Origin of the sequence: Nocardia sp. CA-128927, from assembly GCF_050955855.1 — a bacterium.
Classification (GTDB): domain Bacteria; phylum Actinomycetota; class Actinomycetes; order Mycobacteriales; family Mycobacteriaceae; genus Nocardia.
This window is the reverse complement of record NZ_CP192087.1, coordinates 9,990,528-10,446,988: the sequence shown is the minus strand read 5'-3', so window position 1 is coordinate 10,446,988 and position 456,461 is coordinate 9,990,528. Positions and strand designations below refer to the sequence as shown.

The following is a 456,461-nucleotide window of genomic DNA, read 5'->3' as shown; positions in this document are numbered from 1 at the left end:
ATTCGGCTGCGGGCGGCGTCTTTCCGTGCACGGTGTAGGCGAAGTTCCTGGTCCGCACGCCGATGTGGGCCACGGTGCGCAGCCGCGCGGTGGGGGTGCGGGTGATGCCGAGGGCGTCGGCGACGTCCTGGCCGTGTGCCCAGGTTTCCATGATGCGGGCGGTGATCATGGAGGCCGCGCTCATCGGCGGGCCGAACCACGGCAGCTTGCTGCCCGCGGGCACGGTGCGCAACGCGTCGGTGAGCGCCTTCTGGCCGCGATGCCACCGGTCGAGCAGGTCCGCGGGCGGCACGGTCGATGCCTCCTCGGCGGCCTCGTCGACGAAGGTCAGCGCTTTGGGCCCGGCCTCGGTCACCAGTCGCTGGAATTCCGCGGCATCGGCGGCTGCGAGCGTCGCGACCTCGTCGGTCCAGGCCAGATGGCCGATCTGATGGGCGATGGTCCAGCCGGGCGCGGGGGTCGCGAGCGCCCAGTCGGCCGCGGCCAGCGGGGTGACGATACGTTCCAGATCCGCGCATTCTTCGGCGAAGTCGTCGAGCAGCGCTTCCAGGTCAGCCATGTTCCCTTGCCGATCAGTCGAACGCACACCACCGCGTGTGCCGTCGCGGTTCAGCATCGCAGTGCCCACAGAAAGATGCAAGCACGCGTGCTTGTATTTGATCCGACCGCCCAGCAGGCTTGATTACCAGCCGAAGATGATCAGATGTGACGCGCCGACGGCCAGCCCGAGCACTGCGCCATGTAGATATAGCAGCCATGCGTCCTGCTCGACCGAGGCATAGAACATCTCCATGAACTCCCCCGGCGTCAGCTGTCGAAGCTTGCGCGCCGCGAACACATCGATGGACTTGGCCTGTTCCAGCGTGAATTCCTCGTCCTCGACCAGACTCGGCGCGAGCCCGACGGCGGCACCGGCCGCGCCCGCCTTGAGGTTGTCGAACTGGCGACGCCCGAGGGCCGCGCGCACGAACGAGGTGGTCGGGCCGAGCTGGCGGTGGATCTCGTCGGAGACGAGCCGTTCCAGCAGCTGACGGGTCTTGTCGCCGTTGGGCCCGTCCAGCAGTTCCTTCGACAGGTTCGGCAGGGTGAGCACCTGGTAGGCCAGGATGTGCGCGAGGTCGGTCGCCGCCTGCGGCTGCCGCTTGGCCAGCAGCGCCTGCTGCCACAGGTACTTGTACCAGGGCTGCGGGTCGCCGGGCTCGAACACCATCTTGACCGCGATGACATTGACGATCACGCCGATCGCCGCCGACGCGAGCAGCACGATCACCCAGCCCGGCACCCAGCCGAACACCGGAATGTGGTGGTGCACATGCATATACAGCGCGAGCAGCAGCCCGAACGGCGCGCCGAGCAGGCCGATCCGGACCATGAAGCGCAGCTCCGGCGCCGCGATGGTGGTGGTCAGATCCTTGAGGATGCCCGGGTTGTCCTGCAGGTACCGGATGACGAAGCTCTTGATGTCGATGAGCTGATCGACGTTGTCGCCCAGTGATTCGAACGCGCGCCGCGACAGCGCGGGCATTTCCCGGTCCACCCGCTGGTAGATGATCTGCTTGGCGGCGCGCGGCACGGTGCGCCACAGGTCGGGGTTCTCCCGGTTCATCAGCTCGTCGACCAGCGGCTGCACCTGTTTGCGGGCGAGTACCGCGACGTAGTCGGCGATGCCGTCCAGGTCGAGTTCGTGGATGAAGTCGCGCGGGCTGCCGATCCGCATCAACGCCTTGTCGACGCAGATGCTGGCCATCTTCTCGGCCCGCGCCGGAATGAATCCCTGGAAGCCGAGCTGGCGCCCGTCCCCGGAGAAGGTCGGCAGCACCTGCACCCGGCGCGGGAAGTACGGGTACAGCAGGTACAGCCCCGGGATCCGGAAACCGCGAAAACGCTCCGGCCAGAACAACATCAGCACGCCGGTCCAGTTGGTCAGCCAGCCCGCCAGCGCGCTGAAGATCGGGAACGTCACCAGATCGACCACGAACTTGGACTGGCCCGTGAGATCTTCCCAATCGATGAACACGCCGGCGGCGAGTGAACTCATCGATGGATCTCCCTAGGCCGAACCGACGGAACCGCCGGTATGAGGTATCAAGGCCCCAACATTGTCATTGCGCCGGAGCGAGTGTCAACGCGGGCGCACGGTAGCGCGCCGGGGCTACCATGAGCGCGCCCGAGCTGGACCTGGGCGTGAGCATGACATCCCCTTCGCGCGGTCGCGGACCGCCGACGTCGCAGGAGGTCGCGTGTCCGAAAAGCCAGTGCCCGAAGACCTAGCCGAGGACGAGGACGCGCGGCTGAGTCGTCGCCGGGTGATCGGGACCGGCGCCGCCCTCGGTGGCGCGGCCATCGGCGGGGCGCTCGCCGCGACCGTCGGCGGATCGGCCAGGGCTGAGCAAGGCAGCGCGACGCCCGCGGCGGATTCGAATACCAAGCTCGATACCGACGCGCATCTGTTCCGGCTCACCGCGGCCGAGCCGGATCGATACGACGGCGGCACGTTGCGCGGCGCGCACGAGGGCACCTTTCCGGTGCTGGCGGGTCAGCAGGCATCGGTCTACTTCGTCGAACTCGAGATCGGCGCCATCCGGGAGCCGCACTGGCATCCGACCGCGTGGGAGCTCAACTACATCATCTCCGGCAAGGCCGACTGGACGATTCTCGGCACCCACCCGGACGGTACCTATCGCAACGACGCCTTCGAGGCGAAGCAGGGCGATCTGGTGTTCGTGCCGCAGGGCTTCTTCCACTACTTCGGCAACGCGAGCACCGAACAGCCTCTGCAGGTTCTGGTGGTCTTCAACACCAGCGCGCAGGAACCCAACGACGACATCGGCATTGTGGCCACGGTGAATTCGCTGCCCAGGGAGATCCTGGCGGCCGCGTTCGGGGTGCCGGTGGCCGCGTTCGGCAGTATCCCCACCGAGGTCAAGCCAGTGGTGATCACCAGGCGCACGTAGTGCCTCAGGCCGGAACGCGAATGCCCGATCCGGCACCGGTCTCCTGGACCCAGTCCAGCAGAATGCGTTGCCGTCGCACCTGATGGCGGCGGTTGTGCTCGCCGCTCATTCGATCCGCCCGACGAGCCCGGCGTCGGCTGCGCTGCGAGATCAAGGTGCTCAGTTCACCGGCGGGCGCGATTCCCCGCGTCACCGCCCAACCGACTACCGCGCGGAACCATTGCCGTTCGGTGCGCACCACCCAGGTGTAGATGATGGCGAAGATCAGGATGTACAGGATGGTGCGCGCGAGGATCGACCCGATCGGGATGTTCGCCGGGCTCGGCGCGTCCCAGCCGAAATGCATTGCGGCGCCGAGCAAATAGAACATGACGAAGACCTGCGCACGTCGCATGCCTGGCCAGTCCGAGCGCGCGACCGCCAGCACGATGCCGATGCCCGCCAGGGCGGTGAGCATCCAGTGCGAGGTGATGCCGGTGAGCAGTCGCACGGTGCCGACGAGCACCGCGGTCGCCGGATCATCTTGTGCCGAAAGCAATCCGGCGTTGGCCGAGTAGGTGATGTTCTCGACGACTTGGAATCCGAGGCCGGTGCAGCCGCCGAGCAGCAGCCCGTGGATCGGCCGATTCAACATCGGTCGCGCGAGCCACGCTACGGCGAACACCCCGACGCCCTTGACCGCTTCCTCGACGATTGCCGCGGAAATCGGTGCCTGCCAGTCGATCGCGAACGCGTCACCGGCCAGGTTCTGGATTATCCGCATGTTGTTGTCGTTGGCGAACATGGCGATGCCCGGCCCGGCCAGCGCACCCCACAGGAAACCCATGATCAGCGGGGTTCGGATCCGCCGTCGCGCGCGGAGTCGATCCAAATGCAGGACCAGCCAACCGAAGACGAGGAGGGTCGCGAGAGTGAACGGCAGTCCGACCAGGATGTCCCGCCAGGTCAGCGCGGCGACCGGCGCCAGCTGGAGCACCAGCCCGACTAGTCCGAGGAACGAGATAACGCAATATGCCCAGAACAGCGCCGATTTCGGCTGGAACCACCTCATCGGCGCACCGTTAGGGATTCGAGGACCGGCGTGAGCTCGGGCAACGTGGCGTTGTCACCGATGAGCACCAGGGTGACCGCCAGTTTCTCGTTGCCGACGATCGCGCACACCCCCGCGCGGTCCGTGCCGCGACAGGTACGCCCGCTGAATCCGTTCGGTGTCTTCACCTCGCCGCCGTCGAAAGCCGCGTCGAAGCCCTGTGCGCCAAGCACTTTCAGTCGCCAGTCGGCGGCATCGGCGAAGTCCGTGACGCCGTCGATCACGCTGACCGCGAGTCGCGAACCATCCGGCGCGACCAGCACAGCGGTTGTCTGGTCCCCCGTCGCCCTGCGCTGCCAGCCGCCGACGCCGCCGAAGCTGACCGTGTCGGGCTCCTCCCCGGGCGCCGTCACCTCGAGCTCCGTGTCCGGTGCGACCGCCGTTTCCCTGGTCGGCACGAGCGCGGCGAGGGCCGACGGGACCGCGATCAGCGCCGCGATCACCGCGAGCACCACCCCGGCCGGTTTCCAGTTGTGGCCGGTGCGGATCGGCTCACTCATGCACATGCTCCCCTCGGGGGTCTGCTGCGCTCTACCGAGAAACTGCCGCCGACCAGCGGCGCAGCCGGCTCAACGATAAGCCAGGCCGCAGCATTTCCACGGGAACACGCCCGCCGCACGGCTCCCCTCGCGCCGCCCCGCAGCAGACCGTAAACAATCCGTAAACCGGTTCCAGCACAGTAAAGACACACCAGAACGGCAGGCCCGCAACCGGAACCCGCCCCCTCGAAAGGAACCTCTCATGCGCAAGCTCAAGCTCCAGGTCCAGACCACCGTCGACAGCTACATGGCAGGCCCGAACGGCGAGATGGACTGGATGACCTTCCCCTGGACCAACGACGTCGGCGCCTACATCGCCACCGTCATGTCCTCGGTCGACACCATCGTCCTCGGCCGCAACCTCGCCGAAGGCTTCATCCCCACCTGGGCCACCCGCACCGAAGCCGACGGCGAAGACCAGGAAACCATCGACTGGATGAATAACACCCCCAAGATCGTCATCTCCAACACCCTCACCGACTCCCCCTGGAAAACACCACCGTCGCAGGCGGCGACCTCGCCAAGCTCATCACCGACCTGAAGAACCAACCAGGCGGCGACCTCATCGTCTACGGCGGCGGCACCCTCGTAGCCAATCTGATCGCCGACCAACTCATCGACGAACTCCACCTCTTCGTCAACCCCACCGCCATCGGCTCAGGCCTCCCCGTCTTCGCCCCAGGCGCCTACCAACCCCTCACCACGGTCGCCATCACCCCCTTCGACTGCGGCATCACCGCCCTCCACTACGCCCCGAAGACCTCCTGACCTCGGCAGCCGTGGCTAAGTTGTACGACATGTTGTACAGAACTAGGTGTACGATATGTTGTACGACTTCTAAGGGGTGATTGCCGATGTCAGCGCTACCGATCTCGACCGTTCGTCAGGACCTGTTCGGACTGGTGAAGAAGGTCAACGACGACCACGACCAGGTCACGGTGGTTACCAAGACCGGTGAGAACGCCGTGCTGATGGCCGAGTCCGATTGGAGCTCGATCATGGAGACGTTGTATGTGCTCCAGACCCACGGAGGCGCGCAATTGCTGGCCTCCGCCGAGGATGCTCGGGAAGGGCGCACGGAAGCTCACGCCCTGATCGACCCGGACGACGAGACGTCGGCAGCGCCACCGACTCGCGCTTTCACGCTCCAGCGCGGCGACGTGGTCTGGGCGATCGAGCCCAAGGTCCACAATGAATCCGCAACCGATGACGAAGTCCCGGACAAGCTTCTCGTCGAGGGCGTGCGGCGATACGCGGTTGCGCCGGGTGCGGTGCTGTGGGCAATCGCGGAGAAGATCTATGGCGACGACGCCGGAGCAACCAACTCCGCGGATCGCTTCAAGCGCTTTGTGGATGAGTTGCAGTCTTATGTAGCCGAAAATGACTTCGTGTGGATCGATGAGCCGGACGACACAACCGGGGTTCGTCGTCGTGTGCCTCCGCGCCGACGGAAGGCATGATGGCGTGTCCGATCGGAAGTTGACGTTCACCGCCCAGGGGTGGCGTAGCTATTCATCCTGGCTGCCGCGGGATCGTGCGGTGCTGAAGGCGGCGAACAAGATGATCAACGCCGTGCTTGCTGATCCGTTCGCTGGGATCGGCAAGCCTGAGCCGCTGCGATATCAGCTGGCCGGGCACTGGTCGCGTCGGATCAGCCAGGAGCACCGGTTGATCTACTACGTCACCGATACCGAGGTCGTCATCGTGCAAGTGGGCAGCCACTACGACGACTGATTGTTTCGCGCGGACACGTCGCCTTCTTCGCCCACAGCGAACGTGGGAGATATCCGGAACAAAGGGGGATGGGTCGGGGTTGAGTTGGTATCGCTCAACTTTTGGAAGGGTCGAACACGTGACTACACCACAGAACCTGCCGGTGCTGTTCCTGACCGATCCGATCGTGCTGCCGGGCATGGTCGTGCCCATCGAACTGGACGAATCGGCGCAGGCTGCCATCGATGCCGCGCGCGCGGCCAAGACCGACGCGGTGCTGCTGGCGCCGCGGCTGACCGAGGGCTACGCCTCCTACGGCGTGGTCGCCACCATCGAGCAGGTCGGCCGGATGCGCGGCGGCGCACCGGCGGCCGTGCTGAAGGCCGAACGGCGCGCGAAGATCGGGCACGGGGTGACCGGGCCGGGTGCCGCGCTGTGGGTCGAGGCCGAGCCGGTCGAGATCCCGACGCCGGACGGCCGGACGAAAGAGCTTGCCGCCGAATACAAGAAGCTGGTTGTTTCGGTGCTGCAGCGCCGCGAGGCCTGGCAGATCATCGACGCGGTCAATCAGCTGACCGATCCGTCCGCGATCGCCGACACCGCGGGGTACGCGCCGTACCTGACCGACGACCAGAAGCGTGAACTGCTCGAAACCCCCGACGTCACGCAGCGGTTGAACACGCTGATCGAGTGGACCAAGGACCACATCGCCGAAGCCGAGGTCACCGAGAAGATCAGTGACGATGTCCGCGAGGGCTTGGAGAAGAGCCAGCGCGAGTTCCTGCTGCGTCAGCAGCTGAACGCGATCCGCAAGGAACTCGGCGAGGACGAGCCGGACGGCGCCGACGACTACCGCACCAGGGTCGAACAGGCCGACCTGCCCGACAACGTGCGCGCCGAGGCGCTGCGCGAGGTCGGCAGGCTGGAGCGGGCCAGCGATCAGAGCCCGGAAACCGGTTGGATCCGAACCTGGCTGGACACCGTGCTCGAGCTGCCGTGGACCGTGAAAACCACCGACAGCACCGACGTCTCGGCCGCTCGCGCGGTGCTGGACGCCGATCACCACGGCCTGGACGAGGTCAAGGACCGGATGGTCGAGTACCTGGCCGTGCGGTCCCGGCGGGCCTCGCGTGGGCTCGAGGTCGTCGGCGGCCGTGGGTCCGGCGCGGTGCTCGCGCTGGTCGGTCCGCCCGGTGTCGGCAAGACCTCGCTGGGTGAATCCGTGGCTCGGGCCATGGGCCGCAAGTTCGTGCGCGTCGCTCTCGGCGGCGTGCGTGACGAGGCCGAGATCCGTGGTCACCGGCGCACCTACGTCGGCGCGCTGCCCGGCCGGATCGTGCGTGCCATCAAGGAGGCGGGATCGATGAATCCCGTTGTCCTGCTGGACGAGATCGACAAGGTCGGCTCGGACTTCCGTGGCGACCCGGCGGCCGCGCTGCTCGAGGTGCTGGATCCGGCGCAGAACCACACGTTCCGCGATCACTACCTGGATCTGGATCTCGACCTGTCCGACGTGCTGTTCATCGCCACCGCCAATGTCATGGACACCATCCCCGGCCCGCTGCTGGACCGGATGGAGCTGATCACCGTCGACGGCTACACCGAGGACGACAAGGTCGGCATCGCCCGCGACTTCCTGGTGCCGCGGCAGCTGGAACGCAACGCGCTGACCACCGACGAGGTGACCATCACCGACGCGGCACTGCGCGAGATCGCCGCCAACTACACCCGGGAAGCCGGGGTGCGGCAGATGGAGCGCTTGATCGCGAAGGCGTTGCGCAAGGCCGCGACTCGACTGTCCGAGGACGGACTCGGTTCGGCGACAGCTGATCTCGGCTACGAAGCCGAGCTGGGTTACGACGCACTGGTGAAATCCGAAGGCGGCGAGCAGAAGTCGCTGATCATCGACCTGGGTGAGCTGAAGGACTACCTGGGCCGCCCCCGCTTCACCCCCGACTCGGTGGAACGCACCGCGGTCCCGGGTGTGGCGACCGGACTGGCGGTCACCGGCCTCGGCGGCGACGTCCTCTACATCGAGGCCAACGTCGCGGAGGGCGAGCGCTCGCTGACCCTGACCGGTCAGCTCGGCGACGTGATGAAGGAGTCCGCGCAGATCGCACTGACCTACGTGCGCTCGCACCTGGAGGAGATCGGCATCGAACCGTCGGTGCTGGATCGCAATATCCACGTGCACTTCCCGGCTGGCGCGGTCCCCAAGGACGGACCGTCGGCGGGCGTCACCATGGTCACCGCGCTGGTGTCGCTGGCACTGGGCAGGCAGGTGCGCGCCGATGTCGGCATGACCGGCGAGGTCACGCTGAACGGGCGGGTGCTGCCGATCGGCGGCGTCAAGCAGAAGCTGCTCGCCGCCCAGCGGGCCGGCCTGAAGACGGTGTTCATCCCGGCCCGTAACGAGCCGGACCTGGACGACGTCCCGGCCGAAGTGCTTGCCGCACTGGATGTCCGCCCCGTCGCCGACGTGGCCGACATCCTGGCCTACGCCATCGAGCCGGTCGCCGAACCGGCGTTGGACGGACGGGCTTTCGCGGCCTCCGCCTGACGTGCGGAGAAAGGGCCGGGCACCGCGGGTGCCCGGCCTTTTCTCATGTCATCGGCACGCAAGGGCGGTGCAAGCGGGTGCGGACAGCATCGGTGCATGACTTCGACACAGCAGCAAGTACCGGTCCTCATCGTCGGCGGCGGCCTGGTCGGACTGTCCGCCGCGCTCTTCCTCGAGTATCACGGAGTGCCCTTCGTGCTGGTCGAGAAGCGGACCGCCGTGTCGGCGCTGCCCCGCTCCCGCGGCGTACACACCCGGACCATCGAGCTGTTCCGGCAGCTCGGCATCGAGAATCGGGTCCAGCAGGCCGCCGCGGTCGCGTTGAAAGGCGGCCGGTTCGGCGGTGCGAGCCGAGGCACCACGCTGGTCGCCGCCGAGCAACTCGAGCTCGCCAACTTCATGAAAAGCCTGGAGCACCCAGAGCCGAGTCCGTCCACCTTCTGTTTCCTGCCGCAGGTGCAGCTCGAGCCGCTGCTGACCGAGCTGGCCCGCGACCGCGGCGGTGACCTGCGCTTCGGTGTCGAGTTGAGCGAATTCGCGGCCGACGACACGGGCGTCACCGCCACCCTGCGCGATCAGGCGGGCACCGTCTCGACCATTCGGGCCGACTACCTCATCGCCGCCGACGGCGCGGGCAGCCCGATCCGGCGCGCGCTCGGCATCACCGGCTGGGAGCTGCCGCCGACGCACCATTACCTCAATGTCTTCGTGCGGACCGACCTCACCGAGGTGCTGAACGGCCGCACCTTCAGCCAGTGCGAGATCGTCAACGACAAGGTGCGCGCCTTGGTGCTGGCGAAGAACAACACCGACGAGTGGTCGTTCCACCTCGAATACGATGCCGCGCGTACCGATCTCGCCGACTATCCGGTGGAACGCTGCGTCGAACTGGTCCGTGCCGCGATCGGCATACCTGACATCGCGGTCGAGGTGCTGGCGAAAAGCGCTTGGGACACGGGTGCTTTCGTCGCGGACGAGTACCGCCGCGGTCGGGTCTTCCTGGTCGGCGACGCCGCGCACCGGCACGCGCCGTGGGGCGGCTACGGCGCCAACACCGGAATCGCCGACGCGCACAATCTGATCTGGAAACTGGCGTCGGTGCTGTCCGGCACGGCCGGGCCCGCGCTGCTCGACAGCTACCAGCCCGAGCGGCGGCCGCGCGCGATCGCCGCCGCCGAGCAGGCCCGGCTGGGCACCGAGTTCGACACCCGCTACGGCATCGAAACCCCCGACAACGCAGCCGATCTCGCGCGCCAGCTGAGCACCAACACGGTGATGACCAAGTACCGGTATGCCTCGTCCGCTGTCCTCGGCGGCAACGCGGACACACCGCACGTCGACCAGCTGACCGGCCAGGTCGGTACCCGGGTGCCGCACCTGTGGATCGACGGTTCGCAGCGGATCTCGACCATGGATCTGAGCGGTCCCGGCTTCGCGCTGCTGGTCACCGGCACCTCGGCCGCGTGGCGCGATGCGGTCGGGGATGCGCAGTGGGAGACCGGGATCGACATCACCGTGCACGCGCTACCGGTCGCCGCATGGGCAGCGCGCACCGGCTTACCCGAGGGCGGTGCGCTGCTGGTTCGCCCGGACGGGTTCGTTGCCGGTCGCTCCGACGAAGACCTCTATCCGAGCACGCTCACCGCGGCGCTGCGGCGCATCACCGGCGGGTCGTCGAGCAGCGCAAGGTCACTCGATGACGCGACGGCTGGTGCCTGACCGGCGTACCCGAGCCGGGCAACCCCGCGATGCCCGGCCCGGGACAGTGACGCGGACGGCTGTCACGCGTGACTGGCCAGTTCTCGGTCGACGCTGCGTGCGGTGCCCTGCGCCACCGCGCACAGCACCGGTTCCTGGTCGGCTTCCTCGGCGTAGATCTCGCAATGGACTACCGCTTGGCGGCGGGTAGCTCCGGTGACGGTGGCGACGGCCCGCAGCCGAATTCCCTTGGCGGGGCGCAGATACGTGATGGTGAACCCGCCGGTCAGCACGTTCGCGCCGAGCGCGGTCCCGGCGGCGAAGGTGAGCGCGTTGTCGGCCGCGTAGGACAGCACGCCGCCGTGCACGAAGCCGAACTGCTGGCCGAGCTCGGGGCGGATAGGAATCACCAAAGTGACGGTGCCATCACCGAATTCGGCGATCTCGGTGCCGACCAGCTCGGCGAAAGGCTGTGCGCCGAGGACCTTCTTGGCCAGGTCGATATCGGTGACGGTCATCAGTTATTCCTCGTTCACGCGTGATAGTTGTTGGTGCGAAGCGTGTTTCACGGCCGGTCCGTACCGAGCGTCAGCCAGGCCGCGTCGGCGAGTTCGTCCGCGACATCGGTCGGCGCGGCGAGCATGTTGCCGCCCAGCCAATGTCGGGAGTACTCCTGCGCCGGGCCGAGCCACAGCGCGTACACGAGATCGAGCGACAGGTCGCGTACCGCGCCGTACCCGGCGTGCGTGCGCCACCAGCGCGCGACGTTGCGCATGAACTCGCGATTGCTGTCGCTCTCACGTACCCCGGGCGGCCGCGCGGAGGTGAGAACCTTTGCCCGGTACTGATTCTCGGCGACCCAGCGCAGGTGTTCTCGTACACCGGCGGTGATCCCTTCCCTGGCATCGGCACTGTCGCCGACCGCCGACCAGAAGTGCTGCTGATAGTCGACCAGCGCGTTCGCCCACACCTGCCGATACAGATCCGCCTTGTCCGGAAAGTGGTGATAGAGAGCGCCGACGCTGGCGCCCGCGGCGTCCCGGATCTGGGCCAGCGTCGCCTCCAGCGCGCCCTGTTCCGCGAACTGCCGCTCGGCCGCCAGCAGCAACCGATCTCGAATCTTCACAACCAGAATTTAGTTCTGTTTTCCGGCCAGCGCAATGGTCTGACCGTGGTCGGGCATCGGCCGAACTAGGCCGGACGTGGTCTGCGCAGGATCCAGGCCAGGAAAGTCCGGCGGGGTCGGCGCGGGTATCGCGCGGTCAGCGAGCCGGAACCTACCCGGCCATCGACGCGCAGCAAGGGCGCGCCGACCAGCACCGGTCCGATGACTTTGCTGTACACGTCGCCGCTCTTGGCCCGCACCCGATCGACATCGACCATCCACCCGCGCGGCACGATGAGTTCGATGTCGCCGGAGCCGACCGATGCGTGCAGCGCTACCTCGCGATGCGGGCAGAAGGCCTTGGTGAAGTCGATGGTGATACTGCCGGAACTACATTCGGCGGTGATCTCGGCAGGCACGGTCCACTGCCCGGCCTTCTTCCGCGACCCGCTCCCGACGCTCAACTCGATCGGCTCGCGGGCCGCGGCGGCCATCGGCAGATCCGCGGTGACGGCCACCAGCTCGTCGGTTGTCCGGGCCGAGTAGACCGTGATGAGTCGCCGATCCAACTCGAGCAGATCGAGCCGCCCCTCCTCGACCGCGATGTGCAACTGCCGAGCGGCGATTTCCCGGTCGGCGTGGCCGACCAGGACCGCGGGCAGCGCGGTGGGCTCATCCTTGGCGTCGGACATCGGAGTGCTCCCCCTTATGGTTTGTCTTCAACGAAATCGTACGGCGCGTTGCCCGTCGAGGCGCCGCCGTCGGCGGCCGATCGGACCGGTATTCCGGCCGCTTGTCACACCGGTGGGGTAAGACGGTGCTATGGCCAGATGGCTGTTGCATGTCGATCTCGATCAGTTCCAGGCGGCGGTGGAGTTCCGCCGCCACCCGGAGCTGCGCGGCCTGCCGGTCATCGTCGGCGGCAACGGCGACCCCGCCGAGCCGCGCAAGGTGGTTACCTGCGCGTCCTATCCGGCGCGCGCGTTCGGCGTCCGGGCCGGGATGGCGCTGCGCAGCGCCCAGCGCAAGTGTCCCGAGGGCGTGTTCCTGCCGTTGGACATGGCCAGCTACGAGGAGGCCTCGGACGAGGTCATGTCGCTGCTGCGCACCTTCCCCGGCCGGGTCGAGGTGTGGGGCTGGGACGAGGCGTTCCTCGCCACCGACACCGACGACCCGGAGGCGCTGGCCCGCGAAATCCGCTCCGCCATCGAGCAATTGGAGCTCTCCTGCTCGATCGGCATCGGCGACAACAAGCTCACCGCCAAACTCGCCACCGGTTTCGCCAAATCAACGGGCAAGTCGGACGTCGGCCCGGCCACCGATGAGGGCGCGGCCGCCGGAGTCTTCCGCCTCATCGCCGACAACTGGACCGAGGTGATGGCGCACCGCCCGACAAACGCGTTGTGGGGCATCGGAACTCGAATCGCCACCCGCCTCGCCGATCTCGGCATCAACACCGTCGCCGACCTGATGACCGCCGACCGGCACCGCCTAGCCGCCGAATTCGGCCCGAACACCGGCCCCTACCTCTGGGTCCTCGGCCACGGTAAGGGCGACACCGACGTCACCACCGAACCCCGAATCCCGTTGGGCCGCAGCAAATCCGAAACCTTCCCGCACGACCTCACCGACCCCGCCGAAATCCGCACCCAGGTGGCCCGCCTGGCCACCGAGGTAGCCGAGGAAATGGCCGAAGCGGGCCGCATCGGCACCCGAGTCTCGGTAACCGTCCGCACCAACACCTTCTACACCCGCAGCAAACAAGAAAAACTGCCAACCCCCACCATCGACCCCGCCCAGATCATCGAAACCGCCCTCCGCATAATCGACCGCTTCCCCCTGGACCGCCCCATCCGCCTCCTCGGCGTCCGCCTCGAACTGGTCCCGGAGTAGACCGACCGCCTCGCGGCGCCGACGACGGAGCTGCGCGGGTGGGGGCGGACGATCGTATGCTCGTCGGCATGGAGTTCTGGGCGATGGTGGCGCATGAATCGGATAGCGGGATCGTGCTGACCAAGCAGCAGGTCGGCGAGGATTTCCTCGGGCCTGGTGAGGTGACGATCAAGGTGCACTTCTCCAGCGCGAACTACAAGGACGGGCTGGCGATCACGCCGGGTGGCGGGGTGGTGCGGAAGTATCCGATCATTCCCGGCATCGACATCACCGGCGAGGTGGTCTCGTCCGAGGACGACGACTTCGCCCCCGGCGACCTGGTGGTGGCGCACGGCTACGACATCGGGGTCTCGCAGAACGGCGGGTTCGCCGAGTACGCCAGGGTGTCGGCCGACTGGGTGGTGAAGCTCGACGGCCTGAGCCCGCGCGACGCCGCCGCACTCGGCACCGCGGGCTTCACCGCGGGACTCAGCGTGCAGTCGCTGCTCGACCGCGGCCTCACCCCGGACGCGGGCGCGGTGCTGGTCACCGGCGCGACCGGCGGTGTCGGCAGCGTGAGCATCGACATCCTGTCCGGCCTCGGCTACGAGATCATCGCCTCCACCGGCAAGACCGATGCGGGCGATCTGCTCAGCGAGCTCGGCGCCAACGAGATCATCGGCCGACTGCCCGAGGACCCCGACGCCAAGCCGCGCCCGCTGAACAAGGCCCGCTGGGCCGCCGCGGTCGACAGCGTCGGCGGCAAGTCCCTCGCCTACATCCTCAGCGCCATCGGCTACGGCGGCGCGGTCGCGGTCAGCGGCCTGACCGGCGGGGCGGGCGTGCCGACCACCGTGCTGCCGTTCATCCTGCGCGGTGTCTCGCTGTTCGGCATCGATTCCGTCTTCTGCCCGATCGAGAAGCGCCGCGAACTGTGGACCCGCCTGGCCAACGAGCTGCGCCCGCAACATCTTTCGTCGCTCACCCAGTTCGCCTCGATCACCGACGCGGCCGAGGTGCTGCATGCCATCCAGAACGGCACGCACACCGGGCGCACCGTCTTCAACGTCCTCGGCGAATTCTGAACCGACACAACGCGAAAGACCGGCTCGAGCGCTGAGCCGGTCTTTCGCTGTATTCGGTTGTCCTACTCGGCAAGTGCCGCCTCGTCGAGGACGTCCACCGGTGCGGTCTTGTTGTTGCGCATGACGAACAGGGCAACGATCGCACCGGCCAGGATGCCGACACCGCCCGCGATGAAGCTGGCCGACATGGCGGTGGTGAAGGCTTCCCGCGCGGTGCCGAGGAGTTCGGTATCTCCGGAGCTGGCGACCAATGCCAGTGCGTCGCTGATCGAATGCCGGGCGGCGGCGGGGATCGAGTCCGGCATGCTGCTGGTGAAGGTGCTGGACAGGATGCTGCCGAGCACCGCGATGCCGAGGGCGGCACCCGCCTGCTGAATGGTGTCGTTCAGCGCGGACCCGACACCCGCCTGCTCCTGTGGCACGGCACCCATCAGCGCGGCGATGGCCGCAGGCTGCGCCAGACCCGCACCGGCGCCGAGGATCACCAGCGCGACGGACAGCATGCCGAAACCGCTGTCCGCGGACAGACTGGCCAGCAGGCCGAGCCCTACGGTCGAGACGAGCATGCCGGTGACGGCGAGCGTGCGGTTACCGACCTTGCTGCCGAAACCGGCGCCCAGCCCGTTGAACACGATGGAGGCGACCATCATCGGAATGAACGCCAGCCCGGCCTTGGTCGGCGAGTAGCCGAGCACGAACTGCAGATACTGGGTAAGCGCCAGCAGCAGACCACCATTGGCGACCTGCACCAGCGTCAGCGACAGGCTGCCACCGGCGAAGTCACGTTGCGGAACAGGTCCAGCGGAACCATCGGATGCTCGACGTGCTTCTCCCACACGATGAAGGTGACCAGGCTGACGACGGCGATGGTCAGCGTGCTCAGTGTGGACGCGTGATCGAAACCGCCCTTGGGGAATTCGATGATGGTCCACACCAGCGCGGTCATCCCGACCATGGACAGCACCGCACCGGGCACGTCCGGCTTGGTCCACGGCCCCTTGGATTCCGGCATCAGCACCAGCGCCGCGATGATGGCGACGGCCGCGACCGGGACATTGATCAAAAACGCCGCGCCCCACCAGAAGTGCGCGATCAACACACCACCGAGCACCGGCCCGCCGACCAGACCGAGCACCGAAGCGGCGCTCCAGAAACTCATCGCCTTGCGCCGCTCCTGGTCGTCGAACACGGTGATCAGGATCGACAGCGTGCTCGGCAGCACCAGCGCGCCACCTATGCCCATCACGGTGCGGGCCACGATCATCTCGACCGGGCTCGACGCGAGCGTCGCCCCGAGTGACGCAAGGCCGAACAGGACGAGGCCGATGAGCATCACTCGGCGCCTGCCGAACCGGTCGGCCAGGCTGCCCGAGGTGAGCAGCAGACCCGCGAAAACGAGGATGTAGGAGTCCAGGATCCACTGGATGTCCTGGGCGCTCGCATGCAGATCCTCGGCCAGTACCGGCACCGCTACGGCCAGCACGAAGTTGTCGATGACCAGGACCAGCGTGCTGAGGCACAGCACGATCAGAATCCACCAGCGCTTCGGATTACGGGTCTCGATCGCGTCCATCGGTAACTCTCTTCTCACGGTGTTGCGTACGTCGTTCTCTTGTTGCGAACACTGTACGCACAGGTTTCATACGTTCGCAAGTGCGAACGTTGTGCGCTACGCTGGTGGCAATCGAAGGGAGTCGACGTGGCCGTCGAAAAGCAGCAGGTCGGATCGGTGTGGACGCGTCCGCGCAAGGGCCGGGAGCAGCCGACGCTGACCAGGGAACACATCGTGGCCGAGGCCGTTGCCCTGTTGGACGCCGAGGGGATGGAGGCGCTCACGATGCGCCAACTCGGTGCCCGGTTGAACGCGGGCGCGACCTCGCTCTACCGGCACGTCGCCAACCGCGACGAGCTGATCGAGTTGGTCGTCGACGAGGTCTACGGCGAGGTCAGGGTCCCGGTGATCGCGGACCCGGCGGCCTGGCGCGTGGCCGCCGAGGATTGCGCCGAGAGCCTGCGCGCGATGATCCTGCGGCATCCGTGGATGGCCTCGACCCTCGGCCAGGTCGGCCTGTCCTACCTGGGCCCGAATGTCATGCGATTCACCGAGGGGTTGGTCGGTCTGTTCGAGGCGGGCGGATTTCCGGCGGACGAGACGAGCGACGCCATCAGCCTCGTCACCAGCTACGTGGTGGGGATGGGCATCAGTGAGGCCGCCTGGCTAGCCCTGCTGGCCCGCTCCGGGCAAACGGAGCACGAGCTGGTGGCGCAGCTGCGTCCGGTCGCCGAGGAAGCCGCCAAGGATTATCCGAAGTCGCAGCACGGGGACTGGGACGCTGATCCTGCCGAGCGACGCGACCGGAAGTTCCGCTACGGCTTGCACCGCGTCCTGGACGGGCTCGAACCGCGTCGGGGCTGACCGGCTCAGTGCCAGGTGTGATCGGTGAGCGGCGTGCGCGGGCCGAACTTCGGCTTGTGCGCCTGCCCACTGATCTCCAGCAGCCGAACCGCCCGATAGCGGTGCGGCCGAAGCGGTTCCAGGTATTCGACCATCGTGTCGTCATCGATCGGATGGCCGAGCAAAGTCCAGCCGACGATGGCCGCGAGATGGAAATCGCCGACGGACAACGCGTCCGCGTCACCGAACGCGCGCTGCGCGGTCTCGGCCGCGGTCCACACGCCGATCCCCGGGATCGTCCGCAGCCTGCGGGCGGCCTCGGCCGGATCGACACCGGCCGCGCGTTCCAATGAGCTCGCCACCCGCGCGGCGCGCACGATCGTCTGCGCCCGCTGCGGGCCGACATTGGCCCGATGAAAAGCCCAGGACGGCACCCGCCGCCAGGTATCGGCCTCGGGCGGCAACCGCAGGCCCTCCGGCGCGGGGCCCGGTGCGGGGTCGCCGAACTGCCGCACCAGCTTTCGCCACGAACCACGGGCCGAGATGGTGTGCACCTTCTGCTCGAGCACTGCGGGCACCAGCGCCTCGAGCACCAGGCCGGTGCGCAACATCCGCAATCCGGGGAAGCGGCGGTGCGCCTCGACGAGTTTCGGGTGGTCCGGCACGAAGCCGTCCATGTCCTCGTCCAGGCACAGCATGTGGTCGAGTCCGTCGAGGAATTCCTCGGCGCCGGGACCCCAGGCGTGCCCCTGCACCGAGCACGGTCCGGACTGCGTCAGCCGGTAGGTGACCGGGCCGGACGACATGTGTGACGCGTGCCAATGCGCACCGTCCCTGGTCGTCTGGTGGCACGGATCTCCGGCGCCGCGGCGCAGCGGGGCGATCGTGCACGCCAGGTCGATCGGACGGTCGGACGTCACGGTCCTGGCCAGACCGGTTGGGTCTCCTACCGGCTCGACCATCGCGTTACGCATCGGACCATTCTGCCCGATGGCGCGGCGCGGAATGCGCGCCAGTCCATAGTCGATCGAGAAACTAGTCGCGCACAACACAATTCGACGCTATTCGATACCGAATATGCATCAGCGCAGGTACACGGTATTTGTAACGCTAAGAATGGATGTGGCGATATTCGTTCCGATCGGCAAACAGCTGGCAGTCGCCACATGGAGGTATCGAATGATCACCAACTTGCTCAACTGGTTGCTCAACGCCTGGGGCGGTGTTTCCGCAGGCAGTTCGGGTTATCAGATTCCACCCGGCACCCTGCCGTTCGGCAGCTGACCGATATCGCGCACTCGCCGTGACCGCCATCCCGGCGAGGGCGCGAAAGTCTCACTCCGCCACCAGGAATTGAGCCAGGTGACGGCTCTGGTGGCCGGCCAATTGGGCGGCCTGGGTCCGGCAGGAGAAGCCGTCCGCGAGGAAGATCGACTCGTCCCCGGCGGTACGCAGCGCGGGCAGCAGGCCGTTCTCGGCCACCGCGACCGAAATGCCGTAATGGTCTCGCTGCATTCCGAAGTTTCCCGCGAGACCACAACATCCGGTGACTTCAGTCACATTGATTCCCATTGTGGCTAATAGCTGGCGATCGGTCTCGAATCCGAGAATCGCGTGGTGGTGGCAATGCGGTTGAACCACCACTGTGCGGCCCGGCAATTGCGGCGGCTGCCAGTCCGGTTGTTCGGCCAGGAACTCGGCGAGCGTGCGCACCGCTCGTGCCGTTGCCGCCGCGCGTGGGTCGTCCGGCAGCAGCTCGGGCAGATCCGACCGCAGCACCGCGGTGCAGGACGGTTCCAGTCCGAGCACGATGCCGCCGCCGCGCACGTGCTTGTCCACCGCGTCCAGCGTGGCGCGCAACCGCGCGCGGGCACCGTCCAGCTGACCGGTGCTGATCCAGGTGAGCCCGCAGCACACCCGGCGCGCGGGAATGCGCACCCGGTAGCCGAGTGACTGCACCAATTGCGCCGCGGCTAGGGCTATCTCGGGATCGAAGGCGTCGGTGAAGGTGTCGACCCACAGCATTACCGCGGGTCGATCCGCGCTGTCTTCCGGTGTGGTGGTTGAACTCTGGGTCGCGTCGGGTCCGCCCGGTCGCGTCGCCGATGCCGGGACAACTCCGCCCAGGTCGCGCCACATTCGGCGAAAGCTACGGTCCGCCAGCCGTGGCACTTCGCGGCGCGGATCAATGCCCGCCGCGCGCAACCCGATTCGGTGCAGCGCGGCGTTGTTCGCCAGTGCATTGGCGGCGCGCGGCATACGGGTCGCCAGCGCCAGCCAGCGCGGCAACCAGCCGAGCGAGTAGTGATCGAGCGGCCGCAGCCGGTGCCGATACCGGCGGTACAGGGCTTCGGCCTTGTAGGTGGCCACATCGACACCCGCCGGGCAGTCGGAGCGACATGCCTTGCAGGACAGGCACAGATCGAGCGACTCGGCGACCGCCTCGGACGACCAGGGCAGCGCGCCGCGGACCACCTCCTGCAACACCCTGGCCCGGCCGCGAGTGCTGTCCTTCTCGTCCTTGGTGGCCAGGTAGGACGGGCACATGAAACCACCGGCGGCGCGCGTATCGGCACGGCACTTGCCGACACCGACGCAGCGGTGCACCGCCGTGCTCAGATCGCCGTGGTCATGCGGAAAGGCGAAGCCGCCCGAGGCGGGTACCAGCGGCAACCCGACCAGGCGCAGGTCAGCGTCGATCGGTCGCGGCTCGACCAGCACGCCGGGATTCAACACATCGGCGGGATCGAAAAGGGCTTTGTAACCGGCGAATACGTCGAGCACCGACCGGGAATACATGACCGAGAGCAACTCCGAGCGGGCCCGTCCGTCGCCGTGCTCGCCGGACAGCGAACCACCTTGCCGCACAACCAGTTCGGCGGCATCGAACAGGAAGCGCCGAAAGCGTTGCGGGGCATCGGCGATCGGCAGATCGAGCCGCACGTGGATGCAGCCGTCGCCTATGTGGCCGTACAACAGGCCATCCACGCCGTGCTCGTGCGTCAGGTCGGCGAAATCGCGCAGGTAGGCGCCGAGCCGCTCCGGCGGCACCGCCGCGTCCTCCCAGCCGGGCCAGGCCGGCTGCCCGTCCGGCGTGCGTCCGGCCAACCCGGCGCCGTCCGCGCGGATGTGCCAGAGTGCGGCCGCCGCAGCGGGATCGGCGACGATGCGGGAGTCCAGCGCGTCGACCGACCGGCGCAATTGTTCGGCGACGGCCAGCGCCTCGGCAGGTGTGTCGCCCGCGGTCTCCACGAACAACCAGCCGCCGCCGCGTGGCAGTTCGGGGACGGTGCCGCGGTGGGCGCGGACCGCGTCGACGAGCCGCGCGTCGATGCCCTCGACCGCGGTTGGTTTGCACGCCATCACCGCGGCGACATTGTCGGCGGCGGTGGCGATATCGGGGTAGCCGAGCACGGTCAGCACCGCGGCCTTCGGCAGTGCGACCAGCTCGACCGTCGCGTCGAGCAGCAAACCGCAGGTGCCTTCTGACCCGACGAAGGCCTTCGCCACGGCCGAACCACGTTCGGGGAGTAGATGTTCGAGCCCATAACCCGAGGCCTGGCGTTCGAAGCGGCCCAGATCGGTGCGCAGTACCGCGAGATTCGCCCTGGTGAACTCGGCGAGGCCCGGCAGCACCGACAGATCGTTGGCGAGTGTCCGCTCGACGCCCGTCCCGTCGAGAATCCGCAGTTCCCGCACCGTGTCCGAGGTGCGACCCCAGGCGACCGCGCGCGGACCGCAGGCGTTGTTGCCGATCATGCCGCCGAGGGTGCACCGGTTCTGTGTCGACGGATCCGGCCCGAATCGCAGCCCGTACGGCCGAGCCGCGCGCTGCAATTCCGACAGCACGACGCCGGGTTGCACCCGAGCGACCCGAGCCTGCGGATCCACTTCCAGGATCTGATTCATGTGCCTGCTGAAGTCCAGCACCAGACCGGGCCCGATCGCATTGCCCGCTACCGAGGTCCCGCCGCCACGCGCGGTCACCGACAACCCGTTGTCCTTGGCGAATTCCAGCGCGACCGCCACATCGGCGTCCGTGCGGGGAAAGACGACGGCCCGCGGCGGCACTCGATAGTTGGAGGCGTCCGACGAATACTCCGCCCGTCGGCGTTCGGACGCGTCGACTTCACCGTCGAGTTTGCCGCCCAGCGCCTCCACCACCCGGTCCTCGGTCATCTGGCCAGCCTAAGCGCGTGTCCGGAAGTTTCGCTGTGCGCGGAATCGGGAATCGGCGGAATCGACTTGCTCTCAACCTTTGTTGAGGTCTTAGTGTCAGTGCCGAGGGCTTTGATGGTGGGGAGCGAGAGGAAGTAAACGTGAGCATCGAATCGGTGGCCTGGAGCCAGATATACCGGCGGGCCAACGCGCCACAGGAGCAGCGGCAGTTCAGCCTGGCCACCGCGCGGCGCATTCTCCGGTTCGCGGCGCCACACCGGCGCCGGATCGGCGTGTTCCTGCTGTTCAGCGTCATCTCGGCGTTGCTGGCGGTGGCCACACCCGTGCTGGCGGGCCGGGTGGTCAACAACATCGTCGGCGGTGCGGCACCACGGGTCGTGGTCAACCTCGCGCTGATCATCGCGGTGCTGGCGGTCTTCGATGCCGCGCTCGGATTGGTCATCCGCTGGCTGTCCTCGCGCATCGGTGAGGGCCTGATCCTGGACCTGCGCACCGCCGTCTTCGATCACGTGCAGAAGATGCCGATCGCCTTCTTCACCAGGACCCGCACCGGCGCGCTGGTCAGCCGGTTGAACAACGACGTGATCGGCGCCCAGCGCGCGTTCAGCGACACCCTGTCCGGCGTGGTCGCCAACCTGGTCACCCTCGCGCTCACACTCGGCGTGATGCTCAGCATCTCCTGGCAGATCACCCTGATCGCGCTGGTCCTACTCCCGGTGTTCGTGCTGCCCGCCCGGCGGATGGGCAATCGACTGGCAGATATGCAGCGCGAGGCAGCCAAGTTGAACGCCGCCATGAGCACCCAGATGACCGAGCGCTTCTCCGCACCCGGCGCGACGCTGGTGAAGCTCTTCGGCCGCCCGCAGCAGGAATCCGGCGAGTTCGAGCTGCGCGCCCGCCGGGTGCGCGACATCGGCGTGCGCACCTCGATGCTGCAGACCGTGTTCGTCACCTCACTCACCCTGGTCTCGGCGCTGGCGATCGCCCTCGTCTACGGATTCGGCGGCTGGTACGCGCTGCGCGGACAGCTGGACGCGGGCGCCGTGGTGGCCCTGTCGCTGCTGCTGACCAGGCTCTACACGCCGCTCACCGCGCTGGCCAGCGCCCGGATGGAGGTCATGGCCGCACTGGTGAGCTTCGAGCGGGTCTTCGAGGTGCTCGACCTGAAGCCGTTGATCGAGGACGCGCCCGGCGCGGTGACGGTGCCGGACGGGCCGGTCGCGGTCGAACTGGACAACGTGACCTTCGGCTACCCGTCCGCCGACAAGGTGTCCCTTGCTTCACTGGAGGACGTCGCGACCCTGGACACCCGCGGCGGCGTCGACGTGCTGCACAATGTGTCGCTACGCGCCGAACCCGGCCAGCTCATCGCGCTCGTCGGTTCGTCGGGCGCCGGTAAATCCACCGTCGCCCAGCTGGTTTCCCGGCTGTACGACGTGGACGGCGGCGCGGTCCGGCTGAACGGGACCGATGTGCGCGAGCTGACCACCCAGTCGATCAGGGAGACCGTCGGCCTGGTCACCCAGGACGGGCACCTGTTCCACGAGACCATCCGGGCGAACCTGCTGCTCGCCCGCCCGGAGGCGCAGGAGGCGGAACTGTGGGACGCGTTGCAGCGGGCCCGGTTACGTGACCTGGTCGAATCGCTGTCGGACGGCCTGGACACCGTGGTCGGCGAGCGCGGCTACCGCCTCTCCGGCGGCGAACGCCAGCGCCTCACCATCGCCCGCCTGCTGCTCAAGCAGCCGCGCGTGGTGATCCTGGACGAGGCAACGGCATCGCTGGACTCGACCTCGGAAGCCGCAGTGCAGGAAGCGCTTTCCGAAGCGCTGGTCGGCCGGACCGCCCTGGTCATCGCGCATCGGCTGTCCACGATTCGCGCGGCCGACCAGATCCTGGTGATGGAGGACGGCCGAATCGTGGAGCGCGGCACGCACACTCAGCTTTTGGCAGCCGAGGGCCGCTACGCCGAGCTGTACCGCACCCAGTTCGCCGACGAACCGGCGACGGCAGCCGCCTGACCGACGACCCAATCGCTGAGCGTGGCAAGCGCACTCAGCGATTGGGCCGTCGACGGCTGTCACGTGGAGTTATGCCGCACCCGATTCGCGGATGAACCAGTATCCGTCGCCACGTGCTGAACTCGCACGGCATCCGTCTGGATCACTGAATTGCTATACGGCGGAAACGGACCCGACACGAACGACGCGAAATTCCGTGCCGCACAGGAACTCGCGGCAACGAATGCACCGCGATGCTACGGACTCGGCTGATCCGCATAACAGGTCGTGTCCTCAGCAGGCAGCGTCCCGTCGCCGAAGTAGGTGTTGATCGCATCGTTCACATACCCACTGAGCCCCGGCCGAAACGTCATGTGAATACGCACATCCTGCAACGTGACCAACCGCGACCCGGACATGTCCTGATGCAACCGAACCGCAGGCCCGTACGGAGTCCGCGGATCCCCGGTCGAATTCAGGATCAGCGCGGGCACCGCATTGCGCACCACGGTCGCCGGTTCCACCGGCCCCGCCCAGAACGCGCACGGCTGAATGTTGCTCGCCAACGCCCCGAACACCGGTTGCGTCGCCCGGGTCTCTTCGATGTTGCGCCAGTACCAGCCCGGATCCCGCGGCACTCCGACGTCACCGCAGGCGATCTGCGCCAACTTCGAGTCCTCGCCGTCCCGCAACGATTCCACGATGGCTTTGAGCCAAGGCGCGCGCCGTCGTCGGCGGCCCACCCGCCGCATCGGCCAGCTCCCGCACCACAGCGGCCAGTTTCTCATTCAGCCGGAAGTTCATCAGCATCCCGTGCAGCACGAACGGCAGCCAGTGATCGTCGATCGCGAAACCGTCGACCACGATCGGCTGCCACGCCACACTGCGTACGAGGCTCTCCACCGTGGCCCGCACCTGCTGCGGCGTCGCGCCGAGCCGGTAGGTGTCGTCCTTCGGCGCGACCCACGTCGCCCAGTCGTCCAGCGCGCGCTCGTTCGCCGGACCCCAATCCTGTACCAGGCCTTCCCAATACCGGTCCGGATCGATCGCGCTGTCCAGCACGATCCGCCCGCTGCGGTCCGGGAACATCTGCGTGAACACCGCGCCGAGATAGGTGCCGTAGGACAACCCGAAGTAGTCGATCGTCTGCTCGCCGAGCACACCGCGCACGACGTCCATGTCCCTGGCGGTATTGCGAGTGGTGAACTGCCGCATCGCCTCCGGGTCATGGATCAGACAGCCCGCGGCCATGCCCGCCGACTGCACGGTGTCGTGCACGAAGCCGAGCGGATCCAGACCGGCCGAGCGGATCATCTCGCCGACCGGCCAGCCGCAGCGCGGGCTCTTGCCCGACTCGCCGACCCCGCGCGGATCCATCCCGATCAGGTCGTGCGTCGCCATTACCTCCGGCGTGAGCACATCGCCGAGCAGATCGATACTGTCCAGTCCTTCGCCGCCGGGCCCGCCCGGGTTGGCCAGCAAAATCCCCTGGCGCCGAGCGGGATCGGTGGCTTTGACCCGCGATATCGCCACGGTCATCGTCCGGCCGTCCAGCCGCCCGTAGTCGAGCGGCACCAGCACGTCGGCGCACTCGCCGCCGGCCTTGTCCAGATTCGCGATGTCGCAGGGATGCCATTGCAGCTGCTGGCCGTAGAACCGGTCCATGCCGACCGGGCGTGCATCGTCTGCCGGTGCGGCATTGCTGTACACAGGCACGGCGGCGAGCACCGAAACCGCAACCACCGCCACCGACCGCCGGAACACCCGCACCAACACCAGACTCGCCTCTCACGTACCTCGTCGCGCAGAGAACGGTAGCGGATCGGCCCGGTTTCGGTCAGCTGTGGTGCGCGCTCAGGACGGCAGCGCGCGCTCGTCGAGCACGCATTTCCCCGCCTCGACCAGCGTCGCCCGCGCGCGACGCCGCACCCGGCACCGGTCGACGGTGCAATCGAGGTGCAACTGCATGGCCGCATGGGCCTGCTCGACAGTCAGCACGCCGGGGTCGGCGCCGCAGGCCAGCATGGCGGCCACGTGCATATTCAGATTGGTGAGCTGCATCAGGCGACCTCCGCCGGGTGCGCGCCGAGGCTCCATCGATGTCGGGTCGGATCAGGACGTTCCTCCGGCCAGGAGGATTGCCGCACCGCCATGCCGACCGCCTCCAGCGCGGTCAGGCCGACCTCGTCGGCGAGCTCGCCGACCAGATCGAGCAGCGACGGCACCACCTCGGCAACCCGCAGCGCGGCAACGGCTTGCGCGCACGTCAGGGTGCGGCCGGGCAGGTAGGAAACCACCCAGCTCCCGTGTCCGACACTGCGCGCGCGATGCGCGGTGAGATCGCTGGTCATCAAGGACGACGCAATGACATGTACAGCCATGACTCCTCGTTCCTGCGGGCGACTCCTGCTGAGTGCCCGGAGATTCCGAGGCGGGACGCCGGGGAGGGCGTTCGATCCGTCCGGGCATACTTCCAGCACACCATTGACGGGTGCACGAAACAACGCCCGCGATGGATATCCAAAGATTTCGCGCGAATTCCCAGCACGAAAACCAGCCGGGAGGGGAGGATTCTCCATAGTGGACGAAAGAGCCCGCTGCCCAAGCGAAGTGACGGGGAACCGAGCTTGCTGGTTGCCCCCGGAAAATCACGGGTGAGCAGCCGAACACAGAACGGAGCGTGCTGTGTCAGCGAGTTCGGCAAGAGCGTCAACGAGTTCGGAGCGAGCGCCGGGCGGGTTCGACAAACCGTCCGGTATCGAGAGCGCTTCCTCCACCCTACCGCGCAGGCAGCTAGGCCGGTATCTGCGCGACTGGCGCACCCAGGCGGGACTCACCATCGCCGAGGCCTCGCGCCTGATGGAGTGGGGCGCAAGCACTTTGCAGCGCCTGGAGAAGGGGCAGGCCGATCGCATCCGCACCATCGACATCCAGGAACTGTGCCGCATCTACGGCATCCACGAGCAGCTGGCCGACGGCCTCAAGGGCCTGGCCCAGCAGGCGGCGGTGAAGAGCTGGTGGCACGCCTACGGCGACCTGATCCCCGAAAACTTCGATGTCTACGTGGGTTTGGAGGCATCGGCCCAGCAACTCAGTTCCTACCAATCGGAACTGGTGCTCGGTCTGCTGCAGACCGCGGACTACGCCAGGGCTCTGCATCGTCTCGGCTATCCGGACGATTCGGAGAGCGAGCTGGAGCGCCGCGTGCAGCTGCGGTTGCAGCGGCAGGCATTGATCACCAGGAAAGCCTCCCCCGCAAAGGTTGCCGTGGTGTTGCACGAATCGGTGCTGCGCCGCGTGGTCGGTGGCGTGAAAGTGATGGCGGCACAGCTACGACATCTCGCCGATTTGAGCACCAGTGACAATGTCTCGGTGCGCATTCTGCCGTTCGCGGCAGGGATTCCGCTCGGGGATTCCACCGGACCGTTCACCGTGCTGGAGTTCGGCACCGATGGCAAGGGACATCCCGTTGAGCCGCCGGTGGTGTACGTGGAGGGCTTTACCGGGGATCTCTATCTCGAAAGACCGGTGGATGTGCAGCGGTACCATCGGGCGCACGAGTCCCTCCAGCGCGCCGCACTGGATATCCAGACCAGTCGGCAGCTACTCCGGCAGGTGGCGAAAGAGTTCGCGGTGTGAGTATCGATCTTTTTGGGGCGCAGTAGTTTACGTTCACAGCCGGGGTAATGAACGAAGAATTCATCCGTTCGTCACCCCGGCTCCAACGAAGGAGTTGTCGTGAGCATCAATAACGGCGCGAATGTAGATCTCGCCGGCGCGACCTGGCGCAAGGCGGGCGAGGGCGAAGGCAAGGACAGCGTCGAGGTGGCCCTGCTCGCGGACGGTCACATCGGCCTGCGCGACGGCAAGAACCCCGACGGCCCGGTGCTGGTCTTCACCCCCGCCGAGTGGGCCGCGTTCACCGCGGGAGTGCACGACGGCGAGTTCGACCGCCCCGAGTAGCTGACCAAAGCCCGGCCGCGTCAGCGCGCCGGGCTCAGCTTAAGTTTCGCTTGGATAACAATCGGGTAGACCACTCTTTGTGGACCGTGGGCTCAAAGGTTCCCACTCCCGGTACAAGAAATTGCGACCTGGGGATTGGGTCGAATGGCTGATCGTCGCGTTGCTGTTTGCCGTGACGGCCGTCGGCCTGTTCATCCTCACCGGCTCGCTGGTGTCGTCGCTGTTTATCGGTGTGCTTGTCGGCGTTGTTGCCGTCGGCGTGGTGGCCATGCTGTAAATGGGTATGCCCTCCGGTCAGGCCGGAGGGCATATTGTCAGCGCTGAAATAGCCGGTCAGCGACGAAACAGCTTGTTACCCAACCACACCAGCGGATCGTACTTATGATCCGCCACGCGCTCCTTCATCGGAATCAACGCATTGTCGGTGATCTTGATGTGTTCCGGGCAGACCTCGGTGCAGCACTTGGTGATGTTGCAGAGCCCGAGCCCCTGCTCGTCCTGGGCCAGGTCGCGCCGATCGCCGACGTCCAGCGGATGCATCTCCAGCTCCGCGATCCGCATCAGGAACCGCGGCCCGGCGAACGAGGTCTTGTTCTCCTCGTGGTCACGCACCACGTGACAGGTGTCCTGACACAGGAAGCATTCGATGCACTTGCGGAACTCCTGCGAGCGCTCGACATCGACCTGCTTCATCCGGTAGTCACCCGGCTTGAGATCGGCCGGCGGCGTGAACGACGGGATCTCCCTGGCCTTCTGGTAGTTGAAGGACACGTCGGTGACCAAGTCCTTGATGACCGGGAAGGTGCGCATCGGGGTCACCGTGATGACATCGGCCTCGGTGAAGGTGGACATCCGGGTCATGCACAGCAAGCGCGGCCGCCCGTTCACCTCGGCCGAGCAGGAACCGCACTTGCCTGCCTTGCAGTTCCAGCGCACCGCGAGATCGGGCGCCTGGGTGGCCTGCAGCCGGTGGATGATGTCGAGCACCACCTCGCCCTCGTTCACCGCGACGGTGAAGTCGTGCAGCTCACCGCCGTCGAGGTCGCCGCGCCACACGCGGAATTTGGCGTCGTAACCCATCGCTACGCCTTTCCCTCTGTCGATTGCCCGGCCGTCGCCGGATGCCCGGCGGTTTCGCCCGGGGTGTAGTACTTCTCCAGCTCGCTGAGGTCGAACAGGGCGAGCAGCTCCGGCCGCATCGGGGTCTGATCCTTGGGCGTCACAGTGACATCGGGGATCGTCTCCCCCGCCGTGTTCGGATCCACCGAGCAGACCAGCAGCTTGTTGCGCCAGCCGGGATCCATCGATGGGTGATCGTCGCGGGTGTGCCCGCCGCGACTCTCGGTGCGCAGCAACGCCGCCTTCGCGACGCACTCGCTGACCAGCAGCATGTTCTCCAGGTCCAGCGCGAGGTGCCAGCCCGGGTTGAACTGCCGGTGCCCCTCGACGGTGACCTGCTTGAACCGGGCGCGAAGCTGGTCGAGCTTGGTCAGCGCCTCCTGCACCTCGTGCTCCTTGCGGATGATGCCGACCAAGTCGTTCATCGTCTGCTGCAGGTCGGTGTGCAGGGTGTACGGGTTCTCGCCCGCGCCCTCGGTGGGCGGATCGAACGGCGCGAGTGCGACTTTCGCGGCCGCGGTGATGTCGGCGTCGGTGATCGTCGGCCGTTCGCCGAGCTGCTCGACATACGCGGCGGCGCCGAGCCCGGCCCGGCGGCCGAACACCAGCAGGTCCGACAGCGAGTTGCCGCCGAGCCGGTTGGAGCCGTGCATGCCGCCGGAACACTCACCCGCGGCGAACAAACCGGGCACCGTCGCCGCCCCGGTATCGGGATCGACCTCGACACCACCCATCACGTAGTGACAGGTGGGCCCGACCTCCATTGGCTCCGCCGTGATGTCCACGTCCGCAAGCTCTTTGAACTGGTGGTGCATGGACGGCAGGCGGCGCTTGATCTCGTCGGCGGGCATCCGTGAGGCGATATCGAGGAAGACGCCGCCGTGCGGAGTTCCGCGACCGGCCTTGACCTCCTCGTTGATCGCGCGCGCGACCTCGTCCCGCGGCAGCAGATCGGGGGTGCGGCGCGCGGAGTCGTTGTCGCGCAACCACTGATCGGCCTCCTCCTCGGTCTCGGCGTACTGCCCCTTGAAGACCGGCGGGATGTAGTCGAACATGAACCGCTTGCCGTCGGTGTTCTTCAAGACGCCGCCGTCGCCGCGCACACCCTCGGTGACCAGGATGCCCTTGACGCTGGGCGGCCAGACCATGCCGGTCGGGTGGAACTGCAGGAACTCCATGTTGATCAGCGTCGCCCCGGCGCGCAGCGCGAGCGCGTGGCCGTCGCCGGTGTACTCCCACGAATTCGAGGTCACCTTGTACGATTTGCCGATGCCGCCGGTCGCCAAAACCACTGCGGGCGTTTCGAACAGGATGAATCGGCCGGATTCACGCCAGTAGCCGAACGCGCCGGAAATCCGGTCGCCGTCCTTCAGCAGTTCGGTGATGGTGCATTCGGAGAAGACCTTGATGCGCGACTCGTAATCACCGGTCGCCGCGAAATCCTCCTGCTGCAGCGAAACGATCTTCTGCTGCATGGTGCGGATGATTTCCAGGCCGGTGCGGTCACCGACGTGCGCGAGCCGCGGGTAGGTGTGGCCGCCGAAGTTGCGCTGGCTGATCCGACCGTCGGCGGTCCGATCGAACAGTGCCCCATAGGTTTCCAGCTCCCACACCCGGTCGGGTGCCTCCTGGGCATGCAGTTCGGCCATGCGCCAGTTGTTCAGGAACTTGCCACCACGCATCGTGTCCTTGAAATGCGTTTGCCAGTTGTCCTTTTCGTTGGCATTGCCCATCGACGCGGCGCAGCCGCCTTCGGCCATCACGGTGTGCGCCTTGCCGAACAAGGATTTGCACACCACCGCGACGGAATGGCCGTGTTCTCTGGCCTCGATCACCGCGCGCAATCCTGCGCCACCGGCCCCGATGACGACGACGTCGTACTTGTGCCGTTCCACTTCTGGCATGGCCGCGAATACTCCTGGGGTTGGGGCGGATCAGTTGATGAACCGCAAGTCCGAAATCGTCTTGCTGGCAACCAACATGACGTAGAAGTCGGTCAGCACGAGGGTGCCGAGGGTGGTCCAGGCCAGTGCCATATGCCGGGTGTTCAGTTTGGAGACCTGGGTCCAGAACCAGTAGCGCACCGGATGGGCGGAGAAGTGCTTGAGCCGCCCGCCCGCGATGTGCCTGCAGGAATGGCAGGACAGCGTGTACGCCCACAGCAGGATCACGTTCAGCCACAGCACGAAGTTGCCGAGGCCGAGACCGAAGCCGCCGTCCTTGCCGTGGAACGCGACGATCGCGTCGTAGGTGTTGATCACCGAAACCACAATGGCCACATAGAAGAAGTAGCGGTGCGCGTTCTGGATGATCAGCGGCAGCCTGGTCTCGCCGGTGTACTTGGCGTGCGGCTCGGCGACCGCGCAGGCAGGCGGGGAGAACCACACGGCCCGGTAGTAGGCCTTGCGGTAGTAGTAGCAGGTCAGCCGGAAGCCGAGCAGGAACGGCAGCACCACGAAGCCGAGCGGAATGATCGTGGGCAGATCGCCGAACGGCGTGCCGAAATGGCTGGCGCCCTCGACACACGAGGTGCTCAGGCACGGCGAGTAGAACGGCGTCAGGTAGTGGTAGTCCGGAACCCAATATGCCGTTCGCACATAGGATCTGATCGTCGCGTAGATAACGAACGCGCCGAGCCCGAGCACCGTGACCAGTGGTGGAACCCACCATCGGTCGGTGCGCAGCGTGCGTTCGGAGATTCGGGCCCTGGTCTTGCTGAAGACACCGGTCCCCGTTTCCGGGTTGGTGGTCGGTGCGGCACTCACGACCGCGCCTCGCTAACGCTCGGCACCGTCGTGAATGCCGTGGGCGCTGTGTTTTTGGTTCGATCGCTGCGCTCACTCACAGGTGGATGCCTCGCTGATCTGCTGTGCGGTTGGTCATCGATACCTCCGCAAATCGAATGTGATGCCCAGCACCATACGACACGCCCGCTATCGCTCGAGCGGGGTCCCGGTATTCCAGACCCGCCCGGATGCCCGTGATTTGCGCCACATCGGATGTCACTTCATCAGCCGCGGTTGAGCGGTGAACGGACCGCAAACTCTTCGAACTCGACTAAAACAGAACAGCATTCGAGGCCTGTCCGGCTAAATGAAACCTGAAGTCGAAATACCGACGCGCCGGTTGTCACACGGAGGCAACATATTTGTGGTCCTCTTTCCTCGAGATGTACCCGCTGACGTGCGTTGATTCCGCGTCGCGCCGGACTTGGCCGGGGGAAGGAGCACCAAGATGAGAAGAGCCGCGATAGTTGCGCCGGTGCGGACGCCGAGTGGTATTGAGGGGGGTGCGCTGTCCGGAATGCCGCCGGAATGGATGGCTTCGACGGTGCTGTCCGCGGTGATCGAACGTTCCGGGATCGACCCGATGCGCATCGAGGACGTCGCGATGGCGTGTATCGACGGGGGTCTGGCTACCGGCCCGGAGTTGAGCAGGCTTGCCGCGCGCGGCGCGGGTCTACCGTTCGCCGTTCCCGGATTCCTGACCGATCGCCGCTGCGGCAGCGGCCTGCAGGCGGTGATCACCGCGGCCATGATGGTGCAGACCGGTGCCGCCGACGTGGTGGTGGCCGGTGGCGTGGAGTGCGCCGCGGATGCCGTTGCCTGCCATGGCGAATCGGCCAGCACGTCCGATCTGATGAACGCCGAGGACCTGGCCCGCTACTACGGCATCAGCCGGATCGAAGCCGACGAGTTCGCGGTGGCCAGCCATCGCAAGGCCGCGCGCGCCTGGCGGCAGGGCACTTTCGCCGCCGAGGTGATTCCGGTCGGCGTGGTGGATGAGCCGGGTTGGGCCGACCCGGGGCTCGAAGGCACCGGGGGACATCGCATTCTGCGTGATGAAGGCGTGCGTGACGATGTCTCCACGTACACCTTGGCCGCGCTGCGTCCGCTGCTCGCGAACGGCGTGGTCACCGCGGGCAACATGAGCGCCCATCGGCACGGCGCGTCCGCGTGTCTCGTTGTCGCCGAGGACCGCCTGGTCGATCTCGACCTGACCCCGATGGCGTATCTGGTCGGCTGGGCCGCGGCCGGATGTGATTCGGAGACAGCGACTCTCGGCGCGGCGCCAGCCGTTGCCAAGCTGCTCGGCCGGACCGGGGTCGCGTTGGACGAGATCGATCTGGTCGAGGTGAACGAGGGTTTCGCGGTGGAAGTGCTTGCGCTGGCCCGGGAATGGGATCTCGATCCGCGCGACCGGCTCAATGTGAACGGCTCGGCCATCGCGCTCGGTCATCCCGTCGGCGCCACCGGTCTGCGGATCATGACTACGATGCTGCACGAACTCGCCCGCACCGGCGGCAATTACGGCCTGGAGGCGATCGCCCTCGGCCATGACCACGGCATCGCGGCACTGTTCGAATCGGCCGGGTCCGCCCCGATCGTCGAGACGCCGCGCGGCGCCCGGTTCCACGGGGCCCGTCCGGCCCGCCGGTTCGGCCGCCACCGCGCCTGATCGCGCAGCGGGCAAGCACAGCACTTCGCGGGCCTACCGGCACGGAGTGGGCCCGCGAAGCTCAGTCTTGCGCTACTTGGTCCTCGGCCGGGAATGGAAGCCGAGGCCCTCGTCCTGGGCGCCCATCCAGGCCGCCTCGTCGGACTTGCTGTCCGGGACGTAGATGGTGTCCTGCGGGCGGCGGTGCAGCTCCGGCGGCGGCGACTGCTCGAGCTCGTCGGCGTCGATGACGAGCCGCTCGAGGTCGTTCTCCAGTCGCCGCACCATGTTGGCGTCACCGTAGTAGGCCCGCAGTGCGCCAATGGATTGCCGGAGCTGGCCGACCGTGTAGCGGAGTTCCGCGATTTCGCTGCGTGTCATCGATACCTCCTGTGTTCCTGGCAGACATGCGAACTCGGTGGGTAACGGGTACTTCCATGTTCTGCCTGGAAGCGCGCTGCACCAAGCCGTGTGACTCACCACACAACGTGATCTTTAACACAGTACAGAAAGAATTCTGATCTGGCTCGTCGGCTGCCAATGTTCGGTAGTTCGCCCAAGTGTTGCTCGCGATCGGAAGTCGCGCTTGGTGTGAACCACCGATCGGTCAATTTCGGTGAGCCGGCGCCGGCGAGCACTCATCCGGCGACCGCGTACTCCGGCCCCTGCCCGCGCATCCCGGCGACGACCTGATCGACCAGTCCGACGATGGACAGCGCGACCTCCTCGGCCCGCTCGAAGATCACGCTGTGCCCGGCCCCTTCCAGCGGAACCAGCTGCGAACCGGCCAGCTGCGAGGCCAGCACCACCGAGTGCGCGAACGGCACCACGATGTCCGCGGTGCCCGCCAGCACCAGCGCCGGGATGGTGCCGAGCCGGTGCAGGGTCGCGGTCTCGTCGAAGGTGATCAGCGAGGCGAGGAAGCTCGACATGGTCAGCAGCGGTGTGTCGTTCAGCATGGCGGTGGCGACCGCGACCATGCGCGGATTCACCCGCCTGGTTCCGGAATTCGCCGCGCGCATGATCGGCTCGAAGATCCGGCGGGAAAACCGCTTCGAGCCCTGCATCACCCGCGGCGCGCGCACCACGGCCACCTGCAGCGAGTTCACCGCGCGGCGCTTCAGGAACCGGCCGAGCCCCACCTCGGTGAGGCCGTTCGCGGCGCCCGCGATGAGGCCGACGCCGACGATGCGGGTGCCGATCGTCTCGGGGAACAGCCGGGAGTAGGCGAGCACGACCATCGCGCCCATCGAATGCCCGACCAGGATCACCGGTCCGGTCGGCGCGACCGTCCGCAGCACGGTGTCGAGATCGCGGCCCAGCTGGTCGATGGTGTACGTCGAGGGGTGCGCTTCGCCGGATTCGCCGTGGCCGCGATGGTCGTAGAAGACCATCCGCGTCTCGGCGCCCCATTGACGCAGCAGCTGGTCGCGCAGGAAGGACCAGGATTCGGTGCGCAGGCAGTGGCCGTGCACGAAGACGACGGTGACGGACGCGGATTCGGTGCCGAACGTGCGCACCGAGATCGGGATGCCGTCCTCGGCCGACACCGTGACACGGTGACCGTCGTAATCGGCGGCGCAGCGGGCGATCGTCATGGACATGAGGTCCTCCTGTGGAGGGTGCATCCCTGCGGAGCGTTCTTGCCCGGTTGTCGATATACATTTCCGCTGCGTTACCAGCTCATACCCGGCGTTATGGACAAGTTGTCCAACTGACGCATGGGATGTATCTGGGAGCTGACGGGCACCCTCGATCGGAGAAGCTACGAACCTCTAGGCCAGGCGCTAGATTCCGGTAGAAGCCCATGGTCGATCATCGCTCGCCGAGTATCGAGCCTTCGTCCGTATTTCCTAGACTCCCCTAGATTCTGCAAGGATGGCCGCGCCACTACCTCTATCTACCTATATCTAGTGTTTTTCCTATAGTTGCGAAGATTCTTCGGTCGAACCTTCGCGTCCGGTCATTTACCGAACGCCTCGAATCGTCTTCCAACCAGATTTGTTGTCGCCCACCTCGATCGTCATGGAGACGTTCGGCCCGAGGGTGTTCGTTGCTACCGTGAGGGGAATCTACGGCTATCTAGTGATCGAGCGATACTCCCGAATACTCGCCTGACGATGCACCCACCGGACGTCACGTGCGCGCACGACGTGCTCGAACGTGACGCCCGGCGGGCGGCCGACCGTCTGGGGTCAGGGTGCGGAGTGGCTGCGCGTGGACGGCAGGAACGGGCGCAGCAGGTTCTCCTCGGTCGACGGGCCGAGCTGCCACTCGGCGATCCACGGACCCGTGCCCTCGCTCGGATCGAAGACGCCCTCTTCCAGCCAGGTGTACCGGCCGGTGAGCACGCCGCGGGACAACGTGCGATCGTCGTCGTCGGTGTTGTCCCAGAGCGCGTCGAACAGCCTGCGCACCCGGACCCGTGACTGCTTGCAGAAGGCGTCCGCGAGCTCCGTCGCTGCGGTGGCCTCCGGTGCGTTCGCGGTGCGCAACGACTGCGCCCGCATGCAGGCCGCCGACATCGCGAACAGCTCGGCGCCGATGTCGACGATCCGGCCGAGGAAGTTCTGCTTGTACTCCAGTCCCGCCTGCCAGCGGCCCATCGCGTACATCAGCGACCTGGCCTGCTTGCGCGAGCTGCGCTCAATGAACCGCAGATGCTTTGCCAGCGTGCCGAATTCGGTATAGGTCGCGGGCACGGTGCCCGAGCCGACCGCGAGCTGCGGGAACCACTTGGCGTAGAAGCCGGTCGCGCCGACCGCCGCCTTGGCCTTGTCCTTGAACTCGGCATTGCGGTCCACCAGCGCGCCCGCGGCGGACATGTGCGCGTCGGCCATCTCCCTGGCGATCAGCAGCCGCATGATCTCGCTGGAACCCTCGAAGATGCGGTTGATGCGGAGATCGCGGACCAGTTGTTCGGCGCCGACCGCGCGTTCGCCACGTGCCTCGAGCGAGGCCGCCGTCTCGTAACCGCGCCCGCCGCGGATCTGCACGAGCTCATCGGCGATGGTGCAACTCATTTCGCTGGCCCACAGCTTGGCGAGCGCTGCCTCGATCCGAATGTCGTTGCGCGCCTCGTCGCACATGGCTGCGGACAGGTCGAGCGCCGCCTCCAGCGCGTAGGTGGTCGCGGCGATGAAGGAGATCTTCTGACCGACCGCTTCGTGCTCACCGACCGGCCTGCCCCACTGCACCCGCTCGGTGCTCCACTCCCTGGCGATCTTCAGCGACCACTTCGCCGACGCGGTGCACAGCGCCGGGATCGCCAGTCTGCCCGCGTTGAGGGTTGTCAGCGCGATCTTCAGGCCGTCGCCCTCGCGGCCGATCAGATTCGCCCGTGGCACCCGCACATTGAACATCCTGGTGACGCCGTTCTCGATGCCGCGCAGGCCCATGAACGCATTGCGCCGCTCCACCGTGATGCCCGGCGAATCCGCCTCGACGACGAACGCGGAGATGCCGCCGCGATGCCCTTCGCTCTTGGGCACTCTGGCCATCACCACCAGCAGCTCGGCGACCACACCGTTGGTCGTCCACAGCTTGACGCCGTTGAGCTCGTAGGCCGTTCCGTCCTCGATCGGGGTCGCGGTGCTCGCCATCCGCGCCGGGTCGGAACCCACGTCGGGCTCGGTGAGCAGGAACGCGCTGACCGCGCCCGCGGCGCAGCGGGGCAGGAACTCGGCCTTCTGCTCATCGGTGCCCGCCAGCTTCAGCGGCTCGGGCACGCCGATCGACTGGTGCGCCGAGAGCAGCACGCCGAGGCTCGGGTGGGCCGAGCCGACCAGCATCAGCGCGCGGTTGTAGCCGAACTGGGAAAGCCCCTGTCCACCATAGGATTCCGGAATCTTCAGGCCGAAGCAGCCGAGTTCGGCGAGCCCCTTGACGTACTCGTCCGGAATCCGGCCCTCGGCCTCGATCACCCGGCCGTCGATGGATTCGCAGAACGGGCGCAGCTTGGCCAGGTAGGCCGCGGTGCGGGCGGCGTCCTCCGCCCCCGGCTGGGGGTAGGGGTGGATCAGATCGAGCCGGAACCTTCCGAGAAACATCTCCTTCGCGAACGATGGTTTGGCCCAGCTGGTTTCGCGGGATTCCTCGACCAGTGCGCGGGCCTGCTCTTCGGTGGCGTCGACTTTCGCGGCTGTCGCCATGATGTCCTCCTCGGACGTGATCAGGATCACATTCGAGTGTAGGAACTTTAGTTACTCGCCGGTAGGGCTGCAGGTCGATTGATTTCTATCGATCTCTAATGATCTTGGTAGACAAGTTAATAAGGAGCTACCCGGCCATGTTCGTATTGCCCGGTTTCCGAGCTCAGACGCTGCGCAGGTAGCGGCCGAAGTGCGGCACGGTGAATCCGATCGTGCCGCGCTCGGCCGAGTAGATCAGGCCCTTCTTGATCAGTCCGTCGCGCGCGGGCGAGAGCGAGGCGGGCTTGCGGCCTAGTTCGCTGGCCACCGCCGAGGTCGCCACCGGACCGTCGTCGCCGGCCAGATCGGCCATGGCGCGCATGTACTCTCGCTCGGCCGGCGTTGCCCGTTCGTAGCGGGAGCCGAAGAAGCCGACCGCCAGTTCCTCCTCCGCGGTCGGCGAGGCCACCTCGACATCCTCGGCCGAGATCGGGCTCTCCGGCGCCTGATCCCAGGCCGCCTTGCCGTAGGCCTGCACGAAGTACGGATAACCATCGGCCTTGTGGTACAGCGCATCCAGCGCTTCGTCGGTGAACTTCACCTCCTCGCGTTCGGCGGGCGCGATCAGCGCGAGGTCGGTGGATTCGCGGTCCAGTCGATCGATGCGGTGATAACTGAACAGTCGCTCGGAGTAGCTCTTCGACGCGGACAGCACCGCGGGCAGGTGCGGCAGTCCGGCCCCGACGACGATGAGCGGCGCGGTGTCCTGGCTCAATTCGTGGCAGGCCCCGCAGATCGCGGAGATGTCGGCCGGGCCGAGGTCTTGCATCTCGTCGATGAAAATCGCGATGCCGACACCGATTTCGCTGGCCAGCGCGGCCGCCTCGACCAGCAGCTCGACCAGGTCGATCTCGATGTCGCCGGAATCCGCGCGGCCGGTGACCGCGGGCACGTCGATGCCGGGCTGCCAGCGTTCCCGCATGCCCTTGTCCGCGGTGGCGCGCAGCGCGAAAGCCTTGAGGATGCCGAGGAAGTCGTCCACCCGCTCCGGATTGCGGTGTGCCATGGCGATCGCGCGGACGGCCATGTGCAGCGCGGAGGACAGCGGGCGGCGCAGTTCCTGATCCGGCCGCGCCTCGATCTTGCCGGTGCCCCAGCCGCGCGAGATGGCGGTGGAGCGAAGTTGATTGAGCAGCACCGTTTTTCCGACGCCGCGCAGGCCGGTGAGCATGACGCTGCGTTCCGGCCGGCCGCGCGCGATGCGCTCCAGCACGATGTCGAAAGCGGTGAGTTGCTTGTCGCGCCCGGCTAATTCGGGTGGGCGCTGTCCGGCTCCGGGAGCATACGGATTCCGCACGGGGTCCATGCCCACACACCGTAGCCCGTTATGTCCGCGAAATCTGCCCGTATCTACGGCGTGTCCTAGATATTGCTAGCGGTCGGTATTGCACGATTGCTCTCGCACCGTTGTTTTGCGCACGGAAGTCATTACGCTGGTGGCGTTTCCAGCGAGTATCGGAGGGGCATGTCCGACGAACCGACCCCGACCACCGCCGAGGTGGTCGAGTCCTGGAACGTTCCCGTGGGCGCCACGGTGGCGCAACGCATCCGCTCCAACATCCTGGTGGCGATAGAGCGCGGCTATGACGATCCACAACTCGTCGCGGACCTGGCGGTCGGCCCGTTGGTGATGGCGCTCGGTCAGCTGGAAGTCGGCCTCGCCGATGCGCGCCGCCGGATCGCCGAACTCGAGCAGGCGCTCGCCGAACGCGACGGCGAGGCTTCCAACGGCCGCGAATCCTGAATTCCCAGCGGACGATTCGGACATTTGCCACCGATCGGTAACAGACACTTATTCGCCGATATCGTGTCGTGACCCGATGGGCGTGTCGGGATTCCGGGCGATCGTCCAGGGAGTTTGTCGGGATCGGAAAACTACCAGGTCTGTGCGCTGGACAACACCGCGTCGGCATCGTAATCTCTTCGTGACTTAGTGGAGTCCTGTCGTTTCGAAAGAGAAGCGGCGCCACACAGTTACCGCCTTAGCGGCCGTCGGGGCCATCTTCCCGGCAGCCGTGCCGGGAACACCCACAGTGTTCGGTTGGGTGATACCTTGCGGCCATTTTCTGGTCGCTGTCCGGTCGGCGGGAGAGTACGAAGATCGGAGACGTAGCTCGGTGGGTAAACACAGCATGCAGCGGGATTCGCGCTTGCCGAATTCCGTCAAGGGTGCCCTCGTCATGGGCGCGGTGGCCGCGACAACCGGCGCGATGCCCGCGATCCCCGCGATGGCGGCAACCATCAACCTCCCCGGACTCGGAAACTTCGATGTTCCTGTGCCACAGGAATACGAAGCGCCGGTCCAGCAACTCAACCAGCAGATTCAGCAGGCCGTCTCGGCCATGCCGAACGCACAGGTTCCCGGCGCACCGCAGCAGCAGACTGCCCCCGGCATCCCCAACTTCGCGCCGAACATGCCCGGTCTGTTCAACCAGGCTCCGCCCAGCCCCAGCGATATCGCGCTCGACGCCGCCAAGACCAAGGTGGGTGCGATGTACTCCTGGGGTGCCGCTGGCCCCTCCAACTTCGACTGCTCGGGTCTGGTCCAGTGGGCCTACCGGCAGGCCGGCGTCGAACTCCCCCGCACCAGCTTCGAGCAGTCGCACGTCGGCGCTCCGGTGGCCTTCCAGAACCTGCAGCCCGGCGACATCGTCGTGACCAACGGTGGCGGCCACGTCGGCATCTACGCGGGTGACGGCAAGCTGCTCAACGCCGTTCAGTCCGGCTCGCCCGTCTCCTACACCCCGCTCCGCCAGGGCGATATCGTCACCGCACGCCGTATCGTCTAACGAGTGACCCCCGCCGAAAACGGCATCCGTGCAAACGGAAACAAGAGCACCGCGACGCAGGCCCGAGTCGATTCATGGACTTGGGCCGTGCGCCTGTTCAAAACCAGATCCGCTGCCGCCGAGGCTTGCCGAGGCGGGCACGTCCGCGTCAATGGTGCTGCGGCCAAGCCTGCCCAGTCGGTCAAGCCCGGTGATGAAGTGCGCATCCGCATCAGCGGCGTCGAACGCATCGTGATCGTCGAGCAGATCGTCACCAAGCGCGTCAGCGCTCCCCTCGCCGCGCAATGCCTGATCGACCGCAGCCCGCCACCGCCCTCCCGCGAGATCCTCGCCACCATGCCGCGACGCGACCGCGGGTCCGGCCGACCCACCAAACGCGAACGGCGCGAAACGGATCGACTGCTCGGCCGCGCCGACGAGTGAGAGCTACGTCGAAGCGGCCTGCGTAGGCGCCCGCGCGGCCAAGCGATTCGCCGCCACCGCGGCCGCCGCGATAGTGCACAGCGCACCGAGCATCAGCGCCGCCGCCTCCCCCGGCACCAGCACCTGCAACTCGGTGCCGACGGTGACCGCCGCGACCGGAACCCCGATCTGCGCCGCCGCGAGCGCGCCATAACCGACCGGCTGACCGATCAACCGCGGCACCAGGTGAACGAGCACCGCGCCCACACCGAGCGCCAGACCGAGCGCGATGAGCCGAGGATGCTCGCCGAAATCACGCAGATTGAGCCGAGCGCCGAGCCAGACGAAGAACAACGGCCCGAGAAACCCGTCATTGATCGCGAACAACTGCCGGGCCACCCGCCGCGGCTCACCGATCGCAGCCACCGCGAGCCCGGCCGCGAAACCCGCCAACATGATCGACACCTTGGTCTGCGTGGCCACCGCACACAGCGCGAACAGCACGGCAAGACTCACCCGCAGCTCGAGCGCGAGCTTGCGATCCTCGGACAACCGATGTGCCTTGCGTCGCACACCCGACCGCGCCAGCCACCGCAACAGCACGAAAAGCACGACGCCACAGGCGGCAACCGCGAGCGCACCGAGCGCCGCACGCCCTGCATGATCCGGGTCGATCGCCAACGGCAACGCCACCACACAGGCCGTATCCGCGATCGCGACCTGCGCGGTCAACGCGAGCACCGGCTTACCCTGCAGCCCGAGCGAATCGATGATCGGCAACACCAGCGCCGCCGACGACGAAGCCAACAGCACCGCGTACATCGCACCGTGCCCGGTATCGAACCAGCGCGCGATGCCGAATCCCGCTGCGCCAGCGAGCAACCCGACCAGAACCGCGCGCACCGCCCCGACACTGAGGGCGGAGCGCACCGCCGGATCACGCACCGGTACATGGGTTCCGGCGACGAACATGACCACCGCGAAACCCATATCGGCAAGGAACGTGAAGATCGGGTCGGCACTGTGCAACACTCCGAACCCGGTGGCGCCGAAGACAATTCCGGCGATCACCTCGCCGAGGATCACCGGCACGTGCCACGAACTACGCAGCGCGAGCAGCGGACCGCACAGGCCGAGCGCGAGCACCAGCGCGAGGGTGGAGAAGGTCACGGCATGGCGGCTATCTTCGCCGGAATGGCGATGTTCTCGTCGGCCCAGTGGATCGCGCAGATCCGGTGGTAGCCGTCGGCGATCACCAGCGGCGTCCCGGTGCGGAAATCGCCGCGCACCAACAGGATCGGCGACAGCGACTTACCGCTGTTGATCTTGATGAGGTCCCGCCGGACATGCGCATTCTCCGGCGGCAGCAGCTCGAGCCCCGCAGCCCGCAGAATATCCTTGGCCTTCTTGTACACGATGGGCCCCGCCCGCAGGTCGTCCACCACGGCGCTGACCACCTTCGGCCCGGCCAGCAGCTCCAGGTAGTCGGCGGCTGCCGGATAGTCGTGCTCCTCGGGCTCGTCTTTCCACTGCACGGAGATGATGTCGGTCGCCATGCGCCTCATCATCGCGGCCGACGACCCGGATCAGCGGGAACTCGACGGTGTTTCGGGCGAGCTCAGATCATCGCCACCGGGTCGAGCTGACCGGCGATATAGCGGGCCCGGCATTCACCGCGCCGCAGCTTTCCGCTGGTGGTCTTCGGAATCCGGCCGGGCTCGACCAGCATGACGGAGCCGGGCATCACCTCGTGCGCGGCCGCGACCGCGGTGCGGATCCGGCGGGCGAGCACCGAGAGTTCGGCGGGTTCGATGGCCTCGACCGCCCGCAGCTCGGCCACGATCACCAGGTCTTCGCGGCGCCCGTCGTCGTGCCCGAACGCCGTCACGTGTCCCGGCCGGATCTCGGTGGCGCAGGCCTCGACCGTCGCCTCGATATCGCCCGGAAAGTGATTGCGGCCGTCGACGACGATCACGTCTTTGCGCCGTCCCGCGATGTAGAGCTGGTCGTCGAACCAGAAGCCGAGGTCGCCGGTGCGCAGCCAGCTGGCGCCGCTGCCGCGCAAGGTGGCGTGGAAGGTCTCGGCGGTGGCGTCGGGTCTGCCGTAGTAGCCGTCGCACACATTCGCGCCCGCGACCCAGATCTCGCCGACCCGGCCGGTGGGCAGCTCGGCGCAGGACACCGGGTGCACGATGCGCACGTCCTGGCCGGCCGGTGCGCCGCAGCCGACGAGCGGCGACCCGCCGAGCGGTTGTGCGTCGACGGCCAGCGGCACCGCCCGCCCCTCGGCGAGCGCGCTCCGGTCGAAGTGCTGCGACACCGGCTCGTCCCGCCAGTCGCAGATGGTCACGGTCAGCGTCGCCTCGGCCAGACCGAAGCCGGGCGTGTGCGCCCGGTGCCGGAAGCCGTATTCGGCAAAGGTCTCGGTGAATTCGGCGAGCGCGTCGGCCCGGATCGGCTCGGAACCGTTGAGCAGCATGTCGAGCCCGGACAGGTCGAGCCCGGCCCGTTCCTCCGGCGTCGTAGCGGAAATCGTCAGAGCCAAGCCGAAATTGGGTCCGCCGGTAATGCCCGCGCGATAGTCGCTCACGGCGCGCAACCACCGGATCGGCCGCTTCGCGAATTCCGCGGGCGACATGGTCAAGCCGTGCACGCCGCAATAGAGGGGCAGCGCCATGCCGAGGATGAGGCCCATGTCGTGGAAGAACGGCAGCCAGGTCAGGATGGGTTTGCCCGGTGTGGGTTGCAATGCCTGCCGTAGTTGTTCGAGTGCTGTCGTCATGTTCGTATGGGTCACTCGGACTCCGGCGGGCGACTGGGTCGAGCCCGACGTGTATTGCAGGTAGGCGAGTTCACCGCGGATCGGATCGATCACCGGCTCGGTCGAATCCACCGACGCCACAGTGACATCCGGCACCAGCTCGATAGCCTGACCGAGCATGGGGCCGAGTACAGGCCCGCTGGTCGAGTCGCCGTGCGACAGCAGCGCGAGGGTGGGTCTCGCGTCGGCCAGCACCGCAAGCAACCGTGCCTTGTTGCGGGTGCCTGCCGCCGGAAACAACGGCACGGCAATACGATTGCTGTACAGGCAGGCGAGAAACGCGACGGCATAGTCGAGTCCATGCGCGCAGAGGATGGCGACCCGGTCGCCCGGAGCGCTACCGACACGAAGGCGCGCGGCGAGTTCGCCTGCGGCGGAGTGCAAACGGGCGTACGTCACGGAAACGGGTAGCTGCTCGTGCATCCGGTACCGGAGCTCGGTGTAGGCGACCGTGTCGGGCTGGGTCGCGGCCAATTCGGCGATCCGCGCGGCGAGGGTGTTGCAGGGTGTCACGAAGCCTCGCTGGTGGGTGCTGCGGGGACAAGGAGATTCGACAGCCGGATCGCCATGGGCGAGGTGTCGACCGTCGGGGTGTAGTCCACTGCCGAGAGGTATGTCCCGGTGTATCGCAGCACCTCGGACAGCAGCGCGGCGCCGTGCCGGGTGTCGAAGGCAGCGATACCCGCCTGCCGAACAGCCGAACCCGTCGCCCACCCGCCCCAGCCGATGCTGAGCACACCGCGCTCCGGATACATCAGCGCGAGCGAGTCCATCGCGGCGTTGGCGGCGGCCTCGGCGGACTTTCCTGGCCCGCCGAGCGCGCCGGTGGCGGCGGAGAACAGCAGAATGAAGTCGGTGGGGTCGGCAGCGGTGAGGTCGATCAGGTTGCCTGCCGCGGTGAGTTTGGGGGAGAACGTCGTGGTGAGGTGCTCGGGGGTGGTGGCGGCGAAGGGGGCGTCGGCGGTCGTGCCTGCCGCGTGCACGAGGCCGCGAATGGTCGAGCCGCATTCGCGGATATCGTTGAGCGCGTTGGCCAGATCCCGCCGGTCGGCGGCATCGCAGCGGACCACGACGATCCGGTCCTCCAGTCCGTCGAGCAGCGGTGGCACCGGGCGGGGCGCGCGGGTGAGCACCACCACGTCGCGGGCCCCCGCATCGAGCAGCCAGCGCACCGCGACCGCGCCGACCGTGCCCAATCCGCCGGTGACCACGTAGGTTCCGGTGGCGTCGATGGTGGTCGAGGTCGGTCGCGGTCGCGCGGGGGTGAACCGGCGGACGGCGAGATCGCCTGCGGAGATGCGTAATTCGTCCGGGAACTGGGACGCGGTGATCGGCCCCGCGACGAGCCGACAGATCGGTGCGAGGTTCCGGGGGTCCGCATCGGTCCAGATCAGGCGGATCGCACGGCCGGATTCGAGCTGCAGGGAGCGCACCAGACCCGCGATCGCCTGCGGTGCCGCAAGAACATCCGGGTTGCCACGGTGCTCAGTAGCGGTGGGATCCGGCAGCACGACCGTCAAGGACGCGGTGCCGACGTCGGCGTGCACCCGCTGGAGTAGATCGAGGACCCGACACGTCGTCGCCACGGAGCTCCGGCCGGGACCGATGGGATCGGATTTCGTTGTCGACGAATCTGTTTCGGTCGGCCAGACGAGGACCACCGCGGTGTGCGCGCTGCCGGTGAGCCCCATCGGCAAGGCGGTGATGAGGGGGTTGGCGGCGTCGGGTTCGCGGGCCACCCGGTCGGTGGGCAGCGTCGCGTCGAGCGCGTCGGCCAACCGGGCGGCCAGGTTCGATTCGCCGATCACCAAGGCGCGCTCGGCAATCTGATTGCCGGGATCGGAACTGTCGAGGCCGAAGAACTCGGGATCGCGGGCCTGCCACACCTCCTGGCGGAAGGGGGCCGGGCGCAGGGCAACTCGCGGTGTGACGGAGCCGCGTGCGGGAGAGTTCAATCCGGCGAACCGAATTCGCACACCGCACAGCGCCAGACACGGCACACCGTGCTGGTCGGTACCGATGATGTCGCCGGTGAGCCCGGTGGCCGTGCGCTCGCGGATGAACGCGTGCGCCTCCAAGACGGTCCGATTCGGCTCGGCGGACAGCCACCCGGATTCGATACCGATCGGCTGCGGGATCACCTCGGCGGGCAGCTCGTCGTACCCGGTGGCGACCAACAGCTGCAGGCAGCCGGTCAGCGTTGCGGTGCGGTGCAATTCGGCGACGTCGAACAGGCCGATCGCGCCGTCCGGGCCGACAGCGATGCCGCGCAGCACCCGGAAACGCGGCCCGTACTCCAGCCGCAACCGGTGCAGCTCGGTGTAGAAGGCGGCGGGCGCGATCATCCGCATCCGGTGTCGCCCAGCCCGATTGGCATCGACCACCCGCATCCATGCGACGATATCCGCGGGTGTGGGGTCGCCGACCGGCCGCGCCGATGCCAGCGCTGCGGCCTCCGCGACCTCCGCCCGTACACTTCCGTCGCCGTGCCTGCGATAGCTCACCTCCGGCAATGCCGAGAGCGCGGTCCGTTCGTGCACCACGAAATCGGTGAGCACCGTTGCTGCCCCGGCGCCGTTGCGCGCCAGATGCAGCAGCCTGCGCAGCCAGAACGCCGCGGGCACGGTCGGCACACCGTGGATCACGTGATCGGTGAGATCGTCAGGGGGAAAGACGGATTCGGCGGCCACCGGCTCCGCCGAGGCGGTGATCAGCGGGAACCGACGCTTGCGCCACACACGCCGTGGCGCGGTATTGAACGGGCCCTGTGCGGACCAGTCGACCGGTCGTCCTTCGAGATGGAGCCGGGCGACGCAGGTGAGGAACTCGTCGGCCTCGTCGTCGCGGGTCGCTACCGGGTGCGCACCGTCGCGGAACTCGGGGTACTCCCGCACGGCCGGAATCAACAACGGATGTGGTGCGATTTCCAGCACCGTCGACAACCCGTCCGCTGCGGCACGCTCCAGTGCGGCAGCGAGTTCGACTGTTCCCGAAGCATTCTCGACCCAGTAGTCGCTGTCCATGGCTGCGCTGGTGATCAGTTCGGCGCGGCGGGCGGTCGAGTACACGGGCACGCGCGGTGCCATGGGTTTCAGCTCTGCGAGGACTTCGACGAATTCTGTTGGCAGAGTGGTGAGTAGCTGGTTGTACTCGGCCGAGTCGTCGCTGATCCGCAGCGCGGACATGTCGCGACGCTTGGCCCGCCGGACGAGCGTATCGATGTAGCGCGGGGTACCGGAGACGACCACCGACCGCGGACCGTTGATCGCCGCGATGCCGACCTGCGTGCGCATCGGCTCCACCAGCTTCGCCGCCTCGTCCGGTGCCGCGGCCAGCAGTGCCATCGCCGCTCGGTCATCCGGCACGGCGTGGATCTTGCTGCGTTGCACCACGATCAGTGCCGCATCGGACAGCGACAGCGCGCCGACGGCGGCGGCCGCGGCGATCTCGCCGAGCCCGTGCCCGGTCACCGCGTCCGGCACAATGCCCCAGGCCGCCAGCAACTCCGCCATCGCCACCTGGAACGCGAAGAGTGCGGGCTGCACGAGCGCCGCAGCGTGCGAGCCATTTCCGTTGCTCGAGTGCGTGATCGTGAAGCCGCGCCGCGGTGTCCAGACCCGCGGACCACCGGCCGCGACGATCGCGTCGGCGGCCCTGGCCAACGCACCGGCGAAGTCGATGTGTCGTGCCGCAAGTGCCCGCCCCATCGCCGGATGCTGTCCGCCTTGCCCGGCGAACAAGAACAACACGCCGCCTCGCCGCCGTGTCGCGGACGGTCCGATCACTTCCGTGCTCGAATCGCCTTGCGGCACAGCGCGCAGCTGCTGCACCGCGTCTCCGCGGTCGCGCACCAGCACGCATGCCCGAGATCGAGCCGGTATCAATCTGGCCGCAGCGGAAGCGAATTCACGCAGCGGCTCGTCGCCGAGTTCGAGCTGATCGGCGAACCGAAGCGCCTGCGCGTTCAGCTCCTTCGTATCGCGCCCGCTGACCGGGATCAATATCGGGGGATCGTCGCCGCGAACAGCCTGCGGCAGCTCGATGCCCCGCAGCACCGCGTGCGCGTTGGTGCCGCCGATGCCGAACGAGCTGACGCCCGCGCGACGTTCGCCGAGCGGCACCGTGCTCCAGTCGACCGGTGCGGTCGGCACTCGCAGCCCGCGCTCGGCCAACTTCAACAGCGGGTGCTCGGTGCCGAAGCCGATCGTGGGCGCGATGACGCCGTGGTGGATAGCCAGCGCCGCCTTGATCAGGCCGACGACGCCAGCGGCCGCCTCGAGGTGCCCGATGTTGGACTTCACCGAACCGATCCAGATCGGGTCGGCGCTCGCCGAAGTATCTTGCGCGACAACGGCGGCCAGCGCACCGACCTCCACCGCGTCGCCCACCACCGTTCCGGTGCCGTGGCATTCGATATACCCGGCGGTCCGCGGCTCGAGTTCGGCGCGCGACCAGGCGGCGCGCAACGTGTCCTGCTGTGCGCGACCGTTCGGTGCGGGCAGCCCGTTGGAGCGGCCATCCGACCCGACCGCCGTCCCGGCGATCTCCGCGTACACCCGATTACCTTCGCGCACCGCGTCCTCGGTGCGCTGCAAGATCACCACGGCACATCCCTCGCCGCGCGCGTAGCCATCGGCGGTCACGTCGAAGGGCTTGGCGTGTCCGTCGGACGCCAGCAATCCGCTCTCCGCCAGGTAGTCCGAGGCGTGCGGCAGTAGCGTGAGATTGACCCCGCCCACGATCGCGAAGGGCACCGTGCCGTCGGCGAGCAGCCGCACCGCCAGGTCCACCGCGGCGAGCGACGACGAGCACGCGCTGTCCAGCACCAGGCTCGGCCCGCGCAGATCCAGCACATACGACAGACGGTTGGCGATGATGCTGAGCGCCGATCCGGTGACGGCGTAGGGCGCATCGAAACCGTCCCGGCCGAGCACCGCGATGCCGTGGTCGTAGCTGCCCGCACCGAAGACCACCGCGGCACCCGAACCCTTTGCGCGATAACCTATCCCGGCATCGTCGAGGGCCTCGACGGCGACCTCCATGGCCAGTCGCTGCCGTGGGTCCATCAGCGTGGTCTCCCGCTCGGCGAGGGCGAACCACTCGTTGTCGAACGAGTCGACGCCGTCCAGGTATCCGCCGTGCCTGGTGCCGAGTCGCCCGGCCGGTGGCGGCCCGGTGGCGTCGCGTCCCGCGAGCAGCAGCCGCCAGAATTCGTCGCCGTTCCCGGCTCCCGGTACTCGGCAGCCGATCCCGACGATGGATATCCCGGTCATCGCATCGCGAGAAACTCGACCAATTGGTCTATGTCGGGGTAGTCGTACATCGCGGTCAGCGAAACCTCGACTCCCATGGCATCCTCTAGACGCGCCGTCAGCCGGGCCAGCTGGGTGGAGTTCAGGCCCAGATCGGCGAACGGCGCGTCGGTGCAGACGGCGGTCGCGTCGACGCCGAGCAGCTCGGCCACGGCCGTCACCGCCGTGGTCGTGAGCGCTGCACGACTGCGCACCATCGAGCTCCGATCCATCCCAAGACGCACTACCCCCGAATCGGCGGCTCGTCTCGACCGCCCAGGTACCCCCCCGCGATTATGCCGAGATATCGCACTATGGAGAAGAGTCATTTGCGTGGCCCGGCTCCGGCTGCGTCGCCGGGGCCCATCACCTACCGTTGCGAGGTGAGCGAAAACTCCGCACGGCTGGCCGACGGACGACCCGGAACCCTCGGCACGCTGGCGCGCTGTTGCGCCGCATTGGCCGCAACGCCCGCCCGACTGCTCCGGCCACGCCGCCCCGACCAGGCGTTTCTCGCGAGCCTGGTCGCCGCGCCCGCCCCGAAGGCCACCGCGACGGTCCGGCTGCTCTCGCTGCCGCAGGCCACCATGTCCGCGCCGACCATCATCGTCGCCGAGGGTGTGCGCAGTTTGCGCGAGTTGCCGATGTCGATGGGCGCGTTCCTGGTCGAGCATCCGCAGGCCAGGTTTCTCGTCGATCCCGCCATCTGCGCCGACGTGCACCGGCGCGTCCTACCGGGCCACCCCTTCCCCGTCGGCAAGCTCGTGTCACCGGACAAGCCCGTCCTCGGGCTGAGCAACGCACTCGCGGCCCGCGACCTCGCCGCCGCCGACATCGACTTCACGCTGGCCACGCACCTGCACTGGGACCACGTCGCGGGCCTGCTCGAGCTGCCGGACGCGCTCGAACTCCGCGTCCCCGCGGTGGAGTACGACTGGGCCATGCACGGTGACACCGCACCGTACGGCGTGATCCGCGAACCGTTGCGCAGCCAGTCCATCGCACCGGTCGAACTCGACGGCCCGCCCGTCCTCACCTTCCCGCGCAGCCACGACGTGTTCGGCGACGGTGCCGTGGTTCTCGTCGACCTGGCGGGTCACACCCCCGGCAGCATCGGCGTCCTGCTCGCGGTGGACGACGGCACCCGGGTCCTGCTGGCCGGCGACGCGGTCTGGAACACCTTGCAGATCAAGCTGATCCGCGAGAAGGCCCCGATGCCCGGCAACCTCTTCGACGCCGACCGCGACGCCGCGTTCCGCACCATCCAACGCCTGCACGCTCTCCCGCCGGACATCGAGGTCATCGCCAGCCACGACTACAACGCTGTGCTGGCCCGCGCGGTCAAGTGAGCTGAAGGGGCGCCCGCCGGACCCTGCTGCGGGTCCGGCGTCGGATCAGCAGATCAGCTGGCGCGCAGGCCGATGATCAAGCCGCCCTTGGCACAGACGGACGGTGTGGCCGGATCGGGTTGGGCGTTGCATTGCCAGCCGTCGACCGTTTGAACGTCGGTGTTGCTCACCGTCGTCGCGTACTTCGTCGCGACATTGATCGCTTCCGTGCAGCCGACCCGGCCCGACACGGTGCTGACGGCGATGACGGTGCGGGTGCCGCCGCCCGCGTCGGTGACGGGGCCGCAGTTGACGTCATCCACCTTGTCGGTGGGGGCCGGGTGGTTGTGCGTCGAGTCCGCCTGTTTGGTCGCGTCGGCGGTGTGGACGGCGGCCGCGCCGGCGGAGGTCGAGCTGCCGTGCGCGGCGTGTTCCGAGTGGTCCGTGTCGTCCTTGCCGCAGCCGGTCGAACCGGCTATCACCGCAAGGGCGGTCGCGGCGTAAACCGCGAGGTAGGTGGCTTTCACCGAGGTGGCTCCTGATCTCTAGACGAAGCGGCCGAATCGGCTGAGATTGCACCGAGATTCGGCCATAGCGGTCATGTTGCCGAGATCATTCAAACACGGCGTCCGTGGCCCGTGCCGTGCTCAGCGGCGGCCGATCAACTCCAGTGCCTGCGCCGCGGTCCGCGAACCCGCGGTGACGAGTTCCAGATTCGCCAGTGCCGCTTCGTGCGCCTCCGGACTGGCCGCGATGGTGCAGTCGGCGACGGGATGCACGGTGAAGCCCAGGTCGGTCGCGTGTCGTGCGGTCTGTTCCACCGTCAGGTTGGTTGCGACACCCGTGATGAACAAGGTGTCGATGCCCTGACCGGCAAACCACTCCGCCAGTTTGCTGCCCGCCAGCCCGGACAGTTTCTGGTTGTCGAACACCTCGGTCGCCTGCCCGGCCATCTCCGGAATGAGCTGGCTACCTGGGGAATCCGGCCGGAACTCGGTCTGCGCCGCGCCCACCGACCGCATGAAGCCGGTATTGCGCACCAACTCGCCCTCGCCGACCGGAATGGTGAACCGGGTGAAGATCACCGGAACCCCGTGTGCCGCTTCATGGAACTCCACCGCACGCGCAACGACCCCGCTGCTGGCGACCGGCTCCGCGAGCATGGGCCCGAAGAATCCTTCCGGCTTGATCACATTCACCTGCCAGTGCAATGCGAGTACGGCCGCGCGGATACGGGGGATCGCCATCCCCCGACCCTACATTCGCCTATCGAATCAGGATGAATAATCCTTGCGCAGTTGAATTTTCACGACCTTGCCGCTGGCATTGCGCGGCAGCTCCGCGACCAGTACCAGGTCTTTCGGGTGCTTGTAGCGCGCGAGGTTGTCGTTGAGGAACACCGTCAGCTCGTCCAGCGACAGCTCGTCGTCGGCGCTGTTGAGCGCGACGACGGCAACGGGCACCTCGCCCCATTTCTCGTGCGCCCGGCCGATCACCGCGGCCTCGCGGATCTTCGGGTGCGCGAAGAGCACGTTCTCCACCTCGGCGCAGTAGATGTTCTCGCCGCCGGAGATGATCATGTCCTTCTTGCGGTCCACCACCCAGACGAAGCCCTCCTCGTCCTGGCTGACCAGGTCGCCGGAGTGGAACCAGCCGCCGGCGAACGCCTCCGCCGTCGCCTCGGGCTTGTTCCAGTAGCCCTGCATGAGAGTTGGTCCGCGGTAGACGATTTCGCCGATCTCACCGGGCGCGACGTCGTTCATCTCGTCGTCGACGACCCTGGCCTGGATGGTCGGGATGGGCCTGCCGACCGAGCCGAGCTTGCGCAGCGCGTCCTTGCCGTCGAGCACGCAGGTGATCGGCGACATCTCGGTCTGCCCGAATACCGCGACGTTGAACGCGTTCGGGAAACAGTCGGCCATCGCCTGCAACACCGTGTCGGAGGCGGGTGCGGCACCCCAGCTCAGTGCGGTCAGCGCCAGCTTCCGCTCCTTAACCCGCGGTTCGGCGCAGATGGCCTGCCACTGCGCGGGCACGCAGAACGCGCTCGTCGCCTGCTCCCGCTCGACCGCGTCGAGGAATTCGGTGGCGTCGAACGCGCCGAGCGGATGCAGAACGGTCTTCGCGCCGAGCAGGAAACACGGTGCGAGACTGCCGAGTCCGGCGATGTGGAACAACGGTGAGGTGCAGAAGCCGATCGAGCTCTGTTCCGTCGCGAGGGCCCGAATGACGGTCAGCGCTTGGGCATTCATGTTCGCGTAGGACAGGATCGCGCCCTTCGGGCTGCCCGTGGTGCCCGAGGTGTACATGATCAGCGAGGGGGTGTCCTCGGGGATGTCGAGCGGGGTGTGCGGGTCGCCCTCCTCGGCGAGCACGTCATCGAAGCCGAACACGCCGTCCGCGGTCGTTCCGCCGATCACGAAACACGTTTCCAGCGTGGCGGATTGCGCCCGAACGGCGCTGGCCAGCGGCAGCAGCATGGTGTCGGTGACGATCGCCTTCGCGCCGCTGTCGCTCACGATGTAGGCGACCTCGGGCGGGGTGAGGCGGAAGTTGACCGGCACCGCGATGGCACCGAGCGCGTTGATGCCGAACACCGCCTCCACGTATTCGGGGTAGTTCAGCGCGAGGATCAGTACCCGGTCGCCGAAGCCGACACCGCGGCGGGCCAGCGCGTCGGCGAACTTCAGCGAGCGCTCGTGCAGCTGCCGCCAGGTGGTGTCCGCGTCCCGGAACCGCAGGGCGACCGCGTCCGGGCGCATCTGCGCGTGCACGGCGATCTGGTTGTTCCAGTGATTGCGCCGCGACCTGAGCGGCTCATCGAGCGCCTGCGAACGGGTGGTCATGCCACGAACTCCTCTCGGACCGTCAGCTGCGTCCGCCAGGGTGGCCGACAACTGTGACGGGCTGAACTAGCAGCAGAATAGCAATTAACTTAACCGACCGGCAAGGGATCGGAAGATGAACCGTCGTTAATCGGACGGAAGCAGCACCTGATCCGATAAAACCGACCCCAACTGCCGATTCGCCGGTAAATGGGCGCCCGAAGATCGAACGGTAAGCGCTCGCATACCGCATGACGATGCGAATGACGGCTCACTTACCAGTTGAACCCGAGGGGATCCTCGTGTCACCATTCAGGTCTCCGGGCGAACTGGCACGCCCGCGCGAGGTAGAGGAGAGCGCAATGCTGCGGACCAGGTTCACCGAGACCTTCGGTGTGCAACACCCGATCGTGCAGGGCGGCATGATGTGGGTCGGCCGAGCCGAACTCGTCGCGGCCGTCGCCAACGCGGGCGGGCTGGGCTTCATCACCGCCCTCACCCAGCCGACGCCGGACGACCTGCGCCGCGAGATCGCGCGTACTCGGGAGCTGACCGACAAGCCGTTCGGCGTGAACGTCACCATCCTGCCGTCGATCAACCCGCCGCCGTACGCCGAGTACGTGCAGGCGATCATCGACAGCGGCGTCACGATCGTCGAAACGGCCGGCAGCAATCCGGAGCCGTTCCTGCCGTACTACAAGGACGCGGGCATCAAGGTGCTGCACAAGTGCACCAGCGTGCGGCACGCGTTGAAGGCGCAGCGGATCGGCGTCGACGGCGTCAGCATCGACGGCTTCGAATGCGCGGGTCACCCCGGCGAGGACGACGTGCCCGGCCTGATCCTGATCCCCGCCGCCGCACGGGAGTTGGACATTCCGATGGTCGCGTCCGGCGGTTTCGCCGATGCCAGCGGACTGGTCGCCGCCCTCGCCCTAGGCGCCGACGGCATCAATATGGGCACCCGCTTCCTGTGCACCCAGGAGTCCGCGGTGCATCAGAAGGTCAAGGATCAGATCGTCGCGCACACCGAGCGCGATACCCAACTGATCTTCCGCACCATGCACAACACCGCCCGCGTCGCCGACAACGAGATCAGTCGCAAGGTCGTCGAAATCGAAAGGGCGGGCGGCACTTTCGACGACGTCCGGGACCTGGTCGCCGGTGCCCGCGGCCGCCGCGTCTTCGAGGAGGGCGACCTCGACGCGGGCATCTGGAGTGCGGGTCAGGTCCAGGGCCTCATTCACGACATCCCCAGCTGCGAAGAACTCATCACCCGAATCGTCAGCGAGGCCGAACAACTCATCACCGCTCGTCTCGCCGAAACCGTCGTCGTCGGCTGACCCCGCCACCCCTGCTATCGCCTAAATGGCGAGCGCAGGGGGTGCGGGGACGGGGCGGGCCGGTGGGCGGTAGGTGCGCCAGGCCTCGGCCAGTCGGCGGGCCGCTTCGGTGAGAGTATCCGGCGGGTGCAGGAAATGGACGCGGATGTGGTCCGCACTGCCGCCGGTCGGATCCAGCCCACTGCCGGGCAGAATCGCGACGCCGTGCCGCAGGGCGGCCTGGGCGAACGAGGTGCCGTCGCCGTAAGGCAAACGCACCCACAGTGTTTGGCTACCCGCGACTTCCGGCGCGTGCCAATCCGGCAGTAGCCGAGCGAGTTCGGCGCGCAGGTGGTCGTGCCTGGCCTTCCGCTCGGGCGCGAGGCGTGCGCAGACGGCGGCCAGGCGCGGCATCAGTTCGGCCGCGGCCAGCTGTGCCGGGACGTCGCCGCCGAGGTCGTGCACCGCGCGGATCCGGGCGAGCCTGGCGATGGTCGGGGCGGCGGCCCGGACCCAGCCGATGCGGAGTCCACCCCACACCGTCTTGCTCAGCGAGCCGACCGTGATCACGGCGTCCGAGTAGGCCGCCAGCGGTTGCGGCGTGCGGAACCCGGGAAAGCCGAGCTCGGCGAGCACCTCGTCCTCGACCAGCGGAACCCCCACCGCGGCCGCCGTTTCCGCCAACCGCCTGCGTGTCAGCGGTGACAGCACCGACCCGGTCGGGTTCTGGAACGTGGGGATCACGTAGGCGAGCGCGGGCCGATGCTCCCGTGCGGCCGCGGCTAATCCGGGCAGTCCCGGCGAAAGGCCATGGACCACAGCCGCTTCGGCGCGGAACGCCTCCAGCGCTGGTGGCGAGCTCGGCGCTTCCATCAGCACCCGATCGCCCGGCTGCAAGAAACAACGGGCCAGCAGCGAAAGCGCCTGTTGCCCACCGGTGGTGACCAGCACCTGCTCGAAAGAGGTTGGTATACCCCGATTTCGGTAGTACTCGGCGATGGCGTGCCGTAACCGGGGATGGCCGGTCGGGTAGTAGCCGATATCGCTGGTGGTCGCGGCGAGCTCGGGCAGGACCCTGGCGTAGCACTCGGTCAGCTCCGCCGGTGGGGTGTCGGGCGCGGCGCAGGCCAGCGGAATCACGTTCGCCTGCGGCTCGAGCAGGTCGAGGAAGACCGGTGCGCTGGTGGTTTCGGCGGGCCTGGCGAGCGGATTTCCGGCCACCCGGGTTCCGCTGCCCTGCCGCCGGACGATCCTGCCCTCCGACTGCAAGAGGTCGTAGGCCGCGACCACGGTGCTGCGTCCCACCGCCAGCGTGCTCGCCAACACCCGGTCCGGCGGGAGCGGCGTGCCCGCGGGCAGCTCACCGTCATCGATCAGGCGGCGCAGTCGCGCGGCCAGCAGCGCATAGAGCGCGCCGCGGCCCGCTGACCAGCGCCCGAGCCGTTCGGCGACATTGATTGGATCCATAGCCAAACCAATTCTGCCCGATTGGCCATGGAGTGGCGACCGGGGTCGTTCGACGATTAACGGCATGACAGCAGCAAGAATCACCGGTCCGGTATCGATCAAGGACGTGGTCGCCGGGCTGCCCGGTCCCTTTCAACAGCGCGAGCTGGCCGTCGTCAACGACACCGTCGTCCGCGTCGCCCAGCTGGCCGGCGAATTCCCGTGGCACCACCACGACGAAGACGAACTGTTCCTGTGCTGGGACGGATCGTTCCGGATCGAGCTGGCCGGACAAGACCCGGTCACGCTGCACCCCGGCGAACTGTTCGTGGTGCCCAAGGGCGTTCGGCATCGTCCCGTCGCCGAGCAGCCCGCGCACACCCTGTTGATCGAGTGCCCGGAGACCGCGCAATACGGGAACTGACTCAGCCTGATCGGACCCGGCCGGACAGGCCCGGTCCGATCAGTCGTTCCAGGCGTCGATACGCCTCGGTGGGCGCCAGCGGCGGGTCCGCGTCGGCGATGGCCCCGAGCACGCCGACCACACCCCAGGACAGGAACGTCACCGTCGAATCGAATTCGGCCTCGTCCATGTCGAGCAGTTCGGCTAGTCGCTCGGCGAGGATCTCGGCGACCATCTCCCGTGTCGTCCGCAGCAGCAGGGCACCGCTCTTGCGGCCGAGCAACGCCTGATACACCTCGGGATTCGCCGCGGCCAGCTGGAACAGCGTGTGCACCGGCGCCAGCGGCTTGGTGCTGTCGACACCGGCGGCGGTGCCCGGCGCGGTCACCGCGGCACGCAGGTAGTCGGTGCTACTCAGCAGCAGGAGGTCGTCCTTGTCGCGGAAGTGCGCGTAGAACGTGGACCGCCCGACATCGGCGCGATGCAGGATGTCCCGCACCGAGATTCGGTCGTAGCCGCGCTCCAGCATGAGTTCGATCAATGCCCGATGCAGCAGGCTCTTCGTCCGCCGCACCCGGCGATCCGTGCTGCCCGTCAGCCTTTTTACTTCCGACGACAATGTGCCTCCCGTACAAATGTCGCGAATCCGTCCCGAATGGAACGGTTTCCGTGGTTTTGCCTCTGGTCGAAGCCGCGGTCCCTCCCGACCATGAACACATGACCAAAAACGCACCCCAGTCTTCCATTCGACAGGGCCACCATGACACCGAAACCGGTGTTCTGCTTACCAAGCCACGGAGTTACCGCGCATTCAAGGCCCTATTTCTGCTCGGCCGCGGCGCCCGCCTCAACGCTCGGCTGGTTGCCCTCAGCGGCGCGGGCCCCGGCCACCTGGTAGCTGATATCGGTTGTGGCCCAGGGGATTTCGGGCACTGGCCGCGCGAGTCGGTCCGGACGGCGGCGTCGTCGGCGTCGATCCGGCCGCGGAAATGATCGACTACGCGACCGAACATTCCCATGCCGCACCGAATTGCCGATTCGAACTCGGTGCCGCGCAGACACTGACGTTGCGACGGGAGTGTTGCTCGCTGTCAAGGAAATCGGTGGCTAGATCATGTCTTTCGACGCCATCCAGCGCATCGTGAACCAGCCGCAGAGCACCGGCAGCCAGCAGGTGAGTACGCGATAGAGCAGCACCGACGGGACCGCGATATCCAGTGGCACATTGAAGGCGCCGAGACCACCGATCAGCGCGGCCTCGACGGCGCCGACGCCGCCGGGGGTCGGCGCCGCCGAGGCCAGCGTGCCGCCGATCATGGTGACGATGGTGACGGTGACGAAGGTGGTGCCGCCGCCGAAGGCTTCCACGCTGGCCCACAGCGCCCCGGCCATGCCGAGGGTGATCGCGGCACAGCCGAGCACGATCACCGAGAAACGCTTCGGATCGCGTGCCAGATCGGCGAGTTCGCTGAGCACCTCCTGTAATTGCGGGCGCACCGAATTGTTCAGCCAGTGCCGCAGTTTCGGCACGAACATGAAGGTGCCGATGATGCCGACGCCGACACCGGCGATCAGATACAACACCGTGGCATCCGGCACGAAGTGCGAAAGGTCCGCGGAGGTGCCCGCCGCGACGCTGAACACGGCGAGCAGGCAGAGGTGCGTGATCACCTGTACCGCCTGTTGCAGGGCGACCGCGGCGGTGGCGCGCACTGTACCGACGCCGCCCTTCTGCAGGAAGCGCACGCTGAGCGCGAGCCCGCCCACCCTGGCCGGGGTGGTGGTCGCGGCGAAGGTGTTGGCGATCTGCATGATCACCAGGTTCTTGAAGCTGACCGCGCCGGACGCGCAGGCCCACAGTGCCGCCGCCGCACCGACATAGGTCAGGCAGGACACCGCGAGCCCGAGCAGTGCCCACCACCAGTTGGCCGTCTTCAGCTGGGTGAAGAAGGTCGGCACCGCGCTGATGAAGGGGTACGCGACGTAGACGAGCCCGATCAGCAGCACCAGCTGGATGATCTGGTTGCGGGTGAACCGGGTGATCTGCTCGGCCTGGATGCGATCCTGCCCGGTCTGCTTGCGCACCTCGTCGCGCGCGCCGGACAGCGCCCCCTTCCAGTCCGGCACCGTCTTGCGCAGCCCGGCGGGCATGGCGGACTTGGTCAAGCGGCTCGCCGCGGCGAGCACCGGCTGTTCGCCGAGGGACTTGATGGCCGCGCTGACCGCGGCCTCCTTGCCGAAGATCGCGGTCGTCGATACCAGCAGCTGCGCGATGTCGGACTGCTGCTGCTTGGCCGAGGCGCCGTATTCGGAGCTGGCGAATCCGCCGAACAGCGTGGTGCCGTTGTCGATTCGGATCTCGGTCGGGCGCAGGTCGCCGTGCGCGATCTGGCCCTGGTGCAGATCGTCGAGTGACTTCCACACCCCCGCCAGCTGCTCGACGGGTGCTTCGCTGATCCGGGTGCCCTTTGGAATGGTGTGCGCGTGCAGCATCCAGCCGCGATCCAGCGCCGTGACGGCGACCGGCGTGCTGCTGGCCAGGCCGAGCTCACCGATCGCGAGGGCCATGAGGGCGCGATGTTCGACCGCGCGGTGCATGGAGCCGTGCATCGCCGCGGTTTCGCTGGCGCGGAAGGTGAGCCAGCGCCACAGCTGGCGCAGCGCGCCGAAGCTGCGCTGGTTCTTGCCGTACATCTCGACGACTAGTCCGCGTTCGGGTCCGTCGATGGCGGCGGCCAGCACCAGCGGACCGCGTCCGGCCGGATGCACCACGGTGAATCTGGTGACCGTGTGCCCACGTCTGGCCAGCACCCGCACCGCGGCATCGAGCGGCACCTCCAGCGCGGGCGTGCCGACGACCAGCACGATCACCGCGCCGACCAGCCAGCCCACGGCCAGCCCGAACATCGCCCGAGCGGGCACCACCGTGCTGACCACCAGGTGGATCGGCGCGAACGCCAGCAGCAGGAACCACAGATACCGCCGTGGCCGGTTGGGCAGCCACGGGCTCGACACCGTCAGCACGGCCGCCAGCATCGCGATCCATCGCGGATCGTCCAGGAACTGCGACAGGAAGGTATCGAGTCGATCCGGCACCTGCAGATGCCATTTCGGGGCCGACAGGCCCGTGCCGGTGATCGAGAGCAGCAGTCCCGCGGTCAGGCCCGCCGCCGCGTAGCCCGCGAGCAGTTTCCACTGCCTGCCGATGATCAGCTCGAGCAGGATGGCGAACGGCAACGCCAGAATCGCCATGCCGTAGACGAGGTAGACCAAGTTCGATTGATCGGGGTTCAGGAATCCGACGATGTTGGACACCGAACGTTCCAGCGCAAGCCATTCCGGCCGGGTGATCACCGACGCCGCGACGACAATCGCCACCCACACCGCCGCCAGCACGACGCGGATGATGTCACTCGTCCGCCGGATCAGCGGTTGTAGCAGGTTGCCCGTTACCGGGATTTCCCGCCCGTCGACTCGCATCTATTCGGCACTTTCGGATCGAGTTGGAGCTGCGTCGGCTACCCTCGCTCACCCTTTCGGTGAGTATGCAGGAGACCGGCGTGGACGATACACACCAACACGCCGCGCGCGCCCGGGCCAAATGTCGGCTGGTCCGATGCCCTGTGCGGTACCTCACGCCGAGTGGAGGTTGAACGTGACACTGGTGTCAGGTTCGACAATCGACGGCATGGACAACGAGCTATACAACTACAGCCCGATCGTCGACCGCGCGCCGATTCACTGGCCCGGCGACGCTCGGGTCGCCTTCTATGTGGGCCTCAACGTCGAGCACTACCAGGTGGATCGGCCGTCGACGAGCATCTTCCCCGGTACCGCGGGCCTCGCCCCCGATCCGCTGAACTACGGCTGGCGCGATTATGGCCCCAGGGTCGGCATCTGGCGGCTGATGGAGATCCTGGACCGGCGTGGCATCCGCGCCAGCGTGCTGCTCAATTCCGATGTGGTCCAGCACAATCCGCAGATCATCACGGCGGGCCTGGCCAGGGACTGGGCCTGGCTGGCGCACGGCAAGAACAACTCGGTCTTCCAGGCCGACATGTCCATCGAGGAGGAGCGCGGCTACCTCACCGAGGTGGTCGAGACCATCGAGCGGGCCACCGGCCGCAGGCCGCGCGGCTGGATGGGACCCGCGCTCACCGAAACCTTCCACACCCCAGCGCTGTTGGCCGAGCTCGGCCTGAACTACGTGCTCGACTGGACCAACGACGACCAGCCGTATCCGCTGAATGTGCCGGGGATGCTCAGCGTTCCGTACACGGTCGAGCTGAACGACAACACGCTGTTCCTCGGCAAGGGCACCAGCGGACCCGACTTCGTGCAGATCGTCAAGGACCAGCTCGACCAGCTCTATGCCGAGTCGGCCGACAGCGGCCGGGTGCTGGCGCTCGCGCTGCATCCATTCGTCATCGGGCAGGCGTTCCGGGCCAAGTATCTGGACCAGGCGCTCGAGTATGTGGTGAACCATCCGGGCGTATGGCTGACCACGTCGGATGAGATCGCCGAGCACTTCGCGGGAGCGTCGGCTTAGCGCGCTGGCGAGCCACGAATATGCGAGGCCGTCTTGCCGAATCCGCCCGCGCCGAAGACGATCAGGTCAGTTAGACCAACGTGCGGCCTCGCGCATTCGCGACTCGCAAGCGCTTTGATCAGGAGGCAGGGATGGCTGTGCAGGACCAGGATCTGACCGGAAAGACGGTGGTGGTGACCGGCGCGAGCTCCGGCATCGGCGCCGTGGCGGCCGCGACATTGGCCGCGCGGGGTGCGACCGTCGCGGTGGTCGGTCGCTCACCGGAACGGACGGCGGAGGTGGCGGCCAAGGCGGGTGCCGAGCCGTTCCTCGCCGACTTCGCCCGCTTCGACGAGGTGCGCAAGCTCGCCGACCAACTGCTCGACCGCTATCCGCGGATCGACGTGCTCGCCAACAACGCGGGCGGCTCCTGGCCGAAGCGCACCGCCACCGCCGACGGCAACGAGCTGACCTTCCAGGTCAACCATCTGTCCCCGTTCCTGCTGACCAGCCTGCTGCTGGACCGGCTCGTGCAGTCGCAGGCCCGGGTAGTCAACACGGCGAGCACGACCTACCGGATAGCGAGGCTGAACCTCGACACCGCCAACGCGACGACGGGCTCGTTCAACCAGATGGGCGCCTACGCCGCGACGAAGCTGGCGAACATCTTGTTCACCAGGGAACTGGCGCGCCGCACCGAGGGCACCGGGGTGGTCACCGCCGCCTTCCATCCCGGCGCGGTCGCCACCCACGTGTATGACCACGCGCCGCTCGGCCTCGGACGGCTCATCCGGTCGCCGCTGTCCAAGCCGTTCTTCATTCGACCGGAGAAAGGCTCGGAACCGTTGGTGCACTTGGCCACCACCACCGACGACATCAACGGCCAGTACTTCCACCGATTCAAGCTGGAACCGCCGAGCAACAAGCAGGCGGTGGATCCCGCTCTCGCGCAACAGTTGTGGGAGCTGTCCGAGCGGGTCACCGGGTAGCGGTTACTTTTCGGCCTCGGCGACCTGGGCGTGGCGGCCGCCATCCGCCGGGCTCGGTTCCACGCCGACGCCGAACACGCCGCCGGTGAAGTCGGCCGCGTCGAGTTCGACGATCGCCTGCGCGACCTGCTCGGTGGATACCAGCGCCGGAAAGGTGGTCGGCGCGATGGCATTCGCGCGCACCCCGAATTCGCCGAATTCGTCGGCGATATTGCGGGTCAGCTGATTGAGCGCGGCCTTCGACGCGGAATACAGCGTCTGCCCCGGGTACACCTCCGAGCCGGAGATGCTGGAGACATTGACGATGTTCCGGTTCGCCGCGCGATTCTCCGCCCCGGCATGCAGCCAGAAGCGTTGCGCCAGTCGCGCCGAAAGACGCAGTGGCACGCCGACATTCAGCGAGAAGTGCGGATCGAACTGCTCCATCGCGGCGTCGCCGTCGACGATGCCGCGCGGTTGCAGCTGGACGTGTGCGGCATTGTTGACCAGCAGATCGACCTTGCCGAACTTGGCCAGCGCGAGATCGACGACCCGTTCCACCTCACCCGGCGCGGTGAGGTCGGCGCGGATCACGAAGACCCGCGAATCGTTCTCCGGCACCGCCTTTTTCGGCTCGAGCGGATCGACGAACCACTCCAGCTGCGACGGCACGGCGGGCGTCTGGGTGCGGCACACCGCGACGATGTCGTATTCGGTGTAATAGGAGCGGCAGAACACGTTGCCGAGCGTGCCGCCCGCGCCCGTGATCAGGCAGACCCGGCGTTCACCAGTAGACAATTCGGTCTCCTCCCCAGCGCTCGATCGCCTCGTCCTTGGTCCGGTGCACCCACATCACCACGCTGTTGCGGTCTTTGATGTTGCCGCCCGCGAAGGTGTGCCAGGTGCGCGGCGTGACCTCGAACAGGATCAGTGAATTGTCCAGCGGCGGAATGAGTGTCAGCTCCGGCATCTTCTCGCCCTCGGCGAGGTTGTCGTAGAGCGCGGTCTCGCCGCCCTCGCCCGGCTGCCAACCGGGGTTGCCCAGATAGAACAGCACCGCGACCGCGCGCACCGATTCGCGGGCGGGCACACCCGATTCGCGCGTACCGAACTTGGTATTCACCACGCTGTTGTCCGGTAGTCGCACCTCGTCGGGTCCGGGTGCCGCGCCGGGGAACCACGCGGGATTGAGATCGTTGTGCGGCCAGCCGTATGGGGCGCCCGGTCCGTGATGATGCACCGATCCCTCGACGTCCCCGGTGGCGGTGACGCCCGCGATGCCCGCGACCAGGTCGTGCCACTCGCGGGAGGCGAACACCGCGAGCGAGGTGTCCCGCAGCTCGGCCAGCGCGACGCCGTCGGCGCTGTAGTTCGTCGCCACCTGCCCGAACAGCTCGGGGCGGTCGCGCCGGACCTGCGCCAGATCATCGGTCATCCGCTGATAGAACCCGGGCACGAACACGTCCCTGGCATACACGTGCGGAAACGGCTGACTGCGGCGGATCCAGCGCCGATGGGCGAACAAGTCCGCGAAGCGCTCCGTGCGCGCCTGTGCCTCCATTACCGACTCGGTTGTCACATCGCTCCCTCCCGGTCGAACCACTCGCGATCATATTGCCCAGCTATCGCCCCGCGCAGGTGGTGTTCGTTTTGTACGGCGGGCGGCTGAGCATGGGTGCGGGTGGTCGGGTCGGGAGGCGAATCGGTCGCGCGTTGCGATTTTCCGGCAACCCCTCGTGTTCCGGAATTCCGCGACCGTGCGGGCGTCAGGCGGTGCTGGTGGCCGTCACGGCCGCCTTTCCGTTGGACTCGGCCGGGGCGGCCGGCGTGGCGTCGAGCACGCCGTACACGTAATCGCCGAGCGGGAACTTGCGGTTGCCGCGGCGCGCGGCGAAGAAGCCCGACGGGCGCACATAGGTGGTGTCACCCTGCGAGTTCCGGTAGTAGCTCGGCACGTGGCCGTTGAGTTCGGTCAGATAGAACCGCAGCGCCGCGGCCTTGCGGTGGATGCGCCGGTGGTAGGCGTCGTGCACCGACTGGCGCACCTCCAGCACGGATGCGTTCCGGCGCCGCGCCTCGGTGATCGCGCGCACCGCGTGGTCGGCGGTCATCTCGACGAAGGCGTGCCAGCCGCTGCCGGTCCACGAGTACGGCCCGACCAGCATCCACCAGTTGGGCAGCTTGGGCAGCGCCACACTCTGATACGCCTGCAGGCCCTGCTCGGCGAAGAACGTGCTCAGATCGAACCCGTCGCGGCCGACGATGGCGCCCGGCTTGTACGACTCCGGATCGGAGAACACCTCGTAGCCGGTGGCGAGCACGATCATGTCGAACCGGTGCTCGACGCCGTCGGCGGTCTCGATGCCGTCGGCGGTTATCCGGGTGATGGGCTCGGTGACCAGGCGGACGTTGTCGCGATTGAAGGTGAAGGTGTAGTTGGACATGGTGGGCCGCTTGGCAATCGGGCCGTAGTCGGGTGCTAGCGCCGCCGCGGTCGCCGGGTCCTTGACTACCCACCGCAGATAACGCCGGTAGGCCGCGATCGCGACCGCGTCCACCGTGCGCAGCGTCGGCCGCACCAGCCACATCGGTGCGGAGACACCGGCGCGCAATCCGATATCGACGACGATGAGCACCGCGTTGTTGATGCCCGCCTGCACGCCGGGAACCCGGAGGATCGCCTTCACCGACTCCGGCACCGCCACATCGGGTTTCGGCACCGACCAGACGGGAGTTCGCTGGAACACGGCCAATTCGGCGACGTGCGGTGCGAGCGACGGCACGATCTGCACCGAACTCGCCCCGGTGCCGATCACCGCGACCCGCTTGTTCGCGTAGTCGTATTCGTCATCCCAATCGCTCGGCCGCTGCAACTTGCCGGTGTAGGAGGCGAGACCGGGGATGCCGGGATCGTCCTTCGGGTTGACGAAGGCACCGACCGCGCTGATCACGAAACGCGCGGTGATCAGGGTTCCGTCGGCCGCGTGCAACCGCCAGACGTGCCGTTGCTCGTCCCATTCCTGGCGCACGATGTTGATGCCGAACCGCAGGTGCGGGTAGAGCCCGAACCGCTTCGCCACGTCGACGTGATAGGCCTTCACCTCCGGCCCGCGCGGAAAGAACCTGGTCCAGTTGGGGTTTCGGGCGAACGAGTACTGATAGGTGAGCGCGGGCACGTCCACACTCAAACCGGGGTAACGGTTTTCGTGCCAGCTGCCGCCGACCTCGTCGGCCCGCTCGAGGATGGCGAAGTCTTCGACACCGGCCTTGCGCAGCTTCACCCCCGCCGCGATCCCGCCCGGACCGGCGCCGATGACCACCACCTCGTGGTCAAACGATGCCGAATACGGTTCGGCCGCTACTGGTTTCGGCGCGGCTACCATGTGCTTGCCCCGGACTGTTCGACCGGTCGGGCGCCCGAGAAGCGCGCGGCGAGGAAGGCCAGGTAGGCGATGAAGCCGACCGACCCGATCGGCCTGCTCCGCCGGAACGTGATCGCCAGTCCCAGCACCATCTCGGTGAATCCGTTGCGATAGGTCCAGCGTCGGGTGGCGCGCGGAAAGGCCCGCGCGGTCAACGGATCGAAAGCCCGCGGTGCCGTGAAGTGTGCCGCGCCGGTCCCGGCTAGCCCGAGCCCGAATGCCCGCGCACGCGGGCTGTCCGGGGTTCGTGCCGTGATCACGACCGGATGCTGCGGTGGCTTGCCTGCCGCGAGCGCCCGACTTGCCTTGCGCCGCTTGCGACGGCCGATGATTCTGCTGCGCATGTCTCTCCTCGGTAGGCGCTAGGTACGGACGCTCAGCCTGCGGCTGCGGAAGAACTCGGCGAGGTCCTCGTTCGTGAACGAGTCCGGCCGGACGTCCTCGATGTCACCGGTATACGAGGCGTTCGCATGATCGGGCACCTGGGTGAACGAGTAGTGGTCGAACGGGAAGTGCTTGTTCCCCCACCACATTTCGAGGTGCGTACTCGGCCGAATGGCCGCCGGATCGCCCTGATAGTTGACGTAGTAGGTGTTGGAATCGGCACACGCGTCGGACAACCACATCGTCTGTGACCCGCGCCGCACGCACTGCCGGTAGTAGGCGTCGTGCGGCTCCTGCTTGATCTCCACCGCGGTCGCGCCACGCTTGCGCGCCTCCTTGATCGCCCGCGCCGCATGCCTGGTGGTGCACTCGATCATCGCGAGATAGGAGCCCGCCGCGAACCCGTATGGGCCGGTGATCAGGAACAGATTCGGGAACTTCGGCACCGTCACGCCCTGATACGCCTGGTAGTGGTTGCGATCCCAGAACTCGCTGAGATCCAGCCCGTCCCGGCCCGCCAGCGGATACGGCGGCGTGAAACCCTTGTCCATCACCCGGAAACCGGTGGCGCACACCAGCACATCGGCCTTGCGCAGCACCCCGTCCGCGGTGACGACGCCGGTCTTGGTGACCTTCTTGATCGCATCGGTGACCAGCTCGACATGGTCCCTGGTGAAGGTGCGCAGGTACCGATTCGACACCGACGGCCGCTTGCAGCCCGGCACGTAATCCGGCGTCAACCGTTGCGCCAGTTCGGCATTCCCCGGCAGCTGCGCCCGATACAGCGCCCCGCCGCCGCGCTGGGCGAGCTTGACCACGCCAGGGATCTGGCTGTGGAAAACCCCGATGCCGGAGATGCCGAAGTCGATGCCCAGCGTCACCGCCGCGCGCAGTACCCGGCGCAGCGGACCCACATTGACCATGATGTTCTTCGCGAACGCCGGAATCGGGAAGTCCGGTTTCGGGGCCACCCAGATCGGGCGCCGCTGGAACACCGTGAGATTCGACGCGACATCGGCCATCTCCGGAATCAGTTGCAGCGCGGTGGCACCCGTGCCGATGACCGCGATCCGCTTGCCCGCGTAGTCGTAGTCGTGATCCCACTGCGCGGTGTGCACGATCTTGCCGCCGAACTTGTCGATGCCCTCGATATCGGGCATCTTCGGCACCTCCAGGCCGCCGACGGCACCGACGACGAACCGCGAGGTCACCTCCTGGCCGGTGTCGAGCTTGCCGCGCCAGAGATGATTGTGCTCGTCCCACTCGCCGCCGATCACCTTGGTGTTCAGCAGGATTCGCGGCCGCAGCCCATACTTGTCGACCACCTGGTCGGCGTACGCCTTCACCTCGGCGCCCGGCGCGAACATCCGCGACCACACCTTCGGCGGCTCATAGGAGAAGCTGTAGTAGACCGACGGAATATCCACCGCCACACCGGGATAGGTGTTGGCCTGCCAGGTGCCGCCGATATCGCTGTTCTTGTCGACGATCAGAAAGTTGTGAATTCCCGCCTTGCGGAGTTCGACTCCCATCCCGATGCCGCCGAAGCCCGCGCCGATCACGACGACTTCGAAATCGGGTTGCTCGACCGAACGCGAGTGCGCCGCCTGCGCAGGTGCTATCGACACGGTTTACCTCCGTTGGTAGTGCTTCAACGACGATAACACTGTCTGGGACAGCTTGGCCAGAGTCTGTGTACGACGCGAAAACCCCCGTCCGTGCAATGCGGACGAGGGTTTCGGGAAAGTCAGTGAGCTAGGGGGTCAGCCGACCGACATCTGCCGGTTGTCCGTGTCGTTTCGCCGCTTACGCACCGCGGCCAAGTCCACCGGCCGGTCCGGATCGGGATCCTCGATGGCCCCGAGCGCCTCGGCGAGCATCGGCATCCAGCGCAGGATCTCGTCGCGATACTGGCCCTCGGTCTCCAGCTGGCTCAGCACGCCGACCAGCGTGAGCGCGGCCCTGGCGAACGGGGTGAAGTAGGCGGGCATGGTCATCTCGCGCACCACGTTCGACAGCCGGGGATTGGTCGTGCGCAGCACCTGCTTGCGCAGCCAGGGTGTCGTCATCCGATAGGTAGCGTGCTTGAACGGCTCACTGCACGGTTCGACAACGGCGTAGAGCGCCTCGGTATCGAACGAGCGGCCGGTCGTGACGAAGCCGTGCCGCCGGGTGGCCAACTCCAACTTCTCCGGCCCGCCGCCGTTGAAGAAGGCCTTGCAGTAGTCGAGTGCCATTTCCTCGAAACCCTCCGGCGGCCAGGCGCAGCATGCCCCGAAGTCGACCACGCCGAGCCGCCCGTCCGGCAGCACCCGGAAGTTGCCCGGATGTGGGTCGGCGTAGAGCAGCCCGTGCCGACCCCAGCCCGAGGTGACGAAGCGGACCATCAGCATGCCCACCCGATCGCGCTCGGCCTGCGCGCCGGAGGCCACGATCCGGGTCAGCGGGGTGCCCTCGACCCACTCGGTGATCAACACGTCGCCGCGCTGCGCGATCACCTGGGGCACGTAGAAGTCCGGATCATCGGCGTAGGCCGCGGCGAAGGTGCGCTGGTATCCGGCCTCGGCCGCGTAGTCCAGTTCCTCGAGGACACAGTCGCAGATTGCCTCGGTGACCGCTTTGACGTCGGCGCCGGGCAGGAAGACGGTGGCCAGATGCGAGATCCGGCGCAGTTGTTCCAGGTCGCCCTCGACGGCCTGGCGGCCACCGGGGTACATCACCTTGACCGCGACCTGCCTGCCGTCGTGCCACACCGCGCGGTGCACCTGGCCGAGCGAGGCGGCGGCGGCTCGCCGATCGTCGAACTCCCGGAAATGCCAGCGCCAGTCCTCGCCCATGCTGGCCGCGATGGCCTCGTGCACGGTCTTCGGCAGCATGATCGGCGCCGAATCCTGGAGCTGACTCAGCGCGATCCGATAGGGCTCGGCGATCTCCGGTGGCAGCGCCAGTTCGTAAATGGCAAGTAGCTGACCGAGTTTCGTGGCACAGCCCTTCAGCTCGCCGAGTACCTCGAACATGTGCTGTGCGGTGCGCAACTGGATGTCCCGATTGACTTCTTCGGACGATCTGCCGAGTGCCCGCTTGCCGACGCCCGCGGCCTGCCGTCCGGCGAAGGCCAGCGGCAGCGCGGCCAGCTTGGCATTGCGAACAGCCGCGCGAACTGGGGGTTTGCCGTCGGACCTCGACGCGAACAGGCGTGAGCGCCTGCCCGTTGAACCCTCGTCAGAACTGTCGCCGCTGCGCCGGATAGTCATGACTCACCTCACACTGTGCGCGGACCAGTGTTGCACACGTGCAGTCTGGCACAGTAGGGCTTAGACTGTCTGGGACGTAATCTAACGTAGTCGAAAGGTGACTTCGATGGGATCCCAGACGGTAGTCGCCGACGTTGCCGATGAGTTGGCACGCCGGGTTGCCGCGGGGGAGTATCAGCCGGGGGACCTCATGCCGTCCGTGCGCCAGGTAGCCGAAGAGTTCGATATGAACCGGGCGACCGCGCAGCTGACGCTGGGGCGGCTGGAGACACACGGGTTCGTCGAGGCGCGCCGCGGCAAGGGTTTCACCATTCGTGACGTCCGCGAGGCGGGCGGCGTCGATGTGTACCGGCAGCTGTTCCGCTTCTCGATTCCGATGCCGGACATCGCGATAGAGATGTTCCGCGACATCGTCGATGTCGAGCGCGGCATCGTGATGGAGACGCTGCTCGCCTACACGGGCAGCGATCAGGCGATCGATCAGGCCGAACTCAAGGCCGAGATCGACAAGCTCGAAGCCATTGCCCGACAGGACGATCCGGACCTGCGCCAGATTCTGGCGATCGAGGTCGGGTTGGTCCGCAGGCTGCTCACCGCGCTCGGACTCACCATGCAGCGCGCGATTCTGAACTCGGTCGGCGAGATGGTGCTCGAGGTGCCGGAGGCGGTCGAGGCCTTCTTCGCCGGCGCACCGGACCTGCACGTGCTCGTCTGGCGGGCGCTCGCGGCGGTGTGGGACTCCGGTTCCGGGCCGTCCGAGGCGCAGGTCGCGCTGTTCGAAGACCTGTTCGGGATGTACCACGAGCGGGTCGTCCTGCGCTTCGACGAGCTGGTCGGCGCATCCGACGAGCAAACCGAAGACGAGCACGCGGCGACCGCCTGACGCTGCTCATCGCACTTCCATGAGCGGCATCCGTCGCTGTGTTGCACGCTGAATTCTGCTTGCGCTGAACGTATCGCCCCATTGCCTCGCTGTCTCAGACAGAATAGGGTGGGTGGTACGCAGCGAAGCGAGGTAACCATGGCAGGCAGTAGGCGTAAAGGTTTGGCGCGGTCGGCGAAGCTGGCCGGGCTGCCGATGGGCATCATGGCCCGCCGGGTCACCGCGACCGGTCGCGCGATGATGACCGGCGTACCGCGCGGCGAACTCGACGACGAGCTCATCGACAAGGCCGCGGATCAGATGTTCGCGGTGCTCGGCGAGCTCAAGGGCGGGGCGATGAAGCTCGGCCAGGCGCTGAGTGTGGCCGAGGCCAGCATCCCCCCGCGCTTCGCGGACCGCTATCGCGACGCGCTCACCCGGCTGCAGTCCCAGGCGCCGCCGATGCCGACCAGCTCGGTGCACCGGATGCTCGCCGAACAGCTCGGCAGCCGGTGGCGCGAGCGCTTCACCGAGTTCGACGACAAGCCGGTCGCCGCCGCCAGCATCGGGCAGGTGCACCGCGACGGTGTGGCGCGACGGCCGCACCGTCGCGGTGAAGGTGCAGTACCCGGGCGCCGACACCGCCCTCATGTCGGACCTGAAGATGCTCCAGATGTTCTCCGGCGCTTTCGGTCTCATGATGCCCGGCGCGGACGCCAAGTCCTTGATCGCAGAGTTCATCGACCGCACCGCCGACGAGCTCGACTACCGGATCGAGGCGGATCACCAGCGGCGCTTCGCCAAGGTGTTCGCGGGCGACCCGGCCTTCCACGTGCCCAAGGTGATCGCGAGCGCACCGAAAGTGCTTGTCTCCGAATGGATGCAGGCCACCCCGCTGGCCAAGATCATCGTCGACGGCACCAAGGCGCAGCGGGATCGGGCCGGACGACTGCTCATCGAGTTCTCACTGTCCTCGCCGGTGCGCGTCGGCTATCTGCACTGCGACCCGCATCCCGGCAACTTCCAGCTGCTCGAAGACGGACGCCTCGGTGTCATCGACTTCGGCGCGTCCATCGCACTGCCCGAAGGGATTCCGGCGGTGATCGGCGAGCTGGCCCGCTGCGCAGTACAGGAAGACTACGAGCAGTTGGCAATCGTATTGCGGGACAACGGTTTCGTCCGCCCGGGCCACGCGCTCGAACTCGGCCCGATCGAACGACTGGTCGCGCCGATCGTCGCGCAGATCAACGGCGACAGTGTGCACATCAGCCGAGAACTGTTGCAGGGCCACACCGCTCGCGCACTCGACATGAAGAACGTGTCGCTGACCAACACCAGGGCGGTGAAAGCCCCCACCGAGATCCCGGAACTGGCCATGCTCGGCCGGGTCTTCGCCGGTGTCGTCGGAGTGTGCGCCCAGCTCGACGCCGAGGGTCCGTTCGTCGAGCTGGTCTCCCGCTGGCTGCCCGGCTTCGGCGAAGACGGGGCCGCCGCCTAGGTCTTACACCTTGGCGGTTGCGGCCAGTTGTGGATACAGCAGGGCCGGGTTCTCGCCGAGCCGTGCCTTCCATCGAGCCGTCCGCACGTCGGCCAGGACTTCGAGAGAACCTGCCTCGAGGCCGTCCAGTGCCGCCCGGACGATCACCGCCGGGTCCGACTTCTCGTCTTCGATGTCGGCCATCATGTCGGTGTCGACGCTTGCCATCGCCAGCCCCGTCACCTGGGTGCCCTGACCGGCGAGTTCGTACCGGATGCCGTTGGTCAGTGCCCAGGCCGCGGCTTTGGACGCGCCGTAACTGTTGGAGTGTTCGTACGCCATCCACGCCATGACCGACAGCACGTTCAGTACGGCACCACCGCCATGGGCGCGGAGAATCGGCGCGAAGGCGCGCACCATGCGCAGGGTGCCGAAGAAGTTGGTCTCCATCTCCAGCCGGATGTCCTGCTCTGTGCCGTCGGTGAGCCGGGCGAAGGTCGAAACCCCGGCGTTGTTGATGAGCAGTGTCGTGTCGCCGGCCGTGGCCGCGGCCCGGGCAACGGACGCGTCATCGGTGACGTCCAGCAGCAGCGGGACGACACCAGGAATCGCGGGAATGGTCTCCGGCCGACGAGTCGCCGCATAGATCTTCTCGACGCCCCGGTTTCGCAACTCGGTGACGAAGCTCTGCCCTATACCCCGGTTAGCGCCTGTGACCAGCGCAATCTCATTTCGAATGTCCACGCTCGCTACGCTATAACCTGACGTCAACGTGAGGGTCAAGGGCGAAAAGGGAGCAATCGGCGTGAAGATCGGCGAACTCGCGCAGCGGGCCGGGGTGAGTGTTCGCGCGTTGCGCTATTACGAGGAACAGGGCTTGCTCAGTCCAGAGCGCACGCCGTCCGGACAGCGCCGCTACACCGAGGGCACCGTCGAAGTGGTCCGGCTGTTCCAGCAGTTCTACGCGGCCGGTCTCAGCAGCCGTGCCATCGCGGCACTGCTGCCCTGCGTGAACAACGGCCGCACCACCGCCACCCAGCGCCAGATGCTGCGTACCGAACGCGACCGCCTCGCGGCCAAGGTCGAGGAAATGACCCATACCCTCGGCCGACTCGACGAGCTCATCACCGCGGGTGACAGCCGTGGGGCGGCGGAGCGCAGCCACGCGAGTTCGATTGCCTCGTAAGCGCACGGCGTCACCATGAGGGCGAAAATGACTGCCGCGCTTTGTGATAGGCGGTGACCACGGTGCTGGTCAGCCGCATGCGCAGCACTCGGTGCAGGCCGAGCCCTGCGGTGGCCAGCGACAAGAGCAGCATGACAAGGGCCGCAAGGAAATACGCGGCCCAGGGCGGCAGCAAGGTCTCGGCCGCTTCGGTGACCAGCAGGAACACGAAGAAGGTTGTGTACAGCAGCGCGATCAATGCGGCGCCAATCAGGAAAGTACCGAGCACCGCCTTCTTCAGCTCGCTGAACAGCAGCGACTTGGTGGCCGTCGTCTTCTCCTGAACGCACTGCATGACCGGTGCGGCACGGTACATGACCAGCTCACGCAGTGGATTGACCTTCGGCCGACGCGGAGCGCCTACCTGTGCGATGTCGGCGGTGTTGTCGGGTGTCATGTGTTCAGTTCCTGCCCGCCGGCAGCGCCTTCGTCCACCGGCGCGACACGATCAATGTCACCAGCCCGGCGATGCCGCCGAGGACGATCAGTACGCCGACGATGATGAGAACGGTCTTCATCCAGTAACTCCCATGGTTTTGGCGGCCGCGGTTTCGGCCAACTGCTTGCGGCGCAGTTTGCCGGTGGTGGTTCGGGGCAGTTCGGCGACGAACACGACGTCGCGGGGCACCTTGTAGCCCGCCAGGTTCGCCTTGACGAAGGCTTGCAACTCGCGTGCCGACGGTTCGGCACTGGGCGCGCGCACCACGAAAGCGACCAGGCGCTGGCCGAATTCGTCGTCCGGCATACCGATCACACCGACATCGGCGATCTCGACATGGGCCATCAGCAGGTCTTCGACCTCGGCGGGGAAGACGTTCTCACCGCCGGACACGATCATGTCGTCGTCGCGGCCATCGATGAAAAGCCTGCCCGCCGCATCGAAGTGCCCGACATCGCCGGTGCTCATGAACCCGTCGACCAGCTCTTTGCCGCTGCCGTCGCTGTACCCGAGGAAGGTCAGCGGATTCCGGTTGAAGATCCGGCCGCTGACGCCTTGCGGCACTTCGCTTCCCGCGTCATCCAGAATGCGCAGCTCGACCAGACCGCGCGGCGGATAGCCGACGGTACCCGGCGCGGCCCGCAGATCGGCGGGCGTGGCCATCGTGCACGGCCCGATTTCGCTTGCGCCGTAAGCGTTGTAGCTTGTGATTTAACCAGTGCGAGCCGGTGGTGTGACCCCGGTTGATCATGCAAGCAGCCCTTGGCTGATGATTCCTGTTGCGACACAAGGAACTTCAGACAAGGGCTGCATTGATCAGTATGACCGATGGCGGGCGCGGCAGCGCGCTCGGGGAACTTGTAGCGTTCCGGCAGGGCTTTTATGACTGCCTGACCGCGCGGGCGGATGCGTTGTTCGAGCTGTGCGAGGCGGTGCTGTGCACCGACGGGCCGGTCCGGTCGCTGGTCGGGTTGTCCCTCGCGCCCGAACACCGCCGCGGACACGGTGCCCTCTACGACGCGGTGAACCACGGCAAGGTCGAAATCGAACGTCTCCGAACGGCTTTGGCCGGTGTGCGGTTGCCGAGGGCGGCCGGTGGGCGCCTGGTGATGGCCGTCGACGTCTCACCATGGTTGCGTCCGGATGGCGCGACGTGCCCGGATCGGTCTTTCTGCCACACCTACGGACGTGGCCGCAACGAGCATCAGATGATCCCCGGCTGGCCGTACTCGATCATCGCTGCCCTCGAAACCGGCCGCACCTCATGGACCGCGCCGCTGGATGCGCAGCGATTGGCACCCGGCGCCGACCTCGCCGCGGTGACCACCGCCCAGATCCGCGACCTCGCGCAGCGGCTTATCGCCGCCGGTCAGTGGCGCGAGGAGGACCCGCGCATGCTGTTCGTGCTCGACGCCGGCTACGACGCCCCGCGCATCGCCTACCTGCTGCGTGATCTGCCGGTGCAGATCCTGGCCCGCATGCGCTCAGACCGGGTGCTGCGCCGCGCGGCCGGAGAACACCGACACAACCCGGCCGGCGGACGCCCGCCCAAACACGGGGCTGAGTTCGTGTTCAAAGATCCCAGCACCTGGGGCGGTGAGGACGTCGTGACCAGCACCGACACCCGCCTCTACGGAACCGCGGCCGTCCAGGCGTGGGATCGTGTTCATCCGATGCTGACCCGCCGCTCGGCCTGGAGTACTCACGAGGGCGAACTGCCGATCATCGAAGGCACCGTGATCCGGCTACGGGTCGAGCATCTGCCCAGCGGCGGGGTGAACAAACCGGTGTGGCTGTGGTGGTCCGGGGTCGAGGCCACCGCCGACGATGTGGACCGATGCTGGCGAATGTTCTTGCGCCGCTTCGATATCGAGCACACATTCCGCATGTGGAAACAAACCCTCGGATGGACCCGCCCGCAGTTGCGCGACCCGCAAGCAGCCGACCGATGGACCTGGTTGACCTTGGTGGCCTACACCCAGCTACGGCTGACCCGGCCACTCGCCGAAGACCTACGACGCCCGTGGGAGAAACCCGCTGAGCCACAAAGACTTACACCAGCAAGAGTGCGGCGCGGGTTTCGCTACATCCGCACGAAGACCGGATCTCCCACGGCTGCACCGAAACTCACCCAGCCGGGTCCAGGACGCCCCACGGGCTCGAAAAACCGCCAGCGCGCCACCCGTCACGACGTCGGACTCATCCTGGCTACCGGCCAGGCGCACACCCGCCCCACCCACCACAAGAAGGGCACCAAGCCGAGGCGGGCAGGTTAAATCACAAGCTTAGCGCGTTCACCCGCGCCGGTGCTCTCCATCGCGTACATCAGCGGCACCCCGGCACGCTCCCACCACGGCCGGATGGCCGCAGGTCGGTCCACGATGGCCCGGCACACCATGCTCGCGGCCTCCGCCGAACTCATCGCCGGGGTGTAGCGGAACATCCGGGACGGACCGAGCATCGGCGAGCGCACCAGCTGCAAATGGATGCTGGTCGAGGTGATCCCGTCGGCCCGCAGCTCCGGTCCCGCCCCGCGCAGCCAGGAGAGGAACGCGGCCTTGGAGGCGACGTAGGCGGTCCACTCGATCGGCGGCATGTGCACGGCGACCGTGCTGACATTGACGAGATGTCCTGCGCCTCTTGCCCGCATCGCAGGCAGCAGCGTCATGATCAGCCGCACCGGGCCGAGTAGTTCACCAGCGTGGTGTCTTCGAAGTTGTCGAAACGGTCGGTCGAATCCGACAGCCAACGCCGAATCGACTTGCCCGCGTTGTGCACGAGCACGTCGACATGGCCGTGCCGGTCGAGCACGGCTTTGCCGAGGCGTTCGCAGTCCGCCAGGTCGCTGAGGTCGGCCGGATAGGCGTGCGCCACGCCACCGTCGTTCGTGATTTCGGTGCACAGCTCCTCGAGCAGCTCGGCCCGGCGTGCGACGACGAGAACGGTGGCGCCCGCGGCGGCGAGCCGGCGGGCGCTGGCCCGACCGACGCCGGAGGAGGCGCCCGTCACCAGGATCACCTTGTCCCGCACCGTATTCGCGAGACGGCGATCGCCGATGCCGGGGCTGGTCGCGCCGAGCGCGAGCCGGATCGGCCGTGGTAGTTCAGGCATGGCTCAGCTCTCGACGATCGTCATATGCGGCGGTGTGGCCACGGATTCCGGTGGTACCCAATAGGTTTGCAAGCCGCGACGGCGCGGCATGCGTTCGACCGCGCGCTTGGCGTAGTCGATGGCCGCGGGATGATCGATCACCACCCTGGCAACGCGCTCGAGTTCGGGGCCGGTGACGATCCGCAGCGCGGTTCGAGTCGTGCGGGGGAGTGCCCTTGCGATGCGGTAGCCCAGCCACGCCTCCGGGCGCAGCGTCTTGACCGCCTTGTTCTCGGCGATCGCGGCGACGATCTTGTGTCCCGCCTTGTCCGGATGCATCCCCAGGATCGACATGCCCTTGACGACGCCCTGCTTGCCGATATCGGCCTGGTCCGCGGTCACCGACGAAACCGACGCTGTCGCCGCGAGATTCGGCGCGATCAAGCCCGGGCAGACCACCGTCACCCCGATCTTGTGGCTCGCGAGCTCGGCCCGCAACGTCTCGCTGAAGTGCTTCACCCCGGCCTTGCTGATGCTGTACGGCGTGACGAGCCGGGCGGGCGCGAAGGCGGCCATGGACGAGACGTTCACCAGGTGACCGCCGGTCCCGCGGGCCACCATCTGCGCACCGAAGATCCGGCAGCCGTGGATCATCGCCAACATGTTGATGTCGATGATGCGGCGCAGATCGTCCAGCGGAACGTCGAGAAATGGTCCGCCGACCACGATTCCGGCATTGTTGACCACCACATCCGGCACCCCGTGGTTGTCCTTGACGCAGGCGCCGAACGTCTCCAGCGCCGCGGTGTCGGCGACATCGAGTGCATAGGGAAATGCCACCCCGCCCGCCGAACGGATCAGCGCCACAGTCTCTTTCGCGGTCGCGAAGTTGATATCGGCGACGATCACCTCGGCACCGAGCTCGGCAAGTGCCTTGGCCGTACCGCGACCGATGCCGCTGCCCGCCCCGGTGACGACGGCAAGGCCGGGATAGAAGTCGGTCATCGGGTTCTCCTCGTACTCATGCCGCCGCGTTCCTGCGGAACAACCGCCGCAGTCCGCCGCGATAGGCAACCGCGGCGCCGTTCAGCACCTGCTGATGGAAGGCACCGATCTCACGGAAGGCGGCACGGCCTTCGGGCAGGACGTCGGCACCCGCGACGAAGACGTGTGCTTGCCGGTCCCAGATCTGCAGTCGGCAGGGCACTCCCGCCTCGGCGCACCGCGCGGCGAGCAGTTCGGCATCGGCGAGCAGCACCTCGGTCGACCCGACGAGGATGAGTGCCGGTGGCAGCCCGGTGAAGTCGTGGTTGACCGGCGACCAGGCCGGATCGAGTTTTCCGTCGATCCGGTAACCCCAACGGGTGATCACATCCAGGCCGCGAATCGGAATCACCGGATCCAGCAACGCATTCGGGTGCGCGTACTTCGCGGTCGGATCGAGATCGGCCCACGGTGCGATCGCGGTGATACCGCCCGGCACCGGCAATCCGGCGTCGCGGGCCGCGAGTGCCACGCTGAACGCCAGCCCGCCGCCTGCGGAATCGCCCGCCACGATGATCCGATCGCCGGGGAAACCGCGGCTGAGCAGATAGCGGTAGGCGGCGACGCCATCGGCAATGGTATCGGTGATATGTGCTTGCGGCAGTTGGCGATACGCGACATTCAGTACCGGCATGGCGCTGGCCCGCGCGACCCGCGACACGATCCGGCGATGTGTGCGCAGCCCGCACGACACGAATCCACCGCCGTGGAAGTAGAGGATCGCGCTGTCGGTGCGCATGCCGGGGTCCGCGGTGTCGCGATGCCACACCCATTCGCCGTGGAAGCCGTCGAACAGCACCGGCCTGCGCCGGGTGCCGGTGACCGCGACGAGTGCGGCGGCGGGCGCATCCGTGTAACTGCTGACCGCGAACACGCGCTTGTCTTGAACGGGTCCGTATTGCCCTGCACGGGACAGGGTTTCGAGGCTGGCGCGCGCTGTCGCGAATAGCAGTGGGTTGATGACGCGCGAGATCAGGCTGGCCCGGTTCGGTATTTCCACCGTGACGGTGGAGCGCGGCAGGCCATCCGGCGCCTGAACGACGGGAACCGGTGCGTTGGTCGAGGTCATATGCGGGTCCTCCAGGCGCAAGCCCTTGCACGCTTCGACATTGGGCGCGCCCAGAAAAGTGTACACTGTCTCAGACAATAAGAGCAGTCCGCTGGCGGATCCGCGAACAAGGGAAGTCACATGGCAGGCTTCGACAACGAGATTGTCGTCATCACCGGGGCCGGGAGTAGCATCGGCCGCGCGACCGCGCAACGCTTCGCCCGCAAGGGCGCCACGGTCATCGCGGCCGATATCGACAAGGAGGCGGGTGGTCGGGACCGTCGAGTCGATCCTGGCCGAGGGCGAGCGCGCGGTGCCGTATCAGGTGGATGTGTCCGACGTCGAGGCGATGGAGGACTTCGCCGACGACGTGTACGCCGCGCACGGGGTGCCGCGAGTGTTGGTCAACAACGCCGGATTCACCACGGCCGGACCATTTCTGGAGCACACCATCGAGGACTGGGACCGGTTGATTGGGGTGAACCTGTGGGGCCTGGTCTACGGGTCGACCTTCTTCGGCAGGCAGATGATCGACGGCGGCCTCGGCGGCCGGATCATCAACGTCACCTCGGTCGCCGCGTTCACCCCCATTCCGCTGAGCACGCCCTACTGCACCAGCAAGGCCGCGGCCCAAATGCTCACCGAGGGTTTGCGATTGGAGTTCGCGGGCACCGGCGTCGGGGTGACCGCGATCTGTCCGGCATTCGTCGACACCGGCTTCTACGATGCCGCGCAGGCGGTGGGTCTGGACGAGGTCTCGGCCCGGCGAACCCGCAACATCTCCAAGTACGCGGCCAAACTCGTTGCGCACAGCCCGGACACGATCGCGAAAACCATTGTGCGCGTTGCCGCGCGGAACCCGGCGGTGGTGCCGACGCCGATCGAGGCGCGGGCGCTGTACCTGGCCACCAGGGTGTCGCCGGGCGGTGCCCGGCTCGCCGCGCGCTTCATGAAGGTGGACGACCTGTCCGATCTGATGAACCGACTGGTCCCCGGGGCCGTGCTCGGCCGACTCGATCACTTCCTGGAGAAGCGGCTCGGCTCGAAGAACTAGCCGGGCGATCGGCGTACCGTTTTGTCCATGACCGTCTCATTCGAGCCGTTGCCCGCGATTCCGCTGGAGTCCTGGCGTCCGACCAAGGAGACACTGCACCGCTTCGCCCAGATCGTGGGCAAGGTTGCACTGACCAAGGGCGTCCGGCGCAACCACTGGTGGCATATGACCTACCGGCTCACCGCGCGCGGCTGGACCACCGTCCCGCTCGGGTCCGCGCGCAACGGTCCGGTGTTCACCTGCGCGTTCGACTTCTTCGATCACGTGCTGCGCATCGCCACCGATCAGGGCGTTCAGGTCGAGATCGATCTCGTCGACCAGTCGGTGGCCACCTTCTATGGTGACGTGATGACCGGCCTGCGCGACCTCGACATGGATGTCGTTCTGGCGCACCCCCATCCGTTCGATCTGCCCGATGTGCGGCGACCGTTCGAAGACGACGACGAACACCGCGACTACGATCCGGACAAGGCGCAGCACGCTTTTCGGGTGCAGAGCCAGGTCGGGCGCGTGCTGGAGGAGTTCAGCGCGACCTACTCCGGCAAGATCAGCCCGGTCCAATTGTTCTGGCACACTTTCGATATCGCGGTGCAGCGGTTCTCGCCGCGGCATATCGAGCTGCCCGACACGGTGGATTCGGTGACCCGCGAGGCGTACTCGCGCGAGGTGATCAGCTCCGGATTCTGGTTCGGCGACGACAAGGTGCCCGAGCCGACCTTCTACTCCTACACCGCACCCGAACCCGCCGGGCTGGCCGAACGCCAGCTCGCTCCGGCGGGTGCCCACTGGGTCGCTTCCGGGGCGGGTCACTCGGCGTACTACTCGTACGAAGCCGCCCGCGAGACCACGGATCCGGTCGGCGCCGCGCTCGAGTTCTTCCAGTCCGTCTACGCGAACGGCGCCGAGCTGGCCGGGTGGGACACCGACCAGCTGACCTGCTGGGGCGGCGTCACCGACCCGGTGCTGCGCGAAAAAGGCTGGCCGGAATGGCCGGAGTGACTACAAGCTGCCGTTGAGTTTGTTGAGCCGATCGCAGGCCTCGACGTACTCCTGGATCAGCCGATTCACCACGTCCGCGGACCGCTCGACCTTGGTCATCATGCCGACCACCTGGCCGACCGGGTTGAAGTTCACGTCCTTGGCGGCCTCGGGATAACGGTGCCCGCGCTTGACGCCGTCCAGCGCCACCATCATCTGCAACGGCATGGGCAGCGGGTCGGGGGTGTCGGCCTGCTCCCAGGCGTCGGTCCAGTCGTTGCGCAGCATCCGGCACGGCTTGCCGGTCCACGAGCGCGAGCGCACGGTGTCGTGGCTGGACGCGTCGATGTAGGTCTGCATCTGCGCGGGCGGCACATTGGCCTCCTCGACGGTCAGCCACAGCGAGCCGGTCCACGCGCCCGCCGCGCCCATCGCCATCGCGGCGGCGACCTGACGGCCGTTGCCGACGCCGCCCGCCGCGAGCACCGGCAGGTCGCCGACGGCGTCGATCACCTGCGGCCACAGCACCAGCGACGAGATCTCGCCGCAGTGCCCGCCGCCCTCGGTGCCCTGGCAGACCACGAAGTCCAGGCCCGCGTTCTTGTGGTTGAGCGCGTGCTTCACCGAGCCGCACAGCGCGCCGATCAGCCTGCCGGAGTCCTGCACCTGCTTGATCACGTCGTCGGGCGGGGTGCCCAGGGCGTTGGCGACCAGCTTGGCCTTCGGGTGCCTCAGGATCACCTCGACCTGCGGTGCCGCGGTCGTCGCGGTCCAGCCGAGCAGCTGGTTGTGCCGCTCGCCGTCGGGCAGCGCGGGCACGCCGTGGTCGGCCAGGATCTTCTCGGCGAAATCGCGGTGGCCGTGCGGAACCAGTTCCGCCAGTTTGGATTCCAGCTCGTCGGGGGTGAGGCCGTCGATGCCCTTGCCCTCGTACTTGCTCGGGATCACCAGGTCGACGCCGTACACGCCGTGCACGTGCTCGTCGAGCCAGCTCAGCTCGACCTCTAACTCCTCGGCCGTGAAGCCGACCGCACCGAGCACGCCGAGCCCGCCGGCATTGCTGACCGCGGCCGCCACGTCGCGGCAGTGGGTGAACGCGAAGATGGGGAATTCGATCCCGAGCCGTTCGCAGATTTCGGTACGCATGGCGTGCTGGTCTCCCTCACTGCTCCGCCGCCGCGAACGACGAACCGCAGCTTGTCCTAGAACGAGTTACATAGTTGTCCGCGGTGCCCGCCGGTCCATACGCGGACCCCGACCCGTCGAATCCGCCGCGGGCCGCAGATATCGCCATGACACGGCTGCGGCGTCCTCGACAGGTCGGTGCACCATCACTCGACAGTAACACGTTCTAGTTTTGCTCGGCAGACCTCTTTCAGACGGCGGCTTCCTCCAGCTCGGTCAGCGCGTTCTCGAGGTGGTCGAGCAGGCGCGGGAGTTCCGGAACGCTGCGTCGGCAGCCGACCAGGCCGAAGTCGAGATTGCCCGCGTTGGTGGTCAGCGTGATGTTCACGGCCTGGCCGTCGAACGGGATCGACATCGGGTAGGTGGCGTCGAGCCGGGCGCCGTTCCAGTACATGGGTTCGCGCGGGCCAGGCACGTTCGAGATGACGATGTTGAACGCCGGATTGGTCAGCGGCACCAGGCCGGGCAGCAGGCTGAGCGCGATCGGGCTGACCATCAGCGCGGACAGCGCCATCGTCTGGAGGCTCGACAGCGAGCCGTAGACGTCCTTACTCTTGCGCATCGATTCGCTGACCACGCGCAGTCGGTCCAGCGGATCGGCGATGTCGGTGCCGAGGTTGCACAGCACGGCGCCGACCTTCACGCCGTTGGTCTCGACGTCGTCGGCCGAGCGCAGCGACATCGGCACCATGGCGATCAATGGCTTGTCCGGCAACGCATCTCGCTCCGCGAGGTAGGAGCGCAGCGCACCGGCGGACATGGTGAGCACCACGTCGTTGATGGTCGAGCCGGTCGCCTTCTTCACCTGCTTGATCCGCTCCAGCGGCCAGGATCGGACCACGGTGCGGCGGGCTCCGCCGATGGGCACGTTGAACATGGTGCGCGGCGCCTCGAACGGCATCGTCAGCTGCTGCTGGAGCAGCACCGAGCGAGCGGTCCGCAGCAGCGTCGGCCCGGATGCGGCCGCCGACAACAGGTTTCGGGCTGCCCCGCGCAGTCCGGAGGGGGACTCGGGCGCGGGTTTGCGCGGCGTCCGCGGCAGATTCCACGGGACCTTGGCCTCGCCCGCGCTCGGTTCGCTGGTCAGCGTTCGTTGCATCACGCGCTGCGCCGAGACGCCGTCGATCAGGGCGTGGTGCATCTTCGAGTAGACCGCGAAGCGGCCGTCGGCGAGGCCCTCGATGAGGTAGACCTCCCAGAGCGGGCGGTGCCGGTCCAGCAGGTTGCTGTGCAGCCGGGACGCGAGCTCGACCAGTTGGTCCATCCGGCCGGGGCGCGGTAGCGCGAGGCGGCGGACGTGGTACTCGAGTTCGACGTCGTCCTCCCTGGTCCACGCCATTTGCGGGGCGCCGAAGAGGGTGGCTGGGCGTTTACGGAAGGTCGAGTCGATGTCGGTGCAGGCCAACAACTTCTCGTAGGTCAGCCCGGCGAAGTCGGGTCCGGCGTCGTCGGGCGCCTCGAACAGTTGGAGCGAGCCGACATGCATCGGGTGTTCGCGGGATTCGGCGAGCAGGAAGACAGCATCAATCGGTGCGATGAGATCCATGGTGTGGTCGCCCCCTGACGACAGGTGGTGGTTTGTAATCGAATCGACCACGTTGTCGGGCGGGCCCGCGCGCAGCCATGAATCCTGCGCGACACAACCAAGTTACCTGGTCCGGACGGCCGCTGCGCTGTCTTTAGCGAAGCTTTGATACCAGTAAGTAGGCTTGCTGGAATCGTTCGCCCGGATCCGGCTCCCGGATCATTCGCGTGTGCACCGTGAACCCGGCGTCCCGCAACAGTGCGGCAAGTCGCTCCGGTGACCAGCGGTAGGCGCGAGTTACCTTGTGGTCGAACGCTTCTACCGTGTCGGGTGCGTCGGTCGCGAAGAAGGCCAGTAGCGCGTGCCCTTCCACCTTGAGTACCCGATAGAACTCGTCCAACACATCCGGCATTCGTTCGGGTGGCAGATGGATGAACGAATACCACGCGACCAGCCCGCGCACGCTGGCATCGCCGAGCGACAGCTGCTCCATCGAACCCTCTTCGAAGGACAGCTCCGGATACTGCTGCCGGGCCAGCGCGATCATCGCCGACGACAGATCGATGCCGAAGGCCGGCAAGCCGAGGGTGATCAGGTGTGCGGTGAGTCGTCCTTCACCGCAACCGATGTCGGCCACGGCGCCGGAACCGTTGGCCAGCAGGCGTTCCGCGAACACGGCCAGCATGGCGCGATCGTGCGGTTGTCCGGCGAGATGGTTCTTGGCGAATTCCGCGTAGACCTCCGCGATGTCGTTGTAGGCGTTGCGGGTGATGTCCACGTCGGCGGGGGCGTTCCGATTTCCAACCACCCCAACATCATCCACATCGCCGCAGTGGTGCGGTCGGCGGCCTCGACGGCGACAACTCGGCCGCCGTCGATCACCGCTCGGGTAGTTGCGCGGCCGCCTCGGGAGCCGCGGGTGTGGTGCACAGCGCCTCCTCCGGTGTCTCCTCGCGGCTGCGGGCGGTGCCGAGGATCGAGCCGAGGATCACCAGCGGGAAGCCGATCGCCATGCCCGCGGTGAGCGGTTCACCGAGGGCGGCGACGCCGAGCACGATGGCCACCGCGGGATTGATGTAGGTGATGACCGTCGCGCGGGCCGGGCCGACCTCGGAGATGAGCGCGAAGAACAACAGGAACGCGGCGGCCGTGCAGATCAGCGCGAGGCCGAGCACGGACAGCGTGGCGTCGGCGGGATAGCTGTCCGGTCGGCGCAATGCCGCGAACGGCGCGTAGACCGCGGCGGCGATGATCAGCGACGCGGTCACCACGCCGAGCGGCGGCAGATCTGCCAGCGCCCGGTTGATCACGATCGGCCCGACCGCGTAACCGATGGTGGTCAACGCGATCGCGCCGAGGGCCGCGGGGTTGGTCAGGTCGATATCGAGGCCGACCAGTGCCGCGACACCGGCGAACCCGACCAGCAGTCCGGTGACCCGTCGTCGGTCGAATCGGTCCTGGCCCAGCTTGGTCACGATGACCACGGCGATCAACGGAACGGCCGCGATCAACAGCCCGACGGTCGAGCTGTTCAGCGTGGTCTCCGCGAATCCGATGAACAACCACGGCCCGACGATCTCCACCACCGTGTACAGCAGCAGCGGTCGCCAGCGCCGGAACACCGGTCCTAATGCCTTGGTGTACAACGCGATCGGCAACAGCACCAGCGCGCCGACCAACGTCCGGCCGAACGCGACGACCACCGGATCGAAGTCCTCCACCGCGATCCGGATCATCGCGTAGGGCACGCCCCAGATCACGCCCATCAGGAGGAACAGTGCCCACCCGCGCCGCGTCATCGCACGACCGCCCGTCGGCACAGAACAGTGGGGGAGGGGTGAGTTACTGGCATGCTCCACTCGCTTTCGATCAAACGGGAGCTTAGACCGGGGATCCGATCATCCGACAGATCCACTTCTCGGGGCTTGGACCAGGCCACTTGCCCCTAATGCTCGGGGCATCAGCGCTTTCGGCCGGGTCGAGATCAGACGGAATCGACCAGTGGGCGCATGCGGTCGGCGGCGCCGAGATCGTCGCGCCAGGTGCAGGCCAGTCCGAACGCGGCCACCCGGCCGGTGTCCACGACGGCGCGGATCGCACCGGAGACCGTCTGCAGGCTCGGGCCGCCCGGTGCGGGGAAGAGCAGTCCGGGCAGCTCGGCCGGATCGACCACATCGCAGTCGAGATGCAGGTAGAGCGGGCCGTCCGGCAGGTCGCCGATGTCGTCCACCCGGCGGTGCCGGATGCGCGCCGTGCGCAGGAACTCCGCTTCCGGCGGATCGAGATCGCGGCCGTCGACCAGGATCGCGCGTTCTTCGGGGATGTCGCGCAAGCCGATTCGATCGGCGATCAGGTGCCTGCCGTAACCGGTGAGCATCCGCAGCGGCATGCCGCCGAGGTACCCGGAGGTGGACGTTTCCAGTGTTTGGACGTCGCCGTGCGCGTCGAACCACACGATCGCCGGTTCGAATCCCGCGCGCTGCAACCCGGCGACGACGCCGAGCGAGGTGGTGCAGTCGCCGGACGCGACCACAACCGGGTGTTCGGCTCGGCGGATGGAAGCGGCCACCCGCTCCGCGACCGCGTCGTAGAGCACCGCCATTCGTGCCCACGGATCGTCGACGTCCGGCAGCTCGGCGGTGATCACCTCGTCCGGTGTTATCGGCGCATCCAACTCGGGGCGGTGCTCGTCGAGGTGGTAGGGCACGAGAAAACGCATGGGCCTGAGCCTAATTCGGGGCTCGGCGGTCGGCACTCGATTATCCGGCGGCCGCACTACCGCGCCGCGGTGTCGAGATTCGGCATTGTGGTCGAACCACTTTCGTCCGCGCATCGGCATCGGTGTGCCCTACGCACTAAGTGATCGTGGTGCTGACCGGGGAAGACGTGGTCGGTCGGGCAGGCTCAATGCGCGTAGGCTCATTTGGTGAAGCAACTAACGATCGGTGTAGTCGCGACCTCCCGCAAGGAGGACGAGCACCGGTTGGCGATCCATCCGGCGCACCTGGACCGGATCGATCCCGGGCTTCGCGATCGCGTCTACGTCGAGCGCGGCTTCGGCGAACGATTCGGCTATACCGACGAGCACCTGGCCCCGCTGGTCGCCGGGCATCGCACGCGCGAGGAGCTGTTCGCCGAGTGTGACGTGCTGTTGTTGCCCAAGCCGCTGCCCGAGGATCTCGAGCACCTGCGCGCCGGACAGGTCGTCTGGGGGTGGCCGCACTGTGTGCAGGACCAGCGGATGACCCAGCTTGCCGTCGACCGCGGACTGACCCTGATCGCCTGGGAGGCGATGAATCACTGGACGAAGGAAGGCAACTTCAGCGTCCATGTTTTCCACAAGAACAACGAGCTGGCCGGTTACTGCTCGGTGCTGCACGCGCTACAGCTGCGTGGATCCAGCGGCGACTACGGGCGCCGGATGCGGGCCGCCGTGATCAGCTTCGGCGCCACCGCCCGCGGGGCCGTGCGCGCGCTGAACGCGATGGGGATCAGTGACGTCACGGTGCTGACCCAGCGCAGCGTCTCCGCCGTCGCGTCACCGTTCGCGTCGGTGCGGATGCAGCACTTCGAGCGTGATCCCGGGAACCCCAGCCGGACCCTCGCCCTGAAGGCGCCCGAACCGGGACCGCTGGCCGAGGTGCTCGCCCAGTACGACGTGGTCGTCAACTGCATCCTCCAGGACACCGAGGAGCCGCTGATGTTCGTGCTGAACGAGGATCTCCCCCTGTTCGCCCGCGGCACCCTGTTCGTCGACGTCTCCTGCGACGAGGGCATGGGCTTCGAATGGGCCCGCCCCACCTCGTTCACCGCCCCCATGTTCACCCTCGGCGACGACCTGCACTACTACGCCGTCGACCACAGCCCCTCCTTCCTCTGGAACTCCGCCACCTGGGAAAACTCCGAGGCCCTCCTCGAATACCTGCCCATCGTGATGGCCGGCCCCGACGCCTGGGACGGCAACGAAACCGTCCGCCGCGCCATCGAAATCCGCAACGGCCGAGTCCAAAACCTCCGCATCCTCTCCTTCCAAAACCGAGCCGCCGCCTACCCCTACGCCGTCGTCTAACCCCTGGTAGCGGTGAGCGCTTCCAAACTGACCGGCTCATCGAACCGCCCATTCGGGTCGATCGCCAGCAAGGCGTCGGTGATCGCCTGCTCGAAGGCAATTCGCCGATCGTCGAGCAGCCGACGCAACGGCAGCGAGGTCGAGTAGAGGTAGCCGATGGCCTGTTCGACCGTCCATTCGCGGTCGAACTCGTAGACCGTCCGACGCACGTCCCGAAACGCCGATCGAGCCAGCAATTCCTCATGCGACTGGCGACCATCGGCCAGTTTCGCGCTGCCATCCTCCCGATCCACCGGCAGAAACCGCCGCTGAACCTCCTCGATGACTCGCTGCCACCCCGTATTCGGCCGCACAAGACAACTGTCGTTGGCGATCACCAGCCCGCCCTCAACCATGTCACCAAGCACTCCCAAGACCGTTTCACGATCCATCCAATGAAACGACCGCCCCATAGTGACCACCCTGAACCGCCCGAACGCGCCGGGCAGATCCGCCGAACTCCCTTGCACCCAAGACACATTGGCGATATCCACCCGCTTCGCCTGTGCAGCGGCTTCGGCAATCATCTCGGCCTCGGGATCGACACCGACCACTTCGCCGACATGCCTCGCAAGCGGAATCGCCAACTGTCCAGTGCCACAACCCAGATCGAGCAGCCGCCCGGAGCCATTCAGGTGAAATCGCTCAATAATGTTGTCGAACAACATCTTCGGATAGCCAGGCCGATACCGCGCGTAGTGCCAGGCAGTGCCGGTGAACAACCCGCCGTGCGAATCTGTCATGCCCCACCGCTTCCCAGCTTATGCCGCTGTCGGACATCCGAAGCGTAGGCGCGGGTGCAAGTTCCTCTTGCGGACCTGCATATGAAAGTGCAGACTTACGTACGTGGCTGCTTTCAGAGATGTCGATCTCGCGATCCTTGGTGATCCGTCCCGGCAGGCGATCTTCGAGTTGCTGGCACGGCAACCGTGCTCGGTGGGTGAGTTGGCGGAGCGGCTGCCGATCACTCGGCAGGCGGTGTCGCAGCATCTGCGGGTGTTGAAGGAGGGCGGGTTGGTGGTGGCCACGGCCGAGGGGACGCGGCGCATCTATCGGCTGAATCCCGAAGGGGTGGCCGCGATTCAGGCGTATTTCCAGCGGATCTGGGACGACGCGCTGACCTCATTTCAGAAGGCCGCCGATGCCGCGGCCATCGATCCCGAACAGGAGCATCCATGAGCACACCCACCATTCCGGCCCTGCAAGGCACGGCCACGGTCGCGATGCCGATAGACAAAGCGTTCCGATTCTTCACCGAATCCTTCGGTAGCTGGTGGCCTGCGGCCTATCACATCGGTCAGGTCGAGCTGGCCGACGCCGTTGTCGAACCACGCGAGGGCGGGCGCTGGTTCGAGAAGGGGGTCGACGGCAGCGAATGCGATTGGGGACGGGTGCTGGCGTGGGAGCCGCCGCATCGGTTGCTGCTGACCTGGCAGATCAACGGGCACTGGCAGTTCGATCCCGATCCCGAACACGCCAGTGAGGTCGAAATCCGTTTCACCGCAGCAGGTCCCGAGCAGACGCTGGTCGAACTGGAGCACCGTCATCTCGACCGTCTGGTCGAGGGCCAGGCCATGCGCGCATCGATCGCGGAGCAGGGCGGTGGCTGGAGCACAGTGCTGGCGCAGTTCGTCGAAAACGCTGAGTCACAAGGCTGATGGACACAAAAAGACCCTGCCCGACGCGAAGTGCGTCGGGCAGGGTCTTTGGGGATTCAGTTAACCGACGGAAGTGGTAGTCGGTGCGGCAGTGGTGGTGGTCGGCGCCGCGGATTCAGTTGTCGTGGTCGGTGCGGTGGTGGTCGACTTGGCAGTCTCGGTCGGTGCGACCGTGGTCGGAGCCGGTGCGGTTGTCGTCGGCGCGACCGTTCCGCTCGAGGTGGTGGTCGGCGGTGCGGTCGTAGTTGTCGGCGCAGGGGTTGTTGCGGTGCTGCTCGTGGTGGGGGCGGCGCTAGTGGTGGTCGGCGCGGGCTTGGTTGTCGAGGTGGGGGCCGCGGCCTTGTAGGCGGCGGCGAGATCGGCCTCGGTGGGCTTGGCGGTGGTGTCGACCTTCTTGCCCTCTTGTGCCTGCTTGGCCAGGTGGGTGATCCACGCGGCGGCGTATTCGGCGGAGGTCATCGGCTTACCGTTGGCCGGGTCGGCGTCGTGCCAGTAGTCGAAGTGGTGACCGGTGTGGTCCGGGCCGAGGGTGAGCTTGTACGGGTCGCTCATGACCACCGGAATGGTGTTCTGGTTGGTCACGATGAGACCGATGATCTCGTTCAGGATCTTCTGCGGCAGGTAGGCCAGCGGCGACATGTTGTCGGCCGCGATCGCGTCGGCCTTCGTCACCGGCTCCTTGGGCGCCTGGCCCGGCTTGTAGGCCGGATCCGAAACCTTCAGCAGCACCTGGAGAAAGGTCTCGTCGCTCTTCAGCCAGTTCGGCTGCGAAGAGATGTCCGCGAACGCGGCAAGCGCGATACGACCGAGTACGACGGCGACGTCCTGTCCGGTCGCGGGATTGAGTCCGTCCTTTTCGAGCGCGTCGACATTGATCTGCCGACCGACGTTCACCACCAGCTGCAGCAGTGAAATGTTCTCCGGCGCAGAGCAAGTGAGATCACCGTCGGAACAGAACGACGCGATCTTGCCGTTCAGCGCACCGAAGTCACCGCTGGTACCCGGCAGTCCGCCTTTACCCGGTGTCGGGTTCTTACCGTTCTGGTAACTCTGGTCGAAACCGTCGGGATGATTCGGGTCCTTCGCGCCGGGGAACGGTCCGTCGCCCGCCGAACGACCGGCGTCGGCGAGGATGACGACACCGACGACATTGGCCGGATCGACGATCCCGTACGCGCCATCCGCGCCGGCTTCCTGATGCCCGACCTTCATCGCGACGCGACGGACGACATCGGCGCCCTCGCTGTAGCCGACGATGGAGAACTTGGTGTCCGGGCAGGCCCGCGCGATCTCCCGCATCACCTGTTCGGTATTCGCGGCACCGGCGTTGACGGCGTCCTCATAGGTGGCCATATTCGCCGGGTAGGCGATGTAGACGGCGGCGTACGAACCGGGATCGACGGCACCGGCGGCCGGGTTGACTACCGGATCGACCCATTCGCTCTTGTGGTCACCCGAGAGCGCGGCGGGCAGTTCGTTGCCGTTGGCGTCGACCAGCAGCGCCGTGGTGCCCTGCTTCGGAGTGTCGCCGCGGCCTGCCACCGAGATGCTGACCATGTCGTGGCACTCGGTGACCGACGAGGTGAGCTGCGTATCCCTGGTCTGCGGCGACGATGTCAGCGCGAACGTGGTGGCGACGATCGCCGCCACGCCGAGCACCGCGGGGGCGGCGACAGCCGAAGCAATACGATGTCGGGCAAAGAACCCGCGAATATCCATGTCCTGTTCCCCATTCCAATTACCGGCATGTTGGACGGGCAGGCCCCCCGAGGCCACGCGTCACCAAGGACGTCGGAAATGGGTAGGTGAGCGTTACGGTGTCGAGTCCGAATGCGACATCCGGCGCAACCGAGTCACCCTGCGGCAACGGCATTTGCCCCCAATGTCAGGGGCATTGACCATTCCTGGACATCGGCAGGTTGAGCTCGGCTACACCAGGTGAATTCCGCCGTAATGCAATCGGCTAATTGTGATCTCGGCAAGCCGAATCGAAACCCACTGATATGGCAGAAAAGTGACATTGGCGACACTGCGCGGTCTTGAGCGCTGAGCGGCTCGCGCCGGAAAATCCGTTGACCTTGCCACTGCGTCAATCACTATCGTGGTCGACCGTGACGATCACCGTGCTGGACAGCTACACCGCGATGCGCGCGACGCTGACCGCGCCCCTGGCCGAACGACCCGACCTGCTGCGCCGGATGCTCGAACCGACAGCGGGCATGTACCGCTACTTCCCCGGCACACCCGACCTGGTCCAGCTGCACCACATGGGCGGCGGATTCCGGGCGGACCGTGCGGTCGACGGAGCACTGGCCGGGCTCGAGGCACTGCACGACGCACAGGCGTGGGATCGGATCGAAGCCGCCATGAAAGCGGCGCTTATGGTTCAGCTGGACGCGACCCCGGATATCCGCGTCCCCGACATCCAGGTGATGATCGTGCTCGGCGACCACGCCGACCCGCATTTCATGGACGTCGGCCTCGGCATGAGCGGCAACGGCGGCATCTCCGGTTACATATGGCTCGCTTTCTGGCCGAGTCCGGAGAATCTGGCGCGGCTGGAGGCGACGGCGGTGCACGAGTTGAACCACAACCTGCGCTACAGCAATGTGCGATGGGATCCGGAAACCGTCACGGTCGGTGAGCATGTGGTCAGCGAGGGCCTCGCCGACGCGTTCGCCAGGCACCGCTACGGCGACCTCGGTTACACCCGCATCGGCGTGCCGTCGCTGCACGATAATGCCGTGTACGACAAGGTAATCGGCGGCCTCGGCATCCGCGGCATGCAGAACTTCGCCGCCTACGTGCACGGCGACGCGATCGCGGCACGCTTCGGCGGCACCCCCGTCGGACTGCCGACCGGCGCGGGTTATGCGGTCGGAAACCGGCTCGTCGACGCCTATCTCGCGCACACCGGACAGCAGGCACCCGACGCACTGCTGGTCGACTCGGCGGACGTCATCGAATTGGCGATCAAGTAACCACTCGGCTCACCGCTCACCGCGATACGCTTCTGTTGCAGGCAATAGGCATGGCCTGGTCAGAACGTGACCGCGAACGACGTTGTCCGCGTACAGACTAACCGGATAAGGAAACTGGGCGGTCGGCTTTTAATGCCGGACGCTCTCTTCTGATGCAAGTCCGCTGAGAGACGACAGAAAGGCTGCGATCAATGAGAATCCAGCCACGGCGCCAGATTCTGAATGTCTGGAGTTCATTGCTGGCGGCCTGTTACCAAGAAAATACCTGGATCTGGGGCGGGCGGGACGGCTCGAACTCGATCAGTGACGCCGAGCAACTGCTGTGCCTGCTGTATCCGGCCACCCAGATCAGTAGTTTCGGACTGCACAATCCCGACCGAATGGCCGACGATGTTCGGACCATCCTGAAACCGCTTGGCCGCGAACGACGCATCGGTCTGAAGATCGTCGAGGTGCTCGACGAGTACCTGCGGCGCTACGAACGCGACGACCAACCGATCTTCTCGGCAGGCAGCTACCTGCGATCCACCGAGGCGACCGAGGCGACCGACATCCAGCGCACGGTCGATGTGGTCGATTCGTATTCGATGTCGCTCACCGTGTGCCTGGCGGGGCTGCAATTCCTTCGCGCACTGCGGGATTCGACCGGCGGCTCGGGCGAACAACAGCGGCTGGAGCAGTTGATCAAGCCGGTGGAAGAGCGGCTCAAGAAGCGGCTCACCGCGGCCATGATCGGTCTGGTGCGCAGCTTCGTCGTGCAGTCGGTGGATCCCGATACCGAGACCGGCGCGTCGATGCTCAGCATGTTCAATCAGACCGGCGCGGAACCCGATGCGGTGGTCGCCGGGGTGTATCGACGGCTCGAGCGAGTCCGTGGCCGGCTGCGCCGAGACGTCACGCTGAACCGGACGCCCCAGGCCGACCTGGAGAGCGAGGGCCTGCTGTTCGAGTGCGGCTGGAGTTGGGGGGTGATCGAGGGTGCCGAGACCATCGACTTCATCGACGTGCCGATCGCCAAGTCGGAGGGTTTCGCGGTCGCGCGGCCCTATCTGTACTTCACCATCATCGCGTTGGACGGCATCAACGACCTGACCCAGCCCCGCACCCGTGAGCTGGATCTGCTCGACGCGGACCAGCGCCGACTCGCGGACGCGCTGCAGTTGCGCTGGGATCTGGCGCAACGCTACTGGTCGGCGATGGCGCGATACGGCGACGGGGACTGGCCGCTCGAGGACATTCCCTGGCGCACCTCCGACGGCGAGGAATCCGACTACTTCAGTCTCTGCGTATCCGGGCTGCTGATCCAGGACCTCATCGCCCGCGAAGCCGACGACGACGATCTCACCAGGGCCACCGCCATTTTCGACGAGCTGGCCCGCCGGGGCCGGATCACCCGCAGGCTGACCGAGGACGACCCCGCGCGCGGCCTGCACATCCCCGGCGTGCAGATGACGTTGCACGGCACCGACGCCATCGACAACGGCCCGCTGCTGGCCTGGGCGGTATCGGACTACGCGCCGATGCTGTTGAAACGCATCCTGCAGGCGGCGCAGCTGTCGCGCACGCTGTCCACCCGCAGGCGGTTGCTGCAACTGGCCCAGTCGACGATGGATCATCTGGAACTGCGCGCCTTTCCGGGCGGCCCGGCCAAGGGCCTGTGGGACGACGCGGCGCGCGTCTTCGTGAGCAACGCACCGACCGACGAGCCGATCGAACCCGCGCCGGACGAGATCCGCGCGCCCTCTTGGTATTTGACCGAGCGAATCATCGAATGTCTGGTTGTCGCCGAATCGGCCTACACGAATCCGCCGTACCGCTCTCCGACGTCCTTGACGCGTGCGCTGGAACTGCTCGACGAGGCCGACCATCTGCTCAACCAGAGGTTTCTCGAGCTCAGTGAAAGAGACAACACCCCGAATCGCCGGGCCTTGGAGAACATAGAAAAGAATCTGGTGCGCGCCAGCAAATTGATCGATGAGCGTCCCGGCACGGCATTCAGCCTTTGCGTGACGGCGCTGCGTGAGTTGGATGGGCTCGAAGTCGCCAGCCTCGACGCTATGCGGGGTGAGTGAGTTGAGTGACCGCATCCTGGTCTTCTCCACATCGGACAAAGGCGGCACGGGCCGATCCGTGACCAGTTGCAATATCGCTTACCGGCTGAGCGTGCAGGGCTACAACGTCGCCTATCTCGATTTCGATTTCGGCTCGCCGACCTCGGGCGCACTCTTCGAGATCGACAAGATGGACCGCGGCGTCACCGACAATCAGGGACTGCACCAATACCTGCGGGGCAAGAGCACCATGCCGATCGGCCGTGATATCCGGTCGGAGACCAATCGCAAGGACCTGCACGCTCTGCGCCATCCCTATCAGTTGACGCTGTTTCCGGGTGATCGCGGCGGCGGGGAGTTCGCCGTCAGCGACAAAGTGGTGAAGCAATGCATCGACCTGCTGACCATCTGTCAGCAGGACTTCGATGTCACCTTCGTGGATCTCAGTGCGGGCCGATCGGCCGCGCTGGAGATCGTGCTGCGTGCGATGGCCGCCGAACCGTTGCGCGAGGCGACGGCGCGGTGGCTCGTTTTCCACCGCTGGACCCGCCAACATATTCTGGCGGCGAACGGCCTGGTGCACGGACCGAACGGAATCCTGGTCACCGGTGCGCAATTCGGCCACGACGCGGGTCGGCTGCTCGATTCGGTGCGCTACATTCGCACCGCTGTGCCGTCGACGAATGAGGGGTCCGGCGACAAAGACCGTGGGCCGCAGTGGGCTTGGTTGCGGAAACAGAACGAAGCGCTGGAACAGCTCGCCCAGGCCAATCAGATCGGCTTGAGCGTCACGCTCGGTATGACACCGGTGGAGCCGGTACTGCAGTGGCGGGAACAGGTGATCCTCGACGCCGACGTCGACGCGAAGATCGCCAACGAGGAGACGGTGACCGCGTTCGAAGAACTGGCGGAGGGACTCATAGACAAGGACGGGCTCTTCTGGTCATGAACGATGCCACTGTGTACAGAGAAACGACCGAGCAGGTTCAGGTCGCCGGCGTGGAGTTGGCGCACCTGTCCATCGAGACCGGGCACTTCTATATGAAGAACCTGACCAACGGGGACGACGAAACGATCCGCGCGAATTTCCTGCGGGTGGCCAAGCTGGTCGATCTGTACACCGAGGCCGCCAAGTCGGACTTCGGTGAATCCGCGCGCGTGAGCACCTGTTTCCTGATCGATGACTACTTCGGCCCGAGCACCGATCCGACCGAAGTCCTGGAGAAGGTGCTCGGCATCGCGAAGCGATGTGGGTTGCGCATCGACTACCTCGCGCGGGAGGCGGGCTGCTGGGAGACGCCGCTGTATGTCGAGGGCGTCCTGACCGGGCAGCAGATCAAGCTGGCCGAGATGATCGCGTCCTCGATCGTGGCCGAACCGGTGCAGCCGACGACGGGCGGGCGGCCGCCGGATGTCGAATCCGGCTGGTTGTGCAACGGCAGTCGTTCCTCGGAACACGATTCGGATCAGGCGATGCAGGTGGCGGAATATCGTCACCCGAAAGAGCTCGGCAGCCGGGAGCATTCGATTTTCCTGGACGTCGAGCTGTGGAAGAAGCGGATCGGCGAGGACGGCGAGGAGCACACCCGCTGGTCGTGCCCCTTCCTGGCCTCGATCTGGCAACTGCTGCGCCTGGGCATGGTGCGCTACGAGGGCAGGGCGGTGGTCGAGCCGCAGCCGCCCGGCGCGGGCTGGCCGCGGACCTGGTGGGAAATGCCGTCGGTGGTTCAGCTGAATCCGAACGCGGCGCCGTTCGCGGCGTATCAGGCCCTGTCGATCCTTCCGCAGAGCTATCTGAAAATCGAACATGCGGTTCGGACGATCCTGGACCACATCGTCATCGATCAGGAGGTTCTGGCGAAGACTGTCAAACGCGGTGCGGACGAGCACATTACGATTCCGCGCGAGGTCACCCAGCGGCTGTCCCACGTCTTCGTCGATGAGGTCGTCAAGCGCCTGCCCGCCGAAGCGGGCGTGACATTGCCGACGCCATCGTGAACTCGGTCGATTCGCCGCTGGCCATCCTCGGTGAGATACACACCTGTCTGCTGCCGTCCCGCAACGTACTGGACATGCCCGCGAGCATCGAACTGCTGAGCGCGGTGCAGCCGGGCAGCACGGTGACCTCGCGGGAGCGGCCGATCCCGCTGGTGATCTCGCCGAATCGCGTCGAGGGCGTCGACTGCAATCTGATTCCGTTGTCGGGCAAGCACATTCATGCGATCGGCACGGTGGCGTCGCGCACCGTGGTGGTCGGCGGCCGGATCCTGCAGGGCTCGTCGCAGACTCGGGTGACGCGCGCGCGGGAATCGTCCCGACAGCTGTGGTCGCACTATCTGAGCAGGCCCGGCACCGTAGAGGCGGTGAGCAAGCTCGGCGTCGCGTCGCCCGGACGGCTGGCCGACGGACACCTGCAATCCCGTGCCGACGATCAGCTCGATCTGACCTCGATCAGCCAACGGATGTCGACCTTCATCCGCGTGGATCCCCGGCTCGATCAGAAGATGCCGTTCCGCGCGGGCGCCACGCGGCTGCGCTGGGCCGTCGAGGTAGCTCCGGATGTAAACCAGTTGCCCCACTTCGCGTTTCGTCTGGTCGACAAGAAGCTGCGCTCGGTGCGGCTCACCATGGCCGAGCCGGATGTCGCTGCGGCACAACGTTTCTGCGAGGATCTCGCGCTCCATGATTGGCTGCTGACCACGATCAGCCAGGTGGCCGAACGCGTCGGTCCGTCCGACCGCGAGACCGACATGCTGCTCGATCAGCTCGTGCCGATGCTCGATCAGCTTGTGCCGCTGTGGATGCCGGGCGCGCACACATCGCCGCGACTGCGGCAGCTGTGGGCGGAGCTGGAGACGGACCCGGGCTTCACCCGGCAATGGACCGCGCGGGTCGGGCAATTACGCGACCGGATGACCACCGAAACCCTCAAAGCGCTGCGCCATTCCAAGATCATCAGCCACGACTGGTGAGGCTCAGAGCCGAAACCAGCGGCGCACCAGCAGCGCGAAGAACACCTACGTCGACAACACCCCCGCATACGCCTGCACGACGAACACCAGCTGATCGGCCCCCGCCAGCCCCGCGGTATCACCGGAGCTGAGGGGGTTCAGGTAGTTCATCGCGCAGTCGTAGACGACCGATATCGTCGACGCGGTGGACAGCACCCGCACAATCGCGATGGACAACGCGACCTGCAGGACGATCCACAGCAGCATCCGATACGGCCGGTAACCGTAGCCGCACAACAGGTCCGAGAAATGGCCGACGAACCGCCGCCAGCGGACCGGCTGCGCCCGCCGCCGCGCCCTGGCCAGGTTCAACCCGCAGCGATCCTCGGCATCGGTGTCCCCGTCCTGGCGGAACAGGCTCCACGCGCGCCGAAACGCGAGCGCCGCATGGCTGGGCAGCAGGGGTATGAGCAGGCCGCCGATCTGTTCATAGACCTCGGCGAGCCGCCGACTCTGCGTGCGGCTCAACCGCAGCGGACCCCGGTATTCCACCTCGGCGGCAAACAGTGCGACCAGTACGTCCGAGGGGGTCGGCCCGCCCGCCTGGCCGAGGCGTGCGTAGCCGCGCGCGAACAGCAGGCTGTCACTGCGGCGCCGAATGCCCGGCGGATCGTACTTGGCGACGATGGCCTCGACGTTTCTGGTGAACGAATCCAAGAGCTCCTGCTCGCCCTCCCGCCGCCGCACCTCCCATTTCATGGCCAGGAACTGATGCAGTTCCTCGTCGGCATACGCTCGGGCACTTCGATCGACCCGGGTGAACATCGCGCGGGCAAACGGCGACTCTTGTTGATGCTCATCCACGATGTACTGCCCCACGATCGACGGCGTTTCTCGGCGCAAAGTCACGATAACGCGATACGACACCTGAGCCGGCGTTCTGCGCGACTGCCCATCGTTTGCCGTGTTCGCGGGCACCCGGATAGCTAGAATGTCGTTGTGCCGCAACATGCGGCAGGCAACAGGGGAGGCAAGCCATGGCCGACGTGCTGTTCATAGTCACGATCGGTCCGCAGGACGCGCTGCGACTGGATCGCCTGGCCACTGAACTGGCCGACGAGCTACGGGAAATCTCCGGCGTGACAGCCGACACGGCGACGACGGCCGCAGCTTTCGGCACCAAATCCGGTGTCGCGCTGGAGATCGGTCAGCTGCTCGTGTCCGGCGGCGCACTCAGCACGTCCGCGTGGGTCGTCCGCGATATCGTCATCCGGTTCCTGACGCGGAACCGGGCGGAATCGGTCACGGTGCGCAACGGCGACCGTGACGTCACCATCGTGCGGCCGACGGACGGCCAGGTCGACGGCGTCGTCGACCAGTTGCGGAGCCTATTCGCCGATGACTAGCCCCGGGGGTCGCCGGATCGCGCTGTTCGTCGCCAACGACACCTTCCTCTCGCCGTCGATATCCCAGCTCTACGCGCCGGTCGCGGACGCGCGAGAGCTGCGAAACCTGTTGCACGACCCCAGCATCGGCGCGTTTCAACCGGCGGAAATCCTCGTCAACGAGTCGAAGACGGAGATCGAGCGCGGGATCGAGCGGTTGTTCCGCAGCGCGGGCCCGGAGGATCTCGTGCTGTTCTATTACTCCGGCCACGGCTTCCGGACCAGCCGCAACCTGTACCTGGCCGCCTGCAACACCGATCCGAATCTGCCGAGCAGTTCCGCGGTGTCGTCGGCGTTCATCAAGGAGCTGATCCGCGAGTCGAGCGCCGCGGCCAAGATCATCCTGCTGGACTGCTGCTACAGCGGCGCGTTCCTCGGCAACGACGTGATCAAGGCGGTCGGCGGCATCGACGACGGCGTCGGCGAGCACCTGGTCACCGGGGACGGGATCTGCGTGATGACCGCCTGCACCGGCGTACAGATCGCTGAGGACGGAATCCGTTCCGCTGCCGACGATTCCGTGCCGTTGTCGATGTTCACCTCGGCGATCGTCAACGGCATCACCACCACCGGGCTGGCGGGCAACGGGACCGGGCAGATCAGCACGCACGATCTGTGGACGTATGTCAGCGACGAGGTGCGCCGCCGCACCGACCGCCAAACCCCCAGCCACTACGGCTTTCTCAACGACGAGGTCTACATCGCCCGCACGCGACGCCGGACGGCGGGCGCGAGCGATGGCGGCGATCGGGTGCTGCTCGGCAGCCTGCTCGGTCGGCTGGAGCAGGTGGAAGAATCCGGGCTGCGGGCGGAAAACTGGTGGGGCACCGGCAAATTGGCCGTGCCGATCGGCAGGCAGCGCCGACCGGACGGGACCGTCGGCGATATCGTGCAGCTCGAGTTCGCCGGGCCGGACAACGGGCTGCTCGTCGTCGGACGCGCGGGTTCCGGCAAGAGCACCCTGTTGCGGACCCTGGTGGCGTCGCTGGTCTTGACCCACTCGCCGGACGAAGCGCGCGTGCACGTCCTGGAGTCCAGTAATCGCCTCGGCTCGATGCGCGAACTGCCGCACGTGGCCGACGTGGTCTGCGACGACGAGCCCGAGCAAGTCGCTGATCTGCTGCGGCGCATGGTCGAGGAGATTGCCAACCGAAAGAGGCTGTACCGCAAGCACAATATCGATTCACCGACCAGTCTGCGGGCGGCCCGCGCCACGCTGCCGGAGGGGCCGGTGCCGGATCTGTTCCTGGTCCTCGACCGCTGGGATGATTTCGCGGATTTGCTACCCAAGGCCGCGGAAACGGTGCGCCGGATCGCCGATGCCGGACCGGAATACGCCGTGCATGTCGTTGCCACCGTGCGGGATTGGAACGAGGTGCCGGACTGGATGGCCAGGCTGCTTGCCGTTCAGATCGAGCTGCGCATGCACCAGCCCCGCGATTCCCACATCGATCCGGATCTCGCGGTGCGACTGCCCGAAGGCCCCGGGTGGGCGCTGCACCAGCAACAGCCGTTCCGGATCGCGGTGCCCGACATTCGTGAGCCACCCGCGGATCCCGCGCTGGTGGACGATGTGACCGACGGTGCGGCGGATCTGGTCGCTCGGCTACGGGCTCGCCACACCGCCGACGGGACCGGCCTCGGCTCGGCAGGGCAGGAGGTCGAAGCCGACTTCGCCGCGCTGCACGGCCTCGATGACGTCGCCGCGTTCGATATCGGCCACTGGTGGCGCGAACGCCCCGCGCGCGAGCTGCTGCGGATTCCCATCGGCGCAACGCGACCCGGCGACCCGGTGCTGCTCGACCTCAAACAGGGCGCTGAGGGTGGCATGGGCCCGCACGGGCTCGTGGTCGGTGCGATCGGCTCCGGAAAGTCGGAGCTGCTGCGGACCATCGTGCTCGGGCTGGCGTTGCATCATGGCCCGGATCAGGTGAACTTCCTGCTCGTCGACTTCAAGAACGGTGCGACGTTCCAGCCGTTGACCAGCCTGCGCCACCTCGCCGGTCACGTCCGCAATGTGGAACAGGATCTCTATCTGCGGGAACGGTTGCAGGATGTGCTCGACGGCGAGATCGACCGGCGGCGTCGGCTGCTCGAGGAGGCCGGACCGTTCACCACCATCGGTGAGTACGAGCAGGCTCGGGCCGATGGCGCGCCGCTGCCGCCGCTGCCCGTGCTTGTGGTGGTGATCGAGGAATTCGTGGAATTGCTTTCCGGGAGTTCGACATTCGTCGATGTGCTGGTCCGGATCGGGCGGCTCGGCCGGTCGCTCGGCATGCATCTGCTGCTCGGCACCCAGCGTCCGGATGAATGGCGGTTGCGCGCGCTGGACAGCTATCTCTCGTATCGCATTGCGCTGCGCACCTTTTCGCCCGCCGAATCACGGCTGGTTCTCGGCACCACCGACGCCTATCACCTGCCGGGCATACCCGGGTACGGCTATCTGCGGGTCGGCACCGGAACCGTGACGCGCTTCCGGGCCGCGTACGCTTCCGGGCCCGGCCCGTCCGTCCCCGCGAGCGGCAGTGCGGGGTCCGTCGATCTTCCGGTGTCGGAAGCGCTCGCGGTCGCCCTCGGGAAGCACGGTGCGGCGGCACATCTGGTGTGGACCGAGCCGTTGGACGAATCACCGACAGTGGGAATGTTGTTGCGGCAGCGGCCGTCACCGCCGTCGACGGATCAGCCCAGCCTGCTGCGGGTGCCGATCGGGGTCGTCGATGTACCGCGAAAGCATTTTCGCGACGTGCGGTTCGCTGACCTGTCGGACAGCTCCGGCCACATGGCGATCGTCGGCGGTCCGCGGTCGGGGAAGTCGACCGCGTTGCGGACGCTGGTCGTGGCCGCCGCGGCTACCCATACACCCGAGCAGGTGCAGTTCTACTGCCTGGACCTCGGCGGTGCCCTTGCTGGCCTGGCCGAGTTCCCGCATGTGGGATCTGTTGCCGGGCGGCGAGATTCGGACCGGGTGCGCCGCACGGTCGCCGAGTTGGCTGCCCTCGCCGGGCGCAGGGAACAACGGTTCCGCGAACTCGGCATCGCGTCGATGCACGAATTCCGCTCCCGCAAGGCGCGATTGGCCCAGCTGTCCCCGGAAAAGCAAGCCGCCGATCCGATCTCGTCGGACGTATACGGTGACGTCTTCCTGATCGTCGACGGACTCGATGTCATCCAGCAGGACTATCCGGCCCTGGAGCAGACCCTCATCACCATCGCGACACAGGGACCTGGCTACGGCATCCACGTCGTCGTCACGTTACCGCCGTGGACTCGAACTCGGCTCACGCAGCCCGACCTGGTCGGCACCCTGATCGAACTGCGGCTCGGCGACCCCGCAGACTCCCAACTGGACCGTCAAGCCGCCGGAACAGTGCCCCCTGATCGCCCCGGCCGCGGCCTCTCCCCAGACAAACTGCACCTGCTCATCGCGCTGCCACGGCTGGACTCCGAGACCGATCCGAAGCAACTGCCGAGCGGTATCGCCGCGGCCGCCCGGCAACTGCGCACGATCTACGGTTCACGACAAGCCCCCGAGGTCCGCCTGCTGCCCCTGGAGATTCCCCGCGCGCACGTGCTGCGATCGGCACTGCACGCCGGTGTCACGCAGGACGCGACACACCTGGCCGTCGGCCTCGGCGAGAACGAATTGTCCCCACTGATACTGGATTTCGACGCCCACCCACACCTCATGGCCTTCGCCGACCAGGGTCGCGGCAAAACCACACTGCTGCACAACATCCTGCTGAGCATCACCGAGAACTCAACCCCCGACCAGGCCGAGATCCTCCTGATCGACTACCGCCGCACCCTCCTACACGCGGTAGACCCAACCCGCCTGACCGCCTACTGCGCCGCGTCGGCCACCGTCCCCGACGCCGTCGACCACCTCTGCCGCACCCTCACCACCCGCATCCCAGGACCCGAAATCGGCCCACACCAACTCCGCGACCGCACCTGGTGGACCGGCCTCGACTTCTACGTAGTCGTAGACGATCACGACCTACTAGTCACCGACGGCGAAGACCCCCTCGAACCACTCCTGGAGTTCCTCCCAACCGCCTACGACGTACGCCTCCACCTGATCATCACCCGCCGAGCAACCGCCCTCGCCCGAGCCCTACACGGCCCCCTCCTCGGCCGACTCCGCGACGTATCCGCAACCGCTCTCCTCATGAGCGCCCCCGCCGAAGAAGGCAAACCCTTCGGGCAATGACCTCCGAGCCACCCCCCTTCCTCCAGGCCGAGGCACTCTCATCACCCACTCCCAAGACCCACAACTAATCCAAATCGCCCACCTACCACCCCCGCAGTAATCCGGTTACGCCGGCAGCTTCTGCATGGCCCGCTCGGCCTGCTTCCGCACCCTCGATCTCAGGGCGCGATCTGCACGTTGTCGAGGATGGTGGTGAGGTCGGTGCCGAGGCGGTCCAGGTCGGACTGTTTGCCCTGGCTACCAATAAGACTGGGTAGATTGTGCCGTTACAGGCGCAGGTGACGAGGCGGTGGTCTTCCCACCATTCGACTTGGGCGAGGGCGAAGGTGCCGGTTACTTTGCCGCCGTCTTGGCCACAGACGGTGATCGGGTGATCGTCTCGGGTGTGCCAGCCGGGGGTTGTCTGCGCGGTCCGGCGCATCATGTTCACGGCCACCGCCGCGGTGGCGGTCGGCGCGAGCGGGTTGACGGTGATCATCGCGGTGGGACTGTGGAAGTCGCCGGGGAGCTGATCTCTGCGCTGGATGGCCAGTCCGCTGATGTCGGTTCCGGGGGCGTCGGTGCGCTGCCATCCCGGCAGTTCGGGGACCAGCACGCTGAACGGCTGCTCGGGTGTGCGGTCGCTGGTGAAGACCCGGCCGGTCGCGGCGTTGGCGTTGCACGAGTAGTTCACTGCGGGTGCGGGTTTCGCCGCGGTCGAGGTCGGCGGCGCGTCGGAACCGGGTGCGCTACGTGCGGCAAGCACCGACAGGGTCGCCACGACCATCGGCATTGATCGAAGCAGGCCGATCAGCGTGCGCCCCACCCGACATCCCCTCGATCTGTGGACTTGACTACAGCAACTGTAGGTCCCCGAAAGCCTTGGCGGTTGCCGCCGGTCCGGGTCATGCGGACCGGCGGCTTCGGGTGCCACTTCGATGTCGCGTCACGGGGTGACGAGGTGGGTTTCTACTTCGCTGGTTGTCGTGAGGTGTCGGCGGCGGCTCGGCATCAGCATGGTGGGGTGGGAGACGCTCCAGGCTGCGGCGGAGCAGATGAGTTCCTTGATGCGGGCGCCGGTTCGGCCGGTGATGACGGTGGAGGTCGGCTGGTCTTCGGGGGTTACCTTCTGGACGATGGCGTCGCGGCGGCCGAGGCTGATGCACTGGCTGGCGTAGCCGATCGGGGTTTCGGGGACCTTGCGACCGGTCAGCCGTGTGGCGAGGGCGTCGGCGCCCTGCCAGGCCATGGGAGTTGCTGTGGCGCAGCCCATTCGGAGTGTCTTGCCGCCGACCCCCACCGCGAATGCGGCGTCGCCGACGGCGTAGACGTCGGGGTGCGAGATCGAGCGCAGGGTGCCGTCGACGATGATCCGTCCGGTATCGGACACCTCCAGGGTGGTGGCGGCCGCGATCGGGTGCACGGTGAATCCCGCTGTCCACACGGTCATTTCGGCCGAAATCGCCGTACCCGTACCGGTGACAACACCATTCGCTTCGACGCGTGTGATGTCGGCCTGCTCGTGCACGGTGATACCGAGCCGGTCGAAGGCACCGCGCAGGTGGCGCTGGGCCTTCTCGTGGAGCCAGTCGCCGCCGCCGCCGCGCGCCGCGATGGCGACCGCGAGGTCGGGGCGGGCCTCGGCGATCTCGGCGGCCGCTTCGATACCGGTCAGGCCGCCGCCGACGATCAGCACGGTCGCACCCGCCGTCAACTCGTTCAGGCGCTCCCGCAACCGCAGCGCGGCCTGCTTGCTTGCGACGTGGTGGGCGTATTCGGTGACACCGGGGACACCGAAGTCGGCGACGGTGCTGCCCAACGCGTACACGAGAGTGTCGTAGCCGAGGGTCTCGGCGCCGTGCTCGCCGGTGAGATCGACGGTCTTGCCGTCGACGTCGACCGCGGCGACCCGCGCCACCCGGACCTGCACCCCGGTGCCCGCGAAGACCTTGTGCAGCGGGCGTTTCGGCAGTTCCTGCCCACTCGCGAGTTGGTGCATGCGCACCCGTTCGACGAATTCGGGGTCGGCATTGACCAGGGTGATCTCGACGTCGTCGCGGTGCAGCCGCTTGGCGAGGCGGCCTGCGATGTTGGCTCCGGCGTACCCGGCTCCGAGGACGACAATGCGATGCTTCATGGCGAGCTCCTATCTGGTTGCACTCACCTCCTGAACCGGACAGCCGCGCGATCCCTGACAGGAACCATTCGTGATGTGGGTCACCACTTCCGGTCGAGCGGCTGATGCGGTCCCGCGGCCACCCACTGGCGCGTGATGCGGGCCAGCTTGTCGGGGTTGACCTGGATGTGGATCGCCGCGACGCCATCGGCGGTCGTGTCGAGGGTGATGACGCCGTAGACCCGCGCGCCGACCTCGACCAGTACTGCGGGCGCCCCGTTGACGACGGCGGCATAGAAGACGGCATCGTCGCCGACGAAAGCTCGTTTGGCAGGGGTCGACCGGAACACGTGACCCAGGTACCGCGCGATATCGAACGCACCGACGACCGGTGTCTTGCGAGCAGGAAGTCGGCCACCACCATCGGCGACGCTGACCGCGCCGTCGGTGAGCAACCGGATCAGCGGCTCGGTCTCGCCGCTGAGCGCCGCGGCGAGAAACTCCTCGACCAGCTTCTGCGCGGCCACCGCATCCACCTCGGTGCGGGACCGGTCGGTGGCGACATGCTGCTTGGCCCGCCGGTAGAGCTGCTGGCAGTTCGACTCGGTGAGGTCGAGCAGCTCCGCGATCTCGCGGTGCGCGTACCCGAACGCCTCGCGCAACACGTACACCACGCGCTCATTGGGCGACAGCCGCTCCATCAGGGTGAGCATCGCGAGGGACACCGACTCGCGCTGTTCGACGGTGTCGGCCGGACCGAGCATCCGGTCGCCGGCCAGCACCGGCTCCGGAAGCCATTGCCCCACATAGGTTTCCCGCCGGAACCGGGCCGAGGTGAGCTGGTTGAGGCAGAGATTGGTGAGCACCTTCGTCAGCCACGCCTCCGGCGTCTCGATCAGCTCCCGGTCCGCCGCATGCCACCGCAGAAACGCGTCCTGCACCGCGTCCTCGGCATCGCCGGCCGACCCGAGCAGCCGATAGGCGATCGCCTCCAGGCGGCCCCGGTAACTCTCGAACTGATCGGCTTCGTACGTGCTGAGCGACATCACCATATGGTCGGCCATGCGCGCAGGGCGTAGCCACCCGCCCCGGATCTCACAGCGATGGTGCTCAGGCCAGGCGGTAGCGGCCTGGAGTAGTGCCGATGATGGTGGTGAAGGCCGCGATGAAGCTGCTGGGGTTCGACCATCCGCAGGCGTGCGCGACGCGGGTGGTGTCGTGGCCGTCGGCGAGCAGAACGAGGGCGTGATAGATGCGTAGCCAGGGCATCTTGTACCGAGCGTCCTGTCGGGCCTAGCCGCCCGTCGGTCACGAATGAGTACAACGCGTCGGTGTAGGAATTACCCAACGCGGACCAACGCGCGAGTTCCGCTATAAGTTCGGCTTCACCCCACGTGTATTGCTGATCCCTATGCTTGAATTGCGCCGCAGACTGAAGGCTCTCGTCGAGGGTGTATGTCTCCACGTCGACCACATCGTTCGTGGCTTCCACGCGAACGAATCCGAGAGCGGGGTCCGCCGCAAGGTCGAGAACCCGATGCACCGCTTGGGCATGTTGATACGCAAAGCCTGCTGCTGCCCCGACACCGCTCACAGCCGCACCTCCTCGTCGGATCGCCTGCAATCGGTAAGACCGGTGATCACCCGGTCTTCAAGGGCACGGCCGACTTCGACCTCAAGCTGATCGAGAGTGCACGCTCGACAGCCACATCTAAGAGCGCATCTGCCGGCCGACCCTGCATGTCTCAGCCCGTCCACGCACCGGTCGAACTTCCCTTAGCCGCGCGCCATATCCACGAACCGGCTCAAGTGCAGCTGGTGGGCGACTGTGATGGTGGCGGTCGGGCCGTTACGGTGCTTGCCGACGATCAGGTCGGCTTCGCCGCCCCGCGGGTCGTCTCGTTCGATCGCGTCGGGGCGGTGCAGCAGGATGACCATGTCGGCGTCCTGCTCGAGGCTGTTGTGCACTGAAATACCCTGTGCCACAAAGTTATGTGTGCCCGGGACGGTGCCGTCGTAGACGTCCTGTTCGCCGAGGCTGGTGATTTCGACAACCTTGTCCCAGAAGACATCGTTGGTGGCGAACATTTCGATATCGGCATCGTCGAGGACCGCCGCGACGCGGGCGAGACGTGACCGGCTGGGGGAGCACTTCCACATGGTCGAGCCACAGAAGCGTGAGCCCATTGCTGCCGAGAACTCGCGGTGCGTCATGTGTTTGGTGGACAGCAAGCCTCGGACCTTGGTCCAGACTTCCTTGGGCACGGTGTCGACGTTGGTGTTACGCACCATCGGCTCCAGCTCGACCAGTGCCGCTTCCGCGGCCTTGCCGCGGGCGCCGTGCACCCCGATGTCTCGCAGGAAAATGGTCTGATTGTCCGAACCATCGATCACGAGGTGCCAGCAGGGTCGATAGCCGGTCTTGCTGACCTGCTTGATTCGTCCGTGCACACCGAGGCGAAGCAGTAGCTGCGCTACGTCGTCGACGAGACGGCGGCTGGTCGAGGCATAGTAGACGCGCGCTTGATTGCCTTTGGCGTCCCAGCGCACCGAGCCGTCCGTCGCCCAGAGGTGGCGGAGGAACAGTGCGACCTGGTCGTTGGGGAGTGTGAAAACGGGCTGGGGGACGAACTTTTCGTAGCTGCGCAAGCCGAACAGGCCCAGTTCATCGAGCCATGCGGCGATCGGATTGCGCTTGCCGTGGGTGAGGCGTTCGGGGGCACGCAACCGCAGCGTTGTCACGCGCGCCGCCGCGTAGTCGTCGCGTGCGGCAGTGACACCGAAATGGGTGGCCGCTTCGGTGACGGCCGCGAGGTTCTCCTCATCGATGCTGGCGTAGCGGATCGGCTGGCGCTTGACGCTGGAACCATCACCGATCATGTGCGCCAACAGGATCACCTCGGCATCCGCCATCCGGGTGGTCTGCACCGGCTCGGGAACGACACGCGGAGTAGCCAGGCGATCGTCAATGGCCAACTTCTCCAGCGGAATCCAGCCGTCGACGGTCAGGAAGGGGTGGTTGCCGGTGGCTTCGACCTCGCGCCCGGAGGCCAGGCGCAGCCGGAACACCTCCTTGCGTCCGCTGGGGAACACCTTGACCATCGGGCGAGCGACCATCCGCATGCGCTCGTCCAGCGACCACACCAGTGGCTGTTCCCCGCTGGCGAGGAGCTCGCCCAGGGTGGTCTCCGCACCGGTGTCAGCCCGGAGGATGCGGGTAGCTGCGGGCAGGCACCCCGACTCACGAAGGTCGGACACCATGGGGCGCTTGTCGGTTCGCTGTTCGGGACCACGGTTCAGCTGGCTGATCGCGATCACCGGAACCTCGAGTTCCTTGGCGAGCAGTTTCAGACTTCGCGAGAAGTCCGAGACTTCCTGCTGCCGGGATTCGACCTTCTTACCCGAGCTCATCAGCTGAAGGTAGTCCACCACAACGAGTTTCAGATCGTTGCGCTGTTTGAGTCGTCGTGCCTTCGCTCGAATCTCCATCATGGTCAAGTTCGGCGAGTCGTCGACGAACAGCGGTGCCTCACTGATCTCACTCATCCGCCGCGCCAGTTTGGTCCAGTCGTCATCACTCATCCGCCCGGAGCGCATGTCACCGAGCTTGATCTTCGCCTCCGCCGACAGCAGACGCATCACGATTTCCGTGCGGCTCATCTCCAGCGAGAAGATGACGCTCGGCAGGCCATGCTTGATCGAGCAGCTCCGCATGAAGTCCATACCGAGCGTGGAGTTGTGCGTGGGCACCATGGTCTGCCCGGCGAGGTAGAGGTGGTCGCCGTTGTCGACCTCGACGCAACGCACGGGGACCGTGTCGATTTTGCGGACGTCCACGATCTGCCGAGATATGGAACGCGCTGTGCCGGGTACAGCGTGGTTCAGGTCGTCATCCGCAGTGCGAAGGGTGTGGACGATGTCGCCAGTTGTCCGTACTGCCAGCTGAGACCCACGGGATCGGGCAACGGTGAGCCACTGGTGCTCCTCGTCCGCGACGAGCACTGTGCCGTCGGAGAATTCGACCTGGTAGCACGGGCGGTCGGTGAGGACGTCTGTGGCTGCCACGACGCGGGTGGGGTGGCCGTTGGCGTCGAGGAGTTCGTCGCCGACGCGGACTTCGCCCATGGTGGTCCAGCCGGTGGGGGTCGCCAGAGGTGTGTCGAGGGCCAGCGCCTTACCGACGCCGGGTCGGGCCGCGACGATGATCATCTGGCCGGGGTGTAGGCCGTTGGTGAGTTCGTCTAGTTCGGTGAAGCCGGTGGGGACGCCGAGGGAGATGCCGCCGCGGCTGGCGATGGAGTCGATTTCGTCCATCGTGGGCTGCAGGAGTTCCTCGAGGGGGAGGAAGTCTTCGGTGGTGCGGCGTTCGGTGACCTCGTAGATCTCGGCTTGGGCGCGGTCGACGACCTCGGCGACGTCCTGGCCGTCGGCGCCCGCGTAGCCGTACTGGACGATGCGGGTGCCCGCCTCGACGAGGCGGCGCAGGATGGCCTTCTCGGCGACGATCTCGGCGTAGAAGCTGGCGTTGGCCGCGGTGGGCACGGTCTGGGTGAGCGTGACGAGGTAGGGGGGTCCGCCGATGCGCTTGAGTTCGCCGCGGCGGTCCAGGCCTGCCGAGACGGTCACCGGGTCGGCGGGTTCGCCGCGACCGTAGAGGTCGAGGATGGTGTCGTAGATGAGTTGGTGTGCGGGACGGTAGAAGTCGCCGGGGCGCATGACCTCGATGACGTCGGCGATCGCGTCCTTGCTCAGCAGCATGCCGCCGAGCACGGACTGCTCGGCCGCCATGTCGTGCGGTGGCTGGCGCCCGAAGTCCTCGCCGGGCGGTTCGGGCGGGAAGTTCGCATGCCCTCGGTCATCGACGACTGCCATGAGAATCGACTGTCCTCTCTCCACCCACCGGGGCTCACCCTATTGATGACTGGTTCTACTCTCGGGCTACGACACGTCGGCCGCAGTGGCAGCGGCGGCCGCCCGCACGATGGTTGGAGCCACCTGCGAGTTCTAGCTACCGTTGCGATATCCATGGATCCGGACGTTCGACGCCGCGCATTTCACGACGTAGCGACGAACCTAGGCGACCCGAGGGTGGTCAACAAACCCTACTGTGCACACACCTGTGGATAAGTTGGGGACTGTTCACCTAACCGTGTGCACCCCCTGTGTACAACTTGGGGAAAACCAAGGTCATGCCGCGAAAACCCGCAGATAGATATCGATTTCCGAAGCTATCCACGTGTGGATGAACAAAGTTGCGGCGTGTCGGTCAAGTTGAACAGCCGGGCGTGTTGAGTTAACAGCACATGTATCGGTTATGAGCTGAATCACATTGCCACCGGTCGGTTTCCCAAGTAATCCACAGGCCCGTTACCGGGAACCCCGGTGACCAGCGGCGATTAGCCAAGAATGTTCCGTATGGCAGTGCTGCCCGACGGGCAAACAGTTAGTTATTCAGAAGAGTGGTCAGCGTCGCACAGCCGAAGACCACCCCCGTGCCGAACACGGGAGTGGTCTTCGAGGTGGTGCTATATCAGCTGGCAGCGACCGTCAGGTCGAACTTGGCGATCACGTCCGGGTGCAGGTGCACCACGACGCCGTGCTTGCCGGTCGACTTGATGTGCGACTTCGGCAGCTCGATGCTGCGCTTGTCGACCACGGGCCCGCCGGCCGACTTGATGGCCGAGGCGACGTCCGCCTGGGTCACCGAGCCGAACAGCTTGCCGGTGCCCGCCGTCTTCACCGAGAGCGAGACAGCATCGAGGTTCTCGATGGCCTGCTTCAATTCGTTGGCGTGATCCAGGTCGCGCACCTTGCGCGCGTCCTGCGCCCGCCGGATGCCTGCGACCTGCTTTTCGGCACCGCGGCTGGCCACGATCGCCAGTCCACGCGGCAGCAGGAAGTTACGGCCGTAGCCGTCCTTGACCTCGACGGTGTCGCCGGGCGCACCGAGGTTGTCCACGTCAGCAGTCAGAATCAACTTCATTTGCGTGTCTCCCTTACTCAGCGAGCCGTCGACACGTAAGGAAGCAGGGCCACCTCACGCGAGTTCTTGACGGCAACCGCGATGTCACGCTGGTGCTGCACGCAGTTGCCGGTGACGCGGCGGGCGCGGATCTTGCCGCGATCGCTGACGTACTTACGCAGCAGTGCCGTGTCCTTGTAATCGATGTTGACGATTCCGGACTTGGCTTCCTTGCAGAATGCGCAGGCCTTCTTCTTGAGCACCTTTTCGCGCGCTGGCGCTTTAGGCATGGTCTTTTACTCCGTAATCAGTGATGGTCCACGCGAGGCAGACCTATGAGTTGCCGTTATCAGAACGGCGGTTCGTCATCTACGCGGCCGCCGCCCCCGAAGGAGCCGGCCGCGGGCGCACTGCCCCAGGGATCGTCCTCGGCACCGCCGGAACGTCCACCGCCACCACCGGAGCCGGCCGGGGCGCTACCGCCGCCGGAGCCACCGCTGCCGCCGGACCCGAAGCCACCACCGCCACCGCCACCGCCGCCGCGACTGGTCTTGTTGACCTTCGCGGTGGCGTACTTCAACGAGGGGCCGACTTCATCGACCTCGAGCTCGACGACGGTGCGCTTCTCGCCCTGAGCGGTTTCGTAGGAGCGCTGCTTCAGCCGCCCACTCACGATGACTCGGGAACCCCGGGTCAGGCTTTCGGCGACATTTTCCGCAGCTTCGCGCCAGATATTGCAGCGCAGGAACAGCGCTTCGCCGTCTTTCCATTCGTTCGAATTACGGTCGAACATCCGGGGTGTCGACGCGACGGTGAAATTAGCCACCGCCGCTCCCGCGGGCGTGAATCGAAGCTCGGGGTCGGCCGTCAAGTTTCCGATGACGGTGATGACCGTGTCGCCTGCCATGTGGTTCCTCCTGCTCGGTGTGCAGTCCGCGTCTCGCTGTTGCGCTAGAGCCTAGAGATAGGCACCGACGCAATCGAGGGTTGCCGGACTACTTGTCGTGGCGCAGAACCTTGGTGCGCAACACCGTCTCGTTCAGGCCGAGCTGGCGGTCGAGTTCGCTCACGGTCGCGGGCTCCGCGGTCAGATCGACCACCGCGTAGATGCCCTCGGCCTGCTTGGCGATCTCGTAGGCAAGCCTGCGGCGGCCCCAGATATCGACCTTGTCGACCTTGCCGCCTTCGGTACGAACCACGGTGAGCATCGTCTCGAGAGACGGGGCTACGGTGCGCTCGTCCAGACTGGGATCGAGGATAACCATCACTTCGTAATGACGCACGGACCAATCACCTCCTGTGGACTAGGAAACGGCCACGGGCTCTCCGTGGCAGGAGGGTCGTTGCGTCAGCAACCCGACAAGGCTACATGAACCGCCCCTGACCACTGAAATCGATCCCTTCGGCGAGGGAACGCGGGCATTGGCGTATCTCGCCGCTTAGGGTGGTCCACATGCCGACCGGACTCGCCACCAGCGACCTGATCGCGCGCCGCGTGACACGTCGCGTGGCGCTGGCGGCGGTGGTGCTGGTGCTGTGCGGGCTGACTCTCGCGCTCGGGTATGCGAACAAGGCGCGGTGTGCGGGTGCGCCGTTCACGGCGGATGGCCGCAGCACGGTATTCGATACCACCAAGGATTCGGACGTCTGTTACTCCGATATCCAGTTCCTCTGGCTCGGCCGCGACATCAACGAACACGTCTTTCCCTATGTACAAGGCGGCATCACCGAGGACGGCACGCTGGTCGGCGGCGCGGTCGAATATCCGGTGCTCAGCGGCACTTTGATGTGGCTCGGTGCGCTCGGCGCGGACAACGACGCCGAGTTCCTGCGACACTCGGCGCTACTGCTCGCGCCGTTCGCGCTGCTGACCGCCTGGATGCTGGCCCGGCTCGCGGGCCGCGCGGCGCTGCTGTGGGCGGTGGGGCCGCCGCTGGTGCTCTACGCCTTCCACAACTGGGAACTTCCGGTGGTTTTCACGGCCGTCGCCGCGGTCTATGTGGTCGCCACCTTGACCAGATACTCGTTGCGCACCAGGGGAATTCTGGCCGCGATCCTGCTCGGCATCGGGTTCTGCCTCAAGCTCTACCCGGGGATCTTCGTGCTGCCGCTGCTGGCGTACGTGCTCACCGGCGGTGTCGAACGCGACCCCGACGAACGGCGTCTGGATGTCCGTGGCGCACTGCTGACGGCCGGTGCGGCGATCGGCACGGTGATCGTGGTGAACCTGCCGTTCGCGCTGGCCGGGTACGAGGGCTGGCGCGCGTCGATCACCTTTCAGCAGCTGCGGCAGGCCGACATCACCACGAATTCCATTTGGTACTGGGGACTTCGGCCGCTGTTCGGCGCGGACGCGCAGAGCGAGAAGGTGTTCCAGGACGTAGTGTCGGTCGCCTCGCCGACGCTGGTGCTCGCCGCGTTCGCGCTGGCCATGTGGTTCGGCTGGAAGCGGTACATCGCGTCCGGCGTGTTCCCGTGGGTCGGTGTGAGCGGTGCGATGCTCTGTGGATTCCTGTTGTTCCACAAGGTGCATTCGCCGCAGTACACGTTGTGGCTGGTGCCGTTCCTGGTGCTGCTCGAGGTGCCGTGGACTGCGATAGCGGCGTACTTCGTCGCCGACGCGGCCCTCGGCATTGGCGTGTTCCGGTACTTCTATGCGCTGGGCACGGGCCGACCCGCGGAGCAGATGGAGAAGCTCGTGCAGTTCGGGGTGTGGGGTCGGGCGGTGCTGTTGGTCGCGCTGTTCTTCCTGTTCCTGCGGGCGCACCCGCGCGGCTTCCGGCCGGTACCGCCGGCGGTGCCGCGGTTCGCGCCAGGTGAGTTGATCCCGGTCGGGTAGTCCCCGGATTCCACCCACCGCTCCACCCTCGGGTGGTGCCGGACAACCGGCGATTCCCGGAGTCTTACGGCATGACCTCGAACAACTTGCTCACGGCCCTGCTGGTGATCGTGATACTCGGCTGGATCATCTACCGCCAGAATCAGTGGCGGCCGTTCGATCCGGCCCGGATGTGGCGGGGACCGCTGATTCTCGGCATCGTCGGCGTGGTGCTCTTCGCGTCCTCGGACAACGCTCCCGCGGTGCACACCGTGGATATCGCGCTGCTGGTCTTCGAGGGTGTGCTCGGGCTCGGGGTCGGCGCGCTGATGGGTGTGCTGTCGAAGTTCGCTCGGCAGGGCGGGCAACTGATGGTGCGTACCGGTGCCGTCGCCTCGGCGCTGTGGGTGGTGCTCATCGCGGTGCGCATCGGCGTCGACGTGGTTGCGGTCGGCATGGGCGCCGAGGCAGTCGTCTCGGTCGGCGCGATCATCGCGTTGCTCGCGGTCAACCGGCTGGGCCGGATGCTGGTCATCGCGGCGCGGGCGGAACGACTGACCGGTTCGCGGCCGATGGTTCGGGCACACTGAGCGAATGCCGGCAGGCACGGACATCGCGCCGACGACCCCGAGCAGGCTGCTGCGCCTGACCTGGGTCATCGCCATGGGCGCCCTGCTCCGCGACGACCAGCTCGCACGGCAGGGGATCCCGATCCTCGTCATGATCGGTATCGCCGGGCTCGCGCTGCTGGTCTGGGCGGTGGGTCCGGCGGGCAGGCCGTGGCTGAGCAGGGCAACGATCGCCACGATGGCGGTGTTCGGCGGTCTGACGGTCGCGCAGGCCGGTGGCTCGCTGATCCCGCTGCTCGTCGCCGCGTTCGCCGGTTTCGCGCTGGTGCAGCACTCGATCCTGTTCGGGGCGTTGATCATCGGTGCCGAGTTGATCGCGATGGGTGTGTCGTCGGTGGCGGCGCACCGCGCGCCGAGCGGCTACCTGGGGATGCTGGCCGGTGTGCTGTTGGTGGCGCTACTGGGATTGAGCCGCAGGCAGTTTCGGGTGACCGCCGAGCAGAATCGCCTGCTGGTGGAGCAGAGCCGGGAGATGCGCGCGGAACGCGACCGCGCCGCCGCTCTTGCCGAACGTGGGCGGATCGCCCGCGAGGTGCACGACGTGCTCGCGCACACCCTGGGTGGACTGGTGCTGCAACTCGACGCTGCTGATGCACTGCTGGAGGCGGGCGAGACGGAACGGGCCGCCGACAAGGTCCGGGCCTCGCGGGAGCTGGCGGCGGCGGGGCTCGATGACGCACGGCAGGTCGTCGGTGCGCTGCGGGCCGAAAGTCTTGATCTGCCAATCGAATTGGACCGTTTGGCAGCCGAGCATCGGAACGCGGGCGGTCAGGTGAGCCTGCGGTTGGACGGCGATGCTCAGCACCTCGGCGAGCAGGTGAGTGTCGCGCTGCTCCGCGGCGCACAGGAGTCGCTGACCAATGCGCGCAAGCACGCGCCGGGCGCGGCGGTCGAGCTGCGGCTGCGGGTCGGCGCGGAGCAGGTGGAACTGGTCGCGTCGAATCCGCTGTCCGACCGGATCGGGTTACTGTCGGCCTCGGGGATGGGTGCGGGTCTGCTCGGCATGCGCGAGCGGATCGGCGCACTGGGCGGCAAGGTCGAGGCGGGAAAGGCGGGTGACCGATGGACAGTGCGAATGACGTTGCCGCGCAGGTGATCACGGTGGTGGTCGCCGACGATCAGACCATCGTGCGGGAGGGTCTGACGACCGTGCTTTCGCTGCTGCCGGATATCGAGGTGGTCGGCGAGGCCTGTGACGGCGCCGAAGCGGTCGAGCTGGTGCACCGTCTCGCGCCCGACGTCGTTCTGATGGATCTGCGGATGCCGATCCTCGACGGCGTCGCCGCCACCGCCGCGATCAGCGCGGACCATCCCGGCACTGCGGTCTTGGTGCTGACCACCTATGCCGACGACGAATCGATCGCGGGCGCGTTGCGTGCCGGTGCGCGTGGGTATTTGACCAAGGACGCGGGTCGTCGCGAGATCGCCACGGCCATCCGGTCGGTCGCCGGTGGGCAGGCCACCTTCGCCGCCGAGGTCGGCCAGCGTCTCGTCGCCGCGCTGTCGCCGCCTGATGTGGTCGCCCCTGCGGTAGCCGAATTGGGGCTCAGCGCAAGGGAACTCGATGTGCTGACGTTGATGGCCAAGGGGCGCAACAACTCCGAGATCGCCGAGGAGCTGTTCATCGGGGTCAGCACTGTCAAGAGCCACATCAACTCACTGTTCGCGAAACTCCACGTCCGCGACCGGCCGCAGGCGATCGCCCACGCCCATCGGCTCGGCTTGAGTTAGCCCGGTCCGAGTCGGCAGCCTCGGCGACGTGTCCGGTTGTCGACCAGAATGGATTCGGGACGATCGCGCACGCACCTTGCGCAGAATCCCTGCGAGCCGGACTGTCGTTCCTGGCTCCGGTTGCGGAGTAGTAGGTGATCACGACTTCGACTGCGGCGCGCAGGGTTGTCCCGCCTCCTAGTTTTGCTCTGCGAGGTGCGTCACTGCCCCCTCGACGCACAGCAGGCCGGGCACCACGCATCGGTTGCTCGATGATTGCCATCCGTCCAGCTCAGGAGCTGATCGAGCCGCGACCAGATACCGCAGCCTCGGTGCATGCCGGGCTACGCGGTAAAGGCGGGCCGTGCCGACAGGACACCGGTCCGCTTACCCTGATCGGGCTGAGCGACACATCGAGGCGGTGGATGAACGGATGGATCACGCGGAGGCGGGCACGCTGTCGCCCGCTGTGCTGCGATTGACGCTGCTCAACGGGGTGGAAGCGCACCTCGCCGGGCAGGTCCTCCCGCTCGGCCCGCCGCAGCGGCGGGCGGTGCTGTGCGTGCTGGCTTTCCGGCGGCGGCAGTGGGTGTCGGCGTCGAGTCTGCTCGCCGCGCTGTACGACGGTGTGCCCCCGGCCAGCGGCGTCGGCGTGATCCAGACCTACGTGTCAGCCCTGCGCCGGGTGCTCGAGCCGGACCGCAGGCCGCGGACGCCGCCCGCTGTGCTGCTCTCCGGTCATGGCGGATATCAGCTGCGGATCGAGGACGAACAGACCGATCTCGGTGTGTTCGACCGGCTGGTCGGCGAGGCGGCCCGTGCGCGCGAAGCGGGTGATCGGTCGCTCGCCGAGGACCGATATGCCCAGGCCCTCGCCTTGTATTCGGGCGAACCGCTGGCCGGACTGCCCGGACCTTTCGCACAACGCCAACGTGCGGCACTGGCCGAACGCCGCCTGTCCGTCGTCGAGGACAGCCTCGATGTCGCTGTGGCACTCGGCCGTTCCGATGAGGTGATCGACCGCCTGCGCATGCTCACCGCGGAACACCCACTGCGCGAGCGCCCGCGAGCGGTGCTGATGCGCGCGCTGTACTCGCACGGTCGCCAGTCCGAAGCGTTGGACGTCTACCGCGAGACCCGAAATCTGCTGGTAGATCAGCTGGGTGTGGAGCCGGGCGAAGAGCTTCGCGCACTCCACAAGCAGATCCTGGCGGGTGAAAGTATGGTGCGGCAGGCTCCGTCTGCCGCGGCAGCGCTAGCAGATGGGTCAGCGGTTCGTGAGACCCGAACTCCGGCCGCCGAAGTGCCTGGTCCGACCGATGGTGTAGCCGTAGTCAACCCGGAAAAGTCTGCGGTACAAGAACTTTCGGGCACGAACGGAGTCGAACACCGTCTCGCCATGGTGGGGGCGCTGTGGCCGACACCGAAGCCGGACGCGGCAGCCCCGCTGGTACTCGAGCGAGACCACGAGCTGACCAGGATCGTTGCGTGGACGGAGCGCGCGGCCGCGGGCAACGGTGGGCTGGTGGTGATCTCGGGGCGACCCGGCTTCGGCAAGACCCAGCTGCTCGATGAGGTGGCGCGGCGGGTGCCCGGCGCACGGCGGGTCGATCTGCTGCCACCCTACGAGGGTGCAGCGCCGCTCGGTCTGGTCGCAGAGCTTGTCGGCTCCGCGATCTCTCCCCGGGACACCGACGCCCAGATAGCAGAAGCGCTGTCCACCAAGTTGATTCAAGAATCGGCAGCGGAACCACTGGTCGTACTGGTGGACGGCGCGGAACAGATGGACGAGCGTTCCGCGCGAGTGCTGACCACGGTCGCACCGCGCCTACGTCGGACGCGCGTTCTCCTGGTGCTGGCACTGGACGAACGCTCCTGGGAGCCCGCGATTCTCGACCTGCACGCGCAACTCGAACCGACGGCTGTCGCGGTATTGCGCCCGAGCGGACTCAGCGTCGCCGCGATCGAGGGACTGTACGAACGGCGCACCGGGACGGTATGCCCGCCGGGACTGGCCGCGGATATCCAGCAGGCGGCCGCCGACATCCCACTGCTGGCCGACGCCTTGATCACCGACCTGGCCGCACTCCGCGACCACGGCCGAATTCCGGAATACCTACCGGAAGGCTGCTATTCGCGCTCGATCAGCCGACTGCTCGGCCGATACGCGCCGAGCGGGGTCGCCATGCTGCGCGCGCTCGCCGTGCTGCAAGACGACGCACCGACCATCGAGGTGCTCGCCGCGGCCTGCGCCGAACCGGCCTGCGTCGTGCGTCATCGCTGCGAATTGCTCGCCGCCACCGGCATTTTGGCCTCGGCGACACCGCCGACCTTCCGTCATCCGTTGATCGGCAACACGATTCGCTGGCTCGGTGGCCGCGGCGACGCCGATCGAATCCGGATCGCCGCCGAGCAGGCGCGCAGCGCCGGATACTCGGCCCGACAGGTCGCGGCCTACCTGCGTGACCTGGTCGGTGTGCAGTACGCGCGGTGGACGGTGGTGTTGCTGGACGCGGCCGAGGAATGCCTGCGCCGCGGCCGGATCGCCGAGGCGGTTCAGCAGCTGGCGGCGGCGTTGCGCATCACCGCGCCGCAGGACCGCGACGACATCCTTGTTCGCCTCGGCCAGCTCGAACTGTGGACCAACCCGGCCGCGGCCCGCGCACATCTGGAGGAAGCGCTGCACAGTCAGCGCGACCGTCGCGTTGCGCCGACCGCGCTCATTCCACTGGCGTGGACGATGTCGACGCGCTCGCAAGCCGGTGCGGCGATGGCACTGATCGCCGAGGTACTCGCCGAGACCGAAGAGCGAGACCCGCTGGCCGCCAAGAACATTCGATCGGCTACCTGGGCGGTCGCCGGACTGACCTCGACGACGTGGCGCGACTTCCTCGCCGCACTGCGCGCCACCGGATCGACCGATCAGATCACCACCGCGGTGCTCACCTGGCACGACGCCTTCCGGGTCGAGCACACCGCGCGCGAAACCTGCGCCCGCTTCCCCGCTGAACCGGATCCGGCTCGCGGCTGGGATGTGTTGCCGCAGCAGCTGATCGGACTGCTCGCCCATCTGTCCATGTGGGCGGGCGACCTCGCGCTGGCCAGGCAGCTCAGCGAACAGCGCAAGGATCACCACTTCGGCACCATCGACGTCTATCGCCTCATCCTGCGCTCGGAGGTGCTGTTGCGCTGCGGTGACTACGAGCAGGCGCGGCGCGAGGTCGCACCGACCGTCGGCACCTTCGGCGACGAATCCATCCGGCCGCCGCTCGCGCTGGTCGCCCAGTACGTGCACGCCCTGCTCGGGCTCGGTCGCCTGACCGAAGCCGAGCAGTGGCTCGACAGCGTGACCGACCACGCCAACCCCGAAACCTGGGAGTGGACAGTGGTCATCCACGTCAAGGCCATGCTCTGCGCCGCGCGCGGCGACTCCCGCCAGGCGATCGCCCACTTCCTGGACTGCGGACGCCGCGTCGGCGCGGTGGGCATCCGCAACCCGGCCCACATCCCGTGGCGCAGCTCCGCGGCCATGGAACTCGTGCGCCTCGGCGAGCGCGAACAGGCCTGGGATCTTGCCGCCGCCGAACTCGAAGTAGCCCGGCAATGGGATACCCCCGGCACCATCGGAAGGGCTTTGCGCGCAATGGCTTCGGCCGCCCCGGGCGGCGTTGATGCGGAGCTGCTCGATCAGGCCGTCGCCCTGCTGCGCCGCTACGACTCGCCGGTCGAACTGATCCCGGCGCTGCTGGAACTGGCCGCGGTCCGCCAGGCCAGCGGCGACCTCGAACGCGCCGGTGAGCTGCGCTGGGAAGCCCGCTCGCACGCCGAAACAATCGGCGCGACAAGGTATCTCGAACTCATCGGCGATCTACTCGGCGCGGCGGCCGATGGCGTGCACACTGGCTGACAGGTGCCGCCCGGCTCACTGACCGGCGGCGGCCCGCGCGATGAGGTCGGCGATCGCGTCCGGCTCGGTGACCATCGAGGCATGCCCGGTGGCCAGCGAAACGATGTGGTCCTCGGTGGCCACCTGATAGGCCATCTTGGTCTCCAGGTCCGGGTGGATCATCGCGTCCAACTCGGAGATCTGGTACCAGGTGTTGTCCCGCAGCGTCTCCCACGCGGGCCGCGCGGAACCCGAACCGGCAAGGGAGAGCACCGAAGTCGGCTTCTGGGTGGCCGCGAGCAGGGTGGCCTCGCGCGGGTCGGCGTCGGCGGCGAAGTCGACGTGGTAGCGGTCGCGGGCGATGATCAGGTCCGGGGTGTCCTCGGCGCCGATGTTCACCAGGTCCGCACCGCTGGGCAGCTCCTGCCCGAATTCCTGGTTGATCTGGAAGGCGGACTGGCCCGCGGTGGGGGTGTACGCGGCGACGAATACCAGCCCGGTGACGTCGGTCCGGCCCGAACCGGCCTGGCTGATCACCGCGCCACCGTAGGAGTGGCCGACCAGAATCGTGGGTCCGGTCAGCGCGTTCAGGTCGCGGGTGACGGCGGCGACGTCGTCGGCGAAGCCACGCAGCGGCAGCTGACTGGCCACCACGGTGCCGAAGCCCCGGTCGAGCAGGCGCTCGATCACCTTGTTCCAGCAGGACCCGTCGGCCCAGGCGCCGTGCACGAGGAGAACATTCGGGGTGGTGGTCATCGGTTCCTCCAGTTCGCGTCGGATCGCCGGAAGAGGTGGGCGATCGATCGCCTACAGCATCGGGAGCCGACTGAACGTGGTCTGAATGTCCACCGAACGTACTGGTCAGCGCCTCACTCGGGGGTGTGCCGCGCGCGGAAGGACGCGCTCTTGACGCGGTTGCCGCAGATGGTCATGTCGCACCAGCGTCGGTTGCCGCCGCGGGAGGCGTCGATGTAGAGGCGGGTGCATTCGGGGCGGCCGCATTCCTTGATCGAGGCCGAGCCGCCGAGGAGTTCGATGGCGGAGCGGGCGATCGCGGTGAGTGCGGCGGCGGGGGTGCCCGAGCGGGCGACGGTGCCGTCGGGTCGCAGGGTGATCGCGGGGAGTTCGCCCTTGGCGCAGTCGTTCACGATGCGGCGGTCGGCGTCGGCGAGTGGTTCGCCCCGGATCACGGCGCTGGCCATGCGGTATGCCGCCTCGCGCAACCGCACGGCGCGGTCGAACGTCGCCGCGTCGCACTCGGGTGCACGGTCGAGCAACTCGGCGGCGACCAGCCAGTCGGCCAGGTCGGCGGGGGTGTCGAGGGCGTCGTCGAACGAACCGGTACGGGCCTTGACGGTGCCCGCGAAATCCAGGGCGAGGTTGCCGCTGACGAAGGTGAACACCTTCTCATAGTAACCACCTTGACAGGTTACGTGAGAAGCTGCCACGGTAGTAACCATCTAAGGTGGTTAGCTCAGGAGGGTCCGTGAAGGCTCAGTTCATGTCGGTGGCCGCGCAGCCGCTGTTCGTCGTGTTGTGGAGCAGCGCGTTCATCGCCGGGATCGTCGGGGTCGGTGCCGCGCCGCCGATGATGGTGTTGTTCGCGCGCTACGCGATCGCGGGAGTCTTGCTCATCGGGTACGCCTTCGTCGTGCGCGCGACCTGGCCGAGCGGCCGGCAGTGGCGGCACGTCGCCATCGCCGGGTTGCTGATGCAGGCGGTGCAGTTCGGCGCGTTCTACACGGCGATGGGCGAGCATGTGTCCGGCGCGGTCATCGCGCTGGTGCAGGGCTTGAACCCGGTGGTCATCGCGTTGTTCGCCGGGGTGCTCGGCGAAACCGTCACGGCGCGACAGTGGTTCGGCTTCGGCATCGGTGGTGTCGGAGTCGCGATGGCGGTCATGGATCAGTCGAACTTCTCCCGGATCGGCTTGCTGCTGTGCGTGATCGGGTTGCTCGGCTTGAGCATCGGCACGGTCTATCAGAAGCGATTCGTACCCGACGTCGATTCCCGCGCGTCGACTGCGGTGCACGTGGTCGTGAGCGCGCCGGTTGCCGGGCTGCTCGCCTGGCTGACCGGTCAGCTGCACGTGACGGATGTGACCAGGTTCGCCGGATCACTCACCTGGATGGTGTTCGTGAACTCGATGTTCGCGTTCCTGCTGCTGAACTCGATGCTGCGGCGCTGGGACGCCACCAGGGTCGGCCGACTGTTCTTCGCCACCCCCGCGGTGACCGCGCTGCTCGCCTGGGTACTGATCGATCAACCGTTGCGGCCGTTGACCGTTGCCGGACTTGCCGTCGGCCTGATCGGCCTGGTCTTCGCCTCGCGCAAACCCGCGGCGGTACCCACCGTCACGCCCCGCCCCGTGGTCGCAGTGCGCTGAACTACCTACCAGCGCTGAACTACTTACGAGCGCTGTGCCAGTTCATGCCCCAGCGGTAGGCCTCGTCGATCTCTTTCTGCGCGCCGTTGATGTAATGCACTTCCCGATGCACGGTGATCCCGCTGCCCTGGTTCTGCAGCAGCGCGATCGCGCAGGAGCGGGCGCCGTCCACGGGGGAGTCGAGGCGCACCTCGATCTGCGGGCCCGCGGTGGGGAACAGGGTGACCACACCGTCGGCGGCGGCCCAGTTCGGCACCCCCTCATAGATGAAGGCGAAGATCAGCACACGCCGGAACAGTTCGGGCCGAGCGAGATTGATGTGCATGTTCTCGCCGCCGGTGGCGGTGCCGCTGCGGTCGTCGCCGTCGAGCTGGATGTAGGGCTCGGCGTCGAGCGCGCCGAAGTTGTTGCCGACCGCCTGCACGACACCCTTGGTGCCGTTGGCCAGTTCGTAGAGGCAGCCGAGGTCGAGATCGACCGGCTTGGCCCGGCGGAAGAAACCCTTGGAACCGGTGGACCAGTTCAGGTTGACCCGCATGTTGCCTTGCTGCTCACCCGGTTTGGTGAGGTTGATGCTCGGTGTCGCCTTCGACAGGGTCGCCTTCGACAGGTTGACCCCACCGGCGTTGCTGTCGTTCGCCATCGGCGTGATCCCCCTCGGGCAGTAGATATGGGAGCGGCAGCGGTCCTCCCGAGGGAGGGGCCGCTGCCGCGCGAGTCTTCGGCTTGCCTGCCGAAATCAGCCTACCGGGGTCGGCTCTCGTTCGCTGTCCACTTTCTCGTCGTCCTCGCGCCGGTTGCGAATGACGCTGGTAATGAACGCCGCACCGATGAACGCGACGCCGACCAGGCCGGTGATCAGCTCGCTGATGTGCACGCCGATCGAGATGAACAGGATGACCGCCAGTGCGCCGATCGCCCAGTGCGCGCCGTGCTCCAGGTACACGTACTCGGAGAGCGTGCCCTTGCGCACCAGGTACACGGTGATCGAGCGGACGAACATGGCGCCGATGAGGCCGAGGCCGAGCGCGATGATGATCGGGTCGGAGGTGACGGCGAACGCGCCGATCACGCCGTCGAAGGAGAACGACGCGTCGAGCACCTCGAGGTAGAGGAACAGGAAGAACCCGGCCTTACCCGTCGCCTTGACCAGCTCCGACGGACCGTCGCCGGTGTGTTCCTCGGTGTGGAACATCGAGCCGAGGCCGTCCACCACGATGTAGGTGACCATGCCGAGCAGGCCCGCGACGAGAACGGTGGCGCGCTCGTCGTCGGCCGCGATCAGTTCCGCGGTGAGCACCAGCCCGATGGCCGCGACGACCACCGACAGCATGTCGAGCTTGCCCAGCTTGCCCAGCGGGCGCTCCAGCCAGGACAGCCAGGTGATGTCGCGCTCTTCGAAGATGAAGTTCAGGAACAGCAACAGCAGGAACATGCCACCGAACGCGGCGATCTGCGGATGCGCGTCGGTGAGCAGCGTCTCGTAGCTCGGGTCGCCGTTGGCGAAGTTCGCGGCGCCGTCGGCCGGCGGGTTGAGCGCCAGGTCGAAGGCCTTCACCGGGTTCAGTCCCGCGGTGACCCACACGATCGCCAGCGGGAACACCAGACGCATACCGAACACGGCGATCAGCACGCCGATGGTGAGGAAGATGCGCTGCCAGAACGCGCTCATCCGCTCGAGCACGGTCGCGTTGATGACGGCGTTGTCGAAGGACAGGGACACTTCGAGGATGCCGAGGATCGCGGCCAGCGCCAGCGCGGTCGGTCCTCCGTAGAGCAGCGCGGCGGCGAGCGACAGCACCGTCACGATGATTGACATGCCGAAAATGCGCAGGACCACGCGGGGACCTTTCGTTTGCGTCGGCCGGACGTCCATCCGTCCGAGCGCTTGTCTGATGAAACCGATCTGGCGCCGCTCATACCAGCGTGGCCGCTGAACCGCCGGATGTCCAACGGTGCCGCGCCCACCGCGGCCGCGGTGGATCTAGGGTCGTCCCGGTCGGCCCGGGCGCAGAACGAGGGGGCCCGTCGCTGGGCCCCCTCCGAACCTCGAAGTGTTCCTTAGACGTTCACGCCGTAGTCGCGGGCGATACCGGCGAGACCGGCGGCGTAGCCCTGACCGATGGCACGGAACTTCCACTCCGCACCGTTGCGGTACAGCTCGCCGAACACCATGGCGGTCTCGGTCGAGGCGTCCTCGGTGAGGTCGTAGCGGGCCAGCTCTTCGTTGCTGCTGCGGTCGACAACGCGGATGTAGGCGTTGCGCACCTGACCGAACGACTGCTGCCGCGTCTCGGCGTCGTAGATCGAGACCGGGAAGAAGATGCTCTCGATGGTCGGCGGGGTGTTGGCCAGGTCGACGTTGATGACCTCGTCATCGCCCTCGCCCTCACCGGTCTTGTTGTCACCCGCGTGCTCGATGGCGCCTTCCGGCGACTTCAGGTTGTTGAAGAACACGAAGTGCTGGTCGGAAAGCACCTTCTTGTCCGCGCCGGTCGCTATCGCGCTGGCGTCGAGGTCGAAGTCAACCCCGGTGGTGGTCCGAACGTCCCACCCTAGGCCGACGGCGACGGCGGTCAGGTTAGGCGCCGCCTTGGTCAGCGAGACATTGCCGCCCTTGGACAAACTGACACCCATGCGGGATTCCCTTTCAATAGTCCGTCATTGGTTCCCAGCATGTCCGAATCGCCGGGTACGCCTTACGACAGTAGTAGGTTTCCGCGAACTTGCGTAGGAACCCGCAGAACCCCCGGTGAACACGGGAGATCTCTAAGATCGGGGCGTGGTAGGTCGTAGACGTGGCTGGTTCCGGTCCGCCGGGAACAACGAATGGATCGCCGAGGCGCGACAGGCGCTGGCGTCCGCGTTCCTCGACATGGACAAGCGTCAGAGCGCGGCCGAGGCGGCGGTGCACGCGGCCGAGCAGGTGTTCCCGGACCGCCGGATGGCCGTGGCCTGGGAGCCGGTGCGCAGCCGTTGCTACGGCGCGGCCGGCGCGTATGTCACGTTGACCGAGCAGCTCGAGCAGGCCGAACGCGACGGAACCGAGCTGTCGCAGGGGCCGCAGCAGGCCGAAACGGTGACCAGGCAGCTGACCGACGCGGCCCGCGCGGTCGACGAGTTCTATCGCGGCAATCAGGCCCAGCTGGAGAACGCGGTCTCGGTGCTCAACACCGTGCCGCAGCTGGCCCAGCAGGTGAAGATCGCCGCGGCGGGGGTGCGCGGGCAGGCGGCCGGGTCCGAGTACGCGAACTATCCCTCGGTGCGCGAACACGCCGCCGCCGTGGATGAGGCTCTCATCACATTGGAAGCGGCCGGTCCGGGCGCGCCGCCCGCGACGGTGCGCGAGGCCGCGAACCGGCTGGAGGCGGCGAGCAAACGACTGGCGGATGCGTTGGCGCAGGCGCCATCTCGGGCCGCCGCCGCGAAGACCGCGATCTCCTCGGTGACCACCCGGCTGGCCGCCGCGCGGACCAGGGCCGAGGGGCTGGCACCGGCCTACTCGGGGTTGCTGCGCGAATTCAACGCTGCGAGTTCGGCGGATCTGGCCGACAATGAGCGGGAAAGCCAGCGAGCCATCGACGCCGCGGATGCTGCCCTGGGCCGGGCGCGTGCGGCAGCGGCGGAGAACAACCCGGAGATTGCACTTGATCTGACCACATCCGCCCGCGGGTATCTCACGGAGGCCGAACACAAGGTCGACGCCGTCACCAAACGGCTGGCCACGTTGCGTGAGGTCAGGTCCGACCCGCAAGAGAAAGCCAAGGCCGTACGATTTCGGCTGCGGGACGCCCAAATGCTCGCGGTGAGTCGCGGGCTCGTCACCGAATGGGGCTCTGTGCTGGATGCGCAGGCCACCCGGATCGATCGAATCAGCGAAACACTGACGGGGCGGCACCCCGACTACTGGGCCTATGTGGCGGAGCTGGATACCATCACCGACTTCATCGCCGGGGTAGTGGATCGAATGAGAAAACAAGCAGGACCACGACGAGAATGAGGGTGGGATAACGATGACCGCAGGCATCGCCGTCCAGCGGGAAGTTTCCCTGCGGAAGCGTGTGCCGCTGCGCCACTTCCGGCAGCTGCACGGCCCCGAGGCACGGAATCTCTTTCATCGGGAGCCGGAGCCGTTCGGCGACGACTACACCGATCGAGAACTACTGGCCGTCGCGCTCGGCGCGACGCTGTACGCGCCGGCCACCCGGCCGGACCTGGCACTGACCATCAGCAAACGCGCCGAGCGCGGGGTGTGCTCGATGGTGATCGATCTCGAGGACGCGGTCGCCGATCACGAGGTCGAGTTCGCCAAGCGGCAGACCGTGGAGACACTGGATCTGCTTGCCGCCAACGGGGATTCGAATCCGCTGCTGTTCGTCCGGGTACGCGACGCGGAAACGATCACCGAGATCGTCGAGCAGTTGGGTGCGGGCGCCGCGGTCTTGACCGGGTTCGTGTTTCCCAAGTTCGACAGCACCACCGGGCCGAAGTACCTGAGCGCGTTGAACGCGGCCGTGCAGCGGCTGGACCGGCCCATCTACGGGATGCCGGTGCTCGAATCGGCGGGACTGGTGCACCGGCAGACCCGGGATCACGAGCTGACGCTGATCGCGGAGCTGCTGGCCGAGCATCGGGAGCGGGTGCTCGCGGTGCGGGTCGGCGCGACCGACATGTGTTCCACGTTCGGCATTCGGCGCGACCGCGATCTGACCATCTACGACGTGCGAGTGGTCGCCGATGTCATCGCCGACATCGTGAACTATCTCGGGCGCGCGGACGGGACCGGTTTCGTGATCACCGGGCCGGTCTGGGAGTACTTCGCCGACCATGAGCGGATGTTTCGGCCGTTACTGCGCACCGCGCCGTTCGAGGAATCCGACGCGGTGCCGTTCCGGCAGTACTTGGTGAGCCGGGACCTGGACGGGTTGCTGCGGGAGATCACCCTGGACCGGGCCAACGGGATCCAGGGCAAAACGGTGATCCATCCGTCGCATGTGGCGGCGGTGCACGCGCTGTCGGTGGTGACGCACGAGGAGTACTCGGACGCGTTGGACATCCTGCAGGTGGATGTCGGCGGTGTCGCGGCGTCGGGATATCGGAACAAGATGAATGAGATGCGCCCGCACCGCAGTTGGGCGCGGCAGACGCTGTTGCGGGCGCGGGTGTTCGGTGTGGCCAATAAGGGAGTTTCGTTCGTGGATCTGTTGACGGCGTTGGTGACGGTATGAGCGGCGCCGCGCTCGACATCATTGGAATTCCTTGGGCAACAAAGAATCTCGGCCTTCGGCTGCAACACGAAGAGTCCTACGGTGCGGTCGAGGACCGGACTGCCAGCGCGCTGCCCACCGAGTTGGCGATCGCGGAGCTGATTCAGCCTGGCCTGCGCCGCAATCCGAAGCGGGCGCATCTGCTGGTGTCCACCGTGCTCGGTAAGCACTTGCCGACCGATCCCCGGGTCGTGCTCGACGGCGGGAATCGGCTCGGCGATCTGGTGCGTGCGGTGCTCGGCGACCGCGAGGCGCTCGTGCTCGGCTTCGCCGAAACCGCAACGGGACTCGGGCATTGCGTCGCGGCGCGCATCGGCGCGGTCGGCTATCTGCATTCGACGCGGCGTGACGTCGCCGAGGCCGAAACCCTGACCGGATTCGAAGAGGGGCATTCGCACGCCACCTCGCATCAACTGCAACCCATGCCCGCCGATATCTTCGTCAACGATCTTCCGCTGGTGCTGGTCGACGATGAGATCTCCACCGGCGCCACCGCACTCGACGCGATCCGGGCGCTGCACGCCTTCTCGCCGCGCTCGCATTACGTGCTGGCCTCGCTGGTGGATATGCGGCTCGAGGCGGATCGCACCGCCTTCGACAAAGCGGCGGCGGAGCTGGGGGCCAGCATCGACACCGTTTGCCTGGCGTCGGGACACACTGTGCTGCCGGAGGGTTTGGTGGACGCGGTCGCGGAGCTGCCGGAATCCGAACTGAATCCGGTTGCCGCGCAGCGTGGCTCGTTCACGCGGATCGATCTGCCGTGGCCTGCTTCGGTGCCGGAAGGCGGCAGGCACGGCGTATTGCGTTCGGACACCAACGCGTTCGATGCGGCGGTCGGTGCCGCGAACGATGCGCTGCTCGCGCGGCTCGCGGCGGAGTTCCCCGGTCGGCCGGTGATCGTGCTCGCGCACGAGGAGCTGATGTACCTGCCGCTGCGGTTGGCGGCGGAGTTGGCCGAGTCCGGTACGCCCACCCGGTACCAGACCACCACGCGGTCACCGGCCTATGTGCTGGATGAACCCGGGTATCCGCTGCGTCGTGGATTCCGTTTCACCGCACCGGAATCCGGTCAGGAGCAGCCGCGCTATCTGTACAACGCGCACTGGGCGGCGGAGTTCTCCGGTCGATCGGATGTTGCCCGGCAGGCGGATTCCGCTGGTGCGTCGGGTGATCCGGTGCTGGTGGTCGTCATCGACCCACCGGCCGATACCGAGGAGCTCGTCGCGGACGGCGGGCTGGTCGACGTACTGACCGCCTCCGGTGCGGATGTGCTGGTCGCGGTGCTGCCCGGCGCCGATCCGCGTACCCTGCACGCCGAGCGCAGCGGAGGCTTGGCATTGCCCGAGCCGCTGCACGGCCCCGCGTTCGGTTCGTATGCGGCCGAGGAGGTTTCCTGGCTGCTGAAGGACCTGTCCGACGTCGACCTCGAGGCCGACGTGGCCGTCCGGGAACGACGCATTCAGTCCGGCGCCGCGCACTACGCGGAGTCGCTGCCGATCGAGTACCAGCCCGATGCCGCCTACCGTTCGCTGTTCGACGAGGTGCTCGCCGACAGCGCCGAGCGGCTGGCGCTGGCCGTGGCGACCGTCGCGGAACTCGTGGTGGCCGAACGCGGCGACGACATCGTGCTGGTGTCGCTGGCGCGGGCGGGCACCCCGATCGGCATCCTGATGCGGCGGTGGCTGCAATCCGGCCGCGGTGCCGAACTGCCGAGTCTCGACGTGCCGCACTATGCGGTGTCGATCGTGCGGGACCGCGGTATCGATGCCGTCGCGCTGGATTACCTTGCGCGGCATCATGATCCGGCCTCGATCGTGTTCGTGGATGGCTGGACCGGCAAGGGTGCCATCACGCGGGAACTCGCCGAGGCCCTCGACGCGTATCACGCGGCGGGCGGCGCCCGGTTCAACGGCGAGCTCGCCGTGCTCGCCGATCCCGGACATTGTGTCCGCACCTACGGCACGCGCGACGACTTCCTCATCGCCTCGGCCTGCCTGAATTCCACCGTGTCCGGCTTGGTTTCCCGCACGGTGCTGAACGACACGTTGATCGGACCCGGCGAATTCCACGGCGCCAAGTTCTACCGCGAACTGGCCGGTGACGATGTCTCCCTGCGCCTGCTCGACACGGTGAGTGCCGCGTTCGATGCCGTCCGCGATCGGGTACCCGCGGAAGTGGCGGCCGTTCGCGGCAGCGATCGCAGGCCGACCTGGACCGGCTGGTCCTCGGTCGAGCAGGTCCGCGCCGAATATGGCATTGCCAGTGTGAATTTCGTGAAGCCCGGCGTCGGCGAGACCACCCGGGTGCTGTTGCGGCGGATGCCGTCGCTGGTGCTGGTTCGGGAGGCCGAGGCGCCCGAACACGCGCATATTCGCCTGCTCGCCGCGGCCCGCGGCGTGCCGGTCGAGGTCGTGCCCGACCTGGCCTACTCGTGTATGGGACTGATCAAGGACGTGCAGACATGATGGAGCTACGAAAGCTACGAAGACACACGCTGGTCGCCACCGACCTGGACCGAACAATGATCTACTCGCGCAACGCCTTCAGCGCGACCACCGAGGTACCGACCGTCTGCGTGGAGCACCTCGAGGGTGCGCCGCTGTCGTTCATGACGACGGCCGCGGCCCTGCGCATGCAGACGCTCACCGAGCCCGCGGCGGTCATACCGACCACCACGCGCACCATCAAGCAGTTCGCGCGCATCCAATTACCCGGCGCCCCATGGCGTTACGCCATCACCAGCAACGGCGGCAACATCCTCGTCGACGGCGTGCCGGACCTGCGCTGGCGGATCGACATCGACGCCAAGGTCCGCGCGGGTGGCGCGACCCTCTCCGAGGTCACCGCCGAACTCCGTGCCCGCATCGACGATTCGTGGGTCACCAAGTTCCGTGAGGCCGACGACCTCTTCTGCTACCTGGTCGTGCGCCCCAAGGAAGTCCCCGCGGGCTTCCTGGCCGAGTGGGACGCCTGGTGCCGCGCCCGCGGCTGGTCCGCCTCCCAGCAGGGCCGCAAGATCTACTCGATGCCCGACGTCGTCTGCAAGAGCCACGCCGTCGCGGAGGTCCGCCGCCGGCTCCTCGAATCCGGTGAACTCGGCACCGAGGCAAAGACTTTCGCCGCAGGTGACGGCGCCCTCGACGCCGAGATGCTGCGCAGCGCCGACTACGCCATCCGCCCCAGGCATGGCGAACTCGAACACCTCAACTGGACCCACCCCAACCTCACCGTCACCCGCGCCACCGGCATCCTCGCAGGCGAGGAAATCATCAACTGGTTCATCAAGGGATCACCGCAGTCGGCTGACTAGGCGGATCAAGCCTGCCGCGGCTTTCGCGCCCGAATCGCCTGGGGTGCAGGGCCTTCGATGGTGGTTTTGAAGTCGGGGCATTCGACGAGGGGTTCGTGGGTGCAGGTCGAGGCGTGGCGGAGGCTGTCGCGCATCCGGGTGAGGCGGGCGATGTCTTCGTCGAGTTCGAGGGCCTTGCGGGCCATGCCCATGCGGAGTTCGGTGTCGCTGGGGGTGGCGCGCAGGAATCCGGCGATTTCGGCGATGGTGAAACCGGCGCCACGCGCGCAGGAGACCACGCATCCCGTCATGGACATCGTGCAGACCACCTCGGAGGTCCATCACGACCTGCGCGTCGGCACCCAGGCTCGCCTCCGCGAGTTGGTTCGCGACCACGGCGTCGAGGTCTCGGTATTCAGTGCGCACGATCCGTGGGAGTTCAACAGCTACAAGTGACGACCGGTGCCCGACAATGTCTCGGTGCGGGTACTGGTGACAGGAGCGAATGGATATCTCGGCAGTGCCGTGGTCGAGGCGCTGCGATCCGACGGTCATGACGTGGTCGGACTGGTGCATCTTGCGCGGACTCGGGTGCCGCACGGAGTGCCGGTTCGGGCCGCCGACCTGCTCGACACCGAGGCTCTGACCGCGGCCGTCCAAGGTGTCGATGCGGTGTGCCATCTGGCCGGGCTCACCCGCGTTCGCGAATCCTTCGCTGATCCGCTGCGATACTTCGAGGTCAATGTCGGCGGCACGGTCGCGCTGCTGCGGGCGATGGCCGCGGCGAAGGTGCGCAAGCTGGTCTTCGCGTCCACCGCGTCGATCTACGGCACGCCGGAGCGGCAGCCGATGTCGGAGGACCTGCCTGACCGACCGCCGCATCCGTACGCGGTAAGCAAACAGGCCGCCGAATCGGTGATCGCTGCGCAATCAGCCACCGGTCAGCTCGCGGCTGTGGTCTTGCGGCTGTTCAATATCGCGGGCGGCGCCGATCCGGACCCGACCAGGATTGTGCCGCGCATTCTTGCGGTGGCGGCGGGCGACAGCCCTTCGCTGGCGATCAACGGTGACGGCACTGCTATTCGTGACTACGTGCATATCGATGATGCTGCAACAGCTTTCGCGGCAGCGATTGCTCACCTACCTGACCCTGGTGCTTATCGGCGGTACAACATCGGCAGCGGTAGTGGCACCAGCGTCAACGAACTCGTGGCCGAGGCCGCTCGCCTGACCGGCAAGTCGATCGCCGTCGAACATCACCCGGCGGCACCGGAGCCGTCGCGGCTGGTCAGCGACAGTAGTCGGGCGCACCGTGAATTGCATTGGGAAGCAAGCACATCCGACATCACCAAGATCCTCCGCGATGGACGGGCGGCGCAGGCCGTGCCGCCGATCTCATGACCCGGGATCACGGCCTACGGTCGCGGTATTGGTTGAGCCAGTCGAGGCTGTCGCGGAGCGTTGGCGAGCGGTCGATCCTCGGCTGCTCTCGGTCGTATCGTGCGTCAGGCGGCGCGGACTTCCGCAGGTACTGATCCTGGTCGGACCAGTCGCGTGCCGGGTCGGGACGCCCGAAGTCACGGTCCCGTCGATCGGGTGGCGCGGTACCCGGATGCCCGAGGTTGTTGAGAAAACGGTCGAGATACGAATTGTCCGCTCCGCGTTGGTCATACGCGTTCGATCGAGCCGCGGCAGCCTTCTTGTCCGGCGCGAACGGAATCCCGGAGGAGAGCGCACGCAATCCGAGCGTGAGCATCTCACCGAGCATGCTGATGCCGATCGACAACGTGATCGGCTTGGCATCGTGGTGCATCCCCATGGTGCTGCCGAGCAGGCTGATGCCGAAACCGACAGCCACCGAAGTCCCCCAGACGACAAGGGTTTTCACGGTATACCGCTGCCAGAGATGCCCATCGCGAGCGAACAACACGGTGGTCGTGCCACGCACCGCACCGAACGCAATGCCGACCACACCGCCGATCACCAACCACACGATGTCGATCCCGCTCAGGTTTTCGACCTTGGTGACGCTGTAAACACCGATCCCCACCAGGATCAACGGCGTCACAAACGTATCCCGCGCGTCGACCGGTTCCCCCATGAACCGTTTCACGATCAACACGATCGCCCCGACAATGATGGCGAACATCAATCCGACACTCATAGCGCCTCCCAGCAAGAAGTCCTGCCGGAAAACTAACCCCGCCCCGAGTGCCGCTGAGTCCGTCGAACGGACGATCCGGAGGAGGATTCCCGCCTCCCCCGGACGCCGGGTTCAGTAGCCCTGCTGCCCGCCCAGCTGCTGGGCGATGATGCCCTGGAGGCGTTGCAGCCCGCTGGGCGTGATGCCGCTTTGGATCTGGCCCTCGATGGTGCGCACCAGCATGGCGTCGCTGAGCACCTTCTCACTGGATTGGATCAGCACGGTGCCCGCGCCGGTGAAATCGAATTGGCGTTCCTCGCCGGAGTTGACGCCGAAGCGAGCCGCGCCCGCCGCGAGGAAGCTGGAGATCCAGCGTTGGTCGTAGTGGTGGCTGGGGGAGGGGCAATCGGCCCAGCCCACCAGGGCTTCCGGGTCCACCCGCAGCGGCGGCTCGGCGAACATCACCGGGCCGTTGGAGGAGGCGAGGAACTTGCCGGTGCCGATCAGGGTGAGGAAGCCGGGCACGATGGACTGGTTCAGCGACAGGCCCGGCTCGAACGCGAGCAGGTTGGCGGCGCGGATGGTGAGGTTGCCGTTGTCCTCGAGGTCATAGGAATTGATGTCGTAGCCGCGGTCGCCGATGATCAGCTTCCCGTGTCCCTCGGCCACCACATAGTCGCCGGTGAAGAGCGGAGCCGAGAATTGTTGCGCCACCATGTGTAACAGCCCGCCTTGCAGGCCGTGGGTGAGCATCTGAAATCGCATGTCGCCGTAGTAGGCGATCATCGCGCCCTTGCGCATGAACCACGGCTTGTTCAGGTCGATGCAGTAGGCGTAGCCGTTTCCCGGAAGATTGTCGCTCTCCCCGAGATTCATCGGATTCAGGATTTCGGGCATGGTCACAACTTCTCTTCCGAGGCCTGCACGTACACGACTCCCTGTCCGACACAATGCAATTGCATCGCCTCGCCGGAACCACGGCCCACCGCGTCGCGCCAGCTGAGCGCCGTTTTCAGTTCGGTTTGCACATTGCCGTACGCGGCGACGAACGCCTGCGGGTCGACCACGATCTGCCCGGGGGTTTGGGGGTGTCCCCCAGGCGAACTCAGCGGCCCGCCCACTTGCAATTCCAGGAACCCGCCGTGCGCGAGCAGCACCGCCGAGCCCTGCCCGGACAGTTGCGTGGTGAACATGCCCTGACCGGTCAGCGCGCCGGACGCGGCACCGCGCAACGCGCCCATCAGTCCGCCGCCACCACCGCCGCTGCCGCCACCCGAACTCATCACCGAGACAATGGAACTCTGCAATCCCGCGGTATTGGCCAGCAACCGCGACGCCTCGACCCGCAATGTCGCCCCCGGCTGCATCTGCACCACGTGGACCTCCAGTCCCGCGAATCCGTAGTGCACTTCGCCGGTGCCCTGCGCGAGCATGGTGCGCTCGTGCTCGCCCGCCATCATGCGACCGGCCATCCGCATCAGCCCACCGCCGCCGCCACCCATGCCCTGGCCGCCCGGAATCTGGTGCGGCGCAAAGGAAACATCGCCGGTATAGAACAGCATCGCGCCGGTGCGGGCGGCCACGCCACCCGCCATTCCGACATTGACCTTGACGACCTTGCCGTTGACTTTCTCGAACATCCGCTCGCCCTTACCGTTCCGCCGGCTGGATCAGTACCACGCCCTGGCCGTCCCAGCGCAGCGAGAACGCCTCGCCCGCGTCCTGTCCGACGAGGGTGCGCCAGGAGACGTCGGTGACGAAGGACTGATTGAGGTTGCCGCGCGCCGCGACGAACGCGTCCGGGTCGACGACCAGCGGGTACTGCGGCGACACCTCGAGGTGGATCAGCGGCCCACCCGCCGACAGCAGCGCGACCTGCCCCTGTCCGGACACCGTGGTGGTGAACAGGCCCGCGCCGGTCGATGCCCCGCGCAGCCCGGCGAACCGCACGTCGGTGCGTAGGTTCCCGGCGAACGCGAGCAGCTGCTGCGACTCCACCTGCAACGTCTCGTTGTTCAGGTTGACCACCGTGACGTGCTGGCCGTTGACCGCGAAGAAGACCCGGCCGTTGCCGGAGCATTCCATCAGCGCGAGCTTCTCGCCGGTGGCGCGGCGCTTGAGTCCGGCGAGCACGCCGTCGCCGCCGCCGAAACCGGCTGCCTTGAACTGCACATTGCCTTCATAGGCGACCATCGAGCCGGAAATCGCGCGGAGACTTGTCCCCGCGAGATGGGCCTCGATCACCTTCTTGGATTGTTCGAACAGTTGCGCCATGAGGGTGTTCTGCCTGCTGTCTCGATCGGGAACATGGAAAACCGCCACATTCCAACTGCGTGTCGTCACATTAACCGATGGCCCCCAGAACTGTCGGCGTTCATCGACCCGTTTACCTGAACCGCCGCCGTCGCGTTTCTCGTAGAGTGGCATTCGAACGCACCGACAAGCGAAGGGTCTAACTTGTCCGCAACACTCGCCAAGGGCCAAAACGGTCCGCTGGCCACGAACGACGTGGTGGTCTCCATCCAGCTCACGGCGCCCGCGGATCTGTCCGCACTATTGGTCACCGAGCGGGGCAAGGTCCGCACCGACGCGGACTTCGTCTTCTTCAACCAGCCGAGCGGACCAGGGGTCAACTTGCAGCCCGGGCCGGCCGGTCAGCCCGCCTCGCTTGCGGTGTCGTTGAACTCGGTGCCCGCCGATATCGCGCAGATTCGCGCGGTGATCACCCTGGACGACGCGAACAGCAACTTCGGCCGATTCCCCGCGCCCACCGCGATCGTGTCGGACGCGGCCGGTAATCGGTTGTTCGAGTACCAGATCGAGGGTTTGAGCACCGAGTCGATCGTCATCGCGCTCGAGGTGTACCGCCGTCAGGGCAGCTGGAAGGTGCGTGCCGTCGGACAGGGCTACGCGGGCGGTTTCGCCGCTTTGGTCACCGACCACGGCGTGACGGTCGACGATTCGCCCGCCCAGCCCACGCAGCAGGCCCAGCCCGCGCCGCCACCGCCGCCCGCCGCGCCGGTCCAGCAGCCCCCGGCCTACCCCACGCAGCCCGCGCCGAACTACCCGCCGCCGCCGACCACACCGGCGTACCCGGCCCAGCAGGCCGCGCCGACCGGTGGCTACCCGCCGCCCGGTCCCGGTTACCCGCCGCAGGGCCCGGGTTACCCGCCGCCGCCCGGCCCCGGTGGTTACCCGCCGCCTGCCCAGGGTGGATATCCGCCGCCCGGACAACCGGTGCCGCCGCAGCAGCCGCCCGCCGAGGTGAGCCTGAGCAAGGACCGCCCGGTCAGCCTGGTCAAGGGCCAGCGGGTCACCCTGCGCAAGGAGGGCGGCGCCGCGCTGACCTTCGTCAAGATGGGTCTCGGCTGGGATCCGGTGAAGAACCGCGGCATGTTCGGCAACCGCACCGTGGACGTGGATCTCGACGCGTCGGTGGTCATGTTCGCCGACACCAACCCGGTGGATGTCGCCTACTACGGCCAGCTGACCTCCAAGGACGGCTCGATCCGGCACCAGGGCGACAACCTCACCGGCGAGGGCGAGGGCGACGACGAGGTGATCCTGGTCGACCTCACCCGCATCCCGGCGCACGTGAGCACGCTGGTGTTCATCGTGACCTCGTACAAGGGTCACACCTTCGAGCAGATCCAGAATGCGTTCTGCCGCTTGGTCGATGGCACCAACAATGCCGAATTGGCCAGGTACACCCTCGCCGGCGGCATGCCGTTCACCGCGATGGCGATGGCCAAGGTCTTCCGGGTCGGCAACGACTGGAAGCTGCAGGCGATCGGCGAAGGCTTCGCGGCCAAGCACCCCGGTGAGGCGGTGCCGCACCTCGGCCGGTTTCTGCAGCACGGTTGATTAGGGCGGCGCGGACAGCAAGGCAGACAACGTGATTCAACTCAAGGCCGGTCAGAATATGCCACTGACCGGTGATGTCGTTCGATTCGGTGCGAAAGCCGAGGCCGCGCTGGACGTTTCGGCGTTGGTGGTGGCGGAGAACCTCAAGGTGTTCACCCCGGAGGACTTCGTCTTCTACAACCAGCCCAGCGCCGCGGGCGTGCGGCTGGCCGGGGACGAGGTGACCATCACGCTGCCCGAGGTGCGTGGCGACGCCAAGGCGGTGCTGCTGGTGGTCTCCGCCGATCCGGCGGTGCCCGGTAGGCCCGGTGGCCTCGGCTCGGTGACCGCGACGCTGTCCGAAAACGAGCAAGTAGCAGCAGAATTCGTGATCACGCCGTCGTCGGGTGAGGCGGCGCTGATCTGTCTCGAGGTATATCGCCGCGGCACCGACTGGCGGCTCCGCGCCGTCGGACAGGGCTACTCCGGTGGCCTCGGCGTGCTGCTGACCGCGCACGGCGTCGAGGTCGAGGACGATCCGGCGGACCCTGCGGCGCAGACCGGTTCGGCGGCGCAGACCGGCGATGTGCCGCAGCCGAGCGCGACACCGCAGCCGGGCCCCGGTGTGCACACCATGGCCGGGCCGATGGCGAGCGAGGCCCGCTCGGCCGGGGCGGCGCCGCTCGAGGTCGGGCACGGCCTGGAACGGCTGTGGATGATCTTCGAGGATGCCGCCCGCTCGGCCGCCGCGCTGGTCTCCGCCCGCGACTACGCGGCCAAGCGGCTGGATCACGAACTGTCCGTTGCCGTCTCGGATCCCGCGACGCGGAACACCCCGGCTGCCGACGCCGCGCGCCGGGCCGCGCAACAACGCAACGACGAGTTGATCGCGACCGCCGAGAGCAACCATCAGCGCGACGCCGCGCAACTGGTGCGCGAGCTCGCCGATGCCGATCTGATGCTGCCGCCCGCTCTGGCGTCCTGGGACGCGCCGGCCTGGGACAAGCCGATCATGCCGAGCGATGGCATCCGGCTCGGCGAGCTGTACGCCCACGAACGCGGGTCGCTGCGCGTGCCGTATTGCGTTCCGGTGCCGTTGAATCGGCCGCTGTGGATCGATACCGAGTCCAGCCGCGCGGTCGCGCCGGTGGTGGGTGCGCTGCTCGCGCGGCTGCTCACCTCGACGCCGGGGCGGCGCACGTTGGTCGACGTCATCGATCTGACGGGGGCTTTCAGCGGTTTCACCGGGCTGCTCGCGCCGGTGCTGAACGGGCCGCCGATCACCGACCACACCGAGATCTCGGAGCGATTGCAAGCGTTGGTCCAGGCCGCCGAGCTGGCCGAGTTGGCCTTCACGAGCGGAATGGGCAGTCCGCCCGAGGAGCACCGGATCCTGGTCGCCGCCGATTTCCCGCACGGCTACCAGAGTTCCGACGCGCAACGGATCGGTTCGCTGATCATGCGCGGTGACCTGATCGGGTTGTCGACGGTGATCATCGGCAGCGACGAATCCGACGCCAGCGACCCGACGGTGGCAATGCTGTCGCAGTCATGCAGGCACCTGCCGACGATCGACGGCACCCCGCTGTTCGATCCGTGGACCGATAGCCCGTGGCAGCTGGACCTGGACATGCTGCCCCAGGAACCGGCGGTGCTAGCGCGTTACCTGCGCACCCACTGAGTTTGCGGCGTACGCGACCCCGCCGAGGTCACGCACGCTGCCGCCTCAGGGCCTGACGCTCACGCCGCGGGTGGGATCGCCGGCCTGTGAGTGCCACTCGCGGGTCGGCGCGACCCGGGGCCGCAGCATTTCGGGCAGCCACGGCAGCAACGGATCCGGCGCCCGGTCGACGATGCCGCCGATCGGGTCGTCGACGTAGTCGCGGCGCACCAGGTCCTCGGCGGGGCGATAGATCTGCCGAACGATCAAGGCGCACAACGCGAGTACCGCGAGGTCACGCAGCACCACGGCGCCGGTGAACCACTGCTCGGGCAGGCCCTTCTTGTCCAGGCCGAGGTAGTAGAACATGCGTGGTGCCCAGACCAGCGCGTCGATTGTCATCCAGGCCAACAGGATTCGCCGGTGCGGCAGCGCGAGCACGGCGATCGGCACCAGCCACAGCGAGTACTGCGGGCTCCACACCTTGTTGGTCAGCAGGAACGCGGCGACCACCAGGAAGCACAGCTGCGCGAGCCTGGGACGCTGCGGCGCGGTGAGCGCGATGTAGCCGATCACCGCGCACGCGGCCACGAACACCAGCAGCGACACCGCGTTCAGGATGACCGGTGGTTGCGCGTGGCGGAGCGAACCGTCGAACCCGGACCAGCCGGTGAACGAGGTGATCACGTTGTAGATCGAGTCCGGGTCGGCATGCCGGGAGGTGTTGAGCCGGAAGAATTCTCGCCAGCCTTGCGGATACAGCGCGGCGATCGGCAGGTTCACCGCGACCCAGGTGCCGAGCGCGGCCGACACCGTGACGGCCGCCGCACCGAGCGGCCGGGTGCTGAGCAAGTGCACGCGATAGGGGGTTTCGCGGATCCAGTCCATCGCCGTCGCCCAGCTGTCGATATCGCGCAGGCGCAGCCCGAGCTGGGTGCTCGGCATCCGCTGCATCGGATCGGCGCGCAGGCACAGCACCACGATCGGGCCGAGCAGCAGCAGCGGATAGAGCTTGGCGGCGCCGCCGAGGCCGAGCAGTAGACCCGCGAGCGCCGGACGTCGTCGTGCCCAGGCGAGCAGGCCGGTCGCGGCCAAAGCCGTTGCCAGCGCGTCGAAATTGGTGAAGATGTGCACGATCACCAGCGGCGAGCAGGCGACCAGCGCCGCGTCCCACACCCGGCGCCCGGCCAGTTGCGCGGTCGCCCACACGGTGACCAGCCAGGCCAGCGCGAGGCCGAACGCGACAACGTTGAAGTAGATCACCACCTGCAGCGCGCCGGGCAGCGGCGCGGCATCCCAGGCCTTGGCGATCCGCATCGAAAGGTATTGGTACAGACCGGATAACACCGGATACTCCATGTACCGGGTTTCCACGCCGCCGTCCGAGGTCTGCTCGGTCCAGTCCTTCTTGTACGGGAAGGCGCCCTCGTTCAACCGCTCCGCGCCGTACAGCGGCACCGTGTCCGAGTAGCACATCGCCACGTACTGGCGGCCGTTGTTCCAGTCCAGGGTGAGCGATCCGTCCGCGGTGCCGGTCTGCTGAATGCAGCCCGCCTTGCTGAACCAGCCGAACGCCAGGAATATCACCGTGCAGGCGAGCAGCACCCGCATCGGCGTCCAGAACCGGGCCCGCCCGATCAGCGCGTGCTCACCGACCGGCCCCCCGATGACCGTGGACAACTGCGCGGTCAGCGAATCGTTGCGACTCGGCTTGTCCCGCGCGTCGGCTGACCGCAGATCCGGCGCGAGCGGGCCGGGCGCGACGTAGAACGCGCCGCCCGAGGGTGTCCCACCCGGTTGCGGCACGCTCCCGTTCGTTCGCTGGTCCACCAGTTCCTGATCGGTCACGGCACCCGACGCTACCTTGAGTTCGGCTATGGGTTCGGATCGCGTCGTCCCCACTCGGCTGTGCGGGGCGGTACGCGCAGTGCGGATTACGTTTCCGCAGGGGTTTTGCCGAGCCCACGCGGCACCGTGGCACGTTGCGCCAGGTGCCGCAGGATCGGGCTATCTGCTGCGGGTTGTCGGCGGAGCTCCGGTGCTCTCACCCTGATTGGAGTATCCGTTGTTGCCTGGTCGTGGCGTACCGGTGGCACTCGGCGACGAGCCGTCGGTGGGTGCCGTCGGCTGGCCGGGGAGCGGCCCGGGGCCCTCTTCCCGCTGCGGCTGCTGCTGTGCCTGCGGGCGCGGCTGAGCTCCGGGGATCTGGATCGGGCCGAACGGGGTGTCGATCTGCGGCGGCAGCATGATCGGCGGGATCAGCGGCGGCGCCTCGGTGGTCGACGGCGGGGTGTACGGCGCGGACCACGCGGGCACACCGGCCTGTCCCTTGATCGGCGCGGGCTTCGGGAAGGTCTCGTTCTTCGTGCCTTCCAGCGCACCGTCCATGGTCGCCTTCCAGATGTCGGACGGCAGACCGGAACCGTAGATCATGCCGCCCTGGTAGTTGCGCAGCGCCGTGCTGTCGACGGCACCCACCCACACCGCGGTCGACAGGGACGGCGTGTAGCCGACCATCCAGGCGTCCTTGTTCTCGCCGGAATCGCCGAGCTGGGCGGTGCCGGTCTTGGTGGCCGACTCGCGGCCGCCCGCCAGGTTGTGGTTGCGCGACCACGCCGCGATGGGCTTCATCGCGTCGGTGACGTTGTCGGCCACCGCGGCCGAGACGCGCGACTCGCCCGCCACCTCACCGCGATCCAGCAGCACCGAACCGTCCGCCGCGACCACCTTCTGCACGAAGTGCGGTTTGTGGTAGGTGCCCGAGGCCGCCAAAGTGGCGTAGGCCGAAGCCATGTCGAGCGGGCGGGACTGATACTGGCCGAGCACGATGCCGTTGTTCGGGCCGCTGCCGTCCGGCTCGGTGAGCGACGGGCCGACGCCGGGAATGTTCTCCGGGATGCCGAGCTTGTGCGCCATGGCCGCGATCTTGCTCGGGCCGTTGCCCATGTCGATCTGCATCCGGTAGAAGCTGGTGTTCAGCGAGCGCTTCAAGGCCTCGGCGATGGTGCACGTGCCGCACGCTTCGCCTTCGACGTTGGTGATCTTGATGCCGTTGACGGTGATCGGCGAGCTGTCGTACAGCTGCGAAAGCGGAACGCCCTGTTCGAGATTCGCCGCGAGACCGAAGACCTTGAACGAGGAGCCCGGCTGCAGGCCGGCGTTGGCGTAGTCCCAGCCCTGGCCGTCTTCACCGCCGTAGTACGCGCGCACCCCACCGGTCTTCGGATCCACCGAGACGACCGCGGCGCGCAGCTTCTCCGGCTCGCCCTGCATCTTCTTCTGCGCCGCGTCGACGGCCGCCTTCTGCGCCTTCGGGTCGATCGTCGTGGTGATCGACAGGCCCGCGGTGTTCATCTGCTGCTCGCTGATGCCCTCGGCCGAAAGTTCCTTGAGCACCTGCGTTTTGATCAGGCCCTCCGGGCCGGTGTCCAGGGTCTTGTCCTTGGCCGTCGCCACCGGAACCACCGCCGGGTACTGCAGGCCCTGCCGTTCGGCCGCGGGCAGATTGCCGCCGGACACCATGCCGTCGAGCACGTAGTTCCAACGGGTCTTCGCGCCCTCGGGGTTCTTCTCCGGGTCCAGGCCGGACGGCTGCTGGATGGTGGCGGCGAGCACCGCGCCCTCGGCGGCGGTCAGTTCGGTCACTGGCTTGCCGAAGTAGGCCTTGGCCGCCGCGTCGATGCCGTAGGCGCCACGACCGAAGTAGATGGTGTTCAGGTACGCGGTGAGGATCTCGTCCTTGCTCCACTGGCGCGCCATCTTGGCCGAGATGACCAGCTCACGCAACTTTCGGGTGAGCGAGCGTTCGTCACCGACCAGGGCGTTCTTCACGTACTGCTGGGTGATCGTGGAACCACCACCGGCGCTCTCCTTGCCGAGGACGTTGTCCCTGGCGGCGCGTGCGAAGCCGGAGATCGAGAAGCCGGGGTTGGAGTAGAAGTCCCGGTCCTCGGCGGCGATCACCGCGTTGCGGACGTGCGCCGGGATCTGCTCGATCGTGACGTCGGTCCGGTTGCCTTCCGGCGGAACGACTTTGCTGATCACCGATTCGCCGTCGGTGGCCAGAATGGTCGCGACCTGATTGGTTTTGAGGTCACCGGGCTTGGGTACCGAAACAGTCGTGTAGGCGATGAGGAACACGCCGCTGGGTATCAGGATCGCCATGGCCATCATCACGTAGATGACCCGGCGCACGATCCGCCACGGCGATTTCTTCTTCGCGCCGGGCTTGCGCTTGCCCGGGCCGGAACCGTCGCCGCCGCTACCACCGTTGCGGCGCGGGGGTGGGCCGGACGGCGGTCCACCCGCGGTCTGCCTGCGTTCGCCGGTGCCGTTGCCGGGATCGCCGACGCGGCGGGCCCGTTCGGCGGGCCGGGGGCCGGTGGGCGGACCACCACGCCTGCCGCGCTCGGCGACCGTTTCGCTCAGCGAGTTCCGCTCGATCTTCTGGGTCGCACCCGCGCCGGGCGGCGGGGCCGGGTTCGGTCGTCCCTGGGGCGGCCGCTGCTGCGGCGGGGGCGGACCCGGACGCCGCTGCGGCTGCGGGCCACGGAGCTCACCCGGATAGGGCGCGGGGCGCTGCACCGGCGGCGGGCCGGGTCGGCCAGGGGGCGGGCCCGGCGGGCGTGGGTTCTGATACGGATTGGGACCAGGCTGTGAACTCCCTGGAGGACGGCCGCCATGCGGTTCATCGCCGTAGGGGGAAGTCTCGTAGGGCGAATTCACTGACAAGATCTCCATAACTCGTAACGTTGCGGATGGCTCGGGGCGGTCATGTCGACCGCGGCGGACACGTAGTGGCTCCGCGAGTCACCCGACGGGCAGATGACCAGGCACTTCATTCGGCTGCGGTGCGCCGGGTCCCGGTGCGACGCCGCGTTGGCGCCGGCGTGGTACCGAGGACGTAGGACTGCACCAGATGATTCCAGCTGCAGCTGCGGCATACCTCGACGACATGGACCGAGAACTCCTCACGAGTCTCGGCGAGGCGTGTCAGCTCCTCTGGTGTGCGAGCCGACCCCGCCACCGGTCCGAGACCGTCGCCGTAGACCCAAGATACAAGCGTGAGTTGTTCTTTCCGGCAGATCGGGCATGTGACCTCGCTCCCCCGACCGTGGAACTTCGCCGCACGCAGCAGGTAGGGATTCGCATCACATACCGAGGCGACATCGACGCGGCCCGCATACACGTCAGCCAGCAACGACCGACGCCGAAGGGCGTAGTCGACCACTTGCCGCTGGATTCGCACGAGAACCAGAGTAGCGGTGTTGCCGAGGGGCCGCCCTGGCTCAGGGGTATGAGATGCCCGGTAGATCCCCTCTTATATCGACCAGGCCTGTGCACGGTTATATCGGTCCGATATAGTTTGGAGTCGCATCCATCGGTTAGGTCTGTACACAGTCAGGGAGGTGAAGCCCGGTGCTCGAGCTGGCAATTCTCGGGCTGCTCCTCGAATCGCCCATGCACGGTTACGAGCTGCGCAAGCGGCTCACCGGCCTGCTCGGCGCGTTTCGGGCCTTCTCCTACGGGTCGCTCTATCCCACGCTGCGCCGCATGCAGTCGGACGGGTTGATCGCCGAGGAGATTCCGGCGGGCGTGGTCACGCGCCGTGCTCGTCGCGTCTACCAACTGACTCCGGCGGGCCGCGAGCGGTTCAGTGAACTACTCGCCGATACCGGACCGCAGAACTACACCGACGACGGCTTCGGCGTTCACCTCGCCTTCTTCAGCCGCACCCCCGCGACCGCGCGGATGCGGATCCTGGAGGGCAGGCGACGCCAGGTCGAGGAGCGCCGAGAAGGACTCCGGGAGGCGATCAAGAAGGCCAGCGGGTCACTCGATCGCTATACCCGGCAGCTCCACCAGCTCGGACTCGAATCAAGCGAGCGCGAAGTGCGCTGGCTCAACGAGTTGATTGCGGCGGAGCAATCGACGAAGGCGGCACCACAGAAAGAGGGAAATATCGGCCATGAGTGATGACAAGAAGGCTGACAACGCCACTGTTCTACCCACCCCGTCGGCTGCGCCTCCTACCAGCCCCCAGGTTCGCGTCGCCATCGTAGGTGTGGGTAACTGCGCTTCCTCGCTGGTCCAGGGTGTGCAGTACTACAAGGACGCGGACGAGACCGCGACCGTGCCCGGTCTCATGCACGTCAAGTTCGGCAAGTACCACGTCCGGGACGTGAAGTTCGTCGCCGCGTTCGACGTCGACGCGAAGAAGGTCGGTTTCGATCTCGCCGAGGCCATCTTCGCCAGCGAGAACAACACCATCAAGATCTCCGACGTGCCGCCGAGCGACGTTGTCGTGCAACGCGGTCCGACCCTCGACGGCATCGGCAAGTACTACGCCGAGACCATCGACCTGTCCGAGGCCGAGCCGGTCGACGTGGTCAAGGTGCTGAAGGACAACAACGTCGACGTCCTCGTCTCCTACCTGCCGGTGGGTTCGGAGGAGGCGGACAAGTTCTACGCACAGTGCGCCATCGACGCGAACGTCGCCTTCGTCAACGCGCTGCCGGTGTTCATCGCCTCCGACCCGGTGTGGGCCGAGAAGTTCACCAAGGCAGGCGTTCCCATCGTCGGTGACGACATCAAGAGCCAGGTCGGCGCGACCATCACGCACCGCGTCATGGCCAAGCTGTTCGAGGATCGCGGTGTGCAGCTGGACCGCACCATGCAGCTGAACGTCGGCGGCAACATGGACTTCAAGAACATGCTGGAGCGCGAGCGCCTGGAGTCGAAGAAGATCTCCAAGACTCAGGCCGTCACCAGCAACCTGAAGAAGGAAATGGGCGCCAAGGACGTGCACATCGGCCCGTCCGATCACGTCGGCTGGCTGGACGACCGCAAGTGGGCCTACGTCCGGCTCGAGGGCCGCGCCTTCGGCGACGTGCCGCTGAGCCTGGAGTACAAGCTCGAGGTGTGGGACTCGCCGAACTCGGCGGGCATCATCATCGACGCGGTCCGCGCGGCGAAGATCGCCAAGGACCGCGGCATCGGCGGACCGGTCATCCCGGCCTCGGCCTACCTGATGAAGTCCCCGCCCAAGCAGCTCGCGGACGACATCGCGCGCACCCAGCTGGAAGCGTTCATCATCGGCGCCGACTAGTTCGGTAGCGCTGAGCAGTCCTGACAGCGAATGAGCCGGGCCCCACGAACTTTCGTGGGGCCCGGCTCATTTCGCGTGCCGGCGGGGATCAGTCGAGCGAGACGTAGACCTCGACCGAAGTCGGTCCGGTGTAGCGCTCGATCTCCGCGGTGTGCGATCGGGTGATGGTTCCGGCGCTCTCCGCCTTACGGACCTGAGCCCACGCGGTGCGGAGCAGGTCGTAGGGCTTGTCGGAGACGACGAACTTGGCGTAGCGGCCGTGCGGGACGCGGGTGAGCACGTCGCCCTCGTCCATCTCGTCCATCGAGGCCACCTCGTAGCCGAGCACGGCGACGGCGTGGTCGTTCTGGCCGATGTAGGCGGCCACTCGCGGCACGCTCTTCTCCCGCGCCAGGTAGCGGTCCCAGGTGAAGTTGACCAGGTCGAGGTCGCGCGCGGTGACCTCGCGTCCGGCTAGCGGGACGGTCAGTCCGGCGACCAGGCTTTCGTCCAACGTGACAATCTCGAAGTCCACAGTGTTGTTCCTACCCGTCGACTTGATCGTCTGCCAGCGCTACGAACACTTCGGCCGTGCGCGCGTCGGGATAATGCTCCCAATCGCCGGTGTAGGCGCGCACGAATCGCCCTGCGGCCTCGGCGTCCCACACCGAACGCCAGATATGCACGATGGTGTCGCCCAGGTTGTCACCGCTGGCGATGAATCGGGCGAATTTGCCCGCGGGCACCCGTGCCAGTACGTCTCCGGGCAATAAGTCGTCCACGCCGCGGCAGCGGTAGCCGACGATATGGGTCAGATATGAATTGATTTCCGGCGCGTGGTCGACGTACGCGGTCGTCGGCGGCCCGGGCAGTTGGCGGGCCAGGTTGCGCTTCCACGCCTCTTCGACTTTCGCGCGGCGCGGTCCTTCGACCGCGAGCGCTGGGCTGCGAAGTACTGTTCCCGCCACCAGCGTCTCGGGTTGGTCAACGACATTGAAATCCACCGGCGTAGCCCCTATGTCTCGTCTGTCTCCAATTGGCGGCGTCGTCGCTCGAGCGCATATCCTTCCGCATCGATCCCGCGGCGTCGGCGTCGGCCTTGTCCGACACACTCGCTGTTCGCTCTCACTCTGGCAAACGATGCTGCCATGTCATCCGTTCCCCTGGGTGCAGGAAGGTCACAGCATCATCGCTATCCAGGCACCGGGATGGTCAGTCCGGGAAAAATTTCCACTTCCTTAGGTTGCTGCGGTGCCGGCGGGATGATGACGACCGGTTCTCGCGGCGGTCCCGGCGGCGGATTCAGGATGTCGTAGGTGCCGCCCGACGGCTTGCTCGCGGACGGCGGGGTGACCGCTGCCGCGGCTGCGGGGGCAGCCGGGAACTGCTCGACGGGGGTGCCGTCGAGCGCGCCGTCCATCACCTGTTTCCAGATGTCGGCGGGCAGGCCGGACCCGTAGATGTCGGCGCCGCGCGCGGTGTGGATGGGCTGCGACTGTTCGGTGCCGATCCAGACCGCCGTGGACAGCGACGGAGTGAAGCCGATCATCCAGGCGTCCTTGTTCAGCTTGGACTCGCCGAGCTGGGTGGTGCCGGTCTTCGCCGCGGAGGGTCGGCCACCGGCGAGCGCGTGTCCGTTGGAGTACGCGGCGATCGGTGTCATTGCCTGCGTGGTGTTCTCGGCGATCGCGCGGGGGATGCGCTGCTGTCCGGGGGGCAGCTGCTTGCCGGTCTGTTCGTCGGGCGCGCCGCGGTCGAGCAGCACCCGCCCGTCGCCGGTCACCACGCGCTGCACGAAATACGGCTGGTGATAGACGCCGGACGCGCCGATCGTCGCGTACGCGGACGCCATGTCGATAGGCCGAACGAGGTACTGCCCCAGCACGATTCCGTTCAGCGGTCGCCCGCCGTCCTCGGTCAGCGTCTTGCCGACGACGCCGGGGATCTCCTCCGGAATGCCCGCCGCGTGCGCCGCGTCGGCAATTGCCTTGGGCCCGTCGAACATCGACATGGTCATCCGGTAGAAGCTCGTGTTGAGCGAGCGCTTCAGCGCCTCGGCCATGCTGCACCGGCCGCACGTCTCGCCGTCCACGTTGGTGATCTTGGTGCCGCGGTCGGTGACCGGTGAACTGTCCAGCATGCGGTTCAACGGGATGCTCTGCTGCTGCGCGGCGACCACCGCGAAGGGCTTGAACGCCGACCCGGTCTGCAGCGGCGCCTGGGCGTAGTCGTAGCCGATGCCGTCGGTGCCGCCGAAGTAGGCGCGTACCGCGCCGGAACGCGGGTCGATCGACACGATCGCGGCGCGCAACTCCGGCGGCTGCCCGCCGAGCCGGTCGCGCACCGCGTCGAGCACGGCCTGCTGTGCCTTCGCGTCGATCGTGGTGGTGATCTGCAGCGCGCCGGTGTCCAGCTCGTGTTCGCTGATGCCGGACGAGCGCAGTTCGCGGACCACCTGGGACCGGATCAGGCCCTCGGGGCCGCGGGCCACATTGTCGTCGGGGATCTCGTTGAGCGGGATGATCGACGGGAAGACGGTGGCGTCCCGGTTGCCCGGCGAGAGGACGCCCATCTCGACCATGCCGTCCAGCACATACTTCCAGCGCGCGGTCAGGTCGGGCAGGTGCGTTTTCGGGTCGAGGATCGACGGGGTGCGCACGAGCGCGGCGAGCACCGCGCCCTCGGCCAGGGTCAGCTGGTTGACCGGCTTGTTGAAGTAGGCCCTGGTCGCCGCGGCGATGCCGTAGGAGCCGCGGCCGTAGTAGATGGTGTTGAGGTAGGCGGCGAGGATGTCGTCTTTGCTCCACTGCCGCGCCATCTTGGCCGCGATGACCAGCTCGCGCATCTTCCTGGTGAGCGTGCGCTCCGAGCCGAGGAAGGCGTTCTTCACGTACTGCTGGGTGATGGTGGAGCCGCCGCCCGCGTTGTCCCGCCCGAGCATGTTGTCGCGGGCGGCGCGCAGGAAGCCGGAGGTCGAGTAGCCGGGGTTGGTGTAGAAGTTGCGGTCCTCGGCGGAGAGCATCGCGTCGCGGACCGGCTGCGGCACCTCGGCCAGCGGGATCGGGCTCCGATTGCCGTTGGGCGGTACGACTTTCGCGATCACCGTGCTGCCGTCGGAGGCGAGGACGTTCGCGATCTGATTGGTCTGCACCGAATCCGGATCGGGGATCTCCGCGCTCCAGTAGACGAGCACGAACAGCAGTGTTGGCACCGCGCCGAAGATGATGAACAGGGCGAGCACCAGGCGGCGGAAGCGTTCGCCGCGGGTGCGCGGCGGGTGATTCGGATCGGGGGTCGGCCGCGGCGATTTCGGTTCCTTGGTCGCGCGGGCGTGTCGCCTGCCGCGAGCCGGAACTGTCTCGAGTTCGTTGAAGCCTGCGATCGAGGCGTAGGGCGCGGGCTCAGGCCTGCTCCGTGCGGCGCGCTTCTTGCGAAACGAACTCACGACTGTGCCTCGCTGACGCGCGGCTCAGCCGCATTGCAAACCTGCTGGCGCTCGCTCACGACTGCGCCTCGCTGACGCTCGGCTTCGTCGTGCGCTCGTGCGCGCTGCATCCTTGGTTCACTCGCTGGCGCTCGCTCACGATCATCTCCTCCCGGAGCGTCGGCCGAAACTCACCTGCACGAACAACGATCGGAACTGGCCCCCCACGGGCACGACTTTACTCGCGCCGTGGGTGACCCGCGATGCTATCACCGCGCCGGGACGGCACACCGGTATTCCAGCTATTGCCGGAAAAACGCGCCCTGAGCGGGGTTTCTAGCTCTTGACGCCACCGGCGGTGAGGCCGGAGATGATGCGACGCTGGAACAGCAGCACCATGATGACCAGTGGGATCGACACCATGACGCCCGCGGCCATGATCGCGGCGTACGGCTCGACCAGCGGGTTGTTGCCGGAGAAGCGGGCGACCGCGACGGTCACCGGTTCGGTGCTGCCGCTGGAAAGCAGTCGGGCCAACAGGTATTCGTTGACCGCGGCGATGAAGGCGAGGATCGCGGTGGTGAATACCGCGGGCGCCGCCAGCGGCAGCATCACCAGCCGGAATGCCTGCAGTTTGGTGGCGCCGTCGATCCGCGCGGCCTCCTCGAGTTCCCAGGGGAGCTCGGAGAAGAACGAGGCGAGGATGTAGACGGTCATCGGCAGTACGAACGAGATGTTCGGGATGATCATCGCCTGGTACTTGCCGATCCAGCCGATGTTGGTGAACAGCTGGAACAATGGGGTGACCAGCACGACCACCGGGAACATCGACGCGCTCAGGATCAGCCCGGACACCAGGTACTTGCCGCGGAAGGTGAGTCGCGCCAAGGCATACGCGGCGAGCACGCCGAGTACCAGCGCGACCAGCGTGGTAACCGAGCCGATGATCACGCTGTTGAGCAGCGCCTTGCCGAAGTTGTTGCCGCGGCTGGTGTCGAAGGCGTTGCGGAAGTTCTCGAAGGTGAGGTGCGTCGGCCACGGCGTGCTGTCGAAGGTATAGGCCGGATCGCGGAACGCGGTGACGGTCATCCAGTAGAACGGCCCGAGGCCCCACACCAGCACGATCGCGACACCCAGGTAGAGCCGCACCGACTTGAGTCGCTGCGCCCACGAAACGGTTTGTGCGGCAGGCTTTTCCGTCGTCCGAACAGACATCAGTGCGCCTCCCGCTGTTCTTCCTGAGTGCGGACTGCGTTGGCGCCCAACACCTTCACCAGTACGAAGGCCACCGCGAAGATCATCAGGAAGGTGATCGTCGACAGTGCGGCCGCGCTGTTCGGACCCTGCCGGACCTGATCGACCACTAGGATCGACACCACCCGGGTGGACGGGTTGCTCAGCGTCATGATCGCGGGCAGGTCGTACATCCGCAGCGCGTCCATCGTCCGGAACAGCACCGCGACCAGCAGCGCGGGCTTGAGCAGCGGCAGCGTGATCTGAGTGAACCGCTGCCAGGCCGAGGCGCCGTCGACCTTCGCCGCCTCGTACACGTCGGCCGGGATCACCTGCAGACCGGCGAGCAGCAGCAGCGCCATGAACGGCGTCGTCTTCCACACGTCGGCGGCGATCACCGCGAACCGCGCGGGCCACGCGTCGGAGGTCCACAGGATGTGCGTGCCGAGTACCCGGTTCACCACCCCGTCGTACTGGAACATGAACTCCCACAACCGCGCGGTAACCGCGGTCGGGATCGCCCACGGAATCAGCACCGCGGCGCGCAGCAGCGCACGTCCCTTGAACGTCTTGCCCATCACCATGGCGAAGCCGAGGCCGAGCGTGGCCTCCAGCGTCACCGTGATCACGGTGAAGAACAGCGTGACGAGAATGGCCGCCCAGAACTGCGAACCGAGGTTGCCGGTCGGGCAGCTGACCGTCTCGCCGCCCGCCTGGCACTGCTGCAGCAGCCAGTGCGTGTAGTTCGAGATGCCCGCGCTGCCGCCCTCGACGAACATGCCCGTCGCCGGGTCGAGGCCCGAATCCTTCTGGAAGGACATCCATAGCGCCCGGATCACCGGATAGCCGATGACTACGGCCAGCGCCAGTAGTACCGGCGTGACGAACAGCCAGGCTTTGCCGGAGCGCCGCATTTCCAATGCCAGGGTCTCGCCGAGGCCACGCTTGCGTGGCAGGAATTCGTCACTCGGCACAGTACTGGCCGCTCCCGAAGGATCCGACACCGTTTCTCTCTCCTACGGGTCTCGTCGGGTCCGTTGCGCTATCCGCTTACGATCCCGCGGTCTCGATGCCCTTTTGCATCCCGATGATCGCGTCGTCGACGGACTTGTTCTGCTTGAGCGCAGCATATGCGTTGTCCTGGATGGCTTTCGACACCGCAGGGTAGAACGGCGTGACCGGACGCGGCACCGCGCTGGCGATGGAATCCTTGAGCGCGGGCAGGTACGGCATCTTCGCGATCAACGCCGGGTCGTCGTACATCGAGGCGCGCACCGAGGGCAGCGCACCCGAGGCGACGATGTGCTGGGCATCCTCGCTGATCAGGAAGCGCAGGAAGTCCAGCGCGGTGGCCTTGTTCTTGGAGTACGAGCTGATCGCCGCGTTGTAGCCGCCGAGCGTGGACGCGCCGACGCCGTTCTCGCCGGGCAGCGGGGCGACACCGAACTTGTCCTTCACCGAGGAGGCGTCGCCGCCGACGTCACCGTAGGTGGACGGCCACGAACGCAGGAACATGAGCTTGCCCTGCGCGAACGCGTTGCTGCTCTCCGGCTCCTTGAAGGTGATCGCTTCCTGCGGGATGTTGCCGTCCTTGTAGGCGTCGACCAGAACCTTGAGTCCGGCGCGGGCCTGCGGGCTGTTCACCGTCGGGCTCTTGCCGTCGGCGCCGACGAAGCTGCCGCCGTAGGCGTTGATCACCTCGGCCGCGTTCACCGTCAGGCCCTCGTAGGGTGCGAACTGTCCGGCGTAGCAGCCGATGTTCTGTTCCTTGGCGACTGTGCACTGGGACAGCAACTCGGTCCACGTCTTGGGCGGGGTGGGCACCAGGTCCTTGCGGTAGAACAGCAGGCCGCCGTTGGTGTTTCGGGGCGCCGCGTACAGCGTGTTGTTGTAGGTGGCGCTGGCGACCGGCGGGGAGAGCAGCGCGGAGGTGTCGATGGCGAAGGAATCCTTCAGTGGCTGGATCCAGCCCTTCGCGGCGAACTCGGCGGTCCACGGCACGTCCAGGGCGACCACGTCGTAGGTGGACTGCTTGGACCGCATGTGCTCGACCAGGTCGTCGTACTGCTGCGAGGCGTCGTTCGACTGTTCCTTGAACGTCACCTGCTCGTCCGGGTGCGACGCGTTCCAGCGCTCGATGAGCTGCTTGACCGCACCGGTCTCGGTGGTGTCCTTGCCCTCGACGTAGGTGATCGGCCCGCGCCCGCTGAGGTTCTGGCTCGTCGGACTCCCGCCGCTGTCGCTGGAGCAGGAGCTGGTGAACGTCGCCGTCAGCAGCGCTACCGAGACGGCCGCCATCGCGGCCTTCGGTACGAGCGACGTACGTAGGGACGACACCTTTTTCACAGCCATCGCGGACACTCCAAGTCGATCGTGAGCATTAGCACACCCTGCCGGTTGCACAACGCAAGATACATGGTGGGGGAGTGACTCGGGGGATTGTGGCGGGAAGTCCTCGCTACTCTGGCGTGTGATGACATCGCCGAACCCGGTTCCCGAGCGGATGCTGACACGCATCGGTGGGCTGCTGCGCCAGGCCGAATCCACCGACAACGAGCACGAAGCCGAGGCGTTTCTCGCCGCGGCCCAGCGGCTTGCGACCAGATCGTCCATCGATCTGACGGTGGCGCGGGCACACATCGCGGGACGTGAGCGCAGGCCGACGCCGATTCAGCGGATCATTCCGATCGGCGAGCCGGGCAAGCGCGGACTGCGCACCTACGTCCAGCTGTTCGTCGCGATCGCGCACGCCAACGATGTGCGCTGCGATGTCGCTCGCACCTCGACCCAGGTGTACGCCTACGGTTTCGATTCCGATATCGACACCTGCGAGGCGCTGTACGCGAGTCTGCTCGTGCAGATGGTGCGTGCATCGGACCAATACATCAAGTCCGGGCAGTATCGCTCGGCGACGGTGGAGAAGGTCGTTACCGAAAAGCGCTGGGGGCGCAAGGTGCAACGGCGCGTGCAGGCCCCTGTCGCGGGTGTGACGGCGCGACTGAACTTCCAGATGGCGTTCGCCGCGCGGATCGGGCAGCGGCTGGCCGCGGTGAAGGCGGAGGTCGAAGCGGAGATCGTGCCCGCCGACGGCCCGGCGGCAGGCACCGCGCTCGCGTTGCGCAACAAGGAGATCGAGCTCACCGACTTCTACACCAGCACTTCCGAAGCGCGCGGGACGTGGAGTGGACCGCAGGCCTCGGCCGGGCATTCGGCGGCGGCGCGGCGGGCAGGGGACCGGGCGGGTAAGGCGGCTCGGCTGGGCACCTCGCCCGAACTCGGCGCGGCGCGTGGGCAATTGACGACGCGGAAGTCGCGCGGCTCGAACAACGGGTCAGCGTGAGTGCATGCCGGGTCGGTGGCAGCCAGGCTGCGGCGTGTCTCTGTCCGGGCGCGCGGGTGAGCGCTGACTACGGTCGCGTACGCGCCGTTCGTGGACGATGCTCGTGAGCGTGCGAGATACGCAGCGCGCCAAGGTATACGACGCCGAGCAGTTGGTGCGTGGGATGTTCGACCGCGCCGATGAGCACGGCAGCCGCACCGTCGAGCTGTACGGTTCGCACATCACGTTGCCGATCGAACGGCGTTTTGCCTCGGTCGATTCGGTGCAGAGTTATGCGGACAAGGTTCTTGCGCTCAATTGGGTTCGTGCTCAATGGGATCGCGCTGGCACATCGGTACGCGTCCGGTCCCGCGCGGGAGCGACTGCCGCCCACTACGAGGCCACCGACGCCGTCCTCGCCGTACCGCTGCATACCGGCGGCACCGCATGGGCGTTGCGCGAACTCGTGGTGCTGCACGAAATGGCGCATCATCTCGAGTCGGACCCCGGCTCGGTCGCGCCGCACGGGCCCGAATTCTGTACCCGATACCTGGAATTGGTCGACGGCATCATCGGCCCGGAAGCCGCCCTCGTGCTGCGCGCGACAATGCTGGGCTGCGGCGTCCGCCTGGGCTAACCGCGCCTCACCACGATCCGCACTCTTTCTCGGGATCTGCACTCTCTTTAGGCCGCAGAGGGGGTGCAAGTCCCGAGAAAGAGTGCGGCTGTGCATACGCTGCCGACTACGGGAGCTGCTGGGGCGGCGGCAGGGTCAGGGTGCGGTCGGCGATGACTCGATCAGCTCGAGGACGCGCTCGAGTCGGTTTCGCCACCATGTCGCCCGGTCGGGATCGCGCTGTCGGTACTGCTCGATGAGAGCGGGATCGGGTTGCGGTGCTGTTCTCGGCACGGACAGATATCCATCGACCGGGCGCAGGGAATCGGCCACCACATCGCCGGTGAGCAGCGACAATGTGCCCAGCCCGCAGGCGAAGTCGAGTTCCGGCAGGGCCCCGGCGAGGGCGAGTTGCGCGGCCAGGCCGACGCTGGTTTCCAGGGCCGAGGAAACCACGCAGGGCAGACCGGCGGCTTCGGCCACGCGCAGCGCGCGGCGGACTCCGCCCAGCGGAGTGCATTTCAACACCGCGATGTCGGCGGCACCTGCGACGGCGACCCGGAGCGGGTCCTCTGCGCGGCGGATGGATTCGTCGGCGGCGATGCGGACATCGACGCGGCGGCGGACCGCGGCCAGCTCCTCGATGGTTCGGCACGGCTGCTCGACGTACTCCAAACCGCCTGCGGCCTTGTCGATTCGGGTGATGTGCGCGACGGCGGTCTCGACATCCCAGACCGCGTTCGCGTCCACCCGGACGGCGCCGCTCGGGCCGAGCGCGTCGCGCACCGCCTCGACCCGGGCGAGATCCTCGGCGAGCGAATCGGGATGATCGGCGACCTTCACCTTCGCGGTGCCGCAGCCCGACCCTGCGACGATCGCGTGCGCACGTTCCGGATCGACCGCGGGCACCGTGCAGTTGATCGGAATCCGATCGCGCACCGGTTCCGGCCATCCGACCGTCACCTGTTCGAGCGCGGTGGCCAGCCAGCCTGCCGCCTCCCGGTCGTCGTACTCGGTGAACGGACAGAAGTCGCCCCACCCGAGCGGGCCTCGGATCAGCATCCCCTCGCGCACGGTGATGCCACGGAACCTGGTGCGCATCGGGATCGCGTAGACGATGCTCTCAACAGCGTGATCGGTCATCGCCGCCCAGCTTAACGGGCGTCGCTCGGTTCTGACTTTGCCTCGGCCACGGTCGCCTGACCAGCCGTTTGCCGAATTCTCCCCATGCGGTCTGAGTAGTTTTGCGGTCCTCCACCCGACGCTCGACGGCGATGCTGAATACATGACCTACTACCCGACAACGCAGCAGCAGTGGCAGCAGCAGCCGCAATGGCAACAGCCGACGCCGCAGCCGCAACAGCGGACCTGGGACCTGGTCCTCACCATCGTGCTGTACTCCTGCGCCGCACTGCTAGGCCTACTCGCCGCCTACGCCACGGTCTTCTTCGCGTTCGCCGCCGACGCGTGCGGCGCGAACAACTGCAACGACAGCTACCTCGGCGCCGCCTTCATCGTCTCCTGGGGCGGCACCGCCCTCGCCCTGGTCGGCTCCCTGATCATGATCATCGTGGCCGGACTGGAGCGCTGGTACATGTGGTATTGGCCGGTACTGGCCGCGGTGCTGATCGTCGCCTCATTCTTCGGCGGTGTAGCCCTGGCCTCCCAGGTCTACACCGGCCCCTGAGCCACCAGGTTCGCGAAGTTCGCGCGCGCCCTGGACGCAGGCCCGCCGCGCACGAATTGTATTGCCGCGCATGGAATCGTCAGCTAGTTCGCGCGCGGTGCGCGAATTCGTGCGCGTGGAACAGATCGCTGTACCGCTCAGGTGTTGGCTGCTGTGCATGGACCGTCGGCGACTTGGGGGTGGCGGCCCGGTTTGTGCGCGTGCTGCGGAGTGGTTCCGAGCAGGTCATCCTTGGGTATGGCGTGGGAACGGCGAGACGGGTTGCCGAATCTGTTACGCGCGGTGTTCGGTTCGCTGATCACCGTCGCATTCGCCTGGTTCATCGCGTCTTTCGTGCCGCTGTACGAGATCGTCGCGCGGGACGACGAGGACGGTGGGGCCTGGCGATATCTGTCGATTGCGCAGGTCATCGGCTGGGGAGGCATTGCGGCGTCGGTCATCTGGGCGGCTTGGCTGATGGTGACGAAAGCGCGAGCCCGTCGGCCGATCGCCTGGACGCCGCTGATCGCGGTGCCGTTGATCATCGAATCGTGGGTGGCCGGATTCCTGATCGCGCTGGTACTCGCGGCGATCTGACGCGGTACCCACCCGAGATGGGCACCGCGTCGGCTCGTATCAGAGGCGTTCGAGAATCATCGCGTTCGACAAACCGCCTGCCTCACACATGGTTTGCAGACCGTAGCGGGCGCCGCGATCCTGCATTGCGTGCACCAGCGTGGTGGCCAGGCGAGAACCGGAGGCGCCGAGCGGGTGCCCGATGGCGATCGCGCCGCCGTTGACGTTCACCTTGGCGAGGTCGGCGCCGGTCTCCTGGGCCCAGGCGAGCACGACCGGCGAGAACGCCTCGTTCACCTCGAACAGATCGATGTCGGAGATCTGGAGTCCCGCGCGCTGCAACACCTTTCGGGTCGCCGGGATCACGGCGGTGAGCATCAGCAGCGGGTCGTCACCGACCACGGCGAAGCTGTGCAGCCGGGCCAGCGGCTTCAGTCCGAGCTCCTTCGCGCGCTCGCTGGTCATGATCAGCACCGCGGCGCTACCGTCGCTGACCTGGCTCGCGCTGGCCGCGGTGATCTCCCAGCCGATCTGCGGGAAGCGGGCGGCCATCGCCTCGTCGTAGTAGGCGGGGCGCAGCTTGGCGAGAGTGTCGAGGGTGCTGCCGACCCGGATGCCCTCGTCGGTGGTGAGCCCGTTGATCGGCGCGAGCTCGTTGGCGAACAGGCCGTTCTTCGTTGCCAGCGCGGCCTTTTCGTGGCTGCCGAGCGCGAACTCGTCGAGCTGGGTACGGGTCAGACCCCACTTGGCGGCGATCAGTTCGGCGCTGATCCCTTGCGGCACCAGGCCTTCCGGGTAACGCGCGGCGAAGCCGACACCGGAAACATCCTCGGAGCCGATCAGGTTGGCGCCCATCGGGATCCGCCCCATCGATTCGACACCGGCGGCCACGACGATGTCGTAGGCCCCGGAGATGACGCCCTGGGCGGCGAAGTGGATGGCCTGCTGGCTGCTGCCGCACTGCCGGTCCACCGTGGTCGCGGGGACGGATTCGGGATATCCGGCGGCCAGTGCCGCGCGCCGGGTCATATTGGCGCCCTGCTCGCCGACCTGGGTGACGATGCCACCGATCACATCGTCGATGAGCACCGGATCGATGCCGCTGCGGTCCACCACTTCGCGCAGGCTGTGCGCGAGCAGATCCACCGCGTTGACGTCGTGTAGTGCACCGTTCGGCTTGCCCTTGCCGATCGGCGTGCGTACCGCTTCGACAATTACCGCGTCTCTCATCGTGCTTCCTTTCGGACCGAGAACCGGGCGGCCTTGCCTGGCTCTATCAGCGCATAGTCAGGTTACACCTGGCAATAGTCGAGAGAAGTCAGCAGGGCTATGATGTTGGTCATGGCAGCAGTGATGGAAGGACCGTTGGCCGATCTGAGCTCGTGGCAGCCCACCGATTGCTCGATCGCCAAGGCGATCGAACTGGTCGGCACCCGCTCGGTCGTCCTCATCCTGCGCGAGGCCTACTACGGCACCACCCGCTTCGACGGCTTCGCCCAGCGCATCGGCATCACCGACGCCGCGGCCGCCACCCAACTCCGCAAACTCACCGAAGCGGGCCTGCTCACCAAGCAGCCCTATCAGGAACAGGGCCAACGCACCCGAAACGAATACGTCCTCACCCCCATGGGCCGTGACCTACTCCCCGTAGTCCTAGCCCTCATGCAATGGGGCGACACCTACCTCCAACCCGGCCCACCCCCACTCCTGCTCGTCGAAGAATCCACCGGCTCCCCCGTCCGCGTCCAAGTCCGCAGCGACACCGGCCACGAAATCCCCCTCGAACAACTAGCCGTCCGCCTCAACGACGACTACCTCGACAGCGTGCGCGCTCGCAAAACGAAGCGCTGAAACACCCACTCTCGACGATGTCGAGAATGGCGGATCGGCTCCGTCCTAGGGGAAATGCGGCCGCCCTGGCCGCGTGCCGAAGGAGGAGACCATGGCCGTCGCCGAAGATCTGGACAGCGCTATCGACTCGCAGTGGGATTGGGTTGCCGAACAGACCCGCGCCTACTTGGCCTCGGGCGGCACCGAGGGACACGAGAACGACGGGGTGCGCATGCTGGTGCTTGCCACGACCGGACGTAAGTCCGGGCAGGCGCGCCGCAACTGCCTGATCTACGGGCGTTCGGGTGACGATCTCGTTGTCGTCGCCTCCAACGCCGGGGCCGACCATGACCCGGCTTGGTTCAAGAATCTCCTGACCAACCCGAGCGTCGGCGTGCAGGCGGGCACCCACCGATTCACCGCCCACACCCGGGTCGCCTCCGCGGCCGAGCGCGCACCCCTCTGGACCCAGATGGCTCAGATCTTCCCGCTCTACGACGAGTACACGCAGAAGACCGACCGCACGATCCCGATCGTCCTGCTCACTCCGGGAACCATCGGTTTGCCCATCGGCTGAGGGCGGCGACGGCCTCCTGTAGGTCGCGGCCCATTTCGGTGAGCTGGTATTCGACGCATACCGGGGTCTCGTCGTAGACGGTTCGGGAGATGATGCCCGCAGCCTCGAGTTCGCGGAGGCGGGTGGCGAGCATGCTGTCGGTGAGGTCGGGGATGGCTCGCCTGATCTGGACGAAATGCTTTGCGCCGAGCAGTAATTCGCGCAGGATGACGCCGTTCCAGCGTTTGCCGATCAGCTCTACGCCGCGGTGGTAGCTCGTGCAGAAACCCGGTCGCAGGTCGGGGTGCGCCACCGCTGCTTCGTCCATTTTCCGACGGTAACACGGATCGAGTATTGACTCGCGAGTTGGTAGTCACTATAAATTTCATAGTGGCTCCTCGGGTCGGGATGGATCGGAGCCGGCACAACAGAGTTGGAGATGGACATGGATACCGTCGACCACAAGAAGATCTTCCGCGCGGCCCGGGAGGACGAGGCCAACACGACCTACGAGCTGCTGCCGCTCGATGTCAATCAGGTGCTCGCCGATCGGTACGAATTGGCGAGTCCGCTGGCCTTCACTCGAACCATGCTGTGGGACATGGAGACTCGCAAGGCCCGCCGTCCGGACGTCTACCTCCCCTACGTCGTCACGGGCGGCACGCAATCCTGGGGCGAGGGGGATGTCTTCGTGCGGAAATCCCGGCAGCGACTGTGGCTGCGACCGGAAGCGGACGGGCTGGTCCTCGAACAGACCCACCTCGACCATGCGAACCGGGTCGTCACCTTCATCGGCGCGGCCGAATTGCCCGGCCCCACAGGCGAACTCTTGCACGCCGGCACCGAACAGCCGATCTTTCATGTCGAGCACGGAGCCGCGGGCACCGAGGAACGACCGCTGAACACCTGGCGGATCGTGCACCTGACCGAAACCCCCGACTCGCGCTTCGCCGAGGTCTTCGACCGGATCGCGGCCGACCCGTATCTCCCGGCATTCCTGGAGATCTACATCCGCGACGTGCTGGAGATCGGACTTACGCGCCGCTGAAAGCATCTGACGGCCAAAGCGCAGTCGATGTCACAGGTGCGGGACCTGTGTCGTCTTCTCTATAGCGGCGGATCATCGCGAGCACAGAGGTTGGGAGCAGGAAATGGTTAGTGCGACGGAAAGTGTTGTGGTGCAGGGAGAGTCGGTGGAGCAGGTCGGTGTGGACAAGGCTGACGCGCATCCGGCGAAGTGGAAGTTCTGGGTGCTGACCCTGGTTGGGCTTTACCCGATGCTCACCGTGTTGGTGACGGTCACGGCGCCGCTGCTGGAACCGCTTCCGACACCGTTGCGGTTGGCGTGCATCTTGCCGGTGGCGGTGGCCGCGATGGTGTGGGGGATCATGCCGCTGCTGACCCGGTGCTTCGCCGGGTGGTTGGCGCGCTGACCTGTGGCAGGTCGAGAAACGAACGAGCCCGGTCCGCAAAGGACCGGGCTCGTAGTGATCGGGGCCGCTCAGTGCAGGCGGCGGCCGTCCTCGGCGGAGAAGAAGTAGGTGTGCTGGGGGTCGGTGGAGAGGCGGACGCGGTTGCCCTTGGCGGGCGGGTTGCGCCAATCCGCGCGCGCCACAATGGTTTCGCCCGCAGCGTTGCCTTCGGAGGTGGTGCGGCCGTAGATGTAGGCGTCGGAGCCGAGCTCCTCGACCACGTCGACCTCCATCTCGATCCCGGCACCCGTTCCGTTGCCGAGTTCGAAGTGCTCGGGGCGGATGCCGACCGACACCGAACTCTCGCCCGCGTCGACGACCGAGCGGGGCAGCGGCAGCACATGTCCGCCGAGCGACACGGATCCGTTGGACACCGGCAGCGTGAACAGGTTCATCGCGGGCGAGCCCATGAAGCCGGCGACGAACACGTTGACCGGGTCCTGGTACAGGTCGCGCGGGGTCGCGCACTGTTGCAGCAGACCGTCTTTGAGCACCGCGACGCGATCACCCATGGTCATCGCCTCGACCTGGTCGTGCGTGACGTACACGGTGGTGGTGCCGAGCCTGCGCTGCAACTGCGCGATCTGGGTGCGGGTCTGCACGCGCAGCTTCGCGTCCAGGTTGGACAGCGGCTCGTCCATCAGGAACACCTGCGGCTGGCGCACGATCGCCCGGCCCATCGCGACGCGCTGGCGCTGACCGCCGGACAGTGCCTTCGGCTTGCGATCCAGGTACGGCTCCAGGTCCAGCAGCTGCGCCGCCTCGAGCACCCGCTTCTGCGTCTCCGCCTTGGCGACCTTGGCCAGCTTCAGCGCGAAGCCCATGTTCTCGGCGACGGTCATGTGCGGGTAGAGCGCGTAATTCTGGAACACCATCGCGATATCGCGTTCCTTGGGCTCGGCGTGCGTCACGTCGTTGGACCCGATCAGGATGCGCCCGTCGCTGACGTCCTCCAGGCCGGCCAGCATGCGCAGCGAGGTCGATTTTCCGCAGCCCGAGGGGCCGACGAGAACAAGGAATTCGCCGTCTTCGATTTCCAGATTCAACTGGTCGACAGCGGGTTTGGTGGATCCCGGGTAGAGCCGGGTAGCGCGGTCGAAGGTCACCGTAGCCATGGCAAATCACATCCCATTCACCGGCAGGAACGTGCCGGACGATCCGAGTAAGGGTTGACCGGCGACTTTACTATGTCTGCGCGATTAGTGCTCGAAATGCGCGAGTTCGCGCGCGAAGTGCGGATGGCGCAACGCCGCTCGGCCGCGGATCGGATTGCCGAGAGGCCCGGCCGGGCATCGGCCGCGCCGGTAGCCTCGATCGGGGGACCAATCCGGACGACGAGGAGAGTTTCATGACCCGATCGGTTCGTATCGGAGTTCAGCTACAGCCGCAGCACGCGCCCGAGTACGGGCTCATCCGCGACGCGGTACTGCGGTCCGAGGACGCGGGCGTCGACGTCGTCTTCAACTGGGACCACTTCTATCCGCTCAGCGGCGACCCCGACGGCGCCCACTTCGAATGCTGGACCATGCTCGGCGCTATCGCCGAGCAGACCGAGCGGGTGGAGATCGGCGCGCTGGTCACCGGCGGCGGCTACCGCAACCCGGACCTGCTCGCCGACATGGCGCGCACCGTGGACCACATCAGCGACGGCCGCCTCATCCTCGGCATCGGCGCGGGCTGGTTCGAGAAGGACTACGACGAATACGGCTACGAGTTCGGCACTCCCGGCACCAGGCTCGCCCTGCTGAAGGAGAACCTGGCCCGGCTCAGCGCGCGCCTGAAGAAGCTGAACCCGCAGCCGACCCGCGAGATCCCGATCCTGATCGGCGGCGGTGGCGAGAAGAAGACGCTGCGCCTGGTCGCCGAGTACGCGCACATGTGGCACACCTTCGCCGACCTCGACTCGCTCGCGCACAAGAACAAGGTGCTCGCCGACCACTGCGCCGCGGTCGGCACCGACGAATCGCGGATCGAGCGCTCGGTCCAGTGGCCGGGGGTCGAGAAGGCGTCGGCCCTCGTCGAGGCCGGTGTTTCGCTGTTCACCGTCGGCGTCAGCGGTCCCGAATACAACCTGAGCGAGGTCGAGCGAGCGATCCGCTGGCGCGACGAGGTGAACCCCGCGCGCCCGGCCTGACCTGAATTGCCGACCGGGGGCGTGCCCCGCTAACGCCTGATTCGGATCACGCTGATCCGAACTCTGTCGCCGCTGGTCCGACTTGTCGCATTCCAGGTGGCGCAACGTCGGCGGCGGGGTAGCTGCGAGTTAACACTTGGTCGCGGCTAGGGTTTCTCATCATGGCTGGTCTGCCCGCTGTGCGGTCTCGTGCGTTGATCGCCGTGATATTGCTTGCTGTCGGTCTCGCGGCCACGGCGTGTGGTTCCGGCTCCGATGATTCGTCCTCGGAACGCAACCTGTGTTCCCCGCCGGGGGTGAGTGCGGCGTCGGCCGCGCCGACGAACCTGGCGTCCGCGCAGACCGCGGGAGCGGACAAGTACACGACGGCGACCACCGCCCCGGTGGCCTCGATCGACACCTCGAAGCTCGGTCTGATCACGCCGGGCAAGATCAGCGTCGGCACGCTGTCGGACGCGCCGCCGAGCATCTGCGTGAACGGACAGGGTTCGTTCACCGGCTTCGACAACGAGCTGCTGCGGGCCGTCGCCACGAAACTCGGCCTGCAGGTGGAGTTCTCGGGCACCGAGTTCGCCGGCCTGCTCGCCCAAGTGGCGGGTAACCGCTTCGACGTCGGCTCGTCGAGCATCACCACCACCGACGCGCGCCGTCAGCTGGTCGGCTTCACCAACGGCTACGACTTCGGCTACTTCTCCCTCGTCGCCCCGAACAGCAGTGGCATCAAGGGCTTTTCGGACCTGAACCGCGGTACCAGGATCGCGGTCGTGCAGGGCACGGTGCAGGACGAGTACGTGATCAACACGCTGCACCTGGACCCGGTGAAGTTCCCCGACTACAACACCGCCTACGCCAACCTGAAGTCCGGCCAGGTCGACGCCTGGGTGGCCCCGTCGGCGCAGGCCGACGGCGCGATCAAGCCGGGCGACGGAACGGCGGTGGTGCAGAACACCTTCAGCCTGGACAACTTCGTCGGCTGGGCGGTCGCCAAGACCAACCAGCCGCTGACCGACGCGCTCAACAGTGGCCTCGACGCGGTCATCGCGGACGGCACCTACGCCAAGCTCTACAGCGACTGGGTGCCCAGGGAGCTGCCGCCGGGCTGGAAGCCTGGCTCGAAAGCGGCACAGCTGCCGCAATTCCCGGACTTCGCCGCCCTTGCCGCGGCACACAAACCGGCCGACACCACGGTGGTCGCGCCGAAATCCACGCTGCAACAGCTGAAGGACACGTTCTTCGACTGGTCGTTGTACCGCAAGGCTTTTCCCGACCTGTTCAAGACCGGCCTGCCGAATACCCTGATCCTCGCGGTGGTTTCGGGTGTGCTCGGCACCATCCTCGGCATGCTGCTGGCGGTCGCGGGCATCGCCAGGACCCGCTGGTTGCGCTGGCCCGCCCGGGTGTACACCGACATCTTCCGCGGCCTGCCCGCGGTGGTGATCATCCTGCTGATCGGCCTCGGCATCGGCCCGGTGGTGCGCAACGTGACCGGCAGCAACCCATACTGGCTCGGCGCGGTAGCGCTGGCATTGCTGGCCTCGGCCTACATCGGCGAGATCTTCCGCTCGGGCATCCAGTCCGTCGAAGCAGGTCAGCTGGAGGCGGCCCGGGCCATCGGCTTCGGCTACCGGCAGGCAATGACGCTGGTAGTGATCCCGCAGGGCGTCCGGCGGGTGCTGCCCGCGCTGATGAACCAGTTCATCGCGCTGATCAAAGACTCGTCGCTGATCTACTTCCTCGGCCTGCTCGCCACCCAGCGCGAGCTGTTCGCGGTCGGCCGTGACCTCAACGCGCAGACCGGCAACCTGTCCCCGCTGGTCGCCGCCGGCCTGGTCTACCTGCTGCTGACCATCCCGCTCACCCACCTGGTGAACTACATCGACCGCCGCATGCGCACCGGCAGGCCGGACCGGCCGATCGACCCGGTCGAGACCGCCACGATCACGGAAGGGCGCGGATAGATGAGTGCCTCCCTCACCGGAACCGGACTGCACCTGAAGCTCGGGCACAACCACGTGCTGCGCGGCATCGACATCCACGTCGACGCGGGCAAGACCACTACGGTCATCGGCCCGTCCGGCTCCGGCAAGTCGACGCTGCTGCGCGTGCTCAACCGGCTGCACGAGCCGGACCAGGGCGACGTGCTGCTCGACGGCAAGTCGGTGCTCACCGAGGACCCGGACAAGCTGCGTCAGCGCATCGGCATGGTGTTCCAGCACTTCAACCTGTTCCCGCACAAGAGCGTCGCCGACAATGTCTCGCTCGGCCCGCGCAAGCTGCGCGGTCTGTCCAAGGACGAGGCGCGCGCGGTCGCGGCGGAGCAGCTGGAGATCGTCGGGTTGTCCGACAAGCTCGACACCCGGCCCGCGAACCTGTCCGGTGGCCAGCAGCAGCGGGTCGCCATCGCCCGCGCCCTGGCCATGAAGCCGGAGGTGATGTTCTTCGACGAGGCCACCTCGGCGCTGGACCCGGAGCTGGTCAAGGGCGTGCTCGCGCTCATGGCCGACCTGGCCTCGGGTGGTATGTCGATGATCGTGGTGACCCACGAGATGGGCTTCGCGCGCACGGTCTCCGACAGCGTCGTCTTCATGGACGAGGGGCAGGTCGTCGAGACGGGCACGCCCGACGCGCTGTTCGACAACGCCGAGACGCCGCGCCTGCAGCGGTTCCTTTCCCAGGTGCTGTAGCGCACCCTTAGTTAATTCTATTAATGCGCATCTGTTAATGTGTCTGCGCTCACATATCCATCTGCCCACGCTTGGAAAGAGGGAGATCTGATGACAACGGCACATATGCAGCACACCGCGCACGACCACGCACACGGCCCTGACTGCGGGCACGCGGTGATCGAACACGGTGACCACGTCGACTACGCACACGACGGCCACCTGCACCGCGAACACGACGGCCACTACGACGAGTGCGAGCCGCAGGGCCACGCCGAACACAGCGATCACGCACACGAGCACGGCCCCGACTGCGGCCACGACACCGTCCAGCACGGTGACCACGTCGACTACGTGCACGACGGCCACCGCCACGCCGCTCATGACGGGCACTACGACGAGCACTGAATGGTCGGTGTGAGGTTCTAGAGTCGACCCCGTGATCGAGGCGATAAAGATTCCTACCGCTGCGGGGACATTCGATGTGCTGTCCAGCGGGGAGCCCGGGGGACGGGAAGTCCTGCTGCTGCACGGCTTTCCGGAGGCGGCCATCGAGTGGGAGTTCCAGCTCCACGCGCTCGGTGGCGGTGGGTGCCACGTTGTAGCGCCTGATCAGCGGGGCTATTCGCCCGGTGTGCGGCCGGACCAGGTCGCCGACTATCGGCTCGACGAACTGGTCGGCGACGTCGTCGCGATCGCCGACGAATTGGGTTGGCAGCGCTTCGATCTGGTCGGGCACGACTGGGGGGCTCATGTCGGATGGGCGGCAGCGGCGGACATTCCGGAACGGATCCGCAGTTTCACCGCGGTGTCGCTGCCGCACCCCGCCGCGTTCCTGCGGGCGATGACCGAGGACGAGGACCAAGCGCAACGGTCGCAATACTTCTCACTGCTCCGCGAACCGCGGGTGGCCGAGCGGGCACTGCTCATGGACAACGGCGCCGGGCTCCGGAAGATCTTCGAATGGAAGATCCCGGAGGAACGCATCGACGAGTACGTCCACCGCCTTTCGCAGCCGGAGGCGCTGACGGCGGCCCTGAACTGGTACCGGGCCATGCACCTGTCCGGGCCGACCGGACCGTCGTCGGTGCCGACGCTGTACGTGTGGAGCACCGAGGACAGCACCATCGGCTCCACCGCGGCCCTGGCCACCGAAAAGCACGTGACCGGACCCTATCGATTCGAAATGCTCGAGGAAGTGTCGCACTGGATCCCCGAGCAGGCGCCCGAGGAATTGACCCGCCTGATCATGCAGCACCTACTCGCCTACCGCAGCTGAGGCCGCCGTTCCCCTGACACAGCACCCGCCGTGGTGAATTGTGGAGAAGAACGTCTACGCATCGGAGGCGAGCTCATGGACGTCAAAGAAATCAACCGGAAAACCATCACCCAATTCCGCGCGGGCGGCGAGATCGAGGGCATGCACCGCGAGAAACTCGTACTGCTCACCACCATCGGCCGCAGTACCGGCAACCCGTACACCACGCCGATGATGTTCCATCGCGACGGCGACCGGCTGCTGGTCATCGCCTCGAACATCGGCGCACCCAACCATCCGGATTGGTATCAGAACCTGGTGCTGAATCCCGAGGTGACAGTCGAAGTCGGCGACGAAACCTATGATGCCGTCGCCACCCCGCTCACCGGCGTCGAACGCGACCACATGTGGACCATGTTGAAGCAGCTCTATCCGTTTTTCGCGGACCACGAAACCAAAACCGATCGCACAATTCCGGTCGTTTCGCTAACAAGACGGTGAAGCCCCGATCCAAAAGGGCACACCGCTCCGAATGCGGAACATGCCCAACACGAACACACGCAATCTCCACGAGCTGTCCGCGGACATCACCGCCGTAGTCCGCGACGTAATAGCGACCGGTGACGACGCCGTCATCACCGATGACGGCACCGAAGTCGCGGTCATCATGTCGATGGCCGACTACGACCGCCTGCACCTCTACGCCGAATTGGCGGACGCGGCGCGCCCCGGCTACGCGGGCGCGACCGAATTCCGGGCCATGTCCATCTCGGAGATGCTCGATGTCCTCGGCGTGCACCCCACGGTGGACCGCGGGCTCCGTGGCTGACTCAGGTGCACAAGGTGGCGAACGCCGACCACAGCAGCGGCGAGTGTTCGATGGTGCGTTCGGTGCGCCAGGCGGCGAGCTGCTCGCGCTGCCATTCGGCGAGGGCGGCGACCGGGTCCGGCTGCTCATGAGCTGCATCTATCGCAGAGATGGCCTGTTGGAGTGGGTGGGCGTCCGGCGGAGCGCCCGCGATGCGGTGGAAGGCGAGGTCGGTGGGCAGCGGCCAGCGGCTGGCCGTTACCAGCTCGGCCCCGCCGTTGATCATGGCCGCGGTCAGGCCGAGCGCCTCGGTGAAGCGCATGTCGCCGCCGCTCTCGCAGGCGATCAACGCGACCCGGCTCGGGATAGGCCAAAGGTCTTGGCCGTCAGCGGGTTCCGGGGCGAGGGTGTGCGTGCCGAGCAGGAAGTCCTTGGCGGACAACGGGCGATGGGCACGGGTGGGGAAGGCGAAGCCGAGTGTGTCGGCGGTGCAGGCCAGGTGGAGTTCGGCGTCTTCGCTCTGGCCGGATTCGGGGGGTGCGGCGGTGACGTGGCCGACGTAGATCAGGCGGCTCGCGCCGTCGCGTAGAGCTTTGCTCAGCCAGGTGCGGTCGATATCGGTCCGGCGGAAGGCCTCCGTCGGGTCGAGTACGGCAGGCAGCAGGCGGTCCTGTGCGGCATAGTCGGCGATCCGTTGGGTGAGTGGGGCATTCGCGGGCATGCGGCCGAGCACCGACCCGAGGATCGAATCGGCGCGGAAGCCGGGGATGCGCGGATCGAGCACGGCGACAACGGGTGCGCGGTGCGTCGCCGCCCAGGTGCGCGCGGTGCGGCCCGGCGCGTGCACGATGCTGGCCGGTGCGAGCAGGCTGACGTCGGCGATGTCGAGCAGGCGGAGCTCCGGACCGGGGGCGATGATCTCCCACGGCACCTGCGCCAACCGCGGCGACGGTTGCAGCCGAATGTGCGGGCGGATGCCGCGCTGCGACAGCTCGTACAGCTGCGCTGCCAGACCTTGGGGCAGCAACGCGCGGGAAAGAGCTTGGGCGACAAGGTACTCGGTATCGAGGTCGGCGAAGGCCCCGGTGGTCATGGCGCGTTCGAGCCCACCCGGCTCGGCGGGGTTCGGCAGCGCGTCGGCCAAACGCTGCACCGCAGCCAGCACCGGCTCTCCCGGCAGCATGGCGGCGCCCCGTGGCGCGGTGTCGCCGACCCAACGCCAGGACATGTACACGTCGCCCGCGTCCGCCATGCGCACCACGACGGTCGGCTGCTCCTGGGTCATACGGTCAGCACCCGGCTGTCGCGGATCGCCCGGCCGTAGCGTTGCTCGGCGGCGGCGATGTAGGGGGCCAACGCGATCCGGCCCTCGGCGGCCAGGGCGAGGCGCGGTGGCGGGGAGACCGGAAGGCCCGCGCTCGCCGCGACTTCGGCCAGCGCCGCGCCCAGCTGGAGCGCGGTGACTCCCGGGCGTTCGGCGAGATCGGCTGGCGGATCGAGGAGTTCGAGCGGCAGCCGGACGGCGTGCCCGTCCTCGGATCTATCGATGTTCAAGGTGGTACCTGCGCACTGTGTTTCGATCAGGTCGGCGAGCAGCAGTCCGTTGCCGGCCAGGTAGGCGAAGCGGAACGCCAATCGCATGGCGGGGTCGGCGATCTGGTGGTTCCACTGGTCCCGCTGGTTGCCGTTGGGGAGGGTGTAGCGCACGGCGTCGATGGCCAGTGCGGCGGGAACGGCGACGTCGACCGCTTGGGCGAGCAACTCGGGCGAGTCCGCGACGGCACCTTCCAGCAGCGTCGCGTGCCAGTAATCGAGCTGGGCACAGTGCAAACCGAGACCGCGTTCGGCATACGCGCCGAAGGCTTCGGCGAGCAGCGCCTCGCACTCCTCGTACCGGCCGTTCTTGAACGCCACCGTGGACAGGCGCATGCGCAGGTCGGCGGCATCCAGCACCGCGCCGGATTCGACGAAGTAAGCCAGACTGCGGCTGTAGAGGTCCTGGGCTTGCGCGAGATCCTCGCGACCCTCGGCGAGGAAAGCCATTGTCTTGAGCCCGATTCCGGCGCGATAGCCGAGCCCGGCCTGTTCGAAGTACTGCTGACTGGCGTGCAGTGGCGCTTCTGCTTCGTCGAAGCGATCGATGCGGACCAGCATGGTGGCGAGGTTCTGCTGGGTCTCGGCGACGGCATTGCGGTCGCCCGCCGCCTCGAAGGCCGCCAGGGCCTGCTGCACGAAGTCGACGGCGAGATCGCGGCGTCCGGTCTCGAAATACGTTGCGGCCAGGTTCATCAGCGGATGCCCGGCCAGCTGTGGCGCGAAAAGCCATGCCGCGTCCAGGGATTCGGTGGCGAGTTCGGCGGCGTAGGCCCAGTGCTGGCGGTGCAGGGCGACGGCGGTCAACGACAACAGGCAGGCAACCCGCAATACGCCCTGGTCGGTGGCGTCGGCGAGTAGCTCCCGGGCCTGCTCCAACGCGGCCTGCGCCTCGTCGAGTTCGCCGAGATGCTGCAACGCCTGCGACATGTTGACCAGTGCGTTGGGACGCAGTCGCGGGGCATCCTCGGGCATGGCGGCGAGCGCCTCGCGGTACAGGCTCAACGATCTGGCGTGATCGCCGAGTTCGTCCGCCATGCTCGCCGCGTTGACGATGGCGCCGATGCGGACGTCGCCGGTGGTGTTGCGGGCGGCGTCCTCGAAGATGCGCAATGCCTCGGCGGTGTCGCCGCGGGTGTACGCCTCAGCGCCCGCGGCGAGGAGGGCACGGCCGTCGTCGGGTGTTTCGTCGGTCATCTCAGAAGTCCGAATCTGATGCAGCGGCGTCGATTTCGGCAAGCAAGGGCGCGTCACCTGCCTCTTCGGTCGGGTCGGCAGCGCGGCGCAGTCGCTGGACAGCGAGGTCACGCACCCGTTGGCGAACCGCCGGGCCGCCGTGTTCCGGGCTGTCCGAGCCGACACCCGGCACGTAGATCGCAACGGCCACAGTCGATTCCACGCCCTCAGGTGCTGACACCTCGGTAGTCCACATGTCACCGGCCAGTGTCAGCGCCGCATCGGCGGTTCCGCCGGTCGTGCGGACCAGCACATGGGGATGCAGGTACGACGGAAACTGGCTCTGCGGCGCGGCGACCGCGCGCACCGCGATCGTCGTACTTCCGTTCCGGCGCACCACTTCCCACGTCACAGCCTGCTCCGAGGCATCGAGCAGCCTGGGCGGGCAGCGGCGCCAGTCCCAGCCGCCGGTGCCCCTGGCCAGCACCAAGGCACCGGGTGCTGCGGTGGTCGCCGGACCCGCCGCCAGGGCGTAGTCTTCCGCGCGGCCGCGTGCTTCCGGTACTCGGCTGGTGTGCGATTCGGCCTCGAACGGCTCGTCCGCGCCGTCGACGATCATCTCGCATGCCTCGGACAGCGTGGCGATGTCGTCCAGCAGCAGCCGTTCATCCAGTGGCGCAATGCCATCGATGATCGACGCGGGCCACCACCGCGCCGCCCAGTGTGCGTACCCGAGCCGCCGCGCGCTGGTGACGAGCTCCGGCAAGCCGGGCACTGCGGTCAGTTCGCCGGTCTCGCCCGCGTCGACCGCCAGCGCGACTTCCTCGCCGAACACTGCCCAGAGCCAGTCCTGGGCGAGCTTCACATCATCGATCACCGCGGCCGGAAGTGACTGTCCGTCGAGCAGACTCCACGTCAGGTGTCCGCCCACTGCCTCGAGTACCAGCACATCGATCTCCGCCGCCTCGTCGAGGACGGTTGGCGCACCGTCGGGCGCGATGACCAAGAGCCCGTCGGCGTCCTGCCGAATCCGCACCGTGCCGTTCATCAGCTCGCCCTCGATTCCGTCGAATCCGATTCGGCCGCACCCGCACTCAGCGCCTGTTTGACCCGCGTCCGGTGATCGAGGATGACCGAGCGCGCCACACCGTCGAGCAGATCCCACAGTTCGTCCGGGTCGTACACCGCGAACTCACGAACATCGCGCCCGTGCAGGCGAACCCACAGTCGGCGCAGGTACGGCCGCCACGGCGTGGACAACTCGGCGGCGATGGCGGCCAGCGGCCCGGTCGGTGGTGACTCGGTGTCGGCACGCACCACCAGGCGTCTTGCCTGCAACACGTAGGCCTCACGTTGCCAGCGGCTGTTGATAACTCGATGCGCGGTTGTTTCCCGTGCATCCGCTGCGGGCAAGCGTGCCACACCGACTTCTGAACGTTGCCGCCGAACGGTCCCGATCGGCGAAAGCCCGTGCGCGAGGGAGACACCCGCCGTCGCTGCCACCCGGAGTGTTTCGTCCAGCAGCGCCCACGGCGAGCAACTCCGGGCGATCTCGGTGGTCACCAACTCCGGAATCGGTGGCAGCTCAGCACGTTCGCTGGAGGCCTGTAGTGCCGTGAACACCCGCTCGTACACGGTGCGATCGAATGGCAGCCCCAGCGTGGATTTCGAGGCCGACGCGCCGACGGCCGGCGGTTGCGGTACGACGTGCACCGTGAGGCCCAGTTCTTCTGCGGAATAACCGGATTCGGCCGACCACAGTCGTATTCCGGCATGCGTCCCCGCGTGCGCGTCGACCAGCCGGTCGAGCGCCGCCTGCCCGTTGTCCCGCCGCTGCTCCAGCCGGGCCGCGGCACCGGCGTCGAGCAGTTCGGCGAGCGCGCCGGTGTGGTCGCCGCCGACCGGACCGGTCAGTGGCCGCCGTCGCCAGGCGACTTCGACCAGCCCCGCGAGCTCCGAAGTCTGTTCGGCGACGTACTCCTTCAACGCCTGGGTCGTGCGGCCTGCCGTGTACTCGTGCACGTCGCGCAGAGTCGCCTCGGCTATGGCTTTGTCCCGCAACGGGTCCGGCATCCCCGATGTCGTGGCGAGTTCGAAACAGCGTTGGAAGTACAGATCCTGCGGATGTCCCTCGGTGATCCGCAACGCCCGCCGCACCTGCTTGAGCACCGTGAACCACGCCGCCGTCGCGCGCAGCAGATCCGCCGCCGCGTGCACCCGCGCGGCCAGTAGTACCGCGCCGTCGGCCGTCACGATCGGCCCGGCGCAGGCCGGATGCTGCACAGGCCGGATCACCAGCGGATCGAGGATCAGTTTCACCGTGCGGCGCAAGGGCCCGCCGTGCGGACCGCTGAGCGGTTCGACGCCGTCGAGCTTGCGCCACACCTCATCGAGCACCATGGCGCGCGGTCGTCGCATTCGACCAGGTTAACGGACTTTTGTCCGATTCGACCCCGGCAAAACCTGGGATCGGTAGGACGTGAACCGTTCCTAGGTTTCTCGTATCGGCCCAGACACCCGGGCCAGCGAACACAGGAGAAACCATGAACACCAAGTCCGTCACCGCAGCTCTCGTCGCTTCCGCCGCCGCTGCCGCCTTCTTCGTCACCGGTTGCAGCGACGACGCCAGCAGCACCCCGGCCAAGTCCTCGGCCGCCCCCGCCACGCAGGCCGGCCCGGCACCGTCCGGCAAGTCGGCCGCGTCGGTCGACGGCAAGGCGTTCGACGCGAAGTTCACCACGACCTGCGCCAAGCAGGGCGGCACCCTGGCACTCGCGCTGACCGACGCCGCCAACGCCGGTTACGGAAACCTCTCCGTGAGCGCCACCATCACCGGCACGGACACCGTGCAGGCGGTGGGCATCGCGGGCAGCAAGGGCGGCGACGGAGGCCAGCCGTACGCGGTCGGCTTCGGCAACGGGATGCCCGGCGGCTCGGCCACGCTCACCAAGGACGGCAACACCTACAAGGTCACCGGCGAGGGCGTCAGCGCGGACCTGACCAACCCCCTGGCCGGCCCCAAGACGTCCAAGTTCGACGTCACCTTCGCCTGCGAGACCGTCGTCGGCGGCTGATCAGAGCGCTTGCCGGCGCAGGCGCGAGGCCGCATCGCCCGCGGCCCGCTCGAGTTCCGCTCGAGCGGGCCGACAACATGGGCGACCACTTCCGAATCACCGAGGAACATCATGAAATCCATCCGCTGGATCACGGCCGCACTCGCCGCACTGGCCATCGGCTACTACGTCTATCACGGCCTCACCTACGTCAGCCCCTACGAGTACGAGCCCGCCGGAATGGGTTGGCTCGGTTGGCAGATGGCGCTACCGATCACCGCGATCACCCTGGTCCCCATCGTCTTCGCGTTCACCGGCGAAGGCATCATCGCGGCCTTAACCGGCCGCAACAGCGCCGAGTTCCGCGACGGCCTGGTCGGCCTCGGCACCATCAGGTCGTTCGCGCAGACCGGCTTGACGGTCAACGACCAACCACAGGTGCGCATCGAATTCAGTGTCGAGGGCGCCGACGGCAAGAACTTCACCGCCGCCGCGAAAATGATTGTGCCGCTTACCGAACTGGCACTGCTGCAGCCGGGTGTGGTGCTGCCGGTGCGCTACCTGCCCGACCGGACCGACAAGGTCGAGGTCGACATGTCCGGCGACACCTCGATGGCGCAGCGGGCCATGAACGAGTCGATGATCCGCAAAGGCATCACCACCAGGCACAAGCTCGACATCGCCGAGCGTGGCATCGCCACTCAGGCTGTGGTGCAGTCGCTTTCGGTCCCCGGCGAGATCCGCGACGGCCACTCCAAGATCGAACTCGGCCTGGTCGTCACCCGGCCGGACGGCTCGACCTTCGCCACCCGGGTCGAGAAGTTCCTCGCCCCGAGCAGCGTCGGCCAGGTGCAGGTCGGCCGCATTCTGCGGGTGCACTATCTGCCCGAGAACGAACACGAGGTCGTCATCGCCCTTGCGGTGAATGCCTAGCCCCCAACGAATGCCGCGTTGCTTCGAGATCCTCGAACAACGCGGCATTCGTGTGTGCGGGCCGGTTGCTAGATCAACTGAGGGTTCCCTAATTGGTCAGCTGTTCACCTCTATGTCGTTTCCGTATTGTCCGAATCGTCTATCTTTCGGCCGTGCGCCTGAAGCCCCTTGCCCTGTTCGTGCAGCATGATGGCCAGTCGGCTCGTGCGGCCGTGACCTGTGAATACAAATGTGCGAATGCTTGCTTCCACGAGGTGTCCAACACCTCGGGTGGCGCGTACTTCGGCGATATCGTCAGCTCCCTGAATCGGCGCGGTCTGCTCAAGGGCGGTGCGGTAGCCGTGCTCGCGGTCGGCGCGGGCAGTGCGCTCGCGGCCTGTGCCGACGACGTCGAGAACGCCGGGTCGGCCAGCCCGTCGCCCAGCGGTCCGCCCGGCACCGGCACCGAGTTCGCCGCGGTCGCGCCGAACAAAGAGGACGCGATTGTGATCCCGGACGGCTACGACCAGTCCGTCGTGATCCGCTGGGGCGACCCGCTTTTCGCCGACGCGCCGACCTTCGACTTCGACAAGCAGTCCGCCGCCGCGCAGGCCAAGCAGTTCGGCTTCAACAACGACTTCGCCGCGCTGCTGCCGATCGAGGGCCAGGCGAATGCCTACCTGCTGGTGGTCAATCACGAATACACCACCGGCCCACACATGTTCCGCGGCTACAACAAGGACGCGCCGACCGACGAGCAGAACGCGATAACCCAGGCGGCGCATGGTCTTTCCGTCGTCGAGGTGCACGGCGAATCGGGCACCGGCAAGCTGGTCCCGGCCTTCGGCAAGTACAACCGCCGGATCACCGCGACCACCGAGTTCAAGCTCACCGGACCGGCCGCGGGCAGTGACTTCGTCAAGACGGCCGCGGATCCGACCGGCACCAAGGTGCTCGGCACCATCGCGAACTGCGCGGGCGGCGTAACACCTTGGGGCACCGTGCTTTCCGGCGAAGAGAACTTCAACGGCTACTTCGCCAACAGCGACAAGGTCACCGAACCCACTGCCGCGGCACGGATCAAGCGCTACGGCTTCACCGCGGGCAAGACGCCCAATCAGTGGGAGCGCACCGACAAGCGCTTCGATCTGGCGCAGGAACCGAACGAGGCCAACCGATTCGGCTACGTCGTCGAGGTCGATCCGTGGGATCCCGCCTCGACGCCGATCAAGCACACCGCGATGGGCAGGCTCAAGCACGAGGGCGCCACCATCTATGTCACCAAGAGCGGTGATGTCGTCTCCTACACCGGTGACGACGAAAAGTTCGACTACATGTACAAATTCGTGTCGTCGCGCAAGGTGCAGTCGGGCAGCGGCGCGTCGAGCATGCGGCACAACCTGACCATCCTGGACGCGGGCACGCTGTATGTCGCGAAACTGGCAGGCGACCACGGCGACAAGATCGACGGCACCGGCGCCAAGCCCTCGGACAAGGGTTTCACCGGTACCGGCCAATGGATTCCGCTGCTGGAGACCGGCCAGGACGGCAAGGGCAAGTCGCTGGTCGAGGGCATGAGCGCCGAGGAGGTCGCGGTGTTCACCCGGCTGGCCGCCGACAAGGTCGGCGCCACCAAGATGGACCGCCCGGAGGACTTCGAGGCCAACCCGTACACCGGCAAGGTGTATGTCGCGCTGACCAACAACGACAACCGCGGCGCGGCGGGCAAGCAGGCGGCGGACGAGGCGAACCCGCGCAACCTGAACAAGAACGGGCAGATCCTGGAGATCGACGACGAGCACGCGGGCACCAAGTTCACCTGGTCGCTGCTGCTGGTCTGCGGCGACCCGAACGCCGCCGACACCTACTTCGCCGGCTTCGATAAGTCGAAGGTCAGCCCGATCTCCTGCCCGGACAACCTGGCCTTCGATCCGTACGGCAACCTGTGGATCTCCACCGACGGCAACGCCCTCAAGTCGAACGACGGCCTGTTCTCCGTGGTGCTCGACGGCGCGAATCGCGGTGCGACCAAACAGTTCCTGACCGTGCCGCGCGGTGCGGAGACCTGCGGGCCGGTAGTCACCGAGTCGCGCGTGCTGGTGTGCGTGCAGCATCCCGGTGAGGCCGACGACGCCACACCGGACAAGCCGCTGTCGCACTGGCCCGACGGCGGCGCCGCGCAGCCGCGGCCGTCCGTCGCGGTCGTGTGGAAGAAGGGCGGCGGCCGGATCGGCGCATAGCGGCCACGAAACCGCCACTGAGTCTGCCGGAGTGGCGGTTTCGTGGTTTCCGGTGTCGCTACATGTTGGCGAAGCGCGCGAAATCGCCTTGGGCACCACTGTATACGTTCAGATCGGTGTGTCCCGCGATGCCGTCGATGCCGCCGCTGTCGGTGGTCTGCCAGAACGTCCAGGTCGACCAGCCGCCCGGCACCTCGGGCGCCTCGTTGCCGCGATAGTCGGCGATCCACAGCGGGTACTGGGTGAACTCGTTGGTGTCGGCCATTGCCGTGCGCCAGAAGTTCGGATAGGTGTAGACGATCGGGGTCCGTCCGGTCAGCGCCTGCACCGAGCTCAGATAGCGCCTGGTCCAATCGATCAGCGCGGCAGGCGGCAGCCCGCCGGTGGTCTCCAGGTCGAGCACCGGCGGCAGATCCAGCGCGCCGTTCTGGCCGAGCACCACCGCGGCGTACATCGCGGCCTGCGGTTCCGGCGCCAGGTTCGGCCTGGCGTAGTGATAGGTCCCGCGCGCGACACCGGCCGCCCGCATCAGCAGGCTGTCCGCGACGAAGTACGGGTTGATGTAGCTCACGCCCTCGGTGGCCTTGACCATGGCGAACGCGTGACCGGAGCGCTTCACCGCGAACCAGTCGATCAGTCGGCCGTCGATGTGCTGCCAGGACGAGACGTCCGGGCCCGTCGGCGTTGCCTCGGCACCCGCGGACAAGGTAGCCGTGAGGATGCCGGATAGGGCGATCAGGGACAGCGCCGTGCCGCGGCGACGGATGGTCGAGCTCCAACGAGAGGTGTCCATGGTGTTCGACGATAGCTATTTGATCTAGCTGTGACCAATGTTGCACAAGGTGCAGTTGCGCAATGTTTACCTGATGTCACGCCGACGGGCCGTAAACGGCTGGTTTTCCACCCTCAGCCGAGCCAGTCGAGCACCGAGGCCGCCGTCCACGACTGCTGCATACTGCCGAGCGGTTCCCCGGTGAACGGCTCGTAGTACTCGGCGAAGCTGCCGTCGCTGGCCTGACGCAAGCCCTCGGCTCGCAGCATGAACGAACGTTCCGCCCACCCGCGCCGGGCGAACACCCAGGAGAACAGCCAGCTCATCACCGGCCATACCGGGCCACGCCAGTACTCGCGGGACCGGAAGTCCCGCGACACCGGCGAGGTCGACGGCGGCAGCGCGTAGCGCAGATCCGGATGCCCGCAGAAGCGCGGACCCTCGAACGTGCGCAGCAGGCTGCGTTCGGCGTCGCGCGGCAGCCCGCCGCACAGCAGCGGCGCGAACATCGACAGCGTCTCGGTGCCGATCCAGCGCTGCAACCGCACATCGAAGTCCCTGGCCGCGCCGGTGCGCGCGTCGGTCGTCGCGACAACGCCCGCCCGGAAGCGATCGGCCCACGCATACAGATCGCGGACATCCGCGTGCGGCTGCTTGTACTCCTCGCCGATGTTCGCCAGCACCTCGCAGGCCAGCGCGAAGATCCCGGTGACGAACACGTCCTCGACGGCGAAACTCATCGTCGAGGCCAGCTGATAGTCGTCGTAGCCCGCCCGGCGCATCTGCTCGACCAGCCAGAGGTAGCGGTCGTACTCGCGGTCGCTCGGCCGCTGCGTCGGATCGGAAACCACCCGCACGTCCTCGCGGTGGTACGGCGGCAGGTCGCCGGGGATCACGTTCTCGTAGGCCCGGTCCCAGCGCGGCGAGTTGTCCATGCCGGATTCCCAGCCGTGGTACAGCGTGATCCGCCCGGTCTCCTTGGGGTCGCGCGCGTGCGCCAGCCAGCGGTGCCAGCGCACCAGGTCCGGCCACCTGCGGTTCAGGAATTCCTCGGCGACCGCGCGGGTGCTGCGGCCGTGCCGCCGGGAGTGATCCAGGATGCGCTGCACCGCGATGGCGTGCACCGGCGGCTGGGTGATCCCCGAGGTGTCCGGGCCGTCGGGCGCGTTGGCGGCCAGCTTGCGGCACTCCCAGCGGGACGGGCCGGGAAAGTAGCCGTCCACGCCGTTGGCGAAGACGATGTGCGGGATCATGCCGTTCTTCCACTGCGCCGACAGCAGCGTGTCCAGCTCGATCACGGCCCGTTCCACGCTCAGCGGGGCGAGCCCGACCGCGACGAACGCGGCGTCCCAGCTCCACATGTGCGGATACAGCCGCGGCGCGGCGCTGGTCATCGTGCCCAGGTCGTTGCCACGCAGCAGGTAGGCGGCGCGGGCCGCGAGCTGTGTTGGGGTGAAACCCGGGTGTGCCATCCCCCTATTCTGCGATGTCACCGGTAAGTACGCCCGCTCAGCGGTGGCCGACTCGGCCTCGTCCCACCTGCTGGTGGCGAGCTCGTGCTCCATGTATGCCTGCATCGCTCTGCTTTCGCGGGCTATTACGGTGGGGCGCATGACCAATGCCGTGACCAGCTCCCCGAAGCCGACCGCGCTGATCACCGGCGCCAGCCGCGGCCTCGGCGCCGCCATCGCCCGTGAGCTCGCGCCGACGCACGACCTGCTGCTCGGCGCCCGATCCGCCGACGCGCTGCGCGACATCCGCAAGGAACTACCCGAGGCGGCCGGCTGGCCGGTGGAGCTGACCGACTATCCGGCGGTGGCCGCGGCGACCGAGCCGATCCGGCGGTTGGACGTGCTCGTGCACAACGCCGGGATCCAGGATCTGGCGTCGATCGCCGAGTCGACGGTCGATCAGTGGCGAAACACGTTGGAGGCCAACCTGATCGCGGTGGTCGAGCTGACCAGGCTGCTGCTGCCCGCGCTGCGCGCGGCGGACGGTCATGTGGTGCTGATCAATTCGGGGGCCGGGCTGCGCGCGAACGCGGGCTGGGCCTCCTACGCCGCGAGCAAGTTCGGGCTGCGTGCCTTCGCCGACGCGCTCCGGCTCGAGGAGCCGACGCTGCGGGTGACCTCGATTCATCCCGGCCGCATCGACACCGACATGCAGCGCGAGATCATCGCGCAGGAGGGCCGGGAGTATCGGCCGGAGCAGTTCCTCCGCGCGGAGACGGTCGCCGGTGTGGTGCGCAATGCGGTCGAGACGCCGCGCGACGGGCATCCGACAGAGATCGTGCTGCGACCCGCGTCGAGCTAGCGAGGCCGCCCGTCGTTCCGGCGTGTTCGGCGGTTCAGGTTGCGGACAGATTCGATCGGTAGCCTGTCGCTGTTTGTGCGCCTCCCGCCGAGTGCGGGCGCGGCGCTGGTTCGACCAGAGCAAGGGTTTCGAAGCAGTGGATAGACGTCGGATGTTGATGCTTGCCGCAGGTACGGCTGCCGTGTTGGCCGGTTGCGCGGTCGCGGAGGGGGACCCGATCAACAGCGGGTCGGCCGGTGGCGGGCCGCTCGCGCCGCCGCCGAAGCCGCCGCTGCTGCCACCGCCTGGTGGGCCGAAGACGCCGATTCCCGCCGCGACCATCACCGCGCTGCCCGGTCCCGGCAACAGCATGGCGCTGACGGTGGACGACGGAGCCAGCCCCGAGGTCGTCGGCGCGTACCTCGAGTTCGCCAGGGACACCGGCGCCCGGTTCACCTTCTTCGTGACCGCCTACTACGACTCGTGGGCGATTCACCGAGACGCGTTGCGCCCCTTGGTCGATGCGGGCCAGATCCAGCTCGCCAATCACACCTGGGATCACCCCGACCTGACCAAGCTGCCCGCCGGGGCGGTCGCCGATCAGCTGCAGCGCGCGAAGACCTACTTGCAGAACAACTTCGGCGTGGACGGCGCACCGTACTACCGGCCGCCGTTCGGCAGGCACAACGCCACCGTCGACAAGGTCGCCGCCGACCTCGGCTACACCGTGCCGACCATGTGGTACGGCTCACTGTCGGACTCCGGTGTGATCACCGAGGAATACCTGATCGAGTGCGCGCACAAGTACTTCCACGCGCAGACCATCATCATCGGTCACGCCAATGCCCCCGCAGTCACGCACTGTTACGGGCAGCTGGTGGACATCATCAAGGAGCGCAACCTCTCCATGGTGACCCTCAACGACGTCCTGCTCGCCCCGCACTGAATCGCAAGCAACCCTCAACAACAACCACAGACCAAGCGACAGATAGGTCGACTTCACACACCGACGTCGCCTTTCACATACCCCTCAGCACCCCACGAGATATGCGAAGGACGAAGCAGGTGTGCGAAGAGGCCCGACAGCAGAATCCGCACCCTGACTCCGCCCGGCTCTAGGGCCCTATTCCGAGTGCGGATCCCGAGAAAGAGTGCGGATCTTCGGCAGTACCAGCGAGTGGTCGGTTCGCTGGTCTGATCGACAACCCAACCGCCGCTCGACCACCCACCTCTTGTCCAAAGCGCTTGTGACGCAACCACAGCCAGATGATCACCTCGGGAACTGAACACCACGCACCTGACGTGCGCCTAAAGCCGGGTACGGCACACGACGCGCCCACACTACTCACGGGAAAACCCGGGTAGGTCTTCAGCTCACTGGGCTGGTCACCTTGGGTCGTCCTTAGCTGTACTTACCCGGTAGGTACACCCATCCGGGGAATGATCGAGTAGTGCTGAGCACGTCGCCTGCCGTACCCGGCTTTCTCTTCCGCAGCTTGGAATGGGCAACGCTCGGTTCCAGCGTGAGGACTGGCTGTGGTCCGGTTGAGAGAGGCTGGGAAAGAGGGGAGGCGCAAGGTGGTTGGGCCCGATCGAGGCGAGTCGAATGGTTGCTGTTGAAGATCCTTCAGCGACCATTCGACTCGCCTCGATGGACTCAGGCGACGATGTTGATCAGTCGGCCCGGGACGACGATCAGCTTGCGCGGCGCGGCGCCGTTGAGCAGCGCGGCGATTTTCTCGTCGGCCAGCGCGGCCGCCTCGATGGCCGCGTTGTCGGCATCCGCCGGAACCTGAATTCGGCTGCGCACCTTGCCGTTCACCTGAATCGGGTACTCGACCGACTCGTCCACCAGCAGCGCCGGATCGGCCACCGGGAACGGGCCGTGCGCCAGGGACGCGGTGTGGCCCAGACGTTCCCACAGTTCCTCCGCGATGTGCGGGGACAGCGGCGCGAGCATCAGCACCAGCGGCTCCACCACCGAGCGCGGTGCGCCGTCGGGGTGGGTCTTGGTGAGGTGGTTGGTCAGCTCGATCAGCTTCGCACCCGCCGTGTTGTCGCGCAGCGCGGCCAGATCCTCGTCGACACCCGCGATCGTCTTGTGCAGCAGGCGCAGGGTCTCGTCCGCGGGCGCGGCCTCGGTGACTCGCAGTCCGCCGGTCTCCTCGTCCACCACCAGACGCCAAATCCGTTGCAGGAAGCGGTGTGCGCCGACGACGTCCTTGGTCGCCCACGGCCGCGAGGTGTCCAGCGGACCCATCGACATCTCGTAGAAGCGGAAGGTGTCGGCGCCGTACAGATCGCACATCTCATCGGGGGAGATGGCGTTCTTCAACGACTTGCCGATCTTGCCGTACTCCTGGTTCACCGGGATCTCGGTGCCGGTCGTGTCGGTCCAGAAGAACTTGCCGTCGCGCTCCACCACCTCGGCGGCCGGGATGTACGCGCCGCGCTCGTCGGTGTAGGCGTAGGCCTGGATGTAGCCCTGGTTGAACAGCCGCCGGTACGGCTCGTACCCGGACACGTCACCCAGGTCGAACAGCACCTTCTGCCAGAACCGCGCGTACAGCAGGTGCAGCACCGCGTGCTCGACACCGCCGACGTACAGGTCGACGCCGCCGGGATCGTTCGGGCCGTGTTCGGCCGTGCGCGGGCCGAGCCAGTACTGCTCGTTCTCCTTGGCGCAGAACGCTTCCGAGTTGGTCGGGTCGGCATAGCGCAGCTGGTACCAGGAGCTGCCCGCCCAGTTGGGCATGACGTTGGTGTCGCGCCGGTACCGCTTCGGGCCGTCGCCGAGATCCAGTTCGACGTTGACCCAGTCGGTCGCCTTGGCCAACGGCGGCGACGGCTCGGAGTTCGCGTCGTTCGGATCGAAGGTCACCGGGGCGAAGTCGTCCATCTCCGGCAGTCGCACCGGCAGCATGGAGTCCGGCAGCGCGTGCGGCGCGCCGTCCTCGTCGTAGACGATCGGGAACGGCTCGCCCCAGTAGCGCTGGCGGGCGAACAGCCAGTCGCGCAGCTTGTACTGGATGGTGCCCTTGCCGTGGCCGTCGGTCTCCAGCCGGGCGACCACCGTCGCCTTGGCCTCGTCGATCGAAAGTCCGTCCAGGTAACCGGAATTCACGATGGCGCCGTCGCCGGTGTAGGCCGCGACGCCGAGGTCGCCGCCCGCCACGACCTCCTTGATGGGCAGGCCGAGCGCGGTGGCGAAGTCCCAGTCGCGCTGGTCGTGGCCGGGCACCGCCATGATCGCGCCGGTGCCGTAGCCGCTCAGCACGTAGTCGGCGATGAAGATCGGCATCGGTGCGCCGTTCGCCGGGTTGGTGGCGTAGCTGCCCAGGAAGACGCCGGACTTCTCCTTGTTCTCCTGGCGCTCCAGATCGGACTTGGCCGCGATCGACTTGCGGTAGGCCGCAACGGCATCCGCGGGGCTCGCGCCACCCTCGTTGGTCCAGCGGGCATCCGTGCCCTCGGGCCATGCGGCCGCGGTCAACTTGTCGACCAGCTCGTGCTCGGGCGCCAGCACGACATACGTTGCGCCGAACAGGGTGTCGGGCCGGGTCGTGAACACCTCGATCTGTTCACCGTTCGCGTCGAACTTGACCTGGGCACCGCGCGAGCGCCCGATCCAGTTGCGCTGCATGGCCTTGACGTTCTCCGGCCAATCCAGGTGATCGAGATCGTCGACCAGTCGGTCCGAATAGGCGGTGATGCGCATCATCCACTGCCACAACCGCTTACGGAACACCGGGAAGTTGCCGCGCTCACTGCGACCTTCGGCGGTGACCTCTTCGTTGGACAGCACCGTGCCGAGTCCGGGGCACCAGTTGACCATCGAATCCGTCTGGTAAACCAGGCGATACGAGTCGATCACGGCCGCGCGCTCGGCGCCGGTCATCGTCGCCCAGTCCTGGCCGTCGGGGGCGGGCCGGGCGCCGGTGGCGAATTGGTCGGCCAGCTCGCTGATCGGGCGGGCTCGATTCAGCTCCTGGTCGTACCAGGCGTTGTAGATGCGCAGGAAGATCCACTGGGTCCAGCGGTAGTACTCGGGATCGGTGGTCGCGAACGAACGCCGCCGGTCGTGCCCCAGACCCAGACGATCGAGCTGGCGCTGCATGGTGCGCATGTTCGACTCGGTGGTGTCGCGCGGGTGCGCGCCGGTCTGCACCGCGTACTGCTCGGCGGGCAGGCCGAACGCGTCGTAGCCCAGCGCGTGCAGCACATTGCGGCCGTGCATCCGGTGGAACCGGGCGAAGACATCGGTGGCGATGTAGCCGAGCGGATGCCCAACGTGCAGACCGGCACCCGACGGGTACGGGAACATGTCCTGCACGAACAGCTTGTCCGCGGGGGTGGCACCGGCTAGCGGACCGACCGGATTCGGCGCATGGAAGGTCCCGCGCTCGCTCCACGTCTGCTGCCATCGACGTTCGATGCGGCCCGCGAGCTCCGCGGTGTACCGGTGCTCGGGTACATCGCTATCGGTTGCACGAGTGTCCTGCACGGTCCTGCCTTCTTGTGATCGCCGATCCCCGACAAACTTCATCTATCAGGGTAGAACGTGTGGACCGCAGTACTGAAAATCGGGCTGTGCTGACTCCGTCGGCGCGTCCGCGTCCGCGCCCCGGTCGAAGTTACCCGTCCGTCGGTATCGGACTGTGCCGCACCGGCTTCGCGTTACTCGCGGGTTGTCGTTCCCATCCGATCGCTCCCAACAGTGCGTTTGGTTGCTATGTCGGCGGTCCGGTCCCGCGCAGTGTGGAATACGCCTGTCCGGGATGGTGGCGGGCCGAGTGCTGAGCAGTTGCGGGGGAGCTAGCGGCGGACCGATACACCGATGCGCTAGCCTGCATGAGTGCTCGTCGTCGCTCTCGTCCTGTTCGTGCTGGCCCTGGTGGCCATCGCAACCGGCGCACTCGGACTGATCGGCAGGCTGCCGCGCAACCGCTTCGTCGGGGTGCACACCGAGGCCGCCCTGTCCGATGACGAGACCTTCCGCATCGCGAATCGCGTCGCCGCCCCCACCTCGCTGGCGGCCGGGGCGCTGCTGTTCGCCGGTGGTCTCGTCGCGCTCGCCGCGAGCGGCATCGTCGCTCTCCTCATCGGCGCCGGTGCGGCTGTCGTCGCCCTCTTCACCCTCGGTGCCGGAGCCAACGCCGCGGCCTCGACCGCCGCCGCCATCGCCCCGCCCGCCGAGGTCGGTGGCTGTGGCAGTGCCTGCGGCGCGTGCTCGCTGCGCGACGCTTGCCAGCCCGCGACCTAGAGCGCTTATTCGGCGCAGTCCGGTGCGGCCACGCTTCGCGATAGTGGGCTCCCGAGCGGATTGAAATAGAGCACACAGAGGTGGACCGGTACTGGGCCGCGGTTCCGTGCGACATGTGGATACCGCGGGCCGCTCGGCTCTCGAAAGACCCGCCAACGGTGGTATGTCACGGGCGCACAGTCCGCGCCGGGATGGTCGAGGGTGCCGCGCGTGACCACCACCAGCAGCGTGCCGTCGTGATAGTGCCAACCGCTGCTGCCATCGGGCTCGATGATCGTCTGGCGCAGCACGAACTCGCGGCGGCCGACGGCGAAACGGAACAGCACGCGACTCGCCGTGCCCCGCGCGGGCGCCGCGTTCACCTGATACTCGCGTCGCATCACCTGATCATCGAACCATTCCGATGCGGTGCCCGTAGCACTCTGACGACCAGGCCTTTCCGTGTGGCGCGACGACATCCGGGTGGGTTGAATCGACCGAGTTACGTTTCGGGTCGAACCCTGTCGGCAGCGGTACCGGCGGTCCATACTTGGGGCGTTGCAATACCGCTTGATTTTCGGGGTGGAAATGAACTCGCTCGACCTTGTTGCCGCAGGCAATACGTGGGGAATCTCTGGACCCGACTTCATGGCGCTGTATTGGCCATTCATCGGGATCGCGCTGCTGTTCGGATTGTTGATGCGGTTGCGGGTCACCCGCGGCGCCGTCGACAAGCGCGGCAACGAGCGGCCGGGCACGGATCTGTCGCTACCCGAGATCGCCATGCTGTTCGACGATCGCCGTGCGGTGCTGACCGCGCTGGCGCGACTGCGCAGCCACGACCTGATCAACTCGGCGGCCGCACCGGCGCGGCCACTGACCGACGCGGACAAGCATCGACTGGACCCGTTCACCCGGTCGATCTACGACCGGATCGTCGCCGGTGCCAAGCCGACCGTTGTCTCGCTCACCGCGAATTCGGCGGCGGCGCTCGGTCCGCTGCGCGACTCGATGATCAAGCGTGGCTACTTTCCGGACGCCGCCTTCCGCCGCAAGTTGTGGGACGCGGGGCTGCCGCTGCTGATCGTCGGCGCGGTCGGTGTGGTGCGGTTCGTCGCCGGGACGCTGAACCACAACCCCGTCGCGTTCCTGGTCATCGCCCTTGTCGTGCAGGCGTTCTGCTATTGGCTCGTGGTGGCCAAACCCCGCCTCACACCGCTCGGCCGACTCGCTCGCAAGAACGCGACCCAATCCAACGCGCATCTGCGGCCGTCGAATGCACCTGCCTACGCCACCTACGGCGCGGAAAGCGCCGCGCTCGCCGCCGCGGTATTCGGCGGCGCCGCACTGATGACCCTCGATCCCGGGCTCGCGAGTGCCGTGCAACCCCCGAGCTCGTCGGGTAGCGACGGCGGTAGCAGCGGCGACGGCGGGGGTAGCGGATGCAGCGGTGGTGGTGGCTGCGGCGGTGGCTGTGGTGGCTGACCGCGCACCGCTGCCGGACGGGGCGCTCGGCATCGGCTGGCGCCCGGAGATCTGCGGAGTCATCGCGGAGTTGGACGGGCTCGGGTTCGCCGAGGTGATCGCGGAGTCGCTGCCGGTACGGCGACGTCTACTCGGTAGATCCGAAGTCGCGATCCCTGCCGAACTGACGGCGCTGATCGACCGTGGAGTAGCTGTTGTGCCGCACGGCATTTCGCTATCTCTGGGTGGCGCGGAACCGGTGGATGAGCACCGCATCGAACATCTCGCCAGGTGCGCCGAGGCGCTGGGCGCACCACTGGTGAGCGAGCACGTCGCCTTCGTCCGGGCCGGCGGTATCGAAGCAGGACACCTACTTCCGGTGCCACGCAGCAAAGCCTCCTTGGATGTCCTGGCCCGCAACATCTCCCGCACCCAGTCGGCGCTCGACGTACCGCTGGCCGTGGAAAACATTGCGGCACTGTTCGACTGGCCCGACGACGAATACACCGAGTCCGAGTTCCTCGCCGAACTGGTCGACCGCACCGGCGTCTACCTGTTGATCGACATCGCCAACGTCTACGCGAACGCCCGCAACCGCACCCGCGACCCCCTCGACGAACTCCGCCGCCTACCACCCGACCGCGTCGCCTACTGCCACGTCGCAGGCGGCCACGAATCCGGCGGCCACTACCACGACACCCACACCGACCCGATCCCCGCCGAAGTCCTCACCCTGGTAACCGAATTCACCGCCCGCCACCCGGTCCCCCTCATGCTGGAACGCGACGGCAACTACCCACCCGCCCCCGAACTCCTCGCCGAACTAGACGTCATCGCCGCAGCCGCACACCGCCCACCCATCACCGACCGAGCACACTTGGCCCGCACATGAGACCGCATCCGCCGACACCGCGCACCGACGCCGACACGCTCACCGATCGTCAGGCGGCGCTGGTCCGGGCACTGGTGGCCGGTAGCCCCGTTCCAGACGGCTTCGACACCGATGCCGTCACCGCAGCAGCCCGCGCTTTGCTACACAAACGCGCCGCCGAAGTAGCCCGCCGCTTCCCACTACTGGCGCACGCCTGCAACGACTTCACCACACGCTTCACCGCCTGGGCCGCCAACAACCCCAAGACCTCCACCACCTCCGACGCAACAGCTTTCGCCGAATACGCCGGTATCGACCCGCCTTCCGGCGTTAAGCCCCGCCGCCGAATCCCCTTTCGCCGCAACGTCTGAAGGCCCGAAACACCTGACCCATATCCCTTTGCGGGATTCTTACGACGCGCACAGAACCTGCAAACCACCGTGCGGCTACCCTCGACCGCAGTACCAGATGAAAACGGATGGGGGAATCTGTGGCTGAGCAACTGAAGGTCGAGCCCGCCCACCTCGACGGAGCCGCCGCCAAGTTGGCCAAGCTCGCCGAGGACAACGCGCGCACCGATGCATACCTGAAGGAATGGCTCGATCTGCCGAGTTCGGAAGGTGGGCTGGTGCTGCGCGGCGTAATCGACGTCGTCCAAGACGCATTGACCGAACTTCAGTCGAACTACACCCGGCTGGGACGAGTGACGAGCGAATCGTCAACGGAGACAGCCAATGCGGCGAAGATGTATCGGACTACGGACCGACGCTTCGCGGAATCGCTCGATCGTACGTATGCGCCGGATGGCACGAAATGAGCCGAGCCCCGATCGAGAACCTGACCACGCCGCAGCCTGACGATCCGGTCCCGGACATGGTCGAACTTGCCACGAACGCCAACGCGGTTTCGCCTGCGTATTGGTTGAACGGCATCATCAAGACCGTCACCGGCTTCGACGCGTTGACCACCATCACCGACTACGTCGCGGGTGACTGGGCGGCAATGCAACAGGCCGGTGCAGCGATAGAGAACCTGGCCAAATACAACGCCGACTACGCGGTATCAATGACGCGGTCAAGGAGTTCGAGGCATCCTGGCGCGGAAATGCCGCCGATAATGCGCGCACGTACTTCAAATCGCTCACGGATGGACTGAACAAGCAAGTAGATCCACTGCAGGACATCGCAGATCAGATCAAGGCATTCGCCCTGTCGTCCTACGGTCTGGCGCAGACGATATCCGGTCTGGTGCAGACGCTGTTCGACTATGCCGCGATGTGGGCCATCAAGCAGGCGGCGGCCGCGGCCTTGGGCGCCACCGTCGCAGGCGCGCCTGCCGCTGCGGCGATGGAGGCAGCAGCGGCGCTGGACGCGCTGCGAATGATCAAGACGTGGATAGACATCTGGAGCAAGCTCGGATTGATGTGGGCTGGATCCGAGGGTGCGATCGGCCTGATCTCGGCGGGCCTCAATGGCGCCGTGGCCACCGCGGAGTTGCCCGCCATCAAGGCCGGCGGATACGACCATCCCGGAGTCTTCTCATGACAGCACCGGAGCCGATTCTGGACGTTGCGCGGGGCGATGCCGCCGTGTCGCGCCAGTTGTCCGACACGCTGCGACTGCTCGCCGCGAACACCACTGATCCGGCTCTGAAGGACCAAATCGGCGCCGTCCTGTCCGGAAAGCTGGGGGTTCGCGACTTCGCCCGCACTGATGCGTTCACCACGACTCTCGACCGAGTCGTCCCCGCCGCGCTGGAACAGTACTCGGCCATGTCCGAAGAGCAGCGTCATCGACTGGCCGAGGAAGGAGAAGCGGAGTTGGAGCGGTACCGCGCGCAACTAGCTCAGCCGACGCCGACGTCGGTCGTGGCTCCGACACCCGATTCGGCACCATCGCCCGAACCGCTACGCCCGGAGGTATCCAGCAACAATCCAGGCCCTTCCGATGGGCCCTTGATTCCGGGCACCCGCAAACCCAATCGTGAACAGATCGTCACGCCGGACGAGCCGGACGACGATGACCTGTTTTACCAGGACCGTCGGCAGCGCGGATGGCTGGAGTAACGCGGGAAGTGTCGGTTGCTGTTCGAGCTGATGTGGAGCTCGGGCGGGTGTCGATGGAGTTGTGCCGACCGTTGCCCGCGGTGTGTAGCAGGCACGGTGAACCGGCGGTCGAGCGGCGGCGCCGTGCTGTGGAATTCCATTGGGACAATCGAGTTCGAGTGCAGAGCACGTTCGGTTCCTCGTTTGTCTGGGGGCTGCGGAGGTTGCGGCGAGTGCCGCCATCCACAGCGACCTCGCTTTGTGGCGAATGGCCGATATGCGCGCGATGCGTTCGACAGCGGCGACGGTTGCGCGCAATCAGCCGCACGCTCGTGTTGGCGGGCGCGATTCCATTTCTCGTGTTGGCGGTGGGCGCCTACCTGGGGATTGTGACCCCGCCTAAGTCATGGCTTTTGGGCGTGGCGTTCATGCCTGTCTGGTTTCCCGGAATGTTTGTGGTGGCTTGCGTTGCCTATGACCGGTCGACCAGATACGTCCGCATCCAGCCGCTCGTCAGCAATACGATGATCGTGATCCGCGCGCACCCGAGATTCGCCGAAGCGGTAGCAGATCAAGGGTTTTCGCAATCCGCATAGCTATTGGCCGAGCGTTGCCACCAATGCTCCGGCGCTGACTGCGTCAGGAAATCCGTCAGCCTTGGCCGAGGTAGGCATTGGCGATGTTCCAGGACAACGCGCCGATGCCCGCGCCGAGCAGTCCGCCGATGATCATGCCGGGGATCGCCCCGACTCCGAAGAATGGCAAGCCGGCCAGGCCGCCGATGACCACGCCGATGCCTGCGCCGACACCGGCCCGCAGTTCGAGGGTGTCCCCGGGTGGCATCCGGATCGGCTCGGCCTGTGTAACGGGAGCCGGTTCCGGAACCGTTGCGACCGTTCCCGTAGTCACGACAGCCGACGGCTCGGCGGAGGCGGGTGCCGCGAGTCCCACGGTGAGCGCGAAAGCCAGCACGGCTCCTGCGAAAGTCAGTAGAGCGGTGGCGAAGTACCTCATGTGTCCCCCTGCTGTCAGTCCCTGACGCGACCCGATTGGGTTGCTCCCCCCGACCGGAGCTGTCCGCGTGCAGACCATCCTTACAGGAAAGCCGTTCCACGGCAACGGTTCTGGCCCAATACCAGCCGCGCAGCCCTTGGTGGCCGCCTGGGCTGACGACTCATCAGTATCACTCTTCGTCCGTACCACCCACCGGCAATCATGCGGACGAACGTTCGTATTTATCTAGCGCCGAGAGGTCCTATGGTGTGACGAATTACGTACTTTTCGGTTCTATCTGGGAACACCCTCGGCGTTAGCGTGTGGTGTGCGATTCCTCAGCAAGTTCTATATCGACGGTTTCATCCTGTCGATCCTCGCTACGGTTGCGCTGGCCAGCGTCTTTCCCGCCCGGGGTAGCGCTGCCGACGTAGTCGGCGTGCTGACGAAGATTGCCATCGCATTGCTATTCCTGCTGTACGGCACCCGGTTGTCGCCGAAGGAGGCCCTGGCGGGCCTCACCCATTGGCGGCTGCACCTTGTCGTGCTGGCAAGCACCTTTGTGCTCTTCCCGCTGCTCGGGCTGGCCGCGCAACTACTGGTGCCGGGGGTGCTGACCGACGACCTGTACACCGGGTTGCTGTTCCTGTGCCTGGTGCCCTCCACCGTGCAGTCCTCGATCGCGTTCACCTCGATCGCGAAGGGCAATGTGCCCGGCGCGATCGTGAGCGCGACGGCGTCGAACCTGCTGGGCGTCTTCGTGACTCCGCTGCTGGTCATCCTGTTGATGAACACCACCGGCCAGGCCAGCGTCGACTTCTCCTCGATCGGCGACATCGTGCTGCAGCTGCTGGTGCCCTTCTTCATCGGCCAGCTGATCCGCCCGAAGGTGCATCGCTGGCTCAGCCGCTACGCCGAGCCGACCAAGCTGGTAGACCGCGGCTCGATCCTGCTCGTCGTCTACAGCGCGTTCAGCGCGGGCATGGTGGAGGGCATCTGGCACATGCTCTCGCCGTGGCGGATTCTCGCGCTGGCCGGCGTGTGCTGTGTGCTCCTCGCCTTGGTCATCGTGGCGACCATGCTGGTGGGCAAGATCTTCGGCTTCTCCAGGGCCGACCGGATCGTGATCGTGTTCTGCGGCTCGAAGAAGAGCCTCGCCACCGGACTGCCCATGGCGACAGTGCTTTTCGCCAGCCAGCCGGTCGGCTTGATCGTGCTGCCGCTGATGATGTTCCATCAGATCCAGCTGATCACCTGCGCCGCACTGGCCCAACGCTGGGCCAAGCAGGCGGATGAGTCCGGCGAGGCCGACGAACAGCGGCCTGCCGCCGCTTAGCGATTGGCTAACGCAGCGTCTCCACTGCCGCCAGGACCGCCTGATCCGCCGCCGGATCGCCGACCGAAATACGCGCGCTCCCATCGGGATACGCCTTGGCGGCAATACCAGCCCGCCGCAGCGCGGTCGCCACACCCGGTCCCGGCAGGTACAGGAAGTTCGCGTGGCTGCGCGGCACCGCGATCCCGCAGCGCCGCAACGCGTTCCGCAGTTCCTCCCGCGCGGTGGTGATCCGCATGGTGCGTGCGGCGAGTTCGGGTTCGGCGGCGTAGGACGCGGACACCGCGGCCGCCGCCGCCGAACTCACCCCGAACGGCAATTGCAGCCTGCGGATCCGAGCCATCATCTCGCGCCTGCCGAAGGCATACCCGATGCGTAACCCGGCCAGCCCGTAGGCCTTCGAGAACGTGCGCAGCACAATCAGATTCGGATGCCTGCTCAGCAAGGCGAGCGGGTCGACGTATTCGGCGGCCCCGAGGAACTCGACGTACGCCTCGTCCAGGATCACCGGCACCCGCGCGGGCACCCCGCCCAGAAACGCCTTCAACTCGCTCGCCGAAGCGACCGTGCCCGTCGGATTGTGCGGACGGCACACCACCACCAGCCCGGTCCACTTGTCGATGGCCTTGGTCATCGTGTGCAGATCCTGGTTGCCCGCCGAATCCAACGGCACCGGAACCATCTCGACGCCCGCCATCTCGGCCATGATCGGATAACCGTCGAAGGTCGGTGCCGCGTAGACCATTCCGGCACCGGGCGTGGTCAGCGACTGGATGATCTGCATCGCCACCCCGGTCGCGCCGGAGCCGACTACCACCTGATCCGAATGCACGCCAAGATGCTGCGCGATCAGCTTCGGCAGCCGCCGCGGCAGGAACTCCGGATATCGATTGGCCTGGGCCAGCACACCGTTCACCGCGCGCAGCACCGAAGGTAGCGGCGGGAACGGGTTTTCGCTCAGGGTCAGATCGAACCGGGGCTGCGCCGACGAACCGCCACGCCGCCGCGACGGCGTGGTCTCGTCGACGACATGGATGCTCATCGCGCCGCGCCCCACCGGATGGCCGCGGCGCCGGCGAAGTCACCCGCGTGCGCGAACGCCGACATCAGCACCACCGAGCCGTTGCGCAGCCGGCCCGCCCGGTTCTCCACATCCAGGGTCACCGGAATGCCTGCGGCGAAGAGGTTTCCGCACATGTCGAACGTGTCCGGATGCCGTTCAGCGGGCAGCTCCAGCGCGTCGTGCCAGTTGCGCAGGAACAGCCGGTTCGGCTGATTGGTGACGAACGTGTCGATGTCGCGACCCTTCACGCCGATCCGATCACACACCGCCAGCGCCACTTCCGGCACCAGCCGGTTACCGCGGGCGAACACCTTGGTGATCTTCGATTCGGTGAAGCTGACGCAGCCCTGACCCTCGCCCGGTTCCCAGTACTTGCGCTCGCCGTTGGTGGAAAACTCCATGTCCCCGGCGAATTCGGGATAGGTGCGGCATTCGATGTCGAGGATCGGCGCGCTGTCGTCCTTGACCAGCAGCCCGACCCCGCAGCCGTCGCCGGGCACCGGCGCCTGCGCCAGCTTGCGGATATCGGGCTGGCGGAACACCGGACCCGCGCAGTTCTGCGTCGCCGCGATCAGCGCGGTGCGAGCGTTGTTGGTCTGCAACACCATTCGGGCAATCGACATCATGTGCACGAACGCCGCGCAGCCGCCGTTGTGCACGTCGTACACGAAGGCGGGCCGCGCGCCGAGCCGCTTGGCCACCTCGGGTCCGCAACCCATCACCGGATTGGTCGGCAGCTGGGTGTGCGTGATCAGCACATCGATATCCGAAATGAACTGCGCGCCATGGCGTTCGATCAACGGCGCGACGGCGCGTTCGACCATGTCCACCGCGGACTCGTCCCGGTCCACATGGTGGCGGGTCTTGGGCGACCGGAACATGACGTTCTTGGCCATCCGTTCCGAGCGGGAGAACTGAGTGAAGTACTCGGTGCCGACCGGCTCGCCGGGCAGGTAGCTGGCCACATCGACCAGGCTGACCGAGGGCAGCGCGGGAGCGTCCGGGTTGGTGGGGATCATGCCGGTTCTCATTTCATCCAGTCGGGCTTGATGGGCAGGCCATGCGCCGCCCGGTACTCGCAGATCGCCTTGAGGTTGTCCATCTCCAGCTGGTGGCCCGCGGAGAACATCTCCCAGAAGTCGCCGACCCACACCGGGCGCTTCGCGGGCGCGGTCTCGGGATAGGGGTTCTCGTCGTAGAACGGGTGCTTGCAATTGACCCACAGCACAACCGAACCCGGCTTGTTGAACACCGTCTGCGCGTCCACGACCCGCAGCAGGTAGATCATCCACAGGTGCTGGGACTGGTCCCAGGCGCAGTGGTAGTCGACGGTCATCCCCTCCGGATGCGCGACGGTGCGGGTGAAGATCTTGGTCTCGTCACCGAGCCGGTCGTAGGCCAGCCACAGGCCCGGCTCCTCGGTCGGGACGAATCCGCGCAGGCTGTAGGTCCATTCCTCCAGCGAGCGGGAGTCGGCGAGGTACTCGTACACCTCGCGCGGCGGCGCGGCGATATACGCCTGCACCGGACAGTAATCGCCGAAGATCTGGTCGTGCGGATACACCGACCGCAGCATGTCCATGATGATCGGCGTGGTCGCGTCCTTGTCGGAGTTCTCGATCCGCAACAGACCGGGCGGCAGCAGATCCGCCGGGATATCGCTGAGTGCTGGCAGGGCGCTGGTTGGCCCGCCCGTCACCCGGCCACCACCCCCCATGGAATCGCTACGCAATGCGGTCATTTCTTACTCCTGGATTGTTCGATGGTCGTCAAGAACGGAAGAAACGGCGGAACCTCGTCGGGGTCCACGTCGATCGAAATGAACGACGGCCCTTCGGTTTCCATGCAGTGCCGCAGCGTCGCGGCCAGCTCGGCCGGTGCGCGCACCGAGAAGGTGGTCAGTTCGGGGAACATGGCGCCGACACCGTCACCGAGGTGTGCGGGCCGGAATCTGTTGAAGCTGTAGCGGTCTCGGTAGTACAGCTGCTCCCTGGTCACGCACATGGCATGGGCGTTGTTGTTGAGCACGATGAAGGTGAGCGGCAGTGCGTGCTCGATCGCGGTGTGTATCTCCATGCCGTGCATGAAGAACGCGCCGTCACCGGCGACGACAACCGTGCGCCGCACACCGTCGGGCCCGTGCCTGCGCGCGAACGCGGAGCCGATGCCCGCGCCGAACGCGTAACCCATGCCGCCCATCCCGAGCGCGACAACGAACCGGCCACCGCGCGGCACCCGCAGGTGATGCACCACGGCCGCACCGGTATTGCCCGCGTCGGCGAAGACATCGGTGCCGTCCGGCAGCCCCGCGTCGATGGTCTCCACCAGTTGCCGATAACGCAGGCCGGGGCCCGAGGACTCCGGAACATGCAGTGGAGTAAGCGGAGTAACCGTGCGTCGGTCCGGAACCGCTGTGGCAGCGGCGAATTCGTCGGCCAGTTCGCCCAACGTGCGCGCCAGGTCGGTACTGGTGGCATGGATGGACGGCAGATACGGCGGCGTCACCCCGATGCTGGCCACCGTGCCGCCGGCCAGCAGTTCGTCCAGCCCGGTGCGGGTGGTTACCGGCATCGGAGTGCCGATGATCAGGCATAACGCTGCCGATCGGATGGCCGCACTGAGTTCGGGATGCCCCATGGTGCCCGCGACCCCGCAGAAACCGGGATCGGTGTTGTCATAGGTGTCCTTGGCATCCGGCGCGACGCCGACCGCGGCATCCAGCACCGCGGCCAACCGAGCCAACTCGTCCCGCGCGTCGTCGCGGGCGACCTGGTCACCGGCGATGATCACGATCTTCCCGGTCCGCCGCGCCGTCGTGAGAGCGGCGCGTAGCCGAGCCAGACCTGCCTCGTCGCGCCGATACACCTTGGTGGGCAATCGAATCGGCCGCGCCGTGCCCATGTTCGCCTGCTGCACATCCTTGGGCAGCAGCAGCACCGCGGGCCCGCCGCGCCGGGCGGCGCCGACCGCCCTGGCCAGCTGATCGGGCAGGTCGGCGGCGGTCTCGACACGTGCGCAGTAGCGGGTGATCTCGTCGAACATGCGGACAGCGTCGATGGTGCCCGCCTGGCCGCTGGTGTCCTGGAAGGCGCCATTGCCCTCCAGCGCGGTCGGCGGCTGGCCGACCAGCGCGAGCACCGGTACCCGGGACGCGAACGATTCGGCAAGTCCCGCAACGAGATTCATCGCACCGCCGCCGGAGGTCGCGGCGACCACGCCGAGTCCGCCGGTCGAACGGGCGTAGCCGTCGGCCATGGTGGCCGCCGAGAACTCGTGCTTGGCGATCACCCCGGTGACGTCGTCCGGCGCGTCGAAGATCGCGTCGTACAGATCCTCGATGTTCGCGCCGTCCACACCGAAGATGTGCCGAACACCCAGGGCCGAAACCGCCTGCACCAGATAATCCACGACCCGGCTCTGCATGGGCACTCCTTCCCGCGGTGTCCACCTGTGCTCTGGGCACACGCGAGATCACTTTCTGCGTACAGGAGTGATACGGGTGAGGAAGGCAGACGGTTCAACGCTGAACCGGGCGTGCGGCGACGGCCGCGGCTACCGGCGGATGCTCAGCGCAACTCGATGGGATCGCTGTAGACCACTTCACTGGTCTGCCCGGCGCGGGTCACCAGGGTGAACTTCACGAAGGTCCGCACGGTGACCGGCCCGAACGCGCCGGTCACGGTCAGATGCGTGTTGGACAGGTCGGCGTAGGCCATCGGTTGGGTCAGTGCGACCGTCGCCAATGTCGTCGCGACGATGCCACCGTGTCCCACCTGGAACGACGTCTGCTGGGACGGCAGGACGGTGGCCAGCGCGCCGAATTCACCGCCCAGTTCGAAGTTCAGCGGGGTTTCCGACTGGCCGCCGGACTGGGATTCGGATTCGGATTCGCTCTGTTGGGATTGGCTCTGCGACGAGGTGGTGCCCGCGACCTTTGGCTTGGCGTTCCCGGTGACCGCCACCGACGGCGAGTTGAGCGTCGCGGTGATGCCGTTGGGCGCCAGCGCCACCGGGTAGCCGATTTCGTAGCCCACCTCGAGCACCGCGCTGACGATCTTGCCGCGCTTGGGCCCGTCGACCTGGCCGATGCCGATCCCGGACAGGAACGCCTCTTTGCTGAACGGGTTCTGGTCGAGCGGCGGCGTGACGTTGGCTCCGGTGTTCGCCTCGATGATCATGAACGCGTAGCCGTCCAGGGTCCGCTTGATCAGCTGATGGCCGATTCGCACCGGCAGGGTCGAGGGATCGACGAACTTGGCCGAAGCGGGTGTCGCGGTGGTCAATGGCAAGGCCAACGACAGCAGGCAACTACCCAGCACCAGCCGGGTGCTGCGCTTTCGCTCGGCATTCAGAGGCTTCACAGCCGCACTTTCTCGCAATCTGCGATAGCGGTGACTATCCAGCAACCTACAAGAGCCGGATTCCGAAACGTCGCATTTCGCCGGGTGGTGTCGCACGGCTTGCGTGTACGTATACATCTACATATAGTCGTGTCATGCCCAACAAGACGATCTATGTTGCCGATGACGATCTGCCGCTGTTCCAGCGGGCCCAGGAACTGGTTGGCGGCAATCTCTCCGGGGCGGTGACCACGGCGCTGCGCCGTTTCATCGAATTGGAGGAGGGTCGGCAAGAAGGGTACGACGAGGTCGTCGTCCGGGTCGGACACAACGGTGTCCGGCAGGTCCGGTTCTCCGGCGCGCTGCTCTTCGAAACCAACGAGGTCAATGACCACCGGATGGAACACGTCCGGGTGTTCCGCAGTCGCAAAGGCAAGTTCGTGCTGCACGCGCACTACGCCAGCTGGGACGACTATCCGCAATCCGCCAACTGGATCAAGGATTTGAAGAACTGGCGGCGCATGCTCGGCGTCGGCGAGCAGGACTGGGGTGACTTCATCCTGGAGATCGTCGACTCGGTCGAGGAACTGAAAGGCAAGCTGCCGGACAAGGTTTACGAGCGGGTGGTCGACGTCGCGAAGCGCCCGCAGATCGAAGACCTCGACATCTAGCCGAATCGTCTTTCCGCACAACTGAACAGCACTGCTCGACACGCAAAGCCGCTCCGGGACACCGGGTGCGGTGTAGAGCAGTCATGCGCTCATGCGCATTCACTAATGGAATTCACCGAAAGGACCGTCATGGTCAACGGCCATCGGGCACCCGCCATTTCGGCGCTGAGCCTGCGCAAATCATTCGGCGAGCACGTGGTGCTCGACGGCATCGACATCACCGTCCCCGAGGGCACGATCTACTCGCTGCTCGGCCCGAACGGCGCGGGCAAGACCACCACCGTGCAGATCCTGAGCACGCTCATCCACGCCGATGGCGGCGAAAGCCGGGTCGGCGGCCACGATGTCGAGGCCGAACGCGACGCGGTCCGCAAGGCGATCGGCGTCACCGGCCAGTTCTCCGCGGTCGACGAACTGCTCACCGGCCGGGAGAACCTGCACCTGATGGGCGACCTGCATCATCTGCCACGGCGCGAAACCCGAAGGCTCGCAGCGGATCTGCTGGAACGCTTCGACCTGATCGAGGCCGGTGACAAGCCCGCGTCCACCTACTCCGGCGGCATGACCCGACGGTTGGACCTGGCGATGACGCTGGTCGGTGACCCGCGCATCATCTTCCTCGACGAGCCGACCACCGGCCTCGATCCGCGCAGCAGGCGGGTCATCTGGGATCTCATCCGCGGTTTGGTCGACGACTACAACGTCACGGTGTTCTTGACCACCCAGTATCTGGAAGAAGCCGACCAGCTGGCCGATCGCATCGCGGTGCTCGACAACGGCCGGATCGTCGCGGAAGGCACTGCGGCGGAACTGAAGCGGCTGGTGCCCGGCGGTCATATCCGGCTGCAGTTCGCCGACCGGTCCGCGTTGCTCGCCGCCGCGACGGCGTTGGGTACGCCCGCTCCGGCAATCGCTGACGACGAATCAGCCGACGAGGAACTGACTCTCGCGGTGCCGAGCGACGGCAGCGTGAAATCGCTACGGGCCGTGCTGGATCGGCTCGACTACGAGCAGATCGAGGTCGACGGCCTCGCGGTGCACACCCCCAACCTCGACGACGTCTTCCTCACCCTCACCGGCCACCCGACCTCCGAAAAGGAAACCGTGTCATGAGCACGTCCTACGCCCTCGCCGATTCGGCGACCATGCTGCGGCGCAACCTGCTGCACGCCAAGCGCTACCCGAGCATGCTGTTCGGCGTCATCTTGATGCCGAGCATCCTGCTGCTCATCTTCAAGTTCGTCTTCGGTGGCGCGCTCGAAAAGTCTTCCGGCGGAAACTACATCGACTATCTGGCCCCCGGCATGCTGTTGATGGTTCCGGCCTACCTCACGGCGTCGGTCGCGGTGTCCATCGTGACCGACAGCACGAAGGGCATCGTGAATCGGTTCCGCACCATGGGCATCACCCAGTCGGCGATGCTGACCGGACACGTCATCGGTGCGCTGCTGCAGGCCATGCTCGGCATCGTGGTGATGTCCGGGGTCGCGCTGCTCATCGGGTGGCGGCCCAATGCCAATGTCGCGGAATGGATCGCCGCGTTCGGTCTGCTCGCCTTCATGAGCTTCGCGCTCAACTGGCTCGCGGTCGCGCTGGGTCTGCTCTCGCCGAATCCGGAGGGCGCGAGCAACGCCGTCTTCCCGATCATCATGCTGCCCTTCCTTGGCAGCGGCCTGGTCAGCACCGACACCATGCCCGTCGGGTTGCGCCAGTTCGCCGAGTACCAGCTGTTCACCCCGATCACCGAGACCATCCGCGGCCTGCTGATGGGCACCGAGATCGGCAACAGCGGATACCTCGCGCTCGCCTGGTGCGCGGGCATCGCGATCGTCGGATTCTTCTGGTCCAACTCGATTTTCCGTCGCCAGACCGACTGATAGACCAGCACACGATGAGGGGTACCGATCCCCCGCCGAAGCCCGGCGGGGGATCGGTCTGTTCTTACACCGTTCCGGAAAGCAGCGTCTCGCCGGTCGACGCCAACCGGATCTCGACCGCCCGGATCTGCTCCGGCGTCTTGTCGATGGTCCGATCGATCGTCAGCTCGGTGCCCGGCCCGGCGGGCCACTGATCGAGCTCGGTCTGACTGCCGTCGGTACCGAGGACGAACAGCTTCAGATTCCACATGTACTGCTGATTGCTCGGTCCGTAGCTGCAGCTCATCACGATCCGCGTCTTGCCGTCGGCCTGCACGACCTTGAAGCTGGCCGTCACCGGATTCGGCTTGAGCGGTTGCATACTGCGTTCCGCGACAACGTTTTCGGTGGTCGTGGGACCCGACGAGGTGACGGTGGCGACCACCGGAACCGCGATGGCCACCGCGGCGGCAGCGGCCGCGACCGCGGCGCCGACGGACACCCACCGGCTCCGTCGCCTGCGCTTCTCGGCCGCGTCGGCCAGCCGCGGCAGCAACTGCGGCACCGGCGGGCTCGTCTCGACCGCCGCCGGGCCCAGCTGTGCCGCAATGGCTTCGGGCAGATCGATCATCGCGAGCGCGGTCGCGGGTTCGACCATGGCGAGCATGCCCGGCATACCGGCCAGTTCGGCCACGGCGGCCTGGCAGGCGGGGCAGCCGGCCAAATGCTCTTCGTATTCTCGTCGCTCGGTCCTGGTCAGGGAGCCGAGCACGTAGGGCGCGTCCCACGTGGTGTAGTCGTCAGCGATGTCGGTCATTGGTTCGTCACCCCCATCTCCTGTAGTGCCAGCCGTAGTGCCCGCATGCCGTAGTGCATCCGGGATTTCACCGTTCCCGCCGGAATGTCGAGTTCCGCGGCAATCTGGTGGGTGGAAAGGCCCCGATAGTAGGCCCGTACGATCACCTCGCGGTGATCGGGACTGAGCCTGCCCAACGCGTCCGCGACCACCCAGCCGTCCAGGGCACGGTCGGCCTGGTCGGGCGTCGCCTGCTCCGGCGGTGTGTCGGTGCGGAACTCGCGCCGGTTGCGGGCGCTGCGATGCTCATCCACGGCGAGATTGCGCGCCACCGTGAACAGCCACGCTCGCGCCGATGTCTCGGACTGATCCAGTACGTTCGGGCGTTGCCACGCCCGAAGCAACGTTTCCTGCACGATGTCCTCGGCCCGTCCAGGGTCGCGAACCAAACCGAGCGTGTACCGCCACAGAGCAGCCGCGTGTTCGTCGTACAGGACCCGCAACAACTCGGTTCGGTTGTCGGGCATTGCTCACCTCCCGCTCATCCCACGATTCAGCAGGGGTGAACAGTTCAATAAGAGCTTGCATCTCAATTTCGTTCGAGTTCGATCGGGTGGGTGGCCAGTAGTGACAGGGGGAGGGGCTGGCGGCGCAGCACGTGTGCCCAGAGGTCGGCGCGGCCGGTGCTGATCGGGTCGGAAGGCAACGCGGACAGCACGATCCAGTCGTCGTTCTCCAGCTCGCCCTCCAACTGTCCGAAGGTCCAGCCCGCATAACCTGCGAAAATGCGGATGCCCTCGACCAGCTGGCCGATCTCCTCCGGGTCGGCGTCCAGGTCGACGAGGACCACCCGGCCGTCGATCCGGCGCAGGCCGGGGATGCCGTCGATGCTCGCGCCGACGCGGATGGTGCCCAGGCACAGCGCCGCGTCCCGCTTGACCGGTCCGCCGATGAACAGGGTGCGCGGCGCGGCCGCCACCTCGGTCCAGCGCGGCAGCACGTCGTGCACGGCCGTATCGCTCGGCCGGTTCAGCACCACGCCGAGGCTGCCCGCCTCGTTGTGCTCGATGATGTAGACAACGGTGCGCCGGAAGGTCGGCTCGGCCAGTTCGGTCGCCGACACCAGCAGGGTGCCGGCGCGCACCACCTGCTCGCCGTGCCGGAAATCGCGCCGCTTGCGGTCGCCGTGCCCGCCGCGAGTTTTCCGATCATCCGGGTCGTCTGCGCGTGCCACTCGGACATCATCGCAGTTGTTCGGCCGATATGCGCTTCTGCTGACCAGTTCGGTGCCCTGAATTTGTCTCAGGGCCCGATGCTGGACGCTTGCGGGCGTCGTAGAGTCCGTGTCATGGAACCTCCCGAGGTGCGCCTCGAGAACAGCGACACCGTGTACGACTTCTATCTCGACCATCGGCAGAATCGGCTGAAAGCTTGGGCTGCGTACGCCATTCTGGGCCGTCGTTACTATCCCCGTGTCTCTTACGCCGAGGGTGCGCAGGCCGGTTTACGTGCCGCCATCAAGCATGGCCGGCCGCTGTTGATCTCGATCAATCATCTTTCCGAGAACGATCCGTATACGGTCGCGGCGGCGGCGTGGCGCAGCGCGTTGCGACCGGTGATCGGGCGGGTGCGGGTGCTGGCCAAGGACGAGTTGTTCGAGGAGCCCGAACAGCGGCGCAAGATCGACATGATGGGCGGGATTCCGGTGTTCCGCGGCAAGGACCACGGGATTCGCGCGGTCAATGCGGCTGGTCAGCGCATGATGGACATCTGCGCGCAGCGGATCGTGCGCGGCGACGGTGTCGCGGTGTTCCCGGAGGGCACCTGCAACGAGGTCGACCCCACCCAGGTGCAGCCGGTCGGTAGCGGCATCGGGCACATCGCGTTTCGCGCGATGAAGCTCGGCGTCGAGCCGGTGCTGGTGTCGATGGGCCTGAGTTACGGCCCGCGGGCCGACCCGACGGTGCAGCCGAACAAGGAGGAGGCCAAGTCGGCCAGCTTCTACTTCGGCGTACCGATCACCGAATTGCCGAGCAAGCCGGGCGACATCGCGCGACTGGTACGCACCGACCTGCAGCAGGCGCTCGACGGCGCGGTCGCCGCTTACTGAGGCAGATTCAGGCTGTCGCGCGCCCAGTGCGGCACCATCACCAGGTATTCGGGGCGGGTCTCGATGAAGTGGTGCACCATCCGGCACATCGGCAGCGCGCCGAGTTTGTCCTCGGCGGTGCTGTTCAACGCCGCCTCGACCAGCACGCGGCCGTAGCCCTGGCCCTCATAGCGGGGGTAGATCTCGGTGTGCACGAACGCGCGTTCGGACTGGGTGTCTTGATATTCGACATACCCGGCGTTGTCACCGTCGACATAGAGCTCGAAGCGTTCCAGAGCGGTGTTGATACGGACCTCCGTCGACATGGCTCGACGCTACTCCCGTGCGACGTCATCCGCGCATTCCGCAACGCGTAGCGCCGCGCCCGGGCGGTCTGGGGACGGTCCCGCCCGCGGGCGCCTGACCGGCGCAATCCGGTGCCCGACTTGTCTGTCGTCGGCGAGCTGCGCAGAATGCTCATGATCGGGGTCGCGCACGCACGCGTGGCGGCGGCCTGTGGAGGTACGAAACATGATGAAGGTACGGCTATTTTCGTGGGCCGCGGCTGCCATGGTCGGCTGCCTGCTCGGGGGAACGATCGTGTCCGGCCTGGCCGACGCCGCACCGACTTTCGGGGCCTGCCCGGAGGGCTCGGTGGTCGCGGGGCACGGCGTGCAGTGCGCTGTCGTCGACGTGCCGATGAACTATGCCGACCCGGCCGGGCCGAAGATCCAGGTGACCGTCAGCCGGATCGCGGCAACCGGAGAGCGGCGCGGCGTCATCTTCGCCAACCCCGGTGGACCCGGCGCGGACGGGCTGGACTTCTGGGGCCTGCGTACCGATGTGCTGCCCGCCGACCTGAACGCACACTACGACCGGATTGCGGTGCAGCCGCGCGGTTTGCGCTGGGCCACCCCGTTGACCTGCGCCACCGAGGACGGCACGCCGGTGTCCCTCGGCGGCGGCGACCGCAACGCCATCAAGAAGGCGTGCGATATCGCGCATCCCGGCTATCTCGACACCATCACCACCGAGAACACCGCCCGCGACATGGACGCGGTGCGCGCCGCGCTCGGGCTCGACCGGATCAGCTACCTCGGCACCTCCTACGGCACCTACCTCGGCGCGGTGTACGCCTCGCTGTTTCCCGACCGGGTCGAGCGAATGGTGTTGGATTCCAACGTCAATCCCGACTGGGTGTGGAACGAGGAGTTCGCCCAGCAGCAGATCGCGGGCAAGCAGCGACTGGACGACCTGTTCGCCTGGATCGCCGAGCACAGCGCCGAATACCACCTCGGCGACACCGCGCTGCAGGTCTATCAGAACTGGGTGCGGATGGCGGTCGACCAGGGCGGCGGCTGGTACGCCAACCTGACCCCGCCGCCCGCCAGCCTCGCCGACCTACCCGGCGCGCTCCCCGAGCCGCTCGCCGAGATCGCCCGCGACGGCTACACCGGCAGCCTCGAGCAGACCGGCAAACTGCAGAACCTGTTGCGCACCTTGATCTCCGGCGGCGCCACCGCGCAGGGACCACTGCTCGGCGCCACCTCGGTCGCCAGCTACACCCGCACCTACTGGCCCGCCTTCGCCCGCGCGATGGCCGAAGCGCTCGCCGATCCGGCGAACGTGCAACGCCTGCGCACCATCGAGGGCGCCACCTCCACCGACCCCACCGGTCGCTACGTCTTCGCCGCGATCACCTGCAACGAGAACGCCATTCCCGGTCGACTCGACGTGATCGGTTCCGCGATAGCGACTATCGCCTCCGGCGGCAACGCCATGGACGCGCGCGCCGACCTGGTCCGCTCCGGAATGGCCTGTGGCGCATGGAAGCCCGTCGCCACGCCGGTCCGGATCACCGGCGCCGGTCTCGGCACGCGCCCGCTGATTCTGCAGAGCCGCCACGATGCCCTCACCAAATACGAAGGCGGACCGGCGATGTCACACGCGCTGAACGGTTCCCTCATCTCCGTCGAAGGCGGGGATCACGGCAACTTCGGTCGCGGAAACCGGGCGGTCGACGACGCCGTGATGACCTATCTCGACACCGGACAGGTCACCATCACCGAGGCCACGGAGGCGCCGTTGCCGGTGCGCTGACGCGCTCGGGTCGGTGCGCTGTCGCGTCGGATGTCTGGCTGGGTGGACGGTAACTTCGTCTCGGCATTGCCGCCCCAGTTCGCGCGGATCACACTGCAAACTATGACGACGTGGACACCGCTGCATGGTCAGCCGTTTCAGCCAATTGCGTACCACCCGAACCGGATTCCCGCTGCGGAAGCGCTCGCCAAGTCGGCCGCGTTCCGCGAGCGGATGGATGAGCGCCGCACCGTGCGGATGTTCTCCACCGACCCGGTGCCGGAGCAGGTCGTGCTCGACGCGATCGCGGTGGCGAACACCGCGCCGTCGGGCGCCCATCAGCAACCGTGGACCTTCGTTCTGGTCGAAGATCCCGACGTGCGCGCCAGGATTCGCGAGGCCGCCGAGGCGGAGGAGCGAATCTCCTACAACGGCCGCCTCGGCGAGGAGTGGTTGTCCGCCCTGCGCCCCCTCGGCACCGACGAGCACAAACCCCACCTCACCGATGCCCCGTACCTCCTGGTCGTCTTCCAGCAGCGCTTCGGCCTGCGCCCCGACGGCACCACGTACAAGCATTACTACGGCGACGAATCCGTAGGCATCGCCGTCGGCATGCTCCTCACCGCCCTGCATATCTCCGGACTCGCCGCGCTGACACACACACCGAGCCCGATGAAATTCCTCTCTGAAGTCCTCAACCGCCCCCGCAACGAAAAGGCTTTCGCGGTAATCCCTATCGGCTATCCCGCCGAAGATTCCGTCGTCCCCGACCTCGTCCGCAAGACAATGGACCAGGTTCTCATTCGAATCTGATCCTGTCTCCGTGTGAACCGGCGAGTAGCCACATTCGAGTGCTTATCGCCGGTGTTACCGCAGGTAGCGTGCCTCCAATGGCAACCATTGGATCGCGCCCCCAGCCCATCAGGGCGGTCGTTTTCGACTGGCGAGGCACGCTTGTCACGGAACTCACTCCGCAAGGCTGGGCTCGGGAGGCGCTGAAGCGGGTGGGTCGCAAATTCGATACCGAGGCCGTCGATAAGTTGTTGCTGGATATCAAAATGGCTGCGGGTCAGCCGAATCGGCTGCAATCACCGCAGGGCAACATCAGTTTCGAACGTCATAGGGACACCTATTATGAGGTGTTCGTGGACGCGAAACTCCCGACCGAACTTGCCGACGCGCTCTTCGCGGTCGAGTCCGACCCGAGCTACAACGAGTTCGCCGTCGACGCCGCGACCACTCTTATCGCCCTCGCGGAAAGCGGTTACCAGGTCGGCATTCTCAGCAACATCCACTTCGATATCCGTCCGGTCTTCGCCGAGGCGAAGCTGTTCGACTTGATCGACACCTTCGTGCTGTCCAACGAGGAGGGGGTCCAGAAACCCGACCCCGCCATATTCGAGCGGGCACTCGAGAAGCTCGGCACCCGGGCCGGGGAAACTCTCATGGTCGGCGACCGCCACTCCCGCGACGGAGTCGCCGTCGAAGTCGGAATGCCGACCCTGCTCGTTCCCGTGCTCACCGACCCTCGGCAACGGCGACTCCACCTCGTCACGAGCCTGGTCGGCGTCAGCGTCGACCACGCGGTGCCAGTACCCGTGTAGGACCTATCGGGTCGACGGTCGGGATGACGACAGGTCGGGGACCGCGGCGATCAGGTCGTCGGGGGCGGATAGGCGCCATGCTTCGAAGACCAATTCGGCCAGCTCGTCGGGTTCGATGCCGGATAGGTGAACGACTACCCAGCCGAAACCGCCTGCGGTGAACTGCTCTTCGAAGACTTCGGGGCGTTCGGAGACGAGTGCCTTCTGTTCGGACAGCGTCTGTTTCAGGCCGACTGTTCGGGTGCGCGGCCAGTAGTAGCCGAACAGTTTGCCGCGCACCTTGTAGGAGGTGTACTTCTCGCCCTTGGTGCTCTGCACGTCCACGAGCTCGCCCACGACTCGAAAGAACTCGTCACTCTGCACTGCCACCGCGGAACCCCTCAAAGTCGGAGTCCGGAATATACCCGTGCCGGGTGACCCAGTAGGACGTGCCTGGTCAGCGGGTCACGGTGGCCGAGGTGAGCACGACCTGCTGGACCGGCACGTCCTGGCCGCCGGTCTTGACCTTGCCGATCTGGTCGACCACACCCTGGCCGCGCGACACCTTGCCGAATACCGCGTAGCCCCAACCGTCTTGCCCGGGATAGTCGAGGAACGCGTTGTCGTTGGTGTTGATGAAGAACTGCGCGGAGGCCGACTGCGGGTCGGACGTGCGGGCCATGGCGACGCTGTAGGTGACGTTCTTCAGCCCGTTCTTGGCCTCGTTCTCGACCTTGTTCGGAGCCGGCTTCTCGCGCATGGTCTTGTCGATGCCGCCGCCCTGGATCATGAATCCATCGATGACGCGGTGGAAGATGGTGCCGTCGTAGTGACCACTGTTGACGTAGGTCAGGAAGTTTCGCACGGTCTTGGGTGCCTTCGTCTCGTCGAGTTCGAGCTCGACATCACCCATAGACGTTTGGAGCAGGACCTTGATCATGATTTCCCCAATGTGTGCGACGGGCTCAGTCCCGCAGTCGCCCTGACGGACGCGTGCTCCAACCGAGCTGGACACGGACCTGTGCAGCCTACCGGTGCGTGGCCGCGGGGAAACCGTTTCGGCCACGCATCGATGCCTGCCGCGATAGCTACACGGCCAGGTGTGGCAGCACCTCGCCCGTCTCCAGCAGGGTCTTGAGGTTGGACAGGATGCCCGGCCAGCCACTGCTGATCCCTTCTCGGACAACGCTGTTCGGCGGAAACGCGTTGTGCACGACGGTCAGCTTGACCACGCCGTCGCTGGCCTGCTCGAGTTCGAAGGAAACCTGGGAACGCGGCTCGCGGGCCCAGGCGGCGACCTCGTCGGGGTTCATGTCGAAGGCCTCGGCGAACGCGGGATCGAAGGTGTGCCAGGTGTAGGCGAGTTTGTTGTAGGGGTCGGCTTCCAGCACCACCTGCTCCGGGTCCTTGCTGGTCCAATCCTGCTGGTGCCAGACCATTTCGGAGCCGGGCTGCCAGTCGGTGTCGAAGGAGGAGCCCCAGTAGCGCTTGGTGAAGGCCGGCTCGGTCAGGGCCTGCCACAGCTTTTCCCGGGTGGTCTTGATGAAGGTCGTGTAGACGAATGTGTTGTCGCTCATGGGTTCTACCTCCAAGGCTTTCTTTAGATCGGCGAGCGCGTGTACTCGCGCGCGGTCGTAGCGGGTGATCCAGCGGTCGGTGATGGCGTTGATCGGTTCGGCGTTGAGGTAGTGCAGTTTTTCGCGGCCGCTGCGGCGGGTGCTGATCAAGTTGGCCGCCTCCAACACGGCGAGGTGTTTGCTGACCGACTGGCGCGCCATCTCCAGCCCCGCGCACAGTTCGCGCAGGGTCTGCCCGTTGCGGGCATTGAGACTGTCGAGCAGCCGCCGCCTGTTGGGGTCGGCCAGCGCTTTGAATACCTCGTCCATGCCACCTTCGTCCGCGCCCCCCTTCCGGCTTATGCAGCCGATCAGCTGCATGTTCGAAGATTAGGCAGCTGAATGGCTGCATGTCAAGATCTGCCCGTTGGATAAAGCATTGTCGCGTCGAAATGTAGTAGGTATGCTACGAAACGACGGGAAACCGCAACGGGGAGAGAAGCATGATAGTAGGTCAGGGCGTCGCACTCGACGTCGAGCAATTGCGGATGCGGTACGGCACCACCGACGTCCTGCACGATGTGACGTTCCAAGCCGGGCACGGCGAAGTGCTGGTGCTGCTCGGACCGAACGGGGCGGGCAAGACCACCACCATCGAGATCCTGGAGGGCTTCCGCATGCGGTCGGCGGGGCGCGTCGAGGTGCTCGGGGTCGATCCGGCGCACGGCGGCGAGGCGTGGCGGGCGCGCATCGGCGTCGTCCTGCAATCGTGGCGTGATCACGGCAAGTGGCGGGTCCGGGAACTGCTGGACTATCTGGGTGCGTTCTACGCGCCCTACGGCACCGACCGGATCCAACGGCCTTGGGACACAGACGAACTCATCAAAGCGGTGGGCCTCGCCGAGCAGTCGTCCAGCAAGATCAAGGACCTGTCCGGCGGCCAGCGCCGCAGGATCGACGTCGCGATCGGCATCGTTGGTCGCCCGGAGGTGCTGTTCCTGGACGAGCCGACCGCGGGTTTCGATCCGGAGGCCAGGCGCGAGTTCCACGATCTGGTGCATCGGCTCGCCGACGACCAGCAGACCACCATCCTGCTCACCACCCACGACCTCGACGAGGCCGAGAAGCTCGCCGATCGGATCCTGATCCTGGCCGGCGGCCGGATCATCGCCGACGGTTCGGCCGACGAACTCTCCCGCCGGATCGCCGGTGAGGCCGAGGTGAGCTGGACCAACGACGGGCAGCGGTTCGTGCACGCGACCGCCGAATCGACCAAGTTCATCTACGAACTGTTCAAGCAATACGGCGACGCGATCGGCGACCTGGAGGTGCGTCGCGCCTCACTGGAGGACACCTACATGACACTGGTACGCCGATTCGAATCCGGTCAGGTCGAGTCCGAGCTGCGCACGATCGAGGAGGTAGGACGATGAACCCGATCGCGGTCGCCGTTCGGCAGGGCTGGACCCGCGGCATGATCGAGCTGCGGCAGATCTTCACCAATGGTCAAGAACTGTTCGGGCTGTTCTTCTGGCCCGTGCTCGTGCTCATCGTGCTGTTCTTCATGCGGCACGCGTCATTCCAGTCGAGCGGGTTGCTGCTCGGCTCGCTCGCGCTACCCAGCGTGATCGGCATGCTGGTCGCGATCAACGGAATGATCGGCATGGGTCAGCAGCTCACCATGGACCGCGAGGACGGAACGCTGTTGCGGGCCAAGGCGACCCCGAACGGCATGGTCGGCTTCCTGGTCGGCAAGATCATCCTGGTGTCCGGCATGGTGCTCATTCCCGGTGCCCTCATCCTCGTGGCGGGGTCGTTCATCGTCGACGGGCTCGCGCTCGATGACGCGGGGTCGTGGCTGACGTTGCTGTGGGTGATGGTGCTCGGGCTGCTCGCCACCCTGCCGATCGGTGCCGTGTTCGGGTCGATGTTCGCCAACCCACGCGACTTCGCGTTCATGTCGTTCCCGGTGATGGGACTGGTCGCGGTATCGGGCATCTTCTACCCGATCACGTCGATGCCCGGCTGGGTGCAGGGCGCGGCCCAGGTGTTCCCGGTGTACTGGCTCGGGCTCGGCATGCGCTCGGCGATGCTGCCGGACCAGGCGGCGGCCGTCGAACTCGGCCAATCCTGGCGGCACCTGGAAACCTTTGGGGTGCTAGGTATCTGGGCGGTGCTCGGGCTGCTGCTCGCGCCGGTGGTGCTGCGCAGGATGGCGCGGCGCGAGTCCGGTTCCAGCGTCGCCGCCCGCCGCGAGAAGGCGATGCAGCGTGCCTACTGAGGTCATCTACAACCGCATCGCGATGCTGCGCGCCGAGCGCGGCATCTCGCGGCGCGAGCTGGCGGAGGCGCTCGGCGTGCACTATCAGACGGTCGGCTATCTGGAGCGCGGCGAGTACAGCCCGAGCCTGCATCTCGCACTGCGGATTTCGTCCTACTTCGAAGTGGCGGTGGAGATCATCTTCTCCACAGACCCCTTCCCGCGCCTCGGCTCCAGCACCGAAACTGCTTGAACTACGAGCGAACTAGGCCTGACCGCCGTGCAGCAGCGCGTAGGTCGAGACCGCTTCGCCCTTCTCCTCGCTGGCGGCAACGGCCTTGCGCCAGAACGACTGCGCGGTGTGCGAGAACGTCGCGTCCACACCGACCTCCTCGCTGGCGTCGATGATGTGCTGCGCGCCCGCATCCATCATCTTCAGGCTGGCCACGGTGGCCCAGCCGCCGTTCTGGTTGGCGACCGAGAACTCCTCCATGAAGTAGGGGAACGCGGCGGCGGACCGGACGGCGAACGGAACGAACTGGGCGATGCTGTGGCCGGAGCGATCGATCATCGCGGTGGCCTGGTCGAACGCGAGGAGCCACGGATGGAAGATGGTCAGCAGCGCCTGGTAGAAGACCTGGGCGAGACCGTCATCCGCGCCGAGGTACTCCTGCGGGCTCAGCGGCCGCAGCAGCTCGGCGTGCGCGTCGAAGACCTCGCGCGGACCGCTGCAGAAGATGTACGACGCGGGATGAACGATGTTGTCACCCGCCGACATGACGCCGCCGGAAATGAACTGCGCGCCGTGCGAGCGGACCCACTCGGCACCCGTGCGCGCCTTCTCCGGCGAATCGGAGGACAGATTCGCGATCACCTTGCCCGCCAGGTGGTCGGTTGCCTGGCCGAGCACGTCGTACATCGCGGCGTAATGGGTGAGGCTCAGCACCGTCACTTCGTTGGCGTCCAGTGCCTCGGCGACCGTCCCGGCGCGCTTGGCGCCGAGTTCGACCATCGCGTCGACCTTGTCGGTGCTGCGATTCCACGCGGTCACCTCGACGCCGGCGTCCAGGAAGGCCCGGACCATCGCCTGACCCATCGGCCCGAGGCCGACGACGGAGACGGAGCGGGGGCTGGTCTGTTCGGACATTGTGTGTCCCTTCGGTTCTCGATCGGATGCTGTATCTGATGGGCGGCGTTCGCGGGGCCCTGCGTGGTTACGCAAGCTGCCGCCTCCGGGCCCGTCGCTCACGCCGCGTCGGCGCCGGAATCAATACTCGTTCCCGCAGCTAGAGTCGGGAAGACCGAACGTTCAGGTGGGGTTGCTTACCTAGAGGTTCGAAATGCGGTCAGAAGGAGTGCGGTGGGCATGGGCAGTGACGCGGATCACGACGTGTGTGGCATGTCCGTGGCGATCGATGTCGTCGGCGGCAAATGGAAGCTGCACCTGATGTGGGCGCTCAGCGCCGACCCGCAACGGTTCGGCGAGATCCGCCGCCTGCTGACCGGCGTCAGCGAGAAGGTGCTCGCGGAAAACCTGCGCCAACTCGAGGCGAGCGGCGTCGTGCATCGCGAGGTCTATCCCGAGGTCCCGCCCCGCGTCGAGTACTCCCTCACCCCGCTCGGCCAAGAACTGGCGGTAGCCCTGCGTCCGCTCGAAGAGTGGGGCGACAAGCATCGCAACGAAGTCATCGGAAACCTCCTCGCCTCGGCGAGTTAGGGATACCGCCGCTGCGGCTCTGTAATTGGTTGCGTCACAGTGACTTAACGTCGCAGGTGTTGCTCTGCTAGCTGTGCGCCGATTTGTTCCAAGAGTGGGCTCGCGTTGGCGATCGAGCGGGCCGGGTCCGGTTCCAGGTCGGTGAGGGCGTAGCAGGTGGTGAAGCCCGCTGCTCGGATCTCTTGGGCGGCAAGGAGTGTGCGGCCGACGACTGCGATGACGGGGATGCCTGCCTTGCGTGCGGTCTCGCAGACACCGATCGGGGCCTTGCCGTGCAGGCTCTGGGTATCGAGGGAACCTTCGCCGGTGATGACGAGGTCGGCGCCGGCGAGTAGCGCGGGGAAGTCGAGGAGCTCGAGGATTACCTCGATGCCGCTGCGCACCTGCGCGCCGAGGATGGCGAGTGCGCCGAAACCTGTTCCGCCCGCGGCACCGGCGCCGGGCTCGTTCGCGAAGTCGGGTCCCGCGAGTCGTGCCCAGTTGGTGAGTGCGGACTCCAGAGTTTCGAGATCCGCTGTGTCAGCACCTTTCTGGGGTGCGTAGACCGCGGCGGCGCCTGTTGAACCGAGCAGTGGATTGTCGACGTCGCAGGCCAATGTGAAAGTAGCGGTGGCGATTCCGGGGTGCAGGGCGGCGCGGTCCAGCTGCGTGGCACGAGCCAAAGCCGCACCACCACTGGCTAATTCGCGGCCATCGGCATCGCGAATCCGGGCACCGAGTGCCTGCACCATGCCCGCGCCGCCGTCGGTGGAGGCGCTGCCGCCGAGTCCGATGACGATGTCGGTGGCGCCGTGGTCGAGGGCGTGCGCGATGACGACACCGAGACCGAACGTGCTCGCGTCGAGCGGATCCGGTTGGCCCCCAGGTAGTTTCTCGATTCCGACGACCGCGGCCAACTCGATCACGGCTGTCGCGTCGTGCGTCGCATAGGACGTGGTGTCGGACGCGCCCGTCGGACCGGGCGCGATCAACTCGACCCGGGTCCACCCGGCCGCCACGAACGCGTCGACGGTCCCGTCGCCGCCGTCGGCGACCGGCACCTGCCGAATCTCCACCTCGGGCGCGACCCGTGCGATGCCCGCGGCAAGAGCCGCCGCCACCCGCGGTGCGGTCAGCGACCCCTTGAACTTGTCCGGGGCGAGCACTACCCGGCCTACGACCTCGCGCGTCATCCCCACATTGTCGGGTGCGTTCCGATCCACCGCGCGCCAGCGCGCACTCGTTTCATTCGATCCACAGGGTTCCCACTCCCTGTGAGACCTGTGGATAGACCGCGAACACTCCTGTTGAGCGGCAGAAACAGAAAAAGAGAGCAGTGCTCTTGACTTTGTGTTCGCCAAAGTGGAACACTTATCGCAACAGAGAGCAGTGCTCACTAAGGAGTTGCATCATGGACCACAGCACCCGCTACATCGGCCCGGCCGGCCTGGACCCGATCATGAACCGGATCTTCAACTGGCTGCCCAGGCTCGGTATCAGCGTCATGGGTTCGCGGCTGCTCGCGGTCCGCGGCCGCAAGAGCGGGGAGTGGCGCACGACGATGGTGAACCTGATGGCTCGTGCGGACGGCGCCCGCTTCCTGGTCGCCCCGCGTGGACACACTCAGTGGGTGCGCAACCTGCGCGTGTCCGGCGGCGGCGAGCTGCGCCTCGGCCGCAAAGTCGAGGAATTCACCGCCACCGAGATCGCCGACGCGGACAAGGTCCCGCTGCTGCGGCTCTACCTGCAGAAGTGGGGCTGGGAGGTCGGCAAGTTCTTCGAGGGCGTCACCAAGGACGCGACCGACGCGGAATTGGCCGCCATCGCACCGGGATTCCCGGTCTTCCAGATCAACTGAACGCGAGCGGCCGCGCAATCAGGCTGAGCGAACCAGGAATTCGATCGCGGCCGCGTATCCCTGGATTCCCATCCCGGCGACCACCGCGGTCGCGATCGGAGAGATATAGGAGTGATGCCGGAACTCCTCACGGGCGTGCACATTGCTGATGTGCACCTCCACGATGGGGAGTTCCGGGATCACCAGCGCGTCCCGCAGGGCCACCGAGGTGTGGGTGAGCCCGCCGGGATTGATCACGATGCCCGATTCGACGCCGCGCGCCTGATGGATCCGGTCGATCAGCGCGCCTTCGGAATTGGACTGGAAGGCGACGACCTCGCGGCCGTAGCGTTGCGCGGTCTGCCTGCAGAGCTCGACGACATCGTCGAGCGTCGCCGACCCGTAAACCTCCGGCTGACGAGTGCCGAGCATGTTCAGGTTCGGGCCGTTGAGAACCAGGATCGGACCGGATGCGGACATGCCCGCAACAGTACCTAGAGTCCCTGCGGTCCTTCCGAGCGCAGGTCGTCCACTTTGCGCATGGCGCCGCGCAGTTCCTCCAGCCAGGATTCCGCGTGCTTGCCTGCCAGTTTCACCGTCCAGGCCAGCGCGTCGGCTCGCGAGCGCGCCACGCCCGAGTCGACCAGGGTGTCGAGCACCTTGCGTTCGGGCTGCCGCAGCCGGGTCATCACCGGAACCGCCAAGTGGGTGAACATGACCCGCTCGCCGCCTACCGACACTCCCCACGCGACGCTGCGCCCGTAGCGGCGCTGTGCCTCGTCGGCGATCTGCATGCGGGCCGGGCGGGTGGACTCGCGGAAGCGCGAGACGGCGCCCTCTTTCGTTGCCTGTGGAACTTCCTCGGTCGACGCGTCGGCGTCGCCTTCCGCAGGGGTCTTCTCGGGCTGGGTGAGCGGCAGCTCGCCGACCACGACGATCTCGTCCCGGTCGATCTCGATAACAGGAGGGCCCGCGAACCAGTCCTCGGGCAACCTGCCCGCGAACCAGTCCGGCGCGTCTGCGGGATCCGGTAGGTCGGCCTGCTGCCAGCCGCCCGGTCGTCCGAAGCCCCGTCCCCGGTGTTCGTGTCTCATGAGGGGATCACCTACTTACTCTTCAGTGTTACTTACAGTGATTACAAGATTACGTCGCAATCTGCGCCAATGGTTCCGCTCTGTGCGAACAGAGTTCGCCGCTGGTTAACGGGGGTGATTTGCGGTTCGTAGACGCTCGCTCTGGGTACTCATTGATCCGAAACGCCGAGTAAGGCAGTAAGTGCACAACTTTGCGTGGGGCCCCGGTACGGTAGCGGCGCCGGTTGTCGCCGTAGCACTGGACAACGATCATGATCGGTCCCCCGAGACGGGAGATTTCGGGCACAATTGAGATGCTGAGCATGGGTAACGTTCTTGCGGCGTAGGCGCCGCGGACAGGTCTTTTTCAGGTACGGTGGTCTTGTTACTGGAGTGACAAGAGTGAAGAGTGGGCGACATGGATGTCTGGGGATCCCGCCGCTTTCGCGTCCGGGGCGCTATGGCACTCGCGGGGGTGGCGGCGCTCGCGATCGCGATGGGATCGTGCGGCGTACACGAGGGTGAGAACGAGGCGGAGGCGGTTGTCGAGCGCTTCACCGAGCTGCTGGACAAGCAGGACTACGTCAAGGCTTCGGAGCTCACGTCGTACCCTTCTGCGGCTTCGGCAACGCTGAAGCAAATGTTTGCTGGGCTGCAGCCGGGCAAGGCGGACTACAAGAAGACGCAATACATCGGCCTCGATTCCGAAGCGGCGATCTTCAGCATGGACGCCGACTGGTCCTTCGGCGACGGCAAAAACTGGACTTACAGCCTGCAGGGCAACGTGCGCAAGCTGGCCATCGGCTGGCGCATCTCCTGGGACCCGGCGATCGTCATGCCGCAGCTCGACCACAATCGCACCGTGCGTCTGGTGCGCACCGAGCCGACGCCGGCCCCGCGGGTCAACGACATCGCGGGCCAGCCGCTGATGACCGAACAGATCATCAACGTGATCAAGCTCGACCCCGCGAAGATGCCCGACCCGGTCGGCTCGACCAACGCGCTGGCCAAGGCCATCGAGCCGGTCGCGCCGCTGATCACCGGGCCGTCGCTGATGCAGCAGGTGGCCACCTCGCAGGGCAAGCCGGTGGTCGCGGTGAACCTGCGCGAGCCCGACTTCGCGATCCTGGAGAAGGACATGGCGCCGATCCCCGGCGTGGTCATGGAGAAGCAGCCTCGGCTCATCTCCGCCGACCGCCGGGTCTGGTCGCCCATGCTCGACGCGCTGAAGAAGGTGCAGCAGGAAAGCCAGGAGCAGCACTCCGGCTGGGGTGTGCAGGTTTTCGAACAGGACGGTCGCTTCGTCGGCCAGCTCGCCGGTGTGCAGGGCCCGCCGGGCCCGGATATCGCGGGCACCATGGACCAGCGCCTGCAGCGGGCCGCCGAGGACGCGGTCGTCAGCGCGGCGACACCCGCCTCGATCGTGGCCATCCAGCCGTCCAGCGGCGCGGTGGTCGCGGTCGCGCAGAACACTCAAGCCAGTGAGCACGGACCGGTCGCCTTCACCGGACTCTATCCGGTCGGCGGCAATATCGAGCTGTTCCGCAATATCGCGGCCGTCGCCAAAGGCAAGGCACCGCACGAGATTCCGGTGCAGGAGGCGGCTGAGGCCGCGACGGCGCTCGGCGTCGGCATCGATTTCAAGGTCCCCGGACTCGACGAGGTGACCGGACGGCTGGCCGTCGCTGGCCGCAGCGCCGAGCAGGTTCGGCAGGGCGGCGGCTCGGATGCGGTGCTGGCCAGCCCATTCGGGATGGCGATCGCCGCCGCCGCGATCGCGCGCGGCGAGGTGCCCGCGCCGCTGATCGAGGTCGCCCGGCCGAGCACCACCGACGCACAGCTCGCCCCGCTGTCGCCGGAGGTCGCCGACCGGTTGCACACCATGCTGCGTGATTCGACCAATGCTCCCGACCTCGCGAGCCTGCGCGGGTACCGGGATGTCAACGGCTACAGCGCGACCGCGGGACGGGACGGCTGGCTGATCGCGATCATGGGCGACCTGGCCTTCGCCATCCACATCAACGACGTGGACAGCGGCGACGCCACCGCGCGGATGGCGGTGCGGATGCTGCAATCGCTGGCCGCGCCGGAGACTTAAGTCAGCCCGGTCTTACTTCAACGCTGTGATGGCCGCGCGCCAGCCGAGCAGGAACAGCGCCAGTACCACGGCCGCGACCAGGATGAAGCTGAACGCGGTGCCCTGACCGCTCACCGCGCGCAGCAGCATGCCGCCGCAGAGGGTGCCGAGCCAGACCAGAATTCCGGTGGGCCACAGCGCGGTTCCGTCGAACCGCGCGTCCCGCCCGGCATCGCCGAACACCCGGCTCGCCGCGGCTACCGCCACGGTCCAGCCGATCGCCAGGCCGATCGCGAACGGCCACAGCGTGCGAAGTAGTCCGGTGACCACGGCTTCGTCGTGACTGCGCCTGCCGATCGCACAGAACAGGATCACCAGCAGCGCATCTACCACCAACGGCACCAGTTTCTTCACGCGCGCCAGCGTAGTGGGGTGGGTCGAGGCAATTGTGAAGCGCCTGCGGGGCTGCGTGTTCCCGGTTCAGAAGCGGCGCTGGGAGAATTCCTTCTCGAACTCGGCGTCGTCGTCCTGAGGTGTGCGGAACAGGAACAGGAACACGATCCAGCCGACGATCGCGACCAGGATGAAGCTCACCAGCCGGTAGACGAACGCGGCGGCGACCGCCTGTGCGGCGGGCAGCCCGGCGGCCGCGGTGAGGCCGTAGATGAGCGTCGCGTCGACGTAGACGATCCCGCCCGGCGCGAACGGAATCGAGCCGACCGCTTTACCGATGGCGAACGCCAGCAGCAGCCCGGCCAGCCGAGGGTCGGCGCCCACGGCGTAGCACGCGGCGCCGAGGCAGGCGACGTCGGCGAACCGGTGCACCAACGCCCACAGCGCGACCAGGGCGCCGTCGCGCTTGCCGAGATCCACCGACTCCAGTTGCGCGAGTACGTCGCCGATCTTGCCCGCGCCCTGGTCGGCCGGGCGCTTGCGTAGTCGGTTGACCAGGCTGAGCGCCTTGCGCAGCAGCGCCTCCAGCGATCCCGGATTGCGCGACACGTAGTTGCCGACCCACACCACGGCGACGACCGCGGCCAGCGACAGGATCAACTTGAACGGCCCGATGGTCCCGCCGGACAGCAGCGTGCCGCCGACACCTAGCAGTGCGAGACCCGCCGCGGCGACCACACCGGAGAACACCAGCTGCCAGGACGCGACGATCGGACTCGCACCGAAGCGGCGGGTCTGTCGATAGGTGAAGGCGGTGGAAAACACCTGGCCCGCGGGCAATGTGACGGACATGGCGGTGGCGCCGTACACCACCGCGACGGATTTCCGCTGACTTACTGCCACACCCCCGGCGTTGAGCAGTTGTTTCTGCACCCGCCCGAATCCGCTCATCGACAATGCCTGTAGCCAAATACAGGCGGCGACCCACCCCCAGTGAATGTCGCTCAGTTTGCGCCACGATTCGTGCAGGCGCGGCCACAGATAGATACCTTCGGCGATCAGTAATGCCAGCAGGGCGACGCCGAGCACCCATTTGACCCACCAGAATTTGCCACGGCGTCTCTCGGTCGTGGGCGGTGTTTCATTGGCGGCATTCCCTTGGCCCTGCGTGGTCACGCTTCGCTACCGCCTTCGGGCCTGACGATCACGCCGCGAGGCGCAGGTTCTCCTGCCGTTTCCCCATTGGCCGTCACCCGGTCAGCCTAACGAACGCACCGTTTCGCTGTCTGCATCGTCCGGCGCGTCCGTGCCTTCTCTGGGGTAGGCGAGCAGTGTTTTTCGGCGCCGTCCGCGCAGTTGTACCTCGTCGCCGGTTTCCCACTTGTCCTGCTCGCTTTCATCGGCGAAATACAATGCGCTGCCGGAGGCCAAGGTGCGGCCCGGCTGGTCTTTGGCGAGTTCGGTCAGCCGGGATGCCTCGTTGACCGGATCGCCGATCACCGTGTATTCGAAACGATTTGCGGCACCGATATTTCCGGCCACGGCGAGACCCGCCGATACGCCGATACCGATATCGAGTCCGGGCACTTCGCGGAGCACCTCGCGTAGTTCGCGGGCCGCGGCCAGCGCGGCGGTCGGCGCGTCCGGCCGGTCCAGCGGCGCGCCGAAGATGGCCAGTGCCGCGTCGCCGACGAACTTGTTGACGAAGCCGTTGTGCCGGTCGATGACGTCGACCACGATCCGGAAGAACTCGTTGAGCAGGCTCACCACCTCGGTCGGCGGGCGCTCGGCGGCGGTCGCGGTGGAACCGACCATGTCGACGAACAGCACGGCGACGAACCGGGTCTCACCACCGAGTTCGGTGCCGTAGTCGAGGGCGCGCTGCGCGACCTCCTCGCCGACGTGCTGACCGAACAGTTCCTGGAGCTGCCTGCGCTTGGCCGCCTCTTCCATCATCCGGTTGAAGCCGACCTGCAGCAGGCCGATCTCGCTGCCGTCGAAGACCTCGACTTGGACGTCGCGCGAGCCCTCCTGCACCCGGTCGATGGCCTGGCTGAGCTGGCGCACCGGGTCGGAGATGCTGGAGCCGGTGAGCATGGACAGCGCCAGCGCCTGCAGGATCACCACGCCGCAGAGCAGCAGGATGGAGATGGCCAGCGACTGGGCGGAGAACTTCACGTCCGAGGAGATCTGGGTGATACACAGCAGCACGATGGCGATGGTGGGGGCGAAAGTGCCCATGCCCCAGGTCATTGCCATCCGGGTGCCGACACCCGGCGTCAGGGTGTGGTCGAACGTGCCCGCCGTCAGCGCCGCCGCGGCGACCGGACGCAGGATGCGTTCGCCGAGCATGTAGGTGAAGCCGAACACGATGGTGGCGGCCATGCACAGCGTGACGATGACCGCGCCCGCCAGCTTGGGCTCGTCGGTGATGATCAGCAACGCCAGGATTGCGCCGCCGATCAGCCAGAGCGCCAGATGCAGGATGGCCTGCCGCAGCGGGGCATGCAGTGCGGCCATCTGTTCTTGGCGGCTCGGTGGTCCGCCGCGCATCTGCCAGCGCATCACCGGGCGCAGCATCAGCGCGGACGCGGCCATGCTGAGCAGGCCGCCGGTCAGGAAGACCAGGGCCGGAATGAGCAGGCCGGTGCTGCGCGCGCCGTCGTGCGCGCCCTCGGGGACCGGCAGCCCGTACTGGATGAAGGCCCAGACCAGCACCGCGCCGAAGGCGTTGGCCAGCAGCATCGATGTCAGGTACAGCGGCCAGCGCGTTCGCATGGTCTGTTTGACCGCTTCCAAGGGCGCTGACACAACCAACAATCTAGCGTTTCGATCATGTGAGCTTCCCCGCGGCGCTGTTCAGCCCCCTGGAATTCGACCGGCCCGGCGCGGGCCGAGGACGGACAACTGTCCGCTTTGCTCGTTATGCTCGGCCAGGTGACTGACCCCAAGCCAAGCTCGAAGCGGAAAGCAACCCTGACTCGGCCTGCCGCGGACTCGGTGCACCCGATTGTTCGGGTATCGGCCGAGTGGGGCTGGCGGCTGCTGATCCTGTTCGCGGTGGTGCTCGCGTTGGCCGCGATCGTGCAGAAGCTGGCGACGGTGATCATTCCGCTCGCCATCGCGTTGCTCGCGGCCGCGTTGCTGGCGCCGCTGGTCGACTGGCTGCAACGACTAGGGGTGCCGCGCTCGGTCGGCGTGTTCGTCGCATTGGTCGGATCACTCGGACTGGTCGCGGGGGTGATGACCTTCGTCGTCGAGCAGTTCATCGCCGGCGTGCCGCAGCTGTCCGACGAATTCACCAACAGCATTCACAAGATCCAGGATTGGCTGATCACCGGCCCGCCGCATCTGAGCAACGATCAGATCCGCAATGTGGGCGACCAGATCATCAAGACGATCCAGTCCAATCAGGACCGGCTGACCAGCGGCGCGCTTACCACCGCGACGGTCATCGCCGAGCTGCTCACCGGCACCTTCCTGACCCTGTTCATCCTCATCTTCTTCCTCTACGGCGGCGATCAGATCTGGCGTTTCGTCACCCGGATCGTGCCGACCGAGCAGCGCGAGAAGGTCCGCACCGCCGGGCAACTCGGGTTCGGCACGCTGGTCGGCTTCGTGCGCGCCACCGTGGCCGTCGCGGCGGTGGACGCCATCGGCATCGGCACCGGGCTCGGCATTCTCGGTGTGCCGCTGGCCCTTCCGCTGGCCTCGCTGGTCTTCATCGGCGCGTTCATCCCGATCATCGGCGCGTTCGTCGCCGGGTTCGTCGCGGTGTTCATCGCGCTGGTGACCAAGGGGTTGATCACCTCGCTGATCGTGCTCGGCATCATCATCGCGGTGATGCAGCTGGAAGGGCATGTGCTGCAACCGCTGCTGCTCGGGCGGGCGGTGAGCATCCATCCGCTGGCGGTGGTGCTGGCGATCACCGCGGGTGTGGTGCTCGGCGGGATCGCGGGTGGTCTGCTCGCGGTGCCGTTCGTCGCGGTGATGAATACGGCCATCCGGTCGTTGCTCGCGGACAGTCCGGAGGAGATCTTCGAGGAACTACAGACCGGCGAGGTCGAACCGGACGATCCGGAGCCCGGTCGGTTCGATGTGGCGGCGACGCTGGCGAAGGAAGAGACGCGCGGCGTCCGGATCGCCGAGCCGGAGGCCGATGACAGCGCGCCGAAGGGCTGAGCCCGAGGGGAGGGGCTGATGGGAGGGGCTGAGCCGCGCTCGTCCGATGTGGCGACCACGCCGCTGTGGCGGGCCGCGCAGGCGTTGCGGTTGGTGACGTTGCTGTATGCGGTGCTGCAGCAGGTCGCTTCGGCGCCCTACTACCAGAATCAGCGGCTGAGCTGGGTGCTCATCGCCTTGATGGCGGTGTGGTCCGGTGCGTCGGCGATCATGTTGTCGCACTGGCAGTTTCCCGACGTGCGTCAGGTGCGCGTCTGGGTGGTGTTCGGTGACCATGTAGTGGTGATCGCGCTGATGGCCGCGACCCGGCTGGTCGCCGACTACGACTGGTATCACGGACATCAGACGCTGCCGACCACGCTGTGGGCCACGAACGCGGTGATCGGGGCGGCGATTCTGCGCGGGCCGTTCGCGGGGGTGCTGTCCGGCGCGTTGATCGCGTCGGTCGCGCTGACGGTGCGCGATCAGTGGGGGCAGGACGTGTGGACCGATGCGACGGTGCCGGTGCTCGTCTCCGTCGGCCTGGCACTGGGTTTGGCGGCCAACACCGCGCGGCGCGCCCAGGACCAGCTGGAACGCGCGGTTCGGCTGACCGCGGCCACCGAAGAGCGGGAACGACTTTCGCGCGAGGTGCACGACGGCGTGCTGCAGGTGCTCAGTTACATCAAGCGGCGCGGCAACGAGATCGGCGGGCCCACCGAGGAATTGGCCCAGCGTGCCGCGGAACAGGAAGTGGCGCTGCGGGTGCTGATCACCGAAACCGCCGTTCGCGACGATTCCGGTGGAGCCGACGTCGACCTGCGGCCGCTGCTCACCGTGCACGCGACGCCGTCGATATTCGTGTCGACGCCGGGTAATCCGGTGCTGATCGGACGGTGGGCGGGTGCGGAGATCGCGGCGGCCGTAGCGACGGCGCTGTCCAATGTCGCGTTGCACGCCGGTCCCGAAGCGAAAGCCTATGTGTTGCTGGAAGACACGGGGGAAGAGTTGGTGATCAGCGTGCGTGACGACGGGGTCGGCATTCCGCCCGGTCGGCTTGCGGAGGCCGAAGCCGAAGGGCGGCTAGGGGTTTCGCGGTCCATCATCGGACGGATCGAGGCGCTCGGCGGGACCGCCGACCTGCTCACGGAGAGCGACGGCGGGGTCGGCTTCGGCACCGAGTGGGAATTCCGGGTGCCGCGAACATGACACCGTTGCGATCGATCCAGGAGGTGTGCAGTGACCGATAATGTTGCGGCCGAGGGCGTTTCGGTGATGGTGGTGGACGACCACCCGATGTGGCGCGACGGCGTCTCGCGCGATCTCACCGAGGCAGGCTTCCACGTCGCTGCCACCGCGGACGGGGTCGGCTCGGCGACCAGGCGGGCGGCGGCGGTGCGGCCCGCGGTGGTGCTGATGGACATGCAGCTGCCCGACGGGAACGGCGCGCAGGCGACCGCTGAGGTACTGCGCGTCTCGCCGGACAGCCGGGTGCTCGTGCTCTCGGCGTCGGCCGAACGCGACGACGTGCTCGACGCGATCAAGGCGGGGGCTTCGGGTTACCTCGTGAAGAGCGCATCGGTGGCGGAGCTGATCGAGGCGGTGCACGCGACCGCGGCGGGACAGCCGGTGTTCACACCCGGTCTGGCAGGTCTGGTCCTCGGTGAATACCGGCGCATGGCCACCGCGCCGGCCGAGCCCGACGAGCCGCACCGCCCGGCGCTGACCGATCGGGAGACCGAGGTGCTGCGGATGGTCGCAAAGGGGTTGTCCGCCAAGCAGATCGCGTCGCGACTCGGACTGAGCCATCGGACCGTGGAAAACCACGTCCAGGCGACGCTGCGCAAGCTGCAGCTGGCCAACCGCGTCGAGCTCACCCGATACGCGATCGAGCAGGGCCTCGACGAGTAAGCGGCGACCGAAAGTCGTACACCGTTATCCGGGATTGCCCTGATACACGATGGCCGTCAGGTCGGTAATCTCGAATCATGGGCGGACCCGAATCAGAATCCACTGGCGTCGGCTCCGGAGACGCGATAGGCGACCGGGATCTACGCGTATCCGACGTCGAGCGCGAGCACGTCGGCCAGCTGCTACAGCGAGCCGTCGGCCTCGGCATGCTCTCGCTCGGTGAATTCACCGAGCGGATGGACACGGCGCTGGCCGCGAAGACTCGCGGTGAGTTGAATGCCGTGCTGATCGATCTGCCCGGCGTCCGCCTGGTCGGTCAGCCCGCCGCGCCGCCGTCGACCTTCGTGAACACCGCGCCGTCGTTCGTGAAGCACCGTCCGGCTCCGGCCCCGCTCGGCCCGCAGAACGCGCCGGGCGGCGTGATTCGCTCCCGCCTGTCCGGTGTGAACCGGCGTGGACCGTGGCATGTCGCGCCGTCGCTGCAACTCAACAGCTGGCTCTCGGGTGTGACCCTGGATTTCACCGAGGCGGTCATGTCGACCCAGGTGGTCGAACTGAACGTCGACGACTACTGCAGTTCGCTCACCCTGATCGTGCCCGCCGAGGCGACCGTCGATCTCAACGACGTCAACCTGATCGGCTCCAGTGTGAACAACAAGGTGCGCACCGGTCCGCCATTCGGTCCCTTGCACCTCGTGGTCCGCGGGAGCATCCGCTTCGGTTCGATCACTGCCAAGCACACCTTCATGGCGCACTGGCGCCGGATGATGGGTCACTGACGGAACAGGTTGGTGCTGACCAACTCTCACTCGGCAGCGGCACGTCCCGGGACGTAGTAGTTCGGTTCAGGTGTTGACGCCGATACGACGGGCGAAGGCGCGCAATGGGACTCGGCGGTCGTGGTCGAGTAGTTCGGAAACGATGTGGCGAGGCAGGGATTGGTATTTGAGCCAGTCCTGGCCGCCGACCCGTTCCGCGGTGAGCAGCGTGTCGAGTGCGCGCTGGTGCTGGCCGGTACGGGTCAGGGCGACGGCGGTGTCGGTGAGATGGCGGGCGCGTGAGGACTGCGGGAGACCGCCGTGGGCGGGCATCGCCTTCGCGGCGGCCAATGCCTCGGGGTAGCGCTCGGAAGACACGTTGACGTCGACCGTCTGCATGACGACTTGGGAAGGGCCGAAATAGGTTTCGTAATCGCGGCGGTCACTGCCGATGCGCAGCGCGACCTCGCTCGCCGCTTCGACCAGCGACAACGCGTCGGGTACATCCTGCGCCCGGCCCGCGGCGGTCGCGCCCTGCAAGACCAGCGAGCCATACGCGGACAGGTGCGCTGCGGTGACTTCGCCGGACGGCTCCAAACTCGCCGCCGCCCGCAGCGCGACGCGACGCGATTCGTCGTAGCGACCCTGCACCAGCAACTGCCAGGCGACCGAGCCGCGGATGGTGCCGAGCAGCAGCGGGTCGTTGCCCTCCTCCGCCGCCGTGAGCGCCTGCCGGATCGCCAGGAACGCCGGATCGGTCTGGCCGAGGTGCACCAGCGTGCAGCCGGTGACCCAATACATCCGTGCCAGCAGCTCATTCGCGACCGCGACCGAGCCGTTGCGCGCGGCATGGACAGTGGCGCGCAGCTGGGTGAGCCCCGACGGCAGGATCGAGGTGAGCAGTTCGTAGCGGCCGACCCAGTACGCGCCCCACGCGTAATCGACGGCGCGGCGACCGTCGTCGAGGCTGATCGCGGCTTCCTCGTTCGTCTCGCCGAGCAGGTCGTCGACCGGGGTCAGCGCGCGGCGGATGGCGACGATGCCCGAATCGGGGTCGCTGGACGGCACACCCGCGCGTTTACCGATCAGGTCGGCGATGTCCACATCCAGGGCGCGGGCCAGCTTCTGCAGGCTGGCGATCGAGGCGGTCTGGCGGCCGCCCTGCTCGAGTTTGCGCACCAGGTCGACGCTGACTCCGGCCTGATCCGCGAGCTGGCGCTGGGTGAGCGCCTTGCCGCGGAACATTCGGATGCGAACGCCGATCGACGAATCGTCCATGTACCCAATTCCTTTTGTTACATCTACGTTTCAGGGTACGACGCTAAGTCATTGCACTCGACCAAAGTGGGACATTACGTACGACTAGTTGACTGCTGGATGGAATACCGTTGCCTTTCTGCAACTTTGATAGCAAAGGGCGGCGGCAAATGAACACGATGCCGAACACCTCCGTGCAGGCCGGGCGCGCTGAGCGCGCGCTGGGGCCCGCCGCACACGCCACGCACCACCACCGCAGCGCGCGACCGTTCTGCCGTCGCGCGGCATTACCCACCTACCGCGGTGTCACCGCACGCCACCTGCAGCGCGTGCGCGAACAGCACGGCCCGCTACGCCGAACGACGACGTCCGCGATCCGGTCCGCTGTTCTCGCCGAAGGGTAAAACCATGTTCGAGCGCTGTCATTCTCCCCTCGATATCGCACATCTGCTCCGCGACCTGTACGGCCTCCCGGTACAACTGCTGGCCGGCCGCCCGATGGTCACCACCGGCTCTATCCTCGGCGCCATCGTGATGCCGCCCGACCTGGGCCGCAAAGTCCTTGCCACGCTGGACCGCACGTACGCCGCCCCCGTGATCGCCGACCCCGGCGCACGCAACTGGACCTTCCTGGTCACCCCGCCGACCCCGGCCCGCCCCGTCGAGGTCCCCATCCGCCGCTGCCTGGCCGGCCACCAGGTCACCATCGTCCCCGGCGGCCACCACATCCTGCTCCCCGCCACCGACTCCACCCTCGGCTGGCACTGGGCAGGCGAACCGGCCCCCGGCGCCCTCCGCATGCCCCCACGCCTGGCCGTAATCAACGCCGTCCACCAGGTAACCACCCTGCAAACCAGCACCCCCTGACCACCCGCCGCGACCGGCCCCCACCCGCCTCACCGGGGTGGGGGTCGGTCGGCGTTCCGGTGCCTTCGCCTGGAAAGTCGGGTAGATATCGGGGGTCTGTCGGGGGTAATTACTCATGCTCGGAATGGGCGGGGCGGACAGCATTGGGGTATGAGCACATCTATCGATCCGGCGTTGATTTCGCGCATCTCGGGGGAGTTTTCTGCGTTGGGGGCGCAGATGGGGGCGCTTGGGCGGGATTTGGAGTTGTTGCGGGGGCAGGTTGTGGGGGGTTCGGCTGGGGCGCAGGGAGTTTCGGCGGAAGGGGTGGGTGCTGCTCCGTCCGAAGGGGCTCGGGTTCCGATGCCGCCGGTGGCGGGTCCGTCGGGTCAGGCACCGTGGCCGGGGCATCAGGTTCCGCCCGGTGCGGTTGCGCCGGGTTCGGCGGTGCCTCCCGTTTATGTGCCGCGGTTCGCTCCTGCTCCCGCGGTGTCCGGTTGGGGCGCGCAGGGTGCGGTGATGCCGCCGAACGCTGCGCCGATGCCGTCGCGTGGACCGGTACCACCGATGGGTGCGCCGATGCTGCCGCCGGGGATGCGGCCGCCGCCTCCGCCGCGTAAGGGGCCGTCGGTTCCGCAAACCCCGTGGTGGCAGCGGGACGGGGTGATCAGTCGGCTGCTCGCGGTGGCGGGTGTCGCGGTCACCTTGATCGGTGTGGTGATGCTGTTGGTGCTTGCCGCGCAGGCGGGGTTCTTCGGGCCGGTGCCGAGAGTTGTTGCGGGCGCGGTGTTCTCGACGGGGCTGGTGGCGGCCGGGATGCGGGTGTTCGGGCGGGTCGGTGGCCGGGTCGGCGGGATCGCGTTGGCGGCCACCGGTATTGCGGGTGCCTATCTGGATGTTGTTGCGGTGACCGCGAGTTACCACTGGTTGCATCCGGTGATCGGGTTCGCGGTGGCGTTCGGTGTCGCTGCCATCGGTGTCGCGTTGGCGATGCGGTGGCAGTCGCAGCCGTTGGCGGTGCTTGTTGTGGTCGGTGCGGCGGTGTTGTCGCCGGTGTTGACGACAGAGTTGGCGCTGCTGGCGTTCCTGGTCGTGTTGCAGTTGGCCTGTGTGCCGGTGCAATTGGTGCGGGACTGGCCGTATCTGCATGTGGTGCGGACGTTGCCCGCGGTGCTTGCCACCTTCCTGTTCGTCGCGGGTGCGATCCTCGGCGGTCCTTCGGCAGGTGACAGGGCGCTGCTGCTTGTCGCCGCGGTGGCCGTGGCAATGGTGGGGCTGATCGGGACCGTGTTGGTGGTCCGGCACCGGCCCGCCGACATCACCGCGTCGCTGATGCTTGCGCTGGCGACGGTGCCGCTGCTGGCCGCGCCGGGGATGTATCAGCTCGATCGACCTGTCGCGTCGACGATCGCGGGAATCTTCGCGGCCGTGTTGCTGGCTGTTGCCGGAACGGCCCTTGTGTCGAAATTGGCTGCGGTAGCAGAGATTCCGAGTCACACGGCGGTAGTCGCCGCCGTCGCGGGATCGATCGCGCTGCTCGAGGTCTGTGTCGCGGTGACCGATCCGCGCACCTTGCCGACCGCGTGGTTCCTGGTGGCCCTGGGCTACCTGGGTGTGGCCGGGCAACGACGGTCCGGCGTGACCGCCGGTATCGGTGCGGCGTTCGCGACACTCGGCGCGTTCGCGTTCCTGAACGTCGCCGGGCCGGAAGTCCTTGCCTCCCAGCAGCGTTCGGCCGATAACCTGAGCATCTCGACGGTGCTCGGCGCGGTACTCGCCCTCGCGGTCGTCGCGGTGGCGGTGTGGTGCGCGCGCAGACTGCCGGGCCTGCAGAGCACCGCCGAGTTGCAGTGGATCGCGGCGAGCATCGCCGGGCTGTATTCGGTTACCGCCGCGACGGTTTCGATCGGCGTCGCGACCGGTGCGGACGACGGCTTCGTCATCGGCCACAGCGCGGCGACCATCTTGTGGATGGCGGGCGCCACCGCCGCACTGTTCTACGGACTGCGCAATATCGGCAAGGCCGGCTCGGTGGCCAAACTCGCCCTCGGCTCCGGATTGCTGCTCACCGCAGCGGCTTTGGTCAAGCTGTTCCTGTTCGACCTCGCCACCCTGGACGGACTGGTGCGCGTCGCCGCCTTCCTGGCCGTCGGTGTCCTACTCCTCGTCGTGGGCACCAGGTACGCGCGAGCCTTCGCCGAGGCGAATGTCGACCATTCGCATACTTAAAACCGCAGCTCAGAGGAATTACGACGGCAGGTATCCAGCAAGAAGCGCCGTACTGGTGGTGTTCCCGGCGGTACGTGGCTTGCGCGTTGCTGGTGCGGTTACTGCGGACGCCTGAACTGGCCGTCGACCACGCCAGCGGTGAAGGCGTCCCATGCGCCGGGGGTGAAGACAAGCGCGGGGCCGGTCGGGTTCTTGGAGTCCCGCACGCCGACCAGCCCCCCGTCCAGGTGCGCGATCTCTACAGGGTCAGTTCGTCGCCGCGGCGGGCGCGACGAGGGTGTCCTCGTAGCGCAGGTAGTACCAGCTGCCGTAGCGGCGGGGGTACACGATGCCCAGCGTCGTCGGGGACGGAGTCGGGTCGGGATCGTTGCCCCCGTTCTTGAACTCGAGGTGGTGAATCTCGCTGGTGCGCTTCGGGTCATAGATGACGTGCAGCTCGAGGCGATCGTCTTCGAGCTGCCGGAACTGGTCGATGCGCAGGAATCCGGGAACGTAGAAGTTCAGGCGGTCCAGCTTGTCGGCAACCACCATCAGGCTGACCCCGTCGTATTCCGGCGGCACGGGGCGGGCGTACCAGTACACATACCACCGGGCTCCGTCGGTGAGGTGTACGGTGCCGAGCCGATGGTCTAGGACGATCGGCGGGCGTTCCGGGTAGTAGTCGGAACTGATGAGCACCTCGGATATCTCGTGCAGCTTGGTGTCGTCGTAGACGAAGGTGAACTCACACTCACCGTCACGGCCGTTGAGCTGGCGCATCTCGTCGATCCGGACGAAACCGGGGATGTGATAGGTCAGCGCGGCCGGGATGCCGGTCACGGTGGCGATTCCGAATGCCATGGGAACCTCGTATTCAGTTGCATGAGAAGGGGATTCAGGTAAGAAGGTCGAACGGGCGACAGCCTGTCACAACATTCTCGGTACGGCGGAGATCAGACCAACTCACTGCTCGTCGCCCAGATACCAGTCGGCGATGGTGGCCGTGCGGACGTCCTCGAGCTGCTCGGCGGACTTGCCATGAGCCAGGGCGTAGACAATCCACTCGCTGCGTTCCGCGTCGCGGTGGTGCCGCGGAACCGGGTTGCGCGAACTCCCGAGAAGCGGGCGAAGCACCGAGTCACTGACCCGGCGAGTTACTCCCGGTCGCGCCGACGCAGCAACTCGTTGACGCTGACCGTCCGCTCGTCGCCACCGTGATGGCGGCCCTCATCGGGCTTGCCGGAGCGGCGGGATGAGCGGAGTCCGGCCATCCAGTCTTCGATGCTGTTGCGGTTGTACTCGCCGGTTTCGGTGCTGGCGGATTCCGCAGGAGTCGGCTCCGGTGCGGCGTGATGCGTGGTCCGCTCGGCAGGCGCTGGGTTGTCCTGCCGCGGCGCGATGAATTCGGTGTACGCCGGCGGATCCAAGGGTGCCAGTGCCGGCGTCGGCTGCGTCGGCTCGAACTTGGCCTCGGGACGTCTGCCGCCGTCGCCGGAAACCGTCGGCGGAGCGGGCGGTTCGTAGGTCGGCGCCGCGGGCGGTTCGTAAGCCGCGGGCGACTCGAACGCCGAGAACGAAGATCCCGAGGACGCATCGGTCCGAATGGTGCCGATGTCGAACGGCAGCGCGGGCGGGGCAGGCCGCGGCCCGGTGGGATCGTGCGGGACCGCCGGGAAAGGTATGGGCGGCTGGGCATTCGGCGCGCCCGCCGCAGGACCGGCCGGACGCGGCAGGTTCGGGTCCGACACGAAACCCGACGGCGGCGTCGGCCGCTGCCGAATCGGATCGAGCGGCGCGGGCGCCGGAGTCGTCGGCGCCTTGGGGGCGGCGGGCGGCACCTTGTCGAGCCGCCGGGTGGGCGCCTCGGCTTCGATCTCCTCCACCGTGCGCGGGCGGCGCGGCTTGCGCGGCGGGCGATTACCGTCGTTGATGGCGGGGATCTGCATGGTGACCGGGTCGGTGATGGGGGTCGTCTTGACCAGGTCGACGACCTCGCCGCCGCCGGGACGCTCGTCGTCCAGGATCGGCTCGCCGAGCCCGATCTTCTGCTGGATCTTCTTCATCCAGGCGGGCGCCCACCAGCAGTCGTCGCCGAGCAGCTTCATGGTTGCGGGCACCAGCAGCATGCGCAGAATGGTGGCGTCGATGAACAGCGCGGCGATCATGCCGTACGCGAGGTACTGCATCATCACCAGATCGGAGAACGCGAACGCGCCGGTCACCACGAGCAGGATCAGCGCCGCTGCGGTGATGATGCGGCCGGTCTGTGCGGTGCCGATGCGGACCGCCTCGGTGGTCGACGCGCCTTGCGTGCGCGCCTCCACCATTCGGGACAGCAGGAAGACCTCGTAGTCGGTGGACAGACCGTAGATCACCGCGATGATCAGCACCAGCACCGGCGACATGATCGGCTGTGGCGTGAAGTTCAGCAGCCCGGCGCCGTGCCCGTCGACGAAGATCCACGTCAAAATGCCGAGCGTGGAACCCAATCCGAGCGCGCTCATCAGCGCGGCCTTGATCGGCAGCACCAGCGAGCCGAAGGTCAGGAACATCAGCAGCGTGGTGACCAACAGGACCAGGCCGATCATCCACGGCATCCGGTCCAGCAGCGCGTCGATGCTGTCCTTCTGGATCACCGGCTGCCCGCCGACGTACATGGCTACGCCATCGGGCACGTCGATCGAGCGCAGATAGTCGATGGTCGGGTCGGCGTCCTCGGAGTCGGCGAGGGTCGCGCTGGTGCGATAGACCTGGTTGTTGGAATTGGAGCGCGACGGCACGTCGAAGGTGCCGGTGAGGCCGGGCGCCTGCTTGGCCGCGGTCCACGCCTTGCCGACCTTGTTGCTGTCGTCGGAGACGAACACCAGCTGGATCGGATCGGATTTACGCAACGGGAAGATCGAGTCGAACTTCGCCTGCGCGAGCCGAGTCGTGTTGTCCGGCGGCAGATACCGCTCGTTGATGCCGCCGAACGCCAGGTTCTTGACCGGAATGATCAACAGCAGCAGCAGGATGCAGATCGGGATCGCGATCTTGAGCGGATGCTGCATCACCCAGCGGGTGGACTTGCCCCAGAAACCGTTCTCCACCTCGTCGGCGGTCTTGGTCTTGCGGAATCGCTTGAACCCGAACATGTCCACCCGCGGCCCGAGCACGCCGAGCATCGCGGGCAGGATGGTGATCGAGGTGAGCGCCGCCAGCGAGACCGTGGCGATGGACCCGTAGGCGATCGATTTCAGGAAGCCCTGCGGGAACAGCAGCATGCCGCCGAGGCTGGCGATGATCATGGTCGCGGAGAACACGACGGTGCGGCCCGCGGTCATCACCGACCGGCGCACTGCGGCGGGGGTGCTGTATCCCTCGGCGAGTTCCTCGCGGAATCTGCTCACGATGAACAGGCCGTAGTCGATCGCCAGACCGAGACCGATCATCGAAACAACCGGCGCGACGAACGAATTCACCTCGGTGAATCTGGTGATGAACAGCACGATGCCCTGTGCGCCGATCACCGTGAGACCACCGACGATCAGCGGCAGGCCGGCGGCGACCAGGCCACCGAAGATGAAGAACAGCAACACCGCGACCGCGGGGATGGCCAGGATCTCCATCCGGTGCTGGTCCTCGGCCATGGTGTCGTTCAGCGTGCCCGCCACCGCCTGCAGACCGGCGACCTGCACGTCGACTCCCGGAATGGTGAAGACATCCTTCACCTTCCGGAAGTTGTTCAGCATCTCGGTGTCGTTGTCGCCCTTGATGGCGATCGACGCGAAGGTGTACTTCTTGTCCTTCGAACCGAACGTCAGCGGCGACGTCTGACCGGTCTCGGTCGGCCAGTACGCACCGTTGATCTTGCTGATCTCCGGATGTTCGCGCGGCAGGCTGTTGAGGCTGTCGACGATCTTCTGCTTGAAGGCCGGATCATCGATCGTCTTACCCTCGGGCGCGGTGTACAGCACGATGACGTCGCTGTTGTGATCGCGCCCGAAGGCGGCGTCCGCGATCTGCGCGCCCCGCGAGGATTCCGACGTCGGATCATCCCACCCGCTGGAGCTGAGGTGGTCTCCCAAACCAAGGCCGTATCCGCCCAGCGCCAACAGCGCGGCCGCGACGATACCGATGACGCCGAAGCGCAGCTTGAAGACCAGATCGCCCCAGCGTGTGAACACTTAAGCGGCTCCTTGCGCTGGGCGAGAGGTGAGCAGCGCCGTGAGCGGCCGGAACGGCTGCAGCCAGGCGCCCTCATCGGGCAGCGAGTCGAGGCTGACCCTGGGCAGCGGTTCACGGAACACGCCCGGGATGTCCTCGAGATCGATGAATTCGAGGGTATCGGAAGTTACGGCCCAACTCGCATGCTCGCGGAAGCCGAGTACCTGACACGGTATTCCGCTGGCGGCGAGTTCCTCGAGCGGTTCCCGGAACGCCTGGCCGTCGGCCGAGGCGACCATGATGCCGGCCAGTCCGGCACCGCGGCTGCGCAGTTCGATGTGCGCGAGCATGTCCGCGTCGACATCGGAGTCCTCGTCGATCTTCGGCTTCGCGAACACGGCGTAGCCGACGTTGCGCAGCGCCTCCACCCACGGCCGCACCACATCGGCCGTGCCCGGCGCGATGTTGGTGAAGACGGTGGCTTCGGGTTCGACCCGGTGCACGTTGCCGACCGACAGCTCGGCCGTGCGGGCCAGCAGCCAGCGGCCGAGCGCGTCGAACCGGGGGCGGTAGGCCGCGGTGGGTCGTCCACCCAGGATGGCACCGAGACCCATGTCGAGGTTCGGGGCGTCCCACACCAGCAGGACCCGGCGCACGTCCGGCGTTGCGCCACCCAGACCTTCCGATCCGGTTCCCTGCACCTCCCCGGCAACATCGACCACCTCGTGGGCCATCTCAGAGACGCTCATGACTCCACCTCGCTGACGCTCGGCTCCGTCATGACCGTCAGGACGGCTGAGCTAATCGTTCGCTCGCTACGCTCGCTCATAATTCAATCTTCCCCCATATGAGCTCAGTAATGGCGCTACCGGCACGATGTGCCTTGCCTTCGAATTTCGTGACAGGCCTTTCGAAACCGATCGGCGCACTGTCCCGATGCTCCGCACTGACTCCGCCCGCGGCTTCATTCAGGGCTTTGAGCAGCGGTTCTTCCGCGCCTACCGAGGCAATGTGTTCGGCATAGTCAGCGTGGTCTGTCGCGACATGCAACACACCGCCCGGTTTTAGTCGATTGGCGATCAACGCGAAAGTCGCGGGCTGCAGCAGGCGCCGTTTGTGATGCCGCGCCTTCGGCCACGGATCCGGAAAGAAGACTCGGACGCCGGTTAGCGATTCGGCAGCAATCATGTTTTCCAGCACATCGACCGCGTCGCCGCGCAGCAGCCGGATGTTGTCGATCTGTTCGCGTTCGATGCGCTGCACCAATTGCGCGAGGCCGGGCCGGTACACCTCGATGCCGATCAGATTCAGGTGCGGTTCGGCCTGTGCCATCGCCGCGGTGGCAGTGCCGGTGCCACAGCCGATTTCGACGACCAGCGGTGCTTCGCGGCCGAACCAGGCGGCGGCGTCCAGTCGTTCGTCGGCGACCTCGCGGCCGATCGTCGGCCACATTCGGGCCCACGATTGCTGCTGTGTCGCGGTCAGCGCGCCTCGGCGCGACCGGAAGCTGGTTACGCGTGGGTACAGGCGGGAGCCGGTCTTGTTCCGGGGCTCGTGGTCATTCTGGGCCGAACCTGTGGACGGCGGGCCCGGAACTGACTCGGCAGTATTGTTCGCGGCGTCGTTCACGGCGTCCATTGTCCAGCATCGGAGGAGGGGTGCGGCAATCGACTGTGTGTTGCCGTCCAGTGGGAGGTCAGGCGGCGCGTGCGCGGTCGATCCTGGCCGCGGGCGCACTCTCCTGCCGGAGCGGGCGGCCCAGCGCGACCTTGGCCGCGGTCACCATCATCTCGTAGAGGCCGCGGGCCCCGGTCAGCGATGCGACGACCGACCACACGGTGTGGTCGCCTTCGTCGCTCACCGGTTGCCCGGCCAGCCGGTCCGCCAGCCATTCGAGGCTGATCGGGGTGGCCAGCGGCAACAGCGAGAAGTGTTCGCTCAGCCGGTCGCGCACGTAGGTGACGTGCGCGCCGCCGCGCCGGTAGCGTTCGACCTGACCGTCGATGCCATCCATGTGGATGACCTGGTCGTGGATCGGCTGCACCACGAGCAGCGGGCAGGTCGGCGTCGAATTGCCCAGGCGCAGATCGTCGAACATGGCCTGGAATTCCGGCGTCGCGATCACCTCGTCGAGCGGGCGGCTCAGGTAGTCGTCCATCCGCTTGTTGGCGAGGCCGAAGATGGCGCCGAACGGGGTCGCGTGCTCCGCGCGGGCGACGAAACGGCGGCCGTCCAGAGTGAGTTCGTTCTGCAGCATCGCGCCGAGCACGGGATACAGCCTGCGCAGCGCGGCGATCACGATGGCAGGCAGGCCCGCGTAGCTGGTGCCGTTCAACCGGGCGAAGACCTGGCCCGGATCGCCGACCGGGGCGCCGAGCACCGCGCCGACGATATCGAGTTCCGGCGCGTAGGTCGGTGCCATCTCGACCATCCACGCGCTGGCCATGCCGCCGCCGGAGTAGCCCCACACCGCGACGGGCGTGTGCGGGCCGAGGCCGAGCGGGGTGAACCGCTGCGCCGCCCGCACCCCGTCGAGCGCGCGATAGCCGGGTTCGCGTGGCGCACCGAAGTTTCCGCGCGGGCCCTCGTGATCGGCGATGCTCACCGCCCAGCCGCGGCGCAGCGCGTTCGCGACGAGCAGCCACTCGAACTGGGTGACCGAGCCGAGCGCGCGGGCGCCGTAGCGCAATGCGTAAGAAGGCGAACATTTCTCGGTGACCGCGTCCATCGCGGTCTGAAAGGCCAATAACGGCCGGTCTTCTCGCGGGTCGGCGTCCAGCGGCAGCAGCACGGTGGTGATCGCCGCCTCGGGTGTGCCGTGCATATCGCAGCTGCGGTAGAGCAGTTGCCAGGCCGAGACCTGTTGCGGCACAACGCCGAACAGGGCGAGCTCGATCTTGCGGCTGCGCAGGATGGTGCCGGGCGGCTTGGCCGCGAACTCCTTGGGCGGTCGGTGGAACGGATCGTTGCTCGGCAACAGCGGTTTCCGGTCCGCTAGGGCGGGCTCCGTATCGGCAGTGCCGATGACATCAGCTGTCATCGCGACCTCCTCGTCGGTGCGGCCTCGCGCATTCGCGGCTCGCAAGAGAGCTTCTCGGGTCGGTTTGCCGCGTTCGAAAAGCGAAGTTGCGCACCAACTATGGCGCCGACCACTTGAATGCAGGGTAAATGACCGGTAGCGGCTCTGGGAAGCCCGGTCGGCCATGTCTTACCGCACTAGACTGCGCGGTATGGGCAGACCGTCAGTGTTCATCACCGGTGCCGCGGCCGGAATCGGCCGGGCGACGGCCCTGCTTTTCGCTGCGCAGGGGTACTACGTCGGTGCTTTCGACATCGATGAAGTCGGCCTGACCAGGCTCGCAGCAGACATCACCGGTCAGGGTGGCAGCGTGCACACCGCGGTACTCGATGTGACGAATGCCACCCAGTGGGCCGAGCGGCTCGCCGAATTCCACGCCGACGCCGGTCAGCTGGACATTCTGATCAACAACGCGGGCATTCTGCGCGCGGGCCCGTTCGAAGGCATCGACCTGCCCGCCCATCAGGCGATCATCGATATCAACCTCGGTGGTGTGCTCATCGGCACGCACGCCGCGTTCAGCTACCTGCGTGACACTCCTGGCGCTCAGGTAGTGAACCTGTGCTCGGCGTCGGCGATCTACGGTCAGCCCGAACTCGCCAGCTACGGCGCCAGCAAGGCCGCGGTCAAGAGCCTCACGGAGGCATTGGATCTCGAATGGGAGCACCACGACATCCGGGTGATCGCGATCTGGCCGTTGTTCGTGGACACCGCGATGGTCGACGGGGTGCAAACCGGAACAACCAAGTCGCTCGGCGTGCGACTGACCGCCGAGGACGTCGCGGCGGGCATCTGGGATGCCACCCGCAAGCGCGGCAGGCTGCCCAAGGTGCACTACGAGATCGGCGCGCAGGCAAAGGTCCTGGCGGCCGCCGCCAAGTACGCGCCGAACTGGGCCGTCCGCACCGTCAACAAATACTTCAGCGGTACCTGAGCGGTCGTCGCCTCCTGCGCCGCGTCTTCTGCAAGAATTGCGCACCGTAAAGGGGGTCCAACATGCCGACAGCCACCGAGTCCGACGGGCCGATGCGGGAACGCGGCGTGCCCGCGCGCGAACACGACCAGCTCGACCGGCTCCTGGCCGACCTGCGATTCGGCACGGGGCGGGACAAGCAGATCGGCTACGCGGCGGGCAATGCCGTCAGTGCCTGGCGCACCCCGCCGCGCATCCAGGTGATGGGCCGCGCGCATTCCGGTCGGACGACGGTGCTGCAGGCGCTCGCGCTGATGTCGGCCGTGGAGACCGGTCCGGTCGACGAGCCGGACATGCCCGATCCGGAGCTCGACGCGGACATCGTCGTCTATGTGCTGTCCGCCGCGCCGTCGCCCGCGGATCGCCGCGTGCTGGCCGCGCTGCCGCCGGAGCGCACCATCGTGGTGTTGAACAAGGCCGACGCGATCGGCGGCCGCTGGGGCGACGCGGTCGCCGCCGCCGAGCAATACGGCAGGGAGATCGGCACCGCCGTGCTTCCGGTGGTCGGCTCGCTCGCCATGCGCACCAGGGCGGGCGCGATGACCGACGTCGACCTGGTCCCGTTGCGCAGGCTGGCCGCGAACGCCGATGCCGCGCTGACGCTTTCGCCGGACCTGTTCGTCGCACCCGGTCCCGACCTGGCCGCTCGCGAAGAACTGTTACAGCGCTGGGACCTGTACGGCGTGAGCTGCGCGCTCGCCGCGCTCGGCCACGATCCGGAGCTCGCCCCGCAGACGTTGCTGCAAATCCTGCACGCCGCAAGCGGAATCGACGCGCTGCACCGCCTGCTGCACCGCCGCTACGAGCAGGTCTCCGCGCTGCGCGGTGGCGAACTCCTCGACGAACTCACCCGGCTGGCCGCCAGAGCGGTGCCCGAGGAAGGCAGCACGGCCCGAGACGTCTTGGAGGCCTATCTCTTCGGTGACGATGCCCGCTGGCTCGGGCTGTGCGCGGGGTTGGCGCACCCGGCGGTCGCCCACCTCGCGGCAGGTTATCCCGCACCGGCGCCGGCCGACGCCGACGACGCGATGGCCCGTGCCGCCCGTTGGCGTGCCGTCGTCTCCAGCGACATGCCGCCCACCGCACGGCGTGCCGCGCTGCGCGTACACAACGGGTACATCCGACTATGGGAACGGATGAGCAGTGCCGGGCTCTGAACCCCCATCCGGCCCGCCCGTCGGGGCCGACCAACCGCTGGAGTTGCCCGCCGACGAGCCCATCGAGCCCGACCCCGCCGATCGCTCCGTCAGTCCACCACCCGAGGTGGAAGCCGTTGTCGCACGATGGAATCCGCAGGGGATCGCGTTGCTGCGGGCTGTGCAGGGGGCGGGCTCGGCCGGTGCGGTGACGCTGATCGGGCCCGCCGACGCCAACACCACGCTGCTGCGCACCGAGCTGGCCCGGTTCGAACCGCTCATCAATCTCGCGGATCCGGTGGCCGACGCGAGCGCGGTCGTGGAGAGCACGTCGCCATCGGGCACGGCGCCGTCGCCGGTCGCGCTGATCCTGCTGGACGCCGGGACCACGATCGGCGCCGACACCCTGCGCATCGTGCACCGCCTGCGCTCGGACGGCACCCGCATCCTGCTCGCCATGAACGGCATTCACGCATACCAGGATTGGCGCTCGGTGCGGGCGCGCGACCTGGAACTGTTGGCCGCGCAAGGTGCGGTGGAGCTGGATATCGTGCCGGTCTCCGCGCGGCTCGCGGCGGCGGCGCGCACCGCGGGCGACGCGGGACTGATGGATCGATCCGGCGTCGGCGCACTGCACGCGGCGTTGGCCGCGGCCGCGCTCGGCGCGGAAGCCGAGGGCGGTGGCAGGCTCGCGGCGGTGACCGCGCGCGTGCTCACCGACACCAGGCAGCGGGTCGCCGAGCAGGTGACCGCGTTGCATTCCGGAGCGGAGACGGCCAAGCTGCGCGAGGAGCGGGCGGTGCTGCTCGCGGGTCGCGACGGCGGCCGGGCCACCGCCATGTCCACCCTGCGCGGCCAGTTGCATCTGGCCCGGGTCGACCTGATGACCGAGGTGGGTGCCCGGATCAGGGCGCTGCACACCGCGACCCGCGCCGACCTCGACCGCATGCGCCGCAGCGAACTCGGCACCTACCCCGAGCGGCTGCAGCACGCCGCCACCGAACTGACCGGCGCGGTCGACCTGGCCATCGACCAGCGCCTGGCCGAACTCGCCGCGCACGTCGTCGCGCCCGGCCAGGGCCTGCCTTCGCGCCGTCGCGACCCCGCGCCACGGGTCGGCCCGGACCCCGATCCGCGGCACCGTGGTGTCGAAGATCACCTGATGATCGCGCTCGGCGCGTCGGCCGGTGTCGGCCTCGGCAGGCTGTTGGTTTCGCCACTTTCGCTGGTGCCCGCGCTGGATTTCGCGAGCGTGCCGGTGACCCTGCTGCTCGGTGCGGGCGCGGCGGGCTGGGTGGTGCGGGCGCGCGGGCAGCTCGCCGATCGCGCGCACGTGCGGCAGTGGGTCTCGGACGCGCTGATCAACGTAAAAGCCCAGCTCGAGCAGCGGGTCGCGACCGCGCTGGTGGAAACCGAGACGGTGCTGGCCGATCGGGTTGTTCAAGTGAGTACGACTCGTATGGTGGACACCGATCGCAGAGTGGCCGAACTCGAGGCCCGTTTACGGCGCGCCGTAACCGAACAACCCGGGCAACTTGCGGCGTGCGAACGCGATATCGCGATCCTCGATCGTTGGATCACGGGTTGATTAACTCTTAAGAATGGGTACATAGTGACGAACCCGATTCAGTACCGGTCGTCACAGGGCGTTAACCTCTAATCAGGAACTTGGGCGTCCGCTAAGTCCTCGTCCGCCGTCCAGCCGGGGCGCGCTTTCGACTGGTCGTAGCGGGTGCCTTCCCGCCAATGGTGGCGCTCGGTGTTGGTTCGCGCTGGCTAGGGCCGTCCCGTAGTGACTGCTCGCAGGTCGCTCGAAACGGTCAGCCCAGGCGGAGACACACCGTAGGGACCGCCCATCTCAGGAGAGTTTTCATGACCTCAGCGACCATTCCTGGTCTTCGTGGATCCGACGGTAAACCGCCGACCGAGCACAGCGAACTACTCGCCTGGGTACAGGAAGTCGCCGAACTCACTCAGCCAGATCGGGTGGTCTGGGCGGACGGTTCCGACGAAGAATGGGACCGACTGACCGCTCAGCTCGTCGCGGCGGGCACCTTCAAGCAGCTCGACCCGAAGAAGAAGCCGAATTCCTTCCTCGCGCTCTCCGATCCGTCCGACGTGGCTCGGGTGGAGTCACGCACCTACATCTGTTCCAAGAGCGAAGCCGACGCAGGCCCGACCAACAACTGGGTCGACCCCGCCGAGATGCGCGCCACCATGACCGAGCTGTACCGCGGCTCGATGAAGGGCCGCACCCTGTTCGTGGTGCCGTTCTGCATGGGCCCGCTCGGTGCCGAGGACCCCAAGCTCGGCGTGGAGATCACCGACTCCGAGTACGTCGTGGTCTCGATGCGCGTGATGACCAGGATGGGCAAGGCCGCGCTGGAGAAGCTCGGCACCGACCGCCCGTTCGTGAAGGCGCTGCACTCCGTCGGCGCCCCGCTGGCCGAGGGCCAGGCCGACGTGCCGTGGCCGTGCAACGACACAAAGTACATCACCCACTTCCCGGAGGACCGCGAGATCTGGAGCTACGGCTCCGGCTACGGCGGCAACGCCCTGCTCGGCAAGAAGTGCTACTCGCTGCGCATCGCCTCGGCCATGGCGCACGACGAGGGCTGGCTGGCCGAGCACATGCTGATCCTCAAGCTGATCTCCCCCGAGAACAAGGCCTACTACATCGCCGCCGCGTTCCCGAGCGCCTGCGGCAAGACCAACCTCGCGATGATCCAGCCGACCGTGCCCGGCTGGCGCGCCGAAACCCTCGGCGACGACATCGCCTGGATGCGCTTCGGCAAGGACGGTCAGCTCTACGCGGTGAACCCGGAGTACGGCTTCTTCGGCGTCGCGCCCGGCACCAACCACAGCTCCAACCCGAACGCCATGGCCACCATGGAGGCGGGCAACACCGTCTACACCAACGTCGCGCAGACCGACAACAACGACGTGTGGTGGGAGGGCCTGGAAGGCGAGCCCGATCATCTGATCGACTGGAAGGGCAACGACTGGTTCCTCCGGGAGACCGAAACCCTTGCCGCCCACCCGAACTCGCGCTACTGCACGCCGATGTCGCAGTGCCCGACGCTGGCTCCGGAGTGGGACGACCCGCAAGGCGTGCCGATCTCGGCGATCCTGTTCGGCGGCCGCCGCAAGACCACCATCCCGCTGGTCACCGAGTCCTTCGACTGGCAGCACGGCGTTTTCATGGGTGCCACCCTGTCGTCCGAGCAGACCGCCGCGGCCGAGGGCAAGGTCGGCACCGTGCGCCGCGACCCGATGGCGATGATCCCGTTCATGGGCTACCACGTCGGTGACTACCTGAACCACTGGATCAACCTCGGCAAGAACGCCGACGCCACCAAGTTGCCGAAGATCTTCTACGTCAACTGGTTCCGTCGCGGCGCCGACGGCCGCTTCCTGTGGCCCGGCTTCGGTGAGAACTCCCGCGTGCTGGAGTGGATCGTCGGCCGCGTCGAAGGCACCGCCGAGGCCACCGCCACTGCCGTCGGCAACGTCCCCGTCGCCGCCAACCTCGACCTCGACGGTCTCAAGGTCGACCCCGACGACGTCGACGAGGCCCTCAAGGTCGACGCCGCCGAATGGCGCAAGGAGATCCCGCTGATCGAGGAATGGTTCGAATTCGTCGGCGACAAGCTCCCCTCGGGAGTTCGCGACGAGTTCGAGGCCCTGAAGGAACGCCTCGGCTGATCCACTCGAAACGTCAACCGCCCGCACCGTTTCCAACGGTGCGGGCGGTTTCGTTTGCGCGGCAACCATTCCCGCCGATCACGTCGCTACCGTTCACCGCCCGCAGCGCGAATACCACTGCCACCCAGTCTTTCCAGACCCACCGTTTGAACAACCGCCCACCGGATATACGACCCGTGTGCCTACGGCCAACTTTGGGCACTGGCGAGTGGCACATGGTGGAGAGGGCTCCTCGGCGCAAGCCGAAACCATGTGCCACTCGCTGCATCTTGCTTCCGTGGGTGGATGCCGCACGAGATGTACTGCCCTCTATCGTTCCTCGGGTAACTGAGCTGTTCCTGTCCGAGGTTCTGAGTATTCGTTGCGCCGGTCGACGGTGCGACTCGAGCGGAGGGTTGTGTGACGGACTTTTCGATGTCCTCGGAGTTGGCTGAAGAAGATCGGTTCTGCAAGATATTTGTGCGGAATGCAGAACCGTCGGTTCTGATGAAATTGATCGCAGGCCTGCTGGGCGGAAGATTCGAAATCCGAAGCCTGACATTGCCTACTGCGACTGTAGATGTCCTGAGAAATCCAGAGGTCAGAGGCGATTCAGTTGAGTTCATATTCTGGCCATCGCTGGTTGAGATAGAGGCGCAGGAGTCAATTGATGCGGAAGAAATGATCGCCGTAACTCGGCGTATCTTGATCGCATTGTGGGATGCAGGGCTTTCTGCTGTAGCGGCGTGTGGTTTCGAGGACGAACTCCCTTGGCGTGGCGGCATCGACCGCCTGTCACCGCAGTAGGGCTTGCGGCACCGTCAGCGACGACGGAGGCTGCATAGTCGGAGGTAGGCTGACGGCATGGAGATCCAATCTCTGCTGTTCTCGGCTGATGCGGAAGTGGCACCGGCCGAAATCGAGTGGAATCCGTTGACTGTCCCGGACCTGATATCGGGTCGTTGTGCGTCGTTCTATGAAGGTGTCGTAAGTGGGATAGGGGCAGCCCCGCCGGATCTGGTCGATGACCCGAGCCCATGGCACGGCTTCGCGGATTGGAATTCGGAGCTCCAGATCTGCTACTCCACGAAGGTGAACTGATTCCCTGGAGTGGGAGAGGCTATTCGGAGAATGGCGCGTAGCGGATCAGTTGGAGCAGTCCGGTGCGGGTGTTCAGCCAGCGGGTTCGGCCTTGGGGGACGGCTTTGGATTCGTTGGTGAGGGCCGTGATCATGTGCTTGGTGAAGTTGTGGCGGGGGTGGCGGTTCAGTAGGTCTTCGACCCAGGTCGGGTCGAGTTCGGCGAGGCGGCTGCCGATTACGTCGACTGAGGCGCCTGCGTAGATGAAGCGGCCTGGGTCGCTCAGGTTTTTGCCGTTGCCGGGGGTGATGTGGGTGGCGATGGCGTGGCCTATTGCTTGGACTTGGGTGGGGGTGGCTCCGGCGCGGGATACGAAGTCGACGGCGCGTTCTGCGCCGGTTACCGCGAAACAGCGTGCGGGGGTGGGGTGTTCGAGTTGCAGGTCGTGCAGTAGGCAGGAGATGTAGACGAGTTCGTCGTCGTAGGGGGCGCCGTCCAGTTCGGCGAGGACTCGGCCGAAGTAGTAGGTGCGGTAGGAATGGCCGAGCACGTGGGGTGAGAGTGACTCGTGCGCTTCGGCTTCCGCTGCTCGGGCGAGGGATGAGTCGGGGAGGCGGAGGCCCGCGAAGTCGAGGCGGCCCGCGCCGCGGTGGCCGGCGGCGAGGCGGGCTCGGTCGGCGAGCAGGGCGGGGAGGGCGCGGGTGACGGTGGTCATGAGTTGTCGGCGTTGTTTGTTCGACAGGGTGCCGCCTGTTCGGGTGGCCCAGTCCCAATCGATGCCGGTCGGCGTGGTCATCCCGGGTTCCTCTCGCTCGCTCGTGAATCGGGTTCAGTCAAGCGTGTGTGGGCGGTGGATGGCGAGTGGCAGGGATGACAGTGAGGCTTGGATTCGTGCCAAACTGGTTGGATGAAGCAGGTGGTCGCCCTCGCTCTGGACGGGGTTATGACGTACGACCTCGCCTGTGCCGTCCAAGTATTTCGGCATGGCCCGGGGAAGTTCGGGGAACCGATGGGGTTCCAGATGGAGACCTGTGGGCTGCGGCCGGGGCCGGTATGGACGCCGAACGGGTTCGATCTGCGGGTCGAGCATGGGTTGGAGGCGTTGGCCACCGCCGACATCGTGGTCGTGCCCGGCATCGCATTGCCGACGTTGCCGCCACCGGAGGAGGCACTCGCGGCACTGCGTGCCGCGGCGGCTCGGGGCGCGACCATGGTGAGCATTTGCGTCGGTGCGTTCGTTCTCGCGCGGGCCGGTCTATTGGACGATCGACCCGCCACGACGCACTGGGCCTATTGCGACGAGTTTGCCGACCTGTTCCCCGCCGTAAAGCTGGATCCGACCGCGCTATATGTGGACGACGGTGACGTACTCACCTCGGCGGGCCTATCGGCCGGTCTGGATCTATGCCTGCACATAGCGCGCAGCGAATTGGGCGCGAGCCCGGCGGCCGAATTGGCGCGGTGGAACGTGACCCCACCGCATCGCGCGGGTGGCCAAGCGCAATACATTCCGGATGCCCTGGCAGGCAGCGGCTTCCACGGTGGCCTGGCCGCGACAATGTCCTGGGCGGTACAGAACCCTGCTGCGGCGCCGGATGTTTCGGCGCTGGCCGCGCACGCGCTGATGAGCGAGCGCACGTTCATCCGGCATTTCAAGGCCGAGGTCGGCACCACGCCGCGGCGCTGGCTCGACGCGCAGCACACCGTGCGGGCCCGCGAACTGCTCGAAACCACCGACCTGCCAATCGAAGTGGTCGCGGCACAGTCGGGGTTCGGCAGCGTGACCGCGTTGCGAACCCATCTCCGCGCGGCGACGGGCGCAACCCCGGCGGACTATCGCCGAGCATTGCGACACTGACCGGTCGGTGCGCTGCTGCGTAGCCCGCGCGACAGGAAGCCAGGCAATGCGGCAGGACAGCACCTTTCGGCACGAGAACCGTGAAACATGGCGCACCCCAACCTGTCGCGAGCCGAAACGATTGCCGCCAAGCCGCCTTACATTCCATGACGGATCATCAATCGTCGTTATGGCGTGTTTCCCGCCACGCGGACCGAAGTTGTGGTGCTATTGGTAATGGTCGGTGCGCGCAGGTCACGAGCACCAATGGTTTGCCGAAGCTCGATATGGGGTAGTTGCCCGGTGTGCGAGGTTTGCGCACAAGTGGCTTATGCTTGCCGTGTTCTTGGTCTCATGACCTACCAGTCCGATTGCTAACCGTTTACTGATCGACTGAACTACTTCCCTATCGACATCGGGTTTCCGCGATGCTCGCGGCGAACGATGAGATCGACGCGCGAGAGGTGGTTGGAGCATGACCGATCTGGAGACCGGGGCGTCCATCACGCCCCTGGTTGCCGGTTTCGAACTGGCGACCGCTAGCACACCGCTGCGCCGCGCTGCCGGGCGTTTGCAGGCCGTCCTGCCCCCGGGCTGGCGCGTCGAGATCGTCGACGCGCCGAGCCTCACGGGCCGCCGCAGCGAGCCCGTCCTGCGGGTGGTTATGCCGACCGACTGATCAGCCGGTCCAACCCATGGGCATGAGCAGCGACTTCTGTTCGCAGAAGGAGTCCAGGCCCTCCGGGCCGTTTTCGCGGCCGAGCCCGGAATTCTTGTAGCCGCCGAACGGCGAGCTGGGATCGAACGCGTACCAGTTGATCGCGTACGTCCCGGTGCGCACCCGCGCGGCGATCTCGGCGCCGTGCTCGACGTCCGCGGTCCACACCGATCCGGCCAGGCCGTAGACCGAGTCGTTGGCGATGGCCACGGCCTCGTCCTCGGTCTCGTACGGAATCACCGACAGCACCGGCCCGAAGATCTCCTCCTGGGCGATCGTCGACTTGTTGTCCACATCGGCGAAGATCGTCGGCTCGACGAACCAGCCGCGGTCCAGGCCCTCGGGACGCCCACCGCCGAGCGCGACACGCGCGCCCTCTTCCTTACCTTTGGCGATATAACCCTCGACCCGCTCGCGCTGGCGCTCGGAGATCAGCGGGCCCAGCTGCACGGTCGGGTCGTTGGGGTCGCCGACCTTCATCGTCTGCACGTGCTCGACCAGCGCGTCGAGAATCTCGTCGTACCGGCTGCGCGGCGCGAGGATTCGGGTCTGTGCGACACAACCCTGCCCGCTGTTCATCAAGCCGGAGAACGCGAGCACCGGGATGCCCGCGATATCCATGTCCGGCAACAGGATTGCCGCCGACTTGCCGCCGAGCTCGAGCGAGACGCTCTTGAGCTGTCCGGTGGCGATCGCGCCGATCTTCTTACCGACCGCCGTGCTGCCGGTGAAGGTGACCTTGTCGACGCCGGGGTGCGACACCAGATACTCGGCGGCCTCGGCCTCGGCGGGCAGCACCGAGAGCACGCCTTCGGGCAGGCCCGCCTCGGTGAAGATGTCGGCGAGCATATTCGCTGTAATCGGTGTCAGCGGTGCGGGTTTGAGCACCACGGTGCAACCCGCGAGCAAGGAGGGCGCGAGCTTGTTGGCCGCGAGGAACAGCGGCACGTTCCATGCGATGACGGCCGCGACGACGCCGCGCGGTTCCCGGCTGACCCGCGAGGTGCCGAACAGGCCGGTGCGAGTTTCCTGCCACGGGAACGACTTCGCGAGCCCGGCGTACGCGTCGAGCGCGGCCACCGCGGGAATCTGGTTGAGCGTCATCGCGATCATCTGCGGTGCGCCCATTTCCGCGGTGAGCGCGGCCAGCAAATCCGCCGAGCGCTCCTCGATCAGCCGCGCGGCGCGGGTGAGTACCTGGGCCCGCTCTTCCGGCGGGGTCTGCGGCCATGGACCGTGATCGAAGGCGTGCCGGGCCGCGGCAACCGCGGCGTCGACGTCGGCGCGACCCACCGCGGGGACGCTGCCCACCGGCTCGACCGTGGCCGGCGAGATGACCTGAACGCGCTCGGCGGTGGCTGGCGCGGTCCAGCGGCCGCCGATGAACAAGCTGTCGTAATGCATGAGAACACGTTACAGTTTTGCCACTGAGTTGTCTGTAACCTGTTTCAGTTTGACGTCCGCGCAGTCCCACTGAGCAGGATCAATCCCAACCTGTCGGTTCGCTTTTCGCAGAACGCACTATTGCGTTCTATTGCTGGAGAGAGGATGCTGTAGCTACTGATCAGCTCGCTCGATTTCCTGAACCGATACCACATTGGGGAGCCCGAGTCATGGCGGTGCAAGTGGTCGACCGATCGTTGATGACCAGCGACCAGACCGAGCATCAAGCAAAGAGTGTCGGTGCAGGCGGCTGGGTTGTCTCCTTCCTACCTGGCCGGACGCTGACCATCGAGCAGGCAACCGCTGCGATGCAGGCAGCCGAGGCCGTTGCCGTCGTCGGGCTGCTGGCCGATCAGGTCGGATTGACCACCCTGGAAACCGTCGGACTGGCGATTCAGGAATCGCCGTGGACGCAGCCGCTGCACGAGCCGTGCGGCAGGCGCACCTGGCGCCGAGGCTGGCTGGAGCGTTAGAGCTACTTCTTGGTAGCCACCACGACGAGATTGCTTACCAGTAACTCCCGCACGATCGGGAGACGGACCAGCCACCAGGCCCAGCGCGGGTGATAGCGCGGGAAGACGGTCCGCACATCAGCGGAAGTGCTTGCCGCCCAACGCAACCCGTCCGAGGCGCGCACCGCGAACAGTGACTCGCCGAACCGGTTCTTCGGTTCCTTCCCGAGCTTTCGGCGGTACCGGCGCGCCGCGTATTCGCCGCCGAGGTAATGCCACGGCCCGGTCTCGTGCCCACCGAACGGGCCGTGCCACACCGTGTACGACAACACGATCAGCCCACCCGGCCGCGTCACCCGCACCATCTCGTCCGCCATCAGCCACGGCCTGGCCACGTGCTCGGCGACATTCGAGGAAAAGCAGATATCTACCGCGTCGTCGCGAAACGGCAACGCCATCCCCGAGCCGCGCACCGCACCCGCCACCGAAAGCCCGGCCGCGTGCATCTCCGACGGATCCGGCTCGACCGGGATATACCGCGCACCTGTCTTGACGAACTCGTCGGCGAAATAGCCCGGGCCGCCGCCGACATCCAGAATCGTCGCCCCCGCCAAATCCTTGCCCGTGAGGTCTGTGTAGAAATCACCGATCATCGCCGCGCTGTCCTCGGCCAAACCGCCGTAGAACACCGCCGGATCGGACTGCTCGAACCGGAAACTACCGAGCAACCGCAACGACCGGCGCAGCGTCGCCCGGCGCGCGAACCGGGGCGCGCGCGATCGCACACCATCAGCGGGCGTTTTCTCGGCTCTCAACACGGCGCCGAGTCTCGCATAACGACGGCGAGCCACCTCGGCGAGGACCGGTACCCCGCACGCCGTCCACCGGGCGGCACCGGTCGGTGGTCGGGCTACGCTGCAACGCTCGGGTTAGGGTGTAGCGCGATATCCGATGTTCCCGTCCAGGACCACCTGACCGAGAGAAGCTCGACCGTGCGCGAAGTCCTCCTGCTGTGCTGGCGTGACACCGGGCACCCGCAGGGCGGCGGCAGCGAGCGATACCTCGAACAGGTCGGCGCGCAGCTCGCCGCACGCGGGGTCAAGGTCACCCTGCGCACCGCCCGCTACCCCGGGGCGCCGAAACGCGAACACCTCGACGGCATCGACATCAGCCGAGCGGGCGGACGCTTCTCCGTATATCCGCGGGCACTGGCCGCGATGGCACTCGGCAGGCTCGGTGTCGGACCGTTGCGCGGCGTGCGACCCGACGCGGTGATCGACACCCAGAACGGCATCCCGTTCTTCGCCACGGCCGCCACCAAGGCTCCCGCCGTCGTGCTGGTGCATCACGGACACCGGGAGCAGTGGCCCGTCGCCGGACGATTGGTCGGCCGGATCGGCTGGTGGATCGAGTCGCGGCTGTCGCCACGGGTGCATCGGCGCAACCAGTACCTGACGGTCTCGCTGCCCTCGGCCGAAGAACTCGCCACCCTCGGCGTCGAACAGTCCCGGATCGCGGTGGTGCGCAACGGCGCCGAACCTGTTCCCGCGGACGCGCCGACCGGGGCCACCGAAACGCGCACCACGAACCCCCGCATCGTGGTGCTGTCGCGCCTGGTGCCGCACAAGCAGATCGAGGACGCGCTCGCCGTCGTCGCGCGACTACGGGCCCGCGTCCCCGGCCTGCACCTCGACGTGATCGGCGACGGCTGGTGGGCCGACAATCTGAAGGCCGACGCCGGCGCGCTCGGTATCGCCGACGCCGTCACCTTCCACGGTCATGTCGACGAACGCCGCAAACACGAACTGCTGTCTCGCGCTTGGGTACACGCGCTGCCCTCCCGCAAGGAAGGCTGGGGCCTCGCGGTTATCGAGGCCGCGCAGCACGGCGTGCCGACCATCGGTTACCGCAGTTCGCGGGGACTCACCGACTCCATCGTCGACGGCGTCACCGGTCTCCTGGTCGATGATGTCGCCCAATTGGCTGACGCGGTAGGCGAACTGCTCGACGATCGCGCCGCTCGTACCGTCATGGGGGAGAAGGCGCGGTCCCGGGCGCGTGAATTCTCTTGGGAGCAAACCGGAAACGGTGTGTACGACGTGTTGGCCGCCGCCGCGCGCGGTGAGCACACGTCGGGACTGATCGCTCCCCGCTCCGCCAGCTGACGCTCGCTACATACATTCGGCGGTCCGCCATGCCCGCAGCGGCATCGCTTGATCGACGAGACACCATCGAGGCGTCGCTCGGGAAACGTCCGCTGGCCGGTGTGCCTCTCGATATGCAGGGGTCACCGCTTGCGGCGAGCTCGGCGCGTGATGGTCGCGATGAGTGGGCCGCCGACGAGCAGCGCCACCCAAAGCGCGTGGGCCGCAATGACAAGGCTCCGATGCGTAGATGATCGATCGCGCTGTTCGGTGGCGCCGGGCACTCGATACAGCGCTAGGTCTGCGTCGCTATACACCGGATCGAGTTGGGCGAGCGTTGTTTTGGATTCGCCGAGCGGTCCAGGTGTGCCGCGCTCGACGAGCACCCAGCCGACGCCGTGTTCCGCCAGCTCCTGAGCTGAACCACCTTGTAGCAGTACGGTTTCCACCGCGCGGGCGCGGGCACCTTCGCCGGATACGGTGCGGCCGCGCACCGGGAGCTCGCCGGTTTGCAGTACGTCGCGGGGCAGCATGCGTGGGGCCGGGTCGAGCACGGGTGCTTTGCCGCTGTACCGGAACTTCCGGAACATCCCGCCGGGCAATACCGCGATATCGCCGGGCCCGTCCGTCTGCTCGGCAACCTGCTGCCAGCCTGCGGGGTAGTGCACAGGGCGTATCGCGCCGCCGACGCCCCACGCGAGATCGAGCAACGGAAGTATCAACAGGGTGATGAAAACCGTTGCGACCGAGCGCGACACGGCTGGGGATAGATTCGGCAGGGGGGTCCCAGCGGAGCTCGACGGAAGTGCGCTGTCGTCATGCGTATCGGACGAGAGACCGTTCCCAACAGCTTCCGAGCGTCGTGCATCGTCGATCGGTGCTGTCGAGAACCGCCTGGCGAGAACTCCACAACCGGCGGCCGCACACAGCGCATACGCGGGCATCGCCAGCGCCACATACTTCTGGGTATCCCGCAGCAAGCCCGCGCCGGGCACATGGGCGACGAGCCACTCCAACACGTGCATGCCCCACGGCGTCGCGCCGAGCGCGGGCAGCAGGATGGCGAGCGCCGCGAGCACGACAAGCGCACGGCGGACGTACCGTTCGTCCCGGTCGGCGCTGTCGGTGACGACCGACCGCAGGCCCGTCGCGACGATGACGAGCAGCAGCCCGGTCCCGATCAACGCGAGAAGCGTTGTGCGCGAATCGGGTACCGCGTCACCATTCCAGATGCCGCCGAGCCCGGCCAGGCTGCCCAGCGTGCCGAGACCCGGTTCACCACGGGCGGCGAACGCGGCAATACCCGCCGGATCGGACGGTTCGCTGCCCGCCCCGGACAGGGCGGTGGCGGTCAACCACGGCGCGGACGCGGCAATCAGCAGCGCCAGCACACCAGCGAGCTGCCGCCGCCCGGCCAATGACAGCGCGGTGATACCAGCGAGGAGCGCACCGGTCGGGGTGAGCCCAGCCGCGGCAAGGCAGCCCGCCAAACCCGCCCATCTGCCGATACGCTCGCCCGTGCCCGTGCCCGTGCCCGTGCCCGTGCCCGTGCCCGTGCCCGTGCCGGTCCGAATCCGGTACGCGGCCAACGCAACCCACGGCAGCGCGGCATACCCGGCGAGCAAACTCCAGTGGCCCTGCAAAAGGCGTTCGGCCACATACGGATTCCACAGCGCCACCGTGGTCGCGACGAGCTGCGCACTGACCGGTGCACCAACGAGTTCGCGCGCCAGCACGGCCGCCCCATAGCCCGCCGCCCACAGTGCAACCAGCAGAATCGCCTTGACGATCAGGCCACCATCGATGACCGGCGACAACACCGCGAGCAACGCGTCCTGCGGCACGGCACGAGGCGCGGCATCCCCGAGCCCGAGCGCCGAATCGGTCGGATAGGACCGCGGCGTACTCACCGCATCCCGCAGCAACAGATACCCGGACCCGAGCAGTGGACCGGCAATGAGCAGCGCAAGCACCGCGCTGTACCCGGCCGGGACAAACCTCACCCACCGGTCGCGCCGCCCCTGCCCGCTCGCACTCACGCTTGTGCACCCTACGGTCCGACCGCCGGGCGCACCCACCCGCACGCCGTGCCGCCCAGGTCGGAAAAGAACTCGGCAGCAACCTCCGGCAGCCATATTCTGGGTCGGTGGCGAGGAGATCACCCCAAGAGAAGAAGCAGCTCAGCTACGCCAAGGATCGCCGCAACAGCTACGGCGAGAACGACAAGGCGTCGCGCAAGAACCTGCCGCGCAAACGCGCGCGAGTGCACCGCGCCAACCGGCACCGCGCACACACGGATCTGCGAGGCGCGATCGGGCTGCTCGATGTCGAAGCCTCGGACGCCGCCGAAGTCCGCCTGCGTGGTCGCCGCCCCAAGACGTTCGCGAAACACCCCGACGTCCCACTCGCTGTGCACGTCCGCTGGCAGCTCAGCCGTCGACAAGCAGATTGATCCGCCGAGACCCACAGAACCTCCACACGTCTCACAAGGCATGTACCCCCTGTGAGACGCGTGCAGGATCTGTGGATCTGAGCCAAGCGCCAGCCGGGCGGGGCGCGTGCGGTAGGGCGGGACGACGCTGTTGATTCGCAGGTGGGACGATGGCGGACGTGTCTGCTGTCCGTCGGTTTCCTGTGGTGGCGGATCTGACGTTGGTGACGGCGGGGGCGATGACCGCCAATGTGGCGGGATATCTGCTCCAGCTACTCGCCGGGCGGTGGCTGGGGGTTTCCGGATACAGCGAATTCGCGAGCCTGCTCGCGGTGCAGTTGTTGTGTGCGGTGCCCGCGCTCGCATTGCAGAACGTGGTGGCCAGGGAGCTGGTTCGCGGGGCGAGCGTCGCGGCGCTGCGCGGGTTGCAGTGGCGGTGCGCGGTGATCGTCGCGGTCGTTGTCGCGGTGTTGGTACCGGTGGTGACCAGTGCGTTGAACGTCGGTGTCGCCGCATGTGCGGCGGCGCTGGGTGCCGCGCCCGCCTTGGTGCTGTTGTCCGGGGAGCAGGGAGTTCTCCAGGGCGGCAGGCGGTTTCGTGCGTTGGGCGTGGTGCTCGGTGCCGCGGGGATACTCCGAGTGGCGCCCGCGCTCATCGTGCTCGCCGTGGGCGGCGGCGCCGCGCTGGCCCTGGGCGCGGCCGCGTTGGGCATCGCGGTTGCCGCGGTATTCGCGCGGTTCGTCGCCGGATCGCCGAGTTCGCGATCCCGCGCTGGAGCCGATGAGGACGAGGTAGTCCAGGCCATCGGGGTACTTCCGGTGCTGCGGGCCGCGCAGGTGCAGGCGGCGCTGATGGCGTTGTCGTCCACGGACCTGATCGTGGTCCGGATGGTCCTCGACGACGCGGACGCCAGCCGCTACGCGCTCGGCACCATCGCCGCGAAGATCGCGTTCTGGCTGCCGCAGGCGGTCGGCGTCGTGCTGTATCCCCGGATGGCCCAGCCCACGCATTCGGCCCGCGCGATCAGGTCGGCCCTCGCGGTGTTGTCGGGCATCGGCATCGTGGCGGTCCTCTGCGCCGCGCTCGCCGCACCACTGGCTCCGCTGCTGGCCGGACAGGATTACGCCCCGATTCAGGGCTTGCTCTGGCTGTTCGCTTTGCACGGCGCCATCCTCGCCGTCTTGCAGGGTGCGATGCTGTCCGCGATCGCGGTGGACCGCACGGCCCTCGCCACACTCACCTGGCTCGGCCTCGCCGTCGAAGTGACACTGATGGTTTCGTTCGCCCGCTCCATCCCGGCCCTCATCACCACGGTCGCCTCCGTCGCTGCCGTCACCACCCTCGTGGTCGCGGTCATCGTCCTGCGCACCGCCGATCGCGACAGCAGCGTGCCCAGCCCCCAACCCGAGCGACTGCCTTAGTTGGTCCCGCGCACGGATTCGCCCGCCGCGCACGAACCTGCTGGCGAATGCGTGCGCAGCGGAAGAATTCGTGCGCGCGATGAAGCTATCGCTCCTGGCAGGAGGCGGGGGAAGCTTACGATCGGAGGCATGATCACTGCTGTGCACACGCTGGTCTACGCGGAGGATTCGGAGGCGGCTCGGGCGTTCTTCCGGGACGTGCTGCGCTGGCCGAATGTCGACGCGCACGAGGGCTGGCTCATCTTCGGTACCGGCCCGAGCGAGCTCGGCGTGCATCCGGCGGAAGGCGCACCGCGGCACGAGATCTCGCTGATGTGCGACGACCTCGAGCAGACGGTGGCCGAATTGGGTGCGCGCGGAGCGCAATTCAGCGGCGAGATCGCCGATCGATCCTTCGGCCGCTGCATCGACCTGCTCATCCCCGGTGCGGGCACGATGCTGCTCTATCAGGCTCGGCACCCGCTGGCCTACCCGCTGTCGGAAACCTGAGGGCCGAAAACGAATTCGGCCCCCGGTCGATGACCGGGGGCCGAACTCGTCAGCTAGCCGAAGCTACTTGGTGATCTTGATCTGCTCGGTCGGCGGATCATTGTCCGTACGCCGCGAACCACCCTGGCTCAGCGGTCCACCGCCACGCGCCGGAGCCGGCGTCGAACCGCCACCGCGAATGCCGAGGATCGCACCGACGATCAGCGCGATGACACCGAGGACACCGAGCACGATCGGCATGATCCGCCCGTACAGCGACAGCTTGTCGATGTTCTCCTTGGCCACCGAGATCTGCGACTCGACGGTGTTCTCGTCGAACACGATGTGCGACTTCAGTGCGGTGACCTCGGGCTTGGCATCGCGGCCGTAGTACAGGTGGATCTGCTCGCCACCCTTGATCACGGTGCCGGTCTTCGGCTCGACCCACAGGTCACGGGTGTTGGTGTACCAGCGCGCCATGGTGACGTCGCCGTCGCCGGGCACGCCCCACTTCGCGGCGGGGAAGGTCAGCTTGTTGGTCGGCGCCTTCACCACGTCGTACAGGTTGGTCGCCGGGATCGACTGCTGGAAGTGGTAGACCTTCATGTTGTTGATCTCGGACTCCTCGACGAAGTTGACGTCGAAGGTCTTGCGTGCGTTGAGATCGAAGTACGGGTAGGCCTTCTTCTCGGTGCCGATCGGGAAGCGGTACTGCAGGCCGGTGTGCTGCACCGGATCCGCGACCGTCTTCATTTCCTTGTCCACGGTGACCGCGATGGAGCCGTTCGGATCCTTCGCGACCGGCTCACCGGTCTTCCGGTCGATGGTGACCCGGTCGATGGTGGCGGTGAGCAGGCCGGTGTCGCCCTGCTTGTCGATACGGCGCAGCGTCTGCCCCGCCTGCACGGTCATCTCGTCGGCGTCGGAGGGCTCCTCGACGGTGAGGAAGCGCTGCGAGACCAACGGCACGTTCGAGTCGATCTTCGCGGCACCCTCCGGCGCGCTCAGTGACTTGGAGTCCAGCACCAGGCTGTCCTCGCCGGGCACATTGGTCGCGATGGTGGTGATCTCGAGATCGAGGGGAGTCTTCGCCAGTTTGCCGACGGTGTAGGTCGGGATCAGCAGCGCGGCGACAATCAGCAACGCGCCGAGACCCACGAGCAGGCAGGCCACCGTCCTTCTGGTTCCGGCACTCAGTGCCATGCAAACTCTCCTCGTCGTAGAACAGGGTCGTTCCGGCGAGTACGGCGGGCCGCCCGCGGCACTCGTGAGCCCCGACACTAACAGTCCGGTGTCGTACCATGCGGTGCCGAGGCCGGAAACGGCCGAGAAATCGCCCGAGTTTAGCGCGGAATGTGAAACGTCGAGTTATCACCTAAGAATTGGCAAGGCAGACTGGAGCCGATGAGTGAAAGCATCGCGTAGCGATTCGATGAGGGGTGGCGGCCGGGTGGCGGGTGGGCCCGCAATCCAGCCGATCGCCACCGCTGCCGTCGCCCCGGCGACCGAATCGGTGCCGACCCGTGCCTTCCTGCCCGCGCTCGAAGGCATGCGTGGAATGGCCGCGCTCGGTGTGCTGTTGACGCACGTCGCGTTCCAGACCGGAGCCGCCGGGATGCCGGTGCTCGGGCGGGTGTGGGGTCGGTTCGACATGGCGGTCGCGGTGTTCTTCGCGCTCTCCGGGTTCCTGCTCTGGCGTCCGCATGCCGCCGCGGCGCGCGGCCTGGGTAGTGCGCCGTCGCTCGGTTACTACCTGCGGCATCGCGCCGCGCGCATCCTGCCCGCGTATTGGGCGGTGGTGTGCGTAGTTCTGGTGCTGCTGCCGAGCGCGGCGGGCACGGCGGGGTTGCGGGTGTGGGTATCGAATCTGGCGCTGCTGCAAGTGTTCGTGCCGCTGACGCTGACCGATGGGCTCACCCAGATGTGGAGCCTCTCGGTCGAGGTGGCCTTCTATCTGGTGTTGCCATTGCTGGCGTTCGCGGCGATGTGGTTGCGCGGGAGCGCCGCTCGATGGCGGGTGCCGGTGCTGCTCGGCCTGGCCGCGGTGTGCCTGAGTTGGAACTTCATTCCGGTGCCGACACCCGACGCGATCCATTCCGACAATTGGCTGCCCGGATATCTGCCGTGGTTCGCGATGGGAATGGTGCTCGCCGAACTATCTTTCGGTAGCGAACGGCTATCACGCTGGCGCGGGCTGGTCGGGAATCAATGGTTGATGTGGACCATCGCACTGGTGGCGTTCCTGGTCTCGGCCACCGATATCGGCGGACCCGGCGGACTGACGCACGCCGAACCGTGGCAGTACGCGGCGAAAGTGGGGCTCGGCGCGATCATCGGCTTCGCGCTGCTCGCGCCGCTGGTGCTCGGTGATACCGACCGACCGCATCGGTGGCTGCAGTCGCGGGTGGCCGCGACCATCGGGCGCTGGTCCTACGGCATCTTCCTCTGGCATCTCGCGGTGCTGTGGGTGGTGTTCCCGGTGTTCGGCATCGTGCCGTTCAACGGGAACTTCGGGTACGTCGTCGTCCTCACGATCGTGCTGACCCTGCCCGTCGCCGCCGCCAGTTACGCGTTGATCGAGGAACCGATGCGGCAGTGGGCGCGCGGCCGGGACCGGGTCAAGCCGGTGCGGGAAGTAGAAGAGGAAGACCGCCTCGCAGCTCCGTGATCGAGCGGGTCAGGTATCCAGCTGCCGATGCATATCGAGCAGGTGGTGGCGGAGTTCGTGCAGGGTGTGCACCGCGAGCCAGCGCAGCGAAACCTCTTGTGGGTCGGGGTAACTGAAGATCAGGGTCCGTTCCCAGTCGTCGTCGCCCAGTCGTTCGAGCACATTGGCGAACAGCAGCGCCGCGTCCCGGAGTTGGCGGCCGACATCCGAAGGCTTCTGGTCCGCGTAGCCGTCGTGCTCGACCCGCTCGTCGCGGCCCATCGGCGTGGTGTCCGGGGTGTCCATGCGCCGGGCGGCCAGCGCGCGCTCGCGTTGCATGAACAGCACATCCCGCATGTGGCAGGCGTATTCGAGCGGTGACCAGGTGTCGGCGTCCGGTCGCTGCCGTAGTTTCGGCGAGTCGGTGAGGAGCAGGTCCGCATATTCCACCGCGTGCTCTCTGGCCAAGGGCGCGACAACCGTCGCGCGGGTCAGGTCGTAGACGAAACCGCATTCGGCACAGGTGTTCACGCGGCATCACATTATCAACGAGGTCCGTTGCGGCGCAGCCCGAATGGTCGACCCGCTGGCAGTGCCGCGACGCCGACCGCGATCACCGCGAGCAGAGCGGGGAGTTGCGCCCACAGTGATCCGCCCATGTATCCGCCCGGAGCTCGCCACGGGCCGGTCGACAGGGCGGCCGCCGACAGCGCTGTGCCGACACCCGCCACGATGACCAGTGCCCTCGGCATGACCTTGGGGAAGAATCGGGCGGCGGCAAGTGTGCCTGCGGTGACAACGGTTCCGACCGGACCGGCGATCAGCGTCGCCGCCGCCGTGAGACCGATCGCGCCGAGCCAGCGGGAACCCCAGGTTCGTGGGGCGGAATCCGGCTCGGCAGCAACGGCATTCGCTTCGGCCTGCGCCACAGGGGCTTGGTCAGGCGTGGTATCCGACTCAGCGGCAATCGGTTTCGCGGTGCGCCCGCGACGCGGAATGGCCAGCGCGATCAGCGGGAGGAGTAGGAGGAGGCCGCCGAAGATGCCGAGTCGGTACCAGCGGTCGTCGGGGAACGACACGGTGACGGGGCCGGTCGCATCGGGCGGGAGCAGCCAGGCTTGCTGCCAGCCGTCGATGACCACGGGCTCGAGCGTGCGTCCGTCGGAAGTCGTTGCGTGCCAGCCGACATTCGTGCTCAGCGGCAGCACGAGCACGCGGGTTCCGGCAGCCGACCCGGTCGGTACTGCGGGACCGGTGCGGTCCAGGCGGAGCCGGTCGACGAAGAACAGATCCGTCGGCCCGACGGTGACGTCGGCCCTGCCTTGGGACAGTGCGAGCGCGCCGGAATCGGGTTGGAGCGTCGCGTCATCCGTGCAGAGGTGCGCGGGAACCGGCGCGCCGGAACGTAGCTGGTCTGCCGTGGCGGTGACGGTGGTGCGCCGGAGTTGTCCGTCGATATTGATGGTGGGGCCGATCTCGCACGGGACGGTGATCTCCCGGTCGAGCGCCGCGGGGGCCGGGTAGTCCGGCCCGAGCACCGACACCTCGGCCAGGCCCGGCGGCTGCGACTGCACGAAGCCGAGCGCCGTCATGTCCAGCACCGGTTTCCAGCTCTGGATGCTGAGCTCGATGCGATCGGTCACGGAGGGGTGCAACGAAATTCGAGTCGGCCCGCCGGGCTCGCTCTTGTCCAGCTCGTGCACCTGCGGGCCGTCACCGAGATTGACCGCCACGGAGGTGGGTGCGGCGGGCAGGCCACCGAGCGACGGGGTCAACTCCAGCCCGGTCACCAGCGCGGGCTCGGGCAGCTCGATCGTGAGGGTCGGTTTGGCGCCGGTCAGCACCCGCATCGAGTCCTCCGGTGCGGTCCAGCTGGTGCGCGGATCGCCGTCGGTCGCGGCGAACGCGGCGCCGCGCAGGTCACCGACGTCGGCCTTGCCCCTGGCGACCGGACGCTCGCGGTCGGTGAGCAACGCCTCCAGCGCCGGGCCCTGCCTGGTCCGGACGGTCAGCTCGGGCGTGACGGACATGGGTTCGGGCACCGACAATGTGCGCTGGAAGGTGCCGGGCTCCTCGGGCGCCAAGCCGAGGGCCTTGCTGCAGCGCACCCGTTTCGGCGAATCGAAACACGCACTGCGGCCGGGGAATTCCTGTCCGAGATCCCACGCCTCGAGCTGCGCACCCGCAGCGGTCGGCGGCAGCACGGTCCGATGCCGGATGTCGACGCGGACCGGCTGTTCCCGGTCGGAGTAGTCGTCCAGCGTGAGCTCGCTGATGCCGAACTGCCCACCGCTCTTGCCGGTTTCGGTGCGGATCGCGGTGATGGTGACCCACTGGGTCTTGCCCGCGGGCAGCGAAACCGACACCGGTGTACCGGGTTCGGGGATGCGGGTCGTCACGGTGCCGTTGGCGGTGCGCACCTCCACCCACTTCACCGGGTCGCCGATGGCGGCCGCGCTGGTGCTGAAGGTCAGTTGCCCGACCCGGACCGGCTGCGCCAGGTCGAGTCGAAGCCATTGTCCGAGTGCGTGTTCGGAGCCGTTGCTGATCCACGACGTCGCCGGATCGCCGTCGACGACGGCCGCGGTGGAGCTACCCGGCGCGGCACCGCCCAGCTGGGTGGCATCGGCGGCGGAGCTGGACGCGGTGATCGTCGCACCGGACCATTCGCCGCGCACCAGCTCGGCGCCGGGCACCGGGTAGTCGGGCACCAGGTTGTGCGTGCGGCGGGCGTCGTCGGGGGCGCGGACGGCGGAGTTGTGGTTGTCGACGCGACCGAAGTCGGACTCCCGATCCATCGGGGTGTCGGTGACGGTCAGCGGTCCGCTCGGCAGTCCGGCGCGGGTCGCGTCGGCGGCGAGCATGGCCGGGACGTCGGTGGTGCCCGGATCGCGATGCAGTCGTTCGAGCACTTCGGGCCCGCCCTGCACCACGGGTACCGAGCCGAGCGGGACCGTGTACGCGCCCGGGAACGACTGCGGCGCTCCGGTTCCGCTGCGCACCTCGGTCGGTGTGCCCGGCGTCGGCGTCTGTACCCGGTAGATCTCGACCGCCGGGTACGGGGGCCGCAGATCGCCGTCGGCCACCAGATCCTCGGCGATGACCTTGGATTCGATCGGATCGCCGAACTCCGCCACCTTCGCCAGGCCCGGCGAGCCGTCGATCGCGCTGTGCGCCAACATCGGCCGGGTCGACCGCGACGTCTCCGGATCGAGATCGTTGCGCAACACCAGAATTCCGATGCCCTGACCGGCCAGCGTCGCCGCCAGCCCGGCCGACGGCCTGCCGTCGGCGATCAGCCGCTGCACCGAGTCCATCGCGCGGATGGTGCCCGGCGGGTTCAGTGGCACCGCGTCGCGGATCGCCCACGGCGTGTTCGCCAGCGCCTGCAACGGCTCGTCGCGGGTCAGTCCCCACACCTGACTGCCGAACGGTGCGCCGGGGACGACCAGCGCGCGGGTGTCGGAAGCGTTGCGGTGCAACCAGTCCGCGGTCTGCTGCCAATACGCGGGCACCGTGTCGTAGGCGCCGCGCGGGGCCAGCTTGCCGGTCCAGGCCAGCGAGGTGGACAGGGCGAGCGCGGTCAGGATCAGCGCGGCCACCGCGACGGAACGATCCCGCTCCGGATGCGCGAACGCGCTGCGCCACACCGGCATCGGCACCGAGGCGGGCAGCGGCACCCGAGCCAGCAGCTGAGCGAGGCCGAGCACCAACGGAAGTCGGATCAGCGGCTCCAGCTTGTGCACATTGCGCAGCGGTGCGCCGCCGGAATCCAGGAACAGCCGCACCGACTCCGCGAACGGTCCACCCAGCTCACCGGCGTATCCGGCGCAGATGCCGAGCAGCCCGACACACAGGATCAGCGTCAGCCGTCCCCGATATGGCATGGACCGCATTGCCAACCCCGCCATGCCCGCCGCCGCGAGCAGTCCGGTGGCGAGTACCGCCGCGGGCTGGGTCACCAGCACCGCGCCCGCGATGCGCTCCGGCGAGACGAATGGGGTCCAGCTGTCGGTGCCGCGCAGCACCTCGGCGAGCGAGGCCCATTGCGTTGTCACACCGGATGATTCGATGTAGTCCAGGAACGGCGGACTGACCTTGCCGAGCAGCAGCAGCGGCACCGCCCACCAGAAGGTGGCGAGCACCAGCAACGGAACCCAGGCCCTGGTGAACCGCCACCACTCCCGATTCGGGCGATACGACGCCCACCACAGCAGCGCGGGCAAGAACGCCGCGACCGTCGCCACGGCATTGACCGACCCCATCAGCGCGAGTGCCAGCGCGCTTCCGGCCGCCGATTCGGCCCCGCCGCGCCGCTCACGTCCCGAACGCGGTTGGCCGGAGTCGGTATCGACGGTTCGCCGCCGGTTTCGATAGCCGATGCCCAGCGCCGCCGGTGCCAGCAGAACCCACGGTGCCAGCATCATCGGCAGCGTTTCCGAGGAGATCGAGCCGAGCGTGGTGAGCACGCGGGGGGACAGCGCGAACGTGGCCGCCGCGATGATGCGGGAGCCCCGGGTGCCTATACCGAGGGTCTCGCAGAGCCGGATGATGCCCCAGAAACCGGCGAGCAGGAGCAGCGCCCACCAGATTCGTTGGGTGGCCCAGGCGGGCAGGCCGAGTACGTGGCCGAGGGAGAAGAATGCGCCGTGCGGGAAGAAGTAGCCGTAGGCCTGGTTCTGCACCTGGCCCATCGGGGCCTGGCTGCTCCACAGATGGCTGGCGCGCTCGAGGAAACCGAGCGGGTTCTGTGCCAGGTCGTATTTGGTGTCGGCGACTGTGCGCCCGGGCGCCTGCAGGAAGGTCAGCAGGAACGCCGCGAGCACCGTTGCGGCGAACCAGCGTCTACCCAGCGGGGCAGTAGCGTGCCGCCGCGCCGCCGGATCGAGCGAGTCGGCAGGTGGAGCGGGGGTCAGCTCAGCGACTGCCGTACTCGACGTTGTTCAGCAACGAGGAGTCCTTGTCGCCGCTGCGGTCGATCTCCGGACGCGAGTTCTGCTGCACCGCCACCGTGACGAGAAGCACCGCGATCACACCGAGTACGGCGCCGCCGACAGCACTCACAACACCAGGAACAGCAAACTTCATTGCGGCACTCCAATACATCGATGCAGGCACATTCCCGGTCAACCTAGCAGCCCGCTCCGGTATCCGGTGCGTTCAGCCCGCCGATTCTCGGCAGGTAACACGGCTGGGTCGGCGATCACAGCGCATCGACGGCGCTATCAGCCGCCGATGCGGACGGCAAACGTCGAGCGCGCCGGATCAGTGTTCGGGGATGGCGCAGTGCAGGCCGCCGAGCAGGGTGCGTAGCTTGGCGGTGGTCTCGTCGAGCTCGGCTCTGGGGTCCGAGGCGGCGACGATGCCGCCGCCCGCGTAGGCGTGCACGGTGCGTCCGTCGGCCGACAGCTCCGCGCTGCGAATGGCGACCACCCACGCGCCGTCGCCGTTCGCGTCGCACCAGCCGACTGCGCCGCCATAGAAGCCGCGGTCTTCCTCTACATCGGCGATCGTGTCGAGTGCCAGGTCGGTCGGAGTGCCGCAGACGGCGGGGGTCGGATGCAGCAGCAGCGCTAGGTCGAGGGCGGTGGTCGAGGTGTCGCGCAGTCGCCCGGTGATCGGGGTGGCGAGGTGCCAGACCTCGTGTGTGTTGATCAGTTCGGGACCGTCGGGGATGGACAGTTCTGCGCAGACCGGGCCGAGCTTGTCCCGAATCCAGTCGATGACGAAGGCGTGCTCGTCGCGATTCTTGGTGCTGGCCAGCAGTTCTCGGGCCTGGGCCGCATCGGCGTCCGGATCGGCGCGGCGCGGCGCGGTGCCCGCCAGCGGGCGCAGCGTGACCGTATCGCCGTGCCGGGCGATGAGTACCTCGGGTGTGGCGCCGACCAGTGTCGCGCCGGTGCGTCCGGCCGGGGTCAGGTCGACCGCGAACACATTCGCGTGCGGGTGGCGCGTCAGCAGATGGGCCGCGACGAGCTCAGGGTCCAATGCGTCGGCCGCCTCCGCGACCACCGACCGGGCCGCGACCACCTTGCGCAGCGGCTGCGCCGGATCGTTCAGCTGCTCGACGAGTTTGGTCACCCGCGCGATATGTTCAGCGGCACTGGGTATTTCGGTGACGAACTGCACGGCGGGCAGGTCGGGCAGCGCGGCGGGCCGCCACGGCCCCGCGGTGTGCGCTACCCGCTCGGGCACGCTCAACGCGGCCGGTCTACGCGGATCGAACGGCAGCGCACCGACGATCATCTCCGCGCCGTCCCGCAGGGCGGCCACCGCCCGATCAGCCTTATCGAAGGCGACCCGGCTACCGAACGCCCGAACCACCCCGTCCGGCTGGGCAAGCAGGAATCCATCCATAGTCTCTCGACCTTAACCCCGTACCCACCCACCGAGACCCACCCGTGAGCGCCCTCACGGCGGTGTGCCACTCACGCTCCGGCTAACCGGTTTTGGCGGCGGGCTCCTTGCCGGGCGGGACCATGAGGACCGGGCGGTGGCAGTGTTTGAGGACCGCGTCGGCGACGCTGCTGTGCATGAGGGCGCGGATGCCGGTGGCGCCTCGGGTGCCCGCGACGATGATGTCGACGTCCAGGTCGTCGGCGCATTCGACGATGGCGTTCCAGATGGTCGTCGTGCATTCGGCGGTGCGTGCCTCGGCGTTGAGCCCGGCGAGTTTGGCCAGCCGGACGCCCTCGGTGTTGGTGGTGCGGGCGTCGACGTAGGCGACGTCCTCGATTTCGTCGTCGGGCACCCACTCCGGCTGCATCACCCCGGACAACCCGGACAGGCGAGCGGCTTGGCGCACCATCGGCTCCCACGCCGTCAGCACGATGGCTCGGTCCGCGCTGAGGAACCGCCCGGCGTATTCGATGGCCCGCTTGGCGTTCTCGGACCCGTCGTAGGCAATGAGCATTAGATCGCAGGGCACGATGACCTCCTGGTGGGAGACTCACGGCTATTGAATAAGGCTACCTTGGCCGGGCCGGTCCCACCTGCTGGCGCGCGGAATCGATCTCGCCTCCAGACATCCGATTCGGATAACCAGGCGCGACCGCCGCACGTAGCGCGGATACGCGAGGCCGCCTACCCACCGGTGCCGCGACGTGGCGTGATCAGTACGGTTGACCCCCATGCGGAAGACGCCCCTGCTCATGCTCGCCGTGCTGGCCGCCGTCGCGACCGCCTGCTCGAGCGGTGGTGGTGGCGACTCCGCGCCGTCGCGGGCGGCGCTGCCCGAGTCGACGTCCGTATCACCCACGCAGGCAACAACATCCGCGAAACCGGATTGCACGACCGGCTACCTCGCGCAGTTCACCCTGCGGCAGAAGCTGGCGCAGCTGTTGACCGTCGGCATCACGGGTTACGCCGACGCCGCGAACGTGGTGCGCACCGAACAGGTCGGCGGCATCTTCGTCGGCAGTTGGACCGATCTCTCGCTGCTGACCACCGGTCAGCTCGACCAGGTCAAGCAGTCGGCCAAGGTGCCGCTCATGGTGACCATCGATGAGGAAGGCGGCCGCGTCTCCCGGGTGGGCGGACTGATCGGTGAAGCGCCATCGGCCAGGGAGACGGCGCACAGCATCTCCGCCGAGAAGTTCCACGATGACACGCTGATAAGGGGCCGCGCGCTGAAGGACCTCGGCGTGACGGTGGACTTCGCGCCGGACAGCGATGTGAGCAGCCAGCCCGACGATTCCGTCATCGGCGACCGTTCCTTCTCTTCCGATCCCGCAAAGGTCACCGAGTACGCCGGCGCCTATATCCGGGCCATGCGTGAGGTCGGCGTCGGCACCGTGCTGAAGCACTTCCCCGGCCACGGCTCCGGCTCGGGCGATTCGCATCGCGGCGCGGTTCGCACGCCGCCGCTGGCGGAGCTGCAGACCGTCGACCTGGTCCCGTTCCGCAACCTGATCAACTCCGGCGCGGGCGTGATGGTCGGCCACCTCGACGTCCCCGGCCTCACCACCCCTGACGTGCCCGCGAGCATCAGTCCGCAGGTCATGGCGCTGCTGCGTGGGGGAAGCGGTTACGGTGCCGCGCCGTTCGAGGGCCCGATCTTCACCGACGACCTCAGCGGCATGGCCGCGATCACCAACCGTTTATCCATCGCGGACGCGGTGGAGGCCGCGCTGGTCGCCGGCGCCGACAACGCGCTGTGGATCAGCACCGGCGCGGTATCGAGCGTGCTCGATCAGCTGGAGCAGGCGGTGGCTGCGGGCCGCCTGCCCGCCGCCCAGGTCGATGCGTCGGTGCTGCGGATGGCCACCTTCAAGGGCGCGCTTCCGCGCTGCTGAGGCACTGTTTCCGCGCTTGGTGGGCAAATCCGACCCGCGGAACTTACCTTGGAGTAATATATGAGCTTCAGCATTGGTAGGAGAGTGGATGGCGGGCGGAACGAAGCGACTTCCTCGGGCGGTTCGTGAGCAGCAGATGCTCGATGCCGCCGTCGAGGTGTTCTCGCGGAAAGGCTTCCACGATACATCGATGGATGCCATTGCCGCCGAGGCGAAGATATCGAAGCCGATGCTGTATCTGTACTACGGCTCCAAAGACGAGTTGTTCCGTGCCTGCATCCAGCGCGAGGGGCTGCGCTTCATCGAATCGGTGGTGCCCGCGGGCAATCCGCAGCTGTCGCCGCACGAACAGGTGCGGGTCGCGCTGGAGGGTTTCCTCGGGTTCGTCGACCGCAACCGCCGCTCCTGGCAGGTGCTCTACCGGCAGGCCATCGGCCAGCAAGCGTTCGCGTCCGAGATCGAGAACGCCCGCGAGCGCGTCATCGAACTGACCGCCAAGCTGCTGGAATCCAGCGCCAAGCACCCCGAACCGGGCACCAACTTCGACGTCGTCGCGGTCGCCGTGATCGGCGCGGGCGAGGCCATCGCGGACCGGGTGGCCAGCGGCCGCATCGAGGTCTCCGAGGCCGTCGACCTGCTCGACGATCTCGCCTGGCGCGGTCTCGCGGGGCGCAAGAAAGCGGAGTAGGCGGCCGGTCCGCCGCTGTCCGGGGGTGCTCGGCCCGTAGCGGTTGCCGCGCGGTTAACGGCCTGCCAGAGTGCGGAGATCACCAAGCACAGACCGGCTCCAACCAGAATGAGCCGGGGAGAACGGGGCGGAATTTGTTCGGGTTGCTCAGGCCGTGTTCGCACGGCGCGGCGAAGTACGGCATCGATGCGGCCGAGTGGCGCACGCATATGTGCGGGTTGTGTTTGGGGCTACGGGACGGGCACGGCCAATTGGCCCGTGCGACAACGAATGTCGACGCGATCGTGTTGAGCATGCTCACCGAGGTGCAGTCCGCGGGTGCGGCCGAGCGCACCACGGCGGGGCGGTGTGCGCTACGGGGGATGCAGCGCGCGTCGGTCGCGTCCGCGAATTCGCCCGGTGTGCGGCTGGCCGCGACCGCGTCACTCTTGCTGGCGTCGGCCAAGGTTCGCGACCACGTGGACGACGGTGATGCCTCGGTCCTGGCGCGTACGCCGATGGCGAAGGCCGCGAGTCGGTGGGCCGGGCAGGCGCAGGTGAGCGCGCAGCGGATCGGCCTGGATGTGGAACCTCTTGTTGCCGCACTGAATATGCAGACGCAGTTGGAGCAGGCCGCAGGCGACGGCACGGATGCGCTGGCAAGATTGACCGCGCCGACCCAGCTCTGCGCTTCGGAGTTCTTCGCGCACACAGCGGTTTTGGCCGATCGTCCGGATAACGTCGACGCATTGCGCACTGCGGGTTGGCAATTCGGCCGGATCGCGCATCTCGCCGATGCCGTGCAGGACTACGAGGCCGACCTCGCGCGCGGCCGCTTCAATCCGCTCGCCGCCACCGGAACCACCATGCCGCAGGCGTACGACTTACTGCGGGAATCGGATTCACGACTGCGCGAAGCGGTCGCACAGGCCGAGCTGGACGCGGTCCCCACCGTCCGCTGGATGCTGCTCGATCCGCTGGCGTCCGTGCTCCGCCGACTCGGCCAGGGCATCGGCACCGTGGTCGGCCACACCTGCGCGGTATCCCACGACCACACCGACGTCCGAATGGACTCGCGCCGTACCGGTCACCGTCGCCCCGGCGTCGGCGAATCCCTCATCCTCATCGTCGGCGCGTACTGCACCGGCTATGCCTGCTGCGCCGATCACACCCAGCCGTGCACCGGTGAACGCAAGGACGCGTGGTACAAGAACTGCGACGGCATGGGCTGTGACGGCGCCTGCGGCGGAGATGGTAGCTGCTGCGGCGGAGATTGTGGCTGCTGCGACTGCTGCGGTTGCTGCGACTGCAGCTGCTGAAACGACAAGAGCCGCACCCTGATCGGGGTGCGGCTCCTGTTCGTTCAGTGCGTCAGCGCAGTGTCGCGGTGAGGTGCGGGAACCCCTTCTTCGGGTTCAGCACGGCCAGATCCCAGCCGCCCTCGACCTGATCCGCGTACACGTTCACTGTCGACGGCAGGAAGATCGGCTTGCCGAACTTCACCGAGTAGGTGGCCTTGCCCGGCACCCGGCCCTCGATCGTGCCGAGGATGTGCGCGGCCGACCACATGCCGTGCGCGATCGGCTTCGGAAATCCGAGAGCCTTGGCGCCCAACGTCGAGATGTGGATCGGGTTGTGATCGCCCGAGGCGGCGGCGTACTGGTTGATCGTCTTCTGATCGATCCGCCAGGTGCGCAGCGGCGGCGGCGCGGCCTCTTCCGGCTTGGGCTCCGGCTTCGGCCCGCCCGACAGCGAGGTGCGCTGCTGGTGCAGGAAGGTGGTGACCTGTCGCCAGACCAGCTCCCGGCCGACGCTGATCTCGGTGATCGCGTCGACCAGCAGCCCCTTCGGGTGCTCGCGCAGATTCTCGATGTGCGCCTTGATATCCAGCGGCTCGCTCACCGAGATGTCGCGGGTCCGCTCGATCACGTTCTCCGCGTGCACCGCACCGACCGCGACGAACGGAAAGTCACGCTGCACAACGAGTTGCATGACGATCGGGAAGGTGAGGATGAACGGGTAGGTCAGCGGCAGCGAATCGCCGAATCGCAGCCCGGTGGCCCGGCAGTAGGCGGCCAGATGATCCGGATCCACCTGCAGCCCGTCCAGCTGGATCACCCGATCCGGCAGCGTCGACTTACGCGCCGAAACCAGCGGCAGCGGAACCGCGCCCAGCGCGGCCTTCAGGTACAGCGGGCCGTTCTTCGGTGTCTCTTTCAGCGAGATCACTTGCGTCATCATGCTCCGATCAGGCTCTGCCCGCAGACGCGAACGATGTTGCCGGTCACCGCGTTCGACGCCGGGCTGGCGAAGAAGGCGATGGTCTCGGCGACGTCGACGGTCTGCCCGCCCTGCAGCAGCGAGCTCATCAGCCGGCCCGCCTCGCGGGTGGTCAGCGGGATGGCCGCGGTCATCGCGGTCTCGATGAAGCCGGGCGCCACCGCGTTGATGGTGATGCCCTTCTCCGCCAGCTTCGGCGCCTCGGCGTTGACCATGCCGATGACACCAGCCTTGGAGGCGCCGTAGTTGGTCTGGCCGCGGTTGCCCGCGATGCCCGCGATGGAGGACACGTCGATCACCCGGCCGCCCTCCTTCAGCGCGCCACGGGCCACCAGGCCCTCGGTGATCCGGTGCGGCGCGGCGAGATTCACGTTCAGCACCGAGTTCCAGCGGCCGTCGTCCATGTTGGCGAGCAGCTTGTCCCGGGTGATGCCGGCGTTGTGCACGACGATGTCGATGCCGCCGAAGCGCTCGGTGGCGAACTCGGCCAGCTTCTCCGCGGCGTCGGGCGCGGTCACGTCCAGCGCGAGCGCGGTGCCGCCGACCTTGTTCGCGGTCTGCGACAGCGCCTCGCCCGCGGCCGGGATATCGGCGACGATCACCTTGGCGCCGTCCCGCGCGAACACCTCGGCGATGGTCGCGCCGATGCCGCGCGCGGCACCGGTGACCACGGCGACCTTGCCCTCGAGCGGGCGGTCCCAGCTGGCCGGCGCGGTGGCGTCGTCCTTGCCGACCCGGATGACCTGGCCGTCGACGAACGCCGACTTGGCCGAGAGCAGGAAGCGCAGCGTCGACTCCAGGCCGGTCGCGCCGGTCGAGGCCTCCGGGTGCAGGTAGATCAGCTGTGCGGTGGCGCCGCGCAGCAGCTCCTTGGCGACCGAGCGGGTGAAGCCCTCGAGCGCGCGCTGTGCGATCTGCTCGTCCACCGACGCGGTCAGCTCGGGCGTCGTACCGATCACCACGATGCGGCCGGACGCGGCGATGCTGCGCATGGCGGGCTGGAAGAACTCGTAGAGCTGCGACAGATCCTCGATCGAACCGATGCCGGTCGCGTCGAACACCAGCGCGCCGAACTTGGTTCCCGCGCTTGCCGAATCGGCGAAGATGTAGTCCGGCAGCAGGGTGCGCAGCGGCTCGGCGACCCGGCCCTTGCCGCCGAGCAGCACGGGCCCGGGCAGCGGCGGCTCGCCCTGCTTGTAGCGGCGCAGGTTCTCCGGCTGCGGCAGCCCGAGCTTGCTCGCCAGGAACTGACCCGGGGAGGAGTGTACGAACGATCCGTAGAGGTTGGGAGCACCCTTGCTCTTGCTGGCTGCCACTGTTCCTACCTTTTCTGTGTTGGATTTTGCGGCGCTCACTGTCCCTGCCGTGTGGTTACGCAAGCTACCGCCTCCGGGACTGTCGCTCACGCCGCGATGCTGTTCTCGGGTCTGCTGGTTCCCCCGGCATTTGGTCTGCTCACGCACATTTGCGGGGGTACGGTGTCGACAACAAACTTACTCCAGAGTAAGTTTAATGTAAACCAACCGCGACGGGGCGCCGATCAGTGGAGACTTCCACGCTGGCTCCGGAGCGCCGAACATCCCCAACGAGACCTGGAGACTCGAGTGACAACCAAATCCCGTTCGGCGAAGAGCACCGCCAAGACCGGTAAGACCACCCGCCCGGTCGCGATCGTGGGCGGCAACCGGATTCCGTTCGCTCGCTCCGACAAGGCGTACGCGCACGCGTCCAACCAGGACATGTTCACCGCCGCGCTGGACGGCCTGGTCAGCCGCTTCGGTCTGCAGGGCGAGCGGCTCGGCATGGTGGTCGGCGGCGCCGTGCTCAAGCGGGTCGGCGAGCACGGCATGATCCGGGAGAGCGTGCTCGGCAGCAAGCTCAGCCCGTACACCCCGGCCCACGATCTGCAGCTGGCCTGCGGCACCGGCCTCCAGGCCATCGTCACCGTCGGCGACGGAATTGCCCAGGGCCGCTTCGACGCCGGTATCGGCGGCGGCACCGACACCACCTCCGACGCCCCGATCGGCGTCAGCGAGGGCATGCGCGAGTGGATGCTCGCTGCGAACCGCGCCAAGTCCAACAAGGACCGGCTCAAGCTGGTCGGCCAGCTGCGCCCGAGCATGCTCGGCATCGAGATCCCGCGCAACGCCGAGCCGCGCACCGGGCTGTCCATGGGTGAGCACGCCGCGATCACCGCCAAGGAATTCGGCGTGCCGCGCGAGGCGCAGGACGAGCTGGCCTACCTGTCGCACAAGAACATGGCCGCCGCCTACGACCGCGGCTTCTTCGACGACCTGATCACCCCGTTCCTCGGGCTGACCCGCGACGACAACCTGCGTCCCGGCTCCACCGTGGAGAAGCTGGCCACCCTCAAGCCGGTGTTCGGCGTCAAGGCGGGCGACGCCACCATGACCGCCGGCAACTCCACCCCGCTGACCGACGGCGCCTCCGCGGTGCTGCTGTCCAGCGAGGAATGGGCCACCGAGCGCAACCTGCCGGTGCTGGCCAACCTGGTCGACAGCGAGGTCGCGTCGGTCGACTACATCCACGGCCCGGACGGCCTGCTGATGGCGCCGACCTACGCGGTGCCGCGGATGCTGGCCCGAAACGGCCTGACCCTGCAGGACTTCGACTACTACGAGATCCACGAGGCGTTCGCCTCCGTGGTGCTCGCCACGCTGTCCGCGTGGGAGTCCGACGCCTACTGCAAGGAGCGGCTGGGCCTCGACGGTGCGCTCGGCTCGATCGACCGCAGCAAGCTCAACGTCAACGGCTCCTCGCTGGCGGCGGGCCACCCCTTCGCCGCGACCGGCGGACGCATCGTCGCCTCGACCGCGAAGCTGCTGGCGGAGAAGGGATCCGGCCGCGCGCTGATCTCCATCTGTGCCGCGGGCGGACAGGGCGTCGTCGCGATCATCGAGCGCTAAGAGGCTCGAAACAGCTGACAGAAGGCGGCATCCGGTTCCGGATGCCACCTTCTTTCGTCAACGCACCAAACTGCCTCGGGCAGCGGCGAATCGGACGACGCTCGGTGCGAATCGGCCGAAGACATATTGCAACCTGGCTTCCGGCGTCACCGGGACGACGTCCTTGTTCTTCTGCACGGCCCGCACGATCTGCTCGGCAACCTTCTCCGGGCCGTATCCGCGCAGGCGGTAGAGCCGGTCGTAGAGCTGCTGCCTGCGCTGCTCCTCCTCGGCCGAGACGCCGGACATGCGCGTGGTCGCCACGATGTTGGTGTGCACGATGCCGGGGCAGATGGTGCTGACACCGATTCCGCTGCTTGCCAATTCGGCACGCAGGCAGTCGGAGAACATGAACACGGCGGCCTTGCTGGTGGAGTACGCGGTGAACGCCTGCTGCGGGGTGTAGGCCGCCATGCTGGACAGGTTGACGATGTGTCCGCCCAGCCCGCGCTCGGCCATCGCACCGGCGAAAGCCCGGCAGCCGTTGACGACTCCGTTCAGGTTGACCGCGAGCACCCGGTCGAAGTCCTCAGCCGGGGTGTCCAGGAACCGTCCGGCCTGGCCGATGCCCGCGTTGTTGATCAGCACGTCGGGCACGCCGTGTTCGCGGATCACGCCGTCGGCATGTTTGCGCATCGCCGATTCGTCGGACACATCCAACTCGTAGGCGTGGCCCTTGCCGCCCGCCTGGGCGATCGATGCCACGGTCGCCTCGGCCGCGACGCCGTTGACGTCGGACACCACGATCTCCGAACCCGCGCGCGCGAACGCCAGCGCGGTCGCCCGCCCGATGCCGCTGCCGCCGCCGGTGATCACGACGAGCTGATCCTCGAACGGCTTGCGCGACACACCCATTCGCGACCGGCGCAAGGCCCGGGCCGGTGGCGTACCCGTCACGGCGTCGATCAGTTCGACGGTGGCCGAGGCGAGCAGCTGTGGATGCGAGAACGGCAGCCAGTGCCCGCCTTTCACCACGCGCAGCCAGACCTGGTCGGCCCACTTATCCTCGTCGGCGTAACTCGATTGCCGCACTGCGGGATCGCGGGTGCCGATGATGATCTGGGTTGGCACCGTGGTGAATTGGTCGCGCGCCCGCAGCGGATTTGCGGCCCAGGTCGACCGGTAGATGCGCAGCCCGTTCGCCATGTCCTGCTTGAACGTCGGCGCGAGGTGGATCTGCTCCGGCGGCGCGCCCTCGGCAGCGGAAAGCCCGGAGCGCCAGAGTTGTTCGCTCATCCCGACTTTGATCGCGGCCTTCGGCAGGCCGGGCAGCGCGAGGAACGTCGAGTAGGCGAACGAACCGAGCTGGGCCAGCGGCAACGCGATATTGCGCGGCGTCGGCCGGGCCAGCCGGGCGCGTGCCCACTTGCTCACGTGCGCGATGCTCGGCCCGGAGACCGAGGTGAACGACGCGATCAGGCGCTCGGCCTCAGGGCTGCAGACGATTTCCCAGGTGGCGATGCTGCCCCAGTCGTGTGCGAGCACGTGTGCGGGTTCGCCGTTGCCGAGCGCCTCGATCACCGCGACATAGTCGGCGGCCAGTGTCGTGGTCGAAATGGCCGAGTTGCCAGGTGGATTGGTCGAGGCGCCGTGCCCACGGTTGTCCACGCTCAGTACCCGGAACCGTTCGGTCAGCTCCGGAACGACGTTGTCCCACAGGTGATGCGAGTCCGGCCAGCCGTGCAGCAGCAGGACCGTCGGTCCGTCCGGATTGCCTTGCTCGTAGACGGCGATGTCGACCTCGCCATTGCGGACCACATGCTTGTCGGCCATGGATTCACCCCACTATCCGGGCCGCGGCGGTCGCGGTCCGTGGACGTAGCTTCCGACCCATTCTGTCTGAGACGGTGAGATTCGGGTAGCCCCCGTCATCTCGATGCGCCGTTCGCGCCGCTTGTGAGCTATCTCATGAATACCGATTCACATCCCGGCCTCATTTCGCCACGTCCGTCGGCCGATTTACCAGCAACTAGCAGGCAACTTGCGTGTTACACGTTTTCTTCGGTTGCCGCGAGCCCGTCACATCGATTCTTGCGGCAGGGTTGATCTCTGTGTTTACCTGCACGTCACCTACTGTGCTACCGGAGCTCCACGATCGGCGAAGCGATTCATCGCTGCCAAATCGACACGCAGCTACCGGCAGGACATCTCTTCGGCTTAACGAATTACTCGACTCGAGCTAACAGAGGGGAAGGCTGAACAGCTGATGCGAATCGGAATAGCGCTGCGTGCCACCGCACTGACCCTGACGGCCGCGGTCGGTCTCGGACTGGCAGTCGCGGCCCCGGCGGGAGCGGCGGGCGACGTGGACCGCTACCTGGATCTGCCGCTGGTGAACCGGGACGCCGCGGCCAGCCCCGGCGGCGTCAACCCGGAGCTGCCCTACGACGTGAACGAGCTGCGCGGGCTGTTGGACGAGGCGCGCGCCCAGGGGATCGCGCCCACTCGATACGCCGCCCTGCTCTACCAGTACTGGCTGGTCGACGCGACCAACAAGGCGGCCATCGACCTGCGGGCCTGGGATCCGCGCGCGGGCGTCGAGGCCAACCGCACCAACCTGATCAGGTCCTACCGTTACTACGAAGACCTGCAACTGAACCATCGCGAACTGCAGTGGGCGGGCATGGGCGGTCAGGTCGGCGCCGACTTCGGCGGCGGGCTGGTCGATTTCGAGCTGATGGGCAACATCTACGGCCTGCCCGGCCTTTCCGAGTCCGCGCGCGGCGTCATCGCGGCGGTCGAGCAGGCCGCCGGACCGCAAGCGGTGGCGCAACTTCCGAGCGGGCTGATGGCGCTGGCCGAGGCGGGTTCGCAGATCTCGCCGGAGGACCTGCGCTACATCATCGGGATGATCCTGGTGATGCAGAAGAACATCTTCTCGGATCTGATGCCCATGCACGACGCCTACGTCACCGAGGGGCTGCCCGCGGTGCAGGAGTTCCAGGCGGCCGGGTTGTTCGGCGACGACATCATGGAGGCCTGGCGCGGGGTCGCCTCCGGCGACTACGGCCGGATCGCCTCGGGCAACGGGGCTTTGCTGCGCCGCGAACAGGAATGGGTGATTCGCGACCAGTGGGACTCGGTGCGTAGCTACAAGGGCAGCATCGGTGAGGCGATCACCTACGTCAGCGGCGCCGCGGGATCACCGTCGGTCGCCGGCGTCGCACCGCCGCGGCAGTTCAATCCGGTGCGCATGCAGGTCACCATGGCCAACGGACAGCCCGCGCTGGTGACACTGCCACTGCCGGAATGGAATTGGTCGGAGTTCGACTCCCGCTGGGATTACATCACCACGGAGCTGCTGCCGAAGTACAAGTTCCAGGTCGAAAACAACTGGCCCGCACTGGAAGCCGTGATGCGCACGCCCTACGAGATTCAGATGGAATCGCATCGACCGCTGTTCAACATCCCCCAGCTGCTGGATTCTGCCGCCAGGCAGATCCAGGTGACCCCGATCGACACGATGGCGGTGCGCTAGATGAAACGCTTCACCGTGGCCGTCGCGACGGCCGCTTCGTTGGTGTTGTGTGCGGGAACCGCTGCGGCGGAACAGGAAATGCCGACGCCCGGACTCGACCGAGTCTTCAACGGCTTCGTCGTCGGCCAGATCCAAGGCGCGCAACCGGTTCCGCCGGATCAGGCGTTCCAGGCGCTGCTCGCCAACGACCCGTTCTATCAGGAGCCGCCGCTGACCGGCGCCGAGCAGCCGGGGACGCTGCTGAAGGCCAACAAGGTCGACGTGATGTTCCTGGGCATCACGCCGCCCGACATCGAGGCCTACAAGCTGATGTACGTGACCACCGCCAATGACGGTGTCACGCCGACGATCAGCACCGGCATCCTGATGATCCCCAACCAGGGCCCGCCGGTAGGTGAGAAGAAGCTGATCTCCTATCAGGAGGCCAACGACAGCGTCGGCTGGTCCTGCCACCCGAGCACGCAGTGGACCGGCGGCGACCCGCTGGACGGTTCGTCGTGGTCGGCGCTCGGCCCGCTGGCGCTGATGTTCGACAAGGGCTACGCGGTGATGATCTCCGACGTCGGCAACGACGGGGATCGCAAGCCGCACGGTGTCTTCGCGGGCAAGTTCGCCGCGCACGCCCAACTCGACGGTGTCCGTGCGGCTTTGGCGCATCGCGAGGCCGGACTCGATCCGAAGGCGCCGACGGCGTTGTTCGGTATTGCGGGCGGTGGCGTCGGCGCCGCCTTCTCCGCCGAGCTGCAGCCCACCTACGCGCCGGAGCTCGACGTGAAATCCGCTGTGCTGGAAGGGATGGTGGTCAACCCGCGCAACTTCATGCGGGTGGCCGACGGCTCGGTGGGCTCCGGTTTCGCACTGGCCACGCTGCTCGGCCTGGAGCCCGCGTACCCGGAGATGGAGGTGAACGCGAAGCTGAACCCGGCAGGCGTCGGGTTGGCGAACGCGTTCCGCACCCAGTGTCAGACGCCCGCCTACTTCGGGTTGCCGTTCCTGCCGCTGAACACCCTGTTCAACTCGGGGCTCGGTCCGGCCGACGAGCCCGCGTTCCAGCGCGCGTTCGAGGAGAACATCCTCGGGCGGTCCGGTACGCCGAAGGCCAAGGTGGCCATCACCTCCTGCGCCGCCGACGACTCGCTCATGTCGCTGGTGCCCGCCAAGGACTCCCGGGACTTGGCCGAGACCTATCGAGCCGGTGGCACCGACGTCACCTACCAGCCCAGCGATTGCAGCATGGTCCGCATGCTCACCGACATCTACGGCTGGGGTACGGATCTGTTCGGCATGCAGACGATCGACTGGATCGACCGCAACTTCGAGTGAAAAGGACTACCCGCCATGGCATTTCTCTACGGCATCAACTATCTGTTCTGGTTCGGACCGCTCGCGGTCGCCAAGCTGTTGGCGCAGGCCGCCGGCTTCTGACCGGTCGCTGACCACCGCGGCTCCCGCGCAACGCGGGAGCCGCAGTTCAGCTACGCCCCCGGCAGCTCGTTGTGTCCGCCGAACGCCTTGCGCATCGCCGACAGCATCTTGTCCGCGTAGAGCGATTCACCGCGCGACGAGAACCGTTGGAACAGCGCGGAAGCCAGCACCGGCACCGGAACGCCGGTGTCGATCGCGGCATCGATCGTCCACCGGCCTTCGCCGGAATCCGAGACCCGGCCGCTGTACGAATCGAGGTTCGGATCGGCGTACAGCGCGCTCGCGGTGAGGTCCAGCAACCAGGAGGCGACCACCGAGCCACGCCGCCACACCTCGGTCACCTCGGGCACGTCCAGGTCGTACTGGTAGTACTCCGGATGCTCGAGCGGCGTCTCCTCGGCGGAGAACTCGCCGTCGTGCTCGGCGCCGTAATTCGCCTTGTGCAGGATGTTCAGTCCCTCGGCGTAGGCGGCCATCGCGCCGTACTCGATGCCGTTGTGCACCATCTTCACGAAGTGCCCCGCGCCCGCGGGCCCGCAGTGCAGATAGCCCTGCTCGGCCATCGACGGCTCACCGGTGCGTCCCGGCGTCCGCTCGGCCGCCTCGACGCCGGGCGCGATCGACTTCAACAGCGGATCCAAGTACTTCACCGGTTCTGCCTCGCCACCGATCATCAGGCAGAAGCCGCGGTCCAGGCCGAAGACGCCACCGGAGGTGCCGATGTCCACGTAGTGGATTCCCTTGGGGCGCAACTGCTCGGCCCGCTTGATGTCCTCGTGGTAGCGACTGTTACCGCCGTCGATGATGATGTCGCCCGGCTCGAGCAGCGCGGCGACCTGGTCGATGACGGCGCCGGTGGCGCCCGCCGGGATCATCACCCACACCACCCGCGGCGTTTCCAGGGTGCGCACGAAATCCGCGAGGTCCGTGCTGCCCTGGAAGTCGTCGCCCAGCTCCTGGCGCAGCACATCGATCTGGTGCGGACGACGTTCATAGCCGACGGCGGTGTGCCCGTCCTTGACGATGCGACGCACGATGTTGGCGCCCATTCGCCCGAGGCCGATCATTCCCAGCTGCATGCCATCCATCTCCTCGTGTGTGCGGTGGCCGGTCACTCGTCCACTGGATTGTCCCGCTTCGGTCCGATCCTGGTCTGTTCGGCTGTGTAACGCACGGTGCGCCGCACCGATAATCAGATCGGCTCCGCGTAGTTGCCAGACCCCCGACCCGGCAACTGCGCGGGGCCCTTTGCGTGATGGATCGGCTCCATTGCACGGAGTTTGCTGTTCAACGGTGCTCACCTGCCGTTGTCGGCGTCGCGCACTATCGTTGGCGGAGACTCGCGTCGGGTGAGTCCCAACTCAACCGAACGGGGAGGACGGTTCGTGACGAGCCAGTCGAGCACCGGACGCCGTGGCCAACAACCGGCGGGCGAGGTCGGTTTACGCCAGCTGCTCGAATCGGCCCAGGCACACGAGGCGAACCCGCCCCAGGAGTGGGGCGGCGACTCGGCACCCACCGAACCGATCCAGGTCGCCCCGACCCGGCGGGCCACCCATCGGGCCGAGCCCGGTGCGCGCCCGCCCGCGCCGTCCCGGCGGCCGATCTCCGGACCCCCGCCCAAGCGGCTGAATCGCACTGTCGTGAAGCGCGCGGGCATCGCGGTCGGTGCGGTGCTCGCGGTGGCCGGCATCGGTTACGCGGTCGACTGGGTGCTGTCCTCGGGACAGGTGCCGCGCGGGACCGTTGTCGCGGGCGTCGAGGTCGGTGGCCTGGATACGGCGGCGGCGGACGCGCGATTGCGCGCGGAGCTCACGCCGCGGGCCGACCGGGAGCTGCCGCTGCGCATCGGTGACGTGCAGACCAGGCTCGTCCCGGCCACCGCCGGGTTGGGCGTGGACTGGGACGGCACCTGGGCCCGCATCGGCGCGCAGCCGCTCAATCCGATCACCCGGCTCACCTCGTTCTTCACCACCCGTGATGTCGCGGTGGCCAGCGCCGTCGACGAGGCCGCGCTGGAGCGTCAGCTGACTGCGTTGCGCGTGCACGATCGGCCGTCGGTCGAGGGCACCATCGCCTTCGACAAGGCGAGACCGGTGGCCGTCGCCCCGGTGCCCGGCCGCGTGCTCGACCCCGCCGCCGCGCGCGACGAACTGATCGACAACTGGATCGCCGGTGTCGCACTCGATCTTCCGGTGCACCCCGCGCCGCTCACCGTGCGGCCGGAGGCGGTCGAGCAGGCCTTGCGCGGGGTGGCCGAGCCCGCGGTGCGCGCGCCGATCACGTTCGCGGGCAAGGGCGCGGCGGCCAAGCTCGACCCCGAGCAGATCGCGACCGTGCTTTCCTTCGCACCCGATGGTCAGGGCGGTCTCGCCCTCGCCGTCGATCAGAACATCGCGGTCGGTTTGCTGGCGCCTCAGCTGGCGGCCACCGAGATCGAGGCGAAGGACGCGACGTTCGCGTTGAACGGTGGCCAACCGACGGTGGTGCCCGCGGTCGTCGGCGACAAGATCAACTGGCCGAAGACGTTCGAGCAGTTCACGGCGCTGCTCGCCGCGCCGCAGGAGCGCAACGGTCAGGCGATCTACGAAAAGGTGGAGCCCAAGCTCACCACCGAGGCGGCGAACGGGCTCGGCGTCGTCGAGACCATGGGCACCTTCACCACCAACGGATTCAGCGGTCCGTCCGGGGTGAACATCAAGGTGGTCGCCCGGAAGGTGAACGGCGCCGTCGTCAAGCCGGGAGATACCTTCTCGCTCAACGACTTCACCGGTCCGCGCGGCACCGCCGAAGGCTATGTCGAGTCCGGCATCATCGACCATGGCAGGCCCGGCACCGCCGTCGGCGGCGGCATCAGCCAGTTCGCCACCACCCTCTACAACGCCGCGTACTTCGCGGGCATGGAGGACGCGGGCCACACCGAGCACAGCTACTACATCTCCCGCTACCCCGCCGCGCGCGAGGCGACCGTCTTCGACGGCGCGATCGATCTGCGCTTCCGCAACAACACCCCCACCGGTGTCTTCATCGAGGCCGTCACCACGGATTCCGAAGTGACCGTTCGCCTCTGGGGCACCAAGACCGTCGACGTCGAATCGGTAACCGGCGACCGCAGCAAGACAACCGAGCCGACCACCGTCAAACTCCCCAAGGGCAAGGACTGCATCGCCTCCGAGGGCGCCCCCGGCTTCACCACCTCCGACACCCGCATCATCACCGACAAGCGCACCGGACGCGAGGTCTACCGGCACACCCGCACGGTCAAATACGACCCCATCCCCGTCGTGAAATGCGAGTGAGCGCAACGACTCCGGGGTAGCTACTCCGCTGGACGTTCGAGGTCGCGCAGTGCGGCGGCAACGAACTCCGGCATCGGGATGTCGAGCGCGGTGCACAACGCGTACAGCTGCTGCATGTCCGGCGATCGATCGCCGTTCTCGAAGCGCTGGATCGTGCTCACGCCGAGCCCGGTCAGGGCGGCGAGGCGCGGACGCGTCAGCGCTCGTCGCGCCCGGGCCGCCCTGAGCTCGGCGCCGACCGCACGATTGATGTCCGAAGGTACCTTTTCCATACCCATATGGACCATGCTGAGGTCCGAATGGCCGCCTGGCAAACGACATGCCGTGGCCGCGTTGTGGATCGTTCGCCCGCCCGTCGCGCCGGTTGTGCGCAACGATGGGATGGTGGAGCAGGTGCGGCGGCGTCGACTGCGCTATGCAGGACTCGAATTGACGTGTCGCGAAACCGAATTCGGCGAGCTATCGGTATCGGCGGCCGAAAGTTACATAGATTTCATAGATTTCATATGAAATGAATCACACCATAACCCTTGAATTGCTGGGTAAGTACGAGTGCGTAGCGGGTCTCGGGTCAATGCTCCTGAGTTGCTGTATCGAGGGCTGCAGCTTCGGATCGCCTCCGCTGCCGGGTGTTACGGGCAGGGCGTCGACATGCTGGTATGCCGATGTCTACCGCGCAAGACCTGCAAAACCGTAGAAGTCGCGGTACGACAACAGATCTGCAGGCATTGTTCCGACATCCTCGCGGTGCATGACCCGTTATCACTGAGCTATTACGGCCGGGTCCCCGATGTATCTAGGGGGTCGCTAGCCGACGAATCCCTGTGATAGAAAAATCTTGCTCGGCTACCAGCAGGTCGCCGATTGAGGGACCAATTCTTCAAGGGGAAGATTCCTAAATGAGCAAGATTCGCGTGTTCGGCGTTGTGTTCGCGGCTACGGCCGGCATTATCCTGGCTGGTTCGGGCCTGGCCTCGGCTGCAGCGGGCGATGGCTCGGGCACCGGCTCGTCGAAGACCGCGACCGGCGCGGGTGACGGCTCGGGTACCGGCTCGTCGAAGACCGCGACCGGCGCCGGTGACGGCTCGGGCACCGGCTCGTCCAAGACCAGCACGGCGACGGAGAGCGGCTCGGCCACCATCCTCACCGACCTCCTCAAGGCGCTGTCCTCCGGCTCGGCCGAGTAGTCAGCAAGCGAAAGCGTCGATATGTCCTGACCCTCATCAGCTGACATATCCGCTCGGCGGACAGACATGATTGCCCTACCTCATTCGAGGTGGGGCAATCGTCGTTTCCGGGACCTGAACGAGTCATTCGACGCCGCCGTCGGCAATGCCGGAATTCGTGGTCACCAATCAAATTCGACTGAGTGCGTTGTGCGCTCGGCGCGTGCAGACGAGCCGTCGGCACGCGTGCCGAAAACCATTGTCATTCACAATAAGTGGGCGCCATCATGCAAAAAGTACAACGCAATGCGTCAGTAACTGGGCAAATACACAGAATTGGCTGAACGCGTCACGCATCGCACTTCAACGGTGCGCGTTACAAAACATTTTTGTGACTCTTGTCTCGGTATTTACTACCCGATAGCTGAATGCCCGTGGGACTTTAGCCACGCTTCTTTCGGGCTGCCAAGCAGTCCAGCCGGTGTCAATAGCTACTAGTCAACCGGCATCACTGCCTTCGTCGAGTTATCTCAACCGTGCGCCCGAGATGGGCCCGTTATATGCCGTCCAGGCGTGTCGTGTCGATCGGGTTCGGTTGTTCGGCACGGCGGGGTGCACTGGCCTGGGCTTCGATCGCAAGAGTCATCCCTCGACATCCGGCTACGCCATGGCAAATCTCGATCGGCATTGTCTCGGAACAGATTTCATTCCGTCGTCCGACGACATGGTACGACTATTCCCTGGCAGTTACAGCTGGCAGGAATCCGGCGTGCCACTCAGTGAAGCGGGTGGCGCGAGCGGAAGAAGGCGGGGGACCGATCGCCGTTCATCAATGGTGACGCGGCGATCCGCACGAGGGGATATGCCGACCGCAGCGCGTGGCGCACCTCGCGTCACGCGGTGCGGTCGCGCCCGGGGCTCCGAAGGGGGGAGCCTCGGGCTTTCCTACTGGGGCGCGCGCAGATGCCGCGCGCTGTTTGCTGAAGTTTCACTATGTCCGCTATGGGGGGAATGTGCGGAGTGGTGGGCGGGTGAGCGGGTGCGGCCATCGTGCTTCGACGGACGCTTTGGTCGAACGCACAAGATGGCCTCTGAACAGGTATGTCTTTTGCCAATCAGCTTCGTGACATACATCTTGCCCGCGCCCGAATAGGTGCATCAGGGCCATAGCAGTCATACACTGGACCAAGTAGCTGGTGGGATTCCGACGATGAAATCTCGCGCTCGGCGTTCCGATGGATTGATCCTTCTGCGCTTGGTGGTTGCCTGTGGCCAATGGTCGCGTGATGCTCAAGGCCTGGTGGCACGATCCGGCCGATTACAACTGGCTGGCGCGCGCCCTGGACTCGCACGCGGCAGTGCACTGGACGAAGGTGATCGTCGGCGCCGGCGGGTTGGTACTGGCGGGCATCGCCATCTTGGTGTTGTCGTCCGAGACGGGTCCGCCCAGCGAGATCGGCCGCGGACTCGACTGGATCATCGCCGCGTTCGCGCTGTTCTGGGCCGTGCGCTGGTGGTTTCTGCCGTGGCCGAGCCGGGGCGAATCGCTGGTGCTTTTCGCGGCCGCGGATCTCGCGATTACGATGGCCAATCTGCAGGAATCCAACCGGGTGTACGGCGCGCTCGGTGTCAGCCTGCTGGTCGTGACCGGCGGCTATCTGGCGGTTATGCACTGCGCCAAGGTGCTGGCGGTGCACACGGCTTGGACAGTGCTGTCGGTGGTGGCACTGACCGCTCGCATGGTCGCGGTGGGCGGCGATCCGCTGGCGGGCATGGCGATCGTGCTGATCTCGGTGGCCGCGGGTGTGGTGCTGCTGCCTTCGATGCAGTTCTGCTACTGGGTACTGCGCCAGGACGCGATCACCGATCCGTTGACCACCCTGTTGAATCGGCGTGGCCTCGAGCTGCATCTGGCGAAGCTGGGCGCGCCGGGTTGTCGGACGCCGACCTGCGCGATCGCGCTCGATCTCGATCGGTTCAAGGACGTCAACGATCGCTTCGGCCACGGGGTGGGCGACGAGGTGCTGGTGCGGACCGCGAAACGGCTGCGCGCCGCGGTGGGGTCGCGGATGGTGGTGGCGCGCACGGGTGGGGAGGAGTTCGTGCTCTTCGGGCACCTGGGTGCGGAATCGGCTCTGGCCCAGGCGGAGTTGGTGCGGCGCGTCGTCGCCGAGCCCGAGTTGGTGCGGCGCGCCGCCGAATCGGTGGAGCCGGTGGCGGTGACCGCGAGCATCGGCGTCGTGGTGCTCGACAACACCTGCGACCCGCTGACCTCCACCGTATTGATCCAGCGTGCCGACACCGCTATGTACCAGGCCAAACAACTGGGCGGCAATCAGGTCGTCATCGACGAACTCATCGAATCGAGCGCCGCCTGAACACGAAAACGGCCCGGAGTGGTCCGGGCCGTTTTCGTCGTATTCGGTTATGCGACAGGATCAGAACGCAGCTTCGTCCAGCTCCATGATGTCGTTGTCCAGGTTCGACAGGATGGTGCGCACCGCGGTGAGCTCCGGCAGCATGTTGCGCGCGAAGAACTGCGCGACCGCGACTTTGCCCTGGTAGAAGGACTCGTCCGCACCGGTGGCACCGTTGTCGAGCGCCTTGATGGCGATCTCGGCCTGACGCAGCAGCTGCCAGCCGATGAGCAGGTCACCGACGGCGAGCAGGAAGCGCACCGAACCGAGGCCGACCTTGTAGAGCTCGGACGGGTTCTCCTGGGCGCCCATCAGGTGCCCGGTGAGCGTGGCGGCCATGCCCTGCACGTCCTCGAGCGCGGTGGCGAGCAGCTTGCGCTCACCCTTCAGGCGGCCGTTGCCCGCCTCCGTCTCGATGAACTTCTGGATCTGACCGGCCACGTGCGCCAGCGCGACGCCGCGGTCCCGGGCGATCTTGCGGAAGAAGAAGTCCTGCGCCTGGATGGCGGTGGTGCCCTCGTACAGCGAGTCGATCTTCGCGTCCCGGATGTACTGCTCGATCGGGTAGTCCTGCAGGAAGCCGGAGCCGCCCAGGGTCTGCAGCGATTCGGTCAGGTACTGGTAGGCCCGCTCCGAACCGACGCCCTTGACGATCGGCAGCAGCAGGTCGTTGACCCGGTCCGCGAGATCGGCGTCGGCACCCGAAACCAGCTGCGCGATATCGGGATCCTGGTGCGCGGCGGTGTACAGGTAGATCGCGCGCAGGCCCTCGGCGTACGCCTTCTGGGTGGCCAGCGAGCGCCGCACATCGGGGTGATGGGTGATGGTCACGCGGGGCGCGGCCTTGTCGGTCATCTTGGTCAGGTCGGCACCCTGGACGCGCTCCTTGGCGTAGTCGAGGGCGTTCAGGTAACCGGTCGACAGGGTGGCGATGGCCTTGGTGCCGACCATCATCCGGGCGTTCTCGATGACGTCGAACATCTGCGCGATGCCGTTGTGCACCTCGCCGACGAGCCAGCCCTTGGCCGGAATGCCGTTGCCGCCGAAGGTGACCTCACAGGTGGCCGAGACCTTCAGGCCCATCTTGTGCTCGACGCCGGTGACGAAGACGCCGTTGCGGTCGCCGAGTTCACCGGTCTCGTGGTCGAAATGGAACTTCGGCACGAAGAACAGCGAAAGACCCTTGGTGCCGGGGCCCGCGCCCTCGGGGCGGGCGAGCACCAGGTGGACGGTGTTCTCGAACAGGTCGTCGGCGTCGGCGGAGGTGATGAATCGCTTCACACCCTCGATGTGCCAGGTGCCGTCTTCCTGCTTGATCGCCTTGGTGCGGCCCGCGCCGACGTCGGAACCGGCGTCGGGCTCGGTGAGCACCATGGTGGCGCCCCAGTCGCGATCGATCGCGATCTTGGCCCACTTCTTCTGCTCGTCGGTGCCGTTGTTGTGGAAGATGGTGTTGAAGCCGGGGCCTGCGGCGTACATGTACGCGGCGGGCTGGGCGCCGAGGATCAGCTCGCTGATCGCCCAGTGCACGGTGCGCGGGACGGCGAGTCCGCCGAGCTCCTCGGGGATGCCGAGCTTCTCCCAGCCGCCTTCCTGCAGTGCGCGGAAGGACTTCTTGAACGAGTCGGGGATCGCGACGGTGTGCGTCTGCGGATCGAAGACCGGCGGGTTGCGGTCGGCGTCGGCGAACGACTCGGCGAGGGGACCCTCGGCGAGGCGACGTACCTCGTTGAGCATCTCCTTGACGGTGTCCGTGTCGAGGTCGCCGTAGGCGCCGCTGTCGATGATGGACCCGAGGCCCAGGACCTCGAAGAGGTTGAACTCCAGGTCGCGGACGTTGCTCTTGTAGTGACCCATGTCAGTACTCACTCTCCGTTGAGTTGGTGCGGTCGGTTGGTTGACCGTTCCCGCCCGTTTCTCGCTTTACCGGTAGCCGTTTTCCGCATGCTACTCGCGGGTAACTTAGTATCTATATTACCGGTCGGTAATGGACTGGCAAAGGCTCGAGCGGGAATGTGACGCGAAAAACAGCGCCACGCGCGCGCTGACGAGTTGACACGCCGCTGCGGGCTACCGTGAGGGTGTGCGAATCGAGACGAGTGCCGGACCGGCCGAGATCGAGCTCGACCGGCCGCGCAAGCCCGCCTTCCTGCTGTTACTCACGCACGGCTCGGGCGGCGGGGTCGACGCGAAAGACATCCTGACCGTGCGCGATGCCGCCCTGGACCTGGGCGGCGCGGTGGCCAGAGTGGTGCAGCCCTATCGGGTCGCCGGACGCCGCGCACCGGGGTCGGCGGTGAAGCAGGACGAGGCGTGGCTGGAGATCGTGGCCGCCTTGCGGACCCGGATCAAGAAGGTTCCGCTGATCCAGGGCGGGCGGAGCAACGGCGCTCGGGTGGCCTGTCGCACGGCGGTCGCGGTCCAGGCGCGTGGCGTGATCGCGCTGTCGTTTCCGCTGCATCCGCCGGGGAAGCCGGAGAAGACCCGGCGCGAGGAGTTGCTCGACGCGGGTGACATCGAGGTGGTCGTCATCAACGGCGGCAGCGATCCGTTCGGCATCCCGGATGCCGCCGACGCCGCCGAGGTGCGGGTGATCCCCGGCCAGCCGCACTCGTTCCGCACCGGATTCGACGTCATCGTCGAGACGGTCACGCCGTGGTTGCAGCGGTGGAGTACTTAGTGGGCTTGCCCGTAACTCTGTCGGGGGTCAGTGGTTGAGGTAGAGGCCGCAGGCGCAGTCGAGGGCTTCTTGAGGGCTACCGATAGGCAGCCCGGAGGGCAGGATCTGGTCCTGGTATTTATCGTTGCTGGCCAGGTAGAGACCGAATCCCCAGAATGATGCCGACGAGCCGTATCGCAGGCGCAGCAGCGGTAGCCGGTTCCCGTCGGCGAGTTCGGCTTCGACGTAGGCGAATTGGGCGTGGAAACGGATGTGCAGCTCGACCAGCTGGGGCCAGTGGTCGCGGGCGTGCTGGCGCAGCCGCTGGCCTAGGGAAGTTTTCGTCGAGGCAGGGATGGCAGCCATACCGGCCATCTTGCCTGTTGCGGCGTGTCGTCACTGGTGACGGTGCCGAACCAGGGCATCCTCGCGCGGTCGGTTCGAAATTGATCGTGATGAAAGTTGTTGCCCACGTGCCTGTTTGCCGTGCCCGCCAGATCATGTTGACCGCGTCCGGGCGGCGCCGGCTGCAAAAGATCGCCTATTCCCGCACCCTCGCCTACCAGCACGTCATCCGGGCCCGGATCGTCTTGGACGCCGCGCGCGGGCACTCCAACAATATGATCGCAGCCCGCCGCGGCGTGGTCGTCGACACCGTGCGGCTCTGGCGCGGCCGATACGCCGACCACGGCCTGGCCGGGCTGGGCGACCGGCCTCGGTCGGGTCGCCCGCCGCGGTTCACACCGCTGCAGCGAGCCCAGGTCAAAGCCCTCGCCTGCGGACTACCAGCCGAGACCGGGGTGCCGTTGTCGCGGTGGAGCAGCAGCGATCTGGCCGTCGAGTCTGTCAGATCCGGTATCGCCGAATCTATTTCAGCCTCGACGATCCGGCGAATCTTGGCCGGTGCAGCACTCAAACCGTGGCAGTTCCAGTCGTGGATATTCATCCGCGACCCCGATTTCACCGCCAAAGCTGCCCGAGTGCTCGACCTCTACCACCGGATCTGGGACGGGCAACCCCTCGCCGAGAACGAATACGTGATCTCCTCCGACGAGAAGACCTCCATCCAGGCCCGCTGCCGCTGCCACCCCACACTCCCGCCCGGCAAGTCGCGAATGATGCGCATCAACCACGAATACGACCGCGGCGGAGCACTGTCCTACCTGGCCGCCTACGACATCGGGCGCGCCCGCGTCCTCGGGCATTGCGCAGCCAAGACCGGAATCGCCCCGTTCATGACCCTGGTGCGCGACGTCATGACCAGCGAGCCCTACGCCTCGGCGAAACGGGTGTTCTGGGTGGTCGACAACGGGTCGAGCCACCGCGGGAAAGCCGCATGTGACCGGCTCAGCGCCAGGTTCCCCAACGCGGTCATGGTCCACACCCCGGTGCACGCCTCCTGGTTGAACCAGGTGGAGATCTATTTCTCCATCCTGCAGCGCAAAGCCTTGTCTCCCAACGACTTCACCAGCCTTGACCAAGTCGAAGACCGGCTCACCGCCTTCGAGCGTCGCTACAACGAGACCGCCCGGCCCTTCAAATGGGAGTTCACCCACACCGACCTCGAGGACCTCCTGGCCCGGATCGAGCGGCATAAACAGAACGAGCACTCCCAACAACCCACCGGCTGCGAGCACCAGCGTGCCGCATAACCAGCCGCCGCGTGAACCCCCGAGAAACTAACGGGCAAGACCACTTAGCCGGGGACCGCGTCGACTACAGGCAGTACTTGGCGCCGTAGGAGATCGACTGCACGAGGCAGGCCAGGGCCGCGGCGCTGCTCGATCCGGGCGATACGCCGATCGGCGTCGGCTGCGTGCCGACCTGATCCGCCTGGGTGCTCGACGCGGGCTCCAGCGGAATCCCACCGGTCGCCGCGTTCGCCGTCCCTGCCCCGGCCGTCAGGGTAATCGCCACGGCGACAATGACTTTCAGGGTGGTACGGCTCATCGGATAGCTCCTACGTTGTGGATGTGATCACCCGTCACGCTAGCCAGGCCCTCCGCTGCGGACACGCCCCCAATGTCGTTGGCCACTGCTTCGGTGGCGCTACCTCGTGGTTCGTCAGCCCCACATCCCTCGGTGGCGCTATCTCGAAAGTGCTTGTAGGGCTAAGGGTCTAACTCCGCAGCCCGATGTCGGACGACGCTCCCGTCTCTACCGTTCATTGCATGCATAACACCTGGCTGACGCGTATTTCGTCGGCGATCGGTCGATATTCCATCCGATGCTCGGTACTCGTCGCGGTCGTCGTGATCGCGTGTCTCGGCTCGAGCATGAGCGTCGCCGGTGCAGTTCCCGCCGACGATGATCCGATCCAGGAAGAGGTCTCGTTCCAGAGTCACGGGCTGACGCTGCACGGCACCGTTTTCAGGCCGCGTTCCGTCGCCGCCGACGCGAAACTTCCCGGCATCGTGCTCGTTCATGGCGCGGGACCCGGCCCCCGTGCCAAGTACGTCCCGGAGGCGGAGGTGTTCGCTCGCGCGGGCATCGTCACCCTGGCCTTCGACAAACGCACGGACGGCTACTCGTTCATGGAACGGGACTTCGGCCTGCTGGCCGATGACGTGCTCGCCGGTCTCGCCACCCTGCGCGGCCGCGCGGACGTCGATCCGGCGCAGGCCGGGTTGTGGGCGTTGAGCGAGGGCGGCTGGGTGGCGACGCAGGCCGCCGCGAAGTCGCCGGATGTCGCGTTCCTGGTCACCATCGGCGCCTCCGGGTTCGACCCACTGCGCACGCAGACGTGGAACCTGGGCAATCAGCTGCGCCACGCCGCGGTTTCCGGTGCGTTCCGCGATGCGGTGGCGCGACCCGGCGCGCTGCTGATCTCCGAGACCGGCGCTTTTCCGGAGGCGGGCTATGACACTGTGCCGATGCTGGAGCAGCTTCGAATGCCGGTTTTGGCGCTGTGGGGCGAGCACGACACCCTGACCCCGCCCGCCGAGAGTGCCGCGGTGTTCCAGCGGGCCCTGGAACACGCGGGTAATCAGCACGCCACCATTCGGTTCGTGCCGGGTGCGGGCCATACCGGGCACGCCACCACCGACGGCTTCGACAAGGTCGGTGGTCTGGTCGTCGACGGCAAGCCGCTCGGTGCGCTAGGGCCCGAATATGCCGACGTGATGACCTCCTGGGTCCAGTCGGTAGCCGCTGGTCGTGCGCCGCTGTCCAGCGCCGAACCCGTTCCCGCGCAAGTGGATACGAGCCAAGCACCGTCTAGTGGAGCTTGGTACGAGGCGGCGGCGGTGCGATACGCCACCTTGGTGCTGTTGCTGATCGGATTCGCCGGATATCCGCTTTCCGCCTGGATCGGGCGGCGCGCGGAATCCGGTCGGAATCCGGTACGGTGGCCGGCCCGATGGTTGTCCGTGACCGGGCTCGTGGCTGTCGTCGGAACCCTGGGCTACCTGGTGTGGATCTTCGCCACCGGCGGCCAAGGTGCCGCTGCCTTCGTTGCCGGTCGCACCCTGCCATGGCTACTGCTGCAGATCTGTACCTTCGCAGCGCTGCTCGCGACCGCCGCGACGGCGCTGACCTGGTGGCGGGCGAGAGGTCAGCTGAGCGGGGCGGTCCGCGTCAGGCTCACCCTGCTGATCCTCGCGGGCGTCCTGTTCATTCCATGGGCCCTGTACTGGCGGCTACTGCTGCCGTGACCTCACGACGACGGCTCGACCTCGTCCGATTCCGTCGCCGGACGGTTGGCGATCACCAGGGCATCGATGGCGTCGCGTCCCTCCGTGGGCCGGAAGATGCGCTCGGCCAGCCGGATCTGAATGCGCTTGTCGGCGATGGCCTCGCCGAGGTCGGCGGCGATGTCGTCGGGGGTGAAGAGCACGGAGGGGTCCTTGGGGCCGCCGTAACCGTCGGTGAAGTTGGTGGTGTCGTGGCCGAGGATCAGCAGGGTGCCCTCGGGGACCAGCAGGTCCGCGGCCCGGCGGACCACCTTGCTCCGCTGATCGGCGGGCAGGTGCAGGAAGACCATCAGGACCAGCTCGAACGGGCCGCTGATCTCGGCGGCGTCGAAATCGGTGACGTCGGCGCATTGCCAGCTGATCCGGCTGCGCACCGAGCGGGACAGGCGGGTCGCGATGGTCCGGCCCTTGTCGACGCCGACCTGCGAGTAGTCGACTGCGTGCACCTGCCAGCCGTGGGTGGCCAGCCACAGCGCGTTGCGGCCCTCGCCGCAGGCCAGGTCCAGGGCGCGCGGGAGTTCGGGTGTTTCGCCGTCGGGGCCGTCGGGCCGCAGCGGCGTGCGTCGCTCCAGCCCGAAGACGTGCTCCACCACGGTGTTGTTCGGCGGTGCGCCCCAGACCAATTCAGTTTGCGCGTAGCGCTCGTCCCAATCGGTCGCATCCATGCCAGCGAGTCTATTGATCGTCGCTCGGCAACCAGTGCACCGGCGAGGTTTCCCGGATGTGCACCAGCACGTCGAAGGCGTCGGCCAGCGAGGCGACGGTGATGTTCGCGTCGGCATCCTTGGCCGGGTCGTAGATGCCGCTGATGACGCGTGCCTTGGCCGGCCCGCGCCGCCATTCACGCACCGCCTCCGGCGCCTCGTCGCGCAGGTCTACGTAGTAGGCGGGCAGATCGACCGAGCCGAGGATCGCGTCCACCAGATCGGGCCGGGGCTCGGGCGCCGTGGTCATGCCGAGGTTGCCGTGGTGGAAGCCGAGGGCGACCGAGGCGTAGCCGGTGCCGAACACGTCGTGCAGGTAGGCGCCGACGCCGCGGAACTGCGCTGTCCCCATTCCCAACCGGACGTTCGTGGTGTGCGCGATGCCATCCCAGTAAACGATCTTCGTTCCCGTGTCGCGCTGCCAATCGATGACGCGCTGGCCGGAGGGCCGTTCGTCACGGCCGAACCCGCCCTGCCCGGCGACGCTGTTCTCGTGGAAGTCGAGAATCAGCCGCAGATGCCGGTGAACATCGGCGTATTCCGTTGTAGGCGGCAAGGTTTCGAACAACGCGACGGCATCCCGTGCATCCTCGGCGAACAGACGGCCCGGATGAATGCCCTGATGCCGCTGGACATGTTCGTCCATCCGATGCGCGCTGCGGATCGGTGTGAGGTGAGCCTCGATGGCGGCCAACCGATCCGGGGCGACCCGGCGCACGTAATCGAGCACCACGTCGTAGTCCGCGGGCTCCGCACTCGGCGGCTGGACACCGAAGACCCGGACCTGATCGTCGGGATGCGCCAGGTTGAACGCGCGGATCCACTCCAGTGCCGCAACAGTTTCCGTCGTCCGCCACGGCCGCCACGATCCGGCCAGCACCGATTCGGGATCACCGACGCCGGTGCGCACATACTGGTCCCACCGCTCGCCGGAACGGGCGCTGTCCTGAATCGCCAACCCGCGGAAGCCATGTCGCTCGACCAGCGCGCGGAACAAACGCTCCTGCACTCCGTAGATCTGCCGGGAGAACCGCGTCGACTCACCGAGTCCGACCACCGTCGCGGACCCGAGCCGATCGATCAGGGGATCGAGATCCGGTCCGGCATAGCCGGGATCGGTATCGACGACCGGACGCGCGTTGGCACTGAGCCAGGCACGCACGGTGGCGATCTCGGGTGCGACGGTTCCCATGGTTCCTCCTGAACGACGACGATCCAACACGGCCAAGCCTCATACATCAAGCATTGTTGAGGTCAAGAGCCGTGTTGGATCGCGCCGATCCCGGTGCTGGAAACCCTTATAGCGGTGTGCGCATGAGCAGCACGTTGTACTGGCTGTGCACGGTCGTGAGGTAGTACAGATCACGCCCGGTCTGGTACGGGAAGATCGACGGCGCGTACGCGCTCGGCAGCTCCCTGGTGTCGATCAACACCTCGGGATCACTCCACGGACCGGTCGGCGCCGACGCGCGCCGCAGCACCACCGAGTTGAACGGGTCGGTGGTGAGCGAGATGTATTGGCCGAGATACGCGTTGTACATCACCGAGAGTTCGCCGACGCCCCACATGATCGGCGCCGCGGCATTGACGTCGCCGCGTCGCCACGCCCCGCCGTCCCAGTATTCGTACGCGCCGAGGTCGGTGATCTGGACTTCCGGAACGCGCGCCACGAACGCGGACTGGTTGCGTCCGGACGGGGTGCCGTACTCGTAGACGAAGCCGCCGTCCTTGAGGAAGGCGTTCATCTGGAAGTTGCTGTTGCCGCCGTCATCCGGGCGTCGGGTGGCGGGCAGCTCGCCCCAGGTCTCGCCGTTGTCACCGGAGGCGGCGAGCCCGGAGTAGTTGGTGCTCCACTGCCCGACCTCGTCCCAGCTGCGCACGGACATGAGGCTCATGAATTGGACTCCGCCCACCGAAATGCCCGCGGTCGGAATACGGCTAATCTCCAGAAACGGGATTTTCGGGCTCGGTACGAGGTCGCGCGCCTGACCGAATACATCGCGGACAACGCTGTCGAAGTAGATGCCTCCGGCCGGGTTCTGAGTGTGGCTGCGCGTCAGAATGTTCGACCGCCACGACCACATACTGCCCGCCAAGAGGTTCGGAAAGCCGACGCCTGCGGTGTCGCCGAATGCGGTCAGCAATTCGCCGTTTCCGTTGTCCCACATGATGCCGAGGTCGGTGCCGAGCACGTTGTAGGCCTGGGTGTTGTTCGGGCTGGCCATGCCGGTCATCTGGAATACGGCCTTGGTGCGCCCGACCAGATTGGGCAGGCCGTTGCTCCCGTTGAGCACCGGAATTGGATTGATGGTGTTTGGGTTTGCGCTGGCGGGGGTAGTTGCAGTGATAAGCAAGGCCGAAGCACCCGCCAACGCCGAAAGCAAGATGGATGCCGTCTTGGTCAAAGTCTGTGAGCCCTCCGTATCCGCGCCGAGAGCGATACGAAACACAGAATTCCCGCGATACGCAGACCATTCGCGGTGTGCAACGCACCACATTCGACTGGCTGGCAAATCTCTAGGAAATGCTAGCAGTGAACTCGTCGAAAATGTGGTGCGTATCTCAAAAGGGGCCGTTGGGCGCTAGCTTCCGGACTTCCCCCGTGTCGTGGCCAGCCGGATGATCAGCGGCAGCTGCGTCGCGCGTTCCAGTGCGAAGGTGCGGCGTGTCGAGGCCTCCCACGCCTTGTCGAAGAGTCGCTTGGCACCGGCGACGGCGTGTGGCGAGCGCGTCGCGATGCGGTCGGCGAGCTTCTCCGCCGCGGCGAGCGGGTCCGCGGTGACCTCGGTGACCAGGCCGATCCGCTCGGCGTAGGCGGCGTCGACGGTGTCCGCGGTCATCGTCAGTAGCAGCGCCTTGTCGACGCCGATCAGCCGGGACAGGGTGGCCGCGCCGGTCATGTCGGGCACCAGGCCGTGCTTGGCCTCCATCACCGAGAACTCCGAGTCCGGGGTGGCGAAGCGGAAGTCGGCGGCCAGTGCGAGCTGCAGCCCGCCGCCGTAGCAGCGGCCGTGCACCGCGGCGATCACCGGAACCCGCAGCCTGCGCCAGGCCCAGCAGGCCTCCTGAAAGGTGTTGGTACCGCGCCACGGCAGCGGAATGAAGCTGTGCACGATGGACAGCGGGTCGCCGGCCGCCTTCGCGATGTCCAGGCCACTGCTGAAGCTCGGGCCGTTGCCGGACAGGATGACCGCGCGCACATCGTCGCGGCCCGCGATGGTGTGCGCGGTGTCGATCAGCTCGCCGAGCATGTCGATGGTGAGGCCGTTGTGCTTGTCCGGCCGGTCGAGGGTGACGTAGGCGCGGTCGCCGTCGAACCGCAGCGCGATGTTGGTGCCCATGCCCGGATCTTACCCGTGAGTCAGTTCAGCGGTAGGTGACCATTGCCCCGGTCATGCGGTCTCTGCTGTAATCGAACCCGAGTTACCGTCAATGCTGACGGTATCCGCGTCGACTCGGTCGGCGGCCCGCAAGATCATCGGAGGAACAATGCTGCCAGCGGGAATGGACCCTCGAACGCCGGTGCTGGTCGGCGCCGGGCAGGTCGTGCACCGGAGCGGCGAGTCGGGGCTGCCGGGTCCGGTCGAACTCGCCGCCGAAGCCCTGCGTCGCGCGGGCGCCGACAGCGGCACCGGCGATCGACTGGTGCGCGCCGCCGATCTGATCGCGGCCGCGGCACCCGTCAGCAGGCCGTACCCGGATCTCGGCGCGCTGGTCGCCGCCGAGCTCGGCGCGACTCCGAAGCGAACGATGCAGTCCGTGCGTTTCGGCGGTGACGCACCGCAGCGCCTGCTGAACACCGTCGCCCAGGCGATCGCCGGCGGCCGATCCGACATCGCGCTGATCACCGGCGCCGAGGCGGTGGCCGCATGGAACACCGCCACCCGCACCGGTGCCACGCTGAACTGGCCGGACCAGTCCGACGACGTCCAGCCGACAGAGCTCATCGGCTCGGACCGCGCACCCAACTCCGACATGGAAACCGCGGCCGGTCTGTGGGGCCCGGTGTACTTCTACGCCCTGATGGAAACCGCCCTGCGCGGTCGGCTCGGGCTGACCGAGGAACAGCATCGAGCACGGATCGGCGGCCTGTGGTCGCGGCTGTCCGCGGTGGCTGCGGGCAATCCCTATGCGTGGCAGCCGACGTCGCAGACCGCCGCCGATCTGGTGACGCCCACGCCCGCGAATCGGCTGGTGTCTACGCCGTATCCGAAGCTGCTCATCGCGAACCTCTCGGTGAATCAGGGCGCGGGGCTGATCGTGTGCAGCGCGGCCGCCGCGACCGCGGCCGGGGTGCCGCGGGACCGGTGGGTGTTCCCGCACGGCGGTGCCACCGCGACCGACGAGTGGTTCGTCTCCGAGCGCGCGGACCTGGCCACCTCGCCCGCCATCGCGGCCGCCGGACAGGCCGCCCTCGGTGCCGCCGGTATCGGCATCGACGAGGTCGCGCACATCGACCTGTACTCCTGCTTCCCCGTCGCGGTGCAGGTCGCGGCCGAGGCGCTCGGGCTGCCGATCGACGATCCGGCGCGGCCGCTGTCGGTCACCGGCGGGCTCACCTTCGGCGGCGGCCCCGGCAACAACTACACCACCCATTCGATCGCGACACTGGTCGGCTTGCTGCGCGAAGACCCCGGCGCCTACGGCCTGGCGACCGCGCTCGGCTGGTACATCACCAAGCATGGTGTCGGCGTGTACTCGGCCGAACCGCCTGCGCAGCTGTTCCGTTCGATCGAGGCGCAGGTGCCCGTTGCCAGGCGCGACGCGGCCCCCGGCTACACCGGCCCGGCCACCGTCGAGTCGTACACCGTCGCCTACCGCAAGGGCCCCGCGCCCGACCACGTCGACGAACCCGAAGCCGTTGTGGTGAGCGCTCTTACGCCGACCGGCGAACGCATACTGATCCGGGCGTCCGACGCCGAGACGGTCGCGGCGTTCGATAACGGCGATCCGCTCGGTGCTGCCGCCGACATCACCGCCGCCGACAAGCTCATCCTGCTCACCGAGAGGACCGTCCGATGACAGACCTGATTCTGGTCGAACGGCGCGACGCCATCACCGTGCTGACCGTCAACCGCCCCGAGGCCCGCAACGCCATCAACCTCGCGACCGCGCAGGCCATCGAGACCGCGGTCGACGAGTTCGAGGCCGACGACTCCGCCCGGGTGCTGGTGCTCACCGGCGCGGGCGGAACCTTCAGCGCGGGTATGGATCTCGTCGCCGCATCGAAGGGCGAGATGCCGATGACACAGCGGCGCGGTCCGCTCGGGATCGCCGCGAAACCTCCGGCGAAGCCGATGATCTCGGCGGTCGAGGGTTTCGCGCTGGCCGGTGGTTTCGAGCTGGCGCTGTCCGGTGACCTCATCGTCGCCGCCAGCAACGTCCAGTTCGGCATCCCAGAAGTGCGGCGCGGCTTGGTCGCCGCCGGTGGTGGTGTGCTGCGCCTGACCCAGCGGCTGCCGCGCAGCATTGCCGCCGAACTCGCGCTCACCGGCGGGCGGATCGGCGCCGAGCGGCTCTACCAACTGGGCCTGGTCAATCGGATCACCGAGCCCGGCGCGGCCCTGGATGTCGCCTTGGAGCTGGCCGCCGAAATCGCCACCGCCGCACCGCTGGCCGTCGCCGCGAGCAAGCGGATCATCGACGAGTCGCCGGACTGGACGGTGACCGAGGCGTTCGCCAAGCAGGGTGAGATCGCCTTGCCCGCAATCTTTTCCAAGGACGCCGCCGAGGGCGCGCTCGCCTTCGCGCAGAAGCGCGAACCGCAGTGGCAGGGCCGCTGACTTCCGCCGGGGAACGCGTCCGGGAGACGCAGGCGCAGCGCCGGGCGCGCATGCGCACGCGGCTCCTCGACGCGGCGGTGGAGAGCCTGGTCGAGGTCGGCTATGCGGGCACGACCACGCTCGAGGTGCAGAAGCGGGCCGGGGTGCCGCGCGGCACGCTACAGCATCATTTTCCGACCAAGGCCGATCTGCTCGCCGGTGCGGTCGAGCATCTCGCCGCCCGTCGATTCGACCAGCTGACAATGGAATTCGCGGAACTTCCGGACGCGGCGGATCGGCTGGAGGCCGCCGTCGAGTTGACCATGCGGATGCTCAGCGGCCCGTCGTTCTGGGCCGCGCTGGAGATGTGGGTCGGTGCGCGCACCGACCCGGAACTGCTCGCCGCGTTCCTGCCGCTGGAGCATCGGCTGTTCGAGTTGATGCACAACAGCATTCGCGATGTCTTCCGCGCGGAGTTCCCGGATGACCCACGGGTGCCGACGATCACCGAGTTCACCATCGAGATCATGACCGGCCTCGCCATGCGGGTGCTGTTGACCGGTGAGGTCGATCGGAACCGAATCATCCAGCACCGCTGGCGGAATGCGGTGCGCATCCTGCTGGGGACGGCGCATCCGGACACGCTGACCGAGCCGCGCGGGGAGCGCTGACCGCTACTGCTTACCGATGGTGTCCAGCACTGCCCGCGCGCACCCGGCGGGGTCGTCGTAGAACGGCGTGTGGCCGCTGCCGCGCAGCGTGACGTGTTCGGCGTCCGGCAGTTCCGCACGGGCACGACGACTCTGGGTGCGGTAGGTGAGCAGGATGTCGCGATTGCCCCAGGCGATGGTGACGGGAATGTCTGCCAGCGCGCCGATTTCGTGCAGCTTCGCGTCGGCGAACGAAGCGAGGGCCGACTCGAACCCCGGTGCGTCCGCCGCACCGTTCGCGGTATCCATCGCCACCTGGGTACTGACCGCCCATGCCTTACCGAAGACCAAGCTCAGGAACACGGTTCGGCCCGCGGCTGTGCCGAGAATGGTCGGTAGTGCGCGCTTCATCGGGCCGACGAGCATCCGAGACTTGCCGAGCGACTGCTGGCACCAGACGCGACCGGCCTTGTCCCAGAACGCGATCGGCGAGAAGGCGGTGACGGAGCGGGCCAGCCCGCGTGCGCCGAGGTTCAACGTGATCAGCCCGCCCATCGAGTTCCCCGCCAGGTGCGGCCGCTCGATCCCTTGTGCGGCAAGGAATTCCGCGAGCGCATCGGTGAGCGTGTCGACGGTCGTGGTGGCCAGCGGCGCCGAACCGCCGAAGCCGGGCAGGTCCACAGCGATCACGTCATAAGACTCGGCAAGCGTGTCGATGACCGGCTCCCACACCTGCCACCGGCTGCCGATGCCGTGTACCAGAACCAGCGGTTCGCCCGCCCCGACCCGGTGATGGTTCAACGTAGTCATCTCGGTCATCCCAACTTTCCGCCCGCCGGTGCGCCCACAGTAACAGCAGTCACCAGCCATCAGTTGCCGGTCTGCTGGCAAAAACCACATAATTTCCGCTGGCAGTGGCCCGAAAAGTCGGTACGATAAATGGTATGGCAACGCGTAAGGTAACCCTTTCGCTGGACGAGGCCGCCTGGTCCTTCGCCGAGCAGGCCGCGGCCCGCGCGGGTATGTCGCCGTCGGCGTGGATATCGAAGGCCGCCCGGCGTGAGGCCGTGCGCACCGGGTGCGGTCCGGCAGTGGATGTGACGGCGCAGGCCGCCGCCGACGCGGCCGAGATGGCCGCCGCCGAGGAGGCGATGCGTGCGGCGGGGTGAACTGTGGATCTACAACCCGCATGGTTCGCCGCGACGCCGCACTGTCGTGCTCATCAGCAGTGACGGCATCAACGAGTCGCCGAGGCCCTGGCTGATCGCCGCCGAGGTGGTCGAGGACGATCCCCAGGACATCCTCGCGGTGCCGGTGGAACATTACGGCTGGGTGCACGCCGGGAATATCGGTCGTATCTTCCGGGGGTGGCTCGCGGAACGGGTCGATGAAATGGAAATCGAGACGCTGGAACGCCTGGATACCGCGTTGCGCGCCGCCATGGATTTGTGAAAATCTGCAGCGCGCGAAGGTTTCCGACCTGATCGGTACCATCGTGGCCGACGTCCCACAGCGTCCATTCGACGGTGTCCATTTCGACAGATAGGGATTCAGGTGCGGATCTCCCTGATCGCCGCGGCGCTCATCGCGCTGCCGGTGCTCGCGGCATGCGGCAACGACAAAGCGGCGGCAGCGCCGACGGTGACGCAGGCGGACCTCGCCAAGTCCCTCCAGGACAAGGGCCTCAAGAGCCAGCAACTGGCCGATTGCGCCGCGAAACTCTTTGTCGAACAGGGCATCTCGCAGGACGGCCTGCGCGTCATGGTCAGCAACGAGTACGACACCAAGGCCGCCGACCAGGAGACCCTCGGCATGAGCAAGGACGACGCGGAAAAGGCGCGCACCGCGAGCGCCCGCATCGCCACCGAATGCATGGCCACCCCGCGCTGACCCCACCACTCCGATAGTCGGCGCGGCTGCGGCATTTGTCTTATTCTGGCGTGACGTCGATGTGTGTGTCGGCCGGGGGAGACGAGGGCCGACATGCAACCGCACCATCCAGGTTCGCCGTATCCGGCCCCTCCGCAACGAATCACGCCGTCCGGCTGGTGGTTCGCGTTCGGCGGCCTGCTCATCGCCATCGGCGTGCTCGGTGGCCTCGGTCTCGGCGTCTTCGGCATCACCCAGACGTCCAGCAAGATCGATGACTTCCAGCGGATCGCGGTGCCCGGCTCCGGTGACCTGCGGCTAGCCGAAACCGGCGGCTACACAGTGTATTTCGAGGACACCTCGGGCGGTGGCTACGGCGGCCGGGTGAACATCGTCATCACCGATCCGAGCGGTTCGGCGGTGCCGCTGAACAAATACGACGCGACCGTCACCTACTCCTTCGGCAAACACAGCGGCGAAGCAGCCTTCTCGTTCGAGGCGAAACAGCCCGGCACCTATCACGTGACAACGAAGGGTGACCCCGGCGTCACCGCCGCCATCGGTCGCGGGCTCGGCAGCTCGTTCGTCTACCAGCTGTTCGCCGCGCTCGGCGTCGGCGGTGGTGGGCTACTCCTCGGACTCGTGGTGATCATCGTCGTCGCGGTGAAGCGCAGTGGCAGCAAACGCAGGGCGGCGCAGGCCGGTGGCTACCCACCGGGCCCGCCGCAATTCGGTCCGCGCGAGTACTGACCGTCCGGACTCAGCCCAGGGCGACGACCAGCTCGATCTTCGGCCGCGATCCAGCGCCGAGGTCTTCGGCGGTGCGGACCGCCTTCTTCACCGGCAGCACGTACGTGGCGCGTGACTTGTCCGGAAACAGCGAGGTGGACCAGCGGCTGGCACCGATCGTGACGTGCACGCGAACCGCGCCGAACCCACCGGCGAGCTGGGCGTAGCGCTCCTCGATTTCGTCGGCGATCTCCTCGGGCAGCGAGATGAAATGCCACGACCCCATGCCGGAGTGTTCCCACACTTCCGCCGTGAACGAGTACTGCGATCCAGCCACGTCGCGACTGTAGCGGGACCTACCGACAACTCCGGCGGACCACCATTTCGATCGCGGTGCGCGCAACCCGTGAGCCGAGCACGGCGCTGCGCCATCGTGGGGTGATGACATCCATCGAGGCCAAATCCGCCACAGACTCCGAACTGGATGCGGTCTTCGGACCGATCTTCGCGCGCATCGCGCAGGGGGCGGTGGCGCGCGAAGTCGATCGACGCCTGCCGTTCGAGGAGGTGGGCTGGCTGCGCGAGGCGAAGTTCGGCGCGCTGCGGGTGCCGGTCGAGTTCGGTGGATACGGCGTCACCGTGCGGCAGCTGTTCCGGCTGCTGATCGAGTTGGCGGCGGCCGAATCGAACCTGCCGCAGGCGCTGCGCGTGCACTTCTCGTTCGTCGAGGACCAACTGCTGGCCGAGCCGGGACCGAGCCGCGAGCAGTGGCTGCGGACGGCGACGAGCACGCTGGTCGGCAACGCGATCACCGAGCCGGGGGTGGGCGCGGTCGACCGCTACCGCACCCGGCTGACCAAGGACGGCGACCGCTGGCTGCTCAACGGTGTGAAGTACTACAGCACCGGCTCCCTGTACGCCGACTACATCCTGGCCGCAGCTGATCGTGACGGTGAGCGAGTGGGTGTGCTCGTCGACGCGAACGCCGAAGGCGTGCGCCAGCACGACGACTGGGACGGCTTCGGGCAGCGGCTGACCGCCAGCGGCACAACGGAATTCACCGATGTCGTGGTGTCCGAGGAGCGAATCCTCGGCCCCGGGTATGGTGCCCCCGGCCCGACCTACGCGACCTCGTATCTTCAGCTGGTCCAGCTCTCGGTGCTCGCCGGTATCGCACAGCGCGCGGAACTGGACGCACGAGAGTGGGTGGCGGGACGCACGCGCAGCTACTCGCACTCAACCGCGGGCGTACCGCGCGAGGACCCACTGGTGCAACAGGTGATCGGCCGCCTGTCCGCCGCCGCGTTCGCCGCCAGGTCGAGTGTGCTCGCCGTCGCCGACATCCTCGACGAGGTGCTCGCCGGTGGCGCGAAGGACGAAAAGTCTTTGGTGGCAGCCGAACTCGCCGCCGCCCAGGCGCAGCTCGCGGTGATCGATCTGGTGCTGCCCGCCACCACGCTGCTCTTCGAAGTCGGTGGCGCGTCGGTCGTTTCGGAACGCCAGCGGCTGGATCGGCACTGGCGCAACGCGCGCACCATCTCGGTGCACAACCCGGCCATCCAAAAGGCAAGGGCGATCGGCGATCACCTGTTGAACGGCGCCGACCTGCCGTTCGCCTGGAGCGCGGGCGAACGCAAGCCCGCGACGGAGGCCGCGCAGTGACCCGCCGAATTCGCTTCAACGCCTTCGACATGAACTGCGTCGCCCACCAATCCCCGGGTCTGTGGCGGCATCCGGACGACCAGTCGCACCGGTACAAGGAACTGAGCTACTGGACCGAACTCGCGAAACTGTTGGAGCAGGGGCGTTTCGACGGCATCTTCATCGCCGACGTGCTCGGCACCTACGACGTGTACGGCGGCAGCGATATCGCCGCGCTGCGGCAGGGCGCGCAGATCCCGGTGGCCGATCCGCTGCTGCTCGTCTCGGCCATGGCCGCGGTCACCGAACACCTCGGGTTCGGCATCACCACCGGCACCGGTTTCGAGCATCCCTTTCCGTTCGCGCGCCGACTCTCCACCCTCGATCACCTGACCAACGGGCGCATCGGCTGGAATGTGGTGACCGGCTACTTGCCCTCGGCGGCAAGGAATTTCGGCGCCGAAGATCAGCTCGACCACGACGAGCGCTACAACCAGGCCGACGAATACCTGGAGGTCCTCTACAAGCTGTGGGAAGGCTCGTGGGAGGACGACGCGGTGGTCCGCGATGCCGCGCAGGGCGTCTACGTCGACCCGGCGAAGGTGCACCACATCGGCCATCAGGGCAAGCACTTCACCGTGCCCGGCATCCACCTCTCCGAGCCGTCACCGCAGCGCACACCGGTGATCTACCAGGCGGGCGCCTCGACCCGCGGCGTGCGCTTCGCCGCGGAGAACGCCGAGGCCATCTTCATCGCCGCACCATCGAAACGACTACTCGCCCAGACGGTTTCCCGGATCCGCGCGGCGCTGCAAGATGCGGGCCGCGACCCGCACTCCGCGCGGATCTACGCGCTGGCCACCATCATCACCGACGCCACCGACGAAGCAGCACAGCAGAAGCACGAGGAGTACCTGTCCTACGCCAGCATCGAGGGCGGCCTGGTCTTCATGTCCGGCTGGATGGGTATCGACCTGTCCGGCTATGACCTGGACGATCCGATCGGGCAGGTGCAGAGCAACGCCATCCAGTCCGCCGTGGCCGCCTTCCAGGAGTTCGACGACGACGGCCGCGAGTGGACGGTGCGCGATATCGGACGGTGGGCGGGCATCGGCGGCATGGGCCCGGTGTTCGTCGGCTCCGGTGCCACGGTCGCGGACCTGCTTCAGGAATGGGTCGAGGACACCGATTTGGACGGCTTCAACCTGGCCTACGCCATCACCCCCGGTTCCTTCGAAGATGTTGTCCAGCACGTTGTCCCGGTTCTCGCCGAACGCGGCGCGTACGCCACCGACTACGTGCCGGGCACCCTCCGTAACGCCCTGTTCGAAGCGGGCGACCGGCTGCCCGACGAGCATCGCGGTGCGCGCTATCGCGTGGGCGGCCCCGGATCCACCGCGCTACCCGACGAGGTCTCGCGTCCAGGCGCGGCGGTCGCTACGCCGGGTTCGTAGACACGGTCGTTCCGGCGAGCACCTGGGTGTTCGCCGGAACGACTAAGACGGGAGGGAATCGAGGAAAGCCCGTGCGACGGATTCCAATCCGTCCTTGTCGATTTCATCGAACCGGTCCGGCTTCGGACTGTCGAGGTCGAATACGCCGACGAGCGCGCCATTGTGCACCAACGGAATAACGACTTCCGAACGCGTCTCCGCGTCGCACGCAATATGGCCCGGGAACGCGTGCACATCGGGCACCAGTTGCGTTTCCCTGGTCTGCGCCGCGGTGCCGCACACACCTTTCCCGATGGGAATGCGGACGCACGCGGGCTGACCCTGGAACGGTCCGACCACCAGCTCGTTTCCGTCGAAGAAATAGAACCCGACCCAATTCAGCTCGGGCAGCGCGTGAAACACCAGCGACGCCAGATTCGCGGCGTTGGCGACCCGGTCCGGCTCGCCCGCCACCAGCGCCGCCGCCTGCGCGGCGAGCTGGCGGTACTGCTCGGTCCGGTCTCCGGTCAGCTCGGCAACAGTGAACGACATGGCCCGAATGGTACGCCAGGCAAAACCGCTGTCGCCGCATTGATTCTCGCTGATCGCAACACTCACGAGGGACAGGTCACACCCCGGATGATCCGAGCATGACAACGCAGAATTCCGTTCCCCGTTCCACCCGTTCGGCCGCGGTAATCGGTGCCGGCCAAACCGGTGTCACTGCGGCACTAGCCTCGGCCAATCATGGTAATGGCGCCTAACCTGCGGCGGGAATGGCGAAAGGTGCTCCGACCTGCGATAATTCGACTTGCGAAGGCTGAATTGATCGAGGTTTTGGAGCACCTTTCTGGTGGGCAAGTCTATATCGCCGTATCCGCGGCTGACCATCGACGGTGACGGTGCGGGCGTGGTGTCACACGCAGGTGCGGCACTGCTGCTGCGTACTGCCGAGATAACTGGTTTGACCTGGGGTTTGTCGGAACAGTTGGGGCCGTGGCGCAAACCGATGGCTGTCCACGACCCGGGCAAGATCGTGCTGGATTTGGCGGTGACACTCGCGGTCGGTGGTGACTGCGCCGCGGATGTGGCGTTGTTACGGGCCGAGCCGGGCGTGTTCGGTCTGGTGGCCTCGGATCCGACGGTGTCGCGGACGATCACCGCGCTGGCTGCCCAGGCACCGAAAGCGTTGGCCGCCATCGCTTCTGCACGCGCGGACGCGCGGGCGCAGGCGTGGGCCGTGGCTGGGCCGAACGCCCCCGGTCACGGGATCAACATCGATGATCCGTTAATCATCGATCTCGACGCCACCCTGACCGACGCGCACTCGGAAAAACAGAACGCCACACCGACGTTCAAGCGGGGCTTCGGCTTCCACTCGCTGTGGTCGTTCATCGACCACGGTCGCACCGGCACCGGCGAGCCCGCCGCGCCCATGCTGCGGCCGGGCAACGCCGGTAGTAATACCGCTGCCGACCACAAGCAGGTTCTCCGCGATGCCCTCGCTCAGCTGCCGTGGCAGCCGGGATGGCGGGTCGGCCGGAAAGTGCTGGTGCGCACCGATTCCGGTGGCGGCACCCACGAGTTCCTCGACTACTGCCACCGCCGCCGGCTGCAGTACTCGGTCGGGTTCACTCTCACCGACGAGATCGTCACCGCCATGGGCACCCACCTGAATCCGCAGGATTGGACACCGGCCTACGACGCAGACGGCGAGGTCCGCGACGGCGCCTGGGTCGTGGAAGTCACCGGCATCACCGAGTTGACCGGATGGCCGCCCGGCATGCGGCTCATCGTCAGGAAAGAGAGACCACACCCCGGTGCTCAGCTGCGGTTCACCGACCGCGACGGGATGCGGTTGACCGCGTTCGTCACCAACACCACCCGCGGCCAGCTGCCCGACCTCGAGTTGCGTCACCGCCAGCGGGCCCGCTGCGAAGACCGGATCAGAAACGCGAAAGACACTGGCCTGCGCAATCTTCCGTTCCACAGCTTCGACGCCAACCGCATCTGGCTCGCCGTCGTCGCGCTCGCACTCGACCTGACCGCCTGGATGCAGACACTCGCCCTGCACGACCACCCCGCACGTCGCTGGGAACCGAAAACGCTACGGCTGCGGCTGTTTTCAGCCGCCGGACGCATCGCCCGCCATGCCCGCAAAACCACACTGCACCTGGCGCGGCACGCCCCCTACACCGAACTGCTCACCACCGCCGCAGCACGCCTGCAACCCGGCTGACCAGCCAGAAACCGTCCCTGCAACCAAGGAAACCAACCACCCGGGCCAGTGGAACCCGGCAGCCAGCCCGCTGCGCGGGCCAGCTGCCCTGCCCGCAACCGGAAAACTACGACCGAAACACCCAATCCGAACCCGATCAGGCCAGCACATCAACCCGGCGAAAGATCGAGGCTAGGTTTGCTCGACGCCGGATTCGACGTCACCCTCTACAGCGACCGCGAACAACGCAGTCTGCGCGACGACGTCCCTGCCACCGGCACCGCGCTCGAATTCGGGATCACCCAGCAGGCCGAGTCCGCACTCGGCCTGGACAACTACACCGCGCGGGCGCAGCGGCACACCGGACTCAGCGCCCGCATCGTCGGACCGGACCGCGCCGAATTGATCCAATTCGACGGCAATTTCGACGGCTATGTCGGCGTTGCCGTCGATACCCGGCTGAAGGCCGACGAACGACTGACCATCTTCCAGGAGCGCGGCGGTCGTTTCGTCGTCGAGCAGGTGACCCCGGAGACCCTCGACACGATCGCCGCCGCCAACGCCCTCACCCTGGTCGCCACCGGTCGCGGCGGCCTGTCCGACCTGTTCCCGATCGACGAGGCACGCACCCCCTACGACGCACCGCAGCGTTCGCTGCTCACCGTCACGGTGACCGGAATCGGTTACGACAAGGACATTTTCGCGCACCGCAGCCCGGCGGGCGGTGCGCACAGCGGCTACTCCATCGTTGCCGAGCAGGGCGAGGGCTGGTGGGGTCCGTACCTGCACAAGGACGCGGGTCCGAGCTGGGCGTTCCTCGGCTGGGCCCGGCCGGGTAGCGAATGGGAAAGCCGTTTCGCCGCAGCGGATTCCGCCGAGTCCGCGCACCGGATCGTGCAGGACCTGTACCGGGACTTCGCTGACTGGGACCTGCCCGAGGTGCAGGCGACTCAGGTGATCGCCGACGACCCGCACTCCTGGCTGAAGGGCGCGGTGCGGCCGGTGGTCCGATCGGCCGTCGGGCACACCGCGGGCGGGCACCTGGTGGCCTCGCTCGGTGACACCGCGTCCGCGTACGACCCGATCGCGGGCCAGGGCGCGCAGAGCGGGCTCATCCAGGCACAGCGGCTCGTCGCGGCCGCCGCGGTGCACGAAGGCGAGTTCGACGAGGCCTGGCTCAACGAGCAGTACGCGGGCTTCCTCGCGGTGCGCGGCGATGCCGCCAGCAAGGTCACCCGGCTGTTCCTCGGTGATCCGGAACTGGCCGAGATCGGCAACAACTTCTTCGTCGCCGCGGGCGTCGACCCGAAGTTCGCCACCGCCCTCGTCGGCCTGCTGCATCACCCGCAGCCGTTCCTGCCGGTCGACTCGGTGGAAGCGGCCAACGAGTTCATCACCCGCGTCACCGGCGAAGACGCGGAGGCGCTGCTCGGCCGCTTCGCACCGGCCGGAAAGTTCGCCCGATCCACCTTCGCCGACACCCTCACCAACGCCTGAGAAACCAAACACCCGCCTGAGAAACCCGAACAGCCCCAGCACCGCGATCCGATCGCACAGATTCAAACCCTCGTGCCGGTCGGATCGCGGTGCTGGACTGGGACGAGATCGACGGCTACCCCCCGACCCCATGGAGCAAGCTATGACCACGGAGCAGATCGCCGAAGAGATCAAATTCGCCTACTGGGTGCCCAATGTCAGCGGGGGACTGGTCACCAGTGACATCGAACAGCGCACCGGCTGGGACTTCGAGTACAACAAGAAGCTGGCGCAGACCGCCGAGAACAACGGCTTCGACTACGCGTTGTCGCAGGTGCGCTACACCGCCTCGTACGGCGCCGAGTTCCAGCACGAGTCGACGTCGTTCAGTCTCGCGCTACTCGGCGCGACCGAACGACTGAAGGTGATCGCGGCCATTCATCCCGGCCTCTGGCACCCGGCGGTGCTCGCGAAGTTCGGCGCCACCGCCGACCACCTCTCGAACGGCCGCTTCGCCATCAACGTCGTATCCGGTTGGTTCGCGGGCGAATTCACCGCGCTCGGCGAGCCGTGGCTGGAGCACGACGAAAGGTACCGGCGCAGCGCCGAATTCCTCGAGGTGATCCGCAAGATCTGGACCGAGGACGACGTGAACTACGGCGGCGACTTCTACCGGATCCGTGACTTCACGCTGAAGCCGAAGCCGCTCAACACCCCCGAGCGCCCGAATCCTGAACTGTTCCAAGGTGGTAACTCGACGGCCGCCCGCCGCAACGGCGGCCGCTACGCCGACTGGTACTTCTCCAACGGCAAGGACTTCGACGGCGTCACCGAACAGCTCGATGATCTGCGCGGCATCGCCAGGGCCAACAGCCGCGAGGTGAAGTTCGGCCTGAACGGCTTCATCATCGCCCGCGACACCGAGAAGGAAGCCCAGGACACCCTGCGCGAGATCGTCGAGAAGGCGAACAAGCCTGCGGTGGAAGGATTCCGGGACGCGGTGCAGCAGGCAGGCGCGTCCACCAAGGACCGCAAGGGCATGTGGGCCGACTCGTCGTTCGAGGATCTCGTGCAGTACAACGACGGTTTCCGGACCAAGCTGATCGGCACACCGGAGCAGGTGGCCGAGCGCATCGTCGCCTACCGCGAGCTCGGCGTCGACCTGATCCTCGGCGGATTCCTGCACTTCCAGGAGGAAGTCGAGTACTTCGGCGCGAAAGTGCTTCCGCTGGTTCGGGAACTGGAGGCCGCGCGGCGGCCGGTCGCGGCGGTCAGCTGATGACCGCGGTCGCGGCTGATCGAATAACCTCGGCCGCGCAAGCATTTTCGGCAGCGACACACCTCGCCGCGGATTTCGCGCCAGGGGCCGCCGCCCGGGACCGCGGCCGGGTACTGCCGCATCAGGAGGTGGAGCGGCTCGCGGCCAGCGGGCTGCTCGCCATCACCGTGCCCGCCGAGTACGGCGGCGCGGACCTGCCGCCGAGTGCCGTGGCGGAGGTGATCCGGATCCTCGCGACCGCCGATCCGAATATCGCGCAGATTCCGCACAGTCACTTCGTCTACGTGAATCTGGTGCGGCTGGCGGGTTCCGCGGCGCAACGGGAGCGCTACTTCGCGCAGATACTCGACGGCGGGCGGATCGCCAACGCGCAGTCCGAGCGCGGCGGCGCCACCATCGCCGACATCACCACCACACTGCGGCCCGTCGGGCAGCAATTCCGCATCGACGGCCGCAAGTTCTATTGCACCGGTTCACTGTTCGCGAACCTGCTCGCCGTGCTGACCAGGCTCGACGATCCCGACGGCCGCAGCGGCCTGCCGCCTGGGGAGTACATCGCGTACCTGCCCGCCGATTCGCCGGGTGTCCGGATAATCGACGACTGGAACGGCGTCGGCCAGCGCACCACCGGCAGCGGCACCGTCACGTTCGAGGACGTGCTGGTCGAGCGGGACCAGCTGATCGACCGCTCCGCCGCCGTGCACGCGCCCACCGGCTACGGCGCGTTCGCGCAACTGCTGCACGTTGCCATCGACGCGGGCATCGCTCGTGGCGCGCTCACCGCCGCAACAGAATTCGTGCGCACCACGAGCCGCCCCTGGTTCGAAGCAGGCGTCACGGAGGCCATCGATGACCCGCTGCTGATTCAGCGTTTCGGCGAGCTGTCGGTCATGGTCACCGCCGCCGAAGCGACCCTCACCGCGGCGGGCGCGGCCGTCGACGCGGCCACCGGCGCAGGGTCGCAAACACCCCCCGACGGGGGGCTTGCCGGATTCGAGCCAGGTGGCACAGTGGTAGGCAGCGAACAAGAGAATGCCGCCGGTCGGGCATCGCTGGCGGTAGCCGCCGCGAAGGTGCTTGCCGATCGGGCGGCCAACGAGGTGTCCAGCGCGCTGTTCGAAGTGAGCGGAACACGCAGTGCCGCAGCGGACCTCAATCTGCACCACTTCTGGCGCAACGCGCGCACCCATACCCTGCACGATCCGATCCGATGGAAGTACCAGCACCTCGGCCGTGCGCTGTTGCACGGCACCGCGCCACCGTTGCACGGCGTGATCTGACCGGGCTACCGGTCGAAACAGCATGTGATTGAAAAGGATACGAAAGTGACAGTGACGGTCGTAGTAGGCAATCCGAAGCCCGCCTCCCGCACCTTGACGGCGGCCACGCTCGTCGCGAAGGGACTTCGTCCCGAGGTGGAGCCGACCGTGATCGACCTGGTCGATTTCGGTGCCGCGCTGCTCGGCTGGGGCGATCCGGCCGTCGCGGCGGCGGTGCGTACCGTATCCGATTCGGAGCTCGTCGTTTTCGCCAGCCCGACCTTCAAGGCCACCTACACCGGACTGTTGAAACTGTTCCTCGAGCAGTTCGACGGCGGTACCGGATTGGCGGGCGTCCTCAGTGTTCCGGTGATGCTCGGCGCGGGTCCCGTGCACGCACTCGCGCCGGACCTGTTGCTCAAGCCCGTGCTGGTGGAACTCGGCGCGACCGCGGCGCTGCCGGGTCTGTATCTGTCGGACCGCACCTTCCAGGAGGACGGCGTGATCGATCGCTACAGCGAACGATGGCGCTCCGTCGTCCAGGCGCTGGCCGATACCGCGGAGGTGGCGAATCATGCATGAGCTCTTCGAGTTTCCCGCGGACGGCAGTGGCTTGCGCAACGCCTTCGCCAACTTCCCCAGCGGCGTGGTCGCGGTGTGTGCCGAAATCGACGGCACCCCACACGGTCTCGCGGTGAGCACCTTCGTGCCGGTCTCGCTGGATCCGCCGCTGGTGTCGTTCTGTGTACAGAATTCCTCGTCGACCTGGCCCAAGCTGGCCGCCGCCGGCCATCTCGGCCTGAGCCTGCTCGGCACCGATCAGCAGGACGCCGCTCGTTCGCTCGGCGCGCGCAACGGGGACCGGTTCCGCGGTACCGAATTGCACCGTGGCACCGGCGAGGCGATCTTCATCGATGGCGCGTCCGCCTGGATCGAAGGCGTGCCGGAGGCGCATGTGCCCGCGGGTGACCACGCGGTCGTCATCCTGCGGATCCATCGCATCGCCACCCGCACCGACGTCGATCCACTTGTCTTCCACGGCAGTCGATTCCGTCGGTTGCATGCGGAGGCCAGGGAGCGCGGCGATATCGCGAGCTGAACAACCCCTATCGGCCCTGGTCGTGGCGGTTCGCCAGGCGTATGGGAAACTGGAATGCATCTATTCGGAAGGGTCGGTCATGACATTGGGCATGGAGTCACCGATGTCCACGATGACCTGGACCGAAGCCGATACCGTCCGATCCGCCCCCTGGCATTCCGAAAGCGCCACGCCGGTGCCGACCCGGATCATGGTGGCCGACGACCGGATGACCGCCGAGACCGCGTACCGACTGGCCTGCGAAGGCACGGCGCTGCTGTGGCGCGGCGACTACCACAACGCCCGCCAGCTGCTTCAGGCGATGAGCCGCCGCGTCGACCGGAAAGCCCCTGGACCAGGCGATAGTCCGGCGGAGACGTTCCGGTTGCAGCGCCGGGCGCGCAACCATCGTGCGCGTGTGCTCGGCAAACTGGTCGTCCAGCTCGAGGACGATCACGCGCTCGCGCTGCGCCGCGCTCCCGACGTGCGCAAGGCCTGTGACGACGTGTACGGGCCGGCGCACGAGCCCATGCTCATCTCGCTCACCGAGCTGCTCGGCGTGCTCGGCGCGGCGCAGTGGCGGGAGAAGGGTGTGCGGATTCCGTCGCTGGACGCCAGCATCTACCCGCACTACGGCGTGTTCTCCCCGATTCGCGGCGAGTACATCGATCTGGTCGCGCAGACTCCGCTGCCGACGACCGGCCGCGGCGTGCACACCGCCTTCGACCTAGGCACCGGCACCGGCGTGCTGGCCGCCGTGTTGGCCCGCCGCGGCGTCGGCCACATCGTGGCCACCGATGACAGCCCGCGCGCCCTGGCCTGCGCCCGCGAGAACATCGAACGGCTGGACCTCACCTCGTCCGTCGATATCGTCGGCCCCGCTCTCTTTCCGGAAGGCCGTGCCGACCTCATCGTCTGCAACCCGCCGTGGCTACCGGCCCGCCCGACCTCCGCGATCGAGCACGGCGTGTACGACCAGGACAGCGGCATGCTCCGCGGTTTCGTCGCGGGTCTGGCCGCCCATCTCGAGCCGGGCGGCGAAGGGTGGCTCGTCCTGTCCGATCTTGCCGAGCATCTCGGACTGCGTACCCGTGATGACCTGCTCGCGTTGATCGACTCGGCGGGCCTGCGCGTCATCGACAAGTCCGACACCACCCCGCGCCATCCCCGCGCACAGGACGCCACCGATCCGCTGCACGCGGCTCGGGCCGCGGAAGTCACCTCCCTCTGGCGACTGGCCGTTACGTCGTAGCGAGTCCGATCAGGCTGCGGGGCAGCTTGTTCGGGGGATGGTGAGGTTGATCAGGTAGTGGTCGGCGGCCGTGGTCGTGCAGGGGGAGCGGTCGTAGATGCCGTGGCCCCAGCCTTCATAGGTCAGCAGGGTGGCGCGTGGCGTGTTCTTCGCGACGCCCACTGCCCACTCGTGCGGTGTCGCCGGGTCGTGCAGTGAGTTGATGATGAGAACCGGTGGCCCGTCTACGATCTGCGGGCGGTGCGCCGGATTCGGCGGCGTGATCGGCCAGCCGGAGCACATAGCACCTGCGCTCCAGGCGAAGTGGGCGCGCAGCGGTGCGGCGTTGTCGTTCTGTTCGCGCCACAGTTGTGCCCACTGGTCTTGGTCCGCGATGTCGAAACGCCAGTCGGAGCAGAAGATGATCTCCGGCAGCGGCGCCGACCTACCTTGTTGCTGCGACGAGGCGGGCGGCTGCGGGCTACCGGCGGGCTGGTCGGCCCAGGCCCGCAAATCCGTTGCCAGTCCTGACCATTCGGGACGATAGAGCCGTTTGACGATCTGTGTGTTCAGGTCGATCGCTCCGAGCTGTTTGGTTGCGTCGGTGACGTCACGCAGCTCGCCGCGTGCGGCCTTGGCGTACACATCGTCGAAGATCCGGTCGACCGCCGTCCCGTGCAACGCGCACTGCGTATCCCGCGCACACCACGCCGCGAATTCGCCGAAAGTGTCCTTGGCTGCCCGTGCTTGGCTGGCCAGGAACGCTCGACCGTCCAGGCTGTGATCGTCCACGCTGTCCATCAGCATGGCCCGCAAGTGTTTCGGGAACAGCTCCGCATACGACTGCGCGGGCATCGTCCCGTAAGACCGGCTGTAGGTACTGATTTGGTCCTCGCCCAGCGCCACCCGCAGCGCCTCGACATCGCGCGCGACGCTCGCCGCATCGAGGTGATCCATCAGCGGCCCGGTGTATTTCCGGCAGCTCTCCGCGAGATCCCTTGCATACGAATGGACTTCATCGATCCGCCCACCCAGGTCCGGGATCAGGTTCGGCCGATACGTGGCCAGCCCCGCGTCACACAGCACCGGATGGCTCCGCTTCACCCCACGCGGATCGAGGCTGACGATATCGAACCGCGCCCGCAACTCAGCGGAGAACTTTCCCCCTTTGATGATGTCGTCCACCCCCGACGATCCGGGCCCGCCGGGCAACGAAACCAACGTCCCCACCTTCTGCGACGGCTCGCCGGCCCGATCCCGCACCACCGCGACATCGATCTTCTCCCCATCGGGCTGCGCCCAATCGATCGGCACAGTGACTGTGCCACAGTCGAACTCGGCCTTCTCCGGACAGGGCTGCCAACTCAGCGAAGCACTCGGCTTCGCCTCCGACGTGCAAGCGGCCAGCACCCCCGAACAAAGCCCGGCAGCCAGACCCACAACCAAAACACTGCGACGCAACAACATGCCCCAGATAGTCGGCCCACCCATCCCACGCCCACATCCCCCCACCGAGCCACCCCGACTCACCCCCCGGTACTGCGCAACGAAAAAGCCCCGCACCAGGATCCCTGGCCAGGGCTTTTGTCTCGAAGAGCCGATGACGGGAATCGAACCCGCGCTGTCTGCTTGGGAAGCAGAAGTTCTACCATTGAACTACATCGGCAGACCGGTAAAGGTACTTCCGAGACTTTAGCAGAGTCCGCCTACCGGCGAGAAAAGTCCTGGTAGTTGCGTCTGACCTGCGCGAATGCCCGTCACCGTGGCGGGCATCTCTTCGGTCGAGGGTCGCGGTACCGATCCGCGCGTTCGGCTAGTCGAGTGCTTCCTGAAGTGCGGCGATCCAGGGCAGCCAGCGTGGGTCGGGGCCTGCTACGTCGTCCCAGATCATGTTGGTGCAGGTGTAGCCGACCGCGACGCCGGACTCCGGGTGGGCGAAGCTGATTCGGCCGCCGGTGCCGACGTGGCCGAACGATCCGCTGCCGAGCATGGCGTGCGCAGGGCCTTCGATCTCGTAGCCGTTGGCGAAGCGGTGGGTCACCGGCAGGATGTCGAGGGGTGCCGGTCCGCGCAGCCCGTCGGTTTGCGGTTGCCGTGCTCGATCGACGGTCGCCGGTGAGAGTAGCCGGATGCCGTCCACCTCGCCGATCGTCGCCGCGTACATGCGCGCCAGCGAGCGGGCGTTGCCGATCGCGTTGCCCGCCGGGACCTCGGCCGCATGGCCTTCGCGGGTGTTGAGCAAAGCGACCCCGTCCTCCCGGGTCGCCACGGCCGCGAGCAGCGTGCGGATCAATGGCGCGTCGACGTCGATGCCCATCCCGGCCAGCACCGCCGCCACCTGTTCGGGTGTGGGCTGTTGCTTGCGGCTGAACTGCGGAACCACCCGGGGCTCTTCGCTTTCCGGCAACCCGATCCACAGGCTCAACTCGAGCGGCCCGGCGATTTCGGCGGCGAGGAAGTCGCCGACGCCCTTGCCGGAGACCCGCCGGATCAGCTCACCGGCCAGGTAGCCCCAGGTGATCGAGTGGTAGTAGTACGCGGTCCCCGGCTGCCACAGCGGCGTCATCGACGCGAGCGCGGTCGTGCACATCGACCAGTCCGTCAGGTCCTGGGCGCCGATCTCGGCCGCCGGGTCGAAACCGGGCAGGCCGGCTCGGTGCGCCAGTAGTTCGGCCACGGTGATGTCGGCTTTGCCGCCGGCCGCGAACTCCGGCCAGTACTCGCGGACCGGGGCCGACAGCTCGAGCTGTCCCCGCTCGATCAAGATGTGCACGCAGGTCGCGGTCACCCCCTTCGACACCGACATCAGTATCGACAGCGAGTCCCCGTCCCACGCCTTACCGGATATCGGGTTCTGCCCGGCCCAGAGATCGACGACGACGCGGCCATGCCGGTAGACGCACAGCTGCGCGGCACCCTCGTCCTCGGCTTGCGCCTGCGCGAACGCATCCCGAACCGCCTCGAACCCGCGCTCGACCAATCCGTCCACCACTACAACGCCTCCTCGACCAGTTCCGGCGGGGGCACGTCGAAACCGGCGAAACCCCCTCGCCGCCAAGACCTTATTCGACCAGATCGGTATCCGTGCGGCTAGACCGCGTCGCGCAGCTGAGCGGCATCGCGAGGTTGTTCGAGACGGTCCTGTCGTTGGATGAAGTACCGGTAAGCGCTGAAGCACAGGATGACCCAGAGCGCACCGAGGGACCAGCCGCCGAGCACGTCCGTCGGCCAGTGCACGCCGAGGTAGATGCGGGAAAGGCCCACTGCGGCAACGAAGATGGTGGCGGCGATGCCCACGATCCAGCGAGCGGCCGGGCGGCGCAGCCGGGGGATCAGCAGTATGGCGAGGACGCCGATCACGGCGATCGAGCCGAGGCTGTGGCCGGACGGGTAGGCAAAGTTGGTTTTGACGACGAGGTGATCGTGGATAGGCGGGCGGGTCCGGCCGATGAGGTTCTTGCCGCCGTCCACCAGCACCCAGGCACCGAGGCCGGTGGCGGCGATCAGCGCGGCCGCCCGCCGGTACCCACGCCAGCCGAGGACGAGCACGGCCAGTACCGCCAGAATGGTCATCGCGACGGTGCCACCGAGATTGCTGATTGTTTTCGCGAGCGGTGTCAGCACGCCGTTGCGATGCGCGATGGCCCAGTCGGAGATGGGCGCGTCGATCGCGGTGAGTCCGTCTTTCCCGATGACATTGCTGGTCAGTCCGACGACGAAAACGGCCAGAACCGCAGCTGGCACGGCGAGCGGAGGCACCCGGTTCCAGATCCGGCCCGGTGCGGGATTCGTGGTCACCATCCCACGATCCCATCCCGATGCTGAGGATTGGCTGAGGAACGGTCAGAACATGCTGTAGCCGCCGTCGATCAGCAGGGTGTCCCCGGTGTGGTACGAGCTGGCCGGGCTCGCCAGGTACACCGCGACCGACTCGAAGTCGGTGGGCCGTCCCCAGCGCTTGGCGGGGATGCGCGGCTGCACGCGGTCGCGGAACCGGTCCCACCCGAAAATGCCGTCGGTCATGGGTGTTTCGACCCACCCGGGCAGCACCGAGTTGGCGCGGATGCCGTGTTTGCCGAGTTCGACGGCGATGGAGTTCATGATGGCGATCAGCCCGGCCTTGCTTGCCGCATAGGACTGTCCGCGCGGAACACCTTGGCGGGCAGCCAGACTGGCGGTGCCGACGAGGCTGCCGCCGTCGCCCTGGGCGACCATGACCTTCGCGGCCTCGCGCAGCGTGACGAACGCGGCGTCGAGGTTGATCGAGGTGACCCGGCGGAACTCGGCGAGGTCGGTCTCCAGGAACGGCGTGATGCCCTGCGTCACACCGGCATTGGCGAAGCACGAATCGATGCGGCCGAGTTCGTCGGCCGTCCTGGCGATGGCGTCGATCACCTGTTGTTCGTCGCTGACATCGCAGGACAGCGCGAGCACCCGGCCGCCATAGGCGCGCAGGATGTCGGCGGCGTCGGCATTGCGTTCGGCGTTGCGACCGATGACGCACACGTCGGCACCCGCCCGGGCGAGTCCGCGGGCGAAGCCGAGGCCGATGCCGGAATTGCCGCCGGTGACGACGGCCACCTGGCCGGTCAGGTCGAAAAGCGAAGCCTCGGTCATCCGGTCGTTCCCTTCGTCGTGCCCCAGTGCTCGAACGAATGCGAGAATAACGGCCTCGCTGTCTCGTCGCGCGGCGAGCGCGGCCCCGGAACGGCGCTGTCGCTGTGCGCCTGACGAGCACCGACGAGCAGGCGCTACGCTGCTCCGCGTGCTGCTTTCCGATCGTGACATCCGTGCGGAGATCGCCGCTGGGCGTCTCGGCGTCGAGCCGCTCCTGGAGAGCCTGATTCAGCCGTCGAGTATCGACGTGCGGCTGGACGGGATGTTCCGGGTGTTCGACAACTCCCGCTACACCCACATCGATCCCGCGCAACGCCAGGACGAGCTGACCAGCCTGGTCGAGCCCGCCGCGGGCGAGCCGTTCGTGCTGCACCCCGGCGAGTTCGTGCTCGGCTCCACCCTCGAGGTGTGCACGCTGCCCGACGATCTGGCCGGTCGGCTGGAGGGCAAGTCGAGTCTCGGCAGGCTCGGCCTGCTGACGCACTCGACCGCGGGCTTCATCGATCCCGGCTTCAGCGGCCACATCACGCTCGAACTGTCGAATGTGGCCAACCTGCCGATCACCCTGTGGCCCGGCATGAAGATCGGTCAGCTGTGCCTGCTCCGGCTGACCAGCCCGGCCGAACACCCGTACGGCAGTGCCACCACCGGCTCGAAGTATCAAGGGCAGCGTGGGCCGACGCCGTCGAAGTCCTACCTGAACTTCCCGCTGCCCAGCGACGTGGTGGACGCCGCGAAATCGCGGTAGAGCGCGCATCGTCGAAATCGACTGTCACTCGGTCGATTCCGTGACCGACGGAGACTGCGCAACACTGAAGCGGCTACCCGCAAAGGTCATTCGATTCGGACGGAGTCGAGGTAGGCCCGCACCATCGTGGTGAACGCCGCCAACTGGACGCTGTCCCGTTCCGGCGTCGGGAACGCGGCGCGGGTGCTGGCACTGGCGTCGAAGTACTGCAGCACAATCGATCCCACCGTGAGCAACGCCTCGGCCGGCACCCCGGCCGCCAGCGGCAGGGTGACCACATGCGCCACGATGGCCGCCCCGTAGTCGGCGCGGGCGACGGCCAGCTGCGCGGCCAGCGCCGGATCGGTGCGGGCCGCGACGTTCAGTTCGATCCAGACCGCGTTGGTCGGCACGCGCGCGCAGTCGCGCAGCAGTTCGAGTATCGCGCCGAGGTCGGAACCGTCCGGCAGTTCGGCGATCTCGGCGATGAACTGGGCGGTCAATCGCCGCCCCGCCTCCACCGCGGACGCCGCGATCAGGTCGAACAGTGTGTCGAATCGACCGAACAGCCCGCCGTGCGACACACCAGCGCGCTGACAGATCTCCCGCACCGACGTTCGCGGGTAGCCGATGTCGATGATGCACTGAATCGTCGCGTCGATCAGCTTCGCCTCGGTGTCGGCCCGGCGCTCGGCCTGCTGGCGGCGCGACTGCGTGGTCACGTCTCGTGTCATTGACACCTCTCCCGCCGCACGTACCAAAGCACCGGCCCGAGTCCGCCCCGTCGACTGCCAAGAAAGGGGCGGACTCGGCCCGGTCCCGCACCGGGCGGCAACGGGAACCGATCGCGGCGCGTGATCAGTCCCCGCCGCCCGCTCCCACCGCCAGCGCCGTCGTGATGATGACGGATAGCGGTGGCAGCGTGTCGCCGCGTCTCGGCGGGGATACCCAGAAGCACCCTTCCCGGGTCCACCGTCCGAGGCCGGTCGGCAACATCACGGCACTGCCGATGGCGGGAATGCCGATATCGAGACGATTGAGCACCTCCAATACCTGCGTTCCCGGCCTACTGTCCGGCTCGGCGAGGAAACTCCACCGGATCTGCCTGGCCAGCATGGGCCCCCTGGACCCCTGCTGATCCAGTGCGTCCCGCACCTTTTCGGCACGAGCGGTAGGCAAGTGGACTACGCAGACGCGGCCGGTGATCGGCAGCATGACGAAGCCGCCACGCTCGGTCACCGGTAGCCCGAACTCGTGCCGATAGAACGCCACCCAATCGTCAACAGTCCTGAGTTTCTCCACATTCACGGCGAACTCCTTGCCTCCCGTCTCAAGGGTCCCGGTCAGACCGCCGATCCGGTATTGCCCGCACGCCCGCCTTCTGCTGCCTTTCCGCTGCCTCTGCGACCAGCTTCGTTTCGGATCTCTCTGATACCAGCTCTATTTCGTATGTGGCCGTGCCCACAAACCCCTCGTACCCTGGGAAAGAGTTCGTTCGGAAGGGATGACATCGTGGTCCGGCAATGGTCAGGTAAAGAGGCCCGTGCCCTTCGCGATGCCAAGCGCATGAGCATCCGGCAGTTCGCGGCCCACCTCGGGGTACACGAGCGCCTGGTGTCGAAGTGGGAGGCCGGCGGCGTCCGGGTCCATCCACGTCCGATCAATCAAGCCGCTCTCGATACCTCCCTGGCCAGGTCGGACGACGTTGTGCGGGCACGGTTTGCGGCGATGATCGATCAATCGATGGCCGACCGACCGACCCCGCCTGGAATCGATGCGCCCGCCGATGACTCGGCGCGCGTCCAATATTCGAGCGACGCGGACCTTTTGGCTCTCATAGACGCCGGTGCGATGAGAGGCGATGCGTTAGCAGCGATTTCGGAGAGGGATCTGATCATGGCGGCTGCCCATGAGGCCAGCGAGCACGCTGGCCAGGCCGAGAGTTCAAACGTGGGTGTTACCACCTTGGAACAGCTCGACGCTGATGTCACGCGGATCGCGAACGACTACGTGCATGTCCCGCCGGTGCCGATGATGGTCGAGATGCTGCGGGTCCGGCGCCGGGTGTACCGGCTGCTCGAGGGACATCAGCGACCCGTCGACACCAGTCATCTGTACCTGCTGGCGGGCACGCTGTCCGGTCTGCTCGCCAACGCGAGTACCGACCTCGGCTACTACGACTCGGCGGGTGAACAGATCAGAGCGGCCTGGGCCTACTCGGAACTGTGCGGCCACAACGGGTTGCGGGCCTGGACCCGCGGCATGCACGCGCTGATCGAGTACTGGTCGGAGCGGCCGCGGCGGGGCGTGGTGCTCGCGCAGAGCGGGCAGGAGTTCGCCGAGTCCGCGACGGCGAAGGTGCGCCTGCTCAATATCGAGGCCAGGATCTGGTCGAGGCTCGGCAGTCCGGGCGAGGCGGATCGCTGCATCCGCGCCGCCGACGACGCACGCGAGGTGTCCGCGACCGACACGCTGCACGACGAGGTGGGCGGCGTGTTCGGGTTCAACGATGCGAAGGCGCAGTACTACGCGGGCGCCACCTACATCCATCTCGGGCAGGCCGAGGCCGCGTTGACCGCCACCCAGCGGGCCATCGAGCTGTACGCGAGCGGACCCTCGGATCAGCGTTCCTACGGCGCCGAATCGCTGGCCCGGGTCGATTGCGCCGCCGCGCACCTGATCAACGGCAGCCTCGATGGGGCCGCCGAGGCGCTGCGGCCGGTACTCGGTCTCGCCGAGGACAAGCGACTCGCGCAGTTGGAGGAACGGCTGACCGGGGTGCGCAGGCGGATCGCGGGCCCGGACTTCCGGGACGCGGTCGAGGCGCGCTTCCTGGACGAGCGAATCGAAGAATTCTGTGGGACCACGGCCGCGAAAGGGATACCACCTGGCAACCCGCCTTCCTGAGGTCCTCGTCACATCGCTGGAAGCCGCGGCGGACGCACTCGCGTCGTCCCAGTGAAATACGGGCAATTCATGACAAGCGGGGCTATATCCGTTTGCGATGGATGGCACCATGGGACGGGTGAGCCCAAGTCATCTACCGCATCGCCCGCCGCGCGTTCTGGAGCAGTCCACGAAGCTGCAGAACGTGGTCTACGAGATTCGTGGACCGGTGCACGCGCAGGCAGCACGGCTGGAGGCCGAGGGGCATCGGATCCTCAAGCTCAATATCGGCAACCCCGCCCCGTTCGGGTTCGAGGCGCCCGACGTGATCATGCGCGACATCATCGCGGCGCTGCCGTATGCCCAGGGCTACTCCGAATCCAAGGGCATCCTGTCCGCCCGCCGCGCGATCGTCACCCGGTACGAGCTGGTGCCCGGTTTCCCGGAACTGGACGTGGACAGCGTCTACCTGGGCAACGGTGTCTCCGAGCTGATCACCATCACCATGCAGGCGCTGCTCGACAACGGCGACGAGGTGCTGATCCCGGCGCCCGACTACCCGCTGTGGACCGCGATGACCAGCCTGGCCGGTGGCACGCCGGTGCATTATCTGTGCGACGAGTCCAGCGGCTGGCAGCCCGACATCGCCGATATCGAATCGAAGATCACCGACAAGACCAAGGCTCTTTTGGTGATCAATCCGAATAACCCGACCGGCGCCGTATATTCTGCGGAAATTCTCCAGCAACTCGCCGATATTGCGCGCAAGCATCAGTTGCTGCTGTTGGCCGACGAGATCTACGACAAGATCCTCTACGACGATGCCAAGCACATTTCGCTGGCCTCGGTCGCGCCGGATCTGCTGTGCCTCACGTTCAACGGTCTGTCCAAGGCGTATCGGGTGGCGGGTTACCGCGCGGGCTGGCTCGCCATCACCGGGCCGAAGGAGCACGCGTCCGGTTTGCTAGAGGGCATCGACCTGCTCGCCTCGTCCAGGCTGTGCCCGAATGTGCCTGCGCAGCATGCGATTCAGGTCGCGCTCGGCGGGCATCAGAGCATCGAGGATCTGATCCTGCCCGGCGGCCGGCTGTTGGAGCAGCGGGATGTCGCGTGGGAGCGGCTGAACATGATTCCCGGTGTGTCCTGCGTGAAGCCGAAGGGCGCGCTGTACGCGTTCCCCAAGCTGGATCCGAATGTGCATGAGATCCATGACGATTCGAAGCTGATCCTGGATCTGCTGCTGCAGGAGAAGATCCTGATGGTGCAAGGCACCGGCTTCAACTGGCCGGACCATGATCACCTGCGGATCGTCACGCTGCCGTGGGCCAGGGACCTCGCGGTGGCCATCGAGCGGTTCGGCAACTTCCTGTCGAACTATCGGCAATAGGCCGCGCAAACCATCCCGGCGCCCGAGTCGCCCCGCTTCTAGCGCTTAAACCGACCGAATGTATGGATATAAGCGAAGTTTGGAGACTAGCTAGCGCATTAGAAGTACTTTTGTGTACAGTAGGACTCGGCACTTTCGAGTGCCCGGCCGGGTTGCCTACCCCCCTGGGTTAACCCGGTCTCGGGTTCGGCCGCCTACCCCCCTGGGCCGCCGGCCTGTGGGCGGCGGAGACATCCCCCTGCTCTCCGCCGCCCCCTCCGAGACCGTCTGCCCGGTCTCGGATGCTGACTCCGGTTCGATCTTTCCGGTCGCCGCGCCGCTTTTGAAAATGAAATCCTTTAAGCTCGGCTGCGGGCAGCCGACTCGGGCTGAACGGCCGTTCCTGCCCGCTGGGTAACCACCCAGCGCATACGACGGACAGGGTAGGAGCCCCGCGCAGTCATGACCGAGCATCACCATCACCACGACCACTCCGGTCCGATCGCGATCGGTGACACCGCCGCCCGCGTTGTCGTCGGGTTGCTCACCGTCATCGGCGCTCTCGTGCTACTCGGCGCCGTCCTGCTATGGCCCAGCAACCAGCACATCGACATTCCGCTGCCGATGCAGAACGCGGGCGGCGGCGCGGTGCAGACCGAGGCGGGCACGGTGGTCATGCAGGACATCGGGCCGTGCGGCAGCGCGTCGATCGGCAAGGTGTTCGTGGACAAGCCGGACACACCGCGCAACAACTCCTACACCTGCCAGCGCAGCCTGATCGACATCGAGTCCGGGCCGCACAAGGGCAACAAGACGCTGCTCGAAATCCCGCCTGGCCCAGGACAACCCGATCTGCACGCTGGCGACAAGTTGCGGTTGGTGCGGCAGACCGATCCCAGCGGCACCCCGATGTATTCGTTCGAGGACTACTCGCGCGGTCTGCCGTTGATGCTGATCGTGGCCGCCTTCGTGGTGGTGATCGTGGTGGTCGCGCGCTGGCGCGGGTTGCGCGCACTGCTCGGGTTGGTGTTCGCCTTCGCCGTGCTGGTGATGTTCCTGCTGCCCGCGCTACTGGACGGCAAACCCGCGATTCCGGTCGCGCTGGTCGCGGGCGCGCTGATCCTCTACGCCGTGCTGTATCTCGCGCACGGGGTGAACCTGCGCACCAGCTCGGCGCTGCTCGGCACGCTGACCTCGATGCTGGTCGCGGCGCTGCTGTCCTGGGTCGCCATCAAGATGACGCACCTCACCGGGCTCTCCGAGGAACAGAACACCAACGTCGCCACCTATATCGAGCACGTCAGCATCACCGGGCTGCTGCTCGCCGGGTTCATCATCGGCTCGCTCGGTGTGCTCAACGACGTCACCATCACGCAGGCGTCGGCCGCGTTCGAACTGGCCGCGATCGACGAGTCGGCCACTCGGCGTGAGGTTTTCACGGCGGCCATGCGCGTCGGGCGCGACCACATCGCCAGCACCGTGTACACCCTGGTGCTCGCCTACGCCGGTGGCGCGCTGCCACTGCTGATGTTGTTCAGCGTCGCGGGCCGATCCATTCGGGACGTGCTGACCGGTGACGCGGTCGCCATCGAGATCGCCCGTTCGTCCGTCGGCGGTATCGCGCTGGCCCTGTCGGTGCCGTTGACCACGGCCATCGCGGTGATTCTCGCCAAGCCGTTCGGCAGGCGGGAGCAGGTCGAGCCGCCGCGTCGAGCCCGGCACGCACGCAACTGATCCCGCTGCCGAGGCGAGCTAGCGCGGGGGAGGCGGCGGGAAGGGGAACACCTCGGGCGGGATGGTCGGCACCACGATGGGCGGAAGACCGGGCACGACAATGGTGTTCGGGCCGGGCGCGGGCGGCGGCGGGGGTTCGGTGGTGACGCCGCGGCGCGGCGGTGGTGCGGCGATCGACTCCGCGGGCGTCTCGGTCGGCGTGGCGGGTGCGACCGCGATCTGCGGGTCGAGAGTGGTGGTGCGCGGCGCGGTGGTGGTCGGCGCCGACGGCGAGCCCTCGCTGTGTGAATCACGTTGCAGCACTTGCGGGCCGTAGCCGAGGCCGAGCCCGATCGCGGCGACCACCGCGAGGGCGCTGACGGTCAGCACCGCGCCGCTGATCTCCCGCTTGCGGCGCTTGGGCGGGGTCGATAACCAGGCGGGAGATAACTCGGCGTCGAGGGCCGCGGCGGCGACCACGGGCTCCGGCATGACCGGCCGGGCCAGCAGTGCGGCACCGCGGGCGACGACCGTCTCCGGGCTTTCCGGCACGATCACCGGAACACCCATCCAGCGTTCGAGGACCCTGGCCACCAGCGGGATCCGGGCGCAGCCGCCGATGGCGAGCACGCCGTGCACCGGACGATCGGAGCGGGTGATCACGTCGCGCGCCATCCGCGCCGACGATTCGATCGCCAGCATGATCAGCGACTCGAAGTTCTCCTGCGCCAGCAACACCAGGCCCTGTTCGCTGGGCAGCGCGACCGCGGTGTTGCTGGACAGCTGCTCCTTGGCCTCGCGGCACAGTCCGTCCAGCGCGGCGAGACCGGCGTCGTCCGGCGGATGCGCGATCCGGCCGGAGGCGATCTGCTGTTCGCGGATCAGCGAGTCGAGGTAGTCGCCGCTGATATCGCTGGTGCGTTCGCTGTAGCGCACCTCGCGCGACTGGGTGTCGACCACGCTGACGGTGAGCCCGGAGCTGCCGAGGTCGTACACGACCAGCGAGGAGATGCCCCGGATATCGCCGGTGGACTGGGCGAATTCGAGCGCGGCGACGACTTCGGGGACGAGTTCGTAGTTGGTCAGCTGCTGGCGCGCCATGGCCGCGCGTACCGCGCGCGCGTGCTGCTCGCTGCGGTACGCGATGGCGGTGGCGGCGATGCCGGGCGTGGTTTCGAGGGTGACGCCGATCGCCTCGGCGGCCAGTTCTTCCACGGTCTGCTCGGCCACCGGAATGGTCTGCAGATCGAACGAGTGCGCCTCGACGTGGCCGTGGGGGTTCGCGGTGTGTGGTCGCGCCATACGGACAGCGCCGGCCCCCACCGAAACTCCCAGTACCGAACTCATCAGCTGCCCATCTCGTTCACACTTCACGACATGCGAGCCAGCGCGAAGGCCCGCTCCCCGGACCATACCGTCGACGAGCGCCTGTGCATACGGCAGGACTATTCGTCCGGCCGTAGACCCCGCCTTCGCGACGCCACTCTACGGCGTGCCGAGTCCCGCGTACACCCATCCGGCGGCTCGCCAGTTGGCACGATTGAGACAATTCCGTCCGTCGATGATCGACTTTGTCCGAACTACCCGATTCAGATCCCCCGGTCGCAGTGCGGTGAACTCGTCCCATTCGGTGAGCACCAACACAACGTCGGCTCGCTCACACGCCTCCTTCACCGAGGTCGCGTAGTTCAAAGTCGGGAACACCCGGCGCGAATTCTCCAGCGCCTTAGGGTCATACACCGTTACCACCGCGCCGTGCAACTGGATCATTCCGGCCACATTGAGCGCGGGCGAATCGCGAACATCGTCGGATTCCGGTTTGAACGCGGCGCCGAGCACCGCGACATTCGCGCCGAGCAGTGAACCACCGCAGGCGCGCGCCGCCATGTCGACCACTTTGGTGCGGCGGCGCATGTTGATGTTGTCGACCTCGCGCAGGAATGCCACCGCGTGGTCGGCGCCGAGTTCGCCGGAGCGCGCCATGAAGGCCCGAATATCCTTCGGCAGGCAGCCACCGCCGAAACCCAGTCCGGCATTGAGGAATCGGCGGCCGATGCGGGCGTCGTAGCCGAGTGCGTCGGCCAGCATGGTCACATCGGCGCCGGTCGCCTCGCACACTTCCGATACCGCATTGATAAACGAAATCTTTGTTGCCAGAAAGGCATTCGCCGACACTTTGACCAATTCTGCTGTGGCCAAATCGGTCAGCAAGAACGGCACGTCGTCGGCGATCAGGTCCGCGTAGATCTCGCGCACCAGGTTCTCGACCCAGCCCGCGGCGGCGCGGTCCCGATCCACCCCCAGCACAAGGCGATCCGGGCGCAGCGTGTCCTTCACCGCGAAGCCCTCGCGCAGGAACTCCGGGTTCCAGGCCACCTCGACGTCGGTCGAGGTGAGCTCGCGGGCCCTGATGCCGAGCGCCGCGGCGGTGCCGACCGGCACTGTCGACTTGCCGATGATCACCGACGGACGCTCCAGCATCGGCGCCAGCGTGTCGACCACGGCGTGCACATACTTCAGGTCGGCGGCGTACTCGCCCTTCTTCTGCGGCGTGCCCACCCCGAGGAAATGCACGTCGGCGTGTGCCGCCGCTTCCGCGTAGGAGGTGGTGAATCGCAGCCTGCCGGTGTCGAGGTTGCGCCGGAGCACATCTTCCAACCCGGGTTCGTAGAACGGCACCACGCCATCGGACAGCTTCGCGACCTTGCCCGGGTCGACATCCACCCCGATCACGTCGTGCCCCAGCTCGGCCATGCACGCTGCGTGCGTGGCCCCGAGGTACCCGGTTCCGAAGACTGTGCATCGCATGATCGATTGATAAGCCCTGCCGGTGGCCACGCCACGTCACCGAGGCAAGGGTCACGGCAACGGTAGGTGTACATGTGGCGACATACCTCGGGCTGGACGCCCTGACCTGGGCAGACGCCGCTAGCATCGATCGGATGCGACGTCGCCGTTTGGTCAGGATCGGGCTGGTCCTCGTCGCCGTCGTCGCGGTCACTGTGACTGCCCTGCGGCCCGTTTACGTGCGTCCGCGCACCGATGCCCCGGCCCCCGCCGATGCCATTCTCGTGCTCGGCGGCGCCCATGACGGTCGTGAACAGTTGGCACTGCGCCTGGCGCACGAAGGTCTGGCGCCGCGGGTTCTCGTCTCGAACCCCTACGAACACAGCGCCATGATCAATCGAATCTGCCACGGCGGCTACAGCTTCGAGGTGGTGTGCTTCGACCCGTCGCCGCGCACCACCCGGGGCGAAGGCCGCGAACTCGCCAGTTTGGCTCGCGCCGGTGGCTGGCACCGGGTCATCGTCGTCACCTTCACGCCGCACATCTCCCGAGCTCGCTACATTCTCGGAAAGTGTTGGGCTGGTGAGCTTCTCTTCGCCGATCCGGCACCGCGGCTCTCCGTGGCGCGCTGGGCTTATGACTACATCTATCAATCCGCCGGGTACGTCAAGGCCCTGTTCGAAGGGTGCTAGCCGCTTTCACATCAGGGGTGTGCCGTTCTGCTTCAGGATGCGAATTCCGTCGGGTTCGATCAGCAGTAGCGTCGGGACCAGGTCTTCCTCGACGTGGTCGGCGGCGAACACCATCTGCTCGAGGTCGTCGACCCAGCTCGAGTCCGCGCGCACCACATGCAGTTTGTCGTGGCAGGAGATCCCGGCTACGAAGCGATCACCGCTGAGGTGCTCGGCCAGTCGGTCGTGGAAGTTCGGCGTTGCGATCGCGGCGGCGGGCATGAAGGTCGTCGTCTGCCCTTCGAAGGAGAGCAGCTGATTGGTTCCCTCCGCGTCCGCGCCGACGCCGATTCGGAGGCGGTCCCAAAGGTTCGAAAAGGCCTCCGCCAGTTCTTCATCGAAGTCGACCGCGCCGCTGTCGACGTGGTTCTGCAACACCCAGCTCATGCTCAACGTGCCGCGTGGGGTCGGGGCGACCCGGGCGGCCAGCAGATACAACTGGTTGGGGATCAGCTCTCGCGAGGCGGACATCGGTGGCGGCAGCTGGACCATGCGCAGCATCGGAATCAGCACCGGCGCAGCGGCTTCCGGGTCGTCCTGCGCCGTGAAGTTCGAGAGCAGGTTCTGGGTGGTTGCCCTGCTCATCACTACCGCGCGCACCTCTGCGGCGTGCTCGAGTGCCGCGGGCCAGTCGCCGGGCTCCGGCCGCTCGAAAATGAACGTCACCCCGCCGAGATTCGGAAAGTTCTGCTGCATGAACTCTTGGTCGGCCGCCGACGGCGCCCACTCCGCATGGATCTCCAGCACGTTCTCGGCGGGCATCCGTCGCTGCCGGAACACCTTTCCCCACGCCTGCTCGATGCCGTCGTCGATTTCGGCCGGAACGTCGATCAGTGCGGGCTCATCGAGCCCCGTGATCACAAACCCCACCACATTCAGATCGTCGCCGCTGCCGACTCTATTGCTGCTCATCGATTCCCTCTCGCGTTCGAACCGCACCAATCTAGGTGCTCCGAACTATCACCGCCACAACAAATTCGGCGGCTTTCGGTCACGACGATGCAGGTCAAGGGTTTGGCGTGGGCGCCAAGCGGACGGGTAGTCGCTGCAATCGGCGGAATACGACGCTCTGCCGCCAGGAGAGCTTTTCGCGCGGCTCGGCGAGGGTGAGATTCGGGTAGCGCTCGAAGAGTTGGGTGAGGGCGATTCGGGCCTCGGTGCGTGCGAGGCGGGCGCCGAGGCAATAGTGGATGCCGTGGCCGAAGGCCAAGTGCCGATTCGGTTTCCGATCGGGGTCGAACTCGGCGGGGTCTTTGATGACGGCCGGGTCGTGATTGGCCGCGAGCAGCGAGACCAGGATCCAATCACCGCGGTGGATGCGCTGGTCGGCGAGGTCGAAATCGGATTTCGCCTCGCGGAGGGTGGTGACGGGAACCGGTGGGTCGGCGCGCAGGGTCTCGTCGATGACTGAGCCGATCCGGTCCGGGTCGAGTCGAATACGTTCACGCTCGACCGGATTGGTGAGCAGCTCCAGCGTCGTGTTGATGATCAGGTTGGACGTTGTCTCGTGGCCCGCGATCAGCAGCAGCGCGACAGTCGATATCGACTGTGACACGTCGAGTACGCCGTTGCGGTGCTGCGCGGCAATGGCCGTGAGCAAATCGTCGCGTGGCCGAAATCGGCGAAGTGCGAGGTAAGGCAGGATCAGCCGCATGAAATCGGTTGCCGCGCCACGCTGCTCGATCGGCGAGGCAACGATGAGATCGCTCAGCACGCTGCTCGCATGCCCGATACGCCGCAGGTGTCGCCTCGGCAATCCGAGAATGTCGCAGATGATGCCCACCGGCAGCGGAAACGCGAAGTCCTGCACCAGATCCACCGGCCGAGCAGGATCCATCGCATCGATCAACTGAGCGGTGAATTCCTCGATCCGCGGTGTGATTTCGGCGGTAGCGGCCGGGGTGAACCGTTCGGCTACCGCAGCGCGCAGCACGGCGTGCTCAGGAGGGTCGGCGCCGAGCATATGGCTGTTCAGCGCCCGCGTAGCGGCATTCTGAATCTTGGCAGCAACCGAGTCCGGATCGATAGGACTGGTGGCCCCGAGCATGGCGCTGGGACTCTTACCGACCTCAGGGTGCGCGAGCACCGTCCGCGCCAGCTCATAACTGGTCACCAGCCACCCCTGCGTGCCAGAAGGCGAGGTAAACCGGTTGATAGGCCCGTCATCCGCCAACTCCGCCGCCGCCCGATGCGGGTCTGCGAAATACGCCTCATCGAACGTCACGAGCCTGGGTTGCACTTCGCCATGCTATCCAAGGCTGCCATGGTGTTATCCAAAATCGCTGTTCTGCAAGAGGTTCCACGCCGGGGATGACCCAAAGCCGCCAGATGAAGCCGGAGAGATGCGGCCGTGGCGGTAGTGGCGTTTCACGGTTTGTCGGGCAATCGATCGACATCGCGCGCGGGGGTTCGGCAGTAGGTTTGCCTCCCACCCACTACAGGGAGCAGGAACGACATGATGTCGTGTCGACCGCAACATTCGAAATCCTATGGGCTGCCGCAAAAGCGCTTGGTCACGCGGAGCAGGCGGGCATCGGCGCAGGGGTTGGCGATCGCGGGGATATGCGGATTGGTCGTGGTTGCTGCTAGTGGCTGTGCGGCGGATAGCGACAAAGGTAAGTCCGTAATCGCCTCCGCGACTACATCGACAACCACGGCTGTTGCACCGGTGATACCCCCTGTTGTTGCGTCGCCTGCCGTCGTTGTCCCGGAAACCTCGGTCCGGCGGGAGGTTCCGTCGCCTGTGCGACCCGCGCCTGCTGCTCAGGCGCTGATGCCCAACGTGGTGTGTATGAACCTGCAGGCGGCGCAGGACAAGATCCAGGAGGGCGGGGTCTGGTATTCGAGGTCGACCGATGCGACCGGGAAGGGGCGGATGCAGGTGCTCGATGCGAATTGGATCGTTGTCGCGCAGACGCCCGCGCCCGGGGTGTTGATCGGCGAGGGGGACGCTGTGCTGTCCGTGGTCAAGATCGGTGAGCGCAGCACCTGTCGTTGACGCCATCCAGCAAGTGCTGGCAGCTGACATCAGTTTTGGTAGGGTGCGGGGGACAGGGCTTTGGTCTGTCTCGCTTCGGTCGGCTGTCGGGAGCGATGCAATGGTGCGGACCCTCTGGGAGGGCAGATGGATTACGACTGGTCAGCGTTGGAATTGGCGTTTCGGGACGAGGTGCGGGAGTTTCTCGAGGCGAAGCTGACGCCGGAGTTGCGGCGGGCGGGGCGGCTGGCGACGAGTGTGTATCCGGACCACGAGGCGAGCATGGCGTGGCAGCGGATCCTGCACGAGCGGGGGTGGGCGGCACCGGCCTGGCCGGTGGAGTTCGGCGGGTGCGAGTGGAGTTTGACGCAGCACTACATCTTCAATCGGGAGTCGACGTTGGCGGGGGCGCCCGCGTTGTCGCCGATGGGGATCAAGATGGTGGCGCACGCGATCATCGCGTACGGGACGCCGGAGCAGAAGGCGTTCTATCTGCCGGGGATTCTGACCGGGGAAGTCTTCTTCTGCCAAGGGTATTCGGAGCCGGAGGCGGGATCCGACCTGGCCTCGCTGACGATGGCCGCCGTCGAGGACGGCGACGACCTCGTGTGCACCGGCAGCAAGATCTGGACAACCCATGCGACCGAGGCGAATTGGATCTTCTGCCTGGTGCGTACCTCGCGGGCGGGGAAGAAGCAGCAGGGCATCACGTTCCTGCTGATCGATATGAGCACACCGGGCATCGAGATCCGGCCGTTGGTGATGACCTCGGGCGAGCAGGTGCAGAACCAGGTCTTCTTCGACAACGTCCGGGTGCCGAAGCGCAACGTACTCGGGCAGATCGATGACGGGTGGACCGTCGCCAAGTACCTGCTGGTGCACGAACGTGGCGGCGCGATGGCGCCGTACCTGCAGGCGATGGCGCAGGAGATCGCCGTCGAGGCGGCCCAACAGCCCGGGCCGGACGGCAATTCGCTGATCGATGATCCGGCGTTCGCGGCGAAGCTCGCCGAAGCGCGGATTCGCACCGAGGTGCTGGAAATCCTGGAGTACCGCACGATTTCGGCGATGTCGCGGGGCCACAATCCCGGACCGGCTTCCTCGATGCTGAAGATTCTGGCGACCGAGCTGAGCCAGAAATTGACCGAACTGGCCTTGACTGCCGCCGGTCCACGCGGGCGCGTGTATCAGCCGCATGCCACCAAACCGGGTGGGCCGATCGCGGAATTCACCCCGCCCACCGACGATTACCGCAGTGGTGCGGACTGGCAAGCCGTCGCGCCGTTGCGCTACTTCAACGACCGAGCCGGCTCGATCTACGCGGGCAGCAACGAGATTCAGCGAAACATCCTCGCCAAAGCAGCATTGGGGCTCTGATGGACTTCACCCTTACCGACGAGCAGGAACTGCTCCGCACCGCGGTCGCCGGATTCCTCGGCGCCCGATACGAATTGGCGAAGAGCCGCACCGCGGCGAAGGTCGGCGCCGGTTGGCAGCCCGCGGTGTGGCGCGGATTCGCCGACGAACTCGGCATCCTGGGCGCGACGCTGCCCGAGCGGGTCGACGGGATGGGCGGCGGCCCGATCGAATTGATGGTGATCGCCGAGGAACTGGGGCGGGCACTCGTGGTCGAGCCGTTCGTGGATACGGTCGTCGTCGGCGCCGGGTTGTTGAACCGATCCGGTGGTGAGCGGGCCGATGCACTGTTGCGGCAGATCGTGTCCGGCGACGTGCGCACCGCTTTCGCCGCGCTGGAACCGACTTCGGGCCAGACACTGCACGACGTGTCGACTACCGCACGGCGCGAAGGTGATTCGTGGCTTATCGACGGCACGAAGACCGTCGTGACCAGCGCGCCGCTGGCGACCCACCTGCTGATCACCGCCCGCACCTCCGGCAGCCGCCGCGACGAACACGGTATCTCGTTGTTCTGCACCGAATTCGACGCGGACAACCCACCCACCGGCGTCGAGGTGCACTCGTACCGCACCATCGATGACCGCGTCGCCGCCGACATCGTCTTCACCGACTTCCGGCTACCCGCCGACGCATTGCTCGGCGTCGACGGAACCGCCTGGGTCGCCATCGAACCCACCGTGGACGAGGCGATCGCGGCCATCGCCGCCGAAGCGGTCGGCTGCATGCGCAAGGTCCTCGCCGACACCCTCGAATACGTCAAGCAGCGCAAGCAATTCGGGCAGCCCATCGGCAGTTTCCAGGTCCTGCAACACCGCATGGTCGACATGTACATGGAACTCGAACAAGCGATAGCCGCCGTCTACCTGGCGATCTACTCCCTCGGGGCCGACACCCCGACGCGCGCCCGCGCGGTCTCCGCCGCCAAGGTAACCATCACCCGCGCCGCCCGCTTCATCGGCCAGAACGCCGTCCAACTGCACGGCGCCATGGGCATGACCGAGGAACTGGCCATCGGCCACTACTTCAAACGCCTGACCGCCATCGACCAGGAATTCGGCTCCACCGACCACCACCTAGCCCGCTACGCAGCCCTCACGCGGCCCTAGGCAGGCAACGTCCCGGGCCTCGACGTGGGGTCGAGGCCCGGGACGGGGGTGGCTCAGATCTTTTGCCATAGGGCTGGGGTGTTGGGAGGTTCCCAGCCGGGGTTTGCGGTGTGGGCCTGGCGGCAGAGGTAGCGGAGGCCGTCGTAGGTGACCTCGTTGCCGGCCGCGTAGCTGGTGCCTGCGGTCCATGGCTTGGAGCCGGAGGGGGTGGTGGTGGGTGGCGTCGTGGTTGTCGGCGGCACCGTTGTCGTGGTGGTGGGTGGGGCGGTGGTCGTGGTCGTGGTGGGGGGAGTTCCGCCGATGTTGAGATCCACGCAGGCGTAGAAGGCGTTGGAAGTGTCGGCGATGTTCCAGATGGCCAGGAGTTTCTGGCGGCCGCTGAAGTTACCGAAATTCACGGTGTGCGTGACGGTTTGGCCGGGCTGCTGGTTATTGCCCGGAACCACGCCGACCCGCGTGCTGCCGATGTAGTACTCCCAATTGGAAGTGCTGTGCCGCGCGGTGTTGGTCCAGGTGAAGGCCGCCGAATTGCCGACGGTGGTCACTTTCCACGGCTTGCTGTCATCGTTGAGTTCGGCGAATTGGGAAAGATTGCCGTTGCAGTTGCGCAGACCTTTCGGCCCTTCGACGCTTTGTGGCTCGTACTTGATCGGGCCGCAGGACACGGTGCCTGCCGCGCATTGGGCCTGCCTGCTCGGCGGCGAAGAAATGTAACCGTGCGCATTGGCCAGACCGGCCGGGAACAGCACCGCCAGGAGAGGTGCGATCCCTACTGCTGCCCCGAGTACCGTCAGCTTTCGTTTGTTGATCATTGCGCTCCTAATAGCCTGAGCAGCAGGGGCCGGCATACTGATCAGTAATCAAACGTCATGGCAGAGAGAACATTTCGAGCTCTTAATGTGCCAAAGACGATAAGTCGCCGACCGGAACGCGGGCAAGCGACCGCGGTATCGGTGTCGGCAAACGCGGCGCGCTTTGTGACGGATCATAGTCGGGATCGGCAGTGCCGTAAGGGAACTGGTGAATGCCGCGCGAAGCGGAAAGGCACTCCCCAGTGCCTCCCCACTCGGCCGTTGCGATTTCGCTAAACGTAGAAAGTGCGGTGCCGCACACTGGCGCGGATCCGCCCGACAAGAACACCGGCGTGCAGCACCCACAGTCCCGTGGGAATCCGGGTGCGCGTCAACGGAATAACCGGATTGTGCCGCAACACGATCAATATCGACAGCCAGGTCATCGCGAGCGGCAATCGCCGACAGCCGAGGGCGCGGTGTTTGACGTAGACCTCGGTAGAGGTGCGCCCATATCCGACCGCCTGCCGCCACGTCGCCCGCAGCGTCGTGCGCAATCGGTAGGCGACCATCGCCTCGGGCGCGTGCCCTAGGGTCAGCCCGGCCTGCTGGATGCGCCAGGAGATGTCGACGTCGTCACCACCGCCGAGCATGGTCTCGTCGTAGCCGCCGAGCTTGTCGAAGGTGCTGCGCCACATGCCCACGTTGTTGCCGTGCGCGAACGGCAGATACTGGGTGGTGAACCGCTCCTCCGGTGCGGGCGTCGGCCGCCAAGCGGCCACCTCCGGGCTGTTGAGCGTTTCCGTTTCGATCGGCCCGCCGACCGCGTCGTAGTCGGCGGCGGCGCGGACCAGCGCGCTCAACCAGCCGGGATGGACGCGATCGTCCTGGTCGGTGTAGGCGATGAAGTCACCGGCCGCGGCGGCGGTGCCCGCGTTGCGGGCGTACGGGCCGCCCGGTCGCGCGGAGCTGTCCAAGTGGCGCAACCGGAGTCGCTCGGTCAGCGGATGCCCGTCGAGGTACGCGCGAAGTCCGTCGGTCGAACCGTTGTCGCTGATGATCACCTCGAACGGCCCCGAGTAGTCCTGCTCGGCCAGGCCCGCGAGTTGTTCGCCCAGATCCGGCAGGCCGTTGAACACCGGAATCACCACCGACACCAACGTCGGTCTGTTGGCTTCCGTACCGTCATCGGACGTCGACATACGCCCCCCTCACTTCCTAGGTTTGTGGTGGAACTCGATCCCCCGAGATCAGCTCGAGCAGAAGCGTATTAGGACAGCGGATCTTTGCAAAGTGGGTGCTTGATCAGTTAATTGAGGCGTCGGACACAGATCGACCCGGGTCCGTCGTGCGGACCCGGGTCGATCTGGATGACTATGTAGTTGTGTGGATCAGTTCTTGCGGCCGGGAGCCTTGGCGCCGGACTTGAAACCGAGGCCGCCCGGCTTGGCGGCCGGGGGAGTGGCTTCGGCGGCACCCTTGCCGTTGCTGGGCTGATCCGGCTCCGGGGTCGGTTCCGGCGCGGTGGATTCCGCGGCGGGTTCCTCGGTCGGCGCGGGGTCGGCCGGAGTCGAGGTGCCGGGTGCCTTCGCGCCGGGACGCTTGAAGCCGGACTTCATGGCCAAGCCCTTGGCGGGAACGGTCGGCTTGGTTTCGGTGGCTTCCGAAACCGGTTCGGCGGCTGCTTGTTCTGACGCGGAAGTGGCCTCGGCGGGTGCTGCCGGAGCTTTCGCACCCGGTGCCTTGGCGCCAGGAGCCTTGGCCGCACCCTTCATGCCAAGACCCTTGACGGGCTTGGGTGCCGGTGCTTCTGCCGCAGGCGCGGACTCTGCCGCGGGCGCGGACTCTGCCGCGGGTGCGGACTCTGCCGCGGGTGCGGACTCTGCCGCGGGTGCGGATTCAGCGGCCGGGGCCGGAGTCGCCTTTGCTCCGGGCGCCTTGGCAGCACCCTTCATGCCGAGTCCACCAGGCTTCTTGCCCGGGCCCTTCATGGCCAGACCCTTGACCGGTGCAGCCGGTGCCTCGGGCGCCGACTCGGCTTCAGCCGCAGGAGACTCCGCTGCCTTGGCTCCAGGTGCTTTGGCGGCGCCCTTCATGCCGAGCCCGCCCGGCTTCTTGGCCGGGCCCTTCATGGCCAGGCCCTTGACCGGTGCGGCCGGTGCCTCGGCAGTGGATTCGGCTTCGGCCGCAGGGGACTCCGCCGACTTGGCGCCTGGTGCCTTCGCCGGACCCTTCATACCGAGCCCGCCGGGCTTCTTACCCGGACTCTTCATCGCAAGCCCGCCACCGGACGGTGTCGCCTTCGCAGCCGCCGGTGCCTCGACCTCAGGCTCCGGCTCCGGCTCGACAACCTCTTCGACCACAGGCGTTTTCGGCTCCTGGATAACAACCAGGTTCTCGCTGAGCTTCGAAGCGTCCACCCGATCGATGGCATCGAGCATCAGCTGCGCGACGTCGACGACCTCGACCCCTTCGCCCTCACCCTTCTCCTGGCGCGCGGTCACACCGTCGTTGAGCATGACGCGGCAGAACGGGCAGCCCGTCGCGATCTTGCCGGGCGTCGAGCCCGGGTTCGCCGCGAGCGTGTTCAGACCTTCGTCGACCCGGTCGACGTTGATCCGCTTACCGAGCTGCTCCTCCATCCACATGCGCGCACCACCGGCACCACAGCACATGGAACGTTCACCGTGGCGCGGCATTTCGATCAGCGTCGAGCCGGAGGCTTCCATCAGCTCACGCGGCGCGTTGTAGACCTTGTTGTGCCGACCCAGGTAGCAAGGATCGTGGTAGGTGACGTTCTGCGACACCGTGGCCACCGGGATCAGCTGCTTCTGCCGCACCAGACGATTGAGCAGCTGCGTGTGGTGCACCACCTCGTAGTTGCCACCCACCTGCGGGTACTCGTTGTTGAGCGCGTTGAAGCAGTGCGCACAGGTGACGACGATCTTCTTTTTCTTGTCCTCGACACCCTCGAACACTGAGTTCAGCGTCTCGATGTTCTGCGCGGCGAGCTGCTGGAACAGGAACTCGTTACCCGCGCGCCGGGCCGAGTCACCGGTGCAGGTCTCGTCCTGGCCGAGCACCATGAACTTCACGCCCGCGGTGGCGAGCAGCTCGGCGACCGCCTTGGTGGTCTTCTTCGCACGGTCCTCGTAGGCACCGGCGCAACCCACCCAGAACAGGTAGTCGTAGCCGTCGAAGCTGTCGGCGTCCTGCCCGAACACCGGGACGGTGAACTCGACCTCGTTGATCCAGTTGAGCCGGTCCTTGGAGTTCTGACCCCACGGGTTGCCCTTGTTCTCCAGGTTCTTGAACAGACCCGCGAGCTCGGAGGGGAACTCCGATTCGATGAGCACCTGGTAGCGGCGCATATCGATGATGTGATCGACGTGCTCGATATCGACCGGGCACTGCTCGACACACGCACCACAGGTGGTGCACGACCACAGCACCTCGGGATCGATGATGCCGCTGACATCGGCGCCGCCGACCAGCGGACGTTCCGCCTCGGCCTTCGCCGCGTCCGAGATCTTGGCCAGTGCGGCCTCGTCCGGCTTGCCCTCGGCGTCTACCAGTCCGATCTCGTCGCCGCCCATGTCCTTGCGGCCACCGGCCAGCAGATACGGCGCCTTGGCGTTGCCGTGGTCACGCAGCGACATGATCAACAGCTTGGGCGACAACGGCTTTCCGGTGTTCCACGCCGGGCACTGCGACTGGCACCGGCCACACTCGGTGCAGGTGGTGAAGTCCAGCCAGCCCTTCCAGGAGAAGTCCTCGATCCGCCCGGCGCCGAAGGTGTCGTTGTCCGGGTCGGCGGTCTCCATATCGACCGGCTGTCCCTTGGACATCATCGGCTTGGCCGCACCGAGCGCGACGCCGCCGTCGTCCTCACGCTTGAAGTAGATATTGAAGAACGCCGAGAACCGGTGCCACGCCACACCCCAGGTGATGTTGCGGCCGACCAGGTAGAGGAAGGCCATGCCGGACATCAGCTTCACGAAGGCGAACAGCGCGACCATGGTGGTGCTCGCGGGCAGCAGCTTGGCCACCTGCATGGTGAAGAAGTCGGTGTACGGGTCGGAGTGCCCGTAGGCGGCGATCTTGCCCGCCTTCACGAAGATCATGCCGAGACCCTCGATCAGCACGATCAGCTCGATCACGTACGCGGGACCGAACTTCGAACCGCTGAACCGGGAGAGCCGCTCGGGCAGCCGCGGGTGGTTCAACTGGCGGATGATGATCAGCGTGCCGATGCCGACCACGGTGCCGATGCCGAGGATCTCGTCCCACAGGTGGTAGATCGGCCAGTTGCCGACGATCGGCCAGTGGAAGGACGGGTCGAAGGTCTGGCCATAGGCCTCGAACCACAGGATGGCGCCGCCCATGAAGCCGATCATCACCAGCCAGTGCGCCCAGCCGACGGTCCGGAACTTGGCCATCCGCGTGTGCGCGAGGAACTCGATGACCATCTGCTTGAAACGCGGGAAGAACGGTCGCCAGCGATCCGGTGCGGGCTGCCCGACCATGATGGCGCGGACGATGCTGCGGACGCCGCCGAAGAACGACGCCCAACACAGGAGGCTGAGCGTCGCCCCAATCGTGCCCAGCGTCACTGTCAGGGCATTCATGTCGCGACCTTTCTCTAGAGGCAACACGAGCGGGGGCGGTTCGGGACCGCCCGATTGGCTCGTATCCTAACCGGCAGTAAGTTACCCACCGGTAACTTATGCTATCCGTCGTACTATTTACAGCTGGGCTATGCCCCCTCTTGCTGGGGCTTGACTCAAATTAAGCCTGTGATGAACATCACACCCGGTTTGCCAATCCAAGAGCGTGTTCAGGTGATCACCACCGTAAACGTCGAGGCATCCGGCCTATTCGGTAAGGACAGGCTTAGTCTTCAAGTCGCGTAATGCTTCTCGCTTATGGCTCGCCGGTGGATTACGCTCACGACGTTCTGTCTGCTGTGCCTGTCTTCACACTGCTCGGGGAGGATCCGGGGCGACCGCCCGGATTTGATGAAGAGCGCTCTCGCGTGCGGGGATCGGCGGGCAGGCGACCTGATGATGGATTGGAAACTGAATGAACCTCCGCAGAACCACCGCGGGTGCCGCGTTGGTCATCGGCGCGATGACCATCGGTCTCGGGACCGCGCATGCCGAGCCTGTCGCCGCCCCGGCCGACCCCGGCATCAACTACTCCGTCAAGCTGGTCGACAAGACGGTTGTCGCGTCGCTCAAGGGGGGAACCTTCTCGGTCACCGAGAAGGACGGAGCGACCGCTGAAGATCCGAAGATCTCCATCGCCAACGTGCGGGACGGCGCGGGCAACACCCTCGTTTCGTTCCCGCTCGACGTGGACGTCGACGGCAAGCTCGTCCCGGTGAAGACCGAGGTCAAGAAGGACGGCGCGGTTCTCGAGGTCACCCCGCAGAAGCCTGCGGATCTGGTCATCACCGATAAGCCGGTCGTCGCCAAGCCGTCCGTCGCGCAGGACATCGCGTCGCCGATGGAAAACCAGCGGGCGCAGAACGAATTCGCGAGCAACTTCGGCATCGCGACCGCGATCGGTGGCTTCGTCGGTACGGCCATCGGTGCGACCATCGGTTGCATCATCACCATTCCGGCGTTCTGCCTCCCCGGCCTGGTGGCCGGCGCGGGCATCGGTGGCATCCTCGGCACCATCGCGGTCGGTGGCCCGGCCCTGATCGCCGCGGGCCTCGAGCTGATGAACACCTTCCAGGCGCCGGACGGCACCACCAAGTGGGCCGACAAGCCGCTCCCTGCGAAGTAAGAACCACTCTGACAACTGGCCCGCTCTCCTCGGAGAGACGGGCCAGTCGTCGTTTTCAGGCAGGCAGATCCAGGGTGCCGCTGAACGACACCTCGCCCTTGCGCCGCCCGAACCGCCCGAAGGTCCGCTCCGCCATGTCGAACGAGCCGTCCTCGCGCACCAGCAGCACCGTGCTGGCCCGCGTGCCGTGCTCGACGTCCGCGATGAACCGGGACGACACCCGCCGCTCCATCGGGCGCGGGACGCCGGTGTCCGGCAACTCCGCGTCCGGCGCCTCGGCGCGATCGGCCAGCACCTCGAAGTAGCGGTCCACGGCGCCGGGATCGGATTCCACCACCGACCGCAGCTCGGTCACACCGCTGCGTACCTTGGGCCAGATGGGCTGTGGGGCGGTTGAATCCGTGTTTCCCGGGTTCAGCCCTGCCGAGCTGACGAACTTGCCGTTGGAGAGGCCGTGGAAGCCAGGAGTGAGCTCGCGGGGCGGCGCGGCGCTGCGGTTGGAGTGCCACCACAGCGATTCCAGGTCGGACACCACCAGGTTGTAGCCGTTGTAGTCGTCCGGCGCGGCCGCGATATCGAGCACGTACTTCTCCGGGCCGGGGAAGTCGGCGCCGGGATGCCGCGCCGAGGCGCCGCGCAGGAAGTCCATCAGCAGCGCGCCGCGGGAACGGGCGTCGTCGCGTTCGGCCTTCGGGTCGCGCACGTTGGTCACCGTCGCGAATCGGTTGTGGCCCTTGTCCTCTCGGCGCAGCCCGAGCCAGGTGCCAGGCGGATCACCCGCGGCCTTGTTCTTGGCTCCCTGATCCCGCCCGGCCAGTAGGCCGGGCACCTCCGGCCACCACCGCATGGACTCGGTCGGCCGGGCGTAGAACTCGTCTCGGTTGGCCGCGACGATCAACCGATACTCCGGATGAGCCCGCCAACCGATCAGCACTAGACACATGCAGTCCAGAATGCCGGAACATTGCCGGACGCAGCACCGCATTGGCAACGTGACGGGTCGTGCAAGGCCAGTGGAAAACGTCCCGGAGACAGCGAAAAGGCCGACAGCGCAACGCTGCCGGCCTCCTCGACGGTCTGGAACTAGTTGCCGAGGTTGATCTTCAGCCCCGTGTTGTCCGAAAGCACCACGTTCACCGGCTGCGCGAACAGCTGCGGCGCGTTGCCGGTCAGTGCGCCGATCAGGTTGGGGATCTCGCAGATCGGGTAGTCGGCCACCGACGAGGCGCTGGAGATGCCCAGGGCCTGCGTGCCGGTCACGATCGGGCCGCCGCTGTCGCCGGGTAGCGCGCAGATGTTGGCCGAGAAGGCCTGGGTGAGCTCACGCTCGCCGACCTGCACGGTCTGGTCGACCGCGTTGACCACGCCGCAGCTGTAACCGGTTCGCGAACCGGACTTGCAGACCGGCGCGCCGACGACCGGGACGCCGACGCCGGTGACGTGCACCGACGGGGCACCGGGCACCCGAACCTCGTTGCTGGCGAAGCGATTCCGCGCCTGGTCGGCGATCCGGACGATCGAGTAGTCCTGCGCGCCGAGCACCGACTTCTCGAACCGGCCGAGCTCGTTGCCGAGCCGGTCGCCGTTCAGCTCGTGCACCCGCGCCGCGTTGTCGCTGCCCGCGGACGGGATGTCCGGGTTGCAGTGACCGGCGGTGATGTTCACGATGTTGCCCTTGGCGTCGGTGCCGTTGAAGCCGAGCGAGCAGCGCAGCGAGAGGCGTCCGGCGACCGAGGCGTAGCCGTCGCCGCCCGCGAGCACGCCGTTCGCGGCGCCGGCGATCTCGGTCGCCTGCAGCGTGGCCTGCTCACCGGCGACCGGCGGTGCCATCACGATGACCCGGGCCGGGTCGACGAAGTTCGGCATCGGCAGGCCCGGCTTGTCGACGCGCACCGCGATGCTGTTGTTGACCGTGTCGATCACCACGCCACGAACGAGCGCCGACACCGCCTCGGGCTGGCCGTCGAGCCAACGCTGGAACGCGGTCTTCTCACCGCGCAGCGTCGACTCGCTCTTGGCGACGTTGCGGACCTCGAAACCCGCTGACTCAGCGGCCTTTCGGGCCTCGTCGGCGCCGGGACCCTGGGCCAGCGCGATAACTCCCTTGCCGCCGTCGTCGAGCCACGAACCGGCGAAGACCGACGGGAACTGCCGCTGCGCGGTGGTCGCGAACCCGGCGACCTGCTGGGCCACGTCCGCGCGGTGCAGGTACTCCTCCGGGGAGATCTTCAGATCACGGGCGACCGCGGCAGCCAGTTCCGCGGGCAGACTCGGGGCCGGATCCGGTTGTGCTGTCGCTACTGCTGCCGTAGGCCCGAACAGCAGTATCGCCGCCGAAGCGGCGATCACTGATTTTCGGACCCGGGTCTGTCGCGCAGCTGATCGGAGATGACCTATACGTGGCAGGAGCATGCCCAGACTATATGGGCTTCAGCGCGGTATGCCTACTTATAACGACGCTCTGGTTCGTTTGGTAGTCACTTTTTTCCGGCATGCCGATTGTCACCGCGCCCGGCGCCCCTTAACCGGCGTTAGGCCGGGTTCGCACCGCGATGCCGCTGCCGACTCCGCCACCCGACGACGCGTCGATATCGGCCAGGATCGGCCGGATCGGGATGCCCAGGCTGGCGGTGCCGCCGTACTGCGCCAACGCGATATTCGCCTCGTTGCAGTCCGGTGCCTCCGCGGCATTGGAACCGCTGGTGATGCCGAGCGCGAGGGTGCCGGTGACGATCGCGCCGCCGCTGTCGCCGCCGAGCGTGCAGGCCGAGCTGGCGAAGCCGCGCACGGTCTTGCTCTCGCCCTCCGCGGTGTACAGCTGGGTCTCGACCCGATCGGCCACCACGAAGCCACACGTGAAGGTGGACGACTGCCCCGACTTGCACACCGGCGCACCGGTGATCGGGTCGGCGGTGCCGGTGATGGCGATCGTGGTGCCGTTGGCGCCGCGCACCGTCGGCTGATCCATGCCCGAGCGCACCGCGCGGTCGTTCAGCTTGATCACCGAGTAGTCCAGCGCGCTCTGGCCGCCCAGCTTCGCCTGGATGAAGGAGCCGAGCTCCGGGCTGTTCGGGATGTCCTTGACGTTGGGGAAGTAGACGGTGGCGTCCTGGTTGCCCTTGTCGACGTTCGGATCGCAGTGGCCCGCGCTGATATTCAGCGCGTTGCCCGCCGCGTCGACGCTGTTGAAGCCGAACGAGCAGACGTCGACGCCCTTGAGCGAGGAGTCGTGCAGCGAAACCGGGGCGCTGATGTAGGTGTCGCCGCCCATCGGCCGCCGCTCGACGCCGCCGCCGCTACCGGGCGAGAGGATGACCTTGATGTTGGCGATCAGGGTCGGCAGGTTCAGTACGTGGCCCGCCGGGGTGTTGGCCACGCTGAGCACCAGCTGGCTGTTGAGGAAGTCGATGGCGACGGAGTTGATCGCGCCGGAGATCTCGCGTGGCAGGCTGGTGATCCACTGATTCAGTTGCATCAGCGAGCCCTCCAGGCCGTCCGCGGAGACCGGGGCGAGCCGGGTCTGGTACCCGTCGGCCGCGGCGATCTTGGCGGCGTCGAGCGAGGTGACCGCGACGACCGGCTTGCCGTCGTTACCGATCCAGGCGCCCGCGAAGGACTCCGGGCGTTCCGAGCGGAAATCGCGGGCGTAGTCGCGCAGTTGCTGGGCGCGGGCCGCACGGTCCAGGTACTCCGTCGGGGTCATCTTCAGATCGCGCGCGATCGCCTGCACCAGTTCCTGCGGCAGGGTATCGGCATTCAGCTGGGTGGGTGTCGCCGGTGCCGCCGCGGCGGTGGTCGTGCAGAGCAAGGGTGCGAGGAAAACGGTCGAAGCGAGGGCAACAGCTTTGACCGTGGCGCGGCGCGCCACCAACTTGCGCATGAAATCCCTTCGTTGGCACGCATGTGCCAGCTCAATCCGCGGCAACGGGCCTGGAATCCGTTGGCTCACAGTCGTCCTCCAGCAACAGACCGGGCGCCTGCAATTCATCCGACAACACCGGTCAGCGCATCACTTTAAGGCACAAACCGGGGAAGGTCTCTACTAATCACCGACTGCCCGGTATCTGCAGGCCAGGGATCGTCGGAATCTGCGGCAGCGGGTTGTACGGCGTCGTGGGCCGGGGGCGGGTGGACGGGCTCGGCGTTGTCGTCGGCGGCTCGGTGGTCGGCGGCGGCGGGGGCGTCGTTTCCGGCGGCGGCGGTGGTGGCGTGGTGGTGGTGACCGGTGCCTCGGTGGTCGTCGGCGTCAGCGGAACGGTCGGGAAGTTGATCGGCGGTGCCGGGGGCGGCGTCGGGCTCACCGAGACCTGATCGGATTTGGCGTCGCGCATCGGCGGCACCGGGGTGCTCCCGTCGTCGCGGAAGAACACGGCCATCGCGAAGCCGCCGAGTACCAGTCCGATCAGCGCCGCGGCGCCGATCAGCAGCGGGAGCTGTTTACGGTCCTTCGCCGGTCCGGCTTTCCGCACGGGTTCTTCCGGTACCGCGGTTTGTTCGGTCGGTACCGGCTCGGCCATCGGGATGGCCGCCGAGTACGCCTGCGGCGTCGGTTCGGACGCGGGCACGGCCGGGATGATGACGGTGTCCACCGTCGAGTTCTCGGCGTGGCTCGGATCCGGCGGGGTGCTGCCCGCCGGGGTGGAGAGCACCGCAGCCAGTGCCGCGCGGGCGGCGTCGTAGGCGAACGTGCTGCCCGGTGCGCCCGTCTCCACGCTCGGCAGGTCGGCCTCGCTCACCAACAGCACCGACCGCAGCCCCAGGTAGTCCAGCGCGTCGCGCAGGGCCTGCACGTATTCGCGCGGCCAGTCACCGGGGTGGGTCGCGTAGAACTCGGCCGGACCGTTGAGGTGGTCGGCGGTGAGGTTGATCAGGCAGAACAGCGCGGTCGCGACCAGGTCCTCGGCCCGGTAGGCCTCGCCGTCGTCGACGGAGATGCCCGCGGGATCGCCGACGGCGAGCGCGAAGCCGGTGATCGCATGGGCATTCTCGTCCGGCGGTGGTCCGCCGAGCGTGGCGTCACCGTCGTCGGACATGTACAGCAACGACTCGCGGACGATGAACAACGGTTCTTCGTCGCCGTCGGTGACGATCGCCGCCGTGCACTCGTCCTCGGCGATGCGTAGGCCCACCCCTGTGGCCATCCTGAGTACCTCGCTTCGGCTTCCTGGCGTACGAATCCGCACTCTGTCACACCAGCAGGGAGCCGTGTCCCATGGCGCGGAGCATCGACAATAGCTCCGATCGGGACCGGGCACCGATCCGACGCCGAATACGGGCGACATGATGCTCCACCGTCTTGGCAGAAATGTACAGACGAGCGCCGATCTCCCGGTACGTCAGCCCCAGCAAGACCAGCTCGGCGACTTCCCGTTCCCGTTCGCTGAGGATCGCGGCAGGCTCGCCGACCGCCGGATCCGGGGCGGGCCGAGCGCCCTGCTGCGGTGGCGTCACGGTCGGCGGCAGGATCGGATCCTGCGGTTTGGCGTCGGCGCGGACCGTGCGGGCCAGCTTGAGCAGCGCGGTCGCGGTCGCCGAGTCGGCGGCGGCGAGGGCGGCCTCGCTGGCCAGCCGGGCGGCGTCCCAGGTCATGCCGATCTCGCTCAAGCCGGCGACGGCCGCCTCGACCGGCGCCGCCGATACCTCGCCGCGCAGCACGAGCACCCAGGTGCGGCCCGCGTCGGCGAGCACGGCGGCGTGCCGATCGCCCGCTTCGGCCGCGGCCTTGAGCGGCTTGGCATGCGGGAGCAGCTCCTGCGGGCGCTCGCGCAGTATCGCTGCCTGCACGCCGTACCAGTGGAAGGCGTTCGCCCAGGCGGGCGGTTCGTCCAACCGGTCGAGCAGAGCCAGCGCGGAATCGACCAGGGGCGCGATCCGGCCCTCGTCGCGCAATCGGATACCGGCCAGCCACAATTCGCCGATCGGCAGCAGCGCGAGCAGGTCGGCCTCTACGTCGTCGAACATCAGGTAGGCCGCCTGCCAGGCCTTGGTCAGCGCGACGTGATCGCCGGTGCGCCTGGCCAAACCGACCGCGACACCGTGCGCGAGCAGGCGGTCGCGGACGTCGAGGGAATCGTGATCGAGTGCGGCGACCGTCGCGGCGGCGGCGCGCTCGTCACCGCCGAGCATGGCCGTCCAGGCCGCAAGCACCTGAAGCTGATGGCAGCGCAGGCCGCTGGCGGTGGCGCGGCGCAATGCGTCGCCGGCGCGGCGTGGCTCGCCCGTGCCGAGGCAGAGCAGGGTGGCGATGGACACCGCCGTGCAGGGGAGGAAGCGGTCGACGCCGGAGTCGGCGTGTGCGGCTTGCACCAGTGCGGAGACGGCCGTGGCCGTGCCGTTGGTGGAAAGCGTTGGCGTGGTGGGGCTCCCGCCCTTGCGCGGGCCGAGGGAACCGGCCAGTGCGGTGGCGATCAGCCGGGCGTGGGCGTTGGCCTCGGTCGGCGGCCACTGCGTCGCCGAGCCGGACATCTCCGCTGCGCCGGGTAGGTCACCCGCCAGCGAGAGGACCGTCGCGCCGATGGCCCAATCCGCGCCGACGCGTTGCGCACCGAGCCACGAATACAGTTGGGCCGCACGGGCGATCAGGCCGCGCCGGGTCAATGCCGCGGCGCAGATGCGCACCGCGTCGGCGAGTTCCGCGCTGGACACCCCCGAACGGGCCAGCACCGGCTCGGCCAGTCGCATGGCGGTTTCGCCGTCGCCGTTGCGCCCGGCCGCCTCGGCCCAGCGCAGCGCGATGAGATCGGGGTCGGCACCGGTCGCCGCGGCGGCCGCGTAATAGCGCACCGCGTCGTCGCCCGCCTTTACCGCTGCGGCGGCGAGGAATTCGGCCAGTCGAGGGTCGCGGACGCCGGACTCGGCGAGCAGCAGCGCGGTGTGGTCGCGCAGCAGTCCCGCGTCCAGTCGTGCGCCGAGCAGTTTGCGCTGGACCGCGACGAAACGGCGGTCGCCGAGCAGCGTGCGCAGCGGGCCGACGGCCGGGGCCAGCAGCAGATCGGCATCGGTGACCAGCGCGCTCGCCCTGGCCCGATCGATGAGGTGCTGTGCGGCAACGGCTTCCACGCCGAGCACCTCGGTGAGTTCGCTGGCGTCCAAGCCTGCCCCGGTGGTGGCGACGACGAGCGTTTCCAGCAGGTCCGGCTCGAGGTTGTCCAGCAGCGAACGGGCCCAGGCGGCGACGGCCGCGTCGACCGTGCCGATGCCCGCGTCGAGCCGGGCCGAGCAGGCGGCGCTGAGCGCGGCGACCACGCCGCCGCGGATGCCGTCGGTCTGCCGGTGGATGTGCTGGGACACCTGGCGCGGCACCATCATGCCGAGCTCCCTGGCGAACGGGGCGATGTCGGCCACGCCGAGCGCGCGCAGATCGACCACCCGGCCGCGTCGGGCGACGGTGTCGGCCAGCGCGCGCAGCCGGAGGTCGTGCGGTCGCGGCTGGGTCGCGATCACGACCGTGCGTTGCCCGGCTTCGATGGTGGTGCAGAGGTATTCGAGGTCGGACTGACTCAGTGTGTGCGCGTTGTCGACGACCAGCGCCGGACGGAGCTCGGTCGTCGGGGCGGTGCGGGTGCCGAATCCGTTGGGGGAACGGTGGTTCGGGTCGGCAGCATTGCCGGTGCGGGCCGGCTCGGTCGCCGGGGCATCCTGGAGCGGGATGCCCCGGGTGCGCAGGCGGGTACGAATCTCGTTGAGCAGGGTGGATTTACCGGTTTGCGAGCGGCCGCGGATGAGGTAGACGACCGGCTCCTGGTCGGCGGACTCCAGTTCCCGAAGGATCTCGCGCGCGGACGGCAGGGTGTCGAAGGCGATGTCAGCCACCGTTTCCTCCGAGGATCTGGCCGGGGGCCCGCAGCACGGTGCCGACGGTGTTGCCGACGGAGTCGACCGGGTCCTTCAAGACGCCGGTCGGCAGGCTCGGTGCCTGCGGTGGGGACGGGTAGTTGCCCGGTGCGGGTGCCGGTGCCGGTGCCGGCTGCGGCTGCGGGGCCGGTTGCGGGGCCGGTTGCGGCGCAACGGGTTCCGCGGGTGGTGCGGCGGGCTGGTCGGCGGCGGGTTGGCTGTTCACCACGGCCACCGTCGTCGCGGTGGGAGAACCGGGTTGCCCCGCATCGGATTTCGGGCGGCCTGCGGCGGAAGTGGTCGGGTCCGTCGCGGCGACCGGCGAGTTGGGATCGCCCGCCTGTTCACCGTTGGTCGCGGCGATCTCCGCCGCGCGCGCCGGGGACGAGTGTTCGGTCGAGGGGTTCGGCCCGGACTGCGCGCCGGTGCCGATCGCGACGGTGCCGGTGGCCAGCAACCCGATGACGACCGCGGCAGCCGCGACGATGGCGGCGCGCTGCCTGCCGCTGAAGCGCGGACTGCGCGGCGGGTCACCCGCGGGCAACGGCGAGATCGATACTGAGGGAAGCTCTTTGGTCTTCGGCGCGTTGAGCACCGGCGGTGCGACCGGCACGCTGGCAGTAGCCAGATCCGCGGCAAATGCGGCAGCACCACGGGCACTGGTGTTGGCCGGGTCGGGGGCCGCGACCACCGGGAGACCGAATTCGGTCGAGATCAGCTCGGCGACCAAGGGAATTGCACCGCCGCCACCGGTGAGCAGGACACGACCGATATCGCCGATGTCGAGCCCGGCCCGGTGCACCGCGTCGCGGATCAGGTCGATCGAGGTCAGCAGCGGGCCGCGAAGCAGGTCCTCCAGTTCGCCACGCACCAGACGGACGTTGCCGCCGTGCGTGTCCGCCGGATTCAACCGCACCCGCACGACCGTCGCGGTGTTTATCGAAAGCTCTTCTTTCGCTGTTCTGCAGTGCTCGCGCAATGCCGACAATTCGCGTTCGACGGCCGGGTCGAACGGATCGAAATCATTTGCAAGCACAGCGTTTGCCAGCACGTAGCGCATGGTCAGCAGATCGAATTCCGCGCCGGCGATGTCCGTGGTACGCAGCGGTGTGCCGAGCACGCTGGCGTGGTCGCCGGTGCGCACCACCGAGACGGTCAGGCCGGTGGCGCCGAGGTCGTACACGAGCACCGCGCCGTCGCCGAGCGGGCCGTGCGTGGATTCGAGCCAGCGGACCGCGGCGGTCGGTTCGGGCACCAGCGTCACCTCGCGCAGACCTGCGCGATCGAGGGCGGCGCGCTGGATGTCGACGGTGTGCCCGGTCCACCACGCGGGGTGGCAAGCCACGGTCGAGCCGTACGCACGCGCTTCGGTGCTGATCTCGTCCATCAGGCAGGCGACGGCCGCGGCGACGAGGTCGGCGGCGGAATGTGCGGTGCCGTCCTCGGCGAGCATGGCCACCGGATCGCCGACCCTGGCGAGGAAACCCTCGAGCAGCACGTCGCCGGAATGCCGTCCGGTGGTTTGCCCGGTGCCGCCGAGGGCGGGCGGTGCGTCGGCCGCGAGCCGCAGCACGCTGGGATGCGTGACCACGCGGTCACCGCCGTCCCCCGCTGCCGCCACGGCGACCGAATTCGACGCCCCGACTGTGATGCCGAGCGCCAGACGCTCTGTCATTCGTGAACCCCGTTCGAAAACTCTGTGGTCCGGTGTCGCTGCTGTGTAGTCCGAGTGCGGAAGGCGGTACGAGCACGCCGACGCAACCGTTGTTTCGGTTGCTGGCCGTCCGCCGTTACCGCTTTCGGGGAAGTTGCGGGGAAATTCCCCTAATGCGACGGATGCCCCTAAGGGCAGGCTCGGGTGAGTTGTGGGGGTCGGCCCCGTTACGCGTAACGAGTCGCGCCCCTAGCGTGAAATGCATTCCAACGATGCGGATCGCGGAGGTCCGCCGGCTCTCAGGAGATTTTCTGATGACACCCAACGCGATTCTCGAGTTCATCCTCAACCTGCTGCGTGATCATGACGCGGCGGTCGGTTACTGCGCCAACCCGACGCAAGCGCTGGTGGCGGCGGGTTTGCCCGCCGTCACGCCGGAGGACATCGCCGCCGTCGCCCCGATGGTCGCCGAGTCGGCGCTGGTCGCGGGCGGCTCTCAGCTGTCGGCGATCGTCGCCGCCGGGGCGCAGACCGGAGCCGCTGCCGTGCTCGGTGCCGCGGGCACCGTCGGCGCCGCAGCGGCCGCCGATGCGGGGCTGAACGTAGGTGCCGACCTCGGCATCGACCTGGGTGGCCAGATCGGCACCGGCCTCGACCTCAACGCTGGACTGAACACCGCGATCGACACCGGCCTGCAGGTCGGCGCGGACCTCGGGGCAGGCCTTTCCACCGGACTCGGGACCGTCGCCGACATCGGCGCCAATCTGTCCGCCGCGGTCGGTGGGGCGCTCGGCGTCGCGGGTCAGGCGGTGACCGGCATCGGTGCCGACGTGCAGGATGCGGTGGATGCCGGGCTGCATGCGGGGACCGGGCTCGAAACGAGTCTGTCCGCGGGTATCGGCGGTGCCCTCGGCACGGTGGGACAGGCCACGGCCGGACTCGATGCCGCGCTCGGCGCGAGCACCCAGGTCGGGGCCGATCTCTCCGCCGGATTGCAGGGTGTCGCGAACGCGGTGACCGGTGTGACCACCGGCCTCGATGCGGCCGTCGGCGCGGGAGCTGATCTCGGTGCCGGTCTGACTGCTGGTCTGCAAGGTGCCGGGACCCAGTTGGCCGGTGGTTTGTCCACCGGGTTGGGTGCGACCGCCGACGCTGCGGCGAATCTCGGCGCGGGTGTGAACACGGGTTTGTCGGCCGGTATCGGTGGCGCGCTCGATGCGACCGGGCAGGCGGCGGCTGGGCTGTCGGCCGGTCTCGGTGCTGTCGCGCAAAGCGGGGCCGACCTGGATGCCGATGTCGCCGCCGGGCTCGGTGGTGGATTGTCCACAACCGTTGGTGGCGTGGCGAATTCGGCGGCGCAGGCTACTGCGGGACTGTCGGGCGGGCTCGGTGTGGGCGCCGAGATCGGTGGCGGGTTGTCCTCGGCGGTGGATGGCGCGGTGAATACAGGAGTGCAGGTCGGGTCGGGACTGGAGACCGGGCTGTCCGGCAGTACAGGTGCGGTTCTCGGCGCGGGTGCGCAGGTGGGGGCCGACCTCGGCACCGGGTTGGCTTCGAGTGTGGATAGTTCGATCAACGCTGGAGCGCATGTTGGCTCGGGCTTGGAGACCGGATTGTCCACAGGTCTCGGTGGTGCTTTCGATGCTGGTGCGCAGGTCGGTGGCGCGGTTGATGCGGGCACGCATGCGGTGACCGGGTTGTCCACGGGGATCGGGGCAGCGGCGGATGCCGGTGCTGGTCTCGGCGGCGGGTTGTCCGCTGGGCTCGACGGTACGGCCGGTGTTGGTGCGCAGGTGGGGTCGGGTCTGGAGACCGGACTCGGCGGTGGCATCGATGCGGGTGCGCATGCGGCGACCGGGCTCGAGACCGGTCTGGGCCTGGGCGGCGGTTTGTCCACAGGTGTCGGTGGCGCGGTGGATGCTGGTGCGGGACTTGGTGGCTCGCTCGGCAGCACTCTTCACGGGGCTGCGGATACCGGTGCGGGTCTGGGTGGTTCGCTTGGCGGCGTTACCCATGGTGCGGTGGATACGGGCGCGGGTCTGGGTGGTTCACTCGGTGGCACTACCCATGGTGCGGTGGATACCGGTGCGGGTCTGGGTGGTTCGCTTGGCGGCACTACACACGGTGCTGTGGATACGGGCGCGACCCTCGGTGGTTCGCTTGGTGGCACGACCCAGGGCGCCGTGGATACCACTGCGGGACTTGGTGGTTCGGTTGGTGGCACCACGCACGGTGCCGTGGACACCGGTGCCGGGCTGAGTGGTGATGTCGGGTCGACCGCCAACGCCTGGTCGTCACTGGATGTTTCGAGTGCGTTCGGATCGGGGCTGGACAGTACCGCTGGTGCGCACAGCGACACGGGACTGTTCGGCGATTCGCATGCCGGCGCGGATCTGACCGGCAGTGCCGGTGCGGATCTCACCGGCGACGCGCTGCTGCACTGATCGCCCCGCCGCCGCACTGACAATGCCCGTTCCACTGGAAGAGGTCGATACCGCGATGGGGACGCCCGCACCGAACGCCACGCCACCGGCGGTACCACTGCTGTCGGTACTCGGCGAAACCATCGCGGCAGCGCGCGCCGCGGGCCGCAACGATCTGGTCGGCCGCCTCGAGGTGGCGGCCGACCGGGTCCGCGACCCGCGGCGGCGCATTGTCATTGCGGGGCAACTGGATCAGGGCAAGAGCCGGTTCATCAACGCGCTGCTGAATCTGGAGATCTGCCCGGTCGGCGACGACGTGACCACCACGATCACCACGCTGCTCGCGCACGGCCCCGAGCCGAAGGCGGAGCTGGTGCTGACCGGTCCCGGCGGCGACTCCGGCGGCCCCGAGACCCGAGTTCCGGTGCCGATCAACGAGATCGGCTCGATCACCGCGCGTTCCCCGATGGCGCAGGGGCGGCGAATCCTGCGCTTGGAGATCCAGGTGCCGAACGCCCTGCTGGCCGATGGCATCGTGCTGGTCGATACCCCGGGCGTCGGCGGGCACGGAAGTTCTTACGCGGCAGGCGTGCTGAGCATGGTGCCCGCCGCCGACGCGGTGCTGGTGCTCTCCGACGCGTCCACCGAACTCACCGAACCGGAACTCGCGTTCCTGCGCCAGGTGCGCGAACTGTGCCCCACCGTCGCGTTGCTGGTCACCAAGACCGACCTGTACCCGCATTGGCGTCAGGTGTACGAAGCGGACCAGGGCCACCTCGCCAAGGCAGGCCTCGAGGTGCCGATGATCGCGGTGTCCTCGTTGCTGCGCAGCCACGCGCTCCGCCTGCAGGACCAGCAGCTCGGCGTCGAGTCGGGCTTCGGTGTGCTCTACCAGTTCCTGCGCGATCAGGTGGTGGCCCGCGACCAGCTGGCCACCCGCGGCGCGGTGGCTCGCGATATCCGTTCCGCCGCCGAGCATTTGGCGCTGGCGCTGGGCAGCGAGCTGGTCGCGGTGCGCGATCCGGCCCGTGGTGCGGCGGCGGTCCGCGAACTGCAGACCGCGCGGACCTCGGCCGAAGAACTGCACCGCCGCACCGCCGCGTGGCAGCAGACCCTGGCCGACGGCATCACCGACCTGGCGGGCGACGTCGACCACGATCTGCGAGATCGGTTGCGCGGCATCGCCAGAACCACCGAGGAGTGGATCGACGAGCACGACCCCGGGCGGCACTGGGACAGCATCGCGGAATACCTCACCGGCACCATCGACACGGCGATCGGTGACAACCTGCTGTGGACCCATTCGCGCGCACTGCAACTCGCGCAGCGGGTCGCCGAGCATTTCACCGAGGTGGGCACCGCCGATCTGCCGGACGTCCACTCGGACGCGGCCGTCGAGGGCCGTCACGTCGGCGCGGGCACCCTCGCCGACCTGGAACCCGACATCGGCTTCGGCAGCAAACTGCTCGTCGGCATGCGCGGCTCCTACGGTGGTGTGCTGATGGTCGGGCTGGCCAGCACCTTCGCCGGACTCGCGCTGCTCAACCCGATCTCGCTCGGCGCCGGACTCGTGGTGGGCGGCAAGGCCTTCCGTGACGACAAGGCGGCCCGGCTGGCCCGGCGGCGCAACGAGGCGAAGGGCGCCGTCCGCCGGTTCGTCGATGACGTGGCCTTCCAGACGGGCAAGGAATCCAAGGATCGACTGCATCGCATCCATCGCGCGCTGCGCGACCACTACGCCGGTGTGGCCGAACGGAGCCTGCGGTCGATCGACGATTCGCTGCGGGCCGCGCAGGAGGCCGCGACGATGGCGAACGCCCGCCGGGCCGAGCGCGGCGCGGTGCTCGAGCGGCAGTTGCACGTGGTCGCCGAGCTGGGCCGATACGCCGACGCCATGCAGGCCGCGCTGCCGAGCGCGCCCGTCGGTACGGTTGCCTCGTGAGGGAGCGTCAACGAGCGAACCGAAGTCACAACGCGCCTTCGCGAACGGCGGCGTCGTGAGGCGCGAGGTCGGCGCGGCGCCGGGGATCGTGGCCGAGGCACATCGGCTGGTCGGTGCGGCGCGCGCGGCGCTGGCGAGCGAGCCCAGGCCGCGGGCACTGCTCGCCGACTGCGCCGGTCGTTTGGATCAGCCGCTGCGTATCGCGCTCGCCGGTTCGTTGAAGGCCGGTAAGTCCACGCTGCTCAATTCGCTTGTCGGGCAGGATATCGCGCCGACCGATGCGACCGAGTGCACCAGGGTGGTCACTTGGTATCGCTACGGCTCCACCCCGAGCGTGACGGCACACGCGGGCGACGGTGCCCGCGCGAATGTGGTGGTGCGCCGCGGCGGTGGCACGCACGGCCTGACCTTCGACCTGGACCGGCTGAACTGGAACGCGCCCGCCTCGCGCGAGGTCGATCACCTCGAGGTCGAATGGCCCGCGGCGGCGCTGGCCCACACGACGATCATCGATACGCCGGGCACCTCCTCGCTGTCACGAGAGGTGTCGCGGCGCACGGCTCGATTGCTCACACCGGGTGCGGATATGGAGCAGGCCGAGCAGAGCATCGCGGTTCCGGGTGCCGACGCGGTCGTGTATCTGCTGCGCAGGCTCGACGCCGCCGACGTGCGGTTCCTTGAACGGGTAGGCGCCGGAACCAGTGCGGCGCAGGGTGTTTCCGGTCCACTCGGTGTCGTCGGCGTGGTCTCCAGGGCCGACGAGATCGGTGCGGGCCGAATCGATGCCCTGCATTCGGCGCGTGACGTCGCGACGCGCTTTGCCGGAGAACTGGAGCGAACAGGCTTGTGCCAGGCCGTGATTCCGGTCGCCGGACTGCTTGCCTTCGCGGCGGCGACCCTGCGTCAACAGGAGTACGCGGCGTTCGAGGCGCTGGCCGGTGTACCGGTGGACGACCTGAGCACGGCATTGCTCTCCGCGGATCGTTTCGCGCGCCCCGATGTCGCGCTGCCGGTGGCACCGGAGCTCAGGGCTCAGCTCGCGGAACGGTTCGGGCTGTTCGGCATTCGCATGGCGGTCACCCTGATTCGGCTCGGTGTGCGCGACTCCGCCACGCTGGCAGCGGAATTGACCAATCGCAGCGGCGTGGACGAGCTGCGCTCGGTGCTCGACGTCCAATTCGGCCAGCGCGCCGACCAACTCAAGGCGCACTCCGCCCTCACCGCGCTCGCGCGGGTGCTGACTGCCTACCCCGGCAGCGAAGCCGACGTCCTGCTACCTCGCGTGCGCACCCTGCTCGCCGACGTGCACGGCTTCGCCGAGCTGCGCCTGCTCGGCCGCCTGCGCACCGACGAATTGACCTTGCCGCCAGCCGATCTCGCCGAGCTGCACCGCCTCATCGGCGGTTCCGGCGTCGCCCCGCATCTGCGCCTCGGTCTCCCGGTCGACGCCGCGCCGTCGGTGCAGCGCGACCAAGCCGTTGCCGCCGTGCGCAAGTGGCGGTCCCGCGCTCGCCACCCGCTGGCCGACCAGTTCACCAGCACCGCCTGCCTCACCGCCGCCCGTAGCGCGGAAGGCACCCTCGGCCTGCTGCCCGAGTAGGTCGAGTCACGCGGTGATCGTGCGCACCGCCTCCGCCAGGTCCGTGCCGGTCGGCGCGTGCTCGGGGTCGATCAGATACTGGGCGGCCAGGCCGGTCAGTAGCGCCTGATAGAAGGCGCCGACCGCCCGGCCGTTCGCTTCGTCGGCTTCGTCGACGTTGTCGAAGAGACGGGCGAGACCGCTGCGCGCCTCGGCGACAGCGGTCGCGAGTTGCTCCCTGGTCGCGGGTTCGTGGCCCGCCTGGGCGATGGTGTCGAAGGTGGCCGCCCACAGGCCGCGATGGGCGCCGATCGAGTCGATCACCGCCGTCCAATTCGTCGCGAACCGGTCCAGTGGCGTCGAATCCGGCTGCGCCGCATCGGTTACCGCGCGTTCGAGCTCCACGCCCCATTCGCGATTCGCCTCGGCCAGCGCCTCGTTCAGCAGCGCCTCCTTGGAACCGAAGTGGTAGCCGATGGCCGCCATGCTGACCCCGCCCGCAGCGGTGGCGATATCGCGCACGGTGGTCCGGGCGTAGCCCTTTTCGAACAGGCATTGCCGCGCGCCCGCGAGTAGATCTTCTCGGTTTCCCATGGTCAACATGGTAGCGCGATCGCCTTAGGCATTTGTATTGCGCAGTTGCCTAAGACATATGTACAGTTTTCGACATGGGCAATCGACCGATAACCGTCCTCATCTCCGGCGCCAGCATCGCCGGACCCACGCTGGCCTTCTGGCTGAACCGCTACGGATTCGCGGTGACCATCGTCGAGCGCGCCCCCGCGCTGCGCGACGGCGGTCAGGCGATCGACGTGCTCGGCACCGGAACCGACGTGATCCGGAAGATGGGCCTGCTCGGGCAGGTGCACGAGTGGAGCACCGGCAAGCGCGGCACCTCCTACGTCGACGCCACGGGCAGGTCGCGGGCGAGCATGAGCAGTGAGGTGTTCAACGGTGTCGGCGCGGGCGGCGACTGCGAGATCCAGCGCGGCGATCTGGCCAAGGTGCTGTACGAGGCGACCCGCGACGATGTCGGATATCTCTTCGGCGACAGCATCACCTCGCTCACCGAGGACGAGCAGGGCGTGCACGTCACCTTCGCGCACGCCGAGCCGCGCACCTTCGATCTGGTCATCGGCGCCGACGGCATGCACTCCAACACCCGCAAGCTGGTGTTCGGCCCGGAGACGGACTTCATCCGGCACATGGGCTACTACATCTCCATCTACACCACCCCGAACCTGCTCGAGCTGGACCACTGGGAGCAGGACTACAACATCCCCGGCAAGATCGCGGGCAGCTACAGCGCCCGCGAAAACACCCATGCCAAAGCGGTTTTCGCGTTCGAGTCGGACCAGCTCGACTACGACTACCGCGACATCGCACAGCAGAAGCGCATCGTCGCCGACACCTTCGCCGACGCGGGCTGGGCGGTACCGCGCCTACTCGCACATCTCGCCACCGCCGATGATTTCTACTTCGACGCGATGGCTCAGATCCACATGGACGACTGGTCGAAGGGCCGCATCGCCCTGGTCGGCGACGCGGGTTACTGCGCCGCCCCACTATCCGGCCAGGGCACCAACCTCGCCCTGATCGGCGCCTACATCCTGGCTGGCGAACTCGCCGCCGCCCACGGCGACCACACCATCGCCTTCCCCCGCTACCGCCGAGAACTGCTCCCACTGGTCCAGGCCTGCCAAACCTTCGCCGAGGGCGTCGGCAAATGGTACGCACCCCCAACCAACTGGATGATCCGCCTCCGCAACCTCAACGTCCGCCTCCTCCCCTACCTCCCCTGGCGCGGCCTCATCGGCGGCGCCCCCCAAAAGATCGCCCGCACAATCCAAATCAAGGACTACCGCCCCCACGAAACCACCCCCACCCACAACCCGTGAAGAGCTAGGGGGCGGTGGCGGAGCTGGTTGGGTCGATCAGGATCTTGGCGTGGTGGTCGGGGTTGGCGAGGGTGGTGAAGGCGGTTTCGATGCCGTTGAGGCCTACGGTGCCGGTGATCAAGGGGGTGGGGTCTACTTTGCCTTCGGCGAGCATGTGCAGGGTGTCGCGGAATTCGCCTGGGTCGTAGCCGAGGACGAAGCGGAGTTCGAGTTCCTTGTTGATGGCCATGGCGGGGCGGATGCGGTCGGTTTCCATGCAGACGCCGACGACGACTATGCGGGAGAGTGGGGGTGCGGCGGTGAGGATTTGGTCGAGAATGCCTGGGACGCCTACGCATTCGAAGATGACGGGGCCGGACGGGCCCGCGTTCAGGGTGTGCGCGAGGCGGAAGACGTACCACCAGGGCAGGCTCGGGACTTGGCGCAGGCGCTCCATGGTGTCGAAGCCGAGGCTGAGAATGTCGGTGACGCCGTTGATCCGGCCGCGCTTGGGGGCGGCGGTCCAGGGGGAGTCGGTGGCGGGGTCGACGACGATGTCCGCGCCGCACGCGGTCGCTAGTTCCCGGCGGCGCGGGGAGAAGTCGCTGGCCACCACGGTGCGCACGCCCGCGGCCTTGAGCATGCTGATCACCGCGAGGCCAATAGGCCCGCAGCCGATGACAAAGGCGTTCTGCCCCTTGCCGACTCGGCCTTTGCGCACCGCGTGCCAGGCGACCGCCATGGGTTCGGTGAGCGCGGCGTGCTCGGCGGACAACCCGTTCGGCACCGGCATGGTCATCGATTCCTGGACCACCACCTGCTCGGCATACGCGCCCGGCGCCTCGACCGAAAGCCCGGTCAGCTGCGGCTTCGCACCGTGCCGCACGATCGGCAGCGCCACCACCGGTGTGCCCGCCGCCCAGCGCTTGCGGCAGCCCGGCCCGTAATCGACTACCTCGCCACTGAATTCGTGTCCGAGCACCACGCTCTGGTCCGACCGCATGAAGTAGTCGTAGCCGGTGGCCACACCCAACTCGGCCATCTCGTCGGCATGGCTGCGCGCATGCAGGTCGGAACCGCAGATGCCGCAGCGCGATACGTTGATCAGCAGCTGCCCGCGACCCGGTATCGGTGTCGGCAGGTCGGTGACCTCGAACTTCGAGTTGGTGACGACGGCGGCCCGCATGGTGAACTCCTCGAATCGGCAGCGTCACCCACGCTACTGCGCCCGGCCCGTCGATACATCGATCAGACCGTCGCGAGTGCGTCCTCGGTGGCGCGCTGGTCATAGGCGTTGCGCGCTGCGGCGATTTCGTTCTGGTGCCCTTCGGTCCAGGTGACGAGGGCCTTGATGGTGGTGTGCAGGCTGGCACCGAGCGGGGTCAGCGCGTAATCGACGCGCGGCGGGACCGTCGGATAGACGGTGCGCTCGACCAGTCCGTCGCGTTCGAGATGCCGCAGCGTGCGGGTGAGCATCCGCTGACTCACGCCGTCGATCTTGCGCTTCAACTCGGTGAATCGCAGGCTCTTTTGATCCAGCAGCGCGATCACCAGCAGCGACCACTTGTCGGCGATGCGATCGAGGATCTGGCGCACCTCGCAGTCGACGCGGGTGTCCCACTGCAGAACGTCGTAGTCGGCGGCGGTATCCCCGCAGTGCCCGGGTGACTTCAATGTGCCGTCTTCCATGGTTGCCGATTCTGCCCGAAACTTTCCCTAGGTATCAAGAGGTAACCGACCCCACTATGGGGAACCGAGTCTGTTTGGGGAGTCGTGATGGTCAAAACCAGAGCCGTCGAGGTCTTTACGGAGATGTCCGGCCGCGCCTGGGGCGTGCTTGCGGTGTTGTGCGGCGCGATTTTCCTGGAGGGCATCGACGTCGCGATGCTGAATGTGGCGCTGCCCTCGATCCGGGCCGAACTCGGCCTGTCCACCGGGATGCTCAGCGGTGTGGTGTCCGCCTATGTGCTCGGCTACGGCGGGTTCGTGCTGCTCGGTGGCCGCGCCGCCGACCTGCTCGGCCGCCGACGGATGTTCCTGTTCTGGCTGACCGTGTTCCTGGTCTTCTCCGGGCTCGGCGGTTTCGCCACGACCGGATGGATGCTGTTGACCGCTCGCTTCGTGACCGGGGTGGCCGCGGCGTTCCTCGCGCCGGCCGGACTCTCGTTGATCACCACGAACTTCGCCGAGGGGCGGGTGCGCAACAAGGCGCTGCTGTTCTATGCGGGTGTCGCGGCGGGTGGCTTCTCGCTCGGCATGGTGGTCGGCGGGTTGTTGACCGCGTTCGGCTGGCGCTGGGTGTTCTTCGTGCCGGTGCTCGTTTCGGCCGTGCTGTTGGTCGCCGCGATCGCGTTGGTGCGGGATTCCGTTGTGCCGGAACGGGTTCGGGGCGGCTTCGATCTGCTAGGTGCGTTGAGTGTGACCGGTGCGATGCTGCTGCTCGTCTATGGCGTTGTCCGGCTGGAACATCCAGGCAACGGCCCGGCGCTGACCGCCGCGATCTTCGCCGCGGGTCTGGCGGCGCTCGGACTGTTCGTCGTGAACGAACGCCGCACTGCCACACCGCTGGTCCGGCTCGGCATCCTGCGTTCGGCCCCGCTGGTGCGGATCAACCTGGTCGCGATGCTGTTCATCGGATCGTTCATGGGATTCCAATTCCTGGCGACGCTGTACTTCCAGGAACTGCGCGGCTGGAGCACGGTGCAGACCGGCCTCGCGATGGCGGTGATGGGTCTGGACGCGCTGCTCGCGCCGCTGCTGACGCCCTGGCTGGTGCGCAAGTTCGGCAATGTGCGGGTGATCTTCGGCGGGGTGGTGCTCGCGGCGCTCGCCTACGCGCTGTTCCTGCCGACCGATCTCGATCGGGCCTACATCGCCATGCTTCCGACGATGTTGCTGCTCGCCGTTGCCTTTTCGCTCGTCTACGGACCGCTGACCATCGCGGGTACCGACGACATCGCCGAGGAAGAGCACGGCTTGGCGGGTGGATTGCTCTACACCGCAATCCAATTCGGCGCCGCACTGGGGATCTCGGTGGTGACCGCGGTGAACGTCGCGGCGGTCGATGCGGGCAAGGTCGGCATGGACGGGCTGCGCACCGCGCTGATCGTTCCGGTGGTGGCCGCCGTCCTGGCGGGCGTGATCGCGGCGACCGGGCTGCGCCGCCGCGCGATCGCCGTGACCGGCGAGGTACCGGAGCAACTCGTGCACGCCTGACGATGGGCCGACCGGGCTGGAGTGGGGAAACCATTCCAGCCCGGTCGAGCAGATTCACTGCCTGGCACGCAGCGCGGGGAACACCTCCTCCTGGAGGTAGGTGTCGAGGTCGCGCCCGTTGCGCCTGGCCTCGATCACCGCGACGCCGTGCTGCTGCGCCTTCGCTATCAGCAGGTCACGCGAAACACGTTCCACGCCACCGCCGATCAGCAGGATGCCCACCGGGTCGGCGTCGAGCACCGCGAGCGCGTCCGCGTCGGCGATCACGCCGTGCGCGGTGAAGCCCTGCGCGCGGATCTGCGGGATCGCCGAATCCACCACATTCTGGCCGCGGCCGATGACCAAGATATCCATTGTCCTCATACTCCAATCGGTGTCAGATCCGCTGTAGCGGAATCGGTTTCGGGCGGCTTCAGCTTGGCGTCCTTCGGCAGCGCGAAGAACCCGAGGCAGCCCGCGGCGAGCACCACCGCGAAGGCGATCCAGCGGCGGGGGTCGAGGTTCGGTGGGGCGGAGGTCGGGGTCCACGGCGGCTCTCTTCGATTCGATGGGCGTGGCGACCCCTTAAACTATGCACATGAAGTGATTATCACGCAATTGGTCAATCATCATGAGTGCGTTAACGGTATGCTTTGCGGGTGACCGAAGCCGATCCGAGGTTCCCGCCGCTTGCCGACCAGCCCGGCTTCCTACTCGGTCAGCTCGGCGCCTACACCGGCGGCCGATTCGGCGAGCTACTTGCGCCACTCGGCATCGGGCCCAGGCACTTCGGCATGCTGCGGGTACTGCGCGAACACGACGGGCAGACACAGCAGCAGCTGTGCGAGACGCTCGGCATCCATCGCAATGTGATGGTCGGACTCGTCGACGAGTTGGAGAAACGACAGCTCGTCGAGCGACGCAGGCACCCGACCGACCGCCGCGCCCACGCCGTCTATCTGCTGCCCGCCGCGCACGACGTACTTGCCCGCGCGCAGGAGGCGGTGACCTGCCTCGACGGCGAGTTGTTCGCCGACATCGACGCCGAGGAACGGGCGACCCTGCTGCGGCTGCTGCAACGGATGGCCGCTAGCAATGGCTTACGCCCGGGTATCCATCCCGGTCTCACGCACGAGCGCATGCGCCCCTGCTGACTGGAGTCCGGTAATTTACAGCAGCACACCGGGATTCAGGATGCCTGCCGGATCGAGGGCGGACTTGGCCGCGCGCAACGCGAGCGCGAACGGCTCCGGACGCTGCTTGTCATACCAAGGCCGATGATCCCGGCCCACCGAATGGTGGTGCGTGATCGTCCCGCCTGTGGCCGAGAGCGCCTCGGAGACAGCGGCTTTGATCTCATCCCACTGCGCGACCGTGCTGCCCCAGCGGCCCGTGGCATAGATGCCGAAGTACGGTGCGGGCCCGTCCGGATAGACGTGGGTGAACCGGCAGGTGACCACGCCGGTCGCACCCACCGCGCGGATCGCGTCGTTGGCGGCGGTGGTCACGGCGGCCTTCAGCGCCTCGAATCTGTCCCAGGTGCAGGCGGTTTCGAAGGTCTCGGTGATCATCGACTGTGCCGCGAGCGCGTCGCGCTGGTAGGGCATGCGCAGGAAGGACGAGCGCCAGGTGTCGGCCGCGCCGCCGCCGTTCGTGTTGGTGTCCGAATCCGAGTAGCGCACGGGTTCCGGCAGCTTGCCGCCGTGTCCGACGGCGATCTCGACGGCGCGCTCCATCCACGGCCGCGTCGGGTGATCCGCGGATTCGAAGCCGAGCACCAGTACCCCGCCCGCGGTCGCCGCACCGGCATTGAGGAACGCCTCGGCCGGATCGAGCAGTCGGCAGTTGGTCGGATACAGCCCCGACTGTGCGATGGTGCGGGTGGCGGTCACCGCCTGGCCGTAGTCGTCGAAATGCACGGAAGCCGTTGCCCGCCAACGCGGGCGGTCCTGCAGACGCATCCAGGCCTCGGTGATCACGCCGAGTGTGCCCTCGGAGCCGAGGAACATCCGGTCCGGCGCGGGTCCCGCACCGGAACCCGGCAACCGGCGCGATTCGCTGATACCCGCGGGCGTCACCACCCGCATCGACTCCACCAGGTCATCGATGTGGGTGTACAGCGTCGCGAAGTGCCCACCCGCCCGGGTGGCCAGCCACCCGCCGAGCGTGGAGAACTCGAACGACTGCGGAAAGTGCCGCAGGGTCAGCTTCGCCTCGCGCAGTTGGTCTTCCAGCGCGGGCCCGAACACCCCGGCCTGAATGCGCGCCGCGCGACTGGTGGGATCGATCTCGAGGACCTGGTCGAGCGCACCGAGATCCAGGCTCACCGCACCGGCGAAATCACCGTCGAGCCGGGCCTCCACCCCGCCGACCACGGAAGTGCCACCGCCGAAAGGGATCACGGCGATGTTCGCCCGGCTCGCCCAGTCGAGCACGTCGACGATGTCGGTCTCGGTACGTGGCCGCACGACGAGATCGGGCGGAGTTCGCACGTCGCCCAACAGGTTTCGCACCACATCGCGGAATGCCTGCCCGTGCGCGTGCGCCGCGCGATCGGCCGGGTCGGCGGAAATCAGGTCGGCCAGCGCGTCGGGCGCGGCGACCCGAGGCTCGGGCAGCGCGAGCGATTCGATCGTCGGCGGCTCGTGTGCCGTCAGATCGGCGCCGGGCAGGATCGCCGCGACGCGCGCCGTCAGCGCCGCCCGTTCCGCACCGCTGACGGCGTCCTCGACATTGCCCCAACCCCACCATGACCGCGTCTTCGTCGACACCGTGACTCCTCTCCGCCGGGCTCGCACCCGCCGCGCGAGCTATTGCACCACGGGTAGCCGCGGCGGGTCCGCGCGACGAGAATCATCAACACGACGAAATTGGGGTCGGCGTTCGGGAATGATCCTCGGCGGTCGGCCGTTGAGCTATTCGACAGTGTTGAGTGTGTCGGACTCAAGTTTGAGTTGACTCCCGGTGATAATGGGGGGCAAGATTGAGCCGACCACACTCAGCGTTGCTGGGACCGTGCTCCGTCAGGTGCTGGGGCGAGGTCTCGCGGACAGGATGACCTGGCCGTAGGGCGGCACCCGCCCAGCACCGACACCAGTAAGTACGTCAAATAGGAGGAACAACAATGGCTCGTGCGGTCGGAATCGACCTCGGGACCACGAACTCGGTCGTCGCCGTACTCGAAGGCGGAGAACCGGTCGTCGTCGCCAACTCGGAAGGATCGCGCACCACCCCGTCGATCGTCGCTTTCGCGAAGAACGGCGAGGTGCTGGTCGGCCAGCCGGCCAAGAACCAGGCCGTCACCAACGTCGACCGCACCATTCGCTCGGTCAAGCGCCACATCGGCACCGACTGGACCGTCGAGATCGATGGCAAGAAGTACACCCCGCAGGAAATCAGCGCGCGCACGCTCATGAAGCTGAAGCGCGACGCGGAGGCCTACCTCGGTGAGGAGATCACCGACGCGGTCATCACCGTGCCCGCGTACTTCGAGGACGCCCAGCGGCAGGCCACCAAGGAAGCCGGCCAGATCGCCGGCCTGAACGTGCTGCGCATCGTCAACGAGCCCACCGCGGCTGCGCTGGCGTACGGCCTGGACAAGGGCGACAAGGAACAGACCATCCTGGTCTTCGACCTCGGTGGCGGCACCTTCGACGTCTCGCTGCTGGAAATCGGCGAGGGCGTCGTCGAGGTCCGCGCCACCTCCGGCGACAACCACCTCGGTGGTGACGACTGGGACGAGCGCGTGGTGACCTGGCTGGTCGACAAGTTCAAGGCCAGCGCCGGCATCGACCTGACCAAGGACAAGATGGCGCTGCAGCGGCTGCGTGAGGCCGCCGAGAAGGCGAAGATCGAGCTCAGCTCCTCGCAGAGCACCTCGATCAACCTGCCCTACATCACCGTCGACGCGGACAAGAACCCGCTGTTCCTCGACGAGCAGCTGACCCGCGCGGAGTTCCAGAAGATCACCTCGGACCTGCTCGACCGCACCCGTGCGCCGTTCATGTCCGTGATCAAGGACGCGGGCATCAACGTCGCAGCCATCGACCACGTCGTGCTCGTCGGTGGCTCCACCCGCATGCCCGCCGTTTCCGAACTGGTCAAGGAACTGACCGGCGGCCGTGAGCCGAACAAGGGCGTGAACCCGGACGAGGTCGTCGCCGTCGGCGCCGCACTGCAGGCCGGTGTGCTCAAGGGTGAGGTCAAGGACGTCCTGCTGCTCGATGTGACCCCGCTGTCGCTGGGTATCGAGACCAAGGGTGGCGTGATGACCAAGCTCATCGAGCGCAACACCACCATTCCGACCAAGCGCTCGGAGACCTTCACCACGGCCGACGACAACCAGCCGTCGGTGCAGATCCAGGTGTTCCAGGGTGAGCGCGAGATCGCCTCGCACAACAAGCTGCTCGGCTCGTTCGAGCTGACCGGCCTCCCGCCGGCCCCGCGTGGTGTGCCGCAGATCGAGGTCACCTTCGACATCGACGCCAACGGCATCGTGCACGTGACCGCGAAGGACAAGGGCACCGGCAAAGAGAACAAGATCAAGATCCAGGACGGCTCCGGCCTGTCCAAGGAGGAGATCGACCGGATGGTGAAGGACGCCGAGCAGCACGCGTCCGAGGACAAGGCCCGCCGCGAGGAGGCCGAGACCCGCAACCAGGCCGAGTCGCTGGTGCACCAGACCGAGAAGTTCATCAAGGACAACGAGGACAAGGTCCCCGCGGACATCAAGTCCAAGGTGGAGGCGGCCATCGCCGAGGCGAACGAGGCGCTCAAGGGCACCGACATCGCCGCGGTCAAGGCGGCCGTGGAAAAGCTGGCGACCGAGTCGCAGGCGCTCGGCCAGGCGATCTACGAGTCGTCGGCCAACGACGCGGCCGCGTCCAGCAACGGATCCTCGGCGACCGACGCCGATGACGAGGTCGTTGACGCCGAGGTTGTGGACGAGCCGGTGGACACGGAGAAGAAGTGACCCACGGCAACAATTCGGAGCAACGCAACTCCGAGCAAGAGCCGGTCACCTTCGTCGACAATCGCAAGATTGATCCGGAGACAGGTGAGGTTCGGGAGTCGGCGGCGGCAGATGCCGCCGCCGGGCCCGGCCCAGACTCCGGGAACGGCACCGAGTCCATCATCGGCGCGGCGCAGGGCGCCGAGCTGCTGGCCGACGCCATCAGCAAGGAACTCGCCGAGCGCACCGCCGACCTGCAGCGGCTGACCGCGGAGTACGCCAACTACCGGCGCCGCGTCGAACGCGACCGCAAGACCGCGATCGACACCGCCAAGGCCGCCGTGGTCACCGAATTGCTCGGCGTGGTCGACGATCTCGACCGGGCCCGGGCACACGGCGACCTGGACAACGGACCGCTCAAGTCGGTGGCCGACAAGCTGGCCACCGCGCTGCACAAGCAGGGACTCGAGGAATTCGGTTCGGTGGGTGAGTCTTTCGACCCGACCCTGCACGAGGCCGTGCAGCACGAGGGCTCCGGACACGACCCGGTGATCGGGATCGTCATGCGCAAGGGCTATCGGTTCGGCGAGCGGGTGCTTCGGCACGCGCTGGTCGGGGTAACCGATGGCGTGGCCGACGCGGCCACCACCGATCCGACCGAGGCATCGGACGCTGATGCCGGCGCGAACAAACAGTAATTCCGCGGCGCGAGCGTCGGGCCCGGAGGCGGTAGCGGAGTGTAACCACGCAGGGACCCGCGAACGCCGCAAATCGAACACTGCGAGAGGAGGAGATATCCGGTGAGTCAACGGGAGTGGATCGAAAAGGACTTCTATAAGGAACTGGGTGTCTCCTCCGGCGCCTCGCAGGACGAGATCAAGAAGGCGTACCGCAAGCTCGCCCGTGACCTGCATCCGGACGCCAATCCCGGTGATACCAAAGCCGAGGAGCGGTTCAAGACCGTCAGCGAAGCACACGCGGTGCTGTCGGATCCGGCCAAGCGCAAGGAGTACGACGAGACCCGCAAGCTGTTCGCGGGTGGCGGCTATCCACGCGGCGGCGGGTTCACCCCCGGTACCGGCCCCGGCTTCTCGCAGGACTTCAACATCGGCGACATCTTCGGCGGCGCGAACGCCGGCGACGGTGGTCTCGGTGACCTGCTCGGCGGCCTGTTCAATCGGGGCGGCACCCGGACAACGAGCCGGCCGCGCCGCGGGGCCGATGTGGAGACCGAGACGACCCTCGGGTTCCGCGAGGCCGCGCAGGGCGTCACGGTGCCGCTGCGGATGACCAGTCCGTCGCCGTGCACCACGTGTCACGGCAGCGGCGCCAAGCCGGGCACGAGCCCGCGCGTCTGCCCGAACTGCAATGGCACCGGCATCATCAGCCGCAACCAGGGCGCGTTCGGCTTCAGCGAGCCGTGCGATGACTGCCGGGGCACCGGTTCGATCATCGACGACCCGTGCGTCGACTGCCACGGCAGCGGCATCCAGAACCGCACGCGCACCATCACGGTGCGAATTCCCCCGGGAGTCAGTGACGGACAACGGATTCGGCTGGCCGGCCAGGGCGAGGCGGGGCTGCGTGGCGCGCCGTCGGGCGACCTGTTCGTCAGCGTGCACGTCAGCCAGGACAAGGTCTTCGGCCGCAACGGCGACGACCTGACCCTGGTGCTGCCGGTCAGCTACAGCGAATTGGTGCTCGGGACCACGGTTTCGGTGCCAACGCTGGAGGGGCGCGTCGGCGTCAAGGTGCCGCCGGGCACCGCGGACGGCCGCATCCTTCGGGTGCGCGGTCGTGGTGTGCCCAAGCGCGGCGGCGGCGCCGGTGACCTGCTGGTCACCGTCAAAGTCGCGGTGCCGCAGAAGCTGGACGACAACGCGGCCGAGGCGCTCCGGCGCTATGCGGAGGCGGAGAAGGCAAGCGGATTCGATCCACGGGCAGGATGGGCAGGTGCTTGATGTCCAATGATCCGAAGCAGGCGGGCGGCGGTTCGTCGCGCGTCGAGTTCTTCATGATCTCGGTGGCGGCCCAGCTGGCGGGCATGCACGCGCAGACCTTGCGCACTTATGACCGTCTGGGACTGGTTACGCCACAACGGACTTCGGGCGGCGGGCGACGCTACTCGACCAGGGACGTCGAGCTGTTGCGCGAGGTGCAGCGGCTGTCTCAGGACGAGGGTGTCAACCTGGCGGGCATCAAGCGCATCATCGAACTCACCAACCAGGTCGAGGAATTGCAACAGCGCGTCGCCGAACTATCGGCCGAGCTGGATCGGCTGCGAGCGGGTTATCGGCCCGACCTTTCGCCGCCGCAACGCAGTACCGCATTGGTGGTGTGGCAACCGCGTAATCGCCGTGGTATTTGAGCGAACAACACTCTCGCAACAATACTGAATACGGCTAGCTAACTATCGGGCCGCCGGCCTCGGAACATTGATCGTGTTCCGAGGTCAGCGGCCCGAAGTACGTCCAACTAGGGATTGGTGAAGGTTAGCCAACGGTAAGCCGAGACTCCATGTGCGACAACGCATCGGGTGATCCATTTACAGTTGATAGCCGACTGGTCAGTTTCATCTGACGCCCCGATGGCGTGGCGTGCGGCGCGGCCCGACTCAGTCGGTCGGACGTCCAGTGGTGTTGCCGCACGGTCGCTCTGGGATCGCCATCGAAGCGAAGACTGCATAACGAGTCTTGCAAATTCAGTGTATCCGTGACCGATTTCATCCGGTTTTTGCGGTCTGCCAGTCTGTTTCGTGAGTGTTTTACGCCAGGTGTCCTCGTTTCCGGGGAATTACACGCTTGTTGTTTAAACGGAGGATTCCGCTCCTGGCAAACCTCGCCTACACTCCTTGGCAACGGCTGCTGACGAGTGTCCCGCAGCACCTCACTCGCCGGCACAGTTTGTGTTCGAGTGCGAAATGGGGTTGTGACACAAATGGATTCGCGGACTGTCGCTTTGATCAGAACTACGTTCAAGGCGGTTGCTGCGGAGGAAGGGGGGCCGGAGAAATTAGCGAGATCGTTCTACGCGATCCTATTCACCGACTATCCCCAAGTCCGCGATTTCTTTCCAGCAGCCATGGACGCACAGCGTGATCGCCTGGTCAAGGCCATCAGCTATGCATTGGACCGGCTCGAGGAGCCGAACAAGCTGTTGCCCTTCCTCGCCCAACTCGGGCGCGACCATCGCAAATACGGTGTGCAGCCAGCGCATTACACCGCGGTAGCCGTCTCGCTGAAGACCGCGATGCAGGTTTACGCGGGCACCGAGATGTGGACCGACGAGGTGGACCGGGCCTGGGACGAGGGCCTGAAGATCATCGCCGACACCATGATCGGCGCGGCGGAGAAGGAAACCACGCCGCCGGTCTGGACCGGCACCGTGGTGGAACGCCGCAACGTGTTGCGCAACCTGACCGTGCTGCGGTTGCAACTGGACCAGCCGATGCAATACGCCGCCGGTCAATACCTGAGTGTGCAGGTCCCGGCCCGGCCACGGATGTGGCGCTACATGTCGCCTGCCGTGCCCGCAAATGCCAACGGGGAGATCGAGTTTCACGTCCGCGGCGTACTCGGCGGCTGGGTCAGCTCGTCCATCGTCGGCCAGACCGCCGTCGGTGATCAGTGGCTGCTCGGCTCGCCGCTCGGCGGCCTCGGCATTCCGCGCAACACCAAGCGCAAGATGTTGATGGTCGGCTGCGGCACCGGCATCGCCCCGCTGCGCGCCCAACTGATGGCGATGGCGCAGCGGCGCACCAACCCGAAGGTGCACCTGTTCGTCGGCGGCCATCATCCGTGCGATCTCTACGATCTGGACACGTTGAACAGCCTGGCCGTCGCCAATCGCTGGCTGACCATAACGCCGGTCACCGAGCACGAAGAAAACCCTTGGTGGTACACCGATTCCGGCGAACTGTCACCCGCGCACGCGGGCCTGGAGCCGCGGCTGACCGGTCAGATCGGCAAGGTGGTCGCCAGCTTCGGCGCCTGGGCCGATCGGGACGTGCAGATCGTCGGTTCGCCATCGATGGTGCAGACCACCAAGTTCCGGATGATGGCCGCGGGGACGCTCACCAAGAACATCCGCCACGACCCACTGTTCTGACCGGCCCGTCCGGGATTTCGACCCCTCCCGTTATCCCGGACTCAGTCGGAATCCGGTCGCGCCCAGTACCGCGGCCGGATTCCGGCGAGGCAGGAAAGACCTACACGCCTTCGAACTGGATCCGCTCCGCCGGGGTTCCGGTGGCGAGCAGGCGGTCGACCGTGGCATTGACCATGGCGGGGGAGCCGCACACCAGCACCTGATGGTTCTCGAACGCGCCGTGCGAACCGACCACCTCGGCGAGCGTGCCGAAGAGCATCTCGTCCGGCGGGAAGCCGATCTTCACCCGGCTGCGCTCGTACCATTCGTCTTCCCAGCCTGGATCATCCGGACTCTCGACCACGGGAATGACCGTGAGCCAAGGCAATTCACCGGCCAGCAGGTACAGCATGTCCGAGGCGTACAGGTCGCGCGGGGTGTGGCCGCCGAAGAAGAGATAGGTGTGCGGCGGTTCCGGTTCGCGCGCCAGGTCCAGGATCTGCGCTCGCAGCGGCGCCAGGCCGGTGCCGCCCGCGATCATCACCACCTCCTCGCCTGCCGGGTCGACCGCGAAGCTGCCGAAGGGCGCGCGGATCTGCCACTCGTCGCCGGGCCGGGTGTCGGCCACGATGGAGCCGCTGCACCAGCCACCGGGCACGGTGCGCACATGGAACTCCAGCTTGCCGTCCAGCGACGGCGGCAGGGCCGGCGACAGTCTGCGCCGCATGCTCGGCTGCTGCGGCACGGTGACCTCGACGGACTGGCCCGCGAGGAACGGAACGAACTCGCCGATCAGGCGAATCACCGCGAGATCGTGCCGGATTCGATGGTGTCCGACGACCGTAGCGGTCCACTCGGTCGGCAAGGGTGCGCCATTACCGAGCGCACTCGGGTCCCCCGGTGTCCTACCCACCCCGCGGACTCCGTCCGCTGCCATCCCCCATGGGGACCTCCTTCATCACACAGGATCGGAGCTGATGATGTGCTCCGGAGTACCGACCGCGATCAACGCACGCCGGGTGTCCGCGATCATCTTCGCCGACCCGGCGATCTGGATCTGCCGGTCCGCCCACGCGCCGAAGCTCGCGACCACCGCGCCCAGGTTACCGATCAACCGCCGGTGCATGCCGTACGGCTCGTCCTGCGGCGGATGGGGGTACCAGTACGGATTGGTCTTCTGTTCGCAGACCGGGACGATGGTGAGCCATGGATTGCTCTGCGAGAGCTGCCACATGTTCTCCACGTCGTAGAGATCGCAGGGGTAGCGGCCGCCGATGAAGAAGTGCACCCGCGGGTTGATACCGCGCTGACCCATCTCGATCAGCTGGGCGCGCAGCGGGGCGATGCCGGTGCCCGCGCCGATCAGCAGCACGTCGCGGCCGCTGTCCCGGTCGACGTGCAAGCCGCCGAGCGGTCCGGCGATCTGCCAGCGGTCGCCGACCCTGGTCTCGTTCACGATGGCCGGGCTGACCCAGCCGCCGCGGATCTTGCGGATGTGGAACTCGATCTCGCCGTACGGGTTCGCCGGGATGGCGGGCGAGAAGTAGCGCCACATCTTCGGCCGCTGCGGCACCGTCAGCGGCACATACTGTCCGGCCTGATAGGGGATCGGGCTCTCCGATTGCAGCCGCACGATGGCCAGGTCCTCGAGCACCCGGCGATGGCCGACCACGGTCGCCTCCCAGAACGGCTGGGACTTGTCCGAATTCGCGCCGATGGCCATGGACGCGGAGATCAGGATGGTGATGTCGCGCCAACCCTCTTCCAGGCCTCGATGCCAGGTCCCGATGCCGTTGTACGCGCGGAACGCCGAAAGCAACGCGCGGCCAGCGGCGTCGTAGTGCGCCGCGTCGACCCCGTATTTGCGATGGTCACGGGCCAACTGCTCGAGGAACTTCTGTGCCCGCTCCCAGTCCTCGAGGTGATCGAGCACGTACTGGATGGCGGTGACGATCCGCTTGGCCTGCATATCCATCGCAGGCGGGAAGAGTTCACGCAGTTGCGGGTTCTCGGCGAACAAATGACCGTAGAACGCACTGACCAACCGCTCGGCTCCGTGCGGGGACTCGACCACCGCACGGAAGTTGGCGCGGACCAGCGCAGCCGAACGCGCATCCACGACGCGAAGCTTCCTTTCCCTCAGTTCTGCCCGGGGACGTATCCGTAACCGGCGGTCCTCCGCTGATCAGTATCCCCGAAAATGCCGTGGTCGTGTTGGTATGCACAACCTGCTAGTGACTACGCCCAGCTGGCGCTTGGCTAGGTCACGAGCCTGCGATGTCCGAAGGGCTTGCTCGCTAGCGCTCGCGCGCCGTATGCAGCGCGGGTGGGGTACGGCCTCGCTGGCGCTTCGGCCGCTGTTGACAGGTTATCTGTCGGATTGCCCGGCCGGTTTCGGCAGGGTGTTCTGCCGGCGGCGCTGCTCGGCCAGCTACCAGGTAGCGGCAACTAGATGGTGAGCACCGTTTTGCCGCGCGCGCCTGCTGCACCGATGGCGGCGGTGCCGTCGGCCAGCGGGATGGTGGCGTCGATGGGGACGACCACGTCGCCTTCGGCCACTCGGTCCAGTAGGCGGGCCAATTCTGGTGCGCCGCCTTTGGATTCGATGTTGCCGCCGCGGATGCTCCTGGTGCGCAGGGCGTCTTCGTCGGCGGACCAGATGGTGGAGTAGACGGTGCCGCCGTCGCGGACCAGGGTGGTCAGTTCGGCGAGTACCTCCGGCGGGCTCACCAGGTCGTAGAGGACATCGATGCCGTCGGGGTGGGCGGTGGTGACCTGGTCGCGTACCGGGCCCGCGGTGTAGTCGACGGTCTCGGCGGCGCCGAGCCGGGTCATCTGATCGGCGACCGCGTCGCGGGCGGTGGCGATGACGTTCGCGCCCGCCATGTTCGCCAGTTGGACGAGGAAGGAGCCGACGCCGCCGGTGGCGCCGACGATCAGCACGGTCTGGCCGGGCTCGATCTTGGTGGCGTCCACCATGTCCTGCGCGGTGACGCCCGCGGTGGGCAGGGCCGCGGCCGCGACGGTCGGCACGCCCTCGGGGATGCGGACCAGGGTGCCGCCCTCGGGGATGACCGCGTATTCGGCGAAGGTGCCGTGGCCGGCCGGCGGGGTGAGGAACTTGCCGACCACCCGGTCGCCGACGGCGAAGTGCGTGACGCCGGGTCCGACCGAGGCGACGGTGCCCGCGCCGTCCACCCCGAGGATCATCGGAAAGTCGTGCGGCAGCTTGCCGTCCAGTATCCCGTCGGCCATTTTCGCGTCGAACGGGTTGACGCCTGCCGCCTCCAGTTGCACCCGTACCGTGCCGGGTCCGGGTTCCGGGACCGGCATGTCGGTCAACTCTGGCTGGGCTCCGAACTTCCGTACGACGATCGCGCGCATCCATTCGCTCCTTGAATCGGGCTGAAGAGTGATGCATCAACTAACGGCAAGGGTCATCGTATGCATCCATACCCCATGCACGCTGTGATTCATCGCATTGGCGGAGGTGTCGCGGCGTAGCGTTCAGGCAGGGCGAAAATAACTAAACTTGAGCGGAACAGACTCAACCTTTCCCACGTTGGATGTAAAGGACGGCACGCAGCCGCGCGAGATTCGTGCGGATCAGGCTCCGGCGCCATCAATCGACTAGTAGGAAGGTGACTTGTGGACTCGTTCAATCCCACCACCAAGACCCAGGCGGCCCTGACCGCCGCACTGCAGGCGGCCTCCGCTGCGGGCAATCCGGAGATTCGTCCGGCCCACTTGCTGGTGGCGTTGCTGGATCAAACCGACGGCATCGCCGCCCCGCTGCTCAAGGCTGTCGGCGTCGACCCGGCGACGGTGCGGCGCGAGGCCCAGGACATCGTGGACCGGCTGCCCAGCGCGACCGGCGCGACCACGACCCCGCAACTCGGCCGCGAGGCGCTGGCCGCGATCACCGCGGCCCAGCGCCTGGCCACCGAGCTGGGCGACGAGTACGTCTCCACCGAGCACGTCATGGTCGGCCTGGCCGATGGCGACTCGGACGTGACGATGCTGCTGAAGAAGTACGGCGCCACCGCCGACGCGCTGCGCGAGGCGTTCACCGCCGTGCGCGGCAGCGCCAGGGTGACCAGCGCGGATCCCGAGGGCAGCTACCAGGCGCTGGAGAAGTACTCGACCAACCTCACCGAGTCCGCCCGCGCGGGCAAGCTCGATCCGGTGATCGGGCGGGACACCGAAATCCGGCGCGTAGTACAGGTTTTGAGCCGCCGCACCAAGAACAACCCGGTGCTGATCGGCGAACCCGGCGTCGGCAAGACCGCGATCGTCGAGGGCCTGGCCCAGCGCATCGTGGCCGGTGACGTGCCGGAGTCGTTGCGCGGCAAGTCCGTTGTGTCGCTGGACCTCGGCGCGATGGTCGCCGGCGCGAAGTACCGCGGCGAGTTCGAGGAACGGCTCAAGGCCGTGCTCGAAGACATCAAAAACAGTGCGGGACAGATCATCACGTTCATCGATGAGCTGCACACCATCGTCGGCGCCGGGGCCACCGGCGAATCCGCGATGGACGCGGGCAACATGATCAAGCCCATGCTGGCCCGCGGCGAGCTCCGCCTGGTCGGCGCGACCACACTGGACGAGTACCGCAAGCACATCGAGAAGGACGCCGCCCTGGAGCGCCGCTTCCAGCAGGTGCTGGTCGGCGAGCCGTCGGTGGTGGACACCATCGGCATCCTGCGCGGCATCAAGGAGCGCTACGAGGTGCACCACGGCGTGCGCATCACCGACTCCGCGCTGGTGGCCGCCGCCACCCTCAGCGACCGCTACATCACCTCCCGGTTCCTGCCGGACAAGGCGATCGACCTGGTCGACGAGGCGGCGTCCCGGCTGCGGATGGAAATCGATTCGCGCCCAGTGGAAATCGACGAGGTCGAGCGCGCGGTGCGGCGACTGGAGATCGAAGAGGTCGCGCTGAGCAAGGAGACCGACGAGGCCTCCAAGCAGCGACTGGAGAAGCTGCGTTCGGAACTCGCGGACGACCGCGAGAAGCTGAACCAGCTGATGACCCGCTGGCAGAACGAGAAGAGCGCCATCGATCAGGTCCGCGTCCTCAAGGAGGAGTTGGAATCGCTGCGCGGCGAGTCCGAACGGGCCGAGCGCGACGGCGATCTCGGCAAGGCGGCCGAGCTGCGCTACGGCACCATCCCCGCGTTGGAGAAGCAGCTCGTCGAGGCCGAAAAGGTTTCCGGTGCAGCGTCGGACGGCGAGGTGATGCTCAAGGAGGAGGTCGGCCCCGACGACATCGCCGAGGTGGTTGCGGCGTGGACCGGCATCCAGGTGGGCAGGCTGCTCGAGGGCGAGAGCCAGAAGCTGCTGCGGATGGAGCAGGAGCTCGGCAGGCGAGTGGTCGGCCAGACCGAAGCGGTGCAGGCGGTGTCCGACGCGGTGCGCCGGGCGCGTGCCGGTGTCGCGGACCCGAACCGGCCGACCGGCTCGTTCATGTTCGTCGGCCCGACCGGTGTCGGTAAGACGGAGCTGGCAAAGGCGTTGGCGGACTTCCTGTTCGACGACGAGCGCGCCATGGTCCGGATCGACATGAGCGAGTACAGCGAGAAGCATTCGGTGGCTCGGCTGGTCGGTGCGCCGCCCGGATACGTCGGCTACGACCAGGGTGGTCAGCTGACCGAGGCGGTGCGGCGCAGGCCGTACACGGTGGTGCTGTTCGACGAGATCGAGAAGGCGCATCCGGATGTGTTCGACATCCTGCTCGCCGTGCTCGACGAGGGACGGCTCACCGACGGCCAGGGTCGCACGGTGGACTTCCGCAACACCATCCTCATCCTGACCTCCAACCTCGGTGCGGGTGGCGATCGCGAGTTCGTGATGAACACGGTGCGTTCGGCGTTCAAGCCGGAGTTCCTCAACCGCCTCGACGACGTGGTGATGTTCCACGCGCTGGACGAGGAGCAGCTCGAGCACATCGTCGACATCCAGCTCGACCAGCTGCAGAAGCGGCTGTCGCAGCGCAGGCTGAAGCTGGACGTGAGCGACTCGGCCCGGTTCTGGCTGGCCGTGCGCGGCTACGACCCGGTCTACGGTGCGCGTCCGCTGCGCAGGCTGATCCAGCAGTCGATCGGTGACACGCTCGCCAAAGAGCTGCTGGCGGGCGAGGTTACCGACGGCGACACCGTGAAGGTGACGGTCACGCCGGATGGGGACGGGCTCATCGTCGGGAAGTAACTGTCGGAGATGGTCGGCGGTCGATGCTTCGGTATCGGCCGCCGACTCGTTGTATGCGGCGACACCCCGGACGTGATGCGCAGTCCGGCCGCTCTAGCAGGGGCCATGTTGCATGCCGCGACTTCAGATCGCGCAAGACCGGAGCGAACGCGCCGGAACGCCTAACCTGGAAGCCATGACCAACCCGAACGATCCGTGGGGGCAGCGGCCGGAGGATGCGCCGACCGAGCACCTGGCGGGCAAGTCCGGGTTCGAGCAGCCGCTGCACACCACGGAGTACTCCGCGGCGTACGGGTCCGGCGCGCCGTCGGCGTATCCGGCCACCGAACAGTTCGAGCCGTGGTCACCGCCCCCGCCGAACGCCACCCGCGAGTTCCCGCCGCACGACAACCAGTGGGGTGCTTACGAAAGCACCTACGGTGACCAGTGGTCGGGGTTCGCGCCGCCGCCGAGCGATGCCGTCCTGCCCGGTGCTGGGATGCCGCCGCCGGAGCAGCCGCCGCGGCGCAACACCGGGTTGTGGATCGCGCTCGGGCTGGGTGTTATCGCGCTCGTCGCCGTGGTCGGAGTCATCGCGGGAGTGGTGTTCGCCAACAAGGATTCGTCGTCCACGAGCGCCGCGAGCACCTCGGCCTTTCCGACCGCGAGCAGGCCGCTGCCCGGGACGCCGCGCGGTACCCCGAGCGGCGTTCCCGGCGCCCCCGGCCTCGGCGGCATCGACAATCTCGGCGCGACCATGGGCACCATCACCACCAACGATGGCGGCACGCTGACCGTCAGCACCCTGCTCGGGTCCACGGTCACCGTGCGCACCGACGCCAACACCCAGGTGATCTCGATGTCCGGCACGAAGGTCTCCGACCTGCCCGTCGGCGACATCGTGTTGATCCAGGGGGACAAGGGCGCGGACGGATCGATTCAGGCCAGGGTCATCATCAGCACCGCGCTGCCCGGCGGCGGAAGATGACCGACGGCCGCTTCGCGCGACCCCGCACGGGCTGTCGACGGACGTTGTCCGGCCGCGCCCATTAAGCTGGACAACGATGACGGCAATGTGGTTCGGCTTGGCGGCGATCGCACTCGTGGGTGCGATCGTGCTGCTGTATTTCGATCGGATCCAGCGACAGCGGACCGGTCACGCGCGGCAGGTCTGGGCGAAATCCCAGGGCTACACGTATGTATCGGTGGAACCAGCGCTGCCCTCGACCTGGCGTCGCGGCGCGCTGGCCAAGCTCGGCTACCTCTCCGCGGTCGATGTGGTGTCTGGTATTCGCAAGGGCGAGAAGTTCGTGCTCTTCGATCTGGAGGACTCCGCGACGCTGATCGCCGTGCGTCGGCAGATCGGCTCGGACATCGATGTCGACATGCGGCTCAAGACCGCGTCGCCGCCGAAGGACGCCGATCTCGAACTGCTCGGCGCGATCGGCGACCGGGTGGTTTTCGCGACCAACCCCGAAATCGCCAGGCACGCCGTGGATCAGCGGATGGTGGCGTTCATCGAGACGCTGCCCGACACCGTGCAGATGCTCTGGAGTGAGGGCAACTGGACGCTGGGCATGTTGTCCGTCGGCACCTCGTCGCGCGAATGGGAGACCTCGATCGACGCGGTGCTGCGCCTGTCCGGGCTGCTGCACGTGCTGCCGCCGGTGAGCGAGCCGCGCTTCGACAGTGGTGGCCACGATCCCGGTCGCCCGCGTCCGCGCGGCAGGCAGCGTCCGGAGGAGTCCGAGGGCGAAGACCTCGACGAGCCCATCGGTGGCGCCAGGGTGCAGCCGCCGCGGCTGCGCAAGGACGAGGAGTTCGACGAGGCGCCATTCGTCGAGCAGGACTACGACGAGGACCGCGCCCCGCTGTCCGCCCCCGATGAACCGGAACCGCCGCGCCGCCCCTCGCTGGCCGTGGTGCCGGACGCGCGGGCCAGGGTGCGCGAGGACCGCCGGACCGCCGACGAGTGGACTCCGGAACGACGCGAAGAATGGTCGCCGGAGCAACGCGACAACTGGTCACCGGAACAGCGCGACGAATGGTCGCCCGAGCCGCGCGACAACCGTGCTCCCGAATCACGCGACACCTGGGCCCCCGCGCAGCGCGACGAACTGCCCGCCGACGACTGGGCCGACGAGCCCGACCGTCGCCCGGCGGCGCGCGAAGACGACGCCGCGGCCGAGCCGCCCGGTGGCCCGTTCCATCCCGGCTTCCGTCCGTATCAGGGACCTGTGCCGCAGTGATCGGCTCGGCCTGCGTCAGCGCAGTTCAACGGCCGATCGAGCACAGGTGACCGAACACCCTCCGGTCGTCCGCCTGCCCGGCGCGACCCGTCCCGTGGCGTTGCTCACGGGGCCCACCTCCGGCATCGGCCACGGCTACGCGATGCGGCTCGCCTCGCTCGGCTACGACCTGGTCCTGGTCGCCCGCGATCAGGAGCGGCTGTCCACCCTCGCCACCGCGCTCGAGCACCGCTTCGGCACCCGCTCCGAGCTGCTGGTCGCCGATCTGACGAAGCCGGCCGACCGCAACCGGGTGGCGGCGCGGTTGGCCGATGGCGTCGAATTCCGCGCGGCGCTGCCGTCTATGATCGCCGCGGCCAAGGGTTCGGTCGTCAACCTGGCCAGTGTGGCGGGGATGATCCCCGGACGTGGCTCGACGTATTCGGCATCGAAGGCGTACGTCGTATCCTTCACGGAAGGGTTGGCAGGTGGACTGGCCGGAACAGGTGTCCGGGTCCAGGCCCTGTGCCCGGGATTCGTGCACACCGAATTCCATGAGCGAGCCGGTATCGTACGTCGTCGCTGCCGAAAGCCTTGTGGCTGAGTGTCGACCAGGTAGTTGCCGGTTCCCTGCGTGATCTGGAGAAAGACCGGGTGCTGAGTGTGCCCGGTGTGCAGTACAAAACGCTTACCACCGTCGCCGGGATGATCCCGCGAGCCCTGGCGGCCCGACTGAATCGCGGCTTGTTCAACACACGCGGAAGGACTTAGGAATGATCGACGAGGCAACCACGAACGAGTCGGCCCTGGGCACCACAGAGCGCTTGCGAGCCGCGGATGCGCGAGGCCGCGCGGCCGGATCCGACCGAGACAGATTGGCGGCGCTGGTGCGCGAGCTCGCCGTCGTGCACGGCAGAGTCACCCTGTCCTCCGGCAAGGAGGCCGACTACTACGTCGACCTGCGCCGCGCGACGCTGCACCACAGCGCCGGACCGCTGATCGGCAAGCTGCTGCGCGAACTGGTCGCGGACTGGGATTTCGACGCGGTCGGCGGGCTGACCATGGGCGCGGACCCGGTGGCGTTCGCCGTGATGCACGCGCCGGGTCGTCCGATCGACGCCTTCGTGGTGCGCAAGGCCGCGAAGGCCCACGGCATGCAGCGCCAGATCGAGGGTCCGGACATCGTCGGCAAGCGGGTGCTCGTGGTCGAGGACACCACGACCACCGGAAACTCGCCGCTCACGGCCGTGCGCGCGCTGCGTGACGCGGGTGCGACGGTGGTCGGCGTGGCCACCGTCGTGGACCGGGAAACCGGTGCCGACCAGGTGATCGCGGCCGAAGGACTGGAGTATCGGTCCATCCTCGGTCTGAAGGATTTGGCCCTCGGCTAGCCTGGACAGCGGTCTAGTTCTTCAAAGGTGAAGGGTCATCTCCAGTGGTGAGCATTGCAATCAACAAAAATCGCGACAATGTTGCGATGCTCGGTATCGGTGCCTATCGACCGCAGCGAATCGTCAGCAACGCCGAAGTGTGCGAGGTTCTCGACTCCACTCCGCAGTGGATCTATGAGCGCACCGGCATCCAGAACCGGCGCTGGATCAGCGGCGACGAGACGCTGCAGTCGATCGCGGCCGCCGCGGGTGAACGCGCGATCGTCAACAGCGGCATCGATCGGTCCAAGATCGGCGCGCTGATCCTGGCCACCTCGAGCTGGCTGATGCTGACCCCGCACGGCGCCCCCTCGGTCGCCCATGACCTCGGCATCAACGGGATCCCGGCGTTCGACCTGACCTCCGGGTGCGGCGGTTTCGGCTACGGCCTCGGCGTCGCCGCCGACCTGATCCGGGCGGGCTCGGCCGAGTACGTGCTGTTGATCGGCGCCGAGACGATGACCGTCGGGCTCGACCCGAAGGACCGCGGCACCGCGATGATCTTCGGCGACGGTGCGGGCGCGGTGGTGGTCGGGCCGAGCCAGGAGAACGGCATCTCGCCGACGGTGTGGGGCAGCGACGGCGAGAACGCGTCCGCGATCGCACAGGACGTCAACTTCCTCGATTACATGGAGAAGGCGCAGGCCATGCAGGGCACCGACCCGGCGGTCGAGCCGATCGGCCGGATGTCGCTGCGGATGGAGGGCCCGCGCGTCTTCCGTTGGGCCGCGGTCACTTTGCCGCGCGCGCTGTCCACCGCGCTGGAGATGTCCGGGGTGGCCAAGGAGGACATCGAGGTGTTCATCCCGCACCAGGCCAACTCGCGGATCAACGAGCTGATGAAGAAGAACCTCGGCCTGGCCGACGACATCCCGATGGCCAACGACATCGAGCAGACCGGCAACACCTCCGCCGCGTCGATTCCGCTGGCGATGGAGGAAATGCTGGTGACCGGCAAGGCCAAGGGTGGTCAACTGGCGCTGCTGCTCGGCTTCGGCGCGGGTCTGAGCTATGCCGGTCAGGTCGTCACGCTGCCACCCAAGCCGATCGAGCCGAGCTTCTGACCCATGCGGGTGTTCCGGGCCGGGTTTCTCGCCGCGGCCGCTGTCACCGTCTATGCTGCCGTCACCGGCCGCGAGAAGGTGCAGTGGATCGCGAAGCCCTTGATGATGCCGCTGTTGGCGGCCGACGTGGTGACGCAGGGCGCCGATATCGATCCCACGGATCGCGCGCTGCTGCTCGGCTCGCTCGGTGCCGCGACGCTCGGTGACATCCTGCTCATCGACCCGGACAACGACCGCCGCCTGATCGCGGGTGCGTCGTCGTTCGCGGTGATGCAGGCCGGCTACTCGGTGCTGTGGTTGCGCAAGGGGGCACGCCCGCACGCCGAGGTGGCGCTGCCGCGGCTGGGCGCCTGGCTCGGCGCGGCCGTCCTGCTCCGCGCCAAGGCGCCCACCGTCGCCATCCCGTTGACCGCCTACGGTGCGACGTTGGGGACCGCGGGCGTACTCGCCTCGGATCCCGCGCTGGCTCCGGCGGCGAAATCCATTGCGGGCGTGAACATCCCCAACGCCGATCCGCGTAGCCGACTGGGCCTCGGCGCACTACTGTTCACCGTCTCCGACGGCCTGATCGTGCTGCGCCGCCTGTTCGCCCGCACCGAGCGCACCCGAAGCGTCGCCGAAGCCGTCATCCTGACCACCTACGCCGCCGCCCAATACCTGCTCGCGGATCCCGTCGCCCACGCCAAAGCCGAACAGCCGCACCACTCTTGAATCAAGACCGGTGCGGCTTCACAGGACGACGATGATCCGATCGCGGTTCGCCGGATCGACCCGAATCGAGATGGTCTCGCCGACCGCGAGCCGCGGTTTGTCCGCCGGGGTAACGTCGAAAACGATTGTGCCCCGATAACTTTCCGCCCCCGGAATGGTCAATTCCAAATCCAGCTCGGTCAATTCGGTGTGGTGATCGGTCCGCTCCAACGGATGCACCCCGTGCACCGTCGCCCACCCTTCCAGCCCATCCCGCCACAGTCGCCGATCCGCCTTCGACGGCCGCGACGCCAACATCATCCCGATCCCCACACACGTCCCGAACAACCCCACCAACGCCACGATCTGATAGGGCAAAGTCCCCGACGGGGTGTGCTGCACCACCCACCCCAACCACAGCCCGAGCACGACCAGATACGCGGCGGTCACCGCGAGCACAGTGCGCAGAATTCGCCCGTGATCCATCCCAGCCTCCACCCCGACTGTCGGACCTCCAGGATATGCCCGCAGCCGCACTGACGTGCGTAAATCAGCGCGGAGTAGTTCGGATTGGAGCCGCGCAGGCACGGCCGATCTGGCCGCGGCGGCTACGGCAGATCCCCTACCAAGCGTTGGCGAGGTCGGCGTGTTGGCGAACCCAGGCGTGCATTGCGATGCCTGCCGCGACGCCCGCGTTGATGCTGCGGGTGGAACCGAACTGGGCGATCGAAACGGTCATGGCGGCAGCGTCTTTCGCGTGTTCGGTGACGCCGGGACCTTCCTGGCCGAACAGCAGCAGGCAGTGGCGTGGCAGTTCGGCGGTTTCGAGGGGAACCGAGCCGGGCACGTTGTCCACCGCGACCACGGTGAGTTGCTCGCGCGCGGCGTAGTCCAGCAGTTCGGCGATGCTCGCGTGGTGCTCGATGTGCTGGTAGCGGTCGGTCACCATGGCGCCGCGGCGGTTCCACCGTTTGCGGCCGACGATGTGCACGGCCGCCGCGGCGAAGGCGTTGGCGGTGCGCACCACCGTGCCGATGTTGGCGTCGTGCCCGAAGTTCTCGATGGCGACGTGGAACGGGTGCCTGCGTGCGTCGATGTCGGCGACGATGGATTCGCGCGTCCAGTACCGGTAGGCGTCGACCACGTTGCGGCGGTCGCCGCCGGTCAGTAGTTCGGGGTCGAGCCGAGGATCGTCCGGCGGCGGCTCCGCGTGCTCGGCGGCCCAGGGGCCGACGCCGTGCGGGTGCTCGCCCCACTCGGTGGGCCCGGCCGGGTCCTGCTCCGCCGCGTCCGGCGCTGGGTGATTCACTCCGACGATGCTAATTCCGCTCGCGGCCGCGCTGTCACGCGGCCGGAGCGGCGGTGTCAGTAGCTGCTGCTGGTGCTGTCCCAGGTGCCGAGGATGCCGAGCGCGATGAACAGTCCGAAGAACAGGATGCCGATGATGATCAGCGCCGAGGCGATAATCCCGCAGATATAGCCGACCATGACATTCGAGCGGCCGCCGAGCGCACCGCCGGACGCGTCGATCTCGTTGAGCGCCCGCTTGCCCATCACCCAGGCCACCGGACCGATGATCTGACAGAACACCAGGCTGAGAATGCCGAGGACCAGAATGATGGTGGCCTGTGGGTGTTCCGGCGGCGGTCCGTAGGCCCCGTAGGCTGGATAGCCGTACGGCGGCTGCTGCGGCGGGTAGCTCATCTGCTGGATGGTAGTTGGTGTAGCCAGCTACACCATGCATTCGGCGGACAGCTCCATCGAACACCGCCGCCACGCCGACAACCATGGAAGCCATGACCGAGACCCACGTCGAACCCACCCTCGTGCTCGACCCGACGCCCGGAAAAACCGGGCCGTCCGCCGAGCGGGTGTTCCGTGCCGTGCTACGCGCCCCGTTCCAGGCTCGCGCCTGGAAAGAACTCGTCTACGTATTCACCGTCTTCGTCCTCGGCTGCATCGCCTTGATGTACATGTACGCCGGGTGGGGCGGCGGCCTCGCGATCTCCCTCACCATCATCGGCGTGCCGATCCTCGCGGTGATCCTGCTCGGCGGCCGGACCTGGGCCCGGATCTATCGGGCGCTGGCGAAAGACCTGCTCGATACGCCGGTGACGCAACCGCCGCCGTTCCGGCCCGAGCCGGGATTGTTCGGCTTCATCAAGGGCGCGTTCACCGATCGGGCCAGCTGGCGGGCCGCGCTGTTCCTGCTCGCGCAGTCCGTGCTCGGTGTGGCGGTCGGCTGGGTGGTGCTGATCGCGGTCGCGATGACGGTGTTCGTCGCGCTCTCGCCGATCGCGTGGTGGCTTTTCGATCCGATCAACGTCGATGCGCAAGGCGTGGAACACCATTCGATGGCCCAGTTCGGTGACTTCTACATCGATACCTGGCCGCGGGTGCTCGGGTTCGCCGCACTCGGCGTCATCGGCTGCTTCGTGCTGCCGTGGCTGCTGCGCGCGGTCTGCTGGATTCACCGCCTGCTGACCATCGCTTTGCTGAGTGCGACCGCGGGCGATCGACGGATCATCGAACTGCAGCAGGGCAGGCAGGCCGCGGTGGACGACTCGACGGCCACGCTGCGTCGGCTGGAGCGCGATCTGCACGACGGCACCCAGGCGCGACTGGTCACCATCGCGATGGCGCTCGGCCGAGCCGAGGATCGGCTGTCCTCGGGTGCCGACCCGCGTGACCTGATCGCCGACGCGCACGCCAGCTCCAAGGAGGCGCTGACCGAACTGCGCGAGCTGGTCCGCGGAATCCACCCGCCCGCACTGGAACTCGGGCTCGGCCCGGCCCTGGAAACCCTGTCCGCGCGCAGCTCGGTGCCGGTGGAACTGCGGGTGCACCTGCCCGAACGGCCGAACCCGGCGATCGAGGCGATCGCCTACTTCTCGGTCGCCGAGCTGCTCACCAACGTGGTCAAACACGCCAACGCCACCAGGGCCTGGATCTCGGTGGTGCCGACGGACTCGCGGACCATCGCGGTCACCGTGCGGGACAACGGAATCGGCGGCGTACTGGAACCCGCCCCGGGCGAATTCGCCGCGGGCAGCGGACTTTCGGGCCTGGCCGCGCGAGCGCGCACCGTCGACGGCACCCTGACCGTGCAGAGCCCGACCGGTGGGCCCACCGTGGTGACAATCCTGCTGCCGAAGGCAGGCTCACGGTGACAGAGTCGCTGCGCATCGTGATCGCCGAGGACAGCGCGATCCTGCGGGACGGGCTCGCGGGACTGCTGACCGAGCGTGGTCACGAGGTGGTCGCCATGATCGGCGACGCGACAACGTTGAGCGACGTGGTCGGCCTGCACAATCCCGATGTCGCCGTGGTGGACGTGCGGATGCCGCCGAGCTTCACCGACGAGGGCCTGCTCGCCGCCATCGAACTGCGCCGCAAGTATCCGATGACCGGCGTGCTCGTCTTCTCCCAGTGGGTCGAAACCCGTTATGCCACCGAACTTCTCGCCGGAGGCGCGAGTGGTGTCGGCTACCTGCTCAAGGACCGGGTAGCCGACGTCGGAGATTTCGTCGACGCACTCCACCGTGTCGCCACCGGCGGCACCGCCCTAGACCCGGAGGTGGTGAGCCAATTGATGGGCGCGTCCCGCCAACAGGATTCCCTGACCCGCCTCACCCCGCGCGAACGCGAAGTACTCGAACTGATGGCCCAGGGCCTGTCCAACAACGCCATCGCCACCTCCCTCACCGTCACCGAACGCGCCGTGGAAAAGCACATCGGCAACATCTTCACCAAACTGGACCTACCCCCATCGGATACCCACCACCGCCGTGTCTTGGCGGTCCTGCGGCTGAAGGGATAGAGCGCCCGCCGGACCTTCAGCGGTCGGTTTCTATGTGGCAGGCAAAGCGATGACTATCGAAATGCATTTGCCGGATCATCTGCTGACGATGTAGGACTGGATCGCGTTGCCGGAGGACAGCAGTCGTAGCTTACAAACCTGAGGGGGTTCTGGGGTCATGTCACCGAGGTCGTTGTCGAAGCACCAGCGGGTGATCTGGCGGCTCGCGGCACAACTGGAGTCCCAACTTCCCGACACCCACGGTGTACTGACCAAGTCTGAAGTCGTGATCGATCCAGGCCCGCCACCAACGATCCGCGTCCCCGATGTCCTGGCAGTGCCCTCTGAAGGTATCGATGTGAACCTTCCGCGCTGGGACGCCGCCGATGTTCTCTTGGCTGTAGAGATCCTCTCGATCGGTTCCAAGCGGACCGACCGCGTCACCAAGTTCGCTGAATACGCTGAGGCCGGCATCGCTTACTACTGGCTCATCGATCTCGACGAGCCGACGAGCCTGACCGCCTATCACCTGATCGACGGAGATTACGAGCTGGTCGGTGAGCACTCAGGTCGGGCGACCCTCGACATTGCCGGAACGCCGGTCGAGCTCGATCTGCCCGCTCTGACCAGTAGCAGGGCCAGTTGACGATGCTGCGGCGTCGACAATGATCCGCTGCATGGGCATGAGCGAAATGCATGCGTTGGTGAGTATTTAGCCACTGGCCACAGTCATTGGTGGAGTTCGCGGTAAGCCGCCGGTCGTCCGCCGCGGCCTGGGCGTGCTGGGGCCGAGAACAAATACACATCGCTTCTGTAACAAATCGGGCGCGGAAATCCGGGCGGGGCTGGCACCATTGGTGCATGACCACGCGGAGGGCACAGGACCCGCGGCGCCCCACGCCGCGGTCGCTGGGTGAACGCTCGCAGGCCGAGCGGGATGCCGTGGCGACGCCCGCGCTGTGGTCCGAACGTGCCGACATGGCGGAATCCGCGATCGTGTCCCGGCATTTGCGGGCGCTGTGGGCGTTGCCGGGGACCGAGTTGGGGGTGGTCGGCTGGCCGGCTACCAAGCGGGAGCGCGCGTTCGGGTCTTGGCATTACTGGTGGCAGGCGCACCTGATCGACTGCGCGGTCGACGCGGCCAATCGGATGCCGACGCCGGTGCGGCGCAGGCGGATCGCCGCCATCGCGCGCTCGCACCGCATTCGCAACATCACCGGCTGGACCAACAAGTACTACGACGACATGGCCTGGCTTGCCATCGCGCTGGAACGGGCGGAGCGAACCGCGGGGGTCACCGAGGCGCGCAGCGGGCTGATCGCGTTGGAGAAGCCGCTGTACGAAGGCTTCAACCCGGCGGTCGGCGCCGTGCCGTGGCGCATCGGGTCCGACTACTACAACGCGCCCGCCAACGGCCCGGTCGCCATCGCGCTGCTGCGGCTCGGGCGGCACGCGCGGGCGCAGGAGATGGCCGACTGGCTGGACAAGACGCTGCGCGATCCGGCGAGCGGCCTGATCCTCGACGGCATCCACCTGCCGTCCGGTGAGATCGAGCGGCCGGTGTTCAGCTACTGCCAGGGCGTGGTGCTCGGCGTGGAAACCGAACTGGCGATGCACACCGGCGAGCCCCGGCACGGCGAGCGCGTCCACCGATTACTCACGGCCGTCGAAGAACACATGACCACCCGCGGCATCGTCAACGGTGGCGGCGGTGGCGACGGCGGACTGTTCAACGGCATCCTGGCCCGCTACCTGGCGGTGGTCGCGCTGATGCTGCCCGGCGACGACAAGGAGCAGGAGGCGGATCGTCGTGCCGCCGCCGGTATCGTGCGCGCCTCCGCGACGGCCGCCTGGGCGAACCGGCTCGAGGTCGAGGGCGAGCCGCTGTTCGGACACGACTGGAGCCAACCGGCGACGCTGCCCGGCGGCATCGCCGGGGCGGGCCGGTTCACCGCCGGTGGCTCGGTGACCTCGTCCAAGGTGCCGGAACGCGACCTGTCGGTGCAGCTGTCCGGTTGGATGCTGATGGAGGCCGCATACCTGGTCACCGCCGCCGGGCTGTAATCAGAACTCCGACTTCGCTTTTCCCGACGTCACCGGCGGCAGGGTCAGTCCGCGTCGACGATGCCGCTCGGCGAGCTCTCCAGCTCGAACTCCTCCGCGGGCTTGGCCATCTCCTGCCGGTAGTGCCGGATCCCCAGCACCGTGCCGACGATCAGGCCGAGCACCAGCGTGCCGATCACGATCGGCATCAGCCACCGCACCCGATCCAGGAAGCCGCCCGCGTAGTACCCGATGAGCAGCAGCACCGGCGCCCAGATGATCGCGCCGACCGTGCTGGCCACGGTGAACTTGCGGTGATCCATCCCGGCCGCGCCCGCGACCGTCGGGCACAGCGTGCGCACCCACGGAATCCAGCGGGCGATGAGCACCGCGACGAACCCGTGCCGCTCCAGCAACTCGGTGACTCGTTGCAGATTGCGGGTGTTGATATAGCGGCCGTTCTTGCGCGCCACCAGGCGATGCCCGGTCCGCGCGCCGATCACATAGCCGACCTGATTACCCGCGATGGCCGCGAGCATCGTGCCCACCGACAGCGCCCACACCTGCGCTTCGCCCGACGCGTTCGACGCCATGACGATGCCCGCGGTGATCAACATGGAGTCGCCGGGCAGGAAAAGCCCGAGAATGACCGCGCACTCGATAAAGACAAAGGCAAGTACCACTGTCCAGACAAGCGCGGGCCCCGCTGACATCAGCGGATCGAAATTGCCCACTGCTAGGGGCGAGGACGCCGCGATCACGAGCTCAGCGGGTCGACTCGTTCGTCGAGACGGTCAGCTCGGCTTCTTGCCGGGCCGCCGGCTCCGCGCCACGATTGAGCAGCTTCTTCGCCACCGCGAAGATGCCGGGCAGCACCGAGATGAGCACGATGAGAAGGAAGATCGCCTCGACGTGCTTCCTGATGAAGTCGACATTGCCGAGGAAGTAGCCGAGCACGGTGACGCCGCCGCCCCACAGCACCGCACCGACGATGTCGAACGCGACGAACTTGCGGTAGTCCATCTTGGACACACCCGCGAGCACCGGCATGAAGGTGCGCACGATCGGCACGAACCTGGCCAGGATGATGGTCTTCGGTCCGTGCTTTTCGAAGAACTCGTGCGTCTCGGTCACGTAGTGCTTCTTGAAGAAGCGGGTGTCTTCCTTGTGGAACAGCGCGGGCCCGATCGCCCGGCCTATCCAATAACCGCTCTGGTCACCGGCGAATGCGATCGCGATCACGGCGGGCAGCAGCAGCCAGATCGACACCGGCGGATTCGCCTGCGCCGCGAGCAGGCCGCCGGTGAACAGCAGCGAATCGCCGGGCAGGATCGGGAACAGCAGGCCGGTCTCGATGAAAACGATCACCAGGATGGCCGGGAGCACCGCGTTCTTGAGCCACGTCTCCGTGAGCAGGTGCATCGGGTCGAGCAACTCTTTGATAGCGAGGTTGCTCGTCACCGATTCTGTCGCTGCCAGCAGAATCACGCGGTCTCCTGTTCTGGATACGGCTGGCCTGATCGCTTGCCATCGCATCGGAAGCTGCCAGCGTAATTACCGGGCCCACAGTACCGGGTTCGACTGAGAAACCCCGCGCTGTGCGCGAAACTACCGACTGGTCACCTGATGGTTCCTTCTGGACTACCAGCTGGTCACTGGTGCTGGCCCTACTCCGGCCTCCCTGGATACCAGGCGAAACACCGCTGTCCTAGTGTGGTGGCTGACAAAATAGGTCTTTGCCCCGCAACAATCACGGAGGTCTTACTGTGCCCATCGCGACTCCGGAGGTCTACGCCGAGATGCTCGGTCGGGCCAAAGCGAACTCCTTTGCCTTCCCCGCCATCAACTGCACGTCGTCGGAGACGATCAACGCGGCCATCAAGGGCTTCGCGGATGCGGGCAGCGACGGCATCATCCAGTTCTCCACCGGCGGTGCCGAATTCGGCTCCGGCCTGGGCGTGAAGGACATGGTCACCGGTTCGGTCGCGCTGGCCGAATTCGCGCACGTGATCGCCGCGAAGTACGACATCACCATCGCGCTGCACACCGACCACTGCCCGAAGGACAAGCTGGACGGTTTCGTCCGGCCGCTGGTCGCTATTTCGCAGGAGCGGGTGAAGAACGGGCAGCCCCCGTTGTTCCAGTCGCACATGTGGGACGGTTCCGCGATTCCGATCGACGAGAACCTGGAGATCGCCAAGGAACTGCTGAAGGCTTGTGCGCAGGCCAACATCATCCTCGAGGTCGAGATCGGTGTCGTCGGCGGTGAAGAGGACGGGGTCGAGGCCGAGATCAACGACAAGCTCTACACCTCGCCCGAGGACTTCCAGAAGACTATCGACGCGCTCGGCGCAGGCGAGAACGGCAAGTACCTGCTCGCCGCGACCTTCGGCAACGTGCACGGTGTGTACAAGCCGGGCAACGTGAAGCTCAAGCCCGAGGTGCTGGCCGAGGGCCAGCGGGTGGCCGCGGCCAAGCTCGGCCTGAGCCAGGACGCGCAGCCGTTCGACTTCGTCTTCCACGGTGGTTCCGGCTCGCTGAAGTCGGAGATCGAGGACTCGCTGCGCTACGGCGTGGTGAAGATGAACGTCGACACCGACACCCAGTACGCGTTCACCCGGCCGATCGTCGGCCACATGTTCAGCAACTACGACGGCGTGCTGAAGGTCGACGGCGAGGTCGGCAACAAGAAGGTCTACGACCCGCGCAGCTACCTGAAGAAGGCCGAAACCTCGATGGCGGCACGTGTCACCGAGGCATGCAATGATCTGAAGTCCGCGGGAAGGTCGATCAGCGCCTGACCCACTCATCAACCCACCGGGGGCTCGACAGCTCATGTGTCTGGATGTGCGCGTGCTCGGGCCCGTCCGGTTGCTCGTCGGCGGTGAGCCGGTGGCGGTCGGCGGGCCCAAGCCGCGGGCTCTGTTAGCCGCGCTCACCGTGAATCGGCGGCGCGCTGTGTCGTCGGCCGCGCTGGCCGACATGGTGTGGAACGAGGATCCGCCCGACTCCTACGCCGCGAGCCTGCAGGTATTCGTCTCGAATATCCGTAAGGCGCTGCGTAATTCGGGAGTGGATCCGGCAACGGTGTTGCGCACCGAATCCTCGGGCTATCGCCTCGAAGTGGCGGAGACCGCCTGCGATCTCGGCCGTTTCGAGGCCACCAGGGAGGCGGGTAGCCGCGCGGCCGCGCTCGGCGATCACGCCGGTGCCGCACAGCTTTTCGGTGACGCGCTGCGCGAATGGAGCGGCCGTGCGCTGGCCGATCTGGCCGGCCTGCAGTTCGCCGACGGTTTCGCCACCGCGATGGACGAGGAGCGGCTCGCCGTTGCCTCCGCCCGGATCGACGCCGAAATCGCCCTGGGGCGTGCCTCATCGGTGATCGGCGAGCTGGTCGCGATGACCGGCGAGCATCCGCTGCGCGAGCCGCTGTGGGGTCAGTTGATCACCGCGCTGTACCTGTCCGGTCGACAGGCCGACGCGCTCGACGCGTGCCGCCGGGTGCGTGCCGTGCTCGCCGACGAGCTCGGCATCGATCCGGGTCCGGCGCTCATCGAGCTCGAACACCGGGTGCTGCGCCAGGAACCGCTCGGCGCGGCCGAACACCGGCAGGTCGAACGGATGGCCGCGGCGATGACCGAGACCGTCACCGAGGCACCCAGCACGGTGCGCAGCGGGCAGCTGCGCATGCCCGACGGCCGGTTGGTCGCGATCGCGCAGGGCGGCCTGCGGATCGGCCGGATGACCGACAACGACCTGGTGCTCGACGACCCGAAGGCCAGCCGGTACCACGCGCACATCATGCCGAGCCGGGCCGGCCTGCTGATCAAGGATCTGCACTCGGCCAACGGCGTCTTCGTCAACGACGACCCGATCGAGAACGGTGCGCTGCTCGCCGACGGCGACCAGATCCGTATCGGCGCAACGATGTTGATCTTCCAGGCGGTGCGCTAGTCACTCGTTGCAGGCGAAGCCGTCGTGGTCGGTATCGAGCATCGGGTTGTACTGCGGCAGGCCGCGGTAGATCGGTCCCGCGTGTTCGGAGCGTGCCTGTTCGCAGGTGAGGGGACCCCCGCGCTCCTTCTTGTGCTTGCCGTCGCTGTCCGGATTCGGGTCGACAGCCGATTCGGGACGTGCGACAAAGGCGGCGGCAGGGGTTTCGGCGGTGGCGGTCGGCGGCACCAGGGTGAGGGCGCCGAGCACGAGACACGCGGCACCGATCGCGGGTGTCACGCGCCGGATTACTGAATAACTCACGCCACCCATACTGCGCCGAATCAACGGTGCTGTGGGGTGCGGATTCGGCCTAGGCCAGCCGGACCTCGGCGATGGCCCGGCCGAACAACTTTCGGCCCTCCGAGGTGCCGCCGAGCACGACGGTCGCGGTGCGGGTGCTCGGATCGAGCGACTTGATTCGGCCGACGAAATCCACCGTGCTCGCGGCGTTCGCGGCCACCGGCACGAAGCCGGAGAACCGCACGCTGAACTTCTCGATGGCGGTCGGATCGCCGAGCCAGGAGGTCAGGTAGCCACCGGCCAGGCCCATGGTCAGCATGCCGTGCGCGACCACCGTGGGCAGGCCGACCAGCTGGGCGGCGTGATCGCTGAAGTGGATCGGGTTGGCATCGCCGGACACGCCCGCGTAATTGGCCAGGTCACCGCGGGCCAGCCGGAACGATCCGGCGGGCAGCTGGTCGCCGACGGCGAGCTGGTCGAAGTCGAGCAGCGTGTGCACCGGCGCGATCTCGCGATCCGGGTCCGGGGCGGGCAGCTCGCCGAGGCCGAGCGGGATCAGCGCGGAGCTGTCGTCCAAACCGTCTTCCGCCGTGGGGAATTCGACCACCTGGCCGTGCATCATGATGTTGTCGACCACCTCGGCGAGGCCGGGATCCGCCTCGGCACCGCGGCGCGCCACGATGGTGGTTGAGCCGATCAGCGCGAGCTCGCCGTGCTGGTTGACCAGGGCGGACCGGACGACGACGAAATCGTTGTCGCCGAACTGGCGGATCGACTCGATCAGGATCTCGCTGGTGAGCCGGTCGCCGGCCAGGATGGGCCGGTAGATCTGGAAGACCTGGTCGGTCTGCAGGAGCTGGGAGAGGTCGTATTGGGTGAGCACCGATTCGAGCAGCGAGCGGGTGCCGGACGAGCCGATCACCGAGGCGAAGGTCGGCGGCGCGATTACCGCGTCATGGCCGAGCTTCTGCGCGTCGATGTGCTGATGATGCGCGCCGTGCTGATTCTGCACCGCCCGCGCGAACTCGCGAATCTTTTCCCGGCCGACCTCATAGTGGTCCCGAACGCGGAACCGCTGCCCGGCCAGCGTCGTCGTCTGTACGTCATCGATTTCGAGCGCCATCGTCTGTTCCCTGCCCATGATGCGGCCACGCTACTAATGAATAGGACCGTTGACCAGCCGAGTGTGAGCAGCACTACCATCGATCGATGCGAAATTACTAACTAATTTAGCTGTGCTTCATTTACCCGCCCGTGATGGGCTTTTCGGGCGTAATGGCAGTTATGCTTATTTGCTATGAAACGTGAAATAGGCTGCCCGGTGAGTGGGCAGCCTATTTCACTTTTCGGACATTCGGCGATAACTCCGCCGCGCGGTTTACGGAGTGCTGGTCGGCGGGTCGCAGACCTTCCAGCCGTTGTCGGTCTGCTGCAGATCGAAGGTGCGTGCCGAGCGCTTGTCCGGATCGGCCTCGGTGTAGACGGTGGCCTGGGCGACCGCGGTCTTGTCGGTGATCTTGATGGCATCGACCTCGTCCACCACCGGAATGTTGCGCCGATCCATCGACAGCTGGTGCACGCCGGCGAACTGATCCGCGGGGATGCCCTGATAGAAGTCGTGCAGCGGTCCGCAGGTGGTTTTCTGCAGGGTGGCCAGGTCACCGGTCTTCAGCGCCTGCGTGTAATCGGTGATGGCGGCGCGGACCTTGGTCTCCGGCGAGTTGTCCGTCGAGTTCACGAACACCGCCACGATCACCCCGATCAGCACGACCACCAGCGCGGCAGCACCAGCCACCGCGAGCAGCCAGCGCTTGGAGCGGCCCGGTGCGGCATCGGCCGCGGGCGCGGCGGGCGGTGCCTGCGGGGCGGGGGTGATCCGCTGCGGCTGCGCGATCGGCCTCGGTTGCGGTGGGCGTGGACCGCCGAGTTGCTGGCCGGGCAGGGTGGGTTGCACGTCCGCGGGGGAGGGGGCCGATGCCTGCTGGCGCGGCAGGCCCGGGTGCGGCGGTGCGGGGCGGGTGTCCTCGACCGGTCCGCTCTGGGGCGGGGACGAAGGTCCTTGGGGGCCGGGTTGTTTCGGTCCCGCGGCGGGGCGCGGCGTGGCCGGGGGCTTGGTGATCGGTACCCGTCCCGCGCCCGGTGTGACGCGGTCGGTTCCGGCGGGTTTCGGCGCATCGGCGGGTCGCTGGATCGGGAGCGCGACGGTCTGTGCGTCGTCCGGCTTGATCACCGGCATCGCCATGGTTACGTCTTCGGACCCGGGCGGGGGCTGTTGCCCGGCGCTTTGTGCACCCGTCTGCATTTTGACGGTGTCTGCTTCGGGCGAGGCATCCTCGACCGGTGGTGCGGGTCGTTGGACTCGCATCACCGTGGTCGGTGCGTCCCCATCCGGGACGTCGTCCTTCGGCGCGGGCTGCGCTGGCTGTGCAGCCTGGGCGGGCTGCTCGGTTGCCGCGGACTTGTCGGGTGCGCTTTGGGCCGCACCGGCTTTCGTGCCACCGAACCAGGGGCTGGATTTCGGCGGCGCAGGGCTGGCCGGTGCCGCCGCGGCCGTGCCCGTTGCACCGGATGCGTCGGTTACGGCTTCCTTGGCCGGGCTGCCTTGCTGCGGCGCAGTCGCTTCCGCGCCTGTCTTCGCAGGTGGTGTCGCTGCCGGTGCACTCTTACCGGGGGGCGCAGCACTCGGCTGATCCCGAGCACCTCGTTTGATCGCCTCGGTCTTGGCCTCGGACGCGGCTGTGCCGCTGGCGATTCCGCCTTGGGCAGCACCGGTCGTCGGAGCAGCACCGGTCGTCGGAGCAGCACCGGTCGGCGGGGCAGTTTTGCCAGCTGGCGTTGCTGATCGCGCGGCGTCGGGTGCAGTCGTCGCCGAGCTGCTGGCAGCTGGGCTGTTCTGTTGCGCAGCCGCGGGTTTCGAGCTCGGCTGCTCGGCTGCTCCCGGAGCTTGGGGCGAGTTCGTGCCCGCCGGGGCGGAGCCGGGCTGGTTCTGATCGTCGCGCTTGATGGCGGCGGTTTCCGCAGTAACCGCGCCGCCCTTGGCGATGTCGGACACCACGTCACCGGAAGGTGGCTTACCTTCTTGCGCCGCTGCGGCTTTCGCGCCCGCTGGTGCCGAGGCCGCGGAGCCGGGCTTGTTCTGCTGGTCGCGCTTGATCGCTTCGGTCTCGGCGTCGCTGGCGCTAGCCACGGCCGCTGGACCATTGCTCGAAGTGGGGCTGTTCGGTTGGACCGCACCTGTTTTCGGGCTGGCCGAAGCGGCTGCCGCATTTCCACCGGTCGGGCTGGTGCCGCCGCCCAGGTTCGCAGGCTGTGCCGGTGCGCTGACCTTGGGAATGGCACCGGGTTCTGCCGAACCGGGCTGCTGTCCTGCCGGGCGGTTAGCGGCCGCGGTCGGAGCGGAAGTCGAGTTGGCCGGCGTCGAGGGAGTTGCCTGACCGGACTTCGCGCTGGCCGATGGGGTGCCCTGCGCGGAAGGCGTTGCCGCTGCGGCATTGCCGGACTTTGCGCCCGAGTTCGAGGCGCCGGATGCGGCGGAGTCCTTGCCCTGCGCCGCGAGGGTCGAAGAGCTACTCGCAGCCGGGCTGCTAGAAGCCTGGCCCGAGTTCGGGGCCTTCGGCGCGGCGGAGTCCGTACCGCCCGAATTTGCGGACCCGGTAGCGGAACCGGACGTGCCGGAGGTACCGGATGTGCTCGCGCTGCTTTTAGCCGCCGCGCCGGACTTGCCGGGAGTCGAGCCGGAGTTGGCAGCGCCTGATGCGGTCGACTCCGAGCCTGCCGAATCTTCGGCAGGGGAAGCCGAAGCGGTACCACCCGCCGGGATCGGACGCGTGGGTGCGGCGGGCGAGGGTTTGTCCGGTCGGGCGTCGCCGCCGGCGACCGGGTTGCGTTCCGTGGTGGCGTCGGGGCGTGCGTCAGCCGCGGCCGGGGTCGCCGGGTCGGCGCTCTCCCGCGCCGGGTTCTTGTCGTCGTTCGGGTCGGACACGCACTACCCCTCGCTCAGGCGGAACAGTTGAACTCGACGGCCAGCTTAACGGGCACACCCGACCGAAGTCCGACTTCAGACCGGGCATGGCCGCCGCCGATGTCTGTCCCATGCCCGGAGTGAATGCGAAGGTAATCGGTCACCGGTGCACAATGAAGCGCATGACCTCGTTCGGTGATCTGCTCGGCCCCCAACCGGTACTCCTCCCCGAAATCCCCGACGCGGAAGAAGCGTTGCTCGACAAGACCGATCCGGTGCGTGTCGCGGCCGACCATCCGTCCGCTTCGATCGCCTGGGCCTACCTGGCCGAGGCCGCGCTGACCAGGGGCGAAGCTCAGGACGAACCGATCAACCACGACATCGTCGCCGCATACGCGTTCGCCCGCACCGGCTACCACCGCGGCCTCGACCTGTTGCGTCGCAACGGGTGGAAGGGCTTCGGCCCGGTGCCGTGGAGCCACGAGCCCAATCAGGGTTTCCTGCGCAGTGTCGGCGCGCTGGCCCGTGCGGCCAAGGTGATCGGCGAGACCGAGGAGTACGCGCGCTGCCTGGATCTGCTGGAAGATTGCGACCCGCGTGCCGCGGCCGAGCTCGGTCTCGACTGAGTCGTAGTTGATCGACCTCAATATCAGACCCCGTGTAGGCGTCGCCCGGGCCAGCAGCATGGATCGGCTGCGTGGCTCTTGGGCGCGCTTGCGACTGTCCGCGTTGCCGATTCTGCAATGCGCGATCGGTGCCGCGCTGGCCTGGTTCATCGCGCGTGAACTCGTCGGCCACCCGCAGCCGTTCTTCGCGCCCACTGCCGCCGTGGTGTCGATCGGCATCTCGTTCGGCGCCCGGCTGCGGCGTTCGGTGGAGCTGGTGGTCGGTGTCGCGGTCGGCATCGGCATCGGCGACCTGTTCATCACCCGCGCCGGTACTGGCGTGTGGCAGATCGCGCTGGTGGTGGCGGTCGCCATGGCCGCCGCGGTCTTCCTCGACGGCGGATCGATCATCACCATGCAGGCGGCCGGTTCGGCCGTGCTGGTCGCGACGCTGCTGCCGCCCTCGGCGGGCGGCGGCTTCTCCCGGATGATCGACGCGCTGGTCGGCGGCCTGGTGGGAGTCGTTGTGGTGGCGTCGATTCCACTGCACCCGGTGCGCCGCGCCAGGGAACAGGCCGCGGAAATCCTTGCGGTGATGAGCAAGTCGCTCACCGAGTGCGCCGACGGCCTGCTCGAACAGGATCCGGACAAGGTGCGGTCCGCGCTGTCGGCGGTCCGCGCGACCCAGCCGCAGCTGGATTTGTTGCGCGCCACGCTGGAGGGCGGCAAGGAGATCAGCCGAATCTCCCCGCTGTACTGGAATTCTCGCGCCCGTCTCGAACGCATCAAGGCGACCGCGGATCCGCTCGACAACTCGGTGCGCAACACCCGGGTGCTGCTGCGCCGCTCGCTCACGCTGGTGCAGGACGACGAGATACTCGACCCCCGCCTGATCGACGAGGTCGAAAAGCTCGGTCAGGCAACCGATGTGGTGCGCCGGATGATGCTCGCCGATCCGGGCGAGCAGCCGGACCAGGCCGAGGCGGCCAGGGTGCTGCGCACCGTCGCCAAGGAGGCGCGTCCGGAACTCGTTGAGGGCGCAGGACTTTCGGCCCATGTTGTGTTCGCTCAGGTGCGGTCGATCGTGGTCGACCTGATGCAGGTGTGCGGGGTGAAACGCATCTCCGCGATCGCGCTGCTCCCGCCGACGGTGCCCAAGCCGTTCGTGACCCCTGAGGACTGACGACTACTCAGCGGATTCTCCGGCACTCGGACCGGATACGGGTGGTCACCGGCCGAGGTGCGGGCGATCATGCTGATCTTTGGGGTAGTCCGCTACTCGTGTTCGGGCAGCCCGTGCGCCATAACTTGAACATGTGACCGCGATCGAACGAGGGGTGTCGCGGTCGACCACTTCGCACCCGAAGCGAACTGCCCTCGCGGCCATAGGTGTGGTGGCCGGCGGGTCGGGGCAGTTCGCCCGCTGCGAAGAGTGGAGCCGCCTGGTCTGGGGTCCGACTGGGCGGCTCTGCGTTTGTCAGTCGCCGTTTTCCGATTTGCTCAGCGGGAACATCCTGGCCTGGCCCGGGCGCAGCGAGAAGCGCCGCCGATCGAAGTCCCACAGTCGATAGATCGGCCACTGCACGGTGTGTGCCAGCCAAGCGCCGACGATGACGACCCGGTGGAACGTCAGCACCTGGTATCCCTGGTTGGTGATGGTGCGCAGACCACTCAGCTGGAACTGCCACCAGCGACGCGGACTGGTCCGGCGCCGCCGGGCCGACGTCTCGACCCGCATGTCGATCAGCTGGTCGATCGGCAGACCGCGCTTGGACAGGCACAACGCCAGGTCGAGATCGTCGATCACGTCCGGACGCACCACAGTATCCTCGCGGACCTCCAGCCAGGCGGTGCGGCGGACGGCCATGTTCGGGCCGTGCATATTGCCGACGCGACCACCGAGCTTGCCGCGCCGATCCTGCAGGTAGTAGCCGAATTTCAGGAGGAAGCCGACCGGCGAGTCGTAATAGGTGGTGATGCCGGTGACCGCGGCGACCTCGGGATGGTCGGTGAGATGCTGCCGGATGGTCGCGCCCCAATCCGCCGCGACCAGGCAGTCGGCGTCGGTGCGTCCGATGAAATCGCCACGCGCCTTGTCGAATCCGGTATTGCGGGCCCGCGCGACACCGCGTCGTGATTCCTCGACTAGTTCGACTTTCGGGTGCTCGAGCGCGTAGTCGCTGACGATTTCGCGGGTGCCGTCGTCACTGCCGTTGTCTACCACGATGATTTCGTCGATCGCGTCCTGAATCACCAGGCGGTCAAGGGTTTGCGTGATGCACGCCGACTCGTTCAGCACCGGGATGACGATGGATAAAGTCGTCGCCGGGTCGGGGGTGTTCATGGGTGGTGCTGCTCCAATTCTCAGTTGGGCATGACGAATACCGCCGGTACGGTCTGCTCCCTGCCCTGAACAGACGCGCGGCTTAGGTGAAGTGAGGGTGTGCGAGGAGGACTCGGTCACATCGACTGACTACCGAGCGGGCCCACCCCCGATGATCAACGGTTCGACCCTAGTTGTCTTGGCTGACAGACAGAATCCCCAATGCTTGGGGGCACCAGCTGTCAGGTGGTGGTCGTGCCGTCGCCCACTGCGGAGACCCGGGCGGGCGCCGGACGAAGCGTGAAGCGTCGACGGTCGAAGTCCCAGAACCGGTAGATCGGCCACTGCACGGTGTGCGTCAGCCACGCGCCGACGATGACGGCCCGGTGAAATGGCTGCACCTGGTAGCCCTGGTTCGTGATGGTGCGCAACCCGGTCAATTGGAATCGCCACCAATCACGCGGGCCGGTCCGGCGCCGCCGGGCCGACGTCTCGACCCGCATGTTCGTCAGCTGGTCGATGCGCAGCCCACGTTTGGTCAGGCACAACGCCAGGTCCAGGTCTTCGGCCACGTCCGACCGTGTCGTGGTCTCCGTCCGCACCGCCCGCCACGCGGACCGGCGGATGGCCATGTTGGGACCGTGCATGTTGCCCACCGGGCCGCCCAGCTTGCCGCGCCGATCCTGCAGGTACAGGCCGAATTTCAGGAAGAAGCCGATCGGGGAGTCGTGATAGGTGGTTATCCCGGTGACGGCCGCGGTGTCCGGATGCTCGCTGAGGTTGTGCCGGATGACCTCGCCCCAATCCGGTCCGACCAGGGTGTCCGCGTCGGTCCGTGCCAGGAATTCGCCTCGCGCCCGGTCGAATCCGGCGTTGCGGGCCGCGGGGATGCCGGGTTGCGGTTCCTCGATGAGGGCGACCTCCGGGTGGTCGACCGCGTAATCGCGGACGATCTGCCGGGTGTTGTCCTGGCTGCCGTTGTCTACGACGATGATTTCGTCGATCGCGTCCTGGACGACGAGGCGGTCCAGGGTGCGCACGATGCCTTTCGCTTCGTTCAGCGCGGGAATTACGACGGAAAGAACTGTCGCCGTTGATGTGTTGGTCATAGATCAAGCTCCAACGTCTGCTGATGGGCAGCCGAAAACCCCGACGGAGCGGCCGGTTTTCGCTGCTGTGTGCGCGCATGGGCGCGCGCTGGCGGTCGGCCGGACCCGGTCATCGACGGTGACGCCGGTCCGAAGACGGCAGTCCGGCCACTATCGCGTTGTGTGCCAATTCATTGCACGACGATCGTGGTTGCTACCGATCTCGCATGCCGAATACCCCATTCCCCCCAAAATGATCATCGACTTCGAACCCTACTCGCTCGGCTCGAAGTCGGCATCCGCTGGCGGGCCGCCCGGAACTAGGTCCAGAAGCGCGTCAGATAGCTGCCGTAACGTGACCAATTCGACGGCACCCCAGATACTTCGAACAATGCGTAGACCGCGTCGAAGAAGACCTGATTGATGGCGGGGGTGAACAACAGCGCGAACAAGATCAGCATGCCGAACGGCTTGAACTGATCGAGCGCGCGTCGCGTCTGGTAGCTGAGCGACGGCTCCAGAATTCCGTAACCGTCGAGGCCGGGCAGCGGGATCAGGTTCAGCAGGGCCGCGGTGATCTGCAGGAACCCGAGGAAGCTCAGCCCGAACCACAGCGCGGGATGCGAACTGGCACTGCCGAATACCCGCACGATCACCAAAATGAGCACCGCGCACAACGCGTTCACCGCCGGGCCCGCGCCGCTGATGAGCCGCTGCGTGCGCGGCGAGAAGTTGTGCGTGTGAACGTAAACCGCGCCACCGGGCAGGCCGATGCCGCCCAGCGCGATGAACACCATCGGCAGCACGATCGACAACAGCGGATGGCTGTACTTCAACGGATTCAGCGTGAGATACCCACGCAATTCGACCTCGTGGTCACCGGCCCGCCAGGCCGTGAACGCGTGCGCGAATTCGTGCAGGCACAGCGTGATGATCCAGCCGAACACCACCAGCACGAACACGCCGACCTTGGCGCGCGTGGAGTCCACGTCGGCGTCCCAGGCCAGCACGCCGCCGACGACGGTGATGATGACGACGAGCAGAAAGATCGGGCTCGGGCGCACCGCGCGCGAGCGCCGTTCGGCGGAGAACCGGTCGGTCATCGGACCAGCAACCACGGCTCGTTGTGCCGATAGAAACTCGACCGGGGCACCGTCCGCTCGCTGCGGATGCCGTCCCGTGTCACCACCGCACCCGGCGTGCCGAGCTGAGCGGCGCGGCCTTCGACCCAGCGGCGCTTGCGCATGCCGCGCTGCGCGGTGGCCCGCACGCCGGGCTGATGCAGCGTCGGCGACACCAGCATCGCGGTGATCTTGCCGGAGAACAGTTGCACGTCGTCCACGTAGGCCTCGCCCTCCAGCCGCTCCTCGCCGACCCCGGTGATCTTGGCACGTCCGACCAGCACCTGGCCGGTGTCGTCGCGGATCAGCGGCACCGGGGTGGCCCGGCCGTCGATGGCCCGCTTGGCGGCGGCATTGCCGGTACCCGTCTGATAGGCGCGGGAGCCGTATGTCTTCTCGACCGGCACGTAGCCGATCTCCACGTGCAGTCGTTCGGTGCGCATCAGATGGGTGAGCACCGTGGCGAGCGCGGCGTCGTCACCGAGCACGATGAGCCGCGGCAAGCTGTCGGCGGCGAGCACGGGAAGGAGTTCGTCGATCTCGGTGGTATCGGGGATGGCGGCTGTCGAACTGCTCGGCAGCGCCGCGAGGGCGATAGGTACCGGTGCGCCGTCGCAACGGAGAACGTGGGTACTCAAACTGCCGTACACCCTCCTCGGTTCGAGCCGACACCCCGTCGGACCCTTCGTCTGTTCCGCCGAACCCAGCCCGGTCCCGACGGCTGCAACCATAGCCCTGCCCGGCTCCGGCCACAGGTTGTCGAGCCTACGCAGAGATGCGGTCCGACGCCGCCGATGACGCGTCGACTAGACTGTGCTCCCGGCCACCGCCTCGACACGGCAGTAGCTGCAACACGGGCGTTTACCCGCCCCCGCCGGTTCCACCGGCTGCCATCGCTCAGGGTGTTGCACGTCGAACCGTAGGAGAAACAACCATGCCGGCAATCGTCCTGATCGGCGCCCAGTGGGGCGACGAGGGTAAGGGCAAAGCGACCGATCTACTCGGTGGCCGGGTGCAATGGGTGGTCCGATACCAGGGTGGCAACAACGCGGGCCACACCGTGGTGCTGCCCAACGGCGACAACTTCGCGCTGCACCTCATCCCCTCCGGCATCCTCACCCCCGGCGTGACGAACGTCATCGGCAACGGCGTCGTGATCGATCCCGGCGTGCTGCTCGACGAGCTGGCCGGATTGGAGGAGCGCGGTGTCGACACGTCGGGCCTGCTGCTCTCCGCGGACGCGCACCTGATCATGCCGTACCACGTGGCCATCGATAAGGTCACCGAACGCTTCCTCGGCAACAACAAGATCGGCACCACCGGTCGCGGCATCGGCCCCTGCTACCAGGACAAGGTCGCCCGCGTCGGCGTGCGCGTCGCCGACGTGCTGGACGAGAAGATCCTCACCCAGAAGGTCGAAGCCGCGCTGGAGTTCAAGAACCAGGTGCTGGTGAAGATCTACAACCGCCGCGCGCTCGACCCGCAGCAGGTGGTCGACGAGGTGCTGGCGCAGGCGGAGGGCTTCAAGCACCGCATCGCCGACACTCGCCTCAAGCTGAACGTGGCGCTGGAAAACGGTGAGACGGTGCTGCTCGAGGGTTCGCAGGGCACCTTGCTCGATGTGGATCACGGCACCTACCCGTACGTGACGTCGTCCAACCCGACCTCGGGTGGCGCGGCGGTCGGCGCGGGCGTCGGGCCGAACAAGATCAACACGGTGCTCGGCATTCTCAAGTGCTACACCACCCGCGTCGGCTCCGGTCCGTTCCCGACCGAGCTGTTCGACGAATTCGGCACCTACCTGGCCAAGACCGGCGGCGAGGTGGGCGTCACCACCGGCCGCGCCCGGCGCTGCGGCTGGTTCGACGCGGTCATCGCCCGCTACGCGACCCGCGTCAACGGCATCACCGACTACTTCCTCACCAAGCTGGACGTGCTGTCCAGCCTGGAGACGGTGCCGATCTGCGTTGCCTACGACGTAGACGGCGAGCGGGTCGAGCAGATGCCGACCACGCAGACCGGGTTCCATCACGCCAAGCCGATCTACGAGGAGATGCCGGGTTGGTGGGAGGACATCTCCGGGGCCCGCACCTTCGAGGAGTTGCCCGCCAACGCGCAGGCCTACGTGTTGCGGCTGGAGGAGCTGTCCGGCGCCCGCATCTCCTGCATCGGCGTCGGACCGGGTCGTGATCAGACCATCGTCAGGCACGACGTCCTCGGCTAGCTCCAGAGTTCCGCCCAACGTCATGTGCAGCATGTAGACAACTGGCCTCGCCTGCCGTATTGGCTTGGCAGCCTAAGCAAATCCGCAGACATCGGCCCATTAGGAGGGCCGTTGACGCATACATCGCAAGGTATGCGCGGATGTCTGGGTTACATGATCGGTTACAACTACAGTAAGAGTTATGGCTCGGAACTGGCCGATGGTCGAGCGCGTAACCGAGTTCGAAGCGATTCGCGCGGCCCTCACCGGCACAGAACACGTCGGCGCGGTCCTCACCGGCGATGCCGGTGTCGGCAAGACGACGCTGGCCAGGCAGGCGACGGCCGCGGTAGGCGGCAACATTCGCTGGGTGGCGGGTACCGAATCGGCGCGCAGCATCCCGCTCGGGGTGTTCGCGCACATGGTCGGCGTCTATACGGCGCACGATCCGGTGACGTTCATGTCCGCGGCGCGCGAAGCGCTGCTCGCGGACGGGCACACCATCATCGGTGTCGACGACGCGCATCTGCTCGACCAGTTGTCCGCGACGCTGCTCTTGCAGCTGGCCATCGACAAGGCCGCGCACATCGTGGCCACCGTGCGCAGCGGCGTACAGGTGCCCGACGCGGTGACCTCGCTGTGGAAAGACGGCCACCTGCTGCGCATCGACCTGAATCCGTTCAGTCAGCGGCAGAGCGTCGACCTGGTGGAGTCGATGCTCGGCGGGCAGCTCGAGGGGTTCACCGCCAACCTGATGTGGGAGTCGTCCGGCGGAAACGCCTTGTTCCTAAGACATTTGGTCGAGGGTGCGCTGGAGGCGGGCTCGCTGCGCCAGGTGAACGGCGTGTGGCAGCTGCGCGGGCGCGCGGCGGTCACCTCGGAACTGGCTGCGCTGCTGGAGGATCGGGTCGAGCAGCTGCCCGACGAGGTGCTGCACGTGCTGGAGCTGCTCACCTTCTGTGAGCCGATCGACCTCGACGTGCTGTCCGAACTGGCGGGCGAAGAGGCGGTCGAGTCCGCCGAAACCCGTGGCGTCATCCGGGTTGTCGAGAATTCGCACCAGCTGATCGTGCGCTACAACCATCCGCTGTTCGGCGAGGTGATCCGGCGCAGGCTCGGCATCGCCTCGGCCCGTCGGTTGCGTGGTCGGCTGTACTCCTCGCTCAAGGAACGCCCGATCAACTCCGCCGCCGACCGGATCCGGCTGGCCGAATTGGCTTTGGACAGTGACAAATCCGCTGATTTGGAGTTGTTCGAGGCGGCGGCCGAGGATGCCATCGGGCTGGCGAATCTGCCGCTGGGCGAACGCTTCGCGAGGGCGGCGGTGGAACGCCGCGGTGGGGTGGAATCCGCCGATTTGCTGGCCCGCGCGCTGCTGTGGCAGGGCCATCGGATCGAGGCCGAACGCATGCTGGCCAGCTTCGACCCCGACCAGCTCACTGAGGTGCAGTTGGCCCGGTGGGGCGGTACCCGAGTGGCGAATCTGTTGTGGGCCATGGGAGATGCCGATCAGGCCGACGAGGTGCTCAACCTGGTCCGCAGCAAGGTCAAGCATCCGAGGATCGTGGCCACCATGGACGGGCTCGCCTCCGCGTGCGCGGTCAACGAGAACCGACTTGATATCGCGATCACCGAGGCGGAGAAGGCGATGGCGGTGAAAGGCGCACCACCGTGGGCGATCTGGTGGGCCTCGTTCGGCGGTGGGCTGGCGTTGACCCTGATGGGCAGGGGTGAGGCCGCCCTGCAGTACGCGGCACGTGGGCGCGAGGTGGAGAGCGAAATCGACGGGCTCAACCGTTTCATGTCGACGCACGCCGAGGTGCTCGCGCTGATTTTGACCGGTGATTTGGAAGCCGCCAGGCGTTGTGCCGCATCCTATTTCGGCTATTCGGCGCCCGGCCAGTTTCTGGCGTGGGGCATGTCGAAGATTCTGCAAGGCACCGTCGACGTGGCCCAGGGGCATTTCCTCGACGGCATCGAGAATCTGGAGCAGGCGCTGGCGGCACTCGCCGCCGAGGGTGCCGCCGCCTGGATGTTCCCCGCGAGAATCCGGCTGGCCGAGGCGTATTCGGCGCTCGGCCGGTTCACCGAGGCGGCCGAGGCCATCGGGGAGGCGACCGCGCGCGGCGGCAGGCACAGCGCGGTCTACGAACCGCAGCTCGAAATCGCGCGTGCCTGGCAGGCCGCCGCCGAGGGCACGGTTACCCCGGCCATCCGGCTCGCGATGAGCGCGGCCGACGCGGCCGCCCGCTCGAACCAGCACGCGATCGAGGCGATGGCGCTGCACGCCGCCGCCCGCTTCGGCGACCAGTCCGCGGCGGGCAGGCTCGCCGACCTCGCGGCGAAGGTGGACGGCAAGCTGGTGCAGGCCCAGGCCAAGCACGCGGTCGCGCTCGCCGCTCACGATGGACCCGGACTCGATGCCGCCGCAGTCGAATTCGAGCGGATCGGCGCCCTGCTCTCCGCGGCGGACGCGGCTGCTCAGGCGGCGTCGGCGCACGAGCGCGCGGGTGATCGTCGCCGCCTGCTGGAATCCGCCGCCTCGGCCAACCGGCTGGCCGCGGCCTGCGGTGGGGCGAGCACGCCCGCACTGCGCCAGGCCGCGCAGCCGCTGCCGCTGACCGGTCGGGAACGGGAGATCGCCAATCTTGTTGCGGCGGGGCTGACCAACCGGCAGATCGCCGACCGCCTCACCGTGTCGGTGCGCACCGTGGAGGGGCATCTCTACCGGGCCTGCATCAAGATGGACGTCACCGATCGCGAGTCGCTCGGCGCGCTGATGCGGGGCGAATCAACTACCGACTGAACAGGTCTCGCCGATTTCCGCAAGCCCTACTGGGCTCGTAGTTGTGGCCACAGGACGTCCCACGGGACGGTCCGGTCGACCAAAAGGGTTGCCAAGTCGGGGATTACGGGCTGTGAGCTGGTGAAGGCGGCAGTGAGGGTCGGCGTGGGGGTGCCGAGATACAGCACTGTGGTGGCGGATTCGGGTGGGGCGCCGAAGTAGTAGTAGGCGCGGTGCGCGCTGTGGGCGCGGGGCAGGCCGGTCGAAGCGTGGTGCAGGTCGACGGCGGCCGCGAACGGATAGCTTTCGGCTACGATCGCCGTCCGGGAGCGCATTTCGTCGGGGAGCCCCTGGTAGGCCGCGGTGACGGCGTCCGAGAGGTCGCCGATCATGGTGTCGGACTGGGCGAAAGCCTTCGCGGTCAGCATCAGGGTGGTGTCGGGGATGCGCTCGGCCCAGGAGCGCGGATACACCGGGACGGCCGCCGCACCCATCGCGATGCCGATCGCCAGCGCGACCGCGATCAGCACGCGGAGGGCGGCGTGCTTGGCCAGCGACGCCACGACCACCGCGCCTGCGGCGATCGGCAGCGCGTACAAGCCACACGCGTAGTAGGAGCGACCCGAACTCGCCAGGTAGGCAAGGAAAACCAGGACCAGCGCGGCACCGGCGAACCGGTATGTCCGAAACCGCGTGCTGATCAACAGCGCGGGCACACCGATCAGCAACAGCGGCAACCCGACTGCCAGTCCCGCTCCGGCGGCGCTGTCCCACAGGAATCGTCCCACTCCGGGAAACTCCGCGGCCACCACCTCGGACATGTGCGTGTACGGCCACTGATTCTGTTGCTGCCAAACCAGATTCGGGACCGTCGCCAGTGCGGCAATGGCACCGCCCACCCACAACGCGGGGCGTCCGGCCAATCGCCGTGGCCCGAACACCAACGCGCACAGCACGAGTGCCACCCACAGCGCGGGCACCAGAAACTTCGTCTGCAACGAAAACACCGTCACCAGACCCGCGTACAGCAGCAGTCGATCATCGGGTCGTCCCGCCGCGTTCAATCGGGCCCACCGGACGACCAGCCAGACGATCGCTGTCCAGAACACCGGATCCAGCGAATACGTTGCCAGCCAATGGCACAGGATCACCGCCGAGGACAGCGCGTACCCGATCGAGGCCAGCACCTGTGCACCACGACCGCCGCCCAGCTCCCGCGCGATCAGCGCGGTGAGGATCGTCCCGGCGGCCGCCGCCAGCGTGACGGGCAGCCGCAGCATGATCAGCGAGTCCGGCGCGAGGTGACTCATCGCCGCGGCCAGCGCGGGCACCAGTGCGGGCTGGTCGAAGTACCCCCACGCCAGGTGATCTCGGCCGGCCACCACGAAATAGGCCTCGTCGAAGAAGTATCCGTAGTTCCGGCTGGCGATCAGCAAGGCCAGGCCGACCACACCCGCGACCGCGAGCACCGGCCCCCAGGCCATCCGGGGTGGCGACGACTCGGGTTCGGTGGTCACCCGATCCGCGAAGTCCGACGAACGAGCCGCTGCTGTGGCCATGTCCACCCTCCGTCATAGCTTGCCGATGTCGACCGCGAGTGCGTGCGGATCGATTCTGCAACCGGCCCCCACCTCGCCGAATCCGCCGCAGGTAGCGCCCGACCTCCGGCCAAAGGACTACGTCCGACCGTCCGCAGGGACCACATCCCTGCGTGTCGCGCCGCGAGTGGCACACCATGGTGGGCTCTTCTCGCTTTGCCGCCGCCATGTGCCACCCGGCGACGTGGATTGGCTGAATCTGGTTCTGGCCGAGGTAGTTAGGGCTGATGGTTGAGCGTGAAGCGATGCTGAATCAAGGATTCGGTCATCTTTCAGCTAATAGCGCTCCAACTGACATCGAATGAAAGTACTTGCTGTAATTCGGACATTTCGCAGACGTCGAATGGCGTGGTCAGCGGGTGTGAAGTCGGTTTCTCGACTTGACAGCATCCGATCAGCTACGGATAGGGTGCGAGCGCGCAGTACGCGGGGACGTGCTGGCTGACCCAACCTGATGGTGGTGCTTCGACGTGGCTCGTCGGTATCGAGAACTGAACAATCCGACGACCCGGCGCGGCATGCGCCCGATCGTCGGCGCCCTCCCGCTGGCCATCGCGGTCGCCTGCGCGGGCGTGGCCGTCGCCGATCCCGGCACCCCGACGCAGCCCGGCGTGACCACCCCGAGCAGCCCGGCCGCGCCGAGCCAGCCCGGCGTGACCAGCCCGAGCCAGCCCGGTGTCACCACGCCGAACCAGCAGGGCGTCATCGGCCCGAAGCCCGCCCCGGCCGACCCCGCCGACTCGCAGAGCCTCAACTACGCCCGCCCGGTCCCCACGCCGGAACCGGCCCCGCCGATCCAGCCCCAGCAGCTGCACGCGCCGCAGCCGGTCGAACCCGTCGCACCGATCGCCCCGCCTCCGCGCACCCTCCGCATCGGTGACTTCACCGCGCCCGCCCCGGACGAGGTCCCCAACGAGCTGCTCGACGGCGTCAACAACACCGCCGCCGACGTCGAGTCCGCCATCGCGACCGGCGGCCGCTCCATCGGCATCAACCCGACCCGCTCCGACAAGATCGCCGCCGCCACCGCGGCAGGCGCGGTCGGCGGCGCACTGGCCGGTGCCGCCATCGCGGGCATCCCGGCCGCCGTGGTCGGCGGCGCCGGTGGCGCGGCCATCGGCGCGGGCGTAGGAGCAGGCATCGGCTTCGCGGTAGGCGTCGCGGGAACAGCCGCCGGTGGCGCGATCGCAGCCGCCGCCGCAGGCATCCCCACCGCAGGCGCAGGTGCCCTGCCCGCAGTAGGCGCGGCCTTCGTCGCGGCCTGGCCGATCGCTGCGGCAACCACTGGTGCCGGTGCGGCTATCGGCGCGGGAGTGGGCGCCGCAGCGGGTGCCGCGATCCTCGGCATCCCCGCCGCAGTGATCGGCGGCGTTGCCGGTGGCGTCCTCGGCGGCAGCGCGGGCGCAGGTTTCGGCGCCACGGCCTAAGGGGCCTGTTTCCACACCTGCTTCGCCTTGCGCATATCGCTTGGCGGGTTGGTCGGTGTGCGGAGACGCGAGGCGCTGTGCGAAGAGTTGGCTGTGCTGCCTGCTAGTTGGGGTTTTCCGATGTGCCGGTGAGGAATTCGCCAGCGGCGGGGGCGAGCAGGCTGACGTTGGGGTTGTGGCTGAGCTTGGCGATTTCCTGGAGTTCGGCGTCGGGGAGGACGGCGGCTATTGCCTTTGCGCCCTTGCGGAGCAGGGTGTCGCTCTTGGCGCCCGCGATGACCAGGGTTTGTGCTTTGACGGTGGTCCAGTCTTCGGTGCGTAGTGGTTCGCCGCGCATGAAGTCGCGCATGATGGCCCAGTCGTGCGGGGTCGAGTTGGCGGTGGCGAGCAGGTTCTTCCAGAACGGGGTGAAGCGCATGACGGAGACGAACGTGCGCGGGATGCCCATCGCCTTGGTCATGTAGAAGCGAACGGTTTCGGCGCGGTGGTCGGCGGCGACCAGTTCGTGCAGCGTCGTTTCCAGGTCGGCGGCGGGGACGAAGCCTTCGTGGTCGACCACGAACGGCGGCTCGAAGGCAACCACCTTGGTGATCCCGAGGATGCGCCCGGATCCGGCCGCGCGCAGCGCGAGGGCCGCGCCGGAGGACCAGCCGAACAGCATCGCCGAGCCGCCCGCCGCCTGTACCAGGGCGGCAATGTCGTCGATCTCGCGCTCGACGTCGTAGCCGCCCGAGGCGTTGGTGCTGTCGCCGCGCCCGCGCCGGTCGTAGTTGAGGACGGTGAGACCGTAATGCTCGTTGAGTGTCGCGGCCAGCTCGACCATCTTGGGGAACTTTCGGTAGCCGAACGCGCCGCCGAGCAGGATCACGGTTCCGGCGTGGCCCTCGTGGCGGTCGTACGCGATCACGGTTCCGTCGGCGGAGGTCACGGTCTCCACAACAGTCTCACTTTCGAAGAGGGCGTCGGCCAACGGTGCGTTGGTGCCTGTACCTGTTCAGACGGTGCCGGGCCGGTGGATTCATCGACGGCACTGGCGATCGACCGGAACCGGCGAAGTCTGTGATGCTGCTCACTATGCCGGTCCTGTGCCTGGTAAGCCCGTGAACGTTATTTACGGAAAACCGTCCAGGAGCAGCGGGGCGGCGTAGGGATCGCGCACCGCGTGGGTGTCGGCGCGAGAACCGCTCACTCAGAACAGGGTTGGTTCGCCGAATCCTGGTGTGCGTTCGATTTCCAGCAGCTGCTGCTTGGTGGTGACGCCGCCGGGCGCGGAGAAACCGGTCAGCGCGTTGTCCGCGGCGAGCACCCGGTGGCACGGGATGATCAGGGGAATCGGGTTGCGGCCCAAGGCTTGTCCGACGGCTTGGGCGGCGCCGGGCGCGCCGATGCGATCGGCCACCTGGCCGTAGGTGAGGGTGTGTCCGGGATCGATGGCGCGGGTCACCTCGAGTACCGCGCGGTTGAATTCCGGAATTCCGCTGATGTCCAAGGGGATCCAGCGCAGGTCGTCGAGTTCGCCGGCCAGGTGGGCGCGGATGCCGGTGATGGCCTCGGCGATCGCGCCCGTGGGGGACTCTTCGCGGACCTCGTCGTCCGGCAGGCCGGTGCGGCGGCGCGTGATGCGCGCGCGGGTCGCGGCCGGGTTTGCCTCGGGGAGCTGGAACCGGATCACGGTCGCACCGCTCCACGCGATCGCGCAGAGGCCGATCGCGGTGTCGAAGAGTGTTGCCTCGGCGGACAGGCAACGGGGGGCGCTCATGCTTTCAGTGTGCACGGCGGGACCGACAAGTTTCGAAGTATCAGTCCAGTTTTCTTCAACTGGCCTTGCTGTCGAGTGTGCTCGTGTCGGTCACCAGCCGCCGCACCCCTTTCGCGGGCCGCCGCGTCTCACCGGCGGAGTGCGCAACGGTTCGCCGCGACCGCCACGCGTACTCGGTGAGCTGCGTTTCGCCTGTTTGTCGGGTCGATTCAGCGGCGGCCGGTTTCGGCGTCGCAGCCGGAACCGCCTGCGGCGCAGCGCTGGTCGATGCCTGGACACCGGTCGGCTCCACGTCGGGCAGATCGCGGCGCCCGTAGATCGCGGCCAGATCCGAATAACGCCGCTGGTCGTCGTAATACGAGGAGGTCCAGTCGGACATCGGGGTGCTTGGGTGGAATCGTTCCAGCCGGAATGCCCGCTCGGCGCCCCTCGGCATGTACCGATAGATCGGGTAGCCGAAGACGGCGACGGCGATCAGAGTGGCAAATGTGGTCATGCTGCAAGCCTGCGCCCAGACTGGCCTTGCTTTAAATATCCACTCCCTCGATACTGGACCTTATGGCGACGAGAGTTATCGGAGCGGGCACCTTGGCTCGCGACCTGGGCCGGTGGCGGAATCTGGACGAGGACGGCGAGATCGAGTCGACTCGGCGGTCCGCGCGCCCGGCGTATCTCGCACTCGCCGAAGGCATTCGGCTGCTGATCCACGACGGGCGGGCCCCGCTCGGTGTCGCGTTGCCCAGCGAACGTGACCTCGCCGGCACCCTCGGCGTCAGTCGCACGACGATCACCTCCACCTACTCCCTGCTGCGCGAGAACGGCTACCTGATCAGCCGCCAGGGCTCGCGCAGCACCGTCGCCCTGCCGCGGGACGTGCAGCACGACGGCAGCAAACCGGCCAGGAGCATCCTGGCCATGATGGCGGCGTCCGAGCTGCCGACCATCGACATGACCTATGCCGCGATGGCCGCGCCGCTGGAAATGCAGGAGGCGTATTCGGTTGCCCTGGAAGGTCTTCCGACCTACCTGGGCACGCACGGCATGGATCCGGTCGGCGTGCTCACGCTGCGCGAGGCGATCGCCCGCCGCTTCACCGAGCGCGGCCTGCCCACCGAACCGGACCAGATCCTGGTCACCCTCGGCGCCCAGCATGGCCTGCGCCTGCTGCTGAACGTGCTCACCGCACCCGCGGCCCGGGTGCTCATCGACCACCCGACCTATCCGAACGCCATCGAGGCGATCCGCGACGTCGGCGCCAGGCCGGTGCCGGTGCCGCTGCGCCCCGAGGATCCGGACAAGGGCTGGGATCTCGACGGAATCCGCAGTGCCGCAAGGCAAACCGCGGCGACGCTGGCCTATCTGGTGCCCGATTTCAACAACCCGACCGGCCTGCTGCTCGACGCGGAGGGCCGCGCGGAACTGGCCGCCATCGCCAGGGAAACCCGGATGACCGTGGTGGTCGACGAGTCGATGGGCGATCTGCACCTCTCCGGCGAGCAGCAGCCGCCGGTCGCCGCCTTCGCCAAGGGCAACGAGATCGTCACCATCGGCTCGGCCTCGAAGTCGTTCTGGGGCGGCCTGCGGGTCGGCTGGATCCGCACCAATCAGCCGCTGATCACGAAGCTGCTCGGCATCCGCTCCACGGTCGACCTCGGCACCCCGGTGATGGATCAGCTGGCCACCGTCCACCTGCTGGCCAACGCGGGCACGATCCTCGACCGCCGCCGCGACCAGCTGCGTGCGCAGCGTGCCGCGTTGGTCGAGGCCGTCGCCGAAGAGCTGCCGGATTGGCGTCTCAGCTATGGCGCGGGCGGCATGTCCGTGTGGGCGCAGCTACCCGCCCCCGTTTCCACGGCGTTGGCGGCCACCGCGCCCAACCATGGCGTATTGCTCGCTGCCGGACCGAGATTCGGTGTCCAAGGCGCGTTCGAGCGGTTCATCCGGTTGCCGTTCACCCATCAGGAACCCGAGCTCCGTTTGGCGGTCAAGGCAATCGCCGCCGCCCACGACGCGTTGACGCCCCGTGCCGCAGACGCGCTGCAACCGCTCACTTGCTACTGATGTCGTTGCGCCCCAAGGGGCGTCGACGATTACTGGCGTCTGCCGGTACCCACGCCGCCGAGCAACGTGTCGATGACGCGGCCCGCGAGGGTATCCGGGTCGGCGGTGCCGTCCAGTTCGGTATTGCCGTGCACCGTCTCGTTGGTCAGTGCGAGGTAAACCCGTCGCACCCAGGTCAGGTCGGTGTCGGCCGCGATGAACCCGTCCGCGCGCGCCCTGGCAAGCACCGCATCGCATTTCGCGAAGACGTCCGCCTGTAGCGCGGCCACCTCGGGGTCGGTGCTGTCCACGCGATCGAGCGCGTACGAGGCCCCGTACTTGATCTCGATGACATTCGCGGTGGCCTGATGCAGCGCGACCAGCGGCGGCGCCGTGCGCGGCCGCGCGGCGTCGACCGCGGTCGCGATGCGCCGCCAGGCGGCCACCGCCATGGTGCGCACCAGATCTTCGCGATTGGCGAAGCGCCGATGCACGGTCGTACGGGCCACCCCGGCGGCCTCGGCGATCTGCTCGAGTGTCGCGTTGGGGTTCTCGCTCAGCACCCGTTCCGCCGCGTCCAGGATGGCGCGGACGGTGCGCTCGGCATCGGCGCGGAGCGGGCGCGCGGACGTGGACGACATGGGACTCCGTTCGATGGGATCTCCTCGAGATATTACACATGAGCTGCGACTGTTCAGATAACTGCGACATTGGAGTTGCAGTTACTGAGAATAAGGCTACTCTGATGTTGCATCACATCGAAGGAGTCTGAAATGAACAGCACTGGCAAAACCGCCCTCATCACCGGCGCCTCGTCCGGCATCGGCGCCGAGTTCGCCGCCGCCCTGGCGGCCCGCGGCGACGACCTCGTCCTGCTCGCTCGGTCGCTACCACGTCTGGAATCCCTTGCCACACAACTGCGTCAGCGGCACGGTGTCCGCGTCGAGGTCATCGGCCAGGACCTCACCATGCCCGACGCCGCCGCGCTGGTGGTGGATGAGCTTGCCGCACGCGGGCTTTCGGTCGATGTCCTGGTGAACAACGCTGGATTCGGCAGCGCGGGCCGCTTCGAAGACCTCGGCGTCGATCGCGAACAGGATCAGCTGATGGTCAATGTCGTTGCGCTGGCCGGGCTTACCCGTCGGCTGATCCCGGGCATGCTCGAGCGCGGCAGCGGCGAGATCGTCAATGTCGCCTCCATCGCGGCCTTCCAGCCGTCGCCGTACTTCGCGACGTACTCCTCCGGCAAGGCGTTCGTGCTGAACTTCAGCCTGTCGCTGTGGAGCGAATACCGTGGTCGCGGCATCAAGGTCCTGGCCGTCTGCCCCGGCCCGACCGAGACGGCATTCTTCGACGCGGTCGGCACCCGCGATGCCGCCCTCGGCCGAATGGGCAGCGCCGCACAGGTTGTGCAGTCCGCGCTACGCGCGCTGGAACGCAACAAGGGCTACGTCGTACCCGGCGCGCAGAACTTCGCTGCCGCGCACCTGATGCCTCGCCGCCCGCGCACCCTGGTGGCCCGGATCGCCAAGCTCGTCACCCGCGGAGTGGCCGACGGCGGTCGTCCGATCAACGCGGAGCCTGCCGTGATCACGGCCTGACCATGCCCGAACGTGCGAAAAGGCCCCGGGCGCACGCCAAGGGCCTTCGGTCGCGACGAGAAGTCAGTTCGCCCAGACGGATTCGATCGGCGTCGCCTCGTTCGGCGGTGGGGTGGGAATGCCGTTCGGGGTGCGTGAGAAGCGCGGGGCCGGGGCGTGCTGGGTGATGTTGTCGATGTCGATCAACGAGCCGCGCGCAGCGATGTGTTCGTTCTTCGTGGCTTCCTCGAAGGTGAGCACGGGGGAGACGCAGGCGTCGGTGCCGACGAAGATCTCCGCCCACTCGTCCCGGGTCTTGGCCCGGAAGCGTTCCGTGAACAGCTTTTTCAGCGTTTCCTGACCGGCCGGATCGAGCTGGAAGGGCAGGCCCTCCGGATCGATCTCGAGGCCAGCGAGCAGCTGCGCGTAGAACTGCGGCTCGATCGAGCCGACCGCCATGTACTTGCCGTCGGCTGTTTCGTAGGTGTCGTAGAACGACATTCCGGTGTCGAGCAGGTTCACGCCGCGCTCGTCGGACCACGCGCCGTACCCGCGCATCCCCCAGATCATGTGCGAAAGGGCAAGTGCGCCATCGACCATCGCGGCATCGACGACCTGTCCCTTGCCGGAGGCCTGCCGCTCGACCAGCGCGGCGAGCAGGCCGAACACCAGGAACATCGAGCCGCCGCCGAAGTCGCCGACCATGTTCAACGGTGGCACCGGGCGCTCACCCTTGCGGCCGATGGCGTGCAGCACGCCGGTGATGGAGATGTAGTTGATGTCGTGCCCGGCGCGATCGGCGAGCGGGCCCTCTTGGCCCCAACCGGTCATCCGCCCGTAGACCAGCCGCGGGTTGCGGGCGAGCGCGTCGTCCGGGCCGAGCCCCATCCGTTCGGTCACGCCCGGCCGGAAGCCCTCGATCAGCACGTCCGCCTTCTCGACCAGCCCGAGCACCTTCTCGATATCGGCCGGGTCCTTGAGGTTGGCCTCGACGATCGTCCGCCCGCGCTGCTGCGGCCGGTCGAACCCGCCGGGGATCTGCCCCGCGCGCTGGATCCGCACCACGTCGGCGCCCAGATCGGCCAGCAGCAGCGCGGCGTGCGGCCCAGGGCCGATACCGGCCAGCTCGATGACCTTGATGCCCGCGAGCGGGCCCTTGACGGCGGTGGATGGAGTGCTCACGCCCTACCTCGGTTCGTCGTTGATCCAGCGCACCGGCGCCCCGGCGCTCCCCCGGAAGCGGCCCGGGGAGTGTATTGACAGTATGACAATAACTTCGACCCGTTCTCTCGCACCCTTCGCGGTGCACTGGCCGATCGAGTAGGTGACAATCCCTGCAGCGCGACAATCGCGGGAGCGTCCGGTGAGCCAGCGCGGTGAGGTGGAGTCATGAGAGAGCGCGTCCCGCGCATGATGGAGCCGAGCGCTGGCGAGGTGTGGTCATGAGCGCTGCGGGCGAAGTCGTTGTCGGGCTGGTCATTCTGGTCGGCCTGCTCGGCATCATCATTCCGATCCTGCCCGGCGTGATTCTGATCTTCGGCGCGATCGCGGTGTGGGCCTTCATGACCGGCGGCGCGACCGCCTGGACCGTCTTTGCCATCAGCACCGCGCTACTGGTGCTTTCTGGCGTCATCAAATACACCTGGCCCGGCCGGAAGATGAAGGACGCGGGCGTCGCCAACCGATCTCTCATCCTCGGTGCGGTCCTCGGCATCGTCGGTTTCTTCGTTGTCCCCGTGGTCGGCCTGTTTGTAGGCTTCGTCCTCGGTGTCTATCTCTCCGAACTGCAACGCCTCCGCATCGGCCAACAAGCCTGGCAGTCAACAGTTCACGCCCTCAAAGGCGTCGGCCTGTCGATGCTCATCGAACTACTCGGCGCGTTACTCGCCACCGGAGTCTGGGTAATCGGCGCGATCGTCGCCTAGCCCAAGTCCGTTGGCTACCAGCGCTACTCGATGATCGGCAGCGGAATGGTTTCTGCCGCTTCGAGTTTGGGGAGGGTGTCGCGGCGGATGGGGATGGTCGGCTGCTCGGTGGTGTAGATGGGGAGTGTGGGGGTCGGGTCGTCCGGGAGGGGACGGACCCGGGCGGGGAGGCGGTAGAACGCGCGGGCGTTGTCTTCCAGGACGGCGAACATGTCGGTGCCGACTACGTCGCAGATGAGGTCGACATCGGAGTCCTGGAACGGGCGGCCCGCGCGGGTACCGGGGAGGTCGGTGCCGAACATCAGGGCTTCCGGGTTGACCGCGTGGATGCGGCGCAGCGTATCCGGCACGCTCATCGCGACCCGGCCGAAGCCCGTCGCCTTGACCTTGGCACCGCGATCGACCAGATCGAGCAGGTAGGGCAGGCCCTCGTCGGACATGCCGAGGTGGTCGATGGCGAAGACGGGAAGCTTCGAGATGACCGGTTGCAGCGAGGCGAGCATCTGACCGTCGATGTACACCTCGACGTGCCAGCCGACCAGCTCGTGGGCGCGCAGGGCCTGCAGCGTCATGCCGGTGATGTCGGCGGCCGCGCGCTTGAGATTGAACCGCAGCCCGCGCACGCCGATGCGGTCCAGTTCGATGATCTCGTCGTCGGTGGCGTCCAGGTCGAGCCGGGTGACGCCGACCCAGCCCTCGCCCAATTCGGCGAGGGCGGCCTTCAGATACGTCTGGTCGGTGCTCTGGAAGGACCCGCTGACCACGGCTCCGCCGCCGACATCGAAGCGCGACATGCGCTTTCGATAGTCGGCGATGGTGAAGGAGCCGGGCAGGTAGCCCTCGTTCTCGAACCGCGGGAACCGCGGATCGAAGATGTGGAGATGGGCATCGAACACCTGTACAGAATGCCTCAGTACGAGTTTTTCTGCTGTCGCGGAGCTAACAAGCGCGTCGGGTCAGACCTTGTGCGGCTCGCTGGCCCGCAGCATGTCTTCCCGCTCGACCACCTTGACGCGCTCGCGGCCCTCGGGCTCGCCGAGCGAGCGCTCGTGCGCGTCCAGCCGGTACCAGCCCTGCCAGGTGGTGAACGGGATGCCCTTGCCCTCCAGGAACTCGGTGACCGCGTCCAGCTCCGGCTGTGCGGCCGGGGTGAAGTTCGCGCTGTCGTCGAGCAGGCAGGCCACCGTCTCGTTGGCGTCGCCCTTGGTGTGGCCGATGAGGCCGACCGGGCCGCGCTTGATCCAGCCGGTGACGTAGGTGGCCGGGACGTAGCGGTCGGCGCCGTCGGCGTTCTCGTCGCCGATCACGCGGCCCGCCTCGTTGGGCACGGTGCCGGCCTGATCGTCGAACGGCAGGTTGGTCAGGTTCTGCGAGAGGTAGCCGACGGCGCGGTAGACCGCCTGCACGTCCCATTCCTTGAAGGTGCCGGTGCCCTTGACGTTGCCGGTGCCGTCGAGCTGGGTGCGCTCGGTGCGCAGGCCGACGACCTTGCCGTCGTCGCCGAGGATCTCCGAGGGCGACTCGAAGAAGTGCAGGAACAGCTTGTGCGGGCGGTTGCCGACGTCGCGAATGGCCCACTGCTCGAGCGTGTTCGCGATCATGTCGACCTGCTTGGAGTGCCTGCGCGCGGCCTCGGAGCCCTCGTCGTAGTCGATGTCCTCGGGATCGACGATGACCTCGATGGTCGGCGAATGATCCAGCTCGCGCAGTTCCAGCGGGGTGAACTTGGCCTGTGCCGGGCCGCGGCGGCCGAACACGTGCACCTCGAGCGCCTTGTTGGCCTTGAGGCCCGCGTAGACGTTCGGCGGGATCTCGGTCGGCAGCAGCTCGTCGCCGGTCTTGGCGAGCACGCGGGCCACGTCGAGCGCGACATTGCCGACGCCGAGCACGGCGACCTTCTCCGCGTCCAGCGGCCAGGTGCGCGGCACGTCCGGGTGACCGTCGTACCAGGACACGAAGTCGGCCGCGCCGTAGGAGCCGTCCAGGCCGATGCCCGGGATGCCGAGCGCGCGGTCGGCGTTGGCGCCGGTGGAGAAGATGACCGCGTCGTAGAACGTGCGCAGGTCGTCGAGGGTGATGTCGGTGCCGTAGTCGATGTTGCCGAGCAGGCGCACCTGCGGCTTGTCGAGCACCTTGTGCAGGGCGGTGATGATGCCCTTGATGCGCGGGTGGTCCGGCGCGACGCCGTAGCGGATCAGCCCGAACGGCGCGGGCATGCGCTCGAACAGGTCGATGCTCACCTCGGCATCCGACTTCATCAGGGCGTCGGCGGCGTAGATCCCCGCGGGTCCGGCGCCAACGATGGCGATGCGGAGCGGGCGGTTAGCTGCACTCTGTTCGGTCATCTTTTACGCGCACCCTTATGGTCGAGAACAAATTAACGGCGTCTTCCTTAGCCTAGGCTAAGTTACGCGCTGGCTGGTTGCACCTGACGGCGCGGACACTGGAGTTCGTCGGCTCGTGGCCACTCCAGCCGCGGCTATGACAGCAGGCCGCAGTCTCGCGATTCTATCGGTGGTGGGTAGGGCGGCCCTAGGCGGTGCGTGAACTGAATGGATGCCGCCGACGCGTTCTGTCCGGGTTACCCGATCTCGCACCGTTGATACCCGCGTGGCGCAACGACCTTCGCCGCTCGCGCCCATCCGCGTCGGGGTCGAGCGTCGTATATCCCCGTCGACCAGGGATCATCGTCATATGAGCGATCAGCAGTCACCTGCGGAGGACGAAGTCATCGAGGTCGACCAGACCGACAAGCGTTCCGTGGCACCGTTCGTCGCCGCAGCCGTCATCGCGGTCGTCGTGCTCGGCGCGATCATCATCGGCGGCGCCATGTCGCCCGCTGAGAAAAATGTCACAGAATCGGACAAGATCGCCGCCGCGGTGCGCAACTTCGTAGAGGGCTCCAACACCACCGACTTGGTGCCCCCACCAGGCACGGGCTGCCAGAACTTCGACCCGAAACGCTCCCCACTCGCCGGGCGTTCGGGCGGCGGAAAGACCGTGGAAATCACGAAACTCGTCGATCCGGCGGTCGATGGCGACCGGGCGAAGGCCACGGTAACCACCAAAGTCGACGGCGATGAGGCGACATCGACCTGGAATCTGACTCGATCCGGTGGCAAATGGTTGGTCTGTAATTGAGCATTCTCATACCGTGAGCAGCCATTTGACAGGGCGACCCTAGTCCAGGCAATCTCAGCAGAAGGTCATGAGAACCAGTGTCAAGCCCCGGCAATACTGGTCGGCAACCCTCCTCCGCGGTGGGGTGCTCCGGGTGACGACCTGGCCGCGCGTCAAACCCGAGCGCGGCAAGTGCGGATTCTAGGAGGGTCCAGATGAGTTATGCCGGTGACATCACCCCGCAGCAGGCTTGGGATCTGTTGCGGGACAACCCCGAAGCCGTCTTGGTCGATGTGCGCACCGAGGCCGAGTGGAAGTTCGTCGGTGTGCCCGACACCAGTTCGATCGAGCGCCCGACGGTGCTGATCGAGTGGGTCGATTCGACCGGCACGCGCAACGGCGAGTTCACCGAGCAGCTGGTCACGGCGCTCGACGGGCACAACCCGGAAGCCCCGGTGATCTTCCTCTGTCGCTCGGGCCAGCGCTCCATCGGCGCGGCGATCGCCTCGACCCAGGCCGGGTTCGGCACCTCGTACAACGTGCTCGAGGGTTTCGAAGGCCCGGTCGGCGCGGACGGACATCGCGGCGGCACCGGCTGGCGTGCCCTCGGGTTGCCTTGGCGGCAGTCATGAGTACGTGCTGCACGTGCTGTAGGTCAGCATTTGGAGGGCCGGAGTTTGCGCGCCCAGGGGTGTGGTCGCGCAGCGGGAGGCAGTCGTGATTACCGGTGGTGCGTTCGACAAGCCGCTGCCCGAGGGTGTCGGTCCCGCGACACTCGGTGTGCGAGGGGGGTTGCGGCGCTCCGGTTTCGAGGAAACGTCCGAGGCGCTGTACCTGACCTCGGGCTTCGTCTACGAGAGCGCGGAGGCCGCGGAGGCCGCGTTCACCGGCGACGTGGAGCATTTCGTCTACTCCCGTTACGGCAACCCGACAGTCGCCATGTTCGAGGAGCGGATGCGGCTGCTCGACGGCGCCGAGGCGTGCTTCGCCACCGCGAGCGGAATGTCCGCGGTATTCACCGCTTTGGGCGCGCTGCTCGCCGCCGGTGATCGACTTGTGGCCGCGCGCAGCCTGTTCGGGTCCTGCTTCGTGGTGTGCAACGAGATCCTGCCGCGCTGGGGCATCGAGACCGTCTTCGTCGACGGCGAGGATCTGGACCAGTGGGAGCAGGCACTGTCCGTGCCCACCCAGGCGGTGTTCTTCGAGACACCGGCCAATCCGATGCAGACCCTCGTCGACGTGCGCCGGGTCACCGAGCTCGCACACGCCGCGGGCGCGAAGGTGGTGCTGGACAACGTCTTTGCCACCCCGCTGCTGCAACGCGGTTTCGAACTCGGTGCCGACGTGGTCGTCTACTCGGGCACCAAGCACATCGACGGCCAGGGCCGGGTACTCGGTGGCGCCATCCTCGGTGCGAAGGATTACATCGAGGGTCCGGTGAAAACCCTGATGCGCCATACCGGTCCGGCGCTGAGCCCGTTCAACGCGTGGACGCTGCTCAAGGGTTTGGAGACAATGCCGCTGCGCGTGCGTCATTCGACCGAATCCGCACTGCGCATCGCCCGATTCCTGGAGACGAACAAAGCCGTCAGCTGGGTGAGATACCCCTTCCTGGAATCACATCCGCAGCACGACCTGGCCACCAGCCAGATGAGTGCGGGCGGCACCGTGGTCACCTTCGAGCTGAACGCCCCCGCCCACGAGGCGAAGAAGCGAGCCTTCGAAGTCCTCAACCGCCTCCGCATCGTCGACATCTCCAACAACCTCGGCGACGCCAAATCCCTGATCACCCACCCCGCCACCACAACCCACCGCGCGATGGGCCCCGAAGGCCGAGCCACCATCGGCCTCTCCGACGGCGTAGTCCGCATCTCCGTCGGCCTCGAGGACGTCGAAGACCTCCTCGCCGACCTCGCTCACGCCCTGAGCTAGGGAGTCGCACAGACCCTCCGTACCCCGCACAGCAGTTAGAGCTGCTGTGCGGGGTACGGAGGGTCTGTGCGCACATGCCAGCCGCCGCTTCGGTCGGTTCTGCGGCCGATTTCGGCGGCGCGGGTTAAGCGGGCGAGCCAATTGTGGGGGGAGTTCAGGTCGCGCCAGGTCCAGCGGACGACGAGCCAGCCCAGGGCACGGAGCGCGTCCTCGCGGGCTTTCTCGGCGATCACCACGTCCTCGGGTGGTCGATCGCCGACAAGGGCACCGCGGTATTTCACCAGGCCATCGAATTCGCCGATGACACCGAACTCCGGGAACAGGAAGTCGACTCGCGCGACGATCTTGCCTGTCGCGGTGGTGATCCGAGCTTGCAAGGTGGGGTCAGGGAAATGCGCGGCGCGCAACGCTACTCGGCTGCGCGATTCGCCGACGCTCTCGGACCTGCCGTCGAGGAAGGCCACCACCCGCCGCGCCGCTGGATTACCCGGCCGCCCCGCGGCACGTGCGAGCTCGGCGAGCAGCTCGTCGCGGGTTGTTTTGCCGGAGTGCAACGCGTGATCACCGACGACGACGGCTTGCTCGAACGGAACGGACCTGGCGAGGTCGATGACGGTTCGCGCCACACTGGTGACGCGGAGCGGCCCGACCTGCACGATCTCATCGGGATCAATCCGCATCGAGTGCAACGCCACCTGCCGAGTCACCCTGCCACCGCTGCGGCGAGCACGTATGAGATGAACGCGCGCCAACGAGAGTGCCCAGCAAGATAATTCGTGCACGATCGCCGCCGAGACATGACTGACCACCGCCTCGGCACTAGATGCCTCGGCCACCGCATGCACCAACATCAGATGCTGACGTTCAGCAGACATGGCCTGCCCCGAAGCGGCGGTGACATAAGAGCCGCGCCGAACCCGCTGCCACGCAATCCCGTGCAACTCTCGATCAGTGAAACCGCCCGCGAGCGCGTCCCGCCGCGCAATGGGAACAGGAACATCCATGCCAACCATCCTCGGCACTGAGCCCTCCCACCAGCACCGCCAATCCCCTAATTGTGGACAAGTCCCACCTGTGGAGAGGTTCGTTGGGGATGTCACAGAGAATCGACACCCCTCACAGCAGCTCTAACTGCTGTGAGGGGTGTGCAGGGTCTGTGAGTCAGCCCAGAGCGCGCAGGCGGGGGGCGAGGTCGCGCTGGAAGAGGTCGAGGAAGCGGCGCTGGTCGTGGCCGGGGGCGTGGAAGACCAGGTGGTTGAGGCCGGCGTCGAGGTAGGGCTTGATGAGGTCGACGGTCTCGTCGGGGTCGCTGGCGACGATCCAGCGCTTGGCGATCTGCTCGATCGGCAAAGCGTCGGCGGCGGCTTCCATTTCGATCGGGTCGGTGATGCTGTGCTTCTGTTCGGGGGTCAGCGAGAGCGGGGCCCAGAAGCGGGTGTTCTCCAGTGCCAGTTCGGGATCGGTGTCGTAGGAGATCTTGATCTCGATCATCCGGTCGATGTCGTCGACGGTGCGGCCCGCCTTTGCGGCACCCTCGGCGACGGCGGGCATCAGCTTCTCGGTGTAGAGGTCCATGCCCTTGCCGGAGGTGCAGATGAAGCCGTCACCAGCGCGGCCCGCATAGCGCGCGACCAGCGGTCCGCCTGCGGCGACGTAAACAGGGATGCCGCCCTTGGGCACGTCGTAGATGGACGCGCCGACGGTGTTGTAGTACTCGCCCTGGAAATCGACCCGGTCGCCGGTCCACAGCGCGCGCATCAGCTCGACCGACTCACGCAGCCGCGCGAAACGCTCCTTGAATTCCGGCCATTCACCCTTGTATCCGGTGGCGATCTCGTTCAGCGCCTCGCCGGATCCGACACCCAGCATGATCCGGTCGGGGTACAGACAACCCATGGTGGCGAAGGCCTGTGCGATCACCGCCGGGTTGTACCGGAAGGTGGGGGTGAGCACCGAGGTGCCGAGCTGGATCCGCTTGGTGCGCTCGCCGACCGCGGCCATCCAGGCCAGCGAGAACGGCGCGTGCCCGCCCTTGTGCCGCCACGGCTGGAAGTGGTCGCTCACCGTGGCGCTGTCGAGGCCGTGTTCCTCGGCGAGCACCGCGATCTCCACCAGTTCGCGCGGCCCGAACTGCTCCGCCGACGCCTTGTATCCGAGCTTGAGCTCACCCATGTGCGCCACTCCTGTCGCTTCGCTGCACACCTGTGCGGGCATTCCCGCACACCGTTTGTCGGCCGCAGACGCGCTGCGGTCATGCTTGGCTTCAACCGGCGCGGGCTCGCGAACGTTCCCGCCCCTCGGTGATCATTTGAGCACTGTCCGGCGCTTTCCGCACATACGCCATACGGCCGTCTTCGACCATAGTCAGCGGTCGGCGCAGGTGTGCGAAGGGTCGCACCGAGGCGGACTTACCCCCGGAACCGTGTCTGATAGCGGACAATTGTCTGGTGACTGATGAACCGATCCTGTCCTATCTGACCGACATGGACGGTGTGCTGGTGCACGAGGACCAACTGGTGCCCGGCGCCGATGAGTTCCTCGCCGAGCTGCGCGCCAGCGAGACCCCGTTCCTGGTGCTGACCAACAACTCGATCCGCACGCCGCGCGACCTGCAGGCCAGGCTGCGCCACACCGGACTCGATATCCCCGAGGAGGCGATCTGGACCTCCGCGCTGGCCACCGCCACCTTCCTGGACGAGCAGCGACCCAACGGAACCGCCTATGTGGTCGGCGAATCCGGCCTCACCACGGCATTGCACGAGATCGGCTACGTGCTCACCGACAGCAACCCCGACTACGTGGTGCTCGGCGAGACCCGTAACTACTCCTTCGAGGCGATCACCACCGCGATCCGCCTGATCGAGCGGGGCGCGAGCTTCATCGCGACCAACCCCGACCCGACCGGCCCGTCCCGCGACGGCTCGCTGCCCGCGACCGGCTCGGTCGCCGCGCTGATCACCCGCGCCACCGGCCGCGACCCGTACTACATCGGCAAGCCCAACCCGCTGATGATGCGTTCGGCGCTGCGCCGGATCGGCGCGCACTCGCAGTCCACCGTGATGATCGGCGACCGGATGGATACCGATGTCATCTCCGGACTGGAGGCGGGCATGCGCACCATCCTGGTCACCACGGGTATCTCCACCCGCGCATCCGTCGAGGCGTATCCGTACCGGCCGACCCTGGTGCTCGACTCCGTCGCCGATCTGGTCGGGCGCACCAAGGAGCCGTTCGCGGGCTGATCGCGTCAGGCCTGCGGGTCGGTGATGGCGTCGAGTGCGGTGGACAGTTCGGTCAACGCGTCGACGGTCGCCGCGAGCTGCTCGTAGCCGAGTTCGTCGACGAGGCGCTTGGCGATGACCGCGTGCTGCGGATTGATCCGGCGCACCGCTTCGCGCCCCGCGTCGGTGCCCGCGACGAGCTTCGCGCGGCGGTGCGCGGGGTTCGGGCGGTACTCGGCAAGTCCCTTGTCCACCAACAGATCCGCGATGCGCTGCACGCTTTGCCTGGTGATACCCATTTCCCTGGCGATGCCCGCAACCGGCAATGGTTTGGACAGCACCGCGCCGAGCACCTGCCACCAGGCCGCGGTGAGCCCGGCCGGGCGCGCCAGTTCCTCGGCGATCGCGAGGAACTGGCCGTTCAAACGGAATGACGTGATGGCGGCCGTCGAGAACAGCTCCTGTTCGTTCCCGGTCACTTCCACCTCCTGGCGATCCGGCCATTCGACCGGATCGCCGTGCGATTCTGCCGCATCAGACGTGCGCGCCCGACCGCTGCTCCTCGTACTCGGCGAGCACCGCCCAACCCGCCGGATCGGAGTGCCCATACAGCCGGTACCACCCGTCGAGCACGTGCGGCTCGTACACGCCGAGCCGTCCGAGTGCTTCGCGGGCGAATTCGAATGGTGATGTGCCGCCCGCCGTGATCAGATCACCGTCGGTCACCGCGTCCTGCTCGACGTAGTTCTCGGCACCCGCATATCCGCTGTACAGCAAGAACTCTCGGACATTGCTGGTGTGCTTGCGTGTGTCGAGCAGACCCTCCTTGGCCAGCCCGAGCGTCGCGCCGCAGATCGCCGCGACCGGAACGCCCGCGTCGAGGAACTCGCGCGCCTTCGCCGCGAACGGCATCAGCTCGTCGCCTTCCCACGTATCGGCACCCGCCAGGATCAGCATCGAGCTGTCTTCCGGCGTGAGATCGGCCAGCGCCATGTCCGGCACGATGCGCATCCCGCCGAGCGTGGTGATCGGATCTGTGGTCAGCCCAACCGTTTTCGTCTGCCACGTGCCCGGCTCCCGCTGCCAGGTCGTCCGGTTGATGTGCGCCGTGGTGGCGCCGATCTCCCAGTCGGCGAAGGTGTCGTAGACGGCAACGTGAACTGTTTTCTTGGTCATGACAGCATACTGTCATGTTTGACAGTATGCTGTCAATAGTTCGGAGATGCGGCATTAAGCTGGGGGTATGCGGATCTCAGTTGCTGCGGACGAGCGCGTCGGAGTGGCGCAGGAACTGATCGAGGAGCTGGCCCGGCGCGGGCACGAGACGGTGCTGCACGGCGCGTTGGCAGCGGCCGAACGAGACGACTGGGCCTGGGCGAGCGAGGCGGCGGCCCGCGATGTCGCGCAGGGCCGCGCCGACCAGGGCATCGTCTGCTGCTGGACCGGAACCGGCGCCTCGATCGCCGCGAACAAGGTCGCAGGTATCCGCGCGGCACTCTGCGCCGATGCCGCGACGGCCGCAGGCGCGCGTCAGTGGAACGACGCGAATGTGCTTGCGCTCAGCCTACGTTCGACTTCCAGCGCGGAACTCCAGGAAATCCTGGACGCCTGGTTCGCCGGCCAGCCGAGCGCCGAACCCGACGATCAGGCGAACGTCGCGCACCTGTCGGAGATCGAGCGCTGAGTTACGTCCGGCGCAGCGCGAAGATGCGCAGGTCGCGGGAGGTGCGGTCCTTATAGGCGGCGTAGGCGCCGGTGATCTCGACGAACCGGGCGAAGATCGCGTCCTTGGCGTCGGCCTCGACCAGGGTCCCCTGGACCGGGAGGCGGTGGCCCGCGATGGCAACGGTCGCGGCGGGGGTGGCGAGCAGGTTGGCGGTCCAGGCGGGGTGGCGTTCCTGGCCGAAGTTGCTGCCGATCACGTAAAGCACGTCGCCGTCGTGCACGTAGAGCAGCGGCTGGGTGCGCGGCTGGCCGGACTTGCGGCCGATGGTGGTCAGCAGGATCACCGGGGCGCCGATCGGGCCGAGCACGGTGTACTTCGCGTCGGTGCGCTCGAGCAGCGCGCGGTCCAGCGGGGTGATCTTGCGGATGAGCCAGGAGCCGGGCTTGGTCGCCGCGAACTTGTTTGCTAGTCGGGAGATCACATTGGTGCGCGAACCCCACTGCCGGTTCGGAAACTGCTCAGCCATGCCCGGACTATATCGGCCGATCCGGGTCGACGGGGACCGGAGCGACGGCCGTCAGCAGGTCGCGGACCCGTCCGCCGCCGGTCGAGCAGGCGCACTCGGCGTTCGAGCCGCCGTCCGCGTCGGATTGTTGCCGAACAGTCGGTGACGACCGTCTCGCAGAGGGGGGTTGGTAGCCGCTCGTTCACTAAGCTTTCGGGCATGGCCGATCACGCTCCGTCCACCGTCTACATCGCCTCACCCGAAGGCGACACCGGAAAGTCGACGGTGGCCCTCGGGGTGCTGCAGATGCTGTGCGCGACCACTGCGCGGGTCGGGGTGTTCCGGCCGATCACCCGGTCGACCACCGAACCTGACTACATTCTCGAGCTGCTGCTCGAGCACAGCACCGCCGACATCGACTACGCGCAGGCCACCGGCGTCACCTACGAGCAGGTGCACGCCGACCCGGACGCCGCGATCAGCGAGATCGTGATGCGATTCCACGAGGTCGCGAAGGTGTGCGACGCGGTGGTGGTGGTCGGCAGCGACTACACCGATGTCGCCAGCCCCAGCGAGCTGCGCTTCAACGCCAGGATCGCGGTGAATCTCGGTGCGCCCGTGCTGCTGGTGGTGCGTGGCTCCGGCCGCACGCCCGCCGAGGTGAAGCACCTGGCCGAGCTGTGCCAGAGCGAGCTGGTGCTCGAACACGCACAGCTGGTCGCGATCATCGCCAACCGCTGCGACCCGGACCACATCGACGACGTCGGCGCCGCGCTGGGCGCCTTCGCCGTGCCGACCTGGACGCTGCCCGAGGTGCCGCTGCTGATCTCGCCGACCATGGCCGAGCTGTGCAGCGCCATCGACGGCGAAATGTACAGCGGCGACCAGGAATTGCTGCAGCGCGAGGCGCTCAAGATCATGGTCGGCGGCATGACGGCCGAGCACATCCTGGAGCGGCTGGTCGACGGCGTCGTGGTCATCGCGCCGGGCGACCGCTCCGACGTGCTGCTCAGCGTGGTGAACGCGCATGAGGCGGAAGGCTTTCCGTCGCTGTCCGGCATCATCATGAACGGCGGCATGCTGCCCCATCCCGCGGTGGCGCGGCTGATGTCCGGCCTGAAGCCCAAGCTGCCGATCCTCACCACCGAGCTCGGCACCTACGACACCGCGAGCGCCGCCTACCGCACCCGCGGCCGGATGTCGGCCGGTAGCCCGCGCAAGGTCGACACCGCCCTCGCGTTGATGGAGGAGCACGTGGACGCCGCGGAGTTGTTGCGGCGCATCGAAGTTCCGCTCACCACGATCGTGACGCCGCAGATGTTCGAGTACCAGCTCATCGAACGCGCCAGGGGCGACCGTAAACGCATCGTGCTGCCCGAGGGCGACGACGACCGCATCCTGCGAGCGGCGGGCCGGGTGCTGCAACGCAAGATCGCCGACCTGGTGATCCTCGGCGACGAGCCGTCGATCCGGGCCCGCGCCGCCGAACTCGGCGTGGACATCTCCGCCGCGCAGGTGCTCGATCCCCAAACCTCCGGCCACTTGGACGATTTCGCCAAGGAATACGCCGAGATGCGCAAGCACAAGGGGATGACCGTCGAGCGCGCCCGCGAAACCATGTCCGACATCTCGTATTTCGGTACCATGATGGTCTACAAGGGGATCGCCGACGGCATGGTCTCCGGCGCCGCGCACACCACGGCGCACACCATCCGGCCGTCCTTCGAGATCATCAAGACGGTGCCCGGTGTCTCCACCGTCTCAAGCGTGTTCCTCATGTGTCTCGCCGACCGGGTGCTCGCCTACGGTGACTGCGCGGTGGTCCCCGATCCGACCTCGGAGCAGCTGGCCGATATCGCGATCTCCTCGGCGGCCACGGCGGCCCGGTTCGGCATCGAGCCGCGAATCGCCATGCTGTCGTACTCGACCGGCGAATCCGGTAGCGGTGCCGACGTGGACAAGGTGCGGGTGGCGACCAAGCTGGTCCGCGAGCGCGCGCCGCAGCTGCCGGTGGAGGGGCCGATCCAGTACGACGCGGCGATCGAGCCGACCGTCGCGACCACCAAGCTGCCCGATTCCGAAGTGGCTGGCAAGGCAACGGTGTTCGTGTTTCCCGATCTCAATACCGGCAACAACACCTACAAGGCGGTGCAGCGCAGCGCGGGTGCGATCGCCATCGGCCCGGTGCTGCAGGGCCTGCGCAAACCGGTCAACGACCTGTCCCGCGGTGCGCTGGTCGCCGACATCGTCAACACCGTGGCGATCACGGCGATCCAGGCGCAGGGAGAGTGAGTGATGACTGAAGCTGTCGATGACCTGGTGCTGGTGATCAACTCCGGCTCGTCGTCCATCAAGTACCAACTCCTGGACCCGGAGTCGGGCGCGGTGACCGCCGCGGGCATGGTCGATCGGATCGGTGAGGAGAACGCCGGGATCGAGCATCAGGCCGACGGTGTGCGCACCGAGCGGCGCAGTGCCGTCGCCGATCACACGGCCGGGTTGCGGCTGATCTTCGACATGTTCGCCGAGACCGGACACGACCTGGCCCGTGCCGGGGTGCGCGCGGTCGGGCATCGGGTGGTGCACGGCGGCGAGGTGTTCTATGAGCCGACGCTGATCGATGACAACGTCGTTGCAGCCATTGCCGATCTGTCTTCGCTTGCCCCACTGCACAATCCGGCGAATGTCGCCGGTATCGAGAGCGCACGCAAGCTGCTGCCCGATGTGCCGCAGGTCGCCGTGTTCGACACCGCCTTCTTCCACGGCCTGCCCGACGCCGCCAAGACCTACGCCATCGACGCGAAGGTCGCCGCCGCGCACGGTATTCGGAAGTACGGCTTCCACGGCACCTCGCACGAGTACGTGTCCAGGCAGGTCGCCGAGCTGCTCGGCCGCGACCCGGCGGAGCTCAATCAGATTGTCTTCCACCTGGGTAACGGCGCCTCGGCCTCGGCGATCCGCGGCGGCCACCCGATCGACACCACCATGGGCCTGACCCCGCTGGAGGGCTTGGTGATGGGCACCAGGTCCGGCGATATCGACCCCGGCATCATCGCGCACCTGATGCGCTCGGCGCACCTCGACATCGATCAGATCGACACCCTGTTGAACCGGGACTCGGGCATCAAGGGTCTGTCCGGTGTCAACGACTTCCGCGAACTACAGCAGCTGATCGAAAACGGAGACACCGCAGCGAAACTCGCCTACGACGTCTACATCCATCGCCTCCGCCGCTACCTCGGCGCCTATCTGATCGACCTTGGCGGCGTCGACGCCATCACCTTCACCGCGGGTGTCGGCGAGAACAGCCCCAAGGTCAGGGCCGACGCCCTCGCCGACCTGTCCCGCTTCGGCATCGAGGTGGACCCCACCGCCAACGCCGCGAAATCCCGCACCGCCCGGCGCATTTCCCCGCCGAACGCCGAAGTCGCCGTCCTGGTGGTACCGACGAACGAGGAGCTGGCCATCGCCCGCGCGGCCCACCGCGTCGCCGAAGCGGCGTAACCTACTCATCGCCAACAGATTTCGCAAGAACATGGGTAACTCACCGGGTACGGGCTGACTTGCCCGTTGCGGCACCGTCGGCCGCCGACGTCACTGTCGTGGCCCCCGAGTCTGGCCTGAATACGCGGAGAGGCGGGGGAGCCCGGTCGGGAGGGAAGGCCGACCGGGGCTGGATCTGCCGCTGCAGCAACAGCGCACCGAGGTAGTCCCGCCCCGCCACATGCGTAGGGCCGCACTCGGAGGGCAGTCCAGATGCAGCCCGCCCGGGACTGGCGAGGGCGCCTATCCCGGTGGCATGCGGTGGGTTCGGTGCGGGCCTCAGTGAGCCCTGCGAACCTGATTCGGTGCCGATCCTGCCGAACGCATCGTGAAGATTTCGTGAGTGGCCTTATATCCAGGTCTTGGCGCGGATCGAGTTGGCGAGGTCGACCAGGGCGTAGCGGTGGTTGCGACCCGGGGCGCTGCGGGCCAGTGCGCGGAGTCCGGCTTCGGTGCCCTCACGGAGACAGCGCTCCGTGAACGATGCGCCGAACAGCGTGGCATCGGGACGTTTCGGCTTGTTGCCCGCCTGCAGCCAGGCCAGCGCGGCACCGAGAACCAGGACACGCATCTGGACCGATCGGCCCTCGCCGGTCGGCAGGCTCAGCACCCGCGACGCGGAGATGTGCAGCGTGGATTCGTCGAGCTCGGCCACCGGAGCGGCGGTGAGCAGCAGGAGCACCGCGGTCATCCTGGCGGTAGTGAAATGCCTTGATGCGGCGGGAACTTCGTCGAGCGCATGCACCGCGTCCACCACGCGATCGACCGCGGCCAGCTGCCTGGCCAGGCCGAAGGCGGCGCTCACCACCGCGCGATCGGTGCGCCACACGGTGTCATAGAACTTCTCGGCGTAGGCCCGCCACTGTTCCGGGTCGGGCGAATCCCAGTGCTGGAGTACGAGTTCCGCGGTCGCGGCCAGCGCGAGCTTGGGTCCGATCTCGCCGGGTAGCACCTGCAATACGTCGTCGAAGCTGGCGAAGGCCTTCTCGTATTCCACGTCGAGCAGCTGCGCCAAGCCGCGATACCAGCTGACCCGCCAATCGTTTTCGGGTAATCGGGTGAGCAGATGCAGCACCGTCGACGACTCGCCGAGGTCGAGCCGCACCCGGGCCTCGGCCAGCCTGAGCTCCAGATCCAAGGTCTCCGGCGCATTGCCGGGATCGGCCTCGGCCCGCTCCTTGGCCGCCCGCAGCGCCGCCAACGACTCCTCGGGTTCGGCATGCACCGTCGTGGCAAGCAGCGGGGCCGACGGATCCGCCGAGTCGAGCAGCGGAATCGGCAGTGCCGCAACCACATCGCGCGCCTCGAGTTGCTTGGTGCGGGCTCGGCCGTCCGCGTACGCGTCGGTCTGCCGGATCAGTTCCTCGGTGCCGAAGCTGGCCCGCGGCGGGCTGAACACCGTGGACAACTGCGGATGTTCGGTCGCGGTCTCCAGCGCCAGGATTTCCCGCAGCACCCCGGACAGCTGCGCGGACATGGCGCGGGCCGAGGGGAATCGACGGTCCGGATCCGGGTCGGTCGCACACAGCAGCAGGCGGTGGAAGAACTCGTAGCGCGCCAGCACGGGATGATCCGCGGGATCGGGGATGCCGTCGAGATACCGGCCCTGCTCCATCGGCATCTCGAGGGTGAGCACGGCCAGGGTGCGGCCGACAGTGTAGATGTCCGACGCGACGGTCGGTCCGGTCTTCGCGATCTCGGGCGCCTGAAATCCCCTGGTGCCGTACAGATTTCCATACGACTCGATGGTGGCGACGGCGCCGAGGTCGATCAGCTTCACCTGATCCTCGGTCACCATGATGTTGTCCGGCTTGAGGTCGTTGTAGGTCAAGCCGATCGAATGCAGGTAATCCAGCGCGGGCAGGATCTCCAGCAGATAGGCGATCGCCTCGGCGACCGGCATCCGGTGTGGCCGCTCGTAGGAGTTGAGGATCTCGCGCAGCGACCGGCCGCCCACATACTCCATGACGATGTAGCCGATCGGCGCACCGTCCTGATCGGTGTGCTCGACGAAGTTGTGGATCTTGACGATGCTGGCATGCGCCACCTCGGCGAGGAATTGGCGCTCCGCGACGGCGACGGCCTGTGCCTCGGCGTCACCGGTGTGCAGCAGGCCCTTGAGCACTACCCAGCGATCGCTGACGTTCCGGTCGATCGCCAGATAGATCCAGCCGAGCCCGCCGTGCGCGATGCAGCCCTGCACCTCGTACTGCCCGGACACCACGTCGCCCTCATGCAGCGACGGCCGGAAATCGTAAGGGGCACCGCAGGTGTCGCAGGTGCCCGTGGTCACCGCGGGCCGGACGGCGCTGGCCCGGCCGACCGGATTGCCGCAGCGCCAGCAGAAGCGTTTGCCTTCGGAGACAACGGGATCGGTCAGCACGGCGGCCCGCGGATCGGCGGGCTCGACCGTCTGGATCGGCACCAGCCCGCCGCCGAGTCGGCGCACCGTCGGCCGGGACCGGGCCGTGCGCACACTCCGGCCGGAGGTCCGCATCGTCGCCGCCGAGTCGGGTTCGGAGTCGGTTCGCCAAGCGCCGATGATGGTTTCGGCCGCGGCCGCCTGGCTCGGCGTCGGCCGCGATCCCCGGGCCAGCTCGGTATGTACCGGCTCCGCCACCTCGTCGCTGGAAGCCGAAGGAACGACGGTGGATTCGTCCGCGTCGGGGGTGGCGTCGTCAGCTGTGTTCATCGGCCGTCAGTCCGCGTAATTCGGGGTGGGCGGGCCGGGGGACGGGCCGAGCACGGTCAACCACTGGCGGTAGCTGCGGTCCCAGGTGCCGTCGTTGCGAATGCGGTCCAGGGTGCCGTTCACGAAGCGCACCAGATCGTCGTCGCCCTTGGTCATGCCGATGCCGTAGGGCTCGACACTGATGCTGTCGCCGACCACCGCCGTGTAGGGGTCCTGCGCGGCCAGGCCGGCCAGGATGGAGTCGTCGGTGCTCACCGCGTCGACCTGCCGCTGCTGCAGGACTACCAGGCAGTCGGCCCAGGTCGGCACGGAGAGCACGGTCGCGGCGGGCTGATACTGGCGGATGCGGTCCAGTGAGGTGGTGCCGCGCACGATGCACACCCGCTTGCCCGCGAGATCGGCGATGCTGTTGATGCCGGAGTTCTTCATCGCGAGCACCCGCTGGTTGGAACGCAGGTACACGGTGGAGAAGGTGACCTTCTGCCGCCGTTCGCAGGTGATCGTCATGGTCTTCGCGACCATGTCCACCTCGCGGTTCTGCAGCGCCCGTTCCCGGTCGGCCGAGCCGAGGGTGCGGTATTCGATCAGATCCGGGCTGCCGAGCAGGTCGCGGGCGACCTCCCTGGCGATATCAGCGTCGAAGCCGACGATGGCGCCGGAGATCGGATCACGGAAGCTGAACAGGTTGCTGCCCGCGTCCAGCCCGACCACCAGGCGGCCGCGGGCCCGGATCGCGTCGATGGTCGGTCCGCGCGCCGCGGCGCCCTGGCCGGTCGGGCGCAGGCTCGCCGTCGGGTCGCCGCACTGCTGGTTGTTCGGCGGGGCCGCCGAATCCGTCAGTACGGGAATGGCTTTGGCGGGCAGCGGGGGTTCGATGTACTTGGCGGTGTTGGTCGGTAACGGCGCTGCCGATTCGCTGGTACAGCCACCGATCAGCGCGACGGCGGCGAGTGCGACGGCGGCGATGCCGCGCCCGGGCCTCATCGGTACTCCCGCAGCCGGGGCCACAGACCGAGTCCGACACAGGCCGCCGCGACGATACCGAGCACCAGCGCGCCGGGTCCCATATAGGCGAGCACGTTTGCCGCTCGGAAAATATTGTCGCGCAAGGTATTCCGTGTCTCGTCGATGCCTCGCTCCAGTGCCTTGTCCAGTGCGTCCACCTGTGCCGCGACATCCGCGGCACCCGGCCCGGTCGCCACCGTTGCCGCGCCGTTGAAGTCGCCGCGGGCCAGCGTGTCGTTCATCCGCTGATGAGCCACCCGCCAACGAGCAAGTGCCGGAATGGCATTGCGCACCTCGTCGGCGGCGGGCGCGGAACTCGGGTAGCCGCCGAGCAGATCGGCGAGGCGGGCGATGTTCGCGTCGTAGGTGCGGTCGTAGTCGCCGGTCGCGTCCCGGCTGACCAGCTTCAGCGTCTCCGCCGAACGCGCCTGCTGCGCCAGGATCCGGCTCTCGGTCAGCCGCGAGGCGGGCACCGCGCCGTCGTCGCGCCCGCGGATCATCGAGGTGGCCGAGAGCGCCCCCGCCATCACCGTCCAGGCCAACAGGATCAGCACCGCCGCCGAGGCGAGCAACAGCCCGGGGTTGAGCACCCGGCGCCACCGTTTCGCCAACTCGAACTGCGCCCAGACCAGTGCGATCAGCGCGAGAATCACCAGCACGATGGCCGTCCACGGCGGCCGGACGTGATTGCGCTGCGCCGCGGTCACCGCCGCCTGGCGCCGGTTCTGCAGTTCCTCGGCCATCGGCAGCACGGTGGTCTGCATCTGGCTGGACGCTTCGCTCAAATACGCTGCGCCGACCGGATATCCACTGCGGTTGTTCGCCCGCGCGGTCTCCACCACTCCGGTGTACACCGGCAGGCTGGTGGCGATCCCGGTGCGCAACTGGGTATCGGTGTTGTCGGCCTGGCTCGGCACGGTGCCGGTGGCCTTCCCTGTTTCCGCCACCAATTCCGCGGCGGCCTCGCCGACCGCCTGGCTGTACCGATCGCGCACCGCCTGCGGCTCCAGCCCGCCCGCGATGAACGCGGTGCTCGCCGCGGCGTCCGCGATGGACAGCGACGTGTACAGGCGATGCGCGGAGTACGCGTCCGGCTCGGTGTCGTCGAGCAGCACGTTCAGCGTCTGCTGCCGGTCGCCCACCGTCGCGCCGGTCACCCAGCCCGCGGCCACGCAGACCGTGATGAGCAGTAGTCCGATCGCGATCAGCCGTCCCGGCGAGGAGCTCGCGAACAGGCGCAGCCGGGCCGGATCGAACTGCTCGCGCACGAAGGCGACCCGCAACGCGCCTGGACTGTCCTGCGCGGCGAGCTCGGCGGTGGGCGACGGCCGGAGTACCGCCGTCGCCTGCTCGATCCGAGCCATGTCCACCTCCCCAGTCTGGGCCGCATTCGCGGATTTCTCGACGGACCGACCGGATCAGCGGTCACCCCGTGTCTGTTGTTGCGGAGTTTATTGTGGTCGTAGCGGTGCCGTTGCGTGTGAAATACCCCTGCTTGGCAGCAGGGCGGGGTGCTGCGACGGCAGATTGAGGATGGATACGAGATGCGTGGTGACGGTGACGGGTGGTCGCGCGACCCCGGTGGGATGCGGCATTGGGGCCGTTTCGGTGCCGCCGGACTGCTGCTGCGCGCGCCGCTCGCCGACGGCGGGTCGGCCGTGCTGATGCAGCACCGCGCGCCGTGGAGTCATCAGGGCGGCACCTGGGCGCTGCCGGGCGGCGCCAGGGACAGCCACGAGACCCCGGTGCACGCCGCGGTGCGCGAGACCTGGGAGGAGGCGGGGATCGATCCCGCCGACGTCCGGGTGCGCAGCGAGCGGGTGACCGCGTCCGCGTCGAGCGGTTGGACCTACACCACCGTGATCGCAGACGCCGTGCAGACGCTGCCGACCAGCCGGAACCGGGAGAGTTCCGAGCTGGCCTGGATTCCGGAGGCCGAGGTCGACGCGCGGCTGCTGCACCCCGGCTTCGCGGTGGCCTGGCCCGCCTTGCGCGCCGCGCCCGCCCGTGTCTGCCTCGACGAACTCGCGGACGACCGCGCGGTCGCCGCCGCACTGCCGCGCACTGTCGATCTCGCCGACCAAGGCTTCTTCTGGCTCCATTCCGATCCCGATGGTCCCGGTGGCTATGCGCGGATCGTCGATCCGGCGAGCCGAGCGGCGGACGACGCCGCGTCGCCGCGGGCCGATCAGACATCCGACTGCGGCCCGGTGGTCGACGCCGTGGTCTCGCTCACCCGGGGCCAAGTTCTCTCCTGACCTCAGTACCCGCTCGGCCCGGCGGTAAATCAGGTGTCCGGTCACCGGCTACGAGTTGGCGAGCAGCGCCGTCTTGAGTTGGCGGGCAGCGGCTTCCGGGTCGCGCGCCTCGGTGATCGCGCGCACCACGACGATGCGGTTCGCGCCCGCCGCGAGCACGTCCGGCAGGTTGTCCGCGTCGATGCCGCCGATCGCGAACCACGCCCGGGTCGGATGCGCGTCGGAGGTGGAGCGCACCAGTTCGATGCCCGCGGCCTGGCGTCCCGGCTTGGTCGGGGTCGCGTACACCGGGCCGGTGCAGAAGTAATCGATGTGTTCGTCGATCGCGGCGAGCCCGGCCTGCGCGCGATTGTGGGTGGAGCGGCCGATCACCACGTCTTGGCCGAGGATGCGCCGCGCGTACCAAGGTGGCAGGTCGCCCTGGCCGAGGTGCAGTACATCGGCTCCCGCGGCCAGCGCGATATCGGCGCGGTCGTTCACCGCGACCAGCGCACCGTGCCTGCGTGCGGCCGCCTTCAGCTCCGCGAGGGCGCCGAGTTCGGCGCGCGCCTCGAGCGGGCCGAACTTCGCTTCACCGGGCGAACCCTTGTCCCTGAGCTGGATGATGTCGACCCCACCCGCGAAGGCCGCTTCGGCGAACTTGGCCAGATCGCCCTTGTCCCGTCTGGCGTCGGTACAGAGATAGAGCCGAGCGGTTGCCAAGCGCTCCCTGGGCGATGCGGGTCGAGCGGGGTGGGAGGGTTGCACGCCTTCGACCGTAGCCGCGCTACCGTGGGGAAGCGAACGGCGGCACGAGCGCCGGGCCAACGCGGCGGTCGCGGAGTGTCCCTGCGAGGGGACCCCGGACGTCACATGTCGACCACAGCGGTGTGCGCGACGGGCCCGAAGACGGGTAAACCAGGAAGGCGCCCGCGAACGCCGCCCATGGGATACAGAGGCAGGTGGAAACGGATGCGGACGCTGGCCGTCGTCGGTGGCGGCGTCATCGGGCTCGGCGTGGCCTGGCGGGCCGCCGAGGCGGGCTGGTCGGTCACCCTGTTCGACCCCGCCGTCGGATCCGGCGCGTCGTGGGTGGCGGGCGGCATGCTCGCGCCGTTGTCCGAGGGCTGGCCGGGGGAGGACCGGGTGCTCGAGTTCGGCGCGGCCGCGCTGGCCCGCTGGCCGGAGTTCGCGGCCCGCATCGAGGAATCCACCGGCGTCTCGGTCTTCGTGGCCGACGCGACGCTGACGGTCGCACTGGACGCCGCCGACGCGGCCGACTTGCGCACCATCGCCGACTGGGTCGGTGGCCGCGGCCACGAGCTACATGTACTGGATCGCGCGGGCGTACGCGCGCTGGAACCGAACCTGGCGCGCACGGTGCGGGCCGGATTGCACGCGCCCGCCGAGCCCGCGATCGACAATCGACGCCTGGTCGCCGCCCTGCGCAAGGCCGCGACGGCCGCCGGGGTGCAGATCCGCGCCGAATCCGTCGACGCGCTGGATTCGCTTCCGCACGATCAGATCGTTCTCGCCGCGGGCGCCGCATCCGCCCGACTGTGGCCCGGCTTGCCGGTCCGCCCGATCAAGGGCGAGATCCTGCGCCTGCGCCACCGCCCCGGCGTCGCCCCCGCGCCGCGCCGCGTCGTCCGCGCCAGGGTGCACGGCCGATCGATCTACCTGGTCCCCCGCCCCGACGGAATCGTGGTCGGCGCAACACAATACGAGGCGGGTTTCGACACCGCGGTGACCGTCGCCGGTGTCCGCGACCTGATCGCCGACGCCGAGGCGGTATTCCCCGGTATCGGCGAATACGAGCTGGCCGAGGCGAGCGCGGGCTCGCGCCCTGGCACCCCGGACAACCTGCCGTTGCTCGGCAGGCTGAGCGACCGGGTCATCGCGGCCACCGGCAACGGCCGCAACGGCATGCTGACCATGCCGCTCACCGTGGACGCGGTGCTGGCTCAACTTTCCGGAACCCCGTTGGCCGAGGCGGAATCCGCCGACCCGCAACGTTTTTCGACGGCGCACCCGCCGTCCACTTCGTCATCCGCAGGAGGAGTTCGATGACTTCGACATCAGTACCCATCGGCGTCAGTGTGAACGGCACAGAGCACGAGTTCGCCGAAACCCTCACCGTCCGAGAGCTGCTCAGCCGCCTCGAACTGCCGACCCAGGGCATCGCGCTCGCGGTGGACGGCGCGGTGTTCCCCAAGTCCCGCTGGGGCGAGCCGGTCGGTCGCGGCTGGCAGATCGAGGTGCTGACGGCGGTCCAGGGTGGCTGAGTCGTACGCTCCGCTGCGAATCGCGGACCGCGAGTTCGGTTCTCGCCTCATCATGGGCACCGGCGGCGCGGACAACCTCGCCGTGCTGGAGGAGGCGCTCATCGCCTCCGGCACCGAGCTGACCACCGTCGCCATGCGCCGCGTGGATTCGGCGGGCGGCACCGGCGTGCTGGATCTGTTGAAGCGCTTGAACATCGCGCCGCTGCCCAACACGGCGGGCTGTCGGACCGCGGCCGAGGCGGTACTCACTGCGCAGCTGGCCCGCGAGGCGCTCGACACCAACTGGGTCAAGCTCGAGGTGGTCGCCGACGAGCGCACCCTGCTGCCCGACCCGATCGAATTGCTCACCGCCGCAGAACAACTCGTCGACGACGGTTTCGTGGTGCTGCCCTACACCACCGACGACCCGATCCTCGCGCGCAGGCTGGAGGACGCGGGCTGCGTCGCGGTGATGCCGCTCGGTTCGCCGATCGGCACCGGTCTCGGCATCGGCAACCCGCACAACATCGAGATGATCGTCGCGGAGGCGAAGGTCCCGGTCATCCTCGACGCGGGCATCGGCACCGCCAGCGACGCTGCGCTCGCCATGGAGCTCGGCTGCTCGGCCGTGCTGCTGGCCACCGCGGTGACCAGGGCACGTCAACCGGAGTTGATGGCCGAGGCGATGGCCGCCGCGGTGCGCGCCGGGTATCTGGCGCGCCAGGCGGGTCGCATCCCGAAGCGGTTCTGGGCGCAGGCTTCCTCGCCCGCGCTCTGACCAGGTCTTCTGGCCAGGATCCCCCGCTCAGGGGATCGATCAGGGTGCCGGTGCGGGGTAGTCAGGGTCCCCGTCATCCTCAGGGATGATCGGACACGACACTTTGTAGTGACGCGGATCGCGGAGTTTTCGGGCAGGCTGGTCCCCATGATCGAGCTGAGAGGGCTGACCAAGCACTACGGGCAGACCGTCGCCGTTCAGGATCTATCCTTCACCGTTCGACCCGGACAGGTGACGGGGTTCCTGGGCCCGAACGGAGCCGGTAAGTCGACGACGATGCGAATGATCCTGGGGCTGGACAAGCCAACCGCAGGCACCGCACTCATCCAGGGCAAGCCATACCGCGAATTGGACCATCCGCTGCGCACGGTCGGTGCGCTGCTCGACGCCAAGTGGGTGCATCCGAATCGTTCGGCGCGCGCTCACCTCGAGTGGATGGCCGCCTCCAACGACATCGCCAAGTCCCGGGTGGAGGAGGTGCTGCGGCTGGTCGGCCTGTCCGAGGTGGCGGGCAAGACCGCGGGCGGCTTCTCGCTCGGCATGTCCCAGCGACTCGGCCTGGCCGGCGCGCTGCTCGGCGACCCGCAGGTGCTGCTGTTCGACGAGCCGGTCAACGGCCTCGACCCGGAGGGCATCCTGTGGATCCGCCGGTTCATGCAGCGACTGGCCACCGAGGGCCGCACCGTGCTGGTCTCCAGCCACCTGCTCTCCGAGATGGCGCAGACCGCCGAACACCTCGTGGTGATCGGTCGCGGCCAGCTCATCTCCGACACCACCACCCAGGAATTCATCGAGCGCGCCTCCGAGCAGTCGGTGCGCGTGCGCAGCCCCCAGCTCGACCAGTTGCGCAGCGTGCTCACCTCGAACGGCATGACGGTCCGCGAGGACGGCACCGGCACCGACGGCCCCGCGCTCGTGGTGGCCGGCGTGCCCAGCGACGCGGTCGGCAAGCTGGCCGGCGCGAACGAGATCACGCTGTTCGAGCTTGCGCCGCAACGTGCTTCGCTGGAAGAGGCGTTCATGCGGATGACCGGCGGCGCCGTGCAGTACCACGGCGAAGATCAGGCGATGGGAGGTGCGCTCTGATGGGCGTGCTGGCAGCAGAACGAATCAAGCTCACCTCGACCAGGTCGCCCTGGTGGTGCTCGGCCATCGTCGTCGTGCTCGCCCTCGGGCTGGCCGCGCTGTTCGCACTGGTCACCAAGTCGGCCGGGGACAACCCGGCCGAGGGCACCCCGACGCTCGACGTGAGTACCGCGACGGCAGGCGTCGTCGGCTTCGGCGTGATGGTCCTGATGATCATGGCCGCGTTGACGGTGACCAGCGAATACCGCTTCGGCGTCATCCGGACGACGTTCCAGGCGGTGCCCAATCGCAGCAAGGTGCTGATCACCAAGACGCTGCTCGTCGGTGTCTTCAGCGCGGTGCTCACCACGATCCTGGCGTTCCTCGCCATCGGCGTGGCCAAGGCCATCGGCGGGTCCGCCCCCGCGGCGAACCTGACCCTGGACGGGCAATGGCGGGCCGTCTACGGCATCCCGATCTATGCCTTCCTGATGATCGCGGTGGCCATCGGTGTCGGTGTCCTCGTCCGGCAGTCCGCGGCCGCGATCTCGCTGATCGTGTTGTGGTCCTTGCTGATCGAGCCGCTGCTCGGCGCCTTCGGTAGCTTCGGTCGCAACGTGGCACCGTTCCTGCCCTTCCAGAACGCGAGCCACTTCCTCAGCGTCTCGGACTCCGGCGCCAACTGGCACTGGGGGCCCTGGGGCAGCCTGCTCTACTTCCTCGCCTTTACCGCGATCGTCTACGGCGGCGCGCTGATCATGATCAACCAGCGCGACGCTTAGCGGAGAAGCCACCCGAGTTGCCTTCCCTCGCCACTCGGGTCTGGGGCGCCGACCTTGTCGGGAGGTTCGCGCGCCCCGCCACCGCCCCGCCACTGCCCGGCGGACGGTGTAACCATCGGCCCGGTGTGATCCCCTTCACGCCGGGCCGATGGCGTTGTCGGGCGCACACCGATCACACCCGCTCGCGGGCACATTCTTGCTGGTCAATGAGTCATGTGAACATCACGGAAACTGTGAAACAGGTCGCTTCATCAGGGCCGAATCCGCGGGTACAGTTCGACTCAGCAACCAGCTCGTTATCCATCGGCGGCCCCAATGTTGTGCCCGCTTCGCCCGTCGGGAGGTAGCAGGTGGCGATGATCAGTGATCCGCCGACGACAGGTCGGCTGAGATACCCTCTGGGCGTGAGCGAAACACCTTCCGGCGGTGCTGCGCCCGGGTCGGAGCCGGAGGACGAAAACGGCCTCCCACCCGAGGTCGTGATTCCGCTGGTACCCGCGGACGAGGGCGGTCCCATCCGCCGTCCCGGGACCGGCCTGCGCAAGGGCCAGCTGTCCGCGTTGATGAACGCGGCGAACAATCGGACGGACTTCATCGGCGTGCTCCGTAAGGCGCGTGAGCAGCTGCCAGGTGACCCCTCCTTCGGCGACCCGCTCTCGGTGACCGGCCCCGGCGGTGCGCGTGCCGTGGCCCGCGCCGCGGACAAACTGGTCGGCGACACTCCGAGCGCGGCTCGGGAAATCGGCTTCGGCGCACTCCAGGTCTGGCAGGCGATGCTGGAACGAGTCGGCCGCGGCAAAGGTAACGCTGAAGTAACTGTCATGTTCACCGACCTGGTGGCCTTCTCCAGTTGGTCGCTGTCCGCGGGTGACGAGGCCACGCTGGAGCTGCTGCGGCGGGTCGCCAAGGCCATCGAGCCGCCGATCGCCGAGCGCGGCGGTCAGGTGGTCAAGCGGATGGGTGACGGCGTGATGGCCGTGTTCCCGTCGGCCGAGCGGGCCGTGCGCGCCGCGATCAACGCCAAGCGCAACCTCGCCGACGTGAAGGTGCGCGACTATCGCCCGCAGATGCGGATCGGGCTGCACACCGGCTCACCGCGCGAGATCGGCGGCGACTGGCTCGGCGTCGACGTGACGATCGCGGCCAGGGTGATGGAGGCGGGCGGCAACGGCAATACCATGCTGTCCGAGGCGACGCTGCAGTCGCTCGAGCCCGAGACCCTCGCCGAACTGGGCCATGCGGTAAAGCCCTACCGCCGCAGCTTCTTTGCCGCGCCGCTTAGCGGGGTCCCCGAGGACCTGCGCATCTTCAAGCTCTCCGAGCTCTGAGTCAGGCGCCGACCCACCAGGCGATCGCACCCGCGATCGCGAGCACGGCCAGGACCGCCAGCACGATCGCGAACTTGCGCGCGGTCTGCCACGTCGAATAGACGCCGCCGAGCAGGAACCCGGCGAGCGCGAGCAGGATGATCACAGTGACGTCGGTGGACATTGTGCCCATTCTGCTCTGTCGGTTTTGCCGGGCTTTACCGGCGCTATCTGCAGTGATCTGACCCACTCGTGATTAACAAGCACGCGTGCTTGCTTTTTTCTGACCTGAGTGTGATGCTGGTGCTCGGAACGCGGACTTCACGGGTGCGGCACGCGGCTGTGCCCTGACGGTTCGCCGTTACAGGAGGCATCCCCGCTGATGAGTGTGCTGGCCGCAAATCCGGACGTGCTCCGGATCGGCAACTGTTCCGGCTTCTACGGTGATCGGCTGAGCGCTATGCGCGAGATGCTCGAAGGCGGGCAGCTCGACGTGCTCACCGGCGACTATCTCGCCGAGCTCACCATGCTGATCCTCGGCCGCGACCGGATGAAGGATCCGAGCCTCGGTTACGCCAAGACCTTCGTGAAGCAGATCGAGGAATGCCTCGGACTCGCGCTGGAACGCAATGTCCAGATCGTCACGAACGCGGGCGGTCTCAATCCCGCCGGATTGGCCGAGCGCCTGCGCAAGGTGGCCGCCGATCTCGGCCTCGACGCGAAGATCGCGTACGTCGAAGGCGACGACTTGGTCGCGCGCGCAGGCGAACTCGGCCTCGGCGCACCGCTGACCGCGAACGCTTACCTCGGTGCGTGGGGCATCGTCGAATGCCTGAACGCGGGCGCGGACATCGTGGTCACCGGCCGGGTCACCGACGCCTCGGTGATCGTCGGCCCGGCGGCGGCGCACTTCGGTTGGGGCCGTACTGATTACGACGAACTCGCGGGTGCGGTGGTGGCCGGACACGTCATCGAATGCAGCACGCAGGCCACCGGCGGCAACTACGCGTTCTTCACCGAGCTCGCCGACCTGGGCAAGCCAGGGTTCCCGATCGCCGAAATCCGCAGGGATGGAAGCAGTGTCATCACCAAGCACGAGGGCACCGGCGGCTCGGTCACGGTCGACACCATCGAAGCGCAGCTCATGTACGAGATTCAAGGGGCCCGGTACGCGGGACCCGATGTGACGTCGCGGCTCGACTCCATCGAGCTCAGCGCGGACGGCCCCGATCGCGTGCTGATCAGCGGCGTCGTCGGCGAGGCGCCGCCGGAGCAGCTGAAGGTGTCGCTGAACACGATCGGCGGCTTCCGCAACGAGATGGAGTTCATCCTCACCGGCCTCGACATCGAGGCGAAAGCCGCACTGGCGCAACGGCAGTTGGAGTCCTGGCTGTCGGTGAAACCCGCCGAGCTGGACTGGACGCTCGCGCGGCTGGACCGGCCGGACGCCGACACCGAGGAACAGGCCAGCGCGCTGCTGCGCTGCGTGGTGCGCGACCCGGACCCGAACAAGGTCGGCCGCGCGTTCTCCAGCGTGGCCGTCGAACTGGCCCTGGCCAGCTACCCGGGGTGCAGCTTTACCACGATGCCCGGCAACGGTTCTCCCTACGGCGTGTACTCGCCGGGGTTCGTCGATGCCACCGAGGTGCCGCATATCGCGGTGCTGCCGGATGGCTCCCGCGTCGACATCGCGCCGTCTTCGGACACCCGGCCGCTGGCCGAGGTCGCCGAGCCCGCGCTGCCGGAACCGTTGCCCGCCAGCGAAACCCGCCGCGCACCGCTCGGCACCATCGCCTTGGCGCGCAGCGGCGACAAGGGCGGCAACGCCAACATCGGCGTCTGGGTGCGTACCGACGAGCAATGGCGCTGGCTCGCAAACACGCTCACCGTCGAGCGCGTCAAAGAGCTACTGCCGGAAACCGCCTCGCTGACGGTGACCAGGCACGTGCTGCCCAACCTGCGGGCGGTGAACTTCATCATCGAAGGCTTACTCGGTCAGGGTGTCGCCTATCAGGCTCGATTCGACCCCCAGGCCAAGGGACTCGGCGAATGGCTGCGGTCCCGTCATCTCGACATCCCATTGGAGCTGTTGTCATGAGCGTGAGTCCCTGGAATTCCCCTGAGCGTCGCGAATTGCGTGCGACCGTAAGGGGTTTCGCAGAGCGGGAAGTCCTGCCCTACATGGACGAGTGGGAGCGTGAGGGCGAGATCCCGCGTGAGCTACACAAGAAGGCCGGTGCGCTCGGCCTGCTCGGCATCCAATTCCCCGAATCCGCAGGCGGTTCCGGCGGCGACGGCATCGACGCGATGATCGTCTGCGAGGAACTGCACCAGGCGGGTGCCTCCGGTGGCCTGTTCGCGTCGCTGTTCACCTGCGGCATCGCGGTGCCGCACATGATCGCCTCGGGCAACACCGACCAGATCGAGCGTTGGGTGCGACCGACTTTGGCGGGGGAGCAGATCGGCTCGCTCGCCATCACCGAACCCGGCGGCGGCTCCGACGTCGGCCATCTCACCACCACCGCGCGCCGCGACGGCGACCACTACATCGTCAACGGCGCCAAGACCTTCATCACCTCCGCCTGCCGCGCCGACTACGTGGTCACCGCGGTGCGCACGGGCGGCCCTGGCTCCGGCGGGATTTCGCTGCTCGTGGTGGAGAAGGGCACGCCGGGCTTCACGGTCAGCCGCAAGCTGGACAAGATGGGCTGGCGCGCCTCGGACACCGCCGAACTGTCCTACGTGGATGTGCGGGTGCCCGCGGAGAATCTGGTCGGCCCGGAGAACTCCGGCTTCTTCCAGATCGCGGGCGCTTTCGTCAGCGAGCGGGTCGGCCTTGCGGTGCAGGCGTATTCGAGCGCGCAACGCTGCCTCGACCTCACCCTGGACTGGGTCCGCAGCCGGGAAACCTTCGGCCGCCCGCTGATCAGCAGGCAGGCCGTGCAGAACACGGTCACCGAGATGGCCCGGCGCATCGACGTCGCCCGCGTCTACACCCGAGATGTGGCGCAGCGCAGCGCGAACGGCGAGACCGACCTCATCGCCGAGGTGTGTTTCGCCAAGAACACCGCCGTCGAAGCCGGTGAGTGGGTGGCCAACCAGGCCGTCCAACTGTTCGGCGGACTCGGCTACATGCGCGAATCCGAGGTCGAACGCCAATACCGCGACATGCGCATCCTCGGCATCGGCGGTGGCACCACCGAGATCCTCACCGGCCTCGCCGCCAAACGATTGGGGTACCAGTCTTGACGACACTACGAAGCACACTCGACACCGGCTCGCCGGAGTACGCCGCCGCGGCGGAAGCCATGACGGCCAAGCTCACCGAGGTCGAGGGCGAGTTCGCCAAGGCGATCGCCGGCGGCGGACCGGACAAGCTGGCCCGGCATCGCAAGCGCGGCAAGATGACCGCGCGGGAGCGGGTCGAGCTGCTCATCGATGAGGACTCGCCGTTCCTGGAGCTGTGCCCCCTGGCGGGCTGGGGCAGCGAATTCCACGTCGGCGCAAGCACTATCGCGGGCATCGGCGTCGTCGAGGGCGTCGAATGCATGATCGTCGCGCCGGATCCAACCGTGCGCGGCGGCACCTCGAACCCGTGGACGCTGCGAAAGACGTTGCGCATCAACGACATCGTCCGGGAGAACCGGCTGCCGGTGATCTCGCTGGTCGAGTCCGGCGGCGCGGATCTGCCGACGCAGAAGGAAGTCTTCGTCCCCGGCGGCCGCATGTTCCGCGACCTCACCCAGGCCTCGGCCGCGGGCATCCCGACCATCGCGCTCGTCTTCGGCAACTCGACCGCGGGCGGCGCCTACATTCCGGGCATGTCGGATCACGTGGTGATGATCAAGGAGCGCTCCAAGGTGTTCCTCGGCGGCCCGCCGCTGGTCAAGATGGCCACCGGCGAGGAGTCCGACGACGAATCGCTCGGCGGCGCCGACATGCACGCCCGCGTCTCCGGCCTGGCCGACTACTACGCGCTCGACGAGCAGGACGCGATCCGGATCGGCCGCTCCATCGTCCGGCGGCTCAACTGGCGCAGGCAGGGCCCCGCGCCGCGCTCGTCGGTGATCGAGCCGCTGTACGACCCCGAGGACCTGCTCGGCATCGTGCCCAACGACCTGAAGATCCCGTTCGATCCGCGCGAGGTGATCGCGCGCATCGTCGACGGCTCCGACTTCGACGAGTTCAAGCCGCTCTACGGTGGCAGCCTGGTCACCGGATGGGCTGAGCTGCACGGGTATCCGATCGGCATCCTGGCCAACGCGCGCGGTGTGCTGTTCTCCGAGGAATCGCAGAAGGCGACCCAGTTCATCCAGCTGGCCAACAAGTCCGACACCCCATTGCTGTTCCTGCACAACACCACCGGCTATATGGTCGGCAAGGAGTACGAGCAGCGGGGCATCATCAAGCACGGCGCGATGATGATCAACGCGGTCTCCAACTCGAAGGTGCCGCACATCTCGGTGCTGATGGGTGCCTCCTACGGTGCCGGGCACTACGGAATGTGCGGCCGTGCCTTCGACCCGCGCTTCGTATACGCCTGGCCCAGTGCGAAATCCGCCGTCATGGGTGGTGCGCAGCTGGCGGGCGTCATCTCGATCGTCGGTCGCGCGGCGGCCGAGGCCAAGGGCATGCCTTTCAACGAGGAGGCCGACGCCGGGATGCGCGCCATGATCGAGGCACAGATCGAGGCCGAGTCGCTGGCCATGTTCATGTCCGGGCGCCTGTTCGACGACGGCGTCATCGATCCGCGCGATACCCGCACCGTATTGGGAATGTCCTTGTCGGCCATTCACAATGCCCCGATCAAGGGCGCCGATGGCTTCGGCGTCTTCCGAATGTGAGGCCGGGGATGACGATTACCAACGTCTTAGTTGCCAACCGTGGTGAGATAGCCCGCCGTGTCTTCGCTACGTGCCGCCGGATGGGTATCGGCACCGTTGCGGTCTACTCCGATGCAGACGCCGCAGCTCCTCATGTCGCCGAAGCTGATGCGGCAGTTCTCCTTCCGGGTAATACACCCGCGGAGACCTACCTGCGCGGCGAACTGGTCATCGAGGCCGCGCTGGCCGCCGGTGCGGACGCCATCCACCCCGGCTACGGATTCCTTTCCGAGAACGCCGATTTCGCCAAGGCCGTGCTCGCCGCCGGACTGGTGTGGATCGGCCCGCCGGTCGAGGCCATCGAGCAGATGGGCTCCAAGGTCGCCTCGAAGAAGATGATGGACGCCGCCGGTGTCCCCGTGCTGGCCGAGCTCGATCCGGCCGAGGTCACCGACGCGCACCTGCCGGTGCTGATCAAGGCCTCCGCCGGTGGTGGCGGCCGCGGCATGCGCGTGGTGCGCAGTCTTGATGAGCTCGAACCGCAGATCGAGGCGGCGCGCCGCGAGGCCGAGTCCGCCTTCGGCGATCCGACGGTGTTCTGCGAGCGGTACCTGGAGACCGGCCGCCACATCGAGGTCCAGGTCATGGCCGACACGCACGGCACCATCTGGGCGGTCGGCGAGCGCGAGTGTTCGATTCAGCGGAGGCATCAGAAGGTCATCGAAGAAGCCCCGTCGCCGCTGGTCGAGCGCACCGAGGGCATGCGTGCGCGGCTGTTCGAGGCGGCTCGGCTCGCCACCGGCGCGATCGGCTATACCGGTGCGGGCACGGTGGAGTTCCTCGCCGACGAGCGCGGCGAGTTCTTCTTCCTGGAGATGAATACCCGTCTCCAGGTGGAACATCCGGTCACCGAGTGCACCACCGGCCTGGATCTGGTTCGGCTGCAACTAGAGGTGGCCTCGGCTGCCAAGCTGCCCGCCGATTCCCCGGCGATGTACGGACACTCGATCGAGGTCCGGCTGTACGCCGAAGATCCGGCACACGACTGGCAGCCACAGAGCGGGACGGTCCATCGGATCGACATCCCCTCGGTGGTCACCGAATTCGATCTGCTGCACCGGCCGGGCGTGCGTCTGGACACCGGCGTGGTGGACGGCTCGGTCGTCGGCGTGCACTACGACCCGATGCTGGCCAAGGTCATCTCCTACGCCGAAACCCGTGACGAGGCAGCGCGATTGCTCGCCAACGCGCTGCACCGGGCTAAGATCCACGGCCTGGTGACCAACCGCGACCTGCTGGTCCGGGTGCTCCGCCACCCCGCCTTCCTCGCGGGCGACACCGACACCGCCTTCTTCACCACCCACGGATTGGACACGCTGGCAGCGCCTTTGGTGTCCGAGTCCGACGAGGCGCTGTCCATCGTGGCCGCCGCACTGGCCGACGCGGCCGCCAACCGCGGCACCGCCCGGGTCGGCGGCGGCCTGCCCAGCGGCTGGCGCAACCTGCCGTCCCAGTCGACGCACAAGCTGTTCGAGAGCCGCACCAGCGGGACGCACGACATCGGCTACCGCTACACCCGCGGTGTCGTCTCGGTGGACGGTCACGACGGACTCGAACTCATCGAAGCGACACCGGATCGCGTGGTGCTCGCCGTGCCCGGCGAACGCGGCTCGGTCCGTAGGCATTTCGCCGTCGCCCGGTACGCCGATCTGGTGTGCGTCGACTCGCCGCTCGGACCGGTCAGCGTGCGCAAACTGCCGCGCTTCAGCGATCCCGCCGATCAGGTGGCCACCGGCTCACTGCTGGCGCCCATGCCCGGCAGCGTGATCCGGCTCGGCGCCGAGGTCGGCAGCCACGTCGAACAGGGCCAACCCATTCTGTGGTTGGAGGCGATGAAGATGGAGCACACCATCGCCGCACCCGCCGCCGGTGTGCTCAGCGCCGTCAATGTCACCGTCGGCCAGCAGGTCGAAGTCGGTGCCGTCCTCGCCGTCGTAGACCCCGCAGAGGGCTCGGAAACCCAGGAGAGCAAATGAGAGAGCGAAGCGAACGAATCATGTGCCAGTGTGCGGATCGCATGCCGGAGCCGAGCGTCAGCGAGGCGCAGGCATGAGTTTCATCGAAACCGAAGAGCAGACCGCGCTGCGGTCCGCGGTCGCCGCGCTTGCCGCGAAGTACAACTACCGCGACTACGTGTTGCCGAAGGCCCGCGCCAACGAGCCGCTCACCGAATTGTGGGACGAGGCAGGCAAACTCGGCTTCCTCGGCGTGAACCTGCCGGAGGAGTACGGCGGCGGCGGTGCCGGTCTATACGAGCTGGCGCTGGTGATGGAGGAGCTCTCCGCCCAGGGCGCGGGCCTGCTGCTCATGGTCGTTTCCCCGGCCATCTGCGGCACCATCATCACCAAGTACGGCACCGACGAGCAGAAGCAGCAGTGGCTGCCCAAGCTCGGCGACGGCTCCGCCAAGATGGTCTTCGGCATCACCGAGCCGGACGCGGGCTCCAACTCGCACCAGATCACCACCACCGCCCGCCGCGACGGCGACGACTGGATCCTCAACGGGCGCAAGATCTTCATCTCCGGCGTGGACCAGGCCGAGGCCGTGCTCATCGTGTCGCGCACCGAGGACCACAAGACCGGCAAGCTCAAGCCGGCCTTGTTCATCGTGCCGACCGACGCCGAGGGCTTCCACAAGACGCCCCAGGAAATGGACATCATCGAGCCGGACCACCAGTTCACGCTCTTCCTCGATGACGTCCGCTTGCCCGCGAATGCCCTTGTCGGCAAGGAGGACGCGGCCCTGATGCAGCTGTTCGCGGGCCTCAACCCCGAACGGGTGATGGGTGCCGCGATGGCCATCGGCCTCGGCCGCTACGCCATCGATCGCGCCGTGGAATACGCCAAGGAACGCACCGTCTGGAAGACGCCGATCGGTGCGCACCAAGGCATTTCGCATCCGCTGGCCCAGGTGAAGATCGAGCTGGAGCTGGCCAAGCTGATGATGCGCAAGGCCGCGACGCTCTACGACACCGGCGACGAGATGGGTGCCGCCGAGGCCGCCAACATGGCGAAATACGCTGCGGCGGAGGCGAGTATCAAGGCGCTCGACCAGGCCATCCAGACGCACGGTGGCGCGGGCCTCACCAAGGAGTACGGCCTGGCCGCCATGCTGGCCGCCGCCCGTATCGGCCGCATCGCTCCGGTCAGCCGCGAAATGGTGCTGAACTTCGTCGCCCAGTACTCGCTGGGCCTGCCCAAGTCCTACTGAGAGAGGTCGTCGATGACCGAAACGGTGACGGGTCCGTTCGTCCGCTACGACGTCGCGGACGGCTTCGCGACGCTCACGCTCGACTCACCGCACAACCGGAACGCGTTGTCGTCCAAGCTCGTTGCCGAACTCCTCCAGGGACTCGACGACGCGGCCGCCGACGATTCGGTGCGCGGGATCGTGCTCGCGCACACCGGCAACACCTTCTGTGCGGGCGCCGACCTCACCGAGGCGAGCAATGCCGACCCCGCGGTGGCCGCGGACGACCGCACCCGCACCATGATCGGCGTCCTGCGCCGCCTCATCGCCACCCCGAAGCCGGTGATCGCGCAGATCGACGGCAACGTGCGGGCGGGCGGCATGGGCATCGTCGCGGCCTGCGATCTCGCGGTGGCAGGCCCGACGAGCAGCTTCGCGCTCACCGAGGTGCGAATCGGGTTGGCTCCCTTCATGATCTCGCTCACCCTGCTACCGCGTCTCACCTCGCGTGCGGCCAGCAGGTACTACCTGACGGGCGAGAAGTTCGGCGCCGACGTCGCCGAGCAGATCGGGCTGATCACCACCAGCGCCGCCGACCCGGTGGCCGAGGTGGCGCGGCTGCGCGCCGAGCTGCGCAAGGGCTCGCCGCAGGGGCTGGCCGAGAGCAAGCGGCTGGTCAACGCGGCCATGCTCGCCGAGTTCGACGTCTCGGCCGAAGCGCTCGCCAAGCGCTCGGCGAGCTTCTTCGGCACCGCCGAGGTGCACGAGGGCATGGCCGCCTTCCTACAGCGCCGTCCGCCGAGCTGGGCAGAATAACCCCATGGCCACACCCCACGAACCGAAGCAGGACCGGAGCCGCGCCACCCGGCAGCGCCTGCTGGAGGCGACCATCGACTGCCTGGCCGAAACCGGCTGGGCGGCAGCGACTGTCGCGGTCGTCGCCGAACGGGCCGGGGTGTCCAGGGGCGCGGCGCAGCATCACTTCCCGACCAGGGAGGACCTGATCACCGCCGCGCTGGAGTACATGTTCGACAGCCGGACCCAGCAGGCCAAGGACGAGGCGATCACGGTCGCCGCCTTGGCCGACGGGGTCGGCCGGACCGAGGCCGTGGTGGCCGGCCTGGTCGAGTCGTACACCAGTCCGCTGTTCAAGGCGGCGCTGCAAGTGTGGACGCACGCGGCCGCCGATCCGGCCTTGCGGGAGCGAATTGTGCCGCTGGAGGCCAAGTTCGGCCGGATCTCGCACCGGCGCGCGGTGGAGGCGCTCGGCGTCGACGACGCCGACCCGGTCACCCATCACCTCGTGCAGGCCACCCTCGATATGGCGCGCGGCCTGGGACTGGCCGACGTGCTCACCGACGACTCGGCCCGGCGCAAGCAGATCGTTCAGCAGTGGGCGGCCACCCTGCATGCCGCGTTGAACGCACCACGCGGACTCGCGCCTTCGCAAGCGCTCTGAAGCAGCCTCGGGCATTCGCGCTCGCAAGTGCTCTCAGCGGCTTGGCGCCTTCGCGCTCGCAAGTGCTCTGAGCAGTCTTCCGCACTCGCGAGTGTCGTGATCGGGCGTGTGCCGGCACGCTCGCAAGTGCCCTCGGCCGAGTGATTTTCGTCGCGCGGTCCGCCCTGACGCACAGCCCGGACCTGTGATCGATCTCGGGATGAGCCGCCGATGATGCCGTGCTGATGTCCCCGATCAGGCCGCCGACCGGGGCGGATGAGCGCGCCCGAAGGATGCCCCAACGTCCCCGGTTCGCGCACCCGAGCCGATCGGCGCGCAACAGTCCGTACGTGCCTTAGGGTCTGCCGTATGGACCATGCGGAGTACGGCGGGCTCGAGCAGACCCTCGGCCAGCCGATTGCCGGTAGCGCGCCCGCCGAATGGGGCTTCCAGAACCGCACCGACCTGCTCACCCTCGCCGACGGCGACCGGATGGTGCTGCAGCGCTACCGCAATCCCGACGACGCCGAACGCCGCCTGCGGATCATGCACACGCTGCTGGAACCCGCCGCGAAACGCGGCATCGCCATCCCGCGCATCCGCCGCTTCGATCTCGACGCCGACCCGGCCTGGATCGTGTTCGACGCGCTGCCCGGTGTGCCCATCCCGGCCAGCGCCGAAATCGGCTTGGCCAGCCCGCGATTCCCGACCATCGCCCGCGAAATGGGCACCCTGCTAGCCGCGTTCCGCCGCCTGCCCACCGCGGGTCTGCAACTCGACGATCTCTGGGCCAGCCCCACCCGCCTGGTCGAGAGCTCGACCGCCTGGGCCGCCCAGCTGGACCTCGCCGCCGCGCAACGCGCCACCCTGGACCGCACCCTGAAGTCCCTCCCCACTCTCTTCGCGGACCGTCCCACGGTGCTGGCCCACGGCGACTTCGCCCCGGTCAACATCCTCACCGACGGCGAAATCATCACCGGCCTCCTCGATTTCGAGTCCGTCCGCCTCGCCGACCCGCTCTTCGACCCCGCCTGGTGGGCCTGGTCGGTCAGCTTCACCGACCCGCACACCCCCGCCTGGCCCGACTTCCTAGAGGGCGCGGGCTTCGACCCGACCGACCCCGACCTCGCGCAGCGCATCGAATCCATCCAGATCCTGCGCATGCTGGAATTGCTCACCGAAAAGCCCGATCTCAGCACCGTTGTGCGCGGCGTCGTGCACGAGCGCCTGTTGACCACGCTCAGCTGAAACTCGCGATAGAACGCCCACTACCTGGGCTTTCTCTCCGATGTCACACTCGATACCGCTACGTCGTCCTCTCTGTGAACGCGGAACACCGCACCGACACAGAGGATCAGGAATCATGACGACGACCAAGAAGATCGCAGTGGCCGGGGCGACCGGACGGCTGGGCAAGCACGTGGTGGATGTGCTGACCGAGCAGGGCCACGAGGTGGTGGCGTTCTCCCGCAAGAACGGCGTGGACATCGAGACCGGCGCGGGCCTGGTCGAGGCGCTCGACGGCGTGCAGGTCGTCATCGACGCCGCCAGCACTGCCTCCGCCGACAAGGACATCGCGACCGAGTTCTTCACCGCCGCCGCCCGCAACCTGCACGAGGCGGGCCAGAAGGCGGGCGTCGAGCGCCTGGTCGTCGTGTCCATCATCGGCATCGACAACACCACTGCCGGTTACAACGCCGCCAAACTGGCGCACGAGCAGAAGGTGCTCGAAGGCCCGCTCCCCGTGCAGATCCTGCGCGCCGCCCAGTTCCACGAACTGGTCGAGGTGATGACCCAGTGGGGCACCCAGGGCGATGTCGCCTACATCGCCGCCATGCGCACCCAGCTCGTCGCCGCCCGCACCGTCGCCGAGGCCCTCGTCGAGCTGGCCGTCAACCCGGCCCCCGAAGCCACCGACGCCCCCTTCCCGGAAATCGCGGGCCCCCAGCCGGAAACGATGGCGGGCGCGGCAACCCTCTTCGCCAACCGTGTCGGCGGCCCCGCCCGGATCATCGAATCCAGTGACCCCGATAACGCGGACCGCGACGCCTTCGAAGACGGCACTCTCCTGCCCAGCCCGCACGCCACCCTCGCGGGCCCCACCTACGCCGCCTGGCTCGAGGCGACCTACCCCGCCGCGAAGTAGGTCATGACACAACAGATCCGCACCGCCTTCGAAACATGAAGCCGGTGCGGATCTTTCGCGTCAGTGGGTGGTGAGGTCGTAGAGGGTTACTCCGTCCACCTCGGTGGCGGTGTAGTTTTCCTGTACCCACTTGGCGATCTGGGAGCTGGTGCCGTCGGAACGAGGTCCGCCTCGGTCGCCGCCTCGGTCGCCGCTGCCGATGTAATAGTGGATCTTGCCTTGGGCCACATAGTCTTTGAACTGGTCAAGGGTGGGGGATGGGTCGCTGCCGTTGAAGCCGCCGATGGGCATTACCGGGAGTTCGGTGGCCAGCTGGAAGCCTGCGGCGCTGTTCGAGCCGGTGGCGGCGGCGACCCAGGTGTAGGCGGTGCCGTCCTGTTCGAGCAGCGAAACCACCTTGTCGCTCGGCTTGCTCGCACCGAGCAGACCGCCTGCGCCACCCATCATCTCGGCACCACGGCCGCCGGGCATCCCGCCTTGCGGACCCGGGCCGGGTGGCTGCCCCGGTTGGCCGTTTCCGGGGCGTCCGCCGTTGGGGGCGCGGCCGCCATCGCCAGGACCACCCGGCATGCCGTTCATTCCTTCGGCCCACGGCGGCCGCATGCCGAACATGCCGAACCGCCCCACATTCGGCCCCGCCGACGGGATCGAGCCCTCGTGCGCGGTCGCGAGGGTGTCGACGGCGTACGCGGTCGGCCCGGCCAAGCCGGTGAACGCGATCGCCAGTGCGGAGACGACGGCCAACTTCCGCGGTGCGGGGACGAGCGCGGCGATCGTCGCGAGCACGCCGACAACCAGCACGGTCCACCGCAGCCACGGCACCCAATGCACGCTGCGGGACAACAACATCCACGCCGTCGCCGTGGTGAGTCCGACGGCGAGCGCGAGCACCAGCCGGACCCACAGCCGATGCCTTTCCCGCCACAGCAGCACCGCGCCGATCCCGACGAGCGCGCCGACAGCCGGGGCCAGCGCCACCGTGTAGTACTGGTGGAAGATCCCCGCCATGAAGCTGAAGGTCAATCCGGTCACCAACAGCCAACCGCCCCAAAGGATCAGCGAGGCCCGCTGCCGATCGGTGCGGGCCGCCTTGCCACGCAACAGGATTCCGGCAACCAGTGCCACGAGGGCCGCCGGGATCAGCCAGGCGATCTGACCGCCTTGCGCGGCCTCGAACATGCGGGTGATGCCGGTGCTACCCCACATGCCGTTCCCGCCGGCCGGTAGATCGCCGCCGCCGGGGCCGACACTGCCGTTCTCGTCGCCACTGAGCCGACCGAGCCCGTTGTACCCGAGGGTGAGCTCGAGGATCGAATTGTTCTGCGACCCACCGATCCACGGCCGGGACGAGGCGGGCCACAGCTCCACGGCCAGCAGCCACCAGCCCGCGGCCACCACCATGGCGGCACCGGCGGCGAGCAGTTGCAGGATGCGTTTGCCGAGCTTGGGTGGTCCCGCGATCAGGTAGGTCAGAGCCAGCGGCGGCACCACCAGCAGCACCTGTAATTGCTTGGTGAGGAAGCCGAAGCCGATGAACGCGCCGGTGAGCACCAACCACCGCCAGCGACCGTCCTCGACCGCCCGCGTCATCGCCCACGCTGCGGCGACCATCAGGAACACCAGCAGCGCGTCCGGATTGTTGAACCGGAACATCAGCACCGCAACGGGAGTCACCGCCAGCACCAGTCCGGCCAGCAGCCCGGCCGCCGGCCCGAACGGCCTGCGTACCGTCGCCCACAGCAGTGCCACGCTGGCCACGCCGAGCAGCACCTCCGGCACCAGGATGCTCCAGCTGTTCAGCCCGAACGCCCGCACCGACAGCTCCATCAGCCACAGCGAGGCGGGCGGCTTGTCCACGGTGATCGAGTTGGCCGCATCCGACGAGCCGAAGAAGAACGCCTTCCACGACTCCGAACCCGCCTGTACCGCAGCGGAATAGAACGAGTTGGCCCAGCCGTTCGAACTCAGATTGCACAGATAGGCGATCCCGGTGCCGATCAGCAATACCGCCAAAGCCGGGTATTCCCAACGAGTCTTGCGTTCGGGTGCCGGAGCCGCCGGTGCCGCGGTGGGCGGCGCCAGTGTTGCGGTCATCGAGCGCTCCCCTCGCTGCCGAGGGCATCGAGCGCCACTGCGTCCGGCTCGGCTGTCTCGTTCGACTCGGGCTGCACGGACAACGCCGTCCGCCGCGCCGGATTCGGCGTATTCCGGAAGACCCACCGCAACCCGACAAACCGCAGAATCGTGGCCAGCAGATTGGCGAGCACCAGCACGAACAACTCCAGATGCACCGGCGCGTCCGGCGCCCAATGATGCAACGTGAACAGCGATCCACTGGTCAACGCCAACCCGATGCCGAAGATCACCAACCCTTGGAACTGATGCGACACCGCGCCCGTCGCCCCACGCACGCCGAACGTGAACGCCCGGTTGGCCGCCGTATTGGCCACCGCGGTAACCAGCAGCGCCAGGAAGTTGGCCACCTGGGCGTCGGTAAACGATTGCAGCACAACGTAAAGCAGCAGATACGCCAGCGTGCTCAAGACGCCGACAATGGCGAACCGAACCAGCTGGCCGACCATGCCGAGCGGCACGCCCGGCACCAATGGCTCGCGCCCCACCGCACGGCGCAAGTCGTCCAGCGGCAACGCCCCGGTGGCCAGCGCGCGCGTCAGCCGCCCGATACCCTGCAAGTCCTTGCGCGCGGTATCGATGATGTCGACGCGACTGTCCGGATCGTCGATCCAGTCCACCGGCACCTCGTGGATGCGCAACCCGGCCCGCTCGGCGAGCACGAGCAGCTCGGTGTCGAAGAACCACTCCCCGTCGCGCACCAGCGGCAGCAGCTGCCGCGCCACCTCGCTGCGCATCGCCTTGAAACCGCACTGCGCGTCCGAAAAGCGCGCCTGCAGTGAGGCTTTCAGCAACAGGTTGTAGCAGCGCGAGATGATCTCGCGCTTCGGCCCGCGCACCACCCGCGACGACGCGCTGAGCCGGGTCCCGATCGCCAGATCCGAATGCCCGGTGATCAGCGGTGCCACCAGCGGCAGCAGCGCGTTCAGATCGGTGGACAGGTCAACATCCATGTAGGCGACCACCTGGGCATCGGAGGCTTCCCAAGCGGCACGCAGCGCTCGCCCGCGGCCCTTGGCGTCCAGGTGCACCACCCGCACGCCGTCCAGCTCATCCGCGAGCAGCTCGGCGACCTGGAGGGTAGCGTCGGTGCTTGCGTTGTCGGCTACCGTGATCCGCGCCGGAAACGGGAACCCCTGGCGCAGATATGCGTGCAACCTGCGCACACACACGCCGAGGTCGGTCTCTTCGTTGTAGACGGGTATCACCACGTCCAGCACGGGTGTACCCGGTGTCTCGGCTAATTCCGCCGCCGCGACGGTCACAGTCTCGGTCATGAAGACCACACTCGACGGTCCGGTTGTCACGGAGCTGGGCCTCAGCTGTGAGGTTCCTGGGGGCGCGGCGACCAGCACTGATTGGTCCCGGCCCGGGCGGGCGTAGCGTACCGTCGGGTTAGCGGGACCGTTCAGGTCCTCCGAGCAAAGGACCACGTTTGTCCGACAAGTCTCCGCGCAGCTCGATGTCGAAGAAGTCCGGGAAGTCTCTCAAGGAGAAGCGCACGGACAAGAAGATGAAGTCCGCCCCCGACCAGAGCATCATCGATCCGAAAAAGCGCTGACCACCGCTGAGCGAGGCGCATGGTCCCCTCGCTCAGCGGATTGTTCCGCGGGCGGCTGACCGGGCAAATCAGGCAGCCGACCCGGAATTCCGGCGAATCAGGCGAGCACCTCCGCCGCTTCGGCCACTTCCACCACCGGGTTGTCCCGCCGCCGCATCAGCAGCAGCACGAGCGCACTGCCGAGTAGCGCGACCACGCCGCTGACCGCGAGCGTGCCCTGCACACCCGCCGCGGCCGCGACACGTACCGCCTCGTCGAGCGCGGACCGTGCCTCGATCGGCACCTGCTGCAACAACACCGCGGACTGACCGCCGCCGATGGCTCGCGCCGTGGCCTCCGCCTCCGGCACCGCCCGATCGGCGAGCACATCCGCGGCCCGCGCGGTGAATACGCTGCCCAGCGTGGCGATCCCGAGCGCGAAGCTCAGCTGCTGCGCGGTATTGACCGCACCCGTTGCCATTCCGGCCCGCTGCCACGGAACCGCCGCCATCGCAGCCGAACTCAACGTCGCGGTGGCCAGGCCGACGCCGAGGCCGATGGCCAGGAAGCCGGGAATCGGTGCCACCCAACCGGCTTCGCCGTGCACCAGCAGCGCGCCGAGCACGCCACCGACGCCGGCCGCGAAGAGCCCGCCCGCGATGATCCGGCCGCGGTTCTCGCCGTGCAGGAACCTGCCGATACTGCCGGACACCAGAAAAGCCATGACGGACAACGGAAGTCCCACCGCACCGGCCTGGATCGCGGTGAGTCCGAGCACCGACTGCATCCAGATCTGGGTGTACATCAACGCACCGAATGCGCCGAAGAACAGCGCACCGGCAGCGACGAGTACGCCGACGAACGATCGATCACGCAGCAGCGCCAGATCGAGCATCGGCTGTGCCGAGGCCCGTTCGACCAACAGGAACGCGACCAGCGAGACCGCGGCGACCAGCAACAACCACCAGGTGACCGCGTTCGACCAACCATGTTCGTTCGCCCGGATCAGCGCGTAGGTCGCCGCCGCGGCGCTGACGGTGAACGTCGTCATGCCCGCCACGTCGACCCGGCCGCGACGCGGCCGCTCCCCATCGGCGAGCACCCACCCGCACAGCGCCACGGCGACCGCGCTGACCGGCAGGTTGACGAAGAAGATCCAGCGCCACGACGCGAGATCGGTGAGCACGCCGCCGATGATCGGCCCGACGGCACTGGACGCGCCCGCGACGGCTCCCCACACGCCGTACGCCACACCCTGATCTCGGCCGGAGTACGAGTTGTTCAACAGGGCGAAGGTGGTGCACGCCATGGTCGTCGCGCCGATGCCCTGCACCACCCTGGCCACGATCAGCACGGTCGGATTCGGCGCGATGCCACAGACCAGCGACGAAATCGCGAACAGCGGGCTGTTGCGAAATGGGTGCTGGTGTTGCGGGCCGCGTAGTGGCCGGCAACACGGGGTTGGTAGATCCTCCCGGTCCTGCTTGTCAGCAGGGCGCCAGGGTGAGGTGGCGGGTTCCGATGGCTTTGAACAGGTTGTGAACGAGGGCGTGGAAGCTGAATTCTGCTGCGGCCCGGCTGGTTCCGCGGCTGGTGAAGCGTCGGAAGCCGAGGTTGTGTTTGGCGTGGCCGAAGGGGGTTTCGGCGATGTGGCTGCGTTGTTTGTAGAGGGCGGCGCCTTCTGGTGTGCGCAGCCGGTGATCCATTTGCTCGATCACCGGCGCGTCGGTGGGCGGGGGGCCGGTGGTGGGCCGGGTGCGGGCGGCGGTGGCCAGGTCACGGCGTTTGCCGATGGCGATGAGCCGGGCGGGCCCGGCGGCGGTGAGGTTATCGGTGCTCAGGTAGCCGGCGTCGGCGAGCAGCATTCCGATCGGGGCGGGTGAGGTTTCACCAGTGGTGTCGGGACCGGCCGGGGCTGTTACCGCGGCCGTGTAGTCGTTGAGAAGTGTTGCGATAGCAGGGTTTTCGTGTGTGTCTACGGGATGGTGGGCGGTGATGAGGTCGGCGGCGGTAGCGGCCTTGCCCATCATCTCGGCGAAGGCGGGACAGTCGCTGGGATTGTTGGCGACCCCGGTAGCGATGATCAGTCCGTCGCCGCAGGTGACGGCCTGACAGTTGAATCCCTGCAACCATCCCCCGCCGCGCAGCGGCATCGGGCGAGACTCGGGGTCGGTGATATTGCGCTGGGCGTCTTTATCGTTGCCGGCCCGCTCGGCGGCCTTGCGGGCCGCCCCAGCCCGGGTCACCGCCTCGGCCTGCGCGGTTACCGCCTGCGCGGCGACCGCACGATCCAATGCCCGGCGCACGCGTTTGACCGCGTACTCCTCATCCACCGGGGCGGGCCGGCGCCCGCGCCCGCCCGCCGCCAGCCAGCGCTCGATCTTGGCTTGCTGCGCGGCGCGGGCCTGTTCCCAGTTGCGGGTCAGCACCTGCACCCGGATCTCGGCCGGGGGCAACCCGACCCGGGGCCCCCGCTCGTCACGACGGCGCTGATAGTCAGCGACCATCGCATCACGAGCGACCTGCCTGGCCTGCTCACGCTCGCGCCGACGGGCCCCGGCCCCCTCACGCGCCTCGGCGCGAGCGGCGTTTTCAGCCTCCAACTCCGCCAACGCCGCAGCGATCCGCGCCGCCCGAGCCGAGGGCTCGACCAACTCCGTGGACATGCCCCCACCACGCTCATCGGGCCCGAACTGCTCGTCCTCGGCGGCATCGGTGGCCGCATGCTCGGCCGCCGCCGCCCGCGCGGCCGCCCGCGCGGCCGCCCGCGCCGCATCAGCGACGGCTTGCTCGCCAGCAGCCGCCCGCAACCCCTCCTCGGTGCGGTTCGCGCTCAACGACGCGTTCGAGGCGATCTTCACCGAATCCATCGCCACCACCCCCAACCGGCCCATACCCAGACGCGCGCACAACACCAGGACCTGGGTGAACAACTCCTCCACCACATCAGCCAGCTCGCCACGGAACCGGGCAATGGTCACATGATCAGGCACATCCCCGGCACAGATCACCCGGAAGGTGACATCACGCGAGCACAACCACTCGATCTTGCGCGAGGACCGCTGGCCTTGGGCCCACGCCCAAATCAACAACGTCAGCAACATATCCGGGTCATACCCCGCACGCCCCACACCACCAGTGCGGCGTTTGGCATGCAACCGCGAAGTGTCCAACCCCGCCACCGCCTCGATCACCAGCCACACCGGATCGGAATCACTCAACCACTCACGCATATCCGGCGGCATCAAAAACTGCTGATCACGATCCACCCAGCGATAACCCTTGGCCACCAACACATCATCGATCACCAACCCTCGACACACCCAACAACCCACAAATCCTGTTGCCCGGCCGCTACGCGGCCGGACAACACCCACCCACCATTTCGCAACAGCCCGACAGGACCAAACCGGCGAGATAGGTCCGTCGATGCCCGGCCAGGTCGGCGATCGAGCCTGCCCCGAGCATGAGCGCCGCCATCGCGAGGGCGTATCCGTCGACAACCCATTGCAGCGAGCTGAACGACGCGTTCAGGTCGTTGCGCATATCGGGTAGTGCGACGTTCACGATGGTGACGTCGATCAGCAGCATGAAGGTGCCGAGACACACCGTCAGCAGCGGCAGCCATTTACGCAAAGCCGTTGTCCTCTCTGGAAATTCGTGGACGGGAGACGGCGTCGAGTATCCGGAGCGGCGGCGAGGATGGTCGTCCCGATTGCGATCGGGCGTAGATTTCCTCCTTATGAGCGCCTCCGGAATAGGCAAAAACTCCATATTGGACGGCGTTGATACGCAGATCGTGCAGAGGCTGCAACTCGACCCGCGAATCTCGTTCAATCGGGTCGCCGAGGAACTGGGCGTCGCGGAGCAGACGGTCGCCCGCCGCTACCGGCGGTTACGCCGCGACGGCGTGGTCCGGGTGATCGGCGCGGTCGACTCACGCGCGCTCGGTGAGAACGACTGGATCATCCGGGTGCATTGCCGTCCGGATGGCGCGCGGCAGGTGGCCGAGGCGCTGGCCCGCCGCGACGACGCCGCCTGGGTCAGCATCGCGGCGGCCGGTGCCGAGGTGAACTTCTCGCTACACCCGCGCACCCCGCAGGATCGCGACGACCTGCTGGTGCAGCGGTTGCAGCGCACCGCACCGGTGCACGACATCGCGGCGGCGATGATCCTGCACCGCTTCGTCGGACCCGGCGTGGTCGACTGGCGCGGCAGGCAGGTCGTGCGGGCCAGTGAAAATGCCACGGCAGCAACAGATTACGTCGAAGCTGACCTACAGCTGCGCGACGAGGACGGCGCGCTGCTGGAGCTGCTGGCCCGCGATGGACGCGCCAGCTTCTCGGTATTGGCCCGTGCCACCGGCATGAGCATCGGCCGGGTGGCGCGCCGCATCGCCGCACTGCAAGCGGCGGGCATCCTCTACTTCGATCTCGACATCGCCCCCGCCGCACTGGGTTCCAGCCTCTCGGCCTTCCTCTGGCTCCGGGTCGCCCCGGCCCAGCTGGATGCCGTGGGCCGGGCCATCGCCGAGCACGACGAAACAGTCTATGCCGCAGCGGTTACTGGGCCGTTCAACATCTTCGCCGTGCTGACCGCCGACACCGCCGACGACCTGTACCACTACGTGACCACCAAGATGGCGACCCTGGACGGCGTGCACAGCTTCGAGCTCACGCCGGTGCTCGAGCGGCTCAAGCAGGCGGGAACCCGCACCACCGCAGGTCGATTGAACCCGCCGTCACCGGTGCCACCCCGCGCGGCACGTCGTCGCTAGGGCCTACAGCGCGATACCGAACCGCGCCGCCGTCCGCCTGCCCGCCCGGTACAGCGGGACGCCGAGGTCCTCGTAGGCCGGGCCGAGCAGGCGCGGGATCAGATCGATGGCCCTGGCATCGGCCCCGA

At 67.3% G+C, this 456,461-nt stretch carries 420 protein-coding genes, 1 tRNA gene, 4 pseudogenes and 1 riboswitch (2 of these 426 cut by a window edge); of the genes and pseudogenes, 215 read left to right on the top strand and 210 right to left on the bottom strand.

The genetic code is table 11. From position 1 onward, the window contains the following. Together ACQPW1_RS48500 and ACQPW1_RS48495 are read right to left on the bottom strand one after the other, a co-directional pair. Positions 1 to 559, bottom strand: partial view of a TIGR03084 family metal-binding protein gene (locus tag ACQPW1_RS48500; RefSeq protein WP_433660665.1) — the 5' portion only. The gene continues 233 nt to the left of window position 1, outside the view; only the first 559 of its 792 coding nucleotides appear in the window; the start codon lies at positions 557 to 559; its stop codon lies off the left edge, out of view. Between the two features lie 123 nt (positions 560 to 682). Further along, positions 683 to 2,038 (bottom strand): hypothetical protein, encoded by a 1,356-nt coding sequence (locus ACQPW1_RS48495; protein WP_433660664.1) that lies wholly within the window; start codon positions 2,036 to 2,038, stop codon positions 683 to 685. 202 nt (positions 2,039 to 2,240) lie between these two features. Between ACQPW1_RS48495 and ACQPW1_RS48490 the strand changes: the two genes are divergently transcribed. Continuing rightward, complete coding sequence (locus tag ACQPW1_RS48490) at positions 2,241 to 2,954, top strand: cupin domain-containing protein (RefSeq protein ID WP_433660663.1); 714 nt, start codon at positions 2,241 to 2,243, stop codon at positions 2,952 to 2,954. 4 nt (positions 2,955 to 2,958) lie between these two features. Here the strand turns inward: ACQPW1_RS48490 and ACQPW1_RS48485 are convergent, their stop codons facing one another. Together ACQPW1_RS48485 and ACQPW1_RS48480 are read right to left on the bottom strand one after the other, a co-directional pair. Then, positions 2,959 to 4,005, bottom strand: coding sequence for a PrsW family intramembrane metalloprotease (locus ACQPW1_RS48485; RefSeq protein ID WP_433660662.1), 1,047 nt, complete (start codon positions 4,003 to 4,005; stop codon positions 2,959 to 2,961). Next, a complete protein-coding gene (locus tag ACQPW1_RS48480; RefSeq protein WP_433660661.1) occupies positions 4,002 to 4,544 on the bottom strand; it encodes a hypothetical protein in 543 nt (180 codons plus the stop codon). Before ACQPW1_RS48480 ends, ACQPW1_RS48485 begins: the two co-directional genes overlap by 4 nt. 241 nt (positions 4,545 to 4,785) lie before the next feature. Between ACQPW1_RS48480 and ACQPW1_RS48475 the strand changes: the two genes are divergently transcribed. The 6 genes from ACQPW1_RS48475 to ACQPW1_RS48450 all read left to right on the top strand — a co-directional run bounded on the left by ACQPW1_RS48475 (position 4,786) and on the right by ACQPW1_RS48450 (position 10,575). Next, entirely contained in the window at positions 4,786 to 5,124 is a 339-nt protein-coding gene (locus ACQPW1_RS48475) for a dihydrofolate reductase family protein (RefSeq protein WP_433660660.1), read from the top strand. Beyond that, a complete protein-coding gene (locus ACQPW1_RS48470; RefSeq protein WP_433665567.1) occupies positions 5,070 to 5,351 on the top strand; it encodes a dihydrofolate reductase family protein in 282 nt (93 codons plus the stop codon). The genes ACQPW1_RS48475 and ACQPW1_RS48470 overlap by 55 nt, the downstream gene beginning before the upstream one ends. 86 nt (positions 5,352 to 5,437) lie before the next feature. Further along, complete coding sequence (locus ACQPW1_RS48465) at positions 5,438 to 6,043, top strand: type II toxin-antitoxin system Phd/YefM family antitoxin (RefSeq protein WP_433660659.1); 606 nt, start codon at positions 5,438 to 5,440, stop codon at positions 6,041 to 6,043. A 4-nt stretch (positions 6,044 to 6,047) separates the two neighbouring features. Then, positions 6,048 to 6,317 carry a Txe/YoeB family addiction module toxin gene (locus tag ACQPW1_RS48460; RefSeq protein WP_433660658.1) on the top strand — a complete coding sequence of 90 codons (270 nt, stop codon included), beginning with the start codon at positions 6,048 to 6,050 and terminating at the stop codon, positions 6,315 to 6,317. 178 nt (positions 6,318 to 6,495) lie between these two features. After that, complete coding sequence (lon, locus tag ACQPW1_RS48455; protein WP_433665566.1) at positions 6,496 to 8,856, top strand: endopeptidase La; 2,361 nt, start codon at positions 6,496 to 6,498, stop codon at positions 8,854 to 8,856. Positions 8,857 to 8,952: 96 nt separating this feature from the next. Continuing rightward, positions 8,953 to 10,575 carry an FAD-dependent monooxygenase gene (locus ACQPW1_RS48450; RefSeq protein WP_433660657.1) on the top strand — a complete coding sequence of 541 codons (1,623 nt, stop codon included), beginning with the start codon at positions 8,953 to 8,955 and terminating at the stop codon, positions 10,573 to 10,575. Between the two features lie 62 nt (positions 10,576 to 10,637). On the opposite strand, the gene ACQPW1_RS48445 is transcribed toward ACQPW1_RS48450, so the two are convergent. The 3 genes from ACQPW1_RS48445 to ACQPW1_RS48435 form a co-directional block, all read right to left on the bottom strand. Continuing rightward, positions 10,638 to 11,072 (bottom strand): PaaI family thioesterase, encoded by a 435-nt coding sequence (locus ACQPW1_RS48445; RefSeq protein WP_433660656.1) that lies wholly within the window; start codon positions 11,070 to 11,072, stop codon positions 10,638 to 10,640. A 47-nt stretch (positions 11,073 to 11,119) separates the two neighbouring features. Further along, positions 11,120 to 11,680, bottom strand: coding sequence for a TetR/AcrR family transcriptional regulator (locus ACQPW1_RS48440; RefSeq protein WP_433660655.1), 561 nt, complete (start codon positions 11,678 to 11,680; stop codon positions 11,120 to 11,122). 65 nt (positions 11,681 to 11,745) lie between these two features. After that, positions 11,746 to 12,351: a DUF1707 SHOCT-like domain-containing protein gene (locus ACQPW1_RS48435; protein ID WP_433660654.1), complete on the bottom strand. Its 606-nt coding sequence runs from the start codon at positions 12,349 to 12,351 to the stop codon at positions 11,746 to 11,748. A gap of 130 nt (positions 12,352 to 12,481) precedes the next feature. Here ACQPW1_RS48435 and ACQPW1_RS48430 point away from each other — a divergent pair, with 130 nt between their 5' ends. Continuing rightward, the gene (locus tag ACQPW1_RS48430; protein ID WP_433660653.1) at positions 12,482 to 13,552 is read left to right on the top strand and encodes a DNA polymerase IV; all 1,071 of its coding nucleotides are present in this window, start codon (positions 12,482 to 12,484) and stop codon (positions 13,550 to 13,552) included. A gap of 68 nt (positions 13,553 to 13,620) precedes the next feature. Continuing rightward, positions 13,621 to 14,616 carry an oxidoreductase gene (locus ACQPW1_RS48425; RefSeq protein ID WP_433660652.1) on the top strand — a complete coding sequence of 332 codons (996 nt, stop codon included), beginning with the start codon at positions 13,621 to 13,623 and terminating at the stop codon, positions 14,614 to 14,616. A gap of 62 nt (positions 14,617 to 14,678) precedes the next feature. Here ACQPW1_RS48425 and ACQPW1_RS48420 read toward each other — a convergent pair whose 3' ends face one another. After that, on the bottom strand, positions 14,679 to 15,365 hold the full coding sequence (locus tag ACQPW1_RS48420; protein ID WP_433660651.1) for an MFS transporter: 687 nt from the start codon (positions 15,363 to 15,365) through the stop codon (positions 14,679 to 14,681). A gap of 5 nt (positions 15,366 to 15,370) precedes the next feature. Further along, the gene (locus tag ACQPW1_RS48415; protein ID WP_433660650.1) at positions 15,371 to 16,189 is read right to left on the bottom strand and encodes an MFS transporter; all 819 of its coding nucleotides are present in this window, start codon (positions 16,187 to 16,189) and stop codon (positions 15,371 to 15,373) included. A gap of 126 nt (positions 16,190 to 16,315) precedes the next feature. On the opposite strand from ACQPW1_RS48415, the gene ACQPW1_RS48410 reads away from it, so the two are divergent. After that, positions 16,316 to 17,032 (top strand): TetR/AcrR family transcriptional regulator, encoded by a 717-nt coding sequence (locus ACQPW1_RS48410; RefSeq protein WP_433660649.1) that lies wholly within the window; start codon positions 16,316 to 16,318, stop codon positions 17,030 to 17,032. A 5-nt stretch (positions 17,033 to 17,037) separates the two neighbouring features. Here the strand turns inward: ACQPW1_RS48410 and ACQPW1_RS48405 are convergent, their stop codons facing one another. Together ACQPW1_RS48405 and ACQPW1_RS48400 are read right to left on the bottom strand one after the other, a co-directional pair. After that, positions 17,038 to 17,985 carry a DNA-3-methyladenine glycosylase family protein gene (locus ACQPW1_RS48405; protein ID WP_433660648.1) on the bottom strand — a complete coding sequence of 316 codons (948 nt, stop codon included), beginning with the start codon at positions 17,983 to 17,985 and terminating at the stop codon, positions 17,038 to 17,040. Positions 17,986 to 18,346: 361 nt separating this feature from the next. Next, entirely contained in the window at positions 18,347 to 21,190 is a 2,844-nt protein-coding gene (locus ACQPW1_RS48400) for an FAD-binding and (Fe-S)-binding domain-containing protein (protein ID WP_433660647.1), read from the bottom strand. Positions 21,191 to 21,330: 140 nt separating this feature from the next. Between ACQPW1_RS48400 and ACQPW1_RS48395 the strand changes: the two genes are divergently transcribed. Beyond that, the gene (locus ACQPW1_RS48395; RefSeq protein ID WP_433660646.1) at positions 21,331 to 23,211 is read left to right on the top strand and encodes an ABC transporter ATP-binding protein; all 1,881 of its coding nucleotides are present in this window, start codon (positions 21,331 to 21,333) and stop codon (positions 23,209 to 23,211) included. Between the two features lie 236 nt (positions 23,212 to 23,447). Here the strand turns inward: ACQPW1_RS48395 and ACQPW1_RS48390 are convergent, their stop codons facing one another. From ACQPW1_RS48390 to ACQPW1_RS48375, 4 genes are all read right to left on the bottom strand, one after another. Then, positions 23,448 to 23,858 (bottom strand): alpha/beta hydrolase, encoded by a 411-nt coding sequence (locus ACQPW1_RS48390; protein WP_433660645.1) that lies wholly within the window; start codon positions 23,856 to 23,858, stop codon positions 23,448 to 23,450. Next, entirely contained in the window at positions 23,836 to 24,966 is a 1,131-nt protein-coding gene (locus ACQPW1_RS48385; RefSeq protein WP_433660644.1) for an alpha/beta fold hydrolase, read from the bottom strand. The genes ACQPW1_RS48390 and ACQPW1_RS48385 overlap by 23 nt, the downstream gene beginning before the upstream one ends. A gap of 78 nt (positions 24,967 to 25,044) precedes the next feature. Continuing rightward, positions 25,045 to 25,251 carry a hypothetical protein gene (locus ACQPW1_RS48380; protein ID WP_433660643.1) on the bottom strand — a complete coding sequence of 69 codons (207 nt, stop codon included), beginning with the start codon at positions 25,249 to 25,251 and terminating at the stop codon, positions 25,045 to 25,047. Continuing rightward, complete coding sequence (locus ACQPW1_RS48375) at positions 25,251 to 25,571, bottom strand: hypothetical protein (RefSeq protein WP_433660642.1); 321 nt, start codon at positions 25,569 to 25,571, stop codon at positions 25,251 to 25,253. Before ACQPW1_RS48375 ends, ACQPW1_RS48380 begins: the two co-directional genes overlap by 1 nt. Positions 25,572 to 25,947: 376 nt before the next feature. Here ACQPW1_RS48375 and ACQPW1_RS48370 point away from each other — a divergent pair, with 376 nt between their 5' ends. From ACQPW1_RS48370 to ACQPW1_RS48360, 3 genes are all read left to right on the top strand, one after another. After that, a complete protein-coding gene (locus ACQPW1_RS48370; RefSeq protein WP_433665565.1) occupies positions 25,948 to 26,829 on the top strand; it encodes a helix-turn-helix domain-containing protein in 882 nt (293 codons plus the stop codon). Between the two features lie 99 nt (positions 26,830 to 26,928). Then, positions 26,929 to 27,153 carry a DUF397 domain-containing protein gene (locus ACQPW1_RS48365; protein ID WP_433660641.1) on the top strand — a complete coding sequence of 75 codons (225 nt, stop codon included), beginning with the start codon at positions 26,929 to 26,931 and terminating at the stop codon, positions 27,151 to 27,153. Between the two features lie 79 nt (positions 27,154 to 27,232). Continuing rightward, the gene (locus ACQPW1_RS48360; protein ID WP_433660640.1) at positions 27,233 to 27,430 is read left to right on the top strand and encodes a hypothetical protein; all 198 of its coding nucleotides are present in this window, start codon (positions 27,233 to 27,235) and stop codon (positions 27,428 to 27,430) included. A 56-nt stretch (positions 27,431 to 27,486) separates the two neighbouring features. Here the strand turns inward: ACQPW1_RS48360 and ACQPW1_RS48355 are convergent, their stop codons facing one another. Genes ACQPW1_RS48355 through ACQPW1_RS48345 form a run of 3 tightly spaced genes read right to left on the bottom strand, consistent with a single transcriptional unit; the run spans position 27,487 to position 31,037 of the window. After that, positions 27,487 to 28,233, bottom strand: coding sequence for a succinate dehydrogenase/fumarate reductase iron-sulfur subunit (locus tag ACQPW1_RS48355; RefSeq protein ID WP_433660639.1), 747 nt, complete (start codon positions 28,231 to 28,233; stop codon positions 27,487 to 27,489). A 2-nt stretch (positions 28,234 to 28,235) separates the two neighbouring features. Next, positions 28,236 to 30,176, bottom strand: a complete 1,941-nt coding sequence (locus ACQPW1_RS48350) for a fumarate reductase/succinate dehydrogenase flavoprotein subunit (protein ID WP_433660638.1) — start codon at positions 30,174 to 30,176, stop codon at positions 28,236 to 28,238. Positions 30,177 to 30,206: 30 nt separating this feature from the next. Beyond that, on the bottom strand, positions 30,207 to 31,037 hold the full coding sequence (locus tag ACQPW1_RS48345; RefSeq protein ID WP_433660637.1) for a hypothetical protein: 831 nt from the start codon (positions 31,035 to 31,037) through the stop codon (positions 30,207 to 30,209). A 469-nt stretch (positions 31,038 to 31,506) separates the two neighbouring features. Here ACQPW1_RS48345 and ACQPW1_RS48340 point away from each other — a divergent pair, with 469 nt between their 5' ends. Then, entirely contained in the window at positions 31,507 to 32,730 is a 1,224-nt protein-coding gene (locus tag ACQPW1_RS48340) for an acetyl-CoA C-acyltransferase (protein WP_433660636.1), read from the top strand. Between the two features lie 72 nt (positions 32,731 to 32,802). Here the strand turns inward: ACQPW1_RS48340 and ACQPW1_RS48335 are convergent, their stop codons facing one another. From ACQPW1_RS48335 to ACQPW1_RS48320, 4 genes are all read right to left on the bottom strand, one after another. Next, on the bottom strand, positions 32,803 to 33,090 hold the full coding sequence (locus ACQPW1_RS48335) for a hypothetical protein (protein ID WP_433660635.1): 288 nt from the start codon (positions 33,088 to 33,090) through the stop codon (positions 32,803 to 32,805). Between the two features lie 257 nt (positions 33,091 to 33,347). Continuing rightward, on the bottom strand, positions 33,348 to 34,307 hold the full coding sequence (locus ACQPW1_RS48330; protein ID WP_433665564.1) for an alpha/beta fold hydrolase: 960 nt from the start codon (positions 34,305 to 34,307) through the stop codon (positions 33,348 to 33,350). A gap of 597 nt (positions 34,308 to 34,904) precedes the next feature. Further along, positions 34,905 to 36,860 (bottom strand): acyl-CoA dehydrogenase family protein, encoded by a 1,956-nt coding sequence (locus tag ACQPW1_RS48325; RefSeq protein WP_433660634.1) that lies wholly within the window; start codon positions 36,858 to 36,860, stop codon positions 34,905 to 34,907. A gap of 163 nt (positions 36,861 to 37,023) precedes the next feature. Beyond that, positions 37,024 to 38,205: an AAA family ATPase gene (locus ACQPW1_RS48320; RefSeq protein WP_433660633.1), complete on the bottom strand. Its 1,182-nt coding sequence runs from the start codon at positions 38,203 to 38,205 to the stop codon at positions 37,024 to 37,026. A gap of 159 nt (positions 38,206 to 38,364) precedes the next feature. Here ACQPW1_RS48320 and ACQPW1_RS48315 point away from each other — a divergent pair, with 159 nt between their 5' ends. The 3 genes from ACQPW1_RS48315 (at position 38,365) to ACQPW1_RS48305 (ending at position 40,111) form a co-directional block, all read left to right on the top strand. Beyond that, a complete protein-coding gene (locus tag ACQPW1_RS48315) occupies positions 38,365 to 38,643 on the top strand; it encodes a hypothetical protein (RefSeq protein ID WP_433660632.1) in 279 nt (92 codons plus the stop codon). 436 nt (positions 38,644 to 39,079) lie between these two features. After that, the gene (locus ACQPW1_RS48310) at positions 39,080 to 39,688 is read left to right on the top strand and encodes a C40 family peptidase (RefSeq protein ID WP_433665563.1); all 609 of its coding nucleotides are present in this window, start codon (positions 39,080 to 39,082) and stop codon (positions 39,686 to 39,688) included. Between the two features lie 3 nt (positions 39,689 to 39,691). Then, positions 39,692 to 40,111, top strand: coding sequence for an RNA-binding S4 domain-containing protein (locus tag ACQPW1_RS48305; RefSeq protein WP_433660631.1), 420 nt, complete (start codon positions 39,692 to 39,694; stop codon positions 40,109 to 40,111). Positions 40,112 to 40,114: 3 nt separating this feature from the next. On the opposite strand, the gene ACQPW1_RS48300 is transcribed toward ACQPW1_RS48305, so the two are convergent. From ACQPW1_RS48300 to ACQPW1_RS48280, 5 genes are all read right to left on the bottom strand, one after another. Next, positions 40,115 to 41,260 carry a cation:proton antiporter gene (locus tag ACQPW1_RS48300; protein ID WP_433660630.1) on the bottom strand — a complete coding sequence of 382 codons (1,146 nt, stop codon included), beginning with the start codon at positions 41,258 to 41,260 and terminating at the stop codon, positions 40,115 to 40,117. Then, positions 41,257 to 41,646: a hypothetical protein gene (locus tag ACQPW1_RS48295; protein ID WP_433660629.1), complete on the bottom strand. Its 390-nt coding sequence runs from the start codon at positions 41,644 to 41,646 to the stop codon at positions 41,257 to 41,259. Before ACQPW1_RS48295 ends, ACQPW1_RS48300 begins: the two co-directional genes overlap by 4 nt. Positions 41,647 to 41,708: 62 nt before the next feature. Beyond that, positions 41,709 to 43,424: a fatty acyl-AMP ligase gene (locus ACQPW1_RS48290; RefSeq protein ID WP_433660628.1), complete on the bottom strand. Its 1,716-nt coding sequence runs from the start codon at positions 43,422 to 43,424 to the stop codon at positions 41,709 to 41,711. Next, entirely contained in the window at positions 43,421 to 48,184 is a 4,764-nt protein-coding gene (locus ACQPW1_RS48285) for an SDR family NAD(P)-dependent oxidoreductase (protein ID WP_433660627.1), read from the bottom strand. The genes ACQPW1_RS48290 and ACQPW1_RS48285 overlap by 4 nt, the downstream gene beginning before the upstream one ends. Beyond that, positions 48,181 to 48,420, bottom strand: a complete 240-nt coding sequence (locus ACQPW1_RS48280; protein WP_433660626.1) for an acyl carrier protein — start codon at positions 48,418 to 48,420, stop codon at positions 48,181 to 48,183. Before ACQPW1_RS48280 ends, ACQPW1_RS48285 begins: the two co-directional genes overlap by 4 nt. Before the next feature lie 165 nt (positions 48,421 to 48,585). Here ACQPW1_RS48280 and ACQPW1_RS48275 point away from each other — a divergent pair, with 165 nt between their 5' ends. Beyond that, a complete protein-coding gene (locus tag ACQPW1_RS48275; RefSeq protein ID WP_433660625.1) occupies positions 48,586 to 49,551 on the top strand; it encodes an MBL fold metallo-hydrolase in 966 nt (321 codons plus the stop codon). Between the two features lie 53 nt (positions 49,552 to 49,604). Here ACQPW1_RS48275 and ACQPW1_RS48270 read toward each other — a convergent pair whose 3' ends face one another. From ACQPW1_RS48270 to fadD5, 3 genes are all read right to left on the bottom strand, one after another. After that, the gene (locus ACQPW1_RS48270) at positions 49,605 to 50,057 is read right to left on the bottom strand and encodes a hypothetical protein (RefSeq protein ID WP_433660624.1); all 453 of its coding nucleotides are present in this window, start codon (positions 50,055 to 50,057) and stop codon (positions 49,605 to 49,607) included. Between the two features lie 120 nt (positions 50,058 to 50,177). Continuing rightward, a complete protein-coding gene (locus ACQPW1_RS48265; RefSeq protein WP_433660623.1) occupies positions 50,178 to 50,777 on the bottom strand; it encodes a cysteine hydrolase in 600 nt (199 codons plus the stop codon). Positions 50,778 to 50,804: 27 nt separating this feature from the next. After that, the gene (gene fadD5, locus ACQPW1_RS48260) at positions 50,805 to 52,376 is read right to left on the bottom strand and encodes a fatty-acid--CoA ligase FadD5 (RefSeq protein WP_433660622.1); all 1,572 of its coding nucleotides are present in this window, start codon (positions 52,374 to 52,376) and stop codon (positions 50,805 to 50,807) included. A 341-nt stretch (positions 52,377 to 52,717) separates the two neighbouring features. On the opposite strand from fadD5, the gene ACQPW1_RS48255 reads away from it, so the two are divergent. Then, complete coding sequence (locus ACQPW1_RS48255) at positions 52,718 to 53,695, top strand: NAD(P)H-dependent flavin oxidoreductase (protein ID WP_433660621.1); 978 nt, start codon at positions 52,718 to 52,720, stop codon at positions 53,693 to 53,695. 21 nt (positions 53,696 to 53,716) lie between these two features. Here ACQPW1_RS48255 and ACQPW1_RS48250 read toward each other — a convergent pair whose 3' ends face one another. Continuing rightward, a complete protein-coding gene (locus ACQPW1_RS48250; RefSeq protein WP_433660620.1) occupies positions 53,717 to 55,141 on the bottom strand; it encodes a PLP-dependent aminotransferase family protein in 1,425 nt (474 codons plus the stop codon). Between the two features lie 64 nt (positions 55,142 to 55,205). Between ACQPW1_RS48250 and ACQPW1_RS48245 the strand changes: the two genes are divergently transcribed. Next, positions 55,206 to 55,544, top strand: coding sequence for a cupin domain-containing protein (locus tag ACQPW1_RS48245; RefSeq protein WP_433660619.1), 339 nt, complete (start codon positions 55,206 to 55,208; stop codon positions 55,542 to 55,544). Position 55,545: 1 nt separating this feature from the next. Here the strand turns inward: ACQPW1_RS48245 and ACQPW1_RS48240 are convergent, their stop codons facing one another. Both ACQPW1_RS48240 and ACQPW1_RS48235 read right to left on the bottom strand, forming a co-directional pair. After that, entirely contained in the window at positions 55,546 to 56,097 is a 552-nt protein-coding gene (locus tag ACQPW1_RS48240; RefSeq protein ID WP_433660618.1) for a TetR/AcrR family transcriptional regulator, read from the bottom strand. A gap of 533 nt (positions 56,098 to 56,630) precedes the next feature. After that, on the bottom strand, positions 56,631 to 59,003 hold the full coding sequence (locus ACQPW1_RS48235; protein ID WP_433660617.1) for a flippase-like domain-containing protein: 2,373 nt from the start codon (positions 59,001 to 59,003) through the stop codon (positions 56,631 to 56,633). 208 nt (positions 59,004 to 59,211) lie between these two features. Here ACQPW1_RS48235 and ACQPW1_RS48230 point away from each other — a divergent pair, with 208 nt between their 5' ends. Both ACQPW1_RS48230 and ACQPW1_RS48225 read left to right on the top strand, forming a co-directional pair. Beyond that, on the top strand, positions 59,212 to 60,072 hold the full coding sequence (locus ACQPW1_RS48230; RefSeq protein ID WP_433660616.1) for a polysaccharide deacetylase family protein: 861 nt from the start codon (positions 59,212 to 59,214) through the stop codon (positions 60,070 to 60,072). Positions 60,073 to 60,203: 131 nt separating this feature from the next. After that, a complete protein-coding gene (locus ACQPW1_RS48225; protein ID WP_433660615.1) occupies positions 60,204 to 61,040 on the top strand; it encodes an SDR family NAD(P)-dependent oxidoreductase in 837 nt (278 codons plus the stop codon). 3 nt (positions 61,041 to 61,043) lie between these two features. Here ACQPW1_RS48225 and ACQPW1_RS48220 read toward each other — a convergent pair whose 3' ends face one another. From ACQPW1_RS48220 to ACQPW1_RS48195, 6 genes are all read right to left on the bottom strand, one after another. Continuing rightward, on the bottom strand, positions 61,044 to 61,817 hold the full coding sequence (locus ACQPW1_RS48220) for an SDR family NAD(P)-dependent oxidoreductase (protein ID WP_433660614.1): 774 nt from the start codon (positions 61,815 to 61,817) through the stop codon (positions 61,044 to 61,046). Further along, entirely contained in the window at positions 61,804 to 62,598 is a 795-nt protein-coding gene (locus ACQPW1_RS48215) for a 2OG-Fe(II) oxygenase family protein (RefSeq protein WP_433660613.1), read from the bottom strand. The genes ACQPW1_RS48220 and ACQPW1_RS48215 overlap by 14 nt, the downstream gene beginning before the upstream one ends. Positions 62,599 to 62,785: 187 nt before the next feature. Beyond that, positions 62,786 to 64,402: a flavin-containing monooxygenase gene (locus tag ACQPW1_RS48210; RefSeq protein WP_433660612.1), complete on the bottom strand. Its 1,617-nt coding sequence runs from the start codon at positions 64,400 to 64,402 to the stop codon at positions 62,786 to 62,788. Then, entirely contained in the window at positions 64,396 to 64,785 is a 390-nt protein-coding gene (locus tag ACQPW1_RS48205; protein ID WP_433660611.1) for a hypothetical protein, read from the bottom strand. The genes ACQPW1_RS48210 and ACQPW1_RS48205 overlap by 7 nt, the downstream gene beginning before the upstream one ends. An 18-nt stretch (positions 64,786 to 64,803) precedes the next feature. Then, positions 64,804 to 66,447, bottom strand: a complete 1,644-nt coding sequence (locus tag ACQPW1_RS48200; RefSeq protein ID WP_433665562.1) for a flavin-containing monooxygenase — start codon at positions 66,445 to 66,447, stop codon at positions 64,804 to 64,806. 141 nt (positions 66,448 to 66,588) lie between these two features. Next, on the bottom strand, positions 66,589 to 68,079 hold the full coding sequence (locus ACQPW1_RS48195) for an ABC1 kinase family protein (protein WP_433660610.1): 1,491 nt from the start codon (positions 68,077 to 68,079) through the stop codon (positions 66,589 to 66,591). A gap of 106 nt (positions 68,080 to 68,185) precedes the next feature. Between ACQPW1_RS48195 and ACQPW1_RS48190 the strand changes: the two genes are divergently transcribed. Then, positions 68,186 to 68,962, top strand: a complete 777-nt coding sequence (locus ACQPW1_RS48190) for a GntR family transcriptional regulator (protein ID WP_433660609.1) — start codon at positions 68,186 to 68,188, stop codon at positions 68,960 to 68,962. Between the two features lie 138 nt (positions 68,963 to 69,100). Further along, positions 69,101 to 70,439: pseudogene (locus tag ACQPW1_RS48185) on the top strand (ABC1 kinase family protein). A gap of 3 nt (positions 70,440 to 70,442) precedes the next feature. Here ACQPW1_RS48185 and ACQPW1_RS48180 read toward each other — a convergent pair. Next, the gene (locus tag ACQPW1_RS48180) at positions 70,443 to 71,162 is read right to left on the bottom strand and encodes an SDR family oxidoreductase (RefSeq protein WP_433660608.1); all 720 of its coding nucleotides are present in this window, start codon (positions 71,160 to 71,162) and stop codon (positions 70,443 to 70,445) included. Between the two features lie 61 nt (positions 71,163 to 71,223). On the opposite strand from ACQPW1_RS48180, the gene ACQPW1_RS48175 reads away from it, so the two are divergent. Beyond that, positions 71,224 to 71,604, top strand: coding sequence for a MerR family transcriptional regulator (locus ACQPW1_RS48175; RefSeq protein WP_433660607.1), 381 nt, complete (start codon positions 71,224 to 71,226; stop codon positions 71,602 to 71,604). A 10-nt stretch (positions 71,605 to 71,614) separates the two neighbouring features. On the opposite strand, the gene ACQPW1_RS48170 is transcribed toward ACQPW1_RS48175, so the two are convergent. Both ACQPW1_RS48170 and ACQPW1_RS48165 read right to left on the bottom strand, forming a co-directional pair. Continuing rightward, positions 71,615 to 72,040: a phage holin family protein gene (locus ACQPW1_RS48170; RefSeq protein ID WP_433660606.1), complete on the bottom strand. Its 426-nt coding sequence runs from the start codon at positions 72,038 to 72,040 to the stop codon at positions 71,615 to 71,617. Positions 72,041 to 72,157: 117 nt separating this feature from the next. Next, positions 72,158 to 72,793 carry an AMP-binding enzyme gene (locus tag ACQPW1_RS48165; RefSeq protein ID WP_433665561.1) on the bottom strand — a complete coding sequence of 212 codons (636 nt, stop codon included), beginning with the start codon at positions 72,791 to 72,793 and terminating at the stop codon, positions 72,158 to 72,160. Between the two features lie 110 nt (positions 72,794 to 72,903). Here ACQPW1_RS48165 and ACQPW1_RS48160 point away from each other — a divergent pair, with 110 nt between their 5' ends. After that, on the top strand, positions 72,904 to 74,358 hold the full coding sequence (locus tag ACQPW1_RS48160) for an NF041680 family putative transposase (RefSeq protein ID WP_433658095.1): 1,455 nt from the start codon (positions 72,904 to 72,906) through the stop codon (positions 74,356 to 74,358). Between the two features lie 218 nt (positions 74,359 to 74,576). On the opposite strand, the pseudogene ACQPW1_RS48155 reads toward ACQPW1_RS48160, so the two are convergent. The 3 genes and pseudogenes from ACQPW1_RS48155 to ACQPW1_RS48145 all read right to left on the bottom strand — a co-directional run. After that, positions 74,577 to 75,193 (bottom strand): annotated as a pseudogene (locus ACQPW1_RS48155) (SDR family NAD(P)-dependent oxidoreductase); the annotation flags it as partial. A 3-nt stretch (positions 75,194 to 75,196) separates the two neighbouring features. Beyond that, positions 75,197 to 76,177, bottom strand: coding sequence for an SDR family NAD(P)-dependent oxidoreductase (locus ACQPW1_RS48150; RefSeq protein WP_433660605.1), 981 nt, complete (start codon positions 76,175 to 76,177; stop codon positions 75,197 to 75,199). A 16-nt stretch (positions 76,178 to 76,193) separates the two neighbouring features. Then, positions 76,194 to 77,285: an alpha/beta hydrolase gene (locus tag ACQPW1_RS48145; RefSeq protein WP_433665560.1), complete on the bottom strand. Its 1,092-nt coding sequence runs from the start codon at positions 77,283 to 77,285 to the stop codon at positions 76,194 to 76,196. 120 nt (positions 77,286 to 77,405) lie between these two features. On the opposite strand from ACQPW1_RS48145, the pseudogene ACQPW1_RS48140 reads away from it, so the two are divergent. From ACQPW1_RS48140 to ACQPW1_RS48130, 3 genes and pseudogenes are all read left to right on the top strand, one after another. After that, positions 77,406 to 77,519, top strand: a pseudogene (locus ACQPW1_RS48140) (SDR family NAD(P)-dependent oxidoreductase); the annotation flags it as partial. A 13-nt stretch (positions 77,520 to 77,532) separates the two neighbouring features. After that, positions 77,533 to 78,318 (top strand): SDR family NAD(P)-dependent oxidoreductase, encoded by a 786-nt coding sequence (locus ACQPW1_RS48135; protein WP_433660604.1) that lies wholly within the window; start codon positions 77,533 to 77,535, stop codon positions 78,316 to 78,318. Between the two features lie 27 nt (positions 78,319 to 78,345). Continuing rightward, on the top strand, positions 78,346 to 79,317 hold the full coding sequence (locus ACQPW1_RS48130; protein WP_433660603.1) for a DUF5996 family protein: 972 nt from the start codon (positions 78,346 to 78,348) through the stop codon (positions 79,315 to 79,317). Here the strand turns inward: ACQPW1_RS48130 and ACQPW1_RS48125 are convergent, their stop codons facing one another. From ACQPW1_RS48125 to ACQPW1_RS48105, 5 genes are all read right to left on the bottom strand, one after another. Next, positions 79,318 to 80,442, bottom strand: a complete 1,125-nt coding sequence (locus ACQPW1_RS48125; RefSeq protein WP_396995025.1) for an NAD(P)H-dependent flavin oxidoreductase — start codon at positions 80,440 to 80,442, stop codon at positions 79,318 to 79,320. A 229-nt stretch (positions 80,443 to 80,671) separates the two neighbouring features. After that, positions 80,672 to 82,027, bottom strand: a complete 1,356-nt coding sequence (locus ACQPW1_RS48120; RefSeq protein ID WP_433660602.1) for a WS/DGAT/MGAT family O-acyltransferase — start codon at positions 82,025 to 82,027, stop codon at positions 80,672 to 80,674. A 133-nt stretch (positions 82,028 to 82,160) separates the two neighbouring features. After that, complete coding sequence (locus tag ACQPW1_RS48115) at positions 82,161 to 82,814, bottom strand: class I SAM-dependent DNA methyltransferase (protein ID WP_433660601.1); 654 nt, start codon at positions 82,812 to 82,814, stop codon at positions 82,161 to 82,163. 70 nt (positions 82,815 to 82,884) lie between these two features. Next, a complete protein-coding gene (locus ACQPW1_RS48110) occupies positions 82,885 to 83,805 on the bottom strand; it encodes a DMT family transporter (RefSeq protein ID WP_433660600.1) in 921 nt (306 codons plus the stop codon). Between the two features lie 185 nt (positions 83,806 to 83,990). Next, positions 83,991 to 84,725, bottom strand: a complete 735-nt coding sequence (locus ACQPW1_RS48105) for an arginase family protein (RefSeq protein ID WP_433660599.1) — start codon at positions 84,723 to 84,725, stop codon at positions 83,991 to 83,993. A gap of 207 nt (positions 84,726 to 84,932) precedes the next feature. On the opposite strand from ACQPW1_RS48105, the gene ACQPW1_RS48100 reads away from it, so the two are divergent. Next, positions 84,933 to 86,075, top strand: coding sequence for a N(5)-(carboxyethyl)ornithine synthase (locus ACQPW1_RS48100; protein WP_433660598.1), 1,143 nt, complete (start codon positions 84,933 to 84,935; stop codon positions 86,073 to 86,075). On the opposite strand, the gene ACQPW1_RS48095 is transcribed toward ACQPW1_RS48100, so the two are convergent. After that, positions 86,072 to 86,857, bottom strand: coding sequence for a class I SAM-dependent methyltransferase (locus ACQPW1_RS48095; protein ID WP_433660597.1), 786 nt, complete (start codon positions 86,855 to 86,857; stop codon positions 86,072 to 86,074). The two genes, ACQPW1_RS48100 and ACQPW1_RS48095, sit on opposite strands and share 4 nt — an antisense overlap. 103 nt (positions 86,858 to 86,960) lie before the next feature. Between ACQPW1_RS48095 and ACQPW1_RS48090 the strand changes: the two genes are divergently transcribed. Further along, a complete protein-coding gene (locus tag ACQPW1_RS48090; RefSeq protein WP_433660596.1) occupies positions 86,961 to 87,293 on the top strand; it encodes an ArsR/SmtB family transcription factor in 333 nt (110 codons plus the stop codon). Next, positions 87,290 to 87,772, top strand: a complete 483-nt coding sequence (locus ACQPW1_RS48085) for an SRPBCC family protein (RefSeq protein WP_433660595.1) — start codon at positions 87,290 to 87,292, stop codon at positions 87,770 to 87,772. The genes ACQPW1_RS48090 and ACQPW1_RS48085 overlap by 4 nt, the downstream gene beginning before the upstream one ends. 60 nt (positions 87,773 to 87,832) lie before the next feature. Here the strand turns inward: ACQPW1_RS48085 and ACQPW1_RS48080 are convergent, their stop codons facing one another. Next, on the bottom strand, positions 87,833 to 89,491 hold the full coding sequence (locus ACQPW1_RS48080; protein WP_433660594.1) for a cutinase family protein: 1,659 nt from the start codon (positions 89,489 to 89,491) through the stop codon (positions 87,833 to 87,835). Between the two features lie 392 nt (positions 89,492 to 89,883). On the opposite strand from ACQPW1_RS48080, the gene ACQPW1_RS48075 reads away from it, so the two are divergent. From ACQPW1_RS48075 to ACQPW1_RS48055, 5 genes are all read left to right on the top strand, one after another. Continuing rightward, a complete protein-coding gene (locus ACQPW1_RS48075) occupies positions 89,884 to 90,753 on the top strand; it encodes a DUF2268 domain-containing protein (protein WP_433660593.1) in 870 nt (289 codons plus the stop codon). 191 nt (positions 90,754 to 90,944) lie between these two features. Next, the gene (locus tag ACQPW1_RS48070; protein WP_433660592.1) at positions 90,945 to 92,825 is read left to right on the top strand and encodes an SCO2524 family protein; all 1,881 of its coding nucleotides are present in this window, start codon (positions 90,945 to 90,947) and stop codon (positions 92,823 to 92,825) included. Continuing rightward, a complete protein-coding gene (locus ACQPW1_RS48065) occupies positions 92,818 to 93,753 on the top strand; it encodes an SCO2523 family variant P-loop protein (RefSeq protein WP_433660591.1) in 936 nt (311 codons plus the stop codon). Before ACQPW1_RS48070 ends, ACQPW1_RS48065 begins: the two co-directional genes overlap by 8 nt. Before the next feature lie 11 nt (positions 93,754 to 93,764). Further along, complete coding sequence (locus tag ACQPW1_RS48060) at positions 93,765 to 94,802, top strand: SCO2522 family protein (protein WP_433660590.1); 1,038 nt, start codon at positions 93,765 to 93,767, stop codon at positions 94,800 to 94,802. After that, positions 94,799 to 95,776, top strand: coding sequence for an SCO2521 family protein (locus ACQPW1_RS48055; RefSeq protein ID WP_433660589.1), 978 nt, complete (start codon positions 94,799 to 94,801; stop codon positions 95,774 to 95,776). The genes ACQPW1_RS48060 and ACQPW1_RS48055 overlap by 4 nt, the downstream gene beginning before the upstream one ends. Before the next feature lie 45 nt (positions 95,777 to 95,821). Here ACQPW1_RS48055 and ACQPW1_RS48050 read toward each other — a convergent pair whose 3' ends face one another. After that, the gene (locus ACQPW1_RS48050; RefSeq protein WP_433660588.1) at positions 95,822 to 96,664 is read right to left on the bottom strand and encodes a hypothetical protein; all 843 of its coding nucleotides are present in this window, start codon (positions 96,662 to 96,664) and stop codon (positions 95,822 to 95,824) included. A 128-nt stretch (positions 96,665 to 96,792) separates the two neighbouring features. On the opposite strand from ACQPW1_RS48050, the gene ACQPW1_RS48045 reads away from it, so the two are divergent. After that, positions 96,793 to 97,161, top strand: a complete 369-nt coding sequence (locus ACQPW1_RS48045; RefSeq protein ID WP_433660587.1) for a hypothetical protein — start codon at positions 96,793 to 96,795, stop codon at positions 97,159 to 97,161. After that, positions 97,154 to 101,410 (top strand): type VII secretion protein EccCb, encoded by a 4,257-nt coding sequence (gene eccCb, locus ACQPW1_RS48040; RefSeq protein WP_433660586.1) that lies wholly within the window; start codon positions 97,154 to 97,156, stop codon positions 101,408 to 101,410. The genes ACQPW1_RS48045 and eccCb overlap by 8 nt, the downstream gene beginning before the upstream one ends. An 82-nt stretch (positions 101,411 to 101,492) precedes the next feature. Here eccCb and ACQPW1_RS48035 read toward each other — a convergent pair whose 3' ends face one another. The 9 genes from ACQPW1_RS48035 to rpsF form a co-directional block, all read right to left on the bottom strand. Next, on the bottom strand, positions 101,493 to 102,215 hold the full coding sequence (locus tag ACQPW1_RS48035; protein WP_433660585.1) for a hypothetical protein: 723 nt from the start codon (positions 102,213 to 102,215) through the stop codon (positions 101,493 to 101,495). A 120-nt stretch (positions 102,216 to 102,335) separates the two neighbouring features. After that, positions 102,336 to 103,526 (bottom strand): NAD(P)/FAD-dependent oxidoreductase, encoded by a 1,191-nt coding sequence (locus ACQPW1_RS48030; protein ID WP_433660584.1) that lies wholly within the window; start codon positions 103,524 to 103,526, stop codon positions 102,336 to 102,338. 80 nt (positions 103,527 to 103,606) lie between these two features. After that, on the bottom strand, positions 103,607 to 104,551 hold the full coding sequence (sigJ, locus tag ACQPW1_RS48025) for an RNA polymerase sigma factor SigJ (RefSeq protein WP_433660583.1): 945 nt from the start codon (positions 104,549 to 104,551) through the stop codon (positions 103,607 to 103,609). Between the two features lie 64 nt (positions 104,552 to 104,615). Further along, the gene (locus tag ACQPW1_RS48020; protein ID WP_433660582.1) at positions 104,616 to 104,774 is read right to left on the bottom strand and encodes a helix-turn-helix domain-containing protein; all 159 of its coding nucleotides are present in this window, start codon (positions 104,772 to 104,774) and stop codon (positions 104,616 to 104,618) included. Between the two features lie 507 nt (positions 104,775 to 105,281). Then, on the bottom strand, positions 105,282 to 108,377 hold the full coding sequence (locus ACQPW1_RS48015; RefSeq protein WP_433660581.1) for a replicative DNA helicase: 3,096 nt from the start codon (positions 108,375 to 108,377) through the stop codon (positions 105,282 to 105,284). Between the two features lie 658 nt (positions 108,378 to 109,035). Continuing rightward, positions 109,036 to 109,488: a 50S ribosomal protein L9 gene (gene rplI, locus ACQPW1_RS48010; RefSeq protein ID WP_433660580.1), complete on the bottom strand. Its 453-nt coding sequence runs from the start codon at positions 109,486 to 109,488 to the stop codon at positions 109,036 to 109,038. Positions 109,489 to 109,505: 17 nt separating this feature from the next. After that, entirely contained in the window at positions 109,506 to 109,757 is a 252-nt protein-coding gene (rpsR, locus tag ACQPW1_RS48005; protein WP_014989074.1) for a 30S ribosomal protein S18, read from the bottom strand. Between the two features lie 59 nt (positions 109,758 to 109,816). Continuing rightward, on the bottom strand, positions 109,817 to 110,374 hold the full coding sequence (locus tag ACQPW1_RS48000; RefSeq protein ID WP_433660579.1) for a single-stranded DNA-binding protein: 558 nt from the start codon (positions 110,372 to 110,374) through the stop codon (positions 109,817 to 109,819). Between the two features lie 88 nt (positions 110,375 to 110,462). Then, a complete protein-coding gene (gene rpsF, locus ACQPW1_RS47995; protein WP_433660578.1) occupies positions 110,463 to 110,750 on the bottom strand; it encodes a 30S ribosomal protein S6 in 288 nt (95 codons plus the stop codon). A gap of 170 nt (positions 110,751 to 110,920) precedes the next feature. On the opposite strand from rpsF, the gene ACQPW1_RS47990 reads away from it, so the two are divergent. The 5 genes from ACQPW1_RS47990 (at position 110,921) to ACQPW1_RS47970 (ending at position 118,531) form a co-directional block, all read left to right on the top strand. After that, positions 110,921 to 112,306, top strand: a complete 1,386-nt coding sequence (locus tag ACQPW1_RS47990) for a glycosyltransferase family 87 protein (protein WP_433660577.1) — start codon at positions 110,921 to 110,923, stop codon at positions 112,304 to 112,306. A 71-nt stretch (positions 112,307 to 112,377) separates the two neighbouring features. After that, positions 112,378 to 112,875, top strand: a complete 498-nt coding sequence (locus ACQPW1_RS47985) for a hypothetical protein (RefSeq protein ID WP_433660576.1) — start codon at positions 112,378 to 112,380, stop codon at positions 112,873 to 112,875. Between the two features lie 4 nt (positions 112,876 to 112,879). Then, positions 112,880 to 114,010 carry a sensor histidine kinase gene (locus ACQPW1_RS47980; protein ID WP_433660575.1) on the top strand — a complete coding sequence of 377 codons (1,131 nt, stop codon included), beginning with the start codon at positions 112,880 to 112,882 and terminating at the stop codon, positions 114,008 to 114,010. Continuing rightward, on the top strand, positions 113,977 to 114,645 hold the full coding sequence (locus ACQPW1_RS47975) for a response regulator (RefSeq protein WP_433660574.1): 669 nt from the start codon (positions 113,977 to 113,979) through the stop codon (positions 114,643 to 114,645). The genes ACQPW1_RS47980 and ACQPW1_RS47975 overlap by 34 nt, the downstream gene beginning before the upstream one ends. Positions 114,646 to 115,057: 412 nt before the next feature. Next, positions 115,058 to 118,531 carry a BTAD domain-containing putative transcriptional regulator gene (locus ACQPW1_RS47970; protein WP_433660573.1) on the top strand — a complete coding sequence of 1,158 codons (3,474 nt, stop codon included), beginning with the start codon at positions 115,058 to 115,060 and terminating at the stop codon, positions 118,529 to 118,531. 15 nt (positions 118,532 to 118,546) lie between these two features. Here ACQPW1_RS47970 and ACQPW1_RS47965 read toward each other — a convergent pair whose 3' ends face one another. Both ACQPW1_RS47965 and ACQPW1_RS47960 read right to left on the bottom strand, forming a co-directional pair. Then, on the bottom strand, positions 118,547 to 119,266 hold the full coding sequence (locus ACQPW1_RS47965) for an alpha/beta fold hydrolase (RefSeq protein WP_433660572.1): 720 nt from the start codon (positions 119,264 to 119,266) through the stop codon (positions 118,547 to 118,549). A gap of 113 nt (positions 119,267 to 119,379) precedes the next feature. Continuing rightward, positions 119,380 to 119,913, bottom strand: a complete 534-nt coding sequence (locus tag ACQPW1_RS47960; RefSeq protein WP_433660571.1) for a CGNR zinc finger domain-containing protein — start codon at positions 119,911 to 119,913, stop codon at positions 119,380 to 119,382. A gap of 83 nt (positions 119,914 to 119,996) precedes the next feature. On the opposite strand from ACQPW1_RS47960, the gene ACQPW1_RS47955 reads away from it, so the two are divergent. After that, a complete protein-coding gene (locus ACQPW1_RS47955) occupies positions 119,997 to 120,896 on the top strand; it encodes a DMT family transporter (protein ID WP_433660570.1) in 900 nt (299 codons plus the stop codon). Between the two features lie 19 nt (positions 120,897 to 120,915). Here ACQPW1_RS47955 and ACQPW1_RS47950 read toward each other — a convergent pair whose 3' ends face one another. From ACQPW1_RS47950 to ACQPW1_RS47940, 3 genes are all read right to left on the bottom strand, one after another. Continuing rightward, entirely contained in the window at positions 120,916 to 121,539 is a 624-nt protein-coding gene (locus ACQPW1_RS47950; protein WP_433660569.1) for a TerD family protein, read from the bottom strand. A gap of 96 nt (positions 121,540 to 121,635) precedes the next feature. Further along, positions 121,636 to 122,736 (bottom strand): DUF475 domain-containing protein, encoded by a 1,101-nt coding sequence (locus ACQPW1_RS47945; RefSeq protein ID WP_433660568.1) that lies wholly within the window; start codon positions 122,734 to 122,736, stop codon positions 121,636 to 121,638. 221 nt (positions 122,737 to 122,957) lie between these two features. Beyond that, positions 122,958 to 123,533 carry a TerD family protein gene (locus ACQPW1_RS47940; RefSeq protein ID WP_135234051.1) on the bottom strand — a complete coding sequence of 192 codons (576 nt, stop codon included), beginning with the start codon at positions 123,531 to 123,533 and terminating at the stop codon, positions 122,958 to 122,960. A 145-nt stretch (positions 123,534 to 123,678) separates the two neighbouring features. Between ACQPW1_RS47940 and ACQPW1_RS47935 the strand changes: the two genes are divergently transcribed. From ACQPW1_RS47935 to ACQPW1_RS47920, 4 genes are read left to right on the top strand one after another with little or no spacing between them, the layout of a single operon-like run. Beyond that, positions 123,679 to 124,896 carry a hypothetical protein gene (locus ACQPW1_RS47935; protein ID WP_433660567.1) on the top strand — a complete coding sequence of 406 codons (1,218 nt, stop codon included), beginning with the start codon at positions 123,679 to 123,681 and terminating at the stop codon, positions 124,894 to 124,896. Positions 124,897 to 124,909: 13 nt separating this feature from the next. Then, a complete protein-coding gene (locus ACQPW1_RS47930; RefSeq protein WP_433660566.1) occupies positions 124,910 to 126,124 on the top strand; it encodes an HpcH/HpaI aldolase/citrate lyase family protein in 1,215 nt (404 codons plus the stop codon). Continuing rightward, on the top strand, positions 126,121 to 128,628 hold the full coding sequence (locus tag ACQPW1_RS47925; RefSeq protein ID WP_433660565.1) for a phosphoribosyltransferase: 2,508 nt from the start codon (positions 126,121 to 126,123) through the stop codon (positions 128,626 to 128,628). Before ACQPW1_RS47930 ends, ACQPW1_RS47925 begins: the two co-directional genes overlap by 4 nt. Continuing rightward, positions 128,625 to 129,473: an HAD family hydrolase gene (locus tag ACQPW1_RS47920; RefSeq protein ID WP_433660564.1), complete on the top strand. Its 849-nt coding sequence runs from the start codon at positions 128,625 to 128,627 to the stop codon at positions 129,471 to 129,473. The genes ACQPW1_RS47925 and ACQPW1_RS47920 overlap by 4 nt, the downstream gene beginning before the upstream one ends. Before the next feature lie 5 nt (positions 129,474 to 129,478). Here the strand turns inward: ACQPW1_RS47920 and ACQPW1_RS47915 are convergent, their stop codons facing one another. Continuing rightward, a complete protein-coding gene (locus ACQPW1_RS47915; RefSeq protein WP_433660563.1) occupies positions 129,479 to 129,769 on the bottom strand; it encodes a MerR family DNA-binding protein in 291 nt (96 codons plus the stop codon). On the opposite strand from ACQPW1_RS47915, the gene ACQPW1_RS47910 reads away from it, so the two are divergent. Together ACQPW1_RS47910 and ACQPW1_RS47905 are read left to right on the top strand one after the other, a co-directional pair. Continuing rightward, complete coding sequence (locus tag ACQPW1_RS47910) at positions 129,762 to 129,908, top strand: hypothetical protein (RefSeq protein ID WP_433660562.1); 147 nt, start codon at positions 129,762 to 129,764, stop codon at positions 129,906 to 129,908. The two genes, ACQPW1_RS47915 and ACQPW1_RS47910, sit on opposite strands and share 8 nt — an antisense overlap. Positions 129,909 to 129,914: 6 nt before the next feature. Further along, complete coding sequence (locus tag ACQPW1_RS47905) at positions 129,915 to 130,853, top strand: NAD-dependent epimerase/dehydratase family protein (protein WP_433660561.1); 939 nt, start codon at positions 129,915 to 129,917, stop codon at positions 130,851 to 130,853. A 7-nt stretch (positions 130,854 to 130,860) separates the two neighbouring features. On the opposite strand, the gene ACQPW1_RS47900 is transcribed toward ACQPW1_RS47905, so the two are convergent. From ACQPW1_RS47900 to ACQPW1_RS47885, 4 genes are all read right to left on the bottom strand, one after another. Continuing rightward, positions 130,861 to 131,616, bottom strand: a complete 756-nt coding sequence (locus ACQPW1_RS47900; protein ID WP_433660560.1) for a hypothetical protein — start codon at positions 131,614 to 131,616, stop codon at positions 130,861 to 130,863. A gap of 111 nt (positions 131,617 to 131,727) precedes the next feature. Continuing rightward, the gene (locus tag ACQPW1_RS47895) at positions 131,728 to 132,492 is read right to left on the bottom strand and encodes an AIM24 family protein (RefSeq protein WP_433665559.1); all 765 of its coding nucleotides are present in this window, start codon (positions 132,490 to 132,492) and stop codon (positions 131,728 to 131,730) included. Positions 132,493 to 132,494: 2 nt separating this feature from the next. Further along, positions 132,495 to 133,235 carry an AIM24 family protein gene (locus tag ACQPW1_RS47890; RefSeq protein WP_433660559.1) on the bottom strand — a complete coding sequence of 247 codons (741 nt, stop codon included), beginning with the start codon at positions 133,233 to 133,235 and terminating at the stop codon, positions 132,495 to 132,497. Positions 133,236 to 133,245: 10 nt separating this feature from the next. Beyond that, positions 133,246 to 133,869, bottom strand: a complete 624-nt coding sequence (locus ACQPW1_RS47885; RefSeq protein ID WP_433665558.1) for an AIM24 family protein — start codon at positions 133,867 to 133,869, stop codon at positions 133,246 to 133,248. Between the two features lie 183 nt (positions 133,870 to 134,052). Between ACQPW1_RS47885 and ACQPW1_RS47880 the strand changes: the two genes are divergently transcribed. Together ACQPW1_RS47880 and ACQPW1_RS47875 are read left to right on the top strand one after the other, a co-directional pair. Further along, a complete protein-coding gene (locus tag ACQPW1_RS47880) occupies positions 134,053 to 135,459 on the top strand; it encodes a TerD family protein (protein ID WP_433660558.1) in 1,407 nt (468 codons plus the stop codon). A gap of 31 nt (positions 135,460 to 135,490) precedes the next feature. After that, positions 135,491 to 137,119, top strand: coding sequence for a TerD family protein (locus tag ACQPW1_RS47875; protein ID WP_433660557.1), 1,629 nt, complete (start codon positions 135,491 to 135,493; stop codon positions 137,117 to 137,119). 45 nt (positions 137,120 to 137,164) lie between these two features. Here the strand turns inward: ACQPW1_RS47875 and ACQPW1_RS47870 are convergent, their stop codons facing one another. The 3 genes from ACQPW1_RS47870 to ACQPW1_RS47860 all read right to left on the bottom strand — a co-directional run bounded on the left by ACQPW1_RS47870 (position 137,165) and on the right by ACQPW1_RS47860 (position 142,346). After that, complete coding sequence (locus tag ACQPW1_RS47870; protein WP_433660556.1) at positions 137,165 to 138,946, bottom strand: glycosyltransferase family 87 protein; 1,782 nt, start codon at positions 138,944 to 138,946, stop codon at positions 137,165 to 137,167. A gap of 159 nt (positions 138,947 to 139,105) precedes the next feature. Further along, the gene (locus ACQPW1_RS47865; RefSeq protein WP_433660555.1) at positions 139,106 to 141,682 is read right to left on the bottom strand and encodes a transglycosylase domain-containing protein; all 2,577 of its coding nucleotides are present in this window, start codon (positions 141,680 to 141,682) and stop codon (positions 139,106 to 139,108) included. A gap of 253 nt (positions 141,683 to 141,935) precedes the next feature. Further along, positions 141,936 to 142,346: a DUF5318 domain-containing protein gene (locus ACQPW1_RS47860; protein ID WP_191093751.1), complete on the bottom strand. Its 411-nt coding sequence runs from the start codon at positions 142,344 to 142,346 to the stop codon at positions 141,936 to 141,938. 170 nt (positions 142,347 to 142,516) lie between these two features. Between ACQPW1_RS47860 and ACQPW1_RS47855 the strand changes: the two genes are divergently transcribed. Together ACQPW1_RS47855 and ACQPW1_RS47850 are read left to right on the top strand one after the other, a co-directional pair. Then, on the top strand, positions 142,517 to 143,074 hold the full coding sequence (locus ACQPW1_RS47855; protein WP_107653374.1) for a PadR family transcriptional regulator: 558 nt from the start codon (positions 142,517 to 142,519) through the stop codon (positions 143,072 to 143,074). Beyond that, positions 143,067 to 144,206 carry an inositol-3-phosphate synthase gene (locus ACQPW1_RS47850; RefSeq protein ID WP_433660554.1) on the top strand — a complete coding sequence of 380 codons (1,140 nt, stop codon included), beginning with the start codon at positions 143,067 to 143,069 and terminating at the stop codon, positions 144,204 to 144,206. Before ACQPW1_RS47855 ends, ACQPW1_RS47850 begins: the two co-directional genes overlap by 8 nt. An 88-nt stretch (positions 144,207 to 144,294) precedes the next feature. On the opposite strand, the gene ACQPW1_RS47845 is transcribed toward ACQPW1_RS47850, so the two are convergent. The 6 genes from ACQPW1_RS47845 to ACQPW1_RS47820 all read right to left on the bottom strand — a co-directional run bounded on the left by ACQPW1_RS47845 (position 144,295) and on the right by ACQPW1_RS47820 (position 151,194). Beyond that, on the bottom strand, positions 144,295 to 144,720 hold the full coding sequence (locus tag ACQPW1_RS47845; RefSeq protein ID WP_433660553.1) for a GyrI-like domain-containing protein: 426 nt from the start codon (positions 144,718 to 144,720) through the stop codon (positions 144,295 to 144,297). A gap of 10 nt (positions 144,721 to 144,730) precedes the next feature. Then, entirely contained in the window at positions 144,731 to 145,189 is a 459-nt protein-coding gene (locus tag ACQPW1_RS47840; protein WP_379283369.1) for a GyrI-like domain-containing protein, read from the bottom strand. 188 nt (positions 145,190 to 145,377) lie between these two features. Beyond that, a complete protein-coding gene (locus ACQPW1_RS47835) occupies positions 145,378 to 147,630 on the bottom strand; it encodes a transglycosylase domain-containing protein (protein WP_433660552.1) in 2,253 nt (750 codons plus the stop codon). A gap of 315 nt (positions 147,631 to 147,945) precedes the next feature. Beyond that, complete coding sequence (locus ACQPW1_RS47830; protein WP_433660551.1) at positions 147,946 to 148,824, bottom strand: carbohydrate ABC transporter permease; 879 nt, start codon at positions 148,822 to 148,824, stop codon at positions 147,946 to 147,948. After that, positions 148,824 to 149,846: a carbohydrate ABC transporter permease gene (locus ACQPW1_RS47825; protein WP_433660550.1), complete on the bottom strand. Its 1,023-nt coding sequence runs from the start codon at positions 149,844 to 149,846 to the stop codon at positions 148,824 to 148,826. Before ACQPW1_RS47825 ends, ACQPW1_RS47830 begins: the two co-directional genes overlap by 1 nt. A gap of 46 nt (positions 149,847 to 149,892) precedes the next feature. Further along, positions 149,893 to 151,194: an ABC transporter substrate-binding protein gene (locus ACQPW1_RS47820; RefSeq protein ID WP_433660549.1), complete on the bottom strand. Its 1,302-nt coding sequence runs from the start codon at positions 151,192 to 151,194 to the stop codon at positions 149,893 to 149,895. Between the two features lie 121 nt (positions 151,195 to 151,315). Here ACQPW1_RS47820 and ACQPW1_RS47815 point away from each other — a divergent pair, with 121 nt between their 5' ends. Together ACQPW1_RS47815 and ACQPW1_RS47810 are read left to right on the top strand one after the other, a co-directional pair. Then, positions 151,316 to 152,182, top strand: a complete 867-nt coding sequence (locus ACQPW1_RS47815) for a DUF2786 domain-containing protein (protein ID WP_433660548.1) — start codon at positions 151,316 to 151,318, stop codon at positions 152,180 to 152,182. A gap of 97 nt (positions 152,183 to 152,279) precedes the next feature. After that, positions 152,280 to 152,798: a TIGR04338 family metallohydrolase gene (locus ACQPW1_RS47810; RefSeq protein ID WP_433660547.1), complete on the top strand. Its 519-nt coding sequence runs from the start codon at positions 152,280 to 152,282 to the stop codon at positions 152,796 to 152,798. A 135-nt stretch (positions 152,799 to 152,933) separates the two neighbouring features. On the opposite strand, the gene ACQPW1_RS47805 is transcribed toward ACQPW1_RS47810, so the two are convergent. Continuing rightward, complete coding sequence (locus tag ACQPW1_RS47805; RefSeq protein WP_433660546.1) at positions 152,934 to 153,920, bottom strand: o-succinylbenzoate synthase; 987 nt, start codon at positions 153,918 to 153,920, stop codon at positions 152,934 to 152,936. A gap of 142 nt (positions 153,921 to 154,062) precedes the next feature. Between ACQPW1_RS47805 and ACQPW1_RS47800 the strand changes: the two genes are divergently transcribed. Continuing rightward, positions 154,063 to 154,464, top strand: a complete 402-nt coding sequence (locus ACQPW1_RS47800) for a hypothetical protein (protein WP_433660545.1) — start codon at positions 154,063 to 154,065, stop codon at positions 154,462 to 154,464. 237 nt (positions 154,465 to 154,701) lie between these two features. Further along, the gene (locus ACQPW1_RS47795) at positions 154,702 to 155,040 is read left to right on the top strand and encodes a hypothetical protein (protein ID WP_433660544.1); all 339 of its coding nucleotides are present in this window, start codon (positions 154,702 to 154,704) and stop codon (positions 155,038 to 155,040) included. A gap of 39 nt (positions 155,041 to 155,079) precedes the next feature. Here ACQPW1_RS47795 and ACQPW1_RS47790 read toward each other — a convergent pair whose 3' ends face one another. Continuing rightward, the gene (locus ACQPW1_RS47790) at positions 155,080 to 156,249 is read right to left on the bottom strand and encodes a thiolase family protein (protein WP_433660543.1); all 1,170 of its coding nucleotides are present in this window, start codon (positions 156,247 to 156,249) and stop codon (positions 155,080 to 155,082) included. A 99-nt stretch (positions 156,250 to 156,348) separates the two neighbouring features. On the opposite strand from ACQPW1_RS47790, the gene ACQPW1_RS47785 reads away from it, so the two are divergent. Both ACQPW1_RS47785 and ACQPW1_RS47780 read left to right on the top strand, forming a co-directional pair. Continuing rightward, complete coding sequence (locus ACQPW1_RS47785) at positions 156,349 to 156,870, top strand: winged helix-turn-helix transcriptional regulator (RefSeq protein ID WP_433660542.1); 522 nt, start codon at positions 156,349 to 156,351, stop codon at positions 156,868 to 156,870. A gap of 91 nt (positions 156,871 to 156,961) precedes the next feature. Beyond that, a complete protein-coding gene (locus ACQPW1_RS47780; protein WP_433660541.1) occupies positions 156,962 to 157,426 on the top strand; it encodes a nitroreductase family deazaflavin-dependent oxidoreductase in 465 nt (154 codons plus the stop codon). On the opposite strand, the gene ACQPW1_RS47775 is transcribed toward ACQPW1_RS47780, so the two are convergent. Next, the gene (locus tag ACQPW1_RS47775; RefSeq protein ID WP_433660540.1) at positions 157,392 to 157,733 is read right to left on the bottom strand and encodes a winged helix-turn-helix transcriptional regulator; all 342 of its coding nucleotides are present in this window, start codon (positions 157,731 to 157,733) and stop codon (positions 157,392 to 157,394) included. The two genes, ACQPW1_RS47780 and ACQPW1_RS47775, sit on opposite strands and share 35 nt — an antisense overlap. 117 nt (positions 157,734 to 157,850) lie before the next feature. On the opposite strand from ACQPW1_RS47775, the gene ACQPW1_RS47770 reads away from it, so the two are divergent. Beyond that, positions 157,851 to 158,453, top strand: a complete 603-nt coding sequence (locus ACQPW1_RS47770) for a hypothetical protein (protein ID WP_433660539.1) — start codon at positions 157,851 to 157,853, stop codon at positions 158,451 to 158,453. 103 nt (positions 158,454 to 158,556) lie between these two features. Beyond that, positions 158,557 to 158,838, top strand: a complete 282-nt coding sequence (locus ACQPW1_RS47765) for a hypothetical protein (protein WP_433660538.1) — start codon at positions 158,557 to 158,559, stop codon at positions 158,836 to 158,838. Between the two features lie 68 nt (positions 158,839 to 158,906). Here ACQPW1_RS47765 and ACQPW1_RS47760 read toward each other — a convergent pair whose 3' ends face one another. Beyond that, a complete protein-coding gene (locus tag ACQPW1_RS47760; protein ID WP_433660537.1) occupies positions 158,907 to 159,992 on the bottom strand; it encodes an ABC transporter ATP-binding protein in 1,086 nt (361 codons plus the stop codon). 233 nt (positions 159,993 to 160,225) lie between these two features. On the opposite strand from ACQPW1_RS47760, the gene ACQPW1_RS47755 reads away from it, so the two are divergent. The 7 genes from ACQPW1_RS47755 (at position 160,226) to ACQPW1_RS47725 (ending at position 165,761) form a co-directional block, all read left to right on the top strand. After that, complete coding sequence (locus ACQPW1_RS47755) at positions 160,226 to 161,011, top strand: LLM class F420-dependent oxidoreductase (RefSeq protein WP_433660536.1); 786 nt, start codon at positions 160,226 to 160,228, stop codon at positions 161,009 to 161,011. Positions 161,012 to 161,172: 161 nt separating this feature from the next. After that, positions 161,173 to 162,969 (top strand): ABC transporter substrate-binding protein/permease, encoded by a 1,797-nt coding sequence (locus tag ACQPW1_RS47750; RefSeq protein ID WP_433660535.1) that lies wholly within the window; start codon positions 161,173 to 161,175, stop codon positions 162,967 to 162,969. Further along, positions 162,970 to 163,695, top strand: a complete 726-nt coding sequence (locus ACQPW1_RS47745; RefSeq protein ID WP_433660534.1) for an amino acid ABC transporter ATP-binding protein — start codon at positions 162,970 to 162,972, stop codon at positions 163,693 to 163,695. Between the two features lie 90 nt (positions 163,696 to 163,785). Beyond that, positions 163,786 to 164,082 carry a hypothetical protein gene (locus ACQPW1_RS47740; RefSeq protein WP_433660533.1) on the top strand — a complete coding sequence of 99 codons (297 nt, stop codon included), beginning with the start codon at positions 163,786 to 163,788 and terminating at the stop codon, positions 164,080 to 164,082. A 31-nt stretch (positions 164,083 to 164,113) separates the two neighbouring features. Next, positions 164,114 to 164,953 (top strand): alpha/beta fold hydrolase, encoded by an 840-nt coding sequence (locus ACQPW1_RS47735; RefSeq protein ID WP_433660532.1) that lies wholly within the window; start codon positions 164,114 to 164,116, stop codon positions 164,951 to 164,953. A gap of 75 nt (positions 164,954 to 165,028) precedes the next feature. Next, complete coding sequence (locus ACQPW1_RS47730; protein WP_433660531.1) at positions 165,029 to 165,433, top strand: nitroreductase family deazaflavin-dependent oxidoreductase; 405 nt, start codon at positions 165,029 to 165,031, stop codon at positions 165,431 to 165,433. A gap of 40 nt (positions 165,434 to 165,473) precedes the next feature. Beyond that, positions 165,474 to 165,761, top strand: a complete 288-nt coding sequence (locus tag ACQPW1_RS47725) for a type II toxin-antitoxin system Phd/YefM family antitoxin (RefSeq protein ID WP_433660530.1) — start codon at positions 165,474 to 165,476, stop codon at positions 165,759 to 165,761. 1 nt (position 165,762) lies between these two features. Here ACQPW1_RS47725 and ACQPW1_RS47720 read toward each other — a convergent pair whose 3' ends face one another. The 4 genes from ACQPW1_RS47720 to ACQPW1_RS47705 are packed head-to-tail and all read right to left on the bottom strand — an operon-like array spanning position 165,763 to position 170,909. Continuing rightward, positions 165,763 to 167,025, bottom strand: coding sequence for a CHAT domain-containing protein (locus tag ACQPW1_RS47720; RefSeq protein ID WP_433660529.1), 1,263 nt, complete (start codon positions 167,023 to 167,025; stop codon positions 165,763 to 165,765). Continuing rightward, positions 167,022 to 168,530, bottom strand: coding sequence for a tetratricopeptide repeat protein (locus ACQPW1_RS47715; RefSeq protein WP_433660528.1), 1,509 nt, complete (start codon positions 168,528 to 168,530; stop codon positions 167,022 to 167,024). The genes ACQPW1_RS47720 and ACQPW1_RS47715 overlap by 4 nt, the downstream gene beginning before the upstream one ends. A 1-nt stretch (position 168,531) precedes the next feature. Then, positions 168,532 to 169,557, bottom strand: coding sequence for a hypothetical protein (locus ACQPW1_RS47710; protein ID WP_433660527.1), 1,026 nt, complete (start codon positions 169,555 to 169,557; stop codon positions 168,532 to 168,534). Next, positions 169,557 to 170,909: a hypothetical protein gene (locus ACQPW1_RS47705; protein ID WP_433665557.1), complete on the bottom strand. Its 1,353-nt coding sequence runs from the start codon at positions 170,907 to 170,909 to the stop codon at positions 169,557 to 169,559. Before ACQPW1_RS47705 ends, ACQPW1_RS47710 begins: the two co-directional genes overlap by 1 nt. 143 nt (positions 170,910 to 171,052) lie before the next feature. Here ACQPW1_RS47705 and ACQPW1_RS47700 point away from each other — a divergent pair, with 143 nt between their 5' ends. The 3 genes from ACQPW1_RS47700 to ACQPW1_RS47690 all read left to right on the top strand — a co-directional run bounded on the left by ACQPW1_RS47700 (position 171,053) and on the right by ACQPW1_RS47690 (position 174,714). After that, on the top strand, positions 171,053 to 171,583 hold the full coding sequence (locus ACQPW1_RS47700) for a lipoprotein LpqH (RefSeq protein WP_433660526.1): 531 nt from the start codon (positions 171,053 to 171,055) through the stop codon (positions 171,581 to 171,583). A gap of 108 nt (positions 171,584 to 171,691) precedes the next feature. Next, positions 171,692 to 172,495, top strand: coding sequence for a hypothetical protein (locus tag ACQPW1_RS47695; RefSeq protein WP_433665556.1), 804 nt, complete (start codon positions 171,692 to 171,694; stop codon positions 172,493 to 172,495). A gap of 152 nt (positions 172,496 to 172,647) precedes the next feature. Further along, positions 172,648 to 174,714: a PhoX family protein gene (locus ACQPW1_RS47690; protein WP_433660525.1), complete on the top strand. Its 2,067-nt coding sequence runs from the start codon at positions 172,648 to 172,650 to the stop codon at positions 174,712 to 174,714. 58 nt (positions 174,715 to 174,772) lie between these two features. Here ACQPW1_RS47690 and ACQPW1_RS47685 read toward each other — a convergent pair whose 3' ends face one another. Both ACQPW1_RS47685 and ggh read right to left on the bottom strand, forming a co-directional pair. Continuing rightward, positions 174,773 to 175,507 carry a glycoside hydrolase family 25 protein gene (locus tag ACQPW1_RS47685; protein ID WP_433660524.1) on the bottom strand — a complete coding sequence of 245 codons (735 nt, stop codon included), beginning with the start codon at positions 175,505 to 175,507 and terminating at the stop codon, positions 174,773 to 174,775. A 113-nt stretch (positions 175,508 to 175,620) separates the two neighbouring features. Continuing rightward, entirely contained in the window at positions 175,621 to 176,958 is a 1,338-nt protein-coding gene (gene ggh, locus ACQPW1_RS47680) for a glucosylglycerate hydrolase (protein WP_433660523.1), read from the bottom strand. A 139-nt stretch (positions 176,959 to 177,097) separates the two neighbouring features. On the opposite strand from ggh, the gene ACQPW1_RS47675 reads away from it, so the two are divergent. Both ACQPW1_RS47675 and ACQPW1_RS47670 read left to right on the top strand, forming a co-directional pair. Next, positions 177,098 to 177,799: an SDR family oxidoreductase gene (locus tag ACQPW1_RS47675; protein ID WP_433660522.1), complete on the top strand. Its 702-nt coding sequence runs from the start codon at positions 177,098 to 177,100 to the stop codon at positions 177,797 to 177,799. 151 nt (positions 177,800 to 177,950) lie between these two features. Then, positions 177,951 to 178,724 (top strand): polysaccharide deacetylase family protein, encoded by a 774-nt coding sequence (locus ACQPW1_RS47670; RefSeq protein WP_433660521.1) that lies wholly within the window; start codon positions 177,951 to 177,953, stop codon positions 178,722 to 178,724. A 711-nt stretch (positions 178,725 to 179,435) separates the two neighbouring features. Here the strand turns inward: ACQPW1_RS47670 and leuS are convergent. Next, positions 179,436 to 182,282 (bottom strand): leucine--tRNA ligase, encoded by a 2,847-nt coding sequence (gene leuS / locus ACQPW1_RS47665; protein ID WP_433660520.1) that lies wholly within the window; start codon positions 182,280 to 182,282, stop codon positions 179,436 to 179,438. Positions 182,283 to 182,633: 351 nt separating this feature from the next. Between leuS and ACQPW1_RS47660 the strand changes: the two genes are divergently transcribed. Then, positions 182,634 to 183,041: an SdpI family protein gene (locus ACQPW1_RS47660; protein ID WP_433660519.1), complete on the top strand. Its 408-nt coding sequence runs from the start codon at positions 182,634 to 182,636 to the stop codon at positions 183,039 to 183,041. 5 nt (positions 183,042 to 183,046) lie between these two features. Here ACQPW1_RS47660 and ACQPW1_RS47655 read toward each other — a convergent pair whose 3' ends face one another. Continuing rightward, entirely contained in the window at positions 183,047 to 183,421 is a 375-nt protein-coding gene (locus tag ACQPW1_RS47655; protein ID WP_433660518.1) for a hypothetical protein, read from the bottom strand. Between the two features lie 187 nt (positions 183,422 to 183,608). Between ACQPW1_RS47655 and ACQPW1_RS47650 the strand changes: the two genes are divergently transcribed. The 8 genes from ACQPW1_RS47650 (at position 183,609) to ACQPW1_RS47615 (ending at position 187,995) form a co-directional block, all read left to right on the top strand. After that, entirely contained in the window at positions 183,609 to 184,505 is an 897-nt protein-coding gene (locus tag ACQPW1_RS47650; protein ID WP_433660517.1) for a TIGR04222 domain-containing membrane protein, read from the top strand. Continuing rightward, entirely contained in the window at positions 184,498 to 185,376 is an 879-nt protein-coding gene (locus ACQPW1_RS47645; RefSeq protein ID WP_433660516.1) for a DUF692 domain-containing protein, read from the top strand. Before ACQPW1_RS47650 ends, ACQPW1_RS47645 begins: the two co-directional genes overlap by 8 nt. Then, positions 185,373 to 185,726, top strand: coding sequence for a hypothetical protein (locus ACQPW1_RS47640; protein WP_433660515.1), 354 nt, complete (start codon positions 185,373 to 185,375; stop codon positions 185,724 to 185,726). The genes ACQPW1_RS47645 and ACQPW1_RS47640 overlap by 4 nt, the downstream gene beginning before the upstream one ends. A 119-nt stretch (positions 185,727 to 185,845) precedes the next feature. Beyond that, positions 185,846 to 186,172, top strand: coding sequence for a type VII secretion target (locus tag ACQPW1_RS47635; RefSeq protein WP_433660514.1), 327 nt, complete (start codon positions 185,846 to 185,848; stop codon positions 186,170 to 186,172). Continuing rightward, positions 186,169 to 186,510: a hypothetical protein gene (locus ACQPW1_RS47630; RefSeq protein ID WP_433660513.1), complete on the top strand. Its 342-nt coding sequence runs from the start codon at positions 186,169 to 186,171 to the stop codon at positions 186,508 to 186,510. The genes ACQPW1_RS47635 and ACQPW1_RS47630 overlap by 4 nt, the downstream gene beginning before the upstream one ends. Continuing rightward, a complete protein-coding gene (locus tag ACQPW1_RS47625) occupies positions 186,396 to 186,899 on the top strand; it encodes a hypothetical protein (RefSeq protein WP_433665555.1) in 504 nt (167 codons plus the stop codon). The genes ACQPW1_RS47630 and ACQPW1_RS47625 overlap by 115 nt, the downstream gene beginning before the upstream one ends. Next, entirely contained in the window at positions 186,896 to 187,420 is a 525-nt protein-coding gene (locus tag ACQPW1_RS47620; RefSeq protein WP_433660512.1) for a hypothetical protein, read from the top strand. The genes ACQPW1_RS47625 and ACQPW1_RS47620 overlap by 4 nt, the downstream gene beginning before the upstream one ends. 287 nt (positions 187,421 to 187,707) lie before the next feature. Continuing rightward, a complete protein-coding gene (locus tag ACQPW1_RS47615; protein WP_433660511.1) occupies positions 187,708 to 187,995 on the top strand; it encodes a hypothetical protein in 288 nt (95 codons plus the stop codon). Between the two features lie 55 nt (positions 187,996 to 188,050). Here the strand turns inward: ACQPW1_RS47615 and ACQPW1_RS47610 are convergent, their stop codons facing one another. Further along, on the bottom strand, positions 188,051 to 188,413 hold the full coding sequence (locus tag ACQPW1_RS47610) for a hypothetical protein (protein ID WP_433660510.1): 363 nt from the start codon (positions 188,411 to 188,413) through the stop codon (positions 188,051 to 188,053). A 307-nt stretch (positions 188,414 to 188,720) separates the two neighbouring features. On the opposite strand from ACQPW1_RS47610, the gene ACQPW1_RS47605 reads away from it, so the two are divergent. Next, a complete protein-coding gene (locus ACQPW1_RS47605) occupies positions 188,721 to 189,728 on the top strand; it encodes a bile acid:sodium symporter family protein (protein ID WP_433660509.1) in 1,008 nt (335 codons plus the stop codon). A 7-nt stretch (positions 189,729 to 189,735) separates the two neighbouring features. Here the strand turns inward: ACQPW1_RS47605 and ACQPW1_RS47600 are convergent, their stop codons facing one another. From ACQPW1_RS47600 to ACQPW1_RS47580, 5 genes are all read right to left on the bottom strand, one after another. After that, entirely contained in the window at positions 189,736 to 190,770 is a 1,035-nt protein-coding gene (locus ACQPW1_RS47600; protein WP_433660508.1) for an aminotransferase class I/II-fold pyridoxal phosphate-dependent enzyme, read from the bottom strand. Then, positions 190,767 to 191,810 carry a 3-oxoacyl-ACP synthase III family protein gene (locus tag ACQPW1_RS47595; RefSeq protein WP_433660507.1) on the bottom strand — a complete coding sequence of 348 codons (1,044 nt, stop codon included), beginning with the start codon at positions 191,808 to 191,810 and terminating at the stop codon, positions 190,767 to 190,769. The genes ACQPW1_RS47600 and ACQPW1_RS47595 overlap by 4 nt, the downstream gene beginning before the upstream one ends. A gap of 8 nt (positions 191,811 to 191,818) precedes the next feature. Then, the gene (locus ACQPW1_RS47590) at positions 191,819 to 192,508 is read right to left on the bottom strand and encodes an SRPBCC family protein (RefSeq protein WP_433665554.1); all 690 of its coding nucleotides are present in this window, start codon (positions 192,506 to 192,508) and stop codon (positions 191,819 to 191,821) included. Positions 192,509 to 192,528: 20 nt separating this feature from the next. Beyond that, positions 192,529 to 194,214, bottom strand: a complete 1,686-nt coding sequence (locus ACQPW1_RS47585; RefSeq protein WP_433660506.1) for a thiamine pyrophosphate-binding protein — start codon at positions 194,212 to 194,214, stop codon at positions 192,529 to 192,531. Between the two features lie 143 nt (positions 194,215 to 194,357). Further along, positions 194,358 to 195,152, bottom strand: coding sequence for an MspA family porin (locus tag ACQPW1_RS47580; RefSeq protein ID WP_433660505.1), 795 nt, complete (start codon positions 195,150 to 195,152; stop codon positions 194,358 to 194,360). 134 nt (positions 195,153 to 195,286) lie between these two features. On the opposite strand from ACQPW1_RS47580, the gene ACQPW1_RS47575 reads away from it, so the two are divergent. The 3 genes from ACQPW1_RS47575 (at position 195,287) to ACQPW1_RS47565 (ending at position 197,679) form a co-directional block, all read left to right on the top strand. Further along, positions 195,287 to 195,802, top strand: a complete 516-nt coding sequence (locus ACQPW1_RS47575) for an EXLDI protein (RefSeq protein WP_433660504.1) — start codon at positions 195,287 to 195,289, stop codon at positions 195,800 to 195,802. Positions 195,803 to 195,931: 129 nt separating this feature from the next. Next, positions 195,932 to 196,915: an ATP-binding cassette domain-containing protein gene (locus ACQPW1_RS47570; protein ID WP_433660503.1), complete on the top strand. Its 984-nt coding sequence runs from the start codon at positions 195,932 to 195,934 to the stop codon at positions 196,913 to 196,915. Further along, positions 196,912 to 197,679 (top strand): ABC transporter permease, encoded by a 768-nt coding sequence (locus ACQPW1_RS47565; RefSeq protein ID WP_433660502.1) that lies wholly within the window; start codon positions 196,912 to 196,914, stop codon positions 197,677 to 197,679. The genes ACQPW1_RS47570 and ACQPW1_RS47565 overlap by 4 nt, the downstream gene beginning before the upstream one ends. Positions 197,680 to 197,743: 64 nt before the next feature. Here the strand turns inward: ACQPW1_RS47565 and ACQPW1_RS47560 are convergent, their stop codons facing one another. The 3 genes from ACQPW1_RS47560 to ACQPW1_RS47550 all read right to left on the bottom strand — a co-directional run bounded on the left by ACQPW1_RS47560 (position 197,744) and on the right by ACQPW1_RS47550 (position 199,688). Then, positions 197,744 to 198,475, bottom strand: a complete 732-nt coding sequence (locus tag ACQPW1_RS47560; protein WP_433660501.1) for a zf-HC2 domain-containing protein — start codon at positions 198,473 to 198,475, stop codon at positions 197,744 to 197,746. Then, positions 198,472 to 198,981 (bottom strand): sigma-70 family RNA polymerase sigma factor, encoded by a 510-nt coding sequence (locus ACQPW1_RS47555; protein WP_433660500.1) that lies wholly within the window; start codon positions 198,979 to 198,981, stop codon positions 198,472 to 198,474. The genes ACQPW1_RS47560 and ACQPW1_RS47555 overlap by 4 nt, the downstream gene beginning before the upstream one ends. A 62-nt stretch (positions 198,982 to 199,043) precedes the next feature. Further along, positions 199,044 to 199,688 carry a YqgE/AlgH family protein gene (locus ACQPW1_RS47550; RefSeq protein ID WP_433660499.1) on the bottom strand — a complete coding sequence of 215 codons (645 nt, stop codon included), beginning with the start codon at positions 199,686 to 199,688 and terminating at the stop codon, positions 199,044 to 199,046. 114 nt (positions 199,689 to 199,802) lie between these two features. On the opposite strand from ACQPW1_RS47550, the gene ACQPW1_RS47545 reads away from it, so the two are divergent. Continuing rightward, positions 199,803 to 200,564 (top strand): lysophospholipid acyltransferase family protein, encoded by a 762-nt coding sequence (locus tag ACQPW1_RS47545; protein WP_433660498.1) that lies wholly within the window; start codon positions 199,803 to 199,805, stop codon positions 200,562 to 200,564. Here the strand turns inward: ACQPW1_RS47545 and ACQPW1_RS47540 are convergent. After that, a complete protein-coding gene (locus ACQPW1_RS47540) occupies positions 200,558 to 200,869 on the bottom strand; it encodes a GNAT family N-acetyltransferase (protein WP_150400259.1) in 312 nt (103 codons plus the stop codon). The genes ACQPW1_RS47545 and ACQPW1_RS47540 overlap by 7 nt on opposite strands. 205 nt (positions 200,870 to 201,074) lie before the next feature. Here ACQPW1_RS47540 and ACQPW1_RS47535 point away from each other — a divergent pair, with 205 nt between their 5' ends. The 3 genes from ACQPW1_RS47535 (at position 201,075) to ACQPW1_RS47525 (ending at position 204,226) form a co-directional block, all read left to right on the top strand. Continuing rightward, on the top strand, positions 201,075 to 202,643 hold the full coding sequence (locus ACQPW1_RS47535; protein ID WP_433660497.1) for an alpha/beta hydrolase: 1,569 nt from the start codon (positions 201,075 to 201,077) through the stop codon (positions 202,641 to 202,643). A 102-nt stretch (positions 202,644 to 202,745) separates the two neighbouring features. Beyond that, positions 202,746 to 203,435 carry a nitroreductase family protein gene (locus ACQPW1_RS47530; RefSeq protein WP_433660496.1) on the top strand — a complete coding sequence of 230 codons (690 nt, stop codon included), beginning with the start codon at positions 202,746 to 202,748 and terminating at the stop codon, positions 203,433 to 203,435. 77 nt (positions 203,436 to 203,512) lie between these two features. After that, on the top strand, positions 203,513 to 204,226 hold the full coding sequence (locus ACQPW1_RS47525; protein ID WP_433660495.1) for an HAD family hydrolase: 714 nt from the start codon (positions 203,513 to 203,515) through the stop codon (positions 204,224 to 204,226). A gap of 3 nt (positions 204,227 to 204,229) precedes the next feature. Here the strand turns inward: ACQPW1_RS47525 and ACQPW1_RS47520 are convergent, their stop codons facing one another. From ACQPW1_RS47520 to ACQPW1_RS47510, 3 genes are all read right to left on the bottom strand, one after another. Beyond that, positions 204,230 to 204,595, bottom strand: coding sequence for an MmcQ/YjbR family DNA-binding protein (locus ACQPW1_RS47520; protein WP_433660494.1), 366 nt, complete (start codon positions 204,593 to 204,595; stop codon positions 204,230 to 204,232). Between the two features lie 67 nt (positions 204,596 to 204,662). Continuing rightward, positions 204,663 to 205,145: a peptidylprolyl isomerase gene (locus tag ACQPW1_RS47515; RefSeq protein WP_433660493.1), complete on the bottom strand. Its 483-nt coding sequence runs from the start codon at positions 205,143 to 205,145 to the stop codon at positions 204,663 to 204,665. A gap of 148 nt (positions 205,146 to 205,293) precedes the next feature. Next, complete coding sequence (locus ACQPW1_RS47510) at positions 205,294 to 206,091, bottom strand: ArsR/SmtB family transcription factor (protein WP_433660492.1); 798 nt, start codon at positions 206,089 to 206,091, stop codon at positions 205,294 to 205,296. A 173-nt stretch (positions 206,092 to 206,264) separates the two neighbouring features. Here ACQPW1_RS47510 and ACQPW1_RS47505 point away from each other — a divergent pair, with 173 nt between their 5' ends. From ACQPW1_RS47505 to ACQPW1_RS47495, 3 genes are read left to right on the top strand one after another with little or no spacing between them, the layout of a single operon-like run. Beyond that, positions 206,265 to 207,194, top strand: a complete 930-nt coding sequence (locus tag ACQPW1_RS47505) for an ABC transporter ATP-binding protein (RefSeq protein WP_433660491.1) — start codon at positions 206,265 to 206,267, stop codon at positions 207,192 to 207,194. Beyond that, positions 207,191 to 208,042 (top strand): ABC transporter permease, encoded by an 852-nt coding sequence (locus tag ACQPW1_RS47500; RefSeq protein ID WP_433660490.1) that lies wholly within the window; start codon positions 207,191 to 207,193, stop codon positions 208,040 to 208,042. The genes ACQPW1_RS47505 and ACQPW1_RS47500 overlap by 4 nt, the downstream gene beginning before the upstream one ends. Beyond that, a complete protein-coding gene (locus ACQPW1_RS47495) occupies positions 208,032 to 208,274 on the top strand; it encodes a helix-turn-helix transcriptional regulator (RefSeq protein ID WP_433660489.1) in 243 nt (80 codons plus the stop codon). Before ACQPW1_RS47500 ends, ACQPW1_RS47495 begins: the two co-directional genes overlap by 11 nt. A 12-nt stretch (positions 208,275 to 208,286) precedes the next feature. On the opposite strand, the gene ACQPW1_RS47490 is transcribed toward ACQPW1_RS47495, so the two are convergent. Further along, positions 208,287 to 209,168 carry an NAD(P)-dependent oxidoreductase gene (locus tag ACQPW1_RS47490; protein ID WP_433660488.1) on the bottom strand — a complete coding sequence of 294 codons (882 nt, stop codon included), beginning with the start codon at positions 209,166 to 209,168 and terminating at the stop codon, positions 208,287 to 208,289. A 219-nt stretch (positions 209,169 to 209,387) separates the two neighbouring features. Between ACQPW1_RS47490 and ACQPW1_RS47485 the strand changes: the two genes are divergently transcribed. After that, positions 209,388 to 209,738 (top strand): winged helix-turn-helix transcriptional regulator, encoded by a 351-nt coding sequence (locus tag ACQPW1_RS47485; RefSeq protein ID WP_433660487.1) that lies wholly within the window; start codon positions 209,388 to 209,390, stop codon positions 209,736 to 209,738. Between the two features lie 44 nt (positions 209,739 to 209,782). Here ACQPW1_RS47485 and ACQPW1_RS47480 read toward each other — a convergent pair whose 3' ends face one another. Beyond that, positions 209,783 to 210,910, bottom strand: a complete 1,128-nt coding sequence (locus ACQPW1_RS47480; protein WP_433660486.1) for a glycerate kinase — start codon at positions 210,908 to 210,910, stop codon at positions 209,783 to 209,785. Positions 210,911 to 211,128: 218 nt separating this feature from the next. On the opposite strand from ACQPW1_RS47480, the gene ACQPW1_RS47475 reads away from it, so the two are divergent. Then, complete coding sequence (locus tag ACQPW1_RS47475) at positions 211,129 to 211,575, top strand: nitroreductase/quinone reductase family protein (protein ID WP_433660485.1); 447 nt, start codon at positions 211,129 to 211,131, stop codon at positions 211,573 to 211,575. 18 nt (positions 211,576 to 211,593) lie between these two features. Here ACQPW1_RS47475 and aroQ read toward each other — a convergent pair whose 3' ends face one another. Beyond that, on the bottom strand, positions 211,594 to 212,034 hold the full coding sequence (gene aroQ / locus ACQPW1_RS47470; RefSeq protein ID WP_433660484.1) for a type II 3-dehydroquinate dehydratase: 441 nt from the start codon (positions 212,032 to 212,034) through the stop codon (positions 211,594 to 211,596). Between the two features lie 14 nt (positions 212,035 to 212,048). Continuing rightward, complete coding sequence (locus ACQPW1_RS47465; RefSeq protein WP_433660483.1) at positions 212,049 to 212,648, bottom strand: hypothetical protein; 600 nt, start codon at positions 212,646 to 212,648, stop codon at positions 212,049 to 212,051. 397 nt (positions 212,649 to 213,045) lie between these two features. Here ACQPW1_RS47465 and ACQPW1_RS47460 point away from each other — a divergent pair, with 397 nt between their 5' ends. After that, positions 213,046 to 214,725: an NTF2-like N-terminal transpeptidase domain-containing protein gene (locus ACQPW1_RS47460; protein WP_433660482.1), complete on the top strand. Its 1,680-nt coding sequence runs from the start codon at positions 213,046 to 213,048 to the stop codon at positions 214,723 to 214,725. A 12-nt stretch (positions 214,726 to 214,737) separates the two neighbouring features. Here the strand turns inward: ACQPW1_RS47460 and ACQPW1_RS47455 are convergent, their stop codons facing one another. The 3 genes from ACQPW1_RS47455 to ACQPW1_RS47445 all read right to left on the bottom strand — a co-directional run bounded on the left by ACQPW1_RS47455 (position 214,738) and on the right by ACQPW1_RS47445 (position 217,875). Next, on the bottom strand, positions 214,738 to 215,118 hold the full coding sequence (locus ACQPW1_RS47455) for a DUF3054 domain-containing protein (RefSeq protein ID WP_433660481.1): 381 nt from the start codon (positions 215,116 to 215,118) through the stop codon (positions 214,738 to 214,740). A 66-nt stretch (positions 215,119 to 215,184) separates the two neighbouring features. Continuing rightward, positions 215,185 to 216,273: a lysylphosphatidylglycerol synthase transmembrane domain-containing protein gene (locus ACQPW1_RS47450; RefSeq protein WP_433660480.1), complete on the bottom strand. Its 1,089-nt coding sequence runs from the start codon at positions 216,271 to 216,273 to the stop codon at positions 215,185 to 215,187. Between the two features lie 81 nt (positions 216,274 to 216,354). Continuing rightward, positions 216,355 to 217,875 carry an adenylate/guanylate cyclase domain-containing protein gene (locus tag ACQPW1_RS47445; RefSeq protein ID WP_433665553.1) on the bottom strand — a complete coding sequence of 507 codons (1,521 nt, stop codon included), beginning with the start codon at positions 217,873 to 217,875 and terminating at the stop codon, positions 216,355 to 216,357. A gap of 159 nt (positions 217,876 to 218,034) precedes the next feature. Between ACQPW1_RS47445 and ACQPW1_RS47440 the strand changes: the two genes are divergently transcribed. From ACQPW1_RS47440 to ACQPW1_RS47425, 4 genes are all read left to right on the top strand, one after another. Further along, positions 218,035 to 219,279 (top strand): AI-2E family transporter, encoded by a 1,245-nt coding sequence (locus tag ACQPW1_RS47440; protein ID WP_433660479.1) that lies wholly within the window; start codon positions 218,035 to 218,037, stop codon positions 219,277 to 219,279. Positions 219,280 to 219,297: 18 nt separating this feature from the next. Further along, entirely contained in the window at positions 219,298 to 220,467 is a 1,170-nt protein-coding gene (macS, locus tag ACQPW1_RS47435) for a MacS family sensor histidine kinase (RefSeq protein WP_433660478.1), read from the top strand. Between the two features lie 66 nt (positions 220,468 to 220,533). Continuing rightward, the gene (locus ACQPW1_RS47430) at positions 220,534 to 221,169 is read left to right on the top strand and encodes a response regulator (protein ID WP_433665552.1); all 636 of its coding nucleotides are present in this window, start codon (positions 220,534 to 220,536) and stop codon (positions 221,167 to 221,169) included. Positions 221,170 to 221,294: 125 nt separating this feature from the next. Then, the gene (locus ACQPW1_RS47425; protein ID WP_433665551.1) at positions 221,295 to 221,948 is read left to right on the top strand and encodes a DUF1707 SHOCT-like domain-containing protein; all 654 of its coding nucleotides are present in this window, start codon (positions 221,295 to 221,297) and stop codon (positions 221,946 to 221,948) included. Between the two features lie 66 nt (positions 221,949 to 222,014). Here the strand turns inward: ACQPW1_RS47425 and ACQPW1_RS47420 are convergent, their stop codons facing one another. Then, complete coding sequence (locus tag ACQPW1_RS47420) at positions 222,015 to 223,205, bottom strand: helix-turn-helix domain-containing protein (protein ID WP_433660477.1); 1,191 nt, start codon at positions 223,203 to 223,205, stop codon at positions 222,015 to 222,017. Positions 223,206 to 223,354: 149 nt separating this feature from the next. Between ACQPW1_RS47420 and ACQPW1_RS47415 the strand changes: the two genes are divergently transcribed. From ACQPW1_RS47415 to ACQPW1_RS47405, 3 genes are all read left to right on the top strand, one after another. Further along, complete coding sequence (locus ACQPW1_RS47415) at positions 223,355 to 223,588, top strand: hypothetical protein (protein WP_433660476.1); 234 nt, start codon at positions 223,355 to 223,357, stop codon at positions 223,586 to 223,588. Between the two features lie 4 nt (positions 223,589 to 223,592). Continuing rightward, the gene (locus ACQPW1_RS47410) at positions 223,593 to 224,051 is read left to right on the top strand and encodes a hypothetical protein (RefSeq protein WP_433660475.1); all 459 of its coding nucleotides are present in this window, start codon (positions 223,593 to 223,595) and stop codon (positions 224,049 to 224,051) included. A 150-nt stretch (positions 224,052 to 224,201) separates the two neighbouring features. Further along, complete coding sequence (locus ACQPW1_RS47405) at positions 224,202 to 226,259, top strand: DUF2339 domain-containing protein (RefSeq protein WP_433660474.1); 2,058 nt, start codon at positions 224,202 to 224,204, stop codon at positions 226,257 to 226,259. 98 nt (positions 226,260 to 226,357) lie between these two features. Here ACQPW1_RS47405 and ACQPW1_RS47400 read toward each other — a convergent pair whose 3' ends face one another. The 7 genes from ACQPW1_RS47400 to ACQPW1_RS47370 all read right to left on the bottom strand — a co-directional run bounded on the left by ACQPW1_RS47400 (position 226,358) and on the right by ACQPW1_RS47370 (position 233,424). Next, on the bottom strand, positions 226,358 to 226,495 hold the full coding sequence (locus ACQPW1_RS47400; RefSeq protein WP_433665550.1) for a DUF397 domain-containing protein: 138 nt from the start codon (positions 226,493 to 226,495) through the stop codon (positions 226,358 to 226,360). A gap of 10 nt (positions 226,496 to 226,505) precedes the next feature. Further along, on the bottom strand, positions 226,506 to 227,099 hold the full coding sequence (locus ACQPW1_RS47395) for a hypothetical protein (RefSeq protein ID WP_433660473.1): 594 nt from the start codon (positions 227,097 to 227,099) through the stop codon (positions 226,506 to 226,508). A 102-nt stretch (positions 227,100 to 227,201) separates the two neighbouring features. Continuing rightward, positions 227,202 to 227,372, bottom strand: coding sequence for a hypothetical protein (locus ACQPW1_RS47390; RefSeq protein WP_433660472.1), 171 nt, complete (start codon positions 227,370 to 227,372; stop codon positions 227,202 to 227,204). A 20-nt stretch (positions 227,373 to 227,392) separates the two neighbouring features. Continuing rightward, complete coding sequence (locus tag ACQPW1_RS47385; RefSeq protein WP_433660471.1) at positions 227,393 to 230,404, bottom strand: MMPL family transporter; 3,012 nt, start codon at positions 230,402 to 230,404, stop codon at positions 227,393 to 227,395. Continuing rightward, positions 230,405 to 231,133, bottom strand: coding sequence for an NYN domain-containing protein (locus tag ACQPW1_RS47380; protein ID WP_433660470.1), 729 nt, complete (start codon positions 231,131 to 231,133; stop codon positions 230,405 to 230,407). Positions 231,134 to 231,209: 76 nt separating this feature from the next. Continuing rightward, positions 231,210 to 232,022, bottom strand: coding sequence for a tRNA (guanosine(46)-N7)-methyltransferase TrmB (gene trmB / locus ACQPW1_RS47375; protein WP_433660469.1), 813 nt, complete (start codon positions 232,020 to 232,022; stop codon positions 231,210 to 231,212). A 58-nt stretch (positions 232,023 to 232,080) separates the two neighbouring features. After that, positions 232,081 to 233,424 carry a lipase family protein gene (locus ACQPW1_RS47370; RefSeq protein WP_433660468.1) on the bottom strand — a complete coding sequence of 448 codons (1,344 nt, stop codon included), beginning with the start codon at positions 233,422 to 233,424 and terminating at the stop codon, positions 232,081 to 232,083. 190 nt (positions 233,425 to 233,614) lie between these two features. On the opposite strand from ACQPW1_RS47370, the gene ACQPW1_RS47365 reads away from it, so the two are divergent. The 6 genes from ACQPW1_RS47365 to ACQPW1_RS47340 all read left to right on the top strand — a co-directional run bounded on the left by ACQPW1_RS47365 (position 233,615) and on the right by ACQPW1_RS47340 (position 240,357). After that, positions 233,615 to 234,397, top strand: a complete 783-nt coding sequence (locus ACQPW1_RS47365; protein WP_433660467.1) for an SDR family oxidoreductase — start codon at positions 233,615 to 233,617, stop codon at positions 234,395 to 234,397. A 62-nt stretch (positions 234,398 to 234,459) separates the two neighbouring features. Continuing rightward, a complete protein-coding gene (locus tag ACQPW1_RS47360) occupies positions 234,460 to 235,593 on the top strand; it encodes a hypothetical protein (RefSeq protein ID WP_433660466.1) in 1,134 nt (377 codons plus the stop codon). Beyond that, positions 235,580 to 237,160: a hypothetical protein gene (locus tag ACQPW1_RS47355; protein WP_433660465.1), complete on the top strand. Its 1,581-nt coding sequence runs from the start codon at positions 235,580 to 235,582 to the stop codon at positions 237,158 to 237,160. Before ACQPW1_RS47360 ends, ACQPW1_RS47355 begins: the two co-directional genes overlap by 14 nt. Positions 237,161 to 237,444: 284 nt before the next feature. Further along, complete coding sequence (locus ACQPW1_RS47350) at positions 237,445 to 239,277, top strand: phosphoenolpyruvate carboxykinase (GTP) (protein ID WP_433660464.1); 1,833 nt, start codon at positions 237,445 to 237,447, stop codon at positions 239,275 to 239,277. Between the two features lie 399 nt (positions 239,278 to 239,676). Further along, positions 239,677 to 240,063 carry a hypothetical protein gene (locus ACQPW1_RS47345; RefSeq protein ID WP_433660463.1) on the top strand — a complete coding sequence of 129 codons (387 nt, stop codon included), beginning with the start codon at positions 239,677 to 239,679 and terminating at the stop codon, positions 240,061 to 240,063. Between the two features lie 57 nt (positions 240,064 to 240,120). Continuing rightward, positions 240,121 to 240,357, top strand: coding sequence for a hypothetical protein (locus ACQPW1_RS47340; RefSeq protein WP_433660462.1), 237 nt, complete (start codon positions 240,121 to 240,123; stop codon positions 240,355 to 240,357). A 19-nt stretch (positions 240,358 to 240,376) separates the two neighbouring features. On the opposite strand, the gene ACQPW1_RS47335 is transcribed toward ACQPW1_RS47340, so the two are convergent. Then, positions 240,377 to 241,132: an HD domain-containing protein gene (locus ACQPW1_RS47335; RefSeq protein WP_433660461.1), complete on the bottom strand. Its 756-nt coding sequence runs from the start codon at positions 241,130 to 241,132 to the stop codon at positions 240,377 to 240,379. 111 nt (positions 241,133 to 241,243) lie between these two features. Between ACQPW1_RS47335 and ACQPW1_RS47330 the strand changes: the two genes are divergently transcribed. Together ACQPW1_RS47330 and ACQPW1_RS47325 are read left to right on the top strand one after the other, a co-directional pair. Next, positions 241,244 to 242,194 carry a GlxA family transcriptional regulator gene (locus tag ACQPW1_RS47330; protein ID WP_433660460.1) on the top strand — a complete coding sequence of 317 codons (951 nt, stop codon included), beginning with the start codon at positions 241,244 to 241,246 and terminating at the stop codon, positions 242,192 to 242,194. Between the two features lie 454 nt (positions 242,195 to 242,648). Then, positions 242,649 to 242,852, top strand: a complete 204-nt coding sequence (locus ACQPW1_RS47325) for a hypothetical protein (protein ID WP_433660459.1) — start codon at positions 242,649 to 242,651, stop codon at positions 242,850 to 242,852. On the opposite strand, the gene ACQPW1_RS47320 is transcribed toward ACQPW1_RS47325, so the two are convergent. Further along, entirely contained in the window at positions 242,853 to 244,295 is a 1,443-nt protein-coding gene (locus tag ACQPW1_RS47320; RefSeq protein WP_433660458.1) for an aldehyde dehydrogenase, read from the bottom strand. A 209-nt stretch (positions 244,296 to 244,504) separates the two neighbouring features. On the opposite strand from ACQPW1_RS47320, the gene ACQPW1_RS47315 reads away from it, so the two are divergent. Further along, the gene (locus ACQPW1_RS47315; protein ID WP_433660457.1) at positions 244,505 to 244,807 is read left to right on the top strand and encodes a hypothetical protein; all 303 of its coding nucleotides are present in this window, start codon (positions 244,505 to 244,507) and stop codon (positions 244,805 to 244,807) included. Positions 244,808 to 244,809: 2 nt separating this feature from the next. Here the strand turns inward: ACQPW1_RS47315 and ACQPW1_RS47310 are convergent, their stop codons facing one another. Further along, positions 244,810 to 245,604, bottom strand: a complete 795-nt coding sequence (locus tag ACQPW1_RS47310) for a class I SAM-dependent methyltransferase (RefSeq protein WP_433660456.1) — start codon at positions 245,602 to 245,604, stop codon at positions 244,810 to 244,812. 174 nt (positions 245,605 to 245,778) lie between these two features. Between ACQPW1_RS47310 and ACQPW1_RS47305 the strand changes: the two genes are divergently transcribed. Next, positions 245,779 to 246,951 carry a glycosyltransferase family 4 protein gene (locus tag ACQPW1_RS47305; protein ID WP_433660455.1) on the top strand — a complete coding sequence of 391 codons (1,173 nt, stop codon included), beginning with the start codon at positions 245,779 to 245,781 and terminating at the stop codon, positions 246,949 to 246,951. Positions 246,952 to 247,073: 122 nt separating this feature from the next. On the opposite strand, the gene ACQPW1_RS47300 is transcribed toward ACQPW1_RS47305, so the two are convergent. Next, positions 247,074 to 248,969: a hypothetical protein gene (locus tag ACQPW1_RS47300; RefSeq protein WP_433660454.1), complete on the bottom strand. Its 1,896-nt coding sequence runs from the start codon at positions 248,967 to 248,969 to the stop codon at positions 247,074 to 247,076. Between the two features lie 107 nt (positions 248,970 to 249,076). Here ACQPW1_RS47300 and ACQPW1_RS47295 point away from each other — a divergent pair, with 107 nt between their 5' ends. The 3 genes from ACQPW1_RS47295 (at position 249,077) to ACQPW1_RS47285 (ending at position 251,271) form a co-directional block, all read left to right on the top strand. Then, positions 249,077 to 249,382, top strand: a complete 306-nt coding sequence (locus tag ACQPW1_RS47295; RefSeq protein ID WP_433660453.1) for a hypothetical protein — start codon at positions 249,077 to 249,079, stop codon at positions 249,380 to 249,382. 149 nt (positions 249,383 to 249,531) lie between these two features. Further along, on the top strand, positions 249,532 to 250,782 hold the full coding sequence (locus ACQPW1_RS47290; protein WP_433660452.1) for a polysaccharide biosynthesis protein: 1,251 nt from the start codon (positions 249,532 to 249,534) through the stop codon (positions 250,780 to 250,782). 129 nt (positions 250,783 to 250,911) lie between these two features. Continuing rightward, the gene (locus tag ACQPW1_RS47285; RefSeq protein ID WP_433660451.1) at positions 250,912 to 251,271 is read left to right on the top strand and encodes a VOC family protein; all 360 of its coding nucleotides are present in this window, start codon (positions 250,912 to 250,914) and stop codon (positions 251,269 to 251,271) included. A gap of 63 nt (positions 251,272 to 251,334) precedes the next feature. Here the strand turns inward: ACQPW1_RS47285 and ACQPW1_RS47280 are convergent, their stop codons facing one another. After that, the gene (locus tag ACQPW1_RS47280) at positions 251,335 to 252,453 is read right to left on the bottom strand and encodes a DUF3068 domain-containing protein (RefSeq protein ID WP_433660450.1); all 1,119 of its coding nucleotides are present in this window, start codon (positions 252,451 to 252,453) and stop codon (positions 251,335 to 251,337) included. A 346-nt stretch (positions 252,454 to 252,799) separates the two neighbouring features. Between ACQPW1_RS47280 and ACQPW1_RS47275 the strand changes: the two genes are divergently transcribed. Then, positions 252,800 to 253,918, top strand: a complete 1,119-nt coding sequence (locus ACQPW1_RS47275; RefSeq protein WP_433665549.1) for an acyltransferase family protein — start codon at positions 252,800 to 252,802, stop codon at positions 253,916 to 253,918. Between the two features lie 9 nt (positions 253,919 to 253,927). On the opposite strand, the gene ACQPW1_RS47270 is transcribed toward ACQPW1_RS47275, so the two are convergent. The 5 genes from ACQPW1_RS47270 to ACQPW1_RS47250 form a co-directional block, all read right to left on the bottom strand. Further along, complete coding sequence (locus ACQPW1_RS47270) at positions 253,928 to 254,428, bottom strand: DinB family protein (RefSeq protein WP_433660449.1); 501 nt, start codon at positions 254,426 to 254,428, stop codon at positions 253,928 to 253,930. A 14-nt stretch (positions 254,429 to 254,442) separates the two neighbouring features. Beyond that, positions 254,443 to 258,813 (bottom strand): alpha-(1->3)-arabinofuranosyltransferase, encoded by a 4,371-nt coding sequence (locus tag ACQPW1_RS47265; RefSeq protein WP_433665548.1) that lies wholly within the window; start codon positions 258,811 to 258,813, stop codon positions 254,443 to 254,445. A gap of 1 nt (position 258,814) precedes the next feature. Then, the gene (locus ACQPW1_RS47260) at positions 258,815 to 258,985 is read right to left on the bottom strand and encodes a DUF2613 domain-containing protein (protein WP_433660448.1); all 171 of its coding nucleotides are present in this window, start codon (positions 258,983 to 258,985) and stop codon (positions 258,815 to 258,817) included. A 177-nt stretch (positions 258,986 to 259,162) separates the two neighbouring features. Next, entirely contained in the window at positions 259,163 to 260,254 is a 1,092-nt protein-coding gene (locus ACQPW1_RS47255; RefSeq protein ID WP_433660447.1) for an isochorismate synthase, read from the bottom strand. An 82-nt stretch (positions 260,255 to 260,336) separates the two neighbouring features. Beyond that, positions 260,337 to 260,825: a universal stress protein gene (locus tag ACQPW1_RS47250; protein WP_433660446.1), complete on the bottom strand. Its 489-nt coding sequence runs from the start codon at positions 260,823 to 260,825 to the stop codon at positions 260,337 to 260,339. Between the two features lie 202 nt (positions 260,826 to 261,027). Between ACQPW1_RS47250 and ACQPW1_RS47245 the strand changes: the two genes are divergently transcribed. From ACQPW1_RS47245 to ACQPW1_RS47235, 3 genes are all read left to right on the top strand, one after another. Then, complete coding sequence (locus tag ACQPW1_RS47245) at positions 261,028 to 262,191, top strand: glycoside hydrolase family 3 N-terminal domain-containing protein (protein ID WP_433660445.1); 1,164 nt, start codon at positions 261,028 to 261,030, stop codon at positions 262,189 to 262,191. A gap of 88 nt (positions 262,192 to 262,279) precedes the next feature. Beyond that, positions 262,280 to 262,879 (top strand): TetR/AcrR family transcriptional regulator, encoded by a 600-nt coding sequence (locus ACQPW1_RS47240; protein WP_396998249.1) that lies wholly within the window; start codon positions 262,280 to 262,282, stop codon positions 262,877 to 262,879. A gap of 143 nt (positions 262,880 to 263,022) precedes the next feature. Beyond that, a complete protein-coding gene (locus tag ACQPW1_RS47235) occupies positions 263,023 to 264,177 on the top strand; it encodes a DUF5685 family protein (protein ID WP_433660444.1) in 1,155 nt (384 codons plus the stop codon). A 52-nt stretch (positions 264,178 to 264,229) separates the two neighbouring features. Here ACQPW1_RS47235 and ACQPW1_RS47230 read toward each other — a convergent pair whose 3' ends face one another. Together ACQPW1_RS47230 and ACQPW1_RS47225 are read right to left on the bottom strand one after the other, a co-directional pair. Further along, complete coding sequence (locus ACQPW1_RS47230; protein ID WP_433660443.1) at positions 264,230 to 265,099, bottom strand: MaoC family dehydratase; 870 nt, start codon at positions 265,097 to 265,099, stop codon at positions 264,230 to 264,232. After that, positions 265,096 to 266,454, bottom strand: coding sequence for a 3-oxoacyl-ACP reductase (locus ACQPW1_RS47225; RefSeq protein ID WP_433660442.1), 1,359 nt, complete (start codon positions 266,452 to 266,454; stop codon positions 265,096 to 265,098). Before ACQPW1_RS47225 ends, ACQPW1_RS47230 begins: the two co-directional genes overlap by 4 nt. Positions 266,455 to 266,742: 288 nt before the next feature. Between ACQPW1_RS47225 and ACQPW1_RS47220 the strand changes: the two genes are divergently transcribed. Next, complete coding sequence (locus tag ACQPW1_RS47220) at positions 266,743 to 268,065, top strand: acetyl-CoA C-acetyltransferase (RefSeq protein ID WP_433660441.1); 1,323 nt, start codon at positions 266,743 to 266,745, stop codon at positions 268,063 to 268,065. 57 nt (positions 268,066 to 268,122) lie between these two features. On the opposite strand, the gene ACQPW1_RS47215 is transcribed toward ACQPW1_RS47220, so the two are convergent. Further along, positions 268,123 to 269,877, bottom strand: coding sequence for an SDR family oxidoreductase (locus tag ACQPW1_RS47215; protein WP_433660440.1), 1,755 nt, complete (start codon positions 269,875 to 269,877; stop codon positions 268,123 to 268,125). Positions 269,878 to 270,310: 433 nt separating this feature from the next. Between ACQPW1_RS47215 and ACQPW1_RS47210 the strand changes: the two genes are divergently transcribed. Further along, a complete protein-coding gene (locus tag ACQPW1_RS47210) occupies positions 270,311 to 271,582 on the top strand; it encodes a hypothetical protein (protein WP_433660439.1) in 1,272 nt (423 codons plus the stop codon). Further along, positions 271,583 to 272,905, top strand: a complete 1,323-nt coding sequence (locus tag ACQPW1_RS47205; protein ID WP_433660438.1) for a lipase family protein — start codon at positions 271,583 to 271,585, stop codon at positions 272,903 to 272,905. Between the two features lie 152 nt (positions 272,906 to 273,057). On the opposite strand, the gene gnd is transcribed toward ACQPW1_RS47205, so the two are convergent. Further along, positions 273,058 to 274,086, bottom strand: coding sequence for a phosphogluconate dehydrogenase (NAD(+)-dependent, decarboxylating) (gnd, locus tag ACQPW1_RS47200; RefSeq protein ID WP_433660437.1), 1,029 nt, complete (start codon positions 274,084 to 274,086; stop codon positions 273,058 to 273,060). A 306-nt stretch (positions 274,087 to 274,392) separates the two neighbouring features. On the opposite strand from gnd, the gene ACQPW1_RS47195 reads away from it, so the two are divergent. Continuing rightward, positions 274,393 to 276,306, top strand: a complete 1,914-nt coding sequence (locus ACQPW1_RS47195; RefSeq protein WP_433660435.1) for a VanW family protein — start codon at positions 274,393 to 274,395, stop codon at positions 276,304 to 276,306. 20 nt (positions 276,307 to 276,326) lie between these two features. Here the strand turns inward: ACQPW1_RS47195 and ACQPW1_RS47190 are convergent, their stop codons facing one another. Continuing rightward, positions 276,327 to 276,584, bottom strand: a complete 258-nt coding sequence (locus ACQPW1_RS47190; RefSeq protein WP_433660433.1) for a helix-turn-helix domain-containing protein — start codon at positions 276,582 to 276,584, stop codon at positions 276,327 to 276,329. A gap of 621 nt (positions 276,585 to 277,205) precedes the next feature. On the opposite strand from ACQPW1_RS47190, the gene ACQPW1_RS47185 reads away from it, so the two are divergent. Together ACQPW1_RS47185 and ACQPW1_RS47180 are read left to right on the top strand one after the other, a co-directional pair. Next, the gene (locus ACQPW1_RS47185) at positions 277,206 to 277,493 is read left to right on the top strand and encodes a hypothetical protein (protein WP_433660431.1); all 288 of its coding nucleotides are present in this window, start codon (positions 277,206 to 277,208) and stop codon (positions 277,491 to 277,493) included. Between the two features lie 1,247 nt (positions 277,494 to 278,740). Further along, positions 278,741 to 279,850, top strand: coding sequence for a GGDEF domain-containing protein (locus ACQPW1_RS47180; protein WP_433660430.1), 1,110 nt, complete (start codon positions 278,741 to 278,743; stop codon positions 279,848 to 279,850). A 60-nt stretch (positions 279,851 to 279,910) separates the two neighbouring features. Here ACQPW1_RS47180 and ACQPW1_RS47175 read toward each other — a convergent pair whose 3' ends face one another. Continuing rightward, positions 279,911 to 281,746: an acyl-CoA dehydrogenase gene (locus ACQPW1_RS47175; RefSeq protein WP_433665547.1), complete on the bottom strand. Its 1,836-nt coding sequence runs from the start codon at positions 281,744 to 281,746 to the stop codon at positions 279,911 to 279,913. A gap of 226 nt (positions 281,747 to 281,972) precedes the next feature. Between ACQPW1_RS47175 and ACQPW1_RS47170 the strand changes: the two genes are divergently transcribed. Next, positions 281,973 to 282,569 carry an alpha/beta hydrolase family protein gene (locus tag ACQPW1_RS47170; protein ID WP_433660428.1) on the top strand — a complete coding sequence of 199 codons (597 nt, stop codon included), beginning with the start codon at positions 281,973 to 281,975 and terminating at the stop codon, positions 282,567 to 282,569. A 27-nt stretch (positions 282,570 to 282,596) separates the two neighbouring features. Here ACQPW1_RS47170 and ACQPW1_RS47165 read toward each other — a convergent pair whose 3' ends face one another. Further along, the gene (locus ACQPW1_RS47165; protein WP_433660427.1) at positions 282,597 to 282,914 is read right to left on the bottom strand and encodes a hypothetical protein; all 318 of its coding nucleotides are present in this window, start codon (positions 282,912 to 282,914) and stop codon (positions 282,597 to 282,599) included. A gap of 89 nt (positions 282,915 to 283,003) precedes the next feature. Between ACQPW1_RS47165 and ACQPW1_RS47160 the strand changes: the two genes are divergently transcribed. Further along, the gene (locus ACQPW1_RS47160) at positions 283,004 to 284,200 is read left to right on the top strand and encodes an IS630 family transposase (protein ID WP_433660425.1); all 1,197 of its coding nucleotides are present in this window, start codon (positions 283,004 to 283,006) and stop codon (positions 284,198 to 284,200) included. A gap of 64 nt (positions 284,201 to 284,264) precedes the next feature. On the opposite strand, the gene ACQPW1_RS47155 is transcribed toward ACQPW1_RS47160, so the two are convergent. Further along, entirely contained in the window at positions 284,265 to 284,498 is a 234-nt protein-coding gene (locus ACQPW1_RS47155) for a hypothetical protein (protein ID WP_433660424.1), read from the bottom strand. A gap of 221 nt (positions 284,499 to 284,719) precedes the next feature. Between ACQPW1_RS47155 and ACQPW1_RS47150 the strand changes: the two genes are divergently transcribed. Further along, positions 284,720 to 286,201: an alpha/beta hydrolase gene (locus ACQPW1_RS47150; RefSeq protein WP_433660423.1), complete on the top strand. Its 1,482-nt coding sequence runs from the start codon at positions 284,720 to 284,722 to the stop codon at positions 286,199 to 286,201. 2 nt (positions 286,202 to 286,203) lie between these two features. Here ACQPW1_RS47150 and ACQPW1_RS47145 read toward each other — a convergent pair whose 3' ends face one another. From ACQPW1_RS47145 to ACQPW1_RS47130, 4 genes are all read right to left on the bottom strand, one after another. Beyond that, positions 286,204 to 286,905, bottom strand: a complete 702-nt coding sequence (locus ACQPW1_RS47145; protein ID WP_433660422.1) for a class I SAM-dependent methyltransferase — start codon at positions 286,903 to 286,905, stop codon at positions 286,204 to 286,206. A 10-nt stretch (positions 286,906 to 286,915) separates the two neighbouring features. Further along, positions 286,916 to 288,136, bottom strand: a complete 1,221-nt coding sequence (locus ACQPW1_RS47140) for an erythromycin esterase family protein (RefSeq protein WP_433660420.1) — start codon at positions 288,134 to 288,136, stop codon at positions 286,916 to 286,918. A 106-nt stretch (positions 288,137 to 288,242) separates the two neighbouring features. Next, complete coding sequence (locus tag ACQPW1_RS47135; RefSeq protein WP_433660419.1) at positions 288,243 to 289,349, bottom strand: DUF4185 domain-containing protein; 1,107 nt, start codon at positions 289,347 to 289,349, stop codon at positions 288,243 to 288,245. A 177-nt stretch (positions 289,350 to 289,526) separates the two neighbouring features. After that, entirely contained in the window at positions 289,527 to 290,285 is a 759-nt protein-coding gene (locus tag ACQPW1_RS47130; RefSeq protein WP_433660417.1) for a crotonase/enoyl-CoA hydratase family protein, read from the bottom strand. Positions 290,286 to 290,448: 163 nt separating this feature from the next. On the opposite strand from ACQPW1_RS47130, the gene ACQPW1_RS47125 reads away from it, so the two are divergent. Genes ACQPW1_RS47125 through ACQPW1_RS47115 form a run of 3 tightly spaced genes read left to right on the top strand, consistent with a single transcriptional unit; the run spans position 290,449 to position 293,377 of the window. Next, complete coding sequence (locus ACQPW1_RS47125) at positions 290,449 to 291,966, top strand: thiolase C-terminal domain-containing protein (RefSeq protein ID WP_433660415.1); 1,518 nt, start codon at positions 290,449 to 290,451, stop codon at positions 291,964 to 291,966. Further along, positions 291,963 to 292,727, top strand: a complete 765-nt coding sequence (locus ACQPW1_RS47120; RefSeq protein ID WP_433660414.1) for a crotonase/enoyl-CoA hydratase family protein — start codon at positions 291,963 to 291,965, stop codon at positions 292,725 to 292,727. The genes ACQPW1_RS47125 and ACQPW1_RS47120 overlap by 4 nt, the downstream gene beginning before the upstream one ends. After that, complete coding sequence (locus ACQPW1_RS47115; RefSeq protein WP_433660412.1) at positions 292,712 to 293,377, top strand: TetR/AcrR family transcriptional regulator; 666 nt, start codon at positions 292,712 to 292,714, stop codon at positions 293,375 to 293,377. The genes ACQPW1_RS47120 and ACQPW1_RS47115 overlap by 16 nt, the downstream gene beginning before the upstream one ends. A 3-nt stretch (positions 293,378 to 293,380) precedes the next feature. Here the strand turns inward: ACQPW1_RS47115 and ACQPW1_RS47110 are convergent, their stop codons facing one another. Continuing rightward, positions 293,381 to 294,175 carry an alpha/beta fold hydrolase gene (locus ACQPW1_RS47110; protein WP_433660410.1) on the bottom strand — a complete coding sequence of 265 codons (795 nt, stop codon included), beginning with the start codon at positions 294,173 to 294,175 and terminating at the stop codon, positions 293,381 to 293,383. Positions 294,176 to 294,300: 125 nt separating this feature from the next. On the opposite strand from ACQPW1_RS47110, the gene ACQPW1_RS47105 reads away from it, so the two are divergent. The 4 genes from ACQPW1_RS47105 (at position 294,301) to ACQPW1_RS47090 (ending at position 295,975) form a co-directional block, all read left to right on the top strand. Continuing rightward, a complete protein-coding gene (locus ACQPW1_RS47105; RefSeq protein ID WP_433660409.1) occupies positions 294,301 to 294,525 on the top strand; it encodes a hypothetical protein in 225 nt (74 codons plus the stop codon). After that, entirely contained in the window at positions 294,512 to 294,808 is a 297-nt protein-coding gene (locus ACQPW1_RS47100; RefSeq protein ID WP_433660407.1) for a hypothetical protein, read from the top strand. The genes ACQPW1_RS47105 and ACQPW1_RS47100 overlap by 14 nt, the downstream gene beginning before the upstream one ends. A 102-nt stretch (positions 294,809 to 294,910) precedes the next feature. Further along, positions 294,911 to 295,246 (top strand): hypothetical protein, encoded by a 336-nt coding sequence (locus ACQPW1_RS47095; RefSeq protein ID WP_433660406.1) that lies wholly within the window; start codon positions 294,911 to 294,913, stop codon positions 295,244 to 295,246. 93 nt (positions 295,247 to 295,339) lie between these two features. Further along, positions 295,340 to 295,975, top strand: coding sequence for a hypothetical protein (locus ACQPW1_RS47090; protein WP_433660404.1), 636 nt, complete (start codon positions 295,340 to 295,342; stop codon positions 295,973 to 295,975). A gap of 10 nt (positions 295,976 to 295,985) precedes the next feature. Here ACQPW1_RS47090 and ACQPW1_RS47085 read toward each other — a convergent pair whose 3' ends face one another. After that, positions 295,986 to 296,291 carry a DUF1905 domain-containing protein gene (locus tag ACQPW1_RS47085; RefSeq protein WP_433660402.1) on the bottom strand — a complete coding sequence of 102 codons (306 nt, stop codon included), beginning with the start codon at positions 296,289 to 296,291 and terminating at the stop codon, positions 295,986 to 295,988. Between the two features lie 104 nt (positions 296,292 to 296,395). Between ACQPW1_RS47085 and ACQPW1_RS47080 the strand changes: the two genes are divergently transcribed. Together ACQPW1_RS47080 and ACQPW1_RS47075 are read left to right on the top strand one after the other, a co-directional pair. Continuing rightward, positions 296,396 to 297,616 carry an acyl-CoA dehydrogenase family protein gene (locus ACQPW1_RS47080; RefSeq protein WP_433660401.1) on the top strand — a complete coding sequence of 407 codons (1,221 nt, stop codon included), beginning with the start codon at positions 296,396 to 296,398 and terminating at the stop codon, positions 297,614 to 297,616. Then, complete coding sequence (locus tag ACQPW1_RS47075; protein ID WP_433660399.1) at positions 297,613 to 299,049, top strand: LLM class flavin-dependent oxidoreductase; 1,437 nt, start codon at positions 297,613 to 297,615, stop codon at positions 299,047 to 299,049. The genes ACQPW1_RS47080 and ACQPW1_RS47075 overlap by 4 nt, the downstream gene beginning before the upstream one ends. A 42-nt stretch (positions 299,050 to 299,091) precedes the next feature. Here the strand turns inward: ACQPW1_RS47075 and ACQPW1_RS47070 are convergent, their stop codons facing one another. Next, positions 299,092 to 299,580: a GAF domain-containing protein gene (locus tag ACQPW1_RS47070; protein WP_433660397.1), complete on the bottom strand. Its 489-nt coding sequence runs from the start codon at positions 299,578 to 299,580 to the stop codon at positions 299,092 to 299,094. Between the two features lie 301 nt (positions 299,581 to 299,881). On the opposite strand from ACQPW1_RS47070, the gene ACQPW1_RS47065 reads away from it, so the two are divergent. From ACQPW1_RS47065 to ACQPW1_RS47035, 7 genes are all read left to right on the top strand, one after another. Next, complete coding sequence (locus ACQPW1_RS47065) at positions 299,882 to 301,267, top strand: IS1380 family transposase (protein WP_433655183.1); 1,386 nt, start codon at positions 299,882 to 299,884, stop codon at positions 301,265 to 301,267. Positions 301,268 to 301,402: 135 nt separating this feature from the next. Continuing rightward, on the top strand, positions 301,403 to 302,743 hold the full coding sequence (locus ACQPW1_RS47060) for a styrene monooxygenase/indole monooxygenase family protein (protein WP_433665546.1): 1,341 nt from the start codon (positions 301,403 to 301,405) through the stop codon (positions 302,741 to 302,743). 142 nt (positions 302,744 to 302,885) lie between these two features. Then, complete coding sequence (gene sfnG / locus ACQPW1_RS47055) at positions 302,886 to 304,001, top strand: dimethylsulfone monooxygenase SfnG (protein WP_433660396.1); 1,116 nt, start codon at positions 302,886 to 302,888, stop codon at positions 303,999 to 304,001. After that, the gene (locus tag ACQPW1_RS47050; RefSeq protein ID WP_433660394.1) at positions 304,001 to 305,281 is read left to right on the top strand and encodes an acyl-CoA dehydrogenase family protein; all 1,281 of its coding nucleotides are present in this window, start codon (positions 304,001 to 304,003) and stop codon (positions 305,279 to 305,281) included. Before sfnG ends, ACQPW1_RS47050 begins: the two co-directional genes overlap by 1 nt. 45 nt (positions 305,282 to 305,326) lie before the next feature. Continuing rightward, complete coding sequence (locus tag ACQPW1_RS47045) at positions 305,327 to 305,842, top strand: NADPH-dependent FMN reductase (protein WP_433660392.1); 516 nt, start codon at positions 305,327 to 305,329, stop codon at positions 305,840 to 305,842. Beyond that, on the top strand, positions 305,835 to 306,359 hold the full coding sequence (locus ACQPW1_RS47040) for a flavin reductase family protein (RefSeq protein ID WP_433660391.1): 525 nt from the start codon (positions 305,835 to 305,837) through the stop codon (positions 306,357 to 306,359). The genes ACQPW1_RS47045 and ACQPW1_RS47040 overlap by 8 nt, the downstream gene beginning before the upstream one ends. Positions 306,360 to 306,462: 103 nt before the next feature. After that, entirely contained in the window at positions 306,463 to 307,590 is a 1,128-nt protein-coding gene (locus ACQPW1_RS47035; RefSeq protein WP_433660390.1) for a methyltransferase, read from the top strand. 9 nt (positions 307,591 to 307,599) lie between these two features. On the opposite strand, the gene ACQPW1_RS47030 is transcribed toward ACQPW1_RS47035, so the two are convergent. The 5 genes from ACQPW1_RS47030 to ACQPW1_RS47010 all read right to left on the bottom strand — a co-directional run bounded on the left by ACQPW1_RS47030 (position 307,600) and on the right by ACQPW1_RS47010 (position 312,186). After that, on the bottom strand, positions 307,600 to 308,883 hold the full coding sequence (locus tag ACQPW1_RS47030; protein ID WP_433660388.1) for an alpha/beta hydrolase: 1,284 nt from the start codon (positions 308,881 to 308,883) through the stop codon (positions 307,600 to 307,602). Between the two features lie 281 nt (positions 308,884 to 309,164). Beyond that, a tRNA-Gly gene (locus ACQPW1_RS47025) sits at positions 309,165 to 309,235 on the bottom strand. Positions 309,236 to 309,382: 147 nt separating this feature from the next. Next, positions 309,383 to 310,561, bottom strand: a complete 1,179-nt coding sequence (locus ACQPW1_RS47020; protein ID WP_433660386.1) for a serine hydrolase domain-containing protein — start codon at positions 310,559 to 310,561, stop codon at positions 309,383 to 309,385. 98 nt (positions 310,562 to 310,659) lie between these two features. Beyond that, positions 310,660 to 311,370, bottom strand: coding sequence for a phosphatase PAP2 family protein (locus ACQPW1_RS47015; protein WP_433660385.1), 711 nt, complete (start codon positions 311,368 to 311,370; stop codon positions 310,660 to 310,662). A gap of 42 nt (positions 311,371 to 311,412) precedes the next feature. Then, positions 311,413 to 312,186: an SDR family NAD(P)-dependent oxidoreductase gene (locus tag ACQPW1_RS47010; protein ID WP_433660383.1), complete on the bottom strand. Its 774-nt coding sequence runs from the start codon at positions 312,184 to 312,186 to the stop codon at positions 311,413 to 311,415. A 148-nt stretch (positions 312,187 to 312,334) separates the two neighbouring features. Between ACQPW1_RS47010 and dcd the strand changes: the two genes are divergently transcribed. Next, positions 312,335 to 312,934 carry a dCTP deaminase gene (dcd, locus tag ACQPW1_RS47005; RefSeq protein WP_433660381.1) on the top strand — a complete coding sequence of 200 codons (600 nt, stop codon included), beginning with the start codon at positions 312,335 to 312,337 and terminating at the stop codon, positions 312,932 to 312,934. Positions 312,935 to 313,020: 86 nt separating this feature from the next. Here dcd and ACQPW1_RS47000 read toward each other — a convergent pair whose 3' ends face one another. After that, positions 313,021 to 313,647: a TetR/AcrR family transcriptional regulator gene (locus tag ACQPW1_RS47000; RefSeq protein ID WP_433660379.1), complete on the bottom strand. Its 627-nt coding sequence runs from the start codon at positions 313,645 to 313,647 to the stop codon at positions 313,021 to 313,023. A 124-nt stretch (positions 313,648 to 313,771) separates the two neighbouring features. Beyond that, positions 313,772 to 314,221 carry a hypothetical protein gene (locus ACQPW1_RS46995; protein ID WP_433660377.1) on the bottom strand — a complete coding sequence of 150 codons (450 nt, stop codon included), beginning with the start codon at positions 314,219 to 314,221 and terminating at the stop codon, positions 313,772 to 313,774. Between the two features lie 642 nt (positions 314,222 to 314,863). Here ACQPW1_RS46995 and ACQPW1_RS46990 point away from each other — a divergent pair. The 3 genes from ACQPW1_RS46990 (at position 314,864) to ACQPW1_RS46980 (ending at position 318,899) form a co-directional block, all read left to right on the top strand. Further along, positions 314,864 to 315,820: an XRE family transcriptional regulator gene (locus tag ACQPW1_RS46990; protein ID WP_433660376.1), complete on the top strand. Its 957-nt coding sequence runs from the start codon at positions 314,864 to 314,866 to the stop codon at positions 315,818 to 315,820. A gap of 109 nt (positions 315,821 to 315,929) precedes the next feature. Further along, entirely contained in the window at positions 315,930 to 317,186 is a 1,257-nt protein-coding gene (locus ACQPW1_RS46985) for a pyridoxal phosphate-dependent aminotransferase (RefSeq protein ID WP_433660374.1), read from the top strand. A 441-nt stretch (positions 317,187 to 317,627) separates the two neighbouring features. Further along, entirely contained in the window at positions 317,628 to 318,899 is a 1,272-nt protein-coding gene (locus ACQPW1_RS46980; RefSeq protein WP_433660373.1) for a YibE/F family protein, read from the top strand. An 18-nt stretch (positions 318,900 to 318,917) separates the two neighbouring features. On the opposite strand, the gene ACQPW1_RS46975 is transcribed toward ACQPW1_RS46980, so the two are convergent. Continuing rightward, positions 318,918 to 320,225, bottom strand: a complete 1,308-nt coding sequence (locus tag ACQPW1_RS46975) for an Hsp70 family protein (RefSeq protein ID WP_433660371.1) — start codon at positions 320,223 to 320,225, stop codon at positions 318,918 to 318,920. 138 nt (positions 320,226 to 320,363) lie between these two features. Further along, on the bottom strand, positions 320,364 to 321,686 hold the full coding sequence (locus tag ACQPW1_RS46970; protein WP_433660370.1) for a UDP-glucose dehydrogenase family protein: 1,323 nt from the start codon (positions 321,684 to 321,686) through the stop codon (positions 320,364 to 320,366). Positions 321,687 to 321,820: 134 nt separating this feature from the next. Here ACQPW1_RS46970 and ACQPW1_RS46965 point away from each other — a divergent pair, with 134 nt between their 5' ends. Next, positions 321,821 to 322,357, top strand: a complete 537-nt coding sequence (locus ACQPW1_RS46965) for a YdcF family protein (protein ID WP_433660368.1) — start codon at positions 321,821 to 321,823, stop codon at positions 322,355 to 322,357. 6 nt (positions 322,358 to 322,363) lie between these two features. Here ACQPW1_RS46965 and ACQPW1_RS46960 read toward each other — a convergent pair whose 3' ends face one another. Continuing rightward, positions 322,364 to 323,308 carry a hypothetical protein gene (locus ACQPW1_RS46960; protein WP_433660366.1) on the bottom strand — a complete coding sequence of 315 codons (945 nt, stop codon included), beginning with the start codon at positions 323,306 to 323,308 and terminating at the stop codon, positions 322,364 to 322,366. 94 nt (positions 323,309 to 323,402) lie between these two features. Beyond that, positions 323,403 to 324,635, bottom strand: coding sequence for a cytochrome P450 family protein (locus ACQPW1_RS46955; protein WP_433660364.1), 1,233 nt, complete (start codon positions 324,633 to 324,635; stop codon positions 323,403 to 323,405). Positions 324,636 to 325,187: 552 nt separating this feature from the next. On the opposite strand from ACQPW1_RS46955, the gene ACQPW1_RS46950 reads away from it, so the two are divergent. The 3 genes from ACQPW1_RS46950 (at position 325,188) to ACQPW1_RS46940 (ending at position 327,898) form a co-directional block, all read left to right on the top strand. Next, positions 325,188 to 325,394, top strand: a complete 207-nt coding sequence (locus ACQPW1_RS46950) for a calcium-binding protein (RefSeq protein ID WP_433660363.1) — start codon at positions 325,188 to 325,190, stop codon at positions 325,392 to 325,394. 126 nt (positions 325,395 to 325,520) lie between these two features. Further along, positions 325,521 to 326,750 (top strand): acyl-CoA dehydrogenase family protein, encoded by a 1,230-nt coding sequence (locus ACQPW1_RS46945; RefSeq protein ID WP_433660361.1) that lies wholly within the window; start codon positions 325,521 to 325,523, stop codon positions 326,748 to 326,750. Then, positions 326,750 to 327,898 (top strand): acyl-CoA dehydrogenase family protein, encoded by a 1,149-nt coding sequence (locus ACQPW1_RS46940; protein ID WP_433660360.1) that lies wholly within the window; start codon positions 326,750 to 326,752, stop codon positions 327,896 to 327,898. The genes ACQPW1_RS46945 and ACQPW1_RS46940 overlap by 1 nt, the downstream gene beginning before the upstream one ends. A 53-nt stretch (positions 327,899 to 327,951) precedes the next feature. Here the strand turns inward: ACQPW1_RS46940 and ACQPW1_RS46935 are convergent, their stop codons facing one another. The 3 genes from ACQPW1_RS46935 to ACQPW1_RS46925 all read right to left on the bottom strand — a co-directional run bounded on the left by ACQPW1_RS46935 (position 327,952) and on the right by ACQPW1_RS46925 (position 333,317). Then, positions 327,952 to 328,710, bottom strand: a complete 759-nt coding sequence (locus tag ACQPW1_RS46935; RefSeq protein ID WP_433660358.1) for a lytic polysaccharide monooxygenase — start codon at positions 328,708 to 328,710, stop codon at positions 327,952 to 327,954. Between the two features lie 272 nt (positions 328,711 to 328,982). Continuing rightward, on the bottom strand, positions 328,983 to 329,891 hold the full coding sequence (locus ACQPW1_RS46930; RefSeq protein WP_433660356.1) for a glycosyltransferase: 909 nt from the start codon (positions 329,889 to 329,891) through the stop codon (positions 328,983 to 328,985). A gap of 189 nt (positions 329,892 to 330,080) precedes the next feature. Then, entirely contained in the window at positions 330,081 to 333,317 is a 3,237-nt protein-coding gene (locus ACQPW1_RS46925) for a heterodisulfide reductase-related iron-sulfur binding cluster (RefSeq protein WP_433660354.1), read from the bottom strand. 454 nt (positions 333,318 to 333,771) lie between these two features. Between ACQPW1_RS46925 and ACQPW1_RS46920 the strand changes: the two genes are divergently transcribed. After that, on the top strand, positions 333,772 to 334,482 hold the full coding sequence (locus tag ACQPW1_RS46920) for a hypothetical protein (protein ID WP_433660353.1): 711 nt from the start codon (positions 333,772 to 333,774) through the stop codon (positions 334,480 to 334,482). A 55-nt stretch (positions 334,483 to 334,537) separates the two neighbouring features. On the opposite strand, the gene ACQPW1_RS46915 is transcribed toward ACQPW1_RS46920, so the two are convergent. The 6 genes from ACQPW1_RS46915 to ACQPW1_RS46890 all read right to left on the bottom strand — a co-directional run bounded on the left by ACQPW1_RS46915 (position 334,538) and on the right by ACQPW1_RS46890 (position 343,990). Then, the gene (locus ACQPW1_RS46915) at positions 334,538 to 335,425 is read right to left on the bottom strand and encodes an NRDE family protein (protein WP_433660351.1); all 888 of its coding nucleotides are present in this window, start codon (positions 335,423 to 335,425) and stop codon (positions 334,538 to 334,540) included. Between the two features lie 140 nt (positions 335,426 to 335,565). Beyond that, complete coding sequence (locus ACQPW1_RS46910; protein WP_433660349.1) at positions 335,566 to 336,831, bottom strand: S1 family peptidase; 1,266 nt, start codon at positions 336,829 to 336,831, stop codon at positions 335,566 to 335,568. A gap of 172 nt (positions 336,832 to 337,003) precedes the next feature. After that, positions 337,004 to 338,362, bottom strand: coding sequence for a S1 family peptidase (locus ACQPW1_RS46905; RefSeq protein WP_433660348.1), 1,359 nt, complete (start codon positions 338,360 to 338,362; stop codon positions 337,004 to 337,006). Positions 338,363 to 338,528: 166 nt separating this feature from the next. Further along, entirely contained in the window at positions 338,529 to 339,623 is a 1,095-nt protein-coding gene (locus ACQPW1_RS46900) for a hypothetical protein (protein WP_433660346.1), read from the bottom strand. A gap of 46 nt (positions 339,624 to 339,669) precedes the next feature. Then, complete coding sequence (locus tag ACQPW1_RS46895) at positions 339,670 to 342,294, bottom strand: LuxR C-terminal-related transcriptional regulator (RefSeq protein ID WP_433660344.1); 2,625 nt, start codon at positions 342,292 to 342,294, stop codon at positions 339,670 to 339,672. Continuing rightward, a complete protein-coding gene (locus tag ACQPW1_RS46890) occupies positions 342,287 to 343,990 on the bottom strand; it encodes an Hsp70 family protein (protein WP_433660342.1) in 1,704 nt (567 codons plus the stop codon). Before ACQPW1_RS46890 ends, ACQPW1_RS46895 begins: the two co-directional genes overlap by 8 nt. Positions 343,991 to 344,283: 293 nt before the next feature. Here ACQPW1_RS46890 and ACQPW1_RS46885 point away from each other — a divergent pair, with 293 nt between their 5' ends. From ACQPW1_RS46885 to ACQPW1_RS46875, 3 genes are read left to right on the top strand one after another with little or no spacing between them, the layout of a single operon-like run. Next, on the top strand, positions 344,284 to 346,413 hold the full coding sequence (locus ACQPW1_RS46885) for an IniB N-terminal domain-containing protein (protein ID WP_433660341.1): 2,130 nt from the start codon (positions 344,284 to 344,286) through the stop codon (positions 346,411 to 346,413). Positions 346,414 to 346,468: 55 nt separating this feature from the next. Continuing rightward, positions 346,469 to 348,334 (top strand): dynamin family protein, encoded by a 1,866-nt coding sequence (locus ACQPW1_RS46880; RefSeq protein WP_433665545.1) that lies wholly within the window; start codon positions 346,469 to 346,471, stop codon positions 348,332 to 348,334. Between the two features lie 55 nt (positions 348,335 to 348,389). Then, positions 348,390 to 349,934 carry a dynamin family protein gene (locus ACQPW1_RS46875; protein ID WP_433660339.1) on the top strand — a complete coding sequence of 515 codons (1,545 nt, stop codon included), beginning with the start codon at positions 348,390 to 348,392 and terminating at the stop codon, positions 349,932 to 349,934. A 6-nt stretch (positions 349,935 to 349,940) separates the two neighbouring features. Here the strand turns inward: ACQPW1_RS46875 and ACQPW1_RS46870 are convergent, their stop codons facing one another. Continuing rightward, positions 349,941 to 350,507 (bottom strand): TetR/AcrR family transcriptional regulator, encoded by a 567-nt coding sequence (locus ACQPW1_RS46870; RefSeq protein ID WP_433660338.1) that lies wholly within the window; start codon positions 350,505 to 350,507, stop codon positions 349,941 to 349,943. Between the two features lie 74 nt (positions 350,508 to 350,581). Between ACQPW1_RS46870 and ACQPW1_RS46865 the strand changes: the two genes are divergently transcribed. Next, positions 350,582 to 351,811: an FAD-dependent monooxygenase gene (locus ACQPW1_RS46865; protein ID WP_433660336.1), complete on the top strand. Its 1,230-nt coding sequence runs from the start codon at positions 350,582 to 350,584 to the stop codon at positions 351,809 to 351,811. 4 nt (positions 351,812 to 351,815) lie between these two features. Here ACQPW1_RS46865 and ACQPW1_RS46860 read toward each other — a convergent pair whose 3' ends face one another. Next, positions 351,816 to 352,976: a zinc-binding dehydrogenase gene (locus ACQPW1_RS46860; RefSeq protein ID WP_433660334.1), complete on the bottom strand. Its 1,161-nt coding sequence runs from the start codon at positions 352,974 to 352,976 to the stop codon at positions 351,816 to 351,818. 62 nt (positions 352,977 to 353,038) lie between these two features. After that, complete coding sequence (locus ACQPW1_RS46855) at positions 353,039 to 353,479, bottom strand: winged helix-turn-helix transcriptional regulator (RefSeq protein WP_433660332.1); 441 nt, start codon at positions 353,477 to 353,479, stop codon at positions 353,039 to 353,041. Positions 353,480 to 353,566: 87 nt separating this feature from the next. Here ACQPW1_RS46855 and ACQPW1_RS46850 point away from each other — a divergent pair, with 87 nt between their 5' ends. Then, complete coding sequence (locus ACQPW1_RS46850) at positions 353,567 to 355,006, top strand: MFS transporter (protein ID WP_433660330.1); 1,440 nt, start codon at positions 353,567 to 353,569, stop codon at positions 355,004 to 355,006. A 54-nt stretch (positions 355,007 to 355,060) separates the two neighbouring features. On the opposite strand, the gene ACQPW1_RS46845 is transcribed toward ACQPW1_RS46850, so the two are convergent. Next, a complete protein-coding gene (locus tag ACQPW1_RS46845; protein ID WP_433660328.1) occupies positions 355,061 to 355,360 on the bottom strand; it encodes a hypothetical protein in 300 nt (99 codons plus the stop codon). Positions 355,361 to 355,644: 284 nt separating this feature from the next. Between ACQPW1_RS46845 and ACQPW1_RS46840 the strand changes: the two genes are divergently transcribed. Next, complete coding sequence (locus ACQPW1_RS46840; RefSeq protein ID WP_433660326.1) at positions 355,645 to 356,139, top strand: MarR family winged helix-turn-helix transcriptional regulator; 495 nt, start codon at positions 355,645 to 355,647, stop codon at positions 356,137 to 356,139. Positions 356,140 to 356,154: 15 nt separating this feature from the next. Here ACQPW1_RS46840 and ACQPW1_RS46835 read toward each other — a convergent pair whose 3' ends face one another. Next, positions 356,155 to 357,756, bottom strand: a complete 1,602-nt coding sequence (locus tag ACQPW1_RS46835) for an FAD-binding oxidoreductase (protein ID WP_433660324.1) — start codon at positions 357,754 to 357,756, stop codon at positions 356,155 to 356,157. Between the two features lie 353 nt (positions 357,757 to 358,109). On the opposite strand from ACQPW1_RS46835, the gene dnaK reads away from it, so the two are divergent. From dnaK to ACQPW1_RS46810, 5 genes are all read left to right on the top strand, one after another. Then, entirely contained in the window at positions 358,110 to 359,957 is a 1,848-nt protein-coding gene (gene dnaK / locus ACQPW1_RS46830) for a molecular chaperone DnaK (RefSeq protein ID WP_433660323.1), read from the top strand. Next, positions 359,954 to 360,634: a nucleotide exchange factor GrpE gene (gene grpE / locus ACQPW1_RS46825; RefSeq protein WP_433660321.1), complete on the top strand. Its 681-nt coding sequence runs from the start codon at positions 359,954 to 359,956 to the stop codon at positions 360,632 to 360,634. Before dnaK ends, grpE begins: the two co-directional genes overlap by 4 nt. Before the next feature lie 102 nt (positions 360,635 to 360,736). Next, positions 360,737 to 361,897 carry a molecular chaperone DnaJ gene (gene dnaJ / locus ACQPW1_RS46820; RefSeq protein WP_433660319.1) on the top strand — a complete coding sequence of 387 codons (1,161 nt, stop codon included), beginning with the start codon at positions 360,737 to 360,739 and terminating at the stop codon, positions 361,895 to 361,897. Further along, positions 361,897 to 362,304 carry a heat shock protein transcriptional repressor HspR gene (locus ACQPW1_RS46815; protein ID WP_379284174.1) on the top strand — a complete coding sequence of 136 codons (408 nt, stop codon included), beginning with the start codon at positions 361,897 to 361,899 and terminating at the stop codon, positions 362,302 to 362,304. Before dnaJ ends, ACQPW1_RS46815 begins: the two co-directional genes overlap by 1 nt. A gap of 569 nt (positions 362,305 to 362,873) precedes the next feature. Next, positions 362,874 to 364,043 carry a globin domain-containing protein gene (locus ACQPW1_RS46810; protein ID WP_433660317.1) on the top strand — a complete coding sequence of 390 codons (1,170 nt, stop codon included), beginning with the start codon at positions 362,874 to 362,876 and terminating at the stop codon, positions 364,041 to 364,043. Positions 364,044 to 364,143: 100 nt separating this feature from the next. Here ACQPW1_RS46810 and ACQPW1_RS46805 read toward each other — a convergent pair whose 3' ends face one another. From ACQPW1_RS46805 to ACQPW1_RS46795, 3 genes are all read right to left on the bottom strand, one after another. Next, positions 364,144 to 364,959 carry an FAD-binding oxidoreductase gene (locus ACQPW1_RS46805; RefSeq protein WP_433660315.1) on the bottom strand — a complete coding sequence of 272 codons (816 nt, stop codon included), beginning with the start codon at positions 364,957 to 364,959 and terminating at the stop codon, positions 364,144 to 364,146. Between the two features lie 21 nt (positions 364,960 to 364,980). Continuing rightward, positions 364,981 to 366,141: an FAD-binding oxidoreductase gene (locus tag ACQPW1_RS46800; RefSeq protein ID WP_433660313.1), complete on the bottom strand. Its 1,161-nt coding sequence runs from the start codon at positions 366,139 to 366,141 to the stop codon at positions 364,981 to 364,983. 329 nt (positions 366,142 to 366,470) lie between these two features. After that, a complete protein-coding gene (locus ACQPW1_RS46795; protein ID WP_433660312.1) occupies positions 366,471 to 367,406 on the bottom strand; it encodes an NADP-dependent oxidoreductase in 936 nt (311 codons plus the stop codon). 264 nt (positions 367,407 to 367,670) lie between these two features. Here ACQPW1_RS46795 and clpB point away from each other — a divergent pair, with 264 nt between their 5' ends. The 7 genes and pseudogenes from clpB to ACQPW1_RS46760 all read left to right on the top strand — a co-directional run bounded on the left by clpB (position 367,671) and on the right by ACQPW1_RS46760 (position 375,638). Beyond that, a complete protein-coding gene (gene clpB / locus ACQPW1_RS46790; RefSeq protein WP_433660310.1) occupies positions 367,671 to 370,226 on the top strand; it encodes an ATP-dependent chaperone ClpB in 2,556 nt (851 codons plus the stop codon). A gap of 175 nt (positions 370,227 to 370,401) precedes the next feature. Beyond that, complete coding sequence (locus ACQPW1_RS46785; RefSeq protein ID WP_433660309.1) at positions 370,402 to 371,193, top strand: DUF5666 domain-containing protein; 792 nt, start codon at positions 370,402 to 370,404, stop codon at positions 371,191 to 371,193. Positions 371,194 to 371,269: 76 nt separating this feature from the next. Continuing rightward, positions 371,270 to 372,454: a hypothetical protein gene (locus ACQPW1_RS46780; protein WP_433660307.1), complete on the top strand. Its 1,185-nt coding sequence runs from the start codon at positions 371,270 to 371,272 to the stop codon at positions 372,452 to 372,454. Positions 372,455 to 372,500: 46 nt separating this feature from the next. Then, positions 372,501 to 373,204, top strand: a pseudogene (locus tag ACQPW1_RS46775) (SDR family NAD(P)-dependent oxidoreductase). A gap of 2 nt (positions 373,205 to 373,206) precedes the next feature. Further along, positions 373,207 to 373,824 carry an orotate phosphoribosyltransferase gene (gene pyrE / locus ACQPW1_RS46770; protein WP_433660305.1) on the top strand — a complete coding sequence of 206 codons (618 nt, stop codon included), beginning with the start codon at positions 373,207 to 373,209 and terminating at the stop codon, positions 373,822 to 373,824. A gap of 44 nt (positions 373,825 to 373,868) precedes the next feature. Beyond that, on the top strand, positions 373,869 to 374,927 hold the full coding sequence (locus tag ACQPW1_RS46765) for a beta-ketoacyl-ACP synthase 3 (RefSeq protein WP_433660303.1): 1,059 nt from the start codon (positions 373,869 to 373,871) through the stop codon (positions 374,925 to 374,927). Positions 374,928 to 374,930: 3 nt separating this feature from the next. Then, complete coding sequence (locus ACQPW1_RS46760; RefSeq protein ID WP_433660302.1) at positions 374,931 to 375,638, top strand: lysoplasmalogenase; 708 nt, start codon at positions 374,931 to 374,933, stop codon at positions 375,636 to 375,638. An 18-nt stretch (positions 375,639 to 375,656) separates the two neighbouring features. Here ACQPW1_RS46760 and ACQPW1_RS46755 read toward each other — a convergent pair whose 3' ends face one another. The 3 genes from ACQPW1_RS46755 to ACQPW1_RS46745 form a co-directional block, all read right to left on the bottom strand. Beyond that, complete coding sequence (locus tag ACQPW1_RS46755; protein ID WP_433660300.1) at positions 375,657 to 376,103, bottom strand: hypothetical protein; 447 nt, start codon at positions 376,101 to 376,103, stop codon at positions 375,657 to 375,659. Positions 376,104 to 376,239: 136 nt separating this feature from the next. After that, entirely contained in the window at positions 376,240 to 376,926 is a 687-nt protein-coding gene (locus tag ACQPW1_RS46750; protein WP_433660299.1) for a TrmH family RNA methyltransferase, read from the bottom strand. A gap of 56 nt (positions 376,927 to 376,982) precedes the next feature. Then, positions 376,983 to 377,321, bottom strand: a complete 339-nt coding sequence (locus ACQPW1_RS46745; protein WP_433660297.1) for a DUF4190 domain-containing protein — start codon at positions 377,319 to 377,321, stop codon at positions 376,983 to 376,985. 92 nt (positions 377,322 to 377,413) lie between these two features. On the opposite strand from ACQPW1_RS46745, the gene ACQPW1_RS46740 reads away from it, so the two are divergent. The 4 genes from ACQPW1_RS46740 (at position 377,414) to ACQPW1_RS46725 (ending at position 381,480) form a co-directional block, all read left to right on the top strand. Next, the gene (locus ACQPW1_RS46740; RefSeq protein WP_433660296.1) at positions 377,414 to 378,787 is read left to right on the top strand and encodes a sensor histidine kinase; all 1,374 of its coding nucleotides are present in this window, start codon (positions 377,414 to 377,416) and stop codon (positions 378,785 to 378,787) included. After that, positions 378,784 to 379,437 carry a LuxR C-terminal-related transcriptional regulator gene (locus ACQPW1_RS46735; protein ID WP_433660294.1) on the top strand — a complete coding sequence of 218 codons (654 nt, stop codon included), beginning with the start codon at positions 378,784 to 378,786 and terminating at the stop codon, positions 379,435 to 379,437. The genes ACQPW1_RS46740 and ACQPW1_RS46735 overlap by 4 nt, the downstream gene beginning before the upstream one ends. Positions 379,438 to 379,594: 157 nt before the next feature. Next, a complete protein-coding gene (locus ACQPW1_RS46730; RefSeq protein ID WP_433660292.1) occupies positions 379,595 to 380,062 on the top strand; it encodes a Uma2 family endonuclease in 468 nt (155 codons plus the stop codon). 332 nt (positions 380,063 to 380,394) lie between these two features. After that, positions 380,395 to 381,480 carry a glycoside hydrolase family 76 protein gene (locus ACQPW1_RS46725; RefSeq protein WP_433665544.1) on the top strand — a complete coding sequence of 362 codons (1,086 nt, stop codon included), beginning with the start codon at positions 380,395 to 380,397 and terminating at the stop codon, positions 381,478 to 381,480. A 44-nt stretch (positions 381,481 to 381,524) separates the two neighbouring features. Here ACQPW1_RS46725 and ACQPW1_RS46720 read toward each other — a convergent pair whose 3' ends face one another. Together ACQPW1_RS46720 and ACQPW1_RS46715 are read right to left on the bottom strand one after the other, a co-directional pair. Continuing rightward, entirely contained in the window at positions 381,525 to 382,172 is a 648-nt protein-coding gene (locus tag ACQPW1_RS46720) for a DedA family protein (RefSeq protein ID WP_433660291.1), read from the bottom strand. Between the two features lie 52 nt (positions 382,173 to 382,224). Further along, a complete protein-coding gene (locus tag ACQPW1_RS46715) occupies positions 382,225 to 382,881 on the bottom strand; it encodes a DedA family protein (RefSeq protein WP_433665543.1) in 657 nt (218 codons plus the stop codon). A 344-nt stretch (positions 382,882 to 383,225) separates the two neighbouring features. On the opposite strand from ACQPW1_RS46715, the gene fbaA reads away from it, so the two are divergent. Both fbaA and ACQPW1_RS46705 read left to right on the top strand, forming a co-directional pair. Continuing rightward, positions 383,226 to 384,260: a class II fructose-bisphosphate aldolase gene (gene fbaA, locus ACQPW1_RS46710; protein ID WP_433660289.1), complete on the top strand. Its 1,035-nt coding sequence runs from the start codon at positions 383,226 to 383,228 to the stop codon at positions 384,258 to 384,260. Positions 384,261 to 384,294: 34 nt separating this feature from the next. Continuing rightward, entirely contained in the window at positions 384,295 to 385,413 is a 1,119-nt protein-coding gene (locus tag ACQPW1_RS46705; RefSeq protein WP_433660287.1) for a BTAD domain-containing putative transcriptional regulator, read from the top strand. Here the strand turns inward: ACQPW1_RS46705 and ACQPW1_RS46700 are convergent, their stop codons facing one another. From ACQPW1_RS46700 to ACQPW1_RS46690, 3 genes are all read right to left on the bottom strand, one after another. Further along, the gene (locus ACQPW1_RS46700; RefSeq protein ID WP_433660285.1) at positions 385,414 to 385,716 is read right to left on the bottom strand and encodes an excalibur calcium-binding domain-containing protein; all 303 of its coding nucleotides are present in this window, start codon (positions 385,714 to 385,716) and stop codon (positions 385,414 to 385,416) included. A 49-nt stretch (positions 385,717 to 385,765) separates the two neighbouring features. Further along, positions 385,766 to 386,836, bottom strand: coding sequence for a fused (3R)-hydroxyacyl-ACP dehydratase subunits HadA/HadB (locus ACQPW1_RS46695; protein WP_433660283.1), 1,071 nt, complete (start codon positions 386,834 to 386,836; stop codon positions 385,766 to 385,768). Positions 386,837 to 387,073: 237 nt separating this feature from the next. Further along, positions 387,074 to 388,882: an Rv0361 family membrane protein gene (locus tag ACQPW1_RS46690; RefSeq protein WP_433660281.1), complete on the bottom strand. Its 1,809-nt coding sequence runs from the start codon at positions 388,880 to 388,882 to the stop codon at positions 387,074 to 387,076. 304 nt (positions 388,883 to 389,186) lie between these two features. Between ACQPW1_RS46690 and ACQPW1_RS46685 the strand changes: the two genes are divergently transcribed. The 3 genes from ACQPW1_RS46685 to ACQPW1_RS46675 all read left to right on the top strand — a co-directional run bounded on the left by ACQPW1_RS46685 (position 389,187) and on the right by ACQPW1_RS46675 (position 391,444). Next, entirely contained in the window at positions 389,187 to 389,708 is a 522-nt protein-coding gene (locus tag ACQPW1_RS46685) for a hypothetical protein (RefSeq protein WP_433660279.1), read from the top strand. Between the two features lie 121 nt (positions 389,709 to 389,829). Next, entirely contained in the window at positions 389,830 to 390,282 is a 453-nt protein-coding gene (locus ACQPW1_RS46680; protein ID WP_433660277.1) for a DUF3151 domain-containing protein, read from the top strand. A gap of 58 nt (positions 390,283 to 390,340) precedes the next feature. Further along, the gene (locus tag ACQPW1_RS46675; protein WP_433660275.1) at positions 390,341 to 391,444 is read left to right on the top strand and encodes an FUSC family protein; all 1,104 of its coding nucleotides are present in this window, start codon (positions 390,341 to 390,343) and stop codon (positions 391,442 to 391,444) included. Positions 391,445 to 391,738: 294 nt separating this feature from the next. Here the strand turns inward: ACQPW1_RS46675 and ACQPW1_RS46670 are convergent, their stop codons facing one another. From ACQPW1_RS46670 to ACQPW1_RS46655, 4 genes are all read right to left on the bottom strand, one after another. Beyond that, entirely contained in the window at positions 391,739 to 392,605 is an 867-nt protein-coding gene (locus tag ACQPW1_RS46670) for a glycosyltransferase (RefSeq protein ID WP_433660273.1), read from the bottom strand. A 221-nt stretch (positions 392,606 to 392,826) separates the two neighbouring features. Then, positions 392,827 to 393,693: a glycosyltransferase gene (locus ACQPW1_RS46665; RefSeq protein WP_433660272.1), complete on the bottom strand. Its 867-nt coding sequence runs from the start codon at positions 393,691 to 393,693 to the stop codon at positions 392,827 to 392,829. 299 nt (positions 393,694 to 393,992) lie between these two features. Next, entirely contained in the window at positions 393,993 to 394,775 is a 783-nt protein-coding gene (locus tag ACQPW1_RS46660; RefSeq protein WP_433660270.1) for a site-2 protease family protein, read from the bottom strand. Then, positions 394,772 to 395,431, bottom strand: a complete 660-nt coding sequence (locus ACQPW1_RS46655; protein WP_433660268.1) for a hypothetical protein — start codon at positions 395,429 to 395,431, stop codon at positions 394,772 to 394,774. Before ACQPW1_RS46655 ends, ACQPW1_RS46660 begins: the two co-directional genes overlap by 4 nt. A gap of 296 nt (positions 395,432 to 395,727) precedes the next feature. On the opposite strand from ACQPW1_RS46655, the gene ACQPW1_RS46650 reads away from it, so the two are divergent. Then, positions 395,728 to 397,017 (top strand): adenylosuccinate synthase, encoded by a 1,290-nt coding sequence (locus tag ACQPW1_RS46650; protein ID WP_433660266.1) that lies wholly within the window; start codon positions 395,728 to 395,730, stop codon positions 397,015 to 397,017. A 181-nt stretch (positions 397,018 to 397,198) separates the two neighbouring features. Further along, the gene (locus tag ACQPW1_RS46645; RefSeq protein WP_433660264.1) at positions 397,199 to 399,802 is read left to right on the top strand and encodes a LuxR C-terminal-related transcriptional regulator; all 2,604 of its coding nucleotides are present in this window, start codon (positions 397,199 to 397,201) and stop codon (positions 399,800 to 399,802) included. A 26-nt stretch (positions 399,803 to 399,828) separates the two neighbouring features. On the opposite strand, the gene ACQPW1_RS46640 is transcribed toward ACQPW1_RS46645, so the two are convergent. Continuing rightward, positions 399,829 to 401,340 (bottom strand): ArnT family glycosyltransferase, encoded by a 1,512-nt coding sequence (locus tag ACQPW1_RS46640; protein WP_433660262.1) that lies wholly within the window; start codon positions 401,338 to 401,340, stop codon positions 399,829 to 399,831. 509 nt (positions 401,341 to 401,849) lie between these two features. Between ACQPW1_RS46640 and ACQPW1_RS46635 the strand changes: the two genes are divergently transcribed. After that, a complete protein-coding gene (locus ACQPW1_RS46635) occupies positions 401,850 to 402,806 on the top strand; it encodes a hypothetical protein (RefSeq protein ID WP_433660260.1) in 957 nt (318 codons plus the stop codon). 103 nt (positions 402,807 to 402,909) lie between these two features. On the opposite strand, the gene ACQPW1_RS46630 is transcribed toward ACQPW1_RS46635, so the two are convergent. The 3 genes from ACQPW1_RS46630 to ACQPW1_RS46620 form a co-directional block, all read right to left on the bottom strand. Then, entirely contained in the window at positions 402,910 to 403,743 is an 834-nt protein-coding gene (locus ACQPW1_RS46630) for an alpha/beta fold hydrolase (protein ID WP_433660258.1), read from the bottom strand. 252 nt (positions 403,744 to 403,995) lie between these two features. Next, positions 403,996 to 404,565, bottom strand: coding sequence for a methylated-DNA--[protein]-cysteine S-methyltransferase (locus tag ACQPW1_RS46625; protein WP_433660256.1), 570 nt, complete (start codon positions 404,563 to 404,565; stop codon positions 403,996 to 403,998). A 55-nt stretch (positions 404,566 to 404,620) separates the two neighbouring features. Then, complete coding sequence (locus ACQPW1_RS46620) at positions 404,621 to 405,061, bottom strand: hypothetical protein (RefSeq protein ID WP_433660254.1); 441 nt, start codon at positions 405,059 to 405,061, stop codon at positions 404,621 to 404,623. A 62-nt stretch (positions 405,062 to 405,123) separates the two neighbouring features. On the opposite strand from ACQPW1_RS46620, the gene ACQPW1_RS46615 reads away from it, so the two are divergent. Continuing rightward, positions 405,124 to 406,626 (top strand): PLP-dependent aminotransferase family protein, encoded by a 1,503-nt coding sequence (locus tag ACQPW1_RS46615; RefSeq protein ID WP_433660253.1) that lies wholly within the window; start codon positions 405,124 to 405,126, stop codon positions 406,624 to 406,626. 29 nt (positions 406,627 to 406,655) lie between these two features. Here the strand turns inward: ACQPW1_RS46615 and ACQPW1_RS46610 are convergent, their stop codons facing one another. Beyond that, on the bottom strand, positions 406,656 to 407,246 hold the full coding sequence (locus ACQPW1_RS46610) for a TetR/AcrR family transcriptional regulator (RefSeq protein WP_433660251.1): 591 nt from the start codon (positions 407,244 to 407,246) through the stop codon (positions 406,656 to 406,658). A gap of 132 nt (positions 407,247 to 407,378) precedes the next feature. On the opposite strand from ACQPW1_RS46610, the gene ACQPW1_RS46605 reads away from it, so the two are divergent. After that, complete coding sequence (locus ACQPW1_RS46605; RefSeq protein WP_433660249.1) at positions 407,379 to 408,206, top strand: SDR family NAD(P)-dependent oxidoreductase; 828 nt, start codon at positions 407,379 to 407,381, stop codon at positions 408,204 to 408,206. Positions 408,207 to 408,269: 63 nt separating this feature from the next. Here ACQPW1_RS46605 and ACQPW1_RS46600 read toward each other — a convergent pair whose 3' ends face one another. Next, on the bottom strand, positions 408,270 to 409,367 hold the full coding sequence (locus tag ACQPW1_RS46600; RefSeq protein WP_433660247.1) for a CaiB/BaiF CoA transferase family protein: 1,098 nt from the start codon (positions 409,365 to 409,367) through the stop codon (positions 408,270 to 408,272). A 260-nt stretch (positions 409,368 to 409,627) separates the two neighbouring features. Here ACQPW1_RS46600 and ACQPW1_RS46595 point away from each other — a divergent pair, with 260 nt between their 5' ends. Next, entirely contained in the window at positions 409,628 to 410,110 is a 483-nt protein-coding gene (locus ACQPW1_RS46595) for a DUF456 domain-containing protein (protein WP_433660245.1), read from the top strand. Positions 410,111 to 410,133: 23 nt separating this feature from the next. Here the strand turns inward: ACQPW1_RS46595 and ACQPW1_RS46590 are convergent, their stop codons facing one another. After that, a complete protein-coding gene (locus tag ACQPW1_RS46590; protein ID WP_433660244.1) occupies positions 410,134 to 411,006 on the bottom strand; it encodes an amidohydrolase family protein in 873 nt (290 codons plus the stop codon). A gap of 60 nt (positions 411,007 to 411,066) precedes the next feature. Next, positions 411,067 to 412,455: an FAD-dependent oxidoreductase gene (locus ACQPW1_RS46585; protein ID WP_433660242.1), complete on the bottom strand. Its 1,389-nt coding sequence runs from the start codon at positions 412,453 to 412,455 to the stop codon at positions 411,067 to 411,069. Between the two features lie 349 nt (positions 412,456 to 412,804). Here ACQPW1_RS46585 and ACQPW1_RS46580 point away from each other — a divergent pair, with 349 nt between their 5' ends. From ACQPW1_RS46580 to ACQPW1_RS46570, 3 genes are all read left to right on the top strand, one after another. After that, positions 412,805 to 413,251, top strand: coding sequence for an Rv0361 family membrane protein (locus ACQPW1_RS46580; protein ID WP_433660240.1), 447 nt, complete (start codon positions 412,805 to 412,807; stop codon positions 413,249 to 413,251). Positions 413,252 to 413,314: 63 nt separating this feature from the next. Further along, positions 413,315 to 413,431, top strand: a riboswitch (SAM riboswitch). 14 nt (positions 413,432 to 413,445) lie between these two features. Further along, the gene (locus ACQPW1_RS46575) at positions 413,446 to 413,862 is read left to right on the top strand and encodes a rhodanese-like domain-containing protein (protein WP_379284228.1); all 417 of its coding nucleotides are present in this window, start codon (positions 413,446 to 413,448) and stop codon (positions 413,860 to 413,862) included. An 85-nt stretch (positions 413,863 to 413,947) separates the two neighbouring features. Then, complete coding sequence (locus ACQPW1_RS46570) at positions 413,948 to 415,162, top strand: O-succinylhomoserine sulfhydrylase (RefSeq protein ID WP_433660238.1); 1,215 nt, start codon at positions 413,948 to 413,950, stop codon at positions 415,160 to 415,162. 35 nt (positions 415,163 to 415,197) lie between these two features. Here the strand turns inward: ACQPW1_RS46570 and ACQPW1_RS46565 are convergent, their stop codons facing one another. Together ACQPW1_RS46565 and fgd are read right to left on the bottom strand one after the other, a co-directional pair. Continuing rightward, complete coding sequence (locus ACQPW1_RS46565) at positions 415,198 to 416,166, bottom strand: hypothetical protein (protein ID WP_433660236.1); 969 nt, start codon at positions 416,164 to 416,166, stop codon at positions 415,198 to 415,200. Between the two features lie 157 nt (positions 416,167 to 416,323). Then, positions 416,324 to 417,334 (bottom strand): glucose-6-phosphate dehydrogenase (coenzyme-F420), encoded by a 1,011-nt coding sequence (fgd, locus tag ACQPW1_RS46560; RefSeq protein WP_433660234.1) that lies wholly within the window; start codon positions 417,332 to 417,334, stop codon positions 416,324 to 416,326. A gap of 311 nt (positions 417,335 to 417,645) precedes the next feature. Here fgd and ACQPW1_RS46555 point away from each other — a divergent pair, with 311 nt between their 5' ends. Then, positions 417,646 to 418,404 (top strand): HAD-IIA family hydrolase, encoded by a 759-nt coding sequence (locus ACQPW1_RS46555; RefSeq protein WP_433665542.1) that lies wholly within the window; start codon positions 417,646 to 417,648, stop codon positions 418,402 to 418,404. Positions 418,405 to 418,409: 5 nt separating this feature from the next. Here the strand turns inward: ACQPW1_RS46555 and ACQPW1_RS46550 are convergent, their stop codons facing one another. Continuing rightward, on the bottom strand, positions 418,410 to 418,862 hold the full coding sequence (locus ACQPW1_RS46550; RefSeq protein WP_433660232.1) for a MarR family winged helix-turn-helix transcriptional regulator: 453 nt from the start codon (positions 418,860 to 418,862) through the stop codon (positions 418,410 to 418,412). Positions 418,863 to 418,917: 55 nt separating this feature from the next. Then, complete coding sequence (locus ACQPW1_RS46545; protein WP_433660231.1) at positions 418,918 to 419,559, bottom strand: type 1 glutamine amidotransferase family protein; 642 nt, start codon at positions 419,557 to 419,559, stop codon at positions 418,918 to 418,920. Between the two features lie 67 nt (positions 419,560 to 419,626). On the opposite strand from ACQPW1_RS46545, the gene ACQPW1_RS46540 reads away from it, so the two are divergent. Next, positions 419,627 to 420,067, top strand: coding sequence for an RpiB/LacA/LacB family sugar-phosphate isomerase (locus ACQPW1_RS46540; protein ID WP_433660229.1), 441 nt, complete (start codon positions 419,627 to 419,629; stop codon positions 420,065 to 420,067). A gap of 1 nt (position 420,068) precedes the next feature. On the opposite strand, the gene ACQPW1_RS46535 is transcribed toward ACQPW1_RS46540, so the two are convergent. Next, on the bottom strand, positions 420,069 to 420,575 hold the full coding sequence (locus ACQPW1_RS46535; protein ID WP_433660227.1) for a nitroreductase family deazaflavin-dependent oxidoreductase: 507 nt from the start codon (positions 420,573 to 420,575) through the stop codon (positions 420,069 to 420,071). Between the two features lie 198 nt (positions 420,576 to 420,773). Here ACQPW1_RS46535 and pta point away from each other — a divergent pair, with 198 nt between their 5' ends. Beyond that, the gene (gene pta / locus ACQPW1_RS46530) at positions 420,774 to 422,846 is read left to right on the top strand and encodes a phosphate acetyltransferase (protein WP_433660226.1); all 2,073 of its coding nucleotides are present in this window, start codon (positions 420,774 to 420,776) and stop codon (positions 422,844 to 422,846) included. 3 nt (positions 422,847 to 422,849) lie between these two features. Further along, entirely contained in the window at positions 422,850 to 424,058 is a 1,209-nt protein-coding gene (locus tag ACQPW1_RS46525; protein ID WP_433660224.1) for an acetate kinase, read from the top strand. A gap of 388 nt (positions 424,059 to 424,446) precedes the next feature. On the opposite strand, the gene ACQPW1_RS46520 is transcribed toward ACQPW1_RS46525, so the two are convergent. Genes ACQPW1_RS46520 through ACQPW1_RS46510 form a run of 3 tightly spaced genes read right to left on the bottom strand, consistent with a single transcriptional unit; the run spans position 424,447 to position 429,158 of the window. After that, positions 424,447 to 426,789, bottom strand: a complete 2,343-nt coding sequence (locus ACQPW1_RS46520) for a serine/threonine-protein kinase PknG (protein WP_433660222.1) — start codon at positions 426,787 to 426,789, stop codon at positions 424,447 to 424,449. Positions 426,790 to 426,795: 6 nt separating this feature from the next. Beyond that, the gene (locus ACQPW1_RS46515) at positions 426,796 to 427,773 is read right to left on the bottom strand and encodes a glutamate ABC transporter substrate-binding protein (RefSeq protein WP_433660220.1); all 978 of its coding nucleotides are present in this window, start codon (positions 427,771 to 427,773) and stop codon (positions 426,796 to 426,798) included. Continuing rightward, entirely contained in the window at positions 427,770 to 429,158 is a 1,389-nt protein-coding gene (locus ACQPW1_RS46510; RefSeq protein WP_433660218.1) for a hypothetical protein, read from the bottom strand. Before ACQPW1_RS46510 ends, ACQPW1_RS46515 begins: the two co-directional genes overlap by 4 nt. Before the next feature lie 180 nt (positions 429,159 to 429,338). On the opposite strand from ACQPW1_RS46510, the gene ACQPW1_RS46505 reads away from it, so the two are divergent. Then, entirely contained in the window at positions 429,339 to 430,052 is a 714-nt protein-coding gene (locus ACQPW1_RS46505) for an NUDIX hydrolase (RefSeq protein ID WP_433660216.1), read from the top strand. Positions 430,053 to 430,100: 48 nt separating this feature from the next. Here ACQPW1_RS46505 and thiE read toward each other — a convergent pair whose 3' ends face one another. Beyond that, positions 430,101 to 430,799: a thiamine phosphate synthase gene (thiE, locus tag ACQPW1_RS46500; protein ID WP_433660215.1), complete on the bottom strand. Its 699-nt coding sequence runs from the start codon at positions 430,797 to 430,799 to the stop codon at positions 430,101 to 430,103. Positions 430,800 to 431,003: 204 nt separating this feature from the next. Between thiE and thiO the strand changes: the two genes are divergently transcribed. The 6 genes from thiO to ACQPW1_RS46470 all read left to right on the top strand — a co-directional run bounded on the left by thiO (position 431,004) and on the right by ACQPW1_RS46470 (position 436,248). Beyond that, positions 431,004 to 432,101 carry a glycine oxidase ThiO gene (gene thiO / locus ACQPW1_RS46495; RefSeq protein WP_433660213.1) on the top strand — a complete coding sequence of 366 codons (1,098 nt, stop codon included), beginning with the start codon at positions 431,004 to 431,006 and terminating at the stop codon, positions 432,099 to 432,101. Next, positions 432,098 to 432,316 (top strand): sulfur carrier protein ThiS, encoded by a 219-nt coding sequence (gene thiS, locus ACQPW1_RS46490; protein WP_433660211.1) that lies wholly within the window; start codon positions 432,098 to 432,100, stop codon positions 432,314 to 432,316. The genes thiO and thiS overlap by 4 nt, the downstream gene beginning before the upstream one ends. After that, positions 432,309 to 433,073, top strand: a complete 765-nt coding sequence (locus tag ACQPW1_RS46485; RefSeq protein WP_433660209.1) for a thiazole synthase — start codon at positions 432,309 to 432,311, stop codon at positions 433,071 to 433,073. The genes thiS and ACQPW1_RS46485 overlap by 8 nt, the downstream gene beginning before the upstream one ends. 147 nt (positions 433,074 to 433,220) lie before the next feature. Further along, a complete protein-coding gene (locus ACQPW1_RS46480) occupies positions 433,221 to 434,159 on the top strand; it encodes an ABC transporter ATP-binding protein (RefSeq protein WP_433660207.1) in 939 nt (312 codons plus the stop codon). Beyond that, a complete protein-coding gene (locus ACQPW1_RS46475; RefSeq protein WP_433660205.1) occupies positions 434,159 to 434,920 on the top strand; it encodes an ABC transporter permease in 762 nt (253 codons plus the stop codon). Before ACQPW1_RS46480 ends, ACQPW1_RS46475 begins: the two co-directional genes overlap by 1 nt. Positions 434,921 to 435,324: 404 nt before the next feature. Beyond that, a complete protein-coding gene (locus ACQPW1_RS46470; RefSeq protein ID WP_433660203.1) occupies positions 435,325 to 436,248 on the top strand; it encodes an adenylate/guanylate cyclase domain-containing protein in 924 nt (307 codons plus the stop codon). A 1-nt stretch (position 436,249) separates the two neighbouring features. Here ACQPW1_RS46470 and ACQPW1_RS46465 read toward each other — a convergent pair whose 3' ends face one another. Then, on the bottom strand, positions 436,250 to 436,411 hold the full coding sequence (locus ACQPW1_RS46465) for a hypothetical protein (RefSeq protein WP_433660201.1): 162 nt from the start codon (positions 436,409 to 436,411) through the stop codon (positions 436,250 to 436,252). A 198-nt stretch (positions 436,412 to 436,609) separates the two neighbouring features. Between ACQPW1_RS46465 and ACQPW1_RS46460 the strand changes: the two genes are divergently transcribed. From ACQPW1_RS46460 to ACQPW1_RS46420, 9 genes are all read left to right on the top strand, one after another. Further along, a complete protein-coding gene (locus tag ACQPW1_RS46460; RefSeq protein WP_433660199.1) occupies positions 436,610 to 438,325 on the top strand; it encodes an acyclic terpene utilization AtuA family protein in 1,716 nt (571 codons plus the stop codon). Next, positions 438,322 to 439,476 carry an acyl-CoA dehydrogenase family protein gene (locus tag ACQPW1_RS46455; RefSeq protein ID WP_433660197.1) on the top strand — a complete coding sequence of 385 codons (1,155 nt, stop codon included), beginning with the start codon at positions 438,322 to 438,324 and terminating at the stop codon, positions 439,474 to 439,476. The genes ACQPW1_RS46460 and ACQPW1_RS46455 overlap by 4 nt, the downstream gene beginning before the upstream one ends. Then, entirely contained in the window at positions 439,473 to 441,071 is a 1,599-nt protein-coding gene (locus ACQPW1_RS46450; RefSeq protein WP_433660196.1) for an acyl-CoA carboxylase subunit beta, read from the top strand. Before ACQPW1_RS46455 ends, ACQPW1_RS46450 begins: the two co-directional genes overlap by 4 nt. A gap of 8 nt (positions 441,072 to 441,079) precedes the next feature. Next, a complete protein-coding gene (locus tag ACQPW1_RS46445; protein ID WP_433660194.1) occupies positions 441,080 to 443,086 on the top strand; it encodes an acetyl/propionyl/methylcrotonyl-CoA carboxylase subunit alpha in 2,007 nt (668 codons plus the stop codon). Positions 443,087 to 443,159: 73 nt separating this feature from the next. After that, positions 443,160 to 444,320, top strand: a complete 1,161-nt coding sequence (locus ACQPW1_RS46440; RefSeq protein WP_433660192.1) for an acyl-CoA dehydrogenase family protein — start codon at positions 443,160 to 443,162, stop codon at positions 444,318 to 444,320. Positions 444,321 to 444,332: 12 nt separating this feature from the next. Beyond that, on the top strand, positions 444,333 to 445,115 hold the full coding sequence (locus ACQPW1_RS46435) for an enoyl-CoA hydratase family protein (protein ID WP_433660190.1): 783 nt from the start codon (positions 444,333 to 444,335) through the stop codon (positions 445,113 to 445,115). A gap of 4 nt (positions 445,116 to 445,119) precedes the next feature. Continuing rightward, on the top strand, positions 445,120 to 445,758 hold the full coding sequence (locus ACQPW1_RS46430) for a TetR/AcrR family transcriptional regulator (protein WP_433660189.1): 639 nt from the start codon (positions 445,120 to 445,122) through the stop codon (positions 445,756 to 445,758). 348 nt (positions 445,759 to 446,106) lie between these two features. Beyond that, positions 446,107 to 446,985 (top strand): phosphotransferase family protein, encoded by an 879-nt coding sequence (locus ACQPW1_RS46425; protein WP_433660187.1) that lies wholly within the window; start codon positions 446,107 to 446,109, stop codon positions 446,983 to 446,985. A 115-nt stretch (positions 446,986 to 447,100) separates the two neighbouring features. Then, a complete protein-coding gene (locus tag ACQPW1_RS46420) occupies positions 447,101 to 447,883 on the top strand; it encodes an SDR family oxidoreductase (RefSeq protein ID WP_433660185.1) in 783 nt (260 codons plus the stop codon). A gap of 60 nt (positions 447,884 to 447,943) precedes the next feature. Here the strand turns inward: ACQPW1_RS46420 and ACQPW1_RS46415 are convergent, their stop codons facing one another. Beyond that, positions 447,944 to 449,977, bottom strand: coding sequence for a glycosyltransferase family 39 protein (locus ACQPW1_RS46415; RefSeq protein WP_433660183.1), 2,034 nt, complete (start codon positions 449,975 to 449,977; stop codon positions 447,944 to 447,946). Beyond that, on the bottom strand, positions 449,974 to 451,293 hold the full coding sequence (locus tag ACQPW1_RS46410; RefSeq protein WP_433660181.1) for a glycosyltransferase: 1,320 nt from the start codon (positions 451,291 to 451,293) through the stop codon (positions 449,974 to 449,976). Before ACQPW1_RS46410 ends, ACQPW1_RS46415 begins: the two co-directional genes overlap by 4 nt. 158 nt (positions 451,294 to 451,451) lie before the next feature. Between ACQPW1_RS46410 and ACQPW1_RS46405 the strand changes: the two genes are divergently transcribed. Continuing rightward, positions 451,452 to 451,577 carry a hypothetical protein gene (locus ACQPW1_RS46405; RefSeq protein WP_433660179.1) on the top strand — a complete coding sequence of 42 codons (126 nt, stop codon included), beginning with the start codon at positions 451,452 to 451,454 and terminating at the stop codon, positions 451,575 to 451,577. Positions 451,578 to 451,674: 97 nt separating this feature from the next. On the opposite strand, the gene ACQPW1_RS46400 is transcribed toward ACQPW1_RS46405, so the two are convergent. From ACQPW1_RS46400 to ACQPW1_RS46390, 3 genes are all read right to left on the bottom strand, one after another. After that, positions 451,675 to 452,949 carry an MFS transporter gene (locus tag ACQPW1_RS46400; RefSeq protein WP_433665541.1) on the bottom strand — a complete coding sequence of 425 codons (1,275 nt, stop codon included), beginning with the start codon at positions 452,947 to 452,949 and terminating at the stop codon, positions 451,675 to 451,677. A 94-nt stretch (positions 452,950 to 453,043) separates the two neighbouring features. Next, positions 453,044 to 454,852 carry a transposase gene (locus tag ACQPW1_RS46395; RefSeq protein WP_433665308.1) on the bottom strand — a complete coding sequence of 603 codons (1,809 nt, stop codon included), beginning with the start codon at positions 454,850 to 454,852 and terminating at the stop codon, positions 453,044 to 453,046. A 58-nt stretch (positions 454,853 to 454,910) separates the two neighbouring features. After that, positions 454,911 to 455,192 (bottom strand): MFS transporter, encoded by a 282-nt coding sequence (locus tag ACQPW1_RS46390; RefSeq protein WP_433660177.1) that lies wholly within the window; start codon positions 455,190 to 455,192, stop codon positions 454,911 to 454,913. Here ACQPW1_RS46390 and ACQPW1_RS46385 point away from each other — a divergent pair. Further along, on the top strand, positions 455,125 to 456,333 hold the full coding sequence (locus ACQPW1_RS46385; protein WP_433660175.1) for an Lrp/AsnC family transcriptional regulator: 1,209 nt from the start codon (positions 455,125 to 455,127) through the stop codon (positions 456,331 to 456,333). The two genes, ACQPW1_RS46390 and ACQPW1_RS46385, sit on opposite strands and share 68 nt — an antisense overlap. Before the next feature lie 3 nt (positions 456,334 to 456,336). Here the strand turns inward: ACQPW1_RS46385 and ACQPW1_RS46380 are convergent, their stop codons facing one another. Beyond that, positions 456,337 to 456,461, bottom strand: the 3' portion of a protein-coding gene (locus ACQPW1_RS46380) for an SDR family NAD(P)-dependent oxidoreductase (RefSeq protein ID WP_433660173.1). Its footprint extends 724 nt past the window's final position; the window shows 125 of its 849 coding nt (coding positions 725-849); its start codon lies off the right edge, out of view; it ends in the stop codon at positions 456,337 to 456,339.

Coding starts and splice junctions, on each gene's coding strand:
- ACQPW1_RS47970 (WP_433660573.1), top strand. CDS start 115,058: ATGGATCACGCGGAGGCGGGCACGCTGTCGCCCGCTGTGCTGCGATTG.
- ACQPW1_RS47770 (WP_433660539.1), top strand. CDS start 157,851: ATGGATACCGTCGACCACAAGAAGATCTTCCGCGCGGCCCGGGAGGAC.
- ACQPW1_RS47330 (WP_433660460.1), top strand. CDS start 241,244: ATGAAGCAGGTGGTCGCCCTCGCTCTGGACGGGGTTATGACGTACGAC.
- ACQPW1_RS47485 (WP_433660487.1), top strand. CDS start 209,388: ATGGGCAGTGACGCGGATCACGACGTGTGTGGCATGTCCGTGGCGATC.
- ACQPW1_RS48495 (WP_433660664.1), bottom strand. CDS start 2,038: ATGAGTTCACTCGCCGCCGGCGTGTTCATCGATTGGGAAGATCTCACG.
- ACQPW1_RS46440 (WP_433660192.1), top strand. CDS start 443,160: ATGAGTTTCATCGAAACCGAAGAGCAGACCGCGCTGCGGTCCGCGGTC.
- macS (WP_433660478.1), top strand. CDS start 219,298: ATGGGAGGGGCTGAGCCGCGCTCGTCCGATGTGGCGACCACGCCGCTG.
- ACQPW1_RS46680 (WP_433660277.1), top strand. CDS start 389,830: ATGAAGCGCATGACCTCGTTCGGTGATCTGCTCGGCCCCCAACCGGTA.
- ACQPW1_RS47915 (WP_433660563.1), bottom strand. CDS start 129,769: ATGTCCATGACGGGATGCGTGGTCTCCTGCGCGCGTGGCGCCGGTTTC.
- ACQPW1_RS47175 (WP_433665547.1), bottom strand. CDS start 281,746: ATGGGTCACTACAAGAGCAACGTCCGCGACCTGGAGTTCAACCTCTTC.
- ACQPW1_RS48340 (WP_433660636.1), top strand. CDS start 31,507: ATGAGAAGAGCCGCGATAGTTGCGCCGGTGCGGACGCCGAGTGGTATT.
- ACQPW1_RS48160 (WP_433658095.1), top strand. CDS start 72,904: ATGACCGATGGCGGGCGCGGCAGCGCGCTCGGGGAACTTGTAGCGTTC.
- ACQPW1_RS47730 (WP_433660531.1), top strand. CDS start 165,029: ATGGACGTCAAAGAAATCAACCGGAAAACCATCACCCAATTCCGCGCG.
- ACQPW1_RS47125 (WP_433660415.1), top strand. CDS start 290,449: ATGGACCCTCGAACGCCGGTGCTGGTCGGCGCCGGGCAGGTCGTGCAC.
- ACQPW1_RS48465 (WP_433660659.1), top strand. CDS start 5,438: ATGTCAGCGCTACCGATCTCGACCGTTCGTCAGGACCTGTTCGGACTG.
- trmB (WP_433660469.1), bottom strand. CDS start 232,022: ATGGACGCCGTGAACGACGCCGCGAACAATACTGCCGAGTCAGTTCCG.
- ACQPW1_RS46540 (WP_433660229.1), top strand. CDS start 419,627: ATGCGGATCTCAGTTGCTGCGGACGAGCGCGTCGGAGTGGCGCAGGAA.
- ACQPW1_RS47365 (WP_433660467.1), top strand. CDS start 233,615: ATGGGCAGACCGTCAGTGTTCATCACCGGTGCCGCGGCCGGAATCGGC.
- ACQPW1_RS46745 (WP_433660297.1), bottom strand. CDS start 377,321: ATGAGCTACCCGCCGCAGCAGCCGCCGTACGGCTATCCAGCCTACGGG.
- ACQPW1_RS47245 (WP_433660445.1), top strand. CDS start 261,028: ATGCGGAAGACGCCCCTGCTCATGCTCGCCGTGCTGGCCGCCGTCGCG.
- ACQPW1_RS48375 (WP_433660642.1), bottom strand. CDS start 25,571: ATGGCTGTACATGTCATTGCGTCGTCCTTGATGACCAGCGATCTCACC.
- ACQPW1_RS48450 (WP_433660657.1), top strand. CDS start 8,953: ATGACTTCGACACAGCAGCAAGTACCGGTCCTCATCGTCGGCGGCGGC.
- ACQPW1_RS47630 (WP_433660513.1), top strand. CDS start 186,169: ATGAGCCGAGCCCCGATCGAGAACCTGACCACGCCGCAGCCTGACGAT.
- ACQPW1_RS48030 (WP_433660584.1), bottom strand. CDS start 103,526: ATGAAGCATCGCATTGTCGTCCTCGGAGCCGGGTACGCCGGAGCCAAC.
- ACQPW1_RS48485 (WP_433660662.1), bottom strand. CDS start 4,005: ATGAGGTGGTTCCAGCCGAAATCGGCGCTGTTCTGGGCATATTGCGTT.
- ACQPW1_RS48435 (WP_433660654.1), bottom strand. CDS start 12,351: ATGTCCGACGCCAAGGATGAGCCCACCGCGCTGCCCGCGGTCCTGGTC.
- ACQPW1_RS47715 (WP_433660528.1), bottom strand. CDS start 168,530: ATGACCGACGAAACACCCGACGACGGCCGTGCCCTCCTCGCCGCGGGC.
- ACQPW1_RS48000 (WP_433660579.1), bottom strand. CDS start 110,374: ATGGCAGGCGACACGGTCATCACCGTCATCGGAAACTTGACGGCCGAC.
- ACQPW1_RS46850 (WP_433660330.1), top strand. CDS start 353,567: ATGGTCAAAACCAGAGCCGTCGAGGTCTTTACGGAGATGTCCGGCCGC.
- ACQPW1_RS46465 (WP_433660201.1), bottom strand. CDS start 436,411: ATGTCCACCGACGTCACTGTGATCATCCTGCTCGCGCTCGCCGGGTTC.
- ACQPW1_RS48380 (WP_433660643.1), bottom strand. CDS start 25,251: ATGCAGCTCACCAATCTGAATATGCACGTGGCCGCCATGCTGGCCTGC.
- ACQPW1_RS47515 (WP_433660493.1), bottom strand. CDS start 205,145: ATGATCAAGGTCCTGCTCCAAACGTCTATGGGTGATGTCGAGCTCGAA.
- ACQPW1_RS47320 (WP_433660458.1), bottom strand. CDS start 244,295: ATGCATTACGACAGCTTGTTCATCGGCGGCCGCTGGACCGCGCCAGCC.
- ACQPW1_RS46650 (WP_433660266.1), top strand. CDS start 395,728: ATGCCGGCAATCGTCCTGATCGGCGCCCAGTGGGGCGACGAGGGTAAG.
- ACQPW1_RS47810 (WP_433660547.1), top strand. CDS start 152,280: ATGCTCGTGAGCGTGCGAGATACGCAGCGCGCCAAGGTATACGACGCC.
- ACQPW1_RS47285 (WP_433660451.1), top strand. CDS start 250,912: ATGATCACTGCTGTGCACACGCTGGTCTACGCGGAGGATTCGGAGGCG.
- ACQPW1_RS46845 (WP_433660328.1), bottom strand. CDS start 355,360: ATGGATATCTTGGTCATCGGCCGCGGCCAGAATGTGGTGGATTCGGCG.
- ACQPW1_RS47910 (WP_433660562.1), top strand. CDS start 129,762: ATGGACATCGTGCAGACCACCTCGGAGGTCCATCACGACCTGCGCGTC.
- gnd (WP_433660437.1), bottom strand. CDS start 274,086: ATGCAGCTGGGAATGATCGGCCTCGGGCGAATGGGCGCCAACATCGTG.
- ACQPW1_RS47215 (WP_433660440.1), bottom strand. CDS start 269,877: ATGGCCGACAAGCATGTGGTCCGCAATGGCGAGGTCGACATCGCCGTC.
- ACQPW1_RS47900 (WP_433660560.1), bottom strand. CDS start 131,616: ATGAGTGTCGGATTGATGTTCGCCATCATTGTCGGGGCGATCGTGTTG.
- ACQPW1_RS48120 (WP_433660602.1), bottom strand. CDS start 82,027: ATGGATCTCATCGCACCGATTGATGCTGTCTTCCTGCTCGCCGAATCC.
- ACQPW1_RS46975 (WP_433660371.1), bottom strand. CDS start 320,225: ATGAGTTCGGTACTGGGAGTTTCGGTGGGGGCCGGCGCTGTCCGTATG.
- fadD5 (WP_433660622.1), bottom strand. CDS start 52,376: ATGACCACCCGTTCGCAGGCGCTCGATGAGCCGCTCAGGTCGCGGCGC.
- ACQPW1_RS47240 (WP_396998249.1), top strand. CDS start 262,280: ATGGCGGGCGGAACGAAGCGACTTCCTCGGGCGGTTCGTGAGCAGCAG.
- ACQPW1_RS46785 (WP_433660309.1), top strand. CDS start 370,402: ATGACCAACCCGAACGATCCGTGGGGGCAGCGGCCGGAGGATGCGCCG.
- ACQPW1_RS47505 (WP_433660491.1), top strand. CDS start 206,265: ATGATAGTAGGTCAGGGCGTCGCACTCGACGTCGAGCAATTGCGGATG.
- ACQPW1_RS46415 (WP_433660183.1), bottom strand. CDS start 449,977: ATGACCGCAACACTGGCGCCGCCCACCGCGGCACCGGCGGCTCCGGCA.
- ACQPW1_RS46445 (WP_433660194.1), top strand. CDS start 441,080: ATGACGATTACCAACGTCTTAGTTGCCAACCGTGGTGAGATAGCCCGC.
- ACQPW1_RS46945 (WP_433660361.1), top strand. CDS start 325,521: ATGGATTACGACTGGTCAGCGTTGGAATTGGCGTTTCGGGACGAGGTG.
- ACQPW1_RS48080 (WP_433660594.1), bottom strand. CDS start 89,491: ATGGATATTCGCGGGTTCTTTGCCCGACATCGTATTGCTTCGGCTGTC.
- ACQPW1_RS46455 (WP_433660197.1), top strand. CDS start 438,322: ATGAGCGTGAGTCCCTGGAATTCCCCTGAGCGTCGCGAATTGCGTGCG.
- ACQPW1_RS47430 (WP_433665552.1), top strand. CDS start 220,534: ATGGTGGTGGACGACCACCCGATGTGGCGCGACGGCGTCTCGCGCGAT.
- ACQPW1_RS47950 (WP_433660569.1), bottom strand. CDS start 121,539: ATGGCGAACGACAGCAACGCCGGTGGGGTCAACCTGTCGAAGGCGACC.
- ACQPW1_RS46385 (WP_433660175.1), top strand. CDS start 455,125: ATGGTGACGTCGATCAGCAGCATGAAGGTGCCGAGACACACCGTCAGC.
- ACQPW1_RS48225 (WP_433660615.1), top strand. CDS start 60,204: ATGGCTGTGCAGGACCAGGATCTGACCGGAAAGACGGTGGTGGTGACC.
- rplI (WP_433660580.1), bottom strand. CDS start 109,488: ATGAAGTTGATTCTGACTGCTGACGTGGACAACCTCGGTGCGCCCGGC.
- ACQPW1_RS46565 (WP_433660236.1), bottom strand. CDS start 416,166: ATGGATGTTCCTGTTCCCATTGCGCGGCGGGACGCGCTCGCGGGCGGT.
- ACQPW1_RS47590 (WP_433665554.1), bottom strand. CDS start 192,508: ATGGGGGGTGGTGGCCGGGTGACGGGCGGGCCAACCAGCGCCCTGCCA.
- ACQPW1_RS46705 (WP_433660287.1), top strand. CDS start 384,295: ATGTGTCTGGATGTGCGCGTGCTCGGGCCCGTCCGGTTGCTCGTCGGC.
- ACQPW1_RS46435 (WP_433660190.1), top strand. CDS start 444,333: ATGACCGAAACGGTGACGGGTCCGTTCGTCCGCTACGACGTCGCGGAC.
- ACQPW1_RS47750 (WP_433660535.1), top strand. CDS start 161,173: ATGGCTGGTCTGCCCGCTGTGCGGTCTCGTGCGTTGATCGCCGTGATA.
- ACQPW1_RS47110 (WP_433660410.1), bottom strand. CDS start 294,175: ATGACCGAGATGACTACGTTGAACCATCACCGGGTCGGGGCGGGCGAA.
- ACQPW1_RS46930 (WP_433660356.1), bottom strand. CDS start 329,891: ATGTCGACGTCCGATGACGGTACGGAAGCCAACAGACCGACGTTGGTG.
- ACQPW1_RS47090 (WP_433660404.1), top strand. CDS start 295,340: ATGCAACCGCACCATCCAGGTTCGCCGTATCCGGCCCCTCCGCAACGA.
- ACQPW1_RS46605 (WP_433660249.1), top strand. CDS start 407,379: ATGAACAGCACTGGCAAAACCGCCCTCATCACCGGCGCCTCGTCCGGC.
- ACQPW1_RS47790 (WP_433660543.1), bottom strand. CDS start 156,249: ATGAGAGACGCGGTAATTGTCGAAGCGGTACGCACGCCGATCGGCAAG.
- ACQPW1_RS46980 (WP_433660373.1), top strand. CDS start 317,628: ATGACCGAGCATCACCATCACCACGACCACTCCGGTCCGATCGCGATC.
- ACQPW1_RS48425 (WP_433660652.1), top strand. CDS start 13,621: ATGGAGTTCTGGGCGATGGTGGCGCATGAATCGGATAGCGGGATCGTG.
- ACQPW1_RS47275 (WP_433665549.1), top strand. CDS start 252,800: ATGCGTGGAATGGCCGCGCTCGGTGTGCTGTTGACGCACGTCGCGTTC.
- ACQPW1_RS47420 (WP_433660477.1), bottom strand. CDS start 223,205: ATGGACGATTCGTCGATCGGCGTTCGCATCCGAATGTTCCGCGGCAAG.
- ACQPW1_RS47010 (WP_433660383.1), bottom strand. CDS start 312,186: ATGACCGAGGCTTCGCTTTTCGACCTGACCGGCCAGGTGGCCGTCGTC.
- ACQPW1_RS48405 (WP_433660648.1), bottom strand. CDS start 17,985: ATGCGTAACGCGATGGTCGAGCCGGTAGGAGACCCAACCGGTCTGGCC.
- ACQPW1_RS47260 (WP_433660448.1), bottom strand. CDS start 258,985: ATGAAGTTTGCTGTTCCTGGTGTTGTGAGTGCTGTCGGCGGCGCCGTA.
- ACQPW1_RS47925 (WP_433660565.1), top strand. CDS start 126,121: ATGAGCGGCGCCGCGCTCGACATCATTGGAATTCCTTGGGCAACAAAG.
- ACQPW1_RS46740 (WP_433660296.1), top strand. CDS start 377,414: ATGACCGAGACCCACGTCGAACCCACCCTCGTGCTCGACCCGACGCCC.
- ACQPW1_RS47850 (WP_433660554.1), top strand. CDS start 143,067: ATGAGTGATGACAAGAAGGCTGACAACGCCACTGTTCTACCCACCCCG.
- ACQPW1_RS46795 (WP_433660312.1), bottom strand. CDS start 367,406: ATGCGCGCGATCGTCGTACGGAAGTTCGGAGCCCAGCCAGAGTTGACC.
- ACQPW1_RS48195 (WP_433660610.1), bottom strand. CDS start 68,079: ATGACTATCCGGCGCAGCGGCGACAGTTCTGACGAGGGTTCAACGGGC.
- fgd (WP_433660234.1), bottom strand. CDS start 417,334: ATGGGTGAGCTCAAGCTCGGATACAAGGCGTCGGCGGAGCAGTTCGGG.
- ACQPW1_RS47620 (WP_433660512.1), top strand. CDS start 186,896: ATGACAGCACCGGAGCCGATTCTGGACGTTGCGCGGGGCGATGCCGCC.
- ACQPW1_RS47350 (WP_433660464.1), top strand. CDS start 237,445: ATGACCTCAGCGACCATTCCTGGTCTTCGTGGATCCGACGGTAAACCG.
- ACQPW1_RS47920 (WP_433660564.1), top strand. CDS start 128,625: ATGATGGAGCTACGAAAGCTACGAAGACACACGCTGGTCGCCACCGAC.
- ACQPW1_RS47710 (WP_433660527.1), bottom strand. CDS start 169,557: ATGAACGGCACGGTGCGGATTCGGCAGGACGCCGACGGGCTCTTGGTC.
- ACQPW1_RS47500 (WP_433660490.1), top strand. CDS start 207,191: ATGAACCCGATCGCGGTCGCCGTTCGGCAGGGCTGGACCCGCGGCATG.
- ACQPW1_RS46715 (WP_433665543.1), bottom strand. CDS start 382,881: ATGCACCTGCTCACGGAGACGTGGCTCAAGAACGCGGTGCTCCCGGCC.
- ACQPW1_RS47165 (WP_433660427.1), bottom strand. CDS start 282,914: ATGGCTGCCATCCCTGCCTCGACGAAAACTTCCCTAGGCCAGCGGCTG.
- lon (WP_433665566.1), top strand. CDS start 6,496: ATGGTCGTGCCCATCGAACTGGACGAATCGGCGCAGGCTGCCATCGAT.
- ACQPW1_RS47985 (WP_433660576.1), top strand. CDS start 112,378: ATGACCTCGAACAACTTGCTCACGGCCCTGCTGGTGATCGTGATACTC.
- ACQPW1_RS48245 (WP_433660619.1), top strand. CDS start 55,206: ATGACAGCAGCAAGAATCACCGGTCCGGTATCGATCAAGGACGTGGTC.
- ACQPW1_RS47780 (WP_433660541.1), top strand. CDS start 156,962: ATGGCCGTCGCCGAAGATCTGGACAGCGCTATCGACTCGCAGTGGGAT.
- ACQPW1_RS46615 (WP_433660253.1), top strand. CDS start 405,124: ATGGCGACGAGAGTTATCGGAGCGGGCACCTTGGCTCGCGACCTGGGC.
- ACQPW1_RS47565 (WP_433660502.1), top strand. CDS start 196,912: ATGAGCACGTCCTACGCCCTCGCCGATTCGGCGACCATGCTGCGGCGC.
- ACQPW1_RS46620 (WP_433660254.1), bottom strand. CDS start 405,061: ATGACCACATTTGCCACTCTGATCGCCGTCGCCGTCTTCGGCTACCCG.
- ACQPW1_RS48105 (WP_433660599.1), bottom strand. CDS start 84,725: ATGCGTTTTCTCGTGCCCTACCACCTCGACGAGCACCGCCCCGAGTTG.
- ACQPW1_RS47410 (WP_433660475.1), top strand. CDS start 223,593: ATGTTCGAGCGCTGTCATTCTCCCCTCGATATCGCACATCTGCTCCGC.
- ACQPW1_RS48280 (WP_433660626.1), bottom strand. CDS start 48,420: ATGGTGCGCAGTCGTGCAGCGCTCACGACCACGGCGGTGACGGCCGTG.
- ACQPW1_RS47475 (WP_433660485.1), top strand. CDS start 211,129: ATGGACCACAGCACCCGCTACATCGGCCCGGCCGGCCTGGACCCGATC.
- ACQPW1_RS48095 (WP_433660597.1), bottom strand. CDS start 86,857: ATGACAGATTCGCACGGCGGGTTGTTCACCGGCACTGCCTGGCACTAC.
- ACQPW1_RS47535 (WP_433660497.1), top strand. CDS start 201,075: ATGATGAAGGTACGGCTATTTTCGTGGGCCGCGGCTGCCATGGTCGGC.
- ACQPW1_RS47990 (WP_433660577.1), top strand. CDS start 110,921: ATGCCGACCGGACTCGCCACCAGCGACCTGATCGCGCGCCGCGTGACA.
- ACQPW1_RS47460 (WP_433660482.1), top strand. CDS start 213,046: ATGGATGTCTGGGGATCCCGCCGCTTTCGCGTCCGGGGCGCTATGGCA.
- ACQPW1_RS46900 (WP_433660346.1), bottom strand. CDS start 339,623: ATGGCCACAGGGGTGGGCCTACGCATCGCCGAGGACGAGTGCACGGCG.
- ACQPW1_RS47040 (WP_433660391.1), top strand. CDS start 305,835: ATGCATGAGCTCTTCGAGTTTCCCGCGGACGGCAGTGGCTTGCGCAAC.
- ACQPW1_RS47405 (WP_433660474.1), top strand. CDS start 224,202: ATGAGCACATCTATCGATCCGGCGTTGATTTCGCGCATCTCGGGGGAG.
- ACQPW1_RS47830 (WP_433660551.1), bottom strand. CDS start 148,824: ATGTCTGTTCGGACGACGGAAAAGCCTGCCGCACAAACCGTTTCGTGG.
- ACQPW1_RS46880 (WP_433665545.1), top strand. CDS start 346,469: ATGGGGACGCCCGCACCGAACGCCACGCCACCGGCGGTACCACTGCTG.
- ACQPW1_RS48285 (WP_433660627.1), bottom strand. CDS start 48,184: ATGACCGGGATATCCATCGTCGGGATCGGCTGCCGAGTACCGGGAGCC.
- ACQPW1_RS47785 (WP_433660542.1), top strand. CDS start 156,349: ATGATGTTGGTCATGGCAGCAGTGATGGAAGGACCGTTGGCCGATCTG.
- ACQPW1_RS47230 (WP_433660443.1), bottom strand. CDS start 265,099: ATGATGACGCAAGTGATCTCGCTGAAAGAGACACCGAAGAACGGCCCG.
- ACQPW1_RS47540 (WP_150400259.1), bottom strand. CDS start 200,869: ATGTCGACGGAGGTCCGTATCAACACCGCTCTGGAACGCTTCGAGCTC.
- ACQPW1_RS47080 (WP_433660401.1), top strand. CDS start 296,396: ATGACATCCATCGAGGCCAAATCCGCCACAGACTCCGAACTGGATGCG.
- ACQPW1_RS46545 (WP_433660231.1), bottom strand. CDS start 419,559: ATGACCAAGAAAACAGTTCACGTTGCCGTCTACGACACCTTCGCCGAC.
- ACQPW1_RS46720 (WP_433660291.1), bottom strand. CDS start 382,172: ATGTCAGCGGGGCCCGCGCTTGTCTGGACAGTGGTACTTGCCTTTGTC.
- ACQPW1_RS47595 (WP_433660507.1), bottom strand. CDS start 191,810: ATGATCCCCACCAACCCGGACGCTCCCGCGCTGCCCTCGGTCAGCCTG.
- ACQPW1_RS46510 (WP_433660218.1), bottom strand. CDS start 429,158: ATGGCTCGGATCGAGCAGGCGACGGCGGTACTCCGGCCGTCGCCCACC.
- ACQPW1_RS47415 (WP_433660476.1), top strand. CDS start 223,355: ATGAACACGATGCCGAACACCTCCGTGCAGGCCGGGCGCGCTGAGCGC.
- ACQPW1_RS48235 (WP_433660617.1), bottom strand. CDS start 59,003: ATGCGAGTCGACGGGCGGGAAATCCCGGTAACGGGCAACCTGCTACAA.
- ACQPW1_RS47380 (WP_433660470.1), bottom strand. CDS start 231,133: ATGAGCGTCTCTGAGATGGCCCACGAGGTGGTCGATGTTGCCGGGGAG.
- ACQPW1_RS48480 (WP_433660661.1), bottom strand. CDS start 4,544: ATGAGTGAGCCGATCCGCACCGGCCACAACTGGAAACCGGCCGGGGTG.
- ACQPW1_RS47190 (WP_433660433.1), bottom strand. CDS start 276,584: ATGGGTATGGAAAAGGTACCTTCGGACATCAATCGTGCGGTCGGCGCC.
- ACQPW1_RS46725 (WP_433665544.1), top strand. CDS start 380,395: ATGGCGGAATCCGCGATCGTGTCCCGGCATTTGCGGGCGCTGTGGGCG.
- ggh (WP_433660523.1), bottom strand. CDS start 176,958: ATGGCACACCCGGGTTTCACCCCAACACAGCTCGCGGCCCGCGCCGCC.
- ACQPW1_RS47570 (WP_433660503.1), top strand. CDS start 195,932: ATGGTCAACGGCCATCGGGCACCCGCCATTTCGGCGCTGAGCCTGCGC.
- ACQPW1_RS46870 (WP_433660338.1), bottom strand. CDS start 350,507: ATGGGAAACCGAGAAGATCTACTCGCGGGCGCGCGGCAATGCCTGTTC.
- ACQPW1_RS47585 (WP_433660506.1), bottom strand. CDS start 194,214: ATGCAGAGCCGGGTCGTGGATTATCTGGTGCAGGCGGTTTCGGCCCTG.
- ACQPW1_RS48350 (WP_433660638.1), bottom strand. CDS start 30,176: ATGCCAGAAGTGGAACGGCACAAGTACGACGTCGTCGTCATCGGGGCC.
- ACQPW1_RS47980 (WP_433660575.1), top strand. CDS start 112,880: ATGCCGGCAGGCACGGACATCGCGCCGACGACCCCGAGCAGGCTGCTG.
- ACQPW1_RS48130 (WP_433660603.1), top strand. CDS start 78,346: ATGACCGTCTCATTCGAGCCGTTGCCCGCGATTCCGCTGGAGTCCTGG.
- ACQPW1_RS46610 (WP_433660251.1), bottom strand. CDS start 407,246: ATGTCGTCCACGTCCGCGCGCCCGCTCCGCGCCGATGCCGAGCGCACC.
- ACQPW1_RS47555 (WP_433660500.1), bottom strand. CDS start 198,981: ATGCCCGACAACCGAACCGAGTTGTTGCGGGTCCTGTACGACGAACAC.
- ACQPW1_RS47490 (WP_433660488.1), bottom strand. CDS start 209,168: ATGTCCGAACAGACCAGCCCCCGCTCCGTCTCCGTCGTCGGCCTCGGG.
- ACQPW1_RS46525 (WP_433660224.1), top strand. CDS start 422,850: ATGACTGAAGCTGTCGATGACCTGGTGCTGGTGATCAACTCCGGCTCG.
- ACQPW1_RS47800 (WP_433660545.1), top strand. CDS start 154,063: ATGACCTACTACCCGACAACGCAGCAGCAGTGGCAGCAGCAGCCGCAA.
- ACQPW1_RS46665 (WP_433660272.1), bottom strand. CDS start 393,693: ATGACCAACACATCAACGGCGACAGTTCTTTCCGTCGTAATTCCCGCG.
- aroQ (WP_433660484.1), bottom strand. CDS start 212,034: ATGTCCGCATCCGGTCCGATCCTGGTTCTCAACGGCCCGAACCTGAAC.
- ACQPW1_RS48320 (WP_433660633.1), bottom strand. CDS start 38,205: ATGGACCCCGTGCGGAATCCGTATGCTCCCGGAGCCGGACAGCGCCCA.
- ACQPW1_RS46515 (WP_433660220.1), bottom strand. CDS start 427,773: ATGAGGCCCGGGCGCGGCATCGCCGCCGTCGCACTCGCCGCCGTCGCG.
- ACQPW1_RS47205 (WP_433660438.1), top strand. CDS start 271,583: ATGAAACGCTTCACCGTGGCCGTCGCGACGGCCGCTTCGTTGGTGTTG.
- ACQPW1_RS47975 (WP_433660574.1), top strand. CDS start 113,977: ATGGACAGTGCGAATGACGTTGCCGCGCAGGTGATCACGGTGGTGGTC.
- ACQPW1_RS47000 (WP_433660379.1), bottom strand. CDS start 313,647: ATGACACGAGACGTGACCACGCAGTCGCGCCGCCAGCAGGCCGAGCGC.
- ACQPW1_RS46410 (WP_433660181.1), bottom strand. CDS start 451,293: ATGACCGAGACTGTGACCGTCGCGGCGGCGGAATTAGCCGAGACACCG.
- ACQPW1_RS47130 (WP_433660417.1), bottom strand. CDS start 290,285: ATGGGCACCAACATCGCGCTGCGGTTCGACGGCGACCGCGCCTACGTC.
- ACQPW1_RS46935 (WP_433660358.1), bottom strand. CDS start 328,710: ATGATCAACAAACGAAAGCTGACGGTACTCGGGGCAGCAGTAGGGATC.
- ACQPW1_RS46905 (WP_433660348.1), bottom strand. CDS start 338,362: ATGCGCAAGTTGGTGGCGCGCCGCGCCACGGTCAAAGCTGTTGCCCTC.
- thiO (WP_433660213.1), top strand. CDS start 431,004: ATGCGGACGCTGGCCGTCGTCGGTGGCGGCGTCATCGGGCTCGGCGTG.
- ACQPW1_RS46815 (WP_379284174.1), top strand. CDS start 361,897: ATGTCCAATGATCCGAAGCAGGCGGGCGGCGGTTCGTCGCGCGTCGAG.
- ACQPW1_RS48255 (WP_433660621.1), top strand. CDS start 52,718: ATGCTGCGGACCAGGTTCACCGAGACCTTCGGTGTGCAACACCCGATC.
- ACQPW1_RS47820 (WP_433660549.1), bottom strand. CDS start 151,194: ATGGCTGTGAAAAAGGTGTCGTCCCTACGTACGTCGCTCGTACCGAAG.
- ACQPW1_RS48020 (WP_433660582.1), bottom strand. CDS start 104,774: ATGCCCTGGCTACGCATCTATCACGCCCTCGTTCTGCTCGCCGACGGC.
- ACQPW1_RS47805 (WP_433660546.1), bottom strand. CDS start 153,920: ATGACCGATCACGCTGTTGAGAGCATCGTCTACGCGATCCCGATGCGC.
- ACQPW1_RS47930 (WP_433660566.1), top strand. CDS start 124,910: ATGACCGCAGGCATCGCCGTCCAGCGGGAAGTTTCCCTGCGGAAGCGT.
- ACQPW1_RS46855 (WP_433660332.1), bottom strand. CDS start 353,479: ATGGAAGACGGCACATTGAAGTCACCCGGGCACTGCGGGGATACCGCC.
- ACQPW1_RS46645 (WP_433660264.1), top strand. CDS start 397,199: ATGGCTCGGAACTGGCCGATGGTCGAGCGCGTAACCGAGTTCGAAGCG.
- ACQPW1_RS48415 (WP_433660650.1), bottom strand. CDS start 16,189: ATGGACGCGATCGAGACCCGTAATCCGAAGCGCTGGTGGATTCTGATC.
- ACQPW1_RS48125 (WP_396995025.1), bottom strand. CDS start 80,442: ATGCGTACCGAAATCTGCGAACGGCTCGGGATCGAATTCCCCATCTTC.
- ACQPW1_RS47145 (WP_433660422.1), bottom strand. CDS start 286,905: ATGGATGCGACCGATTGGGACGAGCGCTACGCGCAAACTGAATTGGTC.
- ACQPW1_RS47335 (WP_433660461.1), bottom strand. CDS start 241,132: ATGACCACGCCGACCGGCATCGATTGGGACTGGGCCACCCGAACAGGC.
- ACQPW1_RS47140 (WP_433660420.1), bottom strand. CDS start 288,136: ATGGGAACCGTCGCACCCGAGATCGCCACCGTGCGTGCCTGGCTCAGT.
- ACQPW1_RS46730 (WP_433660292.1), top strand. CDS start 379,595: ATGTCACCGAGGTCGTTGTCGAAGCACCAGCGGGTGATCTGGCGGCTC.
- ACQPW1_RS46940 (WP_433660360.1), top strand. CDS start 326,750: ATGGACTTCACCCTTACCGACGAGCAGGAACTGCTCCGCACCGCGGTC.
- ACQPW1_RS46430 (WP_433660189.1), top strand. CDS start 445,120: ATGGCCACACCCCACGAACCGAAGCAGGACCGGAGCCGCGCCACCCGG.
- ACQPW1_RS48210 (WP_433660612.1), bottom strand. CDS start 64,402: ATGGTAGCCGCGCCGAAACCAGTAGCGGCCGAACCGTATTCGGCATCG.
- pta (WP_433660226.1), top strand. CDS start 420,774: ATGGCCGATCACGCTCCGTCCACCGTCTACATCGCCTCACCCGAAGGC.
- ACQPW1_RS48325 (WP_433660634.1), bottom strand. CDS start 36,860: ATGGCGACAGCCGCGAAAGTCGACGCCACCGAAGAGCAGGCCCGCGCA.
- ACQPW1_RS47395 (WP_433660473.1), bottom strand. CDS start 227,099: ATGGCATTCGGAATCGCCACCGTGACCGGCATCCCGGCCGCGCTGACC.
- ACQPW1_RS47510 (WP_433660492.1), bottom strand. CDS start 206,091: ATGGACGAGGTATTCAAAGCGCTGGCCGACCCCAACAGGCGGCGGCTG.
- ACQPW1_RS47290 (WP_433660452.1), top strand. CDS start 249,532: ATGGCGGACGTGTCTGCTGTCCGTCGGTTTCCTGTGGTGGCGGATCTG.
- ACQPW1_RS47670 (WP_433660521.1), top strand. CDS start 177,951: ATGTTGATGCTTGCCGCAGGTACGGCTGCCGTGTTGGCCGGTTGCGCG.
- ACQPW1_RS47795 (WP_433660544.1), top strand. CDS start 154,702: ATGGCGTGGGAACGGCGAGACGGGTTGCCGAATCTGTTACGCGCGGTG.
- ACQPW1_RS47765 (WP_433660538.1), top strand. CDS start 158,557: ATGGTTAGTGCGACGGAAAGTGTTGTGGTGCAGGGAGAGTCGGTGGAG.
- ACQPW1_RS48335 (WP_433660635.1), bottom strand. CDS start 33,090: ATGACACGCAGCGAAATCGCGGAACTCCGCTACACGGTCGGCCAGCTC.
- ACQPW1_RS47035 (WP_433660390.1), top strand. CDS start 306,463: ATGTCCACGATGACCTGGACCGAAGCCGATACCGTCCGATCCGCCCCC.
- ACQPW1_RS46520 (WP_433660222.1), bottom strand. CDS start 426,789: ATGAACACAGCTGACGACGCCACCCCCGACGCGGACGAATCCACCGTC.
- ACQPW1_RS47740 (WP_433660533.1), top strand. CDS start 163,786: ATGACAACGGCACATATGCAGCACACCGCGCACGACCACGCACACGGC.
- ACQPW1_RS48145 (WP_433665560.1), bottom strand. CDS start 77,285: ATGACCTCGACCAACGCACCGGTTCCCGTCGTTCAGGCGCCGGATGGC.
- ACQPW1_RS46915 (WP_433660351.1), bottom strand. CDS start 335,425: ATGTGTCTAGTGCTGATCGGTTGGCGGGCTCATCCGGAGTATCGGTTG.
- ACQPW1_RS47890 (WP_433660559.1), bottom strand. CDS start 133,235: ATGTTCGAGAAAGTCAACGGCAAGGTCGTCAAGGTCAATGTCGGAATG.
- ACQPW1_RS46925 (WP_433660354.1), bottom strand. CDS start 333,317: ATGAATGCCCTGACAGTGACGCTGGGCACGATTGGGGCGACGCTCAGC.
- ACQPW1_RS47525 (WP_433660495.1), top strand. CDS start 203,513: ATGGCAACCATTGGATCGCGCCCCCAGCCCATCAGGGCGGTCGTTTTC.
- ACQPW1_RS46575 (WP_379284228.1), top strand. CDS start 413,446: ATGAGTTATGCCGGTGACATCACCCCGCAGCAGGCTTGGGATCTGTTG.
- ACQPW1_RS47655 (WP_433660518.1), bottom strand. CDS start 183,421: ATGCGACGCGAGTATCAGGTGAACGCGGCGCCCGCGCGGGGCACGGCG.
- ACQPW1_RS47885 (WP_433665558.1), bottom strand. CDS start 133,869: ATGGCGCAACTGTTCGAACAATCCAAGAAGGTGATCGAGGCCCATCTC.
- ACQPW1_RS47815 (WP_433660548.1), top strand. CDS start 151,316: ATGACATCGCCGAACCCGGTTCCCGAGCGGATGCTGACACGCATCGGT.
- ACQPW1_RS47465 (WP_433660483.1), bottom strand. CDS start 212,648: ATGAGACACGAACACCGGGGACGGGGCTTCGGACGACCGGGCGGCTGG.
- ACQPW1_RS47155 (WP_433660424.1), bottom strand. CDS start 284,498: ATGAGCCGTACCACCCTGAAAGTCATTGTCGCCGTGGCGATTACCCTG.
- ACQPW1_RS48400 (WP_433660647.1), bottom strand. CDS start 21,190: ATGACCGAGGACCGGGTGGTGGAGGCGCTGGGCGGCAAACTCGACGGT.
- ACQPW1_RS46960 (WP_433660366.1), bottom strand. CDS start 323,308: ATGAGCAGCAATAGAGTCGGCAGCGGCGACGATCTGAATGTGGTGGGG.
- ACQPW1_RS46640 (WP_433660262.1), bottom strand. CDS start 401,340: ATGGCCACAGCAGCGGCTCGTTCGTCGGACTTCGCGGATCGGGTGACC.
- ACQPW1_RS48085 (WP_433660595.1), top strand. CDS start 87,290: ATGAGCACACCCACCATTCCGGCCCTGCAAGGCACGGCCACGGTCGCG.
- ACQPW1_RS47255 (WP_433660447.1), bottom strand. CDS start 260,254: ATGGATGGATTCCTGCTTGCCCAGCCGGACGGGGTGGTTCGGGCGTTC.
- ACQPW1_RS46920 (WP_433660353.1), top strand. CDS start 333,772: ATGAACCTCCGCAGAACCACCGCGGGTGCCGCGTTGGTCATCGGCGCG.
- ACQPW1_RS47015 (WP_433660385.1), bottom strand. CDS start 311,370: ATGGTGACCACGAATCCCGCACCGGGCCGGATCTGGAACCGGGTGCCT.
- ACQPW1_RS48150 (WP_433660605.1), bottom strand. CDS start 76,177: ATGACCGACTTCTATCCCGGCCTTGCCGTCGTCACCGGGGCGGGCAGC.
- ACQPW1_RS46535 (WP_433660227.1), bottom strand. CDS start 420,575: ATGGCTGAGCAGTTTCCGAACCGGCAGTGGGGTTCGCGCACCAATGTG.
- ACQPW1_RS47210 (WP_433660439.1), top strand. CDS start 270,311: ATGCGAATCGGAATAGCGCTGCGTGCCACCGCACTGACCCTGACGGCC.
- ACQPW1_RS47445 (WP_433665553.1), bottom strand. CDS start 217,875: ATGCGAACGCGCTGGCCGCTGTACCTGACATCGATGCTGCTGGCCAAC.
- ACQPW1_RS47895 (WP_433665559.1), bottom strand. CDS start 132,492: ATGCCCGAAATCCTGAATCCGATGAATCTCGGGGAGAGCGACAATCTT.
- ACQPW1_RS46460 (WP_433660199.1), top strand. CDS start 436,610: ATGAGTGTGCTGGCCGCAAATCCGGACGTGCTCCGGATCGGCAACTGT.
- ACQPW1_RS47610 (WP_433660510.1), bottom strand. CDS start 188,413: ATGAGGTACTTCGCCACCGCTCTACTGACTTTCGCAGGAGCCGTGCTG.
- sigJ (WP_433660583.1), bottom strand. CDS start 104,551: ATGTCGCTCAGCACGTACGAAGCCGATCAGTTCGAGAGTTACCGGGGC.
- ACQPW1_RS47720 (WP_433660529.1), bottom strand. CDS start 167,025: ATGACCCAGGAGCAGCCGACCGTCGTGGTGCGCATGGCGGACGCGGGC.
- ACQPW1_RS46505 (WP_433660216.1), top strand. CDS start 429,339: ATGCGTGGTGACGGTGACGGGTGGTCGCGCGACCCCGGTGGGATGCGG.
- ACQPW1_RS47530 (WP_433660496.1), top strand. CDS start 202,746: ATGACGACGTGGACACCGCTGCATGGTCAGCCGTTTCAGCCAATTGCG.
- ACQPW1_RS46780 (WP_433660307.1), top strand. CDS start 371,270: ATGACGGCAATGTGGTTCGGCTTGGCGGCGATCGCACTCGTGGGTGCG.
- ACQPW1_RS47940 (WP_135234051.1), bottom strand. CDS start 123,533: ATGGGTGTCAGTTTGTCCAAGGGCGGCAATGTCTCGCTGACCAAGGCG.
- ACQPW1_RS46760 (WP_433660302.1), top strand. CDS start 374,931: ATGCGGGTGTTCCGGGCCGGGTTTCTCGCCGCGGCCGCTGTCACCGTC.
- ACQPW1_RS47150 (WP_433660423.1), top strand. CDS start 284,720: ATGCATAACACCTGGCTGACGCGTATTTCGTCGGCGATCGGTCGATAT.
- ACQPW1_RS47685 (WP_433660524.1), bottom strand. CDS start 175,507: ATGGACACCTCTCGTTGGAGCTCGACCATCCGTCGCCGCGGCACGGCG.
- dnaK (WP_433660323.1), top strand. CDS start 358,110: ATGGCTCGTGCGGTCGGAATCGACCTCGGGACCACGAACTCGGTCGTC.
- ACQPW1_RS47775 (WP_433660540.1), bottom strand. CDS start 157,733: ATGGACGAAGCAGCGGTGGCGCACCCCGACCTGCGACCGGGTTTCTGC.
- ACQPW1_RS48330 (WP_433665564.1), bottom strand. CDS start 34,307: ATGACGATCGCCCGCTGCGCCGCCGATTACGACGGTCACCGTGTCACG.
- ACQPW1_RS46420 (WP_433660185.1), top strand. CDS start 447,101: ATGACGACGACCAAGAAGATCGCAGTGGCCGGGGCGACCGGACGGCTG.
- ACQPW1_RS48295 (WP_433660629.1), bottom strand. CDS start 41,646: ATGGCGACCGACATCATCTCCGTGCAGTGGAAAGACGAGCCCGAGGAG.
- ACQPW1_RS47640 (WP_433660515.1), top strand. CDS start 185,373: ATGAGACCGCATCCGCCGACACCGCGCACCGACGCCGACACGCTCACC.
- ACQPW1_RS48170 (WP_433660606.1), bottom strand. CDS start 72,040: ATGACACCCGACAACACCGCCGACATCGCACAGGTAGGCGCTCCGCGT.
- ACQPW1_RS46555 (WP_433665542.1), top strand. CDS start 417,646: ATGGACGGTGTGCTGGTGCACGAGGACCAACTGGTGCCCGGCGCCGAT.
- ACQPW1_RS47480 (WP_433660486.1), bottom strand. CDS start 210,910: ATGACGCGCGAGGTCGTAGGCCGGGTAGTGCTCGCCCCGGACAAGTTC.
- ACQPW1_RS46950 (WP_433660363.1), top strand. CDS start 325,188: ATGAACCTGCAGGCGGCGCAGGACAAGATCCAGGAGGGCGGGGTCTGG.
- ACQPW1_RS46660 (WP_433660270.1), bottom strand. CDS start 394,775: ATGACCGACCGGTTCTCCGCCGAACGGCGCTCGCGCGCGGTGCGCCCG.
- ACQPW1_RS47650 (WP_433660517.1), top strand. CDS start 183,609: ATGAACTCGCTCGACCTTGTTGCCGCAGGCAATACGTGGGGAATCTCT.
- ACQPW1_RS47760 (WP_433660537.1), bottom strand. CDS start 159,992: ATGGCTACGGTGACCTTCGACCGCGCTACCCGGCTCTACCCGGGATCC.
- ACQPW1_RS47700 (WP_433660526.1), top strand. CDS start 171,053: ATGAACACCAAGTCCGTCACCGCAGCTCTCGTCGCTTCCGCCGCCGCT.
- ACQPW1_RS47050 (WP_433660394.1), top strand. CDS start 304,001: ATGACCGCGGTCGCGGCTGATCGAATAACCTCGGCCGCGCAAGCATTT.
- ACQPW1_RS48355 (WP_433660639.1), bottom strand. CDS start 28,233: ATGGGTTACGACGCCAAATTCCGCGTGTGGCGCGGCGACCTCGACGGC.
- ACQPW1_RS46985 (WP_433660374.1), top strand. CDS start 315,930: ATGGGACGGGTGAGCCCAAGTCATCTACCGCATCGCCCGCCGCGCGTT.
- ACQPW1_RS47280 (WP_433660450.1), bottom strand. CDS start 252,453: ATGGCACTGAGTGCCGGAACCAGAAGGACGGTGGCCTGCCTGCTCGTG.
- ACQPW1_RS46695 (WP_433660283.1), bottom strand. CDS start 386,836: ATGGGCAGGGAACAGACGATGGCGCTCGAAATCGATGACGTACAGACG.
- ACQPW1_RS47325 (WP_433660459.1), top strand. CDS start 242,649: ATGACCGATCTGGAGACCGGGGCGTCCATCACGCCCCTGGTTGCCGGT.
- ACQPW1_RS46425 (WP_433660187.1), top strand. CDS start 446,107: ATGGACCATGCGGAGTACGGCGGGCTCGAGCAGACCCTCGGCCAGCCG.
- ACQPW1_RS46670 (WP_433660273.1), bottom strand. CDS start 392,605: ATGAACACCCCCGACCCGGCGACGACTTTATCCATCGTCATCCCGGTG.
- ACQPW1_RS47120 (WP_433660414.1), top strand. CDS start 291,963: ATGACAGACCTGATTCTGGTCGAACGGCGCGACGCCATCACCGTGCTG.
- ACQPW1_RS47105 (WP_433660409.1), top strand. CDS start 294,301: ATGGCAACGCGTAAGGTAACCCTTTCGCTGGACGAGGCCGCCTGGTCC.
- ACQPW1_RS47340 (WP_433660462.1), top strand. CDS start 240,121: ATGGAGATCCAATCTCTGCTGTTCTCGGCTGATGCGGAAGTGGCACCG.
- ACQPW1_RS47575 (WP_433660504.1), top strand. CDS start 195,287: ATGCCCAACAAGACGATCTATGTTGCCGATGACGATCTGCCGCTGTTC.
- ACQPW1_RS48250 (WP_433660620.1), bottom strand. CDS start 55,141: ATGGATCCAATCAATGTCGCCGAACGGCTCGGGCGCTGGTCAGCGGGC.
- ACQPW1_RS46885 (WP_433660341.1), top strand. CDS start 344,284: ATGACACCCAACGCGATTCTCGAGTTCATCCTCAACCTGCTGCGTGAT.
- ACQPW1_RS46755 (WP_433660300.1), bottom strand. CDS start 376,103: ATGGATCACGGGCGAATTCTGCGCACTGTGCTCGCGGTGACCGCCGCG.
- ACQPW1_RS48070 (WP_433660592.1), top strand. CDS start 90,945: ATGAGAATCCAGCCACGGCGCCAGATTCTGAATGTCTGGAGTTCATTG.
- ACQPW1_RS47965 (WP_433660572.1), bottom strand. CDS start 119,266: ATGACCACCACCCCGAATGTTCTCCTCGTGCACGGCGCCTGGGCCGAC.
- ACQPW1_RS48110 (WP_433660600.1), bottom strand. CDS start 83,805: ATGACGCGGCGCGGGTGGGCACTGTTCCTCCTGATGGGCGTGATCTGG.
- ACQPW1_RS46585 (WP_433660242.1), bottom strand. CDS start 412,455: ATGACCGAACAGAGTGCAGCTAACCGCCCGCTCCGCATCGCCATCGTT.
- ACQPW1_RS46965 (WP_433660368.1), top strand. CDS start 321,821: ATGCGACGTCGCCGTTTGGTCAGGATCGGGCTGGTCCTCGTCGCCGTC.
- ACQPW1_RS47370 (WP_433660468.1), bottom strand. CDS start 233,424: ATGACAGCTGATGTCATCGGCACTGCCGATACGGAGCCCGCCCTAGCG.
- thiS (WP_433660211.1), top strand. CDS start 432,098: ATGACTTCGACATCAGTACCCATCGGCGTCAGTGTGAACGGCACAGAG.
- sfnG (WP_433660396.1), top strand. CDS start 302,886: ATGACCACGGAGCAGATCGCCGAAGAGATCAAATTCGCCTACTGGGTG.
- ACQPW1_RS48315 (WP_433660632.1), top strand. CDS start 38,365: ATGTCCGACGAACCGACCCCGACCACCGCCGAGGTGGTCGAGTCCTGG.
- ACQPW1_RS47315 (WP_433660457.1), top strand. CDS start 244,505: ATGGCGGTGCAAGTGGTCGACCGATCGTTGATGACCAGCGACCAGACC.
- ACQPW1_RS46480 (WP_433660207.1), top strand. CDS start 433,221: ATGATCGAGCTGAGAGGGCTGACCAAGCACTACGGGCAGACCGTCGCC.
- ACQPW1_RS46865 (WP_433660336.1), top strand. CDS start 350,582: ATGGGCAATCGACCGATAACCGTCCTCATCTCCGGCGCCAGCATCGCC.
- ACQPW1_RS47600 (WP_433660508.1), bottom strand. CDS start 190,770: ATGAGCATCCATGTCGTCGACGAGACCACGCCGTCGCGGCGGCGTGGC.
- ACQPW1_RS46475 (WP_433660205.1), top strand. CDS start 434,159: ATGGGCGTGCTGGCAGCAGAACGAATCAAGCTCACCTCGACCAGGTCG.
- ACQPW1_RS47545 (WP_433660498.1), top strand. CDS start 199,803: ATGGAACCTCCCGAGGTGCGCCTCGAGAACAGCGACACCGTGTACGAC.
- ACQPW1_RS46595 (WP_433660245.1), top strand. CDS start 409,628: ATGAGCGCTGCGGGCGAAGTCGTTGTCGGGCTGGTCATTCTGGTCGGC.
- ACQPW1_RS48445 (WP_433660656.1), bottom strand. CDS start 11,072: ATGACCGTCACCGATATCGACCTGGCCAAGAAGGTCCTCGGCGCACAG.
- ACQPW1_RS46860 (WP_433660334.1), bottom strand. CDS start 352,976: ATGCGGGCCGCCGTCGTCACCAACTCGAAGTTCGAGGTCACCGACCTG.
- rpsR (WP_014989074.1), bottom strand. CDS start 109,757: ATGCCTAAAGCGCCAGCGCGCGAAAAGGTGCTCAAGAAGAAGGCCTGC.
- ACQPW1_RS47745 (WP_433660534.1), top strand. CDS start 162,970: ATGAGTGCCTCCCTCACCGGAACCGGACTGCACCTGAAGCTCGGGCAC.
- ACQPW1_RS47725 (WP_433660530.1), top strand. CDS start 165,474: ATGCCCAACACGAACACACGCAATCTCCACGAGCTGTCCGCGGACATC.
- ACQPW1_RS46970 (WP_433660370.1), bottom strand. CDS start 321,686: ATGCGATGCACAGTCTTCGGAACCGGGTACCTCGGGGCCACGCACGCA.
- ACQPW1_RS48475 (WP_433660660.1), top strand. CDS start 4,786: ATGCGCAAGCTCAAGCTCCAGGTCCAGACCACCGTCGACAGCTACATG.
- ACQPW1_RS48310 (WP_433665563.1), top strand. CDS start 39,080: ATGGGCGCGGTGGCCGCGACAACCGGCGCGATGCCCGCGATCCCCGCG.
- ACQPW1_RS47185 (WP_433660431.1), top strand. CDS start 277,206: ATGAGCAAGATTCGCGTGTTCGGCGTTGTGTTCGCGGCTACGGCCGGC.
- ACQPW1_RS48045 (WP_433660587.1), top strand. CDS start 96,793: ATGGCCGACGTGCTGTTCATAGTCACGATCGGTCCGCAGGACGCGCTG.
- ACQPW1_RS46810 (WP_433660317.1), top strand. CDS start 362,874: ATGGATTCGCGGACTGTCGCTTTGATCAGAACTACGTTCAAGGCGGTT.
- ACQPW1_RS48430 (WP_433660653.1), top strand. CDS start 12,482: ATGGCCAGATGGCTGTTGCATGTCGATCTCGATCAGTTCCAGGCGGCG.
- ACQPW1_RS48205 (WP_433660611.1), bottom strand. CDS start 64,785: ATGCGCAGCAGAATCATCGGCCGTCGCAAGCGGCGCAAGGCAAGTCGG.
- ACQPW1_RS47160 (WP_433660425.1), top strand. CDS start 283,004: ATGAAAGTTGTTGCCCACGTGCCTGTTTGCCGTGCCCGCCAGATCATG.
- ACQPW1_RS46805 (WP_433660315.1), bottom strand. CDS start 364,959: ATGGCAGCGGACGGAGTCCGCGGGGTGGGTAGGACACCGGGGGACCCG.
- ACQPW1_RS47070 (WP_433660397.1), bottom strand. CDS start 299,580: ATGTCGTTCACTGTTGCCGAGCTGACCGGAGACCGGACCGAGCAGTAC.
- ACQPW1_RS46625 (WP_433660256.1), bottom strand. CDS start 404,565: ATGAGCGCCCCCCGTTGCCTGTCCGCCGAGGCAACACTCTTCGACACC.
- ACQPW1_RS47675 (WP_433660522.1), top strand. CDS start 177,098: ATGACCAATGCCGTGACCAGCTCCCCGAAGCCGACCGCGCTGATCACC.
- ACQPW1_RS47560 (WP_433660501.1), bottom strand. CDS start 198,475: ATGACCGACATCGCTGACGACTACACCACGTGGGACGCGCCCTACGTG.
- ACQPW1_RS48190 (WP_433660609.1), top strand. CDS start 68,186: ATGGGATCCCAGACGGTAGTCGCCGACGTTGCCGATGAGTTGGCACGC.
- ACQPW1_RS47705 (WP_433665557.1), bottom strand. CDS start 170,909: ATGGTGCTCGATGAGGTGTGGCGCAAGCTCGACGGCGTCGAACCGCTC.
- ACQPW1_RS48265 (WP_433660623.1), bottom strand. CDS start 50,777: ATGGCGATCCCCCGTATCCGCGCGGCCGTACTCGCATTGCACTGGCAG.
- ACQPW1_RS46890 (WP_433660342.1), bottom strand. CDS start 343,990: ATGACAGAGCGTCTGGCGCTCGGCATCACAGTCGGGGCGTCGAATTCG.
- ACQPW1_RS47755 (WP_433660536.1), top strand. CDS start 160,226: ATGACCCGATCGGTTCGTATCGGAGTTCAGCTACAGCCGCAGCACGCG.
- ACQPW1_RS46675 (WP_433660275.1), top strand. CDS start 390,341: ATGGATCGGCTGCGTGGCTCTTGGGCGCGCTTGCGACTGTCCGCGTTG.
- ACQPW1_RS47360 (WP_433660466.1), top strand. CDS start 234,460: ATGCCGACAGCCACCGAGTCCGACGGGCCGATGCGGGAACGCGGCGTG.
- ACQPW1_RS48230 (WP_433660616.1), top strand. CDS start 59,212: ATGGACAACGAGCTATACAACTACAGCCCGATCGTCGACCGCGCGCCG.
- ACQPW1_RS46580 (WP_433660240.1), top strand. CDS start 412,805: ATGAGCGATCAGCAGTCACCTGCGGAGGACGAAGTCATCGAGGTCGAC.
- ACQPW1_RS48015 (WP_433660581.1), bottom strand. CDS start 108,377: ATGGCAGTCGTCGATGACCGAGGGCATGCGAACTTCCCGCCCGAACCG.
- eccCb (WP_433660586.1), top strand. CDS start 97,154: ATGACTAGCCCCGGGGGTCGCCGGATCGCGCTGTTCGTCGCCAACGAC.
- pyrE (WP_433660305.1), top strand. CDS start 373,207: ATGATCGACGAGGCAACCACGAACGAGTCGGCCCTGGGCACCACAGAG.